A 449,973-nucleotide genomic window follows, 5' to 3' on the forward strand; every position below is an offset into this window, starting at 1 on the left:
CGACGCTGAAGGAGATGCTGGGAAAATGATGCGTGCATTGGGGCTTCTGGCCGTCATCCTGCTGGCGCTCGGGCTTGTCTCCCGGCCCTTTGGTCCGCCGGCGGCGCAGGAGCTGGCGCGGGTGGCGTTGGTGGCCATGGCCGCGACGCTGGCGGGCACCTTCCTCTGGCTCTGGCGCGAGAAGGCGACGCCGCTGGCGCTGGCGATGACCTTCAGCTGGGCCGGGGCCTCGGCGCTGATGGGCTGGCGGCTCGTGCAGGACCTGCTGGGCCATCCGCTGTGGATGGGCGAGAGCCCCATGCTGCTGGGGGTGCTGGGCGTCTATCTCACCGGGACGCTGCTGCATGTGGAGGCGATCCGCCGGGCCTTCGGGCTGGGGCAGGTGGCGCTGGTGTTTCTGCTCGGGGGCACGCTGGGGGCGGCGGTGCTGGTGTTGGGCGTGCTGGGGTAGGGGCTAGCGCGGCAGGGCGCGGATACTGCCGATCTCGACGGTGCGGCCCTCGCGGGCAGAGGCGCAGGCGGCGAAGGTGAGGGCCAGGGTGGCGCGGTTGCGCGCGGCGGAGTTGGCGGGCGGGCGGCCCTGCTCGATGGCGCAGAGCAGCTCGCCCATGGCGCCGCGAAACCCGTCGTTGAACCAGGTGCCGGCGAGCCGGGGGGTGGCGCGGCCGGCGGCTGTGGTGAGGGTCACCTGCTGCCGGCCGAGGTCGGGGCCGGTGGACTGCAACGTGCCCTCGGTGCCGGTGATCACGGTCGTGTCGCTTGGCCCGTGCCGGGTGGCGCCGTCGAAGGCGAACGAGGCCTGCCCGCCGTCGAGCGTGACGAGGGCCTGGGCGAGGAGCGGAGTCCGGGCGCCCTGGCCCGCAGCGAAGGCGGAGGTTGCCGTGACGGTTTGCAGGCGGTCCCCGGCGAGGCTGGCGAGAAAGTCGAACCAGTGGATGCCGAAGTCGTAGAGCACGAGGTCGTGGATTTCCTCGAAGGGGGTGTCTTCGATCCAGGCATGGTTCCAGGCGATGGCGACATGGGCGGAGGTGAGGGTGCCGATCAGGCCCCGCTGCACGGCCTCGCGCATCCAGGCGAGGTGCGGCGCCCAGCGGCCGTTCTGGTTGACGGCGAGGTGGACGCCTTGGGCCTCGGCCAGCGCCGTGAGGCGCTCAGCGTCGTCGAGGCTTTCGGTGAAGGGCTTTTGCGAGAGCACATGCTTGCCGGCCTTCAGCGCGGCCTCGACGATCGGCAGGCGGTCGGCGGGATGGGGGGTGATGTCGACCACCGCGATGGCGGGGTCGTCCAGCACCGCCTCCCAGCGGTCGGTCACCCGCGCCTGCGGAAAGAACTCCGCCGCCCGCGCCTGTGCCCGAGCGAGGCTGCGGTTGCAGATGGCGGCCACCTCCCATCCGGCGGTGCGGTAGGCGTCGAGATGAGCGCCCGCGATGCCGCCCGCGCCGATGAGGGCGATGGGAGGCGGGTTGCGGGGTGTTGGCGGCTGGTAGGGAAGATCGGGAGCGGGGATCTCCGCCACCTGCGCGGACTTCAGGGCGTAGCTCTCGGCGTCCGGTTCGCTCATGGCAGCAGCGGCAGGGTGCGCTTTTCGGCGGCCGACTTTGCTGCGGTGTCGATGATGCGTTGAGCGGTGAGGCAGAGGGCCGGGTCGAGCGGGCCCTCGATGGGCGCACCGGACCTGAGGCGGGAGAGGACGTATTCGATCGGGTTTGTCTCGCCTGCAGGGAGCGGGGTGACGGGCACCGCGTGGATCTCGGGCCGGGCGCGGGTTTGGAGGGTCACGTGGTCGGCGTAGTCGTGGCTGACCAGCGTGCCGTCCGAGCCGATGAAGGTGAAGCCGCAGCGGGGCTGGGGCTGGGTGATCCAGGGGTCGGTGAAAGTGCCCCATCGGGTTTCCATCCTGCTGAGGCCGGTGGCGTAGCGGCAGATGGTGATGGAGTGCTGGTCGACCTCGATGCCGGGGGTCTCGTCGATGACGCATGTGACCTCGAGCGGGGCGGCGCCCTCCATGTACCAGGTGCCGAGCGTCGCGCCGTAGCCGAGATAGTCGAGCAGCGAGCCGCCGCCGGAGGCCTTTTTGTACCACCAGCTTTCGGGCTTTTGCCGCTCCACCTCCTCGGGCGTGACCTCGACCTTGTCGGCGAGGTGGAAGAGCGGCCCGCGGTTACCGCCGTAGCTGCGCACCTCGAGCAGTTCGCCGATGGTGCCCGCCTCGATGATCTCTTTGGCGGTGACGTGGCTCTCGACCCAGCGCAGCGGCCAGTTGATCGCCATGCGCCCGCCGCCCGCCGCCATCGCGGCGATCATCCGGCGGGCATCTGCGGCCGTGGCGGCGAAGGGCTTTTCGACGAAGAGGTTGGTGCCGGTGGGGGCGATGCGCTCGGCCATCTCGGCGTGGCTGGCGGTGGAGGAGCAGAGGATGGCGAGATCGGGCGCGGTGCCCAGGGCGGCGTCGAGATCGGTGAAGACCCGCTCTTCGGGCACGTCGAAGGCCGCCACCGCCGCCTGCATCTTCGCGCGGTCGGGGTCGTAGAGGGCGCAGATCTCGGCTTCGGGGTGCGCGTGGACCATGCGCAGCAGGTCGCCCATGTGCATGTGGTCGAAGGAGATGCCGGCGATCTTCATCGGGTTACCTCGTGTCTGTCAGGCGCAGGTGAATGGCGGCGACGCCCAGGATGATGCCGCCAAAGAGGATGCGCCGCACGCCCTCGGGCATTTGCAGCAGGGTCAGCATGGTGCCCAGCACGGTGAGGATGAGGGCGCCGACGATAGTGCCCGCGTAGCCGCCGCGCCCGCCGAAGATCGAGGTGCCGCCGATCACCGCCGCGGCCACCGAGGGCAGCATCAGCGGGACGGCGAGCGACAGCGAGGGGGCCTTGATGAGGCCGACGTAGAGCAGGCCCGCCACGCCCGCGATGAGCCCCGAGATCGCGTAGAGCGCCAGGTGCACCTGCCAGCCGCGCACGCCCGCGAGCCGCGCCGCGCCTTCGTTGTCGCCCATCGCGTAGAGCAGGCGGCCAAAGCCGGTGCGGCGCTGGGCGTAGAGGATGAGGGCGGCGAAGGGGACAAAGAGCACCAGCGCATTGGGAAAGCCCCAGGTGCGGCCGGTGCCGAGCCAGGCCAGCGCCTCGGGCACCTCGGAGCCGGTGGCGATGACGGTGCTCTGGTAGACCTGGAGGCAGCCGGTGCCGATGAGGCCGGTGCCCAGCGTGATGATCAGCGGGTGCACTCGGAAGAGCCCCACGCCGACGCCGTTCAGCAGCCCGATCAGCACGGCGGGGACGAGGGAGAGGACGATGGCCGCGGGGGCGCCGTAGAAGGGCACGAGCGTGGCCATGACGAAGCTGGAGATGGTGGCGACGATGGCCGCCGAGAGGTCGATGCCTCCCGTGAGCATGGTCAGCGTCTGGCAGGCGGCGAGCATCGCCAGCGGGATGGCGAACTTCACCGTGTTGGCGATCCAGCGCTCGCCGACGATGCCGGGGCGCATGATCTCGAGCAGGCCCACGAGCAGGGCGAGGAGCACCAGCAGGGGGATGATCGGGTGATCGCGGAGGAGGGCCTTGGCGCGGGTCATCAGAGCCTTCCTTTCGCCGCCAGCAGCCCGCCGATCATGACGACCACCACCATGATGGTGCCCTCGATGATGGCCGAGACGTTGGGATCGACGGAGAGCAGGGTGAGGTCCATCCGCACCAGCCGCAAAATGAACACGGCGATGAGCGGGCCCAGCAGCCCGCCCTTCCCGCCGCCCAGCACAACGCCGCCCAGCACCACGGCGGCCACGGAGGCCAGCAGGTAGGGGCCGGGGATGGGCTCGCCGATGCCGGTGGAGAGCGTGAGCGAGAGCCCCCCCATCGCCGCGAACAGCCCGGCGAGGCCGTAGGCAACGATCCGGGTGCGGCCCACGTTGACGCCCGAGCGGAAGGCGGCGAGCGCATCGGAGCCCACGGCATAGAGCGAGAGGCCGGTGCGGGAGCGGCGGATCGGGAGCCAGACCAGCGCCACCAGCACCAGCAGGAAGACCAGCGCGCGCGGCACGCCGCCAAGGCCGGGGATGGGAAGGCCGCCGATGATGAGGCCGCGCAGCCAGTCCGCCGCCCGTCCGCCCGGCGCGTTGAGGATCAGGAGTGCCACGCCCTCCCAGACGAAGAGCATGGCGAGGGTCACCACGATGTCGGGCACGCGGGTGAGGGTGATGAGCAGCCCGTTGAGCGCGCCCATGGCCGCGCCTATCGCCAGCACCAGAAGGACGATGCCGAGCGAGGCGGCGCCGCCGTTGCCCTCCATCAGCACGGCAGCGGTGACCGAGCAGACCGCCATGACCGAGGCGATGGAGAGGTCGATGCCGCCCGCGATCACCACCACCGCCTGGGCCACGGTGGCAAAGGCGAAGGGCAGGGCGGCGCGGGCGAGGCTCTCGACGCCGCTCGCGCCGAAGGTGGGCTGGATCAGCTTGGTCGCCAGGATGAGCAGGGCCAGGATGACGGCCAGGCCGGTGATCCAGGCGTGTTTGCGCAAGGCCTTCATGCGGCGCTCTCCGTCAGCCCGTAGGCGGCGCGCATGAGGCGGGGTTCGTCGGCCTTCGAGGCGGGCATGGTATCGACCACGCGGCCATTGAAGATGACGATACAGCGGTCGCAGGCCAGCTGGATCTCTTCGAGCTCGGAGGAATAGAACAGCACCGCGGCGCCCGAGGCCGCAAGCTCGCGCACCAGCGGGTAGATCTGGCGCTTGGTGCGCACGTCGATGCCGCGGGTGGGATCGAAGAGCAGGAGGGTATCGCAGCCATGGGCCAGCCAGCGCCCGATGGTGACCTTCTGCTGGTTGCCGCCCGAGAGGCGGCCGACCTCGCCCTGGGCGCGGGTGTCGATCTGGAGCCGCTCGATGGTGCGCGCCACGATCTCGCCCTCGCGGCGCATGTGGATTGGCCCCCAGGCGCGGGGGTGGGCGGAGAAGGGGAGCGCGAGGTTGTCGCGCACGCTTTGCTGCATGGCCAGCGCATCGGCCCGGTTGCCGGGCACGAAGGAGAGGCCGGCGGCGATGGCGTCGGCGGGATGGGCGAAGCGGCGGGGGCTGCCCTCGACCTCGATGACGCCGCGATCGGGCTTGCGGGCGCCGGCCAGCACCTCGAAGAGCTCGTCCTGCCCCTGGCCTTCGAGCGCGACCACGCCCAGCACCTCGCCGGGATGGAGGGCGAAGCTGACGTCGGTCAGCTTGCCCGTGGCGCCGAGGCCGCGGACGGCCAGGCGCGGGGTGCCGCTGGGGGCAGGCGCGGCGCGCTGGGCGGCGGTTTCACCGGGCTTGATCGCCTCGCCCAGCATCATCTCGACGATGCGCTCCTCGGCGCCGGCCTCGATGGGCACATCGCCCACGGTGGCGCCGTCACGCAGCACCACGGCGCGCTGGCAGACCTGGGCGATCTCGGCGAAGCGGTGGGAGATGTAGATGACGGAGCGCCCGGCCTCGGCCTGCTGTTTGACGACCCGGAGCACCGCCTCCACCAGGTCGGTTGGCAGCGCGGCTGTCATCTCGTCGAGCAGGAGCACGTCGGGCTCGCTGGCCAGGGCGCGGGCGAGGTCGATGATCCGCAGGGTGGCCAGCGGAAGGCTGTGGATCATCGCGGAGAGATCGAGGGTGGAAAAGCCCAGTTCGGCCATCCAGGCCTTGAACTTGGCAGGATCGGTGCCGCCGAGGCGGAGATTGTCGGCCACGTCGAGATCGGGGATCAGCGAGGGCTCCTGGTAGACGGGCACGAGGCCGGAGCGGCGGGCCTCGGCGGGGGAGCCGACCACGCGCTCGGTACCGCGGATCCTGACATGGCCGCTGTCGGCGCGGAGCGCGCCGGTGAGGATTTTCACGAAGGTCGACTTGCCCGCGCCGTTGGCGCCCATCAGCGCCACGATCTCGCCCCGACGAATGGTGAGGGCGGCGGCCTTCAGGGCCACGACCGCGCCGAAGCGCTTTTCGACGCCGCTCGCGTCGAGCAGCGGGGCCTCATGGGTCATGTCGCCTCTTTGGTCTTCATGTTCAGAGGGTTGGCCGGGCAGGTTGATGTGCCCGGCCGGTGGTGCTCACTCGCCGGGGCCCTTGCAGGCGATAATCTCTTCCATGGAGTAATCGGTCCAGCCGTCGATGCTGACGGAAACCGGCCACTCGGGGTCGAGATCGGGGTTCTGGGCGGCGGCGATCATCTCCTTGCCCTTGTCGTCGTTGTTGGCCCAGAGCGCCGGGTCGACCAGCACTACCCGCTCGGCGGGCATTTGCCCTTCGAGGATCTGGAGCGCCAGCGTCACGCCCGCGCCGCCGATGGAGCCGGGGTTGGTGACGGCGGCGCCGGTGAGGCCCTCGACCGAAGCGAGCTGGCCGACGAAACCGGCGTTGTCGGCGCCCACGACCGGCACGAGGTCCACGTCGCTCTCGACCAGCGCATCGACGATCACGTTGTCGATTCCGCTCGTCCAGATGCCGTCAAACGGGATGCCGGTGGCGATGTAGTCGAGGATCTGCTGCTTGCCCTTGTCCTGCTGCCAGCCGGTGAAGACCTCCTGGGCCACCGTCACATCGGGGAACTCGGCCAGCGCGCGCTTGAAGCCGCGGTCGCGGTCGTCATCGGCGGCCGCCCCGGCCGCGCCGCGCATGTAGACCACAGAGCCGGAGCCTCCGATGGTTTCGAACAGCCACTTGGCGCCGAGGTAGGCGTATTCTTCCTGGTTGTTCGAGAGCACATAGGCGGAGTCCGCGTTCACGCCCTGGTCGACGGCCACGACGACGATGCCCTTGTCTGTCGCCTCCTTGACCGCGTCGGCAATGCCGTCGGGATTGGCGGGGTTGACCACGATGGCATCGACACCCGCCTCGATCAGGTTGCGGATGTCCTCCGACTGGCCGGCGGCATCGGTGTTGCGGTGGGCGATGTTGAGACTGTCGACCTTGCCGGAGACGAGGGCCTGCGCCTTCATCGCGCAGATCATCTCCTCGCGCCAGCCGTTGCCCTGCACGGTGTTGGAAATGCCGATGGTGTAATCGGCCAGCGCCATGCCGGCGAGCCCGAGGGTGACGCCAGCGGCGGCGGTGGTTGTCTTGAGCAGCTTCTTCATGATTTTCCCTCCCTAGGAAAAGTTATGCGTTTCAGTTTCTTGTTGTTGTTACTTGATGTAAGGTTGCAGCACGTCGCGGGCGAGCAGGAAGCCGCGCTTCACCGCGGCGTCATCCTTCTCGAAGACCTTGTCCTCGTGCTCGATGATCACCGGCCCGTCGTAGCCCGCGCGGTAGAGACCGGAGAAGAAGCCGGGCCAGTCCACATCGCCCAGACCGGGCATGCGGGGCACCTGCCAGCCCATGCCCAGGCTCATGGTGCCGTTCTCGTAGAGCTTGTCGCGGTCGATCATCACGTCCTTGGCGTGGACATGGGCCATTTTCGGCCCGAACTCCTTGATGAAGCGGGCCTGGTCGATGAATTGCCAGACCAGATGCGAGGGGTCGAAGTTCATGCCCACGGCATCGCCCCATTCGTCGAAGATGCGGCGCCAGATCCTGGGGCTGTAGGCGATGTTGTGCCCGCCGGGCCATTCATCGTAGCTGAAGATCATCGGGCAGTTCTCGAAGCAGAGCTTGACGCCAGCATCCTCGGCATGGCCGACGACGGGCGAGAAGATCTGCTGCGCGCGTTTCCAGTTCTCGTCCACGTTCAAGGACTTGTCGCCGCCAATGAAGGTGTTCACGACCGGGACGGAGAGGGTGGCGGCGGCCGTGATCACGTGTTTGAGGTGGGGGATAACCTCTTCGCGGTGGGCGGCGTCTGCGTGCAGCGGGTTGGGGTAGTAGCCCAGGGCCGAGATGCCGACGCCCAGCTCGGCTAGGCTGCCGGTGATTTCCTGCGCCTGGCCCTCGGAGAGGCCGTTGCAGTCGATGTGGGAGGTGCCGGCGTAGCGCCGGGCCTCGCCGCCGGAGGCGGGCCAGCAGGCGATTTCGAGCAGGCCCATGGCCTCGTCGGCCGCCCATTGGGCAACCTCGAGCAGGGGCGTATCGGGGAACGGTGCGGTGAGGATTCCGAGTTTCATGTTTTTTGTCCTTGTCTTATGCGCCGATCTTCACCCAGGCGCCGCTCCGGGCGCTGGCGAGGACCGCCTCGCAGAATTCCATCTCGAAATGCCCGTCGGCAAAGCTGGCCCAGGTGGAGGCGGGCTGGCGCGCGCCGGCCTGGATATCGCCGTAGACCTGCCGGAAGAGGGCGAAGAAGGTGTCGGCGAAGCCCTCCACATGGCCGCCGGGCAGCGAGGCGGCGGCGGCGCCGGTGGGGTTCATCAGGGCGGCGTCGCGCTGCAGGATCTGGTTCGGGCCGTCGCGGTGACCGATGAAGAGGTGATCGGGGGTTTCGGAGGTCCACTCGGCGCTGGCCTTGGCCCCGGCGATATCCCAGCGGAGCGCGTTCTTGCGGCCGGGAGAGACCTGGCTGACCGTGAGAGAGCCGCGTGCGCCGCTGGGATAGCGCAGCAATATCAGGGCTGTATCCTCGGTTGTTACGGTAACTTTCTCGGTGGCGCCGGAGGCCGCGGTGAAGGTTTCGACCGGGCCGGTGGGCTTGTCGCGCTCGGTGATGAAGGTGCTGAGCTCGGCCATCACCTCGGCGGGCTTCTCGCCGGCGATGAAGCTGGTGAGGTCGGCCCAATGGGTGCCGATATCGCCTACCGCGCGCAGGGCGCCGCCCTTGTCGCCCTCGAGCCGCCAGTTCCAGTCGGTCGGCTTGGCGAGCCAGTCCTGCACGTAGTGGCCGGTGACCAGGCGGAGATCGCCCAGCTCGCCCGCCGCGACCATGCCGCGGGCCTGCTGGTTCAGCGGGTAGAAGCGGATGTTGTAGCAGACCGCGCAGATGAGGTCGGAGGCGGCGGCGCGCTCGACCAGTTCGGCGGATTGGGCGGCGGTCATCGTCAGGGGCTTTTCGCAGACCACGTGCTTGCCGGCGGCGATGAGGGCCTTCACCTGGCTGTAGTGCAGGTGATTGGGGGAGGTGACGTGGACGGCCTGCACGGAGGCATCGGCGCAGAGCTCCTCGAGCGAGGCGAAGGCGCGGGTGCCCAGGCCCGCGGCGGCCGCCGCGCCGCGCTCGGGCGAGGAGCCCAGCACGCCGCGCAGGTTGACCCCGAGCCGCCGCAGCGCCCAGACATGAACCGTTCCGATAAAGCCGGTGCCGATCACCGCCACGCCGATGCGCGAGAAATCCGTCATCGCGTTTCGCCCCGCAGCGGGGCGCCTCCCTTGCTGTGAGCCTCAAACAACCGAATAGCCTCCGTCAACCGGAATACAGGCGCCGGTCATGAACTTTGCCGCCTCGGAGGCCAGAAACAGGACCGGTCCGGCGATATCCTCGGGCTGGCCCCAGCGGCCCAGCGGGGTGCGGGCGTTGACGTTGGCCACATGGGTGGCGTCTTCGCGCGAGCGGGCCGACTGGGCGGTGACGATGAAGCCCGGCGCGACGGCGTTGACGCGGATGCCCTCGGACGCCCAGGCGATGGCGAGCGACTTGGTGAGCTGCTGCACTGCGGCCTTGGAGGCGCCGTAGGCGGGGTTCCTGGGGCTGCCGAAGCCGGCATACATGGACGCGATGTTGATGACGCAGCCCTTGCTGGCCGCAAGCTGGGGCCGGAAGGCGAGGGCGCAGCGCATCGTGCCGGTGAGGTTGATGTCGACCACCCTGGAGAAGAACTCGGGGGCCATCTCCTCGCCGCGGGCGGTGATGGCGGCGCAGTTGACGAGCACGTCGAGCCTGGGCGTGGCGGCGGAGAGGGCCTCGACGGCGGCCATGTCGGTCACGTCGAGCCGGGTGTAGGGGAAGTGGCTGTCAGCCGGGTCGGGCTCCGGCTCGACCCCGGTGATGGCGACGCTGGCGCCGGCGGCGGCGAAGGCCCGGGCGATGGCGGCGCCGATCCCCGCTCGGCTGGCGCCGATCACCAGCACCTGGGCCCCGGCGTAGGAAAACCCCGCCCGGCCCATCGGGTTATCGCTCCCTGTCGTCAGCGCCAATCCTCCCCTCGGCAGCCAGCGGGCGGTTTCCGCCTCTTTTGGTGTAAACGATTACAGGGCGCGGCAGCGGTGGCGCGGACCGGCGCTGTAAACGATTACATAGTCAAAGCGCCGGGCCGGGATTGTCAAGGGTCCAATGCGGTGAGCACATAAGCCGCAGGGCAGGGAGGGATGACGCTTGGAGATTGCGGCAGATGGAATCGGGCTGGCCTTCGATGCGGTCCACGGGCTGATCGAGACGATCCGGGTAACGGATGACGGGCGCGAGGTGGCGCCCTTGCATCGGGCGCCCTGGGTGGGGCGCGAGGCGATGCCGGAAGGCGCGCCGCCGCATCTGGCGGTGCTGGGCGGCGATTTCTTTTGTGCGCCGTTCGGGCGGGCCGGCGAGGAGGTGCCGCTGCATGGCTGGCCGTGCAACAGCGCGTGGTCGGCAGAGGCGCGGGCGGGCGAGCTGCTGGCCGTTCTGGAGCGGAAGGTGCAGGGTGCGCGGCTGGTGAAGCGGCTGGCCCTGCGCGACGGGCATCCGTTTGTCTACCAGGCGCATCGGTTCGAGGGCGGGCAGGGGCGGATCGCGGTGGCGAACCATGCGAATGTGGCGCTGCCCCACGGGGGCATCATCCGCACCTCGGCGAAGCGGCGCTGGCAGACCGGGGCCACGGCGCTGGAGCCGGACCCGGCGCGGGGGCGCTCGGCCCTGCGCTATCCGGCGGAGGGCGCGATCGGCGCCTTTCCCGGCGCTGAAGGCGTGGTGGACCTGCGCCTCTATCCCTGGGGGCCCGCGCATGAGGACTTCGTGACCGGGATCGAGGCCGAGGGATCGCCCCTGGGGTGGACGGCGGTGGTGCGTCCGGTGGAGGGCGATCTCTACCTGTCGCTGCGCAACCCGGCGGCGCTGCCGATGACGATGCTCTGGCATTCGAACGGCGGGCGCGACTACGCGCCGTGGAACAGGCGGCACAGGGGGTGCCTCGGGGTGGAGGAGGGCTGCGCGCCGCATCTGATCGACGCGCCGGAGCTGCAGGCACCGGAGTTGGGAGCCGGGCTCGAGGTGCGGCATGTGACCGGGGCCATGGCTTGGCCCTGCGGCGCGCCGGTGGCCTCGGTGGCGGCCGAGGGCGGCGCGCTGCGGGTGACGGGAGAGGACGGGACGGTGCGGGTGGTGCCCTGCGACCTGGCGTTTCTCACGGGGTGAGGCGACGGCGCGCGCCCGGACCGCCTTCAGGGCGCGAGCGTGGGGCGACCGGGCGAGAGCATGGCGGGGGTGAGGCCGCTGCCTGCGAGCACCTCGTCCACGCCGGAGCCCCGCACCAGGGCCCCCGCGATGCGCGACAGCGCGGGCGAGGTTTGCACCCCGTCGCCGCCCTGGCCCGCAAGCCAGAAGAAGCGCGGCTCGGCCGGGTCGAAGCCGCAGACCGGCGCGCGGTCGGGGAAGAAGCAGCGCAGGCCGGCCCACTTGCTCTCGATCCGGCGCACCTCGACCCGGCAGGCGGTGGTGAGGCGGTCCACGCAGAGGGCGATGTCGAGCTCCTCGGGTTGGGCATCGCAGGGCTCGGAGGGGGTTTCATCGGCGGGGGAGGCCATGAGCTTGCCGCCCATCGGGCGCGTGTAGAAGGCCTCGTCGGCGTCGACGATCATCGGCAGGGTGGCGAGCGGCAGGTCGGCGGGGGCATCGACGGTGATGGCGGTGCGGCGCATGGGTTGCAGCCCCAGCGGGCGCAGACCGGCGAGGCTGGCCACGCGGTCGGCCCAGGCTCCGGCGGCGTTGACGACGAGACTGGCGGTGAGGCTGCCCTCGGGCGTTTCGATCCGCCAGCCCTCGCCCTCGCGGGTGAGGGCGGTGACCTCGGCCTTGCCTTTCAGCGTGGCGCCGTTGGCGCGGGCCTGGCGGAGAAAGCCCTGAAGCAGGGCGTGCACGTCGATGTCATGGGCCTCGGAGGTGTAGAGCGCCCGTGCGATGTGGCCGGGGCGGAGCAGGGGCGCCATGGCCTCGGCCTCCTCTCCGGTCAGCCACTGCAGGTCTGAGGTGTCTTCGATGCCCGCGGCGAGCGCCTTCAGGGCGTGGCGCTGGTCTTCGCGGGCGATGCGGAGAAAGCCGCGCGGGGTGAGCAGGGGCGCCTCGGTGAAGCCTGCGGGCGGGGCCTTGAGGACGGGCTCGGCCAGCGCCACCAGGCGCTGCCACACGCCCGCGCCATAGCCCTGCACGTAGAGCGCGGCGGAGCGGCCGGAGCTGTGGTAGCCGGGCTGGCTCTCGGCCTCGAGGATCACCACGCGGGCGTTGCGGGAGAGTTCTGCGGCCGCCGAGATGCCGGCGATGCCGCCGCCGATCACGGCCACGTCGAATTGGTCTTGCACTGGTGTCTCCGGGTCGTTCTGCCGGACGCTAGCAGGGGTTGGCGCGGGTGCCCAGCCTCAGCGGCAGACGTCGACGAGGGTACCCCAGTCGGCGCAGAGGCGGGCGAGGTCGGGGGTGAGCGGCGCGTCGGTGAAGAAGCGGTCGATCGCGGCGAGCGAGGCGATGCGGGCGGGGGCGCTGCGCTGGAACTTGGAGTGATCGGCCACGAGGAAGGTGCGGCGCGACTGGGCGAGGATGGCCTGGCTGACGCCGACCTCCTGGATGTCGAAGTCGAGCATGTCGCCCTCGCGGTCGATGGCCGAGCACCCGACGATGGCGAGATCGAACTTGAACTGCTGAATGGTCTCGGAGGCCAGTTTGCCGACCAGCCCGCCGTCGGAGCGGCGCAGCGTGCCGCCGGTGACGACGATCTCGCAGTCGGAGTTTGCGGCGAGGATGTTGGCCACGTTCATGTTGTTGGTTACCACCAGCAGGCTGCGATGGCGCATCAACTCGCGGGCCACGGCCTCGGTGGAGGTGCCGATGTTGAGGAAGATGCTGGCGTTCTCGGGGATCTGGGCAGCGCAGGCGCGGGCGATGGCGGCCTTGGCCTCGAGGTTCAGCGAGCGCCGCTCCTCGTAGCCGATGTTGTGGGTGCCCGAGGCGAGGATGGCGCCGCCGTGGACGCGCTCGATCTGGCCGGCCTCGGCCAGTTCGGTCAGGTCGCGCCGGATGGTCTGGAGGGTGACGCCGAAGTGCTCGGCCAGCCCGTCGACCGTGACCTTGCCGTCGCGGCGGATGATCTCGAGCATTTCGGGGTGGCGGAAGGCCTGGCTCATGCGGGGTGTTCCGGGTCGTGCATGTTCGGTTCTTTTCGCATGGGGCGTGAGGCGGGGCAATGGGATTTGCGTGCAAACAGGGGTGGAGGCGGGTTTTCCGTTGTGATGGCAGGGGTTTCGCCGCAATGCAGCGGTTTGCGCTGCCGCGCGGCAAGTCGCTGATCGCGCGTGAGATTCCCAAAAACGAAAAGAAACGAACATTTCTGCTTTCGTCGGGGCGCGACTCGGTGCATAACTTGCGCCGAGGACACCTGGGAGGAAAACGTGTCGAAGGGGGCGCCCACGGAGCCGGTCGATCTGTTCGTGATCGGTGGCGGCATCAATGGCTGCGGCATCGCACGCGATGCGGCGGGCCGGGGGCTCTCGGTGCGCCTCGCCGAGATGGGTGACCTGGCGCAGGCGACCTCCTCCTCCTCGACCAAGCTCTTTCATGGCGGGCTGCGGTATCTGGAGTTCTTCGAGTTCCGGCTGGTGCGGGAGGCCCTGGAAGAGCGCGAGGTGCTTTTGCGGAACATGCCGCACATCTCCTGGCCTATGAGATTTGTGCTTCCTTATCATAAGGATATGCGGTTCGAGAAGGCGACGCCGACCTCGCGGCTGCTCTCCTTCGCGATGCCCTGGATGCGCGGACGGCGGCCGGCCTGGCTGATCCGCCTGGGGCTCTTCCTTTACGATCACCTGGGCGGGCGCAAGATCCTGCCCGGCACCGCCACACTCAGCCTGCCCGGCACGGCGGAGGGCGCGCCGCTCCAGCCGCGCTTCGAGCGGGCCTATGAGTATTCGGACTGCTGGGTGGAGGACTCGCGGCTCGTGGTGCTCAACGCGCGGGACGCGGAGGCGCGGGGCGCGACGATCCTGACGCGGACCAAGGTGCTATCGGCCCATGTCGAAGACGGGCTCTGGATCGTGGAAACGCAAAATACCGAAAGCGGACAGAAGGCGACCCACAGTGCGCGCATGCTTGTCAACGCCGGCGGCCCCTGGGTGGGGGAGATCCTGAGCCACACGATCCGCTCCAACTCGACAGAGGGCGTTCGGCTGGTGCGCGGCTCGCATATCGTGACGCGGCGGCTCTACGACCACGACAAGGCCTATTTCTTCCAGGGCGAGGATGGGCGGATCATCTTTGCCATTCCCTACGAGCAGGATTTCACCCTGATCGGCACCACCGAATGTGCCCATGATGACCCCGGCGAAGCGCCGCGCTGCACCGAGGAGGAGCGCGACTACCTGATCGACTTCGCCGGGCGCTACCTGAAGGCGCCGATCACGGCGGAGGATATCGTCTGGACCTATTCGGGCGTGAGGCCGCTCTACGACGAGGGCGCCAGCTCGGCCACCGCGGCGACGCGGGACTACACGCTGAAGGTGGACAGCTCGGCAGGCGCGCCGGTGCTGAATGTGTTTGGCGGCAAGATCACCACCTACCGGCGGTTGGCGGAGGCCGCGCTGGACAAGATCGCGCCGCATTTCCAGGGTCTTGGCCGCAAGTGGACAGAAACCGCCCCGCTGCCCGGAGGCGACTTTGCTCATGACGGGGCGCGGGCGCTGGCCGAGGGGCTGCGCGGGGAGTATCCGTTTCTCGAGGCTGCGCAGGCCGCGCGGCTGGTGCGGGCCTACGGCACGGAGGCGCGGGCCGTTCTGGGCAAGGCGGCCAGTGCCGCAGACCTGGGGCAGGACTTTGGCGCGGGGCTGACCCGGGCCGAGGTGGACTGGCTGATGGCGCATGAATACGCCCGCACCGCGGACGACATCCTGTGGCGGCGCAGCAAGCTGGGCCTGCGGCTCTCGGCCGACCAGGTCAAGGCGCTGGAAGCCTACTTGAAAACCCATCGCCGGGACGCGAGCCCGGCGGCGGCGGAATAGGGGGACGCATGGTTCTGGAACTGAAGTCCGTGAGCAAGGTGGTGGGGCGTCAGACGCATATTCACCCCACGGATCTCCACCTCGAGAACGGCACGATGAACGTGCTGCTCGGGCCTACGCTCGCGGGCAAGACCAGCCTGATGCGCCTCATGGCGGGCCTCGACCAACCGACCGAGGGGCGGGTGTTCTGGAACGGCGAGGACGTGACGGGGATGCGGGTGCAGGACCGGCAGGTGGCGATGGTCTACCAGCAGTTCATCAACTACCCGACGATGACCGTCTACGACAACATCGCATCGCCCTTGCGGCTGCAGGGCAAGGACAAGGCGACTATCGACGCCGCCGTCCACAAGACCGCCGAGATGATGAAGCTCACCCCCATGCTCGACCGCAGGCCGCTGGAGCTTTCGGGCGGGCAGCAACAGCGTTGCGCCCTGGCGCGGGCCCTGGTGAAGGGGGCGGGGCTGGTGCTGCTCGACGAGCCGCTGGCCAACCTCGACTACAAGCTGCGCGAGGAACTGCGCGTGGAGATCCCGAAGATCTTCGAGGAGTCGGGCGCGATCTTTGTCTATGCCACCACCGAGCCGGAGGAGGCGCTGCTGCTCGGCGGCAACACGGCGACGCTCTGGGAGGGGCGGGTGACGCAGTTCGGGCTGACGCCGGATGTCTATCGCCGCCCTGTGGATGCCACCACGGCGCGGGTGTTCTCGGACCCGCCGATGAACTTCTTGCAGGTGTCCAAGACGGGCAACAAGCTGATGTTCGGCGAGGGACAGAGCGCGCCCGCGACCGGCAAGCTGGCGGAGCTGCCCGACGGGCGCTACCTGGCCGGGTTCCGGCCCAACCACCTGGAGATCGGGCAGCACACGCCGAGTGCGATGAAGTTCAACACGCGGCTTTCGGTGACCGAGCTGACCGGGTCGGAGACCTTCGTGCATCTCGACCATGCCGGCGAGCGCTGGGTCGGGCTCATTCACGGGGTGCACAACCTCGAGCCGGGGGCCGACCTCGCGGTGTGGCTCGACCCGAGCCACGTGTACATCTTCGATGCCGAGGGGGCGCTGGTGGCGCCTGCCTCCTACGCGGCGGCGGCCTGAGGGGGACCATGGCACAGATCACGCTCGACAACCTCGCGCACTCCTACCTCGCCGATCCGGCGAGCGAGGACGACTGGGCGCTGAAGGAGCTCAACCACACCTGGGAGGATGGCGCGGCCTATGCGCTGCTGGGGGCCTCGGGCTGCGGCAAGTCCACCCTGCTCAACATCATCTCGGGACTGCTGATGCCCTCGCGCGGCCGCATTCTCTTTGGCGAGCAGGACGTGACCTTTGCGCCCACCGCCGAGCGCAACATCGCGCAGGTGTTCCAGTTTCCGGTCGTCTACGACACCATGACCGTGCGGGACAACCTGGCGTTTCCGCTGAGAAACCGGGGCCATGACGAGGCCTATGTGGCCGAACGGGTGGGCGAGATTGCCCGGATGATCGGCATGGAGGAGGTGTTGAACCGCAAGGCGCGGGGCCTCACGGCGGACGCCAAGCAGAAGATCAGTCTCGGGCGCGGCATGGTGCGCAAGGATGTGAACGCGCTGCTGTTCGACGAGCCGCTCACCGTGATCGACCCGCACATGAAGTGGGAGCTGCGGACCCAGCTCAAACAGCTGCATCACGACTTTGGCCATACGATGATCTATGTCACCCACGACCAGACCGAAGCGCTGACCTTCGCCGACAAGGTGGTGGTGATGCACGATGGCCGGGTGGTGCAGATCGGCACGCCCGAGGAGCTTTTCGAGCGGCCGGAGCATACCTTCGTGGGCTATTTCATCGGCTCGCCCGGGATGAACCTGATCCCGGCAAGGGTGGAGGGCAACCGCGCCTATATCGACGGCGCCGAGCTGGCGCTGGCGCATGGCTACGGGGCGGTTTCCGGCCGGGTCGCGCTTGGGGTGCGGCCCGAGTATGCGCGGCTGTCGGCCACGGAGGGCCTGCCGGTCAAGGTGCGCCGGGTGGAGGACGTGGGCCGCCACAAGATCGTGCGGGCGGAGTTCTTTGGCAGCGAGATCAACGTGATCGCGGGGGAGGGCGACGAGATCGGCGCCGACATGACCCGGGTGGCCTTCGACCCGGCGCATGTGAACGTCTACGCCGACGACTGGCGGGTGAGCCCGGAGGAAGCGGCGTGATGCACCCCGTCTCCCCCCGCTGCGCCGTCATCCACACCCTGTCTGCAGGAGCCGCCTGATGGAAAAGACCACCAATCACAAGGCCTGGTTCCTCGTTCTGCCGGTGCTGATCCTCGTGGCCTTCTCGGCGGTCATCCCGCTGATGACCGTGGTCAACTACTCGGTGCAGGACACTTTCGGGAACAACCAGTTCTTCTGGGCCGGGCTCGAATGGTTCGAGGAGATGCTCGACAGCGAGCGGATGTGGGCGGCGCTCTGGCGGCAGATGGGGTTCTCGGCGCTCATCCTCGCCATCGAGGTGCCGCTGGGGATCTTCGTGGCGCTGAACATGCCCAAGCGCGGGTTCTGGGCGAGCTTCTGCCTCGTGCTGATGAGCCTGCCGCTGCTGATCCCGTGGAACGTTGTGGGCACCATCTGGCAGATCTTCGGGCGGGTCGACATCGGCCTTCTGGGGCACACGCTGGCGGCCATCGGGGTGGACTACAACTACACCCGTGACGTGCTGGATGCCTGGATCACCGTGGTGGTGATGGATGTCTGGCACTGGACCTCGCTGATCGCGCTCTTGGCCTATGCCGGGTTGCAAAGCATCCCCGATGCCTTCTACCAGGCCGCCAAGATCGACCAGGCGAGCCGCTGGAAGGTGTTCCGCTACATCGAGCTGCCCAAGATGCAGGGCGTGCTGATGATCGCCATCCTGCTGCGCTTCATGGACAGCTTCATGATCTACACCGAGCCCTTCGTGGTGACGGGCGGGGGGCCGGGCAATGCCACGACCTTCCTCTCCATCGACCTGGTGAAGATGGCCATCGGCCAGTTCGACCTCGGGCCTGCTGCCGCCTTCTCGATCATGTATTTCCTGGTGATCCTGCTGGTGAGCTGGGTGTTCTACACGGTCATGACCAACCTCGACAAAAGGGATGCGAAATGACGGATGCCACCTTCGCCCCCGCCCGCTCCGCGCCAAAGGTCCGGATCAAGGGCTCCGCCATCGTGATGGGGCTCTACCTGCTGTTCCTGCTGCTGCCGATCTACTGGCTGGTGAACATGAGCCTGAAGAGCAATTCCGAGATCCTCGGCAGCTTCACGCTCTGGCCGCAGGACCTGACGCTGCGCAACTACCGGGTCATCCTGACCGATCCGAGCTGGTACATGGGGTATGTGAACTCGCTGATCTACGTGGTGATGAACACGGTGATCTCGGTGGCCGTGGCGCTGCCCGCGGCCTATGCCTTCTCGCGCTACCACTTCCTGGGCGACAAGCACCTGTTCTTCTGGCTGCTGACCAACCGGATGGCTCCGCCTGCCGTCTTCGCGCTGCCGTTCTTCCAGCTCTACTCCTCGGTCGGGCTGTTCGACACGCACATTGCGGTGGCGCTGGCGCATTGCCTCTTCAACGTGCCGCTGGCGGTGTGGATCCTCGAGGGTTTCATGCGTGGGGTGCCGAAGGAGATCGACGAGACGGCCTATATCGACGGCTACAGCTTTCCGAAGTTCTTCGTGAAGATCTTCATGCCGCTGATCGCCTCGGGCATCGGCGTGGCGGCGTTTTTCTGCTTCATGTTCAGCTGGGTCGAACTGCTGCTCTCCCGGACTCTCACCACGGTAGATGCCAAGCCGATTGCGGCGACCATGACCCGCACCGTCTCTGCCTCCGGCCTCGACTGGGGCGTGCTGGCGGCGGCGGGGGTGCTGACCATCGTGCCGGGTGCCTTGGTGATCTATTTCGTGCGCAACTACATCGCCAAGGGCTTCGCCCTGGGGAGGGTGTAGTGACACGGTTTGTTAACCAAAGCGCCGTCATCCTCGGGCTTGACCCGAGGATCTCCTGTCAACGAGATCCTCGGGTCAGGCCCGAGGATGACAAGAGGCTACGGCGGGATGGACAAGCAGATGGCGGTCTACATGATGACCAACAAGCCGCGCGGGACGCTCTACATCGGCGTGACCAGCGGGTTGGTCGGGCGGGTCTGGCAGCATCGGACCCACGCGTTTCCTGGCTTCACCGATCTGTACAATCTCGACAAGCTGGTCTGGTACGAGACGCACGAGGAGCCGACTGTTGCGATACAGCGGGAGAAATCGCTGAAACGCTGGTACCGGCGGTGGAAGATCGACCTGATCGAGAAGGCCAATCCCGGCTGGCGGGATCTCTGGTACGAGATTTGCCCCGGGGCAGAGGCAGAGGCGGACGTCTGAAGGCCGTCATCCTCGGGCCTGACCCGAGGATCTCTCATTTTCCGTCGCACCCAGCCGCAAGAGGTCCTCGGGTCAAGCCCGAGGATGACCGCTTCCTGAAAATCCTGAGCAATAGGAGCCGCTGACATGGACTGGATGGCATGGACATGGCCCACCGCGATCTTCTTTCTCGTGATCGCCAGCCTGCTGATCACCTTCACCGTGCTCGCAATCAAGTTCCCCGAGACGCCCCGCAAGGGCGTGCTCCAGATCGAGACCACGAGGGGCGACCGCCTCTTCATCACCCTTCTCGGCTCGGCCTTCATCAACCTGGCCTGGCTCGGATTGACCGGATGGCCCCAACCCTGGGCGCTGGTCCTCTGCCTGATCTATGCCGCAGCGGTGTTTCGCTGGGTGTAGCGCAGGAATAACGGCCGCGACCAACGCGGCGCTTCATAACCCAACAGGGAGGAGAAATCATGAAGCTCAATCTCAGATCAACCACCGCCTTTACCGGCGGGCTCGCGGTGGCGCTCAGCCTCGCCGTGCCGGCCTTTGCCGGGATGGACGAGGCCCGCGCCTTCCTCGACGCCGAGATCGGCGACCTCTCCACGCTCACCCGCGAGGAGCAGGAAGCCGAGATGCAGTGGTTCGTCGATGCCGCGCAGCCCTTTGCGGGCATGGACATCAAGGTGGTGTCGGAGACGATCACCACCCACGAGTACGAGGCCCAGGTGCTGGCCCCGGCCTTTACCGCGATCACCGGCATCCAGATCACCCACGACCTCATCGGCGAGGGCGACGTGGTGGAGAAGCTGCAAACCCAAATGCAGTCTGGCGAGAACGTTTATGATGCCTACATCAACGACAGCGACCTGATCGGCACCCATTGGCGCTACCAGCAGGCCCACAACCTGACCGACTGGATGGCGGGCGAGGGTGCGGATGTCACCAACCCCGGGCTCGCCCTCGATGATTTCATCGGCCTGTCGTTCACCACCGGACCCGATGGCAAGGTCTACCAGCTGCCCGACCAGCAGTTCGCCAACCTCTACTGGTTCCGCTACGACTGGTTCAACGACGAGAAGACCAAGGCCGACTTCAAGGAAGCCTATGGCTACGACCTCGGCGTGCCGGTCAACTGGTCGGCCTACGAGGACATCGCCGAGTTCTTCACCGGGCGCGACATGTCTTACGCCGGCGGCCCCTCCGAGGGCGTCTATGGCAACATGGACTACGGCAAGAAAGACCCGTCTCTCGGCTGGCGCTACACCGATGCGTGGATGTCGATGGCCGGCATGGGCGACAAGGGCGAGCCCAACGGCCTGCCGGTCGACGAATGGGGCATCCGGGTGAACGAGAACTCCCAGCCCGTCGGCTCCTGCGTGGCCCGTGGCGGCGCGACGAACGGCCCCGCCGCCGTTTACGCCGTGACCAAGGCCATCGAGTGGCTCCAGAAATACTCGCCCCCGGCTGCCGCCGGCATGACCTTCGGCGAGGCCGGCCCGGTGCCGGCGCAGGGCTCTATTGCCCAGCAGATGTTCTGGTACACCGCCTTCACCGCCGACATGGTGGGGGATGGGGCCTCTGCGGTGCTCAACGAGGACGGCACGCCGAAGTGGCGCATGGCCCCCAGCCCGCATGGCGCCTACTGGGAAGAGGGCACCAAGATCGGCTACCAGGACGCCGGCAGCTGGACGCTGCTGAAGTCCACGCCCATCGACCGTGCCAAGGCGGCCTGGCTCTATGCCCAGTTCGTCACCTCCAAGACGGTGGATGTGAAGAAGTCCCACGTGGGCCTCACCTTCATCCGCGAGTCGACCATCCAGCACGACAGCTTCACCGAGCGGGCTCCCAAGCTCGGCGGTCTGGTCGAGTTCTACCGCTCGCCCGCGCGGGTGCAGTGGTCGCCCACCGGCACCAACGTGCCCGACTACCCCAAGCTGGCGCAGCTCTGGTGGCAGAACATCGGTGATGCGATGTCGGGTGCGAAGACCCCTCAGGAGGCGCTGGACTCGCTCTGCGCCGACCAGGAGCGGGTGCTGGAGCGGCTTGAGCGCGCAGGCGTTCAGGGCGATCTCGGCCCGGTGCTGAACGAGGAGAAGGACCCTGAGGAGTGGCTGGCGATGCCCGGCGCGCCCAAGGCCAAGCTCGACAACGAGGATCCGACCCCGGAGACCGTCAGCTACGACGAGCTGATCGCCTCCTGGAAGTAACCTGTCCTCCCCAGGCCGGGGCTGCCCTTGCGGGTGGCCCCGGCCGCTTTGTCTTTGACAGCCCGGCGATGTGTCGCTCACCCTGCACCTTGATCCTCGATGCCCTGACGGAGCCGCGCCATGCCCCCAGCGCCCCCGCCGCAGAACGTCTTTATCAAACGCGCGTCCATCGTGGTCGCGGGGGTGGTGCTGGTGATGATCCTGGTCGCGCCCTTCTACAACCGCACCCGCGCGCCGGGCGAGGCCATGGCGGCGGCCATGCTGCACGCCTTCGACGGGCAGGAGATCGCGGTGAAATGGCCCTCCGGCGAGATCGGGGTGCAGCAGGTCGGCCCCGGCCTCGCACCCTACACCATGCTCTGTCACCGCCACGAGCGCGCGTGGCGCGGGCTGATGGGCACGGCCGCGCCGCAACACCCCGATGCCTTCGAGTGCATCCTGCGCGTGGCCGAGCCCGAATCCGAGCTGCGCCGCCTGGCTATTGGTGCCATCGCCCTTCCGGAGCCGCCGCCACCGGAGGCGCTCGACGCCGCGGGCGCCCGCTGGCTCGACGGCTTTGTGCTGATCCCGCGCAGCGCCGAGGAACTGGAGCGCCTGCTGCGCTGACCCCGCCCCGCGTGACGCGGGCTGCCGTCCACGCTAAACCATCCGTCAACAGGGAGGACACGCAATGACCTACATTCTCGCCATCGACCAGGGCACCACCTCCTCCCGCGCCATTCTGTTCGATGCGCAGATGAAGCCCGTCGCCACTGCGCAGGAGGAATTCACCCAGCATTTCCCGGCTTCCGGTTGGGTCGAGCACGAGGCGGCCGATCTCTGGACCACCACCGCCGCCACCTGCCGCGCGGCGATCGAGAAGGCGGGCGCGTCGAGCGGCGATATCGCCGCCATCGGGATCACCAACCAGCGCGAGACGACGGTGGTCTGGGACAGGACCACGGGGCGCGCCATTCACAACGCCATCGTCTGGCAGGACAGGCGCACCGCCGATTTTTGCCGCTCCCTCAAGGAGAAGGGCCATGAACCGGCGGTGACCGAGGCGACCGGGCTGCTGCTCGACCCGTATTTCTCTGGCACCAAGCTGCGCTGGATCCTCGACAACGTGGAGGGCGCGCGCGCGAAGGCGGAGGCGGGGGAGCTTGCCTTCGGCACGGTCGACAGCTGGATCATCTGGCACCTCACCGGCGGCAGGGCCCATGTGACCGATGCCACCAATGCGGCGCGGACGATGCTCTACGACATTCGCAAGGGCGCGTGGTCGGAGGAGATGTGCGGGCTGCTCGACATCCCCATGTCGATGCTGCCAGAGGTGAAGGACTGCGCCGCCGATTTCGGCACGACGCGGACCGATCTGTTCGGCGGCCGCGAGATCCCGATCCTCGGTGTCGCGGGCGACCAGCAGGCGGCAACGGTGGGGCAGGCCTGTTTCGAGCCGGGCATGATGAAATCGACCTACGGCACGGGCTGCTTTGCCCTGCTCAACACCGGGGCCGACCCGGTGAAGAGCGAGAACCGCTTGCTGACGACGATTGCCTACCAGCTCGACGGCAAACCGACCTATGCGCTGGAAGGCTCGATCTTCGTGGCAGGCGCGGTGGTGCAATGGCTGCGCGACGGGATGAAGCTGATCCGCGAGGCGGGCGAGACCCAGCCGTTGGCGGAGCAGGCCGATACCGGGCAGGGGGTGGTGCTGGTGCCCGCCTTCACCGGCCTCGGTGCGCCCTATTGGGATGCCGATTGCCGTGGCGCCGTCTTCGGCCTGACGCGGGCGACCGGCCCGGCCGAGTTTGCCCGCGCCGCGCTGGAGAGCGTGGGCTACCAGACCCGCGACCTGCTGGAGGCGATGCAGGCCGACTGGGCGGGGAGCGGCGAAACCGCGTTGCGCGTGGACGGCGGCATGAGCGCCTCTGATTGGGCGATGCAGTTCCTGTCGGACATCATCGGCGCGCCGGTGGATCGGCCAAAGGTGCTGGAAACCACGGCCATGGGCGCGGCCTGGCTGGCGGGGCAGCGGGCAGGGGTCTACCCCGACCAGGCAGGCTTTGCCGAGACCTGGGCGCTGGACCGGAGCTTTGCGCCGGAGATGGCCGAGGGGGAACGGGAGGAGAAATACGCTCGCTGGAAGCGCGCGGTGGCGGCAACGCTCAGCTTTTAGACGGCGTCTCGGCAGGCTTGCTGCGGCCAGAGAGCTGATCGAGCCCGTCGCGGAGCTGGGCGGCGGTGATCCGTTCCAGCTCGGCTTCGATCCGCGCATGGGTCTCGCGCCAGATCGGCAGCGCCTCTTTCAGGATCGCGCGGCCCGCGTCGGTCAGCATGAGGCGCTTGGCGCGCTTGTCCTTCTCGTCGGGCTCCTGCCGCATCAGCCCGCGCCGCTCCAGCACCTTCACCGCCGCGGTCAGGGTTGTGCGGTCCATGCCCAGCTGACCGGTGAGGTCGGTCAGGCGGGGCGGGGCAGGGCGGTTGAGGCTCATCAGGAGCGAGAACTGGCCGTTGGTCAGGCCGAGCGGGCGGAACACCTCGTCGAAGATCCGGGCGAGCTGGCGCGCGGCGCGCTGGGCGCGCAGGCACAGGCAGGCCCAGCCGACCTCGTGGGTCACGTCGAGGGGGAGTTCGGGGTCCATCATCGTCTTATGTTGATATCAACCATAAAGCCTGTCAAGGTGAGGTCGGAATGCGCCATGAGGGAGGTATTTGCAATGGCATATGTTCAAGGGTTCCTGCTCGCCGTGCCGCAGGAAAACAAGGCGAAATACAAGAAGATGGCCGAGGAGGCGCTGGAGATGTTCAAGGGCTACGGCTGCATCGGGATGCAGGAGAACTGGGGCGTCGACGTGCCCGATGGCAAAGTGACGAGCTTTCCGATGGCGACCAAGATGGAGGAGGGTGAGGTGTGCGTGTTCTCTTGGGTGATCTGGCCGGACAAGGAGACTTGCGACAAGGCGGCGGAGCAGATGACCAAGGACATGGAGGGCCAAGAGATGCCCGAAATGCCCTTTGACGGGATGCGGATGATGTGGGGCGGGTTCGAGCCGCTGGTGGCCTGGGGCGAGGGCTCGGTGCGATGATGCGGCCAGCGCTTGTTCTGGCAGGGATTATCGCCGCCGGGCCCGCCATCGCGCAGGATCTGGCGATGGACACCACCAAGACCGATCTCGCCACGCTTCAACCCGGCACCTACAGGCTGGACCAGGCCCATTCGAGCCTGATCTTTGCGGTGGATCACATCGGGATCTCGATCTTTCGGGCGAGCTTCGACAGCTTCACGGCCACGCTGGAGATGGACCCGGCGGACCCTGGCACGGCGAAGCTCTCCGCCACGATCGACGTGGCCTCGCTCGACATTCCGACGCCGGAGCCTGAGGGGTTCAGGGCGATGCTGACCACCGCGCCCTGGTTCGACCTGACCAATCATCCGGAGATCATCCTGGTGAGCACGGCAATTCGCCTCACCGGGGAGAAGGCGGCGGAGGTGGAAGCGGTGCTCACGATCAACGGCACCTCCGCCCCGATCACCATGTCTGTCACCGCCCTGGGAGGCTGGGTTGGCAACCAGTACGACCCCAACGCGCGGATCGGCTTTCATGCGGAGGGACGTTTCAGCCGTTCGGCGGTGGGCTTCGACGTGGGGCTGCCGCCGCCGGGCACGACGATGGGCGTGGCCGACGAGGTGAGCTTCTCGGTCGATGCGGAGTTCACCGGGCCGCCCTGGGAGGGCTGAGCGGGCCCGATTGACGTGGGCAGCGGGGCAGGGCAGCGTGGCGGCGATGACAGACGCCCCCGCCAGCCCGGCCCCGCCGCCCGATTTCATCGCGCTCGACGTGCTCTCGCCGGTCGACGCGGCGATGGGGCCGTGGTTCGTGCGAGAAAACGCGGATGGCTCGCGGACCGTGGGCTTTCGGGTCGAAGCGCGGCACCTCAACGTGAATGGCGTCTGCCATGGCGGGGTCACGGCGACCTTTGCCGATATCCTCGCCCGCGTCTTCAACGAGACCTATAGCGGTACGCCGGGCAAGGCCCCGCTTGTGGGCAAGATGGCGACGATCACGCTGGATATCGACTATCTCGGCCCCGGCCATCCCGGCGCCTGGATCGAGGCGACCCCGGAGGTGGTGAAGCGCACCGGCAAGATGCTGTTCACCCAGGCGCTGATCACCGATGGCGAGAGCCCGGTGGCGCGGTGCAAGGCGATCTACCGGCTGTTCCAACAAAAAGGCGGAACCGACTGATGTCGATCCCGCCTTTCTCGAGGGAACCTTGGGCCTCAGGCGACGAGGGTCACCGTGGAGGCGAAGAACATGGCCTGGCTTACGGCGAGGCGCACCTGCTCTTCGGTATAGGGCTTGGTGATGAGGAACACCGGCTCCGGCTTTTCGCCGGTCAGCAGGCGCTCGGGGAAGGCGGTGATGAAGATCACCGGCATCTCGCCGAACTCGCCGAGGATCTCGTTGACTGCCTCCACGCCCGACGAGTTGTCGGCCAGCTGGATGTCGGCCAGGATCATGTCGGGGCGTTCCTGCTTGGCCAGCTGCACGGCACCCTTGTGGGTGCGGGCGACGCCGGTCACGCGGTGGCCCATCTGGCCAACGACGGTTTCGAGGTCCATGGCGATGATTGCCTCGTCCTCGATGATCATCACCTTGCCCATGATCGAGCGGGCCATCTCTTCCTGCGCGGTGGCGACCATCTCCTCGGCCTCCTCCTCGGTGGAGTCTGTAATCTGGCCGATCTGGGCATAGGAGAACTGCTCGATCGTGTAGAGCAGCAGGGCCTCGCGGGTGCCGGGGGTCAGGGGGGCCATGTGGCGCTGGGCCTGCGCGGCGAGGAAACTGTCGCCCTCGGCGGCCTCGACGGGCGCGCCGGAACTTGTCCAGATGGCGTGAAAGGCGCGGAAGAGCGCCACGCGCGGGCTGCGCGAGCGATCCCCGAGATCCGGATCCTCCAGCATCGCCTCCAGCGTGGCGGCGGCATAGGCGTCGCCCGATTTCTGGCTCCCTGTCAGGGCCCTCGAATAGCGACGAAGATAGGGGAGTTCACGCGCGATACCGTCAGCAAAGCCTTCGGAGGTTGCACTGTTCATGTTGCCTTACCCATTTTCTTATTGGCGTTCGGGAACCAAACTCGCCTGAAAACGTTTGGTTCCAAATTATTTTTGGGAACCTGATCCGTGCAGACGGGTTGGAGAGATGAACGCGCGGAGTGGTGGCATTGAACGACGCTAGGAAAGGCAAGGCGAAAGACATGAACGAGCAGCAAAAACAGCCGAACGAAGGGCTGCGAAGACAGATTGACGAGAACCTGCGCCGGGTTTTTCAGGCACAGGTCGAGGAGGATGTGCCTGATCGGTTCACCGAACTTCTGAACAAGCTGCGCCAGCAGGATACGAAAGGCGGGCGCACGCAATGACCTCCGCCGCCGCCGAGCTGCCACCCGTCGATCCGCGCGACGAGATCGTCACCCATCTTCCTGCCATGCGCGCCTTTGCCATGAGCCTTGCCCGCAACTCCGCACAGGCAGATGACCTGGTGCAGGATGCGGTGGTCAAGGCCTGGAGCAACTTCGACAAGTTCAAGGTGGGCACCAACCTGCGGGCCTGGCTTTTCACCATCCTGCGCAACACCTTCTATTCGGCGCGCCGCAAGTCGGGCCGCGAGGTTGCCGATGTGGATGGCGTTCTGGCCGGGGGCCTTGCCTCCAAGCCCGATCACGACGGGCGCCTGGCGCTCGCGGATTTCCAGGCTGCCTTTGCCACCCTGCCCGACGAACAGCGCGAGACGCTGTGGCTCGTGGGTGCGCTCGGCATGTCGTATGACGAGGCCGCCGAGACCTGCGGCTGTGCCGTGGGCACGGTGAAGAGCCGGGCCAACCGCGCGCGGGTCAGGCTGGCCGAGTTGCTGCACTTGAGCGACGACGAAGAGCTGGAGCTTACCGATCAGAGCACCATGGCGGTGGTATCTGCCAGCATCACCCCGCTCGGCTGAGCGAGGGGCGCGTGAGGGGTATTACCCAGTCGCTGGTTTTCAGGGTCGCCGTCATGCTGTCGGTGGCCCTGCTGCCCGTTGGCATCATCGCGTTGATGCAGACAGCCAACGTCTCGCGGCAGGCCAGCGAGCTGAACCGCTCGGCCCTGTTCGGCCGGACGGTCGCGGACGTCGAGGACATGCGCGACATGTTGCACGGCGGCTTTGCCTCGGCGCGGGTTCTGGCGACCTCGGTGGTCGGGCTCCGAAGCGACCCGGCGGCCTGTTCGGACCTGATGCGGCAGCTGGTGGACCGCTCGGTCGTCTACACGCTGGCGATGTTCATCGACGAAAACCACCAGAGCATTTGCAACTCCAACGCGGAGACCTATGACCTGCAGGGCTCGGCCTTTGCGGACACCATGGCGCGCGACCGGGTGCCGATGGCCGATCTGATCAAGAAGGGGCGTGTCTCGGGGTTCGAGGTGATGGTGCTGGGCTACCCTGTCTATCAGGACGGGGTCTACCTCGGGTTCGTCTCGATCTCGATCGGAGGAGACGACCTGTCGCAGCGCGAGACCGGCGTTGGCACCACCACGTCCGCTGGCGAGATGGAGCAGAAGCCCATCGACCTCGTGACCTTCACCGAGGGCGGAAAGGTGCTTCTGTCCGATCTGTCCGCCGAGGCGCTGGAGGGAGAACTGCCCAAGGACGTGTCACTCAAGGCCCTTGTCGGCGGCGGGGTGACCGCGTTCTCCGGCGAGAGCGCTGCGGGCAAGCCGCGCATCTACACGCTGGTGGCCATCATCCCCGGGCTGGTCTACGCCATGGCGATCTGGGAGGACAAGTCGCCGAGCGGGCTGCGCTGGTTCAGCGCGGCGCTCTTTCCCATGCTGATGTGGCTGATCTCGCTGGGCGTGGCCTATATCGCGGTGCACCGGCTGGTGCTGGTGCATATCCGCCGGCTGCGGGCCCGGATGATCCGCTTTGCCGCCGGACACCGCAGCCTGCGCGGCTCCGACCCGGTCTCCGACCGCGCGACCGCCGAGTTCCGCGAGATGAACGAGACCTTCGAGAGCATGGCCGAGACCATCCTGCACGACGAGGCGGAGCTGGAAGACGGGCTGCACGAGAAGAACCTGCTGCTGCGCGAGGTGCATCACCGGGTCAAGAACAACCTCCAGCTCATCGCCTCGATCATGAATATGGAGATCCGCAAGGCGCAATCGGACGAGGCGCGCACCACCCTGCGGCGTATTCTCGACCGGGTGATGGGCCTGGCGACGGTTCATTCGAGCCTCTACCAGACCTCTCGCCTGTCGATCGTGCATGCCAACACGCTGCTGGCCGCGATTTTGCGCCAGACGCTCTCGACCGCCCTGCCCAAGGACGCCGGGGTGCGGCCCAACCTCGAGATCGAGAGCCTGACACTGGCACCGGAACAGGCAGTGCCGGTTGCCTTGCTGACCACCGAGGCGGTGACCAATGCGACCAAGCACATGGGGCACCCCGACGGACCCGGCACGGCCTGGCTGACCATCAAGCTGGAAGAGCTGGAACCCGCCCCGCCCGAGGAGGTCAGTGAGGTCGAGGACGAGATGGCGGCCCGCTCGCGCGCGCGGCTGGTCGTGGCCAACTCCGTCGGCGCGCCGCTCAGCCGCGACTTCACGCCGCCCTCCAGCGCGGGCCTCGGCAGCCAGCTGATCCGCGCCTTCGCCGCGCAACTGGGCGGAACGCTGACGATCGACGAGAAAGACGACAGCTATCAACTGTCGATCACCTTTCCGATCGAGGACCAGCCAGAGGGCGCGCCCGAGGCCGAGATCGCGCCGGGCGAAAAGACGGTGCCGCCGATGTCCCTTCCCGAGAGCCTGCGCAGGGGCGATGCGTCATGAGCGGTGCGGGCGAGATATCGCCCGCAGGGATGACGGATGGCGCTCCGCATCTGCTCATCACCGCGCGCGAGGCCTATCCGGTTTTCGAGGCGTTGGTGCTGGGGGCGCAACGGCGGGTGAGCATGAGCTTTCGGGTCTTCGATCTGCGCACGCGGCTGCACAGCGCGGCGGGTCTGGCGATCGGAAACACCTGGGCCGATCTGCTGGCCGACGCCCTGCGGCGCGGGGTCAGCCTGCGCCTCGTGATCGCCGATTTCGACCCCATCGGCGCGGCCGAGCTGCACCGCAGCACCTGGCGGACCATGCGCCAATGCGCCGGTCTCCGCGAGATCGCCGGCAAGGTCGGCACCGGGGCGCTGGAGGTGATCGCCGCCCGCCACCCGGCCCGGATCGGGGCGGTGCCGAGCGGGCTGTTCTGGCCGGTGGCGGCCTGGCGGCTGCGCAAGGCCGCACGCATGCTGAACGATCTGACGCCGGATGAGCGCCGGCGGTTCCTGTCGGAAGCGCCGCGGCTGCGACCGAACCTGAAGGTCGAGGAGGGTGCAGAGGGCCGGGTGCGGGCGGACTTTGCCCACAGGTTCCGGATGACGCCGGTGACGCATCACCAGAAACTCGCCGTGATCGACGGGCGCAGGCTCTATGTCGGCGGGCTCGACCTCGACGAGCGGCGCTGGGACACGCCGACGCATGACCAGCCCGCGCGGGAAACATGGCATGACGTGCAGATGGTGTTCGACGAGCCGGAACTGGTGGCCCAGGCCGAGCGCCATCTGGAGGGGTTTCTGGAGCAGTCGGCGGGGGAGGGGCCCGCGCCCGAGGGCCGGGGCACCGCCGCACCGGCGGGCGGCAGCCGGTTTCTGACCACGATCTCGGAGCCCGCGCGGTTTGCGCCCTTCCGGTTTTCGCCCAGGACCCGGTCGTCGGGCATATTCGATGCCCATCTCGCGCGGACCGGGGAGGCGCGCAGGCTGATTTTTCTGGAGACCCAGTACTTCCGCGACCGGCGGCTGGCGCGGGCTCTGGCCCGGCGCGGCCGGGAGGAGCCGGGGTTGCATCTCGTCATGGTCCTGCCAGCTGCCCCGGAGGAGGTGGCCTTTTCGAGCGGTGGGACCGATGCCCGTTATGGGGAGTTCCTGCAATCACGCTGCCTGCGGGCGGTGCGGAAGGCGTTCGGAGACAGGTTCATCGCGCTGTCACCCGCGCAGCGGCGGCGGCCCGGACGGCCGGAGGAGGAGGCAGGCGACGAGGCGGTGGGTGCGCCCGACGGCTCCGACGACCCGGCGCATGGCCGTTCGGTGCTGCTGGGCGCGCCGGTGATCTACGTTCATGCCAAGCTCTCGGTCTTCGACGACCGCGCCGCCATCATCTCCTCGGCCAACCTCAACGGCCGCAGCCTGCGGTGGGATACGGAGGCCGGGGTGGAGATGAGCGACCCGGCCACGGTGGCGATGATCCGCGGTCGGGTGCTCGATCACTGGTATCCGGGCCTGGCAGAGGGGCGGCGGGCCGAAATGCTCGATCCGGCGCGCGCCTTCGGTGCCTGGGTGGCGGCCGCGCGGCGCGATGCGGCCCGCCCGCCAGAGGCCCGCGAGGGCTACCTGCTGCCCTACGACATGCGCCCCGGCAGGCGGTTTGGCATGGCTGTCTTCGGGGTGCCGGAAGAGATGGTCTGAGCCGCGCGGCTCACTCGATCGCGGCGGCCTCGCGCGCGGCGACCTGATCGTCGATCTCCTGTCGCCGCTCCACGGCCTCGCGCATGTCTTCGTCCATCTTCATCAGGTCGGCGACCAGCAGGACCCAGAGCAGCACCGGGATTGCCACGAACCCACCCAGCGGCCCCCAGATCCACAGGAAGAAGACCAGCGACAGGAAGATCAGCAGCGGGTTCACCTTGAGGGTCTTGCCCACGAGAGAGGGCGTGACGAACTGGCCCTCGGTCATGTTCATGGCGAGATAGACCGCCATCGGCGCCACCGCCATCACCCCGTCGAAGGCGACGATGCCGCCCAGGAGCAGCACCACGGCATAGACCGCGGGGCCGAGGTAGGGGACGAAGTTGACCGCGAAGGCGGCGATGCCCCAGAGGATGGGCGAGCCCATGCCCAGAAGGATCATCGCGGCGGCCACGGCCAGGCCGAGGCAGGCGTTGATGAGGGTGATGGTGATGAAGTAGCGCGATACCATGTGCTCGGCGGCCATGAGCGAGGCCTTGTAGCGGTCGCGTGCGGCCGGGTTGCGGCCACCCAGCGCCTTGGCCATCCAGCCATAGACACTGTCACGGGTGAACAGAAAGAAGAACAGCACGCCCACGAAGATCATCACCTGCGCGGCGATGGTGGGCGCCAGCGCGATGGCGTCGATGGCGGAGGGCAGGGCGACGGCGGGCTCGGCCTCGGGGGCGCTTCCGGCGGCCTCGGGGGAGATCGCGTCTTTCACGTCCTCGGTCATCTTGTTGAGCCCGCGCAGGGCATCCTGGAACTGTCGCAGGGTTTCCTGCAACTCGCTCCAGACTAGCGGCAGCTTGTCGAAGGCGCGCCACAGGACGGGTTCGAACAGCAACGCCAGGGTGGTGAAGGCCACCAGCACGAAGGCGAGCACCGCGCCGGAGGCAACGGAGCGTGGCACCCCGAGGCGCAGCAGGAGGCCTATGGCGGGCGACAGGATCACCCCCGTGATCAGCGCCAGTACCGTCGGCGCGAGAAAATGCGACCCCTGCTTGAGAGCGGCAATCGTGAGGATTGCCGCGATGACCATCAGCGGCACTGTGACGGAGCGGTTGCTCAACATGGGTCGGTCTCCTCGGTGGCAAGGGGTCGAGGCGCTTGCGGAACCATGCTGGGGGAATGGCCGCAGTTTGCAAGAGCCCGGCGACCGGACAGGCCGGCGCCGGGCTGTAGATCAAAGAGGAAGCGCCTCCGCGGGGGAGGCGCTTCCGAAAGCGGCTGGATCAGCCGTCTTCATACTCGGGGAAGCTCTTCAGCTGCTCCTCGGTGGTGTTGACATAGGCACGCAGGTCATCGCCTTCGGCCTGCTTCTGGAGCGAGATGCCCGAGAAGCTGATCGCCACAGGCTTTTCACCGATACCGAGGAAACCGCCCACGTCGATGACCGCATCGGTCACCACGCCGTCGGAGGAGATCAGCACTTCGGAGATCTCGCCCACGCGGTTGTCGTTGGGGTCGTAGACCGACAGGCCGGTCAGGTCTTCGGACGACAGCTCGGTGACCATCACGGTGGAGTAGCCGTCGCGGGTGAACTCTTCCATCGAGCCGGACTCGGCGGGGGCTTCGGCCATCTCCTGAGCGGCTTCGTCACCGGCTTCCTCGACGGCGTCGCCAGCTTCGGCCATCTCCTGAGTGGCTTCGTCGCCGGCTTCCTCGACGGCGTCGCCAGCCTCGGCCATCTCCTGAGCGGCTTCGTCGCCGGCCTCCTCGACAGCATCACCGGCTTCGGCCATCTCCTGGGCCGCCTCGTCACCGGCTTCCTCGACGGCGGCTTCGCCCTCGGCCAGTTCCTCGGTCACTTCGGCTTCTGCTTCGTCGGCGGCGTTGTCACCGGCTTCGGCCATCTCTGTCATCTCTTCGGTGTTGTTCGGATCGGCCGCCATCGGGTCGGCGGTCACGTCCTCGCCTTCGGCCATGTCGACTTCCTCGCCGGGGGTCTCCTCAAGCGGGGTGGCGACGGAGCCGTCGGTGGCCTCGGCCTGCTCCATCGGAGCCGGCTCGGTGAACTCGAAGGCCGGAGCCTGGTCGAGCGCCTCGCGCGAGGAGTTGACGGTGACGAAATACTCGCCCGGCGCATCGGCGTCGGCGACGAGGTTTAGCGAGTCCATGGTCAGGGCCACGGGCTTCTCGCCGATGCCGAGGAAACCGCCGATATCGACGATCACGCCTTCGACCTCGCCGGTGCGGGCGAGGATCACGTCGCTCACCTCGCCGATGTCTTCCCATGCGGCATCGGCCTCGGCGACGCCTTCGTCACCATACTCCATCTCTTCGGACATCGCGTAGACGCGCTTGCCGATGAAGTCGCTGGCCATCACGTCCTGCGGGTCTGCGGACTGGATGAAGCCGCCCGCGGCCATTTCGGTGCCGGCCTCGGGGGTTGCGGTGGCTTCGGGCGCGGCGGCGTCCTGCGCGAAGGCAGGCATCACCAGCGACGCTGTCAGCGCGGTGGTTGCAAGAATGCGTTTCATTGGTCTCTCCGGATTTCTGGTTTCAGAAACTGCGGCGCTGGGCCGCTTGTGAGGAGAGAACCGGGAAATTGCGCCTTTGTTCCTCGGAATAATTCACAAGTGTTACGGAACTTAATTGGCGGCGGCGCGTTAAGGGCTCTCGTGCAAGAAAAAGGTATCGGCAATTCCTTGCCGGTCGGAATGGCGGAAAATGGCAAAAGGGGCACCCGAAGGCGCCCCTTGTCGTTTGTCCGGTCCTGGTTGCCCTGTCGGGCGTCAGGGCGTGCGGCCCCGCATCGCCCGCGCAACCATGGCGACCACGAAGAGGATCAGGAAGATGAAGAACAGCACCTGCGCGATGCCGGCGCTGGCGCTGGCGATGCCGCCAAATCCGAAGAGAGCAGCAATCAGCGCGATCACGAGGAAGGTAATGGCCCAGCCAAGCATTGTAAGTTTCCTTTCATTTGCATGTGTTCGGGACTGCGTTGTGATCCCGATCTTGCCGACACAACTTCGGCTCCGGAGCGTGGGTTCCGGAAATTCTTTTCAATTCATTTCGGGAACCTTTGAAGGGGATGCCGGTTGAATTGTCGAATGACACACCTGAATTGAAAGGGAGACGTCAAATGGCACAGGCCAAGACGACTGCAACGACCACAGAGACAAAACCCGCGGATGAGGTTTCGGCCCAGATCGCGGCGCTGAAGGCGGACATCGCCAGCCTGACCAGCGCGGTGGCCGACCTTGGCCGCGCCAAGAGCGCCGAGTTTCAGGACTACGCGAAGGCCAAGGCCGCCGAAGCGAAGGCCAAGGCCCAGGAAGGTGCGGATTACATGAAGGCGAACGCCGAGTTCGCCTATGGCCGGGCCAATGACTTCGTTGTCGAGCGGCCGGCCACGGCGATCGGCATCGCGGCCGCCGTCGGCTTCTTGATCGGCCACTTTTCCTCCCGCAAATAACATGCTCACGGGTTTGAAACTGAGCCTGGCGCAGGGCCTGCGCCGGGCGGCCTTCTCGGCCGGAGCGGGGCTCTGCTTTCTGGTTGGTGCCGGGTTTCTGACGGTGGCCGGCTGGATCTACCTGGCGGAGACGACCTCGGCGCAGACCGCGGGTCTGGTGATCGGAGCGATCTGGTTTGCCGCGGGCTTCGTTCTGCTGGGGCTTGCGAACCTGCGCCCGGCAGCTGCGCGTCGCCCCCACCATGCTGCACATCCGCCACGGCCCCAGCCCGACGGCTTTGGCATCGCGCAGGCCTTCCTGTACGGCCTCGAGGCCGGGCAGGGCTCAGCCAGGAGGAAATGAGGAATGGAAGAGGTATGCAAGCATTGCCCGGTGGTCGACAAGGAGACCTTTGCGGGAATCTCGCTCGATGAGCTGCGCGGGATGAAGGCCTTCAAGGTCGGCGAACTGGCGGTCGACCCCGGCGCCGTGATCCTGATGGAAGGCGCCAACAGCCCGCAGCTCTACGTTGTCATGGAAGGCATGGGGCTGCGCTACAAGCTGCTCGAAGACGGCGCACGCCAGGTGCTCAACTTCGTCATGCCGGGGGATGTGCTTGGGCTCCAGGCCGCGGTGATGGGCGAGATGGGACATTCGGTCGAGGCCTCGACCTCGATGCGCCTCGCGGTGTTCAACCGCAAGGATCTCTGGGATTTCTTTCGCAGCCATCCCGAGCGCGCCTTTGACCTCACATGGGTGGCCTGCGCGGAAGAGCATTTTCTGGGCGAGGCCTTGCTGACGGTGGGCCAGCGCAGTGCGGTCGAGGCGATCGCATGGGCTCTGGTGCGGCTCTACAGCCGGGGCAAGGCGCTTGGGCTGACCCGTAATGGCGAGATGAAGCTGCCGTTCCGCCAGCAGGACCTGGCCGACGCGCTGGGCCTGTCGCTGGTGCACACCAACAAGAGCCTCGCCAAGCTCCGCGACAGGAAGCTGGCCACATGGCGAAACGGCACCCTGGCGATACACGACGTGGAGGAAATGCGCCGCGTGGCCAAGCTCGACGCCGAGGAGAGCCCGAAGGTGCGCGCGCTGACGTGATCAGCGCAGCGCGGTCCGGGCGGCCTCCAGGGCCGCCGAGAGCACCGCACGATCCCCGACATGATTGCACAGCAGGAGAACGAGCCGCGCGTTGAGCGCGGCGCTCTGTGTTTCGGTCAGCCCGTCATGGGCGGCGATCAACTCGGCATAGAAGCCGTCGGGATCAGGGATGTTGGGGGCGGTGTTGAGCATGTCTCACTCCTTGGCCGTGGCGTGGCGCAGGGCGGCGGCGATGGTGGCAGCGTCGGCCTCGGCCCAGCGGGCGGCCACGTGCTGATCGGGGCGGATCAGGTAGAGCGCCGCCGGGGCCTCGCCAAGATACCGCTGGTGGAGGGCACTGGCGGGGCCCTCCGACGGCATGGCGAGCGTGGCCAGCCCATCGGGCAGGCCCTCGGGCGCCGCGCAGTTGAGGCAGAGCAGGGTGAAGCCGCCGCCCAGCCGGTTCAGCAGGAAGCCTTCGGGCAGGGGCGCATCGGGGCAAGGCGCACCGGGACGGGTGCGCGCCGGCCCGCCCGGCAGGGCATCGGCCCCGTTCAGCGGGCCATCGTCGTAGGTGCAGGGCAGCGAGAGGCGGCCGGAGTTGACCAGCGGCCGGGCGAAGGCGTGGTGCTCGGCGAGGTCGAGCACGGCATTGCGGAACATGTGGCTGACGGGTGACTTCGGCGTGATGAAATCTGTCGAGCGGGTCGAGTTGAGGATGTTCTCGTCGGCCCCGTAGCGGCGCTCTTCGCAGTAGGTATCGAGCAGCGCATCGGGGGCCTCGCCGCGCAGCACCATGCCGAGCTTCCAGCAAAGGTTGTCGGCGTCCTGGATGCCGGAGTTCGCCCCGCGCGCGCCGAAGGGGCTGACCTGATGCGCGGAATCGCCCGCAAAGATCACCCGGTCGTGTCGGAATTTCCTCATCCGGCGGCACTGGAAGGTGTAGATTGACGTCCAGACGATCTCGTAGTCGACATCCGCTCCGAGCATGGCGTCGAGGCGGCGGCGGACGTTTTCCTCCTTCAGCTCCTCCTTGCGGTCCACGTCCCATCCGATCTGGAAATCCACGCGCCATTCCCCGTCGGGCTGCTTGTGCAGCAGGGTGGAGGCCCCGGCGCCGTGGGAGGGCTCGAACCAGAACCACCGCTCGGTGGGGAAGGGGGCGGCCATGGTGATGTCGGCGATCAGGAAGCTGTCCTGGAACACCCGGCCCTCGAAGTCGAGCCCGAGGATCTTGCGGGTGGGCGAGCCGGCGCCGTCGCAGGCGACGGCGTAGTGCGCCTCCAGCGTATAGGGGCCTTCGGGCGTGGTGATCTCGAGGGAGACATGGGTGCCGTGCTGGGTGAGGCCGTCGATCCGGTTGCGGCCGCGCAGGTCGATCTGCGCACCTTGTGCATTGGCCTCGCGGATGCGCTCGACAAGGAACTTTTCGAAGTAGGGTTGCTGGAGGTTGATGAAGGCCGGAAATTTGTGGCCGTCCTCGGGCAGAAGGTTGAACTCGAAGACCTTGCGATCTTCGTGGAAGACCTTGCCGAGATTCCACACGACGCCCTTGGCAAGGGCCTTCTCGCCGAAGCCGTAGCGATCGGCGATCTCCAGGCTGCGCTTGGAGAAGCAGATCGCGCGGGAGCCCTGGCCGACGCCCTCGTGGTCGTCGAGCAGAACGACGGGCAGGCCCTGCAGCCCGAGGTCGAGGGCGCAGGCCAGGCCGATGGGGCCGCCGCCGATGATGACCACGGGGTGGCGCACCGGCGTGGCCGCATCCTGATCGGGGTGGCGGGCATAGGGGTAGAGCCTGTGGGCGAGGGGGTAACGGTCCTGGATCATCGGTTCCTCCCGGTGCACGAAATGTCTGCGAAGATGCGGTGGGTCAGCCCTGCAGGGCGGCCCACATCGCCTTGTCGCGCTCGGCGGTCCAGATGCGGGGCGTGTCGATGCCCTGGGCCTCGTCGAAGGCTCGGGCGACGTTGAAGGGCAGGCAGTGCTCGTAGATCGCATAGTCGGCGAACTTGGGATCGCAGGCGGCGCGGACGGCGTCCCAGGCCTCTTTCAGCGTGCCGCCCCGGGCCGCGACCTTGGCGGCGGGCGCGTAGGTGGAGGCGACGAAATCGCGGGTGTTCTCGATGGCGGCATTGACCATCTCGCGCCCGATGAGCGCATCGCCCCGGCCCGGTGCGATGGCGTCGAGATCGTAGGCCTTGATCGCGTCGAGGGTCTTGCCCCAGTCGCCGAAGTGCCCGTCGCCGCAGTAGCAGGCGGAGTGGTATTCGACGATGTCGCCGGTGAACATGACGTTCTGGTCGGGTACGTGGATCACGATGTCACCCGCCGTATGGGCGCGGCCGAGTTGCATGAGATCGACCCTGCGCTGCCCCAGGAACACGCTCATGCGGCCGCTGAAGGTGGTGGTGGGCCAGGTCAGGCCGGGGATGCTCTCATGGCCCTCGAAGAGACGGGGGAAGCGGTCGAACTCGCTGTCCCAGTCCTCCTGCCCGCGTTCGGCGACCATGCTGCGGGCCTTGTCGGACATGATGATCTGATCTGCGCCGAAGGCGGAGGCGCCGAGCACGCGGACGGCGTGGTAGTGGGTGAGCACCACGTGGCTGATCGGCTTGTCGGTGACGGAGCGGACGCAGTCGATCACCTTGTTCGCCAGCCGGGGCGTGGCCTGGGCCTCGACGATCATCACGCTGTCGTCGCCGATGATGACGCCGGAGTTGGGGTCGCCCTCTGCGGTGAAGGCATAGAGACCCTCGCCCACTTCAGTGAAGCTGATGGTCTTTTCGGTCATGTCTCCGGCAGAGGCGAAGGCTTTGGCCATGGTGCGTTTCCTTTTTCGTGGCGCCGAAGAGATCTGATACCTCCGGCGGGGATATTTTCAGCAAGAAGATGAGGCGGTTGGGAGTTGCGGCTTCAGGGTGTGTCGTGCTCTGGTCGGCCCATGAGACGCGTGCATTACGGGTACTGGCTGGCGTTGGCGATCACGGTGGTGATGGCCGCTGTGATGTTGTGGTGGGGGCGCGAGCCGATCTGCAAATGCGGATATGTGAAGCTCTGGCATGGCGCGGTGGTCAGCTCGGAGAACTCGCAGCACATCACCGACTGGTACACGCCGAGCCACATCATTCACGGGCTGCTGTTTTACGGGCTGCTGTGGCTGGTGGCATGGAAGCTGCCGCTGGGCTGGCGTTTTGCCATCGCCACCGCCATCGAGGCGGGCTGGGAGCTGCTGGAGAACACCGACAGGGTGATCGAGCATTACCGGGCCGTTACCATCTCGCTCGATTACTACGGCGACTCGGTGCTGAACTCGGTCTGCGACGTGGCGGCCATGTGGCTGGGCTTTGCGCTGGCGCGGAAACTGCCGGTCTGGGCCAGCGTGGTGCTGGCCCTCGGGTTCGAGGCCTTCACCACCTGGATGATCCGCGACGGGCTGGCCCTGAACGTGCTGATGCTGCTCTGGCCGCTCGAGGCGGTGAAGGACTGGCAGGGCGCGCTCTAGGGCCATTTCACCGCCGGGAGGATCTTGCCGGTGCAGGGGCCGAAGCCGATGCGGTAGCCGTCGCCCTGGGCGTGGCCCTCCAGCGTGAGGGTATCGCCGTCTTCGATGAAGGTGCGGGTCTCACCGGTGTCGAGCGTCAGGGGCTCCTTGCCGCCCCAGGTGACCTCGAGGAGAGAGCCGTAGCTGGATTTGTCTGCGCCCGAGATGGTGCCGGAGCCGAGCAGGTCGCCCGCGTTCATCGCGCAGCCCGAGGTGCTGTGGTGGGCGAGTTGCTGGGCGGCGGAGTAATACATCTCGCTGTAGTTGGTGTTGGAGAAGGTCGTGGCACGGGCCGCGCCCTCGGGCTGGATCGCGGCGGAGAGCTTGATGTCGAAGAGGCCGGGGCGGGGCTCTTCGAGGTAGGGCAGCAGGGGCTTTTCGCGGGCGGGCGTCGAGGTGCGGAAGGGCTCCAGCGCCGCCGTGGTCACGATCCAGGGGCTGATGGTGGTGGCGAAGGCCTTGGCCTGGAACGGGCCGAGGGGCTGATACTCCCATGCCTGGATGTCACGGGCGGACCAGTCGTTGAGCAGGACGTAGCCGAAGATCATCTGCTCGGCCTGGGCCACGCTGACGGGCTGGCCCATCTCGGAGGAGGTTCCCACGACGGCGCCCATCTCGAGCTCGATGTCGAGGCGTTTGCAGGGGCCGAAGCCGGGCATCTCGGCGTCGGGCGCCTTGGTCTGGCCGTTGGGGCGGTGGACCGGCGTGCCGGAGACGACCACAGTGGAGGCGCGCCCGTTGTAGCCGATGGGGATGTGCAGCCAGTTGGGCGGCAGGGCATTCTCGGCCCCGCGGAACATGGTGCCGACGTTGGTGGCATGCTGGCGGCCTGCGTAGAAGTCGGTGTATTCCGACACGAGGAAGGGCATGTGCAGTTCGGCCTCCCCCATCGGCACGAGAAACGGCTGGACGGCGGCAGCCTTGGCGGAGCCTTCGGAGAGCAGCTCGGTCAGGGTGGCGCGAAGCTCGCCCCAGGCGCGTGGCCCGAGTTCCATCACCTCGTTCCAGAAAGGCACATCGAACACCGGCACATCAGCGAGCGTGACCAGGCCGGCCTCTTCGACCGCGGCCATGTCGAGGATCATGTCGCCGATGGCGACGCCGCAGCGGGGCTCGTCATCGCCCCGCGAGAACACGCCATAGGGCAGGTTGTTGAGGGGGAAGGGGTGGTTTTCGGCGTTGGCCGAAGCGACCCAGCTTTTCATCAGGGGCATTGTGCGCGGTTTCCTTGGGGTGATTGGTTGGCATCCACCCTACGCAGGACGCAGGGTGGATGAAACCGACCGGAGTTACTTCTTGCCCGGCGTGCCGTCGAACTTCTTCTCCAGCGTTTCCCAGCAGTCGATGTAGTTGTCCTGCAGGGGCGCCTCGTTGGCCGCGAAGGCGGTGAGGTGCTGGGGAAAGCGGGTTTCGAACATGAAGCTCATGGTGTTGTCGAGCTTGTGGGGCTTCAACTCGGCGTTCGACGCTCCCTCGAAGGCGTCGCGGTCGGGGCCGTGGGGCAGCATCATGTTGTGGAGCGACATACCGCCGGGGACGAAGCCCTGCGGTTTGGCATCATACTGGCCGTAGATGTTGCCCATCAGCTCGGACATGATGTTCTTGTGATACCACGGCGGGCGGAAGGTGTTTTCGGCCACCATCCAGCGCTCGCGGAAGAGCACGAAGTCGATGTTGGCTGTGCCGGGCACGCCGGAGGGGGCCGTGAGCACAGTGAAGATCGAGGGGTCGGGGTGATCGAAGAGGATCGCGCCGACCGGGCAGTAGGTGCTCAGGTCGTATTTGTAGGGCGCGTAGTTGCCGTGCCAGGCGACCACGTCGAGCGGGCTCTGGGCGATCTTCGTTTCGTGGAACTGGCCGCACCACTTGATGGTCAGCGTGGAGGGCACCTCGCGGTCCTCGAACGCGGCCACGGGGGCCTTGAAGTCACGCGGGTTGGCGAGGCAGTTGGCACCGATGGGGCCGCGACCGGGCAGCTCGAACTTCTGGCCGTAGTTCTCGCAGACGAAACCGCGGGCCGGGCCTTCAAGCACTTCGACCCGGTAGACGAGGCCGCGCGGGACGATGGCGATCTCCTGTGGTGCCAGGTCGATCACGCCGAGCTCGGTGGCAAAGCGCAGCCTGCCCTCCTGGGGAACCACCAGCAACTCGCTGTCCGCTGAGTAAAAATAGGCGTCTTCCATGGAGGCGGTGACGAGGTAGATGTGGCTCGCCATGCCCACTTGAGTGTTCACGTCGCCCGCCGTGGTCATGGTGCGCATGCCGGTGAGCCAGGTGAGGGGCTCGTCGGAATGGGGCACCGGATCCCAGCGGTACTGACCCAGCGAGGTGACGTTGTCGACCACGTTGGGGGAGGACACCCAGTAGGGCAGGTCGATCCGCTCGTAGCGGTGCGAGTGCTTCACCGAGGGCCGGATCCGATAGGTCCAGGTGCGCTCGGGCGGGTCGGCGGTGAAGGCGGTGCCGGAGAGCTGCTCGCCGTAGAGGCCGTAGTTGCACTTTTGCGGCGAGTTCATGCCCTGGGGCAGGGCACCGGGCAGGGCCTCGGTCTCGAAGTCGTTGCCGAAGCCGGGCATGTAGCCGGGCGTGGTGCCGATGTGGCTCGGGGCCTGGGTCAGGCCGGCGGGCTTGGATTGGTCGTTCATGGCGCGTCCTCCTGTTGCGGCGGTGATAATAGTTGAAAATGTAACTAACAAGAGGCATCACGGGAGAATGAGCTTTGATCTGACAGACTTCCTGCCCTATCTCCTCAACCAGGCCGCAGAAGCCGCGAGCCTTGATTTTCAGCGGGAATACAAGGCCCGCTACGGGATGCTGCGCACCGAATGGCGGGTGCTGTTTCATCTCGGGCGCTACGGCGACATGAGCGCGCGCGACATCGTGGAGCGGGCGATGATCCACAAGACCAAGGTGAGTCGGGCGGTGGCGGCGCTCGAGGAGCGGCGGTTTCTGGTGCGCTCGGAGGTGGAGGAGGACCGGCGGCGGGAGGTGCTCTCGATCACGCCGGCGGGGCGCGAGGCCTTCGGGGAACTCACGGCGCTGGCGGAGGCGCATGATGCGGCGCTCCTGCGCGGCGTCTCGGAGGCCGATGCGGCCGTGGTGCGGCGGGTGCTGCGGCAGATCGCCGGGCTCTAGCGAGACCCGGCTTGCGCATGGGGCGCGGCCAGCTCCCGATGGGCCGCGGCATAGGCTTGCAGCCTCTCGGCCACGTCCGGCGCGGGCGGGGCGGAGCGGCGGGTGGCGAGGTCGATGTGCAGCAGCAGTTGGGTGCAGGTGGCGGAGAGGGTCTCTCCGACCCACATTTCGTGGTGCATCCTGAGTTTCTTGCCCTCCGCCAGCAGGATCGTGGTGCGCACCTCGCAGGTCTCGCCCGCCTGGGTCTCGGCAAGGTAGCGGATGTGGTTGTCGACGGTGAACCAGGTGGCGCCCTGGGTGCCGGGGCTCTCGGGCCCCATGCCGATGGCCACCAGGATGGTATCGCCCGCATCCGACCAGAGCTGGCCATAGCGGCTTTCGTTCATGTGGCCGTTGTAGTCGGTCCAGTCCACGGGGATGGTGCGGCGCAGGGTGACCAGCGGCGCCGGGCCGGGCGGCGGCGGCGGGGGCGTGAGGGATTGTTCATGCGCGTTCAGCAGCTTGCCGGCACCGGCGTTGCGCTGCTTGAGGGCGCGGAGGAGGGCCACGAGGTTGTGGTCGCGCAGCGTGGTCAGAGCCTCGGTGGAGAGGTGGCCGGACTGGGCGTCTGACTGGGCGGCGATCTTTTGCACCAGAGCCGCGTCGAGGTCGGGCACATCGGTGAGGTGGCTCCAGGGCCATTTCAGCGCGGGGCCGAACTGGGCGAGAAACTGGGCAAAGCCGCCCTCGCCGCCGCCGAGGCGGTAGGTCTCGAAGAGGCCCATCTGGGCCCATCGCAGGCCAAAGCCCATGCGGATGGCCTCGTCGATCTGGCCGGTTGTCGCCACGCCGTCGTTGACCAGCCAGAGCGCCTCGCGCCAGACCGACTCGAGCAGCCGGTCGGCGATATGGCCGTCGATTTCGGCCGTGATCTCAAGCGGATACATGCCGATCCTGGTGAGGATCGCGGCGGCCTGGGCTGTCTCTGGCCCGACCAGTTCGACCAGCGGGAGCAGGTAGACCGGGTTGAACGGGTGGGCGACGATCACGCGCCCCGTGCCGCCGTTGAGCGCCGTGGGGGTAAAGCCGGAGGTGGAGGAGGCGAGCACCGCGTCGGGCGCGGCGTGCTCCAGCACCTCTCGCCAGATTTCGTGTTTGAGATCAAGGCGTTCCGGGGCGCTCTCCTGCACCCAGGCGGCCCCCCTTACGGCCTCTTCCAGCGTACCGAAACGCAACGACCCTTCGGGCGGCAGGGCCACCTCGGAGAGCATGGGCAGCACCCGGCGGGCGGCGGCGAGCGTGGCATCGAGCCGGGCCTCGGCTCCCGACGCAGGGTCATGAACCGCTACGTCCCACCCGGCGAGCAGGAAGCGGGCGGCCCAGCCGGCACCGATGACGCCGGTGCCGAGGATCGCGGCCTTCATCGGCACCGCACGCGCTCGACCATGTAGCCCTCGTCCCACCAGTAGAGACGGTCATCTCCGGTGAGCATGAGGAGAACGTTCTGTTCGTAGCTCTCGCCTTCGCCCGTGCAACTCATCGTCACCGACCATGCAGAGCCGGAAGGATGCGGCTCGGCGGAGATGATGTCACACCCGTTCTCGTAGCCCAGGAACTCGGTGTCGGCGAGATAGATCGGCGCCTCGGGCACCTCGCCTTGCGTGTTGGCGCACCAGGCCGGGTCGGCGGCCCAGTATCCGGCCCAGGGCGGGATCTCGGCGGCGGCGGGTGAGGCGAGGCAGGCGAGGGCGAGGGCAATGCGTTTCATCGAGAGTGTCCCTGAAATGGTTTACAAAGTTTCTAAGCGGGGGCGCGCTTGGTGAGGGCGAGCTTGTCGCGCATCTCCTGCGCCGTCATCACCCGCGCACCGAGGCTCTCGATGACCTGCACCGCACGCTCGACGAGCTGGGCGTTGGTGGCGAGTTGGCCGCGAGAGATCATCAGGTTGTCTTCCAGGCCCACGCGGGCATGGCCTCCGGCAAGGACGGCGGCGGCGACGTAGGGCATCTGGTCGCGGCCCAGAGAGAAGGCGGAGAAGGCCCAGCCCTCGGGGATACCGGCGACCATGGCATTGAAGGTGGTCAGGTCGTTGGGTGCGCCCCAGGGCACGCCCATGCAGAGCTGCACCAGCGCCGGGTCGGTGATGACGCCCTCGGAGACGAGCTGGCGGGCGAGCCAGAGGTGGCCGGTGTCGAAGGCCTCGATCTCGGGCTTGACGCCGAGGTCGGTCATCCGCCGGGCCATGGCGCGGAGCATGCCGGGCGTATTGGCCATGACATAGTCGTTTTCGGCAAAGTTCATGGTGCCGCAATCGAGGGTGCAGATCTCGGGCAGGCATTCGGCCACATGGGCGGTGCGCTCCTCGGCGGTGAGGAGGATGGACTCCTGGCTGATCGGCAGGGGCCGGTCAGGCGGGCCGAAGATGAGATCGCCGCCGAAGCCGCAGGTCAGGTTGATGACAAGGTCGGGCTCGAGGTCGCGGATGCGCTCGACGGTCTCGCGGAAGAGGGCTGTGGAGTGCGAGGGCACGCCGGTTTCGGGGTCGCGGACGTGGACATGGACGCAGGCGGCGCCGGCGAGGGCGGCATCACGGGCGGCCTCCGCGATCTGTTTCGGCGAGCGCGGAACGTGGGGGGAGCGGTCTTGCGTGCCACCCGCGCCGGTGAGGGCGCAGGTGATGAAGACCTCGCGGGACATGGTGAGCGGCATGGAGTCCTCCCTTTGCGCGGGAGGTTAGGGCCGATGCGGAGCCTGCGCAACGAATGTGCTCCCCCGCGGCAGCAGCGTGGCGGCCGCGGGGTGCGCCGTCAGGCGGGTGTTACTTGAGGCAGTCGGCGTAACCCGTTGCCAGCGCTTGCAGAAGCTCGGTGTACTGGTTCGGGCCCGGGGTGAGGTCTCGGCCGAGGGGATCGAGGAAGTGGGCCTTGAGGTCGGTGCCTTCGGTGAGCGTGCGGACCGTGGCTTCGGCGGTGTCGGGCTCGGTGATGAGGCAGGTGATGCCCTCTTCGGCGGCATGTCGGACCTCCTCCATCGCGCGGGGGCCGGTGACGCCGCCGTCGATGCCGGTCAGCGCGTGAGCGGGGGCGATGTGGAAGCGGGCCTCGAAATAGGCGAAGGCGCGGTGGGTGGAGAGATATTCGCGGCCCTCGACCGGCTCCAGTGTGGCTTCGATCTCGCCGATGAGCGTGTCGAGCTCGGCGCTCGCGGCTTCGGCATTGGCCTGGTAGGTCGCGGCGTTGTCGGGGTCGTGCTCGGCGAGTTCCTCGGCGATCAGCGCGAGCCATGTCCTGGCGTTGTCGGGCGAGAGCCAGACGTGCGGATCCTCGGGGCCGTGGTCGTGGCCCTCATGGCCTTCCTCGGCATGCTCTTCGTGCTCGTGCTCCTCGTGGCCTTCCTCGGCATGCTCTTCGTGGTCGTGGTCCTCGTGGCCCTCTTCGGCGTGCTCTTCGTGCTCGTGCTCCTCGTGGCCCTCTTCGGCATGCTCCGCGTGCTCATGCGCGTCATGGCCTTCTTCGCCCTCGTGCTTGTGCGGCTCGGCGGATGTCGAGTCGATCAGGAGGGTGCCGGGCTGCTCCATCAGGGCGATGACATGGGCGTTTTCGGCGAGGGTTTCGAAAGGCTTTTCGAGCGCGGGCGACATCGCCGGGCCGATCCAGAAGATCAGGTCGGCCTCCTGCGCGGCGGCGGCCTGGGAGGGGCGAAGCGAGAGGCCGTGGCCGGAGCCGCCCTGGTCGAGCAGGAGCGAGGGGGTGCCGACGCCCTCCATCACCTTGGCCACCAGCGAGTGCACCGGAGGAAGATCGGCGATGACTTTGGGTTCGGCGAGGGCGGGGGTGGCGGCGACGAGGGCCGCAAGGGAAGGAAGGATACGCATGACAGTCTCCGGTGTGAGTCGGAGAATGTGTATTTGTAATGATATAACATCGCAAGCCGTTAAGCGGCGATGCGCGGCGCGGCCATGTGAAGGTCGCGCCGCAAGTTCTTGAGATATCAGCCCTCCAGCACGACCAGCGCGTGGCGCTTCTTGCCCGCGGAAAGCTTGACGGGCGAGGAGAGGGCCGCCGCGTCGAGCATGAGCCCGGCGTCGGTGAGCGGGGCGTCGTCGATCCGGGCGCCGTTGTCGGCGATGAGGCGCTTGGCCTCCTTGCCGGTCTTGGCCAGCCCGGAGCGGACGATGAGCTGGGCCACCGAGATACCATCGGCCACTTCCGCCGCGGTCAGGGTGAGGGTGGGAAGATCATCGCCCACGCCGCCTTTCTCGAAGACTTCCCGCGCTGTGGCCTCTGCGGTTTCTGCCGCTTCTGCCCCGTGGCAGAGCGCGGTGACCTCGTTGGCGAGCCGGATCTTGGCGTCGTTGATCTCGCTGCCTTGTAGCGCGCCGAGCCTTTCGCACTCGTTAACATCGAGCTCCGTGTAGAGCTTGAGGAACCGGCCCACGTCGGCGTCGGTGGTGTTGCGCCAGAACTGCCAGAACTCGTAGGGGCTGAGCATGTCGGCGTTCAGCCACATGGCGCCGCCCTGGCTCTTTCCCATCTTCCTGCCGTCCGAGGTGGTCAGCAGGGGCGAGGTCAGGCCGTAGATCTCGTGGTCGAGCACCCGGCGGGTCAGGTCGATGCCATTGACGATGTTGCCCCACTGGTCGGAGCCGCCCATCTGCAGCAGGCAGCCGTAGCGACGGTTGAGCTCGAGGAAGTCGTAGGCCTGAAGGATCATGTAGTTGAACTCGAGGAACGACAGGCTCTGCTCGCGATCGAGCCGCGACTTGACGGACTCGAACGAAAGCATCCGGTTGACCGAGAAGTGCCGGCCGATATCGCGCAGGAATTCCAGATAGTTGAGGCCGTCGAGCCACTCGGCGTTGTTCAGCATCAGCGCATCGGTGGGGGCGTCGCCGTAGCTGAGATACTTGGCGAAGACGTTCTTCATGGAGGCGATGTTGTCGTCGATGGCCTGCGCCGTCAGCAGGGGGCGCTCGTCGGCGCGGAAGCTCGGGTCGCCCACCTTGGTGGTGCCGCCGCCCATGAGGGTGATCGGCTTGTGGCCGGTCTTCTGGAGCCAGCGCAGCATCATGATGTTGAGCAGATGGCCGACGTGGAGCGACTTGGCCGTGGCGTCGTAGCCGATATAGGCCGGGACCACGCCCTGGATCAGTGCTTCGTCGAGGCCTTGATAGTCGGTGCAATCCTGAAGGAAGCCTCGCTCTATCATCACGGCCATGAAGTCCGATTTGGGGTGGTAGGTCATCGCTCTTTTCCATGTTGCGAAGGGGTTGGAGACCCCCTCATACTGGCCGGGAGGCAAGAGGGAAAGGCCATGTTGAAAAAGGCCAGGGGGCAGGCCCGTGTGACGGCGCTGGGCGCAATGAGCGGCACATCGCTGGATGGCGTGGACGCGGCGGTGATCGAGACAGATGGGGTTGAGATTTTTGCCTTTGGGCCAAGCGGTTACCGGGAGTACTCGAGCCGCGAGTCCGGGGTGCTGAGGGCCGCGCTGGGGCGCTGGCCGGGCGAGGAAGGGGTGGCCGAGGCCGCGGAGGTGGTGGAGACCGCCCATGTGGTGATCCTAGAGGAACTCATCGAGGGCGTTGATATCGTTGGCTTTCACGGCCAGACCCTGGCCCATGACCCGGCCGGGCGGGGCACGCACCAGGCCGGCGACGGGCGGGTGCTGGCAGAGGCGCTGGGGCGGCCCGTGGTGTGGGATTTCCGCACGAGCGACGTGGAGATGGGCGGGCAGGGTGCGCCCCTTGCGCCAGCCTATCACTACGCCTTGGCGAAGTTCATCAAGGCTGACAAGCCCTTGGTTTTTCTCAATCTTGGCGGGGTGGGCAATGTCACCTGGATCGACCCGGCGCAGGGGCCGGAAGCGATGCTGGCGTTCGACACGGGGCCTGCGAATGCGCCGGTGAACGACCTTGTGGGCGACCGGCTGGGGCTGGCCTGCGACGAGGGCGGCGCGCTGGCGGCGGAAGGCGCGGTGGATGAGGCCATCCTGGCGCGGTTTGCCGAGCATCGCTACTTCTTCAAGCTGCCGCCGAAGTCCCTCGACCGCGATGATTTTCGTGCGCTTTCTCAAGAGGTTGCAGGGCTTTCCGACGCGGATGCGGCGGCGACCTTGACGGCGGCGGTGGCGGCTTCGGTGGCCTTGGGGCAGGAGCATTTTCCGGCCCCGGCGAGCCGGGTTCTGGTCACCGGCGGAGGGCGGAAGAACCCGGTGATGATGGCGATGATCGCGGAGGGCCTGGGCTGCCCGGTGGAGCCGGTCGAGACCGTGGGGCTGGACGGAGATATGCTGGAAGCTCAAGCCTTTGCCTATCTCGCGGTGCGGGTGGCCAAGGGGCTGCCGACCTCCTGGCCGGGCACCACGGGGGTGCGGGCGGCGGTGGGCGGCGGCGTGGTTTCGAAGCCTTCCAAGGGCTTTGCATGACTGCCCGGACGCGGCCTGCCTGCCCCCCGTTAACCCTGAGAAGCAGGGATACACAACCGATACACAACCCATGCACAACCCATACCTATGCAGATTTGCAAGGCGGCGAGGTGTTACCCCACCGCGCGCTGCCCCGAGGCGGCCCGAAAAGGATGACGGCATTCGTCACGTGACCGGGGCCGGGGCCTCGGGATAGCCATCGCTCCAGAAGACCGGGCCGGCGGATCGGCCCGCAGATCGAGGAGACGGATGATGAGAGTTCTGGCAACCTTTCTGGCGGTGCTGGCCGCCTGCGGAACGCTGGCCGCTGCGGCAGGCGCGGCCCCGGTGGCGAGCGCCAAGAGCCACGGCTATCGCGGCGACGATGCGGCCAAGTACCAGCGGCTGGTGGGCGAATACGCCCGGTTGAACTGCAAGACGCTGGCGCGGGAATACGGAAAGGCCGCCAAGCTGGCGGGCAAGCACGAAAAGGGCACCGGGCTTCAGGTGATGGGCGCTCTGATCGGGCGCGGCAAGGTGGCCGGTGCGGCCGCCGAGATCGGCGGCAACGTGGTGAAGGATGCCGCGTTGCGCCGGGATGCGGCCAAGTCCGTCTACATCGCCAAGGGTTGCCGCTGAGTGGTCGTCGGGGGCGCCACGCGCGGCCCCGGTGAAAGCGGCATGGCCCGGGCCCCTGCTGGAGGGGGTCCGGGCCTGTTGCTATTTGCGCCAGGTCTCAGGGGATGTCGAAGCCCGGCGGCGCGAGGGTGAAGCCGGAGAAGGAGAAGCCCGGGGAGACGGTGCAGCCGACAAGGGCCCAGCCGTGGGGCGAGGCCTCGGCCGCCTGCCAGTGATCCTTGGGGACGATGACCTGGGGCGTGCCGCTGGCGAGGTCGGGGCCGAGGGTGTGGCGCGTGGCGGGGCCGGACTCGCTGGCCGAGAGCCGCAGGGTGAGCGGGGTGCCCGTGTAGAAGTGCCAGATCTCGGTGGCATCGACCCGGTGCCAGTGGGAGCGCTCGCCGGGTTTCGGAAGGAAGTAGATGCAGGTGCCTGCGGGGCGTCCCGAGGCGGGTGCCTCCACCCAGGTTTGCCGGTAGTGGCCACCCTCGGGGTGCGGCTTAAGGCCGAGGCGGTCGATGATTTCCTGCGCGTCCATGCCGGCAGGCTAGCCCGCCGCTTCAGCCAGGGGAAGGCGCGGGGCGGGGCAGGCTGAAGTAGGTGCTGTCGGACCACTCGCCGTTGATGAAGAAGGTGTTCTTTTCGTGGTGGGTCACGGTGAAGCCGGCCTTCTCGAGCACCCGACCCGAGGCGACGTTGCGGGGGTCGATGTCGGCAGTGATGGCGGGGCAGTCGGGGTGGCGGGCGAAGGCTTCGGCGCAGAGGGCGCGGAGGGCCTCGGAGGCAAAGCCGCGGCCCCAGGCCGAGGCGGCGAGGATGTAGCCCACCTCCCATTTGCGCCAGAGGCCGATGCGGCCGATCAGCCGGCCCTCGTGGAGGATCATCAGCTCCGGCCCCAGCGCGCGCTCACCGCGCATGAAGCCTTCGAGCCGCTCGGCGGTGGCCTCGAGGGTCGCGTCGGGCGGCGTGGACCAGTGGCGCATCACCTGCGGGTCGGAGAAGATGGCGTGGAGCGCCGGCAGGTCGCCGGGTTCTGCCGGGCGCAGGGTGAGGCGGGCGGTGGTGAGCATGCGGGCCTCAGACCGAAAGGCGCGTGCCGTGGGAGCCGCGCTCGCGGTAGGGGGTGGTCTGATACTGGGCCCGGTAGCACTTGGAGAAGTGCGAGGGCGAGGTGAAGCCGCAGGCCAGCGCCACGTTGATGACGCTCATGTCGGTCTGCATCAGCAGGTTGCGGGCCTTCTGAAGCCGCAGTTCCATGTAGTACCGCTTGGGCGAGCGGTTCAGGTAGCGGCGGAAGAGCCGCTCGAGCTGGCGGGTGGAGAGCACCACCTCGTCGGCCAGCAGGGCGGGCGAGATCGGCTCTTCGAGGTTCTGCTCCATGATCTGGATGACCCGGGAGAGCTTGGGGTGGCGCACGCCGATCCGGGTGGGGATCGAGAGGCGCTGGGTGTCCTGATCGGTGCGGATGGAGGAGTAGATCAGCTGGTCGGCCACGGTATTGGCCAGCTCCTCGCCGTGGTCCTCGGCGATGATCTGCAGCGCGAGGTCGATCGAGGCGGTGCCGCCGGCGGTGGTCATCCGGTTGCCGTCGTGAACGAAGACGGTTTTGGTCAGCCGCACGTCCTCGAACTCCTCGGAGAAGCTGTCGGCGTTCTCCCAGTGGATGGTGGCGCGCTTGCCGTCGAGCAGCCCGGCGCGGGCCAGCAGGTAGCCCGCAGTGCACAGCCCGCCCACGGCGAGGCCGCGGCGGGCCTGCTTGCGCAGCCATGCGAGCAGCTTGGGGCTGGCCTTGTCTTCGACATCGAGCCCGGCGCAGACCAGCACCACCTCGTCGCGGGGGAGGTCGTCGAGCCCGCCGTCGACCTGGAAGACCGAGCCGCAGGAGGCGTTGATCGGTTCGCCGCCCTCGGAGATCAATTGCCAGTCGTAGAGCCGGGCGCCCGCCGTGCGGTTGGCCAGGCGCAGCGCGTCGATCGCGCCGGCGAAGGACAGCAGCGAGAAATCGCGCACCAGCAGAAAGACAAAGCGGCGCGGCTTGGCCGGAGGATCGACCACCGGAGTTTGCGCTTCGGCCCGCGGCATCTGTCTGGCTCCGTGCTAGATGTTGTCCCCGCCTGGGAGGCAATCAGGATTTGTCCACCCGCGCAAGGGCGGGAGGGCGAGAAAAACGGCTGTATCCTGCGCGCAGGGGTAGCCGGGGCGTGGTCTGCGCCCTATAACGCAGGCCTCATCCGTGGCCGGGAGGCTGCGGGGTGCATACCAGAGGAAGTGAGACGATGAGCAAGACCTGGACCAAGACCGACTGGCGCAGCAAGCCCCGGGTTCAGATGCCGGATTATCCCGATGCGGCGGCGCTGAATGCTGTTGAGGCGCAACTTGCCAAGTATCCGCCGCTGGTGTTTGCCGGCGAGGCCCGCCGCCTGAAGGCGGAGCTGGGCAAGGCCTCGCGCGGGGAGGCCTTTCTGCTGCAGGGCGGGGATTGCGCCGAGAGTTTTTCGGAGTTCAGCGCCGACAACATCCGCGACACCTTCAAGGTGATGTTGCAGATGGCGATCGTGCTGACCTTCGGCGCCAAGGTGCCGGTGGTGAAGGTGGGCCGGATGGCCGGGCAGTTCGCCAAGCCGCGCTCGGCCCCGACCGAGAGCAAGGACGGCGTGGAGCTGCCGAGCTACCGGGGCGACATCATCAACGAGCTGGATTTCACCCCCGAGGCCCGGATCCCGGACCCGGCGAAGATGCTGCAGGCCTACACCCAGGCCGCCGCCACGCTGAACCTGCTGCGGGCCTTCTCGACGGGCGGTTTTGCCGATATTCACCGCGTCCACAGCTGGACGACGGGCTTCGCGGATGAGGACCGCGCGGCACGCTACAGAGACCTCAGCAACCGGATCCAGGACGCGCTGGATTTCATGACCGCAGCCGGGATCGACGGCGACAGTGTGCATGCGATGCAGTCGGTCGATTTCTACACCAGTCACGAGGCGCTACTGCTGGAATACGAGGAGGCGCTCACCCGCGTCGACTCCACCACCGGGCAGGTGGTGGCGGGCTCGGGCCACATGGTCTGGATCGGCGACCGGACCCGCCAGCCGGACGGCGCGCATGTGGAGTTCTGCAAGGGCATTCTCAACCCGATCGGGCTGAAGGCCGGTCCGACCACGACGGACGAGGACCTCAAGCGCCTGATGGCCACGCTGAACCCCCGCAACGAGGCCGGGCGCCTCACGCTCATCACCCGCTTCGGCGCCGGCAAGGTGGAAGAGCACCTGCCGCGGCTGATCGAGGTGGTGAAGAGCGAGGGCGCCAACGTGGTCTGGGTCTGCGACGCGATGCATGGCAACACGATCAAGTCGGACTCGGGCTACAAGACCCGGCCCTTCGAGCGGGTGCTTTCGGAGGTGCGCGAGTTCTTCGCCGCCCATCGGGCCGCGGGCTCGATCCCCGGCGGCGTGCATTTCGAAATGACCGGCCAGGACGTGACCGAATGCACCGGCGGCGTGCGCGCGGTGACCGACGAGGACCTCGGCTCGCGCTACCACACGGCCTGCGACCCGCGGCTCAACGCGAGCCAGTCGCTGGAGCTGGCGTTCCTGGTGGCCGAGGAGCTCTCGGCCCGGCGCGAGGAAGCTGCGGCGGCCGCCGCGGGCTGAGGCCCGGCCTCTCCAGACATGCGGGCGCCCCGGTGGATCACCGGGGCGTTCTGCGTTTCAGGGGGGCGGTGCGGCCTGTTCCGTCGGCGGAAATGGCTGCGCGGCGCGCAGCTGCGGCGCCCTGCGGCTCAATCGTCCTGGCCGACCGGCTCGCCTTCGGAGCGCACCAGGCGGAGGCGGGGTTTTTCGCCCCGGGGCGGCCGCGGGGGGGCGGGGATGAAGCTGGGGGCGGGTTCGGCGAAGCCGTGGGTCTCGCGCAGGCGCGCGGCCTCGGCCTCCTGGGCGGCCCTGCGCAGGCGGGCGCGCTCCTCGCGTGTCACCGGCGCGCCCAGGGTTTCCGGGGCGGCCTCGATGCGAACCGGGCGCGCCACCTCGTCCTTGATGACGAAGCGGCGCGGCGTGCGGCCCACGGGGCCGATGGTGCAGAGGCAGCCGAGGGCGCGGGTCACGTCGCCGAAATCGGAGGCCAGCGGCAGCAGGAGCATCTGGCCGTCCATCGGCGGGCGGCCCACGCCACGCTCGCCGGCCAGGGTGACGATCGCCGTGGAAGGCCCGGCGAAGACATCCTCGAGCACCCGGCTCAGGGTGGCGCGGTGCTCGGGCATGAACATCGAGGTGCAGGGCATGCCGCGCACCTCCATCCCCATCAGGTCGTTGAGGTGCATCCCCGCAAGACGGAAGCGCCCGACGCCGGGGGCGATGCGTTCGAGGATGAAGGCGTATTCCAGAGTTTCCTCGATCGCCCGCGGATCGACCTCGGCGCGTGAGGGCACCTGGCGCGGCCCGCGCAGCTCTTCCCAGTAGCGCCGGAGCGCATGGACCGCGGGGAATCGGATGTCGTTGTGATACTTCATGAGCGAAACCACCTCGCGGCCGTTATCATCTTGATGTTCCACGCCATCGCCCTCGCGCAAATTCGTACCGGCTTTATTGTCCAGGGGCGCACGGTCTGTTAACCCATGGACAGGAAAGATTACCTAAACGTTAATACCACAATGCCGGACGCATTTCCGGGGGATAATTCTTAAATGGTTAACTCCATGACAGGGTTTGCCGCCCGCTCCCAGCAGGGCAGCGACTTCAGCTGGAGCTGGGAGCTTCGCGGTGTGAACAGCAAGGGGCTGGACCTGCGCCTGCGGTTGCCGGAGTGGATCGGCGGGCTGGAGCAGGGGCTGCGCACCGAGCTGAGCCGCGCCGTCACGCGGGGCAGCATATCTCTCAACCTGCGGATCCAGCGCAGCCGGGGCGACGGCTCGATGCGGCTGGACGGCACCCAGCTGGCGCAGGTGCTGGCGGCGCTGAGCCAGATCACGCGGGAGGCGGAGCGCGCGGGTGTGGAGCTGAAGGCGCCGACCACCGCCGAGATCCTCTCGATGAAGGGCATTGCCGACGATCCGCAGAGCATGAGCGAGGGCGAGGTGGTGGCGCTGCGCAGCAAGCTGCTGGCCGACTTCCGGCCCCTGCTGGCGGAGTTCGTGCAGATGCGGGCGACCGAGGGCGCGGCGCTGCATGCGGTGATGCTGGCCCATCTCGACAAGGTGGAGAAGCTGGTGCGCGCCGCCCGCCCGGTGGCCGAGGAGCGCAAGTCGGAGATGGCGGAGAGCCTGCGGGAGAACCTGGCGCGGGTGCTGGAAAACGCCAAGGGGCTCGACGAGGCCCGGGTGGCGCAGGAGGTGGCGCTCCTGGCGCTCAAGTCCGACGTGACCGAGGAGCTCGACCGGCTGGAGGCCCATGTGGCCGCGATGCGGGCATTGCTCGGCGAGGAGGAGGCGGTGGGGCGCAAGCTCGACTTCCTTTGCCAGGAATTCAACCGCGAGGCCAACACGCTCTGCTCCAAGGCGCAGGCGGTGGAGCTGACCCGGATCGGGCTTGACCTCAAGGCCGCCATCGACCAGATGCGGGAGCAGGTTCAGAACATCGAGTGAGGGGAGAGCCTTGGCCAGACGCGGATTGCTCATCATCCTGTCGTCGCCATCGGGCGCCGGAAAATCCACCCTCGCGCGGCGGCTGATCGGCTGGGACGAGACGCTGAGCTTTTCGGTCAGCGCCACCACGCGCCCGCCGCGGCCGGGCGAGCAGGATGGGGTTCACTACCATTTCCTGAGCGAGCAGCAGTTCCGCCAGCAGGTTGCCGACGAGCAGATGCTGGAGCACGCCCATGTCTTCGGCAACCATTACGGCTCGCCCGCGGCCCCGGTGCGGGCGGCGATCGACGCGGGGCGTGACGTGCTCTTCGACGTGGACTGGCAGGGCGCGCAGCAGATCCGCAACTCCGAGCTGGGCAAGCACACGCTCTCGATCTTCATCCTGCCGCCCTCGATCGACGAGCTGCGGCGCCGGTTGATCGAACGCGGCCAGGACGAGCCCGGCGTGATCGCCAAGCGGATGCAGAAGAGCTGGGACGAGATCAGCCATTGGGACAGCTACGACTACGTGCTCGTCAACGACGACCTCGACGAGACAGAGGCGCGGCTGCGCACCATCGTCATGGCCGAGCGGCTGCGCCGCGCCCAGCAGCCCGACCTTGCGGGCCATGTCCGCGCCCTTCACGAGCAGTTCCGGGAGACCGAAGACCGATGATCTATGCGCTCGACGGCCTCGCGCCCTCGTTTCCGGAGGATGGCGACTACTGGGTCGCCCCCGATGCCAACCTGATCGGCAACGTGGTGCTGGAGAGCGGCGCCTCGGTCTGGTTCGGCTGCACGCTCAGGGGCGACAACGAGCTGATCCGGGTGGGCGCGGGGGCCAACGTGCAGGAGAACACGGTGTGCCACACCGATCCGGGCTGCCCGCTCACCATCGGCGCGGGCGTGACGGTGGGCCACAAGGCCATGCTGCACGGCTGCACCATCGGCGAGAACTCCCTGATCGGCATGGGTGCCACGGTGCTGAACCGCGCGGTGATCGGGAGGAACTGCCTGATCGGGGCGGGGGCGCTCATCACCGAGGGCAAGGAGATCCCCGACGGCAGCCTGGTGATGGGCGCGCCGGGCAAGGTGGTGCGCCAGCTGGACGAGGCGGCCATCGAGGGGCTGCGGCGCTCGGCGCTGCACTACCAGCAGAACATGCGGCGGTTCCGGGCCGGGCTGGCGGCGGTTTGAGGCGGCGATGACCCCGGCGGACATCGAAGCCCTCATCGACGCCGTGCCGATGCCGCTCATCACCATCGGGGCGGATGCGCGGATCGAGGCGATCAACGCGCCCGCCGCGGAGCTTTTCGGGCGGGTCGGGCAGGGGCGGCACTACTCGATGCAGCTGCGCCAGCCCTCCGTGGCCCAGCTCATCGAGAATGCGCTTGGCCCCGGCCATGCCGGTCAGGCGCGGATCCGGCGGGTGGAGGGCGAGGGCGAGCAGATCTTCAGTGTGCGGGCCACGCCCCTGAAGGGGCGGGTGATGCTGGCGTTCGAGGATCTGAGCCAGACCGAGGCCGCCCAGCAGATCCGCCGCGACTTCGTGGCCAACGTGAGCCACGAGCTGAAGACCCCGCTCACCGCGCTGATGGGCTTCATCGAGACCCTGCGCGGCCCGGCGAGGAACGACGAGACGGCACGGGAGCGGTTTCTGGCCATCATGGAGCGCGAGACCGCCCGGATGAACCGGCTGGTCAACGACCTGCTCTCGCTCTCCCGGGTCGAGGCCGTGGCCCGCCAGCGCCCCTCCGACGAGGTGGACGTGCCGCGCCTGCTGGCCTCGGCGCTGAACGCGCTCCGGCCGATCGCCGAGGAGGCCGGGGTCGAGGTGGTCTTTGATCTGCCCGAGGACCTGCCGCCTGTGCCGGGGGATGCCGACCAGTTGACCCAGGTTTTTACCAACCTGATCGAGAACGCGCTGAAATACGGCGCCTCGGGCAAGCGGATCGAGGTGCGGGTGACGCGCGAGGAGCGGGTGGCCTCGCTCAAGGGGCCGGCGCTGCGCTGCGAGGTGCGGGATTTCGGCTACGGGATCGACCCGATCCACATTCCGCGGCTCACCGAGCGATTCTACCGGGTCGATTCGCACCGCTCGCGGGAGATGGGCGGCACCGGGCTGGGGCTGGCGATTGCCAAGCACATCATCGCGCGGCACCGCGGGCGCTTCGCGATCGAAAGCAAGCCGGGCGAGGGCGCGCGGTTCACTGTTTTTCTGCCGGTGGGGGCGGGGCAGGGCGGCTGAAAGGGCTACGGCCAGTGCGGTACACCGAGCACCCCTTGGCTTTCGCAAGGTGCGGGCCGCGGGGACGGGCAGGCTTTTTTCACCATGCCCCGCGACATGTCATGAAACTGTTACACACGTGTCACAAAAGCCTAACACCCAGCGCCGAGAAGGGGCCCGCGAACGCCCCGCAGGAGCAGCCGGGGCGAGCCTGACATGCAACGGAGTTCCAGATGTCTTTCACCAAGCTCAGCGTTTCCACCCTCGCCGTGATGGCGGTTTCGGCCACCGCCGCCGCCGCGCGCGACGAGATCCGGATCGTCGGTTCCTCGACCGTCTTCCCCTACACGCAGGCCGTGGCCGAGCAGTTCGCCAACAACACCGGCGCGCCTTCGCCCATCGTCGAATCCACGGGCACCGGCGGCGGCATGAAGATTTTCTGCGGCGGCATCGGCGAGCAGCACCCCGACATCACCGGCGCCTCGCGGGCCATGAAGGCCTCCGAGTACGAGCTGTGCCAGCAGAACGGCGTGACCGAAGTTACCGAGGCCCTGATCGGCTTTGACGGCCTGTCGCTGGCCGTGTCGCGTTCCAACGACTTCGACTGGGACCTGTCGCTCGGCGAGATCTACCTGGCCCTGGCCGCCCAGGTGCCGGTTGACGGCGAGTGGAAGGACAACCCCTACAAGATGTGGAACGAGATCCGCGAAGACCTGCCGGCCGTCGAGATCCTGGCCTATGGCCCGCCGCCGACCTCGGGCACCCGTGATGCCTTCGTCGAGCTGGCCATGCACGCCGGCTGCGAAGAGCTGGACTATGTGAAAGAGGGTGGCTTCGACGGCGACTGGATCGGCGAGAACTGCTCGCGCATGCGCACCGACGGGCCCTTCGTGGAAGCCGGCGAGAATGACAACCTGATCGTTCAGCGCCTCGAAGCCGACGCCAACGCCATGGGCATCTTCGGTTACTCGTTCCTCTACGAGAACCTCGACAAGCTGAAAGGCGTGAAGATCGAAGGCGTCGAGCCCTCGACCGACACCATTGCCGACAAGTCCTACCCGGTGTCGCGCCCGCTCTACTTCTACGTGAAGAACGCCCACCGCGGCGTGATCCCGAACCTCAACGAGTTCATCGAAGAGTACATGTCGGACGACGCGCTGGAAGCCGGTGGCTACCTCGCCGAGCGGGGCCTCGTTGCCCTGGCCGAAGACCGCCGCATGGAGCTTCAGGACGCCGTGCTGAACGGCTCGTCGATGGCGGCTCCCACCAACTGATCCGGCACTCGTGAAATCGCCCCGGTCCGTCCGCCGGACCGGGGCACCTTTTCTTCAAGAGGTCTCCCAATGTCCGCGCTCCCGTTCCTGCTGCTGATCGTGGCGACGATTGCAGGCTATGTTCTGAACCGGCTTGCGGCACGAACCGTGCGCGACCGCGGCCAACGCCTGCATTCCATGACATCCTACCATGGGCTTTTCTCCGCCCTGCTGGTTCTGGTGCCGGTGCTCACCGTGATCCTGCTCTGGCTCGTCCTGCAGGGGCCGTTCATCGACCGGACGGTCATGGGCAACCTGCCCCAGGGCGCGCTCGACGGGCTCGACTCGGGCGGGACGCAGCTGGTGCTGGCGGAGATCAAATCGCTTTCGCAGGGCCAGGTCTTCGGAACGCCGGAGGACTGGAAGCTCGCGGCCGCCGACCACTACAACGCGCTGCATGCCCGCGCCGACTGGCTGATGGTGGCCACTGTCGCGGTGCTGTCGCTGATCATCATCCTGTTCGCCAGGAGCCGCGTCTCTGCCGAGTTCCGCGCCCGGCAGGGGGTGGAGGGCATCGTGAAGGGGCTGATGATCTTCTGCTCCACGGTGGCGATCTTCACCACGGTGGGCATCGTGCTGTCGCTGTCCTACGAAACGCTGCGCTTTCTCGACCGGGTGCCGCTGACGGAGTTCCTGTTCGGCGCCAACTGGGAGCCGCAGATCCCCTTGCGCGAAGATCAGATTGCGGCGGAAGGGGCCTTTGGCTGGCTTCCGGTCATTCTCGGCACCATCGTGATCACGGTGGTGGCGCTGGTTGTCGCGGTGCCGATCGGCCTGTTCTCGGCGATCTACCTCAACGAGTTCGCCCCGCGCCGCTTGCGCACGATGATCAAGCCGGTGCTCGAGATCCTGGCCGGGGTTCCGACGGTTGTTTACGGCTTCTTCGCGATCCTGGTCGTGGCCCCGGCGATCCGGTCCTTCGGTCAGAGCATCGGCGTCGATGTCGCTCCGAACACGGCGCTGGCCGCCGGGGGCGTGATGGGCATCATGCTGATCCCGTTCATATCGTCCTTTGCCGACGACGCGCTCTCCGCCGTGCCGCACTCGTTGCGCGACGGCGCGCTGGGCCTGGGCGCCACGCGCGGAGAGATGATGACGACCGTGCTGTTTCCGGCGGCCTTGCCCGGCATCGTCGGCGGCGTGCTGCTGGCGGTGAGCCGGGCGATCGGGGAAACCATGATCGTCGTGATGGCCGCCGGCCTCATCGCCAAGATGACGATCAACCCGCTCGACAGCGTCACGACCGTGACCGTGCAGATCGTCACCCTCCTCATCGGCGACACATCCTTTGACAACCCCAAGACCCTCGCGGCCTTCGCGCTGGGGATGATGCTCTTCCTCGTCACGCTGATGATCAACATTCTCGCGCTGCGCATCGTGCGCAAGTACCGCGAAGCCTACGATTGAGGCCGATCCAATGACCGATATCTCCACCGCCAACGGAACCGACCCCCGCCGGGCGTCCGACATCGTCGCCTCCACGCTTGGCCGGCGGCGCCGAAAGCAGGCGCGCCTGAAGTGGATCGGCATCAGCGCGATCTCGATCGCCTTCCTGATGCTCTTCATCCTGGTCGCCTCTCTCGTCAGCACCGGCTGGCAAGCCTTCACCCAGACCCATCTGACGCTGGAGGTCTTCGTCGACCCCGAGGAGATTCCGGCGGAGCGGCTGCCGCGTGGCGGCTTCGACGATGCGCTTGCCGCCTCGCTCGCAAGAATGCTGCCGGGCGTGGACATGGATGACCGCGCCACCGCCAAGGCGGTCGAGGGGATCCTGTCGAACGGGGCCCAGTTCGAGCTGCGGGACCGGGTTGTGGCCAACCCCGAGCTGATCGGCCAGACCCTCACCATGAAGGTGCCGGTCTCCGACCCCTATGACCAGCTCTACAAGGGGCTTATCGAGCGCGCCACGCCCGAGGTGAACCGGCGGGTCAAGGACAACGAGATCGCGTGGTTCGACGCGCTCACCGAGCAGGGTGCCATCAGCAAGCCCTTCAACTTCGGTCTCTTCGCCAATGCCGACTCGCGGTTTCCGGAGCTTGCGGGCCTGAAAGGCGCGCTCGTCGGGTCGTTCTGGGCGCTGCTGATCTGCTTTCTCATCTCGTTCCCGCTGGGGATCGGGTCGGCGATCTATCTCGAGGAGTTCGCGCCGAAGAACAAGCTGAGCGACTTCATCGAGGTCAACATCAACAACCTTGCGGCGGTGCCATCCGTGGTCTTCGGCCTGCTGGCGCTGGCGGTGTTCATCGGCTGGTTCGGCCTGCCGCGGTCGGCGCCCTTCGTGGGGGGGCTGACGCTGGCGCTGATGACCATGCCGACGATCATCATCGCCACCCGCGCCGCGCTCAAGGCGGTTCCGCCGTCGATCCGCGAGGCGGCCCTGGGGCTGGGCGCTTCAAAGCAGCAGATGGTGTTTCAGCACGTGCTGCCGCTGGCGATGCCCGGCATCCTGACCGGCACGATCATCGGGCTTGCCCAGGCGCTTGGCGAGACCGCGCCGCTGCTGCTGATCGGGATGAACGCCTTCATCACATCTGCGGCGGCGAGCCCGTTCGAGAGTGCGACGGCTTTGCCGACCCAGATCTTCATCTGGGCCGACAGCCCCGAGCGGGGCTTCGTCTCGCGCACGTCGGCGGCGATCTTGGTGCTGCTCGGTTTCCTGATTATCATGAATGCCATCGCGATCTTCCTTCGGCAGAAGTTTGAACGGCGCTGGTAAGGGGAAGGACATCCAATGAACGACATGCGACCGCTGGAGAGAATAGTGGACACTGACAACATCAAGATCTCGGCCAAGGGCTGTCAGGTCTATTACGGCGACACGCACGCCATCAAGGATGTGAACGTGGAGATCGAGGGCAACACGGTGACGGCCTTCATCGGCCCGTCGGGCTGTGGCAAGTCGACCTTTCTGCGCTGCCTGAACCGGATGAACGACACCATCGACATCTGCCGCGTCGAGGGCGAGATCCTGCTCGATGGCGAGAACATCTACGACAGATCGGTGGACCCGGTGCAGCTGCGCGCCAAGGTGGGCATGGTCTTTCAGAAGCCGAACCCCTTTCCGAAGTCGATTTACGACAACATCGCCTACGGGCCGCGGATTCACGGGCTGGCCAGGACCAAGGCCGATCTCGACGTGATCGTGGAAAAGAGCCTGCGGCGCGGCGCGATCTGGAACGAGGTGAAGGACCGGCTCGACAAGCCCGGCACCGGCCTGTCGGGCGGCCAGCAGCAGCGGCTGTGCATCGCCCGCGCCATCGCCACCGAGCCCGAGGTTCTGCTGATGGACGAGCCCTGCTCGGCGCTCGACCCGATTGCCACCTCCCAGGTGGAGGAGCTGATCGACGAGCTGCGCGAGCAATACTCGGTGGTGATCGTGACCCATTCGATGCAGCAGGCGGCCCGGGTGAGCCAGAAGACCGCCTTCTTCCACCTCGGCAACCTGGTGGAGTTCGGCGAGACCGGGCAGATCTTCACCAAGCCCCAAGACCCGCGCACCGAATCCTACATCTCCGGCAAGATTGGCTGATCCCATGTCCTTGACTCCCCCGAACGAACAGCACATCGCCTCGGCCTTCGACCGGGACCTGGAGGCGATTCAGGCGATGATCATGAAGATGGGCGGCATGGTGGAGACGGCGATCACCGAAGCCGCCTCCTCGCTCGACGCCCGCGACGAGGAAACCGCCGAGCGCGTGCGCAAGAACGACGAGGCGATCGACGCGCTGGAAGAGCAGGTGAACGAGGAGGTCGCGCGCCTCATCGCCCTGCGCGCCCCGGTGTCCACCGACCTGCGCACCGCGCTCACGGTGATGAAGATCTCGGGCAACCTCGAGCGGGTCGGCGACTATGCCAAGAACATGGCCAAGCGCACCGGCGTGCTGGTGCAGCTCGACCCGATCGAAGGCGCCACCACCTCGATCCGGAGGATGTGCCGGACGGTGGAGGGGATGCTGAAGGATGCGCTCGACGCCTACATCCAGCGCGACGCCGAGCTGGCCACGGACGTCCGCGACCGCGACCAGGAAGTGGACCAGATGTACAACGCGCTGTTCCGCGAGTTCCTGACCTACATGATGGAAGACCCGCGCAACATCACCGCCTGCATGCATCTGCATTTCATCGCCAAGAACACCGAGCGCATGGGCGACCATGTGACCTCGATCGCCGAGCAGGTGATCTATCTTGTCACTGGCGAGCTGCCCGACGATGCGCGGCCGAAGGAGACGGCGCCGGCTTACGAGGTGGGCAACTGAGATGAGCCGCACCGCACAACCCCTTGTGTTGGTTGTAGAAGACGAGCCCGCGCAGCGGGAGGTCCTGAGCTACAACCTGGAGGCCGAGGGCTTTGACCTGGTCAGCGCCGACAATGGCGAAGACGCCCTGCTGCTGGTCGAGGAGGAGCGCCCCGACCTGATCGTTCTCGACTGGATGCTGCCCAACCTCTCGGGCATCGAGGTGTGCCGCCGGCTGAAGCTGAAGACCGAGACGCGCGGCATTCCGATCATCATGCTCTCGGCGCGGGCCGAGGAGGTGGACCGGGTGCGGGGCCTCGAGACCGGCGCCGACGACTACGTGGTGAAGCCCTATTCGGTGATCGAACTGATGGCCCGGATCCGCGCCCAGCTGCGCCGCACGCGGCCCGCCACGATGGGCGAGCGGCTGGTCTACGAGGATATCATGCTCGACGCCGAGACCCACAAGGTGGAGCGCAACGGGCGCGAGCTGAAGCTGGGGCCCAAGGAGTTCAGGCTGCTCTCCACCTTCATGGAGAAGCCGGGCCGGGTGTGGAGCCGCGAGCAGTTGCTCGACCGTGTCTGGGGCCGCGACATCTACGTGGATACCCGCACGGTGGACGTGCATATCGGGCGGCTGCGCAAGGCGCTCGGGGCCCATGGCGGCGAGGATCCGCTGCGCACGGTGCGTGGCGCGGGTTACGCGCTGGGGTAAGGGCCTGGTCAGCCACCGCCCAGGCGCCGCCTGACGCAACCCTGAAAACGACGAAACCCCGGCCTTGGCCGGGGTTTGCCTTTTGTGGGGCCCGTGGTGCGACCGGGCGCGGCGGGCTCAGCCCTTCAGGATCGAGCGGCCGGCGTAGATGGCGGTTTCGGCCAGCTCTTCCTCGATGCGGATGAGCTGGTTGTACTTGGCCAGCCGGTCGGACCGGGCGAGGCTGCCGGTCTTGATCTGGCCGCAGTTGGTGGCCACGGCGAGGTCGGCGATGGTGGCGTCTTCGGTCTCGCCGGAGCGGTGCGACATGACGTTGGTGTAGCGCGCGCGGTGGGCCATATCGACGGCCTGCAGGGTCTCGGTGAGGGTGCCGATCTGGTTGACCTTCACCAGCATGGAGTTGGCGACGCCGCGCGAGATGCCATCGGCCAGACGCTTCGGGTTGGTGACGAAGAGGTCATCCCCCACGAGCTGCACCTGGGCGCCGATCTTGTCGGTCAGGATCTTCCAGCCGTCCCAGTCATCCTCGGACATGCCGTCCTCGATGGAGATGATCGGGTAGTCGGCGACGAGCGCGGCGAGGTAGTCGGCGTTCTCTTCGCTGCTCAGGGATTTTCCTTCGCCGGCAAACTCGTACTTGCCGTTCTTGAAGTACTCGGTGGCGGCGCAATCGAGGGCGAGGCAGATATCTTCGCCCGGCTTGTAGCCGGCCTTCTCGACCGACTTCAGGATGAAGTCGAGCGCGGCGCGGGTGGAGGCGATCTCGGGGGCGAAGCCGCCCTCGTCGCCCAGCCCGGTGGACATGCCGGCGGCCGACAGCTCGCCCTTCAGCGTGTGAAAGACCTCGGAGCCCATGCGCACCGCGTCGGCGATGGTGGGCGCCGAGATCGGCATGATCATGAATTCCTGGATGTCGATCGGGTTGTCGGCGTGCTCGCCGCCGTTGATGATGTTCATCATCGGCACCGGCAGGGTGCGGGCCGAGGTGCCGCCGACGTAGCGGTAGAGCGGCTGGCCGGTGAACTCGGCGGCGGCCTTGGCCACGGCGAGCGAGACGCCGAGGATGGCGTTGGCCCCGAGGCGGCCCTTGTTGGGGGTGCCGTCGAGCTCGATCATCGCACCGTCGAGCGCGACCTGCTCGGTGGCCTCGAAGCCCACCAGCGCCTCGGCGATCTCGCCGTTCACGGCGGCCACGGCCTCGCGCACGCCCTTGCCCTTGTAGCGGGACTTGTCGCCATCGCGCTTTTCGACCGCCTCATGCGCGCCGGTGGAGGCCCCCGAGGGCACCGCGGCGCGGCCCAGCGTGCCGTCTTCCAGGGTCACGTCCACCTCGACGGTGGGGTTGCCGCGGCTGTCGAGAATCTCGCGGGCGTGGATGTCGATGATGGTGGACATGGGGGCGGCCTCCCTTGGCGCGTGGCGTTTGCCCTACGTCATAGCAGCGTGGGGGCGTGGCGCAAGGGGCGCGCGGCAAGGAATGTGAGCGCTAACATGCCGCCGCCCGACCGCGGCAGAGGCGGATCAGCCGTTGCCGCGACGGGTGAAGCGGGCGGCGTCGTCGGCGGCGGCCTTGATGGCCTTGGACTTGTTCACGGTTTCCATGAACTCGGCCTCGGGGTCGCTGTCGTAGACAACGCCGCCGCCGGCCTGGATATAGAGCGTCTCGTCCTTCAGCACGGCGGTGCGCAGGGCGATGCACATATCCATGTCGCCATCGGCGGAGAAATAGCCCACGCCGCCTCCGTAGACGCCGCGCTTTTCGGGCTCCAGCTCGTCGATGATCTCCATGGCGCGGACCTTGGGCGCGCCGGAGACGGTGCCGGCAGGCAGGCCCGCGAGCAGGGCGGAGAGGGCATCTTCGCCGTCGTTCAGCTGGCCGACGACGTTGGAGACGATGTGCATGACATGGCTGTACCGCTCGACGATGAACTCCTCGGTCGGGCGGACGGTGCCGATTTTCGCAACCCGGCCGACGTCGTTGCGGCCGAGGTCGAGTAGCATGAGGTGTTCGGCCAGTTCTTTCTCGTCGGAGAGCAGGTCGGCCTCGAGAGCGCGGTCCTCATCCTCGTTGGCGCCGCGCTTGCGGGTGCCTGCGATCGGGCGGATGGTGACCTCGCCTTCGCGCAGGCGCACGAGGATCTCGGGCGAAGCGCCGATGACCTGGAAGCCGCCGAAGTTGAAGAAGAACATGAAGGGCGAGGGGTTGGTGCGCCGCAGCGAGCGGTAGAGCGCGAAGGGCGGCAGGGCGAATTTCTGCGACCACCGCTGCGAGGGCACGACCTGGAAGATGTCGCCCGCGCGGATGTACTCCTTGGCCTTCTCCACGGCGGCCTTGTAGCCCTCATGGGTGAAGTTCGACACCGGCTCGGGCGTGACATGGGCGGCCTCGAGCTCCCGGCTTTCGCCGGAGAGGCCACGGTCGAGGTCGCGCAGGGCATCCATCACCCGCTCGGCGGCCTGGGCATAGGCGGCCCGGGCCGAGAGGCCGGAGGCGGTGAAGGCGGGTGAGACGAGGGTGACCTCGCCCTTCACGCCGTCGAGCACCGCCACGACGGTGGGGCGCATCATCACCGCATCGGGCAGGCCGAGCGGATCAGGCGGCACGTTGGGCAGATGCTCCACCAGGCGGATCATGTCGTAGCCCAGGTAGCCGAAGAGGCCCGCGGCGGCAGAGGGCAGACCCTGGGGCAGGGAGATGCGGCTCTCGGCCAGCAGGGCACGGAGACTGTCGAGCGGGGCCGCGGTCTCGGGCTCCCAGCTGTCGGGGTCGAAGCGGGCGTTGCGGTTGATCCGCGCGGCTGCGCCGTGGCACTGCCAGATCAGGTCGGGCTTGAGGCCGACGATGGAGTAGCGGCCGCGCACCTCGCCGCCGGTCACCGATTCCAGCATGAAGCTGTCTTCGCGGGCGCCGGCGAGCTTGAGCATCAGCGAGACGGGCGTGTCGAGGTCGGCGGCGAGCCGGGTGTAGACCACCTGGTTCTGGCCCGCCTCCCAGGCGGCGGCGAAGGCCTCGAAGCTCGGTTCGATCGCGGTCATGGGGATTGCGTGGCGATCTGGGAGTGGACCTGGGCGAGCGCGCCGTTGTCGATTTCGACGCCGGCGCTCGCGGCGACTGCCGAGGCGAAGGCCGAATAGAGATCGACCGAGAGCGACTGGGCGGCCTGCTGGGTGAGCAGTTGCGAGAGCAGCGCGATGCGCTCGTTCTCCATGTCGACCGGCTGCACGCCGGTGAGCTGGAGCAGGTAGACCTTGCCGAAGCCCTCGAGGATGGCGCTGCCGCCCTCCTCGAGCTCGAAGGCGGTGGTGACCAGCGCGGGCGGCGTGCCCTCGATGAAGGCGTCGCGGGTCTGGCCCTCGGCCTCGTCGACCGGCGCGGCGGAGGACGACAGCGGCGCGCCGGCCTCGATCTGGGCCTGAAGCTCGGCGGCCTGCACGCGCAGGCGCTTCTCGGTTTCCTGCGCCTCCCAGCCGGCCAGAACCTTGGGGCGCACGGCGTCGATCTCCTGCACGCGGGGATCGAGGATTTCGTCGAGGCGCATGGCGAAGATGCCGCCGTCCTCGAGCCGGATCACGGTTGGGAAGTCATCGTCGGTCAGGGTGAGGGCCGCGTCGCGGAAGGCGTTGTAGTTGGCGATGTCCTCGCCGGAGGCCTCCCACCAGTCGATGCGGCGAAGCTCGAGCTCGGTTTCCTCGGCCAGTTCCTCCAGCGTGGCGCCTTCGGCGAGCCTGTCCTCGATCTCGATCTCCATGTCGGAGATGACCCGGCGGGCACGCTCCTGCGCCAGCTCCTCCACCAGATCGGCCCGGGCCTCCTCGAAGGGCACGTCGACGGCGGCGAGGATGCCGTTCATCCGGAAGAGCGCGGGGCCGAGGTCGGTGGGGAAGGGGCCGGCGACGCCGGGCTCCGAGAGGCCGAAGACGCCCTCACCGGCCTCGCCGGGCAGCGCGGCCCGGGTCACCTCGCCGAGGTCGACATCTTCCAGCGTGAGCCCGCGGGCCTCGACCAGCGACTGGAAGGTGGCGGAGCCGTCATCGAGCTGGGCCTTGGCCTCGGCGGCGGCCTCGTCGGAGGGGAAGATCAGCCGTTCGACCAGCCGCCGTTCGGGCTGGCGGAACTCCGACGCCTTGCTCTCGTAGAGCTTGCGGGCGGAGTCCTCGTCGATCTCAACGGTGTCCACCAGCATCTCGGGCAGCACCCAGGCGTAGGTGATGCGCTTCATCTGGGGCAGGGTGAAGTCGGCGGTGTTTTCCTGGTAATAGGCGGTGAGCTGGGCGTCGGAAGGCTCGGGCAGCGGCTCGGCCAGCTGGTCGGCGGAGAAGGTGGCCCAGCGGAAGCTGCGGCGCTCGCCGAAGTAGCCCAGGAGCGCGTCGATCTGGGTGGTGGGCGCGGGCACGCCGCCGACGACGGCGCCTTGCAGGATGGTGCGGGCGGTGTCCTTGCGGACGCCGTTCTCGAATTCCTCGACCGACATGCCGCGGTTGCGCAGCACGCCCTGGTAGGCGGCGCGGTCGAACTTGCCGTCGATGCCCTGGAAGGCAGGCGCGGCCAGCACCTGCTCGCGGACCCGCTCGTCGCCCACGGAGAGGCCGATGCGGGCGGCCTCGTTGTCGAGCGCGGCGCGGTTGGTCAGGCGGGTGCGGACGCGCGACAGCACGCCCAGCTGCTCGGCATCGGCGATCGAGATCTGGCGACCCTGCTCGCGCTCCTCGGCGGAAATCTCGGACACCAGCTCGCGGTAATACTCGTTCACCGGGATCGGCTCTTCGCCGACCTTGCCGATGGCGTTGATCGAGCTACCAAAATTTGTGACGCCGAAGCCGCCCAGACCGAGGATCAGGAGGCCCATCAGCACCCAGATCACGATGTTGCCCGCCTTCTTGCCCGCGCTCTGTGCCATTGCTCCGCCCGTATGCTTGGTTCGCAGTTGGCGTTTGTTATCCGGGCCGTGCCGGAGGGGCAAGAGCGGGGGCGATCAAACCCCTTTGAAATCGCAGAGCCGGGCAGCCAGCTGGGCGATGCGCGGGGCGTCGAGGTTGGCGAAGGCCACGCGCAGCGCGGCGCGGCCGGTGGCGTCGCCCTCGGGCGAGAAGAAGGTGCCGGGCAGGGCCAGGACGGCGGCCTCGCGGGCGAGCGCCTGGGCGACGGTGGTGGCGTCGGTGGCGAAGGGATGCTCGATCCAGGCAAAGAAGCCGCCCAACCCGGCGAGGCGCCAGCCTTCCCCGGCCAGCGCAGGGGCGGCGGCGCGCATGGCGGCCTGCCGGGTCATCACCTCGTCGCGCTGGGAGGCGACCCATTGGGCGAGGTTCCGGAGCCCCCAGAGCGCGGCCATCTGGCCCAGCGGGGTGGGGCAGATGGTGACGGTGTCGATGAACTTCTCGATTTCGGCCAGTCGAGCGGGAGATGTGGCCACCGCGCCCACCCGGTGGCCCATCAGGCGGAAGCTCTTGGAGAAGGAGTAGATGTGGATGAGCGTGTCATCCCAGTCCGGATCCTCGAAGAGCCCGTGGGGCGCGCCGGGGGTGGCGGTGAAATCGCGGTAGGTCTCGTCGACGATGAGCGCGAGGCCGCGGGCGCGGGCGAGGTCGCGGAAGGCGGCGAGGGTCTCGGGCGGATACTCGGCGCCGGTGGGATTGTTGGGCGTGACCAGCACGATGGCGCGGGTGCGCTCGGTGATGAGCGCCGCCGCCTGCTCGGGATCGGGCAGGAGATCGGTGCCGCAGGGCAGCGGCACGGTGCCGATCTGGGCCATGTCGAGCCACATTTTATGGTTGAAATACCATGGGGTTGGCAGGATGACTTCATCCCCCGGCCCGGCCAGCGAGGCCAGCGTGGCGCAGAAGGCGTGATTGGCGCCGGAGGTGATGGCAAGCTGCGCCGCCGACACCCTGCCGCCGTAGGTGGCGGAGATGTTGGCGGCGAGTTCCTCGCGCAGCGGCCCCAGGCCCAGCACGGCGCCGTATTGGTGGGCGCTGTCGTCGCGAAGCGCGGCCTCGGCGATCACCCGGCGCAGTGCTTCGGGGGGCGGGTCGGAGGGCGCGGCCTGGCCTGCGTCGATCAGCGGGCGGTCGGGCGTGAAGCTGAGGCCCGCAAGCCAGCCCTTGGCCTCGACGACGGGCGAGCGGAAGGTGCGGGCGGTGGGGGCGAGCGCCACGTCAGTCCTTGCCCCGGAAGGGCTGGACATATTGCAGGGCCATGTCCCAGGGGAAGAAGATCCAGGTGTCCTGGCTGACGCCGGTGATGAAGGTATCGACCATCGGCTCGCCCTGGGGCTTGGCGTAAACGGTGGCGAAGTGGGCGCGGGGGTAGAGCCGGCGCACCAGCTCGAGGGTCTTGCCGGTGTCCACCAGGTCGTCGACCACGAGGATGCCCTCGCCATCGCCCATCATCGCCGCGTCGGGGGCCTTGAGCACCTTGGCCTCGGTGCGGTCCTGGTGGTCGTAGCTCTTGACCGAGATGGTATCGACGGTGCGGATGTCGAGCTCGCGGGCCACGATCATCGCGGGCGCCATGCCGCCGCGGGTGATGGCCACGACGGCCTTCCAGGCGCCGGCATCGGGGCCCTTGCCGTCGAGCCGCCAGGCGAGTGCCCGGCTGTCGCGGTGGATCTGGTCCCAGGACACGTGGAAGCCTTTTTCGTGGGGCAGGCGGTCGGACATCGGTTGTTCCCTCGTGCAGCGTTTTGCCTCTCTTAGCCTCGCAGCGGCACTGACGTCGAGAGGGGCCGGGCCTTTTGCGGTGCGAAATGAGGCGAAGACGGCGGTGCCGGCAGGGGGGCGAGCGACGGCGCGATGGCAGTCGGTCAGGGGGAAACCGAGATGCGGAAGGCGACCTGCTGCGCCACGGCGCGGTTGAACACGCGCTCGGTGTCTTCGAGCAGCTCGGTGGTGTGCTCGGCCATGTTGGGCCATGCCGTGAAAAGCTCGGGCTGGTCGCGCAGGGCGGCACGGAGGGCGGCGCAGAGCTCCAGCATGGCCTCGGGCGGAAACCAGGGGCCGTCGCGCTCAGGCACGTAGGGGCGGCGCATGTGCTCGGGGATGGCCTCGTTCATCTCGTCGAACTCCGCCTGGGACAGGCCGATGTAGGCCTCGAGCGGGGCAAGGCCCGCGTCGATGAAGATGTCGGGGAAGGGCGGGGCGTCGAACAGGGCGAGATCGAGGTAGTCGTCCCCCATCACCGCAGGGTCATCGGGGTCGAAAACCGGCCAATACTCGGGCATGGTGCCGGATCACTCGCCCTTGCGCTTGGTGACCACGTCGATATCGGGTGCGTCCACCGCCTTCATGCCGACGGCGTGGTAGCCGGCGTCGACGTGGTGGATCTCGCCGGTCACGCCGGAGCCGAGATCGGACAGCAGGTAGAGCGCGGATTTGCCCACGTCCTCGATGGTCACGTTGCGGCGCAGCGGCGAGTTCAGCTCGTTCCACTTGAGGATGTAGCGGAAGTCGCCGATGCCGGAAGCGGCGAGGGTCTTGATCGGGCCCGCGGAGATGCCGTTGACGCGGATGCCGTCCTTGCCGAGGTCTTCGGCGAGGTAGCGCACCGAGGCCTCCAGCGCGGCCTTGGCAACGCCCATGACGTTGTAATGGGGCATGACCTTCTCGGCGCCATAATAGGTGAGGGTCAGGCAGGAACCGCCGGATTTCATGAGCTTTTCGGCCCGCGCGGTGCAGGCGGTGAAGGAATAGACGGAGATGTCCATGCTCATGCGGAAGTTCTCGCGGGAGGTATCCACGTAGCGGCCGCGCAGCTCGTTCTTGTCGGAGAAGCCGATGGCGTGGACATAGAAGTCGAGCCCGCCCCATTCCTTCTCGATCTGGGCGAAGCAGGCATCGACGCTGTCCATGTCGGTCACGTCGCAATCGGCCATGAGGGTGCAGCCGAGCTGCTCGGCCAGCGGGGTGACACGCTTCTTGAAGGCCTCGCCCTGGTAGGTCAGGGCCAACTCGGCGCCAGCGTCGGCGCAGGCCTTGGCCACGCCCCAGGCGATGGACTTGTCATTGGCGAGGCCCATGATGAGCCCGCGCTTTCCTGCCATCAATTGTGACGTCATCGGAGCCCTCCGTCGCTTTCAGCCCTGCTCCCTTTAGGGCAAGCCGGGCCGAGGTTGCAAGCGCTGGCGCAACAGGGCAAGACTGTGCGCGAAACTTGCAACGGCGGCCCGGATGCGTGCGCTGAAGCGGCGCGCCTGCCCAAAGGGACAGGTTGCTGAAGGGTAGACCGGTGCGTAAGTCGCCCCGGAGCAGGGATGGCAGGCCATGTCGGAACGCAGTGGAATCTTTGAAGGGGACGACCCCTTTGCCCTTGCGCGCAGCTGGCTCGCGGAGGCGGAGGGATCGGAGATCAACGACCCGAACGCGATTGCGCTGGCGACCGTGGACGAGGCCGGATTACCCAATGCCCGCATGGTCTTGCTGAAAGAAATCGAAGATCATGGCTTTCTCTTCTACACCAACTGGGGTAGCGCTAAGGCACGGGAAGTTGACGTAAGCGGAAAGGCGGCCTTTGTCTGGCACGCCAAGTCCCTGAGGCGGCAGATTCGCGTCAGGGGAGTTACCGAGCGGGAAGACGGCCAGAAGGCTGATGCGTATTTTGCCTCCCGCTCCCTGAAATCCAGGTTGGGCGCCTGGGCCTCGCGGCAAAGTCAGCCCCTGTCATCGCGTGCGACGCTCGTTGCCGAAGTCGCCAAGGTGACAGCACAGCACGGGACGGCTCCCGAGCGCCCTCCGTTCTGGGGCGGAATTCGAATCTTGCCACTCGAGATCGAATTCTGGGCGGACGGCGCGTTTCGTCTTCACGACCGGTTTCGGTGGACCCGTTCCGCCGTGACGGATCGTGAATGGCAGGTCCGGCGCCTCTATCCGTAACACTCGCGGATTGGCAGGCGCCGTTAAGCGGTAGGGGAATGCCCATGTTACTGGGGCAGTGCGCCTTTCGGGCCATCGGCCCGGCATGCGCCACGAGGACGATATTGAACCGGTATGGAAGAAGACAACACGCAGAAAAGGGTGCGGGGACGAGTCAAATGGTTTGATCCCGCCAAGGGCTTCGGCTTTGTCATTGCCGACGAGGGCGGCCCGGATATCCTGCTGCATGCAAATGTGCTGCGGAATTTCGGCCAGAGCTCCGTTGCGGACGGCGCCGGGATCGAGATCAGCATACAGGACACCACCAGGGGGCAGCAGGCGGTCGAGGTCTTTGCGATCGACCCGCCGGAGCCGGGTGATGTGCCGCTGCTCGACGATGTCGCGGCGCTCGATCCGGCGGAGCTGGCCGCTCTGCCGATGGAGCCCGCGCGGGTGAAGTGGTTCGACAAGGGCAAGGGCTTCGGCTTTGCCAATGTCTTCCGCAACCCGGAGGACATTTTCGTTCACATTGAAGTGCTTCGCCGCTCCGGCCTTGCAGACCTGCAACCGGGCGAGGCAATCTGCCTGAAGGTCGTCGAAGGACGGCGCGGCAGGATGGCGACGCAGGTGCTTTCATGGGAATCGGCGCTCAAGGAAAAGAAGGATTGAGGGCATGGCGCGCGCAGCCTGAGTGGCGGCGCGTCATGCCCGGACCCTTTCTGGCCTTGGTGATGGCCTTGGTGATGGCCCTGGCCCCGGTGGCGCTTTCGGCGCAATCGGGCGCCACGCTCGATGCCGGTGGCGGCGGTGCGGCGGCACCGTTGACCGCGATGCCCGACAAGGCGGGGCAGGCGGCGATTCCGGACCTGGCCGGCTGCGAGCTGAACGAGGTGCACCTGCGCTGGCAGGGCGGGCAGGCGCGGTTCTCGGTCGAGGTCGCGGATGACACCGCCGAGCGCGGGCTGGGGTTGATGAACCGCGAGAAGATGGCCCGTTCGGCGGGGATGCTCTTTGTCTATCCGCGCGCCGGGCGGGTGAGCTTCTGGATGCGCAACACGCTGATCCCGCTCGACATGATCTTTCTGGACGAGGCCGGGGTGGTGACGCGGGTGCATTCCAACGCGGTCCCGCTCGACGAGACCCCGATCCCGGGCGGCGAGGGCGTTCTGGCCGTGCTGGAGATCAACGGCGGGCTGGCCGAGGCCTTCGGGATCGCGCCCGGCGCGCAGATGCGGCACCCGGCCTTTGGCGAGACGGCGGCCTGGCCCTGCGGGGCCGAGTGACTAGAGGCTCTTTCCTTCGGGCGCGCACCGCGCTACACCGCGCCTCGTCGGGGCGTAGCGCAGCCTGGTAGCGCATCTGTTTTGGGAACAGAGGGTCGGGAGTTCGAATCTCTCCGCCCCGACCATTCAAGCCAGGAAAGACGGGATGTGACGTGTTCGGCGTCGGGGTGGGCCTGGCGTTTGGCGCGGTCAGGGCGGGGCTCTGTGCCCGAAACCTGCGCGTGAGGAGGCTGCGCTGACTTCGGGAGACGAGACCTGCCAGGCCTTGGCCCGGGGACGGTGTCCGCCGGTGGGCCGGGCGGGCGTGGTGGTATAATCCGGGGCAAACCAGGGTCTTTCGGCGCCTCCTGCGAAGGGGTGTGCAGGGGCGTCGCCTCGAGGGCGATCCGCCATGTCCGGAGGCTCCCTGCCTGGCACGAAATCGAAGACCAAGGGTCACCAAAACGTTTGACAGAAGCAGGCCCGCTCCATAACCTACTACATGGTAGATAACGGAGGAGATACCATGTCGGCCCTTTCAAGGATTGCCATTGTCGCGGCGGCCGCGGCCTTTGCCGCCCCGCTTGCCGCGCAGGACTACAGCTGGAAACCGGACCGTCCGATCAACATCATCGTGCCGTGGTCGGCGGGCGGATCGACCGACCAGGTCACCCGGGTCGTCGCGCCCATCCTGGAGGAGGCACTGGGCACCGAGGTCGTGGTGGTCAACCAGCCGGGGGCGTCGGGCTCGACCGGCACCAAGGCCGCGCTGGACGCCCCGCGCGACGGCTACACCTGGACCGCGAACGCCATTGCCAACAACGCCACCTATGCGGTGACCGGCCTGATCGAGAACACCTCGATCGAGGATTATCACATCTACCTGCACGTCGCGAACGTGCCGCTGGTCAGCGTCAACGCCGATGCGCCCTACCAGACCTTTCCCGAACTGCTGGACGCCATGCAGAACGGCTCGGTCACGGTGGGCACCGCTGGGGTGAACTCCTCGGGCGGCATGGCGCTTGCGGCGATCAAGGAAAGCGCCGAGGGCGATCTGGCCGGCGCGCGGATGATCACCTATGACGGCGGCAACCCCGCGGTCATCGCTGCGGCCAGCGGCGAGGTTCAGGTGACCACCCAGCTCGCGGTGGAGCAGACCGAGATGATCCGGGCCGGACGGCTGCGCGCTCTTGCCGTGCTCTCGGATACCGCGCTGGAGGTCGAGGGTATCGACCCGGTGCCGCCGATCACCGACTTCATGCCCGATTTCCACGTGGCCGCGGACTACTTTGGCGTGTTCATCCCGGTGGGTGCGCCGCAGGAGGTGTATGACACCGTCGACCAGGTCTGGCAGGATCACGTCATGAACAGCGAGGCGCTCAAGTCCTATGCCACCGACCGTGGCGCCGTCTTTGCCCCGAGCTTTGGCGAGGGCGCCCTCGAAAAGGCGATGCCGGTGGTCGTGTCCGAGGCCTGCGCCCGCGTGACCCGCGGCGAGGCGGTCGTCGATCCTTCGGAGATCGGCATCGACTGCCCGGCCGAGTAAGCGCGCTTCTTCGGGCGGGGCCCTCCGCGGCTCCGCCCGGATCTGACTGCATTCAAGAGAACTGGTGATACCATGCACATGGCCCTGGCGGACCGCCTTACGGCTATCCTGCTGTTCCTGCTCGGACTGGCGCTGCTCGCGGGCGGCTACACGATGGACCGGCTGGAAATCAGGCAAATCCACCCGGCCTCGATCCCCGGCCTCGTGCCGATGATCCTGGGTGTGTTGCTGTCGCTTTGCGCGGCATTGCTCTTCTGGACGTCCGTCAAGACGGACGAGCGCAACGCGGCCCTGGTGCTCTCGGGCGGGTCCTGGGCACGGCTGGGGATCACCACCACGATCTGCACGGTCTATGCGCTGGGGCTCGTGGGCTGGCTGCCGTATTTCTGGGCCACCTTCGTCTTCACCACCTGCTTTACCCTGGTCTTTTCCTTCCCTGTCGAGGGCGCGCGGCGCGCGCAGGTCATTTCGCTCGCCGGGGCCCTGGCCCTGGGGTTCGGGGTGGCGCTGGGATCTTCGCTGCTGTTCGAGAAGCTCTTCCTGGTGCGGTTGCCATGAGCGGGCTGGGCGATCTTCTCTCCGGGCTGGGCACGTTGCTCACGCCGACGATGCTGTTTCATGCGGCATGGGCCACGCTTCTGGGCATCGTGGTGGGCTCCTTGCCGGGTCTGACGGCGACGATGGGCGTGGCGCTGATGACCACGCTGACCTATTCGCTGGATTCCACCTCCGCGATCTTCGTGCTGATCTGCATGTATGTCGGTGCGATCTATGGCGGCTCGCGCAGCGCGATCCTGCTCAACATTCCCGGCACGCCCGCCAGTGCGGCGACCTCGCTGGACGGCTATCCGCTGGCCAAGCAGGGGCGGGCGGGCTACGCGATGGGGCTGGCCACTGCGGGCTCGGCCCTGGGCACGCTGGCGGGCGTGCTGATGCTGGTGCTGATCGCGCCGCCCCTGGCCGAGGCCGCGCTGAACTTCGGCAGTTTCGAGTTTTTCTGGCTGGCGGTCTTCGGCATCCTGATTTCCGGCCAGCTGACCGCCGACACCACGGCGCTCAAGGGCTACATCGCCGGGCTGCTCGGGCTCGCGGTTGCGATGATCGGCTCGGAGGGCATTCACGCGCATGTGCGTTTCAACCTCGGGATCCAGGACCTGAACGCCGGCATCGCGCTGATCCCGGCGATGGTCGGGGCCTTCGGCTTTGCCGAGGTGCTGACGGCGATGTGGAACCGCGCGGGCGAGTTGGCGGTGAAGAAGGACAAGAGCGACCGGACGATCCCGCACTTCGTGGATCTCTGGCGCTACAAGTTCACCATCGCGCGCTCGGGGCTGATCGGCACGCTTGTGGGCATCATTCCTGGCGTGGGCGAGGATATCGGGGCCTGGGCCAGCTATGCCGCCGCGCGCAAGACATCGAAGGAAAAGGAAAAGTTCGGACACGGCAGCCATGAAGGCCTGCTCGCCGCGGAAACCGGCAACTCCGCCGTGGTGCCCGGTTCGCTGATCCCGGCTATCACGCTGGCGGTGCCCGGCTCGGCCTCGGCGGCGGTGCTGATTGCCGCGCTCTTCATCCACGGCATTCGGCCCGGTCCGCTGATCATGATCGAACAGCCGCATTTCGTGGGGCTCATCAGCGCCATGGTGCTGATCGCCACGCTGTTCATGGCGTTTTATGGTCTCACCCTGACCAAGGCCTTCGTGCAGGTGCTCAAGGTGCCCTACAGCTACCTGATGCCGGTGGTCTTCGTGCTTTGCGTGATCGGAACCTACGCGCTGAGCCAGAGGGTCTTCGACATCTGGATCATGGTGTTCTTCGGGCTGGTGGGCTTTGTCCTGCGGCAGATGAAATACCCGATGGCGCCGCTGGTGCTGGGGATCATCCTGGGCGACCTGCTCGACAAGAGCCTTCGGCGCGGGCTGACGCTGAGCGATGGCGAGCTGGCTCCGTTCTTCACGCGGCCGGTATCGGCGGCCTTCGTGGCGCTGATCGTGCTGTCGATCGCGATGAACCTGCCCGTGGTCCGGCGTGTGGCGCTGGCGCCGTTTCGCTGGATCGGGGCGCGGTTCAATGCTTGAGTATGCCCTGTGCAACGAGCTCTTGGCCGAGGAAGGCCTGCCCCTGGCCGAGCAGGCGCGCACCGCCGCCGCGTTGGGGTATTGCGGGCTCGAACTGGCGCCCGCCACGCTGGGGTATGCGCTGCATGATCTGACCGGCGACGAGATTGCGCGGATCCGGGCCGAGATCGAGGCCGAGGGCCTGCGCGTCACCGGGCTGCACTGGTTGCTCAGCGGCTATCCGGACCTTTCGATCACCGATCCGGCGGTGCAGGGCCGGGCGCAGGCCGTACTGCTGAAGCTGGTGGCGCTCTGCGCGGCGCTCGGCGGCGAGGTTCTGATTCACGGCTCGCCGAAGCAGCGGCGGCGCCCGCAGGGCATGGACGATGGTGCGCTGATCGCCCATCTGGCTGCCTTTTTCGGGCCGGTGGCGGAGGCGGCGGAACGGCACGGCGTGGTGTATTGCATCGAGCCGCTGTCGCGCGCCGAGGACGACACGATCACCACCGTGGGGCAGGGGGCTGAGCTGGCGCGGGCGATCGGCAGCCCGGCCTTCAAGACCATGATCGACATCAGCGCCGCGGGCCAGACCGAGCCGCCGGTGGCCGAGCTGATCCGCGAATGGGTGCCGACCGGCCTGATCGGGCATGTTCACGCCAACGACACCAATCGCGGCGCGCCGGGGATGGGCGATGACCCGTTTCCCGAGATCGTCGCCGCGCTGGTCGAGACCGGCTGGAGCCGGCCCGTGGGGGTCGAGCCCTTTCGCACCCTGATCGACGCGCGCGTTACCGCCGCCACCGGAATTGCCACCCTGCGTGCTTGTGAAAGGGCCTGTTCATGACAATGCTCACGATCCTCTCGGCCAGCTGGTCGGAACGCCCTGTCGTCATGCGGCTGCCCTTCCAGTTTGGCAGCACCGAGGTCCGCGAGACCGCCGAGGCGCATGCCCGCGTCGAGATCGAGGTCGAGGGCACGCGGGTTTCGGGGCGGTCGGCGCAGCTGATGGTGCCGCGCTGGTTCAACAAGAGCGCCGAGATGAGCAACGCGGACACCATCGACGAGTTGCGCGCGGTCGTGAACCGTGCGGTGGCCGAGGCCTCCGGTCTGCGCGGCACGGCGCTGGAGGTGACGCGCGAGTTGCGGGCCAGCCTGGATCGGGCCTTGCCGAACACACCGCCGCTGGCGCGGTGCTTCGGGCCTGCGCTGGTTGAAATGGCGATGATCGACGCGCTGTGCACGGCCCTCGGTTTGCCCTTCTGGACGGCGGCGCGGGAGGATGCCTTCGGGCTGGTCCGCGGTTGCCCCGACGATCTGTCGCCCGCAGATCTGTCGCGGTCGTTGGCCGCGATCTCTGCACCGAAAGCTCTTGTTCTGCGCCATACCGTCGGTTTCGACGCCCCCCTGCGGCGGCAGGATGTCGGGGCGGACCGCCCAGGCGACGGGCGGCCGGTTTCGCTGGACGAGGTGATCGAGGCGACCGGCGTTTCGGCCTTCAAGATCAAGCTCAAGGGCGACCCGGAGGCCGATCACCGCCGCCTGCGCGACATCGCCGGGCTGCTGGACGCGGGCGGCGACTATGCGGTGACGCTGGATGCCAACGAACAATATGCGCCCGGCGACTTCGGCGCCTTCCTGGGCGCGCTTTCCGAGGATGGGGCGCTGGCGCGTTTCACCTCGGCGGTTCGCTTCGTGGAGCAACCCTTTCCGCGCGAGATTGCCCTGGCCGCACCCGTCGTGGCGCCGCTTCCGCTGATCATCGACGAGAGCGACGACGCAGAGGATGCCTTTGCCCGCGCCCTGGCCCTTGGCTGGTCGGGCACCTCGATCAAGAGTTGCAAGGGCGTGCTCAGGGCGCTGATCAACAAGGCGCGTGCCGATGCCGCGGGGGCCATCCTGTCGGGCGAGGACCTGACCTGTCAGCCCGGCATCTGCTGGCTACAGGACGCGGCGATGATGTCGGCCTGCGGTGTGCGCGACGTCGAGCGCAACGGCCACCATTTTGCCGGCGGTCTGCAGGGCGCGCCGGAGGACGAACGCGCGATCCTGCTGGAGCGCCATGACGATATCCTGACGCAGGATGCCGACGGAGTAGCGCTTCGGATCGCCGGTGGCCGCGTCGGGATTGGCTCTCTGGCCCGGCCGGGCTTCGGCTGGTAAGGAGGAAGGCACCCTGGCGCGGGGGATCGCACGACCAACGAGAGGGCGCATGGCCAAGCACGTTACCCCGATCCGGAAGGACCGCAAACGCAACCCGGAAGTAACCCGGGCCGCCATCCTTCACGCCGCGCTGGAGGAGTTCAGCGAGGTTGGCCACTCGGGCGCCCGTGTCGACCGCATCGCCGCGCGGGCCGGTGTCAGCAAGCCGATGATCTATGATTACTTCGGCGACAAGGACGCGGTTTATGCCGCCGCACTCCGCGAAGCCTATGTTCAGATCCGCCAGGGTGAGATGACGCTGAACCTCGACAGGCTGGAGCCTGAAGAGGCGGTGCGGGCGCTGGTGCATTTCACCATGAACCACTTCTGGAACAACCCGTGGTTCATCCGGATGCTGAACACCGAGAACCTTATGGGCGGCGAGACGGTCCGGACGCTGGACGACGCCACCGAGATCCAGTCGGTCCTGTTGCGCCGTGTCGAGGAAATCCTGCGGCGCGGCAACACCTCCGGGCAGTTCCGTTCTTCGATCGACCCGGTGGAGCTTTACATCTTCATCGCCTCTGTCTGCTGGTTTCCGATCTCCAACATGCACACGCTCAGCACGGTGTTTCGCGCGCCGATTTCGGAAGACTGGCTGAGGGACCACGCCGACAAGGCCGCGGACATGATCGTGCGCTATCTGCGGCAGTCCGACAAGGACGCCGGCTAGGCTCTCCCGACAGGTCCGGCTCCCCCCGGGCAGACCCGAAAAGCGCGGTGCCGAGAGCATTGATCCTTGACTCGATTCTCATAACCTACTAAACGGTAGCTTAGAGTTTACCGGATGGTAGCTTGCGGGAGGATTCATGAACGACATCGGGATTTCCTGGCTCCGCCCGTGCAGATCAACGGCACCCAAGCGCCGCGCGCGCCCGAATGACGCCAAGAAGAGGGAAGCAAGACAATGACCACACAACGCATCGGCATCATCATGCACGGCGTCACCGGGCGCATGGGGATGAACCAGCACCTGATCCGTTCGGTCCTGGCGATCCGCAACGAAGGCGGCATGCTGCTCAAGTCCGGCGACCGGCTGGTGCCGGATGTGATCATCGTCGGGCGCAACGAGAAGAAGATCGCCGAACTGGCCGCGAAGCATGGGGTCGACCGCTATACCACCGATCTCGATGCGGCGCTGGCCAATCCCGACGATACCATCTTCTTTGACGCGGCCAGTACCCAGATGCGCCCCGGGCTGCTGCGCAAGGCGATCGACGCGGGCAAGCACGTGTATTCGGAAAAGCCGGTGTCCGAAGGGCTGGAGGAGGCGATTGCGATTGCCAAACACGCCAAGGCCAAGGGCGTGAAGAACGGCATCGTGCACGACAAGCTGGACCTGCCGGGCCTGCTGAAGCTCAAGCGTCTGCGTGACAGCGGGTTTTTCGGCAAGATCCTCTCGGTGCGCGGCGAGTTCGGCTACTGGGTCTTCGAGGGCGACTGGATGGCGGCCCAGCGCCCCTCCTGGAACTACCGCAAGGAGGACGGTGGCGGCATGGTCTCGGACATGCTCTGCCATTGGCGTTACGTGCTCGACAACGTGGTGGCCCCGGTCAAGGCGGTGAACTGCACGGCCGTCACCCACATCCCCGAGCGCTGGGACGAGAACGGCGAGCGCTACGACGCCACCGCCGATGACGCGGCCTATGCCACCTTCGAGCTGGAAGGCGACATCATCGCCCAGCTCAACAGCTCCTGGTGCACCCGCGTGCGGCGCGACGACCTGGTGACCTTCCACATCGACGGCACCCATGGCAGCGCCGTGGCGGGGCTGCACACCTGCTACAGCCAGGCGCGGGTCAACACGCCCAAGCCGGTCTGGAACCCCGACCAGAAGCAGACGATGAACTTCTTCGAAGACTGGGTGGAAGTGCCTGACAACAAGGACTTCGACAACGGCTTCAAGGTGCAGTGGGAGCAGTTCCTGCGCCATGTGGTCGAGGATGCGCCCTGGTCCTACACGCTGGAAGAGGGCGCCAAGGGCGTGCAACTGGCGGAGCTGGGCTACAAGAGCTCGCAAGAGCGTCGCTGGCTCGACGTGCCGGCGCTCGACATCTGAGGGGGCGGACATGGCACAACTGATCCTTCCCACGGCAGACGGCGGCACTGCGCCGCTGGACCTCACCGCAGGCCCGGTGCCCGCACCGGGCGGCACCTGGACCCGCACTGCCTATGCTGCGGCCCACGTCGTCGCTGACCCGCTAGCCGAGGTGGACCCGGGCGATGGCGTTGCCGTCGACTGGGACCGCACGCTCGCCTTTCGCCAGCATCTGTGGTCGCTCGGCCTGGGCGTGGCCGAGGCGATGGACACCGCGCAGCGCGGCATGGGGCTGGACTGGGCGACCTCGCTGGAGCTGATCCGGCGCAGCATGGACGCGGCCCCGGAAGGCGCGCTGATCGCCAGCGGGGCAGGGACCGACCACCTGGCCCCCGGCCCGGAGGTGACCGTGGACGACGTGATCGCCGCCTACGAGATGCAATGCGAGGCGGTCGAGGCGACCGGCTCCCGCGTGATCCTGATGGCCAGCCGTGCCCTGGTGCGGGCGGCGAAGGGGCCGGAGGATTATGCCCGCGTCTATGGCCGCGTGCTCTCGGGTCTCAGGCAACCGGCGATCCTGCACTGGCTGGGCGAAATGTTCGATCCGGCGCTGGCGGGCTACTGGGGCAACGCCGACCACATGGCCGCGATGGACACCTGCCTCTCGGTGATTGCCGACAATGCCGACAAGATCGACGGCATCAAGATCTCGCTGCTCTCGGCGGAAAAGGAAATCGCCATGCGTCGCCGCCTGCCCGAGGGCGTGCTGATGTACACCGGCGACGACTTCAACTACCCCGAGCTGATCAAGGGCGACGACCAGGGCTATTCCCACGCGCTGCTGGGCATCTTCGACCCCATCGCCGGGGCCGCCTGCCGGGCGCTGAACGCGCTGGCCGAAGAGGACGCCGCCGCTTATCACGCGGCTTTCGACCCCACGGTGCCGCTCAGTCGCCATATCTTCAAGGCGCCGACGCGGTTCTACAAGACCGGGGTGGTCTTCATGGCCTACCTGATGGGCCACCAGGACCATTTCACCATGGTCGGCGGCCAGGAAAGCGCCCGCTCGACACTGCACCTGGCCGAGGCGATCCGGCTGGCCAATGCCGCGCAGCTCTTCACCGACCCCGACGAGGTGGTGCGCCGCGCGACGCCGGTGTTTCAGGCGCGGGGGGTCTGGGCATGAGGACGCTGACCGCTGCCGACCTTTCACTGAACACCGCCACCGTGTCGAAGCAATGGAGCCTCGAGGAGTGCATCGAGGGCTGCAAGCGCCACGGCATCGGAGGCATCTCGCCCTGGCGCGACAAGTTGCAGGAATGCGGTGTGGACCGGGCTGCAAGGCTGATCCGCGAGGCGGGGCTGGGCGTGTCGGGGCTTTGCCGGGGCGGCTGGTACACCGCGGAGGGGGCGCTGACGCAAAAGGTGATCGACGACAACAAGCGGGCCGTCGATGAGGCCGCCGCCATCGGGGCGGAAACCCTTGTCATGGTCGTGGGTGGGCTGCCCCAAGGCTCCAAGGACCTGGTTTCGGCGCGCGAGGTTGTCACCGAGGGGCTGGCGAAAACGCTGGACTATGCCCGCACCCAGGGCGTGAAGGTCGGTATCGAGCCGCTGCACCCGATGTATGCCGCCGACCGTGCCTGCGTGAATACCACGGGGCAGGCGCTGGATATCTGCGACCGGCTGGGCGACGGCATCGGCGTTGCGCTCGATGTCTATCACATCTGGTGGGACCCGGAGATTGCCGCCCAGATCAAGCGCGCCGGAAAGGAACGGATCCACGCCTTCCACGTCTGCGACTGGATGAACCCGACGCAGGATCTGCTGACCGATCGCGGCATGATGGGCGAGGGGGTGATCGACATTCCCACCTTCCGCCAGATGGTCGAGGCCGAAGGCTTCGACGGGTTGGTCGAGGTCGAGATCTTCTCGGCCGAGAACTGGTGGAAGAAGCCGGCCGACGATGTGCTTGCAGCCATGGTGAAGGCGCTTCCGGCCATCTAGGGACGGCGACAGATAGAGCGCAAAATTTGCAAAAAACTTGCATTGCCCTCCCGTTCGGTCAAGAACAGGGAGGGCACTCGTATTTTCGCCCGGAAGAACGAACGGTCGGGGAGTGAGTTGATGCGCCATTCGAAGGTCAGGCAGGAAGATATCGCGCGGGTGGTCGGCGTGTCGGTTTCGACGGTGTCCCGGGTCTTGTCCGGCGCGCCGGGCATAAGCCCCGCCACGACGCAGAAGGTGTTGCGCGCCGCAGCCGACCTCGGCACGCCGATCACTTTGCCGGGCGACGGCGGCGGCCTGGTGACTCACCGCATGGAACGGGCCTTGCTGTTTCTCAAGCAGGTCGACTTGAACTCCGGCTCGGGGTCGATCTATCACTTCGTGATGACCGGCATCCAGAAGGCGGCGCGCAAATACGGACTGCGGGTCGAGCTGGCGCTGCTGGGCGAAGATGGCGAGATTCCCGAGCGGATCCTGGGCGGTGCGGAGACCGGGGTCCTGTTCGCGGGTGTCGATCCGTCGCCCAAGCTTTTGAAGAAACTGCGAGAAACCGGAAATTCGGCGGTGCTGGTCAATGGCCTCGATCCGTCGATGACCCATGACCAGGTGGCGCCGAACAATTACCAGGGCGGGTGGCTGGCCGCGCAGCACTTTCTGGACATGGGTCACCGCCGCATCCTTCAGCTGGGGACCGCGCGACGCCTGACCCTGGCGGCGCGCACCCAGGGCTTTCTCGACGCCATCGCTCAAGCGGGCATGGACGGGCTGGACTGCGATTTCATCGAAATCGGCAACGTGACCGAACAGGCCGCGCAGGTCGCCCTGAAGCAGATTCTGAGCGAGTCGGCATTTCCCTACACCGCGGTTTTCTGCTCGGCCGATATCGTCGCGCTCACGGTCATGCAGGAGCTGCGGATGCGGGAAATCGACGTGCCGCGCGAGGTGTCGCTGCTCGGGTTCAACGGGCTTCCGCTGGCGGAATTCTCCTCGCCGCTGCTCAGCACGCTCTACGTGGACTGGGAGTATCTGGGCCACGAAGCGATTCGCCTGTTGTGCACGAGAAGCGCCGAACCGGACAGGCCGACGCAACAGGTTCAGACACAGGTCATTCTCAAGCAGGCCGAAACGGTTGCGGACTTGTCAAATCGCAGTGATTTCAACGCCTTGGGCTAGCGTTGCAAAGTAATGCAAAAACTTGCATTATTGCGTAAAAACTTGCGCTTGAGTGCAAAAAGTGCAAACCTTGCCGGGACGCGTTGTGTCACTGGGAGGTTTGGATGCGCTATTCGTCACTGGTTCAGCTCGCGCAGCCGGAATTCGAGATTCACTTTCCGACCGCCTGCCGCGACGCGCATCTTGCCCGGCTGAGCGCCGCCACGAACCTGCTGCATCCCGAGCCGATTGCCGACCTTCAAGGCTGCGACGCCGCGACGCGGCTGGCCGAGGTGGATATCCTCGTGACCGGCTGGAAATCCGGCCGGATCGATGCGGAGCTGCGCCGCAAGATGCCCCGACTGAAGCTCGTGGCCCACCTGGCGGGCACGGTGAAGGGCATTCTCGACCGTGATGCCGCGTCGTCGGGCCTGACGGTGATCAGCGGGGCCGAGGCCAATGCGCGCCCGGTGGCGGAATTCACCCTGGCGCATATCCTGCTGCACCTGAAACGCGTGGAAGAATGGCGCAGGGTCTACCGCAGCCAGCGCACGCGCATTGCGACCCGCAGGACCATATTGGCCGGGCCGGTCGGCAACACCGGCCGCACCGTCGGGATCATCGGTGCATCGCGGATCGGGCGCCGGGTGGCCGAGGATCTGCGCCGCCACCGGGTCTCCGTCCTGCTGCACGATCCTTTCGTGAGTGCCGAGGCGGCGGCGGGTTTTGGCGCGAAGAAGGTATCGATGGACGATCTGTTGGCGCAGAGCGACGTGGTCAGCCTGCACCAGCCGCTGCTGCCGTCGACCGAGCGCAGCTTCGGGGTGTCGGAATTTGCCCGGATGCAGGACGGGGCGCTGCTGATCAATACCGCGCGGGGGCGGATCATCGACGCGCAGGCGCTCGAAACCGCGATGGCGGATGGCCGGCTTTTTGCGGTGCTCGACGTGACCGACCCCGAACCCCTGCCGGACGCCTCGCCCCTCTGGGACATGCCCAACGTCACCCTGACGCCGCATATCGCGGGCTCTTTCGGCTGCGAGGTCTGCGACATGACCCAGCTGGTGCTCGAAGATATCGAGCGTTTCACCCGCGGCGAACCGTTGCAGAACGAGGTGATCATGGCGGATTGGGAGCGCGTGGCATGATCCGGCCCGGCCTCTGCTCTGTCACCTTCCGCGCGCTCGATGCCGAGGCTGTTGTCGATCTGGCGGCGCAATCCGGTGTCGAGGCGATCGAATGGGGCGCCGACAAGCATGTGCTGCCCGGCGATGCGGATCACGCCCGCCGCATCGGCGATCTTTGCCGCGCGCGCGGGATCGTGCCCGCATCTTACGGCTCCTACGTCCGCGCGGGCACGTCGGAGGCGGTGCAGAACTTCGGCCCGGTGCTGGACACCGCCAGGGCGCTGGGGGCCACGAACATCCGGGTCTGGGCCGGGGAGGCGAAACGCGCCGATGCGGGCGAGGCGGCCCTTGCCGGTGCGGCCAGGGAGCTGCGCGAGATGGCACGCAGGGCGGCAGACCACGGCGTCACGGTCAGCGTCGAATACCACCGCAAGTCGCTGACCGAAGAGGCTGAGGACACGCTGGCCCTGCTGGAGGCGGCGGATCACGACAACCTTTTCAGCTACTGGCAGCCGGTGCCGGGGCGGGGCAGGGCGCGGTGGCTGGAGGAACTGGCCATGCTGACGCCGCACCTGGGCGATCTGCATGTCTTTCACTGGATCATGACCGAGGCCGGGCAGGAGCGCCGTCCGCTCGGCGAGGGCATCGACGACTGGCGCGCGCTGTTCGACGCCTGGACGCCCGCGCCGCGCTGGCCGCATCCGCGCACCGGCTTTCTCGAATTCGTCCGCGAGGACGCGGAGAGCCAGTTTCACGATGACATCCAACACCTGCTGGCGCTCTGCCGCCGGCCGGCAGACGCAAGATAACGCATCTCAAGGGAGGAGACCCACATGCTGAGAACGAAATTCACCGGAGTATCGCTGGTCGCGCTGGTGGCGCTGGCCGGGCCGGCCTTGGGGCAGGACTACACCCAGGCGCCAGACCTGCAGGCCGCCGTCGAGGCGGGCACCCTGCCGCCGGTCGAGGAGCGCCTGCCGGTGAACCCGATGGTGGTGACGCCTCTGGAGTCGGTGGGCACCTATGGCGGCACCTGGCGCTCGGCGCTCAAGGGCACCTATGACACCGGCTGGATCCGCCGCACCGTGGGCTATCAGCCGTTGGTGGCCTACGATTACGAGTGGACCGAGGTCGTGCCCAACGTGGCCGAACGCTTCGAGGTCAACGACGAGGCAACCGAGTTCACCTTCTACCTGCGCGAGGGCCACAAGTGGTCGGACGGCGCGCCTTTCACGGCTGAAGACCTGCTGTTTGCGCTCAACGTGATGAAGAGTTCCGCCTATGGCGGGCGCAAGGCCTCGGGCTTTGAATGGGACAAGATCACCGGCGAGGTTGTCGATCCGCTGACCTTCAAGATGACCCTCTCGGCGCCGAACGGGCTGTTCCTGGAGCGGCTTGCCTCGGTCGAGGGGCAGTTCATCGTCAACGCGGCGAAACACTACTGCGGCAAGTACTTTCCCGATGTCGATCCGGCGGCGACCGACAACGCCAAGGCCGAAGGCTTCGACAGCTGGACCCAGGCGATGGAGCAGAGCTGCTTCTTCAACTTCGTCGACGAGGACCGCCCGCTACTCTTTGCCTGGCGCCAGACCACGCCCTATGACGGGCTGAACCAGCTGATCGAATGGGAGCGCAACCCCTATTTCTTCAAGGTCGACACCGAAGGCAACCAGCTGCCTTATATCGACAAGGTGCAGATGGTGCAGACCGAGAACGTCGAAGACATCGTGCTCAAGGCGGTGAATGGCGAGATCGACTTTTCGAACCGACACTTTGCCACCGTTACCAACAAGCCGGTGATCTTTGACGGGCAGGAGAGCGGCGGCTACACCCTGAAATCCACCGTGGATGCCCGGATGAACCACGCGATCTTCCAGCTCAACCTGACCCACGACGACCCGGAGAAGCGCAAGCTCTACAACGAGAAGGACTTCCGCACCGCGCTGTCGCTGGCGATGGACCGCGAAGAGATCATCGACGTGGTCTTTGCCGGCCAGGGCGAGCCCTACCAGGCCGCGCCGCGCCCAAGCTCGCAGTTCTACAACGAGACGCTGGCCAAGCAGTTCACCGAGTACGACCCCGATCGCGCAAACGAGTTGCTGGACGGGCTCGGCCTGACCGAGCGCAACAGCGACGGCATCCGCCTGGGCTTTGACGGCGAGCCGATCCGGATCCAGCTCTTCTCGCCCTCCGACCAGGTCGAGTTCAACGACATCGCACAGCTTGTCGTGGAGCACTGGAAGGAGATCGGCATCGACCTCGACGCCCGCAACGCGGAGCGCAGCCTGGTTTATGAGAGGGTCCAGAACAACACGCATGACATGCATGTCTGGTGGGGCGATGGCGGCATGAGCGACGCGCTGCTCGATCCGCGGTACTACTTTCCGTTCAACCTTGAATCTGCCTTCGCCGAGAAATGGGCGCAGCACTTCATGGCCGGTGGCAGCACCCTGGCCGAGGCACCGCCCGCAGAGGTGCAAAAGCAGATGGACCTCTATCTCGAGCTGATCGCGACGCCTGACAAGGAAGAGCAAAAGGCGATCTTCGGCGAGATTCTCGATATTGCGGCCGAGCAGTTCTACGTGATGGGAACCGTGCTTCCGGCGGATGGCTACATCGTGGCCAACAAGAACCTGGGCAACGTGCCGGAAGGGCAGGTTTACACCTGGGTCTATCCGCAGCCCGGCCCGATGGAGACCGCGCAGCTCTACTTCAAGAAGTAAGCCGCCTTCGGGCGCGGGGTGTGCCTCGCGCCCGACCACTCACACGCCACCTTGGGGAGGACGCGCAATGCTGACCTATCTGGCCCGCAGACTGCTGACCATGTTGCTGACGCTGATCGCCTTGTCGGTCGTCGTCTTCGTGGTGATCCAGCTGCCACCGGGCGACTTCGTGACCTCCTACATCGCCAGCCTTTCGGCGGCAGGCGAGAACGTGGACCAGGAAACGGTGCTGGCGCTGCGCGACCGCTACAAGCTCGATGAGCCGGTGCTTGTGCAGTACTGGGCCTGGGTCTCGGAGATCCTGCGCGGCAACTTCGGCTACAGCTTCGAGATGCAGACCCCGGTGTCGGAGATCTTCTCGCAGCGCATCGGCATTTCGTTGGCGGTCGAGCTGACTGCGGTGGTGGTGATGTGGGCCGTGTCGATCCCGATCGGCATCTATTCGGCGGTCAACCAGTATTCCATCGGAGACTACTTCGCCACGATCCTCGGCTTCCTCGGCCTCGCCATCCCCAACTTTCTGTTCGCGCTGGTCTTGATGTACATCTGCTACAACTGGTTCGGCGTGACCATCACCGGCCTGTTCTCGCCCGAGTACATGAACGCCCGCTGGTCGCTCGACCGCTTCATGGACTTTGCCAGCCACGTCTGGGCGCCGATCCTGGTGATCTCGACCGCGGGCGCCGCGCAGCTGGTGCGCGTGCTGCGGGCCAACCTGCTGGACGAATTGAACAAGCCCTACGTGCTCACCGCCCGCGCCAAGGGGCTGACCCGGCGGCGGATGATCTGGCGTTACCCGGTGCGCGTGGCGATGAACCCGCTGGTCTCGACCATCGGCTGGGTGCTGCCCACGGTGATCTCGTCGTCCTTCGTGACCGCCATCGTGCTGAACCTGCCGACCCTGTCGCCGATCCTGCTGCGCGCGCTTCTGAGCCAGGACATGTACCTCGCCGGTGCGCTGATCATGTTCATGGGGCTGCTGACGCTGGTCGGCACCCTGATTTCCGATCTTCTGCTGGCCTGGATCGATCCGCGTATCCGGCTTGGCATGGTGGGAGCCAATTGATGACCCGCATGACCCCCCCGAATTCTCCCGAAGGCCGCATCGGCGCCGTCAGCGATACGCCCGAGGTGCCGGTGGGCGAGGTCGATCCCCGCATCGACACCAGCCATGGCACCGAGAGCCAGTGGCAGCTGATCCGGCGCCGCTTTGCCAAGCACCGGCTTGCTGTTGTCAGTCTCTGGGTGCTGGGCTTCTTCGTTTTCATCGCCGTCTTCGCGGGTTTCGTCGCTCCCAACGACCCCGGTGACGTTCAGGCGCGCTACACCTACGCCCCGCCGCAGTACCTGCATTTCATCGACCGGACAGAAGAGGGCTGGTCCTTCAGGCCTTACGTCTACGGCTATTCGGTCGAAATCGAGCCCGAGGCGCTGCGCCGCACCTTCGTGATCGACGAGGAAAAGAAGATCTACCTCAGCTTCTTCAAGCGCGACTGGGAGTACAAGCTCTTCGGGCTGATCCCGACCGACATCCACCTGCTTGCGCCCGAGCGCAGCCGCGATCCCTTCTACCTCTTCGGGGCCGATCGTCTCGGACGCGACATGTTCTCGCGCCTTGTCTATGGCACGCAGATCTCGCTCTCGGTGGGCCTTGTCGGCGTCATCATGAGCCTGGTGCTCGGTGTCATCATCGGCGGCGCGGCGGGCTACTTCGGCGGCTGGTTCGATGCCGTGACCCAGCGCACCATCGAGTTTCTGCGCTCCTTGCCCACCATCCCGCTCTGGATGGGGCTGGCTGCCGCGATGCCCTCGGACTGGTCGCCCATCCAGACCTATTTTGCCATCACGCTGATCCTGTCCTTCCTCGGCTGGACCGAACTGGCCCGGGTGGTGCGGGGCCGCTTTCTGGCGCTGAACGGCGAGGATTACGTGGCCGCCGCGCGCTATGACGGCTGCTCGCACCTGCGCGTCATCATCCGCCACATGGTGCCGGCCTTCACCAGCCACATCATCACCGCGGCCTCCCTGGCGGTGCCGGCGATGATCCTGGCGGAGACGGCGCTCTCGTTCCTGGGCCTCGGCCTGCAGGCGCCGGTGATCTCCTGGGGCGTGCTGCTGCAAGAGGCGCAGAACATCCGCACGCTCGCCACCGCGCCCTGGCTGCTGCTGCCCGGTGCGGCCATCGTGATCGCCGTGCTGGCGATGAACTTCATCGGCGACGGGCTGCGCGACGCCGCGGACCCCTATGCGAAGTGAGGAAAGACCCATGAACGATACCGTTCTCGAAGTCCGGGGCCTCTCGGTCGCCTTCCCCCACCGCAAGGGCGAAACCACGGCGATCTCCGACGTCAGCTTCGACCTGCGCCTGGGCGAGACCACCTGTTTCGTGGGCGAGTCCGGGTCCGGCAAGTCGGTCACGGCGCGGGCGGTGCTCAACATCGTCGAGCCGGCGGTGATCAAGGCGGGCGCGATCAACCTCGTCGACGTGCAGGCGGGGCAGAGGCTCGAACTGGCGGGCCTCGACCCCGATGGCGCCCAGATCCGCGCCGTGCGCGGCGCCCGCATCGCGATGATCTTCCAGGAGCCGATGTCCTCGCTTTCGCCGGTGCACACCATTGGCCAGCAGATCATCGAGGCGATCATGCTGCACCAGGAGGTGACCCCGAAAGAGGCGCGGGCCAAGGCCATCGAAGCCCTGCGCGCCGTTCAGATCGCGAGCCCCGAAGAGGCCATCGACAAATACCCCTTCGAGTATTCCGGCGGGATGCGTCAGCGGGCGATGATCGCCATGGCCCTGGGCTGCGAGCCGGATATCCTGATTGCCGACGAGCCGACCACGGCGCTCGATGTGACCACGCAGGCGGAGATCCTCAAGCTGCTGAAAGGCTTGCAGGAAAGCCGCGACATGGCGGTGATGTTCATCACCCACGACATGGGCGTGGTGGCAGAGATCGCCGACCAGGTGGTTGTCATGCTGCATGGCGCGGTGGTCGAGACCGGCCCGGTGGACCAGGTGTTTCACGCGCCCGCGCATGCCTATACCAAGAAGCTGCTGAAAGCCTCGATGGGTCTCGACGAGGCGCCGCACGGGCGCGGCACCCCGGCCTCGGAGGAGGTGCTGATCGAGACGCAGGGGCTTTCGCTGGCCTTTCCCAGCAAGAAGAAGCTGCTGAAAAGGGTTTCCGACGGGGTGCAGGCGCTGGACGAGGTGTCGATCACGCTGAGGCGCGGTGAAATCCTCGGGATCGTCGGCGAATCCGGCTCGGGCAAGACCACGCTGGCGCGGGTGCTGATGGGGCGGTTCCAGCCGCAGACGGGCAGGGCGGTTTATCACCTGCGCGACGGCGGCACCCGCGACCTGACCGACAAGGCCAGCTTCCGCGACGGGCAGGTTTACCGTGAGATGCGGATGATCTTTCAGGACCCCTACGGCTCGCTCAATCCCCGCATGACGGTGGAGCAGATCATCGGAGAGCCGCTGCTGGTGAACGGGTTGCTGAAGGGGGCCGCCCTGCGCAAGCGCGTTGGCGAACTGCTGGAACGTGTCGGCCTTTCCGCCACAGCCATGGAGCGCTACCCCCATGCCTTCTCCGGTGGCCAGCGCCAGCGGATCGGCATCGCCCGCGCCATTGCGCTCGATCCCCGCGTCATCATCGCGGACGAGGCGACCTCGGCGCTCGACGGGTCGATCCGGGCGCAGATCCTCGACCTGCTGCTCGACCTGCGCGACGAGCTGGACCTCGCGATCCTGTTCATCGCCCATGACATCGGCGTGGTGCGCTATTTCTGCGACCGGGTGGCGGTGATGCACAAGGGCCGCGTGGTCGAGACCGGCAGCGCCCTGCAGATCTGCGACAGCCCGCAGGAGCCCTACACGCAAAAACTCATCTCCGCGGTGCCGATCCCGGACCCGCGCAAACGGCATCTGGTGGCATGATGAAAGACCTCCCCTTCCGCAACCCGGCCAACCCGATGGCGGGCAACCCCTTCGCCAGCCGCGCCGATGCGCAGCGCGCGGTGGCGGACCTCATCGCCCCCTTGCTCGACGCCTTCTCGCCCGGGTGTGCCCGCGTGACGCTGGGTGCCACCGGAGCGCATTTTCACGCCGCCGCGGCCGATCTCGAGGGGCTTGTGCGCCCCTTCTGGGGGCTCGCGCCGCTGCTTGCCGGTGGGGGCCATTTCGACGGGATCGAGACATTCGTGACCGGGCTGGAGAACGGCTCCAACCCCGGGCATCCGGAATACTGGGGCCCGGTCACCAACCGCGACCAGCGGATGGTCGAAAGTGCCGCCATCGGCTATGCGCTCGCGCTGGCGCCGGAGGTGTTCTGGGACAAGATGAGCCGGCATGGCCGCGACACCCTGCGCGACTGGCTGCTCAACTCGTTGCAGCAGACCCCCGCGCCGAACAACTGGAACTTCTTCCATGTGCTGGTGTCGCTCGGGCTCACCCGTGTGGGCGTTGACCATGACCTCTCGATCATCGACGCCAACCTGAACCGGCTTGAAAGCTGGGACATGGGGAACGGCTGGTACCGCGACGGCGACAAGCGCCAGGCCGATCACTATATCCCCTTCGCCATGCATTTCTACGGGCTGATCTACGCGCAGTACGGCCCCGACAGCGACAGGGCGCGCCGCGACCGCTTCCGTGAACGAGCGCGGGCATTCGCCCCGCAGATCGCCAATTGGTATGCCGCCGATGGCGCGGCGCTGCCCTATGGCCGCTCGCTGACCTATCGCTTTGCCCATGCGGGCTTTTGGGGCACGCTGGCGATGGCGGGCGAAGAGGCGCTGCCCTGGGCAGAGATCCGCGGGCTTTGGGCGCGCAACCTGCGCTGGTGGTCGGACAAGCCGATCTGCGATCCGCGCGGGGTAATGACCATCGGCTACGGCTACCCGCAGCTCTCGATGTCCGAGCGCTACAATTCGCCCGGCTCGCCCTATTGGGCGATGAAGGCCTTCGCGCCGCTGGCTCTGCCCGAAGATCACCCGTTCTGGGCCGCCGAGGAGGCCGCGCCGCAGGAGCGCCCGGAGGTTATCAGCCTGGCCGAACCGGGCATGGTGAAATTCGAGCACGCGGGCGATGTGACCGTTCTGGCCGGCGGCCAGCAATCGCCGACCTTTGGCCGCACCGCCGAGAAATACAACAAGTTCGCCTATTCCACCCGCTACGGCTTCAGCGTCGAGACCGAGGGCCGCGCCTTCGAGAACGGGCCGTTCGACAACATGCTGGCCTTCTCCGAGAACGGCGAACTGGCCGCCGTGCGATGCCGCGAGAGCATGGCGCGGATCGGTCGGGACTGGCTTTATTCTGCCTGGTCGCCGATGCCGGAGGTCGAGGTGGAAAGCTGGCTTCTGGCGCGGCCGCCCGGCCACCTGCGCCTGCACCGGATCAGGACGGCGCGCCGCGTGCAGACGGTCGAGGGCGGCTTTGCGCTGCGCCGTGACGACCCCACGCCCGCGCCGAACCTGCAGCCCGAGCTGACCGCGACGATGGCGCGAATGGTGACCGCAGAGGACACCGGCTGCATCGTGGATCTGGTGGCGCCACTGCCCGGTGCCACGCCCCGCACGCCTCGCGTGATCGCGCCCGAGCCCAATACCAACCTGCTGGCCCCGCGGACCTGGGTGCCGCAACTGGTCTGCGCATTGGAGCCGGGCGAATGGTCCTTCGGCACATGGGTCTGCGCGGGCCGTCGCGCGGGCGGGGCGCCGCTGCCCGACGCGCCCGAGGCGCTGCCTTCGGCGGCCGAGTTGATCGCCATGCGCGAGGGCGGCGAGGTCATCCGGGTCTGGGACTTCGACTGAGGCCGCGCGATTGCCGTCATGAAAGAAAGGGGCCGGAGGTTTTGCCGGCCCCTCTTGCCTTGAGCGGATGGTGCGCGGGGGCGATCAGCCCTGCCGCACCACCTGGTGCTGTTCGCCAAGCCCTTCGATCCCGAGGCGCATCTCGTCGCCGGCCTTCAGGAACTTCGGCGGCGTCATGCCAAGGCCCACACCCGGAGGCGTTCCGGTCGAGATGATGTCGCCCGGTTGCAGCGACATGTAGCGCGACAGGTAGGAGACCACGTGGGCGACGCCGAAGACCATTGTCCTCGTCGAGCCGTCCTGTACGCGCTCGCCGTTGAGCTCCAGCCACATCGAGAGGTTGCCGGGGTCTTCGACCTCGTCGCGGGTGACCAGCCAGGGCCCGGTGGGGCCGAAGGTGTCGGCCGACTTGCCCTTGACCCATTGGCCGCCATGCTCGAGCTGAAAGGCGCGCTCGGAGACATCGTTGATGACGCAGTAGCCCGCGACATGATCCAGCGCCTCGTCCTCGGAGACGTTCTTGGCCTCCTTGCCGATCACCACACCCAGCTCGACCTCCCAGTCGCCCTTTTCGGCAGCGGGGGGCAGGATCACATCGTCGTTCGGCCCGCAGATGGCGGAGGTGGCCTTCATGAAGATGACTGGCTCGGAGGGCACCGCCATGCCGCTTTCTTCGGCATGGTCGGCGTAGTTGAGGCCGATGCAGATGAACTTGCCGACCTTTCCGACGCAGGCACCGATGCGAGTGCCGTCTTCGACCACGGGCAGGTCGCCGAGGTTGACGCGGCGCAGCTTGTCGAGGCCCTCGGGGGTGAGCGTGTCGCCGGCGATGTCTTCCACCACGCCGGAGAGGTCGCGGACTGTGCCGTCGCTGTGCAGGATCGCCGGGCGTTCGGCGTTTTCGGGGCCTGTACGGAGAAGTTTCATGCGGATTCCTTGTGTCTTTCCTTGGGTTTCGCGGTGCGCCGGAGCAGTTGCTTCAGTTCGCCGAGAGCGGTCTCGTCGGGCTGCGCGGTGGGCGGGCGGACGAGGGTGTTGGCGAAGGCGCCGGCCTGTTTCAGCAGCGCCTTGTGGACGTGGTAGAACATGTCGCCGGACTGGAAGCCCAGGCGGCTGACCGGCAGGATCTCGGTCTCGAGGGTCCGCGCGGCCGCGCCCTCCTGGCCGGCCTCCAAGGCGGTCCAGACCTCCATGAACTCCGCCGCCTGGCTGGCAAAGGGCATGGTGCCACGCGCGCCGCGACGGTGTTCCTCGATGAGCGTGCCGCCGCCCGCGCCGCCCAGCACGGTGAGCTTGCCCTCGACCGCCCGAACCATGGCGCCGACCTGGGCCACGGTCGGGTTGGTCTCGACCTTGATGGTGTCGACCAGCGGCACCGCCTCTGCGATGCGCAGGGCCAGCGCGGGCGAGATCGGCGCCTGCGGCACGTCTTGCAGCACGATAGGCAGTTGCGCAGCTTCGGCAATGCGCGACAGGTGGTCGATCGCCGGGTCAGGGCCGAGGGCGAAGAAGTCGGGCGGCCAGATCATCAGCCGGTCGGCCCCGGCCTGGGCCGCCTCCTGAGCCAGTTGTACGGCGGGGGCGGTGCCCGGGGCGGAAGTGTTCATGATGACCGGCACCCGGCCTTCGACCTGGTCGACCACGGCGCGCAGGATCTCGCGGCGCTCCTCGGGGGTCAGCTTGAAGATCTCGCTCCCGATGGCGATGCCGATGCCGTGGACGCCGGTGGCGAGCGTTGCATCGACCTCGCGGCGCAGGCTGGCGTAGTCGATGGACAGATCGCGGCGGAACGGGGTCAGCAGGATCGGCACGATGCCCGTCAACCCTGGGGTCTGTGGCCCTGTCATGTGTCGGCCTCCATGGTGGTGTCGAGCGCGAAGACCTCGCGCAACTCGTGGTGAACGGGGTGGTGATCGGGGCCTTCGGTTTGCATCAGCGGGGCCATCTCGCTCCACCAGCGGGCGGTCAGCGCGCTGGGGGGCGCGGTGGTCTGGGTGAAGGGGCGGTCGCGCTCCTGGAAGGCAAAGATCGTCTGCCCCGAGCGGTAGAGAAAGAACCGCAGGATGCCGCTGGCCCGCATCTGGTCGCGCATCTCGGGCCAGATCGCGGCATGGGCGGCCTCGTAGGCGGCCTCGGCGCCCTCGTGAAGCTGCATGGTCCAGGCGCGGCGATAGAGGGTCATGCCGCGATCCTGTTGTCGTCGATGTGATCCCAGATGATCTCGTAACCGAGGCCGGGGGCCTGCGGCAGGGCGATGTAGCCCTCGCCGTCCATCGGGTCGCAGTTGCGCGCCAGGTAGGGATGCGGCGCGTCGTAATCGACGCCGGGCGCCAGCAGGCCCTTTTCATACCATTCGCTGGTGTCTTCCGAGGTGGCGCCCATGACCTGAAGATTGCCCCAGCCCGCCATGTGGATCTCGCAGCGCTGGCCGAAGGCCTCGCAGACGACGGCGGTCTTGCGGCAGCCGGTGACGCCGCCGCGGCGGATGTCCATGCGGCTCATGTCCGAGGCGCCTTGCAGGATCCATTCGGCGCGGGTGAAGACGCCGCCGGCGGCGATTTCGGGGGCAAGGATCGGGATCGACAGCTCCCGGCAGAGGCGACGATAGCTCTCGACGCGATACTCGGGCATCGGGTGTTCGAACCAGTAAAAATCGAGCCTCTCCAGCTCGCGGCCGACTTTGATCGTTTCCTCGATGGTGTGATAGGTGCCCCAGACGTCGTACATCAACACCATCTCGGGCCCCACAGCCTCGCGCACCAGATTGATGGTTTCGATATCGGCGCGGATGTTCGAAGGGCGACCGTTGGTGGGCTGGCCGGTCTCGGGGTTCCAGAAGTAATGCGGGTGGATCTTGTAGGCCTTGTAGCCCTCGGCCTGACAGGCCAAGGCGTGCTCGGCATAGACCTGGGGCTGCCCGATGTTGGGATAGGTCGAGGCATAGGCGGGCACCTTGTCGCGTGCGCCCCCCATCAGCTTGTAGACCGGCAGGCCGGCGTGCCGCCCCGCGAGATCCCAGAGCGCGCAGTCGATCACGCTTTGGGCCACCTCGGGGATGTTGCGGACCCACATCCACTTCCAGATCAGCTCGCGGTCCAGCGGGTCGGCACCGAGGATCATGTCGCGCACCTGGCCCTCGATCAGGCGCTGCTCGTCGGGGCTCATGCCGTCCTGGTCGCCATGCTTGCCGCCGCCGAGGAAATAGCCGGTGAGCCCTTCGTCGGTGTCGATGCAGGTGACCGTCTGGTGCACCTCCGCCTTGGGCTTCAGCCGCCCATGGCCGATATCCCAGCGGTCCGCCCACGTGCGGAACCGGATCACGCGAACGTCGGTGATCTTCATTGACGGGCCTCGGCGAGGGTCAGTTCGCTCTCGCGGTCGAAGGCATGCAGCTTTCCGGGCGTGACGGCGAAGTGCACGAGGTCGCCCGGCGCCTGGGTGATGCGCTCGCGGGTGGTCATGATGATCGAGGCCTCGCCGGTGCGCAGCGTGAGCTGGGTCTCGGCGCCGGTGGGCTCGATCAGCGCCACCTTGGCGGGGATGCCGGTGTCGGACAGGCGGATGTCCTCGGGGCGGAACCCGGCGATGACGGGCTGGCCGTGGGTCAGCGGCGCGGGGGCCTCGCCCAGGGTCTTGCCCTCCTCGGTTTCCAGCGCCGTGCCGTTGGCGCGGGCGGGGATGAAGTTCATCGACGGCGAGCCGATGAAGCCGGCGACGAAGATGCTGGCGGGATTGTCGTATAGCTCCAGCGGGGAGCCGATCTGCTCGACATGGCCGCCGCGCATGACGACGATCCGGTCGGCCATGGTCATCGCCTCGATCTGGTCATGGGTGACGTAGATCGTGGTGGTTTTCAGCCGCTGGTGCAGCTCCTTGATCTCGGAACGCATCTGCACCCGCAGCTTGGCATCGAGGTTCGACAGCGGCTCGTCGAAGAGAAACACCTTGGGATCGCGCACGATCGCGCGGCCCATGGCGACGCGCTGGCGCTGGCCGCCGGAGAGCTGGCGCGGGTAGCGGTCGAGCAGGGGCGTCAGGTCGAGAATCTCGGCGGCGGCCTGCACCTTGCGGTCGATCTCGGCCTTCGAGTGCTTTGCGAGCCGCAGCGAGAACCCCATGTTCCGGGCCACGCTCATGTGCGGGTAGAGCGCGTAGTTCTGGAACACCATGGCGATGTCGCGGTCCTTGGGGACCAGCGTGTTGATGACGGTATCGTCGATGGCGATATCGCCGCCGCTGATGGTCTCGAGGCCGGCGATCGAGCGCAGCAGGGTGGATTTGCCGCAGCCCGACGGGCCGACGAGCACGGTGAACTCGCCGTCGCGGATGTCGAGGTTGATGCCGTGGAGGACTTCGACGGCGCCATAGGACTTGCGGATGTTTCTGAGTGCGACAGAACCCATGGGTCTATCCTTCCTTGGTTTGAGTGGCGGCGGGGCCGAAGGCCTCCAGCACATGCGCGGGCGGGCGATTGCCCTCAGGATCGCGGGGGACGGCGACACGGCCAGTGGCGAGGTCGGGGCGCGGGGCCATCAGCGCGTAGAGCGGCGAGGTCTCGCCCCGGTCGACACATTCGAGCAAAGCGTCGGTTTGCCGGGCCCCTGCGAGCGCCAGTGCCCAGGGCTGCTCGCAGGTGTTGTGCAGGATCACCGGAACCCGGGCCTCCTCGGCCAGATCGAGGACGCGCAGGGCTTCGGTGATGCCACCGGCCCAGGCCACGTCGGGTTGCAGCACGCCGACCACGCCGGAGCGCAGAAGGTCGGCGCAATCGGCGCGGGAGAAGGCGAAGTTGCCGAGCGCGAGGGCGATGCCGGGGTCCATCTCGCGGCGGATCTTCTGCAAGCCGTCGATGTCCTGCGGCGGGATCGGGTCTTCGATCCATCCGACGTTCAGATCGGCCACGGCTTCGGCAAAGCGCAGGGTATAATCGGCGTCCCAGGCGAGGAAACTGTCGATCATGATCGGCACGCCCTCGCCCGCGGCCTCGGCAAAGCGCTGCATCAGCGCGACATTGGCTTGCAGGCCTTCGGCGCCCGATTCCGGACCGTAGGGCGCGGCGGCTTTCAGCCCATGAAACGGACCTCCGGAAAAAGCCTCGGGGCGCGGGGTGGTCATGTAGACCGGGAGGCTGTCTACGCCCGCGCCGCCGAGGGTCTCCACCAACGGCTGATGCGCCGCCTTGGAAGTCATGTCCCACAGGGCGATATCGACGCCCGCCACCGCCATCATGGCAAAGCCGGAGCGGTCGTTGGGCAGGAGCGACGCCGCCATCTGGTCGTTCAGCAGAGCCAGATCGCCCGCATCCTCGCCCGCCAGCAGCCTTGCGAGGTGGTCATTGACGATCATCTCGACGATCTCGCCGCCATTGGTGCAGCCCCATCCGGTGCTGCCATCCTCGCCCGTCACCCGGACGAAGACCTTTTTCGTGGGCCACATCCAGCTCGACCGTTGCTCGGCAAAGCGAGGAAAGCGGGACATGGGTGAGGCCACGCGGCTGGTTTGGAGCTTCTGAGCGTTGAAGCCGCAGTCCACGGCCCGCGCGGTGATGGAGGTGATCCTCATCCCTTCACCGCCCCTGCCAGCAGGCCGCGGGTGAAGTAGCGCTGGCCGAAGAAGAACACCAACATGATCGGCAGGGCGACGATCGTCGCGGCGGCGCCGACATATTGGAACTCCAGGGTGAAGAGCTCGACGAAGCTGGCCAGGCCGATGGTGACGGTCTTGTTCTCGTTCGACTCCAACAGGATCGAGGCGAAGGCGAATTCCGACCAGGCGCCGACGAAATGCCACATGGCGGCGGTGATCAGCGCGGGTGTGGCCAGCGGCAGAACCACCAGGACCATGCTCTGCAACCGGCTCGCGCCGTCGATCATCGCGCTTTCTTCCAGCTCCCTGGGGATCTCGCGCAAGGAGGAGGCAATGATCCAGGTGGCGAAGGGCAGGCCGAAGGCGGAGTAGAGCAGCACAAGACCGATCAGGCTGTCTTGCAGGCCCATCATCGACATCAGCCGATAGGTCGGCAGCAGCAAGGCGGCGCCCTGGAACATCCGGGAGATCAGCAGCCCGCCGAGGATCAGGTCACGGCCGGGAAAGTTGAGCCGGGCAAAGGCGTAGCCCGCCAGGGTGCCGAAGATCAGGACGATCATGGTGGAGCTGATGGCGATGAAGAAGCTGTTGCCGATCAGCTGCGGCCAGTCCAGCAGCTGCCCCTTCTGGTGGGTGGGCGAAAACAATGCCTTGTAGGCCTCCAGCGTGGGTGATTCAGGCCAGAAGGAGATCGGCAGTTGCGCCAGCTCCGCCTGGGTCTTGAAAGACGCGAGGAACAGCCAGAACACCGGGAACAGCACATAGACCGAGATCACCAGGCCGACGAAGCCGAGGAAGATCCAGTAGAGGGTGCGGGGTTGCTCGTTCATTTCTGACCCTCCGACGCCCAGGACCGGCGGTTGATGTAGAGGTAGAGAGCGACGATCGAGGCCAGCATCGCGAGGTTGACCACCGACATGGCCGAGGCGACGCCCCAGTTGAAGAACTCGAAGCTCTGTTGATAAATGTAGGTTGCCATGATCTGGCTGGCGTTGGCGGGGCCGCCGCCGGTCATGATCCAGGGCAGGGCGAACTCCGCGGTGATCCAGATCATCGAGATCACGGTCACGGCGGTCAGCGAAAAGGCGATGTTGGGCAGGGTGACGAAGCGGAAGCGCTCGACGGCATTGGCGCCGTCCATGCGCGCGGCCTCCATCTGATCATCGGGCACGGCGCGGATCGCGGCGCAGAGGATCAGCGCCACGAGCGGCATCTTGCGCCAGATCAGCACCACCACCAGCACCCACATCACCAGGGCGGGATCGCCGAGGAACGACACGGTGCCTTCGGTCATGCCGCTCTGTTGCAGCGTCTGGCCGATGATGCCGACCTGTCCGTGCAGCATCCATTTCCATGCCATCGCCGTCACCACGTCGGGCAGAACCCAGGGCAGCAGGATCAGCGCCCGGAGCCAGCCTGTCATGCGGCTGTCGATGGCGAGATAGGTGCCGACCGCCAGGCCCACGGAAACACAGAGGACCGTGCCGCCGAGGATCCAGATCGCGGTGTTCTTGAGAACCAGTCCGAAGACGGGGTCTGCGGCCAGGGCCTTGAAGTTTCCAAGGGTGCCGAAGCCGCGCTCCATCCCCATCACCACCTGGGTGAGGCTGAGGGTGGCCACGTTGTAAGTGGGCCCGACGACGAACGCCACGACGGCGGCCACCACGGGTAAGATCAAGGCATACGCCAGAAACCGATCGCTTCGCAGCATCGTCAGGCCCTCCCAAGTTTTTTCAGTTCGTCAGACGGATCAGCCGCGGATCAGGTCGATCTGGTCCTGCGCGGCGGCGGTGGCCTCGTCGAGCGCCTCCTGCGGCGTCTTCTGCCCCAGGACGGCCTGCTGGATCGCGGTGCCGAGCGCGGATTCGATGGCCGAGACACCGATGAAGCGGGGCATCGAGGCGCTGCCCTTGAAGAGGGTGCCTGCCTCGTACGCCGACACCCAGTTCGGCCAGGCCTCCTTGAGTTCGGCGTTCTTCCAAGCAGCCTTGCCGGCCGGGATGCGCGCGATCTCGGGTTGGCCACCCCAGATGTTGAGCTGCGCGTCCTGCGACCAGAAATCGACGTATTCCAGCGCCGCCTCGGTGTTCTTGCTGCGCGACGAAACCATCAGCATGGCCGGTCCGTCCATGATCGCGCTCACCGGCTCGTAGCTGCCGGAGGGGTTGTTTGGGCGGGGCATCGGCACACCGGTCCAGCGCACGTCCTCGTTCACGCCCCACGGCGTGTTCAGCCACGACAGGCCGATCCACATGGCAGAGCGCCCCTGGCCGAAGAGCTGCGCGGTGTCGCGGAAGAAGGTCTCGGTCAGCGAGGTTGCGGCGGGTGTGGAGCCGTCCTTGATCAGGTCGACATAGAACTGCAGCGCGTCGACGACGCCGGGGTCGTTCAGCGTGACCTTGCCGGTCTCCTCGTCGAAGACGCGACCGCCGTTGGCATAGGCGAGGCCTTCGAAGATGTTGATGTCCACCGGTGCGGTGGTGGCAGGAAAGGCGATACCCGGGCGGTCGGGCTTGGTCATGGCCTTGGCGTATTCGCGCAGCTCGTCCCAAGTTTCGGGCGGCCGGTCAAAGCCGGCCTCTTCAAGCGCATCGAGGTTGATCGCGAGGAAGCTGGCCATGTCCACATGGGTGGGCAGGGCGTAGAGCTTGCCCTCATGCATCCCGGCCTCATAGACCTCGGGAACGATGCGGTCCTTCCAGCCCGCCAGACGGTCGCCGGCGATGTCGTCCAGGGGCTGGATCATGCCGAAGCCGGCGAATTCCGGGATATCCTGGCCAAAGGCGACGATCACGTCGGCCATGCGGTTGGTCTGGAACCCGGCTAGGATCTTCTGGCGGCGGATCTGGCCGTTGAAGTAGGAATAGTTCAGCGCGACATCGGGATTGGCTTCGCTGAAGGCGCCATTGCGCTGCGCCCAGACCTCGACCTCCTGCGGCGTGCCGCCGAACTTCCAGACGGAGATCTCGCCGCTGGCGGCAAGTGCCGGGGTGCCCGGCAGAAACGTGGCGGCGCCGACGGCGGCAGTGGTTCCCAGGAACCTGCGGCGGCTGATTGAATTTGACATCTTATCCTCCCTCTCGTGCCATGTGTGGCGGCCCGCAACATGCGGCGATCATGAATGATATACGTGCATCATTGCATGTTGACGGACGTTAGGGGCAATGATACTCGTATGTCAACGGGTATTTTGCGGCATTGCCTCCGCCGCCTGCCTCGCGCAGGCTAGGCCGGAAAAGCAGGTGCAAACGACCGTGTAGGAGGCCGCGAATGCCGCAGGGTGACAACAGGAAGGTGACGCTCAAGGACGTCTCGAAAGCCTCGGGGCTGTCGTTGATCACCGTGTCACGGGCGCTGCGTCTGCCAGAGACGGTGCATCCCGACACCCGCGCCAAGATTCAGCAGACCATCGAGGAGATCGGCTATATCCCCAACCTCACCGCGCGCTCGCTGGTCTCGCAGCGCTCGGACATGATCGGGGTGGTGGTGCCGATCCTGGCCAGCTCGCTGTTTGCGGATTTTGCCCAGGGTGTCAGCCACGTGCTGGAGCCCGAGAAGCAGCAGATGCTGCTCGCGGTCTCCGACTGGTCGCCGCAGAAGGAAGAGGAGGCGGTGCGGACCTTCATCGCCCGGCAGGCCGATGCGATCATCGTCACCGGTTTTTCGCACAGCGAGGCCACCACCAAGCTCCTGCGCCAGTTCGCGGGCCCCGTGATCGAAGCCTGGAACCTGCGCGACACTGCGATAGACAGCGCCGTCGGCTTCAACAACTACGCGGCCTCCGTGGAAATGACCCGTTACCTGGTTGAACGGGGCTACCAGAACATCGTGATGGTTGGCGGCGCGGCCCATCACAATGACCAGGCCGAAGACCGGATGCGCGGTTTTGTCGATGCCATGCGCGGCGCGGGGCGCAGCGTTGGCGAGGACACGATCGTGGAGTTCGACAACCCGGCCACCCTCCAGGGCGGCGTGGCGCTGATCGGGCAACTCATGGCCCGCAAGCACAAGCCCGACGCGATCTTCTTTCTTGCCGAACTGCCCGCCCATGGCGCGATGCTCTGGTGCATGTCGAACGACGTTCGCGTGCCGGACGACGTGGCGATTGCCGGTTTCGGCGATCTCAGCCTCTCGGCGCTGCTGCCGGTGCCAATGACCACCGTGCAGATCAGGGGCCGCGATATCGGGGAGCGCTCGGCCAGCCTGGTGATGGACCGTCTGGAGGGCAGGGCGGAGGGCGCCGCCACCCATGACATCGGCTACCACCTTCAAATCAGGGAAAGCACATGACCTCACCCAACGGCCCTGTCCGGGCCGCCATCATCGGTGCCGGGCATTTCGCCTATCGCATGCATATCCCCGTTCTGGCCGCGCGCGAGGACGTGGTGCTCGACTCGGTCTGCCGCCTCGGGCGCAAGGAGCTGGACCTGATCGCGGGGGAGTTCGGATTTGCCTTCGCCACCGAGGATTGGCGCGAGGTGCTGGAGCGCGAGATCGACATCGCGGTGATTTCGTCGCCGCATAACCTGCATTACGAGCAGGCCAAGGCCTTTCTCGAGAAAGGCTGTCACGTGCTGGTTGAAAAGCCGATGTGCCTCGATCCGGACGAAGCCTGGGACCTGGTTCGGGTGGCCGAGCGCACGGGGCGCGAACTGCTGGTGGCCTATGGTTGGAACTACAAGCAGGGCCTCGACGAGATGCGCGGCATGATCGGCGAGATCGGCGAGATCGAGCACGTCGTCTGCCACATGGCCTCTTTCACCCGCAGCATCTTTTCAGGTGGTACCCTGTCGAACTGGCAGCATATCGCCATCCAGCCCGACCGCAGCACCTGGGAGGCGCCCGATCAGGGTGGCGGCTATGCCTATGGCCAGCTCTCCCACGCGCTCGGCATCCTCTATTGGCTGACCGACCTGCGGGCCGCCTCGGTGCGCTCGGTGCTGTTCGACGCGCCCTCGCAGATCGACCTGCACGACGCTGCTGCCGTGCGCTTTCAGAACGGCGCGACCGGCGTTTTCTCTGGCAGCTGCGGGGTGCCCAACGGCCATGGCTTCGAGGTGGATATCCGCCTCTATGGCAGCAAGGGCTCGGTGCTGCTGGATATCGAGACAGAACGGCTGGTGCTGAAGCTCCCTGACGGTGAGACGCGGGTGGCCGAGGTTCCGCAGGGCGCCTGGAAATACAGCTGCGAAGGCCCGGCCAACCGGCTGGTGGACCTGGCGCTGGGGCAGGGCCGCAACGAAAGCCCCGGCGAGGTCGGTGCCCGCGCCGTCGAGACTCTTCACGCCATCGTCGCCTCGGGCAAGGCCCAGGGGGCGGAACAGATCATCAAGCAACACCAGAAGGCAGCTGCAGAATGACAGACTTCACCAATCAGACCGCCATCGTCACCGGGGGCGCACAGGGCATCGGCCGCGCCGTCGCGGACAGGCTCGCCAAAGGCGGCGCGCGGATCGCCATCTGGGACCGCGACAAGGCGCTTGGCGACACGGCCGCAGAGGAGATTGGCGGCGGCGCCTTCGCCTGCGAGGTCGATGTTTCGGATTGGGCCAGTGTCGAGGCCGCGATGACGGCCACGCTGGATACGGCCGGCCGTGCCGATATCCTTGTGAACTCCGCCGGGATCGCGGGCTCCAACGGGCCGCTGGTCGATTACCCGGTCGAGGAGTTTCGCCAGATCACCGAGATCAACCTGCTCGGCACCTTCCACGTCAACCGCGCGGTCGTGCCCGCGATGACCGCTCAGGGCTATGGCCGCATCGTCAACATTGCCTCGGTCGCGGGCAAGGAGGGCAATCCCATGGCCAGCGCCTATTCGGCGTCGAAGGCCGGGGTGATCGGGCTCACAAAGTCGCTGGGCAAGGAACTGGCAGACAAGGACATCGCGGTGAACTGCGTGACGCCTGCCGCCGCGCGCACCCGGATCTTCGACCAGATGAAGCAGGAACACATCGACTACATGCTGTCGAAGATCCCGCGGGGGCGTTTCCTGGAGCTCCACGAGGCGGCGGCGATGATCGCCTGGCTCTGCTCGAGGGAAAACAGCTTTACCACCGCCTCGGTCTTCGATCTGTCGGGCGGCCGGGCGACCTATTGATGGCGCATTGGCTGGACGGGATCGCGCTGGTCGACGCCCATCACCACTTCTGGGAGTTGTCGCGCTTTCCCTATCGCTGGCTGGCACCGGATGCGCCGCCCGCCCGCTTTGGCGACAAGGCCTCGATCCGCCGGGATTTTCTCCCGGCGGATTACCTCGCGGCGTTCGACGGCCTGCCGCTCTCGGCCAGCGTTCACGTGCAGGCCAATTGTGGCGCTGCCGACCCGGTGGATGAGACCCGCTGGTTGCAGGAGCTTTCCGACACCACCGGTTGGCCCAGCGCGATCGTGGCCGAGGTCGACCTGACCGAGCCCGGGGCGGAGAGGCAGATCGCCGCACACCTGCAATCGCCCGCCCTGCGTGGCATCCGCACGCCGGTTGCCTGGGACGAGGCGAGGCGCTGGCGCGTGGCAAGCAAGCCCGGAGTGCTGGCGGATGCGCGGTTTCGCGGCGCGTTGTCCGCGCTGGTGGACGGTGACCTCTGTCTTGAATGTGTCGTGGTGCCCGCGCAGCTGCCCGAAGTGCTCGACCTCGCGCAGGCGCAGCCCGGTCTGAAGATCGTGCTCAACCACTGCGCCACGCTGGAGCCGGGCCAGCCGGGCAACCTGCACACCTGGCGCGCCGGCATCGAAGCGCTGGCCGAAGTCCCGAACGTTTTCGTCAAGCTGTCTGGCCTCTGGGCGGTTGATCGGACCTGGCGGGCTTCTGTTCTTCTACCGCACGTCACGCACCTGCTCAGCTGCCTCGGGTCGGACCGCATCCTTTATGGGTCGAACTTGCCGGTCGAGGGCGTCAACTGCCCGCTCGCCCGACAATTCGAGCAATTGCACGAGGTACTCGGCGATCAACCCGCCGACGCCCTGAATGCCATCTTCTCCGACACGGCGCGCCGGCTATACCGGCTGTGAGCGACGGAATGCGAGACGCTTTTTTTTGGCGAGTCGAGCGCGGTGCCGGGGCAGCCGGGGGCACGGGCTGCGCCTGCGTCAGCTTGTGTGCCATCTCGCTCGCCTGCCGGCTTCACTGGCGCATGAAACGGTGCAATCCCTTGCCGGATGCCTGGTGGAACGTCGCCTCATAGTCAGCTGATTTTAAACAGGTCTGATCGGCCCATGGGACTCTCCCCCCCGGCCATGAGAACCGCCGGGCCGGGAAGGCTCAGGCGGTTTCTTCCTGCGGGGGGATCGGTTCGGGCTCGGAGACCAGCGCGACGAGGCGGGCGCTCTTTTCGAGCTTTGCCGATGTGAACTCGGAGCGGAACTCGATGCGGCCATCCTCGCGCAGCACCGCCAGCGGGATCGCCTCGGGCCATTGCTCGATGAAGTCGGCGAGGCCGAATTGCTCGGTCAGCCGCGAGATCTTGACGATGGCCCCGTCGCGCAGCGCCCCGTTGAGCGCCTCCAGCGTGCGGCCTTCGCCGATGGACCGGCCGGAGAGGCCGGAGGGCAGGGCGTGGCGCTCGCGGTTTTCCTTGGAGCGGGGCAGGCGCCATACCCTGTCGCGGCCGAACTCGGGGCCAAGGTCGGTGACCACGAGGGTGTTGTAGGCGTCGTTGTCGGAGGCGGCGAGGACGGTGGAAAACTCGAGAAACTCGACCGAGTGCTCGGCCGCCTCGCCGAGGATGTCGCCGTAGAAGCTGGGCAGCCCGGCGGCGCGGGCGTGGCGCAGGTTGGCGTGGTTGGTGTCACTCACCAGAACGGGGAGGCCCGCGGCCTTGAGCGCCTCGGCCAGCTCGGTGGTGAAGCGTGAGCCGCCGACGAAGAGCACGCCGGGCACGTCGCCTCCCGACAGGCCGAGGCGGCGGGCCATCGGTGCGATGGTGAAGCCGTGCAGCACCACGGTGGCGGCGACAAGGACGAAGGCGAGCGGGCCGACGAGCGTGCCATCGGCCACCCCGGCGGCGGCCATGCGCTCGCCGAAGAGCCCGGCCACGGCCACCAGAACCACGCCGCGCGGACCGGTGAAGGCCACCAGCACGCGCTCACGCCAGGGCAGGTCGGTGCCGATGAGCGAGACCAGCACGGTGATGGGCCGGGCCAGCAGAACGATGGCCAGCACGAAGAGCACCGCGCGCCAGGTGAGCTGGCCCAGCGAGGCGAAGTCGAGCGAGGCGGCCAGAAGGATGAAGAGGCCCGAGACCAGCAGGACGGTGGCGTGCTCCTTGAAGCGGCGCAGCTCCTCGTAGGAGGGCAGGTTGGCGTTGGCGATGACGATGCCGGTGATGGTGACGGCGAGCAGGCCGCTCTCGTGCATCACCACGTCAGACAGGGCGAAGCCGCCGAGGACGGCGGCGAAGAGCACCGGCACCTTCATGTATTCGGGCACCAGCGCGTCGCGGAAGGCCTTTACCAGCGCGAGGCCCACGGCGTAGCCGAGCACGGCGGAGAAGAGGATGCCGAAGATCAGCCAGCCGAGGCCGTCGTTGCCGGCGCCGTTCAGCATCAGCACCACCTGGAAGGCGAGGACGGCGGCGAGGGCGCCGATCGGGTCGTTGACGATGGCTTCCCATTGCAGCAGCGCGGCCGGGCGCTTGCGCAGGCGGGCGTGACGGAGCAGCGGGGCGATGACGGTGGGGCCGGTCACGATCATGATGCCGCCGAAGACAACCGAGGCTTCCCATCCCAGGCCCGCACCGTAGCGCAGGGCGAGGGTGGAGGTGAGCCAGCCCAGCGGGGCGCCGATGGCCACGAGCCGGAAGACGCCGCGCCCGGCGCCGGCGAGTTTCTTGAAGTCGAGGGTGAGGCCGCCCTCGAAGAGGATGATGGCCACGGCCAGGGCGATCAGCGGTTGCAGCAGGCTGCCGAACTGGGCCACCGGGTCGATCAGGCCAGTGACCGGGCCGACGACCACGCCGAGGCCGAGCAGCAGCACGATGGCCGGAAGCTGGAAGCGCCAGGCCACCCATTGCGCGGAGACCCCCGCGAGGCCGACGAGGGCCACGGCGGGGACGGTGCCGATCAGGGTCGTGGTCTGCTCGAGTGCCATGGCGCGCGGATCCTCGGGTTGGGGGCGTGTGCGAAGTTGCACTCTCGGCGAAACGCACAGGTTGGGCAACCGTTCACGTGGGGGGATCAGATGAGTCGGGCCAAGCGCGGGGTTGCGCGACACCTGGAAGGATCAGCCGGGGTGGCGGACCACAAGATGTAGTGGGGTCGGGCAGGGCGACATTTGTGCAAACCCGCATCCGACGGCTGGGCGGTGCCTTGCCGGTGCCGACCTGTTGCCGAATTGTCGGGCATGTGCCGAAGCCGTGGGAGGGGGGAGAGGGACTGTGGAGAACAGGAGGGACAGGGCGATGCTGCGCCTTGGGCCGATCCGAAAAAACCACTATATTTCGTGGCGGTTGGGCGATGGACCTACATCAGGTGGTGAAGTTTCTCCACTTGTGAGTGAATCATCCGCGGGGCGAGGGGTTCGCCGGATCGCCCTTCCGTCAACCAAAAAGATTGGCATTTGGCGCGCATTTTAGCGTTGACGCTTCGCCCCCGGATCGGGTTTCTTGTGGGGGCCGACTAACCCGCCACAAGATGTTGGGGTCAGGGCGAGGCGGCAGGGGGCACACCCGGGGCGACCCGGGACCGGGGATAAAGGGGCGCACAACGCCCTCCGGCCTTCTGCCACTCGTCGAACGCAACACGGCCTTCCGGGACACCGGGGGCAAGCGGGAGGGTCGCAAGAGGGACGGTCACTTGACCACATCAGCCGAGAGGCAGGCCGCGCACAGCCTGTCACGCCCGAACGAGCCTGTTCGGCGGCCAGCCTTCTGCGCCTGGCGGCAGGGTGAAAGCGCGTGGCCGCAGCCGCGCCGGGACGCAACAGACAGGTGCCAGCCAAAAAGGCGCCGAACGTAGAAGAGGCATGTGACCATGAAGATCGAACGGAAGTTCACCACGTCCAAAGGCGCTGCGTATGGCGGGTTGGAATTTACCACCACCACCTCCGAGATCCGCAATCCCGATGGCTCCGTGGTGTTCAAGCTCGACAACCTGGAAGTTCCGGCATCCTGGAGCCAGGTCGCCTCTGACGTGATCGCGCAGAAATACTTCCGCAAGGCCGGTGTTCCGGCCCGGCTGAAGCCGGTGAAGGAAAAGGGCGTGCCGGAGTTCCTGTGGCGCTCCGTGGCCGACGAGGCCGCCCTGGCCGAGCTGCCCGAGGACGCCCGCTACGGGGGCGAGACCTCGGCCAAGCAGGTGTTCGACCGCCTGGCCGGCGCCTGGGCCTACTGGGGCTGGAAGGGTGGCTACTTTAGCACCGAGGCCGACGCCAAGGCCTATTACGACGAGATGCGCCACATGCTCGCGACCCAGCGTGCCGCGCCCAACTCGCCGCAGTGGTTCAACACCGGCCTGCACTGGGCCTATGGCATCGACGGCCCGGCGCAGGGCCACCACTACGTGGATTACAAGACCGGCAAGCTGACCAAGTCGAAGAGCTCCTATGAGCATCCGCAGCCGCATGCGTGCTTCATTCAGTCGGTTTCCGATGACCTCGTCAACGACGGCGGCATCATGGACCTCTGGGTGCGGGAAGCCCGGCTCTTCAAGTACGGCTCGGGCACCGGCACCAACTTCTCGTCGCTCCGGGCCGAGGGCGAGAAGCTCTCGGGCGGCGGCAAATCCTCTGGCCTGATGGGCTTTTTGAAGATCGGCGACCGCGCGGCCGGGGCGATCAAGTCGGGCGGCACGACCCGGCGGGCGGCGAAGATGGTGATCGTCGATGCCGACCACCCCGATATCCAGGAATACGTGAACTGGAAGGTGAAGGAGGAGCAGAAGGTGGCTTCGCTGGTCGCCGGCTCCAAGATGCACGAGGAGAAGCTGAACGCGATCTTCGCCGCCATCCGCGCCTTCGACGGGTCGGAAGAGGGGGCCTATGACCCCAATGCCAACGACGCGCTGAAGGGCGCGGTGAAGGACGCCAAGAAGGCCCGCATCCCCGAGACCTACATCAAGAGGGTGCTGGACTACGCGCGGCAGGGCTATGCCTCGATCGAATTTCCGACCTATGACACCGACTGGGACTCGGAAGCCTATGCGACGGTCAGCGGCCAGAACTCCAACAACTCGGTGCGGGTCACCGACGCCTTCCTCAAGGCCGTCAAGGACGATCTGCCCTGGGAGCTGCTGAACCGGACCAACGGCAAGGTGGCCAAGACCATCAGCGCGCGCGAACTCTGGGAAGACATCGGCCACGCCGCATGGGCCTGCGCCGATCCGGGCATCCAGTACCATGACACCGTCAACGCCTGGCACACCTGCCCGGAAGACGGCGCGATCCGGGGCTCCAACCCCTGCTCGGAGTACATGTTCCTCGACGACACCGCCTGCAACCTGGCCTCGATGAACCTGCTGACCTTCCTGAAGGACGGCAAGTTTCAGGCCGAGGACTACGTGCACGCCACCCGGCTCTGGACGGTGACGCTGGAGATCAGCGTGATGATGGCGCAGTTTCCCTCCAAGGAGATCGCGCAGCGGTCCTACGACTTCCGGACGCTGGGGCTGGGCTATGCCAACATCGGCGGCCTGCTGATGAACCTCGGCCTCGGCTACGACAGCCGCGAGGGTCGGGCCCTGGGCGGTGCGCTGACCGCGATCATGACCGGCATCTCCTATGCCACCTCCGCCGAGATGGCCGGGGAGCTGGGGGCCTTCCCCGGCTATGCCAAGAACGCCGAGCACATGCTCCGAGTGATCCGCAACCACCGCCGCGCCGCCCATGGCGAGACCAAGGGCTACGAGGCGATGAACGTGAACCCGGTGGCGCTCGATCACGCCGGCTGTCCGGATGCCTCGCTCGTCGCGCTGGCCAAGGCGGCCTGGGACGAGGCCTTGGCCCTCGGCGAGAAGAACGGCTACCGCAACGCGCAGGTCTCGGTCATCGCCCCCACGGGCACGATCGGGCTGGTGATGGACTGCGACACCACCGGCATCGAGCCCGACTTCGCCCTGGTGAAGTTCAAGAAACTCGCCGGCGGCGGCTACTTCAAGATCATCAACCGCTCGGTCCCGGCCGCGCTCAAGAAGCTGGGCTACTCCGAGGCCGAGATCGGCGAGATCATCGCCTATGCGGTGGGCCATGGCAGCCTCGGCAATGCGCCGGGCATCAACCACACCGCGCTGGTGGGTCACGGCTTTGGCCAGGCGGAGATCGACAAGGTCGAGAAGGCGCTGGCCTCGGCCTTCGACATCCGCTTCGTGTTCAACCAGTGGACGCTGGGCGAGGCCTTCTGCACCGAGGTGCTGGGCATCCCCGCCGCCAAGCTGAACGACCCGACCTTCGACCTGCTCTCCTCGCTGGGCTTTACCCGCAAGCAGATCGAGGCGGCCAACGACCACGTCTGCGGGACGATGACGCTGGAGGGCGCACCGCACCTGAAGGACGAGCACCTGAGCGTGTTCGACTGCGCCAACCCCTGCGGCAAGAAGGGCAAGCGGTTCCTGTCGGTCAACAGCCACATCGACATGATGGCCGCGGCCCAGAGCTTCATCTCCGGGGCGATCTCGAAGACGATCAACATGCCCAACGACGCCACCATCGAGGATTGCCAGGCCGCTTACGAGCGCAGCTGGCAGATGGGGATCAAAGCCAACGCGCTCTACCGCGACGGCTCCAAGCTCTCGCAGCCTCTCGCGGCCGCGCTGGTGGAGGACGACGAGGAGGCGCAGGAGGTGCTGGAGAGCGGCGCGCCCGCCGAGAAGGCCCAGGTGCTGGCCGAGAAGATCATCGAGAAGGTGATCGTGAAGGAAGTGGTCCGCGCCCAGCGGGAGAAGCTGCCGCACCGCCGGAAGGGCTATACCCAGAAGGCCGTGGTGGGCGGGCACAAGGTGTACCTGCGCACGGGCGAGTATGAAGATGGCAAGCTCGGCGAGCTATTCATCGACATGCACAAGGAAGGCGCGGGCTTCCGGGCGATGATGAACAACTTCGCCATCGCGGTTTCGGTGGGTCTGCAATACGGGGTGCCGCTGGAGGAGTTCGTGGACGCCTTCACCTTCACCAAGTTCGAGCCGGCCGGGATGGTGCAGGGGAACGACAGCATCAAGAACGCGACCTCGATCCTCGACTACATTTTCCGCGAGCTGGCGGTGAGCTACCTCGACCGGACCGACCTCGCCCATGTGAAGCCCGAAGGCGCGGCCTTCGACGATCTCGGGCGCGGCGAGGAAGAAGGGGTCTCGAACATCTCCTCGGTGAGCGAGAGCGCGGCCAGCAAGTCGCTGGAAGTGCTCAAGCAGATCTCCTCCTCGGGCTACCTGCGCAAGCGGCTGCCCTCCGACCTGGTGGTGCTGCAAGGCGGGCTGGGCGGCAATCTGGCGGGCGCGGTGGCGCTGGATGCGGGCGTGGATCCGGTGGTGGCATTGGAGACGCTGGTGCCGGAAACCTCGAGCGTGGCGACCGGGCTGGACGCGCGGGCCAAGGCCAGGATGCAGGGCTACGAAGGCGAGGCCTGCGGCGAATGCGGCAACTACACCCTGGTGCGCAACGGCACCTGCATGAAGTGCAACACCTGCGGCGGCACCTCCGGGTGCAGCTGAGGACACGGGATAACCCCTTGATACGGGGCTAAAAAAATCCGGGGCGGGTGCGCTCGCCCCTGGCGCAGTTCAGGCCGCAGGCAAATAAACCGGGCGGTACCAACGATGAGCCTGAACGGCGAAACTGGGGAGCTTCGGCTCCCCTTTTTCTTGCGCAATTCAGGGCCGTCGGACGGCGACCGGGCCTTGCGGATATGCCCGGATGGGGCGGCGGGCAGGGGCGTTAACCACGAAAAACGGGATACACAACCGATACACAACCCATGCACAAACCGGGCCTATGCAAAATTGCAGGACGAGAGAGGTTAACCCGCCGTTCCGCCTGCCGTGATGCGCCCCTTACGCGACGTCAGGGCGGCTCAGCGCCGGAGCAGGGGGGCGACGAGGGCGGCGATGCGGGCCGATCCCTTGGGGGAAGGGTGGGTCCGGTCGGCGGCGAAGAGCGAGAGGTCGGCGGGGCTGAAGACATCGTCCATGTCGACCAGCGTGACGCCCGCGTCGCGGGCGGCCATCCGGCCGAGGCGCGCCTCCAGCTCGCGGTAGGGGGCGACGCAGGCGGTGCCGGCAAAGCGCGGCGAGGTGTAGTAATCGGCCCAGACCACGCGGGAGCCGCGCTGGCGGAGGGAGGCGACTAGGGCGGGGATGGCGCCGCTGCGGCCATCGGTGGAGATCAGCCGGTCGAGCACGGGGCCGCAGCGGGTGCAGTCGCAACTGGCGCTGATGTCATTGGCCCCGCCGTTCAGCACGACCCAGGGGGCGCTGACACCGCTGAGCTGGGTGGGGATGTTGAGGGAGCCGGTGCCGCCGGCGAGTTTGGCGAGAGGCAGGGAGACATCACCCACGGGCTCGCCGAGACGGGCCTGCAGGGCCCGGGCGACGGAGGCGCCGCTGCCGCGGTTCCAGGCCATGACGGAGTCGCCCGCGACGACGACGCGGGCGTTGTCCGGCACGCCGGGGGCGCAGGCGGCGAGGAGGAGGAGCGGGAGGAGGAGCCAGCGGGTCATGCTGGATGAGGTAGGGTTGTGGGGGGAGGGGGCAAGGTTGGGGAGGGGCTTGCCACTGTGGCTGTGAACACCCTCCACCCAGCTTTCGGATGGTTAGTCAATGGTAGCTTCTCGGCCGTCGAACATCGTGGGGAAAATCAAGGCGTTACGCTCTCGATCACATCAACAATGTCCTGAGCCAAGTCCACAAGAAAGCCCGCCGCGTCCAAAACATCCTCTGCGTAAATTTCCCAGTAAACAAAACTAGAATTACTTGGAACCAGATCCCCCTCGTGAGCCACTCTGTTTCTCCATCTCCAAATGAGATCCAACTTCTTCCGCGTCACTTTTGAATCTCTCCCACTAAATTTCTCAAGCTCTGACCAGATGTTCAATGAAATCGAAGAAAAACACTCCTTTATGTTTTCAGAACCTACAAAGGAACGAAAGGAGTTGGTCTTGCGCACGAAAAGATCAATTTCAGTTCCAATATGGGCTTCCCCGCGAGCGGCCACACTGAAGGGTACTTTTAGCTTCACGCTCTCTGGACAAGAAGCAACTCTTCTCGCGACCTCCACTCTAATCACCTCGTGAATAAAAAAGTCGAAAGCTCCGACGATAAGCATCAAGCTTCCACGGATGGCGGTATTCTGATCCTTAACGGGCAAGGCCGAAGCCTCACTGATAAGACTCGTTGCATCCGCAACGCACTTCTGAAATCCATCCTTTGCAAAATGAAAAGCCATTATATGTGCTTGAGCGCCAGGGAGATTTTCTGCGCGGCATTCTTGTAAATCCCATCGAATGCTGCTACGCTGGCAATTTGATTGTTCGCAACTGAACCAGATGTATTGATATCGTCCCGGGTGAGCGTGAAAACTGGCTTCGAAAGATCTTGCGAAATCGCCATCAAGCTATTGAAATCTGGCACCTCTACCATGAAGTCTTTCGGGTCTGCTTCCATCTCATCATACGCGTCTTCGTCAAGTAAAAAACCCGCAGTTTCGAAGCTTTCGAAAAGATCAGACCGGAGCACCGACTTGAGGTTATTGAACCACTTTTCGAAAGCACGGGTTGGCCGATCCTCTCCATCCCTAAGTCTCTTGCGGTAGTTTTGCACAATTGATCCGACAAATTTAACCGGCTTCCCAGTCCACGGATAATCTGCCGACTTTAGTATTGAATTTTCTCCAGCATTCTTGGACCACTCCCCCCAAACAGGTAGCGTTTTTGCCAAGGATCGGAGTGCCATCGCAGAGAAGAAATCTGGCGCCATCGGTATGACGAATGCGTCACTGCTCATCAAGATGTTCTGGTTCAATGCCCCGAGGCTAGGGCTCAGATCGATGAGCACAACATCAATGCCGTTCTTCTCTGCTGTCAGATTTATAGAATGAGCAATTGCACCTGGTATATTTTGGAAATTCACAAGGGCTCCACCTAGCTCATGCGCGATCGCCAACCTACTTTCATATTCCGAAAGCCCAACATGCCCCGGAAGGATGAAAAGGTTGGACCTTCCGGGAACTGATTGTATCTCGGAGGCCTCAATTGGTCGAGGGCGCCCATCAAACGCGGGTGCAACGGAATCTTTAATGTTTCTTGGATTCTTTACATCGCTAGTTTCATAAGGGTACTCTTCGTCTTGAGAATACTCCAGCATGAGCCCCGTAAGATTGCACTGCGGATCGCAGTCGACGAGAAGAACCTTCTTTCCCTGTTCTGCTAGCTTCCAACCGATGTTGAAGGTTGAGGTTGTTTTTGAAACACCCCCTTTGTGGTTGAAAAGGGAAATTCGTTTGGCTTGAGGTTTTTTGGGCATTTGTACTTTCCGAAGTCGCAGTTTTCCCGACGTAACCATAGATCTGTATGAAAAACAATGTGCTAGAATGCGTAAGCTTGGAGTTTCCGTGTCAACAAGGTCGCGGCGCTGAAGCAGGGTTCATGCTAAGGGGCTGGGAATTTCGGTCTCTTTAGGACCAATGGTGATATGCCTCTGTCAGATTTTGCTTAATATCACGCTTTTGAACGGTGCGGCCCCATCAATCAGGTGCAGCGCTTTCCGGTCGTTCGTCCGGTTCCCGGCTAAGAACCGTTCCTCGCCCGTTGTTACATGTGGGTTGTGGGCGCCTCCCAGCGTAAGGGCTTCGGCGCGACACCCCCCTACAGCGTCGACGTATCCTCGAGCGGGTTGCTCGCGGCGACGCCCATCGTACCCGCGGGCGCGGCCCAGCGGCCGGAGGCGCTGTCGGGGAGCACGATCACGCGGGTGCCGTTGGGGGTGGTTTCGGCCAGGTGCATGGCGTCCTGGTTGAACATGCGGATGCAGCCCGAGGAGGCCTGCTTGCCGATGGAGGAGGGCTCGGAGGTGCCGTGGATGCGGTAGAGCGTGTCGCGGCCGTTGCGGTAGAGGTAGAGGGCGCGGGCGCCGAGGGGGTTTTCGAGGCCGCCGGGCTTGCCGTTCCGGATGGGCCCGTAGAGCTCGGGGTCGCGGCGGACCATGTTGGCGGTGGGCGTCCAGTAGGGCCAGTCGCGCTGGAAGGCGACGTTGGCTTCGCCGGAGAAGCCGCGTCCGGCCTGGGCGACGCCGACGACGTAGCGCATGGCGCGGTTGTCGCCCATCAGCCGGTAGAGCCGCTTGGCGCCGGGATCGACGATGATGGTGCCGGGCGCATGGGGCGCGAAGTAGGCGACCTCCTGGCGGGCGGTCTCTTCGGTGATGTACTGGTCGGGCACGCCGGGCACCAGGATGTCGCCGTCCTGCACCGGCGCGTAGAGGGCGCGGGTTTCGGGCGAGAGACCGGTGGGATCGGTGATCTCGGCACAGGCGGCGAGGGACAATGCGGCGACGGCAAGCAGGAGGGGACGGAACATCGGGCCTTGGGTGTTGGTGCAGACTTGGAGCAGGTGTGCCCGAGGGGGCCGTCAAGGGCAAGGGGGTGCGACCCGTTCAGCCGCAAATCGCCTGCCGCGATGAAGGTTGCCGAGGGGCGGGCAAAGGGACTACCGTAAAAGGCGAGTCAAGTTGACGCAGGGGGAGGGGGCGATGGTCGATTGGGTGGTGACCGGCAACAGCAACGGGATGGACCGCATGCTGGGCTATCAGAGGGTGCTGCGCGAGATGCGGCAGTTCGTGGCGAACAACGCGGCCGGGACGATGACGATCAACATCCACCGCTCGCCGGGCAACGCCCCGCCGACCACCAGCCTGACGATGAGCGCCAACAACTTCACGGTGACCCACATCAACGGGCATGCGATCAACTACAACTACGGGGCGCTGCTGCCTTTCCTGGCCTCCGATCTCGATGCGTTTCCGGCCGGCGCGGTGCAGGTGAGCCTGCCGGTGAAGGCGAAGCTTCTCTACATGCTGCCCGAGGCCGCGCGCAGTGTGCCGATCGAGGAGGATTTCACCCGCGTGATCCAGGCGATGGGCACGGCGATGGTGGACCTGAACCGCTGGTTCGTGCCGGTGCATGTCTATGACAAGACCTGCACGGCGGTGGGGCTCGACTCGGCCAGCCCGGCCCGTCCGCTGACGGCGGCGGACTACCGGCAGTATGCCAACGGGCTGGGCAACGTGAAGGACAAGCACGACCTGCTGCAGATGTTCCCGGCCTGAGCGCTGCGGGGCTTGACGGCGCGGGGGTTGCCGTGTCGGCTGGCGCGGCACGGGCCGGAGGGGTGCGGGATGAGCCATGACGAGACAGAGGTGATTGCGGATGAGGCGGACCTTCGGGCGCTCTATCCGCCGGTGAGCGAATTGGCGGCGATCAAGGCGATGGCGGCGCTGGACGGGCACGCGCGGGCCTTCATCGCGCGTGCACCGTTCCTGTGTCTGGGCACTCAGGGTCCGGGCGGGCGCTCGGATGTCAGCCCGCGGGGCGATGCGCCGGGGTTCGTGGAGGTGCTCGACGCGGGAAGGCTGGCGATACCCGACCGCCCCGGCAACAACCGCCTCGACAGCCTAGTGAACATCCTGGCCAACCCGTCGGTGGGGCTGCTGTTCATGGTGCCGGGCTATGACGAGACGCTGAGGGTGAACGGCCGGGCCAGGCTGGTGCGCGATACGCGGCTTCTCGAGCGGATGGCAGTGAACGGCAGGGCGCCGAGGCTGGCGATCATGGTGGAGGTGGAGGAGGTTTTCCTTCATTGCGCCAAGGCATTCCGCCGCTCGAAGCTCTGGGACCCGGACGCGCGGCAGGACCGGAGCGAGATGCCGAGCCTGTCGAAGATGATCCTCGACCAGACCCGGGGCGCGCCGGAGGACGAGGGCGAGATGGCGAAGATCGACGCAGGGCTGGAGGAGGCCTACGCAAAGTCGATGTACTGAAGGCGCACCGGGAGCGGGGCGCGCGCCGTTTGCGCCTGCGGCCCGGCGAGACGCGGGCCCGCTCCCGACGGCCGCCTCAGGCGATCTCGACCAGTTCGACGTCGAAGGTGAGGGCCTTGCCGGCGAGCGGGTGGTTGGTGTCGAGCATCACGTGCTCCTCGGTCACCTCGACCACGGTGACGGGCATGACCTGGCCCTGCGCGGTTTGCACCTGCAGCTGGGTGCCGGGCTCGGTGGGGATGTCGGCGGGGATGGAGGCGCGTTCGACGGCCTGCACGCGGTCGGGCTGGTGCTCGCCGTAGGCCTCGGCGGGCTCGACGCGGACGGAGCGCTTTTCGCCCACCGCCATGCCGGTGACGCCGGCGTCGAGGCCGGGGATGATCTGGCCGGCGCCGAGCTCGAAGGTCAGCGGGTCGCGGCCCTCGGAGCTGTCGAAGACGGTGCCGTCGTCGAGCGTGCCCTTGTAGTGCATGTGCAGCGTGTCGCCCGGTTTGGCCTGGGTCATGGGGATGTCCTTTCGGGGGAGGGTGGGTTTGCCGGGGGCGCGTGATGCGGGCTGCCCGGATGTTGACAGGCAACCTCGCAAATGGGACCCGAATTGTAAACCGGGGCATGAAAAGGGCCCCTTCCGGCGGTGCGGAAGGGGCCCGATGCTGTGGCGGACAGGGCCCGCCGGATGGGTGTGGTGGCCGGATCAGCCGTCGTAGTCGACCTGCTCGATCAGCTTGATCGCATCGGGGCGCAGCTTGGCGAGGTCGACGAGGTCGGTGTCGTCGGGGGTGAACTCGCCCCAGCTGCGGACCAGCTCGGAGGCTTCGGTGCCGGGGCCGACGGGGTACTCGTTGTTCACCTCGGCATAGATTTCCTGCGCCTTGGAGGAGGCGAGGAATTCGATGAACTTCACCGCGTTGTCCTTGTTCGGGGCGGCCTTGGTCAGCGCCACGCCGGAGATGTTCACATGGGTGCCGCCGTTCTCGAAGGTGGGGAAGACGATGCGCACGCTCTCGGCCCATGGCACCTGCTCGGGGTCGGCCAGCATGGCGCCCATGTAGTAGGTGTTGCCGAGCGAGATGTCGCATTCGCCGGCCCAGATCGCCTTGACCTGCGCCCGGTCGTTGCCCTCGGGCTTGCGGGCGAGGTTGGCCTTGACGCCTTCGAGCCAGGTGCGGGTGTACTCTTCGCCGTGGTGGTGCAGCATCGCGGAGACCAGCGCCACGTTGTAATCATGCGTGCCGGAGCGGGTGCAGATGCGGCCTTTCCACTTGGGGTCGGCCAGGTCCTCGTAGGTGGTCACCTCGCCGTCGGCCACTCGGTCCTTGGAAGCGTAGACGATGCGGGCGCGGGTGGTGACGCCCCACCACTGGCCATCGGGGCCGTGGAGCGCGGCGGGCACGCTGTCGGTCAGGGTCTGGGAGGAGAGCGGCTGGGTGACGCCGGCCTCGACCAGCTCGTTCAGCCGGGCGATGTCGACGGTCAGCACCACGTCGGCGGGCGAGCGGTCGCCCTCGGCCTGGAGGCGCTCGACCATGCCCTCGTTGAGGAAGGCGACGTTGACGTCGATCCCGGTCTCGGCGGTGAAAGCCTCGGTCAGGGGCGCGATCAGCTCGGGCTGGCGGTAGGAATAGACGTTGATCTCGTCGGCCATGGCCGGGACGGCAGTGGCGACAAGGGCGAGGGTGGTGCGGAACATGGGAACCTCCTGTTGGTGCTGGGCGGCGTTAAACCTGAGTCTTTTGCTTGGGTCAATGGGCGAGTTTTTTTATCGGGTATAAATGCACGGTGGCGCGGGCAAGGGGGAAGCGCCGCGCATGCGAGGCGCCCACCCACCCGCCCCGCCTCGCCATGCGCGGCGCGCAAGGGCCGGCGTCGGTTGGCGTGCGAGGTCGGAGTGGGGGGCAGCCCCACACCCCCGGGGATGTTTTCGGCAAGAAAACTTGGGGCGGGCGGGCTATTCGGCGCGTTTCGCGGCCGTCCAGAGGGCGTCCATCTCCTCGAGGCTGGCCTCGGAAGGCGTGCGGCCCCCGGCGGCCAGCGCATCCTCGATGGCGGCGAACCGGCGGGTGAACTTGGCGTTGGTGCGGCGCAGCGCGGCCTCCGGGTCCACGCCCTTGTGACGGGCGAGGTTGGTGAGGACGAAGAGCAGGTCGCCCATCTCGTCTTCCAGCGCGTCCGCGTCGCCCTCGGCCTCGGCCAGCTCGGCGGCCTCCTCCTGCAGCTTGGCGAGCACGTCCTTCACATCGGTCCAGTCGAAACCGACGCGGGCGGCGCGCTTTTGCAGCTTGAGGGCGCGGGTGAGGGCGGGCAGGCCAAGGGCGACGCCGTCGAGCGTGCGGGTCTCGCCCTTCAATTCGCGTTCGGCGGCCTTTTGCCGCTCCCAGTCCAGGGTTTGCTGCTCGGCCGACTTGTCGCGGGACTCATCGCCGAAGATGTGCGGGTGGCGGCTGACCATCTTGTCGGCGACGTTGCGGGCGATGGAGGCGAAGGTGAAGTGGCCGTCTTCCTTTCCCATCTGGGCGAAGTAGACGGCTTGCAGCAGCAGGTCGCCCAACTCGCCCTCGAGCTCGCCCCAGGCCCGGCGCTCGATGGCATCGGCCACCTCGTGGGCCTCCTCGATGGTATAGGGGGCGATGGTGGAATAGGTCTGCTCGATGTCCCAGGGGCAGCCCCGCTCGGGGTCGCGCAGGCAGGCCATGATGGCGAGAAGCCGCTGCATCTGGCGGGCGTCGTCTTCCGTGGCGTCGAAAATCAGCGGGTCTGTCGGGTCGGCCATTGAAGGTGGGCTCCGGATCGGATTTGGTGGCAGTCGTCCCGCGAGAAGGAACCCCAGCCCATGCCCATCGTCAACCGCATCGCCGGCTATGCCGAAGAGATGACCGCCTGGCGGCGGCATATCCACAGGCATCCCGAGCTGGGATTCGACTGCCACGAGACGGCGGGATTCGTGGCGGAGCGGCTGCGGGACTTCGGGGTGGACGAGATCCATGAAGGGATCGCGCAGAGCGGGCTGGTGGCGCTGATTCACGGCAAGGGGCAGAGCAAGCGGCGGCTTGGCCTGCGGGCGGACATGGACGCGCTGCCGATCGAGGAGGCGACGGGGGCGGAGCATGCCAGCACGGTTCCCGGCAAGATGCATGCCTGCGGCCATGACGGCCATACGACGATGCTGCTGGGCGCGGCGAAGTACCTCGCCGAGACCCGCAACTTTGCCGGCACGGTGGCGCTGATCTTCCAGCCCGCCGAAGAGAATGGCGCGGGCGGGGAGGCCATGGTCAAGGCCGGGATCATGGACCGGTTCGGGATTACCGAGGTTTATGGCATCCACAATGCGCCGGGCATGGGCGAGGGCGAATTTCTGACCACGCCGGGGCCGATTCTGGCGGCGGTGGACAGCTGGGAGGTGACGGTGAAGGGCGTGGGCGGCCACGGCGCGATGCCGCACCAGACGCGCGACCCGATCGTGGCGGCGGTGGGGATCGTCAGCGCGGTCAACACCATCGTCAGCCGCAACCACTACGCGATGGAGGAGCTTGTCGTCAGCGTGACGCAGATCCATGCGGGCAGCGCCGACAACATCATCCCGGACTCTGCCTGGATCAACGGGACGGTGCGCACGCTTCAGCCCGAGGTGCGCGAGATGGTCCGGCGGCGGTTGGCGGAGATCGTGGCCGGGCAGGCGGCGGCCTACGGGGTCGAGGCCGAGCTGGTCTATCACGAGGGCTACCCGGCGACGGTGAACACCCCGGAGAACGCGGGCTTTGCCGCCGATGTCGCCGAGGAGATCAGCGGAGAGGGCCGGGTCGAGCGCGAGGGCACAGCCGAGATGGGGGCCGAGGATTTTTCCTACATGCTGGAGGCGCGGCCGGGGGCGTTTCTGTTTCTGGGCCAGGGCGAGGGGGCCTCGCTCCATCATCCGAAGTATGATTTCAACGACAAGGTGGCGCCGGTGGGAGCCAGCTTCTTTGCCCGGCTGGTCGAGCGGGCGCAGCCGGTGGAGGCCTGACATATGGCTTTGGAAGATGCAAAGACACAGGTGGATCAAGCCTTTACGCGAGAAACTTCACGCGGGGCGAGCTTTGAGAACACCTTTGGCGGGGCGACGAGCTTCTTGCGGCGACGCTACACGAAGGACCTGGCTGGCTATGACCTCGCGGTGACTGGCGTGCCCTTTGACCAGGCGGTGACCAACCGGACCGGCACGCGGTTCGGCCCGCGGGCGATCCGGGAGGCGAGCACGCTCCAGCCCTACGACCCGCCCTATGGCTGGGATTACGACCCGCTGGAGGAGCTGGCGATTGCCGACTACGGCGACCTGGCCTTCGATTATGCCAAGGTCTGGGAGTTTCCGGCCGCTCTGGAGGCTCATGTGGCCGGCATTCTCGACGCGGGCTGCGGGTGCATCACGTTGGGGGGCGATCACTCGATCACCCTGCCGATCCTGCGCGCCCACGCCAAGAAGCACGGGCCGCTGGCCTACATCCAGTTCGACGCCCACACCGACACCTGGGTGGATGACGACGCCGAGCGGATCGACCACGGCACCTTTGCCTACAAGGCGGTGAAGGAAGGACTGATCGACGTGACGCACGCGGTGCAGGTGGGCATCCGCACGGTCAACCCCGACACGATGGGGATCCAGATCGTCGATGCGCCGGAGGTGCATGACATCGGGCCGCAGGCGGTGGCGCAGATGGTGCGCGAGCGGGTGGGCGACCGGCCCTGCTATCTCAGTTTCGACATCGACGGCCTGGACCCGGCCTTTGCGCCGGGCACGGGCACGCCGGTCTGGGGCGGGCTGAGCTCGGCCCAGGCGGCGGCGATCCTGCGCGGGCTGGCGGGGATCAACCTTGTCGGCGGCGACGTGGTGGAGGTGAGCCCGCCCTTCGACCATGCGGGCATCACCGCCGTGGCGGGGGCGCATGTGGCGATGGAGCTGATCTGCCTCTGGGGCGCCGGGCGGCGCGGCTGAGCGCAAGGGCGGGGCGCGTTTCCCGCCGCGAAAATGTGGCGCGGCCACGGGGAGAGAGAGATGTTCAAGACGACTGTGACGGCCTGGCTGGTGCGGCTGGCGATCACCTGGGTGGGCGCGGGCCTCATCGCATTCCTGGTGGCCGACTACGTGTTGCGCCAGAACGTGGACGCGGTGGGCGCGGCGATGGGCGAGGTGGGCGCGGGCGTGGCCCGGATCGAGACCGGGCTGGCCGGGCAGGGCGCCGAGATCGCCGCGCTGAAGGCCGCACTGGCGGCGCAGGCCGAGGAGATCGCGGCCCTGGCCGGGGCGGGGGCTTCGCCGGCCCAGGACGTGTCGCCCGAGGCGGAGGCGGATGCGCCGGCGCCGGTGGAAGAGACGGGCGCGCGCGAAGAGCCGGCGGAGGAACCGGCGGCACCGGCCTCGGAATAGGGGCCTCTTCCGGCGTCGCCTTGCGCCGGTCTGGCGGCACTTCGCACTTTCAAATGCCGGGGGCATCCGCTATCTCCCGGGGTGCGAAGCCGAATTTGGAGCCAGCCCATGTTGCAGGACAGCGACCGCATCTTCACCAACATCTACGGGATGCACGACCGCACCCTGAAGGGGGCGCAGAAGCGGGGGCACTGGGACGGGACGGCCGGCATCATCCAGAAGGGCCGCGACTGGATCGTCAACGAGATGAAGGCCTCCGGCCTGCGCGGGCGGGGCGGTGCGGGCTTTCCGACCGGGCTGAAGTGGAGCTTCATGCCCAAGGAATCGGACGGTCGCCCGGCCTACCTGGTGGTGAACGCCGACGAGTCCGAGCCCGGCACCTGCAAGGACCGGGAGATCATGCGCCACGATCCGCATACGCTGATCGAGGGTTGCCTGATCGCCAGCTTCGCGATGAACGCGCATGCCTGCTACATCTACATCCGCGGCGAATACATCCGCGAGCGCGAGGCGCTGCAGGCGGCCATCGACGAGGCGTATGATGCGGGCTTGGTGGGCAAGAACGCCGCCGGCTCGGGCTGGGACTTTGACATCTTCCTGCATCATGGCGCGGGTGCCTACATCTGCGGCGAGGAGACCGCGCTGCTGGAGAGCCTCGAAGGCAAGAAGGGCATGCCGCGGATGAAACCGCCGTTCCCGGCGGGCGCGGGCCTCTATGGCTGCCCGACCACGGTGAACAATGTGGAATCGATCGCCGTGGTCCCGACCATCCTGCGCCGGGGCGCGGCCTGGTTCGCAGGATTCGGCCGCCAGAACAACGCGGGCACCAAGCTTTTTGCCGTCTCCGGCCACGTGAACAACCCCTGCGTGGTGGAAGAGGCGATGTCGATCACCTTCGAGGAGCTGATCGAAAAGCACTGCGGCGGTATTCGCGGCGGCTGGGACAACCTGCTGGCGGTGATTCCGGGCGGCTCCTCGGTGCCCTGCGTGCGCGGCGAGAAGATGAAGGATGCCATCATGGACTTCGATTACCTGCGCGGCGAGCTGGGCTCCGGCCTCGGCACCGCAGCGGTGATCGTGATGGACAAGCAGACCGACATCATCAAGGCGATCTGGCGGCTCAGCAAGTTCTACAAGCACGAGAGCTGCGGCCAGTGCACGCCCTGCCGCGAAGGCACAGGCTGGATGATGCGGGTGATGGGCCGGCTGGTGAAGGGCGAGGCCGGCGTGGAGGAGATCGACATGCTCTTCGACGTGACGAAGCAGGTCGAGGGCCACACGATCTGCGCCCTGGGCGATGCCGCGGCATGGCCGATCCAGGGGTTGATCCGCAACTTCCGCGACGTGATCGAGGATCGCATCGCCGGCAAGCGCGGCGCGATCGCGGCGGAGTGAGCGGAACCCTCGTTCTGGCCGCGCAGGCCATCGGCATGGTTTCGGCCCTGATCCTTTCGGGCGCCATTGCGCTCGTAGCGCTGCGCGCCGGCCTCGGCATGGGCGTTGCGGTCGGGGTCGGGCTGGGGATGCTCGTGCTGGGCCTCGTGGTGCCCTACGCGCTGCGGACCGTGGGCTTCTCGCTCGGGCTTCCGCCTGAAGTCTACATCTTTGCCTATCCGGTCTGCGGGCTCCTGTCGTCGATCCTTGCCCTTGTCGTCGCGCTGGTGAGCTGGCCGCGCCCGCAGTAGCGGTAAACCGCCGAACTTCATGAAAATCAAGGACATGTGAGGGTCTGTCAGTGGATGACAGTCCCCTTGTTATTGCATAGCGGCAGGGGCCGACCCATCTGGGAACCCAAGCCCGAGGTGCGGAATGTGCCCGGCAGGACAGAGAAGGTGAACGTGATGACACATGCAGGCAAGATGCTGGCGGGCGCGGTGGTGACGGTGATGCTGGCGCTGGGATTCTCCGGCGCCGCGGCCGCGAAATCGCTCGCCGACAGCAGAGCGGTGACCGGCGGGCTGATCTCGGTGGGGATCGCGCTGGAAGTGGCCGAGAAATGCCCGGAGATCTCCACCCGGACGATCAAGGGCTACAGTTTTCTCAACAGCCTGAAGAGCCAGGCCCGCAAGGAAGGCTTCAGCGATGCGGAGATCGAAGCCTATGTCGACGACAAGGCCGAGAAGGAAAAGCTGATCGCCAAGGCGCGCGCCTACATGAAGTCGAAGGGCGTGGATGGAAGCACCGCGAGCTATTGCAAGCTGGGCCGCGAGGAGATCGCCGCGAACACCCAGGCGGGCGCGCTGATGCGGGCGCGGTGACACGGCCGGCCGCTGCAGCGCGGCGGTGCTGGTAAGGCTTGGCGCTTGTTAGGGATTTTTCGGGGACGTGAGGGTTGAAACTCACCCCCCGGCACGCCTAAAAGAGCGCAGCATCACCCGGATGCGGCGCGGCGGGGTATGGGCCTTTTGCGAGCGCCCTTTCGGGGCAGCCAAGAGGGCCCCGCATGAGCGACCTGCGCAAGATCATCATTGACGGACAGGAGATCGAGGTGGAGGGCGCGTTGACGCTCATCCAGGCCTGTGAACAGGCCGGGATCGAGGTTCCGCGATTCTGCTACCACGAGCGCCTGAGCATCGCTGGCAACTGCCGGATGTGCCTGGTGGAGGTTGTGGGCGGTCCGCCCAAGCCCGCCGCCAGCTGCGCCATGCAGGTCAAGGACCTGCGCCCCGGCCCCGAGGGCCAGCCGCCGGTGGTGAAGACCAATTCGCCGATGGTGAAGAAGGCCCGCGAGGGGGTGATGGAGTTTCTGCTCATCAACCACCCGCTCGACTGCCCGATCTGCGACCAGGGCGGCGAGTGCGACCTTCAGGACCAGGCGATGGCCTATGGGGTGGACTTCAGCCGCTACCGCGAGCCCAAGCGCGCCAGCGAAGACCTTGACCTCGGCCCGCTGGTCGAGACCCACATGACGCGCTGCATCAGCTGCACCCGGTGCGTGCGCTTCACCACCGAGGTGGCCGGGATCACCCAGATGGGCCAGACCGGGCGGGGCGAGGATGCGGAGATCACCTCCTATCTCGGCGAGACGCTCGACAGCGAGTTGCAGGGCAACATCATCGACCTCTGCCCGGTGGGGGCGCTGGTGAGCAAGCCCTATGCCTTCACCGCCCGGCCCTGGGAGCTGACCAAGACCGAATCCATCGACGTGATGGACGCGCTCGGCTCCAACATCCGGGTGGATGTGAAAGGCCGCGAAGTCATGCGGATCCTGCCCCGCAACCATGACGGGGTGAACGAGGAGTGGCTTTCGGACAAGAGCCGGTTCGTCTGGGACGGGCTGCGCCGCCAGCGGCTCGACAAGCCCTACATTCGCGAGGCCGGCAAGCTGCGGCCCGCCACCTGGGGCGAGGCGCTGGAGGCGGTCGCCGAGGCCAGCAAGGGCAAGAGGATCGCCGGGCTGGTGGGCGATCTCGCCCCCGTCGAGGCGGCCTTTGCGCTGAAGCAGCTGGTGGAGAGCCGGGGCGGCACCGTGGAGTGCCGGACCGACGGGGCGAAGCTGCCTGCGGGCAACCGGTCGGGTTACGTGGGCACTGCGCGCATCGAGGACATCGACACGGCCAACGGCATCCTGCTGATCGGGTGCAACCCGCGCAGCGAGGCGCCGGTGCTGAACGCGCGCATCCGCAAGGCCTGGCTCAACGGGGCGCAGGTTGGCGTGATCGGCGCGACAGCGGATCTGACCTACGGTGTGCATCACTTCGGGGCGGACCGCGCGGCGCTGGCCGAGCATGTCGAGCTGGCCCGGAGCGAGCCTGTCGAGGAGGGCGAGCGCGGCATCGTGATCGTGGGGCAGGGCGCCATCCGCGAGGCGGACGGTGCGGCCGTGCTGGCCGCCGCCATGGAGATCGCCACGGCCCGCCAGGCCAAGCTGCTGATCCTGCACACCGCCGCCTCGCGCGTGGGCGCGATGGACGTGGGCGCCGTCACCGAGGGTGGCATGGAGAAGGCGATGGAAGGGGCCGAGGTGGTGTGGAACCTCGGCGCCGACGAGGTCGAGATCGGGGAGGGGCCCTTCGTGATCTACCAGGGCAGCCACGGCGACCGGGGCGCGCACCGCGCCGACGTGATCCTGCCGGCTGCCGCCTGGACCGAGGAGAACGGGCTCTTCGTGAACACCGAGGGCCGCCCGCAGCTGGCCTTCCGCGCGGGCTTCCCGCCGGGCGAGGCCAAGGAGAACTGGGCGATCCTGCGTGCCGCCTCGGCGGAGATGGAGGGCGAGGCCCAGTCCTGGAACAGCCTGGCGCAGCTGCGGCAGGCGCTGGTGGCGGAGGTGCCGCACCTGGCCGGGATCGACGCGGTGCCGGAGAATGCCTGGCAGCCGGAGCCTGCGGGCAAGCTCGGCAAGGCCAGTTTCGTGCCGGCGGTGAAGGACCACTACCTGACCAACCCGATCGCACGGGCCAGCCAGGTGATGGCGGAGCTTTCCGCCAACGCCAAGGCCCGCCGCGAAGCGCCGCTGGCGGCGGAGTAACCCGGGTGCGCGCCACCTCGGCTCTTCTGGCGGCGGCCCTGCTCGCCGGGTGCTCGGGCGCGGGGCCCGAGGGGCATGGGCTGGCCTTCGACAACCCCGAGGGCGACGTGCTGCCCGAGGTGGTCAGCCGCCGGGCGCTGCCGTTCGACCCGGACTACAAGGGCATAGAGACCCGGCTGCTCGATGGCGATCTGGTCAACTTCATCGTCGAGATGGAAGGCGCCCGCGACGAGGTGGACGTGGAGGAGTATGCCCTCTGCGCCGCCGCGCAATACACCCTGATCCGGGGCTACGGATTCGTGCGGCACGTCCGCACGCGGGTCGCCGAAGAGGCTGGCCTTTGGCGGGCGGATGCTGTTTACACCATATCGCCAGCGCTCCCGAGCGGGCCAACCAATATCGACGCGGAAGTGACGGTAGAGGATTGCAAGTCTCGGGGCATACCCACGGTTTGAGGACGTAAGGCAGATGGCAGAATTCTTCACCAACACAGGCTTCGGCATCTTCCTCCTGACCGTGGGCCAGGTGCTCTTGCTTGTGATCCCGCTGATGGTGGCGCTTGCCTTCCTGATGTACGCCGACCGCAAGATCTGGGCGGCGGTGCAGATGCGCAAGGGCCCCAACATCGTGGGCGCCTTCGGCCTGCTCCAGTCCTTCGCGGACTTCGGCAAGTACATCGTGAAGGAAATCGTGGTGCCCGCGGGGGCCGACAAGGCGGTGTTCTTCCTCGCGCCGATGGTCAGCCTCGTCATGGCGCTGATCGCCTGGGCGGTGATCCCGTTCAACGACGGCTGGGTGCTGGCCGACATCAACGTGGCCATTCTTTATGTCTTCGCCGTGTCCTCGCTGGAGGTCTACGGCATCATCATGGGCGGCTGGGCCTCGAACTCGAAATACCCCTTTCTGGGCTCGCTCCGCTCGGCGGCGCAGATGATCTCCTACGAGGTCTCGATCGGCCTCATCATCATCGGCGTGATCATCTCCACCGGCTCGATGAACTTTGGCTCCATCGTGGCCGCGCAGGACACCGGTTGGGGCCTACTGGGCTGGTACTGGCTGCCGCATTTCCCGATGGTGTTCCTGTTCTTCGTCTCCGCCCTGGCCGAGACCAACCGCCCGCCCTTCGACCTTCCGGAAGCGGAATCGGAGCTGGTTGCGGGCTACCAGGTGGAATACTCCTCCACCCCCTTCCTGCTCTTCATGATCGGCGAGCTGGTGGCGGTGGTGCTGATGTGCGCCCTGGTGACCCTGCTCTTCTTCGGCGGCTGGCTCTCGCCGATCCCCGGGCTGCCTGACGGCATCCTCTGGATGGTGCTGAAGATGTGCTTCTTCTTCTTCATCTTCTCGATGATCAAAGCCATCACGCCGCGTTATCGCTATGATCAGCTCATGCGGATCGGCTGGAAGGTCTTCCTGCCGTTCTCGCTGGCCTGGGTCGTTGTCGTGGCGTTCCTGGCGAAATTCGAGGTGTTCGGCGCGTTCTGGGCACGGTTTGCGATGGGAGGATGACATGTCGGACCAAGAGATGACCGCCGCGGAGGCGATTGCGACCTGGATGGAAGAGGCGCCGCACGCGGTGATCTACGACGAGGCGGGCAAGTTCCGGAAGGTGATGCTTTCGAGTTTCGGGGCCGACAAGCCGAAGTGGGACCAGATCACCGCCGACAGCACCGGCATGGTGGTGAACAACTGGCTGGCCGAGAAGCGCATGGGCTACGACCTGCCGCAGCTCGAGGGCGAACAGCTCGCCAAGACCGGCCGGGTGGTGAACGCCTGGTTCGAGGGGCTGGCGGGCAAGGTGAAGACACCGGCGCTGGTGAGCGTGGACGACTTTACCGGGGTTCTGCACGCGCTGCACTGTTCGCTTCGGGGCGTCGACCCCTTCGAAGAGATCAAGAGGGCCGAGGAGAAGGCCAAGAACGCGCCGCAGATGCGCAGCGACTTCAACCTGAAGGGATGAAGAGAGCCACATGACCCAGATCGACTGGAACCGGGCCACGAAGTATTTTCTGCTGTCCGACTGGATTGCGGGGTTTCGGCTTGGGCTGAAGTATTTCTTCGCGCCCAAGGCGACGGTGAACTATCCGCATGAGAAAGGGCCGCTCAGCCCGCGGTTCCGGGGCGAGCACGCGCTGCGGCGCTACCCCAACGGCGAGGAGCGCTGCATTGCCTGCAAGCTCTGTGAGGCGATCTGCCCAGCCCAGGCGATCACCATCGACGCAGAGCCGCGCGAGGACGGCAGCCGCCGCACCACGCGCTACGACATCGACATGACCAAGTGCATCTACTGCGGCTTCTGCCAGGAGGCCTGCCCGGTAGATGCCATCGTGGAAGGCCCGAACTTCGAGTTCGCCACGGAGACCCGCGAAGAGCTGTTCTACGACAAGGCCAAGCTTCTGGCCAACGGCGACCGCTGGGAGGCCGAGATTGCCCGCAACCTCGAACTGGACGCGCCGTACCGATGACCGCCGATTTCACCAAGCTCTTCCAGCAGCTCATGGAGCAGGGGCAGGAGATGGCCAAGTCCATCAACCCTGATCTCGCCTCCTTCAAGATGCCCGGGATGGGGGATTTCATGCCCACCATGCCCAAGGACATGATGGAGATGTGGATGGGCAAGACCTTCAACCCCGAGGGTCTGGACGCGCGGACCAGGCTGCTGGTGACGCTGGCGGCGCTGACGGTGCTTGGGGCGCAGGCGGAAGACCAGATCACGCTCACGGTGCGCCATGCGCTGGAGGCCGGGGCCACCCCGCAGGAGGTGGCCGAGGTGATCGCCATGATGAGCATGTTCGGCGGTGTGCCTGCCATGACCAAGGCGATGGAACTGGCCCAGGCCGAGATCCAGAAAACCAAGGGAGAGGGCGCATGACGGTCGCCGACTTTGCCTTTTACGTGGCCGCGATCATCGTGGTGGTGGCGGGCTTCTTCGTGGTGGTCAGCCGCAACCCGGTGCATTCGGTACTCTGGCTGATCCTGAGCTTTCTCAGCGCTGCCGGGCTCTTCGTGCTGCTGGGCGCGGAGTTCGTGGCGATGCTTCTGGTCATCGTCTACGTGGGTGCGGTCGCGGTGCTCTTCCTCTTCGTCGTGATGATGCTCGACGTGGATTTTGCCGAATTGCGGGGCGAGATGGCCCGCTATGTGCCTCTGGCGGCGCTGATCGGCGTGATCCTCCTGATGGAGCTCGGCATGGTTTACGGGGCCTGGGTCAGCGCCGATGGCGTGGCCGTGGCGGGCAGCCTGGGCGAGATCCGGCCCACCAACACGCCCAACACCGGAATGCTGGGCATGGTGCTCTATGACCAGTATTTCCTGCTGTTCCAGGTTGCAGGGCTGATCCTGCTGGTGGCGATGATCGGGGCGATCGTTCTGACGCTGCGCCACCGCCAGGACATCAAGCGGCAGGACGTGCTGGCGCAGATGTACCGCGACCCGGCCAAGGCGATGGAGCTGCGCGACGTGAAACCGGGGCAGGGGCTCTAGATGCTGGACCTGTGGAACATGATGCTGGCTACCGTCGGAATCGGCGGGCTTGCCGGGCTCTGGGCGGCGAAAGCCATTGCCGGCATCGCCGTGCTGCGGGTCTACCGCCGCTGGCGGCTCAGGCGGAGCCATCGCGTGGGGACGGGCATATGAGGCTGGCGGGCATTTCTCTTGCGGCGGTGCTGGCAGCGTCTTCTCTGGCGGCGGCCGATCCTTCGGCCTGTGTGCCGACTGCGCGGCATGGAGCGCCGGAAGGCCATGCGCTGGCAGTTCAGGCGGGCAACACCGTGCAGGCCGAGGCGCTGGCCGAGGACGTTGCGTTCTGGCACAAGACCGGCGCCGGGCCCGGGGTCGCGGCGGTGATGACCTGCCCGCGGGGGAGGCTGGGGGAAGTGATCTTCCTGCCCGAGGGGTCGGAGAGCGAAACCTTGCAGGGCATCCGTGAGCTCGCGGACAAGCAACCCAACCCGATGAGCGGCGGCTTTCTGGGATTCAAGGGACAGATGGGCCGGCTGGTTGCGTCTGCGGGCGGTTCGATCGACGTGACCGATGCGGATTTCGGAGCCTGCGTCTGTGCGGCGCTGGCTGCGGCAAAATAGAGGCAGGCGAAAGACATGGTTGGACTCGAACATTATCTGACGGTGGCCGCCGCGCTCTTCGTCATCGGGATCTTCGGGATCTTCCTGAACCGGAAGAACGTGATCATCATCCTGATGTCGATCGAGCTGATGCTGCTTGCGGTCAACATCAACCTCGTGGCCTTCTCGGCCTTCCTGGGCGATCTCACCGGCCAGGTCTTCACGCTGTTCGTGCTGACCGTCGCCGCCGCAGAGGCCGCCATCGGGCTTGCCATCCTCGTCTGCTTCTTCCGCAACCGCGGCACGATCGCGGTGGAAGACGTCAACAACATGAAGGGGTAGGGGGACATGGAAACCATCATCCTCTTCGCGCCACTCGTCGGCGCCATCATCTGCGGCTTCGGTTGGCGGGCCATCGGCGAGAAGGCGGGCATGGTGATTGCCACGGGGCTCCTGTTCCTGTCGGCGATCCTGAGCTGGATCGTGTTCTTCTCCTTCGACGGGCAGACCGAGCAGATCACCATCATGCGCTGGATCGAGAGCGGCAGCCTCTCCACCGACTGGGCGATCCGGCTCGACCGGCTGACGGCGATCATGCTGATCGTGGTCACCACGGTCTCGAGCCTCGTGCACCTCTACTCGTTCGGCTACATGGCGCATGACTCGCACTTCCGGGAGGGCGAGAGCTACCGGCCGCGGTTCTTTGCCTACCTGTCGTTCTTCACCTTCGCGATGCTCAGCCTCGTCACTGCCGACAACCTCGTGCAGATGTTCTTCGGCTGGGAAGGGGTGGGCGTGGCCTCCTATCTGCTGATCGGCTTCTACATTCGCAAGCCCTCCGCCGGGGCGGCCTCGATCAAGGCCTTCGTGGTCAACCGGGTCGGCGACTTCGGCTTTGCGCTCGGCATCTTCGGGCTGTTTTTTCTGACCGACAGCATCGACATGGACGTGATCTTTGCCGCCGCGCCCGAACTGGCGCAGACCAACATCACCTTCCTGTGGACCGAGTGGAACGCGGCCAACCTGCTGGGCTTCCTGCTTTTCGTGGGCGCCATGGGCAAGTCGGCGCAGCTCTTCCTGCACACCTGGCTGCCCGACGCGATGGAAGGCCCGACCCCGGTTTCGGCGCTGATCCATGCCGCGACCATGGTGACGGCGGGGGTGTTCCTGGTCTGCCGGATGTCGCCGCTCTACGAGTTTGCGCCCGAGGCCAAGACCTTCATCGTCTACATCGGCGCCTTCACCGCCTTCTTTGCCGCCACGGTGGGCCTCGTGCAGAACGACATCAAGCGCGTGATCGCCTACTCCACCTGCTCGCAGCTCGGCTACATGTTCGTGGCCGCGGGCGTCGGCATGTACTCGGCGGCGATGTTCCACCTCTTCACGCACGCCTTCTTCAAGGCGATGCTGTTCCTCGGGGCGGGCTCGGTGATCCACGGGATGCACCACGAGCAGGACATGCGGAACTACGGCGGGCTGCGCCACAAGCTGCCCTATACCTACTGGGCGATGATGATCGGCACGCTGGCGATCACCGGCGTGGGCATTCCGCTCACCTACATCGGCTTTGCCGGGTTCCTCTCGAAGGATGCGATCATCGAGAGCGCCTTTGCGGCGGGCACGCCGGCGGGGACGCTGGGTTTTGCCCTGCTGGTGATCGCGGCGGCCATGACCAGCTTCTACTCCTGGCGGCTGATGTTCATGACTTTCTTCGGCAAGCCGCGGGGCGACAAGCACACCCATGAGCATGCCCACGAGAGCCCGATGACCATGCTCGTTCCGCTCGGCGTTCTGGCGCTTGGCGCGGTGTTCGCGGGCATGATCTGGATGTCGAGCTTCTTCGGGCACACCGACCAGGTGGCGAAGTTCTACGGCATCCCGCTGGCCGGTGAGGCCCATGCCACCGAGGAAGGCCACTCCGAAGCCGCTGCGGAAGAGGGCCACGGCGAAAGCGCTGCGGCCGAGGAAGGCCACGGCACGGAGATGGCCGAGAGCCCGGAAGACGTGGAAGTGGTGGTGACCGATCACGCCATGGAGGGCGGCGAGCATCATGCGGCATTCGGCGGCAACCCCGGCGATGGCGCGCTCTATTTCGGGCCGGAGAACACCGTGCTCGACGACGCCCACGAGGTGCCCAAGTGGGTGAAGCTCTCGCCCTTCCTGGCGATGCTTCTTGGCCTCGTCCTGGCCTGGGTGTTCTACATCCGCCGCCCCGAAACGCCCAAGCAGCTGGCCCAGAACCAGCCCATTCTCTACCAGTTCCTGCTGAACAAGTGGTACTTCGACGAGATCTATGACGCGGTCTTCGTGCGGCCTGCCCGAAACCTCGGCGCCTTCCTCTGGAAGAAGGGCGACACGGCGACCATCGACGGCGGGATCAACGGGCTGGCCCTCGGGATCATTCCCTTCTTCACCCGTCTCGCGGGCCGGGCGCAGTCGGGCTACATTTTCGCCTATGCGGCGGCGATGGTGCTCGGGATCGTGGTGCTCGTCACCTGGATGTCTATCACCGGAGGGGCCAACTGATGGACAACCTTCTTTCGATCATCACCTTCATTCCGGCCATCGCGGCGGTGATCCTGGCCCTGTTCCTGCGCGGCGAGGACGTGGCGGCCCAGACCAATGCCAAGTGGCTGGCGATGATCGCCACGGGCGCGACCTTCATCGTCTCGCTCTTCCTGATCGCGCAGTTCGACCCCTCGGACACCGGCTTTCAGTTCGTGGAAGAGCGCGCGTGGCTGATGGGGCTGAAATACAAGATGGGTGTGGACGGCATTTCGGTGCTCTTCGTCATGCTCACCACCTTCCTGATGCCGCTGACCATCTGGTCGGCCTGGAACGTGAAGACCCGCGTGAAGGAATACATGATCGCCTTCCTGCTGCTGGAGACGCTGATGCTCGGCGTGTTCTGCGCGCTGGACCTGGTGCTCTTCTACCTGTTCTTCGAAGCCGGCCTGATCCCGATGTTCCTGATCATCGGCATCTGGGGCGGGGCGAACCGGATCTACGCGGCGTTCAAGTTCTTTCTCTACACCTTCCTCGGCTCGGTGCTGATGCTGGTGGCGATGATCGCGATGTATGTGGATGCGGGCACGACCGACATTGCCATGCTGTTGCAGCACAATTTCTCGACGGGCGGGATCAGCCTGTTCGGCTTTCAGATCGTGGGCGGGCTCCAGACGCTGCTGTTTCTGGCCTTCTTCGCCAGCTTCGCGGTGAAGATGCCGATGTGGCCGGTGCACACCTGGCTGCCCGACGCCCACGTGCAGGCGCCGACAGCGGGTTCGGTGGTGCTGGCGGCGATCCTGCTCAAGATGGGGGGCTATGGCTTTCTGCGGTTCAGCCTGCCGATGTTCCCGGTGGCCTCTGACCTGCTGGCGCCGCTGGTGTTCTGGATGAGTGCCATTGCCATTGTCTACACCTCGCTGGTCGCGCTGGCGCAGGAAGACATGAAGAAGCTGATCGCCTACTCCTCGGTGGCGCACATGGGCTACGTGACAATGGGCATCTTTGCCGCCAACCAGCAGGGGATCGACGGCGCGATCTTCCAGATGATCAGCCACGGGTTCATCTCGGGCGCGCTCTTTCTCATCGTCGGCGTGATCTACGACCGGATGCACACCCGCGAGATCGACGCCTATGGCGGGCTCATCAACCGGATGCCGGCCTATGCGCTGATCTTCTGCTTCTTCACCATGGCCAACGTTGGCCTGCCGGGCACCAGCGGCTTCATCGGCGAGTTCCTCGTGCTCATGGGGATCTTCCAGGTGAACACCTGGGTGGCGCTCTTTGCCACCTCGGGGGTGATCCTCAGCGCCGCCTATGCGCTCTGGCTCTATCGCCGGGTGGTGCTGGGCGACCTCATCAAGGAAAGCCTGAAGACCATCACCGACATGAGCCGTCGCGAGCGCGCAATCTTTGCGCCGCTGGTGGTGATGACCCTGCTCCTGGGTGTTTACCCGGCGCTGGTGACCGATGTGATCGGGCCCTCGGTGGAGGCCCTCATCGGCAAGTACGAGACTGCTGTGGCCGACTTCAGCCCGGCGACGCAAGTGGCGGAAACGGGAGACCACTGATGATTGCGACCGACCTCGCCATTCTCCTGCCGGAGATCTTTCTTTCGCTCTTCGCGATGGTGGCGCTGCTCGCCGCCGTCTACACCGAGAAGGACGGGATGGCCGGCTCGATCAGCTGGGCCGCCAGCGCGGTGATGCTGGCCGTGGCCGTCTGGGTGCTGATGTCGGGGGGCAATGACCGCTCGGCCTTTGGCGGCCTGTTCATCGACGACGGCTTTGCCCGCTTCGCCAAGGTGGTGATCCTGGTCAGCGCGGCCTGCGTGATGATGATGGGGCAGGAGTTCATGGCGCGCCGCGGGCTGCTGCGGTTCGAATACCCGATCCTCGTGGTGCTGGCGGTCGTCGGCATGATGCTGATGGTCTCGGCGGGCGACCTGATGGCGCTCTACATGGGCCTCGAGCTGCAATCGCTGGCGCTCTACGTGGTGGCCGCGATCCGGCGCGACGGGGTGAAATCGACGGAAGCCGGGCTCAAGTACTTCGTGCTGGGCGCGCTCTCCTCGGGCCTGCTGCTCTATGGCGCGTCGCTCACCTACGGCTACGCGGGCACCACGCAGTTTGACGGGATCATCGCCGCCGCGGGCGGGGGCGAGATGCCGCTGGGCCTGCTCATCGGCCTCGTCTTCATCGTCTCGGGACTCGCCTTCAAGGTCAGTGCCGTGCCGTTCCACATGTGGACGCCCGACGTTTACGAAGGCGCACCGACGCCGATCACGGCCTTCTTCGCGACCGCACCCAAGGTGGCGGCGATGGGGCTCTTTGCCCGCGTGCTGCATGATGCCTTCGGCAACGCCACCGGCGACTGGGGGCAGATCCTGGCGCTGCTGGCGGTGCTCTCGATGTTCCTCGGCGCGATTGCCGCCGTGGGCCAGCGCGACATCAAGCGGCTCATGGCCTATTCCTCGATCGCCCACATGGGCTACGCGCTGGTCGGCCTCGCCTCGGGCACCGAGCAGGGCGTGACGGCGATGCTGATCTACATGGCGATCTACGTGACCATGAACATCGGCACCTTCGCCTTCATCCTGAGCATGGAGCGCGACGGGCGGCATATCACCTCGATCGACAGCCTGCGGCAGCTGGGCAACCGGGAGCCGGTGAAGGCGCTGGCGCTCCTGGTGCTGATGTTCAGCCTTGCGGGCGTGCCCCCGCTGCTGGGCTTCTTCGGCAAGTTCGCAGTGCTCATGGCGGCGGTGGATGCGGGCATGACCTGGCTTGCGGTGGCCGGTGCGGTGGCCTCGGTCATCGGAGCGTTCTACTACCTGCGCATCGTCTACTACCTCTACTTCGGCGAGGAGAGCGTGGAGCCGGTGGAGGGCCACATGAGCCCGCTCGGCTTTGGATTTCTGGTGGCCTCCGCGGCGATCATGATCCTCGGCATCGTCAACCTCTTCGGGGTCGACGGCCTTGCGGCGGCAGCGGCGGCCACCCTTGTCAACTGACGCGGACCGGGTCGTCCTCGACAGCTGCCCATCCACGATGACGGTGGCCCGCGACGGCTTTGCGGGCTACCTGCGTCCGACCTGGGTGCTGGCGCATCGCCAGACCGGTGGCCACGGGCGGCGCGGGCGGCCCTGGGCCAATCCGCGCGGGGCCTTCACCGCAACGCTGGCCCTGCCGCGCCCCGGCACGGCGCAGGCGGCGGCGCAGAGGAGCTTTGTCGCGGCGCTGGCGCTCTTCGATGCCGTCGTGGCCGTCACCGGGCGGCCGGACGGGCTCTCGCTGAAATGGCCGAACGACGTGCTGCTCAATGGCGGCAAGCTAGCGGGGATCCTGCTGGAGAGCCTCGGGCCACGGCGCGATGGCACGCTGGACGGGTTGCTCATCGGCATCGGGGTGAACCTGATCGAGCCGCCGGTCGCGGGAGAGGTGGAAGAAGGCGCAGTCAGGCCGGTGGCGCTGGCCGAGGAGACCGGCGTGCAGGTGACGCCCGAGGAGTTTCTCGATGCGCTGGCGCCGGCCTATGCGCGGCACGAGCAGGCCTTCACGGCCCAGGGCTTCGGCCCGATCCGCCGGGCCTGGCTCGACCGGGCAGCGAGGCTGGGCCAGACCATCACCGCGCGACTGCCCGGCGAGGCTGTGACCGGCACCTTCAAGACCATCGACGAGATGGGTTACCTTCAGCTTCAAACCGACACCGGACTGCGCGGCATAGCGGCCGCCGAGGTCTTTTTCTGAGAGGGACGCTGCCATGCTGCTCTGCATCGACTGCGGCAATACCAACACGGTGTTCTCGGTCTGGGACGGCGAGAGCTTTCTGGCCACGCTGCGGACCTCCTCCGAGCATCAGCGCACCGCCGACCAGTACTGGGTGTGGTTCAGCCAGCTCATGGAGCACCGCAAGGTGCCGATCGACATCGACGCGGTGATCATCTCCTCCACGGTGCCGCGGGTGGTGTTCAACCTGCGGGTCTTCTCGGATCGCTACTTCAACTGCCGTCCGATGGTGGTGGGCAAGCCAGGCTGCGAGCTGCCGGTGCCGCCGCGGGTGGACGCGGGCGTGGCGGTGGGCCCCGACCGGCTGGTGAACACGGCGGGCGCCTTCGACCGGCATGGCGGCAACCTGATCGTGGTGGATTTCGGCACGGCGACCACGATGGACGTGGTGGCCGAGGACGGGGCCTATGTGGGTGGCGTGATTGCGCCGGGCGTGAACCTGAGCCTGGAGGCGCTGCACATGGCCGCGGCGGCACTGCCGCATGTGGATGTGACCAAGCCCGAGAAGGTGATTGGCACCAATACGGTGGCCTGCATGCAGTCGGGCGTGTTCTGGGGCTATGTGGGCCTCGTGAATGGCATCTGCGACCAGATAAAGGCCGAGTACGGCAAGGAAATGCGGGTGATTTCGACCGGCGGGCTTGCGCCGCTCTTCCAGATGGGGCACGCCCGGTTCGACGCATTCGAGGACGACCTTACGATGCATGGGCTGACGGTGATCCATGCCTATAACATGAGCCAAGCGGGGCAGACTGCATGAGTGACGAGCGGCTGATCTACCTTCCTCTCGGGGGGGCCGGAGAGGTGGGCATGAACGCCTACGTTTACGGCTACGGAAAACCGGGTCAGGAGCGCCTGATCCTGGTGGATCTGGGCGTGACCTTTCCTGACATGGACGGCACGCCGGGGGTGGACCTGATCTTTCCCGACATGACCTGGCTCAAGGAGAACCGGGACCGGCTGGAGGCGATCTTCATCACCCATGGCCACGAGGACCACGTGGGCGGCATCGGGCACTTCTGGGCCGATCTGCGGGCGCCGGTGTTCTGCCGTCGTTTCACCGCCGCGCTGGCAGTGCGCAAGATGGACGAGCAAGGGCAGGACGTGGAGCATGTAAATGCCGTCGGCGCCTGGCCTGAGACCGTGAAGGCCGGGCCGTTCAAGGTGGGCTTCGTGCCGGTGTCCCACTCGATCCCCGAGAGCTCCGGCCTGGTGATCGACACGCCGGCGGGGCGGGTCGTGCATACCGGAGACTTCAAGCTCGACGGCAACCCGGTGGTCGGCGAGGCCTTCGACCCGAAGCTGTGGAACGAGATCGCCAAGCCGGGCGTGCAGGCGCTGGTCTGCGACAGCACCAACATCATGAGCCCCAACCCGGGCCGTTCGGAGGGCTCGCTGCCGCCGGCGTTGAACAGGCTGGTGGCGGAAGCCGAGGGCATGATCGTCTGCACCACCTTTGCCTCCAACGTGGCGCGGGTGAAGACTCTGGCGGATGCCGGCGTGGCGGCGGGCCGGTCGGTCTGCCTGCTGGGGCGCGCGATGAAGCGAATGGTGGCAGTGGCCATCGACACCGGCGTGCTGGAGAAGTTTCCGCATACGGTGACGCCCGAGGAGGCCGTGGATCTCCCGCGCGAGAGCCTCATGCTGATCGTCACCGGCAGCCAGGGCGAGCGGCGGGCGGCCTCGGCGCAGCTGAGCCGCGGCAAGTTTCTCGGGCTGACGATGAAGGAGGGCGATACCTTCCTGTTCTCGTCCAAGACCATCCCCGGCAACGAGCGCGGCGTGCTCAGGATCGTCAACGCCTTCTCGGAGATGGGCGTCGACGTGGTGGACGACTCGGGCGGCCTGTATCACGTGTCTGGCCATGCCAACCGGCCCGACCTCGAGGCGATGCACGACCTGATGCACCCGAAGATCCTCGTGCCGATGCACGGCGAGCACCGGATGCTGCGCGAGCACGCCAAGGCGGGGGAGGCCAAGGGCATCCCGTCGGTGGTGGCGGTGAATGGCTCGATGGTGGACCTGACCGGCCCGCAGCCGCAGATCGTGGAATATGTCGAGACCGGCCGGACCTATCTGGACGGCTCGGTGAAGATCGGGGCGCTGGACGGCGTGGTGCGCGATCGGATCCGGGTGGCGCTGAATGGCCAGGTCTTCGTGACGCTCATCATGGACGAGAACGACGAGCCGCTGGGCGAGCCCTGGGCGGAGCTGGTGGGCCTGCCCGAGGAGGGCCGCTCACGCGCGCCGCTGGTGGAACTGATCGAGGCGGCGGCGGACGGATTCATCCAGCGGGCCGACGATAAGGTGCTGACCGACGACGACCAGCTCGAAGAGGGGCTGCGCCGCGTGGTGCGCCAGACAGCGGTGGAAGAGATCGGCAAGAAGCCCGAAGTCGTGGTGGTCATCAGCCGGCTGACCTGACGGGCAAGCCGCTCACGGCTGCGCAGGAACAGGGGCGGCTCCGGGGATCGGAGCCGCCCCTTCTGGTTCAGAGCGTGATGCGGAAGGCGGCGAAGCCGTCGGCCCCGTCGCCTGCGGGCTCGATGGTGACGCCCTTCACCGAGGCCGCGTAGTCGGCCGCCTTGGGGCCGGTCTCGAAGAGCACGGTGGTGCCTTCGAGGGGTGCGAAGGTCCAGTTTGCATCGGCGGCGGGGGCGATCTCGCCTTGCTCCACGATGTAGCGCACGATCACGTCGCGGTTGGTATCGGGGCCTTCGAAGATGATGGTGGAGCCATCGGCGCCGGGGAAGCTGCCGCCGCCCTCGGCGCGGTAGTTGTTGGTGGCCACAACGAATTGTTGCGCCGGGTCAATGGGTTGCCCGTTGAACTGAAGGTTGACGATGCGGTTGGCATCGGGGTTCAGCGGCTCGCCCTTGGGGCCATATTTCGACGGTTGGGAGAGGTCGATCTGATAGGTGACGCCGTCGATGATGTCGAAGTTGTAGCTGGGGAAATCGGGGTTCAGCAGGATCGCGTCGGCGCTGCCGGGGTCGATCTGGTTGAACATGCCCGCAGACCGCTCGAGCCAGTCCTTGACCGTTGCGCCGTCGATCAGCACGGCGCGGACGGTGTTGGGGTAGAGGTACAGGTCGGCCACGTTCTTGATGGCGACGGCACCGGGCGCGACATCGGTGTAGTACTCCGGCCCGCCACGGCCACCGGCCTTGAAGGGGGCGGCGGCGGAGAGGATCGGCAGGCCCTCCCACTCGGTGCCCTGCATCATCTGCTCGATATACCAGGTCTGGGCGTTGGACACGACCTGCACGGAAGGGTCGTCGGCCACCAGCGCGAAGTAGCTGTGCAGCGGCACGGTGGTGGTGCCGACGGCGCGGCGTACGTATTCCAGCGTGGCCTCGTGCTCGGCCTTCACAGAGTCGAGCACGGCCTGGTCGTCCTCGACCAGCGCGGTGATGGAGCGGTCCTCGTTGCGCTTGGAGATGGGGCGGGCCTCGGCGGTGTGGCCGGTGACGCGCCAGCCGGAGCCGTCCTTCTCGAGCATCAGGTCGATGAGCCCGAGGTGGGAGCCCCAGAAACCGCCCATGACGGCGGGTTTGCCGTGGATCGTGCCGGCGGCGGCATCGACGGCGGCATAGTCGGCGTAGGTGTCGGAGGGGAAGACGAGGTGGCTGTGGCCGGTCATCACGCAGTCGATGCCGTCGATGGCGGCGAGCGGGACGGAGGCGTTTTCCATCATCTCGGTCTCGTCCGCCGAGCCGATGCCGGAGTGGGACAGGGCGATGACGATATCGGCCCCGGCCTCGCGCATCTCGGGCACGTACTTGCGGGCCGAGGCCAAGATGTCGCGCGCCTCGACGTTGCCCTCGAGGTGCTTGCGATCCCAGTTCATGACCTGGGGCGGGACGAAGCCGATGATGCCGATCCGGATGGGATGCTTCTCGCCGGCGCCGTCGATGAGCTCGCGATCGAGGATGACGTAGGGCTCCAGCAGGGTCTCGCCGCCGCCGGGCTTGACGATGTTGGCGCAGACCACAGGGTAGCCCGCCCCGGCCAGCGCCTTGGTTAGGAACTCGAGCCCGTAGTTGAACTCGTGGTTGCCCAGCGTCGAGACCTCGATGCCGACGGTGTTCATGGCGGTGATGACGGGGTGGCTGTCGCCCTCCTTCATCCCGCGTTCGTAGGCGATGTAATCGCCCATCGGGTTGCCTTGCAGGAAGTCGCCGTTGTCGAGCAGGAGCGAGTTGGTGGCCTCGGCCCGGATCTCGGCCACGATGGAGGCGGTGCGGGACAGGCCCAGCGTATCGACGGGCTTGTCGGCGTAGTAGTCGTAGGGCCAGACGTGCACGTGCAGGTCGGTGGTTTCCATCAGGCGGAGGTGGGCCTGACCAGCCTGGGCGCGGGCGGAGAAGGGGTGCAGCAGGATGAAGCTGCCGGCCGCGGTGGATGCCAGAAAGCTGCGGCGGTTGAGTTGTCGGGGCATGGGAGCGTCCTCTCGGTTGGGTTTTGCGCCCGGTTTGCCCGGGTCGTGTAAAACTGGCGTGTCAGCCGCGCAGGCCGGTCTCCTCGAGCAGGCCGAGGCGCTTGGCCTCATAGTAGTAGCCGCGAGCATACCAGCCAATGGCGCTGTCGATATCGCCACCCGAGACGATCCAGGCGCCCTTCAGATACTTGCCCGCGTATTTGAGGTTGGTCTCGGCATCGAGCAGGTCGGACGGCGCGCCGCGAAAGCCCATGGTGCGGGCGGTCTGTGGCAGAATCTGCATGAGGCCGTAGTAGGGGCCGTTGCGGGCGGCCGGGTTATGGGTGCTCTCGCGGATGCAGACCCGGTGGATCAGCTCGGCGGGCATGTCGTGGATCACGGCGTATTTGTTGATCAGCGCGCGCAGCTCGGGCGTTTCTTGCGGGTAGAGCGGCGGGTTGAACGGGCCACGGGCGGGCGTGTCGGGCTCTGGGCCATCGCCGCATGCAGCGAGAGGCAGGGCGGCGAGGAGGGCGAGAAAGGATCTGCGAGTCGTCATGTGGGGAGCGTGGCAGGCCGCGCGCAGCTTGGCGAGAGGTGCCGAAGCGACACAGGGGAAATTCGCCGAAGAGTGGCAGGGCCGGGTTGCCGCATTTCTGCCCCAATTGGGATGCTGGGATACCCCTCCAACGACTCGCGGAACGGGAGCAGGCAGATGGGGCAGCACGGCACGGTTGAAGCCTTTTTCAAGGCGGGGCCACACGACGGTGGTGCCTGCCTCGCGGAATGGCTGGCCGGGCAGAACCAAGAGGTCTGGGCTCACGTGATCCGCGGCCTGGAGGGCCAGTGGGCCACGGCGGAGGGACGGGTGCTGGAGTGGATGGTGGGGCGGCGCGAGTTGGACCGCTCCAACGCGGTGCGCCTGTTCTGGAGCCTGTTCAACCCCGAAGTCTGGATGGGAACGCGCGAGGATGCACGGCTGGCGGCGGCGATGGCGCGGTTGGCGGAGCGGTTCGGCGCCGGGTTCTATACCGTGCAGGCGCTGGAGATCACGCGGGCGGAGGCCTTCTGCTTTCGCCACAGGTTGCGGCGTATGCTGCGCCGGGCCCGCGGGGAGGGTTGGAGCGAGAGCGGGGCACTGGTGAGCATTCCCGAAGCCTTCGTGCGGCCGATGCGCGGATTGCCGGTGGGCGACCAGCCGGCGCTGCATCCGTCGCGCAGCCTGACGGGCGAGGAGCGACGGGCGGCGGAGGGCCTTGGCGCGGGGTTGATGGTGGCCGGGCGGGCCGTGATGACGCGCCGGAGGCGCGAGGCATGGCGCGGCTGGGTCAAGCTGCGTGTCTTGCAGGGCGCGGCGCTGGCCGGTTGTGCGGCGGCGGCGACCGGGAGCTGGATGTTTCTGACCCAGGACATGCGCCAGATGCTGGCGATGGTCGGCTACTGAGCCTCACGCGGCGGCGAATGTGACCGTGGTCACAAATGCCTGTGGCGAATGAAAAAGGCCGCTCCCGGGGGAGCGGCCTTCTGGATTCTCTTGCCTGTCGAAGGACTTACTTGTCGTCCTCGTCGCCTTCGGCGTCCTCGACAGCCTGGGCGGCGGGCGAGGGCTCGTCACCGAAGTCGTCGTTGGCGGCCTGGCCGATGTCATCGAACAGCTCGGCGATCTCGAATTCGGCGGCGGCCTCCTCTTCGGCGGCCAGCTCCTGGATCGACTTGCCGGAGGCCTGAAGCTCGGCTTCCTCGGTCGAACGGGCGACGTTGAGGATGATGGTCACCTCCACCTCGGGGTGCAGGTTGACGTGAACCTCGTGCAGACCGAGCTCCTTGATCGGACGGGCGAGCGCGACCTGGCGCTTGTCGATCGAGAAGCCCTCGGCGGTGGCGGCATCGGCGGCGTCACGCGGGGTGACGGAGCCGTAGAGCGCACCGGCGTCGGAGGCGGAGCGAATCACGACGAATTGCTGACCGGCGAGCTTTTCGGCGAGGGCGTCGGCCTCTTTTTTGGTCTCCAGGTTGCGGGCCTCGAGCTGGGCCTTCTCGCCCTCGAAGCGGGCGATGTTGGCCTCGTTGGCGCGCAGGGCCTTGCCCTGGGGCAGGAGATAGTTGCGGGCGTAGCCCTCTTTGACGTTCACGACTTCGCCCATCTGGCCAAGTTTGGCGACACGTTCCAGCAGGATGATTTGCATTGCGATCTCTCCTTACTTCACGGCGTAGGGGAGCAGGGCGAGGAAGCGGGCGCGTTTGATGGCGCGGGCCAGTTCACGCTGCTTCTTGGCGCTGACGGCGGTGATACGGGAGGGCACGATCTTGCCACGCTCGGAGATGTAGCGCTGGAGCAGGCGGGTGTCCTTGTAGTCGATGGCGGGCGCGTTCTCACCAGAGAACGGGCAGACCTTGCGACGGCGGAAAAACGGTTTGGTAGCCATGGCTTACTGTCCTTTTCTCAGGTTGCGGATCAACGGCGCTCGCGGCGCGGCTCGCGCTCGTCACGCTTCTGCATCTGGGCCGAGGGGCCCTCTTCGTGGGCGTCGACCTTGATGGTCAGAACGCGCATCACGTCGTCATGCAGGCGCATCAGGCGCTCCATCTCCTGCACGGCGCCGGCGGGCGCGTCGGTGCGCAGGTAGGCGTAGTGCCCCTTGCGGTTCTTGTTGATCTTGTAGGCCATGGTCTTCACGCCCCAGTACTCGTGCTCGACGACCTTGCCGCCGTTGTCACCGAGGACGGAGGAGAAGTGTTCGATCAGGCCCTCGGCCTGGGCGCCGGACAGATCCTGGCGCGAAATGAAGACATGCTCGTAGAGCGGCATGTGGCAGTTCCCTTTTGTTTCGAGCGGGCTTCAAAGCCGGGCCTCACGTCTCTTCGCGGCCCGGGCACGAGTGGCTCCGCTGTGAGTTGGTGTGCGAAGAGATGGGGCCTTTTACACGAGCGCAGGCCGGTTGCAAGCCTCGTGGCGGCCAAGGGGCTGTTGCGGAAAGGACTCGCGCACGGGCAATGCGCCATGGGAGCTGACAATTTGCCTTAAAATCGCCGGGCCGGGCGGCATCATGAGGTCAACACGGGCGCACGACCCGGGCAGAGACAGGCAGAGCTATGGTTTCGATCGACAGGCATTCACGCGGCGAGGGGCTGCGGATCACCGAACGGCTGGGCGGCTATGTCCTGGCGGAAGACGGCGAGATCGCGCCGGGGCAGGCGATGGGGCGGCTGTTCGGGGTCAGTCTCATCGTGGCCGGGCTGGGGCTTCTGGTGCTGCCGGTGGGCGTGGCGATGGTGACCAAGGTCGTGATCGTCGCGGGCCTCGTGGTGACGGGCGGGATCTTTGCCGCGCGTGGCGGGGCGGCTGAGCGCATGGAGCTCGAGGTGGACCTGGAGAAGCGGCTGCTGCGGCGCCGGCGCTTGTGCGGTTCGGGACGGGCGCAACTGGTGGCGCAATGGAGCTTCGACGCGATCTCGGGGATCGACGTGGAAGGCGAGACCGGGCGGGGTGCGCTCTTCGTGCAGTCGGGCGGCCGCAAGGGTGCGGTACTGCGCGGCGCGCCGGAGGCGCTGCGAGATGCGGCGCGGCGGATTGGGGCGGACCTGCTGCGGTGCCGGAAGGCGGGCTGACGCACGGTTCGCTGCGGGCACAAGCCTGCATCACATGCACATGATGCGCGCAATACCACAGGAGCTGTGCGCGGGCGCGCGTTGCTTTCCGCGTTGCGGCGTCGGATGTCTTCGGGGAAGAGTTTGACCCCCGAAAGGACCTCAACGTGTTGAAATCCCACATCCTTGGCGCCGCTGTCGCGGTCGCCGCCGCTTCCCCCGCCTTTGCCGAGGCCGAGAAATACGCGCTGGACGCCAGCCACAGCCAGATCGTCTTCAGCTACGACCACTTCGGCTTCTCCACCACGACCTCCATGTTCTCCGGTTTTGACGGCGAGATCATGTGGGACAAGGAAGACCCCGCCGCCTCGAGCGTGACCGTGACCTTCCCGGAGTCGAGTCTGATCTCTGGCTGGGATGAGCGCACCCAGCACCTGATGAGCGGCGACTTCTTTGGCGCCGATGCGGGCGAGGACATCACCTTTGCCTCCACGGCGATCGAGGTGACCGGCGACGACACTGCGCTGATCACCGGCGATCTGACCATGAACGGCGTGACCAAGCCGGTCGTGCTGGACGCCAGGCTGAACGGCGCCGCCGATGCGCACCCGATGGCCGGTGTGCCGTGGGCCGGGTTCAGCGCCACCACCACGCTGAAGCGCAGTGACTTCAACCTCGGGGCCTTCGCGCCGATGGTGAGCGACGAGGTGGCCGTGGAAATCTCGATCGAGGCCGGCAAGTTCGAATGATCCGCTGACGAGTCTGATGCAGAAGGGCCGCCGGATGATCCGGCGGCCCTTTTTGCATGTGCGACGGGCGCATTGGCCGCCCTAGCGGATGGCTGTGATCTCGATGGCGATCTCGACGGGGAAGGCCAGGGAGGCCTCGTCGGTCATGCTGTCGCCCACATGGAAGGTGCGGCGATCGAGGGTGGTGGTGCCCGAGGCGGTGGCGGTGTCGTCTTCGATGGAGAGGGTGAAGGGCAGGGGCACCGGGGCGCTGTGGCCCTTGATGGTCAGGGTTCCATCGACGGTGAGGGTGCCGTCTGCTCCCGCGATGATCGGGCCGGCGTAGGTGGCCGTGGGGTGCCGGGCGCTGTCGAAGTAATCCGGCCCCTGGGCCTGGGCCGCGACTGTGCCGAGGGTGAGGCTGGCGATGGAGATGATCACATCGGCCCGGCCTTTCTCGGGGCCGGGGGCCTCCGGGTCATAGGCTATCGTGGCGGTGAAATCGGGGAAGCTGCCGGAGACGGACGCGCCCATCTGGGTGATCGTGAGGCCGATGGTCCCGGACTGGACAGCCCAGAGATGGCTGTCGGCGGCGGCCTCGCTTTGCTCGTTTACATCCGTTGCCTCGCTTTGCTCGGTTACATCCGTTGCCTCGCTTTGCTCGGTTACATCCGTTGCCTCGCTTTGCTCGGCGGGGGCAGGCTCTTCGCTGCGCTCATCGCCGGTGACGAAGGGCAGCGCGAGGGCGACGGCGAGGGTGGCACCGGCGAGCAGCGCGGGCAGGGGGCCGTGGCCCCTGGCCTCGGGCGGCGTGGGCGGCGTGCGGCGGGTGAACCATATGCGGGCGAGGGTGCCGTCACGGTCGATCACCGCGTGTTTCAGCGCGCCGGCCACATGCAGGCCGACCGCGCCGAGGATGACCCAGGTGAGCGCGACATGCATGTGGGCGAAGGCGACGGCGAGGGGGATGTCCTTGGGGATGAAGGGCAGGTCCTGGCCGAAGGGCCAGAGGATCGGGGCGTAGCCCTCGGAAGCGGCGTGCTCGATCCAGCCGGTGACGGGCAGGGCGATGATGGAGCCGTAGAGCAGCCAGTGGACCGTGGTGGCCGCGAGGCTCTCGGCGCGGTTGTCGTTGAGGTGGCGCGGATGCGGCTGGGTCAGGGTCCAGCCGATGCGGGCCAGGGCGACGACAAAGAGGGTGACGCCGAGGGTCTTGTGCAGGGAGAAGAGGAGCCACTTGGTATCGAAGGCCTCCTGCGTGTCGTATGGCCAGCCGTTGGCCAGCTTGCCGAGCGGGAAGAGGGCGAGGATGAGCAGGACGGTGAGCCAGTGGAAGCTTTTGGAAACGGTGCCGTAGCTGGCGGGGGTGTTGGCGAGGGGCATTGCGGAACTCCGGTTGTCGGCGCGACGATATCGCTGTGCGAAGGCGGCGAGTAGGGGGCAGGGATGCAAGCCGGTTGTGCGGAGGGGCACAGAATAAACCGCCCGCCCGGGGCGTAAGGGCTCTGGCGGGCGTGACTTGTGGCGTGGAACGCGACAGGCTAGGACGGGCAAAACAACCATGGAGGGGGCGATGAGGGCATTCGTTTTTCCGGGCCAGGGGGCGCAGGTGATCGGCATGGGCAAGGCGCTGGCCGAGGCCTATCCGGCGGCGGCGGCCGTGTTCGAAGAGGTCGACGAGGCGCTGGGAGAGAAGCTCTCGGCGCTGATCTGGGAGGGCGAGGCCGCCGAGCTGACGCTGACGGCCAATGCCCAGCCCGCGCTGATGGCCACCTCGATGGCGGCGATGCGCGCGCTGGAGGCCGAAGGGGTCAAGGTGACAGATGCGGCCTTTGTGGCCGGGCACAGCCTTGGCGAATATTCGGCGCTCTGCGCGACGGGCTGCCTGACGCTCGCCGATGCCGCGCGGCTGTTGCGTACGCGCGGGCAGGCGATGCAGGCGGCGGTGCCGGTGGGAGAGGGCGCCATGGCCGCGATCCTCGGGCTGGACTTCGCCGCCGTGGCGGCGGTGGCCAGGGAGGCCAGCGAGAACGGCATCTGTCAGGCCGCCAATGACAATGACCCGGCGCAGGTGGTGATCTCGGGCACGAGGGCCTGCGTGGAATCGGCCTGCGAGCTGGCCAAGGAGCGTGGCGCGAAGCGGGCGATGCTCTTGCCGGTGTCGGCGCCCTTCCACAGCCAGCTGATGGCGCCGGCGGCGGAGGTGATGGCGCGGGCGCTGGCGGAGGTCGACATGGAGAACCCCGCCGTGCCGGTGGTGACCAACGTCCTGGCCCACGCGACCTCGAACCCCACGACGATCCGCTCGCTGCTGGTGGAGCAGGTGACCGGCCGGGTGCGCTGGCGCGAGAGCGTGCAGTTCATGGTGCACGAAGGCGTGACGGAATTCTGGGAGATCGGCGCGGGCAAGGCGCTCAGCGGCATGATCCGGCGGATCGAGAAGGAGGCGGCCACGGTTGCGGTGGGCACGCCCGAGGATGTGGCGGCGGCACTGGCCTCGCTGAACAAGGAGTGACAGGTGATGTTTGATCTGACGGGCAAATGCGCCTTGGTGACCGGGGCCTCCGGCGGGATCGGTGGCGAGATCGCGAAGGCGCTGCACGGCGCGGGCGCGACGGTGGGGCTGAGCGGCACCCGCGAGGAGCCGCTGAAGGCGCTGGCGGCCGAGCTGGGCGAGCGCGCCCATGTGCTGCCCTGCAACCTGGGCGATGCCGATGCGGTCACCGCCCTGCCCAAGCAGGCCGCCGAGGCGATGGGCGGGCTGGACATTCTCGTCAACAACGCCGGTGTGACCCGCGACAACCTCTTCATGCGGATGAGCGAGGAGGAGTGGGCGCAGGTGATCGAGGTGAATCTCACCGCGGCCTTCCGGCTCTGCAAGGGCGTGCTGCGGGGCATGATGAAGAACCGCTGGGGGCGGATCATCAACGTGTCTTCCGTGGTGGGCGCTACCGGCAACCCGGGGCAGGCCAATTATGCCGCCTCCAAGGCGGGGCTCGTCGGCATGAGCAAGAGCCTTGCCTATGAGGTTGCAAGCCGGAACATCACGGTGAACTGCATCGCGCCGGGGTTCATCACCACTGCCATGACCGACAAGCTCAACGACGAGCAGAAGGGCGCCATCATGGGGCAGATCCCTGCCGGCCGGATGGGTGACGCCTCTGAAATCGCCGCAGCGGCGCTATATCTGGCCAGCAACGAGGCCGGTTACACAACAGGAACCACCTTGCACGTGAACGGCGGGATGGCCATGATCTGACCGCAGGGGCGCCTTTTTGGCGCTCTTGGGAAAGCGTTTGCGTCCGCCTGAAACCGTGTTATAGGCGGCGCACATTTCGAGCGGCTTGGGGTGAAAGCCCTTGGCAGGCAGGGCCTTGGTGGAGACTCCACCCGGGGCAAGGGACATCGGAAGGGCGCGAAGGCCCGGAAACTTACGGAGAAATTTCATGAGCGATATCGCTGATCGGGTTAAGAAGATCGTGGTGGAACACCTGAGCGTCGAAGAGTCCAAGGTGACCGAGAACGCCTCGTTCATCGACGATCTGGGCGCCGACAGCCTCGACACCGTCGAGCTGGTCATGGCCTTCGAGGAGGAGTTCGGTATCGAGATCCCGGACGATGCGGCCGAGACCATCCAGACCTTCGGCGATGCGGTGAAGTTCATCTCCGAAGCCGCCTGATCGCCCGAGCGACAGGAGAAGACGAATGCGGCGCCTCCGGGCGCCGTTTTTCTTTTGTAGGTCCGGGCGGTTTGCCGCGCGGCAGCATGGATCGTGCCTTGCCGCGACGGGTCAAACCCGTGTAATTGAACCGACCGAGAACACCAGAAATGGGGCCAGACATGGGGGTTGAGCAGATGCGGCGTGTCGTGATTACCGGAATGGGAATGGTTACTCCGCTGGCCTGTGGCGTCGAGGAGACCTGGAGCCGGATCCTTGCGGGCAAGTCGGGAGCGGCCACGATCAGCCGGTTCGACGCCTCTCACCTGGCCACCACCTACGCCTGCGAGATCCCGATGGGCGACGGCAGCGACGGCACCTTCAACCCCGATGACTGGATGGAGCCGAAGGACCGCCGCAAGGTGGACGACTTCATTCTCTACGGCATGGCCGCGGCGATGCAGGCGGTGGAAGACGCGGGCTGGAAGCCCCAGGACGAGGAAGGCCGGCTGCGCACGGGCGTGATGATCGGTTCCGGCATCGGCGGGCTGAACTCCATCGCCGACACGGCCATTCTGCTGAAGGAGCGTGGCCCGCGGCGGGTGAGCCCGTTCTTCATTCCGGGCGCGCTCATCAACCTCGTGAGCGGTCAGGTCAGCATCAAGTACGGGTTCAAGGGGCCGAACCATGCGGTCGTCACGGCCTGTTCGACCGGGGCCCATGCCATTGGTGACGCGGCGCGGCTGATCCAGTGGGGCGATGCCGACGTGATGGTGGCGGGCGGTGCCGAGAGCCCGATCAGCGAGATCGGGATTGCCGGGTTCAACGCCTGCAAGGCGCTCTCCACCAAGCGCGGCGACGCGCCCGAGACCGCGAGCCGCCCCTATGACGAGGACCGCGACGGTTTTGTCATGGGCGAGGGTGCCGGGATCGTGGTGCTGGAGGAATACGAGCACGCGGTGGCGCGGGGCGCGAAGATCTATGCCGAGGTGATCGGCTACGGCCTCTCGGGCGACGCCTATCACATCACCGCGCCCTCCGAGGATGGCGATGGCGGGTTCCGCGCGATGCAGGCGGCGGTGAAGCGGGCCGGGATCAGCCCGGAGGATATCGACTACATCAACGCCCATGGCACCTCGACCATGGCCGACACCATCGAGCTGGGCGCGGTGGAGCGGATGATGGGCGAGGCGGCGGGCAAGGCCACCATGTCCTCGACCAAGAGCGCCATCGGGCACCTGCTCGGCGCGGCCGGATCGGTGGAGGCGATCTTCTGCGCGCTGGCCATTCGTGACCAGGTGGCGCCGCCGACGATCAACCTCGACAACCCGGCAGTGACGCCGAAGCTGAACCTCGCCGCCAATGCCAAGCATGAGCGCGAGATCGACGTGGCGCTCTCCAACAGCTTCGGATTCGGGGGCACCAACGCCTCGCTCGTTCTGCGGAAAGTCTCCGGCTGATGTGGCGGTCATTGGCCTCGAACGGCCTCACGGTGATCATCGTTCTGATGATCGGCATCGCCGTGGGCGTGACATGGGCGCAGAAGCAGTTTACTGGCCCCGGCCCGCTGGCGGAGGCGATCTGCCTTCAGGTGCGGCCCGGCTCGACGATGGGTGTGGTCAGTGACGAGTTGGTGGAGCGCGGCGCGGTCAGCAACGGCATGATCTTTCGCATGGGGGCGGAATACACCGACCGGACCCAGCTGCTGAAGGCCGGCTCCTTCCTGGTGCCAGAGGGCGCCTCGATGCAGCAGATCATCGACAGCATCACCACTGCCGGGCGCAGCACCTGCGGCACCGAGGTGAACCTGCGCATCGGGGTTCTCCGCGCAGAGCTGGTCATGCGTGAGCTTGACCCGGCGACGCAGGAGTACGTGGAGGTGGCCAAGTACAACCCGGCCGAGGAGGAGGCGCCTGCGGACTATGTGGAGGGCACCGCCGGTGCGGACGTGCGCTACCGGGTCACCCTCGCCGAGGGTGTGACCAGCTGGCAGGTGGTCGAGAGCCTGAAGGCCTCGGGCCTGCTCGAGGGCGATGTGGAGGTGCCCGCCGAGGGCAGCCTTGCGCCCGACAGCTACGAGGTGCGCAAGGGATCCGGCATGGACGGGCTGATCGAGCGGATGCAGGTGGCGCAGCAGTCGATCCTGGCCGAGGCCTGGGCCAGCCGGGCGGAGGGGCTGCCCTACGACAGCCCCGAGGAAGCGCTGGTGATGGCCTCCATCGTGGAGAAGGAAACCGGCGTGCCGGAAGAGCGCGGGCAGGTGGCCAGCGTCTTCGTCAACCGGCTGGAGCAGGGCATGCGCCTGCAGACCGACCCGACTGTGATCTATGGCATCACCCAGGGCCGGGGTGCGCTTGGCCGGGGCCTGCGGCAGAGCGAGCTGCGCGGGGCCACGCCCTACAACACCTATGTGATCGACGGGCTCCCGCCGACGCCCATCGCCAATCCGGGGCGGCTCAGCATCGAGGCGGCGCTGAACCCCGAGACCACGCCCTACCTGTTCTTCGTGGCGGATGGCACCGGCGGGCACGCCTTTGCCGAGACCCTCGACGAGCACAACGAGAACGTGGCCCGCTGGCGCGAGATCGAGGCCGAGAGGGCGGCGGAGGAGACCGAAGGCAACAACTGAGCCGGGCGACCGAAGCGGCGGCTGACCGACACTCCGGTCGAGAATCACGGGCGGCGACCTTGACAGGACGCCGCCCGATGCTTTGATGGGTATCATTGATTTGACGGACCGATTTCATGAGCTTCCCTGCCGCCCGGTTTACGGACACGCACATCTGCTCGATGTGTTTCGTGCCCCCCGGATTGCCCATCATACCGCCCTGCGCGATCACGGTTCTGACCGGGGGCCTGCCGCAAGCGCGGATGGGGGACCTCTGTGCCTGCATCGGGCCGCCTCCTGCTGCGGTGGATGCCATCGTGTTCGGCTCACCCACGGTCCTTGTGATGAACCAGCCTGCCGCGCGGATGCTCGACCCCACGGCCAAGGGCGGGATCATCACCAAGGGGCAGCCCAACGTGCTCATCGGTATCGTGGGCGCGGGCGGCAGCGGTGGCGGCATGCACACCATGCCGGGGCTGAACCCGCGACCTGTCTGCATATCGCTCGCGGCCGAGCTGGCCGAGAACCAGACTGCGCAGGACATGGCGGCGATGTCGGCGGCGGCCTATCTCGACGGAGAGGGCGGCGACCTTCCGGCCAACACGCGCCGCGCTACCCAGGCCGACCTGGAGGCGCTTGGGTTGCACGACGGCACCAACGACCTCACTGCGATGCCCGACAGCGACTTCAACGCCGATGTCTTCGTGCACACCAACCCGGTGACCGGCGAGGAGACCTATACCGTGGCCTTCGAGGGCACCACGCCCGACTCGGGCGGAGACTGGGGCGCCAACGTGGGCCAGGGCGTGGGGATGGAGACCGAGTATTACCGGCGCGCCAACGAGATCGGGCGCACGGCGAGTGCGTCCCAGCCCGGCAAGGTGCGCTACACCGGCCATTCGCTGGGGGGCGGCATGGCCAGCGCGGCGGCCACGGCCTCGGGCGATCCGGCCTATACCTTCAACGCCGCGGGCCTGCACGAGAACACCATGGAGGGGGGCGACCCCAATGCTGATGTGCAGGCCTACTACTTGCGTACGGACCCGCTGAACGCCGCCCAGGATGCGCGCTGGAGCCCGATGCCGGAGGCCTTCGGCAACCGCCGCGAGATGGAGCCGACGGCGATCTGGGCCGACAGCGACCGGGTGCCGCGCGAGATGGCGAACCCCGACAACTACGTGCCGGACTTCATCGAGCAGCGGGCGCTGGATGCCAAGCGCGCGGCGCTGGAGAAGGCCAACCAGCAGCTCCGCTTCCACTCCATCGAGGAGATGCAGCGCTCGCTGGAGGCGCAGGAGCAGCAGATCCGGCAGGAACAGCAGGACAATGGCTGCACATGAGCGCGCGGGGCTGGGCACTGGGGGCCGTGATTGCCCTTGTGGTGCTCGGCGGGGGCCTCGGGGCCGCACTGCGGCTTGGCGCATTTGAGACTGGAGGGGCGATGAGCACCGTCGACATCGAGGAAAAGGGGCCCGACGGGCTGCCGATCATCCACTGGTGGGTCGAACGCGAGGAGTTCGAGAAGATCCAGGCGCTGCTCGACGCGGGGGGCAACATCGAGGAGCCTGGCTTTCAGGGGGCAACGCCGCTCTTGAAGGCGGCCGTGGCCGACAGCTGGCCGATGGCGCTGTTCCTGATCGAGCGCGGGGCTTTCATCGGCGCGGTGGACCGGCGCGGGATGACGATGCCCTGGCTTGCTGCCACCAGCCGGGTGAAGGAGGGCAACCCCGATTTCGAGGCGTTGCAGAAGGTGCGGGCCATCCTGAACGAACGCGGAATGTTTGGCCAGTATTACGAGCCGAACGATGTGAAGAAGCGCATAAAGGAAGGCAACTGGCCGCCGAAATAGGGCATCCGGCGGCAGGGGCGACCCACATCGGTTTCGGAGGTGGTTAAGAAAACCCTAACCAATCAGTCGGTTAGCCGGCGGCGCGCGCCAATTTGGCTTGACTCTGCGAACGCTCTCATCTATAGGTTGTGACACGATGAGAGAGGTGGGCGCGGCAACTCGTGAGGGTGGCCGCTTTTTTAATGCCGTGGCCCTCTGGCGACCAGCGGGCCCCGGCCTCTAGCGAGACATGACCATGAATGATCGACCCGACCGCGAGGGCGGGGGCGCAGATGGCGTGCTGTCTGCGGCGGAGCGACTCGTGGCCGAGAGCGCGGGGGCGTTGTCGGCAAGGATGGCTGGCGCGCAGGCGGGAGATGGAGACGGGGCGGAGGCCGTGCTGAGCGGTATCCGACACCTCCGCCGCCTGCTGCTTGCAGCCTACCAGGAGAAAGAACGTGCTGAGGAATATCAGAAGCGAGGGCCAGCTTGTGGAGCAGGCGACAGCAGGCATGGCTCCGAGCGAAGCCTCGGACAGGGACGCGGAGCCGGAGCGGTGCTCGACCTCGACGCCGCACGGGCTGAAATCGGGCGCCGCCTGGCTCGCCTCCGCGCCGCGGGAGATCCAGGAGAGCTTTCTGGCGGAACTGAGCCCTGAGGCGCTGGCGGCGCTGCCCTGGCTCTTCGAGTTCTGGGCCTTGCCGCACCAGCTGCCGCCGGACGGCGACTGGCGGGCCTGGGTGATCCTGGGCGGGCGCGGCGCGGGCAAGACCCGCGCCGGTGCCGAGTGGGTGCGGGCGCAGGTGGAAGGCGCCGGGCCTTTCGACGAGGGCCGCTGCCGGCGCATGGCGCTGGTGGGCGAGACCATCGACCAGGCCCGCGAGGTGATGGTGTTCGGCGAGAGCGGCATCCTCGCCTGCTCGCCGCCCGACCGGAAGCCGGAGTGGAAGGCCGGGCGCAAGCAGCTCGAATGGCCGAACGGCGCGGTGGCGCAGGTGTTTTCGGCCAGCGACCCGGAGGCGCTCCGGGGCCCGCAGTTCGATGGCGCCTGGGTGGACGAGCTGGCCAAGTGGAAGAAGGCGCAGGAGGCCTGGGACATGCTGCAGTTCGGTCTGCGGTTGGGCGACGCCCCGAGGATGTGCGTCACCACGACGCCGCGCAAGCAGGCGCTGCTGCGGGAGTTGCTTGAGCGGAGGAGCACGGTGGTGACCCGGGCTGCGACCGAGGCGAACCGGGCCTGGCTCGCCCCGGCCTTCCTCGAGGAGGTGCAGGCGCGCTATGGCGGCACCGCGCTGGGGCGGCAGGAGCTGGAGGGCGTGATGCTCGATGACATCGACGGTGCGCTCTGGCGGCATGAGGCGCTGGAGGCAGCCCGGCTGCGCGAGGTGCCGGAACTGGCTCGCGTGGTGGTGGCGGTGGATCCGCCGGTGACCGGGCACAAGGGATCTGATGCCTGCGGGATCGTCGTGGCTGGCCTGGAGGCCGGCTCCGGCGACCCGAAGGACTGGCGGGCGGTGGTGCTTGAGGATGCCTCCGTGCAGGCCGCCTCGCCGCTCGACTGGGCGCAGGCGGCGCTGAAGGCCGCCGAACGCCACGGCGCCGACAGGGTGGTGGCCGAGGTCAACCAGGGCGGTGACCTGGTGGAGACGCTTCTGCGGCAGCTCGACCCGACGGTGCCGTTCCGGGCGGTGCGGGCCTCACGCGGCAAGGTCGCCCGCGCCGAGCCGGTGGCGGCGCTCTACGAGCAGGGCCGGGTGCGACACATGCCGGGCCTCGGCGCGCTGGAAGACGAGATGGGCCGGATGACGGCGCAGGGTTACCAGGGCAGCGGCTCGCCCGACCGGGTGGATGCGCTGGTCTGGGCTTTGACGGAGCTGATCCTCGACCCGGCGGCGCAGTGGCGCAACCCGAAGATGCGGACGCTCTAGAGGAGCGAACGGTGGGTTTTACACATTTTAAACCCGACCGGCGATGTTGAGCCGTCCTGACGGGCGACTGGTGGGTGACCCCCACCCTGTGGACAACGAAAAAGGAGAGACGGATGGTCTTCGACTTCCTCAAGCGGGAGCGGGGTGGGGGCGGCGTGCCGGAGCAGAAGGCTTCTGCCACCGGCCCGGTGATCGCCTATCATGGCGCGGGCCGGGTGGCCTGGAGCCCGCGCGACACGGTATCGCTCACCAGGACCGGGTTCACGGGCAACCCGGTGGGGTTCAGGGCGGTGAAGCTGATTGCCGAGGCGGCGGCGGCGGTGCCGCTGATCTGCCAGGACATGGACCGGCGCTACGAGGTGCACCCCGTGGCGGACCTGATGCGCAGGCCCAACCCGGCGCAGGGGCGTGCGGAGTTTCTCGAGGCGCTCTACGGGCAGATCCTGCTGTCGGGCAACGGCTACGTGGAGGCGGTGCTGGGCGAGGTGGGCCTGCCGGGCGAGTTGCACGTGCTGCGCTCGGACCGGATGAGCGTGGTGCCGGGGGCCGATGGCTGGCCGGTGGCCTATGAGTACGCGGTGGCGGGGCGGAAACATCGGTTCGACGCGAGCGGCGAGCTGAAACCCGTCTGTCATATCAAGGCCTTCCATCCGCAGGACGACCATTACGGCCTGTCGCCGCTGAAGGCCGCGGCCAACGCGCTCGACGTGCACAACGCGGCGTCGAAGTGGTCGAAGGGGTTGCTAGACAACGCTGCAAGGCCTTCGGGGGCGATCGTTTACCGTGGTGCGGACGGAGCGGGGCAGCTTTCGGCCGACCAGTACGACCGGCTGCTCGACGAGATGGCCGCCCATCACCAGGGCGCGGCCAACGCGGGCCGGCCGATGCTGCTGGAGGGCGGGCTGGACTGGAAGCCGATGGGGTTCAGCCCGTCGGACATGGAATTCCAGAAGACCAAGGAAGCGGCGGCCCGCGAGATCGCCACGGCCTTCGGGGTGCCGCCAATGATGCTCGGCATCCCCGGCGAGGCCACCTACGCCAACTATCAGGAGGCCAACCGGGCCTTCTACCGGCTCACCGTGTTGCCGCTGGTGGCCAAGGTTTCGGGCGCCCTGGGCGACTGGCTGAGCGAGCTTGGCGAAGACTGTGTGGAGCTGAAGCCCGACCTCGACGGGGTACCGGCGCTGGCGACGGAGCGTGAGGCGCAATGGCGCAGGGTGAGTGAGGCGGAGTTTCTGACGGCGGCTGAAAAGCGCGCGCTGCTCGGGCTTCCGCCGCTGGAGGCGGGCGATGTCTAACGAGGAAAGGCAAGCGATGGCAAAGGACTACGGGCCGGAGTTGGAGTGCAAGTTCTGCGCGCCGGAGGCCAGGCTGGCGGTGGACGAGAGCTTCGAGATCGCGGGCTATGCCTCGCTCTTCGGTGAGGCGGACCAGGGCGGCGACGTGGTGGTGGCCGGGGCCTACGCACGCTCGTTGAAGGCGATGGCGGCGAAGGGCCAGGCGGTGAAGATGCTCTGGCAGCACGACCCGCGCGAGCCCATCGGCATCTGGGACGAGGTGCGCGAGGACCGGCGCGGCCTTTATGTGAAGGGCCGCCTGCTGAAGGACGTGGCCCGGGCCCGCGAGGCGGCGGCGCTGATCAACGCGGGTGCCATCGACGGGCTCTCCATCGGCTACCGCACCAAGCGGGCGGAGAAGGACGCGCAGGGCCGCAGGCTCCTGCACGACCTGGAGCTCTGGGAGGTGTCTCTGGTGACCTTCCCGATGCTCCGCGAGGCGCGGCTGTCGGGCGCAAAGGGGGAGACTCCCGAGGCGGACGAGGGCTGGCAAGAGCTGGCGGAGGCGCTGCGGGCGGCTCGCCGGGCGCTGGCGGGCTGAGGCCGGCCTGAACCTGCGGCGGGGCAGCCTGCCGTTGACCATTCTCATGAAAGGAAGAGTTGCGATGAGCACTCCCGAGACTGGGTCCGGGGGCGGGCGGAGCGTGCCCGAGACCAAGACCCAAAAGGCATCGCCGGTGGCCGAGGTGGCCACGGCGCTCACGGAGTTTCTGGGCGAATTCAAATCGTTCCAGGACGACCTTCATTCCCGCGTTCAGAAACAGGAAGAGCGACTGACCATGCTTCAGAAGAAGACCATTTCCGCCGGGCGTCCGGCCCTTTCCGCGGCCGCCGAGGGCGTGGCCCCGCATGCCAAGGCGTTCAACGCCTACCTGCGCAACGGCGACGATGACGGGCTGCGCGGCCTCGAGCTGGAGGGCAAGGGCCTGTCGACCGCGGTGGCGGGGGACGGCGGCTATCTGGTGGACCCGCAGACGGCCGACACGATCAAGACCGTGCTGTCGAGCACCGCGAGCCTGAGGGCCATCGCCAACGTGGCGACGGTGGAGGCGACCTCCTTCGACGTGCTGATCGACCGGGCCGACATGGGTGCCGGATGGGCCAGCGAGACCGGCGCCAGCGTGGAGACCGACACGCCGCAGATCGAGCGTATCTCGATCCCGCTGCATGAGCTTTCGGCGCTCCCCAAGGCCAGCCAGCGGCTGCTCGACGACAGCGCCTTCGACATCGACGGCTGGCTCGCCGACCGGATCGCCAAGAAGTTCGCTCGCGCCGAGGCGGCGGCCTTCATCAATGGCAATGGCAGCGACAAGCCGACCGGCATCCTCGACCACACCATCGTGGCCGAGGGCAGCCAGACCTGGGGCGAGCTGGGCTATATCGCGACTGGCGTCGATGGCGAGATCGGTGACGCGGATGCGCTGGTGGATGTGGTCTATGCCCTGGGGGCGGAGTATCGCGCCAATGCGACCTTCGTGATGAACTCGAAGACCGCCGGCACCATCCGCAAGCTCAAGGATGCCGATGGCCGGTTCATGTGGTCGGACGGGCTGGCGGCGGGCGAGCCCGCGCGCCTGCTGGGCTACCCGGTGCTCATTGCCGAGGACATGCCCGACATCGCCACCGGCGCCCATGCCATCGCCTTCGGCGACTTCCATGCCGGCTACACCATCGCCGAGCGGCCCGACCTGCGGGTGCTGCGCGATCCCTTCAGCGCCAAGCCGCATGTGCTGTTCTACGCCACCAAGCGTGTGGGTGGCGATGTGAGCGACTTCGAGGCGATCAAGCTGCTGAAGTTCTCGGCCTCCTGAGGCTGTTGACGGTCCGGGTGGCGCGGGGTGCGCCACCCGGAATTCGCAGGGCCGGGGGCCGAGGGATTTCAGGAGACTGACACATGATTTTGACCGAGTTGACCACGGTCTCCGCAGCGGCGCTGCCGGTGGTCGAGTTCAAGGCGCATCTGCGCATGGGCACCGGATTTTCGGACGAGGGCGCGGAGGACGGGCTGTTGGAGTCGCTCCTGCGGGCCGCGATGGCGGCGGTGGAGGCCTGGACGGGCAAGGTTCTGCTGGCGCGGGATTTCCGCTGGGTCCTGGCGGCCTGGCGCGGAGGCGAGGGGATGACGCTGCCGGTGGCGCCGGTGCGTGCGATCACCGCCGTCAAGTTGGTGGACCTGCTGGACTGGGAAGACACCGTCGACCCCGGCAGGTACCGGCTCGAGCCCGACACCCACCGGCCGCGCATGCGGCCGACGGGGTCCGCCTTTCCCGGCGTGCCGCGGGGCGGAAAGATCGTGATCGACTTCGCCGCGGGTTTCGGTCCGGCCTGGAGCGACATCCCGGCCGATCTCGGGCAGGCGGTGCTGCTCCTGGCGGGGCACTACTACGACTACCGTCACGAGGCGCGGCCGGGCGAGGGGGTCATTCCGTACGGCGTGTCGGCGCTGATCGAGCGGTGGCGCAGCATCCGCATCACCGGAGGCCGGACATGACGCCCGCGCCGGTGTTGAACCGCAAGCTGGTTCTGGAGAGCCCCGAGCGGGTGCCGGACGGGTCGGGCGGCTGGACCCGGACCTGGGCCGAACTGGGACAGCTCTGGGCCGAGGTGAAATCGGGCTCGGGGGGCGAGCGGGCGGACGAGTTCTTGACGGTGTCGTCGGTGCCCTATCGGATCACCGTGCGGGCCGCGCCGCCCGGCGCGATGAGCCGCCCCAAGCCGGAGCAGCGGTTCAGGGAGGGCAGCCGGATCTACCGGATTCTGGCTGTGGCCGAGCGCGATGCCCTGGGCCGCTACCTGACCTGCTACGCGCGAGAGGAGGTTTCGGCATGAGCTATGGCGCTTCGGCTGCGTTGCAGAGCGCGGTTTACCTGCACTTGCAGGCCGACCCGGGGGTCACCGCCCTGGTGGGCGGCCACATCTACGATGCCGCGCCTCCGGGCACGCCGCCCGGCACATACGTGAGCCTCGGCCCCGAGGAGGTGGTCTCGCGCCGCGACTGCAGCGCCGAGGCGGCGCTGTTCAGGTTCACGGTGAGCGTGGTGACGGATGCCGCGGGGTTCGGCACGGCCAAGCAGATCGCGGGGGCGATCAGCGATGCTTTCATCGACGCCGACCTGACCCTGACACGGGGCACGCTGGTGAGCCTGAAGTTCGAACGTGCTCGCGCCCGCCGGGTGGGCGAGGGCGACCAACGCCGGATCGACCTGCGCTTCGCGGCCTGGATCGACGACTGACCTTTTTTCTCGAGGAGAACGCAAATGGGTGCCCAGAACGGCAAGGACCTGTTGATCAAGATGGACATGACGGGCTCGGGCCTGTTCGAGACGGTGGCGGGGCTGCGCGCGACGCGGGTGAGCTTCAACGCCGAAAGCGTCGATGTGACCTCTCTGGAGAGCCAGGGCGGATGGCGCGAGCTGCTGGCCGGCGCGGGCGTGAAGAGCGCCAACATTTCGGGCTCGGGGGTGTTTCGGGACGAGGACAGCGACGAGCGGGCGCGGCAGATCTTCTTTGACGGCGAAACCCCGGAGTTTCAGGTGATCATCCCCGATTTCGGCGTGGTGGAGGGGCCGTTCCAGATCACCAGCGTGGAATACGCGGGCAGCCATGACGGCGAGGCCACCTACGAGCTGTCGCTGGCCTCGGCCGGGGCGCTCAGCTTCACGGCGCTCTGAGATGACGGGATCGGGGGCCAATCCCTGGGCAGGGGAGGCGGTGCTGGTGCTCGACGGCGCGGAGCATCGCTGCAAGCTCACGCTCGGCGCGCTGGCCGAGCTGGAGGCGGCGCTCGAGACCGGCACGCTGATGGAGCTGGTGGAGCGGTTCGAGGGCGGGCGGTTCGGTACGCGCGATGTGCTGGCGCTTCTGGTCGCAGGCCTGCGGGGCGGCGGCTGGCAGGGGCGGGCCGCCGACCTGCTGACGGTCGAGATCGGCGGCGGACCGGTGGAGGCGGCGCGGGTGGCCGCCGAGCTGTTGGCCCGTGCCTTCGCCTTGCCCAGGGGCTCCTGAGATGGACTGGGCGGGGCTCCTGCGCCGGGGGCTCCTGGAGCTGCGGTTGAGACCGGCCGAGTTCTGGGCGCTCACCCCGGTGGAACTGATGGTGATGCTGGGGCTGGAGCAGGCGGCCCCGCCGCTGACACGGGCGCGGCTGGCCGAACTGGCCGCCGCATTTCCTGACCAGACGAGGAGATGACGATGGCGGATTTCGACGGGGCCGAGGCCCTAGAGGCGCAGGTGGACGCGCTGGAGAGCGCATTTGGAGGCGCGGCCCAGATGGTGGCTGCCTTCGACAGCGAGCTGATGCGGATGCAGGCCAGCCTCACGGTGACGCAGGCCGATGTGGGACAGCTCTCGAGCCAGATCGGGCGTGGGCTGCGCAAGGCCTTCGACGGGCTGGTGTTTGACGGCATGCGCCTGTCGGAGGCGCTTAGGACGGTCGCGGAGGCCATGGTCAACGCCACCTACAACGCGGCAATGAAACCGATCACCGACCATTTCGGCGGGCTGATCGGCAACGGCCTGGAGAATTTCATCACCGGCGGTCTCGCCTTCGAGAAGGGCGGGGCCTTCTCCCAGGGTCGGGTGCAGCCCTTCGCCAAGGGCGGGGTGGTCTCGCAGCCCACCTACTTCCCGATGCGGGGCGGGCGCGGGCTGATGGGAGAAGCGGGGCCGGAGGCGATCATGCCGCTCTCGCGCGGGGCAGACGGATCGCTCGGCGTGAGGACGCAGGGCGGGGGCCGCCCGATCAATGTGGTGATGAACATCTCGACGCCGGATGTGAAGGGCTTCGAGCGGAGCCGGGCGCAGGTGGCGGCGCAGATGACCCGCGTTCTGGCGCAGGGCCAGCGGAACCGCTGAGGCGGGCAAGGCAGCAAGCGAGAAGGAACGAGACATGGGATTTCACGAGGTGCGGTTTCCGGCCAGTCTGAGCTTTGGCTCGGTGGGCGGGCCGGAGCGGCGGACCGAGATCGTGACGCTGGCCAACGGTTTCGAGGAGCGCAACACGCCCTGGGCGCACTCGCGCCGCCGCTATGACGCGGGGCTGGGGATGCGCTCGCTCGATGACGTGGAGGTGCTGCTGGCCTTCTTCGAGGCACGGCGTGGCCAGCTCTTCGGGTTTCGCTGGAAGGATTGGTCGGACTTCAAGACCGGTGCTGCGAGCGCGGCTCCGGACTGGCAGGACGAGGTCATTGGCATCGGGGACGGGGTGACGAGGAGCTTTCAGCTTTCGAAGACCTATCGCTCGGGCGAGGCCTCCTACGTCAGGCCGGTGAAGAAGCCGGTGTTCGGCACGGTCACGGCGGGGATCGAGGGCACCTTCTACCAGGAGGGGGTGCATTTTGGCGTCGATCCGGCGACCGGGGTCATCACCTTCGAGGACGCGCCGTCGATCGGGCATGCGGTGACGGCGGGGTTCGAGTTTGACGTGCCGGTGCGGTTCGATACCGACCGGATCCAGACCAGCGTGGCGAGCTTCAAGGCCGGTGACGTGCCGACGGTGCCCGTTGTGGAGCTGCGGCTGTGAGCGGGGTTGGAGCGGAGGCGGCGGCGCTTCATGCGCATCTTGGCGGCGGGATCACGACCGTCTGCCGCTGCTGGTCGGTCGCGCGGCGCGACGGCGTGGTGCTCGGGTTCACCGACCATGACGAGGGGATCGCCTTTGACGGTGTCGAGTTTCGCGCCAACAGCGGGTTGACCGCGAAGGCACTGGTGCAGAGCACGGGCCTTGCGGTGGACAACACCGAGGCGCTCGGGGCGCTGATGAGCGAGGCGATCACCGAGGACGATATTCTGGCCGGTCGCTATGACGGGGCCGAGGTGCGGGCCTGGATGGTCAACTGGGCCGCTCCGGGCGCCCGGTTGATGCTGTTTTGCGGCAGTATCGGGGAGGTGTCGCGCTCTGGCGGGGCTTTCGAGGCCGAGCTGCGCGGGCTGACCGAGACCCTGAACCAGCCGCAGGGGCGGGTCTACCAGCCGCAATGCAGCGCTGTGCTGGGGGACGGGATGTGCCGGTTCGACCTGTCGAGCACCGGCTACAGCACCGAGGTGGCCGTGGAGAAGGTCGAGGGCGGCCGGGTCTTTACCTTCGCGGGCATGGCGGAGTTCGACCAGCGCTGGTTCGAGCGCGGGCGGCTTAGTGTACTGACCGGGGCGGCACGAGGTTTGGTGGGGCTGGTGAAGAACGACCGGCTGACCAACGCCAACCGGGTCGTGGAACTCTGGGAGCAACTTCCGGCGCAGATCGACGAGGGCGACGTGATCCGGCTGGAGGCGGGCTGCGACAAGCGTGGCGAGACCTGTCGGCTGAAGTTCGACAACTTCCTGAACTTCAGGGGATTTCCGCATATTCCGGGGGAGGACTGGCTGATGAGCTATCCCAAGGCGACCACCGACAATTCCGGCGGGCAGCGCAAGGGCGAGTTCCTGCTGCGGCTGGTGGCCGGTGGCTTTGAGGACTGAGCGGGACATGAGGGTGGGGGAGCAGGTGGTTGCACTGGCCCGCGGCTGGATTGGCACGCCCTATCGGCATCAGGCTTCGTGCAAGGGCGCCGGCTGCGACTGCCTGGGCCTGCTGCGCGGGGTCTGGCGCGAGTTGTGGGGTGAGGAGCCCGAGGCGGTGCCGGCCTACAGCCGCGATTGGTCGGAGCCGGCGCGGGAGGAGGCGCTCTGGGCCGCGGCACGGCGGCATCTGGTCGAGAAACCGGCCTGTGCTCCGGATGCTGCAGGCGATGTGATCCTGTTCCGGATGCGCCAGGACGCTGTGGCCAAGCATCTGGGCATCCAGGCCCGGATCGGCGCGGAAACCAGTTTCATCCATGCCTATTCCGGGCACGGGGTGGTGGAGAGTTCGTTCACGCGGCCCTGGGCGCGTCGCGTGGCGGCGAGGTTCGAGTTTCCCGGAGGGATGATCTGATGGCGACGATACTTCTTTCGGCGGCGGGCGCGGCGCTTGGCTCCACCTTGGGTGGCACCTTTCTGGGCCTCTCGGGGGCGGTCATCGGGCGCGCCGTCGGCGCCACCCTGGGCCGGGTCATCGACCAGCGGCTGATGGGGCAGGGCAGCCAGGTCGTGGAGACCGGCAAGGTCGAGCGTTTCCGGGTGACCGGGGCGAGCGAAGGCGCGCCGATCGGGCAGCTCTACGGGCGGATGCGCGTGGGCGGACAGGTGATCTGGGCGACCCAGTTCAAGGAGACCGTGCACGAGGAGAAGACCGGCGGAAAGGGTGCGCCGAGCGGTCCAACCGTGCGGAGCCACAGCTACTCGATCAGCCTGGCCGTGGCCCTCTGCGAGGGCGAGATCGGGCGTGTCGGGCGAATCTGGGCGGACGGGGTTGAGCTGGCTCCCGGCGACCTGAACATGCGCGTCTACACCGGCAGCGAAGACCAGTTGCCGGACCCGAAGATGGAAGCCGTGGAAGGCGCGGGTACGGTGCCGAGTTACCGTGGCGTGGCCTATGTGGTGATCGAGGATCTCGAGCTGGGCGATTTCGGCAACCGGGTGCCGCAGCTGTCGTTCGAGGTTGTCCGTCCGGTCAGCGAGGCGGTGGACACGCCGGAAGCCCGCAGCCTCAGCCGCGTGGTCAAGGCGGTGGCGCTGGTGCCGGGCACGGGCGAATACGCCCTGGCCACCACGCCGGTGCACTACAGCTTCGGCCAGGGGCGCAGCCAATCGGCCAACGTCAACAATCCGACCGGCAAGACCGACTTCGCGGTGTCGCTCGACATGCTGGGCGAGGAACTTCCGGCCTGCGGATCGGTCTCGCTCGTGGTGAGCTGGTTCGGCGACGATCTGCGCTGCGGTTCCTGCGAGATCAAGCCGAAGGTGGAGCAGGGGGAATTCGACGGCAAGCCGATGAACTGGAAGGTCAGCGGCCTGAGTCGCGCGGCCGCAGACCTGACACCGCGCGACGAGGAGGACCGGCCGATCTACGGTGGCACGCCGGCGGATGCGGCGGTGGTGGAAGCCATCGGAGCCTTGAAAGCCGCGGGTCAGCAGGTGGTGTTCTACCCCTTCATCCTGATGGACCAGCTTGACGGCAATGGTCTCCCGGACCCGTGGAGCGGCGCGGCGGATCAGCCGAGGCTGCCCTGGCGCGGACGGATTACCCAGTCGGTCGCGGCAGGGCGCCCGGGATCGCCCGATGGCACCGCCGCCGCCGATGCCGAGGTGGCCGCTTTCTTCGGTGCCGCCGATGCGAGCGACTTTTCCGTGAACGGAAAGGTCGTGGCCTACGCGGGCCCTGAGGAATGGTCGTTCCGGCGGTTCATCCTGCATTATGCGCATCTCTGCGCGGCGGCCGGAGGGGTCGATGCTTTCTGCCTCGGCTCGGAGATGCGCGGCCTGACACAGATCCGGGGTGCGAGCGGCTTTCCTGCGGTTGCGCAGATGCAGGCCCTCGCGGCCGAGCTGCGCGGCATCCTGGGGCAAACCTGCAAGATCGGCTATGCGGCGGACTGGAGCGAGTATTTCGGCCACCGGCCGGAGGACGGCTCTGGCGACGTGTACTTTCATCTCGATCCACTCTGGGCGGACTCCAACATCGACTTCATCGGCATCGACAATTACATGCCGCTCTCCGATTGGCGCGATGGCGAAGATCACGCCGATGCCGGGATGGGCGCGATCTACGACCTGGACTATCTCAAGGCCAATGTCGCAGGCGGCGAGGGGTACGACTGGTACTACGCGCATGAGTCCGCGCGCGAGCACCAGATCCGCACGCCGATTGCCGACGGAGCCCATGGCGAGGACTGGATCTATCGCTACAAGGATCTGAAGGGCTGGTGGCGAAACACCCACCACGAGCGCATCGGCGGCGTCCGGCAGGCCTCGCCCACCGATTGGGTGCCAGAGAGCAAGCCGATCTGGTTCACCGAACTGGGCTGCGCCGCGCTCGACAAGGGCACCAACCAGCCAAACAAGTTTCTCGACGTCAAGAGCTCCGAGAGCGGCCTGCCGTATTACTCCGACGGCACGCGCGATGACCTGATCCAGGCACAATACCTGCGGGCGGTTTCGGCGCATTTCGAGGAAGCGGGCAACAACCCGGTGTCAGCCGTGTATGGCGGGCCGATGGTCGACATGAGCCGCGCCCATGTCTGGGCCTGGGATGCGCGACCCTTTCCCTATTTCCCGGCGGCGCTCGACCTCTGGAGCGACGGCGAGAATTACGCGCGCGGGCATTGGCTGAACGGTCGGGTGACAAGCGAGGCGCTGCCGGCGGTGGTGGCCGAGCTCTGCCTGCGTTCAGGCCTCGATCTCGACAGCCTGGACCTGGAGCGGCTGCACGGCCTGGTGCGCGGCTTCAGCGTTTCCGAGATCGACGGTGCGCGCGCGGCGCTGCAACCCTTGATGCTGGCCTTCGGCTTCGATGCCGTGGAGCGCGGTGGCGTGCTGCGGTTCTCCAGCCGCAACGGGCTCTCGGGCGGAATGATCGAGCGCGAGACGCTGGCCGTCACCGACGATCTGGACGCCGACATCACGCTCGTCCGGTCGCCTGCGGCCGAGACTGCGGGCAAGGTGCGGCTCAACTACGTGGAGAGCAACGGCGACTACGAAGTGCGTGCTGCCGAAGCGATCTTTCCCGACGAGGTGACCTATGCGGTGTCCCAGTCTGAGTTGCCCCTCGCGCTGACCAATGGCGAGGCACAGGCCATCGTTGAAAGGTGGCTCGCAGAAGCGCGCGTGGCACGCGACACGGCGCGGTTTGCGCTGCCCCCTTCGATGCTGGGGATCGGGGCAGGGGATGTGATCACCCTGCCGACCGAGGACCGGATGGCCGCCTATCGGGTGGATCGGGTCGAGCAGGGCGCGAGCCAGATCATTGATGCCGTCCGGGTGGAACCCAACATCTACAGGCCGAGCGACGCCATAGATGATCCGGTGGCTCTGGTCGGCTTCGTGCCGCCTCTGCCCGTCTACCCGCTGTTCCTCGACCTGCCGCTGCTCACCGGCGCGGAAGTGGAACACGCCCCCCATGTGGCGGTGACGGCGGTGCCGTGGCCGGGGACAGTTGCCGTTTATGGCTCTGTCACCGGTGAGACCTACGATCTGAACCGGCTCATTTCGTCCCGCTCGATCATCGGCGTGACCGAGACTGCTCTGGACGCGGCGCGCCCCGGGCAGTGGGATCGCGGTGCGCCGCTGCGGGTACACCTCAGCACTGGCGCGCTTTCATCGGCGACCGAAGCGCAGGTGCTCGCGGGCCGTAACGCGATGGCCATCGGTGACGGGAGTTCGGGCAACTGGGAGATATTCCAGTTCATGACCGCAGACCTCGTGGCCGGGCGCACCTACGAGCTGAGCCTGCGCCTGAGGGGGCAGCTTGGCACCGACGGGCTGATGCCGGGGTCCTGGCCGGTCGGCAGCCAGGTCGTGCTGCTGGACGGCAGCCTGACGCAGCTCGAACTGGCCAGCGCGGCCCGGCGGCTTTCGCGTATCTATCGGATCGGCCCGGCAGGGCGACCCTACACCGACCCGTCCTACGTGGAGCAACAGGCGGCCTTCGACGGCAACGGCCTGAGGCCCTACGCCCCGGTGCATATCAAGGGCCGCCGGGATGCGGCGGGCGACCTGCATGTGAGCTGGGTGCGGCGGACGCGGATCGACGGCGACGGGTGGGAGGTGCCGGAGGTGCCGCTCGGGGAGGCGAGCGAAGCCTATCTTGTTCGGGTGGTTCAGGGCGGGGCGGTGGTGCGCGAGGCGACATCGTCGAGCCCGGCCTGGACCTATGGCGCACCGCATCAGGCCGGCGACGGTGTGACGGGGACGTTTGAAATTCACGTGGCGCAGATCTCCGAGCGCTACGGACCGGGTCTTTTTGGAAAGGGTGAAATGGATGGCTGAGACCACGCAGCTCAAACTGCCGCTTGTTCAGGCGAGCCAGGCACAGAAGCATGTGACAGTGAACGCCGCTCTGATGCGGCTCGACGGGCTGGCGCAACTGCGCCTGCAATCGGCCTCCACGGCCACGCCGCCCGCGGTCGTTGTCGACGGTGCGTGCTGGTTCGTGCCCCCAGGGGCGGTCAACGCTTGGGCGGGCCAAAGCGGCAAGCTGGCCATCGGCGACAATGGCGGGTGGGATTTTCTTGCGCCGCAGGTCGGGTGGCGGGCCTGGATCGTCGACACCGCGACCGACGCGCTCTGGGACGGCACCGCATGGCAGCCGCCGCTGATGGCGGCCAGTCCCTCGGGGGCCGCGTCGCGGATGCAGGTGCTCGAGTTCGACCACAGCCTCGGGGCCGGAGCCACCAGCACGACAACGACGCAGGTGCCGCCGAACGCCATGGTCTTCGCCGTGTCCGCACGGGTCAGCACGGCGATCACCGGCACGCTCTCGAGCTGGAGCTTCGGCATCAACGGGTCGGAAGGCCAGTTCGGAACCGGGCTCGGGCTGGGGCAGGGAAGCTATTGCACCGGTCTGCTCGGCGCGCCGACCACATGGTATTCCGCCACGCCCCTGAAACTGACCGCGGTCGGTGGCGACTTCGCCGGCGGCGCGATCCGGGTGGCGGCGCATTACTACACGATCGAACTGCCCGGCCTGTGATGCGACCACTTCATCACAGCGACATCTGCGAGGTCGTCCGGGTGCTCCTTCCGCTCAGCGAGGAGGAGCGCCCGCGCGCGTTGGCGAGGTTCATCGCCTTCGCGGACGCGGCCGACAGGTTTCGCCAGGTCACCGGACGCATGCATCGCGCCTGGGGCGATGGCACCCTGGGGGCGGCGGTGGCGCGGCAGCCGCGCCATCCGGCTCGGAGTTTCGAGGATTTCGACTATGCCCAGTGCTGGTCCATGGTCCTCGAGGCCGTCATCCGGTTTCGGACCGGCCGGAGATTGAGCCCCTGAGGGTCAGCCCCGGGCACAGGAGATGCAAAGAGCTGCCGCAGGGTCGTGATCCAGACGCGCGGCGGCAATCTCCTCCCCGCAATCGGTGCAATACCCGTATTCCCCTTCATCCAGCCGCGACAGAGCGGCCCTGATCCTGCGGTCTTCGGTCGCCCGGTTCCGGCTGGCGGCCTGTGCCATGGCTTGCGATTGCAGCGCATCCATGCGGCTCAGCCGCCCCACGGCCTGCTGGTCGAGCTGCACCACCTTCCTTCCGTCTCGACCAAGCCGCTCTTCGTTGGCCAGCTCCTCCAGGCGTGCCAGGAGCCGGGCGCGAATCCCCTGTGGCCGGTCGCCCTCCATCACGATGCGTTTTCCTCCCCATTTGCCATTGCAATTGGCCATGCGGGCCTATCTGGGCTAATAGGCTATCAGCACGCGCAAGGACATGACCATGGCCCAGACCAAGAGCAAGCTGACCGAAGTCGATCCGGTATGGGATCGCATCATCCGCGAGGGCGAGGAGGCGATCGGCCTCGAGCCTCTTCTCGGCGGGTTGATGCATTCCTGCGTGTTGCACCACAAATCCATGGAGCAGGCTCTGGCCTTCCGGATCTCGATGAAGCTGGCCTCGGGCGAGATGTCGGAGCAATTGCTGCGCGAAATTGCCGATGAGGCCTATGCCGCAGACCCCGCCATCGGCCAGGCCGCCCGGGCCGACCTGGTGGCGGTCTACGAGCGCGACCCGGCCTGCCACCGGTTTCTCCAGCCGCTGATGTATTTCAAGGGATATCAGGCAATCCAGGCCTACCGTGTCGGCCACTGGCTCTGGGAGCAGGGCCGCCACGACATGGCCTATTTCTTCCAGATGCGGATTTCCGAGGCCTTCGGGGTCGATATTCACCCCGCCTGCCGTGTCGGCAAGGGCATCTTCCTCGATCACGCCCACTCGGTCGTCTTCGGCGAAACGGCGGTGGTCGGTGACAACGTCTCGATCCTGCACTCGGTGACCCTGGGCGGCACCGGCAAGGAAGATGAGGACCGGCACCCCAAGATCGGCGATGGCGTGCTGATCGGCGCGGGTGCAAAGGTGCTGGGCAACATCAAGGTCGGCTGCTGCTCGCGCATCGCGGCAGGCTCCGTGGTGCTGCATGACGTGCCGCCCGAGAGCACCGTGGCGGGCGTGCCGGCCAAGATCGTCGGCAAGGCCGGCTGCTCGCAGCCCTCCGTCTCGATGAACCAGCTGCTCGGCGGGGCCGACTGACGGCGGGCGCCCTGATCCATTCGGGCGCCTGATGCGTTGTTCTCCTGACGCAACGGACGGAGAACCCCATGCCCCTCGGATCAACCCGCTATCCCCTCGCCCTTACCCTGGCCTTTGCGGCCGCCGGAATGGGCGCGGGCCCGTCTGATGCCGACGGCCTCGCCCGCGACCTCGCGCCGGGCGCCGATGCGCTGGCGCCCTGGCGCTGGCAGAAACGCCCGGTGGTGATCTTCGCCGAGCATCCAGACGATCCTCAGCTCGACCAGGCTCTTGCAGCGCTCGCCAGTGTCCGGGCGGCGCTGGCAGACCGCGATATCGTGGTTCTGACCGATACCGACCCCAGAGCAGCCACAGCCCTGCGCCAGCGGTTCGCGCCCGAGGGGTTCGCGATGCTGCTCTTCGGCAAGGACGGCGGCCTCAAGCTCCGGTCGGGCCAGGCGATCGCCCCCGAAACCCTCTTCGCAACCATCGACGCCATGCCGATGCGCCGGCAGGAGATGCGACGCGACTGAAACGCAAAAGGGCCCCGCCGAGGCGAGGCCCTTTGCAATCGTTCCGGCCCGTTCAGGCCAGCATCACCATCGGGTTCTCGAGGTTGTCGACCAGCGCCTGCAACAGCTGCGCGCCGAGCGCCCCGTCGATCACCCGGTGATCGACCGAGAGGGTGACGCTCATCACCGTGGCCACGGTCAGCTCGCCATCGGCGCCCACCACCGGCTTCTTCACGCCCGAGCCCACCGCGAGGATCGCGCCGTGGGGCGGGTTGATGACGGCGTCGAAGTTGTCGATGCCGAACATGCCGAGGTTGGAGATCGCGAAGCTGCCGCCCTGATATTCATGCGGCGCGAGCTTGCGGTCGCGGGCACGGCCCGCGAGGTCCTTCATCTCCGCCGAAAGCGCCGAGAGCGACTTCAGATGCGCGTCCTTCAGAACCGGGGTGAAGAGCCCGCCGTCGATCGCCACGGCCACGGCCACGTCGGAGGGCTTCAGCTTCAGCATCCGGTCCCCGGCCCAGACCGCATTGGCATCGGGCACCTGCTGGAGCGCCAGCGCGCTGGCCTTGATGATGAAGTCGTTGACCGAGAGCTTCACGCCCCGACCTTCCAGCTGCTTGTTCAGCTGGGCGCGGAACTTCATCAGCGCATCGAGCTTGATGTCGCGCCGCAGGTAGAAGTGCGGGATGGTCTGCTTGGCCTCGGTGAGACGCGCGGCAATCGTCTTGCGCATCCCGTCCAGCTTGACCTCCTCGAAGTCCCGGCCTTCGTACATCTTGAGCACGGCATCGGTGGAGGGGCCGGCGGGGGCTGCGGCGGCAGCAGCCGGGGCAGGGGCCTTGGCGGCCTCCTTGGCGGGTGCGGCGCCGGGCTGCGCGTTCTCGACATCGGCCTTCACGATCCGCCCATGCGGGCCGGAGCCCTTGATGGCCGAAAGGTCGACGCCCTTGTCCTTGGCGATCCGGCGGGCGAGCGGCGAGGCAAAGATGCGCTCCCCGTCACGGGCCGGGGCGGCCGGAGCCGCGCTGGCGGCCGGGGCAGGGGCCGCCTCGGCCTTCTCTTCCTTGGCAGGAGCCGCCGCCTTGGGCGCGTCGCCGCCAGCCTTGATGTCATCGGCGCTCTCGCCCTCTTCGAGCAGCACCGCGATGGGGGTGTTCACGGCCACCCCCTCGGTGCCCTCGGCCACGAGGATCTTGCCGATCACGCCTTCATCGACGGCTTCGAACTCCATCGTCGCCTTGTCAGTCTCGATCTCTGCCAGCAGGTCGCCGGACGAGACGGTATCGCCCTCCTTCACCAGCCATTTTGCAAGGGTGCCTTGCTCCATGGTGGGGGAGAGGGCGGGCATCAGAACTTCGGTGGGCATCGCTCTCTCTCCTTACCGGTAGGTGACTTTTTTCACGGCCTCGATCACCTCTGCGGTGGTCACTAGCGCGTGTTTCTCGAGGTTGGCGGCATAGGGCATGGGCACGTCCTTGCCGGTGCAGTTGATCACGGGGGCATCGAGGTAGTCGAAGGCCTCCTGCATCAGCACCGAGGAGATGTGCCCGCCGATGGAGCCCACCGGCCAGCCCTCCTCGACCGTGACGCAGCGGTTGGTCTTCATCACCGACTTGACCACGGTGGCCGTGTCCATCGGGCGCAGCGTGCGCAGGTCGATGACCTCGGCGCTGATCCCGTCTTCTGCAAGTTTTTCAGCCGCTTCCAGGGCGTACTGCATGCCGATCCCGAAGCTGACGATGGTCACGTCCTCGCCCTGCCGCCAGATCTTCGCCTTGCCGAAGGGCACGGTGAAATCGTCCAGCTTGGGCACGTCGAAGGTGCGGCCGTAGAGGATCTCGTTCTCGAGGAAGATCACCGGGTTCGGGTCGCGGATTGCCGTCTTCATCAGGCCTTTGTAATCGGCCGCCGAGTAGGGCATCACCACCTTCAGGCCGGGGATCATCGCGTACCAGGCCGCGTAGTCCTGGCTGTGCTGGGCCGCCACGCGGGCCGCGGCGCCGTTGGGGCCGCGAAATACCATCGGCGCGCCCATCTGGCCGCCCGACATGTAGAGCGTCTTGGCGGCAGAGTTGATGATGTGGTCGATCGCCTGCATGGCGAAGTTGAAGGTCATGAACTCCACGATGGGCCGCAACCCGCCGAAGGCCGCGCCGGTGGCGATGCCGGCAAAGCCGTGCTCGGTGATCGGCGTGTCGATCACCCGCTTGGGCCCGAACTCGTCGAGCATGCCCTGGGAGATCTTGTAGGCGCCCTGGTACTCGGCCACCTCCTCGCCCATCAGGAACACGGTGTCGTCCTTCCGCATCTCCTCGGCCATGGCATCGCGCAGGGCCTCGCGCACGGTGGTCTGCACCATCTCGGTGCCCTCGGGCCAGTCCGGCGAGGCATCGACCTCGGGCGCCTTGGGCGCTTCCGCCTTCGCGGCGGCCGGGGCGGGGGCGGTCTCTTGCTTCGGCGCCTCCTCGGCCTTGGCCGACCCGGCGCTCTCGGCGGCGGAGGCATCCTCGCCGTCTTCCAGGATCACCGCGATGGGGGTGTTCACCTTTACCCCCTCGGTGCCCTCGGAGACGAGGATCTTGCCGATGACGCCTTCATCGACGGCCTCGAATTCCATCGTCGCCTTGTCGGTCTCGATTTCGGCCAGGATGTCACCGGACGATACGGTATCGCCCTCCTTCACCAGCCATTTTGCAAGCGTGCCTTCCTCCATCGTCGGAGAAAGCGCGGGCATGAGCAGTTCGGTTGCCATCGTCAGTTCTCCCCTCAGGCTTCCTGCGGCGCCACTTCGGCGTAGATATCGGTCCAGAGTTCCTCGAGCGCGGGCTCGGGGCTCTCCTTGGCGAACTCGGCGCTCTCGTTGACGATATCCTTGATCTCCTTGTCGATGGCCTTCAGGTCATCCTCGGAGGCATGGCTGCCCTCCAGCAGCATCGCGCGCACCCGCTCGATCGGGTCACGCTCCTCGCGCATCTTCTGCACCTCCTCGCGGGTCCGGTACTTGGCCGGGTCCGACATGGAGTGCCCGCGGTAGCGGTAGGTCTTCACTTCCAGGATGTAGGGGCCGTCGCCGTTGCGGCAGTGCGCCACCGCCTTTGCGCCGGCCTCCTTGACGGCCATCACGTCCATCCCGTCGACGATCTCGCCGGGGATGCCGAAGGGGATGCCGCGGGTATGAATGTCTTCGGTCGAGGTCGAGCGGGCCTGCGAGGTGCCCATGGCGTACTGGTTGTTCTCGATGACGAAGATCACCGGCAGCTTCCACAGCGCGGCCATGTTGAAGGTCTCGTAGACCTGCCCCTGGTTGGCCGCACCATCGCCGAAATAGGTGAAGGTCACGTTGTCGTTGCCGCTGTACTGGTCGGCAAAGGCGAGGCCTGCGCCGAGCGGCACCTGGGCGCCGACGATGCCGTGGCCGCCATAAAAATGCTTCTCCTTGGAGAACATGTGCATCGAGCCGCCCTTGCCCTTGGAGTAGCCGCCCTCGCGGCCGGTCAGCTCGGCCATCACGCCCTTCGGATCCATCCCGCAGGCCAGCATGTGACCGTGGTCACGATAGGAGGTGATCCGCTTGTCGCCTTCCTTCGAAGCCGCTTCGAGTCCCACCACCACGGCCTCCTGGCCGATGTAGAGGTGGCAGAAGCCGCCGATCAGGCCCATGCCGTAGAGCTGGCCGGCCTTTTCCTCGAACCGGCGAATGAGCAGCATGTCGCGATAGTAGGTGAGCAACTCGTCCTTCGACGTGTTGGACTTCGCAGGTGTCTTCCTGGTGGTCTTCCGAGCCGCCATGGCAGCCTCTCCTCCCCGAGTCTGAAAAGTAGTTTAACGTTGAACCATGTATTAGCATCGCCCATCCGGGGATGCACATGAAAATTTGACACGGGGGGCAGGGTCTGACGTTCCGCCTGTAAACACAAGCGGTTAACGCATCAGATTCAGGGATGATTGGCAAAACACCGCTACCTGCGCCATGCCGCGGTGCAGAGACGACCTCAGCGGATGACGATCTCGTCGGCGCGGATCAGGCCCAGAACGTCGCGCGCCTGCTGGTCTAGCAGGTCGAGGTCGAGGTAATCGTCCGACATCCGGTGCGTCTTGTTGCGCAGGGCCGCAACCTCGACCTTCAGCCGCTCGCGCTCGAGCTTCAGCTCGCTCGCCTCCGCCTCGATCTCGATGCGACGGAACAGCCCGTAGTCGCCCTGGACCGCCGCAAAGGTGAAGTAGAGCCCGAGCGAAAGCGTCACGGCGAAATAGATCACCACGCCAAAAGCCGGTCGTCTGCGAGAAACTGCCATACCGTCGTGCCTCGTTGTCGCGGGCCTCTTTGCGGGCCTCGTCGGTGCAGGCTCGCACGAAACGGCTGTCAGGTTAATCCCCTTCTGCGCGGGCAGAAGGAAATTTCTCGAACCACTGTGGCAATTTAGCTGGCGCGCGCGCTCAGCCGGCGACAGAGGCCGCGTGAATCGAGCGGATCGCCGCGCCGAGCGTCTCGTTGAACTCGCCATCCGACTGGCTGTCGGAGAGCCCTTCGGTCAGCGCCCGCGAGAAGCTCGCCACCATGCCGGTGTTCTGCGCCAGGCGCGTGTTGGCCTCCTCGCGCGTGTACCCGCCCGACAGCGCCACCACCTTCAGCACGCGCGGGTGGTCGACCAGCGGCTTGTAGTGGTTGGGCTGCTCGGGCAGCGTGAGCTTCAGCATCACGTCCGAGGTGCCGGGCAGGGCGTCGAGCCGCTTGAGGATCTCGTCGCGCAGCAGGGCCTCGGCCTCGAGTTTGTCGGAGGCATTGATGTTGATCTCCGGCTCCAGGATCGGCACCAGCCCGTGTTCCAACACCTGCGCGCCCAGCTCGAACTGCTGCGCCACGTTGGCGGCAATGCCCGCCGGGTTGGCGGCATGAATCACCGAGCGCTCCTTGGTGCCGAAGATCCCCTTCTCGGCGGCGCGCGTCAGCAGCTCCGAGAGGCCGGGGATCGGCTTCATCAGCTGCACGCCGTCCTTTTCCTCTTCCAGCCCCTTGTCGATCTTGAGAAACGGCACCACCCCGCGCTCCTCCCAGAGAAACTGCGCGGCGGGCTTGCCCGCGATGTCGCGGTCCATTGTCTTTTCGAACAGGATCGCGCCGATCACCTTGTCGCCGGTGAAGGCCGGCGCGGTGGCGATGCGCGCGCGCATCTGGTGAATCAGGTCGAACATCTCTTCGTCGGTGCCGTAGCTGGATTCGTCCACCCCGTAGAGCCGCAGCGCCTTGGGCGTGGAGCCGCCCGACTGGTCGAGCGCCGCAATAAAGCCCTGACCCGCTGCGATCTTCTGTTTCTGCTCGGCGTTCGGCATGGATGGTCCCTCGTTGTTCGACTGTCGGGAGGAGGGATAGCCGGGGCCGTTGGCGAAGGCAAAGGTGATTGCGCTAACGCCGGGCGCCGCTGCCGATCTGCGCCGTCACCCTCGGGTCTGACCCGAGCGAGTCCGCCGGTCACGCCTGCGAATGGCCGCAGGTTTCAGCCGCCAAGCGCCGCCACGCCCGGCAGGGTCTTGCCCTCCATCCACTCCAGAAAGGCGCCGCCCGCTGTGGAGATATAGGTGAACTGGTGCACCGCATTGGCGTTGTTCAGCGCCGAGACCGTGTCGCCGCCGCCTGCCACGGTGATCAGCTCGCCCCGGTCGGTCAGCGCACCGGCTTGTCGCGCGGCGGCATAGGTGGCGGCCCCAAAGGGCATCAGCTCGAAGGCGCCCAGAGGGCCGTTCCAGATCACCGTCTCGCACTCTTCGAAGATGGCGCAGATGTTGGCCACCGTCTTCGGCCCCGCATCGAGGATCATCCCCTCCGCCGGGCAGGCATCGGCGGGGCAGACCTTGTGCGGCGCGCGGGCCTTGAACTCCTCGGCCACCACCACGTCGACCGGCAGGTGGATCCGGCAGCCCGCCCCCTTGGCCTTTTCCAGGATCTCCAGCGCGGTACCGGTCATCTCGGCCTCGGCGAGCGACTTTCCGATCTCGTGGCCCTGCGCCATCAGGAAGGTGTTGGCCATCCCGCCGCCGATGATCAGGTGATCGACCTTGTCGAGCAGGTTGGAGAGCAGCGTGATCTTGGTCGAAACCTTGGCCCCGCCCACCACAGCCGCCACCGGCCGGATCGGGTCGCCCAAAGCGCCCTCCAGCGCCTCCAGCTCCTCCTGCATGTTGCGCCCGACGCAACTCGGCAGCAGATGCGCCACGCCTTCGGTCGAGGCATGGGCCCGATGCGCGGCCGAGAAGGCATCGTTGCAATAGATGTCGCCCAGCGCGGCCAGCTCCTTGGCGAACTCCGGGTCGTTCTTTTCCTCGCCCGGAAAGAACCGCATGTTCTCCAGCAGCAGCACCTGGCCCGGCGCGAGCGTGGCCACCGCCGCATCCCAGCCGCCATCGGCAAAGGCCACCTTCTGGCCCAGCGCCGCCTCCAGCGCCGGCAGGGTGACGGCGAGCGACATCTCGGGCACCACCTTGCCCTTGGGCCGGTCGAAATGCGCCATCAGGATCGGCTTGCCGCCCTTGGCCAGGATGTCCTTCACCGTGGGCACGATCCGGTCGATCCGCGTGGTGTCGGTGACCTTGCCGTTGTCGACCGGCACGTTGATGTCGACCCGCACGAGCACGCGCTTGCCCTTCAGGTCCATGTCGTCGAGGGTTTTCCAGGCCATGTCGCACTCGCTTTCTGTGGGGCGTCCGTTACCCCGTTCTCGCCGGTTTGATCGGTGCGGTCAACGCGGGCCTTTCCCTTCCAGCCCATGGCGCATAGGGTGCGCGCGACTTTGAAAACGAGGAGGCGCATATGGCCGACATCAAGGACCCCGAGAACACCATCCTGATCGAGCTGGAGGGCGGCACCGTGACCGTCGAGCTGATGCCCGACGTGGCCCCCAAGCACAGCGAGCGGATGAAGGAGCTGGCCCGCTCCGGTGCCTACGACGGCGTGGTGTTTCACCGCGTGATCGAGGGCTTCATGGCCCAGACCGGCGACGTGGCCCACGGCAAGGCCGGCGGCGACCTGCGCCGCGCCGGCACCGGCGGTTCCGACCTGCCCAACGTGCCCGCCGAGTTCAGCCGTCTGCCCTTCGACCGTGGCGTGCTGGGGGCGGCCCGCAGCCAGAACCCCGACAGCGCCAACAGCCAGTTCTTCATCTGCTTCGATGACGTGCACTTCCTCAATGGCAACTACACCGTCTATGGCCGGGTGGTCGACGGCATGGAACATGTCGATGCCATCCCCCGCGGCGAGCCGCCCGCGCAGCCCGGCGTGATGAAGAGCGTCAAGGTGGCCGCCGATGTCTGACAGCAAGGTTTTCGCGGGCGGCCTCTTCGCCGTCGGGCTGGCTTTCCTGGCGGCCTTCTTCCTCTTCACCAACGGCACCGTGACCGAGGCCTCCGCGGCTGAAGACACCGCAGGCCCGAACCTTGTCATCACTGTGGCGGGCAAGGGTGAGGTGGTCATCGACCTGCGCCCCGATCTGGCCCCCGAGCATGTGAGCCGCATCGTCGCGCTGGCCGAGGCCGGGGCCTATGACGGCGTGGTGTTTCATCGCGTGATGGAAGGCTTCATGGCGCAAACCGGCGACGTGCAGTTCGGCAAGGGGCCCGATCTCTCGCGCGCGGGCACCGGCGGCTCCGACCTGCCAGACCTTCCGGCCGAGTTCTCCGCCGAGCCCTACCAGCGCGGCACCGTCGGCATGGCGCGTACCAACGATCCCGACAGCGCCAATAGCCAATTCTTCATCATGTTCGCCCCCGCAGGCCATCTCGACGGCCAGTACACCGTGGTGGGCAACGTGCTGGAGGGCATGGAGGTGGTCGACACGATCACCCGCGGCGCCCCCGGCAGCGGCATTGTCGACACGCCCGACGTGATGGAGAGCGTGACCGTTCAGGAGTGAAATAAACCCTGCGTGAGCGGGGGTAGGTAAAGCACCGGACCCATGGCATCCTTGACCCGCAGAGGGAGGGCGCCATGGGTTTTCTTTTTCGGGCCTTGGCCCTTCTGGTGCTCGGCACAGGGCTCGCCAGTGCCGATCCGGGCTTCTGGAAGCACGAGTGGCCCCGCACCGACTTCTCCCGCACCAGCGTCGGCAACTGGGTCGAGATCATCTCGGGCGGTCCGGGCCGGGATGGCATCCCGGCGCTGTCCGACCCGCAGTTCCGCGCGGCCAGGGGGGCAGGGCTGTCGCCCCGCGAGCCGGTGATCACGGTCGAGATCGGCCGCGAGGCCCGCGCCTACCCGCTGCGCTACCTCATCTGGCATGAAATCGTGAACGACCGGATGGGCGGTACGCCCATCGCCGTCACCTATTGCCCGCTCTGCAACTCCGCCCTCGTCTTCGACCGCCGCCTGCGCGGGCAGGTGCTCGACTTCGGCGTGACCGGCAAGCTCCGCCATTCCGACATGGTCATGTACGACCGCCAGACCGAGAGCTGGTGGCAGCAGGCAATGGGGCAGGGGATCGTGGGTGAGATGACCGGCGCCGATCTGCGCCAGGTGCCGAGCTGGATGGAAAGCTGGGAGAGCTTCACCGCGCGCAACCCCGACGGCCGGGTCATGGCCGAGCCGCGGCACAACCGCCCCTATGGCCAGAACCCCTACAAGGGCTACGACAGCTCCGCGCGCCCCTTTCTCTTCAGCGGCGAGATGCCGCCCCACGGCGTGCCGCCGCTGGTCCGCGTGGTCCGCGTCGGAACCCGCGCCTGGCCGCTGCCGCGCGTGGCCGAGGCCGGCGAGATCCGCGAGGCGGGGGTGGTCATCAGCTGGTCCGCCGGGCAGGCCAGCGCGCTCGACCGGGGCGAGATCGCCAGCGGGCGCGACGTGGGCAACATCCGGGTCCGCGACGCCTCGGGCCGCGACATCCCGCACGACCTGATGTTCGCCTTCGCCTTCGCCTTCCACGCCTTCTACCCGCGCGGCCAGTGGATGCTGGGCAAGAGCCGTTAAGGCACGGCGACCTGCCGCCGAGGCCCGCGTCTCCCGTGCACACGGCTTGACTTCCCGCGTGCCTCGTCTAAAAAGTTGATATCAACCTTAATCGGGAGGCGCAGCATGCCCGCGGCCAGGAATACCATCTGCCTGTGGTTCGACAGTGACGCCGAAGGCGCCGCGCACTTCTACGCCAAGACCTTTCCCGAAAGCTCGGTCGACGCGGTCCACACCGCGCCCGGAGACTTTCCGGGCGGAAAAAAGGGGCAGGTGCTGACGGTGCAGTTCACCGTTATGGGCATTCCTTGCCTCGGGCTGAACGGCGGCCCGATCTTTCCGCATACCGAGGCCTTCTCCTTCCAGGTCGCCACCGACGACCAGGCTGAGACCGACCGCTACTGGAACGCCATCGTCGGCAACGGCGGCAAGGAGAGCGCCTGCGGCTGGTGCTCGGACCGCTGGGGCATCCACTGGCAGATCACCCCGCGCGTGCTGACCGAGGCCATGGCGGCGGGCGGTGCCGTGGCCGAACGGGCCTTTGCCGCGATGATGGAGATGCGCAAGATCGACGTGGCCAGGATCGAGGCGGCGGTGAATGGCTAGCCTTGGTCCCGTCCTGCGAACTCGGCCAGCAGCGCGTTGAACCGCGCTGGCTCCTCCCAGAACGGCGCATGGCCCGAGCTCTCGAACACATGCGCCTCGGCATGGGCGAACTCGGCGGCACATTCCTCGAAGATCGGCTTCGGCATCACCCGCTCATGGGCGCCCCAGACCACCAGGCAGGGGGTCTGTGTCGCGCGCGCGGCGGGGCGATAGTCGGCATCGCGCTGCCGCGTCTGGCCGCGAATCTCGGGCGGGCACATCATGTTGAAACCCAGCATGGTGGCAAACGCCTCCGGCGCAGGCTGGCGGTGGAAACAGGCGCGCAGAAAGGCCGTGGTGGCGGCAAGGTTCTCGCGCAGCACCGGCGAGAGCATCCCCCTGGCGATCACGTCGGGGTCGGCCATGCGCAGCTCGCGCGCCTGCGGCGGGATGAACCTGCCCGAGGTCGGCCCGGTGCCGATCATCGCCGTCGCCCGCAGCGCGCCGTCGCCATGCAGGGCGAGGTAGTCGCAAAGCGCCTTGCCGCCCATCGACCAGCCCAGCAGCAGCGGTCGTCGCAGGCCGAGGGCCGCGATGATGGCGGCAATGTCGCCGCCCCAGGGCTCCGACCCGGCATAGGCCGCCTCGTCCACCGGCTTGCCCGAGGCTCCGTGCCCCCGCAGGTCGAAGCCCACCATGCGAAACCGCGCCAGCTCCGGCGCGGCGAACTGCCGGGCAAACGACAGGTGGCTCTGCGACCAGCCGTGAACGAACAGGATCGGCGGGCCATCCGGCGCGCCATATTCGGCCACTGCCAGCTCGGTGCCCCCGTGTCCGGCGATGCGGTGGGTGGCGAAGGGTGCGGGAAGGTCTGTCATGCGGCCCATCTGTCAGCAGAGACAAGTCCGGCGCAAGAAATTTTGCCCGAACTGCTCGACGCCCGGTCTGCCGTCGCTAAATTCACCGCGCCGCCGCGACACGCCGCGCGGCCCAGCTGAAAGGACCCACCATGCCACAGGCCAAAGGCCTCTTCCGGTCTGCGCTCGTTCTCGGCCTGATGTCGATGGTCGGGCCCTTCGCGATCGACATGTACCTGCCCGTCATGCCCGAGATCGGCGCAGCCCTCGGGGCCGACGAGGCCGCCATGGGCGCCACGATCATCGGCTATTTCATCGCCTTCGGTCTCGCGCAGCTGGTCTATGGCCCCTGGGCCGACCAGGCTGGGCGGCGCGTGCCGATCTACGTCGGCCTCGGCATCTTTGCCCTCGGATCCGTCGGCGCGGCCATGGCCGAAAGCCTTGGCACGCTGGTGGCCTGGCGCTTCGTGCAGGGCCTCGGCGGGGCGGCGGTCATGGTGGTGCCCCGCGCGATCATCCGCGACCTGCACACCGGCGCGGAGGCCACGAGGATGATGGCGATGATCATGCTGGTGATCTCGGTCTCGCCGATGCTCGCACCCCTGGCAGGCTCGGGCGTTTCCGCCGTGGCCGGCTGGCGCGCGATCTTCTGGGTGCTGGCCGTCGCGGCGGTGGCCTGCGTGAGCCTGATGCATTTTGCCCTGCCCGAGACCCTGCCGCCGGAACGCCGGGTCAGGGTGAACGTCGCGGCGCTCTCCCGCGTGGCGCGCATGCTCCTGCGTGACCCGAAGTTCATGGGCCTTACCTTCGTCGGCGGCCTCGGCATGGCCAGCTTCTTCATCTTCCTCGCGCTGGCGCCCTTCGTCTACACCCAGGACTTCGGCCTGACGCCGACGCAGTTTTCCCTCGCCTTCGCCGTCAACGCGGCCGGTTTCTTCGCCGCCAGCCAGGCCGCCGGGCCTCTGGCGGACCGGCTGGGGCTCACCCGGGTCGTGCTGGGCGGGGCCACCGGCTTCGGCATCGCCACGGCCACGCTCCTTGCCGTGGTGGCCTCGGGCGCGGGGTCGCTCGCGGTCGTGATGACCGGGCTCTTCATCGGCAACGCCTTCCTTGGGCTGGTGATCCCCACGACGATGGTGATGGCGCTCGACGACCACGGCGAGAACGCGGGCATGGCCTCGAGCCTGGGCGGCACCCTCCAGATGGTGGCAGGCGGCGTGGCGGTGAGCCTGGCCTCGCCGTTCCACGATGGCACGGCAATGCCGATGGTCGCGGCCATCGCGGCTTGCGGCCTGGGGGCAACCCTGTTGGCCTGGGTCATCCTCGGCCGCCTGCGCCAACCCGCCTGAAACCGGTGCCGCGAATTGCGACACTGGTTAAATCTATTTTAGCACCCTTCAGGCATTTCCGGATCCTGAGTGGCGGCCCGTGCCTCGTGAGCCGGCCGCCGTTACCGGACCTGGAGAGAGTGCATGGCCCTGCTGCGCAACATGAACCTGCGGACAAAGCTGCCGCTGCTGATCTTCCTTACCGTTGCCGTCACCGTCGCGGGCCTCGTCGGCCTCGTCACGCGGGAAGGGCTGGCCAATGCCGAGGCCACGGCGGTCGCCCGGCTCGGTGCCACCATGGAGCAGGACAGGCGCGCGGTGCAGGGCTGGGTCGATCAGATCCGCGCGGACCTGACCACCAACGCAAGCGAAGACACCGTGACCGCCGCGCTCGTGAAACTGGCCGGAGCCTATGCAGCCCTGGGAAGCGACCCGACCGGCGTGCTCCAACACCTCTACATTGAGGCAAACCCCCATCCGCAGGGCGAGAAGCACAACTTCGACTTCGCCACCGACGGGTCGGGCTACTCGATCGCCCACAAGCGTTACCACGGCTTCTTCCGGGCGCTGCTTCAGACCCGCGGTTACTATGACATCTTCCTCTTCGATGCCGACGGCAACCTGGTCTACACCGTCGCCAAGGAGCTCGACTTCGCCACCAACATCCAGTCCGGCCCCTGGGCCGAGACCGGCCTGGGCGAAGCCTTCCGCGGCGCGGTCGACAGGGCCGGCGCGGTCGACCCGGTGATGTTCGTTGATTTTGCCCCCTACGGCCCGTCGCACGGGGCGGCGGCCGGCTTTGCCGGTATCGCGATCCTGAATGCCGAGGGCCAGGTGCAGGGTGTGCTCGCCGTCCAGATGCCCACAAACCAGCTGACGCCGCTGTTGTCGGGCTCCGGCAAGGGCGACGGGGCCGTGCAGGTCGTGGTCACCGGGCCGGATGACATGCCGCGCAGCCTGGCCGGTGAGAAGGGCATCGCGCCGGTTCGAAGCGAGGCCCTGACCCGAGCCCTCGCCGGAGAGACCGGGCAGCTTCGCGGGGTTCTCTCGGACGGGACGCCGGGCCTTGCCGTGTACGGCCCGGTGGAACTGGGTGCCTTCACCTGGGCGATCTCGGCTGAGATGAAGGACCAGCACGCCTTCGGCCCGATCCGCAGGCTCATCACCGAAAGCGCCATCGGCGGGGCGGTGCTGCTCGCCATCGCCACCGCTCTCGGCTTCGCCCTGTCGCGCGGGGTGGTTCGCCCGATCAACGGGATGGAGCGGGGCCTCGAAGCGCTGGCTAGGGGAGACTACGCCACACCCATGACCGGCACCGACCGCGGCGATGAACTCGGCCAGATGGCCCGAAGCGGCGAGGCCCTGCGCGAGACCTTGCAGGCCGCGCGCGACGCCGAGCGCGACAACATCTTCCGCGGCGCCGGGTTTCAGGCCAGCTCCGCAGCCATGCTGATGCTCGACGCAGATCTGACTGTCACCTACGTGAATGCCGCCATGACCGACTTCATGGGCCGCCACGCCGCGGAGTTCTCCTCCAACGGGCTGCACGACGGTGACGCCGATATCACCGGGCTCGCGATCGACAGGCTGATGCCCAACCCCGAGAGCCTCCGGCGCGCGGTCGAAGAGCCGGAAGGCCTCCCCAAGACGCTGTTCTTCCGCCTGGGCGACACCCGCTTCGCCATGCGGGTCGGCGTGGTGGCGGATGAGGACGGCCGGACCATCGGCACCGTCGTGGAGCTGTCCAATGCCACCCGCGAGTTCATGGACCGCGCGTTGATGACCACGATCGACAAGTTCCTCTCCACGATCAAGATGGATCGAAAGGCCCGCATCTTCGAGGTCAATGGCACCATGGCTACGGTGCTGGGTCGCACGCCCGAAGACATGGTCGGGTCCACCGCCCTCGACATCTTCAGCTTCGATGAGAACCTGGCCGCGCAGCATGGCAATGTCCTCGAGCGCCTCGAGAAGGGCGAGAGCGTCTTCGGCCTGTTCCGCCTGCGCGGGGCCGACGACAGCAGTCGCTGGCTGCAGGGCGGCTTCTCCCCGGTGCTCGACACCGATGGCCAGCCCGCCATGTTCCTGTTCATGGGCTCCGACATCACGGCCGATCGTGAAAAGCTCCTCTCCGCCGAGCAGGAACAGCTACGCGTCGCAAAGGCCCAGTCGCAGGTCGTGGACGGGCTGCGCGTGGGCCTGACCGCACTGGCCGACGGCGACCTGACCCACCTCATCGAAGAGCGCTTCGCCGCAGAATACGAGGAGCTGCGGCTCAACTTCAACCAGGCCGCCGGCAAGCTCTGCGAGGCCATCGGAATGGTCATGGACAATGCCGGGGCGATCCACCGTGAAGTCGGCGAGATCGCGGCCTCGGCCGACGACCTGTCGCGCCGCACCGAGCGCCAGGCAACGACCCTCGAAGAGACCGCCGCCGCGCTTGACCAGCTCACCTCCAGCGTCCGCTCGGCCGCGGCCGGAGCCGACCGTGCCAATGACATGGTCACCCAGGCGCGCGGCAATGCCGAGCAGGGCGGCGAGGTGGTCAGGGAGGCCGTGGCCGCAATGGGCCAGATCTCCCAGAGCTCCGACCAGATCTCAAAGATCATCAGCGTCATCGAGGACATCGCCTTCCAGACCAACCTGCTCGCTCTCAATGCCGGCGTCGAGGCGGCCCGCGCCGGCGAGGCGGGCCGCGGCTTCGCCGTGGTCGCCTCCGAGGTCCGGGCCTTGGCGCAGCGCAGCTCCGACGCCGCCCGCGAGATCTCCAGCCTCATCTCCTCCTCGGGCGACCACGTCAAGCGCGGGGTCGATCTGGTGGGCCAGACCGGCGAGGCGCTGCGCGGCATCGTCACCAGCGTGTCCGACATCGCCAGCCACGTCTCCGAGATCGCCCGCTCCGCCCGCGAACAGTCCAGCGGGCTCGATGAGATCAACACCGCGATGAACCAGCTCGACCAGGTCACGCAACAGAACGCCGCCATGTTCGAGGAAACCAACGCCGCCAGCCAGGCGCTGTCCACCGAGGCTGACACGCTCAAGAGCACGATGAGCCGGTTCCGCATCGGCGACAGCGCGGCGCATGCGGATGCCCCCGCCATCTCGCCCGGTATCATGCCCGCATCGGTCGCTCCCGCCGGGGCCGCCAGGGCCGTGTCCGCCGCGCCGAAACCCGCGACCGAGGACCAGCCCGCCAGGCCCTCGCTGACCCAGGTGGCGGACCCGGGGTCGCGCTCCCGGCCCGCCGCGACCTTCCGCAGTGGCCGCGCCCCGCAGGGGACGGCCGCGCTCGCGGTCTCGGCCGCCGACGAGGACTGGGAGGAATTCTGATCTCCGCTCCTTGACCCTGAAGCCACGGGAAGGACCGACATGGCAGAAAAGAGACGGGTGGTGATCGTCGACGACAGCCCCAGCATGCGCGCCATGCTCGCGCGGCTCCTGCTCTCCGATGGGCGCTTCGACGTGGTGGGAGAGGCCGGCGACCCCTTCGAGGCGCGCAGCGTCATCAAGGCCACACGCCCCCATGTGGTGACCCTCGATGTGGAGATGCCGCGCATGGATGGGCTGAGTTTCCTCGAGAAGATCATATCCTTGCGGCCATTGCCCGTTGTCATGCTGTCCTCCGGCACCGGGCCGGGCAGCGACCTCGCGGTCGAGGCCCTCGCCCGCGGCGCGATCGACTGCCTCGGCAAGGATGGTTTCGGTGGTCGCGATACCGCGGGTGAGGTTGCGGACCGCATCTTCGAGGCCTCCCTGGCGCGGGTCGAGCCCCGGGCTTCCCGACCCGCGGCTCCCGACCATACCCGCTTTCGCTGGAACGGCCGGATCGTCCTCATCGGATCGTCCACCGGCGGGGTCGAGGCGCTCGAGCGCGTTCTCGGCGCCATGCCGCCCAACGCCCCACCAATCGTTGTCGTCCAGCACATGCCGGCCCCGTTCATGGAGAGCCTCGCGCGCCGGCTGTCTGGCCTGATCGCGCCACGCGTGGTTCTCGCGCGACCGGGGCTAGAACTGGCGCAGGGCATGGTCGTCTTCGCCCCCGGCGGGCCATGCCATCTCGAGCTTCAGATCGGGGCGGGCGTCGGGACGCTTCCGCAGTGCCGGCTGACCGAGGGGGATCTCGTCAGCGGTCACCGCCCCTCGGTCGACCGCCTGTTCCATTCGGCCATCGGCCTCGCGCCGCAACTTCTGGCCATCCTGCTCACGGGCATGGGCCGCGACGGCGCCGCCGGCATGCTCGAGCTGCGCGCCGGCGGCGCGCGCAGCCTCGCACAAAGCAAGGAGAGCAGCACGGTCTGGGGCATGCCCCGCGTCGCCTGGGAGACCGGCGCCGCCGAGGCGCTGGTTCCGCTTGACCGCGTGGGAGACGAGATCCTGGCGATCTGCGGCAAGCAACCTGTTGCGATCGGATGATGCAGAAGGGATCGACCATGCATGTGGCACAGGGCGAGTTCGGGGTCTCCGGCGATCCGGCCATGCTGCTCACCACCATCCTGGGGAGTTGCGTCTCGGTCTGCCTGTGGGACAACCACGCCAGGCTTGGCGGCATGAACCACATCCTGCTGCCCGGCGGCGGCGGAACCGACCTCTACGAGGCGGCCATCGGAGCCAATGCCATGGAACTGCTGATCAACGGCATGCTGAAGGCCGGCGCGCATCGGGATCGGCTCGAGGCCAAGGTCTTCGGCGGCGCGCGCATGATCAAGGCCAGTTCCGACATCGGCGCCCGCAACGGTGCCTTCGTGATCGAGTTTCTTGAACGCGAGAGGATCCCGCTGACCGCGCAATCGCTCGGTGGCACGCAGGGACGCCGGGTCCAGTTCTGGCCAGAGAGCGGCCGTGCCCGGCAGATGCTGATCGCCAAGTTCGACGAGCCGCGGCCCCCGGTTTCCGCGCCCCGACCGGCAGAGGCAGGCGACGACCTCGAGCTGTTCTGACCCATGCGTCGGTCGGGATCGAGTCCAAAGACCGCCGGAGCCATCGGAACGGAGCGCCTCTGCCGCGCCCGGCCTCCGTTCGCTCACACGCTCAGCCAGACATCCATGATTGGCTGGCCGCCAGGCCCTGCCGGCCAGGCGGCCCGGACGGCGCGCGGGAGCATGCCCGCCACCATCGGTCTGACGCCGGGCACAGGCCCTCGGCTGAAATCTGCCCGGTTGCCTGTGGCCGAGCCCAGGGACCCTTCAGAAAAAGTCGATCTCGCCGCTCGGCTGTTCTTGCTGCAAGGCGGCCTCGCCCCCCTGGAGCAGCGCGATGCGGCAGCTTTCGAGTCGGAGCAGGTCGGCAAGAACTGCGATGTCGATATGGTCATTTCGCCCGGCGGCATCAGCGGCCAGATGCGCGGCGGCACGAAGATCGTCCAGCGTCTGGTGGATCAGGTCGAGACCCTGCAACTCGCGCAGCTGTGCTCGGGTGAGTTGCCCGGCCTGGGTCAGAAGGGCGCCCAGATCGTCCTGCATCTGTGCCGTCCGCCCCGCCAACCCGTCGAGCGTGTCTGCCAGCCGGGACAGCAGAGCCGAAATCGGCAGGTCTGCAGTGCTGCCGCCATCCGCGTCGAGGATATGAATGCTCACAGCCGGCCCACCACGGCTTCCATGCAGGCATGAAGGTCCTTCGGGGCGAAGGGCTTCTTGATGAAGTTGTTCATTCCGAGCGCCCGGCCGGTATCGATGATCTGCTTGTCTGCCTTCCCGGTGATCAGGATGAACCCGATGCCCTTGAGCCGCGCGTGGGTGCGCAGCGCCTTCAGCAGGTGCAGCCCGTCCATGCCCGGCATGTTGTAGTCGGAAATGACGAGATGAGCGGGCTTCTTCTCCAGCTCGGCCAGCGCGGCCTTGCCGTCGGCAGTGTAGCGCACGTGGGTCACGCCCATGGCATCGAGTGCCTGCAGGATCAGCCCGCGACTGGTTGACATGTCGTCGACGACCATGACGTGGAGTTTTTCACGGAGAGACATCGGGGTGCTCCTGGTGGGCGCCGAAGGGCATGTGAAGGTGGGCCGCAGCGGCGGGCTCGAAGACGAAGGTGGTCTGGCCGACCTGTCGGAAGGGAGCGCCGGATGCAGGGTCGATGCGCTCGGAATGGCCGAGGTAGAGAACTGCGCCGGGCGCGCAGACCTCGGCGAAGCGCGAGATCAGCCGGTTCTGCGTCGGTTGGTCGAAATAGATCATCACGTTCCGGCAAAAGATCACGTCGAACCGGCCCTTCATGGGCCAGTTGCCCATCAGGTTCAGATGGCGGAAGGCAACCAGCGCGCGGACTTCGTCCTTCACGGCCACCTCGTCGCCCTCCGCCGGACGAAGAAACCTGTCGCGCCCGCCGGCCGTGAGCGGAGCCACGAGGTCGGCGGGATAGGTCGCCGCGCGCGCCGTGGCGAGAACCTGGTGGTCGATGTCCGAGGCCAGGATCCGGAGGTCGTGTCGCGCGGCTTCGGGAAACCTCTCGAGCACCACCATCGCCAGGCTGTAGGCCTCCTGGCCCGACGAGCAGGCCGATGACCACAGCCGGACCCGCCCGCCGGCGCGCGCGCGCGCGATCAGGCCGGGCAGGATCGCGTCGGCGAAATGCGCGAAATGATGATCCTCTCGAAAGAAGCTGGTGACATTCGTGGTCAGGGCCGAAATCAGGTGCTCGCGTTCCTGGGCTGCGCCCGGACCCCGTATCAGCGCGATATAGTCATCGAGGCTGGCAAGCCCGAGGGCGCGCAGCCGCTTGCCGATGCGCGAGAAGACCATCGCGGATTTCTCGGGCACGATGTGCAGCCCGGCGGCCTCTCGAGCCGTCGCGGCGATCGCATCGAATTGCGCACGCTTCTCCGGCGAGAGCGCCTCGGACGGGGCTCCGCCGGAGAGCCGGGTCGCGGCTGCGAGGGGAGAGGCGCCGGCGGGGGTCACGCGGCCTCGGCGTCGACATTGGGCAGCACGGCGGCAAGGTCGAGCACCCGCAGCATGCGCTCTTCGTGGATGGTGAGCGCGCGCACGCATTTGAGCGAGCCGTCGGAAGACATGTCGGGCGGGGCCTGCAACTCGGCCTCGGAGACCGCGAAGATGTCGGAGACCGCATCGACCAGGAGGCCCACGGTGTTGTCGCCCGACTGCACCACGACGATGACGTTGCGATCGTTCTTCTCGCCTGCGGGGATGCCGAGGCGCTTGGCAAGGTCGATGATCGGCAGAACGGTGCCGCGCAGGTTGATCACGCCGCGCACATAGGGGGGCGCATGGGGCAGGGGGGTCGCCTCGGTCCAGCTGCGGATCTCGCGCACCGAGATGATGTCGATCGAGTATTCCTGTGCGCCGACGTGAAAGCTGAGCAGTTCCTGGCGGGTCGGGTCGTGGGCGTTGTCTTCGGTACTGGTCATGGGGTCATCCTGCGAGATCGAAGGGTTGCATGCCGCGGGTGTTGCTGGCCGAGGCGATCAGATCGGCCGGGTCGAGGATCAGCGCGATGCGCCCGTTGCCGAGGATGGTGGCGGCGGCGATCCCGGGAATGCGGCCGTAGCTTTCCTGCAAGCCCTTGATGACCACCTGGCGCTGTTCGACGATCCGGTCGACCACCAGTGCCGATCGGGTGTTGTCCTCCATCGCGATGAGCAGCACCGAGCTGCCGACGTAGCTGGGCAGGGGCGTGCGGAACCCGAGCTGCACGGCCATGTCGAGAAGCGGCACGAACTCCTCGCGGATACGCACCAGCGTCGTGCCCGCGCCGAGCTGTTCCATGTCGGCGGCCTGCAGGGTGAGGGTCTCGGAGATCGAGCCCAGCGGAACGACGAGAATCTCGCCGCCGGCCTCCACCACCATCCCGTCGAGCACCGCCAGGGTCAGCGGCAGGGAGATCGAGAAGGTGGTGCCGGAGCCGGGCTCGGAGGTGATGGTGACGCGGCCACCAAGGGCCTGGATCGAGCTCCGCACCACATCCATGCCCACGCCGCGACCCGACAGGTCGGAGACCTGTTTGGCGGTGGAGAAGCCGGGCAGGAACAGAAGGTTGTCGATCTCCTGGTCCGACATCGGGACGCCCGGAGCGATGAGCCCCTTTTCCTCTGCCTTGGCCTTCACCACCTCCCGGTCGATGCCGGCGCCATCGTCCTTGATCTCCAGAACCACCCGGCCCGACTTGTGCGCGGCGGTGAGCGTCACCACCCCGTCGGCGGGCTTGCCAGCGGCGAGGCGCCTCTCCGTCGTTTCGAGCCCGTGATCGACCGCGTTGCGGACCATGTGGGTGAGCGGATCGGCGAGCCGCTCGATCACCGTCTTGTCGATTTCGGTCTGTTCGCCATCGGTGACGAAGCGCACCGATTTGCCGACCATCGCGGAGCTCTCGCGCACGATTCGGCTCATCCGCTGGAACAGCGATTTCACCGGCTGGGCGCGGATCATCATCACGCTCTCCTGGATGTCGCGGGTGAGCTGGAGAAACTCCTCCAGCCCAGACGCCACGGTGGAGTTGGCCGGGATGCCCGCCTCGGCAACGCTCTGGCTCAGCATGGCCTGGTTGATCACCAATTCGCCCACGAGGTTCACCAGCCGCTCGATCCGGTCGAGGTCGACCCGGACGGTGGCCTTGGCGCTGGCCGCCTGCTTGCTGTCCTTGCCACCGGCGGGCGGCGCGGCGGGCGGCGCGGGAACGGGCGCGGCCGTGGCAAGAGGGTCGGCCGGAGGGGCCGGCGCGATGGCCAGGGGCTCGGGCTCCGGGGCGGTCTCGGTTGCCTCGTCCGCAGCGGCGGCAACGTCGTCCGGGACGGTGCCGGGGATGAGGATGCTGTCGAGATCGGGAAGGCCGGGCGCAGCGCGGCCCGTCGGCTCGATCGAGAGCTCGCAAAGCCCCTCGACGAACTCGAAGATCTCCGCCACCTCCTCCTTCCGGGCGCCGGTGACGAGCCTGCAGCTCCAGCCGATGTGGCCCTCCTCCGGCGCGAGCCCGTCGAGCGAGGGGATGCGCGAGAGGTCGCATGTGGTGGTCACCTCTCCGAGGTCGTGCAGCGCGGCCAGCAGGTGGCGCGGCTCGTTGCCCGAGGCGAAGAGCTCCGCCGCCGGTTGAAAGCGGATCTCGAATCCCGGCGGGCTGTCGTCTTGCGGTGCGAGGTCGGCGACGTCGCCGTCCTCCCCCGCCTCGAGCGGATCGAGCGTGAGGGTCATCGGGGCAAAGTCGATCTCCTCCTCGGCCTCCTCCTTCTCGATCACCCCGCCGACAAGCGCCTCGAGGTCACCCAGCACCGCCTCGGTGGTGGCCTTGTCGAGGCTGTCGCCGTCGCGTGAGGCGCGGACGATGTCGTAGAGCACATCGGCGCCGCGGAAGAACAGCGCGATGGTGTCGCGGCTGGGCTCGAGCCGGCCGTTGCGGATCTCGTCCATCACCGTCTCGAAGCGGTGGGCGAATCGCACCAGTTCTTCCAGCCCGAAGGCCCCGGCGCCGCCCTTGATCGAATGGACCGCGCGAAAGCAGACATTGATGGTCTCGCTCTCGGTGTCGCCGTCGTCCATGGCGGTCAGCCCGTCTTGCAGGCTTTCCAGCAGCTCCTCGCATTCGATGAAGAAGCTGGCGCGGATCTCGGCCATCGGATCGGTGGACATCAGGCGGCTCCTTTCCCGGCGACCATGTTGATCGCCTTCACCAGCTTCACCGGGTCGAAGGGCTTGACGATCCACCCGGTGGCGCCGGAGGTGCGGGCCCGGGCCTTCAGCTCGGCGGCGCTTTCGGTCGAAAGCACGAGGATCGGCACCGCGCGATGCTCGTCCTTGGCGCGCACCGCGTCGATGAAGCCGAATCCGTCCATCCGGGGCATGTTGATATCGGTGATGATCGCGTCGGGCGGCGCGCCCTCGTCCACCATGTCTTCCAGCACCTCGAGCCCGTGCAGCCCGTCTTCCGCCACCTGCGGCGTGAACCCGGCCTGGCCGAGGGCGAGCTTGAGCATGTCGCGGATGGTGCGGCTGTCATCCACCGCCAGGATCCTGAGGCTCATGCGGCCTGCTCCTTGCTGCACAGGTCGTCCGTGGTGAGGCCCAGGTGGGCGAGCTGGGCTTCGCAGGCCGGCGAGACACCCTCGACCGAAAGCAGGGCGCCCGCCTCGCGCCAGCTCCGCGCGGCGGAAAGCAGCACCTGAACCCCCGGCGTGCCGATCGTCGAACAGCCGGTGGCGTCGAGCACGAGGGGTTTGCCGACAAGCGGCAGGAGCGCCTCGCGCAGGGGGGCGGCTGCGGGCAGGTCGAGCCGCTCGGGGAGAGGCACGCGCAGGCTGGCATCGCTCATCTGGCGGCCTCCCTCATCAGCGAGGCGAAGGGCGAATGCATGGGACGACTCCTTCATCCGGTCGGTTGGATGAAGGATGGATGCCCGAGAGGTCTTAAGATTGACTTACGAGGCGCGCGGAAATCCCGCGCCACAGCCGGGCGTCACGCCCGCCCGCCGGTCAGGCGCCGAGGCGCTCGTGCAGATGCCAGGCGCAGCCGATCAGCGGTGCCCGGTCATCGCGCACCAGGGTAACCGGGAAATCCGCCATGAAGGCGCCGAACCGGCCCTTGTCGCGGAAGCCCTCCGCAAAGGCGCCGACCTTCAGCATCTGAGCAAGGCCCACCGCCACGCCGCCCACGAGGTAGACCCCGCCGAAGGGCAGGTGCTCCAGCGCGAGGTTGCCCGAGACGGTGCCGAGAAACCGCAGGAAGGTCTGCACCGCGGCCACCGCCTGCGGGCTCCGGGCCGCCTCGGCCGCGGCGATGATCTCGCTGCCGCGCAGCTCCGGCGCCGCCCCGGTCTCGGCGCAGTGCCAGCGATACACGTTCTCGAGCCCGCGCCCCGAGAGCACCTCTTCCACCGCCGGAAACCCGTGGCTGTCATCGACATAATGACTCAGCCGCAGATCGGCCTCGGTGCGGATCGGCAGGTTCACATGGCCGCTCTCCGAGGGCGGCACGAAACGCCCGCCCGGGGTGACATGCACCGGCACGGCGTTGAACCCGGTGCCCACGTTCACCACCAGCGCCGTGGCACCGGCCACAGGTGGCTCCGGGGCGGCAATGATCGGCACCAGCCCCGAGGGGTCGATATGGCCGATCGCATGGCCGGGGGCCTGCAGGTCGTTCAGCAGCGCCACGCCCGCGCAGCCGGCCGCCCGCGCGATGGTGGCAATGTCGAGCGTCCAGTCGATGTTGGTCAGCTCCGCCACGCCGTCCACCACCGGGCCGGCCGCGGCCACGCAGGCGCCGCCGATCTCCGGCGCACCCACCTGCGGCAGGTAGGCCTGCACCACCGCCTCGAAATCCGGGAACTCCGCGTTGCGAAAGCGCTGGATGCTGGCAAAATCGAGCTCGGGGCCGCGCGCAAGCGCCAGCCGGGTGTTGGTGCCGCCGATGTCTGCAATCAGCGCGGTATGGGTCATGGGTTCGTCCTCAGGGCGGCCTTCAGCGCCTCATAGGAGGCTTTGGGGGTGCGCTGCAAGCTGTCGTAGTCCACATGCACCAGCCCGAAACGCGGGCCGTAGCCATGCGCCCACTCGTAGTTGTCCATCAGCGACCAGATGTAATAGCCCTTCACCGGCACACCCTCGGCAATCGCCAGCTTAACCGCGCCGAGATGGGCGTCGATATAGGCGATGCGGGCATCGTCGGGCACGCCCGGCACGTCCGGCCAGGCCATCCCGTTCTCGGTCACGTAGAGCGGCAGGTCGCCGGTGTAGTTGGCGGCGGTGTCGGCCAGGAAATGATGGAGCCCCTCGGGGTAGATCTCCCATCCCACCTGGGTCTTGGGCAGATCGCCGGCCCCTTCGGTGTAATGCGGCCAGGGCGCACCGGGGTCGGGCGCGATCAGCTTGCGGGTGTAGTAGTTGAGGCCGCACCAGTCGAGCGGAGCGGTGATGGTGGCAAAGTCGTCCTGCCAGTGCTCCGGCATGTGCGGCCCGAGGCCCTCCAGCACGTCCTCCGGATACTCCCCCTTGAAGATGCCCGAGCGGAACCAGCGGTTGTAGATGCCATCGTAGCGCCTGGCCGCGGCCTGCGCCTCGGGGCTCTCGTCGGCGGGCTGGGCGTACTCGAAGTTGAACACCGCCCCGAGGTTGTCCATGCCATGGCTGCGCATCGCGGCGATCGCCTCGCCATGCGCGAGGCAGACATGGTGCATCGCCCGCGCGGTGGCCCGGATGTCGCGCAGGCCGGGCGCGTGCAGCCCCATGAAATGGCTCAGCCAGCCCACGCACCAGGGTTCGTTGATCGGCGCGGCCGACCAGATCCGGTCGCCCAGGCGGGCCATCGCCGTGTAGGTATAGTCGGCGAACCAGCGGGCGATGTCGCGGTTGCGCCAGCCGCCCCGGTCGAGCAGCGGGGAGGGCAGCTCCCAGTGATACAGGGTCGCCGCGGGCTTGAGGCCGCGCTCCAGCATCCCGTCCACCAGCCGGTCGTAAAAATCGAGCCCCTCGGGATTGGCCGGGCCGATGCCCTCCGGCATGATCCGCGCCCAGGACAGGCTGAAGCGGTAAACGTCGATCCCGGCTTGTGCAATGAGGTCAAGGTCTTGCGGCCATCTTTTGAAGTGATCGCAGGCGCGGGCGCCGTTCTCTCCATGAACCACGTTGCCGGGCGTGGCGGCAAAGTCGTCCCACTGGGTGCGCCCGGCGCCGCCCTCTGCATGGCCCTCGATCTGATAGGCCGAGGTGGCAGTGCCGAAGAGAAACCCCTCGGGGAAGTCGGCGCGTCTATGGCTGAGCATGAAATCTGTCCTATCGCGAAGCGGTGTCGGGCGCGGGCCCGGTGGAGATGCCAAGGGTCAGGTCGGCCTCGAGCAGGTGCTGCCTGGGGCCGGTGCCCGGGTTCTCTATGAGGCCCAGGAGCATTTCGGCGGCAATCCGGCCAGCCTCCCTTACGGAGCTGCGAGTTGCTGTGAAAACAGGTACTTCTCCGCCGTTCTTGAAGTACCCCAGATCATCGTCATGGGTGATGATCGAGATGTCGCGCCCCATCGCCAGGCCGCGCTCCTCCACCGCCCGGCGCACGCCGATGGCGGAGATCAGGGAGGAGACCAGAAAGGCCGTGGGCGGTGACGGCAAGGCCAGCATCGTGGCGGCGGCCTCGTAACCATAGCCTTCCGTCATCTCGTCCGACCGGAGCAACTCAGGGACGGAAGGCAGCCCTCGCGCCGCCAGCGCCGCCTCGAACCCCTCGCGGCGGCGCATGGCAAAATCCATGCTCTCGAGCCCGTTCAGCAGGGCGATCCTGCGGTGGCCCAGGTCGGCGAGATGCAGCGTGGCCCGCTCGAAGGCGCGGCGGTTGTTCACGTCGACCCAGGAGTAATCGGGGTCCTCGACCGGCGCGCGCCCATGCACCACGAAGGGCAGGCCGACTTCCTTGAGCAGCGCGATCCGCGGATCGTCGCGCCGTGGCCCGTGAATCACGATGCCGTCGACCGAGTGGCGCTGCGCCATGGTCCGATAGGCGCTGTCCTCGTTGTCGTCAGGCACCACCGAAAGCATCATGTCGTAATTCGCCCGGGCATAGACCTCGCCCGCACCGCCGATGAAATCCCCGAAGACCGGGTTCATCATCTCGTGGTTGGTGCTGATGGGAATCACGTGGCCGATGGCCATCGCACGGCCCGTGGCCAGGCTCTGGGCACGGGTGTTGGGGCGGTAGTTGTGTTTCACTGCCGCCGCCATCACCCGCTTGCGGGTGTCCTCGTTCACCTCCGGATAGCCGTTGAGCGCGCGGCTCACGGTTGTCTGGGAGAGGCCAAGGTTTGCGGCAAGCTCCTTCAGGTTCATCGGGCGTCGGTCTTTCAAAGCGCTTTAAAGTCCTGCGCAGGCTAGCGCCGGTTTGGCCGCGCGTCAAAGGCGTGTGTGCGCAGCATTGAATTTCTGCACCTGCATAATTGCTCAATGAAACAAGCGGGCTAGGTTTTGGCCCTGTTGACGCAAGCTGCGCGATGCGGCATGCTTCGAGCATCCAAAGCGCTTTGAAAGGTCGAGTCGATGTCGGCCTGAACAATGGGGCGCGGGAGACATGACGGCGCGGGGCAGGGCCCGCGCGCCACAACCGGGAGGATAAACGCATGAAACACCCCTTCAAGACGAGCTGTGCCGTTCTGGCGCTGATGAGCGGACCGGCGCTGGCCGAGCAGATCACCGTGGCCGGCCCCTGGATCGGCGCCGATGAGGAGCACGTGCAGGCGGTTCTGAGCGTCTTCGCCGAGCAGTCCGGCCATGACGTGCGCTATACCGGCTCCGACAGCTTCGAACAGCAGATCGTGATCGACGCCGAGGCGGGCTCCGCGCCCAACGTCGCCGTCTTCCCGCAGCCGGGCCTCGCCGCCGTGATGGCCCAGCGCGGTTTCCTGACCCCGCTTGCCGATGGCACCGAGGACTGGGTGAAGGAGAATTACGCCGCCGGCCAGAGCTGGGTCGATCTGGGCACCTACGCCGGCCCCGACGGCAACCCCGCGCTCTACGGCTTCTTCTACAAGGTCGATCTCAAGAGCCTCGTCTGGTACATCCCCGAGAACTTCGAGGATGCCGGCTACGAGGTTCCCGAAACGCTCGAAGACCTGAAGGCGCTGTCGGCCCAGATCGTCGAGGATGGCGAAACGCCCTGGTGCATCGGCCTCGGCTCCGGCGGCGCCACCGGCTGGCCTGCGACCGACTGGGTCGAGGACATGATGCTGCGCACCCAGGCCCCCGAGGTCTACGACCAGTGGGTGAGCAACGAGATCCCCTTCACCGATCCGGCCGTCGTGGGCGCGATCGAGGCCTTCGGCGAGTTCGCCCTCAACGACGACTGGGTCGCCGGCGGCGCCGGCGCGGTCGCCACCACAGACTTCCGCGAAAGCCCCAAGGGCCTCTTTTCGGCCCCGCCGCAGTGCTACATGCACAAGCAGGCGAGCTTCATCCCGAGCTTCTTCCCCGAGGGCTCCGTGGTGGGCGAGGATGTGGATTTCTTCTACTTCCCGGCCTCCGGCGAGGGGGGTCTGGGCCAGCCGGTGCTGGGTGCGGGCACGCTCTGGGCCATCACCAACGACAGCCCCGCCGCCCATGAGCTGATCACCTTCCTGCAGTCGCCCGAAGCGCATGAGATCTGGATGGCGCGCAAGGGCTTTTTGACCCCGCACAAGGGCGTGAACCTCGATGCCTTCGGCGACCCGACCCTGCGCAAGATGAACGACATCCTGCTCTCGGCCACCACCTTCCGCTTCGATGCCTCCGACCTGATGCCCGGCGCCGTCGGCGCGGGCAGCTTCTGGACCGGCATGGTCGATTATGTCGGCGGCAAGGACGTGGGCACCGTGACCGGCGAGATCCAGCAAAGCTGGGACGCGGTGAAGTGACCTGACGCGCAGGGTGGGCGATCTGCCCACCTTCCGAACGGTGGGCAAATTGCCCACCCTGCGGGCGGCCGCGAAAGGCCGCTCGACACCGGCACCCGGGGGAGGGCAACCATGCATCCGGCACTACAAGGGCTTCTGACCATCGTCATCGGCGTCGGCGGATGCGTGGGCTACTTCTATTTTTCCAACATCTTCCTCGACAAGGTGCTCTACCCGGCCCGTGGCCCCAACGCGGGCCGCAACATCAACCGCGCCAACCTGATCCGCCCCTGGCTCTTTCTGGCCCCCGCCGTCCTCGCCCTCGGCCTCTACCTGGCCTACCCGGTGGTCGAAACGCTGCGCCTCTCGCTCACCAACCGCGTGCCGGGCGGCGGCTACGAATGGGCCGGTGCCGAGAACTACGTGCAAATGTGGAACGACCCCAAGTTCATGGAGGCGCTCCTCAACAACATGCTCTGGCTCTTCGTGGTGCCCGCCCTCTCCACCGCCTTCGGCCTGCTCGCGGCCCAGCTGACCGACCGGATCAAGTGGGGCGCCCTGGCCAAGTCGATCATCTTCATGCCGATGGCCATTTCCTTCGTCGGTGCGGCGGTGATCTGGAAGCTGGTCTACGACTACCGCGCCGAGGGGCAGGAGCAGATCGGCGTGCTCAACGCCATCGTGGTCAGCCTCGGCGGCGAGCCCACGGCCTGGCTCACCGTGCCGTTCTGGAACAACTTCTTCCTCATGGCCGTGCTGATCTGGATCCAGACCGGCTTCGCCATGGTGATCCTCTCGGCCGCCCTGCGCGGCATCCCCGAGGAAACCGTGGAGGCCGCCATCGTCGACGGTGCCAACCCGTTCCAGATCTTCTTCAAGATCAAGGTGCCTCAGATCATGGGCACCATCGTCGTCGTCTGGACCACCATCACCATCGTGGTACTGAAGATCTTCGACATCGTCTTCGCCATGACCAATGGGCAATGGGAGACCCAGGTGCTGGCCAACTACATGTACGACAAGCTCTTTCGCGCCAACGACTGGGGCGTGGGCTCGGCCTCGGCCATGGTCATCATGCTGCTGGTGACGCCGATCCTCGTCTGGAACGTCTACAACGCCCGCAAGGAGATGCGGTGATGGCCCTCGACCGCATGGGAGACACTCATGGATAATATTGCTGGCAGAAAGTCGGGCCTCTCCTGGGCGGTGAACATATCCGTGGTGCTGCTGGTGCTGCTCTGGATCTTCCCCACCGTCGGCCTCTTCGTCTCCTCCTTCCGCACCGCAGACCAGATCAGCGCAACGGGCTGGTGGAAGGCGCTCTTTCCCACCGAGCAGGTCGTCCAGCTGCGCACCGACGATCCCGATGCCCGCGTGGCCGAGGGCGATGGCTTCGTGCTCACCGGCAACCTCTTCGGCGAGGAGGGCGGCACGCTCTCGGCCTTCGGGGTCTCCAGCCGCGACGTGGGCGCATTCGCCCCCGGCGAGACCGCCGACATGGGCGATGGCGAGAGCATGACCGTGGAGGCCGATGGCAGCTACACCTGGCGCGGCAACGACGAGCAGATCAGCGGCCGCGGCCAGCGGATCTTCGTCACCACGACCACGCCGCCCGAGTTCACCACCGCCAACTACGAGCGCGTGCTCTTCTCCGGCGACCGGACAGACAGCATGGCCAAGGCCTTCTTCAACACGCTCACGGTGACGATCCCGGCCACGATCATCCCGATCCTGGTGGCGGCCTTCGCGGCCTACGCGCTGGCCTGGATGGATTTCCCCGGCCGCGCCCTGCTGATCGCCGCCATCGTCGCGCTGCTGGTGGTGCCGCTGCAACTGGCGCTGATCCCGCTCTTGAAGTTCCACAACGACATCGGCATCGGCAAGGGCTACATCGGAACCTGGCTCGCGCATACCGGCTTCGGCCTGCCGCTCGCCATTTACCTGCTGCGCAACTACATGGTCGGCCTGCCGCGCGACATCATCGAGAACGCCAAGGTCGACGGCGCGACCGACTTCCAGATCTTCACCAGAATCGTCCTGCCGCTCAGCTTTCCGGCGCTCGCCAGCTTCGCCATCTTCCAGTTTCTCTGGACATGGAACGACCTGCTCGTCGCTCTGGTCTTCCTCATCGACAGCTCGGGCGACACCACGGTGATGACCCGCCAGATCGTCGAACTCCTCGGCACGCGCGGCGGCAACTGGGAGATCCTGGCCACCGCGGCCTTCGTCTCCATTTCCGTGCCGCTCCTCGTGTTCTTCGCCATGCAAAGATACCTCGTGCGCGGCCTGCTGGCCGGCTCGGTCAAGTGAGATGCCCATGAACGACATGACTACCATCGAAGACGCCATCGCCGCACGGGTCGCCAACCCCGACTGGTGGCGCGGCGCGGTGATCTACCAGGTCTACCCGCGCAGCTACCAGGACAGCACCGGCGACGGCGTGGGCGACCTCGCCGGCATCACCCGCCGGCTCGATCACATCGCCTCGCTCGGGGTCGATGCCCTCTGGATCAGCCCCTTCTTCAAGAGCCCGATGAAGGACTTCGGCTACGACGTCAGCGACTACCGCGAGGTGGACCCGATGTTCGGCAGCCTCGCCGACTTCGACGCGCTGATCGCCCGCGCCCACGAGCTGGGCCTGAAGGTGCTGATCGACCTCGTGCTCTCGCATACCTCCGACCTGCACCCCTGGTTCCGCGAAAGCCGCAGCGATCGCACCAACCCGCGCGCCGACTGGTATGTCTGGGCCGATCCCAAGCCCACCGGCGCGCCGCCCAACAACTGGCTCTCGATCTTCGGCGGCTCGGCCTGGCAGTGGGATGGCGGGCGGATGCAGTACTACCTGCACAACTTCCTCACCTCCCAGCCCGACCTCAACTTCCATTGCACCGAGGTGCAGAACGAGCTTCTGCGCGTGGCCGAGTTCTGGCTCCAGCGGGGGGTCGACGGCTTCCGCCTCGACACCATCAACTTCTACGTCCACGACGCCGAGCTGCGCGACAACCCCGCGCTGGACCCGGCCCTGCGCAACGACCAGACCGCCCCGGCGGTCAACCCCTACAACTGGCAGGAACATCTCTACGACAAGTCTCGCCCCGAGAACCTGGCCTTTCTCCGGCGCCTCCGCGCGGTGATGAAGCCCTATGGCGCGGCGGCCGTGGGCGAGGTCGGCGATGCCCAGCTCGGCCTCGAGATCCTCGGCCAGTACACCGCGGGCGATGACCTGATGAACATGTGCTACGCCTTCGAGCTGCTGGCCAAGGACATGCCCACCGCCCCCTACATCGCCGAGGTGATGCACCGCGTCGAGCGGGTGGCCGCCGACGGCTGGGCCTGCTGGGCCTTCTCCAACCACGACGTGCCGCGCCACATCAGCCGGTGGAACCTCTCCGAAGAGGCCGCCCGCACCTATGTGGTGCTGATGATGTGCCTGCGCGGCTCGGCCTGCCTCTACCAGGGCGAAGAGCTCGGGCTGACCGAGGCAGAGATCGCCTTCGAAGACCTGCGCGACCCCTACGGCATCGAGTTCTGGCCCGAGTTCAAGGGCCGCGACGGGTGCCGCACGCCGATGGTCTGGGATGCCGGCGTGCATGGCGGTTTCTCGCATGGCAACGAGGCACGCCCCTGGCTGCCCGTTCCCGCCGACCACCTGCCGAAGGCAGTGGCCGAGCAGGAGGGCGACGAGGGCGCGATGCTGGCCCACTACCGCCGCGCCGTGGCGCTGCGCAAGGCCCACACCGTGCTGGCGACCGGCGCGCAGGCCATCGAGGCGCAGGGCGATCTGCTGGTGATCCGCCGCAAGGGCGAGGCGGGCAGGGAGGTCCTGGCCCTCTTCAACCTCGGCGAGGGCGCGGCGCGCCCTGCGGTCGAGGCCGGCTGGGCCCCGCTGTCCGAGGCCGCCGCGCTGGGGGCCGTTGCCCCGCAGGACGGCAATCTTGCACTCGGGCCCTGGGGCTTTGCCCTGCTGGGCCGCTAGAGACACGAGGGAGGAGACCGCGATGGCGGACCTGAAGCTGACCGATGTGGCCAAGACCTACGGCGGCACGGTGGATGTGCTGAAGAACATCAACCTCGACATCGAGACCGGGGAGCTGATCGTCTTCGTCGGCCCTTCGGGCTGCGGCAAGTCCACCCTGCTGCGGATGATCGCCGGGCTCGAAAAGATCACCGGCGGCACGCTGGAGATCGACGGGCAGGTGGTCAACGACGTGCCCCCCTCCGAGCGCGGCATCGCCATGGTGTTCCAGTCCTACGCGCTTTATCCGCACATGACGGTGCGCGAGAACATGGAGTTTGCCCTCAAGCTCGCCAAGAAGAGCCGCAAGGAAATCGACGAGGCGGTGAACCGGGCCGCGAGCAAGCTCCAGCTCGAACCCTATCTCGACCGGCTGCCCAAGGCGCTCTCGGGCGGCCAGCGCCAGCGGGTGGCCATCGGGCGCAGCATCGTGCGCAATCCCAAGGTCTATCTCTTCGACGAGCCGCTTTCCAACCTCGACGCCGCCCTGCGGGTGGCGACACGCATCGAGATCGCCCAGCTCAAGGAGCAGATGCCCGAGAGCACCATGATCTACGTCACCCACGACCAGGTCGAGGCCATGACCCTGGCCACCCGCATCGTGGTGCTGGCCAACAAGGGCATCGCCCAGGTCGGCACGCCGCTGGAGCTCTACGAGACGCCCGAAAACGAGTTCGTCGCCCAGTTCATCGGCTCTCCCGCCATGAACCTGCTGCGCGGCCGGATCGTCGAGACCGGCGCGCGCACCGGCGTGACCGTGGGCGACGGCGGCGGCACCATCTGGTCCGTCGTGCCCAGCCGGCCCGAGGACAAGGACCGCGAGGTGAACGTGGGCATCCGCCCCGAAGACATGCTGCCGACCGACGACGAAAACTTCGCCTTCGAGGGCACGGTCGAGATCACCGAGGCGCTCGGCGAGGTCACCCAGCTCTACTTCGCGCCGCTCAAGCTGGACGAAGACACCGATACCGTCATCGCCAAGCTCCCCGGCGTGCAGCGCGACATGCGCGGCAAGACGGTGCGAATGACGGCGGCGCCCGAAAAGGTGCACCTCTTCGCCGAGGGCCGCTCGCTGCTCTACCGGTGAGGGGCCGGGCTGACGTTCGTTCTGTCATCCTCGGGTCGGGCCCGAGGATGACGATGCGATGGGGCTGGAACGGCCACAACTCCCGCGTGTGCGGCCTGCGCGAATTTGCCATTGTCATTCCGCGCTCCCCTCCGTTATGGTCCCCCCACGGACGGCCCATGGCAGGTGCCCTGAGGTGGTCCGGAGCGATTTCCCTGACAGGGACGTGCGGAACGCGAGCCAGATGTGCCGCCGCACCGCGTCCGTCAGAGTTAACCGGCCCCGAGAGGAACGACTTGAGGGGCCACACGGCCTACCCCGCACTTGCAGGCGACGGCCCCCCGAACGGGCGCGACCGCCGCAAGGCCGGGACGCGTCGGAGACAAACCGCGATGCAACGCGTGAGGATCGACGTCGAGGCAAGGGAAGCTGCATCAGCACGCGTCCTGCCACGCCCGTCCCGCGCATTCGCCCTTTCCAGACACGGCCTTTCCAACGTACGCCCTCCGGGGCGCGCTGCAAGAACGCCGTGCAATGAGTTCTTATGGCTAAGAAAATGCTTATCGACGCCACCCACGCCGAGGAAACTCGCGTGGTCGTGGTCGACGGAAACAAGGTCGAGGAGTTCGACTTTGAATCGGTCAACAAACGCCAGCTAGCCGGCAACATCTATCTCGCCAAGGTCACCCGCGTGGAGCCCTCGCTTCAGGCGGCCTTTGTGGATTACGGCGGCAACCGCCACGGCTTCCTGGCCTTCTCCGAAATCCACCCCGACTACTACCAGATCCCGGTCGCCGACCGTAAGGCGCTGCTCGAGGAAGAGCGCGCCTATGCCGAGGCCCAGGCGGCCGAGGAGGAGGCGCCCAAGAAATCGCGCCGCCGCCGCTCGCGCTCCAAGAAATCCGAGAGCAACGATGCCGTCGCCACCAGGGAGGTCGAAGGCTCGATCTCCGGGATGGACGTGGTCGACCTCGGAGAGGAGGAAGACGAGGCCGATACCCTGGTCAACGAGGACGGCGCCGCCGAAGCCTCGGAGAACGGGGCCGAGGAGGCCTCCAAGGCGGCACAAGCCGTCGCCGACAACGCAGACGACAGCGACGATGACACCGACGCCGACGAGGCGGATGGCGAAGAGGACGACTCCGACGACGAGACCTCCGCCGCCGACAAGGACGAGGAGATCGAGTCGGTCGCCGAAGAAGACGTCCAGGAAGAGATCGCCCAGGTCCGCAAGCCGCGTCCGCGCCGCTACAAGATCCAGGAAGTGGTCAAGGTGCGCCAGATCATGCTGGTGCAGGTCGTCAAGGAAGAGCGCGGCAACAAGGGCGCGGCGCTCACCACCTATCTCTCGCTTGCCGGCCGCTACTGCGTGCTGATGCCCAACACCGCCCGTGGCGGCGGCATCTCCCGCAAGATCACCAATGCCGCCGACCGCAAGAAGCTCAAGGAGATCGCCTCCGAGATCGAGGTGCCCCAGGGCGCCGGGCTGATCGTCCGCACCGCGGGCGCCAAGCGCACCAAGACCGAGATCAAGCGCGACTACGAGTATCTCAAGCGCCTCTGGGAGCAGATCCGCGAGCTGACCCTCAAGAGCACCGCCCCCGCGCCGATCTACGAAGAGGGCAACCTCATCAAGCGGTCCATCCGCGATCTCTACTCCAAGGAGATCGACGAGGTCTGGGTCGAGGGCGAGGCGGGCTACCGCACCGCCAAGGACTTCATGAAGATGATCATGCCGTCCCACTCGAAGAACGTGAAGCATTACACCGAGGGCCTGCCGCTCTTCGCCCGCTACCAGGTCGAAAGCTACCTCGCCGCCATGTTCAACCCGACCGTCCAGCTCAAGTCGGGCGGCTACATCGTGATCGGCGTGACCGAGGCGCTGGTCGCGATCGACGTCAACTCCGGCCGCGCCACCAAGGAAGGCTCGATCGAGGAGACCGCGCTCAAGACCAACCTGGAGGCCGCCGAGGAGGTGGCCCGCCAGCTGCGCCTGCGCGACCTTGCCGGCCTCATCGTGATCGACTTCATCGACATGGAAGAGCGCCGCAACAACGCCGCCGTCGAGAAGCGCTTCAAGGACAAGCTCAAGACCGACCGCGCCCGCATCCAGGTGGGCCGGATCTCCGGTTTCGGCCTGCTGGAAATGTCGCGCCAGCGCCTGCGCCCCGGGATGCTCGAGGCCACCACCCAGCCATGCCCGTCCTGCCACGGCACCGGTCTGCTGCGCTCCGATGACAGCATCGGCCTCGCCGTGCTGCGCCAGATCGAGGAGGAGGCCACCCGCGGCAAGAACCGCGAGGTTCTGCTGAAGGCCCCGGTCGGCATCATCAACTTCCTGATGAACCAGAAGCGCGAGCACATCGCCTCCATCGAGAGCCGCTACGGCATGTCGGTCCGGCTCGAGGCCGACACCCACATGATCTCGCCGGACTTCTCGCTCGAAAAGTTCAAGACGGCCACGCGCTCGATTGCCGAGGTCACGGCCCCGGTCATCTCCATCGACACCACCGATCTTCCCGAGATCGAGGAGGAGGACGAGGACGACGTGGCCGAGGTCGAGGCCGAGGTCGAAGAGGCCGAAGCCGAGGGTGGCGAGGACAAGCCCAAGCGCAAGCGTCGGCGCCGTCGGCGTCGTCGTGGCGGCAACGGCAATGGCGAGGGCAGCGAGGCCCAGGGCGGCCAGGAGTCCGCTGAGGGCGACGCCGAGGCCACTGAGGCCGAGGCTGCCGGCGAAGCCGAGGGCGACGCCGCCGCGCCGGCCGAAGCCGCCTCCGCCGAGGAAGAGGCCCCGGCGGAGATGAAGCCCTCCGGCCGGAGCAGAAGCCGCAGCCGGAGCCGCAGCAAGAAGGCCGAGGAGCCCGCGCCCGAGGCAGCGGAGGCGCAAGCCGAGGCACCCGCCGAGGCCGTCGAGGCTGCGCCCGAAACGGTCGCCGAGGCCGAGGCCGCGCCCGAACCCGAGGCCAAGCCCAAGCCCAAGCGGACCCGCACCCGCAAGAAGGCCCCGGCCGCCGAGGCACCTGCTGAGCCCGCCGCCGAGCCCGAGGCCCCGGCAGAAGAGGCCGCGTCCGAGCCTGCACAGGAGCCCGCACCAGAACCCGCGCCCGCGTCAGAACCCGCGCCCGAAGCCGCGCCCGAGCCGGTGCTGGAGACGGCAGAGGCCGAGCCCGCCGCCGACGAACCGGCCAAGCCCAAGCGCAAGGGCTGGTGGTCGCTGGGTCGCTGAGCCTGACGGGATGACACAAGAGGGGCGTGCCTGCCGGGCGCGCCCCTACTTCTTTTGCAGATACCAGGTGATGACCGCGCCCGCCTCGTCCTGCCCGAGCAGGGCGTTGCCCGACTCGGCGCAGTAATGCGGCATGTCGATCAGCGCCGCCGGATCGTCGGTCTGCACCCGCAGCACCTCGCCCTGTGCCAGTGCGCGCATCTGCTTGGCGGTCTTCAGCACCGGCAACGGGCAGAGCAGGCCGAGGGCGTCGAGGCTGGCGTCGTGATCCATGTCCGACAGGTAGCCCAAGGGCAGGGCGGGCGGAAGGCCCAACTGCGGCCCTCTGCGCCCGGCCGCGTCAGCTGTCCTGCCGCTCGAAGAAGGCCCGGATGCGCGGCCCGATCCAGCGCCAGAGCGAGGGCGCGCCGCGCTCCATCGGCGGCTGCAACCGCGCCGCGACCCGCGCGTAATCCACGTTGAACGGCGTCCAGCTCGCGCCGCCGTTGGCAAGGTTCAGCACCGGCGGCTGAAACCGGTCGAGCGCCTTGGCAAAGCGCGCATCGGGGGTTTCGGCGGCTTCGAACTCCTCCCAAAGCGCGCGCAGCTCGGCCGCCTGCGCCTCGGGCAGCATCCCGAAGATCCGGTCTGCGGCGGCCTGTTCGGCGGCTTCGATCGCGGCCTGGTCCAGCCCTGCCTCGAAGATCGGCGCATCGCCCGCGTCGATCTCCACGAGGTCATGGATCAGCGCCATCCGGATCACCCGGTCGATCCGCACCCCCTCCGGCGCCTCGCCCTCCAGCACCAGCGCAAAGAGCGCCAGGTGCCACGAGTGCTCGCCCGAGTTCTCCTGCCGCGATCCGTCGGCCAGCTTGGAGGCGCGCTCGACCGAGCGCAGCTTGCAGGCCTCTGTCAGAAAGGCGATCTGGCGGTCGAGGTCGGCCTCACCGGCCACTAGTGGCCGTCATCCATGAGCTTGGGGCCGGTGTCCTTTTCGAGGAACCCCTGCGCGACCTGCTTTTCCAGAAACTGCCGCGCCCGGCGTTCGGCCAGCCGCACTCGCACCGAGGTCATGAAGGTCTCTTCCATGGTGGGCGAGGAGATCCCGAGCTTCTTGGCCACGGCGCGGATCAGGTCATCCTCCGCCCCGAGCTTTGCGCCCTGCTCGATGGTGTCCGCCGCCAGCTTGTCGGCCAGGTCTTCCAGAACGCCCATGCCGGCCTCCCTCAGCGCGTGGTTTCGGTCAGGCGGCGGCGCACATAGGTGTCAACCTCGCCCAGCATCTCGTCCATGTAGGGATCTTCAAAGAAGTGCCCGGCGCCCTGGATCTCGGTATGGGTGATGGTGATGCCCTTCTGCTCGTGCAGCTTGTCGACCAGCTGGTGCGTGTCCTTCGGAGGCGCCACACGGTCGGCGGTGCCGTTCAGCACCAGGCCCGAGGCGGGACAGGGCGCGAGGAAGGAGAAGTCATACATGTTGGCCGGCGGCGAGACGCTGACAAAGCCGGTGATCTCCGGCCGCCGCATCAGCAGCTGCATCCCGATCCACGCGCCGAACGAAAAGCCCGCGACCCAGCAATGCTTGGCGTTGGTGTTCATCGACTGCAGGTAATCAAGCGCCGAGGCGGCATCGCTCAGCTCGCCGATCCCCTGGTCGTATTCGCCCTGGCTGCGCCCCACGCCGCGAAAGTTGAACCGCAGCACCGTGAAGCCCATCTTGTGGAAGGTGTAGTGCAGATTGTAGACGACCCGGTTGTTCATCGTTCCGCCGAACTGCGGGTGCGGGTGCAGGATGATGGCGATCGGCGCATCCTTCACGCCCTGCTGCGGGTGATATCTGCCTTCCAGCCGACCCTCGGGGCCGGGAAAAATCACTTCGGGCATACCTGACCTTTTTTGTCCTCTTTTACGTCCCGGAGCGGTTGACGCTATCGCAGCCCGAAACTAGAATAATTCTAAATTGGCGCGACACCCGTGGACGGGTGCGACGGAGGTAATTGCCATTGCCTCCCTCGTCAATGCAATTTGGCCCCCCGCGGGCCTCTCGGCAGCAAGGAAACGCAGCGTGAAGCTCTCGACCAAAGGACGTTACGCGATGGTCGCCCTGGCCGATCTGGCCATGGCGCAGGCGCAGCCCGGCGGCGAGGGGCTGGTTTCGCTCGCCGCGATCGCCAAGCGCCAGAGCATTTCGCTGCCCTATCTCGAACAGCTCTTCGTCAAGCTCCGCCAGGGCGGGCTGGTGGAGAGCGTGCGCGGCCCGGGCGGCGGCTACCGTCTGGCTCGCAGCCCTGGCGAGATCCGCGTGGCCGAGGTGCTCGAGGCCGTCGACGAGACGGTGAGCGCGCTGCACACCGGGGCAGGGGCCAAGGGCGCCGTCTCGGGCTCCAAGGCGCAGAGCATGGTTAACCGCCTCTGGGAGGGCCTCTCCTCCCATGTCTACGTCTTCCTGCACCAGGCCACCCTGGCTTCGGTGATCGAAAAGCCGATGGCCACCTGCCCGGCAGTGCCCAGCTTCTTCCTGGTGGTCGACGATGAACAGGAGGAGGCCGAGGCGTGAGTCGGACGTATCTCGATTTCAACGCCACGGCGCCCCTGCTGCCCGAGGCCCGCGCCGCGATGCTCGCGGCGATGGAGCTCTGCGGCAACCCGTCCTCCGTCCATGCCGAGGGCCGGGCCGCCAAGGCCGCCGTCGAGCGGGCGCGGGCACAGGTGGCGGCGGGCGTGGGCTGCAAGCCGCAGGAGGTGGTCTTCACCGGCGGCGCCACCGAGGCCGCACTGGTTCTGGCCGCCGGGGCCGTTGTGGAGCCCACCGCGCATGACGCGCTCTGGGCGCATCACGCCTCCGAGGGCCGCATCTACGCGATGGGCCTCGCCAACAGCGAGACCGGCGTGATCGCCGATGCGCCCGGCGAAAAGCCCTGCGAGCTGCTCCTGCTCGACGTGACCCAGTCCGTGGGCCGCATCCCCTTTGCCTTCGGCTGGTCCGGGGCCGATCTTGCCATCCTGTCGGCCCACAAGCTCGGCGGCCCCAAGGGTGTGGGCGCGCTGATCGTCCGCGAGGGGGTCGACATCGCGCCGCTGCTCAAGGGCGGCGGGCAGGAGATGGGCCGCCGCTCCGGCACCGAGAACGTGATCGGCATCGCAGGCTTCGGCGCTGCGGTCGAAGCCGCGATGCGGCGGCTCGAAACCGGCGCATGGCAGCCGGTCGCCGCCGCCCGCGACAAATTGGAAGCGATGGTGGCAGATGCCGCGCCGGAGGCCATATTCGTGGGGCAAGAGGCCAGACGCCTGCCCAACACCAGCTGCTTTGCCGCCCCGGGCTGGAAGGGCGAAACCCAGGTGATGTCGATGGACCTCGCGGGCTTCGCCATCTCCGCCGGCTCCGCCTGCTCCTCCGGCAAAGTCAAGGAGAGCCGGGTGCTCCGCGCCATGGGATACGACGAGGCCACCGCCCGCTCGGCCATCCGCGTCTCGCTGGGGCCGGATACGACCGAAGACGATATCGCCCGCTTCGCAGAGGCCTGGGCTGCACAGTACAAGAGATACAAGGCACGGGTTGCGTGAACAACGCCCCCCAAGCCGCTGAAAGGAAACGCAATGAACGATCTTGACGTGAAAGAAGGCGTCGACGCCGAAACCGTGGAAGCCGTGAAGGCCATGGGGGCCTACAAATACGGCTGGAACACCGAGATCGAGATGGATTTCGCCCCGATGGGGCTGAACGAGGAGATCGTCCGCCTGATCTCCGCCAACAACGGCGAGCCCGAGTGGATGACCGAATGGCGCCTCGAGGCCTACCGCCGCTGGTTGCAGATGGAAGAGCCCGACTGGGCGATGGTCGATTACCCCGAGATCGACTTCCAGAAGCAGTACTACTACGCCAAGCCCGCCTCGATGAAGGAAAAGCCCAAGTCGCTCGACGAGGTCGATCCGGCGCTGCTGGCCACCTACGAAAAGCTCGGTATCCCGTTGAAAGAGCAGATGATCCTTGCCGGCGTCGAGGGGGCCGAGAGCGCCCCCGCGGAAGGCCGCAAGGTGGCGGTCGATGCCGTCTTCGACAGCGTCTCCGTCGGCACCACCTTCAAGGCCGAACTGGCCCGCCAAGGGGTCATCTTCTGCTCCATCTCAGAGGCGATCAAGGAACACCCCGAGCTGGTGAAAAAGTATCTCGGCTCCGTCGTCCCGCAGGCCGACAACTTCTACGCCTGCCTCAACTCGGCGGTCTTCTCCGACGGCTCCTTCGTCTACGTGCCGCCCGGCGTGCGCTGCCCGATGGAGCTCTCCACCTACTTCCGCATCAACGCCGAGAACACCGGCCAGTTCGAGCGCACGCTCATCATCTGCGACTCCAACGCCTACGTCAGCTACCTCGAAGGCTGCACCGCGCCCCAGCGCGACACCTCGCAGCTCCACGCCGCCGTGGTCGAGATCGTGGTGATGGACGATGCCGAGGTGAAGTATTCCACCGTGCAGAACTGGTTCCCCGGCGACGAGAACGGCAAGGGCGGGATCTACAACTTCGTCACCAAGCGTGCCGATTGCCGCGGCGACCGTGCCAAGGTGATGTGGACCCAGGTCGAAACCGGCTCCGCCGTCACCTGGAAATACCCCAGCTGCATCCTGCGTGGGGATGACAGCCAGGGCGAGTTCTACTCGATCGCCATCACCAACAACTACCAGCAGGCCGACACCGGCACCAAGATGATCCACCTGGGCAAGAACACCCGCTCCCGGATCGTCTCCAAGGGCATCTCCGCCGGCAAGGCGCAGAACACCTATCGCGGCCTCGTCTCGATGCATCCCAAGGCCAAGAACAGCCGCAACTACACCCAGTGCGACAGCCTGCTGATCGGCTCCGACTGCGGGGCTCACACCGTCCCCTACATCGAGGTCAAGAACAACTCGTCCCGCGTCGAGCACGAGGCCACCACCTCCAAGGTCGACGACGACCAGCTCTTCTACTGCCGCCAGCGCGGCATGGACGAGGAGGAGGCCGTGGCGCTGGTGGTCAACGGCTTCTGCAAGGAGGTGCTCCAGGCCCTGCCGATGGAGTTTGCCATGGAAGCCCAGCAACTCGTGGCGATCTCGCTGGAAGGGTCTGTGGGGTAAAACCCTGCAACCTGAAAGGTTTGCGAGGAGAAGTTGAGATGATTGCCGCCACCGCCCCCTCCGTAGAGGGCCGCAGCATCACCGCCTGCAAGGGCATCGAGACCGGCGAGGCCATCCTCGGCGGGCGTTCGGCGGCCTGCGAGCAGGAGTGGGGCAAGTCGCGCCGCACGGCTTTGGCCGAGATGGAGGAGCGCGACGCCGAACTGGGTGCACAGGCCGTGGTCGGCGTCGATCTCGACTATGAAGTCATCGACAACATGCTGATGGCCTCGGCCTCCGGCACCGCCGTCACGCTGGGCTGAGGTGGGGTAGATGGCCGTCAACAGCAAGAAACGCGCAGAGTGGCTGATCGCCCAGCTCAATCTCGAGCGGGAGATGAACCTGGCCGACATCGGCGCCCGGCTGACCAAGGAAAAGCCGGGATACGGGCTCGTCATGGCCGTCGGCGCCGCCCGCCTGCATGCCTTCGAACCCGAGCCCGAAGCCTTCGCGGAGATCGAGGCATCGAAGCCCGAGCGGACCACGCTCTACAACGCGGCCGTCGGCAAACCCGGCAAGGCCACCTTCTATGCGCATCAGATCGGTTCGCTCTCTTCGGTGTTCAAGTTCTCCGAGGCCTGTGCGCGCTACCTGAACAAGGGGTTCTGGACCAAGCGCGAAGTGACGGAGATCCCCATGACCCTGGTCGCCCTGGACGAGGTGAAGGGATTTCCGAGGCTGGACTTCCTCAAGATGGACGTGCAGGGCGCCGAACTCGATGTAATGAAAGGCGGCGAACACACGCTGTCCGAGGCGGTCATGGTGGTCCCCGAGGTGCGTTTCTACCAGATGTACGAGGGCGAGCCGACCTGGGCGGAGCTCGACACCGAGCTGCGCCGCCAGGGCTTCGTGCTCCACAAGTTCCTCCACCAGAAATCGGTTCTTCTCGGGTCCCGGCGCTGGAAGCAGTTCAAGCCGAAATCCGGCAGCCAGTTGCTCGATGGGGATGCGGTCTACATCCGCAACATGGAAGAGCCTGAAAACATGAGTGATTTCCAGCTGAAGGCCCTCGCTGTCATGGCCGAGACCGTGGCAGAGAGCCATGACCTCTGCGCGTTTTGCCTCACCCTGCTGCAGGATCGCGGTGCGATTGCAAGCCATGTGCTTGGCCACTACATGGGCCGCGTGCCGGCCGAGGTGCTGCGCGCGGCCGAGCCCAAGCCCGAGTCTGCCCCGGACGCAGCAGCAACAGAGACCGAGGCCTGAGCGATGCACGCAGTCCTCTCCCTCCACACCACAGTGGTGCAACCGTGGGATCCGGCGCAAGTCCAGCCTTCAAGCTGCCCACGTTTTTTGACGTATCAACCAAAATCCTGCCTCAATCCCGCGGTAAACACTTTGTTAACGCAAAGGACCGACGCAGAGGCAGCGAGTTCCCATGGCGAGCATGGACACGTTCAACGACCGGATCTCCCGGATCAGCAAGGGCAAGCAATGGGCGCCCGACGGCGTGGTGCATTCTCCCGTGCAGATCACTCGGCGCAAGGGCCGGAACGGCCCGGTGGCGCGGCTCTTTCACACCATTTCGCTTCCGATGGCCTTTGCGCTCGGCCTGCTGGCCATGGCCGTGGCCCGCTACGCCCGTCTGGCGGTGAGCGGCGTGCCCGAGGGCGGGCAGGTGCTCACCAGCACGCTGGCGGTCGATGCCCTGATGGCGCTGGTGGTCAGCTTCCTGCTCTGCCAGATCGTCCAGATGCGCTCGGTCGCGCAGGTCGTGGTCTCGGTCATCGGCACCTCGGTCGGGGCGCTTGCGATGCACATGCTGGTGCACCGCGCACCAGAGACCTTCGCCCAGTTCTTCGGCCCGGCCTGGGTCAATGCGGTGCTGGCCACGACCGATCCCAACATGGTGCTCTACGGGCACCTGTTGCAGCGTCTGCCGGTCTAGGCCGCCAGGCGCAGGCCGCAGGGCAGCCATCAAACCCGTCTCATCCGGCCGCCGCTCCGGCGCGGTCCCTCACACCCCCGGCAGCCTTCTCGGCGGCCGGGACATCCGTCATGCAAAGGTAAGAAAAAATGCTCGAAATCAAAAACCTCCACGTCGAACTTGAAGAAGAGGGCAAACCGATCCTCAAGGGCGTCGACCTCACCGTCGAAACCGGCAAGGTCCATGCCATCATGGGCCCCAACGGCTCGGGCAAATCCACGCTCTCCTACGTGCTCGCGGGCCGCGAAGGCTACGCGGTGACCGAAGGCTCCGCCGTGATGGAAGGCGTCGACCTGCTGGACCTCGAGACCGAGGAGCGCGCCGCTGCCGGCCTCTTCCTCGCCTTCCAGTACCCGGTCGAAATTCCGGGCGTCAGCAACATGACCTTCCTGCGCACCGCCGTGAACGCCCAGCGCAAGGCGCGCGGCGAAGAGGAGATGAGCGCCACCGACTTCCTCAAGGAGGTCCGCGCCAAGGCCGCCTCGCTCCAGATCGACGCCGAGATGCTGAAGCGCCCTGTCAACATGGGCTTTTCGGGCGGCGAGAAGAAGCGCAACGAGATCCTCCAGATGGCCATGCTGGCCCCGAAGATGTGCATCCTCGACGAAACCGACTCCGGCCTCGACGTGGACGCCATGAAGCTGGTCGCCGAAGGCGTGAACGCCCTGCGGGATGCGGGCCGCAGCTTCCTTGTCATCACCCACTACCAGCGCCTGCTCGACCACATCAAACCCGACGTTGTGCACATCATGGCCGATGGCCGCATCGTCAAGACCGGCGGCCCCGAACTGGCGCTGGAGGTCGAGTCCAACGGCTACGCCGACATTCTCGCGGAGATGGCATGATGGCTGCTCCCAACCGCAAGGAGGCCATGGCCGCCGACCGGCGCGCCCAGGCCCAAGCCCGGCTCGCCGCAACGCCGATGCCCGCCGTCTCCGGCTGGTCCGCCGCGCCGCGGGAGGCCGCCCTGAGCCGCGTCATCGACCTCGGCCTGCCGCATCGCCGCGACGAGTACTGGAAGTTCACCGACCCCACCACGCTCAGCCAGCCCGAGCCGGTGGAGGCCGCCACCTTCGACCCGCAGGAAAGCCTGATCTTCGGCGCTGTCGACAGGCTGCACCTCGTCTTCGTCGATGGCGTCTTCGATGCCGAGGCCTCCGACAGCCTTGAGGGCGAGGGGATCGAGATCGCCCGGCTCTCCGAGGCCGAGGGCGCCGACATCCATTGGGCACAGTCCGTCTACGGCGTGCTCGAGGCCCGCGGCCAGCAGCCCGTCGCCCGCCCGCTCGCCGCGCTCAACACCGCGCTCGCCAGCGACGGCATCCTGATCCGTGCAACGGCCCGGGTCTCCAGGCCCGTGCACATCACCTACCTGCACCAGCAGGTGGCCTCCGACGCGATCCTGCATCACGTCGTCAAGGTCGAGCCCGGCGCCGAGCTGACCCTGCTCGAGAACGGCCCCGCCGCCGCCCGGTTCAACAAGGTGCTCGAGGTGGATGTGGCCGATGGCGGCACCTTCCACCACATTCGCGCGCAGGGCCGCGACCACGAGCGCCGCGCGGTGAGCCACATCTTCGCCCGCCTCGGGAAGGAGAGCACCTTCAAGAGCTTCACCCTCACGGTCAACGGCGTGCTCACCCGCAACGAGGCGGTGATCGAGTTCACCGGCGACGACGCCGTGGCCCATATCGCCGGCGCCTGCCTCGGGGATGGCAGCTTCCACCACGACGACACGGTGTTCATCACCCATGACGCGGTGAACTGCGAGAGCCGGCAGGTCTTCAAGAAGGTGCTGCGCAACGGCGCCAAGGGCGTGTTCCAGGGCAAGATCCTGGTGAAGGAAGGCGCGCAAAAGACCGACGGCTACCAGATCAGCCAGTCGCTCCTGCTCGACGATGACAGCCAGTTCCTCGCCAAGCCGGAGCTGGAGATCTACGCCGACGACGTCGCCTGCTCCCACGGCTCGACCACCGGGGCGATCGACGAGGACGCGCTTTTCTACATCCTGTCGCGCGGCATCCCGCGTGCCGAGGCTCAGGGCCTGCTGGTGCTCGCCTTCGTGGCCGAGGCCATCGAAGAGATCGAAAACAAGGATCTCGCCGGCGAACTGACAGAGCGCCTCGCCGCCTGGCTCCATCGGCATCGCCGCTGAGGGGCAGGGTCGATGGCGGTGACCACCAACATGCTGGCCAGCTGGCGCGCGCCGCGCGCCACGCTGCGCCGTATGCTCGCCGCCGGTCCGCGCGAGGACCGGGCGCTGATGCTGCTGATGGCGGGCTGCCTCGTCATCTTCGTCGCGCAATGGCCCCGGCTGGCGCGCGACGCAGAGCTGCAGACGCTGGGCGCCGAGGCCGAGCAACCCCTGCAGATGCTCATCGGCGGCACCCTCCTGGCCTGGCTCTTCATCATGCCCATCGTCTTCTACCTCCTTGCCTGGCTCTCGCACCTGGCCTGCAAGCCCTTCGGCGGGCGCGGCACCGGCTACGGCGCCCGCCTCGCGCTGTTCTGGACGGTGCTGGTCGTCTCGCCGCTGATGCTGCTCTACGGCCTGACCCGCGGGTTCATCGGTGACGGGGCGGAGGCCACGCTGGTCGGTGCCGTGGTCACGCTGGCCTTCCTCGTCCACTGGGCCCTCTGCCTCACCGAGGCCGAGTTCGGCCCCTCCGCCGGGGAGGCCCGCGCATGAGCCAACGTCCCACCTTGCTGAAACTGCTCGAGCTCTCCGCCCGCCGCCCGCAGGAGGCCATGCAGACCGTGAAGGCCATGCAGCTTTCGTCCCCCGTCGCCTGGCAGGTCTTTGCCCTGGTGCTGGTGATCGAGCTGATCTTCGCCCACATCCTCGGGCTCCTGCTCGGCCCGGTCGAAACGCCCGAGGGCGCGCTCGGTCCGGCGCTGGCGCTCAACCCGGTCCTGCTCGGCGCGATCCAGGGCTGCCTGCTGATCCTCATGGTCTTCGGCATCCACTGGGTCGGCCGCGCCTTCGGCGGAACCGGGCGGCTGGAGGATGCGATCCTGCTCATGGCGCTGCTGCAATTCGCGCTCATCGTGCTCCAGGCATTCGAGATCCTGCTCATCGTCATCGTGCCGGCGCTGGCCGCAGGCGTGCTGCTCTTCAACATCTTCGCCTTCTTCTACCTGCTCACCAGCTTCACCACGGCGCTGCACGGCTTCACCCGGCCGCCGCTGGTGTTTCTGGGCATCCTGCTCACCGGCCTCGGTGCCATCTTCGCCCTGTCGATCCTGCTCGCCATCATCGGCGTGACCATCCCCGGAACCCCGCCAAATGTATGACGTCTCCGCCATCCGCGCCGACTTTCCGATCCTCGCCCGCGAGGTGAACGGCAAGCCGCTGACCTATCTCGACAACGGCGCCTCGGCGCAAAAGCCCCGCGCCGTGATCGAGGCCGTCACCCGTGCCTACGAGAGCGAATACGCCAACGTCCACCGGGGCCTGCACTTCCTGTCCAACCTGGCGACCGACAAATACGAGGCCGTGCGCGGCACCATCGCTCGTTTCCTCGGCGCCAAGGACGAACACGAGATCGTCTTCACCACCGGCACCACCGAGGGCATCAACCTCGTCAGCTACGGCTGGGCTGCGCCCCGGCTGGAGGCCGGCGACGAGATCGTGCTCAGCGTGATGGAGCACCATGCCAACATCGTCCCCTGGCACTTCCTGCGCGAGCGGCAGGGCGTGGTGCTGAAATGGGTCGAGCCCGAGCCCGACGGCAGCCTGCCGGCGGAGAAGGTGATCGAGGCCATCGGCCCGCGCACAAGGCTCGTCGCCGTCACCCACATGTCCAACGTGCTGGGCACCGTCGTCGACGTGGCCGCCATCTGCAAGGCCGCCCGCGAGAAGGGCGTGGCCACCCTGGTCGACGGCTCGCAGGCGGCGGTGCACATGCCCGTCGATGTCGAGGCGATCGGCGCCGATTTCTACGCCATCACCGGCCACAAGCTCTACGGGCCCTCCGGCTCCGGCGCGATCCACATCCGCAAGAGCCGCATGGCCGAGATGCGCCCCTTCATGGGCGGCGGCGACATGATCCGCGAGGTCGGGCGCGAGGCGGTCAGCTACACCGACCCGCCGATGAAGTTCGAGGCCGGCACGCCCGGCATCGTCGCCACCATCGGCCTCGGCGCCGCGCTCGACTACATGATGACCCTGGGCATGGAGAACATCGCCGCCCACGAGGCCCGAATCCGCGACTACGCCCGCGAAAAGCTCTTCGGCCTCAACTGGCTCACCGTGCAGGGCGACGCGCCTGGCAAGGGGGCGATCTTCTCCTTCACGCTGCAAGGCGCGGGCCACGCCCACGACATCTCCACCGTCCTCGACAAGCGCGGCGTCGCCGTCCGCGCGGGCCACCACTGCGCCCAGCCGCTGATGGAGCACCTCGGGGTCACCGCCACCTGCCGCGCCAGCTTCGGGCTCTACAACACCGAGCCAGAGGTCGACCGCCTCATCTCGGCCCTCGAGCTCTGCCACGACCTCTTCGCCTGAGCCCGGACCTTTCGCGCCGGGCAGGGCAGGGGCCCGGAAATTCCCGATTGCGGGGGCCGGACTCGCCCGCTATACGAGGCGCCACGCGGACCCATAGCTCAGCTGGATAGAGCGCTGCCCTCCGAAGGCAGAGGCCAGAGGTTCGAATCCTCTTGGGTCCGCCAGATCATCCCCATCTCCCACGCTGGTCCGTAATTCGCGTAAATCGCGCCTGAATCGGTTGACCCAGAGGCATCTCTCGGGGCTTACTGCTCGGGAGTTGCGAACAAGTTCATGATTTACAGCACTTTATGCCGGGCCGCGCTTTCGGCCTGAAGGGCGTGCCGCAACCACTACCGCGCGGCGGCCGCACCAAATCGCAAGGGGAGGCGCCGGGGTTACAGGCGCCTGAAGGGAGGCGCAGATGCGCTTGGGTTCAAGGCAGGGTGCCGCCGTGAGGGCGCGGTTCCTTGCCGTTTGCTGGCTGGCAGGGCTCGCGATCGGCGCCCCGCTCCATGCCGCCGAACAGACCTTCACCGACTGGCGCGTGGACTGCCCCGACGATGGGCGCGCCTGCACCGCCTCGACCACCAGCTTCGCCGAAGACCGCACCTGGCTCTCGACCCTGCGCATCCAGCCGGGCGCGGCGCAGGCGGATCTGCCGGTCCAGATCCTCGTGCCACCGGGCGTGCACCTCGCGTCGGGCCTCTTCGTGGCCGTGCCCGGCCTGCGGCTGGCCGAAGCGACCTACCTGACTTGCACCAACCAGGCCTGCGACGCCCGCGTGAGCATCTCCACCCGCCAGCTCGCGGGCTGGAAGCGGGCCCGCGCCGCCCGGCTGCGCTACCGCCCCTCGTCGACGGCGCCGCCAATCGAGTTCGACGTCTCGCTGATGGGCCTGACCGCGGCCTTGGGCGCCGCCGCGGAGGCCAGCCGATGAATCGCCTCGTCGCCGCCCTGCTGCTCGCGCTCGGCCTCTGCGCCAGCCCGCCCGCCATGGCCCAGAGCTTCCGCATCGAGGGCGTGGCGGTCGAACCCTCCGCCTATCTCCATCCCGACGTGATCGCCGATGTCACCGGCAAATACGTCAAGCGCCCGATCACCTTTGCCGATCTCCAGCAGATGATCGCCGAGATCAACGGGCTCTATGCCGCCGCCGGCGTGCCGACCGCGCAGGCGGTGTTGCCGCCACAGGTGGTGAGCGACGGCATCCTGAAGGTCTCACTGGTCGAGGCCGAGATCGAGGAGGTGGAGTTCGTCGGCCTGCGCAACACCTCCGAACGCTTCCTGCGGCGCAACATCTCGCTGCCCGCAGGGGCCAAGCCGGATTACGACCGGATCGAACGCGACCTCCAGGTCTTCGACATCGCCCACGACATCTCGCCCCGGCTCAGCTTCGGGCCGGGCAGGGCAGTGGGCACCACCCGCGCCATCGTCACCGCCGAAGAGCCCAAGCGGTTCAGCATCACCGCCTCGGTCGACAACTTCGGCCGTCCCGAAACCGGCGAAGCCCGCGCCACCCTCTTCGGCCGCTGGTCCTCGGTCACCGGGGTGCGCGATACCCTGTCGTTCCAGCTCCAGGCCTCGCAGGGCGCAAAATCGGCCTCGCTCGGCTATTCGCGCCCCGTGGGCACCGGCGGCGGGCGGGTCGTGGCGACGCTCAGCTTCGCCCAGTCCGCCATCATCGGCGGCGAGTTCACCCCGGTCAGCATCGTCTCCGACTCCCTCGGCGGCAGTCTGTCGTATCGGCGGCCTGCCTGGGTCCGGCCCGATCGCTACTGGCTGCTCGAGGGCGGCGTCACCTTCGACAGCACCGAGTCCACCATCGACGGCCTGACCTTCGCCGATGTGCGGCTCTGGGATGCGTTTCTCACCGCCCGCTACAACCGCCGGTATGACCGCGCGATCCTGGGGTTCAGCGCCGGGCTGCGGATCGGCCAGGCCGAGGCGCTCGGCACCTCCGAGACCGAGGGCAGCTACTGGCTGATCTACGGCGAAGGCACCTACGCCCGCCCGATCAACGACCGGTTCATGTTCAACGGCGCCCTGCGCTACCAATATGCCCACGGCCAGAACCTGCCCGTCGCCCGGCTCTTCACCGTGGGCGGCGTCGGCACCCTGCGCGGCTATCCCAACGATATCCGCGCGGGCGATTCCGGCGTGCTGGTCAACCTCCAGGTCTCCACCCGCAAGCCGATCACGCCCCGCACCATGCCGCGCTGGAAGATCAGCCCCTTCGCCTTCGTCGATGCGGCGCTGGTCGTGCCCTACCGGGTCGACGGCGGCATCGACGGCGAGCAGGATCTGCTGGCCTCCTTCGGGGCAGGGGCCTCGGTGGCGGTCGGCAAGGCCAACGTTCTGGCCGTGGTCGGCGTACCGATCAAGGACACCCTCGGCTTCGACGAGGCCGGCAAACCGAGGTTCTATCTCGGTCTCGATTACAGCTTCTGAGGCCCCCGATGCGTGAAACGAAAACATGGATGCACCACCGATGACCCACCTGGCCCCCTTCGCTCTCGCCCTCGCGCTCTGCCTGCCCTGCGCCACGGCCACCGCACAGGAGGCGACCGAGACCGCGCCCGAGGCCTCCGGGGAGGTCAGCAACAACACCGCCTTCGGCGACTGGATCGTGAGCTGCGAGGCCGTGACCACCCGCAAGACCGCCTGCAGCCTGGTGCAGGAACAGCGGCTCAAGGAGGGCGGCCAGCTGGTCGCCCGCTTCGTTGCCCTGCCGGTCTCCGACGGGGCGATCCTGCTCGCCCAGGTGCCGATGGGGGTCTACCTGCCGGGCGGGGCCGTCTATCGTTTCGCCGGCAACGAGGCGCTGGAGCAGCGCGAGATGATCTGGCAGCGCTGCGCCGAGAACGTCTGCGAGGCCGCCGCGCCGCTGAATGAAGAGGAGCTGGCCGTCTTCGCGGAGGAGGAGGCGCTGCTCTTTGGCTTCCGCCCCGCCGCCGAGGGCGAGCCGGTGATCCTGCGTGTCGACATCAGCCGCTTCGCCGAAGCGGTCGAACAGCTGCGCGACAGCGCGGGCTGAAGGAGGCGGGCGCAGGAGAGTTTTCCGCGCCCGAAACGAAACTGAAGGGGCGGTAGCCATGACCAGCCAGAGCGAACGGACAATCGGGGCAGGCGCCCCTGCGCGGGCGGGGGCCCTGCGCTGGCCCGGCACGCGCCGCGCCCTCGCCGGGCTGCTCGGCACGGTCTCCTTCGCCGCCATGCAGGTGCTTCCGGCCGCGGCCCAGGTGGTTCCGGTTGCCGGTAGCGGCACCACCGTCTCTGCCCCCTCCGGTGCCGTGACGGTCGAAACCTCCAACGTCCGCAGCGGCACCGCCTACAACCAGTTCGAGAGCTTCAACGTCGGTGCCAGCACCACCGTCGACCTCTACCAGCCCGTCAATGCCACGGCCCTGGTCAACATCATCCGCAGCGGCGGCGGCCCCTCGCAGATCGACGGCACGGTCAATGCCCGCTGGGGCCTCCCCGGTGCCAGTGTGATCGGCGGCAACGTCTATTTCGTCAACGCCGACGGCTTCGTGGTGTCGAGCTCCGGTGTCATCAACGCCGGCCACCTCACGCTCACCACGCCGACCACCGGCTTTGTCGACGACCTGACCGCCGAGGCCAACGGCAATGTCGTCATCGGCTCGCCCACGCAAACCCTCTTTGCCGGCGGCGAGCCGCTGAACCCCAGTGCCGAGATCGAGATGCTGGGCGAGATCAACGCCTCCCGGCTCGACATGCGCGCAGGCCTCAGGATGATCGCCGACGGCCGCATCAGCGTGTCGACCAGCGCGTCGACCGGCCGCATCGACCCGGCGGTGAACATCCAGGGCGTGCCCACCGCGGGCGGGGTCCAGATCGGCGCGGGCGGGGTGATCCGGCTGGTGTCGGGCGGGGCGATGGAGGTGCGCGGCCAGGTCAGCGCCAAGGGCGACACCGCCGGGCTCCTGCCGCACGGCGGCCTCGTCGAAGGCATTGCCGGGGGCGAGCTCACCCTCGGCGGCGGCATCGACGTGAGCAACGGCGCGGGCGACGCGGGCTCGGTCATGATGTTCACCACCGGCTCCGCCGTGATGGAGCCCGCCCTCGACATCACCGCAAGCTCCACCGGCGGCGCGGGCGGCTTCTTCGCGCTGCGCGCCGTGGGCGACGTGCGCGATGCGCAGGGTGCGATCAACACCGGCAGTGGCGGTGAAGGCTTCATCCTGGGCGAGAACGTCACCGTCACCGGCAACCTCACCACCGGCGGCGGCTCGCTCGGCATTCGCGGCACCCGCAAGGTCACCGTGGCCGAGAACGCCGCCATCTCCACCCGCGCGCCCGGCGCGGCCGATCCCTTCCTCGGCGATCCGGGCACCGGCGCGGCGGGCGACCTCGTCATCTCCTCCCGCGAGATCGACGTGCAATCGGGCGCGATCCTGCGGGCCGACAGCGCCAGCGCCGACGGCGGCGGCTTCCTCGGGCTCATCGCGCGCAACACCAACACCGGCATCGCCTGGGCGATCAACCCCGAATCCGAGGTCGCCAGGGTCACCATCGACAGCGCCAGCCTCACCGGCGGCGCGGTGGTCATCAGCGCCGTGGCCAAGGCCTCCAACAGCCTTGGCGCGATCGACGAGGCCGTGGAGGCCACGCAGGTCGAGGAGATGGAGGCCGCCACGCCCGAGGCCCAGTTCGAGCAGATGCTGGAAGACACGCTCCTCACCGTCACACAGGTCTTCGAGCGCGGCATCACCACGCTGAACGGCCTCGTCCCGGTCCAGGTGCAGGTGCTCACCGCCGACGCCAGCGTCACCATCTCCGACAGCGACATCACCGCCAACGGCAACTGGCACCCGATCAGCGCCAGCGTGCAGAACGAAACGCCCGAATTTGCCTCCAACGGCTATCTCCAGAGCGATGGCCTGCGCGAGGACGAATACGAGTTCCTTGCCGCAAGCTCCTGGTTCGACACGCTGCTGGGCGACAACGCCTACCAGATGCGCCTCTCGCTGCCCTCGGTCTTCGACGGCACCAGCGACAGCCTTGTGATCCATAGCCACGCCGAAACCGCCCTGTCGATCTCGCCCCTGGCCTACGGCCTCGGCGTCTCGGTGGCCTCCACCGATACCAGGTCGCAGGTCAGCATCTCGCAGTCCGACCTCGCCACCGAGGCGGGCAACATCCGCCTCGCCTCCACCGCGCTCGAGAACCACACGGTCAACATCGCCGCCAAGAAAATCGCCAACGGCGCGGGGGCGGTCGCGGTGACCGTCCGCAACCTCGCCAACCAGCTCGTCGTGGATGGCGGCTCCATCGCCAGCGCCGGGCGGCTCGATGCCGGGGCCTTCACCGGCCGCACGCTCTCCACCAGCACCGTGGCCAATTCCGGGGCCGAGGGCCGGCTCGCCGTGGCCGTGGTGGTCGATATCTCGCAGGGCCTCACCGAGGCAGCACTCGGCGGCACCGTCACGGCGGCCGGCGATGTGGCCGTCGAGGCCGAGACCCTGTTCTTCGATGTCAGCCATGCCACCACCGCCACCATGGGCCTGGCCAACGTCCAGCGGGCAATCAACAACCACCGCAACAACAACAACGGCGTCACCAGCTTTGCCAATGCCCTGCGCAACAGCTCGTCGGGCAGCACGCCCGACCCCAACCGCAAGCCGCATTTCGGCCTCGGCGTGGCGGTCAACCTGCAGCTGTCGCACGACACCACCCGCGCCACCATCGGCGGCAGCTACCACGACTTCGCCGACCATGCCGTGACCCTCGCGCTCGACCCGACCAGCGTCACCACCCCGAGCGGCGCGGTCACGGTCAACTCCGCCTTCCGCTTCGCCGATCGCGGCTTCGAGGGCGGCGGCGGCTTCACCCGCTCCACTTCGGCGGCCTTCGGCAAGCTCACGCTGGCCCTGCAATACATGGTCACCCGGCATAACAACAATCCGGCCAACGCCAACGACCAGGTGACCGAAGACGAGCTTCTGGGCCGCTTCTCCAACGCCCTCATGCTCAACGTCTCGCTCTCGTCGATGGTGGGCGAGACCACCGCCGAGATCGGCGCCAACGCCACCGTCAACGCCGCCTCGCTCGACGTGAACGCGCTCACCCGCTACCCCAACACCAATCCGGTGGAGTCTCTGGTCAACCAGTGGGAAACCTACGTCGATCAGGTCACCACCTACGAGCCTGTGCAGGACGCCGGCGCTCCCAATCCGCCCGAGCCCGCCGCACCGCCCGCGCCCGACCTCGCCGGCTTCATCGACATCGTGAACCCGCTCACCTACCTGACGACCGACAGCAAGGCCAAGGGCGAGGCCCCCGTGGCCGATGACCGTGTGGTGGTGCCGGGCGAAGAGCAGCAGCTCGCCATCGGCCTCACGCTCACCTACTTCAACACCGACAACACCACCGAGGCGGTGATCCGCGAGGGGGCACAGGTCACGCTCTCCTCCGAGGCCAGCGTGACGGCACTTCAGGAGGCGCTCTTCCTGCATGTCACCAACCTGCCAAAGAAAAACCCGCTCGGCGGCACCGCCAAGGTGAACGACAGCATCGGCGGCGGCATCCACTTCGGCCGCACCGTCAGCGACGTGCGCGCCGAGATCGAGTCGGGCGCCGCCGTCACCGTCACCGCAGGCGATCTCGACGTCACCGCAACCAACCGCAACATCGTCGCCAGCCTCGCCTATTCCGGCGGGCAGGGCTCCGACGTGGCGGTCAACGCCTCCATCGCGGCCCAGGTCAACGAGGTCGATACCCTGGCCCGCATCGGCGAGGCCGCCGAGGTGGTGGCCCAGGACGTGCGCATCACCGCCACCGACAATTCGGTCACCTGGTCCTCCGCCGGCGCGATCACCGGCTCCGAGAACGTGGGCGTCGGCGCCTCGGGCGTCTTCAACTTCAACAGCCGCACCATCTGGGCCGGCATCGGCCCGGCCAACCGAGAGGCCCCGCTCTCCGCCGCCTCCGTCACCGTCGTCGATGCCGACACGCTCACCATCCTCGCCGAGAACAACGCCACCGACATCGCCGTGGGCGTCGCGGGCACCAAGGTCGTCGGCAAGCCCGACCCCGAGCCGCAACAGTCGCCGCCACCCAACGACGAAGACGATGACATGATCATCCCGACGTGGCTCTTCGACGACGAGGAGAACGACGCCGCCGCCGCGCAGCAGAACGTCTCCACCCCCGCCGACCAGGAGGGCCAGCAACAGCAGTCCGGCTGGGCCGTCTCCGGCGCGGCGGTGCTGAACCTCACCCTCGACAGCGAAACCTCCGCCGAGATCCTCTCGGCCAACCGGGTCGCCCTCTCCGGCGATCTCACCCTGACCGCCCGCAGCAACGCCACCAGTGTCAATGTCGGCGGCGCCGTCTCCGCCGGGCTCGGCGCGGACAAGGATACCAATGCGCTGGCCGGAGCCTTCGCCATCCACGTCGAAGACCGCAAGCTGCGCAGCCGCATCGTGGGGGCCGAGATCGAGGCGGGCAACGTCACCCTCAAGGCCGAAGACCTCGCCACCGTGGTCAACATCGCCGTCGGCGGGGCAGGAACGTCGCGCGGCGACATCGCGCTCGCGGGCTCCGTCGCCTGGGCGCATATCGGCGGCGAAACCACCGTCGAGCTGCTCGATGCGCAGATCATCTCCGCCGCGCTCGTCCTCGACGCCGACGACACCTCGACCACCGTGAGCGTCGGCGGCGCCGTGGGCATCAACATGGATGCCACCCAGGGCTACGGCGTGGGCGTCGGCGTGGCGGTGAACACCATCAACCGCAGCGCGCTGGCCAAGGTCGGCGGCACGGGCTCCGTCACCACCGGGGCCCTCAGCCTCACCGCCGACAGCACCCAGTCGATCTACGCCTTCGCCACCTCGGCGGGTGTCGGCAAGACCGGCCTCGCGGGCTCGATCTCCGTCAACACCATCACCGGCGGCGCCAGGGCTCATGTGCTCGGCACATCCGGGGTCAACTTCGGCGTCAGCGCCGACAGCGTGCTGATCGACGCCCTCGAAACCAACACCATCTTCGCCCTCGGCGGCGCGCTCGCGGGCGGGCGCAGCACCGCCGTCGGCGGCGCGCTCACCGTCAACGTGGTGACCGACGGCACCGAGGCCCGGCTCGACCATGCCAGCGTCTCCGGCAACGGCGGTGACCTCGGCGCCGTCACCCTCGACAGCGACAGCACCAGCACGATCACCACCATCGCCGTGGCCGGGGCCGCGGCCCTCGATGGCAATGCCGCCGGCATCGGACTTTCCGTCAACGAGATCACCGCCGGAACCCTCGCCTCGCTCGAGGGCTCCACTGTCACCGATGCGGCCGTGATCCTCGCCACCGCCGACGGCGCCCGGACGATCCGCAGCCTCGGCGGCGGTGCGGCGGCCTCGGGGCGGGGCGCGGCAGGGGTCGCGGCCACCGTCAACCTGCTGCTCGGCAACGACACCAAGGTGGTGCTCGACGGCGCCACGCTCTCCACCCGCGATGGCGGCGCGCTCACCGCCACCGCCACGGCGGCCGGCGAGATCGCCTCGCTCGCGGTCGGCCTCTCCGCCTCGCAAGACACCTCCATCGGCGGCGCGGTGACGGTCAACGTCACCACGGCCCAGACCGGCGTTTCAGCCACCGCAGCCTCGCTCACCGCCGATGGCGCCCTGGCGCTCTCGGCCACCGACAGCGCCACCATCTCCAGCCTTGCGGGCGGAGCCGCGCTCTCGGTCGGCGGCAACGGCGTGGGCGGCGCGGTCGCGGCAAATTTCATCGCCCACGATACCAGCGTGGTCGCCAACGGCGGCAGCCTCACGGGCGAGGGCATCAGCCTCTCCGCCGGCAACACCGCGCTGCTGCAAAGCATGGCCGTGGGCCTCGCGGGCGGCAGCTCCAACGCCGTCTCCGGCTCCATCGCCATCGGCGACATCGGCAACACCACCCGCGCCCAGGCCGCAGGAACCACCCTCGCGGGCGGCAGCGGCGCCATCTCGGTCACCGCCACCCGTACCGGCGACATCGACATCCTCGCAGGCAGCGCGGCGGTCGGCGGCACCAACGCCGTCGGCGCGGCCCTCACCGTCGCCACGCTTCACGGCGGGGTCACCGCCGATGTCATCGCCAGCGGGGCCGTCACCGGCAGCGCGCTCGGCGTCTCCGCCAGCAAGACCGGCACCATCGACGCGCTGGCCGTGGCCGGTGCCGTGGGGACAGGCGGGGCAGGCGGCGCGGGATCGCTCGTCTACACCCAGATCGGCCGCCCCGGCACCTCCGGCCCCTCCGTCGAGCCGCTGCCCGGCGGCGACCCCGACGAGGACCCGCTGGGCGATGGCCAGCAGGCCGTGGCAGAGGCCCGCGACGCCGCCATCACCGACCTCGCCAGCACCCTTGCCGGCACCACCTCCGTCACCGCGGGCGACCTCGCTCTCGCGCTCGATACCGATGACGTGGTGCGCGCCCGCGTCGAGCTGACCGGCCCCGCACCCTCGCTCCCCGCGCTGACCCTCACCACCACCGACACCGCCGAAACCCGCTCGCTGGCGGGCGCGGTCGGGGTTGGCGTGTCCTCCGCGGGGTTCGGCGCAGGCATCGCCGTCAACCTGCTCTTCGGCAAGGCCGAGTCCGAGCTGATCCTGCCGGCGGGCGAAACCGCCACCGCCGCTGGGGTCGTCACCCTGACCACCACCCAGACCGGCACCGTCAGCACCGCAGGTGTGGCGGGCGGCGGCGGCGGCTCTGTCGGCGGCGCCGGCTCGATCACCGTCAACGTGATGAACCGCCAGGCCTCGGCCCGCATCGCCGGGGCCTCCGCCGACGACGGCACCACCCTCGCCACCAACGGCGGCAACGTCGCGCTCTCCGTCACCCAGGGCGGCACGATCTCTTCGCTCGCCGGCTCCGTTGGGATCGGCGCCAACGCGGGCTTCGGCGGGGCCATCGCCGTCAACGTCATGTCCGACGATGCCGCCGCGACGGTTGAAGACATCACCGTGACCACCGCCTCCGACGCCGCGCTGCCCGCCAGCCCGCTCGCCGGTGCGGGCGCGCTCTCGATCTCCGCAGACCAGACGATGACCCTCGGCACCCTCGCCGCCGCCGTCGCGGGCAGCGGCACCGGCGGCTCCTTCGCGGGCTCCATCGGCGTGAACATCGCCGATGGCGAGGTCACCGCCACCCTGCGCCGCGCCACCGCGCGCGCCTCCGCAGTTACCGTCGAGGCCAGCGCCACCCCCACGCTCACCGGCATCGCCGGGGCGATCTCGGGCAGCGCCACCGTGGCGGCCGGGGTGGGCATCGTCACCAATGTCACCCGCCAGACCGTGCGCGCCGATGTCGACAGCGCCACGGTGCGCGCCACCGGCGCCGTGCAGGTGCGCGCCAGCGCCACCGGCACTTTTTCGGGCAATGCTATTTCCGGCGCGGGTTCCGGCACCGCCGCCGTCACCGGCTCGGGCATCGGCAACTCCGCCGAGAACACGGTCGAGGCCCTGGTGCGCGACACCGACACCGTCGCCACCGGCCTCGACGTGGGCAGCGATATCGCCACTTCCGGCTCCGTGCTGATCGCGGCGCAGGCCAGCAACACCATTTCGCTCCTTGCCGGCACCGATGAAACCCCCGGCATTTCGGTCAACTTCGCCGGTGGCGGGGTTGCGGGCGTGGGCGCCTCCGTCACCGTCAACACTCTCGCCAACAAGGTAAAATCCGCCATCGAAGGCAACACCTCTGTGATCGGCCTCGGCTACACCGGCGTCTCCCACAACGGCAGTTTCGACTACGGCGTGACCGTGGCCGCCGACGCCGCCAGCACCATTGACATGGTCACCGCCAATGGCGCGGTGGGCGGCGTGGCGGGCGTGGCGGCGCTCTTCAGCTTCAACCTGATCGACGACAGCGCCCGCGTGGTCGTGGGCGAGACCGGGCAGGGCACTCTGGTGCGGATCAACCCCGATGCCGCCGGCCTCGCCGCCCAGATCGGGGTCGAGACCGCCGCCCCGATCCAGGACACCCGTCTGCGGGCCGCCACCTCCGGCGATGTCACCGCCGTCGTCGCCAACGTCGCCATCGGCGGCAAGGCCGGGGTCGGTGCGGGCTCCGGCAACACGCTGGCCACCAGCCTCTCCGAGGTCGCCGTCGGCGAGGCCCTGCTGGAGGCCCGAGACGACATCACGCTCGACAGCAGCGCCACGACCAACCTGGAAACCGTCACCCTCGGCCTCGCCGGCGGTTTCGTCGGCGTCTCGGCCAATGCCTCGGTCAACCGGATCGGCGCGCAGGCCCTCGTCACCCTCGACGGGGCCAGCCTGGACGCGGGCGATGATCTGCGCATCAAGGCCCTGGTCGACAGCGACAGCTTCGGCCTCGCCGGTGCGGCCTCGGGCGGGGTCGTGGGCGCCTCGGGCGGCGTGCAGGTCACGCTCTTCGACTCCACCTCCAAGATCTCCGTGGGCGGGGGCACGAGCAGCCGCAGCGGCGGGCTCGACTCCGGCCGGGATATGACCCTCGAGGCCGAAACCGACCTCACCGCCAGCGGCAACGCCGTCTCCGGTGCCGTCGGCGGGGCCGCGCTGGCGCTCGCCGCCAATATCTCGCTGATCGAGGCCGAAACCGCCGTCGATATCGGCGCCGGCCAGACCCTGACCTCGCAACAGGCGCTCACCCTCCGCGCCAAGGACACCGCCCTCATCACCTCCCTCGCCGGATCGGTCGGGGGCGGGGCGCTCGGCGTCGGGGCCTCGCTCGATTACGTCAACTTCGCCGGCACCACCCGCGTCTCCGTCGGCGAGGGCGCGCTGCTCGAGGCCGATCCGGGCGCCACAGGCCTCTCCAACCCGCTCGGCTCCAGCCAGAACCTCACCATCGAGGCGCTCTCCCGGCGCGACGTCTCCAGCTCCGTGGTCGCCATCGGCGCGGGCGGGCTCTCCTTCTCCGGCGCGGTCTCCATCGTCGAGATGGGGGCGCATGCGCAGGACGAGCAAGACGACAAGCGCGGCGAGTTCCTCGCCGATGCCCAGACCGAGCTCGGCGCCGGGCAAGACGGCGACAGCGGCAAGACAGGCGACGAGAAGAAGAGCACCGCCGGGCATCTCGTCACCCTCGCGGGCGGCGACAGCACGCAAAGCCGCATCGTCTCCGCGCGCCAGTCCATCGATCTTGTCGGCGCGCCCGGCGAGGACGTGGTGCAGGTCTCCATCGCCGATGACGCCCAGCTCCTCAGCCGCGGCTCGATCGACCTGTCCGCCTCCGCCACCACCGCCGTGACCCAGCTCGCGGGCGGCGGCTCGGCCAGCCTCTTCGGCGGGGCCACCAGCGGCATCGCCGTGGCCAATCTCGCCACCGGCGCCACCATCGAGGTCGGCCAGGACGCCCGCCTCGCCGCAGATGGCCGCGTCAGCCTCACCGCCGAGAACGGCGAGATCACCGGCCGCAACATCATCGACAGCCAGGCCGCGACCGTCGCCGCCTCGGCGGGCTACAGCGCCGGCGTCGGCGTCTCGGTCGCCACCCTCTCCGGCCGCTCCGCCGTCTCGGTCGGGCGCGGCACCGACATCACCGGCCTCCGCCGCAGCCGTGCCGCCGAGGTGGACCTCTCCGCCGACCGCAGCGGCACCGTCAGCACCGATACCTTCAACCTCTCCGTCAGCATCGCCGGCGGCGTGGGGGTGGCGGTCTCGCACGCCAGCAACACCGGCACCTCCGCCATCGAGCTCGGCACCGGCACCGGGGCCGAAGACCTGCGGATCCGCGCCGCCACCGTCGATGTCGCCACCTCCGACAGCTCCCGCGTCACCGCCTCCGGCGAGGGCAGCTCGGGCGGCATCGCGGCAGGGGTCAACTCGGTCGTCATCACCGCCGACGGCGAGAGCAGCGCACTTCTGACCGCGGTCAATACCGATATCCGCGGCACCACCGTCACGCTCGCCAACGAAAGCTCCGCCTCGGCCCGGGCGGAGGCGCGCGGCATCGCCATCGGAGCCGTCGCCATCGGGGCGGGGCTCGCCACCGCCAACATGGGCTTCACCCTCGACACCGACGTGAGCGCCACGATCGATGCCACCACGGTCACCCTCGCCACCCGCATCATCAAGGGCAGCTTCGATCACGCCAGCGCCACCGCCGCTTCCACCTCCGGCGGCATCCTGGCGGGCAACGGCGCGGTGGCCTCCGCCTTCGCCTCCTACGATGTGCGTGCCGCCTACGCCGGCAGCTACACCGCCGCCGACTTGCTGACCTTCGACACCAGCGCCTCTTCCGTCACCACCCACGCCCACAGCACCGGGCGCGCCGGCGGCGCGGTGGCCATCGGCCTCACGATCTCCAGGGCCGGGCAAGACCTCACGCTGCCCGCCGCCGACCGCCCCGCCAGCGTCGCCACCGCGATCAACGGCGCCACGCTGGAGGCCGACGAGGTGGTGATCGCCACCACCAACGCGCCCAATGCCAGGGCCACCTCGGATTCCGGTTCCGGCGGCCTCGTCTCCGGCTCGGGGGCAGAGACCTACGTCACCCTCGACACCGCCACCAGCACCACCCTGGGCGAGACCGGCGCGGTCGGCATCGAGGCCGACACGCTGCGCATCTCCTCGGGCCAGGCGGCCACGCTCGGGAGCAAGGTCAACACCGTCAGCGCGGCGGCCGTCGGCAAGTCCGGCGCGCTCTCCGACACCGACCTCACCTCCGCCGTCACCACCCGGATCGGCGGCCTGTCGGTGATCGAGGCCAGCAATCTCGACCTCGCCGCCACCACCGCCGTCGACCGCCCGCAAGACGCGTTCAACGTCCAGTCCGGCTCCGGCGGCGCGCTCGACATTCCGGCGATGCAGAGCACCGTGAACGTCAGCGCCACCACCGATCTCGCCCTCGATGACGGCGCCCGCCTCATCCAGACCGGCGTGCTCGGCAACAACCAGTTCTTCCGCATCGGCACCTTCACCGACATGTCGCTGACCGACCGGCAGAAGCTCGACGCCGGCGGCGCCGTCGCCATCCCGATCGGCAACAGCCGGGTCAGCGTGGACCGCAACGATGCCACCGTCAGCATCGGCGCCGCCACCGTCACCAGCGTCGAGGATGTCACGCTCTACTCCGGCGGCGACGCCGCCCTGAAAGCCGAGGTCGACAGCACCTCCTACGGGCTCGCGGGCGCGGCAACCGGCCAGTCCTACGCCACCTACAACGCCGACAACCGCGTCGAGGTGGGCAACGGCGCCCGCATCGAGGCGATGAACGACATCCGCATCCAGGCGGGCTACAGCGCGCGCCAGGCCCAGTCGGTCAACGTCGATGCCGAAACCCGCGTCTTCAACAAGACAGCCGTCCCGATCCCGACCGACCCGGTGGCCGACGCCGCGGCGCTGACCACCTCCATCGTCGATATCCAGCTGGGCGCCGAGGTCATCGCCGTGCGCGATGTCTACCTTCTGGCCGAAGAGGGCAGCCGCGATATCGTCGGCTACGGGCGCGGCAAGGATCTCTACCGCGAGGTGCTGGCCGAGCTCGGCTCCGCGATCAACGAGGCCTTCGGCGGCGAGCCGGTCTCGCTCGACATCGAGAGCGGCACCTCCACCAACAGCTCCAACGACGGCATCCTCGTCAACGGCTACGTCCGCGCCGGTTCGCGCAACCGCCAGGTGCTCGTCCTCGACGAGAACAACCAGCTCGCCAACGCCTCCACCGGCGAGGGCTACACCGACGACATGGCCGAGGGCATCGAATATTCCATCCGCGAAGACGTGCTGCTGACCAGCGAGGTCCAGAACCGGATCAACCTGCTGAACGGCCTCATTGCCGACCCGACCCTGAGCCAGGATGCCGCCGCCGTCGCCGCCTGGACCGCCGAGCGCGACCAGCTCGTCGCCCGCGCGGCCACCCTGAGCGGCACCGCCGACTTCATCGACCTCGAAGACATCATCGCCGCCGAAGGCAACATCATCCTGCGCGCCGACTACGTCCACGGCGAAAACTTCACCGGCACCCTCGACGCGCCCGGCGACGCGCGGATCATCGTCTATGCCGACAGCGATGCCTTCATCAACACCAAGGCGATGATCATCCCCGAAAACGCCGGCGGGCGGATCACCTTCAACGATGTCACGGTGACCACACCGGCCGATATCACCGCGCTCTCCGACCCGCTGCGCCCCGGCCCGAGCCAATACACCATGATCTCCGGCGACCAGGCGGGCGAGCCCCTGATCGAGGTGGTCACCTACGGCTCAGGCTCGATCATCGTGGGCGGCAACATCTACAACCCCGACGGCATCGCGCGGATCAACTCCAACTTCGGCGACCTCGACGTGCGCGGCGACATCTCCGCCAGGACCGTGCAACTCAGCGCCGGGCGAGACTTCATCCAGGGCTTCACCCTGGGGTTCAGCGAGGTCGACGGCGACCCGCGCGAGATCTACGAAGGCTACTTCGAGTCGGTCGAGGACCTGACCCGCTACGCGATCTTCGCAGGCTACGACATCACCGCAGACGAGGGCGGCGAATTCTCTGTCGACATCGGCGGAGCGGCCTTCCCGCTCGGCACTCTGCCCGACTTCGAGCTCGCGCCCCGCCGCGGCCAGATCCGCGCCGGCCGCAACGTCTACATCACCGCCGACAAGCTCAACATCAACGGCCTGATCCAGGCCGGAACCGGCAGTTACACCGTCGATATCGGTGCCGGTCTCGACGCCGACATCGCCGCCATGGGGCCGCTCACCGGCACCGTGCTGCTCTACGACCCGGCAGAGCCCGTAAACGATCTCGTCGTGCGCAACCCCAACATCACCAGCAACGTGAAGGTCGAGTACGATCCCTTCGGCACCGACGCCGATGGCAATGTCACCGGCCGCATCGTGATCTCGCCCATGGTGGTGCAGGGCGGCATCGTCGAGCTGACCGGCGAGATCTTCTCCACCGGCGGCGGCGAGATCCGCTCGCTCGACGGCTTCGGCAACGTCACCGTCACCAGCGCCTCGGCCATCCCGATCGAGCTTGGCCGGGTCGACCTCGGCGAGCTGGGCGATCTCGGGCAGGGGCTCGAGGGTGTCGTCCGGATCACCGACACCTCCCGCACCACCACGGGCGGCGACTTCCTCATCACCGAGTTCCGCCGCATCGGCACCCAGTTCCGCGAGCTGGACAACGAAACCTTCGACACGCTCCAGATCGACCTCGACGGCGACAGCATCACCGACGTGAGCCGGATCGTGCCCACCAATGTCGTGCTGGCCACCAATGCCGCCTCCGGCCGATCCGGCACCTACCAGCCGCGCCAGAACATCGACCTGGTCATCAACCGCTCCGAGGCCGTCAGCCAGACCTCCAGGAAAACCCAGACCGACTTCTACTTCTGGGTGCCGCTCAGCGAGTCGATCGAGTCCAAGAGCGGGCCGGTCAAGACCACCGAGCTCGACCCCGAGGTCACCACCGGTCTCAACGGCGTCTACCTCGCCGCCCGCGATCCCTCCGCCACCTACACCTACCGCTTCGAAGGCGAGAGCTTCAACAACACCACGGTCACCCAGAACTACGCGACAGACGACAAACGTGTCATCGGGATCGGCGACGTCGTCACGACCTGGGACAGCGTCCACACCGCCACCCATCTCTACAGCCACCGCCTGAAGGCCGACTACGGCGTCAAGATCACCTTCGACGGCGCCGACAGCGGCGGGCTCACCGTGGTCAACACCGGGGGCATCGCCCTGACCGGCGCGGTGAACAACCGCGTGGGCGACAGCACGATCACCTCGCTCGCGGGCTCCGTCGTCACCTCCGACGCCTCCGTGCAGCTCACCCTCGGCAACCTCGACGTGAGCGCCCTCGGAGGCCGCATCGACGGGCTCTCCACCGCCTTCCGCGTCGACCAGAGCGCAGGCTCCGTGCTCAACGCCATCGCCCTTGACAGCATCGACATCCGCGAACTCGACGGCGACATGACCCTGGGCGAGGTCCGCACCACCAACCGCACCTCCGCCACCGGCACCGGGCTGAACGGCCAGGTGAAGCTGCAGGCCGAAGGCTCGATCCTTGCCGAAAACGGCAGTGCGCTGGTCACCGGCTCCAGCATCGAGCTGCGCTCCACCGATGGCGGCATCGGCACCTCCGGCCAGTCGCTGCGCATCCACGAGGATGGCGCGGCGCTGACCGCCCGCGCCCGCAACGACATCTACATCGAGGAAACCACCGGCGATCTCGGCCTCCGGACCGTCACCTCCGACACCGGCAGCGTCGAGCTTGCCGCCAACGGCGGCGCGATCCTCGACCGCAACGACATCGAGCTGCGCGACAGTCGCACCGAGGCCGAGCTGGCCGAACTCTGGCTCACCGACCTCGAGCTGACCGACGCCGACGCCTCCGGCCGCCGCCTCGCCCAGACCGAGGCGCTGAAAGCCGAACGCGAGCGCACCTACCAGGAGTACTGGGCCGCCCGCACCGCCGCAGGCGACGCGCCCCGGAGCTTCACCCTCGACCCGGCCACCGCCCAGGCGCTGCTCGACGGCGGCTGGACCCAGGCCCAGCTCGACGCCTACATCGCCGAACGCGCGGCGCTCTACGCCACCTGGAACGGCGAGGCCGCCTACGATCCCGACTTCGAGTATCTGCTCTCCATCGACGAGCAGGTTGCCGTCACCGACGGCATCGAATGGTCGGTCGATGAGCTCAACGAATGGGTCCGCGCGGGCCTGATCCGCGGCACGGGCGACACCAACGTGCGGATCGAGGATCCCAACGTGAGCGCGGCCGGGGACATCACCCTGATCGCCCGCGACGCCGTGGGCGAGCTGCTGCCCGACTTCGTGCTCGGCACCGACCGCGCCGAAAACCTGCGCGTCCTCTCCACCGCCGAGCGCGCGGATGTAACCATCGACGATGTCACCGGCACCGTCACCGTCCGCCAGGCCGAAGACGTGAACTTCGCCTTCACTCGCGTCGATGTGAACGGCCATGCCGAGGGCAATCTCCGCGTGACCTCCGCCGGGCAGGATATCTTCCTCGCCGCCGAAACCGCCGTCTCCATCGCCGATATCACCACCACGGCCGACATCTCCATCCGCACCGATGGCACCGTGACGGACAACCGCGATGGCACCGCCGCCATCACCGGCTCCGCGATCATCGTCGAGAGCGGCAACACCGCCTCCATCGGCACACCCGACGACCCGCTCACCGTCAACATCCTGCCCGGCGGCTCGCTGATCGCCCGCTCCGGGATCGACGTGAACCTGCACGCCATCGGCGACATGCCCCTTCAGGAGATCTTCGCGGGCGGCCGCGCCCGGGTCACCGCGCTCGGTGCCATCACCGACGATGCCGCCACCGGCGCCGTCCGCGTCCGCGCCGCCGACCTGCTGCTCTCCGGCACCTTCGTCGGCACCGCGAGCACGCCGCTCGTCATCGAGATCACCGCGTCCGCGACCGGCGCGCTCGACCTCACCGCCACCTCCGGCGATGCCTTCGTGACCGCTCAGGGCGACCTGCCGCTGTCCTCCGCCTCGATCTTCGGCGGCGGCGCCCTCGTCACCACCGGCGAATTGGTCCTGCAAGGCAGCGACACCCTCCGCTTCGGCTCTGCCGCCACCCTGTCGCTCTCCGCCGCCACCGGCATCGACGTTGCCGCCGCCACCGGCCTCGACATCACCGGCGGCACCCTCGACCTCACCACCGGCGGCCCCGTGGCGGGCGCGGGCAAGCGCCTCGCCACCGCCATCTCCAGCCTCTCGATCACCGCGACCGGCGATCAGCCGACGCCGGTCTTCCTCGGCGAGCAGGACGATCTGCACATCGCCACCGTGACCCAGACCCACGAGGACGCCGACACCGACATCGTCGCCGGCGGCACCACCTCCATCGGCACCGTCGACAGCGCCGCCGAGTTCCGTCTCTCCGCCGGGGCCATCACCGAGGGCCGGATCATCGCCGAGCGCACCGCCCTGGTGTCGGAGGGGGCCATCGGCGCAACCTCCCGGCTCGACATCACCACCGGCCGCCTGCTGGCCACCAGCGAGACCGGCTCCATCACCCTCGGCCTGCGCGACCGGGCCACCGCGATCGAGCAGATCACCGCCGGCGGGGCAGGGGCCATCGACCTCACCGCCACCGCCGCCCCGCTGACCCTGCTCGCCGGGCCCGGCATCACCACCGAGGGCGGCAGCATCACCGCCGATGTGACAAGCCTCGATGCCTCCGCCAACATCCTGTCGACCGGCGGCGCGGTCACCCTGACCACGGCCAGCCACTTCACCCAGAGCGCCGGCACCCGGCTCGACGCCGGCAGCGGCACCATCGCGGCCACCATCGGCACCGACATGCAGGTGGCGCAGCTGGTCACCACCAACGCCAGCGCCGACGCCCTGCGCCTCACGGTCGATGGCACGCTTTCCGTCGCGCCGGGCCAGACCGCCACCAACCTCGTCGCCAATGCCCAAGGCGCGCTGACCACCCTGCGCCTCGGCGCCCTCGCCCCCACCGGCCCGGACGGGCTGAAGATCCAGCTCGCCGAGCTCGACGCGGTGATCGACACCGGCGACACCCACCTCAACGAGGCCGATGGCATCATCCTGCGCTCCATCGAGGGCACCGACGGCCTGATCGACATCTTCACCGGCGGCGACACCACCGTGCAGCGCCTGGTCGGGGCCGCGGGCGCGCCGCTGATCGTCTCCTCCTCCGGCGGCAACATCCTCGGCGAGGATGCGGTGCTCTCCGGCGGCGACCTGCGGCTCTTCGCCTTCGGCGGCGCCCTGGCCGGCACCACGACCGATACCTTCACCGCCGACACCGCGGAGGGCGCCACGCTGCACCTGCTCGCCCGCGACGACCTCCGCTACACCGAAACCGCGGGCGACCTGCGCGTGGGCTTCGCGCTCTCCGATACCGGCGACCTGGTGCTGAAGGCGCCCACCGGCGCGATGGAGCTGGGCGTGCTCGGCGCCGACGGCGCGCTTGCGCTCGAGGCGCAGGACAGGCTCACCGTCAACATCATCGGCCGCGCCACCGTGGACCTCGCCGACGAGGTGGCCCTGCAACTGGTCGAGCCGGGCTACTACGGCCTGCGCGAGGCGGCCTCGCCCGATACCCTCTCGCTCACCGCCTTCAACACCGGCAGCGAGATCTACGCCGGCCTTGTGAACGCCAAACAAGGCATCGGCCTCTTCGCGGATGACCTCGACGTGCACCTCTACGACGCCACGGCGCCCGACGGTCTGGACCTCGTGATCACCGACTCCACCGGCGATTTCGCCGATACCGTCGACGTCCAGTCCATCGGCGACGGCCCGGTCCTCTTCATCGCCGACTACTTCGCCGATGTCCGCCCCCGCACCGCCGGCCGCGACCGCTCCGAGGGCTGGCTCACCCTCAGCTACGGCCGCATCGGCACCGGCCAGCTCACCCACGCGGGCCCCGCGCTGATCGGCCAGGATGTCACCATCGACGGCGACGTGTGGTTCCGCCAGCGCAGCTTCGACATGCTGGCCCAGGTCGAGTACGACCAGCTCTCCACCGTGGCCGACGTGCAGGTTCTTGCGATCAACGAGGGCGCCATGACCTTCGGCATGAGCAACGAGATCATCCTCGTCACCCACGATCCCACCTCGCCGCTCGACGGCTCCGGCGGCACCGTGCTGGTGCTCAACCGCCGCCTCGGCGGGGTCGATCTCAACGGCGGCCAGGGCTTCGGCTTCGGGGTCGGCGTCGACACCGACATCCTCGCCTTCCCCTTCACCTTCAGGGGCACGCGGCCCGGCGTCACCTACCCCGAGAACCTGCGCCAGATCGACGAACAGCAGGGCACCGAGGGCTTCATCCTGCCCGGCTTCATCACCAGCGGCGACACCGATGAAAACGGCGATGTCTGCATCGTCCGCTACAGCCAGGAGCCCTGCCTGGAGCTGTCGATGAACATCGAGGCCGACTGAGAACACCCGCGCCTTGCCCGGGCGCTGCGGCCCGGGCGTGCTGACGCGCCGGTTGCCCGCCGGGCCTCAGGCGACCTTCTGGTTCGGCTCGCTGGCGCCCTCGGCGCGGATGGTGTCGTAGAGCTCGCGGTAGGCGGGCGTGTCGAGCAGCGCCCTGGCGCGCGCGCGGTGCCAGTCCAGCGCACGCTCGTGGAGCTGTTTCAGCTCCGGATCCTTCAGCAGCTCCGCGACCGCGTCGCGCAGGCCGGGCAGGGCGGCAAAGCTCTCGTCCTTCACCCGGTTCTTGTTGAACCGCCGCCAGTACTTCAGCGCCTCCTCCAGATCCAGCTCGACCTCGGGCTGCCCCTTCCTGGGGTTGGCCGACCCGCGATCGCGCTGCACCAGAAACCCCTGGTAGGAGCGGATGGTGTAATGCGCGACCTCCACCATATCGAAGCCCGAATGCGCCGCCGGCAACCCCTTGAACGGCTCGGCGATCACCTCGCGCGGCAGGGCGGTGCCATTGCCGTTGACCCAGGTCACCCGGTCGAGGTGCTCTTCCCCGATCTCGGGAGAGTTGTTGCCGAATTTCAGCCAGGGAAACCCGCCGCGCGCCAGGTACTTGACCGGGTTGCGGCTGTTCACGCTGTCGCCCCGGTGCCGGAAGGTCTCGGTCACCAGCCGTCCGCCCGGCGCGATCTCGTCGACACCGCCGCATCCGAAGGTATGCAGCGATACCGTGATGCAATCGGCCCCGGGCAGCGCGTTGGCGAGGTCTTCGACCCTGCCATTGCCGACATTGATGCGCAGGAACTCGTCGGCATCGAGGTTGGTCACCCAATCCGACCGGCGCAGGCGCAAGACCTCGTTCATGTAGCGGATCAGCGCGATGTGGTGGCGCGGGTTCGACACCATGAGCGAGGGGTTCGGCATGTGCCGCAGAAGGCCCATCTCGTCGAGCCGCTCCAGCATCAGGTCGGTGCCGTCGGTGCAATCGTTGGTGAAGACCAGCATGTCATTGATGCCGATGGCGCGGTTGTGGGCCACCCATTCCAGGATGTAGGGCCCCTCGTTCTTCATCGGGGTGATCGACGTCACACGCATCTGGCTCTGCTCCTCATGGCCTCGGGCTCCGTGACCGCCATGCTAGCAGACCGGGCCGGGCCTCACCAATTGCGCCTGCCTGGCCCGATCAAGGCGCGGCCCACCCGGCGCAGCCCTGCAACAGGCCTCACCCGCCCAGCACCTCCGCCGCGATGGCGAAACTCCGCATCCGTGCCGCATGGTCGTGGATCTGCCCGGTCAGGATCAGCTCGTCAGGAGCGTAGCGGGCGATCAGGCTGTCCAGCCTGGCCGCCACCGTGGCCTTGCTGCCCACCGCGCTCACCTTCAGCGCCTCCTCCACCATCGCCAGTTCCGGCGCGCTCGCCACGGCGCCGATGTCCTCCACCGGCGCGGGCAGGTAGCCCGGCGTGCCCCGTCGCAGGTTCACAAAGGCCTGCTGCATGGAGGTCCGCAGGCGTGCGCCCTCTGCATCCGTTTCGGCCGCAAAGACATTGACCGCCAACATGAAATACGGCTCGGGACAGGCCGCCGACGGGCGGTAGCCCGAGCGGTAGGTGGCAATCGCGTCCTCCAGCGCGCCGGGGGCGAAGTGGGAGGCAAAGGCATAGGGCAGGCCGAGATGGGCGGCCAGTTGGGCGCCGTAGAGCGACGAGCCCAGCATCCACACCGGCACCTCCGTGCCCATGCCGGGCACCGCGCGCACCCGCTGGTCCTCTTCCGGCGCGGCCAGGTAGCCCATCAGCTCCACAACATCCTGCGGAAAGCTGTCTTCCCGGCCCAGCCCCCGGCGCAGGGCGCGAGCGGTGGCCATGTCGGTGCCCGGTGCCCGGCCAAGCCCGAGGTCGATCCGGCCCGGATAGAGCGTGGCCAGCGTCCCGAAGGCCTCCGCCACCATCAGCGGCGCATGGTTGGGCAGCATGATCCCGCCCGAACCCACGCGGATCGTCGAGGTCGCCCCGGCAACATGCCCGATCAGGATCGCGGTGGCCGCGCTGGCGATGCCCACCATGTTGTGATGCTCGGCCATCCAGTAGCGCCGGTAGCCCAGGGCTTCGGCATGGCGAGCCAATTCGACAGTGTTGCGCAGCGCATCAGCGGCGGTGGCGCCCTGGGGCACCGGGGCAAGGTCGAGCACGGAATAGGGGATCATCTTGGGGCCTCTCGGGTCGGTCCCGCGCATCTAGCCTTGCGCCGCGCTCCGGCAAGCGCTGCCACCTTGCTGTGCCACAAAACGAAAAGCGCCCGGACGAGACCGGGCGCGCGCTCACCGGGCGAGGCGGGGCAGGGCGGTCAGCCGCCCCAGCTGCGGACCACGCCGCAATCCATGTGCACGAAGTTCGAGCCGTAGTAGCGGCCCACGCCGCCCGCGCGGCAGGCCTCCGCGGCCTTCGCCACCTGGTTCACCGAGCGCGACGAGAGCCGCAGATCGGCGGCCTGGCCCGTCAGATGCAACGAGTGCTTGGCCACGCCGCTCGAGCGCGCGCGCAGCATCGCGTTGGTGGCCGGGCTCCGGTAGCCCGAGAGCAGCAGGTAGGGCTCGCGCACGTCGAGCAGGTTGTGCGCGGCGGCAATGATGTCGAGGGTGCGAATGTCGATCGCCTTCACCTCGTCGCGCCGCCAGTCGCGCATGAAGTAGTTCACTTCCTTGATGCTGTCCTTGATGTAATCGCCTTCGATCCAGTAGATCGCGTCCATGCTTTCGCCGGTCCGGCCGTTATACATCCTCAGGCGCCTGATATCGCCCGCGCCGCGAAGGAACCCGGCGGCCTTGCTGTACGTTGGTGCTGCGACGACCGCCGTGGCTGCAAATGCGCCAAGAACTCCGCGCCGCGAAATCTTCGGTGAACCTGTCTCCGTGGTCATGCCTGTCCCCGTGCCCCTGGCTGCCTTTTCGGCTGGCCAATTTGTCATCTCATCCCCAGATGCACGTTTTCTATGCCACAAAGCGATTCTCCGGCCAAGGCGCAATTCTGCAACGCCTGTCTTTCGGCGGGGATTAGGCAGGAATTTGCTTAAGATCGCGTTGATTGCACAAAAACACGGCCCTCCGCGCGGCGCGGCTTTGGCGCAACAGGGGTGATCGCCGCGCTTGTGTCGCAATGCCTTGTTAACAAAGGGTTTCTTTCCCTTCGCCCGGCCCGATGACCCGGCCTTTCGAGCGGAACTGACTCAAATGTGAGTCGACATTCTTGGAACCCTTCGGGAACCTTGGGTAATCATATAGTGCGAACACTTAAGTCCCGAGGACCCTATGCCCATTTCGATGACGCTCCGCCCAGCACGCGCCGGTCTGGCCGCCCTGTTTCTGGGCTGCGCCGCCATGGCACTGCCCGCCACCGCGCAGGACGTCACATCGCAATTCCAGATCTCCGCCTTCAAGCAGGCCGTCGCCGAGGCGGCTGCGGACGACGAGAGCATCGGGGCCTTCTACCGCGACCGCGACTATGCCCCGCTCTTCACCGGAGAGGCCGACATCGAGCGCCGCGCCGCCCTGCTGCGGGCGCTGGCCACCGCCGACGATCACGGCCTGCCCTCCGTCCGCTACGACCCCGCCGAGCTGACCGCCGCCTTTGCCGGGGCCCACAGCCCACGCGAGCTGGGCCGGGTCGAGGTTCTGGCCGCCTCCATGCTGGCGCAGTTCTCCCGCGATCTGCAATCCGGCGCCACCGAGCCCCGCAAGATCGACAGCGGCATTGTCCGCGACATCCCGCGCCGCTCGCCCCAGGCGCTGCTCACCGAGTTCTCGCGCAAGGATCCTGCGCTCTACTTCCGCTCGCTGATGCCGCGCACGCCCGAATACGTGCGCCTGATGCGCGGCAAGCTGGAGCTGGAGAAAACCGTCGCCAAGGGCGGCTGGGGCCCCGAGGTTCCCGCCAAGGCGCTGGAGCCCGGCCAGCAGGGGCCCGCCGTGGTGGCCCTGCGCAACCGGCTCATCGCCATGGGCTACCTCACCCGCTCCGCGACCCAGACCTATGACGCCACCCTCGAGCGCGCGGTCCAGACCTTCCAGATCGACCACGGCCTCACCGCCGATGGCGTCGCCGGTCCGGGCACCATCGCGGCCCTCAACACCTCGCCCGTCAAGCGCCTCGAGTCTGTCATCGTGGCCATGGAGCGCGAGCGCTGGCTGAACCGCCCGCGGGGCGAGCGTCACGTGCTGGTCAACATCCCAAACTTCACCGCCCAGATCATCGACAACGGCAAGGTCACCTTCGAGACCCGCTCGGTGGTGGGCAAGAACGTGCCCGACCAGCGCACACCCGAGTTTTCCGACACCATGGAGCACATGGTGATCAACCCCACCTGGAACGTGCCGCGCTCGATCGCCACCAAGGAATACCTGCCGCTGTTCCAGCGCAATCCCAACGCCGCCGGCCACCTCAAGCTGATCGACAGCCGGGGCCGCGTGGTGCCGCGCGGCGCGGTCAACTTCCGCGCCTACAACGCCCGCAACTTTCCCTTCGCCATCAAGCAGCCGCCGTCCAACAGCAATGCGCTCGGGCTGGTCAAGTTCATGTTCCCCAACAAGTGGAACATCTACCTGCACGACACCCCCTCCAAGAGCCTGTTCCAGCGTGAGGTGCGGGCCTTCTCCCACGGCTGCATCCGCCTGGCCGACCCCTTCGACTTCGCCTATGCGCTCCTCGCCCGGCAAACGGACGATCCCAAGGGCGCCTTCCATTCCCGCCTGCGCACCGGGGCCGAGAGCATGGTCAAGCTCGATGTCCAGGTGCCGGTCCACCTGATCTACCGCACCGCCTTCACCCAGGCCCGCGGCCACATGAACTACCGCGACGACATCTACGGCCGCGACGCCCGCATCTGGAACGCGCTGGCCGAGATGGGGGTAAAGCTGCGCGGGGTCGAAAGCTGACCGGAGACACCGTGACCGCCCACCGGATCGAAGACATCGCCATCGCCCTCGGAGCCCGCTTCGAGGGCGATGGTGCCTTTGCCATCACCCATGCCGCCGAACCCGCCCGCGCTGGCGCCGATGCCCTGGCCCTCGCGATGGACCCCAAGTTCGCCGCCGGGCTCGCCGAGGGGCAGGCGCGGGCCGCGATGGTCTGGGAAGGGGCCGACTGGCAGGCGATGAACCTGACCGCGGTCATTTTCGTTCCCCGCCCGCGCTACGCCATGGCCGGCCTCACCGCCCTGCTCGACGCGGGCCCCCGCATCGCACCCGGCATCCACCCCTCTGCGGTGGTCGACGCCACGGCGATCCTCGGCGCGGGCGCCGCCATCGGGCCGCTTGCGGTGGTGGGCGCCGGGGCCGTCATTGGCCCGAACGCCCGCATCGCCGCCCATGTGAGCATCGCCGAAGGCGCGCAAATCGGCGCCGACTGCCTGCTCCGCGAGGGCGTGCGCATCGGCCATTCCGTCACCATCGGCGACCGCTTCATCGCCCAGCCCGGCGCGGTGATCGGCGGCGATGGCTTCTCCTTCGTCACCCCCGAGGCCGGGGCCGTGGAGGCCGTCCGCGCCTCCCTCGGCGAGCGCGGCGACGCGCGCCAGCAGGCATATGCCCGCATCCACTCCCTGGGCGGCGTGCGCATCGGCGACGATGTCGAGGTCGGCGCCAACTCCTGCATCGACCAAGGCACCATCCACCCCACCGAGATCGGCTCGGGAACCAAGATCGACAACCTCGTGCAGGTCGGCCACAACGTCCGCACCGGGCGCGACTGCCTGCTCTGCGGCCAGGTCGGCATCGCCGGCTCCACCCGCCTGGGCGACCGCGTGGTGCTCGGCGGCCAGGCCGGCGTCACCGACCACCTCGAGATCGGCGACGACGTGATCGCGGGGGCGGGCACGCTGCTGCGCACGAACCAGCCCAGGGGCCGGGTGATGCTGGGCAACCCGGCGATGGAGATGAAGGCCAGCATCGAGGCCTACAAGGGCCTGCGCCGCCTGCCGAGGCTTCATGCAGACGTTACAGAACTGAGAAAGATGCTTTCCAAACCGGACCCGAAGACCTAAACGGGCAAGAGGGCGTAACAGACAGGTGGGCGTTATGTCGGACGCAGTGAAAGACAAGGTCATCCAGATCATCGCCGAGCAGGCCGTGCTCGAGCCCTCGGACGTGAAGATGGACAGCACCCTCGAAAGCCTCGGCATCGACAGCCTCGGGCTGGTCGAGAGCATCTTCGCCATCGAAGAGGCCTTCGATATCCAGGTTCCGTTCAACGCCAACGAGCCCTCCGAGAGCGACTTCGACATCTCCTCCGTCGCGGCCATCGTCGCGGCCGTCGAGGGGCTGGTGAAGGAACAGGCCTGACCGGCCCCGCACCACCCGCAAGACCCCGAAAGGCAAGCCGATGAACCGCCCCATGAACCGTGTCGTCATCACCGGCATGGGCACCATCAACGCGCTCGGCAAGAGCGTGCCCGAGACCTTCGCCGCCATGGCCGAGGGCCGCTGCGGGATCGACACCATCAACATCCGCGATGTCGAGCGCCTCTCCGTGCAGATCGGCGGGCAGGTGCGCGGCTTTGATCCCGAAGAGCACTTCAACCGCCAGCAGATCGCGCTCTACGACCGCTTCACCCAGTTCACCATGCTGGCCGCCAAGGAGGCCCTGGCGCAATCGGGGCTGGAGTTTCACGGGCTCCTGGCCGACGAGGCCGGGGCGATCTTCGGCACCGCCGGCGGCGGGGTCAACACCTGGGACGAGAACTACCGCACCGTCTACGAAGACGGAAAGAACCGCGTGCACCCCTTCGTCGTGCCCAAGCTGATGAACAACGCCGCCGCCTCGCATGTGTCGATGGAGTACAACCTCAAGGGCCCGAGCTACTCGGTCTCCACCGCCTGCGCCTCCTCGAACCACGCCATGGGGCAGGCCTTTCACATGGTCCGCTCCGGCGCCTCGCGGGCCATGGTGACCGGCGGCTCCGAGGCCATGCTCTCCTTCGGCGGGGTGAAGGCCTGGGAGGGGCTGCGGGTGATGAGCAAGGATGCCTGCCGTCCGTTTTCGGCCAACCGCAACGGCATGGTGCAGGGCGAGGGCGCGGCGGTCTTCGTCTTCGAGGAGCTGGAGCACGCCCGCAAGCGCGGCGCCGAGATCCTCGCCGAGGTGGTGGGCTTCGCCATGTCGTCGGACGCCGCCGACATCGTCATGCCCTCCAAGCAGGGGGCCGCCCGCGCCGTGCGCGGCGCGCTGCGCGATGGCGGCATCAACCCTTCCGAGGTGGGCTACATCAACGCCCACGGCACCGGCACGGCGGCCAACGACAAGACCGAATGCGCCGTGGTGGCCGATGTCTTCGGGAGCCACGCCGACAAGCTCATGATCTCCTCCACCAAGTCGATGCACGGCCATCTGATCGGCGGCACCGGCGCAGTGGAGCTTCTGGCCTGCATCATGGCGCTGCGCGACGGCATCATCGCGCCGACCATCGGCTACGAGGAGCCCGACCCGGAATGCGCGCTCGATGTCGTGCCCAACGTGGCCCGCGAGGCCCGGGTGGATACCGTGCTCTCCAACGCCTTCGCCTTCGGCGGGCTGAACGCCGTCCTGGCGCTCAAGCGGTTCTGACGGGCCGCTCCGCCCGGCCACTCTTCCCCCCATGCACCCGCGCGACCTTCCGCCAACCCCCAAGGCCCTCGCCGCCGTCCTGCGCGGCCCGGGCACTGCGCGCGAGCTTCTGGTCTTCACCCACCCGCTCACCGGCGACCAGCTCCCCAAAGGCACCATCGAACCGCAGGAAGACCCGGCCACCGCCGCGATCCGCGAACTCCGCGAAGAATCCGGCCTCTCCCTCGCCGGGCCGCACCCCATCGGCACCTGGCACCGTCCCTGGGAGCCCGGCTATGCCGCCCCGCAGCTCTGGCACCTCTTCACCTTCGAGGCGCCCCGCGACCTGCCCGAATGCTGGGCACATGAGGCAGAGGGCAGCCCGGCCGAGGCGGGCCTGATCTTCGCCTACCGCTGGGAGGCCCTGACACCGGCGCTCGCCGGCGCCATGCGTCCGCTCTTCGCCCCCGTGGTGCGCCTCATCCTCGCCGCCCAAACGCAAGACGCCGCCCCGAAGGGCGGCGCCTGATCTCTCTCGCCTGCGGGTGTCGGCTCAGTTGCCGGCCACCAGCGCCTGCAAGGAGGTGAAGCCTGCGGTGAAGCCGCTGAGCGACACGCGCAGCCGCACCTTCTGGTCCGGCGCACCCGCGGGCACCAGCGTCAGCGTCGCCGCGTTGCCGGCCTTGAAGCCCGCCACGTCCTGCGCGGTCATGCCGATCCGCGCCACGCAGCCGATGCGGGTGCAGAAGGTGTAGGGGTAGCGCTTGCCCTGGCTGCCATCGACCGACAGCGACACCTGCTCGGTCAGCAGGGTCTCGAGCGGGGTCACGATGTTGGCCCCGGCCACCGCCTGGCCACCGGCGGGCAGCGCGAAGAGGTTGATCTCGGCAACCGAGTTGCCCTGCTCGTCGTTCAGCAGCTGGTAGAGCTGGCACTGCTCGGCCTCGGCCTCGCCCGCCTGGACGCAGCGCAGCTCCCAGTCGCCATGGGTTTCCTTGGTGTAGGGCTGGCCCGCGCCACCGGCGGCGGCCTGCTCCTCCTGGCCCTCCGGGGTGCCCATGTTCAGCCCGGCGTCGGGGCCGGGGGTGGCCGGCGCCTCAGCCGCGCCACCCTCGGCGGGGGCTTCGGTCGCGCCCTCGGCCGGAGCCTCGGTGGCGGGCGTTTCGGTCGTGGTTTCCTCGGTGGTGGTGGCCTCCTGCGCCCAGAGGGGCGTGGCCGCAATCACCAGCGCCAGGAAACTCGCTTTCGTCAGGTTCTGCATGGTCCTCAACAACCTTTTCGAGTTCTTAAATCGTGCCGCCGTCTAGCACAGGGCGAAGGGGATGTCAGGGAGAAATGCGGCGCCGCTGACGGGCCCGTGATGTTCCGCCGGGGCAGCTTGGCCGCCCCCGCGCCAGCCACAGAAAAAGGGCCCCGAGAGGCCCTTTTGCGCGGGTCCGTCTTTGCGGCCCGAACGGCTGTTGTCAGCCGCATATTTGGTTCTCCCTGCCGGACTGGCCGACTTGATGGCCGGACGCTAGGACAAGTTGCCACACGCGTCAACAGCTAAAAGAACACCCCTCAAGAATTTGAACACGCTAAGAAAAAAGCCGCGCCACTCGCGTGACGCGGCCAGTCTGACAGGGAGGAAGTCAATCCGGACCAAGAGGACTGAGGCCCGGACAAGATGCATACTGGCAGACAATGGTTAATACTTTATGTTGGGTCCGAAACCGAACCGGAGGGCCATATGGGCGAGGCGATTTTTGTAGGCGGCGGGGGTGAAGGCTACGGCGAGGCGCAGCATCTTCTGCTGAAATACGCCAACCGCCACGGGCTCATCGCAGGGGCCACCGGCACCGGCAAGACGGTCACCCTCCAGATCCTCGCCGAGAGCTTCTCCGCCGAGGGCGTCCCGGTCTTCATGTCCGACGTCAAGGGCGACCTTTCGGGCCTCGCCAAGGCGGGCTCGCCCGAGGCCAAGCTGCACGCGCCCTTCATGGAGCGCGCCGGCAAGATCGGCTTCACCGATTACAGCTACACAGGCTTCCCGGTCACCTTCTGGGATCTCTACGGCGAGCAGGGCCACCCGGTCCGCACCACCGTGGCCGAGATGGGCCCCTTGCTGCTCGCCCGGCTGCTGGAGCTCTCCGAGGCGCAGGAGGGCATCCTCAACATCGCCTTCCGCGTGGCCGACGAGCAGGGCCTGCCGCTGCTCGACCTGAAAGACCTGCAAGCGCTGCTGGTCTGGGTCGGCGAGAACGGCAAGGCGCTCTCCCTGCGTTACGGCAACGTCTCCACCGCCTCCATCGGGGCGATCCAGCGCAGCCTGCTGGTGCTCGAGAACCAGGGCGCCACCCGGTTCTTCGGCGAGCCCGCGCTCTCGCTCGACGATCTCTTCCTGACCGATGCGCAGGGCAGGGGCCGCATCAGCATCCTCGCCGCCGACCGCCTGATGGGCTCGCCCCGGCTCTACGCCACCTTCCTGCTGTGGATGCTCTCCGAGCTCTTCGAGATGCTCCCCGAGGTGGGCGACCCCGACAAGCCCAAACTGGTGTTCTTCTTCGACGAGGCGCACCTGCTGTTCGACGACGCGCCCAAGGCCCTGGTCGACAAGGTCGAGCAGGTGGCGCGGCTGATCCGCTCCAAGGGCGTCGGCGTCTACTTCTGCACCCAGAACCCCGCCGACGTGCCCGAGGATATCCTCGGACAGCTCGGCAACCGGGTCCAGCACGCGCTCCGCGCCTTCACCGCCAAGGACCGGCGCGAGCTGAAGCAGGCCGCCGAAACCTACCGCGACAACCCCCGCTTCTCGACCGAAGAGGCGATCCGCGAGGTCGGCACCGGCGAGGCCGTCACCTCCTTCCTGGTCCGCAAGGGCGCCCCCGGCGTGGTCGAGCGCACCCTTGTCCGCCCGCCCAGCTCGCACCTCGGCCCGATCACCGCCGAAGAGCGTGCCACGCTGCTCGCCGCCTCACCGCTGGCCGGCAAGTACGACACGACGATGGACCGCGAGAGCGCCTACGAGATGCTCGCCAAACGGGCCGAAGCGGCGGCGAAGGAGGCCGAAAAGGCCGAAGCCGCCGAGCAGGAGGCCGCCGAGGCCGAGCGCGAGTTCAACTCCGCCCGCCGCTACAACGGCAACCGGGTCGAGCGCTCCAGCTCCCGCACCACCCGCTCCTCCCGCTCCGACAGCGTGGGCGAGGCCTTCGCCAAGAGCTTCGCCCGCCAGCTGGGCACCCGCTCCGGCAAGGCGCTGGTGCGCGGCATCTTCGGCACGCTGTTCTCCGGACGCTAGGTCGATGGGTGGGCCGGCACCCACCCTGCAGCATGCCCGAACCGTGGATCGGGCTGCAGGGTCGGTGCCAGCCCGTCACTCAAGCGAGATACCTGTTGAACCACTCGATCGTCCGCTCCCAGGCGAGCGTCGCGGCGTCCTCGTCATACCGAGGCGTCGTGTCGTTGTGGAACCCGTGGTTGGCCCCGGCGTAGACATGCCCCTCATGGACCTTCCCGTGCTCCTTCAGCGCCGCCTCGTAGGCCGGCCAGCCCGCGTTGATCCGCTCGTCGAGCTCGCCGTAATGCAGCAGAAGCGGCGCCTGGATCTTCGGCACATCCTCCACCGCCGCCTGACGGCCATAGAACGGCACGCTCGCCCCCATCTCCGGATAGGCCACCGCCAGCGCGTTGCACACGCCCCCGCCATAGCAGAAGCCCACGGCCCCCACCTTGCCGGTGCTGCGCTCATGGCCCATCAGGTGCTCGAACCCGGCGAAGAAGTCGTTCATCAGTTTGGCACCGTCGATCTGGCTCTGCATCTCGCGGCCCTGGTCGTCATTGCCCGGATAGCCGCCCAGCGGCGTCAGCCCGTCCGGCCCGAGCGCGAGAAAGCCCGCCTTGGCCACCCGCCGCACCACGTCCTCGATATAGGGGTTCAGCCCCCGGTTCTCGTGGATCACCAGCACGGCGGGGATCTTGCCCTCCACGCCCGCCGGCCGTGCCATCAGCCCCCGGATCGTGCCGTTGCCCTCGGGGCTCGCGTATTCGATCACCTCGGTCTCGATATCCGGATCATCCGGCGCCACCTGCTGCGCCAGCGCATAGTTCGGCTGCAGGCTCTCCAGCACGGCGGCGGCGGTGACCCCGGCAGCCAGGTACTTGCCCGCCCCCGACAGGAACGCGCGCTTGCTCATCTTGCCATGCACGTAGCCGTCGAACATCTCGAGCAGCTTGGGGTGAAAGTCGGCCGCCGTCATGCGGCGCTTGGGGGTGTCTGGCTTGTTCATCGGGTATCTCCCTGTTCGTTGAGGTTCCATGTCATCCCGCGGCCACGCTAGCAACGCACCGCCGACCAGAGGCCTCACGTTCCCGTCATCGGGAACCCCGGCAGCAGCCCGCCCGTTGAGCAGCCGAAAGGAGGCCCGCAATGACCGAATCCGACTTCTGGCACATGGAAGAACGCAGCTGGACCGGCGGGGCCGACTACGCCCGCTCGGTGACCCGGGATGACGCGGTATTCGTGTTTCCCTTCCCGGCAGGGATCATGAGCGCGGAGGCTTCGATGAAAGGGCTCGAGGGCAGGCCGCCCTGGCGCTCGGTCACGCTGCACGACCGCAGCTTCACCCGCAACGGGCCCGTGGTGTTGCTGGCTTACCGGGCAGAGGCCGAACGCGAGGGCCAGAGCTACACGGCGCTCTGCGCTTCGACCTGGGTGGATGATGGCGATGGCTGGCGCGTCATGAGCCACCAGCAGACCCCGGCCGCCGAGACAGCCGCAGGCGCCTAGGCCGGGGCCGGCCCGCCCGTCACTCCGCCAGGATCCCCAGGGGCCGCATCTTCAGCCGGGTCAGCCGGTTGTCCTTCCGCGCGATCACCTCGAAGCGAAAGCCGTGGAACGAAAACACCTGCCCCACGGTCGGAATCGCCTGCGCCTCGTGAATCACGAGGCCCGCCACCGTGTTGGCCTCCTCGTCGGGCAGGCTCCAGTCATTGGCCCGGTTCAGGTCGCGGATGGTCATGGCGCCATCCACGATCCACTCGCCATTGTCGGTGCGCCGCAGCGGATGATCCTCGTCGATGTCGAACTCGTCGGTGATCTCGCCGACGATCTCCTCCAGGATGTCCTCCAGCGTGATCAGCCCCTGCAGGGTGCCGTATTCGTCCACCACCAGCGCGAAATGCGTGTTCCGCCGCAGGAACTGGCGCATCTGGTCGTCCAGCGTGGTGGTCTCGGGCACGAAGTAGGGCTCCATCGCCACGTCGAGTACATCGAGACCGCTCAGCGCCTCGGGTGCGCCGCCGCTGGCCACGGCGGCCCGGTGAATGGCGCGGAGCAGGTCCTTGGCATGGATCACGCCAACGATGTTCTCCTTGTCGTCCTTGTAGAGCGGCAACCGGGTGTGGCGGCTCTCCAGAGCCTGCGCCAGCACCTCGTCGGGCGGGGCATCCACGTCGATCATCTCGATCTGGGAGCGGTGCAGCATGATCTCCTCCACCGTCCGGTCGGCGAGGTCGAGCGCCCCCATCAGCCGGTCGCGGTCCTCCTTCTGCACCACGCCCTCGGAGTGCCCCAGCGCCAGTGCGCCCGCGATCTCCTCATGCACGCTGAACATCTGGCTGTCGGGGTCGGTCTGCACGCCGAACAGCCGCAGAATCAGCCGCACCAGCGCCTGGATCATCTTCACCGGCGGCGAGAGCAGCATCACCAGCAGCTTGATCGGCCGCGCAACCTTGCTGGCCGCCGTCTCCGCATTGGTGATCGCATAGGTCTTGGGCAGAACCTCGGCGAAGATCAGCACCAGCAGCGTCATGATCAGCGTCGCCAGCGCCAGCGCCGTGCCGCCCTCGCCGAAGAGCCGGGTAAAGAGCGCGGTCGCCAGCGAGGTCGCAAGGATGTTGACGAGGTTGTTGCCCAGCAGCACCGAGCCGATGAGCTTCTCGTTGTCCTCGGTCACCTCCAGCGCCACCTCCGCCCCGCGCTCGCCGCGGTCGGCCTTGGAGCGCAGCTTGCCGCGGGAGGCCGCGGTCAGTGCGGTTTCGGAGCCTGAAAAGAAAGCCGAGCAGACGAGCAGCAGCAGAATCGCGCCACAGGTCAGCCAGAAAGCGGTGTCGATCACGGAAGGGGCCGGGGTTGCCACATGATCCCACACTTATGGGGTCCGCGGGCGGCAGGTTCAAGGTGGCACGTCGCTTCCGGCGGGCCGCCGGCTGGCATGACGCCGCGCCCATGCCTGCGGAATGAAAAACGGCGACCCGAGGGCCGCCGCCTTCCGTCAGATGTGACCGTGGTCAGAACCCGGCCTTGATCTTCTCGAACTCGGCGATCATCTGCTCGCGGAGCTGGTTGTCCATCGGCAGCTGCGCCAGCAACGGGGCCGAGATCTCGCCCAGGCCCACGTCGTCGAGGGTTTCGGTGCTGATCTTGGCCATCTCCTCGGTGTTGGAGTTGCCGTAGCCCCATTCGTTCACGATGTACTCCACCGAACTCGGCGACAGCCAGGAATTGATGAAGTCATGCGCCTTGTCCTCCGAGCCGGGGCCGTCGACGAGGTTCACGTAGCCGCAGAACCAGATCGAGGAGCCTTCCTCCGGCTCGCGCTGAAAGCCGATGTTGTAGCCGTCGCCGCGCATCGAGGCGGGCACTTCCGACCAGGCCCAGGCAAACAGCACCTCGCCGGTGCTCATCAGCTGCGCCAGCTCGGCGCCGTCGGCCCAGTAGGCGCGCACGTTGGGATGCACCTCGCGCAGCCAGGCCGAGGCGGCCTCGAAGTCTTCCTGCGTGGCCTGCGTCCAGTCGCTCACGCCGGTGGCGAGATAGGCCAGCGCATAGATGTCATCCACGTTGTCGGGCAGCGAGATCCGGCCCGCGTATTGCGGATCCTTGAACACCTGCAGCGTGGTCAGCTGGTCGGCGCTCATCTCGTCGGCATTGAAGGCAATCGCAGTGGTGCCGGTGTCGGCGGGAATGAAGTAGACCTGATCGCCATCGGTGAAGATCGGATCGGCCTTGTACTTCTCGGCCACCGTCGCGTAGCGCGGGATCTTGGCGGTGTCCCAGGGCTCCAGCAGCCCGGCCTGGCGCCACTTGTCCACCGACTGCGAGCAGGGGTGGGCAATGTCGGCCTTGAAGCCCGAGCGGAGCTTCTGAAACGCCTCTTCCTCTTCGCCGAAAAAGGTGAAGGTCGGGTTGTCGCCGTATTTCTCGATGTACTCCCCAAAGAAGCCCGGATCCTCGAAGCCCGACCAGTCGAAGATCAGAAGCTCGGAGTCGGCCGCGCTCGCGGTGAGCGTGGTGGAGAGAAGCAGCGCCGCAGCAGCAGAAAAGTGTCGCGCCATTTGTGGTGGGTCCTCCGGTTGGCGGTGTGATCACGGATCGAAACGCTAGCCGCGCAGGCGCTGCCTCACAAGCGTTAATATCCCTCGGCCGGTCCTTCCGGGGCAGGGGAGATCGAGCGCCTGTTTTGCAGGCACCCCGAGGCCCCGCGCACCAGATTGACAGCGCCGCACCCCCCGGCAAGACTTGCGCGAACGGCTGAAGGGAGATGCCATGATCGGGGTCGAATGGGTGCGGACGATGGCCCGCTACAACACCTGGCAGAACGACCAGGTGATGACCGCCATCCGTCGCTTGCCCCATGCCGAGCTCACCGCCGACCGCGGCGCCTTCTTCGGCTCGGTCCTGGGCACGCTCAACCACATCGTCTGGGCCGACATGCTCTGGATGAGCCGGTTCGACGGCGGCCCCGGCCCCGAAGTCAGCCAGAAGCAGAGCGCAGGCACCTTTCCCACCGGCGGTGCCTGGGAGGCGGCCCGCTTCAAGCTCGATGGCCGGATCAGGATCTGGGCCGCGGGCCTGCGCGAGATCGACCTGGTGGGCGACCTCACGTGGCACTCCGCTGACGACAACGCCACCTATCGCCGCTCCGTCGGCCTCTGCGTCACCCAGCTGTTCAACCACCAGGCCCACCACCGCGGGCAGGTCCACGCCATGCTCACCGCCATCGGGGTCGACCCCTGGGTGACAGACCTGCCCATGTTGCCCGGCAACTGACCCCGGCGAGCCCTCACGCCAAGGTGTGACCCCACGCTCCGTTGCGGCGTGAAATAGCCCGTGAGGTTACGCCACGGAACATGGAACCCGTTGAAATCGCTCTGCAAAACCGTCAGCGCATCCTTGCCGATGTGACCCCGACGCAACGCGCGACGGCAGCACGTTTTCGTGTGCCCGTCGTGTGGTTCCCGACCTGCCGCAGCTGCCTATCTCTCAGCCCATCACGCCGCCCATCCGGGCAGCAACCAACCCTAAGAGAAGGACGTGCGACAATGAAGACACCCACCACTTTCGCCGCCATCGCCCTCGGCACCGTGACCAGCTTTGCCGCCGGTGCCGCGCTGGCCCAGACCTCCGCCTTCGACAACCGCGACGCGGCCGAAGACCGCCTCGAAGACCTCCAGGAAGACATCACCGAGGACTACGAGCGCGATGTCGACGCCTTCGGCAACACCGGCCGCAAGCTCGGCTTCGACGGCTCCGTCGCCCTGCGCTCCACCGCCCAGAGCGGCAACACCGACAGCTTCGACCTCGGCGTCGGCGCAAACCTCGGCTGGTATGACGGCACCAACGGCATCCAGTTCAACGTGGTCTACGACTACGGCGAGACCGAAGACGTGAAGGATACCGAGAGCCTGCTCTACGGCCTCGAATACACCCGCGATTTCGGCCAGCGCTGGTATGCCTACGGCCAGCTCCAGGGCAGCCAGGACGACTTCGCCTCCTTCAAGCGCGATACCTTCGCGGGCGTCGGCGTCGGCTACAAGGTGGTCGAGAACGCCAATACCGCCTGGTATGTCTCCGCGGGCCCCGGCTACCGCTGGGCCGAACTGGCCGATGGCACCGAGTTCGAGGAAACCGCCGCCTCCATCGGCTCCAACTTCCAGACCAGGATCACCGAGACCGTCTTCCTGACCAACGACACCGACTTCATCTTCTCGGAGTCCGACAACGTCATCTACAACGACCTCGGCGTGAACGTTGCCATGTCCGACGCCCTGGCGCTGCGGACCTCCATTGCGACCGAGTATCACACCGATCCGCTGCCGGGCGACAAGTCGACCGACAACACCTTCGGCGTGAGCCTGGTCTACAGCTTCAACTGATCCGTTCCCTCGTATCGGTGCAGGTCGGGGCCCGTGGCGCAAGCTGCGGGCCCTTTCGGCCCTGTCGCCGGATGGCCCGGCCGCAAACTGATGGTTGATCCGGCGGCCGCTCTGGTGAATTCTCCGAACGAACAATGCGGCCAACAGCCATTCTGGAGCGAAAGACCATGCCGGACGGTGCCACCACGGGCGAACAGACCCTCTATTTCGAATACGTCGACAAGGGCGTCTCTCACGCCGGCAGCGTCAACGATTTCGTGCTCAAGCCCATCTCCGCCTCGGAGGCCTTTCGCAAGTACGACTGGCTGCGCGGCGCGCCCGTGCTCAACAAGTCGGGCAACCTGCGCGGCATGGTCATCAACAAGAACGCCCGCGTGGTCTACACCATCTCCAGCAAGGCCGCCGACAAGATCGCCGTGGTCAGCGCGGTGATCGAGATGGCCAAGGAATGGGACCGCGCCAAGACGGTCTATGCCTCCAATGCCGACAACTCCGAAAAGTTCAGCCGGATCACCCTGCTGTTCAGCGCCTCGATCCTGCGCAGCGTCACCAGCATCGTGCCCACCGCCGTCGAGATCGGCGCGCTGTCCCTCAAGGGCTACGGCGATCTCTTCTCGCTGGTCACCGGCTCCAGCGGCGGCACCCAGTTCGGCAAGGCGGCAACCGACTTCGCCCGGAACGTCCGCACCATCCACTCCCGCCAGTGGGACGGCGAGAACTGGTACAACTTCATCGAAACGGTGATCGACTGAGCCCGGCTCCGGCCCCGCGCCGCCGTCCCCGAGGGGCCCGGTCCTGCGGCCCGTCGCAGGCCGACATCCGCGTTGACCGCGCAGGGTCATCGGCTAAGCTCCCGTCGAACCTAGAGGAGAACCCCGCTTGACCTTCCCCGGACCCCGCCTGGCCGCCGCCTCGGCCCTCGTTCCCATGCTGCTTCTGGCCACGGTCGCCCAGGCCCATACCGGCGAGGGCATCAACTCGGGCTTCGCCTCCGGCTTCTGGCACCCGATCCTCGGCTGGGATCACGTCGTGGCCATGGTCGCCGTGGGCCTCTGGGGCGCCTTTCTCGGAGCGCCCGCGATCTGGATCCTGCCGGTGGTCTTTCCGCTGGTCATGGCCTTCGGCGGGGCGCTCGGGGTGATCGGCGTGCCGCTGCCCGCCGTCGAGACCGGCATCGCGCTCTCGGGCGTGGTGCTGGGCCTGCTGATCGCCTTCGCCGTGCGCGCGCCGATCTGGGTCGCCGCCGTCATTGTCGGCCTCTTCGCCATCTTCCACGGCCACGCGCATGGGCAGGAGCTGCCCGAGGCCTTCTCGGCCTATGGCTATGCGGTGGGTTTCGTGGTGGGCACCGGCCTGCTGCACCTCGTGGGCATCGGCTTCGGATTCCTGACCCGCTCCGAGGCCGGCAAGGTCGCCGTGCGCGGGGCAGGGGGCGTGATCGCGGCGGTCGGCGCGGCCTTTCTCTTCGGCCTCGCCTGAGCCACGCCTTGCACAAGACCCTCCTGATCGGCGCGCTGGCGGCGCTCTCCGCCGCGCGCGGCGAGGCCCATGCCTTCAAGTCCGGCGCCGACCAGTATGCGCAGTTCCTCGAGGGCACCGGCGTGGTGCTGGGCTACCCGGCGCTGCTGCTGCCCGGCCTCGCACTCGGCATCCTGCTCGGCCTGTGGTCGCGCGAGGGCCTGCCGCGGGTCTGGCCGTTCTTTCTCGCGGGCCTCGCAGGCGGCGTGGGTCTCGCCGCCCTCGTCGGTCCCTGGGTCTCGCCCCTGCTGATGGGCCTCGGGGTTCTGACCGCCTGTCTCGCGGCGCTGCTCCCGCGCCACACCCGCGCCGAGGCCGCGGCCCTCGCCCTGCTGACCGGCCTCCTGCTCACCGCCGCCGGGCTCGAGGGGCATGGCCTCTTCGAGCTCGGCGCCTTCATCCACCTGGGCCTCTTCTTCGGCGCCAACCTCGCCCTCGCGGTGCCCGCCGGCCTCGTCAGCATGGCGCTCGACCGCCACCGGGCGCCCTGGGTCCGCATCGGCGCCCGCGTCGCCGCCTCCTGGATCGCCGCGATCCTCATGCTCATGCTCGCCTTCGCCCTGCGCCCCCCGGCTTGAGCCGCGGCTCCCATCGCGCTACATCCCCTGTCCAAAGGGAGCCCCCGCGATGAAAGACCAGTCCGACACCATCCCCGCCCTCGTGGCCGACATGGGCCGACGCGCCCGCGCCGCCGCCGCCGAGCTGGCCTATGCCCCCGCCGAGGCCCGCAACGCCGCGCTTCAGGCCGCGGGCGAGGCCCTCGTCGCCTCCCTCCCGCAGATCCTTGAGGCCAACGCCCGAGACATGGACTATGGCCGCGAGAAGGGCCTCAGCCCCGCGATGATGGACCGCCTGATGCTCGACGAGGCCCGGGTCCGCGCCATGGTCGAGGGGCTCGAGGCCATCGCCGCCCAGCCCGATCCGGTCGGCCAGGTGATGGAGGAATGGGATCAGCCCTCCGGCCTGCACATCCGCAAGGTCCGCACGCCCCTCGGCGTCATCGGCGTGATCTACGAGAGCCGCCCCAACGTGACCGCCGACGCAGGCGCCCTCTGCCTGAAATCCGGCAACGCGGTGATCCTGCGCGGCGGCTCCGAGAGCTTTCACTCCTCCCGTGCCATCCACACAGCCCTCGCCACCGGCCTGCGCGCGGCGGGCCTGCCCGAGGATGCCATACAGCTCATGCCCACCCGCGACCGCGAGGCCGTGGCCGAGATGCTTCGCGCCACGCAATATATCGACGTGATCGTGCCCCGCGGCGGCAAGGGTCTGGTCGGGCTGGTGCAGCGCGAGGCCCGCGTGCCGGTCTTCGCCCACCTCGAAGGCATCTGCCACGTCTACGTCGACGCCGCCGCCGACCCCGAAAAGGCCATGAAGGTGGTGCTCAACGCCAAGACCCGCCGCACCGGCATCTGCGGCTCCGCCGAATGCCTGCTGGTCCACCGCGATGCCCGCGCCCTTGGCCAGAGCATCGTCGATGCGCTCATGGCCCAGGGCGTCGAGGTCTATGCCGAGGGCCTCACCGGCACCCGGCCCGCCACCGGGGAGGACTTCGGCAAGGAGTTCCTCGACATGAAGATCGCCGCCCGCGTGGTCGATGACATCGACGCCGCCATCGCCCACATCCGCCAGTTCGGCTCGCAGCACACCGAGGCGATCCTCACCGAGGATCAGGCCGCCGCCGACCGCTTCTTCCAGCGGATCGACAGCGCCATCCTGATGCACAACGCCTCCACCCAGTTCGCCGACGGCGGCGAATTCGGCATGGGCGCCGAGATCGGCATCGCCACCGGCAAGATGCACGCCCGCGGCCCGGTCGGCGCCACCCAGCTCACCAGCTTCAAGTATCTGGTCAGCGGCAACGGCACGACCCGCCCGTAACCTGCCGGGAGGCACGGGGCCGGGCCCCGGCCTCCTCCGGCTGCGGCCTCAGAACCGCAGCGCCACCCGCTCCGCGCCGCGCTCCACCTCCAGCCGCCGCCCCAGGGCGGCCACCGCCCGTGGCAGCAGCGAGAACTGCACCAGCGCCGGGCGCAGCCGGTCGGCCCCGCCCGCGGCCACGGCCCAGGCCTCCGCCTCGCCGCGCATCCGCGGCGCCTCCGCCACCACCTCCCAGCCGGGCCGGACCGAGATGATCCCGCCATAGGCCAGCTCGACCTCCAGGCAGTTGATCGCAAGGAACACCGCGCGCAGCTCGGCCCGGCTCACCGGGCCCGGCTCGGGCCAGTCCACCTGCACCCGCCCGCCGCCCAGGTAGCCCTTCAGCGTGTCGGCGATCTCCCCCGCGCTCACCTGCTGGCCTTCCTCGGCCCGCCCGAACGCCACGCGGAAAAACCTGATCCGCCCCTGGGCGTGCGTCACACTGTCGGCCACCAGCGCCAGCTCGGGGCTGTTCTTCAGCCCGGCCATCTCCAGGAGCTCCACGCCATTGCCGATCGCGCCCACCGGGCTTATCAGGTCATGACAGATGCGCGACGCCAGCCGCGCCGCCAGGTCGATCTCATCGGCCATCATGCCCTCCCGCGGAGATATCCATGCCCGCCGATCTCAACGCCATTCTCGAACCCGGCATGCTCGTGCGCCATCCCGCCGAGCCCGACTGGGGGCTGGGGCAGGTGCAATCCAATATCGGCGGCCGGATCACCGTGAATTTCGAACATGCGGGCAAGGTCACCATCGACGGCACGCGGATCCTCCTCGAGATCGTGTTTGAAACGTAAACATCGCCGAGCTTGGTTAACACTTCCTTAACGCTGCCGGCGCCGCCCCGGCCCCACAGCCGGGTTGCACGGGGCAGGCGGCCTGCCTAAAAGCCTCGCAACCAGCGCCACGAGGGCAGGAACGGGACACGCGAGATGCACGCCGAGGCACCCAAGTTCGAGCTGCGCCTTGCCGACGGCAGGGCCGATCTCGCCGCCGCCCAGCGCCTGCGCTACGAGGTCTTCGTCGAGGAGCTTGGCGGCGACGGCGAGATGGTCGACCATGCGGCCCGGCTCGAGGCCGACCGCTACGACCCCCACTTCGACCACCTCCTGCTGATCGACCATGCCCGCGCCGCCGAGCTTGCCCCGGAAGGGGGCGGTGCGGTGGTGGGCGTCTACCGCCTGCTGCCAGGCGAGCGCGCGCCCGGGATCGGCGGCTTCTACACCGAGGGCGAATACGACCTCGCCCCGCTCAAGGCCTCCGGTCGCAAGCTGCTGGAGCTGGGCCGCTCCTGCCTCGCGCCCGAGTATCGCGGCGGCATCGCCATGTATCATCTCTGGGGCGCGCTCTGGGACTACGTCGAGGCGCGCGGCATCGAGATCCTCTTCGGCACCGCCTCCTTTCACGGCACCGACACCGCCGCCCTGGCCGCGCCGCTCTCCATGCTGCACCACAACCACCTCGCGCCGCCCGAGCTTCGGCCCCTGGCCCTGCCGCCCCACGGCGCGGCGATGGATATTCTGCCCGAAGCCGAGCTCGATCGCGCCGAGGCCATGCGCGCGGTGCCGGCCCTCATCAAGGCCTACCTCCGCCTTGGCGGCTGGGTCGGGCAGGGGGCCTGGGTCGATCACGCCTTCAACACCACCGATGTCTGCCTCGTGCTCGACGCCAGCCAAGTCAGCCCGCGCCAGGTGGCGATCTACCGCAAGGACCGTGCACCTTGAGCGCGGAAAGCACCGAGACGGACGCCCCGGCCGACACGCCCCTCTGGCTCGGCGCCTCGCCCCTGCCGCCCCCCCGCCTCGGCGCGGCCGGCTGGGCGCGGGTCGTCCTGCGGGGGCTGCCCCTCGGGCTCATCACCTTCGGTTGCCTTGCTCTGCTGCTTCTGGTGCGCCTCCTCGAGCGCCCGCTCTGCGGCCATCACCGCCCCGTCACGCCCTTCATCACCCAGTTCGTCTGCAAGTCGGCCTTCCTCTGCCTCGGCATGCGCCACCGCACCTTCGGCACGCCGATGACCCACCGCGGCGCCATCGTCGCCAACCATGCGAGCTGGCTCGACATCTATGCCCTGAACGCCCCGCAGCGCATCTACTACGTCGCCAAGGCCGAGGTCGCGGGCTGGCCCGGCATCGGCTGGCTGGCGCGGGCCACCGGCACCGTCTTCATCCGCCGCGACCGGCGCGAGGCCAGGGCCCAGCAGGAGGTCTTCGAAGAGCGGCTCAGGATGAACCATCGCCTGCTCTTCTTTCCCGAGGGCACCAGCACCGACGGGCTGCGCGTTCTGCCCTTCAAGCCCACGCTCTTCCAGGCCTTCCACGCCCATGACATGCCCGACATCCTCCACATCCAGCCCGTGACCATCGCCTACCATGCGCCGCCGGGCGAGGATCCGCGCTTCTACGGCTGGTGGGGCGACATGGATTTCGGCACCGGCCTGCTGCGGGTGCTGGGGGCGCGTCGGCAGGGCGCGGTTGACGTCGTCTTCCACCCGCCGGTGCCGGTCGCCGGGGCCGGAGGGCGCAAGGCGCTCGCGGCGACCTGCGAGAAGGTGGTACGGGACGGGCTGGACCAGCGCCTCGGAGCCGGGCGCCGGCCCTGACGGTCAGGCGCGCAGCCCCGCACGGTCCGTTAACTCATTCCGGTTGTGCAAAAATCGCGTATGCATGGGTTGTGCATCACTTGTGCATGGGTTGTGCCTGTGACATTTTTGCGGTTAACGCGGTTTTCGGAGTCCGTTGTGCATTTTTGCACAGGGGCTCAGGCCCCGGCCATCAGGCTCTTCAGCGCCGCCGCCGGGTCGTCCTCCCCCCAGATTTCCGGCCCGATCCCGAAGAAGTCGGTGATCCCCGCCAGCGCCGTCACCCGGCCCGCCGACAGCCCGCCCTCGGCCACCACCGGCACCTCGATCACCTCGCTCCACCACTCGAAGAGCCCGTCCTCCGCCAGCGTCCCATCCCCCAGCGAAGTCATTGAAACCGGGCCAAAACTCACGTAATCGGCCCCCGCTTCCCCCGCGCCCATGCCCTCGTGCCGGGAGGCGCCGCAATAGGCCCCCACGATCGCATCCTCGCCCAGCGCCTTGCGCGCCGCGCGCACGCTGCGGGCCCCATCGGTCAGGTGCACCCCGTCGAGGCCCAGCCGCTCCACCATCTGCACATGCCGCTCGATCACCAGCGCCACATCGCGGGCATGGGCCACCTCGCGCAGGCTGTCGGCCGCACGAGCCACCTCCACCTCGTCCCCCGAGGCCATCGCCAGCCGGATGCAGGCGATGTCGATCGCGTCAAGAACAGCGGACAACTTGCCGGGAAAGCTAGATAATTCGAAGGCCGGCGGGGTAATGAGGTAGATCTGCGGCACGTCGGGCGCATCGGCCATTTTCGGCTCCATTGTCTTGCGTTTCCGGCCCTATAGCCGGGATTTGAGGGCTTGGCTACTTTGCCGGAAGGCTCTGCACATAGGCCAGCGCCATTCCCATCAGCCGCGCCCGCGCCGCGTCGTCGCCCATGGCGCTCTCGTCGGCGCGAATGAACCCGCCCATCCGCCGCCCGCCCATCTCCATGACCCGCGTGCCCGGAACCTCCAGCGCCGCCGCCTCGGCCGCCTTGCCGACGCGGAACATCGTGTCCGACCAGCCGCTTGCGCCGCAGATCATGTTGCCCCGCACCAGAAAGCAAAGCCCCCCGAACATGCGCCGTTCCTCCACCTCGGCCACCTCGGCCAGCGCCTCTCTAAGCTGTTCCGCAATCCCTTCGTCATAGGCCATGTGTAGGGCTTCCTGCGTGCGCTGCGGCTTGTGCCACCTGGTCACACATCGTATCACCCGCCGCGACGTGCGGGGAAGAAAGGTGCAAGACATGATGGATCCGGTTTTTGTGCTGGTGCGCCCCCAGATGGGCGAGAACATCGGCGCCGCGGCCCGCGCCATGTGGAACTTCGGCCTCGACCGCATGCGCATCGTCTCCCCGCGCGACGGCTGGCCCAACCCCCGCGCCGCGGCGCTGGCCAGCGGGGCAGGGCGCCTGCTCGACAACGCGGTGCTCTGCGACAGTCTGGCCGAGGCGGTGGCCGATTGCCGCACCGTCTACGCCACCACGGCCCGCCCGCGCGGGCTGACCAAGCCGGTGCTGACCCCCGAGGAGGCCATGGCCGACGCCCGTCGCCGGGCCGCCGCGGGCCAGAAGGTGGCGGTGCTCTTCGGTCCCGAGCGGTCGGGCCTGGAGAACGAGGATGTCGCCCGCGCCAGCGCGATCATCACCGTGCCGGTGAACCCCGAGTTCTTCTCGCTGAACCTCGCGCAATGCGTGCTGCTCATGGCCTATGAGTATGGTCGTCACGAACTGCCGCGCGGCGAGGAGGCGCCCGCCGAGCCTGCCTCCGCGCTGGAGCTCGAAAAGCTGGGCGACCATTGGGAGGAACGGCTCGACGAGGCGGGGTTCTTCTTTCCTGCCGAGAAGGCCAGTGGCATGAAGCTCGTGCTCCGCAACATGTGGCCGCGCCTCATGCTCACCCGCTCCGATGTGCAGATGCTGCACGGCGCGCTCCGGCAGCTCCTCCGGGGCAAGTCCTGAGGGCTTGAGACCGCCGTCCCCCCGCGCTACCTCAGGTCGCGGAACAGGGCCCGAGCATAGGAGCCAGCATGGCCGGAAAACGCAGCATCTTCGAAGAGGTCGGCGAAGGCGAGACGCCTCGCAATGCGCCCCGCGAGACCGGGGTGATCGACAGGGGCAGCCGCTCCGGTGCCCGTCTCGCCATTCGCGGCTGGCTGGTCGTGCTCTTCGCGATGGTCTTCGTGATGATCCTCCTGGGCGGCCTGACCCGCCTCACCGACAGCGGCCTCTCGATCACCGAGTGGAACGTGGTCAAGGGCGCGATCCCGCCCCTCAACGAGGCCGACTGGCAACTCGCCTTCGACAAGTACAAGACGATCCCCGAGTACGAGTTGCAGAACAAGGGCATGTCGCTCGCCGAGTTCAAGACGATCTACTGGTGGGAGTGGGGCCACCGGCAGCTGGGCCGCCTGATCGGCCTCGTCTGGGCGATTGGCTACCTGTATTTCCTGCTGCGGGGTCAAATTCCCACCGGCTGGAAGACCCGCCTGCTCATCCCCGGCGTTCTGGGCGGCATCCAAGGCTCCATCGGCTGGTGGATGGTCCACTCCGGCCTTTCCGGCGAGATGACCGATGTTGCTTCCTACCGCCTCGCCACCCACCTCGGCCTGGCCTTCGCCATCCTTGGCCTGCTGAGCTGGTACATCCTGCTGCTGTCGCGCCCCGAACGCGAGATCATGCAGGCCCGCCGGTCCCGCGAACGCCGCATCTGGGGCTTGGGAACAGGCCTCATGCACTTCGCCTTCCTGCAAATCCTCATCGGTGCGCTGGTGGCGGGCCTCGACGCGGGCCGCAACTACATCGACTGGCCACTGATGGCCGGAGGCTTCACCCCGCCGGGCATGTGGGAAATCACGCCCTGGTGGCGCAACCTCTTCGAGAACGACGGCACCGTGCAGTTCATCCACCGCATCGTCGCTTACGCCCTCTTTGCCTTCGGCCTGTTCGCCTGGGTCCGGTCGCGGCGCTCGGCCTTTGGCGCCACCCGGCGCGCCTTCGACTGGGCCATGGTGCTGCTCTTCGGACAGGTGGTCCTGGGCATTGTCACCGTGATGCACTCCGCGCCCTGGCACATCGCCATCACCCACCAGGCGCTCGGCGTGGCGCTCTGGGTCACCCTCATCCGCGCCCGCTTCCTTGCGGGCTACCCCAAGGCCGGAACGCTCCGGGAAGGACTATGACATGACCGCATTCAACGACCTCATGGCCTACACCCGTGAAACCGAGGCGCTCGGGCAGGTCATGGGCCGCCTCGGCTGGGACCAGGAAACCATGATGCCGCGTGGTGCGGCCGAGCAGCGCGGAGACGAGATGGCCGCGCTCTCCGGCGTGCTCCACGCCCGCCGGACCGACCCTCGCGTCGGCGACTGGCTCGAGGCGGCGCAGGCCACCGACCCCGCCGGAGAAGCCGCCCTGCGCCTCATCCGCCGCAGCTTCGAGCGCACCACTAAGGTGCCCGCCCGCCTCGCCGCCGCGCTGGCCAAGACCACCTCGATCGCCCAGGGAAAATGGGCCGAGGCACGGAAGGCGCAGGACGTGGCTGCCTTCGTGCCGGTGCTCGACGAGGTGCTGAAGCTCAAGCGCGAGGAGGCCGCGGCGCTGGCCTCCGGCGGCGACCTCTACGATGCGCTGCTCGACGATTACGAACCTGGCGCCCGTGCCGCCGACCTAGAGGCCATGTTCGGCGCACTCCGCCCCCGCCTTGTGGCCCTCCGCGAGGCCGTCCTGGGCTCTGCGCACCAGCCCGCCGAACTCACCGGCACCTATGCCGAGACGATCCAGCTCGAGCTGTCGGCAAAACTCGCCGCAGCCTTCGGCTACGACTTCACCCGCGGCCGGATCGACAAGGCCGTCCACCCCTTCTCCTCCGGCTCGGGCAGCGACGTGCGCATCACCACGCGGGTGGCTGAGGACGATCCGTTCAACTGCTTCTATTCCACGATCCACGAGGTCGGCCACGCCTGCTACGAACAGGGGATCAGCCCGAGCTACGCGCTGACTCCGATGGGGCAGGGGGTTTCGATGGGGGTCCACGAGAGCCAGAGCCGGATCTATGAGAACCAGCTGGGTCGCTCCCGCGCCTTCACCGGTTGGCTCTTCAGCCAGATGCAGGAGGCCTTCGGCGGGGCAGGGGCGGCGGATGCCGATGCCTTTTACGCCACCGTCAACAAGGTCAAACCCGGCTATATCCGCACCGAGGCCGACGAGGTGCAATACAACCTCCACGTCCTGCTGCGCTTTGACCTCGAGCGCGACCTGGTGTCCGGCCAGCTGGAAGCGGCAGACCTCGAAGAGGCATGGAACACACGATTCGAACGCGACTTCGGCTATCCGGTCGACAAGCCTTCCAACGGCTGCCTGCAGGATGTGCACTGGTCCGTGGGCCTCTTCGGCTACTTCCCGACCTACAGCCTGGGCAACGTCTATGCCGGCTGCCTGAACAAGGCGCTGCGAGAGAGCGTCCTGGGCGTGGATGCCGCACTGGCCTCGGGCGATGCCACACCCGCCACCGCCTGGCTTAAGGAAAACCTCCAGCAACACGGCGGGCTGCGCACTCCGCGTGAGACGATCAGACACGCCTGCGGCTTCGAGCCCTCCGAAGCGCCACTGCTCGACTACCTCGAGGCCAAGTTCGGCGCGATCTACAAGCTCTGAGCCTCGCTCACCAGTAGGTTGGCGGGCTTGCCACCAGCGGGGCCGATCCGCCGGCGGCGGCAAGGTCTGCCTCGCCGTCGGTCACACCCTGCGACTGAAAGTGCCGCTGCACCGCCGAAGGCGGCGTCGTGGGGTTGTTGGGGTTGTGCTGCGGTGTGACCCCGAGCTCCTTGCCGGTGTTGTAGAGCCAAGTCATCGTACGGAGCTGCCAGGCCGGGTAGGTGCCGTTGCCCACCCACGCCCGGCTGAGAAAGTAGTGTTCTGCGGCGGCCATCACCTCCGGGTCGGAATGGATCAGGTAGATCGGATAGGTGCCTTTCCCGTTGCGGACCTTGTAGAGATCCTGCCGGAGCTGGTCGTATCGGGCGGTGGTGGGCGTGGTGGAAGCGCGGTAGCTCTCCCACATCGAGATGTAGGCCTGGACTTCTGCTTGGGTCGCCATGATGGACTCCTCGAAAATACGATCTGGTCAGTGAAATCAGGCGCGCCCCCGTAATCGCGGGTCGCCTCTTCGGGATAGGCTCGAGGCGGGGAGACCGGAAGCACCCGGCCCTGCAACTAACGCTTTATTCACGCCTGGGGCTTAGATCAGTCCTGCCAGTCGGGGCGGCGCTTTTCGATGAAGGCGTTGATCCCCTCGTCGGTATCGCGCCACAGCATGTTCTCGACCATCACGGCGGAGGCATGGGCATAGGCCTCGGCGGTGGTGAGGGGGAGCTGGTCGTAGAACGCCCGCTTGCCGATCTTGACGGCGGCGGTGAGCTTGGCGGCCACCGTGGCGGCCAGGGCGCGGGTTTCGGCCTCGAGATCCGCTTCGGGCACCACACGGTTCACCAGCCCAACCTCGCGGGCCCGGTCGGCCTCGATGAACGCGCCGGTGCTCAGCATCTCGAAGGCCACTTTGGGGGCCACGTTGCGGGAGAGCGCCACCATGGGCGTGGAGCAGAAAAGGCCGATGTTGACCCCGTTCACGCCAAACCGCGTGCCCTCTGCCGCGACCGCCATGTCGCAACTTGCCACCAACTGGCAGCCGGCGGCGGTGGCGATGCCATGGACCTGGGCAATCACCGGCTGCGGCAGCCGCTGCAGCCCCATCATCACCGCGGAGCAGCGTGCGAAGAGATCTTCGAAGTATGCACGGCCCCTGTCGTCTGCCTGCCGTCCGGCCTGCATCTCCTTCAGGTCGTGCCCGGCGCAAAACACCTTGCCGGCCCCCTTCAGGATCACGGCCCGAACGGATCCGTCACCTTCGAGGGCGGCGATCTCGGCGGTCAGTGCATCCAGCAGCTCGTCCGACAGCGCATTGAGCGCGCCCGGCCTGTTCAGCGTCAGTTCCGCAACGTTCTCCCGGTCCACCCGGGTGAGTACCGGCTCGGTCATCTTGCCATTCCTCCCATTGCCGGAAACTCTGGGCCGCAGACCGGCGGGACGCAAGGGGCCCGCAGACAGGGGAGGGGACATGCTCGACAAGACAGTAATGGACGCGGCCGCACTTGAGCACTTCATCGACACCGAGTTTGCCCAGGTCAAGGGCGAGTTCATGGTCGAGGAGATCACCGCGGATGGCGTCGTGGTCCGGCTTCTGACCTCCGCCAAGCACCTGCGCCCCGGCGGCACGATCTCCGGCCCTGCGATGTTCGGCCTTGCGGACGTCGGGATGTATTTCGCCATCCTCTCCCGGATCGGTCCGGTGGCCCTGACCGTAACCACCAACTGCTCGATCGACTTCATGCGCAAGCCGGAGGCCGGGCGCGACCTGATCTGCGAAACCCGGCTGCTGAAACTGGGGCGCACGCTGGCCGTGGGGGAGTGCCACCTGCGCTCGGAAGGGCGCACGGAGGTGGTGGCCCGCGCCAGCCTGACCTACGCAATCCCGCCGAAACGGCCGGAAAATATGGGGTAAAATAATACCTTTATTGCAAGCCATTGATGTTATGGCGGTTTTCGGAGATCACCCCTCTTGACTGGCCGCGACGAATGCTTAGAACGGCGCAATCGAATGCCAAGGGAGCCTGAGCGGGCACCCACCAAGAGGAACGACCGATGAAAACCTTTTCTGCCACTCCGGCGGACATCGACAAGAAATGGATCCTGATCGACGCCGAGGGCGTGGTTCTGGGCCGTCTTGCCTCGATCGTCGCCATGCGCCTTCGCGGCAAGCACAAAGCCACCTTCACCCCCTCCCAGGACATGGGTGACAACGTCATCATCATCAACGCCGACAAGGTGCAGATGACGGGCAAGAAGCGCGAAGAGAAGTTCTACTGGCACACCGGCCACCCCGGCGGGATCAAGAGCCGCACCAAGGCCCAGATCCTCGAGGGGGCCCACCCCGAGCGCGTCGTGACCCAGGCGGTCAAGCGCATGCTCCCGGGTAACCGCCTGAGCCGCCAGCAGATGACCAACCTGCGCGTCTATGCCGGCGCCGAGCACCCCCACGAGGCCCAGAGCCCCGAGGTGCTGGACGTTAAATCCATGAACAAGAAGAACACGAGGGTCTGAATCAGATGGCTGACCAGGTGAATTCGCTCGAAGAGCTGGGCACGGTCGCTGAAGGCAGCGCTCCCGTGACCGAAGAGATCGTCAACCGTGGCCCCGTCCGCGACGAGCTGGGCCGTGCCTATGCCACCGGCAAACGGAAGGATGCGGTCGCCCGCGTCTGGATCAAGCCGGGCTCCGGCAAGGTCATCGTGAACGGCAAGGACCAGGACCAGTACTTTGCCCGTCCGGTGCTGCAACTCATCCTTCGCCAGCCCTTCCAGGTTGCTGGCGTCGAGGGCGAGTTCGACGTGCACGCCACCGTCAAGGGCGGCGGCCTGACCGGACAGGCCGGTGCGGTGAAGCACGGAATTTCCAAGGCCCTGCAGCTCTACGAGCCCTCGCTCCGTGGTGCACTCAAGGCGGCCGGCTTCCTCACCCGCGACAGCCGCGTGGTCGAGCGCAAGAAGTACGGCAAGCCGAAGGCGCGCAAGAGCTTCCAGTTCTCCAAGCGCTGAGGCTGGTTTCTGTCGACCGAGAGGGGCGTCCATCAAGGGCGCCCTTTTTGTTTGGCGAGTCGACGGCTGGCCAGTAAGCTCCGGGCAGGTCAACCAGGGAGGGTCATGGATGCCCCCGGCCACGGACGAGCCCGTGAAAAGGTTCTATCTCGAGAACGCCTGGCCAACGGCCGCGGGAGCCCGCTATGGCGGCACCTACAGCGTGGCGCAGGTACAGCACAGGACTGCGGCGTCAGGCAAGGAAGAGCACCACTTCACCATCACGTTGCAGGATGCGCCAATTGCATCCGTCTCGGGTGTAGTCGAGCTTGGTGCCCCGGTTCAGCGGCAGTCCGCGACGGAGGAGGTGGCCTTCTGCTTCCAGAAGATCATCTGGACCAACGCCAGGGCGGCGCGTGCCGAGACGATGCTGCTTCCCCGGATCGGGCAACGCTTCCGGCTTCTCCTGAACGGCCGGACCAGGCTCGAAGGGACGCTGAAGGCGGCCCGCAGCCTCGGGGCAGGCGGGGAGCTGTGCGAGGTCCTGATCTCCGACGCCCGGCGGCACTGACGCAGCATGATCCAACGGACCCATTGACAGGGCCGCACCCCTGACCTATATCTGAGGTGATCTCCTGGGGCGTGTTTCGTTGGAAGCGCGCCCCATTTGATTCTCTCCCCACGTCATCCAATTCATTTCTGCGCCGCCGCAAATCTCCCCTTGAGCGTGCCCGCATTTCGCATAACGTTGCCAAGACGTTGACGCACCATCGCGGGGGACAGGCGATTGAGCGCAGGCCACGGGCTGAGCGAGAAGCAAAAGGGGTTGCTGCTGGCCGCGCCGCCGGGGCTCTATGCCATCCTGCTGCTGGCGGTCCCGCTGGGTGCAGTGGTCCTCTTGTCGTTCTGGAGCCAGGACTTTCTGACGCTGGACCGGACCTTCACCCTCAAGAACTACCGCGAGGCCTTCTCCGAGCCGCTCTACATGCTGCTGCTGGGCCGGTCGCTGATGATCTCAGCTGCCGTCACCATCGCCACCGTGGTTCTGGCCTTTCCGATCGCCTATTTCGTGTCGTTTCACGTGCGGCCCGAGCGCAAGTCGCTCTGGATCTTTCTCATCACCATCCCGTTCTGGACCAGCTACCTGATCCGGGTGTTCCTGTGGAAGGTGATCCTGGGCTACAACGGCGTCTTCAACTCGGCGCTCCTCGGGATGGGCTTCATCGACGAACCGCTGACCTTCATCCTCTACAATGCCAACGCGGTGGTCATCACGCTGGCCCACGCCTTCGCGCCCTTCGCGATCCTGCCGATCTTCGTGGCGCTCGAAAAGATCGACCGCTCGCTGCTGGAGGCCTCCCGTGACCTTGGCGAGGGCACCGTGCGCACCTTCACCCGCGTCACCCTGCCGCTGGCCATGCCCGGCGTGGTGGCGGCCATCCTCATCGTCTTCATTCCCACGATCGGCGACTATGTGACCCCCGACCTGGTGGGCGGCCCGAACGGGCTGATGATCGCAAACATGATCCAGACCCAGTTTCTCAAACTCAACAACGCACCCATGGGCGCAGCGCTCGCGGTGATCGCGATGGTCTCGGTCTCGATCATCTCGCTGCTGATCGTGCTGGTCACGATGCGGTGGAGCCGGAGGGGCGCATGAGCGGCTGGCTCTCCAAGCGTGGCGGGTGGCTGGCTGTCTATGCCGTGGCCTATCTCGTGTTCCTCTACGCCCCAATCTTCCTGCTGCCGATGTTCGCCTTCAACGACAGCACGGTCATCGCCTTTCCGCTGAAAGGCTTCACGACGGAGTGGTTCAGCGGGCTCACCGGCGTGCCAGCACTGACCGGCGCGGTGAAGACCTCGCTGCTCATAGCCGTCACGTCCGCTTTGCTGGCAACGACCCTCGGGCTCTGCGCGGCCCGTGCCGGCGTGCGGTACAGGTTTCCCGGGAAGGGACCAATTCTCGGGCTCATCATGGTGCCGCTGGTATTGCCCGAGATCATCGTGGGGGTTTCGCTGCTCGTCGTGATCGTTTCAATCCTCGGCCTGCCGCTCTCGTCCTGGACGGTGATCCTTGGCCATACGCTCATCTGCACGCCCTTTGCCGTGGCGATCCTCAACGCCTCCTACCAGTCGCTCGACACGTCGCTCGAGGAGGCCGCCATCGACCTCGGTGAGACCCCCGCCAGCACCTTCCGGCTCATCACCCTGCCGCTCATCATGCCGGGTATCATCGCCTCGCTCCTGATCTCCTTCACCATCTCGCTCGACGAGTTCATCATCGCATTCTTCCTCACCGGTGCGGAGCCCACCCTGCCTGTCTACATCTGGTCGCAACTGCGGTTTCCGCAAAAGCTGCCAATCGTCATGGCACTGGGTACGATCCTGGTGGCGGCCTCCATCGTGATGCTCACCATCGCCGAAATCATGCGCCGCCGCGGCCTCCGCAAGGCGGGCAAGGAAGATCACGGAGGGTTCCTCTGACCATGACACCACTCATTTCGCTCTCGGGCATCCACAAGAGCTACGGCGACGTCGAGGTGTTGAAGGGCATCGAGGCCGAGATCGGGGAGGGCGAGTTCTTTTCGCTGCTCGGGCCCTCGGGCTGTGGCAAGACGACCCTGCTGCGCATCATCGCGGGCTTCGAGACACCCACCAGCGGCGGCCTCAGGATCGACGGCCGCGACATGAGCAAGGTGCCCGCCAACGAGCGGCCCACCAACATGGTGTTCCAGTCCTACGCCGTCTTCCCGCATCTCAGCGTGGCCCAGAACGTGGGCTTTGGCCTGCGGCGCTCGGGCCTGTCGAAGGCGGAGAAGGGAAAGAAGATCGAGGAGGCCCTCGGCATGGTCGGCCTTGCCGGGCTCGGCGGCCGCGCGGCACACGCGCTTTCGGGCGGACAGAGACAGCGGGTGGCGCTCGCGCGTGCGCTGATCCTGGAGCCCAAGGTGCTCTTGCTCGACGAACCGCTCTCGGCACTCGACAAGAAGCTCCGCGAGCAGATGCAGGGCGAGCTTCGGAGGCTGCAACGTCAGGTCGGCATCACCTTTATCCTGGTCACCCATGATCAGGAGGAGGCGCTCATCATGTCCGACCGCATCGCGGTGATGTTCGACGGCCAGATCGCGCAACTCGCCGCCCCGCAGGAACTCTACAGCCGCCCGCTGACGCGCCGCGTGGGAGATTTCATCGGGGTGATGAACTTTCTCCCCGCCGAGGGGCGGCTTGAAGAGGGGCGAGACATCGTGCTCGACGTCGCGGGCCTCGGACGCACATTGATCGACCAGAAGCAATGCCCGGCCGGTTTTGTCAACGGCTCCGGATCGGTCGGGGTGCGGCCCGAGAGCCTCCAGGTGCTGTTCGACGGCGAGCAGGCAAAGGGAGAGGTCGCCAACGGGCAAGTCGCCGAAGTAATTTATTACGGCGACATGACCTACTACCAGATCGCCTTGCCCGATGCGCCCGGAACACTGACGGTTTCAATGAAAAACCGGTTCGGGCGGCCTGTTCTCGAACGCGGCTCACCGGCGCGGTTGGAGTGGGATGCCTCTTCGCTGATCTACTTCCCGGGCTGACCTGACGCCCGCACATCCTGCCGCCAATGACCGAATGCAATCAGTCTCGGGCGAGCGGATGGTGCTCGAGCACCAAAGCCTTCAGGCGCTCCTCCAGAACGTGGGTGTAGATCTCCGTCGTCGAGATATCGGCGTGGCCGAGCAGCACCTGGATCGACCGCAGATCGGCTCCGCCGGCGAGCAGATGGGTGGCAAAGGCATGGCGCAGCCGGTGCGGGGTCACCCGTGACGGCATGACACCCGCCGCCACCGCGATTTCCTTGATGAGCACATAAAAGCGGTGCCGTGTGAGGTGGCCTTCCTTCGATGAGGACGGAAAGAGGAATCGAGAAGGAGCCACACCGCGCTCGAGTCTGGCCTTCTCCTGCGCGGCGTCCAGGGCCAAGAGCCAATCGGCCAGGGCTTCGCGGGCAGGAGGCGAGAGAGGAACCATCCGCTCCTTGCCGCCCTTGCCGCGCACGAGCAGCATTCGCGGGTCGCCCCGTGCCGCCTGGATCGGCAGGGAGACCAGCTCTGACACGCGCATGCCGGTGGCGTAGAGCAGCTGCATCAGGCAGGCATTGCGCAGCCGGTCGTCGCCACGGCCGGTTTCGGGCGCTGCGTTGAGAAGGCGTTCGACCTCCTCGGGAGAGAGCGTCTTCGGGAGCGCCTTCGACCGGCCCGGGCCCTTGATCTGGAGCGCGGGGTTGTCGGCCCGCAGTCCCTCCTCGAACGCGAAGCGATAAAGCTGCTTGATCGCCGACAGCCTGCGCGCACGGGTGGATTTGGCCAGCCCCTGTGCCTCGCAATCCACGAGATAGGCCTCGATGCTGCTTCGATCGGCCTTGGCCACGCTGTGGCCTGTCCGATCAAGAAACTCCGCAAAATCAGTGAGATCGCGCCCATAGGCCAGTTGCGTGTTCCGCGCGGCGTCCAGTTCGGCAGCCTGGGCCGAAAGAAAGGCGCTGATCCAGTGTTGGGCGGTCGGCTCCACCGCGCCTCAGCCTCGCCGGTCGAGCAGCATGAGTTGAAGCGCGTATCGGCGGGCAACGTCCTCAAGCCGCACGCTGCGGAGGAAGGCGATCGCGTTGGTCACATCGTCGAGGTCGCCTCCAGCCCCGTTCTCGAGCACGCTCATCGACAACAGGATCGCCTCGCCGATCCGACCGTCGGCGAGCGGGCGGGAGAGAGTCTCGGGCAGTGTGCCGGTTGTGAACCCCTCGGTGATCGCCTCGGCCAGCACCCCCGGGGCCTTGGCCTCCTCCGGAAGACCCCGGGCGAGCGCAACGAGAAAGGCATCCATCTCACCAGGCGGTGGCGGCTGGGTCAGTGCAAGCCGCTCGTAGGCATCGGTCAGTAGACCGACCCTGAAAGCGAGCGCGGCGCTCTGACCGCTGAGAACGATATCTTCAAGCCGCGGTCCGAACAGCGCGGCAAACGGCAGTTCGAGATGCGCAGATTGTGCCTCCGCCCAGGCTTCGGGCAGCAGGCTTGCAACGCGCGATGGGTCGGCCTCCGTTACGGCAGCGTCAAGGGCCTGCATGACCTCGACACGTTCCCAGACCCCACCCGAGGCCGCAGGTTTCTGCTCCGACCAGATCTCCAGCAGGCGGTCTGGTGCCAGGCTTCCGACCCGGGCCAGCCGCTCCGCCGCGCCGATGCGGGCGCGCCAGCCGGCGGTTTCGCGCAGGTCGGCGTGGGCGAAGGCCAGCGGCAGTTGCGCGGTGGGCACCGGCTCGCCGATCGCTTCAAGCATGCGGTAGACCAAGGGTGACGGGCGCTCCGGCGCGGGCAGGGGCTCTGCGCCATCGGCCAGTTCGGGCTCGAGGAAGCGGGCGAGCAAGGCGTCCTCCTCCTCGCTCAGGTGCCCGAGGGCCTTGGCCGTATCGAGCGTGAGCGCGGCGGCCTGCCAATCACCCGTTCGTGCAAGGCAGAAGATCCGGGTGCTGTAACTCGGCGAAATGCCCGGGGTGGCCCGGAGTTGATGGCAGCCCGCGTCCTCTCGGCCCTGCAGCAGGGCCACATCGAAGGCGCGCTGAAAGATCGCCGGCGCCTTGGAACCCGTGCGCTTCAGCATCTCGGCCGCCTCGTCCACCGCGCCACGTGCGAGCAGAGCGTCGATTCGGGCCTGGAACAGAAACCCCTCGGGCCCGGCGCCGATCGGCGGGTCGAGTTCGGTCAGCAGGAGAAGGCGGATCAGGTCCTGCTGGGCGGGAAGCGGCTCGATGGGGAGGGTGGCGATCAGCCGCCTCAGCTTGTCCAGTTCGGAGCCGCCCCAGAGATTGCCGGGAAACCCGGATTCGCGCCGTCCGATCAGCCCGATCCCATCCGGGCTAGGCGCGCCGAGCGGTGTGACTGTTACAGATTCGATCCCGGCCGAGTTGGCGACGGGTGGCTCGTTCGAAGGGGCAACCGCCACCACGGGCGTCGCCAGGCTGTCGGACAGCCAGTCGATGGAGGAGATCGGTGCGTCCTGGCCGTGCACCGCCGCTCCGAGGCTCATCACCCCGGTGGCTACGCACCCCATCAACACCCCTCGCTTCATCGTCAATCCACGTCGAGCTCTACCGGCTCGCGTACCTCTTGCATGTCCGGGCTGAGATCGCCCAGGTAGGCAAACCCTACCAGCCCGATGAAGCCAAGCACCAGCAATACCACAATGAGTTTGAGAATCCGGACCATATGCCCTGCTGTCCTGCCCTTGTTTTTTCTGCCTCATTCCCCCGCTGGCGCGATTATATATGGCAATCCGCCCGAGTTCACGCCATTGAGGGCGACAAAATTTTTTGACCGGCAGGAAGGCGCCAAGGGCTTGGCAGAGCGGCTGAAGAAGACGGTTGCCCTCGTGGGGATGATGGGATCGGGCAAGACGGCGGTGGGCACGGCGCTCGCAAGACGCCTCGGTGTGCCCTTTCTCGACAGCGATGCCGCCATCGTCGAGGCCGCCAACATGAGCATCGCCGAGATCTTCGAGCGCGACGGCGAGGCGTTCTTTCGGGCGCGCGAGTCGGAGGTTCTTGCGCGGCTGCTGGAGGGCCGGGTCGGTATCCTCTCGACCGGGGGCGGGGCCTATCTTTCGGCCGCCAATCGCGAGCTCATCCACCGAAAGGGCGTGGCGCTGTGGCTTAAGGCCGATACCGAGCTGCTCTGGAACCGGGTGAAGCACAAGTCAACCCGGCCGCTCCTGCGCACCGCCGATCCGCGGGCCACGCTTGAAGACCTGGTCGCCCGCCGCGAACCCTCCTACGCGCTGGCTGAACTGACCGCCCTGGCCCAACCGGAGTACTCCATCGCCGAGATGGTCGAGGTGGTTGTGGATGTGCTCAAGCAACGTGAAGATGTTCTGGCAAGTGTCTGAGAACCGGGAGATAACCAGATGACCGATACCGTTCAGGTCGCCCTGCCGGGGCGCGAGTACGACGTGCGGATCGGGGAAGGGCTCATTGCGCGCGCGGGCGAAGAGATCGCGCCCTTGCTGGCGCGCAAGCGCGTGGCCGTGGTGACCGATGTGCATGTCGCCGACGCCCATCTGGCAAGTCTCGAAACGGGACTGCGGCAGGCCGGGGTCGAGCCGGTCTCCCTGGTGCTGCCGGCGGGGGAGGCGACCAAGAGCTGGGAGCAGCTCGGTCGCACGGTAGAGTGTCTCATTGCCCAGAAGGTCGAGCGGCGCGACGTCGTGGTTGCCCTCGGCGGAGGCGTGATCGGCGATCTGGCGGGCTTCGCGGCAGCCGTCCTGCGGCGGGGCGTCCGCTTTGTGCAGGTTCCGACCTCGCTGCTCGCGCAGGTCGACAGCTCCGTGGGTGGCAAGACCGGCATCAACTCGCCGCTCGGCAAGAACCTCGTGGGCGCGTTTCACCAACCTTCGCTGGTGCTGGCCGATATCCTTGCCCTCGACAGCCTGACCCAGAGGGATTTTCTGGCCGGCTATGGCGAAGTGCAGAAATACGGGCTGCTGGGCGATGCGCAATTCTTTGAATGGCTTGAGAAAAACGGCCCCGCCCTTGCTGCCGGAGACCGAGCGGCGCGGGCCTACGCGGTGCGCCGCTCGGTGGAGATGAAGGCGGAGATCGTGCTGCGGGACGAGACCGAGCAGGGCGATCGGGCGCTGCTGAACCTCGGTCATACCTTCTGTCACGCGCTCGAAGCCGCCACGGGCTACTCCGACCGGCTCCTTCACGGTGAGGGCGTTGCCATCGGCTGTGCGCTCGCCTTCGAACTCTCGGCGCGTCTCGGGCTCTGTGCGCAAGAGGCCCCGAGCAGGGTGCGGGCGCATCTGGCCGCGATGGGCATGAAGAAGGACCTGGCCGACATCGAGGGCAATCTGCCCTCCGCCGGGGCCCTGCTCGACCTGATGGGGCAGGACAAGAAGGTGGTGGACGGCAAGCTGCGCTTCATCCTTGCGCGGGGCATCGGCGAGGCCTTCGTGACCTCGGACGTGCCGCGGGACGTTGTTCTCAAGGTGCTCGGGGACGCGCTCGACGCCAGATAGCGCTTGACCGGGCGTTTCCGCAGCGTCACTTTCGGACCCATATTTTTCAGCCGTCTCAAGACCGCGCCAATTTTTGGCGCCGCATTTTCTTATCCATAGATCATCGGGAGGCCATTCTCATGCCCAATCCAACAACCCTTGTCGGCAAGTTCATTGACTACCGTGTCCCGGATGGCGGGGCCCTCTTGCCCGCCGATGAGGCCCATATGCACCACGGATTCTTGCGGGGAAAGAGCACCATTGTGGCGGCCAACGTCTATTCTGCGGCTGTCGGCGGTGCGCCGACCTCGATCTGGAATTTTCGCTTTTTGCAGTATGTGCAGGGCGCGGTCACCAACTGCCGCTTCGATCAACCGGTTCTGACCGGTCCGCTCTCGGGCTGCTGGTGCTTTACCTACATGCGCGGCGCTCAAAGGCGGGTGGCCCATGTGGGAACGCTTGTGTCGCCCGACTCAGCGGAGTCCATCAAGGTAAAGAAGGCCTGGTCCAGCCGGATCGCCAAGAACCCGGCCGACCCGAACACCGGGATCACCCAGGTGATGGGCAACAACGCCGCCCAGGTCATGGGCGATGCCGAAACCCACGTGCTCCATGGCCAGATCGGCGGAAGCCCCTATGACATCAAGGTCTGCGCTTACTTCGAGAACAACCAGGCCTGGTCCATCCTGACCTGCCGGGAAGGCGGGCGAACCAAGATCGTGAAGGCCAAGCCGATGCCTCTGGTCACCTGGCAACGCGCTCAGCAGGTGCTGACCTTCGCTTGAGTGCTCATAGGGTTTCGGGCGCGGCCAGCCGCGCCCGGTGCCTCGCAGCAGGGCCGTGTCAGAACGGGATTTCGTCGTCGATGTCGCCGGCCGGAGCACGGCCGCCGCCACCACCGGACCCGCCACCGTAGTCGCGATCGTCATAGCCGCCACGGTCGTCGTAGCCGCCGCCGGAGGAAGACCCTCCACCGTAGCCACCACCACCGCCGCCGCCTTCGCTGCGACCGTCGAGCATGGTCAGCGTGCCGTCGTAGCCTTGCAGCACCACCTCGGTAGAGTAGCGATCCTGTCCGCTCTGGTCTTGCCATTTGCGGGTTTGCAGCTTGCCCTCGATGTAGACCTTGGAGCCCTTCTTGAGGTACTGCTCCGCGATCCGCACGAGACCTTCCTGGAAGATCGCCACAGAATGCCACTCGGTGCGCTCCTTGCGCTCGCCGGTGTTGCGATCCTTCCAGGTCTCGGAGGTGGCAATGCGCAGGTTGCACACCTTGCCGCCATTCTGGAATGTGCGGACCTCGGGATCGCGACCCAGATTGCCAATCAGGATCACCTTGTTCACGGAACCGGCCATGGCACGGACCTCCCCATATCTTGTGGCTCGAATCTTTCGCTGACGCTACACCACCTGAACATGGTTAAAAACCGGTTTACGGTGCCCCGGGCGCTTGTGCGCAAATGCGGGGTGGAAGACCGGTCGATTTCGACTAGAATGCCGGGAGCGAAATGGCCCGAGGGCCAGTGAACAACGGGACCGAGGGGCATGAAGAGAACAGTTGCGGCGGTGGTCTGCCTGTGTCTGGCAACGCCTGTGGTGGGTGAATCCTTTTCATCGAAGTCACGCAAGAAGCTCTTTCTCAACCAGACCAAGCTGCTCGATAGCCGTGCGGCGAGCCAATATGCCGCTTCGGTGCGGCTCCAGCCGCCGACGGTCAATACGCCCTCCAAGCATGACGATCAGGGGCCGCGGTTCAACGGCTCCTACAAGGGTGTCTACCTTCCGATGGCGAGGGCGGCCGCGCAGAAGCACGGCGTGCCGGAAGACCTGTTTCTGCGGCTGGTGCAGCAGGAAAGCGGATGGAAGCCCGCGGCCAAGAGCCACAAGGGCGCGATCGGGCTGGCCCAGCTCATGCCGTTCACGGCGGCCAAGATGGGCGTGGACCCGCATGACCCCAAGCAGAACCTCGACGGCGGCGCCAAGTACCTGCGGCTGATGTACGACCGCTACAAGAGTTGGCGCCTTGCGCTGGCGGCCTATAACGCCGGGCCGGGCGCGGTGGACAAGTACGGGGGCGTGCCGCCGTACCGGGAAACCAAGAACTACGTCAAAGTGATCTGGGGCTCCTGAGCCTGTCTCGATGAAAAGATCGCTTATCATCATCCTGTCCGTGGTGGTCCTTGCCGGCGTCGGCAGCCTTGGGTGGCTGGGGTATCGGGGCATTTCCGGCCTGTTCTCGGTTTTCACCGAGGTCGATGACCCGGTGATCTCGATGCACGCGGCGATGGCCGATAACCGCGATGACGAGGCCTACGGCTACCTGGCGCAGGACCTTCAGGCGAAGGTCGGCCCGGAGGAGTTCGAGCGCGAGTTCCGTGCCCAGCAGATCTGGGGCGATGACGGCACCTTCTCTTTCACCAGCCGCAACATCAGCGGCAAACTGGCGCGGATCAAGGGCAGCTATACCCGCGCAGACGGCTCGGTGCTGCCGGTTTTCGTGGAGCTGGTCCACGAACGCGAGCAATGGAAGATCTCGCGCTTCCACTTCGGCTCGCCGCCGCCGGGACAGGAGGAGTGGGAGATCTGACCGCGGTCAGAAGCGCTCCCTGGTTATTCTTGCGTTAACACGCCGCCCGACGCAGAGGGCCGTTCATTCCGCCGCCATCGTGATCACCGGCTCCATGCCCTGAAGTTCCTCGTCGGAGAGGTGGCATTTGATCTGGTGGCCCTCGGCCATTGTCCGCATCGGCGGCACTTCGCGTTCGCAGAGCCCGCCCGGCACCTTGTCTTTCCAGTGGCAGCGGGTCTGGAACGGGCAGCCGGAGGGCGGGTTCATGGCGGAGGGAATGTCGCCCTCCAGCACGATATGTTTTTTCTTCACCCGCGTGTCGGCAATGGGCACGGCCGAGAGCAGGGCCTCGGTATAGGGGTGATAGGGCGGCGAGAACACCTGGTTGGTCTCGCCGATCTCGACGACATGGCCGAGATACATCACCATCACCCGGTCTGACAGGTAGCGCACGATCGAGAGGTCGTGGCTGATGAACAGGAGTGTTGTCTTCTCTTCGCGTTGAATTTCCATTAACAGGTCGGTCACGGCAGCCTGCACGCTCACGTCCAGCGCCGAAACCGGCTCATCCGCAACCACGATCTTGGCCCCGCCCGCGAAGGCTCGGGCGATCCCGACCCGTTGCTTCTGGCCGCCCGATAGCTGGCGTGGCATGCGCTCTGCGAAGGCGCGGGGGAGCTTTACGAGGTCGAGCAATTCGAGCATTCGCGCCTCGCGCTCGCGGTCGTTCTGTCCGATACGGAAGATCTCGAGCGCGCGGATGATCTGGCGCCCAACGGTCATCGAGGGGTTGAGCGTGTCGAAGGGGTTCTGGAACACCATCTGCACGGAGGACACGGTATCGGGGTTGCGGGCCTCGATGGGGGTGTCCTGGATGTCCTGGTTGAAGAGCAGGATCTGGCCTTCGGTCGCCGTCTCGAGCCCCATCAGCACCTTGGCGAAGGTAGATTTGCCGCAGCCGGATTCGCCAACGATGGCAAGGGTTTCGGACTCGCGGGCCTCGAAGGTGAGGGTTTCGTTGGCCTTGACCACGCGAGTGTCGCCGCCGCCGAAAAGGGCGTTGGATGCGACCTCGTAGTACTTCTTGAGGTGGTCCATCTTAAGCACCACATCGCCGGGCTCGGACTTCTTGTGGGTGGTCTCGGCGACCACCGGGGCGTTCCAGTCGATCTCCTCGAAGCGCAGGCAGCGGGTGGCGTGGCGGTCGTTGCCCGCCACGTCGAACATGGGAATGCTGCCCTGGTCGCAGCGGCCCGCCTCGAAGTAGTCGCAGCGGGGGCCGAAGTTACAGCCCTGCGGGCGCTCGTGGGGCAGGGGGAAGTTGCCGGGAATGGCCTTGAGGGGCCTTGCGTTCTTGTCGGCTCCGGGCAGCGGGATGGAGCGGAAGAGGGCCTGGGTGTAGGGGTGCTGCATCTGGTCGAAGACGTCTTCGATGGAGCCCCGCTCGACGGCCTCGCCGGAGTACATGACGCAGAGGCGGTCGCAGGTTTCGAGCACCAGGCCGAGGTTGTGGGAGATGAACAGCATCGAGGTGCCGTATTTCTTGCCGAGATCCTTCACCAGATCGACCACGGCGGCCTCGACGGTCACGTCGAGGGCGGTGGTGGGCTCGTCGAGGATCAGCAGAGAAGGCTTTGACATCAAGGCCATGGCGATGACGATGCGCTGTTGCTGGCCGCCGGAGAGCTGGTGCGGGAAGCTCTTCAGCATCCGTTCGGGGTCGGGGAGCTTGACGTCGGTGACCACTTCGAGCGCGCGCTGCCAGGCCTCCTTCTCGCCGATGCCCTCGTGGATCATCGGCACTTCCATAAGTTGCTTGCCGATCCGCATTGCGGGGTTCAGCGAGGCCATAGGCTCTTGATAAATCATGGCAATTTCCTTGCCACGGATGTCGCGCAGGCGCTCGTCACTCATCTGGCCGAGGTCTTCGCCCTTGAACTTGATCGAGCCGCCGACGACCCGGCCGTTGACGCCAAGATCCTGCATCACGCCCAGCGCCACGGTGCTCTTGCCGCAGCCGGATTCTCCAACCAATCCAAGGGCTTCGCCCGGCATCACCTTGGCGGAGAAGTCCATGACGGCGGGGATCTCCCGGAGCCGGGTGAAGAAGGAGATGGAGAGCTTGTCGATCTCCAGGATGGGCCCGTCATAATTTTTTTCAGCCAAGGGGGCCTCCGGCGTTAAGTGGTTTTGAGGACACAGGCACAACCGATACACAACCCATGCACAACCCATATGCATGTCTTTTGACATAGGCCGCGCGGGTTAACCCGGCGGGCGCAGGGGGTTGACGGCGCCCAGAGGGTTGGCGGGAGATCCTCGGGTCAGGCCCGAGGATGACGGCGGAAGGGACGGCGGGCAGGCGCATCAATCCTTCAGGCTCTCTTCGCGCAACCCGTCGGCCAGCAGGTTGAGGCCGAGCACGAGGCTCATCAGGGCCAGCGCGGGAGCGAGGGCCGGGTGGGGGTAGATCGACAGCAGCTTGCGGCCGGAGTTGATGGTGGTGCCCCAGTCCGGGCTGTCGGGCGGCAGGCCGAGGCCGAAGAAGCCGAGCGTGCCGAGCAGGATGGTGGTGTAGCCGATGCGCAGGCAGAAATCGACGATCAGCGGCCCGCGGGCGTTGGGCAGGATCTCCCAGAGCATGATGTACCAGGGGCCCTCGCCGCGGGTCTGGGCGGCGGCCACGTAGTCGCGGGTCTTGATGTCGAGCGCGAGGCCCCGGACGATCCGGAAGACGGTGGGCGAGTTCACGAAGACCACCGAGACAAAGACCACGAGGATGTTGCCCGGCATCGAGATGAGGCCGAAGGGATCGGCGTTCCAGGCCACGCCGAGGTAGATGTAGCCGCCGATCAGCACCGAGGCGCCGATGTAGAGGTTTCGCTTGGTCGGGTCGGTGAAGTAGCGCGAGTTGAAGAGCACCACGAGGAAGATGATGGGGAAGAGGAAGAGCACGCCGGCCATGTAGCGCGGCAGGCCGGACTGGACGATCTCGGGGGTGACCAGCAGGTAGAAGAGCAGGATCACCGGGAAGGCGAGGATGAGGTTGGCGAGGAAGCTCAGGAAGGTGTCGAGCTTGCCGCCGTAGAAGCCCGCGGGCAGGCCGAGGGTGATGCCGACCATGAAGGCGAAGATGGTGGCGAAGGGGGCGATCTTCATCACTTCCCAGCTGCCGGCGACCATGCGCGAGAAGACATCACGGGCCAGGGTGTCGCCGCCCAGCAGATACCACTCCAGCCCGGCGGTGCCCTCGGGCGTGGGCGTGCCCGGCACCTTGTTCTTCAGGCCCGAGACGGCGGTGAGCGGATCGTGGGTGAGGATCATCTGGTGAAAGATCGCGGTGAAGACCCAGAACAGCACGACGCCGAAGCCGATCATGCCGACGGTGGAGTCGAAGAGCTTGCCGTAGAGCCCGAGCCTCCGCTTGAAGAGGATCGAGAGGGTGAAGACGGCGGCCATGGCGATCCAGACCGGGATCAGCCGGGCCGAGACATGGCCGATGATGCCCTTGGCGCCGCCGGGCAGCAGCATGCCCACCAGCAGGTAGCCCACCACGCAGGCCAGCGCGACGTAGAGCGCGCCCAGGGTGACGAAGCCGATGTAGTCCATCGGCGTGCGGGTTCGCACCGCCGTACCGTCGTGCTGGATCATCAGCTCGCCCGACTTCATGCCGAAGAGGCCGAGCAGGAATTGCAGCAGGAAGGCGGCGGCCAGCACCGCCGCGGCGGTGAGGAAGATCGGGTTGAGGAAGCCGAGGCTGCCGGTCCAGGTAAGGGGTTCCATGTGCTTTTCTCCCTTACGAAATGCGGATGCGCGGGTTGAGGTAGACATATCCGATGTCGGATATGAGCTGGGTGATCAGCACCACCAGTACCGAGACCACCGAGACCCCGAGCAGCAGGTCGATGTCGTTGTTGCCGGCCGCCTGCACCAGCGCCCAGCCGAAGCCCTTGTAGTTGAAGAGGCTCTCCACGATCACCACGCCGTTCAGCAGCCAGGGGAACTGCAGCATGATGACGGTGAAGGGGGCGATGAGCGCGTTGCGCAGCGCGTGCTTCATCACGATGTTGGGAAAGCTCACCCCCTTCAGCCGGGCGGTGCGGATGTATTGCGCGGTCATCACCTCGGCCATCGAGGCGCGGGTCATCCGGGCGATGTAGCCCATGCCGTAGAGCGCGATCGTCAGCACCGGGAGGAAGAAGTTCTCGAAGGTGGCGCCGTCCATGGCGGAGGTGGCGGTGCCTTTGAACCATTTCAGCCCGACGGCGGAGGAGGCGAAGATGGCGATCAGGATCACGCCCGAGACGTATTCGGGCATCGCGGTGGTGGCGATGGAGACGGTGGAGAGGGTCCGGTCGGTGCGGGAGCCCTCGCGCATGCCGGCGAGCACGCCGAGCAGCAGGGCGGAGGGCACCATCAGCACCATGACCCAGAGCATGAGCTTGGCGGTCAGCCCGAGCCGGGTTCCGATGATGCTGGCCACGGAATCGCGGAAGACGGTGCTCTCGCCCCAGTAGCCCTGGAGGATGCCGCAGAAGGTGGGGGACTCGGCGGGTGTTTCGGCCAGTTCGGCGCAGCGGCCGGCGACCACCTCGCCGTTCTCCTCGCGGGTCCAGCCCGGCACGACGCCGAGCCATTCGCCATAGCGGACGACCATGGGTTGCCCGAAGCCGTTCTTCTCGAGCCAGCCCTGAACCTCGGTGTCCGACATCCGCGAGTTGCCCTGGAACTTGGCGAGCTTCTCGAGATTGCTGTCGAGGTTGGTCAGGTAGAACACGATGAAACTGAGGCAGAGGGCCGTCAGGATCATCGTCCCGATGCGACGTAGGAGAAATCTTCCCATGGGTGGTCCCTGTCTGGCCGCGCGGGGTTATTGATTTTGGGTGTGCGCGGCTTGGATGGGCGGACGGGGCCGGAACCGGCCCCGTCCGGATGGCATCAGGCCTGTTCGATCCACCACTTGTAGTGATGCATCTCGAAGGTCGGGTGCATCTCGGTGTTGTGGACGGTGGGCTTGTAGTGGCGGAAGAGCGAGCGCCAGTAGGGCTGGATGACCACGCCCTCGTCGAGCATGATCTGCTCGAGCTTGGCCATGACCTCCGAGCGCTTCTCGGCGTTGTCGATCGACATGGCCTCGGCCAGGAGGTTGTCGAACTCCTCGTTGGCGAAGGCGGCCTCGTTCCAGGCCACGCCGGACTTGTAGGCCAGCGCGAGGATCTGGACACCGAGGGGGCGCATGTTCCACTCGGTGGCCGACCAGGGGTAGGCGAGCCAGTCGTTCCAGAAGGTCGAGCCGGGCAGGATGGTGCGCTTGACGTTGATGCCCGCGTCGCGGCACTGGGCGGCCACGGCATCGCAGGTGGCGGACTGCCATTCGTCGTCGATCGAGATCAGCTCGAACTCGGTGTCGGCGTGGCCGGCGGCCGTGAGCATCTCCATCGCCGCCGCCGGATCGGGCGCGGGCGTGTCGATCTTGGCGTATTCCGGGTGGATCGGGCAGACATGGTGGTTTTCGGCCACCGTGCCGAGGCCGGAGTAGCCCAGCTCGAGCACCACCGCGTTATCGACCGCGCGCTGCAGCGCCTTGCGGACATCGGCGTTGTCGTAAGGGGCGTTGGACTGGTTGAAGCGCACGCAGAGCGTGGCCGCCGTGACCGCCTCGGACTTGGTGAAGCCGATGCCGTCGAGCACGTCGATGAACTCGCCGGTGGACTGGTAGGTCATGTCGACCTCGTCGGCGTCCATCGCGGCCATCCAGGCGGCCATGTCGGTGCCGAAGTCGATGAACTCGATGGTGTCGAGATAGGCCTCGCCGCCCCACCAGTTGTGGTCGGTGTTCTTGACCAGGGTCTGCTTGACGCCCACTTCGTTGTCGCCGGGCAGGAAGGGCCCGGTGCCGATCGGGTTCTCGGCCGGATCGCCGCCGTCGTAGCTCTGGTGCACGATCGCGGCCGGGTAGTCGGCCATGCCGGGCACGATGGTGATGTCGGGCGCGGAGCAGACGAGCTTGACGGTCAGATCATCGACCTTGGTGATCGCGCCGTCGCGGGCCATGCCCTTCTCGTCGTCGATCAGCGAGGCCATGCGGGAGGCCATCGAGTTGCCCTCGACGCCCTTCTCGCACCAGCGGTTGAAGTTGAACACCACGTCGTCGGCGGTGAAGGGGTCGCCGTTGTTCCAGGTCACGCCGGGGCGGACCTTGAGGGTGTATTCGGTGGCGTCGTCATTGGCCTCCCAGCTCTCCAGCAGGCGGCCTTCAAAGGTGCCGTCCTTGTTGTACTGGACGAGATACTCGAGCCAGCCGCGGGAGAAGTTGGCCATCTGGGACCAGTCGAAGTTGCGCGGGTCCTTCAGCGCCTTGGTTTCCATCTGCACGCGCAAGGTGCCGCCCATCTGGGGTTCCATGGCGTGGCTCTCGGCCTTCGCGGGCGCGGCGCCGATCAGGCTGTAGGCGCCGGCGGCGGTCACGCCGAGCGCGGTGGCGCGGGTCAGGAACTCGCGGCGGTCGAGTTTGCCCTCGAGATGCTCTTGGGCATACATCCGGGCCGCGTCGTGCACCGGCCGAGCGGTTTGGGGGGTGTGCGTCATCTTGTTCTCCCTGTGACACATGGCTTGGCGGCCCCTTGGTGGCGGCCTTTCTTGTCGTTGCCGGGGAGGCGCGGATGCCGCATGGGCTGCGGCGATGCGGGAGCGCGATGGCTCGAAAGCAGCTCCCCCCCTGATAACGCAATGAGGCCTGAGCCTCGGGCTCGCGTCAACGTCGCTTTCCGCCATAGCATGTAACAAATACGACATGGGTGCGAGCCAAAAACGACATCTCCGGCCGAATGCGTCGGAAACGGTCGGTCTTGACCTTAGGGCAGGATTTCAACCACTTGCCGGGCGGGCCGCAGGGGGCTCAGGCCCGCCGTGTGCTGCGAAAGCCCGAAGGGGTCAGCCCGGTGCGCTCGTGAAACAGGCGCGAGAAGTAGGCCGAGGAGCGGTAGCCCAGCATCTCGGCCACCCGGCGCACCGGCATGTCGGTCTCCACCAGCAGGCGTCGGGCCTCGTAGCCCAGCCGGTCGGCGAGGATGGCCGAGGCGGGGCGGCCGCAGGTGGCGCGGCAGGCGCGGCTGAGGTGGGTGGAGGTGACGCCAAGCCCCTCGGCATAGTCCGAGACCGACTGGCCGGTATAGAGCCCGCGCTCGATGGCATCGGTGTAGCGGCGGGCGAGGCGGCGCGCGGCGCTGTCGGCCACCGCATCCTGCGCGCCGGCGTGCTGGCGCTCGATCCAGACCGAGAGCAGCCCGCCCTGATGGGTCAGGGCCTTGTCGCGGGCCGGGCGGCTGCCGTCGATCTCGCGCTGCATGGTTTCGAGAAGGGTGGTGATCTCGCCCTGCGCCAGCGCGTCGCGCACCCGGAGGTGGCAGGGCTCGGCGGGCAGGTCGATGCCGGACTCCTCGCTGAAGAAGACGGCGGTGCCGTAGACCTGCGCAGTGACCTCGAAGCCGAACATGGTGCGCGGCGGGATGAAGATGGCGTTGTGGGCACCGTAGCCGCGGGTGGTGCCGGCGACGGTGATCCGGCCCTGGCCGCGGGTGAACCACAGCATCAGCGGCATGCGGTAGCTGCGCATCGCCTCGGTGCGCCACTTGCCGCCCGAGGCCAGGCGGGCCAGCGGCACAAGCTCGATGGGCGCCTTGGGCGTGGCGGGCGTCAGGGGGCCGGTGACCGGGCGCGAGGTGGGGCGGGGCATCATGGTGGCGGCAGTTTCCCGACAGGCGAACGCGGCGCAGAGTGGCGGGGCGGCGCGGGGCGATCAAGGGGGCAGTTCGGGGCGATGCAGGAAAACCGCACATCGCCCGACGTGCCGCTCGACCGGGCATCGCGGGGCGGGGATGCAGGCTCTGTGGCACATCTCGGGGCAGCGGAGGGCAGGGCCGCCGCATGTGGTGCTCAGAGGGCTGCGCCGGGCACGATTTGCCAGTCCTTCATCCGCGACCGGAACCAGCTGCGCTGCCGTTTGGCATATTGCCGTGTTGAAATTTTGGCACGTTCGGTGGCGTCGGCGAGGGGTATCTCGCCGCGCAGATGGGCGATCAGCTCGGGCGCGCCGATGGCCTTGGCGGAGGGCAGGGCCGGGGACCAGCCTGAGAGATTCGCCCGCGCCTCCTCCAGTGCGCCGGCCTCGATCATCAGCTCGAAGCGGCGGGCGATGCGGGGGGTGAGCCAGTCTTTCGGGGCATCGACAAGAAAGGGCTGGGCCGAGGACAGCGGCAGCAGGGGCGGCGGGGTATCCTCCTGCCAGCGCCAGAGCGGCTTGCCGGTGGCGGCCTGCACCTCGAAGGCGCGCTGCACCCGCGCGCGGTTGGCGCAGTCGATCCGGGCCTTCTGGGGCTCGTCCAGCGCGGCCAGCAGGGCGGCGAGCGGCAGGGCATCGGCCTCGGCGCGCACCTCGGGTGGCACCTCGGGGATCACCGCCAGCCCCTCGGTGAGCGCGGTAAAATAGAGCCCGGTGCCGCCCACGAGGATCGGGCGGGAGCCGGAGGCGAGCCGCGGCACCACCTCGCGCAGCCAGTGGCCGACGGAATAGGCCCTGTCGCCGGGCACGTGGCCGTAGAGCGCGTGGGGGGCTGCGGCCTCCTCCGCGGTGGAGGGGCGGGCGGTGAGCACGCGCCAGTTGGCAAAGACCTGAAGGGCATCGGCATTGACGATGCAGCCGCCGGACCGGCTGGCGATCTCGAGCGCGAGCGCCGATTTTCCGCTTGCTGTCGGCCCGGCGATGAGCACCGGGCGCTCCGCGTCGAGCGATTTCCAGTCGATCATGCCTTGTGCCGATATCCGCCGTTGAACCCGCCTGCAAATTCCGACATTTTGCGCCGCAGTTGCAAGAGACCCCGGGGAGAGCGTGATGATGGATGCAGGCGGAGACGGGGCAGGGACCAAGTATCGCAGGGTTCTTCTGAAGATCTCGGGCGAGGCGCTGATGGGCGACCAGGGCTTTGGCCTGCACCCGCCCACGGTGGAGCGCATCGCCCGCGAGGTGAAGAGCGTGGCCGATCTGGGCGTCGAGATCTGCATGGTGATCGGGGGCGGCAACATCTTTCGCGGCCTCGCCGGCGCGGCGCAGGGTATGGAGCGGACCACGGCCGATTACATGGGCATGCTCGCCACGGTGATGAACGCGCTGGCGATGCAGGGCGCGCTGGAGAGCCTGGGCATTCATACGCGGGTGATCAGCGCGATCCCGATGGACCAGGTCTGCGAGCCCTACATCCGCCGCCGCGCGGTGCGCCACCTGGAGAAGAAGCGGGTGTGCATCTTTGCCGCCGGCACCGGCAACCCCTATTTCACCACCGATACCGCGGCGACGCTGCGGGCCAACGAGATGGCCTGCGAGGCGATCTTCAAGGGCACCAAGGTGGACGGGATCTATGACATGGACCCCAAGCTGCACCCCGAGGCCAAGCGCTATGACCGGGTGAGCTATGACGAGGTGCTGATGAAGAACCTCAAGGTGATGGATGCGAGTGCGATTGCGCTGGCGCGCGACAACAACCTGCCGATCATCGTGTTCAGCCTCGACGAACCGGGCGGGTTCACGAGCATCCTGGCGGGCGAGGGCACCTGCACCGTGGTGAAGGGGTAGGGCGTTCGATTGGCGGGGCGCAGGCCCCCGGGGCGTTTGAATTGTGCCGCGCGCTGGCTTAGAAGCGCGGGCAGACTGAGGAGAGGGCAGAGACATGTCTGACGATTTCGAGCTGGATACCGACGATCTGGAGCGCCGGATGGATGGCGCCCTCGCCAACCTGCGGACCGAGTTTGCCTCGCTGAGGACCGGCCGGGCCTCGGCCTCGATGCTGGAGCCGGTGCAGGTGGAGGCCTATGGCCAGATGACCCCGATCAACCAGGTGGGCACCGTCAACGTGCCCGAGCCGCGGATGGTGACGATCAACGTCTGGGACAAGGGGTTGGTGAACGCGGTGGAAAAGGCCATTCGCAACTCGGGCCTTGGGATCAATCCGCAGATGAACGGCACGATCATCATGCTGCCGATCCCCGAGCTGAACGAGGAGCGCCGCCGCGAGCTGAGCAAGGTGGCCGCGCAATATGCCGAGAGCGCCCGGGTCGCGGTGCGCAACGTGCGACAGGACGGGATGCAGCAGATCAAGAAGGCCGACAAGCTGGCCGAGGACGACCAGAAGCTCTGGGAATCCGAGGTGCAGGAGATGACCGACGCCCATATCAAGAAGATCGACGCGGCGCTGGAGGCCAAGCAGGCGGAGATCATGCAGGTCTGACCGGCATGGGATCCGGTAACCATTTCGCAAGGCCGGGCGCGTAGGACTGGGGCCGGGTCTGCGGCCCGGGCCCGAACCTGCCGCGATGCGGCGCGAATCTGGCATTGCGGGCCGGGCCGGGTTAAAGACGGCAAAGCCGCCGCCCGAACAGGGCGGTGCGGTCAGGAGGCCGGCAGTATGGCGAAACAGGCGAGCGAAGGCTCTGCACCGCGGCACGTTGCGATCATCATGGACGGCAATGGACGCTGGGCCACGCGCCGGGGCCGCCCGAGGCTGTTCGGCCACCAGGCGGGTGCCCGGCGGGTGCGCGAGATCGTGGAGGCCTGCCCGGATCTGGGTGTGGAATACCTCACCATCTTTGCCTTCAGCACCGAGAACTGGAAGCGGACCCAGGCCGAGGTGGCCGGGCTGATGCTGCTGTTCCGCCGCTACATCACCAAGGAGGCGCAGCGCCTGCTGGCAAAGGGCGTGCGGGTGCGGTTCATCGGCGACCGGGTGCGGCTGGATGCCAAGCTGGTGGCGCTGATGGACGAGCTGGAGGCGATGACTGCGGGCAACACCAAGGTGCATCTGACCATCGCGCTCAACTACGGCGGGCGCGACGAGGTGACCCGCGCCACCCAGCGCCTCGCCGTCGAGGTGGCTGCCAGCCGGATCCGGCCCGAGGAGGTGGATGCCGAGACGCTGAGCCGGTTTCTCGACACCTGCATGCTGCCCGACCCGGACCTGGTCATCCGCACCAGCGGCGAGGCGCGGATCAGCAACTTCCTGCTGTGGCAGTCGGCCTATGCCGAATACGAGTTTGTCGACACGCTCTGGCCGGATTTCTCGGCGGCGTGCTTTGCGGAAGTGATCGAGGGGTTTGCCGCCCGTGACAGGCGGTTCGGGGCAGTGAAAGCATGAGCGGAAAGTGGGACGATCTGGCGCCGCGGGTGATCGCTGGTGCTGTCATGGTGGTTGTCGGCGTGGCGGCGATCCGGGCCGGGGGCATCTGGTTTCAGATGCTGGCGGTCTTCGTGACCGCGGTCATGGTCTGGGAGCTTGCCAGCATGATCAAGCGCGAGGGCGACAGCGCCATGCTGCTCGCGGCGATCACCGCCTCGGTGCTCTCTGGCCTTCTGGCGCAGGAGGCGGATTGGGCCCTGCTGCTGCTGTTCCTGCCGCCGGTGGTGGGCACGGCGATGATGCCGCGCGAGAGGGTGACCTTCTTTCTCTTCGCGCTGGGGATCATGGCCGCCGGGTGGGGGCTGGTCACCTTCCGGGCGGAATACGGCGGGACATGGCTGTTCTGGCTGGTGATCGTGGTCGTGGTGACCGATGTGGCGGGCTATTTTGCCGGGCGGATGATCGGCGGGCCGAAGTTCTGGCCCAAGGTCAGCCCGAAGAAGACCTGGAGCGGCACGGTGGCGGGCTGGATCGGCGCGGCCTGCGTGGGCGCGCTGTTTCTCACCTTCACCAACGCCGGGCGCGACCTGATCTGGATCTCGGCGGTACTCGCCTTCGCCAGCCAGATGGGCGACATCGCGGAATCGGCCCTGAAGCGGCGGATGGGCGTGAAGGACAGCTCGGCGCTGATCCCCGGCCACGGCGGGCTCTTCGACCGCTTCGACGGGCTGCTGGGCGCGGCGATCTTCCTGCTGCTGGTGGCGATGGTCGTCGATGTGCCCGAGGTGCGGATTTGAAGCGCGTCACCCTGCTCGGGTCCACGGGCTCCATCGGAGAGAGCGCGCTGGACCTGATCGGGCGCGGCGGGTTCAGGGTGGAGGCCGTGACCGGCGGGCGCAACCTGGCACGGCTGGCCGAACAGGCGGTCGAGACCGGCGCGGCGTTGGCAGTGACCTGTTTTTCCGAGTGTTACGAAGAGCTTGCGGCCCGCCTTGAAGGCACGGACGTGGAGGTGGCGGCGGGCCCTGACGCGGTGGCGCAGGCCGCCGGCCGGCCTGCCGACCTGGTGCTGAACGGGATCGTCGGCGCGGCGGGGTTGCAGCCCTCCCTGGCCGCGCTGACGGCCGGGAGCACGCTGGCGCTGGCCAACAAGGAGAGCCTTGTCTGTGCCGGGCCGCTGGTGATGGCCACGGCCGCGCGACATGGCGGGCGGGTGCTGCCGGTGGACAGCGAACATTCGGCGGTGTTCCAGGCGCTGGTGGGTGAAGACATCGGCGCCGTCGAACGGGTGGTGATCACCGCCTCGGGCGGCGCGTTTCGGGACTGGCCGCTGGAGGAGATCGCCCGGGCCACGCCGGAGCAGGCGGCGACCCATCCGAATTGGGATATGGGCCAGCGGATCACCATCGACTCGGCCTCGATGTTCAACAAGGCGCTCGAAGTGATTGAAGCGCATGAATTTTTCGGTCTTGCGCCGGAGCAGATCGAGGTGCTGGTGCATCCGCAGAGCGCGGTGCATGCGCTGGTGGGCTTTGTCGATGGCGCGATGATGGCGCATCTGGGCGCGCCCGACATGCGCCACGCGATCGGCTATGCGCTGAACTGGCCGGAGCGGGCCGCGCTGCCGGTGGACCGGCTCGACCTGGCCGCGCTCGGACGGCTCGACTTTGCCACGCCGGACCCGGCGCGCTACCCGGCTCTCGGCCTCGCCTGGGAGGTGATGCGCGCGGGCGGTCTGATGGGCGCGGTGTTCAATGCCGCCAAGGAGGCCGCGCTCGACGGATTTCTCGACCGCCGGATCGGCTTTGCCGACATGGCGCGGATCGTGGAACGGGTGATGGGCCGCATGGCCTCGCAAACCGGCCTTAACAATGACATGATGAGCCTTGATAACGTGCTGCAAGCAGACCAGATGGCACGGCAACTGGCCCGAGAGGCCATGGCTGAGGCAAAAGAGGCGACGGGCTAGGGTATGGATTTCTTCGGGATCGTGGGAGGCACGGCAGGATATGTCGTGGCCTTCATCGTGGCGCTTTCGATCATCGTGGCGGTGCATGAATACGGCCATTACATCGTGGGCCGCTGGTGCGGGATCCATGCCGAGGTGTTCTCGCTCGGCTTTGGCAAGGTGCTCTACACCCGGACCGACAAGCGCGGCACCGAGTGGCAGGTGGCGGCCTTGCCCTTTGGCGGCTACGTCAAGTTCATGGGCGATGCCAACGCGGCCTCGGCGGGCGCCGACGGCGAGGCGATGGCGGGGCTCAGCGCGGCCGAGAAGCGCCGCACCATGCCGGGCGCGCCCCTGTGGGCAAGGGCCGCGACGGTGGCGGCGGGGCCGGTGTTCAACTTCATTCTCAGCCTGGTCATCTTCAGCGCGATGGTGGCCCTTCGCGGCGTGCCGACCGAGCCGGTGCAGGTGGGCGCGTTGCAGCCGCTGCCGCAGCAGGTGAGGGTGCTGGAGGCGGGCGACACGATCCTGGAGATCGGCGGCACCGAAATCACCGATATCGGCAGCCTCTACGACGCGACCGCCGCGCTCGACCTCACGCGCCCGGTGTCTTACCGGATCGAGCGCGAGGGCGCGGAGATGATCGTGGAGGGCACGACGCCGTTTCCGCCGCTCATTGCGAGCGTGAGCCCGCATTCGGCGGCGATCGACGCGGGCCTCGAGGTGGGTGACGTGATCACCAGCGTCGACGGCGTTGCGATTACCGCCTTCAAGGAATTGCAGGAGGCCGTTCGGCTGGGCGAGGGCAAGCCGGTGGCGCTGAAGGTCTGGCGCGACGGGCAGGTGCTCGATTTCACCATGACCCCGCGCCGCACCGACCTGCCGACCGCCGATGGCGGTTTCGAGACGCGCTACCTGATCGGGATCAACGGGGGCCTGGCCTTCGAGCCCGCGACCGACCGGCTGGGGCCTTTTGCGGCGCTGGGATACGGGGTGAAGCAGACCTGGTTCATCGTGACAAGTTCGATCAACGGCCTGGCCAAGATGATCTCGGGCGCGATCTCGAGCTGCAACCTGAGCGGGCCGCTGAAGATTGCCACCACGGCAGGGCAGATGGCCAGCCAGGGGGGCGAGAGCTTTATCTGGTTCGTGGCGGTGCTTTCCACCGCCGTGGGGCTGCTCAACCTGTTTCCGATCCCGGTGCTCGACGGCGGGCACCTGGTGTTTCACGCCTGGGAGGCCGTCTCGGGCAAGCCGCCCCCCGAGAAGGCGCTGAACATCCTGATGATGATCGGGCTGACGCTGATCCTGAGCCTGATGGTCTTTGCGCTCGGCAACGACCTGTTCTGCGAGGGCGGGCTGTTCTGGAAGATCCGGAGCTGGTTCGCCTGAGCCTCGGATCGCCGCGCCCGGCCTGCCCTGAAATTGCCACATTTCGGGTGGGGCGGGCCAAAATGGTGCCATGATCCGCCCTTAGACAGGTTGCCGAACCAAACCGGGAACCGCAGGGGCAGACCCATGCAAACCATGACTCAAGGATATCGCAGCCTGAGCCTGATCGTCCGGCTCAACCTCGACCGGATGCTCTATGTCGCCACCATCGTGGCTGCGCTCGGCGGCGGCGCCTGGCTCGGCTCGCTGTTCAACTGAGCACAGACAGCTGAAGCATTGAGGAAACAGGCGCCCACGGGCGCCTTTCCGCGCTTTGACACCATGCCCAATACCCGCTAGTGAAGTTGGATAACAAAAGGCGGTAAATTTGGGGACTGTGGGCATGTTTCGAGCACGCGAGACCGGCGGAATAACGGGCGCGGCGAGGGGGCTTTTGCACCGCCTCGCGCTATCACTTTTCACAACATTTGCAGTGGCTTGCGCGATTGCACCGGGGGCGGCCACGGCGCAGTCGTTCAGCTTCAGCCGGGTCGAGGTGAACGGCAACCAGCGGGTCGATGCGGCCACCATCGTCTCCTACGCCGGAATCGCCCGGGGCGAGGCGGTGAGCGCGGCGCAGATCAACGACGCCTATCAGAACATCCTGGGCTCCGGCCTGTTCGAGAGTGTCGAGGTGGTGCCGCGCGGCTCCACCCTCGTCATCAACGTGCGCGAGTATCCCACGATCAACCGCATCGCCTTCGAGGGCAACAAGCGGGTGAAGGACGAGGCGATGGCCGGGGTCATCCGGAGCCAGTCGCGCCGGGTGTTCCAGCCCAGCCAGGCCGAGGCAGATGCCGCCGCGATCACCGAGCTCTACCGGGTGCAGGGGCGGGTGGCGGCGACGGTCTCTCCCAAGATCATCCGCCGCACCGGCAACCGGGTCGACCTCGTCTTCGAAGTGACCGAGGGCCGGACGGTGGAGAACGAGCGGATCAGCTTTGTCGGCAACCGCGAGTTCAGCGACCGCCGCCTGCGCGGCGCGCTCGAGACCAAGCAGGCGGGCCTGTTCCGCCAGCTCATCCAGCGCGACACGCTGGTGGAGGAGCGGATCGAGTTCGACAAGCAGGTGCTGCGCGATTTCTACCTGAGCCGCGGTTACGTGGACTTCCGGGTGCAGGCGGCCACCGCCGAGATCACCCGCAACCGCGATGCTTTCCTGGTCACGTTCAACGTGCAGGAAGGGCAGCAATTCCGGATCGGGCGGGTTTCGGTGACCTCGTCGATGCCGGAGGTGAACGCCAACGAGTTCGCCAATGCGCTGCGCATCCGCGAAGGCAAGGTCTACAACCCGCAGATCGTGGAAACCAACATCAGCCGTCTGGAGCGGCTGGCGGCCCAGAAGGGCATCAACTTCATGCGGGTCGAGCCGCAGATCAGCCGCAACGAGCGGAACCTGACGCTCGACATCAACTTTGCCCTGAGCCGCGGGCCGCGGATCTTTGTGGAGCGGATCGACATCGAGGGCAACGCCAGCACGCTGGACCGCGTGGTGCGCCGCCAGTTCAAGGTGGTGGAAGGCGACCCGTTCAACCCGCGCGAGATTCGCGAGGCGGCGGAGCGCATCCGCGCCCTCGGCTTCTTCGAGACGGCCGATGTGAACGCCCGCGAGGGCTCGGCCCCCGACCAGGTGGTTGTCGATGTGGATGTGACCGAAGCGCCCACCGGCTCGCTCGGGTTTGGCGCCTCCTACGGCTCCGACGCGGGGCTTGGCTTCAACATCAACTTCTCCGAACGCAACTTCCTCGGCCGTGGCCAGTCGCTGAGCTTTGGGGTGGATACCACCAGCTCGGCCAATGCCTTCACCTTCGCCTTCCGCGAGCCGGCCTTCCTGGGGCGCGAGGTGACCTTTGGCCTGGATGCCAACTACCGAAAGTCGGAGAGCGAGAACTCGCGCTACAACTCGGTGACCGGCGTGGTGCGGCCGCTGTTCGAGTTTCCGCTCGGCGAGCGCAGCCGTCTTCAGGTGCGCACGGCGCTTCAGTACAAGGAGCTGTCGGGGATCGACCTGGGTGACGGCGGAACCGATACCGGCTCCTCCTTCATCCTCCGCGAGGAAGAGGGCGAGCGCTGGGACGTGAGCCTGGGCTACACCTACATCTACGACAGCCGGATCGTCGGCATTAACCCCAACGCCGCGATCCGGTTCACCTTCGGGCAGGATTTTGGCGGGCTGGACGGCGAGAACCAGTACATCAAGACCACCGCCTCGATGACCGCACAGACGAAAGTGTGGAACGAGGAGGTGACCCTGCGGGCCGAACTGGAGGGCGGTGCGCTGCACTATACCTCGGGCGGCTCCACCGTGCTGGACCGCTTCTCGCTCAACGGCCGGATCCGGGGCTTCGAGGCCGGGGGCACCGGCCCGCGCGACCTGAACGTGACCAACGAGGACGCGCTCGGCGGCAACTACTTCTTCGTGGCGCGGCTCGAAGCCGACTTTCCGCTCGGTCTGCCGGAGGAATACGGGATCTCGGGCGGTGTCTTCTATGACATCGGCTCGGTCTGGGGCCTCGACAGCACCGGCGGCGGGCCGACCGGCACAGACCCTGTGGACGACGACCTCCACTGGCGCTCGTCGATCGGCGTGTCGATCTTCTGGGATACCCCGATCGGGCCTCTGCGGTTCAACTTCTCGAACGCGATCATGAAAGAGGATTACGACGAGACCCGCAGCTTCGACATCTCGATCCGCACCGACTTCTGATGCCGGCCCCTGCACATAGCCGTTGGGCGGCGATGCGGGCAGGGGCGATGATGATGGCCCTCGGTCTCGCTCTGGGCGGGGCCGGGGCGGCTGCGGCGCAGGACGCCAACCGGCCGGCCTTTTCGGTGCTGACGCTGAACCAGGAGCGGCTCTTTCAGAGCACGCTCTTTGGCCAGCGGTTGCAGCGCGAGCTGAACGCGGCGCGCGCGGAGCTGATTGCCGAGAACAGCCGCATCCAGGAAGAGCTCGAGGCCGAGGAGGCCAAGCTCACGGAACAGCGCGCCGGTATGGACCCGGCGGCCTTTCGCGCGCTAGCCGATGCCTTCGACGAGCGGGTGACCGCGATCCGGGCAGAGCAGGAGGCCAAGACGCGCAGCCTGCAACGCAAGCAGGAGCGCGATCAGCAGGTGTTCAACTCGGCGATCGTTGGCGTGGTGCGCGAGGTGGTCGAGGAGCGCGGCGCCTCGGTGGTTCTGGACTCGCGCGCGATCCTGCTGGCGGCGACCGGCGTTGATGTGACAGATGTCGTGCGGGCAAGGGTGGACGCGATCCTCGGGGATGGCGGCACACTGAGCACGCCGGAGGAGCCGGCGGAAACGCCCGGTGAAACCCCGTTCTCGACCGGCGAGCCGGCAGACGACGGCACCGGCTCGGACTGAAGAAGAAGGAAGACCCCATGAGCGATACGCCCGAGACCGTTGATCTGGAGATGATCCAGCGGATCATTCCGCACCGCTACCCGTTCCTGCTGGTCGACAAGCTGCGCGACGTGAAGTTCTGCGAGAGCGCGACAGGCATCAAGAACGTGACCTTCAACGAGCCGCATTTCCAGGGGCATTTTCCCGGCGCGCCGATCATGCCGGGCGTCACCATCATCGAGGCGCTGGCTCAGACGGCGGCGGTGATGGTGGGCGCGAGCCTTGGCCTGCAGGACAAGGGAATGCTGGTGTATTTCATGGGCATGGAGGCGGTGAAGTTTCGCCGCAAGGTGGTGCCGGGCGACGTGCTGGAGCTGCATGTGCAGGTGACCCGCGGCAAGCCGGGCGGCAAGGTCTGGAAGTTCCGCGGCGAGGCGAAGGTGGAGGGCGAGATGGCCGCCGAGGCCGAGTTTACCGCGATGATGGATATGCCTGCGGAGGCCAAATGAGCGTCGCCTCGACGGTTACCATCCACCCCACGGCCTGCGTCGACGAGGGCGCGGAGATCGCCGGCGGTGTCGATATCGGACCGTTCGCCTATATCGGGCCGGAGGTGAAGATCGGCGAAGGCTGCCAGATCAAGAGCCACGCGGTGCTTACCGGCAACACCGAGATCGGGCCGGAGTGCACGGTGTTTTCCTTCGCCGTCATCGGGGAGATCCCGCAGGACCTGAAGTTCTCGGGCGAGAAGACCCGGCTGGTGATCGGCGCGCGCAACCGCATCCGCGAGCATGTGACGATCAACTGCGGCACCGAGGGCGGCGGCGGGGTGACCCGGGTGGGCGACGATTGCCTGATCATGGCGGGCGCCCATGTGGCGCATGATGCCCAGGTGGGCAACCGGGTGATCATCGTCAATTCGGCTGCCGTTGCAGGCCATTGCGTGATCGAGGATGACGTGATCATCGGCGGGCTTGCGGGCATCCACCAGTGGGTGCGGATCGGGCAGGGCGCGATCATCGGGGCGGTCAGCATGGTGACCCATGACGTGATCCCCTACGGCCTGGTGCAGGCCAGCCGGGGCAAGCTCGAGGGGCTCAACCTGGTGGGGCTCAAGCGCAAGGGCGTGGCGCGGGCCGACATCACCGCGCTGCGCGCCGCCTACCAGATGCTGGCGCAGGGCGAGGGGGCCTTTCAGGACCGCGCCCGGCGGCTCGGCGAGGAGACCGAGAGCGACTACGTGCGCCGGATCGTGGATTTTGTCACCGGGGAGAGCGACCGCTCTTTCCTGACCCCGGAGTAGGGCCTTGCTGGCGCTGATTGCGGGGCAGGGGCTGTTGCCGTCGCGGCTGGTGGCGGCGCTGGAAGCCGAGGGGCGGGAGTTCAGGATCTACGCGCTGGAGGGCTTTGCGCCCGAGATCGACCGGACGGTTGCGACCTTCAGGCTGGAGGAGCTGGGCAGTTTCATTGCCGGGCTGGTGCAGGGCGGCTGCGAGGCGGTGTGCCTGGCGGGTGCGGTGCGGCGGCCGGTGATCGACCGCGCGCGGGTGGATGCGGCGACCCATGGGCTGATCGTGCGGCTGGCGGGCGCGATGGAGCGTGGCGACGACGGCACGCTGCGCGAGATTGTGGCGATCTTCGAGGAGGCCGGGCTGAAGGTGGTGGGCGCCCATGAGATCGCGCCCGACCTGCTGCCGCCCACGGGCGCGCTGACCCGTGCCACCCCCGGCCCCGGCGACCATGCCGATGCGAGCCGGGGCGAGGCAGTGGTGGCCGCATTGGGCGCGGCCGATGTGGGCCAGGCCTGCGTGGTGGCGGGTGGCCAGGTGCTGGCGGTGGAGGCCGCGGGCGGGACCGACTGGATGATCCGCTCGCTGATGCGCGTGCCCGAGGCGGTTCGGCGGGAAGAGCAGGAACTGCTGAAGGGGGCGACCCTCTTCGAGCGGGCCTCCGAATGGGTGGCCGATGTGACCGAGTTTCTCACCGCCTCCGAGCCCTCGCGGCTGCCCGAGCGCGACACGGCGCTGCCGGGCGGCGGGCTGCTCTACAAGGCGCCCAAGCCCGGCCAGGACCGCCGCGCCGACCTGCCGGTGATCGGCCCGGCCACGGTGATGCTCGCCGCCGAGGCGGAGCTGCGCGGGATCGTGGTGGAGGCGGGCGGGGTGATGGTGCTCGATCTCGACACGGTGCTGGCGATGGCCGATGCGGTGGGGCTGTTCCTCTGGGTGCGGCCGAAGGACGGCCCATGAGGATCTTCGTGATCGCGGGCGAGCCTTCTGGCGACAGGCTGGGGGCCGCGCTGATGGGCGGGCTGAAGGCGCTGGCACCGGGCATGGAGTTCCGCGGCGTCGGCGGCAGCGGCATGGAGGGCGAGGGGCTCGCGAGCCTGTTTCCGATGGAGGAGCTTTCGGTGATGGGAATCGCCGAGGTTCTGCCCCGGTATCGCCAGCTGATGCGGCGGATCGGAGAATGTGCGGCGGAGGTGGTGGCCTGGAAGCCCGATGCGCTGGTCACCATCGACTCGCCCGACTTTTGCCTGCGGGTGGCGCGGCGGGTGAAGGCGGAGGCCGAGGTGAAAACCATCCACTACGTCGCGCCCACGGTCTGGGCCTGGCGGTCGGGGCGGGCCGAAAAGATGGCGCAGGTGATCGACCATGTGCTCGCGCTGCTCCCTTTCGAGCCGCCCTACATGGAAGCCGCCGGCATGAGCTGCGATTTCGTGGGCCACCCGGTGGTGTCGGAGCCGGTCGCCAACCAGGAGGATGGCGTGGCGTTCCGGGCGGCCCATGGGATCGGCGACGCGCCGCTGGTGATGGCGCTGCCGGGCTCGCGGCGCGGCGAGGTGAGCCGACTGGCCCCGATCTTCGGCGAGGCGCTGCGGCCGGTGGTTGCGGCACGCCCCGACACCCGCGTGGTGGTGCCCTGCGTCGGCGCGACGGCGGCGCTGGTGAAGGAGCTGACCGCCCGCTGGCCCGGCGCGCCGGTGCTGCTGGACCCGCGCGGCGACCCGGCCCATGCCACCACCAAGCGCGCCGCCTTCGCCGCCGCAGACTTGGCGCTGGCGGCCTCGGGCACGGTCTCGCTCGAACTCGCGGCCAATGCGCTGCCGATGGTCATCGCCTATGACATGAACTGGCTCAGCCGCCAGATCATCAGCCGGATGCTGAAGGTGGACACGGTGACGCTGGTGAACCTTGTGGCCGAGAGCCGGACCATCCCGGAGTTCATCGGCGCCGACTGCAAGCCCGCGAAGATCGCCGAGGGGCTGAAGGCGGTGATGGCCGCGCCGGGGGCGCAGCTGGAGGCCATGGCAATCACCATGGACCGGCTGGGCCGGGGCGCGGAGCCGCCGGGGTTGCGCGCGGCGCGTTCGGTGCTCTCCCAGATAAACTGACTGCGGTCATCTTCTTGGTGAAAATACCTCGGGGGGTGTGGGGGGCTGGCCCCCCACTGGCTCCGGGCAGGCGCGCGCGCCTGCCCCGTGCCTGACGCGCCGCTTTGCCGTGGACCCATCCCACCCTAGACTGGGCACATGTCCCTCCGGGAGAAGCACCCTGTTTCGGCTCCGGTTCATCGCCCTGTGCCTGGCCCTGCTGCCGGGCGGCCCCGCCCCGGCCCAGGAGGCCGAGGCGGAGGGCGCCTTGGCGGTTCTGGTCGATCTCGATCCGGGCAGTCGGGAGGAGGTGCTGGGCGCGCTGGGAGCGGCCTGGCCGGGCACGCGGCGGATCGGTCCGGGGCCTGACCCCGCAACGGAGGGCGACCCGGCGTTCTGGAGCGCGGTGTTTCAGACACCGGGGGTGACGGAGACGCCGCCGCATGGCCTGACCCTGACCTGCACCCGTTACGGCCATGTCAGCCACCGCGCGTTGATCGCCCGGCGCCACCGCGGGCTGCGGCCCTGGCCGGGCGGGGCGGAGGTGCGGCTGCACTGCGAGGGGCACGGGGTGTTCTGGGGGCGCGCGCTGACCGACGGGCTGGTGCGGGGGGCGCGGGCGATGCTGGAGACCTGGGCGGTGGATGCGGATCCGTCGCAGCCTGGACAGCGGAGCTTTCGGGGCGGTGATACGGGCCCGAGAGGCGGGCGCATGGTCAAGGGCTTTTGGCTCGAGGTCAGCCCGGCGGGCGGGCGGCTGCCGGGTGTGGTGGTGGCGCTCGAGGTGGAGATCTTCGGGTTCTGAGGGAGGGGCGGGCCCCGAAGGGCCCGCCCGCCGGCCCCGGAGGAACCGGGAAGAACCGAGGCGCGGCGAGCGGGAGGAAACGGGCGGCGGGGGCCGCGTCGTCTCCTTGGAGGGTGCCCGTCAGGCGGCGTGAGGCAGCGCCATGTTGGAGACCAGCACGAGGGCGGGCCTTGCGGCGGGCGCATTGGCGGCCACGGGGAGGGTGGCCAGCTCGGGGCATTCCTTGCGGCGGGCGGCGAAGCTCAGCACCGGTAGGGGCGCGTTGCGCTCGCGCCCGAAGGCGACGTTCAGCACGTTGCCGGAGCGGCGGCGGGCGAGGGCGAGGAGGGCGGTTTCGCGGTTCTGGCGGGCGCGGGTGGCGAGGTTGGTCATCGGGGCGTTTCCTTGTGTGGGGTGAGGCTGTTGGGGTCAGGCGGCGAGGGCCAGGCCTGCATCGTTGGCGGGGGCGAGGGTGGCAGCCGGGCGCAGGCCGAGGTTCGGAGGCAGCACGGGGCGGGTGCGCGAGGCGCGGAAGTCCACCGCGATCACGTTGCTGGCCAGGGGGCGGGCGATGGCCAGCAGGGCGGAGAGGCGGCGCTGGCGGGCGAGGGGGGCAAGGTTGGTCATCGGTTCGGCTCCTGTGGGGCGGCGGGATCGAGTGCTGTCGGGCGCCGGGTTTCGAGGGCTGCGGCGGGGCGAGTGGGCCTGCCGCACTGGATGAGCCAAGCAGGCCATCACCACGCCGCCGACAAAATTGGCCGATGGGGGGAAGAGGGGGCTTTCCACCCAGGGGACCAAGGTAGACTTCAGGAAAACAAGGGATTTGCGCCCTGGGGTGGAGGCGAAAAACCGGCCGAAACCGCCGATCGTACCCAGGGTGGAGAGGCCGAATTTCGGCCTCAAAGTCGATCTAATTTCATTCAAATGCCGCAGACCAGCCGCATTTCGGGGGCACGGTCGAATCATCAGGAGGGATCTGCCATGACCCAAGGGAAGATGTTTCGAATGACCGCGACCCTGACGGGTGCGGCGCTGCTCGCGGGGGCCTTCGGGGCCGCTCCGGCCGAGGCGGCGCGCAGCGGCATGAAGAGCGGGGCGCAGGTTCGGGTGATCCTCGCGCGCCAGAGCTATACCGACGTGATCGCCAATCTCGAGAACGATGGGTACCGGGTGGTGAAGATGACCAGCACCATGCTGGGCCGGGTGAAGATCATCGCCCAGAACCGCGTGCATCTGCGCGAGATCGTCGTCAGCCGCTCGACCGGCGAGATCAAGCACGACGTGATCCTCAAGGTCTTCAACACCAACCTCGGCGACGGCGCCGCCGCCACCACCAAGAAGTCGCGCACCGGCGTTTCGGTCGAGGCCGGCGGCGGTGGCAGCACGGGCGGCACCACGGGCGGCGGGGTTTCGGCCTCGGTCGGTGGCAGCGGTGGCGTCAATGCCAGCGTCGGCAGTGGCGGGGTTTCGGCCTCGGTGGGCGGCAGTGGCGGTGTCAACGCCAGTGCCGGAAAGGGGGGCGTTTCGGCCTCGGTCGGCGGGATCGGTGTGAGCCTTGGCAACTGACTTTCCCATAGAGTTCGGCCTGAGCGGGCAGCCTTCCGCGCTCGGCCGTGGCTCGGGAGAAGGCGCCCGCTCTCTGCGACCGCTGGCACGGATCGCGGGGCGCGGCAGCCTTTACGTGGCGCTCGCCTTGCAGGGGCTTGGCGCGCTCTTCTTCGTCGGCGACCTCTGGAGCGAGGTCCTGGGGCTGCGCACCGCGCCCATCCCTTACGAGTGGCAGGAGATGATCCAGCTATTGGCCTCGGTCGGCCTGGTGATCGGCCTCTTCGTCTCGGCACTTTACCTGCGCCGCAGCCATCGCCGCGTGGCCGAGTTGAACCGGACGGTCGACGTGGCCTCGGGCAACTTCTCGCAGCACCTGCTGCACCTCTTCGCGCAGTGGGACCTGTCGGACAGCGAGCGCAGCGTGGCGGTCTACGCGATGAAGGGGTTCTCGAACGGCGAGATCGCCCGGCTGCGCGGCACCAGCGCCTCCACGGTGAAGAGCCAGATGAACGCTGTTTACCGCAAGTCGGGCCTCAACAGCCGCGGCCAGCTCATCGCCTGCCTGGTCGAGGAGCTCTTCGAGGGCGTGGCGATGCCGCAGGTGGTGGTGGAGGCGGCAGAGCACCGGGCGATGGGCCTCGCGGCCAAGTAGGGCCTCAGCGGGGCGCGCCGCGCCAGATCCAGCCGCCGCCCAGCACGCGGGTGCCCTCGGGGGCGTAGAACACGCAGGCCTGGCCCGGTGACACGCCTTCTTCCGCCGTCAGCAGATCGACTTCGGCCGTGCCGTCCGCCAGCGGGCGCAGGATTGCTTCGGCCGGGGGGCGGGTGGAGCGGATGCGCGTGCGGATCGGGATCTCCTGGCCGGGCGCCAGCGGCGTGTCACCCAGCCAGTTGATCTCGCGCACCGGCACGGTGCGCCTGGCCAGCGCCTCCTTGGGGCCGACCACCACCTGCCGCTTGTCGGGGTCGAGGCGCACCACGTAGAGCGGGTCGGCGAGGCCGCCGATACCGAGGCCGCGGCGCTGGCCGATGGTGTAGTGGATCACGCCCCGGTGCTCGGCCAGCCGGTTGCCGGCCATGTCGACGATCTCGCCCGGCTCGCCCGCGCCGGGGCGGAGCTTTTCGATCACGCTCGCGTAGTTGCCGTTGGGAACGAAGCAGATGTCCTGGCTGTCGGGCTTGTCGGCCACGGCGAGCCCGTGCTTTGCGGCCAAGGCGCGGGTTTCGGCCTTGGAGGTCAGGTGGCCCAGCGGAAACCGCAGGTAGGAGAGCTGCTCGGGCGTGGTCGAGAAGAGAAAATAGCTCTGGTCGCGGTTCGGGTCGCCGGCCATGTGCAGCTCGGGGCCCCGGGCGCCCGTCTTGCGCTGGATGTAATGGCCGGTGGCCATGCAATCGGCATCGAGGTCGCGGGCCGTCTCGAGCAGGTCCTTGAACTTGACGCGCTCGTTGCAGCGGATGCAGGGCACGGGCGTGGCCCCGGCGAGGTAGCTCTCGGCAAACTCCTCGATCACCGCGTCGCGGAAGATGTTCTCGTAATCCAGCACGTAATGCGGAAAGCCCATGCTCTCGGCCACCCGGCGGGCATCGTGGATGTCGACGCCGGCACAGCAGGCGCCCTTCCTGGCCAGGGCCGCTCCGTGATCGTAGAGCTGGAGGGTGACGCCGACGACGTCATAGCCCTGGCTCTTCAGCTCCGCCGCGACAACGGAGGAATCGACGCCACCCGACATGGCGACAACCACGCGGGTTTCGGAGGGCGGCTTGGCGAAGCCGAGGGAATTGAGGGTATCGAGTGGCATGGGGCCCCGAGTCGGTGGAGAAGAGGGGAATATAGGAAAATCCTAAGCACTCTCAAGGGTGGGTTCATCCCCCGTTAAGCCCGCCGTGCCTAAGGTGCGGGCACTCAGGCGAATGACGAGACAGGCATGTTCCTCAAGCGCATAGATGGCCCCCGCGCGGTGACGCTTCCGGATGGCACGGTGATGACCCGGGCCGATCTGCCCCCGCGCGACACGCGGCGCTGGGTGGCCAGCCGCAAGGCCGCGGTGGTGCGGGCGGTCGAGAACGGTTTGATTTCGCTCGAGGATTGCATGGAAACCTATGGCGTCTCCGAGGAGGAATACGCCAGCTGGGTTCACGCGGTGGAGCAGCACGGCGAACAGGCGCTGAAAGCGACCAGTCTCCAGAAATTCCGTTGACCCGGCAGGGATTTGCGGCGGCCTTTTCAGGCCGGGCCGCACTCCCCCAAAATAGCGAACTGGACAACGCAGAGTTGTGACTCGACACTGTTTACCATTGGTAACCGGCAATTAACCATTGTGATCCATGGTCGTAGCTGAACAGTAGATAAACGGAGCATTCCGATGCGTATACTCTTGGTTGAAGACGATCCCACCACCGCGAAGAGCATCGAGATGATGCTGACCCATGCCAACCTGAACGTGTATTCGACGGACCTGGGCGAAGAGGGGATCGACCTGGCCAAGCTCTACGATTACGACCTCATCCTGCTCGATCTCAACCTGCCCGACATGACCGGCCACGAGGTGCTGCGCCAGCTCCGGCTCGCGCGGATCGATACGCCGATCCTGATCCTGTCGGGCGCGGATGACACCGAGAACAAGATCAAGGGGTTCGGCTTCGGGGCCGACGACTACCTGACCAAGCCGTTCCACCGCGAGGAGCTGGTGGCGCGCATCCATGCGATCATTCGCCGCTCCAAGGGCCATGCGCAGAGCGTCATCAAGACCGGCAAGATCGTGGTGAACCTCGATGCAAAGACGGTGGAGGTGGACGCGCGGCCGGTGCATCTGACCGGCAAGGAATACCAGATGCTGGAGCTTCTGAGCCTGCGCAAGGGCACGACGCTGACCAAGGAGATGTTTCTCAACCACCTCTACGGCGGGATGGACGAGCCGGAACTGAAGATCATCGACGTGTTCATCTGCAAGCTCCGCAAGAAGCTCGCCGCGGCGACGGGCGGCGACAACTACATCGAGACGGTCTGGGGCCGGGGCTATGTGCTGCGCGATCCCGAACCGATGGAAGACAGCGGCAAACGGTTCGCCGTGGGCGCCTGAGCCGGGGGCCCTCGCGGCCGGAGACGCCTCCACGGCGCGGCACCCGTGGAGGTCAGGATGAAGATGCCGACCACTCACCCTCCACTGGACCTCTCCGGGGCGGCCTCCTATCAATCAGGGGCAGTCACCGGAGAGGACAGGGATGCCTGAAGCCGCAGCCACCGAGAGCAGGGATGTTGCCGATCTGAGCCGTGCGGAGGCCGAGGCCGAGCTGGCGCGTCTGGCGGCACTGCTGGCTGAAGCCAATGACGCCTATCATGCCGATGATGCGCCGGTGATGGACGATGCCCGATACGACGCCCTGAAGCGGCGCAACGCGGCGATCGAGGCGGCCTTTCCCGATCTGAAGCGCAGCGACTCGCCCACCGACCAGGTGGGCGCGGCGCCGTCGGAGACCTTCTCAAAGGTGCGCCACGCGGTGCGGATGCTCTCGCTGGGCAACGCCTTCGAGGATGGCGACGTGGCCGAATTCGACCGCTCGGTGCGCTCCTACCTCGGGCGCGAGGAGGGGCTGGCCTATACCGCCGAGCCCAAGATCGACGGTTTGTCGCTATCGCTGCGCTACGAGGGCGGCAAGCTGATGCAGGCGGCAACGCGGGGCGACGGCGAGAGCGGCGAGAACGTGACCGCCAACGCGCGAACCATTGCCGATATTCCCCAAGAGGTGACCGGCGCGCCGGAGGTGCTGGAAGTGCGCGGCGAAGTCTACATGAGCCACGACGATTTTGCGGCGCTCAACGAGCGGCAGGCGGCGGCGGGGGGCAAGCTCTTTGCCAACCCGCGCAACGCGGCGGCGGGCTCGCTCAGGCAGCTCGATGCCGAGATCACCCGCGCCCGGCCGCTCCGGTTTTATGCCTACGCCTGGGGCGAGGTCTCGGAGCCCCTGGCCGACACCCAGTTCGGCGCGATCGCGCGGCTTGCGGCCATGGGGTTCTCGACCAACGCGGATACGGCGCTTTGCAACGGGCCCGAGGAGATGCTGGCCCACTACCGGGCGATCGAGCAGAAGCGGGCGACGCTGGGCTATGACATCGACGGCGTGGTCTACAAGGTGAACGACCTGGCGCTTCAGGCGCGGCTCGGGTTTCGCTCGACCACGCCGCGATGGGCGATTGCGCACAAGTTTCCGGCCGAGCTGGCCTGGACCTGGCTGCGCGAGATCGAGATCCAGGTGGGCAGGACCGGCGCGCTCAGCCCGGTGGCGCGGCTGGAGCCTGTCACCGTGGGTGGCGTGGTGGTGAGCAACGCGACGCTGCACAACGAGGATTACATCGCCGGGCGGGATGCGCGCGGCGGCGAGATCCGGGGCGGAAAGGACATCCGGCCCGGGGACTGGGTGCAGGTCTACCGCGCGGGCGACGTGATACCGAAAGTGGCGGATGTGGACCTCGCCAAACGGCCGGCAGGGGCTGCGCCCTTCAGGTTTCCCGAGACCTGCCCGGAATGCGGCTCGCCCGCGATCCGCGAGGAGGGCGATGCGGTGCGGCGTTGCACCGGCGGGATGATCTGCCCGGCGCAGGCGGTGGAGAAGCTGAAGCACTTCGTCTCCCGCGCGGCCTTCGATATCGAGGGGCTGGGCGCCAAGCAGGTGGAGGCCTTCTATGCCGACGACCAGCTGCCGGTGCGGGAGCCTTCCGACATCTTTACCCTGGCCGAACGCGACAGGGCCAACATGACCAAGCTGGCCAACCGCGACGGCTGGGGCGAGACCAGCGCGAAGAACCTGTTTCAAGCCATTGAGGACAGGCGTGAAATCGCTCTGGGGCGGCTGATCTTCGGGCTCGGCATCCGGCATGTGGGCGAGGTGGCCGCGCAGGACCTGGCGCGGCACTACGGCAGCTGGGAGGTCATGGCCGAGGCGCTGGACCGCGCCCGGCCCGCAGCCCTGGCCCATCGCGCGGGCGAGGAGGCGGCGGAGGCCGAACGGGCGAAGGCGGCCGCCGAGGGGCGGCGGGCAAAGCTGGCGGAGGCGCGGGCCGCCGCCGCGCCGGAGGTGCCGCCCGAGGCTGCCGAGGCCTGGGCCGACCTGATCGGGACCGATGGCATCGGCCCGGTGCTGGCGCTCTCGCTCTCGGATGCCTTTGCCAACCCGGATGAACGCGCGGCGATGGACAGGCTCCTGCCGCATCTCGCCCCGCAGGCCCCAGAGGCCCGCGCAACGGGCAGCCCGGTGGCGGGCAAGACGGTGGTGTTTACCGGCACGCTGGAAAAGATGACCCGCGCCGAGGCCAAGGCGCGAGCAGAGGCGCTGGGGGCCAAGGTTTCGGGCAGCGTGAGTGCCAAGACCGACCTGCTGGTGGCCGGTCCGGGCGCGGGCAGCAAGGCCACCAAGGCCGCCGAGCTGGGCGTGGAGATAATCGACGAAGACGGCTGGCTCGCGCTCATCGGGGACGCATGAGCACCCGGCCGGCGCGCCTCTTCCCGCTGTTCGCCGGGATCGACACGCTTCCGGGCATCGGCCCCAAGATGGCGCAGGCGCTGGCGGGCCTGGCGATCACCCGCCCGCGCGACCTGCTCTTCACCCTGCCGCACGGCATGGTGGACCGCCGCCGCCGCGACACGGTGCAGGGCGTGCCGCCGGGCACGGTGGTGACGGTGGAGGTGACGGTGGGCCGCCATCGCGGCACGTCGCGCCCCGGCGGGCCCTACCGGGTGGAGGTGGAGGATGCCGCCACCACGATCACGCTGGTGTTCTTTCGCGGCGGGTCGAAGTGGATCGAGAAGCAACTGCCGACGGGGCAGCGCCGTGTGATCTCGGGCAAGCTGGAGCATTTCGACGGGGTGGCCCAGATCGTCCACCCCGATCACATCCTGCGGGTGGAGGAGGCGGGCGAGATCCCCGAGCACGAGCCGGTCTATCCGCTCACCGCCGGGGTGACCCAGCGGGTGATGGGCAAGGCGGCGGAGGCGGCGCTCGCGCGCGCGCCGGAGCTGGAGGAGTGGATCGACGCGGAGCTGCTGAAGCGCGAGGCTTGGCCGGCCTGGCGGGCGGCGCTGGAGGCGGCGCATCTGCCAAAGACGGCTGCGGAGGTTTCGGACACCGCGCCGGCGCGGCGCAGGCTCGCCTATGACGAGCTCTTTGCCCATCAGCTGACGCTCGCTTTGGCGCGGTCGACCAGCCGCGCCAAGCCGGGGCTTGCGACACTGGGCACCGGCGCCTTGCAGCAGAAGGTTCTGGCCTCGCTGCCCTACAACCCTACCGGCGCGCAGCTCAGGGCGATTGCCGAGATCGCGGGCGACATGGGCGCCCCCCGGCGGATGAACCGGCTGCTCCAGGGCGACGTGGGCGCGGGCAAGACGCTGGTGGCGCTGATGGCGCTGCTGATCGCCGTGGAGGCGGGCGGGCAGGGGGTGATGATGGCGCCCACCGAAATTCTCGCCCGCCAGCACCTCGCCTCGCTGGCGCCGCTTTGCGCCGCGGCCGGGGTGCGGGTGGAGCTGCTGACCGGGCGTGACAAGGGCGCCGAGCGCGAGGCCAAGCTGGCGGCGATTGCCGGGGGGCAGGCGCAGATTGTCGTGGGCACCCATGCGCTTTTCCAGGATGCGGTGGAATTTGCCGACCTGCGGCTGACGGTGATCGACGAGCAGCACCGTTTTGGCGTGAACGAACGCGCAAGGCTCGGGGCCAAGGGCGAGGCGGTGGATGTGCTGGTGATGTCGGCCACGCCGATCCCGCGCTCGCTGTCACTCACCCAATACGGCGATATGGAGATCTCGGTGCTCGACGAGAAGCCGCCCGGGCGGACTCCGGTGGTGACCGCGATGGTGAGCGCCGAGCGGCTGGAGAGCGTGGTGGAGCGGCTGCGCGCGGCGGTGGCCGAGGGCCGGCAGTGCTACTGGGTCTGCCCGCTGGTGGGCGAGAGCGAGGTGAGTGAGGCGACGGCCGCCGAGGAGCGGTTCAAGCATCTGCGGGCGGTGCTGGGCGAGGGCGCCGTGGGGATGGTGCATGGCCAGATGCCGCCTGCCGAGAAGGATGCGGCGATGGCCGAGTTCGTGGCCGGGCGCAGCGGGGTGCTGGTGGCGACGACGGTGATCGAGGTGGGGGTGGACGTGCCCAACGCTTCGATCATGGTGATAGAGCAGGCCGAGCGCTTTGGCCTGGCGCAGCTGCACCAGCTGCGCGGCCGCGTGGGGCGCGGGGCGGCGGAGAGCACCTGCATACTGCTCTACACCGCGCCGCTGGGCGAGACGGCGCGGCAGCGGCTGACAACCCTGCGGGAAACCGAGGACGGGTTCCGGATCGCCGAAGTGGACCTGGAGATGCGGGGGGCGGGCGACGTGCTGGGCACGGCGCAATCGGGGCTGCCGAGGTTCCGCATTGCCGACATGGAGCGCATGGTGGCGCTGGCGCAGGTGGCCCAGAGCGATGCCCGTGCGCTGCTGGAGCGCGACCCGGCGCTGGAGAGCCCGCGCGGTGCGGCGGCACGGATGCTGCTGTGGCTGACAGAGCAGGACAGGGCGATCCGGCTGCTCTCGGTCGGTTAGCTTTTGTTCTCAAAAGGTTAACGCCGGAATTCACTTCTGTTCGCGGATGTTCTCAAAAAGTTCTGGACAGTCTGTGCGCGATATGAGAACAAAGTGGCAACGAAACGCCCGAAGGATCGCCGCCCATGATCACCAAGCTCTCGCACCACATTCCGCTGCTCGCGCAAGACGCCATTGGCGCCGTGGCCCTGATGGTTCTGCTGGTCGGGGGGCTGCATCTGCCCGGACTTCTCTAGAGTTTCTCTGCGGGGTGACAGTTGCCTCTTGTCACCCGGCTTGCCTGCGGTCCAGGGACCGGGCGCACCGCATCCACCTGTCCCCAACAACGGGATGCGCGCGCTCTCTTGCCTGTTCCGAGCGCCTCTTCGGGCCTTCCCCGCCCGGCGCCCGGTCTCTGCCACCGTCCTAGCCTGCCGCCGCCACCCGACCGGGTGTGCGGCGGTTTTTTTTGGTGGATGGGGCGTTGGAGGGCAATCGGCCGGGTCTGTGCCGCGGGCGCGCAGGGTCTCGGCTGGACGGTCACGTGCCGGTCGAACGGCGAAGAAGCCTCGGCCGAACGGTCACGCGTCGGCCATTCGGCCGGGCCACCGCCGGAGCGTCAAGCGCGGGCCAGACGGCCAGGCCTCCGCCGGATGGTCAGGCGCCGGCGAAAGGGCCAGGCCCACGCCGAATGGTCAGGCGCCGGCCTGCTCCATCGCCTCGGCCAAGGCCTCCAGCGTGAGCATGATCGAGGCGTGGCGGTTGCGGTAGCCCCGCGCGGGCAGCAGCACCTCGTAATCCTCGAAAGGCGCGTCGGGCACCGGGCCCTCGGCGGTGAGCATCGCCTTGAGCTGGTCGCGGGCGGTGCGGATCTCCTCGGCTGTGCGGCCGATCACATTGGCCCCGACGATGGCGGCTGAGGCCTGGCCAAGGGCGCAGGCCTTCACATCCTGCCCGAAGGCCGAAATGCGCCCGTCCTCGACGTTCAGATCGACGGTCACGGTGGAGCCGCAGAGGGGCGAGCGCCGCTTGACCGTGGCCTGGGGTGCCTCCAGCCGGTCGGTCAGCGGAATGTCGGCCGCGAGCGACAGAATCCGGCCCGAGTAGAGCTTGATCAGGTCGTTTTCGGCGTTCATGGGGCTGGCCTCCGGCAGATGTGCCCCATAGATAGCGGTGAGGGCGCGGAATGCAAAGGAGCGGGCATGTCGTTCGACACCGAGACATTGGTCTATGACGCAAAGGGGCTGATACCCGCCGTGGCACAGGATGCCGCGAGCGGCGAGGTGCTCATGGTGGCCTGGATGAACGCCGAGGCGGTGGCGAAAACGCTCGAGACCGGGCGGGTGACCTATTGGTCGCGGTCGCGCGCCAGCTTCTGGGTGAAGGGCGAGACCTCGGGGCATGTGCAGACGCTGGTGGAGATGCGGGTCGATTGCGACCGCGATTGCCTGCTGGTGCTCGTGGAGCAGGAGGGCCCGGCCTGCCATACCAATCGGCGGAGCTGCTTTTACACCGCCGTTCGGGCGGGGGAAGAAGTGATCATCTCCGAGCCGATCGCATGAAGGTCGTCTCTTAAAGGTCTACCATGGAACGAATTTGCTCCGGCGTGAGCCCGTCGTCGCGGTAGCGGGCGATGGCGCGGGCGTCGTCGCGCTTGGCCAGCCGCTTGCCCGCCGCGTCGCGGATGAGCGCGTGGTGGTGATAGGCGGGCGTGGGCAGGTCGAGGAGATGTTGCAGGAAGCGGTGGAGAAAGGTTGCGGTGAAGAGATCCTCGCCGCGAATGACATGGGTGACGCCCTGCGCGGCGTCATCGACCACCACGGAAAGATGGTAGCTCGCGCCCATCTGCGGACGGGCGAGCACCGGGTCTCCGATGCCGGTGAGCAGGTAGTCGGCGGTGAGCAGGTGCTGGCCGGCGTGGGCCGGGCCGGTCTCGGTGAAGCCGGGGAGCGCGCCCTGGCCGAGGGCCTTTTCGATGTCGAGGCGGATCGCGTCGCCGGGGCGGGCCTCGGACATCGAACGCGCACGACAGGTGCCGGGGTAGATGAGGCCATCGGGCCCAAAGTGCGGTGCGCCCTCCTGCGGGGCGGAGGCGGCGGCGGAGATGTCGCGGCGGGAGCACTGGCAGGGGTAGGTGAGGCCGCGCGCGGTGAGGCGGTCGAGCGCGGCGCGGTAGTCGGCGAGGTGATCGGACTGGCGGCGGCAGGGCTCGGGCCATGTGAGCCCGAGCCAGGCGAGATCGCCCTTGAGCTGGGCCTCCCATTCGGGGCGGGCGCGGGACTGGTCGAGATCGTCGATCCGGAGCAGGAAGCGTCCCCCGGCGCTGCGGGCCATGTCATGGGCCAGAAGGGCCGAAAAGGCATGGCCGAGGTGCAGCGGGCCGGTGGGCGAAGGGGCAAAACGGGTGGTGAATGTCACGCCGGTTCAACGGGTTGGGCGGCAGAGTTCAACCAGGCCTGCCAATCTTCCTTGGCACGGTCGGTGTAGGCCTTGTAGCGGTCCTTGCGGCCCCGGCGGCCGCCCTTGGCCTCGACCGGCGGGAAAAGCCCGAAGTTCACGTTCATCGGCTGGAAGGTCTTGGCCTCCGCGCCACCGGTGATGTGGGTGACGAGCGCGCCCATGGCGGTGGTCTCTGGCACCGGTGGAAGGCGCTCGCCGCGCAGTTCGGCCACGGCGAGGCGACCGGCGAGCAGACCCATGGCGGTGCTCTCGACATAGCCCTCGACCCCGGTGATCTGGCCGGCGAAGCGGATGTGGGGCCGGGACTTCAGCCGCATCTCGGCGTCGAGCAGCGTGGGGCTGTTGAGGAAGGTGTTGCGGTGGATGCCGCCGAGGCGGGCGAACTGCGCGTTCTCAAGGCCCGGAATCATTCGGAATACAGAGGCTTGCGCGCCATACTTCATCTTGGTCTGGAAGCCCACGATGTTGTAGAGCGTGCCCAGCTTGTTGTCGCGCCGCAGCTGGACGACGGCATAGGCCTTCTCGTCGGGCTTGTGGGCGTTGGTGAGGCCGATGGGCTTCATGGGGCCGTGGCGGAGGGTCTCGCGGCCGCGCTCGGCCATGACCTCGATGGGCAGGCAGCCGTCGAAGTATTTCGCGGTCTCGCCCTCGCGGAACTCGGTTTTCTCGGCCTCGAGCAGCGCGTCGATGAAGGCCTCATACTGGGCGCGGTTCATCGGGCAGTTCATGTAGGCGGTGCGCTCTTCCTCGGTCTCGCCCTTGTCGTAGCGCGACTGCATCCAAGCCACGGACATGTCGACGGTGTCGGCGTGGACGATGGGGGCGATGGCATCGAAGAAGGCGAGGGCCTCGGCGCCAGTCTCGGCGGCGATTGCCTCGGCCAGGGCACCGGAGGTCAGCGGGCCGGTGGCGATGATGGCAAGGCCATCCTCGGGCTTGGGCAGGGCGGTGATTTCGCCTTCGGAAACAGTGACAAGCGGGTGGTTTCTCAACTGTGCGGTGATCCACTCGGAAAACGGCTCGCGGTCGATCCCGAGCGCCGATCCAGCGGGGAGCGCGTGACGGTCGGCGGAGGTGATGACGAGGCCTTGAGCGGCGCGCATCTCCCAGTGCAGGAGGCCCACGGCGTTTTGCTCGTCGTCGTCGGAGCGGAAGGAGTTGGAGCAGACCATCTCGGCAAAGTTGCCGGTCTGATGGGCGAAGGTGCCGATGTGGGGGCGCATTTCGTGGAGCACCACGGGGATGCCTGCGGAGACGGCCTGCCATGCGGCCTCGGAGCCGGCCATGCCGGCGCCGATGATATGGAGCGGTTTGGTCATGGGGGCGGAGATAGGGCCTCCGCCCCGATTTGGAAAGCCCTCAGCGGCTGCCGACGAAATCCCAGACCAGGCCGCGCTCGAGCAGCGGCTGCAGCGGGCGGACCGGGGCGAAGTTGCGCTGCGCCGCAGTGGCACGGGCAGTGCGGGCGCCGCCGATGGCCGCCGTGAGGCCGATGGTGACGCGGGTTTCGCTGGCGGTGTGCGTGCCGGAGATCCGGGTGTGGCTGGCCCCGAGGGAGAGCGCCACGGGCGCGTCGGGGAGGTGGTAGCTGAGGCCGAGGTCGAGCGTGGTGCCGGTGAGCGCGGCGCGGGCCTCGTCGGCATCGACGATGCCGAGGCGGCCGGAAAGAGCAAGCTGCCGGGTCAGGGCGTGGCGTGCGCCCAGCGAGGCAAAGAGGTAATCGACCTCGGAGGGGTCGGCGCGGCCCATGCCGGCGCGGGCCTCGACGGTGGTGGAGCTCCCGAGCGACCAGATGCCCTCGACGCCGATCTCGGTGGTGGCGGCCTCCCTGTCATCGGCATCGGAGTAGGCGAAGAAGAGGCCGTACTTGGCCGCCTGGGTGGGCTGGAGATAGGCATGGGCGGCGAGGGTGCCGAACCAGATGTTGCCGTAGTCGATGATGCCCAGATCGAGCTGAAGGCCGTGCTGGGCGGTGATCGCGAAGTCCGCACTGGCATCCAGCGTGGTGAGGGTGCCGGTTTCGCCAGAGGCATGGCCGAGCGTCAGTTCGGCGCCGGAAAAGCCGATGGCGGAGCTTTGGGCTTGGGTGGGGAGGGGCAGCAGGGCGCTGGCAACGGCAAGGGCTGCCGCGCAGATGCGGGTTTTCATGGTCTGATCCTTTGTGCGAGTGACCGAGCCCCCATCCACCGGCCCTGTCGTTCGTCCCGTGTTCTGCCCGACTTCGCGCCAAATTTGAAAGGAATCCGCAACCATTGGTTAACCGATGCCCGCCTGGACCTAACCCGGAGCCAGGTTCTGCGCCCTGGGCGCGCCGCTCGGGCGGCATCCCGACGGCCAGACAAAAAAGGGGGCGCCGCAACACACGCGACGCCCCTGAGTGAAGTCCGTTCGACCAGTGCGGTTACGATGCTAGAGATCAGTCAGCCCGGACCATCCTTTACGATAGAGTGCGAAGGCGCCTCCGCCTGCCGCGAGGAGCGGAAGGGCGAGGCCGAAAGCGACGAAGATGCCGATGCCGAGGTTGTCGGCCTCGAGGCCGCCGCTGGAGATCGTGTAGCCCGCGTAGATCACCAGGCCGATGGCGGTGACGAGGCGGGTGCGGATGCCGAAGGCCACCCAGATCGCGATGACGATCAGTAGCGCGTTGACGGCGATGAATTGAAAGGTTTCGACAGGGGCCCTGAAAGCAGAGACGCCGGTTGACGCCTCTGCTGCCAGGGAGGGAACGACGAGCGTGGAGAGTGCCTGGTTGGCAAGGATATAGGCAAACGCCAGGCGGAATGCGCATTGCGCAAGAGGTGTAACTGTCATCGTCTGCTCTGCCTCGGGTGATGAATTTTCTTCATCGTTGGGTTGAGCATCGCCGGGAAGTGTTAACGTGGAAATAGAAAATTATGCAAAACGGAAACGTTAAAATATGTGACTGGCACATCGTTTTAAGTGGCACGAGATGCCGAAGGTCTTGTTTTTATGGATTTTCGCGTGATCGGAGGGGTCAGGCGCGACGCAGGTTGACCACCCTGGACTGTTGGCTTTGCATTCTGGCAAAGCTGTCCTTCACCCAGGCAACGGTCTGTTCCATCACCGGATCGCCCCTGCGCGAGGCGTGGTAGATCAGCCAGAGCGCGGTTTCGGAGATGGTCTCGCCGCCCGGAACGATCTCGAGCTCGGGGTTGCTGGCGGCGACCAGGTCGGGGATGGGGCCCGCCATGCCGGTGGCGCCGATCAGCTCGTAAAGCTCGTACATCGACTGAACCCGCACCGAAGGCGGGGTGCCGAAGAACCGGTAGCCGGCCTGGTTGAAGGGCGTGGGGTCATACTGCTCGCTGAGCGAGACCCACCCGCCGGTCTCCCGCCCGCCCTTGAGCCGGTAGATGCTGGAGGAGAGCGTGGCGATCTTCTGGGTGATGACCCGGCCGGACTCGGGGCGCTTGTGCTGGATCACCAGGTCGTTCTCGCCCAGGCCATCCTCCATCACGCGCTGGGTGAAGCTGTAGCTCACGTTGCCCAGGGCTGGGTCGCGGTTGGCAATGTTGGGGTAGAGCACGAAGAGAGAAATGATCGGCGGGCAGCCGATGGAGAACCGGGTGTTCTGCGCGGCGGTGCCGGAGCGGATGCTGTTCATCTCGGTCTCCAGCCGCTGTTCGACCTCTTCGGCGATGTCGAGCAGGCCGGTGATGACGGGGCTCGGCTCCCAGCCGTCGGCTTTCTTGACAAAGGGAGGCTGGCCGAGGATCTCGCCGAGGCGCTCGATCCGGCGCGACATGGTGGCGACGTTGATGCCGAGGCTCTGGGCGGCAGAGTTCATCCGGCCGTGACGTGAGAGGGCGAGAGCAAACTTGAGATCGTCCCACGACGGCATGTTGGGGTTCCTGCGGTTGGGTCCGGGCTGCTACGGCAAAAGACACTTTTTGTTATTACGCTTTTGCAATTCTGGGGTTACGCGCGCATCTGGAAGAGTGCAACCCGTTCGGCACAACCGAACGGTGAGTTGGGGCAATCTGGCCGCACCGTGGCGGGCTGACGTTGAGGCAGCCGGCCCGTGACCCCAAAGGCGTGGCGGTCCGCCGGGGGCGCCGTCAGGGCCCGGGCGGGGGGGGGAGAGGCGCTCTTCGATTCGCTTGAGCGCGGCGGCATTGCGCTCGCTCTGGTCGATCGGGCGTTGCATCAGGCGCTGTTGACGCGCCGCGCGCTGGCCGCCGATGAAGAGCACGGCGGCCACGATGACGATGACGATCAGCAAGGGCAGGAGCGCCATGAGACCCTGCATCGCGTCGGGGACTGATATCAGGCCTCGGCTCCGCCTTCGGACCCGGTCTCGGGTTGCGGAGCGTCGTCCTCGTCCTGCTCGGCGATCCAGGCCACGGAAACGACCTCTTCACGCTTGGCGGTGTTGAACACCTTCACCCCGCCGGCGCCGCGCGAGCGGAAGGAGATGCCGTCGACCGGGCAACGGATCGACTGGCCGGTGGAGGTGGCGAGCATTACCTGGTCGGACAGATCGACCGGGAAGCAGGCGACGATGGGGCCGTGGGGCATGCCCTTGGTCCAGGCAATGACCCCCATGCCGCCGCGGCCGCGGACCGGATAGTCGTGCGACGAGCTGATCTTGCCAGCGCCCTTGGAGGTGATGGTGAGGATCAGGTCTTCGGCGGCGCTCATCTCAGCGTAGCGCTCCTGGGAGAGCTGGCCTTCGGCCACGATCTCTTCGTCCTCGTCGGGTTCCTCCTCCTCGGTCAGACCGGCCATCAGGCGGCGCTGCTTGAGGTAGGCCACGCGCTCCTCGGAACTGGCCTCGAAGTGGCGGATGACGGACATCGACACCACCTTGTCGCCGTTCGACAGCTTGATGCCACGCACGCCGACGGAGGCGCGGGAGTTGAACACGCGCACGTCGGTGGAGGGAAAGCGGATGGCGCGGCCGGCGTCGGTGACCAGCATCACGTCATCATCATCCGAGCAGATGCGGGCGTTGATGAGGCTCATGCCGGCGTTCTCGTCTTCGAACTTCATGGCGATCTTGCCGTTCGCCTTGACGTTGGTGAAGTCGGAGAGGCGGTTGCGGCGGACGGTGCCGGCATCGGTGGCGAAGACCACCTGCAGATCGTCCCATTCCTCCTCGGGGCGATCCACCGGCATGATCGCGGCGACCGAAACGCCCTGCGGGATCGGCAGGATGTTGACGATGGCCTTGCCGCGCGAGGTGCGGCCGCCCTGGGGCAGGCGCCAGGTCTTGAGCTTGTAGACCATCCCGTCGGTGGTGAAGAACAGAAGCTGCGTATGGGTGTTGGCGACGAAGAGGGTGGTGACCACGTCCTCCTCTTTCAGGTCGCCGCCCGACAGCCCCTTGCCGCCGCGCTTTTGCGCCCGGAAGTCGGCCAGCGGCGTGCGCTTGATGTAGCCCGACTGGGTGACGGTGACGACCATCTCCTCGCGTTCGATGAGGTCTTCATCGTCCATGTCGCCCGACCACTGGACGATCTCGGTGCGGCGGGGCACGGCGAACTCGTCGCGCACCTCCTTCAGCTCGCCCGAGATGATCTCCATGATCCGGTCGCGGGAGCGCAGGATGTCGAGGTAGTCCTTGATCTTGCCGGCCAGCTCCTCGAGCTCGTCGGTAACTTCCTTGACGCCGAGCTGGGTGAGGCGCTGGAGGCGCAGCTCGAGAATGGCGCGGGCCTGCAGCTCGGACAGGTTGTAGGTGCCGTCGTCGTTCATGGTGTGCGACGGGTCGTCGATCAGCCGGATGTAGCCCTCGATCTCGGAGGCGGGCCAGCGGCGGGTCATCAGCTTTTCGCGCGCCTCGGCGGCATCGGCGGAGGCGCGGATGGTGGCGACCACCTCGTCGACGTTGGAGACGGCGACGGCAAGGCCGCAAAGGATGTGGCTGCGCTCGCGGGCCTTGCGCAGCTCGTAGGCGGTGCGGCGGGCGACGACCTCTTCGCGGAACGACACGAAGGCCGAAAGGAATCCGCGCAGGGTGAGTGTTTCGGGGCGGCCGCCGTTCAGGGCCAGCATGTTGCAGCCGAAGCTGGTTTGCATCTGGGTGAAGCGGAAGAGCTGGTTCAGCACCACCTCGGGCGTGGCGTCGCGCTTCAGCTCGATCACAACGCGCACGCCGTGGCGGTCGGATTCGTCGGCGATGCCGGAGATGCCCTCGAGCTTCTTGTCGCGGACCAGCTCTGCGATCTTTTCGATCATGGAGGCCTTGTTGACCTGGTAGGGCACCTCGTCGACGACGATGGCGTAGCGGTCCTTGCGGACTTCCTCGGTGTGGGTGCGGGCCCGAAGGATCACCGAACCGCGCCCTTCGAGATAGGCCTTGCGCGCGCCGGACTGGCCGAGGATCACGCCGCCGGTCGGGAAGTCGGGGCCGGGGATGTACTCCATCAGCCCTGCGCTATCGAGATCGGGGTCCTCGATCAGGGCGAGGGTGGCATTGACCACCTCTCCGAGATTGTGGGGCGGGATGTTGGTGGCCATGCCCACGGCGATGCCGCCGGCGCCGTTGACCAGCATGTTGGGGAAGCGGGCCGGGAGAACCGTCGGCTCCTGGTCCTTGCCGTCGTAGTTGTCGATGAAATCGACGGTGTCTTTCTCGATGTCGGAGAGCAGGGCGCCCGCGACCTTCTGCATCCGGATCTCGGTGTAGCGCATGGCGGCGGGCTTGTCGCCGTCCATGGAGCCGAAGTTGCCCTGGCCGTCGAGCAGCGGCAGCGACATGGAGAAGTCCTGCGCCATCCGGGCCAGCGCGTCATAGATCGCGCCGTCGCCGTGGGGGTGATACTTACCCATGGTGTCGCCCACCGGCCGCGCGGATTTGCGGTAGGGCTTGTCATGGGTGTTGCTGGTATCGTGCATCGCAAAGAGGATGCGCCGGTGCACCGGCTTCAGGCCGTCGCGCAGATCGGGGATCGCGCGCGACACGATCACGCTCATCGCGTAATCGAGGTAGGAGGTTTTCATCTCCTCTTCGATGGTGATCGAAGGGCCGTGGTACTCCGGACGCTGGGGCAAATTATCCTCTGCGTTTTCAGGAGGTTCTGGCGTGTCGCTCATAAGGTATCCCGCATCGGCGCCACGTGGCATGGGCGCTTCTAGATTTTGTTGCGGATTTATACAGCCAACACGATATGGGGTGCAACCAGCGCCTCCTCTTTAGGCAAAAGTGCAACGCAGGCACTTTGTAGCGCATTGTTTTCATTGAAAAGTAAATGGGCTGTGGCAAGCTTTGTAACAGGGGGACGACACCGAGGCGCGAACAGGAGGCGCGAAATGGCGGAATCGGAAACCGAACTGATGCTGCGGGGATACGGGTTGACGACGGCGGAGCTGTTCTACCGGATGCCGGATTTCCGCAGTGTTCTCAATACCTTCATCTGGCAGGACTACGACCTGGCACCGGACCATCCGAAGCTCTTCAGGTTCATCGAGTTCTGGCAGGACGAGATCGAGGGGCCGCTGCACTCCGTGCGGTTCACCCATCGCAAGATGATCTCGCCGGGAGAGTGGCGCAACGTGACGGGCGAGTTCACGCTGCATTGATCGGCGCGGATCAGGCGCGGCGGGTCGCCGCGTAGATCCAGACCGCCACCAGGGCGAAGGAAAAGAGCGCGTTCCAGCTCGGCATCGAGAGCATCAGGAATTCGCCGGCGGACTGGTCGCACATCACCGGCGCGGCGCCGCTCGGGTCGAGGAGCGAGGCCCCGTCTAGCCCGCCCAGCCCGGAGCCGGTGCAGGAGGAGGGGCCTTCCCACCATGTGCGCTCCACGCCGGTGTGAAACACGCCGATCCCGGCGGTGGTCGCGGCGGCCAGCGCCCCGAGCCAGGCCAGCAGACGGTGGCCGGCATGGAGGCCGGGCAGAAGGAGGATCAGCACCCCGATGCCGAAGGCCGCCCAGTGCGGGTAGCGTTGCCACAGGCACATGGCGCAGGGCGCCATGCCGAAGCCGTATTGGAAGACCCAGGCACCGAGCACCATGGCGAGAGAGCCCAGACCGGCGAGCGAGGCGTATCGTTTCAGCATCAGATGTATTTCACCAGGAAGAAGCCTCCGACGAGGATGACGACGAAGAGCGTGAACATGAGGCCGAGGCGCTTTTCGATGAAGTCGCGGATCGGCGCGCCGAATTTCCACAGCAGGGCCGCGACGATGAAGAAGCGCAGCCCGCGGGCGAGGATGGAGGTGACGATGAAGGTGGCGAGGGGCATGCCGGTCCAGCCCGACATGATGGTGATGACCTTGAAGGGGAAGGGCGTGACGCCCGCGGTCAGCACCGCCCAGAAGCCGAAATCGTTGAACCGGGTGTTGAACTCGGACATCGCGTCGCCCTTGCCCAGCGCCGCGAGGATGGGCTGGCCGACGGACTCGAACAGCAGGGCGCCGATGGCGTAGCCCAAGAGCCCGCCCAAAACGGAGGACAGGGTGGCGATGCCCGCGATCAGCCAGGCCCGCTGCGGCATGGCCAGGATCATCGGGATCATCAGCACGTCGGGCGGGATCGGGAAGACCGAGCTTTCGATGAAGGCCACGGCGGCCAGCACCCAGAGCGCGTGGCGGCTCGTGGCCTGGCGGATCGTCCAGTCGTAAAGGGAACGCAACATGCGTGGGCCTGTTATTGATTTGGGGCCAGTGACCATGCAGGCTCGGTGAGGTCAAGGGAGACGCGTGATGAAGTGGAGAGGACGGCGCGGCAGCCGCAACGTGATCGACCGGCGCGGGGTGAGCGCAGGCAAGGCAGGCGGACTCGGTGGCGTGGGGCTGATCGCGGTGCTGGTGATCGGCTATTTCCTTGGCATCGACGTGACGCCCTTGCTGAACGGCGGCGGTGGGGTGCCGGTGGAGACGGGCGGCGAGCGGCGCGCGCTGAGCGAGGCGGAGAGGGCCTCGGGCCAGTTCGTCAGCGTGGTGCTGGCGGATACCGAGGAGGTTTGGGGCGCGGTCTTTCCAGAGCAGCTCGGGCGTGACTACCGGCCGACGCAGCTGGTGCTGTTTTCCGACCGCATTACCTCGGGCTGCGGCGGGGCGAACGCGGCGACGGGGCCGTTCTACTGTCCGGCCGACAGCCGGGTGTACCTGGACACCAGCTTCTTTGCCACGCTCCAGAACCGGCTCGGGGCCGGGGGCGACTTTGCGGCGGCCTATGTGGTGGCGCATGAGGTGGGGCATCACATTCAGAACGAGCTGGGGATCCTGGGACAGGTGAACCGGGCCCGCGTGGAGGCCCGGGGTGCGGAAGCCAATGCCCTCAGCGTGCGGCTCGAGTTGCAGGCGGATTGCCTCGCGGGGGTCTGGGCCCGGCACGCGGAGGCCCGGCTCGGCACGGTCGAACCGGGCGACCTGCAGGAGGCGATGAACGCGGCGCAACAGATCGGCGACGACGTGCTCCAGCGCAACGCCGGCCGGGTGCCGATGCCCGAGACCTTCAGCCACGGATCGGCCGAGCAGCGGCAAGGCTGGTTTGCCAAGGGCTACGAGCGCGGCGTCGTGGAGGACTGCGACACCTTCGGGACGGCGCGGCTCTGAGCGCCCGCTTTCCGAGAGGCGTTGACGGGGCAGGGGCCGCGCCTTAGGAAGCGCCTGCTGGCCGGTGTGGCGGAATGGTAGACGCAGGGGATTCAAAATCCCCCGATGGCAACATCGTGAGAGTTCGAGTCTCTCCACCGGCACCAGATCTCCGAGGGTTGCTCTCACTTGCAGGGATGAACGACGCGTCACGCCCTGGGCAAAAGCGTGGCTTTGCCAAGGGGTTGCGGAGCGTCGTGGCCGTTGGGCCCATCTGCTCGCTGTCGTTCGGCCAGAATCGATTCGAGCAGATTTTGCCGGGCGGAGAGACCAATCCCGGCCCCGTCGCGGCATTGTTGCAAAATCGCGCACCGATCGGAGCGCCACAGTGCTGCCACATTCCCGACCCGTGAAAATGTGAACAGTTGGGTTAATTGTTCGGGGATCGGAAACAGTCCGTCGACAAGCCTTTGACTGCGCCGCCGCATTGCAGCAGGCCAAAACCCGCGCATTTTGAAGAAAACAACTTGTAAATGCCCGCATTGGCTCTGCAGGAGCCTTAACCGGGCGTCAACCTATGGCGAGAATCGCCAATAAACCGCTCGCCTTAAACGTGCCGAAACCAAGGCAGAATTGGATGCATCCGGCACGCTTTCGCCGCAATCGCGCCACTTTTCGCTTTTGGCCGCGCGCCTGGAACGGCTATACCGAAGGCGCCCAACTGGGGGGCGATGTTTGCTGGCTGCGGGGGCGGCCGCACGACGACGCAGAGGTCATTTCTGCGGGATCGGTGCGTGTCTGCTGTCGCTTTTTTGGCAGTCAAACACGACAGGTGTGGAGGCATGGGCCCGAAAGAGGCCTGGACCTTCCCGATACCACTCCGGCGCGTTTGCTCGCGTTTCGGACACCGTTCCCCTTTTGGCTGAAGAGTGCGTGTCGCGCGGAACCGCTATTGGCCGGCTGCGCCGCCCGGGGTGGGTGAGGGTGAAGGAACGTTTGGATGACGACGGATGATGCAGCGCGAGCGAAGCTCGATCCAACGACCGGGAGTTTTGTCCCGGCGCTGCTGCTCCTGACCCAGAGTGTTCAACGCGGTCCCGTGCGCGGGGCCGGTCACGAAATGAAACGCGCGGGGTCGCTGCCGACCGCATCCGCAAGCTTGCAGGGGAAGATCTGATGACCAAGGTCACACTGGATTTCAACGACGCTGCCACCGGCACCGTTGTGGACAACGAATACAAGTCGGAAGGCGTGACGATCTCCTCGATCGTGAACGGCACCGTGAACGGGTCGAAAAGCCCGGCGATGATCTTCAACACGGCAAAGCCGACCGGCGGTGACACCGACCTGGCCACCAGCAACCTGGGCAAGGTGCTCATCATCAGCGAGGACGGCGACTCCAACGACCCCGATGACGAGGCCTGCGGCGGCACCCTGCGCTTTGACTTCGACGAAAACGTCACCTTCCACGGCCTGACCCTGCTCGACGTGGAAGAGGGCGCCTACGTGAAGCTCTATGACGCCGATGGCAAGTCGCTGGGCTACAAATACGTCACGACCAAGAACAACGGCCAGTGCGACGTCAACTTCGGCGCGGTCGAAGGCGTGGCGCGCATGGAAGTGGTGCTGAAAGGCTCCGGTGCCGTGGACAACGTGTCCTACACCCTCCCCGAGCCCGAGAGCGAGCTTGACGGCATCGTCGAGGGCACGGCTGGGGACGATGTGATCGACACCGCCTACACCGGCGACCCCGAAGGCGACATGATCGACAACAACGATGCGATCCTGCCGGGCGAGGCCCCGAACGATGATATCGTGGTGGCGGGCGACGGCGATGACATCGTCAAGTCCGGCGAGGGCGACGACGAGGTTTATGGCAACGGCGGCTCCGACACGCTTTATGGCGGCGCGGGCAACGACATCCTGATCGGCGATGCGGCCGGCGCCTACGGCAACGGCGCGGGCGGCGAGACCTCGGAGCAGGAAGTGTTCAAGTGGTCCGAACTCAAGGACTACAACGGCGGCAGCCTCCAGAACGGCGAAAAGATCGTCAGCCAGAGCCAGGACACCGGCGACAACGTGGTGAAGCTGACGCTTCAGAAGTCCTACGACAACACCTTCTCGACCGACCAGCAGAAGGTGCATTCGATCGACACCGGTAACCTGCCCGGCGCGAACCCCTATTCGTCGCTGGAAAGCGAACTGGACGACAAGGGCGACAGCCAGACCTACACGCTGGAGTTCGAGAAGGATGCCGAGAACGTATCGTTCCGCATAAACGACATCGACTTCGACAGCACCGTGGTGGTGAAGGCCTACGATGCCAACGGCAATGCGGTTTCGGTCAACATGACCGCTGGCAGCGGCGTGGCGCTCTATGACAACGATGGCGTGGCCGGCAAGGAAACCGCAGTGTCCAAGGGTGGCGGCCAGCCGGACACCTCGCCGACCTACTCGGCGCTGGTGAGCGCGGCCGGTCCGGTGGCGAAGCTCGTCATCACCCATAGCCAGCACGGCAATTCCGACAGCGGCGTGAACGTGACCGATATCTACTTCGACACGGTCATTGCCGGCGAAGGGTCGGGTGCGGAAGGCAACGACACCATCTACGGTGGCGACGGCGACGACTACATCGAGGGCAATGGCGGCGACGACTACCTGAACGGTGGCGAAGGCGACGACACGATCCTCGGCGGGTCTGGCAACGACGAGATCCACGGCGGTGGCGGCAACGACACCATCGACGGGGGGTCGGGCAACGATTACATCACCGGCAACCGCGGCGACGACGTCATCGAAGGTGGCGAGGGTGACGATGTCATCTACGGCCAGGACGGCAACGACCAGCTCTCGGGCGGCGCGGGCAACGACTACATCCGCGGCGGCCAGGATGCCGACATCATCGACGGCGGCGACGGCGACGACGAGATCTACGGCATGTCGGGCGATGACACGATCACCGGCGGCAAGGGCAACGACTACATCGATGGCGGCGGCGGTGAAGACACCATCGACGGTGGTGACGGCGATGACACGATCATCGGCTGGAACAACAAGGACACCATCATCGGCGGCAAGGGCAACGACACCATCACCGCCGGCGGCTCCGATGACATCGTTCATGCCGGTGACGGCAACGACACCGTCGATGGCGGCGATGGCAACGATTACATCGACACCTCGGGCAACATTCACCCGGTGACCGGCCTCTCGGGCACGCCAGACCAGGGTTACCCGGGGATCTGGGCGCCCGACGCCGACCCCAATGACGACAAGGACACTGTCTACGGCGGCAAGGGCAACGACACCATCATCACCGGCGACGATGACGACTACATCGAAGGCGGCGAAGGCAACGACACCATCAATGCCGGCTACGACGATGACATCGTCTACGGCAACGAAGGCGACGACTACATCGTCGGCGGCGAGGGCAACGACTACATCGACGGAGGCGACGGTGACGACATCATCTATGGCGGTCTCGACCCGGCCTTCCCGGATGCGCTGAACATTCCCGACGAGGATGGCGACCTGCGCCCCGACAACGGCGATGACGAGATCCACGGCGGCGCCGGCAACGACCGGATCTTCGGCCAGGACGACGACGACCTGATCTACGGCGACGAGGGTGACGACTACCTCGACGGCGGCGTGGACGATGACACCATCTACGGTGGCACCGGCAACGACACGATCATCGGCGGCGAGGGCGAGGACAAGCTCTACGGCGACGACGACCGCGACACCTTCATCGGCGGCAACGCGGGCGACCATGTGGACGGCGGCGCGGGTGGCGATGACTACGACACGCTGGACCTGACCGGCTCGGGTGTGGACTACATCCAGTACACCTCTCCCGACAAGGAAGACGGGATCGTTCACTTCCTCGACGGCGGCACGATGACCTTCGAGGAAGTCGAGAACGTCATCCCCTGCTTCACCCCCGGCACGCTGATCGCGACGCCGCGTGGCGAGGTGGCCGTGGAAGATCTGAAGGTGGGCGACAAGGTCATCACCCGCGACAATGGCATCCAGGAGATCCGTTGGCTGGGCCGGACCGAGGTGGGCACGGTGGAGCTGATGAAGCGCCCCGAGCTGCGCCCCGTCCGGATCGCCCAGGGTGCGCTCGATGGCAACCTGCCGGAGCGTGACATGCTGGTGAGCCCGCAGCACCGCGTGCTGGTGGCTTCCGACCGCGCCGCGCTCTACTTCGAGGAGCGCGAGGTTCTGGTGGCGGCCAAGCACCTTGTGAACGGCAAGGGCATTGCCGAGGCTGCCGACGTGGCTAGCGTCACCTACATCCACTTCATGTTCGACCAGCACGAGGTGGTTCTGTCGGATGGCGCCTGGACCGAGAGCTTCCAGCCCGGCGACTACACGCTGGAGGGGCTGGACCGCGAGCAGCGCGAGGAACTCCTGGCGCTGTTCCCCGAACTGAAGGAGAAAGCGGGCCGCGATGGATACAGCGCTGCGCGCAAGACCCTGAAGAAGCACGAGGCCCTGCTGCTCACCGAGTAAGAGGCTCTGGCACCCGGCGATGGCATTCATCGCCGGGCGTCGCGCCGCAGGGTCGGGGCCGAACGCCCCGAAAGCGGCAGATCATCCACATCCGCGCCCCGGCTGTCATGGGGCGGGTCCGCAAGGGCCCATGGTTGGCAGCCGATGAAGGGCGATCCCCGAGGGGACATATGCAGCTTGTCCGCGCGGCGAAAGCCTCGCGGACATCTGCGTTTCAGGCCCGGCACGATGCTGCTGCACTGCGGCGGGTGGACAGTGGGGGCCATGGGGCCGGGATTGTTTCTGGCTCGTGAACAGGGCTGCGATGTTCCGCCACGTCACCAAAATGCGGACTGAATATGGCAGGATTCTGGTGTAAGGAGGGCCCCGCTGCTCATGTCGCGGTTTCTGCCGCCGCACAATATGCCCATCTGCCGGGCTGTTCTAACTAGTACTGGGGGACCAACCACCATGGCCACGATCAATGGCAACGACACCGATGAAACCATCCAGGGCACGGATGAGAACGATGTCATCAATGCGGCGGGGGGCAATGACCGGGTCTCCGGGGAAGGCGGCGACGACACCATAAATGGCGGCGACGGCAATGACGTGATCTTCGGCGATGCGGGCGAGGGCACGGCCCCCGGCAATGACGCGACGCCCCTGCAGCTTTCGATCTTCAATGTGCGGCCGGGCAGCGAGACAGCCTCTGCGGCAAACAGCGCAACGCCGGGCGACAGCGTGATCTACGACCGCGTGGCCACGCTCGATGACGGCACCAGCATCTCGGCCCGGCTCGTGCTGGTCAGCGTGTCGGATTCGCGGCTGCAGGTGGATCTCGCCAGTGGCAACGGCTCGGAGATCCTGCTGAACGGCGGCAACAGCCGGTTCCGGGCAGGGGACGAGGCGACCTTCCGGCTCGAGTTCTTCAACCCGGTCACGGGCGAACCGGTGGCGCTCAACTCCACCGCCACCTTCAACGATCTCGACCAGAACAGCGCGACCGACTTCGAGGCGGTGACGCTGGATGCAGGCAGCTTCGGTGCCTATGGCACGGCGGCCGACACATCGCTCGCGGTGAGCTCCGGCGCCGGGTTCGTGACCGCGCGCGGCACCGAGGCCAACACCCCCAGCGACCAGGACGCCTGGTTCTCTGCGGAATTCGACAACCGCACAGCGATCGAGTTCACCCTGACGACGCGCAGCACGCAGTCGGGCTTCTCGATGAACGGAGACCTGATCGACGACGTGATCGTCGAGCCGATCCCGGACGGGAACGACACGCTCTTCGGCGGGGCCGGCAACGACACGATCTACGGCCAGGGCGGCAATGACGTGATCGACGGCGGCAGCGGCAACGACGTGATCGAGGGCGGCACTGGCGATGACGTGATCACCGCGGGCGACGGGTTTGACCTGGTCAACGGCGGCGCAGGCAACGACGAGATTCACGGCGGCGGCGACAACGACGTGCTCTCGGGCGGCGACGATGCCGACACGATCTTTGTCGACAGCCTCGGCTCGGCGGGGGTGAACAACACCACTGTCAACGGCGGATCGGGTGGCGACGATTGGGACGTGCTCAACCTCGGCGGTTTGCGCAGCCAGGGATTCAAGATCACGAACCTCGTGCAAAATCCTGAAAACAATGGGACTCCAGGGTTCAACGGGCAGGTGCAGCTGTTCAACGAGAGCACCGGGCAGTGGGCCAACATCACCTTCACCGACATCGAGGAGATCATCCCCTGCTTCACGCCGGGCACGAGGATCGCCACCGCCAGGGGCGAGGTGCCGGTCGAGCGGCTGAAGGCGGGTGACCGGGTGATGACCCGCGACCATGGCTTGCAGAGGATCCGCTGGGTCGGACGCAAGACGCTGGGTGCGGCGCAGCTGGCCCGCCAGCCCGAGCTGCGGCCGGTGCTGGTGACCAAGGGCGCAATGGGGCAGGGGCTGCCGGAGCGCGACATGATGGTTAGCCCGCAGCATCGGATGCTGGTGACGGGGGACCGTGCCGCGCTGTGGTTCGAGGATCGCGAGGTTCTGGTGGCCGCGCTGCACCTGGTGAACGGCGGCACCATCCGCCGGGCCGAGGTGGAAGAGGTGACCTATATCCACATACTCTTCGACCAACACGAGGTGGTGCTCTCCGACGGGGCCTGGACCGAGAGCTTTCAGCCCGGCGACCGGACCCTGGCCGGGCTGGACGGGGCCGCGCGCGCCGAGGTGCTGGCGCTCTTCCCCGACCTGGCGGAAGCCGAGGGGCGTGACGGATACCTGGCCGCGCGTCGCGTGCTGAAGCGCCACGAGGCCGCCCTGGTCGCCGTCTGATCCGCCACGGGACCTTGCTCATCCGGGGGTTGACTGGCTCCCCGGGTGACGCCGGGAAAACTCTTCTAGTGATTGAAAACAGGGGCATTTTCGCGCCTCTTGCCTTATTTCTGCCGCGATAAAACCCCTCGGTCTTCAGCATTTCTCAAAGTTTCGCCGCTTTAGTCGCGCATATCTCCTCGCGTGCGAGCCCGAACGGCCTCGCAGAGTAGGGACAATCGGCTGAGAAGGGTGCGCAGACACCTGCATGAGCTGGACAGCGCGAGCAGGACACCGACGATGGCGATTGGGTACAGGGTAAACCTTGGTGACGGGACGTTGCAGACCGGCGACAGCATTGTCGGCGGGATGGAGGCCTTCTCTGTCGACGAGGTCATCGGGACCGGGCAGTGGCGCTGGACCGGCACCTACACCGGAAACGGCTCAACCTACACCAACATCACCGACAGCGGCACCTACTACCTGGCCACCGACGGCAACGTCTATTTCGTGCCGGACAACTACTTCATCAGCTCGATCACCTCGGCGACCGCCACCAGCGCGCCCACCTATACGCCGCCCGTCGCCGGGCCGGTCGATGGCACCAGCGGCGACGATGTGATCGACGGCCGCTTCGAGGATGCGCAGGGCGACGAGATCAGCGGCAATGGCAACGTCATCAACGCTGGAGCGGGCAACGACACCATCGTGGCCGGGGCCGGCAACGACACGATCAACGGCGGCTCCGGTGCCGACACGATCCATGCCGGCAGCGGCAACGACACCATCTCGGGCGGTGACGGCAACGATATCATCCACGCCGACAACGCCCCGGTCTCCGCCACGAACGAGGCGCTGAACTGGACCGACCAGGTCGGCAGCGGCACAAATCTTGCCGCAGGCTTCACCCAGAACACCGGCACGATGAACGTGTCGGTGCGCATCGACGACGATGGCGGGCTGAACGCGGCCGAGGTGTCGAACAGCACGCAATACGTAAACACCGGCCAGGGCGAGACCTTTGCCAACAACTCCTCGCTCTTTCTGGGCGGCGACGGCGCATCCAACACCGGCTTCTCCAACACCGGCACGGTGACGATCGACTTCAACGCGATTGCCGGGTCGGGCATGTCGAACCAGGTGGGCAACGTCCGGTTCCGGATCAACGACATCGACCAGGGCGGGTGGGACGACCTGATCACCGTGGTTGCCTATGACGCGCAGGGCAACAAGGTGCCGGTCACCTTCCGGCTCGACGGCGACGACAGCATGTATGACGCCGACACGATCAACGGGGCCGGCAGCAACTCCGCCGCCGACGTGGGTGGCTCGGCGCTCATCACCGTGACCGGGCCGGTGGCGCAGATCATCATCGCCTATCAGAACGATGGCAGCTCGGGGCAGGCGCTCTGGATCACCGATGTCGAGTTCACCACCATCCCCGACAGTGCCGCGGGCAATGACACCGTGTCCGGCGGGGCCGGGAACGACCAGATCTTCGGCTACGGCGGCAACGACACGCTCGATGGCGGCACCGGCAACGACATCATCGACGGCGGCACCGGCAATGACGTGATCACCGGCGGCTCGGGCAACGACACGATGAGTGGCGGGGCGGGCGACGACGGTTTCATCCTCGGCAACAGCTTTGGCACCGATACCATCGTCGGTGGCGAGAGCGGCGAGACCGCAGGCGACAGAATCGACGCCAGCGCGGTGACCCAGAACCTCACCGTCAACCTGACCAGCCCGGAGAGCGGCACGATCACCGGCACCGGCAGCAATGCCAGCTTCAGCGAGATCGAGCGGGTCACGCTGGGCAGCGGCAATGACACGGTCACCGGCTCCTCGGGCAACGACTACATTGCCACCGGTGCGGGCGCCGATACCGTCACGATGGGCGCGGGCAACGATACCGTGCTCCTCGGCGCCGGCGATGGTGCGGTGGATACCGTGGTGTTCGGCAACGGCCACGGCCAGGACCGGATCGAGGGCTTCGAGGCGCCCACCGCCAATGGCGACGGCACCTTTGCCGGGCGCGACCAGATCAACGTGAGCGGGCTCAACGATGCCGGGGGCAACCCCGTTTCGGTGCATGATGTCGTCGTCACCAACGACGGTTCCGGCAACGCGGTGCTGACCTTCCCCAATGGCGAGAGCCTGACGCTGGTGGGCGTCAGCCCCGCCGTGGCCGCCCAGCCGATGTGGTTGATCGCCGCCGGAATCCCGGGGGACGGGATCGTCAGCGGCACCGCCGGGAACGACGTGATCAACGGCACCTACACGGGCGACCCCCACGGCGACATGGTGGACGCGGGCGACGCGATCCTGCCGGGCGAGACGGGCAATGACGACATCATCCAGGCCGGGGCCGGGAACGACACCATCTATGCCGGCCTCGGCAATGACGAGGTTTATGGCGAGGCCGGTGACGACACTGTCATGCTGGAGAACGGCTTCGGCAACGACATCATCGTGGGCGGCGAGACCGGGGAGACCACGGGCGACACGCTCAACGCCTCGCTCGTGAGCGGCAACCAGACGGTCACCTTCAGCGGTGGCGAATCCGGTACGCTGACGGTGGGCGGCAACACCGCGACCTTCAGCGAGATCGAGGCGGTGGTGACCGGCTCCGGCAATGACGTGGTCACGGGCGGCGCGGGCAACCAGACCGTCTATACCGGCGCGGGCAACGACAGCATCGCGCTCGGCGCGGGCAACGACGCGATCTATGCCGGCACCGGCGACGACACGATCACCCTGGGCGAAGGCTTTGGCGTGGACACGATCGTCGGCGGCGAGGGCGGCGAGACCGCGGGCGACCTGCTGGACGCGGGCGCCATGACCTCGGGCGTGACGGTCACCTATGCCGGCACCGAGAGCGGCACGCTTGCCCAGGGCGCCAATGCCGCGACCTTCTCGGAGATCGAGCGCGTGGTCACCGGCTCGGGCAATGACACCGTCGATGCCACGGCGGCAACCGGCGGGGTGAACCTCGCCACCGGCGCAGGCAATGACACGATCAGCCTCGGCACGGGCGACGATGTGCTGGATGCGGGCACCGGCAGCGATGTGGTTTCGGTGTTCGACGGGTTCGGAAATGACACGCTCCTGGGGGGCGAGGGCGGCGAAACGCTGATCTTCGGCGGCCTGGCCGTTGGCGACGTGCTCATGGCCGATGGCCTGACCAGCGACGTGACCCTCACCTTCACCGGCGCCGAAGCGGGCACCATCGGCGACGGCACCGACACGCTGAGCTTTGGCGAGTTCGAGACGGTGGCGCTCGGGTCGGGCGATGACACGGTCATCGGCAGCGCGGGCAGCGAGGTGTTCGACACCGGCGCGGGCTCCGACACGGTGAACGCGGGCGCCGGAAACGACACCTACGGGCTCGGCTCGACCGGCGACTTTGCCACGCCCGACGGCGATGCCGACACGGTCGTCTTTGCCGATGGCGACGGGCAGGACACCGTCTATTTCTTCGATGCGCCCACGCCCATCGGTGACGGCACCTTCACCGGCATTGACCAGATCGACGTGAGCGGCATGACCGACGCGGGTGGCGACCCGGTTTCGGTGCATGACGTGGTGGTGAGCGACGATGGTTCGGGCAATGCGCTGCTGACCTTCCCGAACGGCGAGTCGCTTCTGCTCATGGGCATTGCGCCCGCAGAGGCCTCGGACCCGATGTGGCTCATCGCGGCGGGTATTCCGGGCGATGGGATCGTCAGCGGAACCGCGGGCGATGACGTGATCGACGCGAGCTATGCCGGCGATCCCCATGGCGACATGGTGGACGCGGGCGATGCGATTCTGCCGGGCGAGGGCGCACAGGACGACATCATCGAGGCCGGCGCGGGCAACGACACGATCTATGCCGGGGCCGGGGACGACGAGATCTACGGCGAGGACGGCGACGACCGTTTCATGCTGGAAGATGGTTTTGGCGCCGATGCGATCATCGGCGGCGAGGGCGGCGAGACCGACGGCGACACGCTCGACACCACCGGCGTGACCTCGGGCGTGACGGTGACCTTCAGTGGTTCTGAGGCGGGCACGGTCAGCGATGGCACCGACACCGCCAGCTTTGCCGAGATCGAGAACATCGTGACCGGCGCGGGCGATGACGTGATCGTCGGCACCGCCGCGAGTTCGGGCTTTACCGCCGACGCGGGGGCCGGCAATGACGTGCTCATCGGCGGCGCGGGGGCCGACACCTTGCTGGGCGGCGCTGATGCCGACACCTTCTATGCCGGTCCGGGAGACCATGTGCAGGGCGGCGAGGCCGGATTTGACGCCGACGTGCTCGACCTGACCGGCGCGGGCCCGACCCGGGTGATCTACGACAGTGGCAACCCCGAGAGCGGCACGGTGCAGTTTCTCGATGGGTTGGGCAACGTCACGGGCACGATGACCTTCTCCGAGATCGAGACGGTCAACTTTATTCCCTGTTTCACGCCGGGCACGATGATCGCCACGCCCGAGGGGCCGCGTGAGGTGGAACGGCTGGGGCCGGGTGACCGGGTGCTGACCCGTGACCATGGCGTGAAGCGCCTGCAATGGGTCGGCCAACGCCTGCTGAACACCCATCACCTGCGGGCAAACCCGAAACTCCAGCCGGTGCGCATCAAGCAGGGCGCCCTTGGCTATGGCCTGCCGGAGCGCGACATCATGGTGAGCCCGCAGCACAAGATGCTGATCTCGGATGCCCGTGCGGAGATGCTTTTTGGCGAGCACGAGGTGCTGGTCTCGGCCATTCACCTCGTCGGGCTGCCGGGGATCGAGCAGGTGGAGGTGGAGGAGGTCGTCTACATTCACGTGATGTTCGACGCCCATGAGATCATCATGGCCGAGGGCGCATGGACCGAAAGCTACCAGCCGGGCGCGCAGGTTCTGGGCGAGATGGAGGATGAGCAGCGCGAGGAGATCCTGGAGATCTTCCCCGAGCTGCGCCGGGATGCCAACTCCGTCGTGACGGCGCGTATGGCCCTGAAGAAACGGGAAGTGACGGCGCTGTTTCACTGAAGGTGGGGTTTATCCCGGCGGCCCGAGGGCCCGTCAGCTCGGGGTGTTCGTGGCCTTGCGCCAGGCGGCCCAGGCTTCGGGCGTGTCGAGGTCGAGCCGCGCATGCTGGCCGGGGAGCGGCGTGAGGTGCACGCGGTCTCCGGCGGCGGCGACGACGGCTCTTGCGCCGTCATCCCCTTGGAGTTGCATGATTTTCTCATAAAGCGGCGCGGCGAAGATGACCGGGTGGCCGGGCTTGCCGTCTTCGGTGGCGCCGCGCCAGACAAGAGCCTGCGGGTGGGTGGCGTGGCTTGCGATCACGGCGCGGAGGTCCTGTTCGGTAAGCTCGGGCAGGTCGGCGAGCAGCAGCATGAAGGCGGGCGCTTGCGGAAGGGCTTCGAGGCCCGCGCGGAGGGAGGCGTTCATGCCCTCGGCGGCGCCCCGCACGGTGAGCGGGCGGGCGGCGGTGTGGTCGATGGCGGCGCGGCGGGCGGGGCGGTCGGGGGGCAGGGCGACGAGCACGAAGTCACTGACCCGGCAGGCCATGTCGGCGATGCGGGTGAGCAGGGGAATGCCCTGGATCGGCTCCAGCAACTTGTCGCGCGGGGCCATGCGGGAGGCAGCCCCGGCGGCGAGAATGAGGATCGGCAGGGTCATGATTTTCTGTAACCCTGCCGGGGGCCTGGCTCAAGCACGCAGGGCTTTGCCCTCGGGGTCGAAGAGCGGGGTGGTGGTGAGGCGCGCGGGGCGCATCTGGGAGAGGATCTCGATCTCGGCCTGCTGGCCCTCTTGGGCGAATTCGCGGGGGATGAGCGCCAGGGCGACGGATTGGCGAGCGTGGTGCGAGTAGCCGCCGGAGGTGCAGAAGCCCACGACCTCGCCATTGATCCAGACCGGCTCGTAGCCGTGCACATCGGCGGTGTCGGCGTCGACGAGGAAGGCCACGAGCTGCCGGGCGGGCGGGTTGGCGCGCTCGGCCTCTGCATGAGCTCTACCGATGAAGTCGCTGTTCTTCTTGAAGGAAATGAAACGGTCGAGCCCGGTTTCGGCGGGCGTGTAGTCGGGCGAGAACTCGCGCAGCCAGGAGCCGAAGAAACGGTCGAGGCGCAGCGACATCATGGCACGCATGCCGAAGGGGGTGATGTTGTGGGCCTGTCCGGCTTGCCACAGCACGTGCCAGAGGTGGCGCTGGTCCATCTGATCACAGTAGATCTCATAGCCGAGGTCGCCGGTGTAGCTGACCCGCTGGACGGTGCAGGCGACCTGTCCGACCACCATGTGCGCGACGCCCAGGAAGGGGAGCGCGGCGACATCGGCGGAGGTGCAGGCTTGCAGCACGTCGCGCGAGCGCGGGCCGGCGAGCTGGAAGCCGGTGAGACGGTCGGAGACGTTCTCGACGGTAACGCCTTCTTCAGCATGGTGCTCGAACCAGCGGCCGTGCATCGCTTGCGCCCCGTAACTCGCTGTAAGGGCGAAGTTTTCCTGGCCCATGCAGGAGATGGTGAAGTCTCCGATGATGCGGCCCTTGGGCGAGAGCATTGGGGTGAGGCTGATCTTGCCCTCCTGCGGGACGCGGCCTGCCATGATGCGGTCGAGCCAGTCGCGGGCCCTGGGGCCGGTGACGCGGAACTTGCCGAAGTTCTGGATCTCGTTGATGCCGACGCTCTCGCGCACGGCCCGGACCTCGCGGCCGGTGGCCTCGAAGGCGTTGGAGCGGGTGAAACTGGGCGTCTCGTAGCTCGGTTCGTCTCCCCGCGCGAAGTAGTTGGGCACCTCGAGCCCGAACTGGTGGCCCCAGACTGCGCCAAGATCGTTAAAAATGTCATACATCGCGGTTGTCCGGTGCGGACGGGCGGCGGGGCGCTCCTCGTTGGGGTAGCTGACGGAGAAGCGTTTCTGATAGAATTCAATGACCTTGGGGACGGTGTAGCCCGGGGTGATCCACTTGCCGTAGCGGCCCACGTCGAGGCCGGTGACGTCACGCTCCGCCTCGCCCTCGATCATCCATTGCGCCAGCGTCAGGCCGACGCCGCCGCCTTGCGAGAAGCCCGCCATGACGGCGCAGGCGGACCAGTAGTTGCGCAGGCCGGGGACGGGGCCGACGAGGGGGTTGCCGTCGGGGGCGAAGGTGAAGGGGCCGTGGATGACGCGCTTGACGCCAGCGCGCTCCAGCACGGGGAAGCGGTGGTAGGCCATCTCGATGCTGTCGGAGACCTTGTCGAGGTTGTCGGGCAGCAGCTCGTGGCCAAAATCCCAAGGCGTTCCAGCCTCCGCCCAGGGCTCGCAGGGCTGCTCGTAGAAGCCTATGCAGAGGCCGCGGCCCTCCTGGCGGAAGTAGGATTCTCCCGCGCAATCAAGCACGTGGGGGAACTCGGTGGCGCGCTCGTAGATCTCGGGGATGTCGTCGGTGACGAGGTACTGGTGCGCCATCGGCAGCAGCGGCAGGTAGACGCCCGCCATGGCGCCGACCTCGCGGGCCCAGAGGCCGGCGGCGTTGACGACGTGCTCGGCGTGCACGGTGCCCTTGTTGGTCACAACGTCCCAGGAGCCGTCGGGGCGGGGCTTCAGGTCTTCGACCTTGCAGTGAGTCTCGATCTCGGCGCCGGCCAGCTTGGCGGCGCGGGCGTAGGCGTGGGTGGTGCCGGAGGGGTCGAGGTGGCCGTCGAGCGGGTCGTAGAGGCCGCCGAGGATGCCGCTCAAGTTGACCAGCTCGGCCAGTTCGCCGATCTCCTCGGGCGTGACGATGCGGGTATCGAGGCCCATGTAGCGGTGCTTGGCGCGCTCCGCTTTCAGCATGTCGAAGCGCTCCGGCGTCTCGGCCAGGGTGATGCCGCCGACGTGGTGGAGGCCGCAGGACAAGCCGGTGATCTCTTCCAATTCCTTATAGAGACCAATGGTATAGCCCTGGAGCGCGGCCATGTTGGTATCGGAGTTCATGGTGTGAAACCCGCCCGCCGCGTGCCAGGTGGAGCCGGAGGTGAGCTCGGAGCGTTCGAGCAGGAGCACGTCGGACCAGCCGAGCTTGGTGAGGTGGTAGAGCACCGAGCAGCCGACGACGCCACCGCCGATGACGCAGACGCGGGTGGTGGTTTTCATGGTGGCGACTCCCTGGTGTGTTCTGCCTCGATGCTGTGAGGGGAGCGTGGCTTGTGCTGGCCGTTCAGCGACATTGGATGTCGGAAACGGGGAGCGTTCAGGCGGGTTAACGGGCGGATTAACCGTGAAAAGGAGGGAGTCACAACCCATGCACAACCCATGCACAACCCATGCACAACCCATGCATACGCGGATTTGGCCCCGGCGCGCGAGTAACGAAGGTTACCGGGGCGTGACGGTGGGTGTGATCACAGACGGGGCGAGGGCGGTCGGATGGTTGGCGAGAGATCCTCGGGGCAGGCCCGAGGATGACGGTTGGCGGGTCCGAGGGTGACGGGAGCCGGGTTTACCGTTCGGGGATCAGGCCGCGCGGAGAGAAGCGCAGGACGAGGAGCAGGACCACGCCCATCGTCAGAAGCCGCATGTGCTGGGCGCTGTCGAGAAGGTGGGCCTTGAGCCAGGATCCGTCGGCCATGGGCAGGGTGACGAACTCCATCATCGCCCGCCCCAGCGGCTCGACCTGGATCCAGAGCCACCAGACCAGCAGCCCGCCGAGCAGAGCGCCCAGGTTGTTGCCGGAGCCGCCGACGATGACCATGACCCAGATCAGGAAGGTGAAGCGCAGCGGCTGGTAGGTGCCGGGCGTCAGCAGGCCGTCGAGCGTGGTCATCATGGCGCCGGCCATGCCGCAGATGGCGGAGCCGAGGATGAAGACCTGGAGATGGCGACGGGTGACATCCTTGCCCATGGCACGGGCGGCGGTCTCGTTGTCGCGGATGGCGCGCATCATCCGGCCCCAAGGCGATTTGAGCGCGAGTTGCAGGGCGACAATGATGAGCACGAGGATCGCGGCGAAGAGGCAACCGTAGAGCAGCTTGACGTAGAGGGTGGAGGCGGTCTCGGGCGGGAGCTTGAACGACGAGGCCCAGCCGCGGAAGGATTCAGAGTGCTGGAGGTCGATCTCGTAGGGCACCGGGCGCGGGATGCCGTTGACGTTTTTCACGCCGCGGGCGAGCCAGTCCTCGTTCTTCATCACGGCGATGATGATCTCGGCGATGCCGAGGGTGGCGATGGCGAGGTAGTCCGACCGCAGGCCCAGTGCTGTCTTGCCGACGATCCAGGCGGCGCCGGCGGCGAGCAACCCGCCTGCGGGCCAGGCGAGGATCACGGGCAGCCCGAGGCCGCCGAGGTAGCCGGTGGAGGCGGGGTTGACCGCTTCGACGGCATCGCGGGCGGGGTCGAACACGAGGCGGTAGAGCACGAAGCCGACGATCACCACGGCGGCGGTGGCCAGCAGGCGCGTACGCCCCGGCGGCAGCCGGTTGAAGGTGACGATGCCGGCCGCCACGGAGGCCGCACCGAGCACCAGGCCAGCCCAGAGCCGCGCGCCTCCTGCGGCCCAGGCCTCGGGCACCGGCGGCATGGCGATGAGCACGGAGGCGAGGCCCCCCAGGGCCACGAAGCCCATGACGCCCACGTTGAAGAGGCCGGCGAACCCCCATTGCATGTTCAGCCCCAGGGCCATGATGGCCGAAACCAGCCCCATGTTGAGGATGGTCAGCGTGGTGTTCCAGCTCTGGACGAAGCCGGTGCCGATGTAGAGCACGGCAACGAAGAGAAAGAGCAGGGCGGGGTGGAGCTTCATGCGAGCCTCCGGGGTTCTTCGGTGGGCAGGGCAGTGGGCGCGGTGCGCGCCAGGAGGGCGTGAGCGCGGATCATACGGATTTGCCCTTGAAGAGGCCGGTGGGCTTGATGAGGAGCACGATGACCAGGATCGCGAAGCTCACGGCGAACTTGTACTCGGTGGTCAGCAGCTGCAGCAGGCCCGTGGGGGCCAGCGCGTCGGGCAGGACGTAGGTGGCGACCTTCTTGAAGGCGTAGGTGACGGTGACCTCGGAAAAAGCGATGACGAAGCCGCCGGCGATGGCGCCCAGCGGGGAGCCGAGGCCGCCGACGATGGCGGCGGCGAAGATCGGCAGCAGCAGCTGGAAGTAGACGAAGGGCTTGAACGACTTGTCGAGCCCGTAGAGCACGCCCGCGATGGTGGCCAGCGCGGCGACGATGAGCCAGGTGACGGCGACGACCCGTTCGGGGTTGATGCCCGAGAGCAGCGCGAGATCCTCGTTGTCGGAGAAGGCGCGCATCGACTTGCCGGTCCGGGTGCGGCCGAGGAACCAGAACAGCAGCACGACGCAGACGGCGGCCACCACCATCGTCAGCAGTTGGGTGGAGCGCAGGGCGAGGCCTTCGTCCAGCCCGGTCATCCGTTTGAAATTGCCGGCGGAAATGACAAAGCGGGCGCCGTCGGCGAAGTTCTGGTCGTCGACGCCGATGATGAAGCGGGTGATACCGTTGAGGATGAACATGACGCCGATGGAGACGATCACGAGGATCACCGGCGCGGCCTTTTGCCGGCGGTAGAAACGATAGACCGCGCGGTCGGTGCCGAGCACCAGGAGCGCGGTGGCGCAGATGCCGAGGGGCAGGGCGAGCAGCGCGGTGGGCAGCGGCCCGAGGCCGATGCCGAGCGCCTGAAGGCCCCAGGTCAGCAGGATGGTGATGGTGGTGCCGAAGGCCATGGTGTCGCCGTGGGCGAAGTTGGAAAACCGCAGGATGCCGTAGATCAGCGTGACCCCGAGCGCGCCGAGGGCCAGCTGCGAGCCGTAGGTCGCGGCCGGGATGATGACGAAGTTGAGGAGCGCCACGACGGCGTTGAGCAGGTCCATCAGCCGGAGATCTCGCAGGTCAGGATGTCGATCTCGGCGTAGGTCTCCGGGTAACGCTCGGTCGGGAGCCATTGGCGGATCCAGAGCGCAGAGTCCTCGCCGGTGAGAACGAAGGTGTGCAGGTGGCCATCGCCCGGCTGCCATGTCCATGGTCCGGTGTGCGAGAGGCCGCGGGCGGGCAGGGCGGTGGCGCCCTCGGGAGAGAAGCGCCAGTCGCCGGTGCCGGAAGGGTCGATGGTGACGGGCGCGAGGCTGAGCGTGACCGGTCCGGAGAAGCCCGAACAGGCGCCGGCCTGGTCGCAGCTCTTGAGGTAGGTGCAGGCGAGGTCGAGCCGCGCGCCCTCGGCCAGGGCGGGCGCTGGCGGGGCAAGGCTTGCCAGGGCGAGGGTGGCTGCGGCGCGCAGGGTCACGGGACGATCTCGCAGGTGCCGTGGAAGCTCTGGCTCTGGATGCCCTCGACGGAGTTGTGCATCGCGTAGCGGGTGATGCCGCGCTTGAAGATCGAGACGAGGTGGATGGAGTCGAACTCCATCGGCGAGACGAAGCTCTGGCTGTCGCCCAGCGGATCGCGGATCTGGCGGACCGGGATGACGCGGGCCGAGGCGGCGCCGCCGGTTTCCATCTCCCATTCATCGGGCTGGGTGGCATCGGCGCGGGGGCGGATGGTGAGGGTCAGGCCGGACGGCTGGCAGGAGCGCTCCTCGACGCAGTAGCGGGTGTAGCTGCACTCGTAGCCGACGGCCAGTGCCGGGGCGGGGGCAAGAAGCGCGAGGGCAAGAAGGGCGCTGCGCGTCACGTGCGGGCCTCCAGGTAGCTGACGAGGGCTTCGCGGCTGCTGCAGTCTGCCTCTTCCAGAACGCTCTCGCCGCCCATTGGCTGCACCATGATCCGGGTCGTGCCGTCGGGCAGCAGGTGCAGCGCGAGGTAGAGCTTGTCGGCGGTGGAGCTGGCAAAGAGCCGCAACCCGTTGCGGCGGGTGAGCCTGGCGCTTTGCGGGCGGGCGCCGATGAGGGTGAGCAGCGCGGGGCGGGCAGGGTCGTCCTGGGCGGTGACCCAGACTTCATAGGAGGCCGAGCTGCACATGGCGATCGGCTCGTCGTCGGACTGGGCGCCAAGCGGGCTGGCCAGGAGCGCAAGGGCGGAGGGCAGGGCGAGGTGGCGCATCAGAGCGGATCTCCCGCGCAGGTGCCGATGGTCATCAACCCGTAGGGCGCGCCGAAGGTCAGCCCGTGCACGGTGAGGATGAAGGCGCGCTCGTCGCTGAGCGAGAGCATCGCGGCATCGCCCCGGCGCGGGTCGATCACGGTGAAGACGCGGGTGCCGCCATCGCCTGCGGGTTGCTCGGCGAGCAGCATCCAGGGCTCCCGGGATTCCGCGGGCTCCGTGGGGTCGAGCAGGGCGAGACCCTCGGCGCGCATCTCCAGCGCAAAGGGGCCCTCGGAGTGGTCAAGATCGCAGGTGCCGTCGGTGAGGCAGGCCGTGGAAGGGGTGCAGTCGAGCGCCAGGGAAGGACTGGAAAGCAGCGCAATGACACAGGCTTGGCGCAGCATCCTCATCCTCCCAGAAAGCTCTGGCGGACCTCTGGATCGTTCAGCAGATCCTGCCCGGTGCCGGTGTGGGCGTTGCTGCCCTGAACCAGAACGTAGCCCTTGTCGGCGATCTCGAGCGCCTGGCGGGCGTTCTGCTCGACCATCAGCACGGGCAGGCCGGTGCGGGCGACCTCGATGATGCGGTCGAAGAGCTCGTCCATCACGATGGGCGAGACGCCGGCGGTGGGTTCGTCGAGCATGAGAACCTTGGGCTGGGTCATCAGCGCCCGGCCGACGGCGACCTGCTGGCGCTGGCCGCCGGAAAGCTCGCCCGCGGGCTGGCGGCGCTTTTCCTTCAGGATCGGGAAGAGGTCGTAGACCTGCGCCATGGTGCCCGAGATGTCATCTTCGCGGATGAAGGCACCCATCTCGAGATTTTCCTCCACGGTCATGGAGGTGAAGATGTTGTTGGTCTGGGGCACGAAGCCCATGCCCGCGCGCACCCGGTCCTGCGGGCTGAGGTCGGTGATGTCCTTGCCCGCGAGCCGCACGGAGCCCTTGCGCAGGTTCAGCATGCCGAAGACGGCCTTCATGGCGGTGGACTTGCCCGCGCCGTTGGGGCCGACGATGACCGCGATCTCGCCGGGCTCAACGGCGATGGTGCAGTCGTGCAGGATGTCGGGGCCGGTGCCGTAGCCGCCAGTCATGCTGTCGCCGATGAGAAAGGCGCTGCCGGTCATCGCCGCCTCGCCGCTGCCGGGCGCGGGGGTGAGGGTGGAGGCGGGGCGGGGATTGGTGATGGAGCGGTCGGCGTTGCCGCGGCCGGAGTAGGTGTCGGACATGTCAGCAGCCTCGCGGGACGCGCGGGTGGAGGGCGTGCACCGGTGCGACCGGGGCCGGGCGGGCCTGGGCGGCCTGAGCGGGCAGGGCAGGGGCGATGCGGATCACGCGGGCACCTCCTTCTTGTGCTTCAGGCCGGTGCCCAGGTAGGCCTCGATGACGTGCTCGTTGGCCTTGATCTCGGCCAGCGTGCCCTCGGCCAGCACCTTGCCCTCGGCCATGCAGATCACCGGGTCGCAGAGGCGCTCGATGAAGTCCATGTCGTGCTCGATGACAACAAAGGTGTAGCCGCGCTCCTTGTTCAGGCGGATGATCGCGTCGCCGATGGTGTTGAGCAGGGTGCGGTTCACGCCCGCGCCGACCTCGTCGAGAAAGACGATGCGGGCATCGACCATCATGGTGCGGCCCAGCTCCAGCAGCTTTTTCTGGCCGCCGGAGACCTGGCCTGCCTTGTGGTCGGCCAGGTGGGAGATGGTGAGGAATTCGAGCACCTCGTCGGCCTTGGCGCGCAGCGCGCGCTCCTCTTCGGCGATCCGCTTGCGGCCGAACCAGGTGTTCCACAGCGCCTCGCCTGTCTGGCCGCCGGGGACCATCATCAGGTTCTCGCGGCAGGTCATCGAGCCGAACTCGTGGGCGATCTGGAAGGTGCGCAGCAGGCCCTTGCCGAAGAGCGCGTGAGGCGGCAGGCCGGTGATGTCTTCGCCATTCATCGTGACGCGGCCTGACGTTGGTTCAAGAACGCCGGCCACCACGTTGAAAAGCGTGGTCTTTCCTGCGCCGTTTGGGCCGATCAGGCCGGTGATGGAGCCGGGCTGAATGGTCAGCGTGGCGCCGTCGACGGCGTGAAAGCCGCCGAAGTGCTTGTGCAGGTTCTCGACCTGGATCATCGCAGCCTGTCCATTCTGGCGTTATTGCACCGCGCGGGGGCGGTGGGGCAGAAGGCGCAGCCCGGGAGAACGCGTGGTTCGCCCGGGCCGGCCGATGTGCTTAGCGGTATTCCTGCGTCTTGCGCTCGCCGCCCTCGAACCCGTAGATCCGGAAGTTGCCCGCGGCCTCGCCCGATCCGATCAGCTCGACGGCGGTGGCACCGACGTAGTCGATGTCTTCGCCCGCGGCGATCAGTTCCAGCGCCTTCTGCAGCTCGCCGGGATAGATCTTTTCGCCCGGAGCGTTGGCCACGTCCATCACCTTGGTCTTGTAGGTTTCGGCGTCGGTCGCCCCGGCGGCCTGCATCGCGAGAAGCAGGAGCGCGGCGGCGTCGTAGCTTTCGCCGGTGTAGGAGGAGGTGGGATCGAATCCGGCGGCACCGGCCAGTTCGGTGAACATGGCGTTGCCGGGGCTGTCGTTGCCGGGAACCGAGCCGATGGTGTTGTCGAGCCCGTCGCCGAACACCTCGACGAGGCTGTCGCCATACATGCCGTCGGGCAGGAAGAAGGCATCGAAGGCGCCGGTATCGAGCGCCGCCTGGATCATGCCGCGACCGCCCTGGTCGACGTAACCCGCGACCACCAGCATGTCACCGCCGGCGGAGGCCAGCGCCGCGACTTCGGCGGAGTAGTCGGCCTTGCCGTCCTCGTGGGCCGCCGAGAGGGTGACGCTGCCGCCGGCCTCTTCGTAGGCGGCCTGGAAGGAGTCGGCGAGGCCCTTGCCGTAGTCGTTGTTGGTGTAGGTCAGCGCCACCGACATGATGCCCTTTTCCTTCAGCACCTCGGCCATCACCACGCCCTGGCGGGCGTCGGAGGGGGCGGTGCGGAAGAACAGGTCGTTGTCTTCGGCGGTGGAGAGGCCCGGCGAGGTAGCCGAGGGCGAGATCATCGCGACGCCATTGGGCATGGCGACATTGGTCAGGACGGCACCGGTCACGCCGGAGCAGTCGGCGCCCATGATGCCCATCACCCCGTCAGAGGTGATCAGGCGCTCGGCGGCGGCGGTGGCGGCGGCGCTGTCGATGCAGGTCGAGTCGGCCTCGACGGCGGTGACGGTGGTGCCGCCAAGCAGTGCGCCGCTGTCGGACACCTCCTTGATCGCCATCATGGCGCCGTCGCGCATGGCGGGCGTGATCGATTCGAGCGGGCCGGTGAAGCCCAGCATGATGCCGAGCTTGACTTCGTTGCCGTGGCTTGCCGCCAGAGCGGGGCCGGCGAGCGCGGCCAACGCGGTGGTGGCGAGGATCAGTTTTTTCATTGTGGGTCTCCCTGTTGGAACATTGTCCTGCGCGAGAGCCTAGACCGGGAAATGCGCTTTGGAAAGCGGGGGTTTGCGGGGGACCTTGCGGAAAGTTGAATGGGCCGCTCGCCGGTGCCGGGCTAGCTTTGCGGAAACGGGAGATTTGCGATGACAGGACGGATGGCAGGGCTGATCGTGGCCGGTGTAATGGCGCTGACCGGGGCGGCGGCCTTTGGGCAGGGGGTTCGCATGGAGCGCATCATGGCGGGGCTCGACGAGCCCTGGGGGCTGGCCTTCATGCCGGGCGGCGGCTTTCTGGTGACCGAGCGGGGCGGCGATCTGACCCTGGTCAGAAACGGCAAGGCGCAAAGGGTCTCCGGTGTGCCGCAGGTCTATGACAGCGGGCAGGGCGGGTTGCTCGACATCATGGTGCCAAAGGACTTTGCCACGAGCCGCGAGGTGTTCGTGAGCTTCGCCAAGGCGCAGGGCGGTGGTGCCGGCACGGCGCTGGGGAGGGGCCGGCTCAGCGCCGACGGCACGGCGCTGGAGGGCTTCGAGGTGATCTACGAGATGGATCCGGGCTCCAGCGGCGGGCGGCACTTTGGCTCGCGAATCGTGGAGGGGGCGGATGGGCTCATCTACCTCACAATCGGCGAGCGCGGCGACCGGCCCGCGGCGCAGGACCTGAGCCGGGAGAACGGCTCGGTGGTGCGGCTGGCACGCGATGGCACGGTACCGAAGGACAACCCCTTTGCCGGACGCGCGGGCGCGCAGCCGGAGATCTGGAGCTACGGCCACCGCAACCCGCAGGGCGCGGCGCTGGACGGGCAGGGGCGGCTCTGGGTGGTAGAGCATGGCGCGCAGGGCGGCGACGAGCTGAACCTGGTGCGGAAGGGCGCCAACTACGGCTGGCCGGTGATCTCCTACGGGCGGCACTACTCGGGCGCACGGATCGGCGAGGGCACGGCCAAGGACGGCATGGAGCAGCCGGTGCGTTACTGGGACCCCTCGATCGCGCCCTCCGGCCTGATGTTCTACTCCGGCAAGCTCTGGCCGGAGTGGAAGGGGCAGGTCTTTGTCGGGAGCCTGAAGTTCGACATGATCTCCAGACTGTCTGCCGACGGGCGCACCGAGCTGGAGCGGATCGAGACGCGCGAGACCAGCCGGGTGCGCGACGTGCGCGAGGCGCCGGACGGGACGATCTGGTTTCTGTCGGTCGGCGAGGGTGCGGTTTATCGCATGAGGCCCGCGCAGTAGAGGGCGCCGCCGAGCGCTCCCTTGGGGGCAAACAGCGGCAAGACATCATGCGCGATGCGGCACGGATCGAAACCGGCGCGCGGGCCGAAGGGCCTCCCCATCCGGGCGTGCATCCCGTAGAAGCGGGGCAGGGCCCTTCACGCCGGGAGATACGAGATGAAAAGGTTGAGAACGCTGGCCCTCGCGGGGGTGGCGGTGGCGGCCGGGGCCGTACAGGCGCTGGCGCAGGACCTTCCGGTGATCCGGCTGGCCACGCTGGAGATCGGCACGGTCAATTGGGAGCTTGCCACCATCAAGGAAAACCGGCTCGACGAGAAGCACGGGTTCACCCTCGAGATCCAGAGCTACGCCGACAACGGGGCCACACGGGTGGCGCTGGAGGGCGATGCCGCCGACGTGGTGGTGGCCGACTGGATCTGGGCGGCCCGGCAGCGGGCGGCGGGCCGGGATTATGTGGTTGTTCCCTATTCCAAGGCGGTGGGCGGGCTGGTGGTGCCGGCAGGCAGCACCGCGCAGACCTTGGAAGACCTCAAGGGCGCCAGGATCGGCATTGCCGGCGGGCCGCTCGACAAGAGCTGGCTCATCCTGCGAGCCTATGCCACGCAGGCATACGGGATGGATCTTGCCGGTGAGACCGAACAGGTGTTCGGGGCGCCGCCGCTGATCTTCAAGGCCGGGCTGTCGGGTGAGACCGGAGGGGCGATCAACTTCTGGCACTTCCTGGCCAAGATGAAGGCGGCGGGAATGCGGGAGCTGATCTCGGTGGAAACCGCCAGCAAGGCGCTTGGGCTCGACCCGGATACGCCCTTGCTGGGCTACGTGCTGAAAGAGAGCTTTCTGGCCGCGCACCCGGAACTCGGGCACGCGCTCTACCGCGCGTCGCGTGACGCCAAGGACCTGCTCGCCCATGATCCGGCAGCCTGGGAGGCGCTGCGCGACCAGATGAATGTGCAGACCGAGGCCCAGTTCGAGACGCTGAAGGCCGATTTCATCGCCGGGATCCCGGCCGACCGTCCGGTGAGCCGGGACGGGGCAGATGCGTTTCTCGTGGTGATGGCCGAACTGGGCGGCGCGGAGCTGGTGGGGCAGGCCACATCGCTGCCGGACGGGCTGTTTCTCGATGGTGAGTAGGGCATGAGGGCGGGGGTCGGCGCCACGCTGGCGTCGCTCGGGGGGCTTGCGGGCCTCTGGATCGTCGCGGCGGGCCTGACGGCCGACGCCACCGTGCTGCCGCAGCCCTGGGCGCTGGTGCGGCCTTTCTTGACGGCGTTGGCATCGGGGGAATTGCCCTATCACCTGGGCCACACGCTGCTGCGGGTGGCCTGGGCCTTTGCGCTTGCGATGTCGATCGGCTGCCTGCTGGGGCTCGTGATGGGGCGCAGCGAGCGGGTGAACCAGTGGCTGGACCCCTGGCTGGTGGTGTTTCTGAACCTGCCGGCGCTGGTGCTGATCGTGCTGTGCTACCTCTGGATCGGCCTGACCGAGGCGGCGGCCATCGCGGCGGTGACGCTGAACAAGATCCCGAATGTGACCACGGTCATAAGAGAGGGCGCGCGGGCGCTCTCGCCGGACCTCGACGCGATGGCGGGTGTCTACCGGATGCGATGGCAGGACCGGTTGCGCCACGTTGTGCTGCCCCAGCTTGCGCCCTACATGGCGGCAGCGGCGCGCTCAGGCATCGCGGTGGTCTGGAAGATCGTGCTGGTGGTGGAGTTCCTCGGGCGGTCTTCGGGCGTGGGGTTCAAGATTCATCTCTACTTTCAGCTCTTCGACGTTCCGATGGTGCTGGTCTATGCCTTTTCGTTCATCGCGGTCATGCTGGTGGTGGAATGGGTCGTGCTGCAACCCTGGGAGCGCCGTGTGCGCCGGTGGCGGCTGGCATGATCGCGGTCGAGATCCATCGCAAGAGCTTCGGCCAGAGCCAGGTGCTGGGGCAGCTGGGCTTCACGCTGGGGCAGGGGGAGGCCGTTGCGGTGCTGGGCCCCTCCGGCGTGGGCAAGAGCACGCTGCTGCGGATCGTGGCGGGGATCGACCGGCAGTTCGAGGGCCATGTGGACCGGCCCGAGCGCATGGGCATGGTGTTTCAGGAGCCCACGCTGCTGCCCTGGCGGACGGCATTGCAGAACCTCACTCTGGTGCATCGCGAGCTGCCCGAGGCAGCCGCGCGGGTGGCGCTGGAAAAGGTGGGGATCGGGGACAAGGCGGAGCTCTTTCCGGGCCAGCTCTCGCTCGGGCAGCAACGGCGGCTCTCGCTGGCACGGGCCTTTGCCGGGCGGCCGCAGCTGCTGGTGATGGACGAGCCTTTCGTCTCGCTCGATCCGGAGACGGCGGAGGGCATGATGCAGCTCACCGAGCGCCTCATCGCCGAGGTGCGACCCGCGGTGCTGCTGGTGACCCACGCGCGGGAGGAGGCCACGCGGCTGACGGGGCGCATCCTGCACCTTCAAGGCAGCCCGGCGGTGCTGCGTGCCGAGGGAAAGGATCATCTGAGATCCGTAAGCCCCTGAGAAACTGGTGCTTTCAGGCGTGACGCATGCGCGCACCCATGCGCTCGCCGTGGTCCTCGGCTGCTTCGGCCCGGTCTTTGCTGCGGCGCGTGTGGGCCAGGATGCGGCGCGCGGGCGCCAGGCGCAGGAAGGGGGGGTGAGACCGGGCCCAGTTGGTGGCATTCAAAAGACCCATAATCAGTATTATGTAATATTGGAAGATACAGCGCCATCTGGCAACCGGCGGAAACAAAACACCTTTCGCCCTGCGGCAACTTTTACACAACTTATTCACGAATTAACCAAATCACAACAAAACCGCGCAGAACCGCGCCGGATTTCTCGACATTGCGCGTAGCACATCTTAGGTCACCCATGGGGTAACGAGGGACGTTGCGTGCGATGCTGGTGCGCGAGCGGTTTGTAAACTGATGTTGGATACCGTTGAACGGATTGTCGCCTGCCGCGACGTCGAGGAACTCTGGGTCTGCCTGAGTGAAGCCATGGCCCGTTTCGGGTTTACGCGCCTGTTTTACGGCTACACCAACCATCGGTCCGGTCAGAATCTCGGCGACCGCGAGGACATCACGATCCTGACCTCCTTCGACCCCGAATACATGCGGGCCTTCCTCGAGACCGGTCTCTACTTTCATGCGCCGATGGTGCGCTGGGGCATCGACAACGTCGGCGCGCGGTCGTGGCGCTGGAATGCCGAGCGCGCCGAAGCCGGGCTGCTGGACAGCGACGAGATGCGCGTGCACGAGCTCAACATGGCCTACGGGCTGGTGGCCGGGATCACCCTGAGCTTTCCCCAAACCAGCCAGCGCACCCGCGCGGGGATCGGGCTGGGGCTTGCGCCCGGCGTCGAACATGACGATCTGGATGCGCTCTGGGCGGAGCATGGCCGCGAGATCTGGGCGCTCAACAACGTGGCGCATCTCAAGATCACCACCCTGCCCCGGATGAGCGCCCGGCGGGCTCTGACGCCGCGCCAGCGCGAGGTGCTGGAATGGGTCGGCGACGGGAAGACGACCGCCGACATCGCGCTCATCATGGGGCTCACGCCCTCGACGGTGGAGAAACACCTGCGACTCGCCCGTGAGTCGCTCGGGGTCGAAACCACGGCCCAGGCGGTTCTGAAGGCCAGCATGCTGAACCAGATTTACCAGGTCGCGCACCCGCGATCGGCCTGAGGCGGGCGCCGCTGCGAGGCCCCGTGAAACTACCGTGAAAAGTCTCACGGTCCGCCGCTGTGCCGCTTCCTTTCCGTAAAGGTAATTGGCAAATTCATCCCGTTCCGTGAGTGGTGGCATTAGCCAAGGAACTTGCAGTGCGGCAGGCCCACGATACTGGGCACGCCGTGCCGCTCCGGGAAACCGGATCGTCGGCCTGGGGGTGAATTTTCCACCTCCCAGGTCGGCACCCCGAGCGGGACCGTATGTCCTCATCCCCGAAAGACACGGAGCCCTGCTCGGTCTCTGTGGTGCGGCCCTTCCCAGGGGCCGCGCCACAGGCCTTCGGGCCATCCCCCAGGACAAGAAAAAGGCCGCCGCACCGGAGTGCGACGGCCTTTCGACATGGGTCGGAAGGCAGGTTCAGCCTTGGGCGGCCTTGGCCACCTCGGCTGCGAAGTCTTCCTGCTTCTTCTCGATGCCTTCACCGACTTCGAGGCGGACGAAGCCGACGATCTCGACACCGGCTTCCTTGGCCGCCTGGGCGACGGTCACATCGGGGTTCATCACGAAAGCCTGGTTGAGCAGGGTGATCTCGGCGAGGAACTTCTTCATCCGGCCTTCGATCATCTTCTCGATCACCGCTTCGGGCTTGCCGCTCTCGCGGGCAATGTCCATCTGCACCGTGCGCTCCTTGTCGACGATCGCCGGGTCCAGCTCGCTCTCGTTGAGCGCGGCCGGGCGCGGGTCGGCGGCGGCGACGTGCATCGCGACCTGCTTGCCGAACTCCTCGTTGGAGCCCTTGAGGGCCACGAGAACGCCGATCTTGCCCATGCCGGGCGCGGCAGCGTTGTGGACGTAGCTCACCACCTGGTCGCCCTCGACGGCGGCCATGCGGCGCAGGCTCATGTTCTCGCCGATGGTGGCGATCTTGTCGGTCAGCACTTCGGAGACCGGCTTGCCGCCCATGTCGGCGGCCTTCAGGGCCTCCACGTCGGAGACGCCGAGCGCCACCTTGGCGATGCCGGCGACCATGGACTGGAACTCGGAGTTCTTGCCCACGAAGTCGGTTTCGGAGTTCACCTCGACGGCCACGCCCTTGCCGCCCTCGACTTCGACGGCCACGAGGCCCTCGGCGGCGGTGCGGTCGGATTTCTTGGCAGCCTTGGCGAGGCCCTTGGTGCGCAGCCAGTCGATCGCGGCTTCCATGTCGCCGTCGGTCTCGGTCAGCGCCTTCTTGGCGTCCATCATGCCCGCGCCGGTCTTTTCGCGGAGGTCTTTCACCATTGCAGCGGTAACAGCCATGTCATGCTCCTTCGGGAGATCTTATTGAATAAGGGTCCGGGCGGCTTTAGCACCGCCCGTTTGTCGGTTTGATGACAGTGCGGGCAGGGAGCGCAGGGCCCCCTGCCCTCGCCTCGTTTCAGCTTTCGGCGGCGGCCTCGGTGGGCGCCTTTTCGGCCGCGGCGGCCTCGGCGGCCAGGGCCTCTTCGACGGCGGCTTCTTCGAGCGCACCGATGTCGACGCCGGCGGCGCCCATCTGGGCGGTCATGCCGTCGAGCGCGGCACGGGCCACGAGGTCGCAGTAGAGGCCGATGGCGCGGGCTGCGTCATCGTTGCCGGGGATGATGTAATCCACACCGTCGGGCGAGCAGTTGGTATCGACCACGGCCACGACCGGGATGCCGAGCTTCTTGGCCTCGAGGATGGCCAGGTCTTCCTTGTTCACGTCGATGACGAACAGGAGGTCGGGCAGGCCGCCCATCTCGCGGATACCGCCGAGCGAGGCCTGCAGCTTGGCCTGCTCGCGTTCCATGCCGAGGCGCTCTTTCTTGGTGAGGCCGGCAAAGCCCATCGCCGACTCCTCGTCGATGGCCTTCAGGCGCTGGATCGACTGGGAGACGGTCTTCCAGTTGGTCAGCGTGCCACCGAGCCAGCGGTGGTTCATGTAGTACTGCGCGCATTTCTCGGCGGCTTCGGCGATCGGGCGCTGGGCCTGACGCTTGGTGCCGACGAAGAGGATGCGGCCGTTCTTGGCAACGGTCTCGCGCACGACGTTGAGCGCGGCGTCCAGCATGGGAACGGTCTGCGTCAGGTCGATGATGTGGATGCCGTTGCGGTCACCGTAGATGAACTCGCCCATGCGGGGGTTCCACCGCTGGGTCTGGTGACCGAAGTGAACGCCAGCTTCAAGCAGCTGACGCATGGAGAAATCAGGGAGCGCCATGTCCAATGTCCTTTTCCGGTTTCGCGCCTCGGCGGGGAGTGAGGGCAGATGCCCAACCGGCGGACCTTTGCGGGATGTCTCCCCGCAGGGCCCAAACCCCGCCTGTGAAGTGTGCGCGCATCTACACCCGGTGGCGGAATGTTGCAACCCCCCTGCCCGCTTCCTTTCGGCGTTAGGTGAACGGACCCGGCTGTGGTATCCTTCAGGTAGAATTTGAGACGACGCCTTCTTGACGCCCTTTTGACGACGACCGCTTTTACCGAAAGGCCCTGTGCCCATGGTGTTTGCAGCCCGACTGCTGGATTTTCATGCCTGCCCGATGGTGACCCCGGGGGTGCCTCCCATTCCGCATGTGGGCGGGCCGATCCTTCCGACCTGTTCGATCAACGTGATCACCTGCAACATGCCGCAGGCCCGGCAGACCGACAAGGCGTTCTGCGTGGGCCCGCCCGACATCATCGTGTTCGGATCGCCCACGGTGCTGGTCAACAACCTGCCCGCCGCCCGCATGGGCGACCCCTGCTCGCATGGCGGCGCGATCACCTCGGGCTGCCCGACCGTGCATATCGGGCTGGTTTATGTGCCGGGCACGATGTTGCAGAGCGCCGCCATGGGGGTGAACCCCTCGGGCAGCGTGGTCAACTGCGGCAACTCGATCGACGCGGTGCTGGACCGGCTCGACGGGACCGACCCGAACGCCGTGGCCCCGGCCACGCGGGACGGTCTGTTCTCGGATATCGAGGCCCGGCACGGCACCACGCTGGGCTGGAACTCGAGCTTTCAGGATGCCTTCGACGCGGTGCAGGCCGGCGGGCCGGGCACGCGGGCAATCGTGGGGATCCGCTACTCGGGCGGCGGCAGCCATGTTGTGGTGATGGCCAATGACGGCGGCACCGTGGGCATCGTCGAGAGCCAGGACTGGGGCCCCGGAAACCGGAGAGAGGTGATCACCGATGCAGGACGCGCGAACACGCGCTACAATGGCGATGGCGGCAGCAATGTTGGCTGGGGCATTGTGCCTTGAGCCGGGAGCGGGAGTGATGGCCGGGGAACGGATTACCGAAGAGGCGGCAAGGGCGCTGGTCGAGGAGGAGATCTTCAAGGACAGCGACCATGACTTTGTCATCGAGGAGGACCGCACGCTGGAGCGGACCTATGGCTGGATCTTCTTTTACAACACCCGTGCCTTCCTGGCCTCGGGCGACCCGAACGACACCATGCCGGGCACCGGCCCCATCGCGGTGCTGCACGATGGCTCGGTGGTGCCGATGCCCAGCTCGATGCCGCCGGCCCAGGCGATCCTGCGGTTCGAGGAGATGCTCGAAGACCCCGAGATGCAGCCCGAGGACTGGAAGTAGCCTGCGAAACCTGCGGCAGGGTCTTGCCTGTGCCCGCGCTTGCGGCGACAAGGCGGCATGGCTGCGCCCTCCATCCTCTGCATCGGCTCCGTCCTGTGGGACGTGATCGGCCGCACCCCCGCCTCGATGCGGCTGGGGGCGGACGTGCCGGGGCGGATCTCCCGTATTCCGGGCGGCGTGGCGCTGAACATCGCCATGGCGCTGCGCCGCGCGGGCCTGTCTCCGGTGCTGCTGAGTTCCGTGGGCCGTGACGGGCCGGGCGACGAGCTGGTGGCACGCTGCAAGCTCCTGGGGCTCGACACCGCCTATCTGCACCGCTCCGATGATCTGCCGACCGACACCTACATGGCGATCGAGGGCGCAGGCGGGCTGGTGGCGGCGCTGGCGGATGCCCATTCGCTCGAAGCCGCGGGCGACCGGATCCTGGCGCCGCTGCGCGACGGGCGGCTGGGGAGCGCCGAGGCCCCCTACCCCGGCCTGATCGCGCTCGATGGCAACCTGACCGAGACGCTGCTGGCCGAGATCGCCGAGAGCCCGCTGTTTGCCGCCGCCGACCTGCGGGTGGCGCCCGCCTCGCCCGGCAAGGCCGAGAGGCTGCTGCCGCTGCTGGGCCATGGCGGCACCACGCTCTACCTCAACCGCGAGGAGGCCGGGTTGCTGGCGCAGCGGGTGTTCGAAGATGCCGAGAGCGCCGCACGGGCGCTGGTGGCGCGCGGCGCGGGCCGGGTGCTGGTGACCGACGGCGGCGCGGCGACCTGCGATGCCTCCGCCGAAGCCTGCCACGTTTCCAGCCCGCCGCCGGTGATGGTGGAACGCGTGACCGGCGCGGGCGACACGTTCATGGCGGCCCACATCGCCGCCGAGGCCGAGGGCAAGGACCGGGTCGAGGCGCTGGCCCATGCCCAGGCCGTGACCGCGGCCTACGTATCTGGAGAGACCCGACTGTGAAGATGAATATGTCGCCGGAAGTGTCTGACGCGCTGTCCGAAAACCGCTCGGTCGTGGCGCTGGAAAGCACGATCATCACCCATGGGATGCCCTACCCGCAGAACGTGGAGACGGCGCGGCAGGTGGAGAATGACATTCGCGCGGGCAATGCGGTGCCCGCGACCATCGCGGTGCTGGAGGGCACGCTTTGCATCGGGCTGGGCGACGCGCAGCTCGATGCGCTCGGGCAGGCCCGCGGCGTGGCCAAGCTCTCCCGCGCCGACATGGCCCATTGCATGGCGACCGGCGGCACCGGGGCCACCACGGTGGCGGCGACGATGATCGGTGCCCGGCTGGCGGGGATCGAGGTGTTTGCGACCGGCGGGATCGGCGGCGTGCATCGTGGGGCCGAGCTGAGCTTCGACATTTCGGCCGACCTTCAGGAGCTGGCGAAGACCCCGGTGAGCGTGGTTGCCGCCGGGGCCAAGGCGATCCTCGACATTCCCAAGACGCTGGAAGTTCTGGAGACCCTTGGCGTTCCGGTCATTACCATGGGGCAGGACGAGGTGCCGGCCTTCTGGTCACGCCGCTCGGGCCTGGCCTCGCCGCTGCGGGCCGACTCCGCGGCCCAGGTGGCGGCCGCGCATGTGATGCGCGGGAAGATGGGGCTGGAGGGTGGCCAGCTGGTGGCCAACCCGATCCCGGCTGAAGCCGAGATCGCGGCGGAGGAACTGGCGCCCGTGATCGCCGAGGCGATTGCCGCTGCCGAGGCGCAGGGGATCGCGGCGAAGGCGGTGACTCCCTTCCTGCTCGACCGGATCTTTCATGCCACCGGGGGGCGATCCCTGACCGCCAATATCGCGCTGGTGCGCCACAACGCCCGGCTCGCTGCCGAAATCGCAGGCGAAATCATCAAAATCCGGGCGGAATCGGCGCGTTGACGACTTCGTTCCCGTGCTGAACCCTTGTCGGGCCTGCTGCCCGCGCATACTTCTGATGCATTCGCCCAGGGAGTGCCCGAAACAAGATGGCAAAAACGCCACCGCACCATGACAATCCGCTCGACCCCAAACCCTACCGGCGCCCCGGTTGGCTCGCGGGGCTTCGGTCGTCGTTCTTTACCGGCCTCGTCGTCGTCGGCCCCGTTGCGGTCACCATCTGGCTGATCTGGACGGTCGTCGGCTGGGTCGATGGCGTGGTGATGCCCTTCGTGCCGGGCGGCTATCACCCCGAAACCCTGGTGAACCGCTTCTTCAACTGCGAGGGCTGCGAGCCGATCCGGGTGAACATCCGGGGCGTCGGCGTTGTGGTCTTCCTGCTCTTCACGGTCTTCGTGGGCTGGATGGCCAAGGGATTTCTGGGGCGCTCCTTCCTGCGATGGGCCGAGAGCCTGGTGGACCGGATGCCGGTGGTTCGCTCCATCTACAACGGGCTGAAACAGATCGCGGAGACGGTCTTTGCCCAGACCGAGACCACCTTCGACAAGGCCTGTCTCGTGCAGTATCCGCGCAACGGGATCTGGGCGATTGCCTTCATTTCCACCAAGGCCAAGGGTGAAATCGCCAAGAAGGCTCCGCCGGAGGAGGACATGCTCTCGGTCTTCCTGCCGACCACGCCGAACCCGACCTCGGGCTTTCTGCTCTTCGTGCCGCGCTCGGATGTGATCATCCTCGACATGTCGGTGGAAGATGCGGCCAAGCTGGTGATCTCGGCAGGGCTCGTCTACCCCTCCGACAAGATCCCCTCGGCCCTACCCGGCGCGGCGGAGGCGGTGAGCGAGGTGGAGAAGAAGAAGGGCGCGGCCTGACCGGCCCTGCCCGCCACCCATTGCGGCAATTCTGCGACATTACCGCCACATCTTGTGGCTGACCCAAGCGCCTCCGTTGCAGGTTGAATGATTTTCCCTAAGTTCGCCGTGAGCAGACAAAAAATGGGAAAATCCCGATGAAGCATATTGTTGCAGGCCTTCTTTCCGCCACCCTCGCCGTGCCCGCCTTCGCCGGCAATCTCGAAGAGCCGATCATGGAGCCGACCGTGACCGCCGATGCCGGCACCGGTGCGCCCGAGGCGCTCGTGAGCCGTGATGCGATTGCCGCCGACACCGCTGCGGCGGGCAGCCACGACATCATCGTGCCGATCGCCGCGCTCATCCTCTTCGGGGTCGGTATCGCCAACTGAGCTGACCGGCCGGCAGGGCTGCGGGCCGCGCGGAGGCATCCGCCGCGGCCCTTTGGCATGGCTCAGTGGTCGAAGGTGCGGCCCAACCCGTCGCCGTAGATCGCGGCGAGATCAATGCTGCTCTCCTTGCCGACTTTCGGCCCATGCTCGCTGAGGAAGCGCGCTGCCGCGCGGCGGCCGGCCTCCTTCAGCTCGCTCATGACATAGGGATTGGGCACGGTCTTGGTGGCCACCGATAGGTCGTTCATCAGGTCGTCGTCCGAGATCATGTGGACGCGGACGTTCTTCATCGCCCCTTCGGCCAGCGTGCCGCTCTCGATCAGCCGATGGGCAAAGGCGATGGCGCGCAACTCGCTCATCAGCGCCGCGTTGAAGCTGATCTCGTTCACCCGGTTGGCGATGTCCTGCGGGGTCTGGGGCAGTTCCTCGCGCTCCAGCGGGTTGATGTTGATGATGATCACGTCGTCGGGCAGGTGCCGGGCGTAGAGCGGAAACAGTGCCGGATTGCCGGTGTAGCCGCCATCCCACCAGAACTCCTCGGTCAGGGTGACCGGATCCCTGGCCTGCACGGCGCGGAAGACGGTGGGCAGGCAGGCAGAGGCGAGGATCACGTTGGCGGTGATCTCCTCGCCGCGAAACACCCTTATGCGGCCGGTGCGGACGTTGGTGGCGGAGACGAAGAAATCGGGGCCTCTCGCGTGGCAGACGTGGGTGTAATCGAAGGCTTCGACGACCTTGCGCAGCGGGTTGTCGTAGAGCGGACCCAGGCTGTAGGGCGAGGCGATGCGGGCGGCGGTTTCGCTCATCCAGTAGAGCGGCGAGAACTCGATCATCCGGCTGACCACCTCGGCGGGCGGGGCAAAGGGCGCGAGCCATTGCGTGAGCGCGTTGTCGGGCAGTGCGCCCATCTGCTCCCAGAGCCAATCGAGGTTGGCGCGGGCCAGGCGGTTGCCCTCGTCCACGTCGCCACTGGCCAGCCCGCGCACCAGGCCGGCCTTCAGCGCCGCGCCGTTGACCGCCCCGGCGGAGGTGCCGGAGATCGCCGCCACCTCGAAATCGCCGGTTTCAAGCAGCCTGTCGAGCACGCCCCAGGTGAAGGCGCCATGGGCCCCTCCCCCCTGGAGTGCGAGATTGACTGCAAGTTTCTTCTTGCCGGCCATCTCAGCTCGCCGTCCAGCCGCCGTCGGCGCTGATCGTGGTGCCGGTGATCTGGGAGGCGTGGTCGGAGCAGAGGAAGACGGCGAGGCCGCCCAGCTGCTCGACGGTGACGAACTCCTTGGAGGGCTGCTTCTGGAGGATCACCTTTTCGACCACCTCATCCTCGCTCATCTTGTATTCCTTGGCGGTGTCGGGGATCTGCGACTCGACCAGCGGGGTCAGAACGTAGCCGGGGCAGATGGCGTTGGCGGTGATGTTCTCGCGGGCGGTCTCGAGGCCGACCGTCTTGGTCATGCCGACGATGCCGTGCTTGGCGGAAATGTAGGCCGACTTGAAGGGCGAGGCGCGCAAGCCATGGGCGGAGGCGATGTTGATCACCCGGCCCCAGCCCGCCTTGCGCATCATCGGCAGGGCGGCGGCGATGGTGTGGAAGGCGGAGCTGAGGTTGATGGCGATGATCGCATCCCACTTCTCGGCCGGGAACTCGTCGATCGGGGCGACGTGCTGGATGCCGGCGTTGTTGACCAGGATGTCGCAGGCGCCGGCCTGTTCGATCAGCGCGCGGCACTCGTCGCCCTTGGACATGTCGGCCTTGATGTAGCGGGCCTCGACACCGTGGGCGCGGCCGATCTCCTCGGCGAGCGCGTGGTCTTCCTTGCGGTCGGTGAACGAGTTGAGCACCACGTTGGCGCCGGCGCCGGCCAGGGCCCGCGCCACGCCAAGGCCGATGCCGGAGTTGGACCCGGTGATGACGGCGGTCTTGCCTTTGAGAGACATCGCTCTTCTCCTTGTGCGAAATTCCGTTGGTGCGGAGCATAGATGCTGCACCTGCAAAGGAAACGGGGAATGTCACCCCGGGGTCCGGCCCTGCGTCAGAATGTCGGGGCCTGGGGGTGCGTGCGCTCGCGGCTTCGTGACCGGAAGGCTGCCCTGCGGGCGACGCTTGTGATTGAGCCTGTGGCGGGTGCCGTGATAGGCGGCGGTCCAGCCGATTTCAGCCGCGAAGCCGCTCCGGATCCATGCCGGACATCGGGCCAAAAAAAAAGCGCCCGCACAAGGCGGGCGCAAGTTATTGAGGCAGGTTTCATACAGGCAAGAAACCTATCGAGCAGTGCCCTCTTTATACGCGTTCCGCCGCGTATGTCCAAGGTAAAAGTTTGAAAAGGCTGAACTCCGCCGTTAGGATTTCGGTCAAATAAACAAGGGCAGACAGGGATTGTTGCCAATATGGCCTATGATTTTTTCCGAACCACATCACGGGTTTGCGCGATAGCGGCGCTGGTTGTCGCGGGGGGATTCGTCTCTGCGGAGCCAAAGCACGGAATCGCGATGTATGGTGAGCCGGCCTTGCCGCCCGATTTTGCCGCCCTGCCCTATGTCAATCCGGACGCGCCGAAAGGCGGGGAGTACGTGCAGAGCGAGATCGGCAGTTTCGACTCGATGCACCCGTTCATCCTCAAGGGCCGTGCGCCCTGGGCCTGGCAGACCTTCGGCTTCGAGAGCCTGATGGGGCGCAGCCAGGACGAGCCCTTCACGCTCTACGGCGTGCTGGCGGAGACGGTGGAGACCGGGCCGAACCGCGAGTGGGTCGAGTTCACCCTGCGGCCGGAGGCGAAGTTCAACGACGGCTCGCCGCTGACGGTGGAAGATGTGATGTGGTCTTACGAGACCCTCGGCACATTGGGCCACCCGCGCTACCACACCGCCTGGGGCAAGGTCGCCAGCATGGAGAAGGTGGGCGAGCGCGGCGTGCGCTTCACCTTCAACGAGGCCGACAACGAACTGGCCCTGCTGATGGGCATGCGCCCGATCCTGAAGAAGGCCGATTGGGAGGGCGTGGACTTCGAGGAGGCCTCGATGCGGGTGCCGGTGGGCTCGGGGCCCTACGTCATCGACAACATCGACCCGGGCCGCTCGATCACGCTCAAGCGCAACCCCGACTGGTGGGGCAAGGACCTGCCGTTCTATCGCGGGCAGCACAACTTCGACACCCTGCGTTACGAGTGGTTCGGCGATGGCGACGTGGCTTTCGAGGCGTTTCGGGCGGGCGAGCTGAGCTACAACCGCGAGAACAACGTGGCCAAGTGGAACAGCTCCTACGACTTTCCGGGCGTGCAGTCGGGCGACGTGGTGAAGGCGATGATCCCGCACAAGCGCCCCTCGGGCATCACCGGGCTGGTGATGAACACCCGGCTGCCGCTCTTTGCCGACTGGCGCGTGCGCGAGGCGATGATCCTCGCGTTCAACTACGAGTTCATCTCCGAAAAGCTGAACGACGGCGGCGATCCGCGGATCTGCTCCTATTTCTGCAACTCCGAGCTGGCGATGCAGCCCGGCCCGGCGCAGGGCAAGGTGGCCGAGCTGCTGGCGCCCTTTGCGGCCGATCTGCCGCCGGGCACGCTGGAGGGCTACACGCTGCCCGTGGGCGACGGCAGCGTGCGCAACCGGGCCAACCTGCGCGCCGCGATGGACCTGCTCAACGAGGCCGGCTGGCGCGTGGATGACGCGGGCGTGCTGCGCAACGAGGCGGGAGAGGCCTTTGCCTTCGAGATCTTGCTTCAGACCGGTGCGCCGCAGCCCGCCAACATCGCCGAGCTCTACGTGGAGGCGCTGAAGCGGCTGGGGATGCAGGTGACCATCGAGGCGATCGACCGGGCACAATACAAGGAGCGCACCGACGCCTATGACTTCGAGATGACCTGGTACACCCGGCCCCTGAGCATGTCGCCCGGCAACGAGCAGATCCTCTACTGGGGCTCCCAGGGCGTGACCGAGCCCGGAAGCCGCAACTGGATGGGCATGAACTCGCCTGCCGCCGAGGCGATGGTGAAAGCCATGCTCGAGACCGATGACCGGGAGGTGTTTCTGGCCGCCGTGCGCGGGCTCGACCGGGTGCTGACGGCGGGGCGCTACGTGATCCCGATCTGGTACAGCCCCGAGGCGCGGCTCGCGTTCAAGAAGCAGATGAAATACAACGCCGACCACCTGCCCGCCTATGGCGACTGGGCCGGGTTCCTGCCTGACGTCTGGTGGTGGGAGGAGTGATCCCGGCGGGGTTTCCGCTCGGTCGTTAACCGCCTGTTAAGTAACCGTTCCTAGCCTTTCCGCCCATCAACCACGACGCGAATTGATGGGAATCGGATAATGCGCTACGCTCCGGAAGACTTGGGAGGATTATCGATGGCCTGGAAACAGCTCTTCGAGAACTGGGCGGATGCCCTGCCGAAGATCACGGCGCTCTACCCACATGTCGATGCGGTCGCCTTGCAGCGCTTTCGCGGCAACCGCTCGCTCTTCGTGGCCTATCTCGCGGCGACCCACGACCTTACGCTGCGCGAGGCCGAGGAAGGGGTGGACGACATGCTGATGCGCTTCGGGCGCTGCGCGATGACCCGGCCCGAGGCTGCCTGACGGCCCGGCGCCCGCCCCCTGACCTCAGACCAGAGACGTGACCCAGAGGATGGTGGCATCCTCGTCGCTGACCGACACCACGTTGTGGCCCATGGTGGCGTCGTAATAGGCGCTGTCGCCCCGCCGCAGCTCCACCGGCGCGTAGAACTCGGTGTAGAGCGTGATCACCCCGGTCAGCACGTAGAGAAACTCCTCGCCGTCGTGGCGGACCCAGCCGGAGAACTCCTCCATCCGGCGGGCACGGATGCGGGCGCGGTAAGGCAGCATCTTCTTTTGCGTCAGCTGTGAGCCGAGCAGGTCGTGCTCATAGGTGGGGGTAAGCTGGTGGTCGCCCTCGCCGGCCTTGGTGATCGCCATCCGGCCGTTGACCTTTTCCTCGGCCGGGGGCGTGAAGAGCTGGGGCAGCGAGATCTTGAGGCCCTCGGCGAGCTTTTTTACCGCGTCATAGGTGGGCGACATCTGGCCGTTCTCGATTTTCGACAGCGTCGAGCGGGCAAGGCCTGCCTGGCGGGCGGCCTGCTCGAGCGTCCAGCCCTGCGCGGTGCGCAGGCTCCGCACCCGCTCGCCCAGATCGAGCGGCGCGGCCTCGGCCTGCTGACCGCTTTCCCGCGCGATGCGGATCAGGCTCTTCGGGTCGTTTCCCATGGATCGCCGGTTTAGGGGCGCGCGGAGGGCCTTGCAAGCGGGCTCGGGGAGGGCTAGCAGAATTCACATGCTGGCCCCCTGCCCCTCTCCCTTCAACATGGCCGCCTATGTGCTTGAGGCCGCGCGGGAAAACCCCGGCAAGACGGCCCTGGTGATCGCCGGACCGGCGAAGGCGCAGCGGTGGCGCTATGGCGAGATCCGGGCCCATGTGGCGGCGATTGCGGCCGGGCTCCTTGGCCATGGCCTGCAACCCGGCGACCGGGTGCTGCTGCGGCTGGGCAACACGGTGGAATTTCCGCTGGCCTATCTGGGCGCGCTCTGGGCCGGGCTGGTGCCGGTGCCCACCTCCGCCGCCCTGACCGTGCCCGAGATCACCGCCATCGCCGCCGACCTGCGCCCGGCCCTGGTGATCGCCGGCGCGGAGGTGCCGCTGCCCGCGCACCCTGCCCCGGTGCTGCCCGAGGCTGCCCTGCACGAGATGGAGGGCGAGGTGGCGCCGCAGATGGGCGACCCGGAGCGGCTGGGCTACGTCATCTACACCTCCGGCACCTCCGGCAGGCCGCGGGGCGTGATGCATGCGCATCGCGCCGTCTGGGCGCGGCGGATGATGTGGGAGGGCTGGTACGACCTGCGCGAGGACGACCGGATGCTTCACGCCGGCGCCTTCAACTGGACCTATACGCTGGGCACCGGGCTGATGGACCCCTGGGCGCGCGGGGCCACGGCCGTGATCCCCGCCGCCGGGGTCAAGCCGGAACAGCTGCCGCTGCTGATGGCTCGCCATGACGCCACGCTTTTTGCCGCTGCACCCGGGGTTTACCGGCAGATGTTGAGGCAGGTCCCCGAGATCCGTGCGCCGAAGCTGCGGCATGGCCTGTCTGCGGGTGAGAAGCTGCCCGAGGCGACCCGCACGGCCTGGACGGCGGCGACGGGCACGGAGATCTACGAGGCGCTCGGCATGTCGGAATGCTCCACCTATGTGTCGGGTAGCCCGGCACGGCCCGCGCCCGAGGGGGCCAGCGGATACCCGCAGCCGGGACGGCGGATCCGGGTGGGCGAGGACGGGCACCTGGCCATTCACCGCAGCGATCCCGGCCTGATGCTGGGCTATCTCGACGCACCCGAGGAGACCGCGGCCCGCCATGACGGCGACTGGTTTCTGACCGGCGACACGGTGGCGGAGGGGCCGGACGGCGCCATCACCTACCTGGGGCGCAACGACGACATGATGAACGCGGGCGGCTACCGGGTGTCGCCGCTGGAGGTGGAGGCCGCGATGACGGACCACCCCGGCATCATCGCCGCCGCTGCGGTGGAGGCCGAAGTGAAGCCCGGCACCACGGTGATCCGGTGCTTCTATGTCGGACCGGAAGGCATTGATGAATCGCATCTTTCCGATTTCGCCGCCAGTCGGCTCGCGCGGTACAAATGCCCTCGCGTCTTCACCCGGATAGAGGCGCTGCCCTCCAACGCCAACGGCAAGATCAACCGGACGCTCCTGCGCCACCGGCCTCTCGACCCTGCGTAGACGCACTGCTTTCGCTCTTTTCCCCGCGCGCGCGGCGTGACAAACCACTCCCATGATCAAGCTCGACATCTTCTCCGACCCGATCTGCCCCTGGTGTTTCGTCGGCAAGACCCTGCTGGACCGCGCCCTGGCGGAGGCACCGCAGAACCCGTTTACCATCGAGTACCACCCGTTTCAGCTGAACCCCGACATGCCCAAGGGCGGGATGGACCGGCGCAGCTACCTGGAAGCCAAGTTCGGCGGCAAGGAGCAGGCGGTGAAGGTCTATGGCCGGATTGCGGAGGCGGCCGAAGAGGCCGGGCTGATGCTGAACCTGGCCACCATAGAGCGCACGCCGAACACGCTCGATGCTCATCGGGTGATCCATTGGGCCGGTCTGGAGCAACGGCAAATCCCTGTAGTTTCAATGCTCTTCGAAGCATACTTCATGCAGGGGCGCGATATCGAGGACCCGGAGGTTCTGGCCGATATCGCGGATTCCGCCGGCTGCGATGCCGCCGTGATCCGCCGCCTGCTGGAGAGCGATGCCGATGCCGATGACATCCGGGCCCGCGACGCCCATGCCCGCGAACGCGGCGTCACCGCGGTGCCGACCCATATCATCGCCGGTCAGCACGTGGTGCCGGGGTCGCAGCCGCCGGAGCTGTGGCTGAAGCTCATCGAAGAGATCAACGGCCAGATCGGAACGCTTCGGTGAGCCTTTCCGAGCGCGCGGCGGCCGGGGGCAAGCTGAGCCGCACCGAGTTTACCGCGCTCATGGCGATGCTCTTCGCCACAATCGCCTTTTCGACCGACGCGATGCTGCCCGCGATGCCGACCATCGTGGAGGAGCTGACCGCCGATGCGCCGAACCGGGCACAGCTCATCATCACCTTCTTCATGCTGGGCATGGGGATCGGCACGCTGGTGACCGGCCCGCTCTCCGACGCCTATGGCCGCAAGCCCACCATCCTTGCCTGCGCCGGGCTCTACATCGGCGGCTCCCTGCTCGCATGGGCGGCGCCCACGCTGGAGCTGCTCCTGGCCGCGCGGGTGATCCAGGGGCTCGGGGCCGCGGGCCCGCGAATCGTCGGGCTGGCCATCGTGCGCGACCAATACGCGGGCCGGGAGATGGCCAGGTTGGTAAGCTTCATCTTCCTGGTGTTCTCGCTCTTTCCGGCCGTTGCGCCGCTGATCGGCCAGGGCATCATCGCGGCGTTCGGCTGGCGCGCGATCTTCCTGATGTTCGTGCTCTTCATCGGGGTTTCGTCGCTCTGGCTCCTGCTGCGTCAGCCCGAGACCCTGCCGCATGAGGCGCGCGTGCCGTTTCGGGCGGGGCCGCTCTGGCAGAACGTGAAGACGGTGATCTCCGACCGGACAGTGCGCTTTACCATCGCCGTGCAAATCTTTATCTTTGCACAACTTCTCACGATCCTCTCCACCACCCAGCCGGTCTTTGACGAGGTCTTCGGCAAGGCAGACAGCTTTGCGCTCTGGTTTGCCGTGATCGCGCTTTGTGCCAGCACCTCGAGCTTTGTGAACGCGCGGTTCGTGATGACGGTGGGCATGCGGGGGATGGTCATCCGGGCCCTGGTGGGGGTGGCTCTCATCAGCATCTCCGCGCTCGTGATCACGCAGTTCACGCCGCAGGCCTCCACCGCGCATTTCGTGGTCTACCTGATCTGGGTCATCACCCTCTTCTACCAGATGGGCCTGACCATGGGAAACCTGAACGCCCTGGCGCTCGAGCCGATGGGCCGGCTCGCGGGCACCGCGACTTCGGTGATCGGGTCGGTCAGCACCGCCTTCGCGGTGGCCGTCGGAACGCCCATCGGGCAGTTCTTCGACGGCACGACGACGCCGCTCATCCTGGGCTGCCTGATCTCGGGCCTCATCGCGCTCGGGATCATGCTCTGGATGGGAAATCCCGACAAGTAGCAGGCGCTTACGCCTTTGCCTTCACCTTGTCGGCCAGGTCGCGGGCGATCGCATAGGCGCCCTTGATCTTGTCGCTGGCCTTCTCCCAGTCGCGCCGGACCACGAGCTTGTTGTCGCGGATCTTCGCCATGCCGTTCTGCGCCTGGATGAACTCCACGAGGCCGGCCGGGTTGGCGAACTTGTCGTTGTGGAACTGCACGGTGCCGCCCTTCGGCCCGCCATCGAGCTTGGAGATGCCCGCGCGCTTGCACATCGCCTTGATGCGGACGATCAGCATCAGGGTGTTCACCTCTTTCGGCAACGGGCCGAACCTGTCGATCAACTCGGCGGCAAAGCCCTCCAGCTCGACCTTGGTGGTGAGCGACGACAGGCGGCGGTAGAGCCCCAGGCGCACATCAAGGTCGGGCACGTAAGCCTCTGGAATCAGGACAGGAACGCCAAGGTTGATCTGCGGGGCCCATTGACCGTCGTCATCTGTCAGCCCGTCGAACTGGCCGGACTTGATGCGCGCGATCGCGTCTTCCAGCATCGACTGGTAAAGCTCGTAGCCCACTTCCTTCACATGGCCCGACTGCTCCTCGCCCACGAGGTTGCCGGCGCCGCGGATGTCGAGATCCTGGCTCGCAAGCGTGAAGCCGGCGCCGAGGCTGTCGAGAGAGCCCAGCACCCGCAGGCGTTTTTGCGCGCTGTCGGTGAGCGGCATGCGGGGGCGCGTGGTGAGATAGGCATAGGCGCGGGTCTTGGCGCGGCCCACCCGGCCCCGGATCTGGTAGAGCTGGGCCAGGCCGAACATGTCGGCGCGGTGCACGATCATGGTGTTGGCGGTCGGGATGTCGAGGCCCGACTCGACGATGGTGGTGGCCAACAGGATGCCGAACTTGCCGTCGTAAAAGGCGTTCATCTTGTCGTCGAGCTCGCCCGCCGCCATCTGGCCATGGGCCACCACGTAGCTGACCTCGGGCACATGGGTTTTCAGGAAGTCCTCGATCTCGGGCAGGTCGGTGAGGCGCGGCACCACGTAGAAGCTCTGGCCGCCGCGGTAGTGCTCGCGCAGGAGCGCCTCGCGGACGGTGACCGCGTCGAACTCCGACACATAGGTGCGGATGGCGAGGCGGTCGACCGGCGGCGTGCCGATGATGCTGAGGTCGCGGACGCCGGTGAGCGAGAGTTGCAGCGTGCGCGGGATCGGGGTGGCGGTGAGGGTCAGCACGTGGATGTCGGAGCGCATTTCCTTCAGCCGTTCCTTGTGCCCGACCCCGAAGTGCTGCTCTTCGTCGATGACGAGCAGGCCCAGGTCCTTGAAGCGGATTGTCTTGGCCAGCACGGCATGGGTGCCGATGACGATATCGACCGTGCCGTCGGCCAGCCCCTTGCGGGTGTCGGCGGCCTGCTTGGCAGACACGAAGCGGGAGAGCTGGCGCACCTTGAGCGGAAAGCCCCGGAACCGCTCGGCGAAGCCCTTCGCGTGCTGGCGCGCGAGCAGCGTGGTGGGGGCGATGACGGCCACCTGCTTGCCCTGCATGGCCGCAACGAAGGCCGCGCGCATGGCAACCTCGGTCTTGCCAAAGCCGACATCGCCGCACACGAGCCGGTCCATCGGGCGGCCGGCTTCGAGATCTTCCAGCACCTCCGCGATCGCCTTCAGCTGGTCGTCGGTCTCGGTATAGGGGAAGCGGGCCGAGAACTCCTCCCAGGCGTGGGGGATGGGCTCGAGCACGGGCGCCTTGCGCAGAAGCCGCTCGGCGGCGGTGCGCATGAGCTTTTCGGCGGCGATTCGGATGCGCTCCTTCAGGCGGGCCTTCTTGGCCTGCCAGGCGCCGCCGCCCAGCTTGTCGAGCAGGCCCTCCTCGTGGCCGTAGCGGGAGAGCAGCTCGATGTTCTCCACCGGCAGGTAGAGCCGGGCGGCTTCGGCATATTCGAGGTGGATCATCTCGTGATCGGCGCCGAGCGCGTTGACCACCTCGAGGCCCATGTAGCGGCCGACGCCATGGTCGACATGCACCACGAGGTCTCCGGGGCTGAGGCTTTGCGCCTCGGTCAGAAAGTTGTCGGCCCGGCGCTTGCGCTTGGGCGCGCGGATGAGCCGGTCGCCCAGCACGTCCTGCTCGGATATCACGGTGAGGCCCGGCTCGGTGAAGCCGTGCTCCAGCGGCCAGATCGCGAGAAAGACGCCGCCCTTGCCCTCCGGCACGTCGCGCCAGTCGGTGATCGGGGTGGCGCCGTCCAGCCCCTCGTCGGCCATCAGCCCCGCGAGCCGCTCGCGCGCGCCCTCGGAATAGGAGGCGATCACCACTTGCCCCTGCCGGCGCTGCGCCTCGACATGGGTCTTCAAGGCGCCGAAAAGGCTGAGGTTTTCCTGCTGGCGCTCGGGCGAGAAGTTGCGGCCGATCCGGCCGCCCGCGTCCAGCACGCCGGGCCCGGTGCTCTGCGGCAGCGGCGAGAGCTGGATCACCCGGCGGCCCTGCATCTCCGCCTCCCAGGCCGCATCGTTCAGGTAGAGGCCGGCGGGCGGTGCGGCCTTGTAGCTGCCGCCGAGCCGGGCCTTGGAGCTGGCCGCCTCGCGGCGGTTGTCGTAGCTATCGGTGATGCTCTCCCACCGGGCGAGCCGGGCCGGCGTGAACTGGTCGTCCAGCATCACCGCGGCCTCGGGCAGATAGGTGAAGAGCGTATCGAGGCGCGCGTGGAAGAGCGGCAGCCAGTGCTCGAAGCCGGCGTGCTTGCGGCCCGCGCTCACCGCCTCGTAGAGCGGATCGTCGGAACCGGCGGCGCCGAACTCGATCCGGTAGTTCTGCCGGAAGCGGGTGATCGAGGCCTCGTCCAGCACCACCTCGGAGGCGGGCGAGAGCTCGATGCGGGTGAGCTTTTCGGTCGTGCGCTGGGTGACCGGGTCGAAGCGGCGGGCCCCGTCGAGGATATCGCCGAAGAGATCGAGCCGCACCGGGCCGCCCTCGCCCGGCGGAAAGATGTCGATGATGCCGCCCCGAATGGCAAAGTCGCCAGGCTCGAGCACGGTGGGTGCTTGGGAAAAGCCCATGCGGACGAGGAAGCTGCGTAGCGCATCTTCGTTCACCTGCTCGCCTACGGTCGCCACGAAGCTGGAGGCCGCCACGAGCGCCTTCGCCGGCACCCGCTGGGTCGCCGCGTTGAGCGTGGTCAGCAGCACGAAGCGGCCCGTCATGCCGCCTGCAAGCGCCGAAAGCGTGGCCATCCGGCGGGCCGAGATGTCAGGGTTGGGCGAGACCCGGTCGTAGGGCAGACAATCCCAGCCGGGAAACTCGATGACCGGCACGCCCGGCGCGAAGAAGGCCAGTGCCGCGCGCATCTCGGCCAGGCGCTTGTCGTCGCGGGCGCAATGCACCACGGGCGCGCCGCGCTCCAGCTCGCGGGCGATCAGGAGGGCGTCGAATCCCTCGGGCGCGCCGCCCAGGGTTATGCGCGTCGTCTCTCTCATCAGGAGGCTCCAACTACCCCGCCGGGGGCCGAAGTCAACCTGCCCCCTCTTCTTGGTCCAAATACCTCGGGGGTGTGGGGGCAGCGCCCCCACTCCGCCCCCGCCTCAGATCGCGCCGATCGAGAGGTTCTGCCACATGCCCCACATCGCGGTGACGAAGATCGAGAGCATGCCGATCACCTGCGTGGTGAACCGGTGGCGGTGCATCCGGCCATAGAGGCCGTCGCCATCGGCGGCGCGGATGCCGCGGGCGCAGCGCACGCCCAGGCCCAGCACCAGGCTCATGGGGGCGGCCAGCAGGAACACGGCCTGGCTGAACTCGGAGCCATACCAGAAGCCGATGATCGCCAGCGACGTGAGTGTGAAGAAGACGATGCCGATGAGCCAGAGCCCGGCCTGGTCGGCGATGTAGAGGATGCGGTTGACGTTGACCCGGACCATGTCGTGCAGGTCGGCCTCGGCTTCGCCGCCCTGGCGCCTTGCCCGTTGCACCAGATCCCAGGGCACGCCGAGCACGAAATGCGAGGAGGTCGACCAGACGACGGCGAGGGCGATCCAGTACCACAGGTTCGAGAACGACCGCATGTCGATCAGCTCGAAGACGGTGTCGTACCAGTCCAGCACCTGTATCTGCCCCTCTGGCCCGTTGCGGCCCCTTGTCGAAGTTCGCGCAATCTAGCCGCATGTGCAGGGAATGGAAGCCTTGTCGCGGCGCAAAATCCGTGGCACGGCGCAGTCTGTGACTGAAAAGCGAGGTTCTCCCATGCGCCCCACCGTCGCCCCCTACCCTGCCGCCCGTTTGCGGCGCACCCGGACGAGCCCGGCGATCCGCGGGCTGGTGCGCGAAACCACGGTCACCGCCGACGATCTGATCTGGCCGGTGTTCCTGCGCGACGGCGCGGGAGAGCGCACCGCCGTGCCCTCCATGCCCGGCGTGGAGCGGCTGACGGTGGATCTCGTGGCGGAGGCGGCTCAGGAGGCGGCCGAGCTGGGGATCCCGGCGATCTGCCTGTTTCCCTACACCGGCCCCGAGGCGCGCACCGAGGATTGCGCCATGGCCTGGGACCCCGAGAACCTGACCAATCGGGCGATCCGCGCGATCAAGGCCGCCGCGCCGGAGATTGCCGTGATGACCGACATCGCGCTCGACCCTTACAACATCAACGGCCATGACGGCTTCGTGGTGGGGGGTCAGATCGTCAACGACGAGACGGTGGAGGCGCTGGTGAAGATGGCGCTGGCCCAGGCCGAGGCGGGGGCCGATATCCTCGGCCCCTCCGACATGATGGATGGCCGGATCGGCGCGATCCGGACGGCGCTGGAGGCGGCGGGGCATCGCAACGTGTCGATTCTCAGCTATGCCGCCAAATACGCCTCGGCCTTCTACGGGCCGTTCCGCGATGCGGTGGGGGCCTCCGCCGCGCTGACCGGCGACAAGAACACCTACCAGATGGACCCGGCCAACAGTGACGAGGCGTTGCGGACGGTCGCACGCGACCTCGCCGAGGGCGCCGACATGGTGATGGTCAAGCCCGGCCTGCCCTATCTCGATATCATCCGCAGGGTGCGCGACACCTTCGGCGCGCCCACCTTCGCCTACCAGGTGAGCGGCGAATACGCGATGATCGAGGCCGCCGCCGCAAACGGCTGGATCGACGGCGAGAAGGTGATGGTGGAGAGCCTGATGGCCTTCAAGCGCGCGGGCTGCATGGGGGTGCTGACCTACTTCGCCCCCCGGATGGCGCGGCGGCTGAAGGCGGGGTGAGGGTGCGGTGGTGCGCAGGCCGCGCTCCGGACCCCGCTTTGCGGGCCATTTTCCGCCCATATGACCTCAACTTGTGGTGACAAGCCGCCGCGCACCCCCTATAGATGGGCCAAACCGGCGCAAAACAGCCGGATCGAGGCATAAGGACAGGCGGATATGATGAGCAAACTCCCCAATCGACGTGTATTCCTTGCCGGGCTCGGCGCGACCACCGTGCTTTCGGCCTGCGGCAATGGTGTAGGCACCAACAACGGTGCAAAGATCGACGCCCGGGTGGACAGCACGCGGAACTACCTGTTCTCGCGCTACCCCGGCACTGCGGATCTCGAGGCAAAGTCTGCTGGCGTGCTCTACATGCCGTTGGTCACCAAGGCGGGCTTCGGGGTGGGGGGCAGCTACGGACGCGGCGCGCTGCGGATCGACAATGCGACGGTCGATTACTACGCCGCGCTTCAGGCCAACTTCGGGCTCCAGATCGGCGCCCAGCAATATGCCCATGCGCTGTTCTTCATGACGCCCGCGTCCCTGCGCGACTTCCGCACCTCCACGGGGTGGTCGGTGGGCGCCGATGCGGAATACGCGCTGAACGACAATGCCGGCAACCTGAGCGCCGAGACGCTCACGGCGCTGGCCCCGGTCATTGCCGTGATCTTCGGCCAGGCCGGGCTGATCCTCGGGGCGACGCTGGAAGGCACAAAATACAATCGGATCATCCCCTGAACGGGTGGCCACAAGACCGACCTCAAGGGCACCCTTCGGGGTGCCTTTTTTCTTTGCCGTGGGCCCATCTCCCCGGGCCGAGGCGAGGTGCGGGAGAGTGCTGCCACGCGGAGCCCTGCGCCGAATTGCGCTATACAGCGGCTGCCGCTGCCTGTAGAGAGCGGCGCTTCAGCCCCTCTCTTGCCGGACACCCCTCGTGAAACAAGCCCTTGCCGATGCCATAGCCGACCGTGGCTACACCACCCTGACCCCGGTGCAGGAGGCGGTGAGCGACCCTCGGCACGCGGGCGCGGACATGCTGGTGTCGGCGCAGACCGGCTCGGGCAAGACGCTGGGCTTCGGGATCGCCATCGCGCCGACGCTGCTGGGCGAGGCGGAGGTGTTCGAAGCCGCGGAGGCCCCGCTGGCGCTGGTGATCGCACCGACCCGCGAACTGGCTTTGCAGGTGAAGCGCGAGCTGTCATGGCTCTATGCCAAGGCGGGCGCCGTGGTGGCCTCCTGCGTGGGCGGGATGGACATGCGCGACGAGCGGCGGGCCCTGGCGCGCGGCGCGCATATCGTGGTGGCCACGCCGGGCCGCCTGCGCGACCATATCCTGCGCGGCTCGATGGAGATGCAATCCATCCGCGCGATCGTGCTCGACGAGGCCGACGAGATGCTCGACCTGGGCTTTCGGGAGGAGCTGGAGTTCATTCTCGGTGAAGCGCCAGAAGAGCGGCAGACGCTGCTCTTTTCGGCCACGGTGCCGCCTGCGATCGAACATATGGCGAAGAGCTACCAGCGCGAGGCCGTGCGGATCGAGACCAAGGCCGAGGCCTCGCAGCATGCCGATATCGAGTATCTTGCCATGGCGGTCGCCGAGGCCGACCTGGAGCATTGCGTCATCAACGTGCTGCGCTACTACGAGGCACCCAACGCCATCGTCTTTGCCAACACCCGCGCCACAGTGGGCCGGATCACCACGCGGCTCGCGAACCGGGGCTTCAAGGTGGTTGCGCTCTCGGGCGAGCTTTCGCAGCAGGAGCGCACCAATGCGCTGCAGGCCATGCGCGACGGTCGGGCGCGGGTCTGCGTGGCCACCGATGTGGCGGCGCGGGGCATCGACCTGCCCAATCTCGACCTCGTGGTGCATGCCGAGTTGCCGGGCAGCCATGAAACCCTGCTGCACCGCTCGGGCCGCACTGGCCGCGCGGGCCGCAAGGGCGTGAGCGTTCTGGTCGTCACCCCGCGCAGCAAGAAGAAGGCGCTGCGCGTGCTGGGCATGGCGCAGCTCACCGCGCAGTGGGCCGAGCCGCCCTCGGCGGAGGCGGTGCAGGCCCGCGATGCGGAGCGGATGCTCGAAGACCCGGTGTGGGAGGAAGCCCCGCGCGAGGAGGAGGTCGAGGCGATCGGGCGGCTGGTGGAACGTTTCAGCCCCGAACAGCTTGCGGCGGCTTTTCTGCGCAACTACGCGACCCAGCATTCCGCGCCCGAGGAGCTTTCGGGGGGCGATCTCAAGCCGCGGCCGCGCGAGGAGTTCGGAGCCTCGGTCTGGTTCTCGGTGAGCCAGGGGCGGAACCAGGGGGCCGAGCCGCGCCGGTTGCTGCCGATGCTCTGCAAGGGCGGCGGGCTGACGCGGGACGACCTTGGCGCCATCCGGATCGGGCCGGACGAGAGCTATGTGCAGGTGCGCGAGGGCGCGGTGCAGCGGCTGATCGACCACCTGGGCGAAAGCATGGCCGTGGAGGGCAGCACCCGACTTGCGCGGGTTGACGGGGTCCCCGACGGGTTGGACCGGCCTGCACGTGGCCCGAAACCGGGGCCGAAGCCCGAGCGGAAGGGCAAGTTCGAGAAGCCGGCCAGGCCACGGCGAGAGCCGCGCCCGGAGCGCGACGCGCCAGCGGAGGAGCGGGCCGAGGCCCCTGCCCCGCAGCCTGCGCCTGAGGTCACGCCCGAGGCCGCGCTGAAGGTTGCAGCCGAGCCGATGCGCGAAGAGAGCAAGCCGCCGCGCAAGCCGCGCCATGGCGCACCCTCGACGGGCTATCGCGCCGGGGCATCGGACCCGAGCGCGCCGATGGGCGCACCGCGCCGCAAGGGGCCGCCGCCGCCTGCGGGCAAGCCTTCAAGCAAGAAGAACCGGGCGCGGGCTGCCGAGGGCGGCGAAACCCCCCCCTACCGCAAGGACGGCAAGCCGGGCGGAAAGCCTGCGGGCAGGTTCGGTGGCAAACCGGGCGACCGGCCTGCGGGCAAGTTCGGCGGAAAGCCGGGTGGAAAGCCCGGCGGCAAGCCGGGTGGAGGCTTCAGCGGCAAACCGGGCGGCAAACCTGGCGGGCGTCCGGGTGGGAAGCCCGCCGGGAAGTTCTCGGGGCCGAAGCGCGGAAACTGAACGCGGTCAGTCGAAGGCCTTGAGGCGCTTGATCAGCGAGGAGGTATCCCACCGCCCGCCGCCCATCGCCTGCACGTCCTTGTAGAACTGGTCGACGAGGGCGGTGACGGGAAGCGCCGCGCCGATCTCGTTGCCGGTCGACAGGCAGATGCCGAGATCCTTGCGCATCCAGTCCACCGCAAAACCATGGGAGAAGTGGTCGTCGACCATGGTCTGGTAGCGGTTGGCCATCTGCCAACTGCCTGCCGCGCCATCCTTGATGACTTCCACCACGGCCTTGGCATCGAGGCCCGCCTTCTGGGCAAAGGCTATGCCCTCGGAGAGACCCTGCACGAGACCGGCGATGCAGATCTGGTTGACGCATTTGGTGAGCTGGCCCGCCCCGCTCTCGCCCATGCGCTGGCAGTTCTTGGCATAGGCGGCGATGATCTTTTCGGCGCGGTCGTAAGCGCCCTCGTCGCCGCCGCACATCACCGCAAGCGCGCCGTTCTCGGCACCGGCCTGCCCGCCGGAAACCGGTGCATCGACAAAGCTTACCTGGCCCTTGTCGGCGACGGCATACATCTCGCGGGTGACGGCGGCACTGACGGTGGTGTGATCGACGAAGACGGTGCCGGCGGTCATGGCGGCCAGGGCGCCATCCTCTCCGGCGCAGACGGCGCGGAGGTCATCGTCATTGCCGACGCAGGCCATCACGAAATCCTGGCCGCTGGCGGCCTCGGCCGGAGTTCGAGCGGCGGTGCCGCCGTGCTCGGCCACCCATTTCTCGGCCTTCGCGAAGGTGCGGTTGTAGACCGTCACCTCGTGGCCGGCTTTCACCAGATGTCCTGCCATGGGGTAGCCCATGACACCAAGTCCGAGAAATGCCACCTTCGCCATGTCTTTATCCTCCCGCGGGGTTCCATTACCTTGGCTTCCTGATTACCCCGCAGGGGCAGAAGGTCAACCGAGGGACAGATATGGCGCGCATCTTTCGCTGGCTTCTGCGGATCGTGACGGCGGGTTTGCTGACGGCTTTCCTGGTGGCCTGCGTGACCTACTACCTCGCCTCGCGGTCGATCCCCGATTACAGCGCGCGGCTGTCCGTGGCGGGGCTCGCCGGGCCGGTGGAGATCGTGCGGGACAACGCCAATGTGCCACATATCTTCGGCTCGACCGACGAGGACGTGTTCTTTGGCCTCGGGTTTGCCCATGCCCAGGACCGGCTCTGGCAGATGACGATGTCGCGGCGTGCGGCGCAGGGGCGGCTTTCGGAGATCTTCGGGGTGCGCACGGTCAAGACCGACGAGCTGCTCCGCCGGTTCGGGCTCTACGAGGCGGCCTCGGCCTCGGTCTCCTCGCTCGATGCCGAGACACGGGCGATGCTGGAGGCCTATTCGGCGGGGGTGAACGCCTGGATCGCGACTGTCAACGAGGGGGCGCTGGGCCGGGGTGCGCCGGAGTTCTTCTTGTTCTCGCGCGAGATCGCGCCGTGGCGGCCTGCCGATACGGTCGCCATGGGAAAGATCATGGCGCTCCAGCTCACCGGCCAGCTGCAGGAAGAGGTGCTGCGGGCGCGGGTCTCGCTGCAACTGCCCGAGCCGCGGCTGGCCGATATCCTGCCCGACGTGCCGGGCCCCGGCACCGCCGCCCTGCCCGACTATGCGAGCCTCGTGCCGATCGGCGAGCCGCCCGCGGGCTGGACGCAATATGCGCTGGACCCGCTCTCGCCGGTGAAGCCACGGGCCTTTGCGGGTGCCTCCAACGCCTGGGCCGCCGCACCCAAGCGCTCGGCGGCCGGCAAGGCGCTCCTGGCGAATGACCCGCACCTGGGGTTCACCGCGCCGACGGTGTGGTACCTGGCGAGAGTCGAGCTTTCGACCGGCGGGGTGATCGGGGCGACCATTCCGGGTATTCCCTTCATCCTGTCGGGGCGGTCGGATGCGCTGGCCTGGGGGATAACCTCGTCCTACCTCGACGATCAGGATGTGTTCATGGAGGAGCTGAACCCGGCCAATCCGCAGGAATACCGCACGCCGACGGGCTGGAAGGCCTTCAGCACCAAGAGCTCGATCATCGAGATCAAGGGTTCCGAGCCGATCACCATCACCCTGCGGCGCACCGAGAACGGACCTGTCTTGCCGGGCTCGCACTACAACCTCGACAAGGTCACGCCGGGCGGTCACGTGGCGTCACTGGGGTGGACGGCGCTCTCGCCGCGCGACACCTCGATGCAGGCCGCGCTCGGGCTCCAGAGGGCCAGGACCATCGAGGAGGCCATCGACGCGATGGAGCTCTTCATCGCGCCGGCGCAAAACCTGACCATCGCCGAGCCGGGCCGGGTGGCCCTGAAGATGGTGGGCGCGATGCCCAACAGGAACCCCGGCCATGCCAGCCAGGGGCGGATGCCGGCGCTGGGCTGGCGGACCGAGAATCGCTGGGCCGGCCGCATGCCCTACGAGAAGAACCCGACCTTCATCGACCCGGTGGGCGGCATCCTCGGCAACACCAACAACAAGACGGTCGATCGCCCCTTCCCGGAGCATGTGAGCTTCACCTGGGGCGATACCCAGCGGATCCAGCGCTGGACCCGGCTGATGCAGACCCGCGAGGTGCACACCCGCGAGAGCTTCATCGACGCGCAGCTCGACACGGTGAGCGTGACCGCGCGCACCCTGCTGCCGCTCATTGCCAAGGACCTGTGGTTCACCGGCGAGGCCGCGCCCGAAGGCACGCCGGAACGGCAACGGCAGAGGGCGCTGGAGCTCCTGGCCAACTGGAACGGCGAGATGAGCGAGCATCTGCCGGAGCCGCTGATCTTTGCCGCCTGGCTGAAGCACCTGCAGAACCGGCTTGTCCGCGACGAGCTGGGGCCACTATCGGTGGAGTTCGCCCACCCGGAACCGCTGTTCCTGGAGCGGGTCTTCCGCGATGTCGACGGGGCGGCGGTGTGGTGCGACGTGGCGCAGTCGACGGCGCAGGAAACCTGCACCGACATTGCCCGGATCGCGCTCGACGAGGCGCTGCTCTGGATCGGCGCGAACTACGGCACCGCGCTGGAAAGCCTGCGCTGGGGCGACGCGCATGAGGCCCTGCACGATCATGCGGTGCTGGGCGAGGTGCCGGTGCTGAAATGGATCGTGAACATCCACCAGAGCACCTCGGGCGGCGACTTTACCCTGCTTCGGGGCCGCACCAAGGGCAGCGACCCGGACCCCTATTCCAACGTCCACGGCGCGGGCTATCGCGGGGTTTACGACTTTTCGGACCCCGACAGCTCGGTCTTCATCACCGCCACCGGCCAATCGGGGCATCCGCTTTCGCGGCATTACGATGACCTGGGGGCGCTGTGGCGGCGGGGCGAGTATATTCCGATGTCGCTCGATCCGGCGCTGGCGCGGGCGGCCAATGTGGGCGTGACGGTGCTGACGCCGGCGGAGTGACGGGCTACTCGCCCGTCTCGGCGCGCTCATCCAGCGCGGCACGTGTGCCGAAGTAGCCGAAGTCCTTCACCAGCACGGCGGGGTCGCCGTTTTCGTCGAAGCCAACGTAGATATCGGCCGAGAAGGTCTCGAAGCTGGGGTCCAGGAGCAGCACGGCCCTGCCCTCCGCCTCCAGCGTGGCATGGCGCACCGGGCCGGTTGCGGCGGCCAGGGCGGCGCTGACGGCCTCGGCCTCCAGGGCGGCGACGGCGTCGCTGTCGCCAAGGGCCACGATATCGTCCGGGGTGAACTCGAAATCGAGCGGACGGCCCTTGCGCCCGGCGCGCTTCCACTTGCCGACCGGCGCGTCCGAGAACCGCAGCGCCACCATGCCGATGACGCGCGGGTCGTCCGCAGGGCGGTAGATGAGCGCCGGGAAGCGGCCCTCCGGGGTGTCGAGGTCGAAGGCGGGGCGGTCGGGGTCGGTCAGCGGGTCTGTGAGGGTGAGACCGCCGGGGCCGATATCGACCTCGCCCGCATCGGTGAGGAGCACGCCCTGGGCTGCGGCATCGCCCGTGACGACCTCGGACTGCGCAAAGACCTCGGTGGACAGAGCATCCGCCAGCCCGGAGCCTTTGCCCTGCAGGCTGCTGTAGACCACGAAGCCGATGCCCACCAGCATCAGCAGCCCCCAGATACCGCCGCCGATCCAGTAGTAATGTCGCTGACTCTTGAGCATCTCGCCTCCTCGGGTGGTCCGGGCAAGGTGTAGCGTGTCAGGGAGCGATGTCTACGGGTGGCGCTCAGAGGCGCTCGAATTCGGCCTTCTGGCGGGCGGACCAGCGCAGGTCGAGCGACCAGCCGTCCTCTGTCTGGCGTTCGGCCAGAACGACATCGCGCTCGTGCAGCCAGGCGCGGTGGCGGCCGCTGGCAAAGGCGAGCGCCAGGGTTTCCTCGATCCGCAGCCCCTCGAGATGGCCGGTCACGACCTCCTGCAACCGCTCGAGCCCCTCGCCCGAAACGGCAGAGATCACCAGCACGTCGTCGCGCCGTGCGGCCTGGTTGCGCAGGGCCTCGGCCTTGTCGTCGGGGAGCAGGTCGACCTTGTTCCAGAGTTCGAGGCACGTCACCTCCTCCGACACGCCGAGACTCTCGAGGATGGCATCCACGTCGCGGGCCTGCTCTTCGGTCGCGGGGCTGGCGATGTCGCGGACGTGAAGGATGAGATCGGCCTCGAGCACCTCTTCGAGGGTGGCGCGGAAGGCGGCGACCAGCTCGGTGGGCAGGGAGGAGATGAACCCCACGGTGTCGGAGAGGATCACCTTCACGCCGCCGGCCAGCTCGACGGCGCGCATGGTCGGGTCGAGCGTGGCGAAGAGCATGTCCTTGGCCAGCACCTCGGCCCCGGTCATCCGGTTGAAGAGCGAGGACTTTCCGGCGTTGGTGTAGCCCACCAGCGCGACCACGGGGAACGGCACCTTGGCGCGGGACGCGCGATGCAGGGCGCGGGTCTTGGTGACCTTGGAGAGCTGGCGGCGAATGCGGATCATCGCCTCGTCGATCGCGCGCCGGTCGGCCTCGATCTGGGTTTCGCCGGGACCGCCGACAAAGCCGAGGCCGCCGCGCTGACGCTCGAGGTGGGTCCAGGCCCGCACCAGCCGGGTGCGCTGGTAGGAGAGCGCGGCCAGCTCGACCTGCAACACGCCCTCGCGGGTGGCGGCACGGTCGGCAAAGATCTCCAGAATCAGGCCGGTACGGTCGAGCAGCTTCACCTTCCAGGCCTCCTCCAGGTTGCGCTGCTGCACCGGGGTCACCGGGCCATCGACAAGCACCAGCGCGATCTCCTGGCCCTGGATCAGGGCCTTGATCTCATCCATCTTGCCGGTGCCGAAGAGAGTGCCGGGCTGGGGCTGGCGCACGTTGACGACCTCCCCCGCGACAACCTCCAGCCCCGGAAGCGCCAAAGCGAGCGCCATCGCCTCTTCAAGCGCAGGCGCGGCGTCGCGGCGGCCGTGGTCTGTCTGGATGTCCGGGTGGAGCACCAACGCCCGGGTCGGACGCTCCGCGGTATCGTGGAATTCGCCTATTCTTCGCCCTCGTAGAGGCTGATCGGCTGAGCCGGCATGACGGTGGAAATCGCGTGCTTGTAGACAAGTTGCGACTGGCCATCGCGGCGCAGCAGGACACAGAAGTTGTCGAACCAGGTGATCACGCCCTGGAGTTTCACCCCGTTGATCAGAAAGATGGTCACCGGAACCTTGGTCTTCCGGACGTGGTTGAGAAATGCATCCTGCAAATTCTGTTTGTCGCTGGCCATTTTGCTGCCTTGTTCTTGTCGTTGCTTTCGTCTCGCACGCGTCCGGATAGCCTGCCTCGGATCGCGGGCCCCCCGTTCACGGGCTCACTATGGAGGCTGCATCTGCAAGATTCCACCCCCAAATTCAGAGTGCTAAGCAAGGTGCGGCAGAGCCGCCTCAGGCGCGCCAGAATTCGGGGTTGAGCAGCGCGATGAGGGCCAGGGCCTCGATCCGGCCCAGAACCATCGCGCCGGCCAGAATGGTCTTGGCCGTGTCGCTGATCTGGACGTAGCTGATGGCCGCGTCGCCGCCGACCTGGGCGAGCTGGCCTGCCGTCGACAGCCCCGAGAGCGACAGGACAATGGATTGCTCGAAGCTGAGGCCCGTGGCGGAGAGCATGGCCGATACCCCGGCCAGCGACATGGCGTAGAGCATGAAGAAGAGCCAGGCGATATAGGCGCCCTGCCGCCGGATGTGCCGCCCGAAGCTGCCCCCCGATCCGCTGACGGAATGCGGGTGCACCAGCTTCTCGATCTCGCGGTGACCATGGCGGTAGAGCGCATAGACCCTCAGCAGCTTCACGCCGCCCGCCGTGGTGGCCACCCCGCCGCCCACCAGCGCAAGGCCCATCAGCACCAGCCCCGGAGTTTGCAGGCCCGACCAGGTTTCGGTGCCGCCCCATTCGGCGCTGGTGTAACCGGTGGTGCTGAGAAAGCTGGCGACGGTGAAGACGGCGCCCCAGAGGGCACGCAGCGCGGCGTGGATGTCGGCGACATCGTCGACCTCGAAGGCGCCGATCCAGTGCCGCAGGAAGAGCGCGGATGGTACGAGGATGATGCAGTAGAAGGCCATGCGGGCCTCGACATCGCGGTAGACAGCGCTGACCCGGCCCGCACCCATGCCAAAGCCGGGCGAGAAGGTCTTGCGGCTGAAGGCGAAGACGAAAAAGAGCAGGATCATGGCCTCTCCCACGAGGCCGGCGCGGGCCTCGCTCAACCCGTCCACCGGGGAGATCCCGGAGGTGGAGAGCACGCCCATGGCATGGCAGATCGCCACCAGCGGATCCTCGCCCGCAGCCACCAGCGCGACCCAGAGCACGCCGGTGAGGGCGATGTAGACCGGACCCATCTGCAGCGCGAGGCGAAGCAGGCGCTCGCGGGGGTCGGTCTGGGCGTCGGCGTCGAGCACCCGGTCGCGTTTGGCGCCCGCGCCCGGCCGTGCCAGGGATGTCACCTCGAAGCCGCCGAGGTTGAGCGGTGCCATGATCGCCGCCGCCGTGACCCAGATGAAGAGCCCGCCCATCCAGCCCACGGTAGCGCGCCACAGGTGCAGCGTGTCGCGCAGGCGCTCGGGCTCGAAGAGCGTGGCGCCGGTGGTGGTGAGCGAGGAGACCATCTCGAACCAGGCGTTGAAGAAGGTCGTCGTGCGGACCGCCTCGTAGAACGGCCAGGCCAGCATGAAGGGCAGCAGCCCATAGGCCGCCACCAGCGCCGTGAGGTGGCTGCGGGCCAGGCTGCGGGGCTTCATGTGATAGGTGGCGATCCCGAGAAAGATGACCAGGGTCAGAAAGAGCGTACCCGCGTAGAAGAAACTGCGCGCGGAGAGCCAGTCGCGCACCGCGACGGCGTGGAAAACCGGCAGATACATCATGAGCGCGCAGATCCCCATGAGGATCACGATCAGTGGCAGTTCGAGGATGCGGCGCACGGGCGGGCGGCCTTCAGAAGAAGTCGATGGAGACCTGCAACAGCCGCTCCACCTCGGGCACGTCGTCGGCCATGGCGAAGAGAACGATCACGTCGCCCTCCTCGATCCGGGTTTCGGCCACGGGCTTGATGTATTTCTCGCCACGCATCAGGGCCCCGACCGTCACCCCTTCGGGAAAGTCGATGTCGCGGATGCGCTGGCCGGAGAGCGGCGAGGTGGAGAGCACCTGCGCCTCGATCACCTCGGCCTCTGCATCGCCGATCGAATAGACCCCGCGGACCCGCCCGTGGCGGATGTGGCGCAGGATCGAGCTGACGGTTGTGGCGCGGGGGTTGATGTAGGCATCCACGTGGAGCGGGTTCATCAGCGGCACCAGCGTGGGATCATTGACGAGGCAGATCGCCATCGGGCAGCCGTTGGCCTTGGCGCGGACGGCAGCAAGCAGATTGACCTTGTCGTCGTCGGTGACGCAGAGCACCGCGTCGGCCTTGTCGATGTTGGCTTCGACCAGCAGTTCGCGGCTCAGCCCGTCGCCATGCAGCACGATGGTGCGCTCGAGCGAATCCGCCGCGCGTTCGGCAATGGCGCGCGAGCGCTCGATCACCTTGGCGCGGATCCGGTCGGTGCGTTTTTCGAGGGCCTGGGCCACGGCGAGGCCCACGTTGCCGCCGCCGATGATGACGACCCGCTCCTGCTTGCGGAGCACCTTGCCGAAGATCTCCATCGTGCGGGTGGTGTCTTCGGTATTGGCGCAGACATAGATCTGGTCGCCATCAAAGAGCTGGTCGCCCGGGTTGGGCGCGAAGAGCCGGTTCTTGCGGCGCACCCCCACCACGATGGCGCGGAGGGTGGAGAAGAGATCGGTGAGCTGGCGCAGCGGCGTGTTGAGAACCGGGCAATCCTCGTCGAGCTGGATGCCCAGAAGTTGGGCGCGACCGCCCAGAAAGCGCTCGGTGTCGAAGGCGGCGGGTGCGGCGAGGCGCTGGAGCGCGGCTTCGGCCACCTCGCGCTCGGGCGAAATCACCACGTCGATCGGCATGTGATCGCGGCGGTAGAGATCGGAGTAGATCGCCGTGAGGTAACTTTGCGAGCGCAGGCGGGCCACCTTTCGGGGCACCGAGAACACCGAGTGCGCCACCTGGCAGGTGACCATGTTCACCTCGTCGGAATGGGTGGCGGCGATGATCATGTCGGCATCGCGGGCGCCGGCACGGTCGAGCACATCGGGGTAGCTGGCGTGGCCTGCGATGCCCTGCACGTCGAGCGAATCCGTGGCGCGGCGCACCAGTTCGGCATTGTTGTCGACCACCGTCACGTCGTTCCGCTCGCCCGAGAGGTGCCGCGCGATCTGCCAGCCGACCTGGCCCGCGCCGCAGATGATGACTTTCATTCGGTGCTTGCCCTCCCGGGGCCTGCCGTTGCGCTCGTGGCACTCTGCTTGGCACGGGGTTGAGGTGGGGTCAACGGGCGTGGGTGTCGGCGCTTGTCACTTGACCTTGGCGGGCCGGGGCGGATCAATCGGCGCCATGTTGCGCACCCTTGCCCTGATGCTCTGCCTCGCCCCCCTGCCCGCCGTCTCGCAGCAGGACGATCCGGGCAGGCTTTCTCCGCTCGGCCAGGCCGATGCGATGTTTCAGCTGGCCCAGCGGGTGCAGGGCACCGGCGCGGCGCGGGCGATGCAGCAGATTGCGCTGCGGGTCGCCGCGCGGGCCGCCGGGGCGGAGGAGCTGGCCCTGGAGCGCCGCGACCTGGAGGAGCGCCGCGACGCGCTGCGGCGCGACATGGCGCTCGACGAGTCAACCAGGCGGCAGCGGCTCGACGAGATCGACACGGCGCTCACCGTCAACGGCGAGCGTCTGGCCCGGGGCTTTCCCGGATGGCGCGACATCACCGCCCCCGCTCCCGTGGGACTCGACGAGGCGAAGGGCTTGCTGGCCGAGGGGGAGGCCCTGATCGCCTTTCACCAGGGCGACGAACATCTCTATCTCTGGCTGGTGGCGCGGGACCGGGTGATCTGGCACCGGGTTGCACTGCCGCGCGGCGATGCAGCCCAGCTCGTGGCGCTTTTCCGGGAAGGCATGGGGTTGACCGGCACCCTGCGCGGGGCGACCGCGCTCAAGCCCAAGAGCGCCGCCGCCGAGGTGCCCGACTTCAACCGCCCGCTGGCTGCCAACCTCTACGTGCTGCTCTTCGGCGCTTTCGCGCAGGAGTTGGAGGCCTATCCGAACCTCAGGATTGTCCCGGATGGCGCCTGGATCGGCCTGCCCTTCGCCGCCCTTCTCACCGGCTACGACGATGCCACGGCGCCGGTCACGCCTGGCCTCTTGCGCGAGGCCTCCTGGCTGGTGCGGCGGCATGCCATCACGGTGATGCCCTCGGTGGTGAGCCTGCGGGCCCTGCCCCGCGCCCCGCGCGCATCGGGTCGCAGCACGCTGCTGGCGGTGGGGGACCCGGTGTTCGCGGGCACGGCCAGCGCGATGGAGGTGGCCCGGTCGGGCGGCGAGGCAGTGGACGTGACGGCGCTCGCCCCCCTGCCCGGCACTCGCCGGGAGGTGGAGGCCATTGCCCGCGCTTTCCCCGACACCGCGCAGGTGCTGCTGGGCGCGGCGGCCACCGAGTCCGCCATCCGCGGCGCAGACCTGAGCGACCGCGACGTGATCGTGTTTGCCACCCACGGGCTGATCGCGGGCGAGTTGCAGGGGCTGGAGGAGCCGGCGCTGGCCCTGACCCCGCCGGGCACGCCGAGCGCAGAGGATGACGGACTATTGACCGCGGGAGAGGTGGCGGGGCTGCGGCTCTCCGCCGATTGGGTGGTGCTCTCGGCCTGCAACACGGCGGCGGGCGATGGCGAGGGCGCCGAGGGTCTCTCGGGCCTCGCGCGGGCCTTCTTTGCCGCCGGTGCCGAGAGCCTGCTGGTGAGCCACTGGCCGGTGCGCGACGATGCGGCGGCGCGGCTGACGGCTGCGGCCTTTGCCGAGCTGGAGGCGGACCCCGGTCTCGGCAAGGCCGAGGCGATGCGGCGCTCGATGCTGGCGCTGATGGCCGACGAGAGCGACGCCACGCTGGCGCACCCGCTGGCCTGGGCGCCCTTCTTCGTGGTGGGAGGCGGCTCGTGATCCGGGCGGTTCTGCTCTGCCTCTGCCTGGCCGCCCCGGCGCAGGCCCAGGCCCCCGACCCGGTTGACCTGCTCGACCGCTTCGATGCCATCGTGGAAGAGAGCGGCGGGCTGGGGCTCGAGTTCGAGCTGACCCGCGCGCTGGAGGCCGCCCGTGCCGAGGGGCCTCTGGATGCAGACTGGGCCCGGGTGATGACCGTGGCCGCCGTGCAGCTGATGGCCGGGCTGGCGCGCTACGAACGCGGCTTTGCGCTTTTCGACGAGGCCGAGACGCTGGTCGAGGACGGCAGCGGCCTGCATCACTTCGTCCTCGCCTGGCGCGCGTATTTCGAGTTCTGGTGGGGCCATGCAGACCGGGGCCGTGCCACCCTGGCCCGCATCGACACGCCGCTGGAGGACTGGCTGGGAGAGGAACAACGCGCCTTCATCGCGGACCACCGCGAGGATGCGGCGCGCGTGGCCGCCTCCGAGGGGTTTGCCTATGCCTCCGGCCTTGCCGTGGAAGGCGGGCAGATGATGGTGCAGGGCGATATCGACCAGAGCGAGCAGATGTTGCGCGGGTTGCGCTTGCCGCCCGAGGTGGCCGAGGCCGAGCCCCTGGTCGCCGTCTACAATTCGGTGGTGGCGATGAACCTCTTCACCGGGGCGCTGCTGCGCGGAGCGCCCGATCTGGCGCGGGCACAGCTGTTGCTGGCAGTGGACGACCTCACCACCGGGCCCCCCGAGACGCCGCGGCTGCGGGAGGACATCATCGCCGACCCTGACGCCTGGTCTGCGGCGCAGGACATGCTCTTTGCCATGGCCGGGCACCTCGACCGCCCCGACGATGCGGATCTCAGGGAGATGATCCTTTCCGCCCTCCGTCCGGGAGAGGGCTCGAGCCCGGCCCAACGGGCGGATTGGTCCGTGCAGCAGGCGGGAATGGCCGCCGACGCGGCACATTGGGCCAGGGCAGCAGAAGAGGCGGAGGCGGCGCTGGCCACCGGCGCGCTCGATGCCGATGACAGCCTGACCTGGCGCACCAACCGGGAGATATATCGCGCACGCGCCGCGCGGGAGGCCGGGCAGCCTGTCGATGCGGAGGCGCTGCTTGCCCGGTACGAAGAGATCGTCGAGGCAGAGGACGCCCTGCCCCTGATCCGGATCTCCCGCACGGCGCTCATTGTCAGCGAGCTCCATCTTGCCGGCGAGAACCTCGTGGCCAACCTGATCGGGCGCGATCTCTTCGATTACATGGCCATTCTCCAGGGCCAGAGCCTCCAATCGGGCGAGACCGTGGCCGCGATGGCGGCCTTTTGGCGCGAGGCGGCGGACCATACCATCGCCGCAGGTTTCATCATGGCGCACCACCCGCAGAACGACGAAGCCGCCCCGGAGGGCGGCTGTCAGACGTTTCTGGAGATCGAGATGTGCACCGCCAGCTTTCGCTGAGGCGCTTCGCGGCCAGGGCGATCAGATCGCGGTGGAGACCGGCGTGGGGTAGATGAACCCGTCGATCGGATAGGGCCGGCCATAGGCGTTGGACTGGCTCAGGACCTTGACCACCGACCAGTCGTTCTTGTCGGACACGTCGATCACCGACATGCCAAGGCTGATCTGGTTGCGGTGCCAGTTGGCGTGGTTGATCTCGATCTCGCGGTCGGAGACCACCTTGGAGACCACGGCCACGTGGCCCATCGGCAGCTGGCGCGTGCCGGAGAAGGCCATGACCGCGCCGACCTGCGGCGTGCGGCCGCGAGCGTAGGTGCCGCTGGCGCTGTTCCACCAGGTGTTGGCATTGCCGCGGATCTCGACCCCGCTGGCGTTGCGCGCAAAGGGCACGCACCAGACGCGGGCCCCGGTGGCGCGCAGGCTGCGGGCCTCGGAGATCGCGTAATCGAGCAGCCCGGGCTTGAGCTGCGGTGCCGACATGGTCGAGAGCGTCTCGGTGTTGCGCTGAGCGCCGCAGGCGGCGGTCAGCAGGAGCGCTGCACATAGCAGCGGAAGTCGCAGGGCTTTTGCCCGTATAGGTCTTGCCAGCCTCATCCGTCCCTCGAGTATTTGTTCTCGCTGGAAACGGTGATCACCCAATCGGGAACCAATTTCAAGTTCGCGTGTTAACCAACCTTGGCAAGGCGCGGCGGATTGGCGGAAACCCGCCGCTTTTGAGGCCCCTATTCCGCCGCCTGGCTCTCTATGTGGGCAATTCGTGCACCGGCCTTGTTGGAGGTGACCACCCCGAGCGACTTGAGCTTGCGGTGCAACGCCGACCGTTCCATGCCCACGAAGGTCGCCGTGCGGGAGATATTGCCGCCGAAGCGGTTGATCTGGGTCAGCAGATACTCGCGCTCGAACAGCTCGCGGGCTTCGCGCAGCGGCAGGGTCGCCAGCCCGCCCGAGAGCACCACGCGGCCCTCGTCGTCCTCCGGCGCCTCGCCCCCCTGCAGCTCGCGGGCGTCGATCGGCTCGTGGGTCTCGCCGAGGATCAGGGCGCGTTCGATGATGTTCCTGAGCTGCCTCACGTTGCCCGGCAGGTGCATGGTTTGCAGCAGGGCCTCGGCCTCCTCCGAGAGCGCCCGCGCGACGAGACCCTGGTTGGCGTTGGCCTCGGCGATGAAGTGCTTGGCAAGCTCCGGGATGTCCTCGCGGCGCTCCTCCAGCCCCGGCACCCGGATCGGAACGACGTTGAGCCGGTGATAGAGCTCCTCGCGGAAGGTGCCATGGGCGATCTCGGCTTCGAGGTCGCGGTTGGTGGAGGAAATCACCCGCAGGTCGACGCGGACCTTGTCGCTGCCGCCGACGCGCTGGAACTGCTGCTCCACCAGCACCCGCAGGATCTTGCTCTGGGTGCCGAGCGGCATGTCGGCCACCTCGTCGAAGTAGAGCACACCGCCGTGGGCCTCTTCGAGCAGGCCGGGCTCGACGCCACGGGCATCGCTCTCGCGGCCGAAGAGCACCTCTTCCATCCGGTCGGGCTCGATGGAGGCGGAGTTGACCGAGACGAAGGGGCCCGAGGCGCGGGAGGAGTTGGCATGGATGTAGCGCGCGGCGATCTCCTTGCCGGCGCCGGCGGGCCCGGTCAGCATCACCCGGCCATTGGACTTGGTGACCTTATCGAGCTGGCCCTTGAGCGCCTTGAAGGCGGGCGAGCTGCCGATCATGTCGGTGACCGAAACCTCCTTGCGGCGGAGCTGGCTGTTCTCGCGGCGCAGGCGGGAGGTTTCCATCGCGCGGCGGATCACCACCATCAGCTGGTCGATGTTGAAGGGTTTCTCGATGAAGTCGTAGGCGCCCTGCTTGATCGCCGCCACCGCGATTTCGATGTTGCCGTGACCCGAGATGATGACGATGGGAATGTCGGGATTGTCGCGCTTCACGCTCTTGAGGATGTCGATGCCGTCCATCCGGCTGTCCTTCAGCCAGATATCGAGGATCATCAGCGCGGGCGGCGCCTCGTTGATCGCCGCCATGCAGTCGTCGGAATTGCCCGCGAGCCTGGTCTGGAAGCCCTCGTCGCGCAGAATGTCACCCACCAGTTCGCGGATGTCGCGCTCGTCGTCTACGATCAGAATATCGGTCATTTCTGCTCTTCCTTCCTCTCTCGTCATTCGGCGGCTGCACTGATCTCGAGGCTGCGCGGAAGCCGCACCACGGCAAGGGCGCCACGGTGGGCTCCTTCCGCGAAGGGCTCGGCATCCACCAGATCAAGGCTGCCGCCATGTTCTTCGATGATCTTCTTCACGATGGGCAGGCCGAGGCCGGTGCCCTTTTCTCTTGTCGTCACATAGGGCTCGAACAGGCGGTCGCGGTCTTCGGGCAATCCGATGCCGTTGTCGGCCACCTCCACCACCGCCTCGGAGCCCTCCGTGTGGAGCCGCACCCGCACCTCCGGCACATGGCCTTCGGGTGCGCCCTTTTCCTGCAGGCTCTCGATCGCCTCGCCCGCGTTCTTGATGAGGTTGATCAAGGCCTGGCTGATCATGGTTTCATCCAGCTCCGCCATGACACCACCGGTCTCGTCCTCGAACTTCAGCGCCTCGCCCTGGTTCTCTCGCTGGAGCAGAACCGCGTCGCGCAACACGGCCGACAGATCGACAGGCTTGCGGTCGGGCTCGGGCATGCGGGCGAACTTGGAGAACTCGTCGACGATGCGGCGCAGGTCGCCGGTCTGGCGAACGATGACGCCGGTGAGCTGATCGAGGTTCTCCGCCTCCTCCCCCACCAGCGGTGCAAACTTGCGGCGGATGCGCTCGGCGGACAGCTGGATCGGGGTGAGCGGGTTCTTGATTTCATGGGCGATGCGGCGGGCCACGTCGCCCCAGGCGGCCATGCGCTGCGCGGTCACCAGCTCGGACACGTCGTCGAAGGCCACCACGTAGCCCTCGACCTCGCCCTCCTCGCCCCGGCGCCGGGCCATGCGCACCAGCAGGGTTTCGAGCTTGCCCTTCCGGCTCACGCGGATTTCCTCGCGGGCGATCTCCTTTTCGCCAGTCCGCAGGCGCTCCAGCAGGCCGGCAAACTCGGGCACGGCCTGACCGACGGCCACATGCGGGTCGATCTCGTCGTCGAGATCGAGGAGCGACACGGCGGAGCGGTTCATGAACTCCACGCGGCCATCCGGGTCGAGCCCGATCACGCCCGCGGTCACGGACGACAGCACCTGCTCGAACAGGCGGCGGCGCTCCTCGATGCGGGCGGAGTTGTCGAGCAGGCGGTCGCGCTGGCCTTTGAGCTGGCGGGTCATCTGGTTGAAGATGCGGCCCAGCATGGCGATCTCGTCATCGCCGTTTTCCTCGATCACGCGCACGTCGAGATCGCCCTCGCCCACCCGTTGCGCGGCCCCCGTGAGGCGCCCCACGGGCCGGCTTAGGCGCTCGGCAAACCAGAGGCCGAGCCAGACCGACGCGAGGATCAGGATGAGGGCGAAGCCGAGGTAGATGACGCCGAACTCGAAGAGCCTGCGCCCGCGCTCGCGCTCGAGCTGGTTGTAGACATCCACGGTTTCCTCGGTGTCGTCCAGCAGGCCGAGCAACTGGCCGTCGACCTCGCGGGAGACATAGAGAAACCTGTCGGGAAAGGCGTTGAGCCGCAGCAGGGCGCGGAACTCGCTGTTCTCCCAATCTTCGATGATTACCGTCTCGCCGTTGCGGGCGGCCTCCATCTGCTCTTCGGTCGGACGCTCGAAATCAAACAGATAGCTGCGCTCGCCGCGGGCCCTGAGCTCTCCCGAACCGTCGATGACGAAGGCCTCGCGCAGCCCGCGCTGAACCTGGGCCTGCCCCTGCCCCAACACCTGGCGGATCTGACCGTCGGTCACCGCGCCGCGGGCGGCCCGGGCCACGTTGAGGTAGCCTGCAAGCACGACGGCATCCTGCTCGAGATCATGGCGGTGCTCGCCCTTGTAGGCCTGCGCGGCTTCCAGGGAGGCGCCGACCACCTCGCGCACCCGGTCGGAAAACCAGCTTTCGAGCCCGAGGTTGATGGTGAGGCCGGCGAAGACGGCCACGAGGATGGTGGGAACGGCGGCGATCAGGGCAAAAACCCCGGTCAGGCGAAGATGCAGCCGGGAGCCAGCAGACTTGCGCCGCCGCGCGGCGACCAGCTTGGCCACCTGCCACAGCACCAGCGCCGCGATGATGAGCACATAGACGATGTCGGCGAGGAGAATCGCCCGGAGCGCAGGCGAGTTCGCCCCCTGCCCGAAGGGGCCGAGCGTCAGGTATGTTCCGATTGCCAGCGCAGGGCCGAGAACCACCAACGCAAGCGTCGCCGCGTTGCGCAAACGACGCAATCTGCGCAGTTTAACAAGGCGTTCCCACCCAAACGCTCGTGCGGAGGAGCCCACCGCAAGCCTCACATATCTTGTGCCCCCGAAGGGACATACCGCCATATCCCGTGATCTTGACGGGGGCCTGAGACCCCTCTGCCACGGCTCTGTTGCCCTTTTACATCAATTTGCGGCGGCGTGTCACCTGAATATCGAGATCATTTATCTTCTTGCGGAGGGTATTTCGGTTGATGCCCAGAAGATCGGCGCATTTGGCCTGGTTTCCGCCGGTGGCATCGAGCGCGATCTCGATCAGCGGCAGTTCGACCTCCTTGAGGATCCGGGTGTAGAGGCCGGGCGGCGGCAGCGCGCCGCCGTGCAGATCGAAGTAGCGGCGCAGGTGCTTGGCAACCGAGGCCGAGAGCTTCTCGCCGTCGCCGCCGCCCACCAGTGGCTCGATCTCGGGCTGCGACGATAGCACGGCCTCCACATCGGCCAGACCGATCTGCTCTTCGGTGGCCGTCACCACGAGGCGGCGGATGGTGTTTTCGAGCTGGCGGACGTTGCCGGGCCAGCTGTAGGCGCGCACCAGATCCATCGCCGCGGGAGCAATGCGGCGGGGCGCGGTGCCCTGCTCGGCCCGTGCCAGGAAGTGCTCGGCCAGCAGCGGAATGTCATCGACCCGCTCGCGCAGCGCCGGCACGTTGATGGTGACGCCGCCGAGACGGTAGAACAGATCCTGCCGGAAGCCGCCGTTCTCCATCCGCTCCATGAGGTTGCCCTGGCTGGTGCTCATGACGCGCGGGGCGGAATCGCCGAAAGCGTCGAGCATCCGCACGATCCGGCCCTGCGCCTCGTCGTCGAGATCGGCGATCTCGTCAAACAGCAGCGAGCCGCCCCGGGCGCGGGCCACCACCTGCGCGGGGCCGTCCGCGCCCTGAAGGTCGGCGGGCGACACCACCACGAAGGGCAGCGTGCGGCGATCGGAGAAGTCATGAATTGCCCGCGCGATCAAGGACTTGCCGGTGCCGCTCTCGCCGGTGATGAGCACCGGGAGATCGGTGTTCATGACCTTGGCGACGAGCCGGTAGAGCCCCTGCATCTGCGGCGTGCGCCCCACCAGCGGCAGGTCGCTGTCGGGGGTGGGCACATCGCTCGCGGTGGCCTTTTGCGAGGCCAGGCGACGCTTGCTTTCGAGCGCGCGCGCTGCGCGTTTCATCAGGTCTGGCAGGTCGAAGGGCTTTGGCAGGTAGTCGTAGGCCTCGGCCTCGGCGGCCTGAATCGCCGTCATGATGGTGTTCTGGGCCGAGATCACGATGACCGGCAGGCCGGGGCGCTCGGCGGAGATCTTGGGAAGCGTCTCCAGCCCGTTGCCATCGGGCATGACCACGTCGGAGATCACCAGGTCCCCCTTGCCCTCCTCGACCCAGCGCATGAGCGTGACGAGGGAGGAGGTTGCATGCACGCGGCAGCCCGCGCGGGTGAGCGCCTGGGTGAGCACCGTGCGTATCGTGCGATCGTCGTCGGCGACCAGTACCGTTCCGTCCATTGCTCAAACTCCTAGTAATATTCACTGTTGCTCAGATCGGGCGCCACCTGGAGCGACACCCGGAAGACGGTCTTGCCCGGGACCGAGTCGACCTGGACCCAGCCGTTATGCTCGCCGACGATCTTGCTGACGAGCGCCAGCCCGAGCCCGGTGCCGTTCTCGCGGCCCGAGACGAAGGGCTCGAAGATATCTTCTGCGATCTCCTCGGGCAGGCCGGGGCCGTTGTCGGTGATCTCGACCTGAAGCGGCACCGGCGCGCCCTTGCCATCCTTGCGCCGCAACCGCAGCGACAGATCGTAGAAGGTGCGGATCCTGATGGTGCCCTTGTGCTTGGGCCCCATCTTTTGAGAGGCTTCGGCGGCGTTCTTGAAGAGGTTCAGAAAGACCTGCAGGAGTTGGTCGGCATCGCCCAGCGTGGGCGGCAAGGAGGGGTCGTAATCGTCGGTAAAGATCATGCCGGCGGCATAGCCCACCTCGGCGGACTTGCGGGCGCGGTCGAGGATGTCGTGGATGTTGACCGGCTTCATCAGCGGCGGGCGGACGTTGCCGAACTGCTCGACCTGTTCCAGGAGCTTCACGATCCGCCGGCTCTCCTCGACGATCAGGTCGGTCAGCTCGAGGTCGGCCTTGGGCAGGTTCATCGAGATGAGCTGCGCCGCCCCGGTGATGCCTGCCAGCGGGTTCTTGATTTCATGGGCCAGCATCTCGGCCATGCCGATGGCACTCTTGGCCGTAGCCTGGACCGAATGGGCACGGCCCAGCTTGCCGGCGATCTCGCGGGGCGAGATCAGCATCAGCAGGCGGCCGGTGCTGTCGTTCAGCGGGGCGATCTGGAGGTTGCAATGCACCGGGGGCCGGTCGCCGGTGCCGAGGTCGACATCATTGACGAAGAGCGCCGACTGGTTCTTGCGAACACGTTCGAAGCCGTCTTCGAGCGGGGCGGCGACCATGATCTTGTCCCACACGTGGGCCCCTTCGAGCGAGCGCAGGGAAGTGTTGAGAAAGGTCTCCGCCGCCGGGTTGATGTCGGCGATCTGGTCCTTGTCATCGAGGAGCAGCGCCGGGACCGGAAGGGAGATCCAGATGATGTCTTCGCTCAGCATCAGGCGGCCTCTCGGCTGGCGGTTCTGGGGATATCCTCGATCAGGGCGCGCACGAGGCCGGTGTCGGTGGCGGTGAGAATGCGCTGCCGGAGGGCGGAGGGGGTGTGGGAGGCGTCCATGTACCAGCCGAGGTGCTTGCGGGCGACGCGGGCGCCGAGGCCGTCGCCGTAGAAGGCGATCATCGCGCCGTAGTGCTCCCGGATCATGGCCGCGAGAGCTGCGCCCTGCGGGATGCGGGGCGCCGGCCCCTGCCCCAGCGCATGGGCGATCTCGGCCAGTCGCCAGGGGGCGCCTTGGGCCCCGCGTCCGACCATCACGCCGTCGGCACCGGAAGCCTGCAGCGCGGCGCGGGCTGTGGCGGCATCGGTGATGTCGCCATTGGCGATGACCGGGATCGAGACGGCCTCCTTGACCGCGCGGATCGCCGCCCAGTCGGCCCGGCCCTTGTAGAACTGGCAGCGCGTGCGGCCGTGGATGGTGACCATCTTCACACCGGCCTGTTCGGCGCGGGCGGCCAGCTCGGGCGCATTGATCTGCCCTTCGTCCCAGCCGAGGCGGCACTTGAGGGTGACAGGCACGGAGACCGCGCCAACGACCGCCTCGATCAGGGTGAGCGCGTGGTCGAGATCCTTCATCAAGGCAGAGCCGGAGAGCCCGCCGGTGACCTTCTTGGCGGGGCAGCCCATGTTGATGTCGATGATCCGCGCGCCGTTCTCCTCGACCATGGCGGCGGCGCGGGCCATCCAGGTGGCATCGCGGCCCGCGAGCTGGATCGAGGTGGCCTGCTCGCCGTAGCCCAGCTCCGCGCGCTCGCGGACGCCAGGCTTGGCCTGAACCATCTCCTGGCTCGCCACCATCTCCGACACCACCAGCCCGGCCCCGAAACCGGCGACCAGCTGGCGGAACGGCAGGTCGGTGATGCCCGCGAGCGGGGCGAGAAGGACGGGCGGGTCCAGCGTCTGGTTTGCCACGGAAACGGACAAATGCTTAATCCTTGTGCAACGCAAGCTACATATCGGACGGAACGCCCCGGAATGCAAAGGGCTGGAAAGAGGTTTTTCGGCCCCAGACACCAAGCGATGAAATTTTGGGCAACCAACGCCCCGAAAGCGCTTTGTATTGCCCCCGCACCCGCCAGCGCGTAGAGCGAAGCTGTGCCGAACGACGCTCGCCATATCGCCGCGCTCCTTGTCGCCGCCGGGCGCGGAACCCGCGCAGGCGGGGCGATTCCGAAACAATACCAGAGCCTTGGTGGCGTGCCGTTACTGGCGCGCACGGTGGGTGTTTTCTGCGAGCATGAAAAAGTGGCAAGCGTGACGGTGGTGATCGGCGCGGAAGATGGCGACCTGGCCGATGCGGCGCTGCCCGAAGGGGTGGCGCGGGTGGTCGGGGGCGAGAGCCGGGCCGGGTCGGTGGCGGCGGGGCTGGCCGCGCTGCCCGAGGCGGCGACCCATGTGCTGATCCACGACGGCGCCCGGCCACTGGTGTCGAAAGCGCTGATTTCACAGGTGATTCTCGCCCTCGAAAAAGCCGATGGCGCGGCCCCCGCCCTGGCCGTGACCGATGCGCTCTGGCGGGCCGAGGAGGCGCGGGTGACGGCGGTGCAGCCGCGCGACGGGCTCTGGCGGGCGCAGACGCCGCAGGGCTTTGCGCTGGAGGCAATCCGGGCGGCGCATGACGGGTTCGCAGGCGCGGCGGCGGATGACGTGGAGGTCGCGTTGGCGGCGGGGATCGAGGTGAGGCTGGTGCCCGGCGAGGAACGGAACCTGAAGGTCACCCACCCCGAGGACTTTGACCGCGCCGAACGTATCTTGAAGGAAGATCAGATGGATATCCGGGTTGGAAACGGGTTCGACGTGCATCGGTTCGGGCCGGGCGACCACGTGGTGCTCTGCGGGGTGACAGTGCCGCACGGGCGCGGGTTGCAGGGCCATTCCGACGCCGATGTGGGGATGCACGCGGCAACCGATGCGATCTACGGCGCGCTCGCCGAGGGGGACATCGGCCAGCATTTTCCGCCGAGCGACCCGCAGTGGAAAGGCGCGGCGAGCGAGATTTTTCTCAAGCATTCCGTGGATCTGGCGGCAGAACGCGGGCTCACCATCGGCAACCTGGACGTGACGCTGATTTGCGAGTGGCCCAAGATCGGGCCGCAGGCGGCGGCCATGCGGGCGGAGATGGCGCGGATCATGGGATGCGACATGGGCCGCGTCTCGGTGAAGGCGACCACCTCCGAGCGGCTTGGATTCACCGGGCGCGAAGAGGGAATCGCGGCCATGGCGACTGTCGTTCTGGTGCCGGCATGAAGGCGCTAACCCATTGCATCGCCACGTTCTTCTGGGTCGGCCACCTGCGCCCTGCGCCGGGGACATGGGGCTCGCTGGCCGCCCTCCCGGTGGGCTACGGGATCGCCCTGCACGGGGGGGTCTGGGGCCTCGCGCTGGCCACGCTCACCGCCTTTGCGCTGGGGCTCTGGGCCACGGCGGAGGAGACGCGGGGCAAGGCCGATCATGACCCTTCGGAGATCGTGATCGACGAGGTGGTGGGCCAGTGGATTGCCCTCTTTCCAGTGGTTTACGGTGCCATCGCCGCCGGTCAGGAGCTGCACCGGCTGTGGCCGGGCTGGGTGACGGCCTTCGTGTTCTTCCGGCTGTTCGACATCACCAAACCCTGGCTGATCGGCTGGGCGGACCGGCGCGGAGATGCGCTGGGCGTGATGCTGGACGACGTAATCGCCGGAGTTTTTGCGGCCATCGTCGTGCTCGCAGCGGCGGGCTTCGCCCATGGGGTGCTGATGTGAGCCTCGCCTCGGACCTGCTTGAAATCGCGCGAAATTCCGGCGCAACCCTCGCCACGGCAGAGAGCTGCACGGGCGGGCTGATCGCCGGGGCGATCACCGAGGTCGCGGGCTCTTCGGAGGTGTTTGACCGGGGCTTCGTGACCTATTCCAACGCCGCCAAGCAGGACATGCTGGACGTGAGGGCCGAGACGCTGGAGGCCTTTGGCGCCGTCTCGGAGGAGGTGGCCGCAGAGATGGCGCGCGGGGCGCTCAGCGGGTCGCGGGCAAGCCTTGCGGTTTCGGTCACCGGGATCGCCGGGCCGGGCGGATCGGAGCACAAGCCGGAGGGGCGGGTGTGCTTTGGACTGGCCTGGGAGCAGTTTGTGATCACAGAGACGGTGGAGTTTGGCGCGATCGGGCGCAGCGCGGTGCGGCAAGCGACGGTTAACCATGCCCTCCGGCTCATGATCGCAAAATTATCACCGCAATAACAAAATCTTACGACCCATTCTTCGCACCATAAAGCTCGTGCGCCCGCGTCTCGAAGGCCCGCACGATGCGCTGCATGGCCTCGTTGAAGAACATGCCCGCCGCGCCTTGCAACAGGCGGTTCTTGAATTCGAAGTCCACCCGGAAGTGAACCTCGCAACCGCCCTTCGGCAGATCCTCGAAGGTCCAGACCGAAAGCAGATGCTTGAACGGCCCGTCGATGTAGCGCGTCTCGATCCGCCGCGCGTGCTCCCAGAGCCAGACCCGCGAGAGAAATGTCTCACGGAAAACCTTAAACGAAATGACCAGATCGGCCTCCATCAGCTCGCAGTCGCCGAAGCGCTGCTGGCCGTGCTCGAGGTCGCTCGCGGGCACCGGCTTGCGCGAGCGCACGCGGGCGGCGGCGGTCCAGGGCAGGAACTGCGGGTAGGCGGCCACGTCTGCGACCAGATCATACATTTCCCTAGCGGAATAAGGGAGTTGGCGGGTCTCGGCGTGACGGGTCATAGAGTGCTTTTGAGGGCCTGTAACATGGCGGAGGATTGGGTCATGATGAGCCCCAACGCGCCGGGGAATGCAAGGGGAAGACATGCCGCACCGTCCGCACGTGATTGACCAGCTCATCTCGGCAAAGGCCATCGCGGCCCGGATCGAGGAGCTGGCACGGGAGATCGAAGCCGAGTTCAAGGGCACGGAAATGCTCATCGTCATCGGGCTGTTGCGCGGCTCCTTCGTGTTCATCGCCGACCTGGTGCGCGAGCTGGACCTGCCTGTGGAGGTGGATTTCATCGAGGCGTCGAGCTACGGAAACGCCACGGAGAGCAGCCGGGAAGTGCGCATTCTCAAGGACTTGCGCGGCAAAATTCAAGGGCGCGACGTGCTGGTGGTGGAAGATATCGTGGATACCGGGTTCACCCTGCATCATGTGAGTCTCATGCTGAAGGCGCGCGAGCCGGCAAAACTGCGCACCATTGCCCTGCTCGACAAGCCCTCGCGCCGCGAGATCGACTTGAAGGCCGACTGGATAGGCTTTGAAATTCCTGACAAATTCGTCGTCGGCTACGGGATCGACTTTGCCCAGAGAAACCGCGATCTGCCGTACATCGGGACGGTGCGCTTTTTGGATCAGGGTTAATTTCGGGCCGTTAACCGCAAAGGTGCAACAGGGCACAACCCATGCACAACCGATACACAACCCATACACATGTCAAAAGACATAAGAGCCATTAATCAATGGACCGTGCGCCGCTGTGATCACGGGGCGCGGTCGATCTGCTCGGCAAAGCGTTTGGCCGCGTCCTCCTCCTCGACCGAGAGATACTCGACCAGCGGTTCGCAGGTCTGGATGAAGCCGTCGCGCTCGCTTTCGGAGGCGGAATTGATCCCCCAGAGGCAGTAGCCGTAGCCCGCGACCGGATCCTGCCACCAGCCCTCGGTGGCGGTGACGAACTCGCCCAGGTTGATGCCGGCCAGCGCCATCCCGCCCTTCACCGCCTCGCGGAAGGCGAGATAGGCGGCCTCGGGGCTGGGATCGGTGCCCATGCCATGCTGATACATCAGGCCGAGCGCGTTCCAGGCCGAGGGATGCCCGGCGAGCGCGCTCTCGGTGTAGAGCGAGAGCGCGCGGCCCATGTCTTCCTCCACGCCGGTGCCGGTGCGGTAGAAGTTGGCGAGGTTGTAGGCGGCGTTGCGCTCGCCGGCCTCGGCGCCGATGGCATAGAACTCGGCCGCCTTTGCCAAGTCCTTCTCGACCCCCTGCCCGTTCTCCCACATCAGACCCATGCCGTTGCCGGCCTCGCCGTAGCCCGCGTCGAGGGCCTGCTGATAAAGGGCGCGGGCCTTGTCGAAATCCTGCGCCACGGGCCCCGCGCCCCATTGGTAGAGATGGGCGAGGTTGTGCATGGCCTTCAGATGGCCTTGGGCCACCGCCTTTTCATACCATGCGACCGAGGCCGCCGGATCTGCGGCCACACCCTCGCCGTCCTTCAGGGCGATCCCGTAGACGTTCTGGGCATCGGCATTGCCGGCCTCGGCGGCGGGAATCAGCACGGTGAGCGCCAGCTCCCAGTGGCCGTCGTTGTAGGCCCGGCGGGCCTGCTCGATCTGCTCGGGGCTCTGCGCCGAGGCCGGGGTGGCAAGGGCGAGGCAGAGGGCTGCGGCGGCAAGGGGCTTCATCGGGGGGTCTCCTGCACGGGTCCTGTCAAATCCGGTCAAGTTTAGCAGGGCGACCCCGTGAGGAAAGTGAAAGTCACTGTCATGTCATGGAGATAACATATCAGCGAGGTTGTGCCCGCCGCGCAGAAACTCCTTGCCGTGGTGCGATGGTGAAGGTCAGTCTGTGCATAACCGCACCAAGTGGCTGCGGAAATGACAGAACGGGCGGTTGAGAGTGCTGGTGTAGCCTCGGGACCGGGCAAACCTAACAGTTGGAGGAATTCATGAAGACCACAGCCAAGCGCATCAGCCTCGTCCTGGCGGCCTCTCTCGCCGCCGGAACCGCTTTTGCCGCCAGCCATGCGATGGAGCAGCAGAAGGCCCGCGAAGACCTGATGAAGGTCATGGGCCAGAACCTCGGCGTGCTCGGCAAGATGGCCAAGGGCGAGATGGACTTTGATGCCACCGCCGCCGGCGAGGCCGCGACCGCCCTGCACGACGCCGCCGTGAAGGTCACGGTGGACGAGATGTGGGACGAGGGCACCGACCACATGGCGGTGGATGACGGCCGCGCGATGCCCGAGATCTGGGAAAACTACGACGACTTCAAGGCCAAGGGCGCGGCCCTGGTGGCTGCCGCCGAAGGGGCCAAGACTGCCGCGGGCGAAAGCCTCCAGGCGCTTCAGGCGTCGATGGGGGTGATGGGCGGCGCCTGTGGCGACTGCCACAAGGCCTACCGCCTTCCGGAGTAATCCATGCGTCCGATCTTCAGGTGGCTCGTTGCGGCGGCGCTGGTGGGCGCCGCCGTGTTCTGGGTGGTGACCATTCCGGGCGATCTGCCTGAAGAGGAGGTGGCCGGGCTGACTGGCGACGCGGGCCGCGGGGAGACCCTGTTCTGGGCCGCAGGCTGCGCCAATTGCCATGCCGCGCCGGGCGCCGAGGGCGAGGCGCGGCTGGTGCTGGCGGGGGGGCAGAGGTTTGCCTCGCCCTTCGGCACCTTCCTTGCGCCCAACATCTCGCCCTCCGAGGAAGGCATCGGCGACTGGAGCCTGCGCGACTTTGCCCGGGCGATGACCATGGGCGTGAACGCGGAGGGGCAGCACCTGTTTCCGGCCTTTCCCTACAATTCCTACGACATGGCCGAGATGCAGGACGTGGCCGACATCCACGCCTACATGATGACCCTGCCCGCCGACGCGAGCCCGAGCCAGCCGCATGAGGTGGGCTTTCCGTTCAACATCCGCCGGTCGCTGGGTGGCTGGAAGCTGCTGTTCATGCGCGAGGGATGGCAGGTCGAGGGCGAGTTGACCGAAGAGCAGCTGCGCGGGCGGTATCTGGTGGAGGTGCTGGGCCACTGCGGCGAGTGCCACACCCCGCGCAACCCGCTGGGCGGCTGGACCGGGGACTGGCTCGCCGGGGCGCCCTCGCCGGATGGCAAGGGCCGCATCCCCAACATCACGCCGGGCAAGCTCGACTGGTCGGAGGGCGATATCGCCGAATACCTCAAGAGCGGCTTCACGCCGGAGTTCGACACGGCGGGCGGCGAGATGGCGACGGTTGTGCAGAGCACATCCAGGCTGACCGACGAGGACCGCGCGGCGATTGCCGCCTACCTGAAGGTGGTGCCGCCGGTGGCAAACTGACCACGGTCAGTTTGCGCCCTGCCCCTGTTCATTCTCTGGCTTCAAGGCTCCCTGGGGTCGCCCTTGTGGCGCCATTGGTTCGAGCCTAATGGCGACGATCCTGCCCGCCACTCCGCTTGCCGCACGGGGGCCGCGAGGGCATCAGAGCCCGTCCAGCGCCTGCTTCAGCGCGTCCCAGAGCGGCTCCACCGGCTCGGTGCCGATCGAGAGCCGCACGAAGCCCGGGGCCACCGCATCGCCCCAGCGGGCGCGGCGCTCGGCGGAGCTGTGGACGCCGCCGAAGGAGGTGGCGGGGCGCAGGAAGGGGCAGGTTTCGATGAAACGCTCGGCGCTGGCCTCGTCCTTCAGCGTCAGGCCGATGAGAAAGCCGTTGGTGGCCATCTGGGCTCTGGCGAGATTGTGCGAGGGGTCACCCGGCAGGCCGGGGTAGCGGGCCAACTGCACCGCCGGGTGGGCGGCGAGGCGGGGGGCGAGGGTTTCGGCGCTGGTGCACATGGCGGCAAAGCGCAGGTGCAGGGTTTCGAGGCTGCGGTGCAGGAGCCAGGCCTCGAAGGGGCCGGGAATGCCGCCGGCCACGGTGCGCCAGCTGCGGACGCGCTCGGCCAGCGCGGCGTCGCGGGTGGCGACATGGCCGGTGAGATTGTCGGAGTGGCCGCCCGGTGCCTTGGTGTCGGAGGCCACGACCATATCGGCGCCGAGATCGAGCGGGCGCTGGCCGAGCGGGGTCATGGTGGTGTTGTCGACGACCGTGAGCCCCCCTGCCCCGCGCACCGCCGCACAGGTGGCGGCGAGGTCGACGAGGTCGAGGCCGGGGTTGGAGGGGGTCTCGATGAAGACCACGGCGAAGCCCTCGAAGCCGCCTTCGGCGAAGCCGGTGGTGGGGCGCTCCACCACCTTTACCCCGAGTGGGCCAAGGAACTGGTCGGCCAGCTTGCGGACGTTGTAATAGCCGTCGGAAGGCACCAGCAGCCGGTCGCCCGCCTTCAGCGTGGCGAAGAGCGCCGCCGAGATCGCTGCCATGCCGGAGGGAAAGAGCAGCGCAGGCGCGTCCTCGAGATGCGAGAGCAGATGCTCGGTGGCCTCCCACGTCGGCTGGTCGGAGCGGCCGTAGGCCGCAACGCCGCCCGGCGTGCCCGGCAGGTGATACATCGAGGCCAGCGTGATCGGCGGCGCGATCGGGTCGCCCTTGGCGAGCGACTGGCCCCGGAGGTGGAGGAGTTGGGCGGCTTTGGTATCGGTCATCTTGGTCTCATCGAATCGGGATGTGGCTGGAAGGCGGGGGCGGAGGCAGTGGCGCGGATCATTCGGCAGCCTCGGGGGCGGGCGCGCAGGCGAGGAGGCCTGCGAGGGCCTCTTCGGCGCCTGCGGTGTCGAAGCCGGCCAGCACGCCCGCCTCGGGGTGAAACAGCGTCAGCCGGCCGGTGCGGGTGGCGAGGATGAAGCGGGCGGTGTCCTGCGCGGTCTCGAAGGCGTGGGTGAAGCGGTAGAAGGCGGCGTCGGGCTCCAGCGTGCCGTCGAGCTGGACGGCGGGCTGGCCGGCCGGGCGAAAGGCCAGCGCCACCTCGCCGTCGGGCATGGGCAGCAGGTCGCGCAGGAGCGCGGGGAGCCAGAGCCGGAGGGTGAAACCGGGGGTGTCGGGGCTGGCCTCGGCCACGGCGGGGCCGGTGATGGCGAGCGCCGCCCCGGCTTCGGAGGTCAGCGCGGCGGTGCATTGCGCCTCCTCGGGGCGCGGCGTGAGCTGCCAGCCCTGCGCCGAGGCCGGGATGGCCGTGAGCGCGAGTAGGAGGGCCGCGCGGATCATGGCGCGCAGGCTTGCAGCCGCCGCAGCGCATCGGCGGCCATGAGCGTGGGAAAGCGGTCGGTCACCGGGCCGTGGACCTCGAGCCGCATGTTCTGGTCGGTGCCGAGCGAGGTGGCGAAACGGAAGAGTTCCTCGGCGCTGGCGACAGGGGCCGACCATGTGTCGCCCGCGACGGTGCCGTTCAGCCCCAGCACCTCGCCCTGCGGGAAGGCGAAGACGAGGGTGAGCGGCCCTTCGGGCGGCGGCGCGTGCAGGCGCAGGGTGAGCCGGGGTGCGCCGCCGTCGATCTCGAGGGTGAGCCAGTTCCAGCCTTCGCCTTCGGCGGTCATCAGGCAGAGCGCGCGGCCCTCGGGCTGGATCACCTCGGAGTGGAACACCCATGCCGGGTGCGGCACCCCCTGCCCGCTCGCGCCGCCTGCCCAGGCGAGCAGAGCCGCGGCGAGCGGCCCTTTCATGCCATGCCGAGCTTCTTCAGCCGGTTCTCGCGGAGCCGGGCAAAGTCATTTCCTGCGTGGTAGGACGAGCGGGTGAGCGGGGTGGCGGAGACCATGGAAAAGCCCTTGCCCCAGGCGGCCTTCTCGTAGGCGGCAAACTCCTCGGGCGTGACAAAACGGTCGACCCGGTGGTGCTTGGGCGTGGGCTGCAGATACTGGCCGATGGTCAGAAAGTCGATGTCGGCGGCGCGCATGTCGTCCATCACCTGGAGCACGGCCTGCTTGTCTTCGCCGAGGCCCACCATGATGCCGGACTTGGTGAACATCGCAGGATCCAGCTCCTTGACCCGTTGCAGCAGGCGCAGGGAGTGGAAGTAGCGGGCACCGGGGCGCACCTCGGGGTAGAGGCCGGGCACGGTCTCGAGGTTGTGGTTGAACACGTCGGGGCGGGCCTCGACGACCACCTCCAGCACCGCGGGGTCGCAGCGGATGAAATCGGGCGTCAGGATCTCGATGGTGGTGCCGGGCGCCTGCTTGCGGATGGCGCGGATGGTCATGGCGAAGTGCTCTGCGCCGCCGTCCTCGATGTCATCGCGGTCTACGCTCGTGATGACCACGTGGTTGAGGCCCAGCTTCTTGACCGCATCGGCGACCCGGCCCGGCTCGAACACGTCGAGCGCCTCGGGGGGCTTGCCGGTGGCGATGTTGCAGAAGGTGCAGGCGCGGGTGCAGACATCGCCCATGATCATCATGGTGGCGTGGCCCTGGCTCCAGCACTCGCCCGCGTTGGGGCAGGCCGCCTCTTCGCAGACCGTCTTCAGATTATGCTCGCGCATGATCTTGTGGGTCTCGAAATAGCCCTTGGAGTTGGGCGCCTTGACCCGGATCCAATCCGGCTTTTTCGGCTGGGGATTGTCGGGCTTGCGGGCCTTCTCGGGGTGGCGGAGGCGAGGCGGGCTCTGGTCGTTCATGTCTCGGGCCTTTCGGGGCGCGTTTGAGCCCTAGATAGCGCGTGGGTTGCGCGGGGGAAAGGGTTTGCGGCCGGGCCTATGCAGCGGGTGCAGGGCCGGGTCGCGGGGCGGGTCGGGGTGCGACGGTCCAGAGGTGCTCGACGTTCAGCAGGCCGGTGCCCGGCTCGACCTCGCGTCCGAGCTCGACGAAGCCCTCGCGCCGATAGAAGTGGCGGGCGTGGGTATTGGAGGCATAGGACCAGGCGATCATGCGGGGCTGACCGGCGCGGGCGAGATCGAGCAGATGCTTGCCGATGCCGCGGCCACGTGCGACGCGAGCGACGTAGAGGCCGCAGAGGTGCAGATCCTCGCGGTTGGCGAAGCCCAGGATCTCGCCCGCCTCCTCGGCGACCCACGTTGGATGGGCGGCAAAGACCTCGGCCCAGAAGGCGGCCATGGGCGCGAGGGCGTCCATCGGGTCGATCCAGTCGGCTACCTCCTCGCCCCAGGCGCGGATGATCCGGGCGCAGGCGGTGGCGTCGCGGGGGGTGGCGGTTCGGTAGTGCGTGGGCATGCGGCAAGACTGGGCGGGCCATTCCGAAGGGTCAATGCCGGAATGGCTCGGGGCAAGGGCCATGCGCGGGGTGCATGGGGCCGGGGATGGCTGGTTGCGGGGCTTGCGGAATCGCTCTAGGCAGGCCGCCGGGAGGAGGGGCTGCCCGTGCTGCGGGTGGCCGATCGGATGCAACCTGTCCGGCCCCTCCCCGCTTGGGCGCCGGTTGAACCTTGCGAGGCAAGCCCATGAAAACCGGAATGAAACTTCCTGACGTCACCTTCCACACCCGGGTCCGCGACGAGGCCGTGGGCGGCCCCAACCCGTTCCGCTGGCAGGCCAGGACCACCGCCGACTACTTTGCCGGCAAGCGCGTGGTTCTGTTCAGCCTGCCCGGCGCCTTCACCCCGACCTGCTCGACCTACCAGCTGCCCGGTTTCGAGAACGGCTTTGCCGATTTCCAGGCCGAGGGTGTGGATGCGATCTACTGCATGAGCGTGAACGACAGCTTCGTCATGAACCAGTGGGCCAAGGCGCAGGGGCTGGAGAACGTGGGTGTGATCCCCGATGGCTCGGGAGAATTCACCCGGCGGATGGGCATGCTGGTGCGCAAGGACAACCTCGGCTTCGGGCTGCGGTCGTGGCGCTATGCGGCGGTGGTGAACGACGGGGTGATCGAGGCCTGGTTCGAGGAGCCGGGGCTGTGCGACAACCACGGCGAGGACCCCTATGGCGTGAGCTCGCCCGAGACCGTGCTGGCCTGGCTGAAGCAGGCGAACGAGGCCGTGGCGGCGTGAGGCATTGACCCATGGTGGGCGTGATGCCCACCCTGCGGGCGCGGGGGAGACCTCGCGCCTTTTGCGTATCGGAGCAAGGTGCGCCAAGACTGCGCACCCTACGGCAGCAGAGGACACGGCTCAGACGGTGGCGCGCAGGGCCTTGGCGCGGGCGGGCGGCACGGCGCGGATCTCGAGGCCGGTGAAGACGTGGAGCGTGCCGAGGTCGGCATCGACCACGGCGTGATCCGAGACCCAGCCGCCCAGCATCAGGTAGCTGCGCAGGAGCGGCGGCATGCCGAGAAAGGCGCGGCGGGGGTCGGGTTTGCGGCGCAGCAGCTTGGCGAAGCGGAAGACCTGCGGCGCCTTCACCCGCGGCAGCCAGCGGCGCGGGGCGAGGTGGCGCTCGCGCAGCAGCGCGAAGGCATCCATGTAGGCCTCGGCCTCGGTGCCCTTGAAGGAGGAGCAGCCGAAGAGCAGCTCGACGCCGTACTCGTCGACATGGGTGGTCATCCCGGCCCAGGCGGCGCGCAGGATGTGCGGATCGCCCTGGAGGTCGGGGTGGATGCAGAAGCGGCCCATCTCGACCATCGGCCCCTCGAAGCCCTCGAGAGGGGTCACGTCGTAATACTGCGCCGAGTAGCTCGCGCCGATCTCGGCCCCGCCGGAGAGCGGCAGCAGGCGGAAGGTGCAGCAGAGCCGGCCGCTGCGGGCGTCCTCGATCATCACCTGCAGGCAGCGGGGGTCGAAGCCGTCTTCGTCGCGGGCCCCCGCATCACCGCGGAAGCACAGCCCGCGCAAGGCCAGGACGGCGGCAAGATCGGCCTCGCTGTCGGCCAGCCGGACAAGGTAACGGCCTTTTGTCAGTGCCTTCATCTGCCCGGACCTCCTCGCAGGATTGCGATTCCTCGGCGTGCGTCTAGATATGGGTTGGCGCGACGGTAGGCGCAACATGTGACGGAACTGTGGAGGCACGCAATGGCGGCAGTGGAGAAGACCGACGAGGAATGGCGGGCGCAGCTCTCGGACCTTGCCTTCAAGGTGACACGCAAGCATGGCACCGAGCGGGCCTTCACCCATGACGACTTTCCCAAGGAGCCGGGCACATTCACCTGCGTCTGCTGCGGCGCGCCGCTCTTCGACCAGGCGCAGAAGTTCGACAGCGGCACCGGCTGGCCGAGCTTCTGGGCGCCCAAGGAGGGCGCGGAGGTGGGCACCAGCGAGGATCGCAGCTGGTTCATGAAGCGCACCGAGGTGCATTGCGCGCGCTGCGCGGCGCATCTGGGCCACGTCTTTCCGGACGGCCCGCAGCCCACGGGCCTGCGCTATTGCATCAACGGTGTGGCGCTGGAGTTCGAGCCGGAGGGGTGAGGCGCGTGTAGCCCCCCCTGCACGACGCGCGGCAGGGCAGGCTCCGACCCGTCTTAATCGAGGAAGTCTTCGGCGCGGAAGCGGCCGAGGTTGCCGAGAAGCTGGCGCAGGAAGCTGACGCCCTTGATGTTGCTGTCGGTCACGCGGCGCGACAGGGCGACGACGTTGCCGTCGCGCAGGGTGAAGCGCTCGATGTTGCTGACGCGGCCCGAGGGATCGAAGGAGATCGCCAGGAGCTGGCGGTCGACGAACTCGGGTTCCTTGGGGCCCCAGGTGCGGGTGCGGGCGGAGAGGTAATAGTAGCCGCTTTCACGCTGCACGCCGTAGCCCGCGGGCGAGCCGACGGCCTCGACCACGCTCTCGCGGGTGTCCACGCCCACCTGGATCCGCGCCAGGTCGGCATCGGCCGGTGTATAGCCGTGGTTGCGATAGCGCGCCGTGCAGGCAGCCATCGTCAGCACGAGCGCCAGCAGCATCAGCCCCTTCGCCGCGCCAGGGCCTGCCCTCCTGATAGCCGCCATCTTCCCCTCGTGCCTCAGTTTCTTTTGTCTGGTAATCGGCTTACAGAAGGATCGAGGTTACATCAAGAAAGGAAGCGCATGGCGGCTGGGGATGAGGCACCAATGTTTCGGCTTTCGGAACTGACGACGGCGAAGCCGACCACCTTCGAGCTTGTTCCGGAGGCGGCGGCACTGGGCCGGATGGCGGATGCGCTGGGCATCCTGGGGCTGCGCAAGCTGCGGTTCAAGGGCAGGCTCACGCCCGTGGGCAAGCAGGACTGGCGGCTCGATGCGGAGCTGGGCGCCACGGTGGTGCAGCCCTGCGTGGTCACGCTGGACCCGGTCACCACGCGCATCGAGGAGCCGGTCACCCGGCGCTACCTCGCGGATTTCTCCTTTCCCGAGGACGACGAGGTGGAGATGCCGGAGGATGACGAGGCCGAGCCGCTGCCCGCCGTGCTGGACCTGGGCGAGGTGATGCAGGAGGCGCTCGCGCTCGCCCTGCCCGCCTTTCCGCGCGCCGAGGGCGTGGAGCTGGGCGAGGCGGTGTTTACCGAGCCGGGGGCCGAGCCGCTGACCGAGGAGAGCGTGAAGCCCTTTGCCGGGCTGGCCGATCTCAAGAAGCGGATGGAGGACTAGCGCAGGCCCGTGGCGACTCCGCGCTTGCGTTTCGGCAAAAGTTTCGTATTTTGCCGCCTCCCGTGGATCGGCGCTTGATCGGTGCCGCGGGGCGGCGTATGACGCGCCGGACGAGATTCCCGCAGATGCCGGGGCGCAGCGAAGGCGGTGTGCCCTGCCCAAGACCCGAGGTTGAGACATGGCTGTCCCTCAGAATAAAGTCACCCGTTCGCGCCGCAACATGCGCCGGGCCCACGACTCGCTTGTTGCCGACAATCCGGCCGAGTGCAGCAACTGTGGCGAGCTGAAGCGTCCGCACCACGTGTGCGGGGCCTGCGGCCACTACGACGACAAGGAAATCGTCGCCGCTGCCGACGAGATCGACATCGACGAAGACGCCGCCTGAGCGTGACCGGCACGCCTGCGGAGATGTCTGACACCGCAAGCAATGACACGCGCCAGCTCCCGGCCCTCACGGGCCGGGTTGTCATTTCTGTTGATGCGATGGGCGGCGACGCCGGGCCGGCCGCCGTTGTGGCAGGCATTGCCCAGTCGGCTTCGAAGAATCCCGACATCGCCTTCATCCTGCACGGCCCCGCGGCCGAGCTGCGCCCGCTCGTGGAAAAGCGCCGGCTCGCCAGCCGCGTGGTGATCCGCGACGCGGTGGGCGTGGTCAAGATGGACGACAAGCCCTCCCACGTGATGCGGCATGGCAAGGACACCTCGATGTGGTCCACCATCCAGGCCGTGGAAAAGGGCGAGGCCGCCGTGGCGGTGAGCTGCGGCAACACCGGCGCGCTGATGGCGGTGAGCATGCTCCGGCTGCGCAAGATCGAGGGCGTGAACCGCCCCGCCATCGCCTGCCTCTGGCCCTCGCGCAACCCCCAGGGCTTCAACATCATGCTGGACGTGGGCGCCGACATTCGCGCCGACCAGCAGGACCTGCTGCAATACGCGCTGATGGGCATGAGCTATGCCCGCAACGGGATGGGCCTGAGCCGCCCGCGCGTGGGCCTGCTGAACGTGGGCACCGAGGAGCACAAGGGCCGCGCCGAGCTGAAGGTGGCGCATGACCTGATCGAGGCGGCGGCGGCGAAGAACGACTTCGACTTCGTGGGCTTCGTCGAGGGCGGCGACATTCCCAGCGACCGGGTTGACGTGATCGTGACCGACGGCTTTACCGGGAACATCGCGCTGAAGACCGGCGAGGGCACCGCCAAGCTGATCGGTCAGTTCCTGCGCGAGGCCTTCAAGCACACGCCGCTGAGCCGCCTTGCCGCGCTGCTGGCCCTGACCTCGCTGAAGCGCCTGAACAAGCGCATCGACCCGCGTCGGGTGAACGGCGGGGTCTTTCTGGGCCTCAACGGCACGGTGGTGAAGAGCCACGGCGGCGCCGATGCCACCGGGGTCTCCGCGGCGATCAAGCTCGCCTTCCAGCTGGCCCAGAGCCGGTTCTCGGAGCGGCTGGCGGCCCGCCTTGCATCGGTGGGCCACGCGGGGCAGGATGCGCCGCATAATGACTGAGGCGGGGATCGAGACAGGGCGTCCTGCTCCGCGCAACCAATGAGAAGAGGCATCTGAGAGCATGGGTGTGCGGGCCGTTGTAAGGGGCGTCGGGCATTATCTGCCTGAACGGGTGGTGCCGAACGCCTGGTTCGAGGAGCGCCTCGAGACCTCCGATGAATGGATCGTCTCGCGGTCGGGCATCGAGCGCCGGCATTTCGCCGCGCCGGACGAGACCACCAGCCAGATGGCCGCCCACGCCGCCCGTGCCGCGCTGGCCCAGGCCGGGCTCGAAGCCTCGGACATCGACGCCGTGGTGGTGGCCACCTCGACGCCGGATTACACCTTTCCCTCCGCCGCCACGATGGTTCAGGCCGAGCTCGGGATGGAGAACGGCTTTGCCTTCGACATCCAGGCGGTCTGCGCGGGCTTCGTCTTCGCGCTCTCCAACGCACAGGGGCTGATCCTCGGCGGCCAGGCCAAGCGGGTGCTGGTGATCGGGGCCGAGACCTTCAGCCGCCTGCTCGACATGGACGACCGCGCGACCTGCGTGCTCTTCGGCGACGGCGCCGGTGCGCTGGTGCTGGAGGCCGAAGAGGGCAAGGGCACGGTCGAGGACCGGGGAATCCTGGCGACCGATCTCAACAGCGACGGGCGCTACCGCGAGTTGCTCTACGTCGATGGCGGCCCCTCGGCCACCCGGACCACCGGCTTCTTGCGGATGGAGGGCAAGGAGGTGTTCCGCCATGCCGTCGAGAAGCTCGCCGCCACCGCCCACACGGCGGTAGAGAAGGCCGGGCTGACCGAGGCCGAGGTGGACTGGCTGGTGCCGCACCAGGCCAATCTGCGGATCATCACCGCCACGGCCCGGAAGATGGGCCTGCCGATGGAAAAGGTCGTGGTGACCGTGCAGGACCACGGCAATACCTCGGCGGCCTCGATCCCGCTGGCGCTTTCGGTGGGCGTGGCCGAGGGCAAGATCCGGCCCGGTCAGATCGTGGTCTGCGAGGCGATCGGCGGCGGGCTGGCCTGGGGCGCGGTGGTGCTGCGCTGGTAGGCGGAGGCCGGGCCGAGCGCCTTGCTGCCCGGCTCCGGTGCCCCCACTGACCAGCGACTCACTTCGCCGTGATCCGGCCTCCGCGCGACCTCCGGCCCGGGCATGACGCCCCCCATGCCCGCGCGAGGCCCCTGCGCCGGCCAAAACCAGTGAATAAACAGCAGCTTCCAAGCCGCTGATATTGACTCGGAAAATGCGGTGCCCCATCCTCGCCGGAAACCATCGGGGGACAGCACATGGCCGGCAAGACATTGACGCGGATGGATCTGAGCGAAGCCGTGTTTCGCGAGGTGGGCCTCAGCCGCAACGAGAGCGCACAGCTCGTCGAAACCGTTCTGGCACATATGTCGGACGCGCTGGTGCGCGGCGAGAGCGTGAAGATCTCGTCGTTCGGCACCTTCTCGGTGCGCGAGAAGGCCGCCCGCGTCGGCCGAAACCCCAAGACCGGGCAGGAAGTGCCGATCAGCCCGCGCCGGGTGCTGACCTTCCGCCCCAGCCACCTGATGAAAGACCGGGTCGCGGACGGAAACCGCAAGTAACCCTGCCGCAGACGCGGGGCGCGGATGACGAGGGAACAGAGCAAGGAATAACCCATGGGTAAAGCGCCTGACGCCTTTCGCACCATCTCCGAAGTGGCCGATTGGCTTGGGGTGCAGACCCATGTGCTCCGGTTCTGGGAAAGCAAGTTCGCACAGGTCAAGCCGCTGAAGCGGGCCGGCGGGCGGCGGTATTACCGCCCCGCCGACATGGAGCTGCTGGGCGGCATCCGCAAGCTGCTGCACGAGGATGGGCTGACCATCAAGGGTGCGCAGAAGTTCATCCGCGAGAACGGGGTGAAAGCGGTGGCCGAGCTGTCGCCGCCGGTGGACCTGGGCGCGGCCGATGAGCCGGATGCGGTCGAGACCAGGGATCAGGCCCAGCCACCGGAGACGGTGGTGGACATGACCGGCGAGACCCAGCCCCCCTCGGTGACCCCCGCGCCCGCCGGGTTTTACGACGCGGTGAACATGTCGGGCGAGGCGCCTGCGCCTGCGGTGGAGCCTGAACCGGAGGGGTATTTCGAGGCGGTCGATGTGTCGGGCGAAGAGCCCACGCCTGCAGTGGAGCCCGAGCCGGAGGGGTACTTCGAGGCGGTGGATGTGTCGGGCGAGGCCCCTGCGCCTGCGGTGGAGGCTGAACCGGAAGGGTATTTCGAGGCGGTCGATGTGTCGGGCGAGGCGCCTGCGCCTGCGGTGGAGCCCGAGCCGGAGGGGTACTTCGAGGCGGTGGATGTGTCGGGCGAAGAGCCTGCCCCTGCGGCCGAAGTGCATATCCTGAGGGACGGGCCGGAGGACGCGGTGGACATGACCGGCGAGGCCCCTGCCCCGGCGCCCGGCATCGTCGAGGCCGCGCCCGAGCAGAAATCGAATTTCTTTGTCGATCCGCCCGAGGAGGACGACCCCGAGGTGGCGCCCGTCGAGGCCGGAGGGGCGGCGGCGGAGAAGGAGGAGATGGCGCTGCCCAGCTTCATCCGCAAGCCGATGGACGGCCGGGAGACGACGGTGCCGCCGGTCACCCCGGGCCCGCTGCCGCTGACCGGCGCTGACCAGGAGCGCGCGCAGGATGCCGGGCTGCCGGACGCGCGCTTTGCCGGCGTGGGGGCCTCCCAGATGCCCGACCGAGCGCAGGATCCGCAGGATCAGGCCGAGCGCGCCCCGCAGGCCCCTGCGCCCGCCCCGGCGGGGCAGCCCGACATGACCGCCCTGCGCCCGCTCTACGACCGGTTGATCGCCCTGCGGGCCAGGATGGGCTGAGGGCCCTCGCGTGCCGTTGGATCACCCCGTGACGCGCTGCCCCACCCGCTCCGATCTCCCCTTGCATGGGCGGCAGAATCGTCTAGAAAGCCCCCACGTCGGGCTATGGCGCAGTCTGGTAGCGCGTCCGTCTGGGGGACGGAAGGTCGTAGGTTCAAGTCCTGCTAGCCCGACCAACAGTTTCATCACCGCCCGCACCCGAGAGGGTCGCGGGCGGTGTTGCTTGAGGGGGAGCCTGCTGTGACGGATGCGCGAGACGACGGGCCCCTGGGCGTGCTTCCGGGACAGGCGATTGCGGCGATGATCGCACGCGGCAGCCTGCGCGGGGCACCCGAGGTGACCCGGGCCCAGATCCAGCCCGCGAGCCTCGACCTGCGGCTGGGCAAGACAGCCTATCGGGTGCGCGCCTCCTTTCTGCCCGGCAAGACCGCGACCGTGGCCGAGCGGCTCGCGGAGTTCGGGATGCACGAGGTGTCGCTCGAGGGCGGCGCGGTGCTGGAGAAGGGCTGCGTCTATCTCGTGCCGCTGATGGAGAGCCTGAGCCTGGAGCCGGGCCTGACGGCGGTGGCCAATGCCAAGAGTTCGACCGGGCGGCTCGACCTGCTGACCCGGCTGGTGACCGATCGGGGCGTGGAGTTCGACCGGGTGCCGGCGGGCTACGCGGGGCCGCTCTATGCCGAGATCTGCCCGAGGAGCTTTTCGGTGCTGGTGCGCCCGGGGATGCGGTTGAACCAGCTGCGGTTTCGCCGTGGGCAGGCGGTGCTGGACGACGGCGCGCTCCGGGCGCTGCACGCCGAGGTGCCGCTGGTCGATGGCGAGGCGGTGATTTCGGAAGGCCTGGGCTTTTCGGTCGACCTGCGGCCCGAGCAGGGCACGCTGGTGGGGTACCGCGCCAAGCCTCACACCGGGATCATCGACCTCGACCGGATCGGAGCCTACCCGGCGGCGGAGTTCTGGGAGCGGATCGAGACTGCGGAGGGCCGGATCATCCTCGATCCGGGGGCCTTCTACATCCTGGTCAGCCGCGAGGCGGTGACGATCCCGCCGATGTATGCCGCCGAAATGGCGCCCTATCTCGCCCTGGTCGGCGAGTTCCGGGTGCATTACGCGGGCTTCTTCGACCCCGGGTTCGGCCATGCCGAGGCGGGAGGCGCAGGCTCGCGGGGCGTGCTGGAGGTGCGCTGCCACGAGGCACCTTTCGTGCTGGAGCACGGGCAGGTCGTGGGGCGGCTGGTGTACGAGCGCATGGCAGAGCGGCCGGAGCGGCTTTACGGAGCGGAAATCGCCTCGAACTATCAGGGCCAGGGGCTCAAGCTGGCCAAGCACTTCCGGACCTGAGCGCGGGCCAGAAGGATCATCTCGAAGCTCTTTCGGACCGGGCAGGAATCTTCATGAAGATTCTTGCGAGGCCAGAAGAAAGCTCGTGAATTTTCGTCCGGGAGCGGGTCAGACGGGGAGCCTGGCGAGGCGGGCCTCGCCGGCCTCGCGCAGGATCTCGGCCAGGGTGGTGAACCATCCGTCATCGGTGGCCGTCCGGCGCCGCAGCAGGCCAAGGCGGCGCGCGGGCTGGGGATCGGCGAAGCGGTGCAGGGCGAGGCGCGGCGCGGCGGCCAGCTCGGAGGCGGCGGCGAGTTCGGGCAGGAAGGTGAAGCCGAAGCCCTCGGCGACGAGGCCCGCGAGGGTGGCGAGCGAAGAGGCCCCGAGATCGACACGGGTGTCGGCGCGGCGCAGGGCGCAGACCTCGAGCGCCTGGTCGGCGAGGCAATGGCCTTCCTCCAGCAGCAGCAGGCGGTCGGGGTCGAGCGCGTCGGGGCGGATCGCGGCCCCCTGCCCCGCGAGGGTTGCGGCATTGCCGGCGAGCAGGAAGCGGTCCTCGAAGAGCGGAACCTCCACCAGCCCCGCGCGACCCGTGGGCAGCGCCACCACGGCGGCGTCGAGCCGCCCGGCCTCCAGCCCGTCGAGCACGGTTTCGGTCTGGCTCTCGCGGATGCGCAGCTCGAGCGTGAGGTTGCGGGAGCGGATCAGCGGCAGGGCGACCGGCAGGAGGTAGGGCGCGACGGTGGGGATGACCCCGAGCGCGAGGCGGCCGCCGAGGCCTTCGCGCCAGCGCGCGGCCTGCTCCAGCGCGTCCATCTCGGCCAGCACGGCGCGGGCGTGGGCCTGCAGCTCGTGGCCGGCCGGGGTGAGCACGGCGCGGCGGGGCTGGCGCTCGACGAGGCGGAGGCCGGTTTGCGCCTCCATCTCCTTGATCTGCTGGCTGAGCGCGGGTTGCGAGACATGCACGATCTCGGCGGCACGCACGAAGCTGCCCGTCTCGGCGAGGGCGATGAAGGAGCGGAGCTGGCGGAGGGTGAGGTTCATAAGCCGGGGTGATCGGAAAGCGGGAAGACGGCAAGCGATGGTTATCGCCCGGTTTGACATGGCGCAAGACATCCGCCGCACCGCTGGGGCAGATTGGGGAGGCACAGCCAGCCCGGAGCCAGCCATGCCCCTCGCGCACCACCTGAAACAGATCACCTATGGCGGGAATGACGGGATCGTCACGACTTTCGCCATCGTCGCGGGATTCGCGGGGGCGGAGGCCGAGGGGGCGGGGGCGATCGGGGCGGTGGCGGTGCTGGTCTTCGGGCTGGCCAACCTCTTTGCCGACGGGGTGTCGATGGGGTTGGGCGAGTTTCTCTCGACCCGCTCGGCGCGGGCGCTCTACCGGGCCGAACGGGCGCGGGTGCTGGAGGGGGCGGACCGGAGACGGCTGGTGGCGATGCTGGGCGCACGGGGGCTGACGCCGGGCACGGCGGCGCGGGTGGCCGAGGGGCTCGAGGAGAGCCCGGAGCTTGTGGCCGACCTGCTGGCGGGGGCGGGCGTGTCGATGCCGGATTTGCGCGATGCGACGCCCGCGCGCGACGGTGTGGTGACCTTCGGCGCATTTCTCGCCTTCGGGCTGGTGCCCCTGCTGCCCTTCCTGCTGGCAGGCCCCGAGGCGGGCAGCACGCTCTCCTCGGTGGCGGCCAGCCTTGCGGCCCTGACGGCGCTCGGGCTGCTGCGGGCCCGGGCCACGGGGGAGCGGGGCGTGCGGGCACTGGGCGAGGTGCTGGGCGTGGGGGTGCTGTGCGGGCTTGTGGCCTATGGCGTGGGCGCGCTGGTGGGCTGAGGCCCCGAAAGAAGGCCCGCGCGGGGGAGGGTCCGCGCGGGCCTCGGGCAGGGAGGAGCTGCCCGGTGCCTTGGTTGGCGTCAGCCGATCATGTGGGCCTCGGGCCCGTAGGACTCCTCGTAGTGCTGCTTGAGGCGCTGGAGCGCGATGCGCAGCACGATCTTGCCCGAGCGCGCCGACCAGCCCATGCGTTTTTCGGCGGCCTCCAGCCCCTCGAGGAAGCAGCAGCAGCGCAGCACCATGTCGCCCAGGCCCGGGCCGAGATCGCGCAGGGCCTGGGCCACGCGGGCGCGGCTCGCCGCCGGGCCGTTGGCGGGGCCGGAAGTGTCGAACTGGCCGCGGGTGCCGCCGGTAAGGAAGTTGTCCCAGTTCTGGGCCACGCGCGGGCCCATCTGGGCCATCTCGAAATCCTCGCGCAGGCGCTCGGCGGCGGCGACGAGATCGGCGGAGAGGAAGGGCTTGCCGTCCTTCTCGCGGCGACGGGCGAGCGCGGTCACCGGGCTTTCGGCGCGGTTGTAGCGGATCTTGCGCGGCACCTCCTCGCCGGCGTCGGCCTCCTCGATCTCGGCGTGCTGCCAGGCGAAGGGGCTCATCGCCTCGGCAAAGCCACCTGCCCTCGCCTCGGTTTCGGCCAGCATCCGCTTGAGCGCGGCGCGGCCGGCAGGGCTGATGACGTAGCTCGCCACCCGGCCCGGCTTGCGCAGGGAGATCCACTCCTTCAGCGCGAAGGCCTGGGCGACCTCGCGGTCGACCACGGCGGTGCGGGTGGAGCGGCCATCGGCGAGGCTGCGCACGACGGCGGCCTTTTCGAGATCGGCGGCAACGGCGAGCACCGAGCCGCTCTCGCATAGGCGGCGCAGGATGCGGCGGCCCTCGCGGGCCACGGTGGCTTCGTCGCAGATTTTGCGGTCGGGGGTGAAGTGGCGGCTCATGGTCAGGGTCTCCTTGCTGGCCCGGGCCGTGCCCGTGGCGTCGATGCACTTGAAATGGGCCTGTCCGAGGCGGGCGAGGGCCTCGTCGACAAGCGGATCGTCACGACGCTGTTCGAACCTTCTGATCTGTCTGAGAATGGTCGAGGCATGCACCCCTTCCGACCGGGCCAGGCCGCGAATGGTGCAGCCCGCCTCGGTGTGTTTCAGATAGTGCAGGGCACTTCGCGGCACCCAATGCGGCACCACCTCGGAGTCCTCCACCTCTCCGTTCTCAACGGTCATCTGTCCCTTCCCCCAGGATTGTTCTCGTAATCGTGCCTCCAGCGGACACAACCTAAAGGCGATTTAGTTACCCAGAAGTTAACAATGCGTCGTAAGTGCAAGGTTTGTCTAAAATTTGTGAAAAATCCTTGCCGATGCGTGCGCTCAATCGGCGATTGCGCAACACCCGCTCTGGTTGTGTGAGGGTGGACACGCAACATCTGGGAGTTCCACCATGACCGAAGACAACGCCACACCGCAAGCCGGATACCAGGCCCGCAGGACTCAGGGACCGCTGGCGCATATCCGCCGTCCGAAGTTGCTGATTCGGGCCGCGCGGCTGGGGCTGGCCGATTACTCGCGCAGCCGGGATCTGAAGCGGATCATGCGGGTGGCCACCCTGCCCGCCCCCACCAGGGCCGTGCGCGACCTGATCGCAACCGAGGCGGAGATGGAGGAAGGCCGGCAGACCGGGCTTTCGACCTATTCGGTCATCCGGCACGTGGAGGTGATGATCGCGCTCATGGCCGAGGCCAAGCTCCTGCCGCAGGGCCCGCTGGACGGCCCCGCGGAGGGGTGAGCGGCACCTGCGCCGTCAGGCCATGGCGTCTGGCAGCACTTCCTTGCGCCTGGCGATGAAGGCCTCGAGCTCTTCGCGGATGCCCGCGTCGAGCGGCGGGGCCTCGTAGGCGCCAAGCAGCCTGGTGACGCGCTCGGAGGCCAGGGCGGCGGTGTCGCGGGCGCCTTCCTCCTCCCAGGTTTCGAAGGGCTTGTAATCGAGCACCTCCGATTTCCAGAAGGCTGTTTGGTAGTTGGCCTGGGTGTGGGCGCAGCCGAGGTAGTGGCCGCCGGGGCCGACCTCGCGGATGGCGTCCATGCCCTGGCCGTTCTCGTCGACCGGCACGGCGGCGGCGAGGCGGTGGAGGATGCCGAGCTGGTCGGCGTCCATCACGAACTTCTCGTAGCTGCTGACCAGGCCGCCCTCGAGCCAGCCGCAGGCGTGCAGCATGAAGTTGACGCCCGAGAGCAGGCCCATGTTCAGCGAGTTGGCGCTCTCGTAGCCGGCCTGCGCATCGGGCAGCTTGGAGCCGCAGAAGGCACCGGCGGAGCGGAACGGCAGGCCCATGCGGCGGGCGAGCTGGCCCGCGCCGTAGGTCACCTGGCTGGCCTCGGGGGTGCCGAAGGTGGGGGCGCCCGAGTTCATGTCGATCGAGGTGACGAAGGCGCCGAAGATCACCGGCGCGCCCGGCCGGATCAGCTGGGAGTAGGCCACGCCGGCCATGACCTCGGCCAGCACCTGGGTCAGCGTGCCCGCGACCGAGACCGGCGCCATCGCGCCGCCGACGATGAAGGGCGAGATGATGCAGGCCTGGCCGGCCTCGGCATAGGCCTCGAGCGCGCCCATCATCACCGAATCGAAGGTGAGCGGCGAGTTGATGTTGATGAGCGAGGTCATCGCGCAGCGCCCGTTCAGCCCCCCGTCGACGCCCTTGAAGAGGATCTCGGTCATGGCGACCGAATCCTCGGCCCGGCTCGGCTCGGTGACGGAGCCCATGAAGGGTTTGTCGCTGAGGGTCATGTGGGCCATCAGCATGTCGAGATGGCGCTTGGCGACGGGGATGTCGGTGGGCTCGCAGACGGTGCCGCCGGAGTGGTGCAGCCACTTGGACATGTAGCCCAGCTTCACGAAGTTGTTGAAGTCGGCCATCGTGGCGTAGCGGCGGCCGCCGGAGTTGTCGCGCACGAAGGGGGGCCCGTAGACCGGGGCGAGCACCAGGTTCTTGCCGCCGATCTCGACGTTGCGCTCGGGGTTGCGGGCGATCTGGGTGAACTGCGCGGGCGCGGTGGCGCAGAGCTTGCGGGCCAGCCCGCGCGGGATATGCACGCGCTCGCCCTCGACGGTGGCGCCGGCCTCCTTCCAGAGCTTCAGCGCGCGCGGGTTCTCGACGAAGGCAACGCCGATCTCCTCGAGCACCGTTTCGGCATTGGCCTCGATGATCTCGAGCGCCTCCTCGTTCAGGATGTCGAGGTTGGGGATGCCGCGGGTGATGAACCTTGCCGCCTCGATCCGCATGCCGGTGCGCTCGGCCCGCCGTGCCGCCCCGCCGCCAGACCGGGCCCGCCGCCCTGCAACTGCCTCGACCATCCCGCGATTCCTTTCCCTCAAGGTCTTCTGGCCTCTCCTATCGCGTTCCGCGCGGCCTGCGAGGCCGGATTGCGCCGCCTCGGGGGGAAAAGCGACATGCGGCACAGTGCTTTGACCGAACCGGCGGGAGGGTGCAGAATGGGACGACACCGCGGAGGGAGGCCGCCATGGCACAGTCTGCCAGCCCGAGGCGCGGGACCGAGGACCGGCTGACGCTGACTTCCTCGGAGATCACCGCGCTCGCGCATCTGTATCGCGGCGAGGTTTATCGCAGCACGATCTGGCGCACCCGGCTCGACACGACGACCAACTGGGCGGTGGTGACGCTGGGGGTGGCGCTGTCGATCTCGTTTTCCTCGCCAGGCGCCTCGCCCCTACCGCTGGTGCTGGTGGGCGTGCTCATCATGCTCTTCCTGATGCTGGAGGCGCGGCGCTACCGTTACTTCAACGTCTGGCGGGCGCGGGCGCGCTGGATGGAGACGCATTTCTACGCTCCGATGCTGCATGACGGCGACCTGCACATGGAAGACGGCTGGCAGAAGGTACTGAGCGAGGATTATCTGCGCCCGCATTACCACGTGAGCTTCTGGGTGGCGCTGGGGCGGCGGATCCGGCGCAACTACCTGTGGATCCTGATGATCCAGAGCCTCGCCTATGCCGGAAAGATCGCGGTGCATCCCAATGCGGTGGAAGGCTGGGCCCAGGCGGTGACCCGGGCCGACGTGGGGCCTCTGCCCGGCGAGGTGGTGATCGGGGTGGGCCTGGCCTACGTGCTGTCGTGGAGCGCCATCGCCTATTGGAGCTACCGGCATGACGCGGCGCTGGCGCGGAAACGGGGCGAGAAGAGCTCGAGCTCGATGGGGTGAGCCGGCGGTGCGGCAAGAGGCGCATGGCGCCCCCTGCCCCACCCGTGCTGCAAGGCCGAAGCGCCTCAGGCGGCTTCGCGGTTGAGGGTTTTCTCGGCCAGAGAGGTCAGATTGCGGTCGGCGTCATACTCCTGGTCGAGGTTGGCCTGGAGCAGGTCGGCGACCTTGGCATCGAGATCGAGCGCCTTGGCCCAGGCGACCAGCGTGCCGTAGCGCGTGATCTCGTAGTGCTCCACCGCCTGGGCGGCTGCGATCATGCCGGCGTCTCGGGTGTCGCCGTCTTCGGCGTCTTCCATGATCTCCTTGCCCTCCTCGAGGATGCCGTCGATCGCCTCGCAGGTGACGCCCCGGGCCTTCAGGCCGAGGAGCTCGAAGACCTTCTCGAGGTTGTCGATCTGCTCCTCGGTCTCTTCGAGATGGTGCTCGAAGGCTTCGCGGAGCTGTTCGGACTCGGCCTTGCGGGCCATCTTGGGCAGCGTTTTGCGCACCTGCTTTTCGGCATAGTAGATGTCGCGCAGGAAATGGTTGAAGAGCGCGTCGAGCGATTTCATCGGGGTCTTCCTTTCTGGTCGGATGTCAGCCGGAGGGCGCCAATCGCCGCCCCGTTGCGTGGAGAACGCCGGACCAAGGCACTCCTGTTCCATCGCGTCGGGCGCTCGGCAGGAGTTTGCCGGGCCGGACGGGCCTTGCACCCCTCGGCGCAGCGCAATATTGCCATCTCATGAGCACCATCCATCCCGAGCGCCACCACGAGCGCCTTCTCATCATCGACTTCGGCTCCCAGGTGACGCAGCTCATCGCGCGGCGGCTGCGCGAGCTGAAGGTCTATTGCGAGATCCACCCGTTCAACACCGTGGATGACGCCTTCCTGGCCGAGTTCGCCCCCAAGGCGGTGATCTTTTCGGGCGGGCCCGACTCGGTGACCCGCGCGGGCTCGCCGCGGCCGCCGGCCTCCGTTTACGAGCTTGGCGTGCCGATCCTGGGCATCTGCTACGGCCAGCAGGCGATGATGGAAGACCTGGGCGGCAAGGTGCATGGCGGCAAGATCTCGGGCGGCGGCGGCACGGCGGAGTTCGGCCGGGCGCGGGTGACCCCGAGCGAGGCACGGATCGGGCTGCTGGAAGGCTGGTTTCTCGACGGGCCGGAGCAGGTGTGGATGAGCCACGGCGACCACGTGGCGAGGCTCGCGCCGGGCTTCGAGGTCTATGGAACCTCGCCCAATGCGCCCTATGCGATCACCGCCGACCTCGAGCGCCACTTCTATGCCGTGCAGTTCCACCCCGAGGTGCACCACACGCCCAACGGCGCGACGCTCTACCAGAACTTTGTGCGCCTCGCGGGTTTTGCCGGCGACTGGACGATGGGCGCCTACCGGGAGGAGGCGATTGCCAAGATCCGCGAGCAGGTCGGCGATGCGAAGGTGATCTGCGCGCTCTCGGGCGGGGTCGATTCCTCCGTTGCGGCCGTGCTGATCCACGAGGCGATCGGCGAGCAGCTGACCTGCGTCTTTGTCGACCACGGGCTGATGCGCAAGGACGAGGCGCAGGAGGTCGTGGGGATGTTCCGCGAGCATTACAACCTGCCGCTCATCCACGCCGACGAGGCGGAGCTGTTTCTGGGTGAGCTTGACGGCGTAAGTGACCCGGAAACCAAGAGAAAGATCATCGGCAAGCTCTTCATCGACGTGTTCCAGAAGCACGCCGACGAGATCGAGGGCGTGAAGTTCCTGGCGCAGGGCACGCTCTATCCGGACGTGATCGAGAGCGTTTCGTTCAGCGGCGGGCCGAGCGTGACGATCAAGAGCCACCACAACGTGGGCGGCCTGCCCGAGAAGATGGGGCTGAAGCTGGTGGAGCCGCTGCGCGAGCTCTTCAAGGACGAGGTGCGCGCGCTGGGCCGCGAGCTTGGGCTGCCGGCGAGCTTCATCGGGCGCCACCCCTTCCCCGGCCCGGGCCTTGCGATCCGCTGCCCCGGCGAGATCACGCCCGAGAAGCTGGCGATCCTGCGGGAGGCCGATGCCGTCTACATCGACCAGATCCGCAAGCACGGGCTCTACGACGAGATCTGGCAGGCCTTCGTGGCGATCCTGCCGGTGCGCACCGTGGGGGTCATGGGCGACGGTCGGACCTATGACTACGCCTGCGCGCTCCGGGCGGTGACCAGCGTCGACGGGATGACGGCGGATTACTACCCCTTCACCCACGAGTTTCTCGGCGAGACCGCCACCCGGATCATCAACGAGGTGCCGGGCATCAACCGCGTGACCTACGACATCACCTCCAAGCCTCCCGGCACGATCGAGTGGGAGTGAGCGGCGGCACAACCGAGAACGCGGCACCGGGCACGGCGCTCAACATCGCCTACATGTGCGATCGCAACTACCTGCCGCTCACCCTTGTCTCGCTTCATTCGCTGTTGCGGCACAGTGCCCGCCCGATGCGGGTGACGCTGTTTCTCTCCGATGAGGCTCCCGAGGCTGACGGCTGGGTCGGGGATTTGGGTGCGAGGTTTCCGCATGCCGAAGTTTCGTGGCGGCCCATCGCTCCGCCGGTGGCGCGGGAAGGCTTTGTCAGCAACCTTCCGATGGCGTCCTACCTGCGGCTGCGGCTGCCCGAGTTCTTCGACTGCCGGACGATCTACCTCGACGGCGATACGCTCGTTCGCGGCGACGTAGGGGAGTTGCACGATGCGGACCTTGGGCCCTATGCGGTTGCAGGCGTTCGGGATATCGTTCTCCTGCGGGCCTGGAACCGGCAGCGGCGCCGCCTGCCCTTCGGCCCCAAACCGAATTACACCGACGCCGAAGCGCGACGAATGAAGTCCATCGTTGACCTCCAGAACTACATCAATACCGGGGTCATGGTGCTCGGACTCGAGCGTCCGGAGGCGCGCACCGAACTTCAAGCTCTGAACGACCTCGAAGCGGCAATGGACTTCAAGCAGGCCAACAACACCACCTATGCGGATCAGGACTGGATCAATCACCGCCTTGGACGGCGGAAGAGTTTCCTGCCTTTCGCGTGGAACGTTCTGGGCACGACCATCCCGCGCACGGTGAAGTATCTGCCGCGGAAATACCGCGCCGAGGTCGCCGCCGCGAGGAAGGCGCCGAAGCTGCTGCATTTTACCTGGCGGTCAAAGCCGTACCTCCACCCTGCGCCTCCGGATGACCCGGACCAGGCGAACTGGTGGACATGGTTCCATGACGAGCGACGTGCGCTGGAAGAGGTGGTCGGGCCCGAAGTCGGATCGCAGCTGAAATATGGAGGCGGCGGCTAGGCGCCACGCGTCCCTCACGTCAGCCGCGCTTCTTCAAGATCCGCAGATCATGGATACCGGGCCTTGCACGCGGGTCTTCGCCGGGCGCGAAGAGCGCGTGTTTCTGGACTTTCTGGGTGCCGGTCACCGGGATCTCCTCGACGAAGAGGATCCAGCCGGGGGGCTTGTAGTAGGCCAGTTCGGCGAAGGCGGCGTCGAAGATGGCGCGGGCGGTCTCGGGGGTGGCGGGGTGGCCGGGCGCGAGCTTGATGGCGGCGAGCACCTCCTCCTCGCGGGTTTCGTCGGGGCATGGGACGACCGCCACGTTCGCCACCGCCGGATGGGTGAAGAGCACGTTTTCCACCTCGGCGGCGGCGATGTTCTCCCCTGCCCTGCGGATGATGTTTTTCTTGCGGTCGACGAACCTTATGACGCCCTCTTCATCCATCGTCACGGTGTCGCCGGTGTGAAACCAGCCGCCCGCCCAGGCCTCTTCGGTGGCCTCGGGCTTGTTGAGATAGCCCGAGAAGAAGCCGCGCCGGGGGGTGGCGGCGGAGTGGCGGATGACCATTTCGCCGGGGGTGCCGCGCGGGCACTCGCGCCCGTCGTCGCCCCAGACCTGCACCTCGAGATCGGCCCGCGCCCGGCCCATGGCGCGGGTGTTCGGGTGGCGGGGCTCCTCTTCCATCGACAGGATCCGGCACATCTCGGTCATGCCCCAGAGCTCGACCAGCGGGATGCCGAAGCGGGCCTCGAATCCGGTGTGCAGCGCGGGCTCCACCCCGGCACCGAAGCCGGCCCGAAGCGCGCCCAGCCTCTCCGGCCCGGCAGACTTGTCGGCCATCAGCACCGAGATCACCACGCCGAGGTAATGGAACACGGTCGCGCGGGTTTGGGCGCAGTCCTCCCAGAAGCGCGAGCCGGAAAAGCGCGGCGGCTGGATCAGCGTGCCGCCGGCCAGCATCACGCCGAGAAAGGTCAGCACCCCGGCGTTGACGTGGAAGGCGGGCAGCGGGTTGAAGACCCGGTCCTGCCCTGTCACCGCCATCGCCCCGCGGGGGCGCAGGTAGGACGCGCCCATCAACAGCTCGTAGTCATGGCTGAGGATGCAGCCCTTGGGGCGGCCGGTGGTGCCCGAGGTATAGAGCAGGCTCGCCTCCGTTTGGGGCGTGACGGGCGCACCGGAGGGGGCGGTTGGCGCGGGCGGAAGGACGAGGGTGCCGGTAAAGAGGCTGAAGAGCGGCGGGGCGCTCATCTCGGCGAGGGCGGCCTCCGCGAGGGCGGCGTGATCGGGCCCGGCGATGACGAGGGACGCGGCGGAATCGGAGAGCACATAGGCCAGTTCGCCGGGGCGGTAGTCGGGGTTGATCGGCACGAAGGAGATGCCGAGGCCGTTCATTGCCAGCTTCAGAACGTAATGCGCGGGGGTGGTGCCGAGGCAGACGGCGATGCGGTGGCCCGCCCCGTAGCCTGCGGCGGTGAGGGCCGTCCCCGCCGCCTCGACCGCCGTGGCGACGGCCGCGTAGCTGAGCGGCGCCGCGCCCGGGGCCAGCAGGAAATCGCCCTGCGGCGCGCGGGCGACGGCCTCGCGGAACACCTCGCCGATGGTGCGGCCTTCGATCCCGATCATCTGTCGTCCTCCCTCGCGGCAAACCTGCCCCGATCCGGGCGCCGCCACAACGGTGTGATGGCGGAAATCGGGCCGCTCCTGCCCCGGCCGGCGCAAATTGCATGACGGGCGCACATGGGGTTGACCTTGCCGCCACGCCGCCGCACCTTCCGCCCGTCGCAGCCGGGAGGAATGAGCATGGGACAGATCCGCGTCGAGGGCCGCCTCATCTGCGAGACCGAGGCGCAGGCCGAGATCGCCCGCACCCACCTGCCCGAGCATATCCGCCTGAGCCGCGCCGAGCCGGGCAACCTGCGGTTCGACATCACCCAGGGCGATGATCCGCTGGTCTGGCACCTGAGCGAGGCCTTCGAGAGCGCAGAGGCCTTTGCCGCGCACCAGGCCCGCACCAAGGACAGCACCTGGGGCGAGGTCTCGGCCGGGATCATCCGCGATTTCACCGTGACCGAGGACGAGGCGTGAGCCAATCGCCTGCGCCGGGCGAGATTGCGCCCGCCGGCGTGAACGCGCGGCCGCGCACGCCCGAGCGCCACGCCGTGCTGCCGGCGATGCTGTGGATGCTGGGGGCCATTGCTTCCTTTGCGATCATGGCGGTCGCCGGGCGCACGGCCTCGGGCGAGCTCGATACCTTCGAGATCATGACCTACCGCAGTTTCGTGGGCATCTTCATCGTGGTGGCCGTGGGGCTTGCCACGGGCCGGATGGGCCAGGTGACGACGCGCCAGCTGCATCTGCATTTCGCCCGCAACCTGTTTCACTTCGCCGGGCAGAACCTTTGGTTCTTCGCCATCGCAATGGCGCCGCTGGCGCAGGTCATCTCGATCGAGTTCACCTCGCCGATCTGGGTGATCCTGCTGGCGGCGCTGTTTCTCGGCGAGCGGTTCACGGTGATGAAGCTGGTCACGGCGCTGATGGGCTTTGCCGGCGTGCTGATCGTGGCGCGGCCGGATTTTGCCAACCTCGACCCGGGCCTGACGGCGGCAGCGGCGGCGGCGGTGGGCTTTGCCCTGACGGCCGTCTTCACCAAGATCCTGACCCGCCAGGCGAGCGTGCTGTGCATCCTCTTCTACATCACCACGATGCAGGCGGTCTTCGGGCTGATCTGCGGGTTCTGGGATGGCGAGATGGCCTGGCCCTCGTCCGAGCTCCTGCCCTTCGTGGGGCTCATCGGGGTGGCCGGGCTGACGGCGCACTCCTGCCTCACCCGCGCGCTCTCTCTGGCGCCGGCCTCGATCGTGATGCCGATGGACTTTTTGCGGCTGCCGCTGCTGGCCTTCGTCGGCATGGCCTTCTACGACGAGTCGCTCGACCTCTGGGTGGTGCTGGGGGCCGCGCTGATCCTGGCGGGCAACTTCATCAACCTGCGCGCGAACGCCAGATAGGGGTTTCCGCTGCGGCAAGAGGGCGGCGGGAGGGTAAATTTGCGACTTTCGCGCCACCAGAGCCGGGATTTGCGCTCTGACGCAGGGTAACAAATTGACGACAAATCACGGCCTGCTCACAGTTGCTTCAAATCTGAGATACTTCGGGGAGGAGACCGAGATGAAGACCACCACCGGCGCAGCCGCCGCCCTTCTTGCCACCACCACTCTGGCCCATGCGGGCGGGATCGAACGGGCGAACCAGTCCGTCGGGTTCCTCTTCGAGCAGGGAGGCTATACCGAGTTCTCGATCAGCCGGGTTAGCCCGAAGGTTTCGGGTGAAGTCGTCGCCGGCGCCCCGGGCCCCTTCGCAGGTGCCGCCGGAGCGGGAAGCGGTGACATGACAGGCGGCTATACCAGCGTTGGTCTTGCGGTGAAGTGGGACATGAGCGAGCGCCTGTCGTTCGGCATCCAGTACGAGCAGCCCTATGGGGCCGATGTCAGCTATGCGATGGGTACCGGCTACCCGTACGCAGGGTCAAATGCAGACCTGAACGTGGACGAGATCAAGGTTCTTGCGAAGTACAAACTCGACGAGAACTGGTCGGTTTATGGTGGTCTGAGGTTCCAAAACGTGGGCGGCAACGTTGATGTCGTCGTGCCTGCGCTGAGCTTGGACTACTCACTATCGGTGGAACGCAGCACTGAGCTCGGGTACCTCGTTGGTGTGGCCTACGAGAAGCCCGAAATCGCCATGCGGATCGCTCTGACTTACAACTCGGCGATTACCCACAAGTTTAACGCCACCGAATTCGGCGGAGCCAGCACCGAATTCGAAACCGAATTCCCCCAATCTATCAATCTGGAGGCGCAGTCCGGGATCGCCGAAGGCACCTTGGTGCTGGCCTCTATCCGTTGGGTAAACTGGTCGGCGTTCGACATCTCGCCAACGGCCTATGGCAGCTTGCCCGGTAACCCCTCGCTGGTTGACTATGAAAACGACGTGATCACCTACACGGTCGGTGTTGCCCGTCGTTTCACCGACAACTTCGCGGGCATTGCAACGATCAGCTACGAGAAGTCCGAAGGCGGCTTCGTGGGTAACCTCGGCCCGACCGACGGTCGCACGTCGATCGGTTTGGCTGGCCGCTACGATGTTGGCAATGCCACTATCACCGGTGGTGTCAACTACAGCTGGCTCGGCGACGCCGAGACGGAAGCGCCTGTTTTTGGCGGCACCCTGTCGGAGTTCAAGGACAACACCGCGCTCGCCGTCGGTCTGCGCATCGGATACCACTTCTGACCGCCAGGCGCGGAACAGAGGGACAGGGGGAGGCCTCGGCGGGTGCCGGGGCCTTCTTCGTTTTGGAGCAGGTTCCGGGTCGCGGCGGGGTGCGGGGCGGGGTAGATCGGGGGGCATGAGCCAATCGACCGACATTCCTGCCCGCGCCTGGGGCGAGTTGCTGCTTCTGGGCGGGATCTGGGGCGCCTCCTTCCTGTCGGTCGCGGTGGCCCTGCGGGAGGTCTCGGTGCTTTCGACCGTGTGCCACCGGGTCGGCTGGGCTGCGTTGGTGCTCTGGCTGGTGGTCTGGCTGCGCGGCGAGGCGGTGCCGCGGGGCTGGCGGGTCTGGGGCATCCTTGCGGTCATGGGGCTCTTGAACAACGTGCTGCCCTTCACCCTGCTCTCCTGGGGCCAGCTCAGCATCGAGAGTGGCCTCACCTCGATTCTCAACGCCTTCACCGCCGTGGCGGGCGTGCTGGTGGCGGCGATGGTCTTTGCCGACGAGCGGCTCACGGCGCGGCGGCTCACCGGTGTGCTGCTGGGCTTTGCCGGGGTGGCGATCACGGTGGGGCCGGCGGTGCTGCAGGGGCTGTCGCTGCGCTCTCTGGCGCAGATCGCGGTGATCGGGGCGACGCTCTGCTACGCCTTCGCCGGGGCCTGGGCGCGGGCGCGGCTCAGGGGGCTTTCGCCGGTGGCGGCCTCGGCGGGGATGCTCACCTGCGCGGCGCTCATCCTGATTCCGCTCACCCTGGTGGTGGAGGGTGGCATCGACATGCCCACCAGCCTTCAGGGGGCCGCGGCGCTGGGCTATATCGCGGTGATCGCCACCGCCATCGCTTACCTGCTCTACTACCGGGTGCTGGCCATGGCGGGCTCGGGCAACCTGATGCTGGTGACGCTGCTGGTGGCCCCCGTGGCCATCCTGCTTGGGGCCGTGGTGCTGGGCGAGACCCTGACGCCGCGGGCCTATGCAGGCTTTGCCCTGCTGGCCGCCGGGCTCGTGGTGCTCGACGGGCGCATCTGGCGCCGCCTGCGGGGCGTGCCTGCCTGATTCTGCTAGACCACCACCGCCCACCCGCGTTACCCCTCCGCGGACGAATGAGGGATGCCATGATCTACGCCGATGCCGCCGAATGGACCGCCGCCGAGAAGAAGCGCGTGCTGCTCTTCGGCATGTCGGGCCTCGGCAAGACCCACCTCAGCCAGCTTCTGCGCGACAGCGGCCAGTGGTTTCACTACTCGATAGATTACCGCATCGGCACCCGCTACATGGGCGAGCGGATCGCCGACAACGCCAAGCGCGAGGCGATGAAGGTGCCGTTCCTGCGCGAGCTTCTGATGACCGACAGCATCTTCATCGGCTCCAACATCACCTTCAACAATCTCTCGCCGGTCTCGACCTATCTCGGCAAGCCGGGCAGCGCGGCCAAGGGCGGGATGGCGATGGAGGAGTACCGCAAGCGCCAGGGCCAGTTCCGCGACGCCGAAGAGAAGGCGCTGATGGACACGGGCTACTTCATCGAACGCGCCGAGGCGCTCTACGGCTACCCGCATTTCATCTGCGACACCGGCGGGTCGATCTGCGAGTGGGTGGACCCGGAGGACCGGGCCGATCCGCTGCTGAGCGAAGTCAGCCGCCAATGCCTGATGGTCTGGATCGAGGGCAGCGAGGCGCATACCGCCGAGCTGATCCGCCGCTTCGACAAGGCGCCCAAGCCGATGAGCTACCGGCCCGACTTCCTGGAGCGGGTCTGGGGGGAATACCTGAACGAAAACAACCTCAAGGAGGCTGACGTTGATCCGGATGCCTTCATCCGCTTCACCTATGCCAGGGCGCTCGCCCACCGCCAGCCGCTCTACGAGGCCATGGCCCGCAACTGGGGCGTCAGCATCACCGCCGACGAGGCCAAGGCCGTGGCCTCCGAGGCCGACTTCAACGCGCTCATCGCCCGCGCCCTTGAGCGGCGGACCGGGTAGACGAGGCCGGCACCGGCCAACCGGCGCAGGTCGCGCCGCCCCTCAGAAGGAGACATCCAGGATGCGGCAGCTCATTTCGAACGGAAACCCGATGGAAGAGATCGTGGGCTTCAGCCGCGCGGTGCGCGTCGGGCCCTATATCTCGGTAGGCGGCACCGCCCCCGTCGATGCCGAGGGCAAGACCGTGGGCCCTGGCGATGTCTTTGCCCAGACCACCCGATGCTTCGAGATCATCAAGGCGGCGTTGGAGCAGGCGGGATCGGGGCTTCACGACATCGTCCGGACGCGGGTGATCCTCACCGATATCGAGACTTGGCGGGAGGCGATCGAGGCGCGCAAGGCCTTTTGCCTCGAGGCCCGGCCGGTTGACACGATCATGGCGGTGACGCGCTTCGTAAACCCCGAGTGGCTCGTGGAGATCGAGGTTGATGCCGTCGTCGCCGAGGCCGTATAGCGCTTGACCTGAGCCGCCAGGCCGCCAGATAGAGACCATCCTTTCCAGACACTTCCGGGACCAAAGACAATGCCCATCACCCTGCCCTCCGACCTTCCTGCCTATGCCGTGCTCGAGCGCGAGGGCGTGATGGTCATGGGCGAGGGCCGGGCCGAGCATCAGGACATCCGGCCCATCCGCATCGGGCTGCTCAACCTGATGCCCAAGAAGATCCAGACCGAGACCCAGTTTGCCCGGCTGATCGGCGCGACGCCGCTGCAGATCGACTTTCAGCTGATCCGGATGAGCGAGCACGAGACCAGGAACACCGCCGCCGAGCACATGGAGGCCTTCTACCGGCCGTTCACGGAGGTGGAGGCCAGCGGCGAGAAGTTCGACGGGCTCATCATCACCGGCGCGCCGATCGAGCACCTGCCCTTCGAGGAGGTGACCTACTGGCCCGAGTTGCAGCGGGTGATGGACTGGACCCAGAGCCACGTGCACTCGACCTTCGGCGTCTGCTGGGGCGGGATGGCGATGATCAACCATTTCCACGGCGTGCCGAAGCACCTGCTGGAGCAGAAGCTCTTCGGGTGCCTGCGCCACCAGAACCTTGCCCCCGCCTCGCCCTACTTGCGCGGCTTCTCCGATGACGTGCTGATCCCGGTCAGCCGCTGGACCGAGATGAAGGCAGGTGAGGTGGAGGCCGCGGGGCTGAACATCCTGATTGGCTCCGACGAGGCCGGGCCCTGCCTGGTGGAAGACACCGCGCATCGGGCGCTCTACATCTTCAACCACTTCGAATACGACAGCGGCACGCTGAAGGAAGAGTACGACCGCGACGTGGCCGCGGGGACGCCGATCAACGTGCCGGTGAACTACTACCCCGATGACGACCCGACGCAGAAGCCGCAGAACCGCTGGCGCTCCCATGCCCACCTGCTCTACGGCAACTGGATCAACGAGATCTACCAGTCGACGCCCTTCGAGCTGGAGAAGATCGGCACCGATCCGACGCCGTGATGAAACCATCCCGTGCCGCCCCGCGTAACCTCCGGGTAGAGCAAGCATGCGGGAGCGCTCCGGAATGATGATCAAGGCGATACTGGCGCTTGCCGGCCTCGCCGCCGTGGTGGCGGTGCTGGCGAGTTGCACCGCAAGCCAGGAGCGCAGTGCCGAGGCCGCCTATCCGCCGGTCGGGCCGGTGGTGGAGGTGGCGGGCCGCAAGGTGCACTACGTGGAGGCCGGGCAAGGGCCGGTGGTGATCCTGATCCATGGCGCGGGCGGAAACCTGCGGGATTTCACCTTTCGCATGGTCGATGCGCTCGACGGGCGCTACCGGGTGATCGCCGTCGACCGGCCCGGGCTGGGACATTCGGAGGCGATCGCGGGCGGCGGGACACCACAGCAGCAGGCGGCCATTCTCGACGCGCTGGCGGCACGGCTGGGCGTGCGCCGCGCGGTGATCGTGGGGCACAGCTACGGCGGCGCGGTGGCGATGGCCTGGGCGGTGGAGCACCCCGAGCGGGTGGCGGCGGTGGTCTCGCTCGCAGGCGCGACGATGCCCTGGGAGGGGCCGCTCGACGGGTTCTACACGCTCACCGGCTCGCCTGCGGGGCGCACCTTTGCCGTGCCGGTGATCTCGGCGCTGGCCTCCGAGCAGCGGATCGAAGGCGCATTGGCCGACATCTTCAGGCCGCAGCAGCCACCGGCGGGCTACCTCGACCACGTGGGCGCGCCCCTCACCGTGCGGGCCGACACGCTGCGCAACAACGGCCAACAGGTGCTGAAGCTGAAGGCCGCCCTGCAACGGCTCGCACCGCGCTACCCGGCGCTTCGGATCCCGGTCGAGATCGTCCACGGCACCGCCGACACCACCGTGGGCATCGACATCCACGCCCGCCCGATGAGCCGGATCATCCCCGGCGCGCGGCTGACCGAGTTGCCCGGCGTGGGCCACATGCCGCATCATGCCGACCCCGGCGCAGCCGTCGCCGCCATCGACCGCGCCGCCCGGCGGGCCGGATTGCGCTGAGCCCGCCGCTATGCCGCCGTCCTCCTCGGGCGCCACCCGAGGATGACATTGCCGCAACGGCGGGCTCGCCGGCCCACGCGCCGCATTGCGCTGAGGCCGCGCCGCGCCCATACTGCGCAAGGCCCCGTAACCGCTTGGAATACCGCACATGACCTCCCTCCCGTTTGACGGCGCGATCACGAAGTTCTTCAAGGAGGAAGCGCCGCAGGACGTGCGCGAGGCCATCGAGGAGGCCGATGGCAAGACCATCCTCGAGAACTATCCCTACGACAAGCGGATGGACAAGGACGACTACGAGGAAACGCTCTACAAGCTCCAGATCGAGCTGGTGAAGATGCTGGCCTGGGTCAAGGACAGCGGGGCGCGTGTTGCGGTGGTGTTCGAAGGGCGCGATGCCGCCGGCAAAGGCGGCGCGATCAAGCGGTTCCGCGATAACCTCAACCCCCGCTCGGCCCGCGTGGTGGCGCTCTCCAAGCCCTCCGACAAGGAGGCGAGCGAGTGGTACTTCCAGCGCTACGTGCGGCAGCTCCCTGCGGGCGGCGAGTTCGTGATGTTCGACCGCAGCTGGTACAACCGGGGCGTGGTGGAAAAGGTCTTCGGATTTTGCACCGACGCGCAGCGGATGCATTTCTTCAACCAGTTGCCCGGCTTCGAGCAGATGCTGAGCGAGGACGGCATCCACCTGGTGAAGCTCTGGCTCAACGTGGGCCGCGCCGAGCAGCTCAAGCGCTTTTTGGACCGCGAGAGCGACCCGCTGAAGCAGTGGAAGCTGAGCTGGATCGACGTGGAGGGGCTGAAGAAGTGGGACGCCTACTCGGAGGCGATCCGCGAGACCTTCGCCGCCACCCACAGCGCGCGCAATCCCTGGATCGTGATCCGCTCCGACGACAAGCGCCGCGCCCGGATCGCGGCGATGCGCGCCGTGCTGACGCGGCTCGACTACCCCGGCAAGGACGAGAAGCTCGTTCATGCTCCCGATCACAAGATCTGCGGCGGCCCGGAGATCTGGGCGCGTTGATGCCCCGTCGCGGTTACCATCACGGCAATCTCCGCCAGGCGCTGGTGGAGGCGGCGATCCGGCTGATCGAGGAGAAGGGGCCGCAGGGCTTCACGCTTTCGGAGGCCGCGAAGGACGCGGGCGTGACGCCTGCGGCGGTGTACCGGCACTTCGAGGGGCGCGAAGACCTGCTGGCAGAGGTGGCCAAGCAGGGCTACGCGATTTTCGGCGACCTGATGGAGCACGCCTACGAGCAGGGCCAGCCCTCGGCGATTGCCAGCTTCGAGGCCACGGGCCGTGCCTACCTTGCCTTTGCCCGCAAGTTTCCCGGCCACTACCAGGCGATGTTCGAGGCCGGGCTCTCGCTGGCCCGCGACCCCGACCTGGCCCGCGGCGCGGCCCGCGCGCAGGCAGTGCTGGAGAAGGCCGCCTCAGGCCTGGCCGACCGGCTGCCGCCCGACAGGCGCCCGCCCGCCGCGATGTTCTCGGCCCATGTCTGGGCGATGTCGCACGGGGTGGTGGAGCTCTTCGCCCGCGGCTCGCCCGGCACCCGCGCGCCGTTTCCGCCAGAGGAACTGCTGGAGACCGGGATCGGGATCTACCTGCGCGGGCTGGGGCTGATCGCGCCGGACGAATAGACTTTGATTCAAATGCGGGCCATCGGCGCATTTCTTTTCATTGTCTGCCTCCGGCGGGGATATTTGACGGACCAATGAGACGCGGTCATCCTGTGCCTCATTGGTCCTCCAGATATCCCCCGCCGGAGGCCCTGAATCTCTTCAGCCGCCGCCGATCAATATGCCCGCCCCCAGCACCAGTGCGCCGCCCAGCACCACCTGGAAGGCGGCGCGGAAGAAGGGGGTTTCCATGTAGCGATTCTGGATCCAGGCAATGGCCCAGAGCTCGACGAAGACGACCACGAGGGCGATCACCGTCGCGGTCCAGAAATGCGGGATGAGGTAGGGCAGCGCGTGGCCGAGCCCGCCGAGTGCGGTCATCACGCCGGAGGCCAGGCCGCGCTTCCAGGGCGCGCCACGGCCGGAGAGCTGGCCATCGTCGGAGGCGGCCTCGGTGAAGCCCATGGAGATGCCCGCGCCGATCGAGGCGGCGAGGCCGACGAGGAAGGTCGTCCACGGGTCCTGCGTGGCGAAGGCGGTGGCGAAGATCGGCGCGAGGGTCGACACCGAGCCGTCCATCAGCCCGGCGAGGCCCGGCTGCACCCAGGTCAGCACGAACTGGCGATGGGCGGAGGCATCCTCCTCGGCGCGGGTCTCGTCATCGAGGTGGCGGCCTTCCAGCGCCTCGGCCTTCTTCTCGTGGCCGGCCTCGGCGGCGGCGAGGTCGCCCAGGAGCTTGCGGGTTTCGGCGTCGGCCGTGCGGGCGGCGGCCATGCGGTAGAAACGCTCGGCCTGGCTCTCCATCTCGGCGGCGAGGGTGCGCATCTTTTCCAGCGGCAGGTTCTCGGCCAGCCACATCGGGCGGCGGGCGTAGAAGCCCGACACATGCTCGCGGCGGATCAGCGGGATCACCTCGCCGAAGCGCTGCTGGTGGCGTTCGATCAGGCGGCGGCGGTGGCCGTCTTCCTCGGCCGCCATCGCCTCGAAGACCTGGGCGGTGCCGGGGGCGTCGGCGCGGAGGCGTTCGGCGAAGCCGCGGTAGATCCGGGCGTCGTCTTCCTCCGAGGAGATGGCGAGCGCCAGCACCTCTTGCTCGGAGAGGTCGGAGAAGCGTTTGCGGTTGGAAAACACGGCCAGCATGGGCTCAATCTAATGCGCCGCCGCCAGGGCTGTAAGGGCCAGAATGTCGCGCTCTGCTGCGGTCGCAGGAGCAAGGGCCCCTGCCCCGGCGCCGTGAGGCCGGTGACTGCGCCGCCCGCCGCGCCGCCCCCCTCGGCAGCGCGCGCCTCGGCGCGGAGATCGGAGCTCCGGCGAGAGCGGGGCGCGGCAGGAATGGCGAGGACTCCATTGGAAGGAAGGAGTTTTTTGCATGTGTCATGCCTGGCGAGCCGTTCGCCCCCCCGAGAGTCGGATCGACGGCACAACCCGCCTGCGCCCGCGCGAAGCGGCTTGAATTTGCCCGCCTCGGGGCCTATATCTGACGTGTTCCGGCAACGGGACTATGGACATAAACGCGCTCGTAATAAGCGGATCGGACCCGGGGGCGGTACCCGGCGGCTCCACCAAATTCCCTCGTTGGGGGATCATGGGGCCGAAACAGGATCGACGAACGTCTAAAGGGGTTTTGCTTTGTCCCGGTGAGGTACCACCGATATCGGTCCGTAAAGCATAATTGCCAACGACAATCGTGCTCCGGTCGCTCTCGCCGCTTAAGCGGTGCGAAAGATCGAAATCTTAAGCCCTTGCGCCTAGCCGCGTAAGGCGGGGTTCGCAGGCACCTGGCAACAGAAGCCTGCACTTTCCTCTTATCTCCTCCACCCCTCGAGCCACTGCCGGCGGAGGCGCCCACTATTCAAGCCCGGTGTACTCCAATATGACACTTGTGTAACGATCTCATGACGGCACGGGCAATGGTCGGCTGTCACCGGTTGGAGGGGTGTTGATGGGAGCGGTTGCGCGGTCGCGCATGGCCAAGCAGTCGCAAAAGGGGCTGACCATCCTTCGGCACAATCTCGGGCAGGCGAACGCCTGGGAGTGGCTGTAGACGCAGCGCCATCGCGTCGCTCGACATCTGACAGGGGACTCCTCAGCCGACGTGGAAGTGCTGAGACGCATCGAGGGCGGGTGGGACAACCTGCACATCCTGATCTGCCGCGCCATGTCTTCCGACGGCAGCAGACATGTGGACTTCGTACAGAAGACCACGCGCAACCTCGCCGAATTCAAGGTAGCCCTGAGCATCGCGCATGAACGGATCGCGCCTTGCATCATGCGGGTTTACGGAGCGACCCTGATGTTCGACAGGTTTGCCATCTGCGCGGAATACGTTGAGGACGCCGTGCCCTTTGCCCTTTCGAAAGACACGGTAGCGCCTTTGGCATCCGCATTGCGCCAGCTTGCACAGCGGGGCCGGCGGGTGGAGAACCGCCCTGCCCTGAGGCGCAGGCAGGCCTGGTTCAGGACGCTTGGGCGCGAGTTTTTCGATCATGTCGGGAGGAGGGACGAGGTCGGAAGGGCCCTTGACCGCATCGAGGCGCTGCCGTTCGTTCTGTCTCACAACGACCTCGTTCCGTCCAACCTGATCTGCCGCCGCAGCGCTCCGCATGATCCGGTCTTCGTTGATATCGGCAGTGTTTGCCTCAATCGGGCCGGGGCGGACCTCGAAGCCTTTGCGGCTGCCGGCGATGCCGAAGGCGCGCTCGCTGAACAAGGTGAGTTCTTTACGCTCTTGAGTGCCGACTATGCCGCGCGGATGGGGCTGGACGCGAGGGATGTTCGGCTTTCGGCACGGTTCTTTGCCGCAAGCAAGGCCCTGAACAGGGCCATCAACCGGGCGTCCGGATCCCCCTTCGCGGAGGCCGCGGAACATGTCCAGGCAGCGTTGGAGGACCTGAGGAGCTGACGCGGCAGGCCGTCCGACGGGAGGGCGTTCTGATCGGATCTTCTCAATCCCGACCCGATTGACAGACCCCGCCCTTCGCGCGACAATCGCCCCATGGGGACAGCGCGAACGCCCCGTGAGGCCCCAAGCCAGAGGTTCGCATGTTTGCCTTGACCGAGGAGACATGCTCTTGGCTGCCCCCAATGAGATCACCCCCACCCAGCTTTTGCGCCTGATCGGCACGCCGGAGTGTCCGGCGATCGTGGATATCACGATCGACCCTGATTTCGAGGCCGATCCCTTTTTGATCCCCGGCTCCTTTCGCCATCCACACAGCGATATCGAAGGCCTGAAGGCGCGGCTCGCCGGGCGGCGCTGCGTGGTGGTCTGCCAGAAGGGCATCAAGCTGAGCCAGGGGCTGGTGGCCTGGCTGCGCGGCGACGGGATCGAGGCGGAGTATCTCTCGGGGGGCATGTATGGCTGGCGGGATGCGCCGGGCACCTTAAGGGTGCCGGCGGCGGCGATCCCTGCACCGGTGGGCGGGGCGACGCTCTGGGTCACCCGGCATCGGCCCAAGATCGACCGCATCGCCTGCCCCTGGCTGATCCGCCGCTTCGTGGACCCCGAGGCGCGGTTTCTCTTTGTTTCGCCCGCCGAGGTGCAGGGCGTGGCCGACCGTTACGGGGCCACGCCCTTTGACGTGGAGGGCGCATTCTGGAGCCATCGGGGCGCGTTGTGCAGCTTTGACACGATGTGCGAGGAGTTCGGGCTGCGCTCTGAGGCGCTGGAGCGGCTCGCCGTGGTGGTCCGTGGCGCCGATACCGACCGGCACGACCTGGCTCCGCAGGCGGCCGGGCTGCTGGCGCTCTCGGTCGGACTCTCGCGGCAATATCGGGACGACCAGCAGCAGCTGACGGCGGGGATGGCGATGTATGACGCACTCTACCGCTGGGCGCGGGACGGGTTTGACGAGGGCCACGACTGGCCGGCGGGGAGCGCGCGATGAGCGTGTCGTTCGGCGCGCTGTTCCGCACCTTCGGGCGGATCGGACTGCTCTCCTTCGGCGGGCCGGCGGCGCAGTTTGCCCTGATGCACGAGGAGCTGGTGGACCGGCGCGGGTGGCTGAGCGAGAAGCAGTATCTCTCGGCGCTGTCGTTCTGCATGATGCTGCCCGGCCCGGAGGCGATGCAGCTGTGCACCTATGCGGGCTGGCGGCTGCGCGGCGTTCCGGGCGGGCTGCTTGCGGGCGCGCTCTTCGTGCTGCCGGGGGCGGTGATCGTCTTTGCCCTGGCGATGGCCTATGCGGCCTGGGGCCAGGTGCCCTGGGTGGCGGCGGCCTTCCTGGGCGTCAAGGCGGCGGTGCTCGTGGTGGTGATTCAGGCGCTGATCAAGGTTGCCAGGCGGGCTTTCGGGCACGATATGGCGGAGGGGCTGGCGCTGGCGGCGCTGGCCTTCGTGGCGCTCTACGGCTTTGCCCTGCCCTTTCCGGTCGTGATCGGGTTTGCGGCGCTCTGGGGCGCGCTGCGGGGCGGCGTGGCGGGAGAAACGGTGCCGCTGCCGCGCGGAACCGCCCGGGGGACGGTTATGACCGTGGTCATTTTTGGCCTGCTCTGGGCCGCGCCCCTTGCCCTCGTCGCGGGCTCGCCGCTGCTTGCCGACATCGGGCTGTTCTTTTCGAAGCTCGCGGTGGTCACCTTCGGCGGCGCCTATGCGGTGCTGGCCTACATGAGCCAGACGGTGGTGGAGACCCACGGTTGGCTGACCACGGCCGAGATGATCGACGGGCTGGGGCTGGCCGAAACCACGCCCGGCCCTCTGATCCTGGTCACCGAGTTCGTGGCGGCGCTGACGGGGGCCAAGCTCGGGCCGGGCATGGCGCTGGCGGCGGCGGCGCTCACGCTCTGGGTGACCTTCATCCCCTGTTTTCTCTGGATCTTCGCGGGCGCGCCCTACATCGAATGGATCACCCATCAACCCCGGCTGGCGGGCGCGCTCCGGGCCATCACGGCGGCCGTGGTGGGGGTGATCGCCAACCTCTCGCTCTGGTTTGCGCTGCATGTGCTCTTCGCCAGCCTCAGCCGCAGCACCCCTGCCCTGCCCGAGTGGTCGAGCTTTCAGCCGGTGGCGGCGGGGCTGACCGCACTCTCGGCCCTTCTGCTCTTCGGAACACGCCTCGGACTGGCCGCCACGCTGGCGCTCATGGCGGTGGCGGGCCTTGCCGTGGAGCTGCTGTCATGAGCCCAAATCGGCCCTGTCATTCGGGTTCGAATCCCCTATGCTGAATCCAGATACAGCCGAGGACTTCCGCACATATGACCACCGAAATCGACTATGGCAGACTGATGCACCGGGCGATGCGAAGCCTCATCCGGGACGTTCTGGCCGAGGTCGCGGAGCGGGGTCTGCCGGGGCAGCACCATTTCTTCATCACCTTCGACACCCACGCCGAGGGCGTGGAGATCGCAGACTGGCTGCGCGAGCGCTACCCCGAGGAAATGACGGTGGTGATGCAGCACTGGTTCGACGACCTCGATGTCACCGATGACGGGTTCTCGGTGACGCTCAATTTCGGCGATGCGCCGGAGCGGCTGGTGATCCCCTACGATGCCATCGCCACCTTCGTGGACCCTTCGGTGGAGTTCGGCCTGCGCTTCGAGAGCCAGGACGGCGAGGAGGACGACGAGGACGACGACGCCCCCATGGCCGAGGACGTGGAAGACCCCGAGGCGCATCACGACGCCGAGGTGGTGAGCCTCGACAGTTTCCGCAAGTAGGGCCTCCGCCCGGCCCCCCGTGTAACGGCGCCGAAACGCCTGCGTGACAGGTCTGTTGCGGGGCGGTGAAGTTCTGGTAACAGCGCGTTTTCACGCTTGATCGGCGCGCCGCGACAGGCGCATCTGGCCGCATCCGACCATATGTGGGGCCAGCCATGCCGAGCGATTTTGCCGTGTTTCTCTCCGAGATGTTCCGCAAGCCCGGCGAGGTGGTGGCGATTGCCCCCTCCTCCGCCGCCGTCGCCCGCAGGATGACCGAAGGGCTGGAGGCCGTCGAGGGGCCCATCGTCGAGATCGGGCCGGGCACCGGGGTGTTTACACGGGCGATCCTGGAGCGCGGCGTGCACCCCTCGCGGCTCACGCTGATGGAAACCAACGAACGTTTCTGCGAGACCCTGCGCGAGAAGTTTCCGGGCGTGAACGTGCTGAACCGCCCGGCGCAGGAGATCGGCGAAACCGGGCTTTCGGGCGTGGGCGCGGTGATTTCGGGCGTTCCGGTGCTGGCACGCCCGACGATCCAGCGCGAGGTGGTGGGCCGGGCGCTCGAGGTCATGCGGCCCGGCGCGATGTTCGTGCAGATCACCTATTCGCCGGGGTCTCCGATCAGCCCCGAGATGCAGGCCGAGCTCGGTGTCAGCGCCCGCCGCCGTGGCATCACCTGGGCCAACCTGCCGCCGGCCCATGTCTGGGTGTTTACCCGGCGGGGCATGTAGGGCGCCGGCGCAGGCGGGCGGCCTCCTCGGGTCAGGGCCGAGGATGACGGATCGGGCCGACAGTTTGCGCTAACCTGCCATTGACCGGCCCGCCCCTTCGGGTATGTCTCCCCCGACACCAGCAAGAAGGGCGCATGCCATGGCCGATACCCGAACCGAGACCGATAGCTTCGGTCCGCTCGAAGTTCCCTCCGACAAGTACTGGGGCGCGCAGACCCAGCGCTCGCTGATGAACTTTCCGATCGGCTGGGAGAAACAGCCGGTGGCGATCGTGCGGGCGCTCGGCGTGATCAAGAAGGCCTGCGCCGTGGCCAACAAGGCCAGCGGCAAGCTCGATGCGAAGCTGGCCGATGCGATGATCGAGGCCGCCGGCGAGGTGATCGAGGGCAAGCTCGATGATCACTTTCCGCTCGTCGTCTGGCAGACCGGCTCGGGCACGCAGAGCAACATGAACGCCAACGAGGTGGTCTCCAACCGCGCCATCGAGATCCTCGGCGGCGTGATCGGCTCGAAGGACCCGGTGCACCCGAACGACCATTGCAACATGGGCCAGTCGTCGAACGACACCTTCCCCACCGCCATGCACATCGCCGCGGCGACCACCGTGCGCGACGTGCTGCTGCCCGGGCTCACGGTGCTGGCCGAGGGGCTGGAGGCCAAGGCCGAGGCGTTCAAGGATATCATCAAGATCGGCCGGACCCACACCCAGGACGCCACCCCGCTGACGCTGGGCCAGGAGTTCTCGGGCTATGCCATGCAGATCCGCAACGGCATCAAGCGCATCGAGCTGGCGCTGCCGGGCATCTACGAGCTGGCGCAGGGCGGCACCGCCGTGGGCACCGGGCTCAACACCGACAAGGGCTGGGACACCACGGTGGCGGCGAACATCGCCGAGATCACCGGCCTGCCCTTCGTCACCGCGCCCAACAAGTTCGAGGCTCTGGCGGCGCATGATGCGATGGTCTTCATGTCGGGCGCGGTCAAGACCGTGGCCATGGCCTGCTACAAGATCGCCAACGACATGCGCTTTCTCGGCTCGGGCCCGCGCTCGGGGCTGGGCGAGCTGATCCTGCCCGAGAACGAGCCGGGCTCCTCGATCATGCCCGGCAAGGTCAACCCGACCCAGGCCGAGGCGATGACCCAGGTTTGCGCCCATATCCTCGGCAATGACGCGGCCATCGCCTTTGCCGGCAGCCAGGGCCACTTCGAGCTGAACGTCTACAACCCGATGATGGCCTACAACCTGCTGCAGTCGATGCAGCTTCTGGGCGATGCGGCGGCGAGCTTCACCGAGCGGATGCTGGCGGGCACCGAGGCCAACGTGGAGCGGATCGGCAAGCTGATGAAGGAGAGTCTGATGCTGGTGACGGCACTCGCCCCCACCATCGGCTACGACAATGCCACCAAGGTCGCCAAGACCGCGCACAAGAACGGCACGACGCTGAAGGAAGAGGCCATCGCGCTGGGCTTCGTCGATGAAGAGACCTTCGACCGCGTGGTGCGCCCGGAAGACATGATCGGCCCGAAATGAGCGAAAAGCCGGTCAACCTGAACCGGTTTCGGAAAGACAGGGCGCGGGCCGAGAAGAAGGCCCGCGCCGACGCCAATGCCGCCTTGCACGGTATGACCCGCGCCGAGAAGGACCGGGCCAAGGCCGAGGCGGCGCGGGTGGCGCGGCTGCACGCGCTGAAAAAGCGCGACGACGATTGAAGCCGCCCGCCCGGGCCCGCCCCGCGCGGGCATATTTGCCACATCGTCCAACCACGGCATGAGCGGAGTTTCGCCCGCCACATTCTTGCCACATTTCGGCCCGACCTTTGCCCGAGATCCGGAAAACCGGGCAAAAACAATGAGGCAGGCGCGGGACACTCCCGCGAGACGGAGACGGGAATGGGGACCGAACTGGCGCAGGCACAGCGGCTGACGCGTGCTGAAGTGCAGGCAGACATCGACGAATTCACCGCGCATACGGTCACCGAGACCGGCGTATTTGCGAAGGCCTATGTGGCCCCTGGGCTGGCGCAGCTGCTGCCCAATGCACGGCGTCTGAGCCGCGCGCTGAAGCCCAGTCTGAAGAGCTTTTCGCGCGTGCCCGAGGCGGGCACCTGGCTGGAGAGCGCGATTTCGGCCAATGCCCGCGTGTTGACGCCCGAGGGCGCCGTGGCCGCCGGGCAGTTGAGCGTTGGCGATGTGGTGGAGACCAAGGACCTGGGGCCGCTCAAGGTCCGATGGGTGGGGCTCACACGGGTGACCCGCGAGCAGCTTGCCCAGAGCCCGGCGCTCTGCCCGGTGCGGGTCAAGGCCGCCAGCATCGACGGCACCTACCCCCGCCAGGATCTCGAGATTTCGCCCAATGCCGGGCTGGTCATGCGTTCGAACAGCGATCCGCAGGACGAGTGCATCGTGTCGGCCACGGCGCTGACGCGGCGCGCGGGCTTCTGCAAGTCGATCCCGCGCCATGGCATCACCTATGTGCAGATCCTGCTCGAACGCCATGCGGTGATGGTGGTCGAAGGGCTGGAGATGGAGAGCTTTCATCCCGGCAACCTGCGCCCCACGGCCAGCGAGGCGGGGCTGTGGTCGGAGATCATGGCGGTTCTGCCGGAGCTGGAACACGAGCTGGAGACCTATGGCCCCCGCGTGCGCCCAGACCTGCGCGACCGCGCGAAACCCTGAAGCATGGCCCGGCCCGAGAAGCACTCGCTGACCCTGGCCGGGCATCGCACGAGCGTTTCGCTGGAGCCGGAGTTCTGGGCCGCGTTCCGAGCCATTGCGGCAGAAAAGAACATTCCGATCAACGCCCTGGCGGCCGATATTGATGCAGATCGCGGGGTCGAGCGCGGGCTGGCCTCGGCGATCCGGGTCTTCGTGCTGAAGCACTACCAGGGGTGATGCGCTCCAGGGCTACCGCCGCGAGATCTTCAGGTGAATCCCCTCCGCTGCGCGCACCGTGAGATGCGCGACCGGGCGCGGCACCCTGCCCTCCACCGTTTCGAACTTCAGCCGGCGCAGCAGCATGGCGAGGATCAGCGGCCCCTCGACCATGGCAAAGCCGGCCCCGGTGCAGACACGGGCACCGGCGGAGAAGGGCATGTAGGCCTCGCGGCCACAGCGGCGGCCTTCCTCGGTGCTCCAGCGGTCGGGATCGAAGCCATCGGGATTGCTCCAGATCCGCTCGTGGCGGTGCTGGTGCCAGGGGCTGAGCACGATCTGCGCGCCGGGTCTGATGCGGCGCTTGCGGAAGGTCTCGGGCTTGGTGTTCTGGCGCACCATCATCGGCACGGGCGGGTAGAGGCGCAGGGTCTCGCGGAAGACATCGCGGGTGAACTTGAGGCCGGAAATATCTGAGAAGCCGGGATTTTCCGGCAAGCGCGCGGCCTCGGTCGCGGCGCGCTCCTGCACCTCGGGGAAAGCTGCCAGCAGGTAGAGGGCCCAGGCCAGGGCGGAGGCGGAGGTCTCGTGCCCGGCCAGAAAGAAGATCGCGACCTGGTCGACCATCTCCTCGGTTTCGAACCGCTCCCCTGTCTGGGGGTCGGCGGTTGTCATGATCTTGGTGGCGAGGTCGTCGGGCGCTGTGCCGGCGGCAATGTCGGCGGCGCGGGCGGCGGTGAGCTCGGTGATGAGCGATCGGATCGAGGCGGCGGTGCGCCGGACCTCGCGGGCATGAAAGCGCGGAAACCAGCGGGGCAGCGGCAGGAAGGCGGCGAGGTTGAGGATCGGCTGCGCGCGCTGGTAGCTGCGAAACTCGGAGAAGACGCGGGCGGCGATCTCGTGCTCGATCGGGATGGAGAAGAGCGTGCGGAAGATCACGTCGGCGGCGGCGTGGGAGGTCTCTTCTTCCACCTCCACCACCCCGGCCCGCCGCTCCATGCGGGCGACGCAGGCGCGGGCGGCCTCCAGCATGGCCGGGAAGGTCTCGCGCAGGCGGCCGCCCTCGAAGGCGGGGTCGATGATGCGGCGCTGGCGCTTCCAGGTTTCGCCGTTGGTGACGAAGACGGAGTTGCCGAGCAGCGGCGCAAGGCCCTCGCGGATGCGGTTGGACTTGGGAAAGTCGTCGGGCCGGGCCTTCAGCACGAGATCCACCAGGGCGGGCTCGTTGACGAGGTAGGAGCGGAAGAAGGGCGTGCGGAACTCAGCCATCCAGGCGCGGTAGAGCTTGGCCGGCTGGGCCGAGAGGATATCGGCCCGGAAGAGCCGCGCGTAATTGAGAAGCGAGGTCTTCTCGGGACGCGACGGCGGCTTGGGGGGCAGGTGCGGGCAGGTCAATGCGGCGTCATCCTCGGGCTTGACCCTGGGATCTCGTAGCCGTGGAGATCCTCGGGTCAAGCCCGAGGATGACGGCGCAAGGTAGAAAGGTCACGCCGCCGCCCGCGAGGTGTAGCGCGAGGCGGGGGTTTCGATGCGGCTCTTCGAGGGCATCCGCGCGGCGTAGCGGGTGGCAAGCGAGAGCGGGCCGGCGGTGATGAGAAAGTAGTCGTAATCGCCGGGCCGATCGAAGGCGCAGAGATACTGGAAGTGCAGGCGGAAGAAGCGGCGCTTCAGGGCGTTCCAGCGTTCGGGCGAGAGGGTTTGGGTGAAGGCGGCTGAAAAGACCAGCGGCCAGCGCTTGCCGGTCTCGGGCGCCACGCCGGTCACGGCGACCGGGTCGCAGAGCGCGAAGGCGCAGCCGTCGCCCGGCGCGGTGACATCGACCCAGGTGATCTGGTCCCACTGGCAGAGGTCGTGCAGGTCTGCACGCAGGCGGTGCGCCTGCGGCAGGAAGCTCACCATCGGCACCACCTGGCCCAGCGACAGGAACGCCAGCCGGGGCCCATGCCCCTGCGTCCAGCCCGAGCGCATGATGTCGGCCAGCACCGAGATGCCGATGTGGGCGCCCGAGGAATGACCGACCACCAGCACCTCGTCCACGTCATCGGCCAGCGCCGCCTCGATCCGGGTGCGGAACTCGGCCATCCGCGCCTCGAGCTCCGGCGGGTTGGCGCCCTTGTGACGGGCGGAATAGCTGTAGTCGTGCATCAGGTAGTAGGCGAAGAACTTGTTGTCTCGCTTGCGGAACCAGCGGAGCACGGCCCAGGCGACCCCGACGAAGAGGATGATGCCGAGCATCAGGCCGGTGGTGCCGAGCGGGATCGGCGTGGGCAGGCTGCGCAGCCCCCAGGCGCCGAGGCGGGCGGCGGCATAGCCGAGGCCAAGCGCGAGCAGGAGCTGGCCGAGCAGGAAGACGATGGGATAGAGCGCCGCGATCACCGGGCCCTTGCGCAGCCGCATCAGCCGGAACAGCGCGCCCGAGGCGATATAGGTCCAGGCGGTGCGCAGCAGCATGGCGTAGGTTGCGGGGATCGAGGGGTTCATCGAGGCCTTCACGATGTCGGACCATAGCAGCACCTCGACGGTGGCATCGGTGACCGCGCCTTCGACGGAGCTTTGCACCGACCAGGCGAAGGGCCCCTGCCCCTTCAGTGCCGACTGGCGGACCTCGTAACCCGAGACCTTCGCCTGCTCGGCGCTTTCCTTGCGGTAGAGCTCGCGGTAGCGGCGCGGGTGGAACGGGTCGTAGCCGGGGATGTAGACCACCCGACGTCGTGCCACGTCCTGCTGTGCCTGTGTCTCTGCCATGTCGTCATCCTTGCCGTTCCGGCCGCCATAGCAAGGGATTTTGGCGAAAGTTGGGAGTCTTACCCCACCGCCGCCAGCGCCGGGAAGATCTCGAGCAGCCAGTAGGAGAAGTCGGAGAAGCCGCCGGTGAGCATCAGCAGGCCGACCGTCCAGAGCAGCAGGCCGGTGATCCGCTCGATCTGGCCCATGTGGCGCTTCATCCAGCCCATCAGCCCCTTGAGCCGCGGGAAGAAGGCGGCGACCGCGAGGAAGGGCAGGCCCAGCCCCAGGGCGTAGATCGCCAGCAGGAAGGCCCCGCGCGACACGTCGCCCTCCATCGCCGCCATCGACAGGATCGCGCCGAGGATCGGGCCGAGGCAGGGGGTCCAGCCGAAGGCGAAGGCGAGGCCCAGCACATAGGCGCCAAGCGCCGAGCCGCCGCGGTCGCCCGCGTCGATCCGGGCCTCGCGGTTGAGGAACGGCAGGGTGAAGATGCCGAGGAAATGCGCGCCGAAGACCATGATGACGGCCCCGGCCGCCATGGTGAACCACTCGCGGTTCTGCAGGAAGAGCCCGCCCATGGCCGAAGCGGCGGCGCCGAGCAGCAGAAAGACGGTGGAAAGCCCGAGCACGAAGAAGGCCGCGGCCACCATCACCCGGCGACGCCCCGAGGAGGCGGCGGGTCCGTCCATCTCGTCCATCGAGATGCCGCCCATGTAGGCGAGATAGGGCGGCACGATGGGCAGCACGCAGGGGCTGACGAAGGAGATCAGCCCGCCGACCGCCGCGAGGAGAATGGCCGGCAGCAGCGCGGCGTCCATGATGTCTATTCCGAACATGCCCTCCGTTTAAGCTGCCGGGCGCGAAGCCGAAAGGCCCTCTGCGCTCACAAGCCCGTGGCGGTTTGTTGCAGGGGGCACGGGCGGGCGGCGCGGTTCAGGGGTCGGGGGCCGTCAGGTCGTCGTGGAAGGGGGTGAGCGCGGGCGGGCGATAGCCGGGGAGGCTGGCGTAGCGGGTGCGGGCGAAGGGCGAGATATCCCAGGCGTAGTCGGGGCCGATGGAGACCGTGGTGGTGCCGCCGGTGGCGGGGTCCGGCACCTCCATCCGGCCGGCCCGGTCGAGCACGCGGCGGCGCAGCAGGCGGGTCGACAGGCTGGGCGGCGCGGACTGGTTGAACAGCGAGGGTTCGAGCGGATTTTCCTCGGCGGCGAAGACGGCGAGCGCGGTGGGGTCGAACTCCAGCCCCTGGGCCATGGCCCCCTCCACCACCCAGCGCAGGGTGATGTTGGAAAGGCCGGTGATGTCGCCACCGCCGCCGACCGAGCCGTGATCGCCCGCGAACCAGAGTTGCTGGTAGTTGCGCTTGCGCTCGGGATCCTCGCGGTTGAGCTCGCCCAGGTTGCCCCAGAGCGTGGGCGGAAAGCTCTTGCGGCGCTCGTCGATGGAGACGGCGTGGCGCGCGGCCATGACCATGCCGCTGAGCTGGGTATCGTGAAAGCCCTGGCTCCGGTTGAAGAGCGACGAGAGCCACTTGTAGTGGCCTGGGATGCCGAGCGCACCGACGGTATCCCAGATGCCGAGGTAGGTGACGGTGAGCAGGGGCGGCACCACGAGGCCCTGGGCGGCGCGCCAGTCGGCCTCTTTCTGCGATGTGACCACGTCGGGCGAATAGCCGAGGCGGAACCTGTGGCTCTCCTCGCTGGAGGGCTTGGTCTCGGGCGCGTTGGAGCGGTAGCGCTTGAGCGCCTCGCCCGCCTTCCAGGCCTCGGTGTGGCGCGGCAGGCCGGAGGCGCGGATCAGCCCCACCAGCGAGCGCGCGGTGAAGGCCCCGCGGGAAAAGCCGAAGACGAAGATCTCGTCGCCCGGCTCGTATTGCTCGATCAGGAAGGTGTAGCCGGCGAGGATGTTGGCGGTGACCCCCACGCCGAAGGCGCCGCCGATGATCCGGTCGGCGTGCTTGCGCCAGCCGGACTTGCCGAAGCCGGTGCCGACGCCGGGGATATACTTGAGGATCTGGGTGGTGCCATCGGCCGCCGTGCGGCGGGCGATCCGGTGCAGGTGGAACACGTTGGTTGGATGGGTGGCGTCGGGCCGGTTCCAGGTGCCGTCGCAGAAAATCGCGATGCGCTTCATGGGTAATGCTCCAGGGTCAAATGCTCCGGGCGGGCCCGGCGGGAAATACGGCCATTCTACCATAGGATGTGCGCCCTGTCGCCGGTCGGGTGACAGCGCATCGGGCCGTGGCTAGGGTGGCTGGAGGAGCGAGAGGGAGTGCCCATGTCGGAGACCGCCATCATCCTCCTCGTCGCGGTGGTGTTCCTGGGCCAGATCGTGCTGGTGGGGGCCTTGCTGTGGTGGGCGAAAAAGCGCGACGCGCTGCTGCGCGCCCATTGCGCGGCGGCGGGTTGGAGCTTTGCGACGGCGCGCGAGGGGCGGCGGAGCGTGACCCGCATCGCCAGCCCGCGCGAGGGCTGGGAGCTGCGGATCGTGGTGCAGCGGTCGGCGGGCGGGCAATCGGGCAGTTCGACCCGGCACACGGAGTGGCGCGATCCGTCGCTGGCCCTGCCGCACGGGCTTTCGCTGCTTACGCTCGACATACCGGCCGGGAAGGCCGCGGATGTGGAGCGCTTTGCCGGCATGCTGGGCGGCAGCCTGGGGCAGGCGATGCTGGGCCGTCTCCTGGGCAGCATGGCCGAGGAGGTGCCGGACCTGAAGGCGGTGCCGCTCGACGGCAGCCCGGCGCTGCTGATGGCCACCCCCGGCGCGGAAGATGCCCTGCGGCCCATCGCGCTGCACCCTGCGCTCGAGGCGAGCGCCCTGCCCCGCAGCGCGCGGCCGGCGGTGATCCGAAGCCGCGAAGGTCTGGCGCTGAGGTTGCACGGCGCGATCAGGCGGCCCGATCAGATCGACGCGCTGGTGGCGCTGGGGCGGACGCTGGCCACGGCCCTGCGCGCCTCGGAAAACTGACGCCTGCGACAAGCGGTATACAACGGCATACCTTCCATGCGGCGGGGATTTCGGCTAGGAGTGCGCCAGCCGTCCGATTCCGCGCCGCAGCGTGGAGCGGACTTGTTTCAAGCAATGAGCGAGGGGGCTCCCGAGATGGCCGACACCAACACGCCCGACATCATCTACACCAAGGTCGACGAGGCCCCGGAACTGGCCAGCGCCTCGCTACTGCCGATCATCCAGCGCTTTGCCAAGGCCGCCGGCATCACCGTGGGCACCAAGGACATTTCGCTCGCGGGCCGCATCCTCTCCGCCTTCCCCGACCACCTGAAGGCGGACCAGCGCATTGCCGACGATCTCGCCGAACTGGGCGAGCTGGTAAAGACGCCCGAGGCCAACGTGATCAAGCTGCCCAACATCTCGGCCTCCGAGCCGCAGCTCGTGGCCGCGGTGAAGGAATTGCAGGACAAGGGCTTTGCCCTGCCCGACTACCCCTATGCCCCCGAGACCGCCGAAGAGAAGGCCGTGCGCGCCAAGTATGACGCGATCAAGGGCTCGGCGGTGAACCCGGTGCTGCGCGAGGGCAACTCCGACCGCCGCGCCGCCACGGCCGTCAAGAACTATGCCCAGGCCAACCCGCACCGGATGGGCGACTGGTCGAAAGAGAGCAAGACCCGCGTGGCCTCGATGGCGGGCGACGACTTTTTCTCCAACGAGGTGTCGGCCACGCTCGACAAGGCCGCGACCGCGAAGATCGTGCTGGAGGGCGCCTCGGGCGAGACCGTGCTGAAGGAGGGCGTGAGCTACCCCGCCGGAACCGTGGTGGATGCCACCTTCATGTCCGCCGCGGCGCTCGATGACTTTCTCGCCGCCGAGATCGAGAAGACCAAATCGGAGGGCGTGCTCTTTTCGCTGCACATGAAGGCCACGATGATGAAGGTCTCCGACCCGATCATCTTTGGCCATGCAGTGAAGGCCTGGCTCGCCCCGGTGTTCGACACGTTCGGCGACAGGCTCGATGCGCTGGGCGTCAACCCCAATGGCGGCCTGGGCGCCCTGCTCGACAAGGTGAAGGACGAGCCCGAGATCGTTGCAGCCATTGAAGAAACCACCGCCGCCCGCCCGCCGATGTACATGGTGAACTCCGACAAGGGCATCACCAACCTGCATGTGCCCTCCGACGTCATCATCGACGCCTCCATGCCCGCGCTGATCCGCGCCGGCGGCAAGGGCTGGGGCCCGGACGGCAAGGAGCACGACACCGTCTGCGTGATCCCCGACAACAGCTATGCACCGGTCTATGACGAGGCCATCGAGTTCTTCAAGCAGAACGGCAAGCTGAACCCGGCCACCGCCGGCACCGTGCAGAACCTCGGGCTGATGGCGCAGAAGGCCGAGGAGTACGGCTCGCACCCGACCACCTTCGAGATCGCCGAGGACGGCGTGGTGAAGATGGTGCTGGACGACGGCACCGTGCTGCACGAGCACAAGGTTCAGAAGGGCGACATCTGGCGCTCCGCCTCGGCCCGCAAGGCGCCGATCGAGGATTGGGTGAACCTCGCCATCGCCCGGCAGAAGGCCACGGGCTATCGCTCGATCTTCTGGCTCGATGCCAGCCGCGCCCATGACGCCGAGCTGATCGCATACGTGAAGCCCCTG

Annotated in this window: 432 protein-coding genes, 4 tRNA genes and 1 other RNA gene (2 of these 437 running past the window's edge); 272 read left to right on the forward strand and 165 right to left on the reverse strand. The window is 67.4% G+C overall.

The window, feature by feature from the left end; translation table 11 throughout:
* On the forward strand, positions 1-29 hold the end of the coding sequence (locus BUR94_RS21020) for a hypothetical protein (RefSeq protein ID WP_281249196.1). The gene continues 97 nt to the left of window position 1, outside the view; only the last 29 of its 126 coding nucleotides appear in the window; its start codon lies beyond the left edge, outside the window; it ends in the stop codon at positions 27-29.
* On the forward strand, positions 26-451 hold the full coding sequence (locus tag BUR94_RS05525) for a hypothetical protein (protein ID WP_074255231.1): 426 nt from the start codon (positions 26-28) through the stop codon (positions 449-451). Before BUR94_RS21020 ends, BUR94_RS05525 begins: the two co-directional genes overlap by 4 nt.
* Positions 452-454: 3 nt before the next feature.
* Here the strand turns inward: BUR94_RS05525 and BUR94_RS05530 are convergent, their stop codons facing one another.
* The 9 genes from BUR94_RS05530 to BUR94_RS05570 form a co-directional block, all read right to left on the reverse strand.
* Positions 455-1,561, reverse strand: coding sequence for a Gfo/Idh/MocA family protein (locus tag BUR94_RS05530; RefSeq protein ID WP_074255232.1), 1,107 nt, complete (start codon positions 1,559-1,561; stop codon positions 455-457).
* Entirely contained in the window at positions 1,558-2,622 is a 1,065-nt protein-coding gene (locus BUR94_RS05535) for a Gfo/Idh/MocA family protein (protein ID WP_074255233.1), read from the reverse strand. Before BUR94_RS05535 ends, BUR94_RS05530 begins: the two co-directional genes overlap by 4 nt.
* A 4-nt stretch (positions 2,623-2,626) precedes the next feature.
* Positions 2,627-3,574: an ABC transporter permease gene (locus tag BUR94_RS05540; protein WP_074255234.1), complete on the reverse strand. Its 948-nt coding sequence runs from the start codon at positions 3,572-3,574 to the stop codon at positions 2,627-2,629.
* Complete coding sequence (locus BUR94_RS05545) at positions 3,574-4,527, reverse strand: ABC transporter permease (RefSeq protein ID WP_074255235.1); 954 nt, start codon at positions 4,525-4,527, stop codon at positions 3,574-3,576. The genes BUR94_RS05540 and BUR94_RS05545 overlap by 1 nt, the downstream gene beginning before the upstream one ends.
* On the reverse strand, positions 4,524-6,005 hold the full coding sequence (locus BUR94_RS05550; RefSeq protein ID WP_074255236.1) for a sugar ABC transporter ATP-binding protein: 1,482 nt from the start codon (positions 6,003-6,005) through the stop codon (positions 4,524-4,526). The genes BUR94_RS05545 and BUR94_RS05550 overlap by 4 nt, the downstream gene beginning before the upstream one ends.
* A gap of 66 nt (positions 6,006-6,071) precedes the next feature.
* Complete coding sequence (locus BUR94_RS05555; RefSeq protein WP_074255237.1) at positions 6,072-7,097, reverse strand: substrate-binding domain-containing protein; 1,026 nt, start codon at positions 7,095-7,097, stop codon at positions 6,072-6,074.
* Positions 7,098-7,145: 48 nt separating this feature from the next.
* Positions 7,146-8,060, reverse strand: a complete 915-nt coding sequence (locus tag BUR94_RS05560; protein WP_074255238.1) for a sugar phosphate isomerase/epimerase family protein — start codon at positions 8,058-8,060, stop codon at positions 7,146-7,148.
* Positions 8,061-8,076: 16 nt separating this feature from the next.
* A complete protein-coding gene (locus tag BUR94_RS05565) occupies positions 8,077-9,225 on the reverse strand; it encodes a Gfo/Idh/MocA family protein (RefSeq protein ID WP_074255239.1) in 1,149 nt (382 codons plus the stop codon).
* A 42-nt stretch (positions 9,226-9,267) separates the two neighbouring features.
* Positions 9,268-9,990, reverse strand: coding sequence for an SDR family NAD(P)-dependent oxidoreductase (locus BUR94_RS05570; RefSeq protein WP_074255240.1), 723 nt, complete (start codon positions 9,988-9,990; stop codon positions 9,268-9,270).
* 208 nt (positions 9,991-10,198) lie between these two features.
* Here BUR94_RS05570 and BUR94_RS05575 point away from each other — a divergent pair, with 208 nt between their 5' ends.
* Entirely contained in the window at positions 10,199-11,212 is a 1,014-nt protein-coding gene (locus BUR94_RS05575) for a hypothetical protein (protein WP_074255241.1), read from the forward strand.
* Between the two features lie 26 nt (positions 11,213-11,238).
* Here BUR94_RS05575 and BUR94_RS05580 read toward each other — a convergent pair whose 3' ends face one another.
* Both BUR94_RS05580 and BUR94_RS05585 read right to left on the reverse strand, forming a co-directional pair.
* On the reverse strand, positions 11,239-12,372 hold the full coding sequence (locus BUR94_RS05580; RefSeq protein ID WP_074255242.1) for an NAD(P)/FAD-dependent oxidoreductase: 1,134 nt from the start codon (positions 12,370-12,372) through the stop codon (positions 11,239-11,241).
* A gap of 57 nt (positions 12,373-12,429) precedes the next feature.
* The gene (locus BUR94_RS05585; RefSeq protein WP_074255243.1) at positions 12,430-13,191 is read right to left on the reverse strand and encodes a DeoR/GlpR family DNA-binding transcription regulator; all 762 of its coding nucleotides are present in this window, start codon (positions 13,189-13,191) and stop codon (positions 12,430-12,432) included.
* Between the two features lie 264 nt (positions 13,192-13,455).
* Here BUR94_RS05585 and glpD point away from each other — a divergent pair, with 264 nt between their 5' ends.
* The 10 genes from glpD (at position 13,456) to glpK (ending at position 23,794) form a co-directional block, all read left to right on the forward strand.
* Positions 13,456-15,057, forward strand: a complete 1,602-nt coding sequence (glpD, locus tag BUR94_RS05590; protein WP_074255244.1) for a glycerol-3-phosphate dehydrogenase — start codon at positions 13,456-13,458, stop codon at positions 15,055-15,057.
* An 8-nt stretch (positions 15,058-15,065) separates the two neighbouring features.
* Complete coding sequence (locus tag BUR94_RS05595) at positions 15,066-16,154, forward strand: ABC transporter ATP-binding protein (protein ID WP_074255245.1); 1,089 nt, start codon at positions 15,066-15,068, stop codon at positions 16,152-16,154.
* Positions 16,155-16,162: 8 nt separating this feature from the next.
* Positions 16,163-17,242: an ABC transporter ATP-binding protein gene (locus BUR94_RS05600; RefSeq protein WP_074255246.1), complete on the forward strand. Its 1,080-nt coding sequence runs from the start codon at positions 16,163-16,165 to the stop codon at positions 17,240-17,242.
* Between the two features lie 58 nt (positions 17,243-17,300).
* The gene (locus BUR94_RS05605; RefSeq protein ID WP_074255247.1) at positions 17,301-18,173 is read left to right on the forward strand and encodes a carbohydrate ABC transporter permease; all 873 of its coding nucleotides are present in this window, start codon (positions 17,301-17,303) and stop codon (positions 18,171-18,173) included.
* Positions 18,170-19,015 (forward strand): carbohydrate ABC transporter permease, encoded by an 846-nt coding sequence (locus BUR94_RS05610; protein WP_074255248.1) that lies wholly within the window; start codon positions 18,170-18,172, stop codon positions 19,013-19,015. Before BUR94_RS05605 ends, BUR94_RS05610 begins: the two co-directional genes overlap by 4 nt.
* Positions 19,016-19,102: 87 nt before the next feature.
* Entirely contained in the window at positions 19,103-19,441 is a 339-nt protein-coding gene (locus BUR94_RS05615; protein WP_245794382.1) for a GIY-YIG nuclease family protein, read from the forward strand.
* 126 nt (positions 19,442-19,567) lie between these two features.
* Positions 19,568-19,840 carry a DUF2160 domain-containing protein gene (locus BUR94_RS05620; RefSeq protein ID WP_074255249.1) on the forward strand — a complete coding sequence of 91 codons (273 nt, stop codon included), beginning with the start codon at positions 19,568-19,570 and terminating at the stop codon, positions 19,838-19,840.
* A gap of 59 nt (positions 19,841-19,899) precedes the next feature.
* Positions 19,900-21,636, forward strand: a complete 1,737-nt coding sequence (locus tag BUR94_RS05625; protein ID WP_074255250.1) for an ABC transporter substrate-binding protein — start codon at positions 19,900-19,902, stop codon at positions 21,634-21,636.
* A 120-nt stretch (positions 21,637-21,756) separates the two neighbouring features.
* Entirely contained in the window at positions 21,757-22,242 is a 486-nt protein-coding gene (locus BUR94_RS05630; protein ID WP_074255251.1) for a hypothetical protein, read from the forward strand.
* A gap of 64 nt (positions 22,243-22,306) precedes the next feature.
* Positions 22,307-23,794, forward strand: a complete 1,488-nt coding sequence (glpK, locus tag BUR94_RS05635; protein ID WP_074255252.1) for a glycerol kinase GlpK — start codon at positions 22,307-22,309, stop codon at positions 23,792-23,794.
* On the opposite strand, the gene BUR94_RS05640 is transcribed toward glpK, so the two are convergent.
* Positions 23,784-24,263, reverse strand: a complete 480-nt coding sequence (locus BUR94_RS05640; protein WP_217694041.1) for a MarR family winged helix-turn-helix transcriptional regulator — start codon at positions 24,261-24,263, stop codon at positions 23,784-23,786. The genes glpK and BUR94_RS05640 overlap by 11 nt on opposite strands.
* Positions 24,264-24,335: 72 nt before the next feature.
* Here BUR94_RS05640 and BUR94_RS05645 point away from each other — a divergent pair, with 72 nt between their 5' ends.
* The 3 genes from BUR94_RS05645 (at position 24,336) to BUR94_RS05655 (ending at position 25,865) form a co-directional block, all read left to right on the forward strand.
* Entirely contained in the window at positions 24,336-24,704 is a 369-nt protein-coding gene (locus tag BUR94_RS05645) for a DUF1428 domain-containing protein (protein ID WP_074255253.1), read from the forward strand.
* Between the two features lie 65 nt (positions 24,705-24,769).
* Positions 24,770-25,357: a YceI family protein gene (locus BUR94_RS05650; protein WP_175570426.1), complete on the forward strand. Its 588-nt coding sequence runs from the start codon at positions 24,770-24,772 to the stop codon at positions 25,355-25,357.
* A gap of 46 nt (positions 25,358-25,403) precedes the next feature.
* Positions 25,404-25,865, forward strand: a complete 462-nt coding sequence (locus BUR94_RS05655; protein ID WP_074255254.1) for a PaaI family thioesterase — start codon at positions 25,404-25,406, stop codon at positions 25,863-25,865.
* Between the two features lie 35 nt (positions 25,866-25,900).
* On the opposite strand, the gene BUR94_RS05660 is transcribed toward BUR94_RS05655, so the two are convergent.
* The gene (locus BUR94_RS05660; protein WP_074255255.1) at positions 25,901-26,716 is read right to left on the reverse strand and encodes a response regulator; all 816 of its coding nucleotides are present in this window, start codon (positions 26,714-26,716) and stop codon (positions 25,901-25,903) included.
* A gap of 161 nt (positions 26,717-26,877) precedes the next feature.
* Here BUR94_RS05660 and BUR94_RS20420 point away from each other — a divergent pair, with 161 nt between their 5' ends.
* Genes BUR94_RS20420 through BUR94_RS05675 form a run of 4 tightly spaced genes read left to right on the forward strand, consistent with a single transcriptional unit; the run spans position 26,878 to position 31,164 of the window.
* Positions 26,878-27,042, forward strand: a complete 165-nt coding sequence (locus tag BUR94_RS20420) for a NepR family anti-sigma factor (RefSeq protein ID WP_139301227.1) — start codon at positions 26,878-26,880, stop codon at positions 27,040-27,042.
* Positions 27,039-27,617 (forward strand): RNA polymerase sigma factor, encoded by a 579-nt coding sequence (locus tag BUR94_RS05665; RefSeq protein WP_074255256.1) that lies wholly within the window; start codon positions 27,039-27,041, stop codon positions 27,615-27,617. Before BUR94_RS20420 ends, BUR94_RS05665 begins: the two co-directional genes overlap by 4 nt.
* An 11-nt stretch (positions 27,618-27,628) precedes the next feature.
* Entirely contained in the window at positions 27,629-29,491 is a 1,863-nt protein-coding gene (locus BUR94_RS05670; protein WP_139301228.1) for a sensor histidine kinase, read from the forward strand.
* A complete protein-coding gene (locus tag BUR94_RS05675; protein WP_074255258.1) occupies positions 29,488-31,164 on the forward strand; it encodes a phospholipase D-like domain-containing protein in 1,677 nt (558 codons plus the stop codon). Before BUR94_RS05670 ends, BUR94_RS05675 begins: the two co-directional genes overlap by 4 nt.
* Positions 31,165-31,174: 10 nt before the next feature.
* On the opposite strand, the gene BUR94_RS05680 is transcribed toward BUR94_RS05675, so the two are convergent.
* The 3 genes from BUR94_RS05680 to BUR94_RS05690 all read right to left on the reverse strand — a co-directional run bounded on the left by BUR94_RS05680 (position 31,175) and on the right by BUR94_RS05690 (position 34,112).
* Positions 31,175-32,278, reverse strand: coding sequence for an AI-2E family transporter (locus BUR94_RS05680; RefSeq protein WP_074255259.1), 1,104 nt, complete (start codon positions 32,276-32,278; stop codon positions 31,175-31,177).
* Between the two features lie 160 nt (positions 32,279-32,438).
* A complete protein-coding gene (locus tag BUR94_RS05685; protein WP_074255260.1) occupies positions 32,439-33,686 on the reverse strand; it encodes a PRC-barrel domain-containing protein in 1,248 nt (415 codons plus the stop codon).
* 255 nt (positions 33,687-33,941) lie between these two features.
* Positions 33,942-34,112: a DUF1328 domain-containing protein gene (locus BUR94_RS05690; protein WP_074255261.1), complete on the reverse strand. Its 171-nt coding sequence runs from the start codon at positions 34,110-34,112 to the stop codon at positions 33,942-33,944.
* A 179-nt stretch (positions 34,113-34,291) separates the two neighbouring features.
* Here BUR94_RS05690 and BUR94_RS05695 point away from each other — a divergent pair, with 179 nt between their 5' ends.
* Genes BUR94_RS05695 through BUR94_RS05705 form a run of 3 tightly spaced genes read left to right on the forward strand, consistent with a single transcriptional unit; the run spans position 34,292 to position 35,702 of the window.
* Positions 34,292-34,624 carry an ElaB/YgaM/YqjD family protein gene (locus BUR94_RS05695; RefSeq protein WP_074255262.1) on the forward strand — a complete coding sequence of 111 codons (333 nt, stop codon included), beginning with the start codon at positions 34,292-34,294 and terminating at the stop codon, positions 34,622-34,624.
* A gap of 1 nt (position 34,625) precedes the next feature.
* Positions 34,626-34,967, forward strand: a complete 342-nt coding sequence (locus tag BUR94_RS05700) for a hypothetical protein (RefSeq protein WP_074255263.1) — start codon at positions 34,626-34,628, stop codon at positions 34,965-34,967.
* A 3-nt stretch (positions 34,968-34,970) separates the two neighbouring features.
* Entirely contained in the window at positions 34,971-35,702 is a 732-nt protein-coding gene (locus tag BUR94_RS05705; RefSeq protein ID WP_074255264.1) for a Crp/Fnr family transcriptional regulator, read from the forward strand.
* Here the strand turns inward: BUR94_RS05705 and BUR94_RS05710 are convergent, their stop codons facing one another.
* From BUR94_RS05710 to BUR94_RS05720, 3 genes are read right to left on the reverse strand one after another with little or no spacing between them, the layout of a single operon-like run.
* Positions 35,703-35,894: a DUF2783 domain-containing protein gene (locus BUR94_RS05710; RefSeq protein WP_074255265.1), complete on the reverse strand. Its 192-nt coding sequence runs from the start codon at positions 35,892-35,894 to the stop codon at positions 35,703-35,705.
* A gap of 3 nt (positions 35,895-35,897) precedes the next feature.
* Entirely contained in the window at positions 35,898-37,508 is a 1,611-nt protein-coding gene (locus BUR94_RS05715; protein ID WP_074255266.1) for an FAD-dependent oxidoreductase, read from the reverse strand.
* Positions 37,509-37,551: 43 nt separating this feature from the next.
* Positions 37,552-38,502, reverse strand: coding sequence for an MBL fold metallo-hydrolase (locus tag BUR94_RS05720; RefSeq protein ID WP_074255267.1), 951 nt, complete (start codon positions 38,500-38,502; stop codon positions 37,552-37,554).
* A gap of 120 nt (positions 38,503-38,622) precedes the next feature.
* On the opposite strand from BUR94_RS05720, the gene BUR94_RS05725 reads away from it, so the two are divergent.
* Entirely contained in the window at positions 38,623-39,183 is a 561-nt protein-coding gene (locus tag BUR94_RS05725; RefSeq protein ID WP_074255268.1) for a DUF2585 domain-containing protein, read from the forward strand.
* On the opposite strand, the gene fahA is transcribed toward BUR94_RS05725, so the two are convergent.
* Together fahA and hmgA are read right to left on the reverse strand one after the other, a co-directional pair.
* Positions 39,180-40,436 (reverse strand): fumarylacetoacetase, encoded by a 1,257-nt coding sequence (fahA, locus tag BUR94_RS05730; RefSeq protein ID WP_074255269.1) that lies wholly within the window; start codon positions 40,434-40,436, stop codon positions 39,180-39,182. The genes BUR94_RS05725 and fahA overlap by 4 nt on opposite strands.
* Positions 40,437-40,511: 75 nt before the next feature.
* Positions 40,512-41,867, reverse strand: a complete 1,356-nt coding sequence (gene hmgA / locus BUR94_RS05735) for a homogentisate 1,2-dioxygenase (RefSeq protein WP_074255270.1) — start codon at positions 41,865-41,867, stop codon at positions 40,512-40,514.
* A 67-nt stretch (positions 41,868-41,934) separates the two neighbouring features.
* Between hmgA and BUR94_RS05740 the strand changes: the two genes are divergently transcribed.
* Positions 41,935-42,357 (forward strand): MarR family winged helix-turn-helix transcriptional regulator, encoded by a 423-nt coding sequence (locus BUR94_RS05740; RefSeq protein WP_074255271.1) that lies wholly within the window; start codon positions 41,935-41,937, stop codon positions 42,355-42,357.
* Here BUR94_RS05740 and BUR94_RS05745 read toward each other — a convergent pair.
* From BUR94_RS05745 to tyrS, 5 genes are all read right to left on the reverse strand, one after another.
* Positions 42,354-43,760, reverse strand: coding sequence for a 3-hydroxyacyl-CoA dehydrogenase NAD-binding domain-containing protein (locus BUR94_RS05745; RefSeq protein WP_074255272.1), 1,407 nt, complete (start codon positions 43,758-43,760; stop codon positions 42,354-42,356). The two genes, BUR94_RS05740 and BUR94_RS05745, sit on opposite strands and share 4 nt — an antisense overlap.
* A complete protein-coding gene (locus BUR94_RS05750; protein WP_074255273.1) occupies positions 43,757-44,104 on the reverse strand; it encodes a hypothetical protein in 348 nt (115 codons plus the stop codon). Before BUR94_RS05750 ends, BUR94_RS05745 begins: the two co-directional genes overlap by 4 nt.
* Before the next feature lie 32 nt (positions 44,105-44,136).
* Positions 44,137-45,045 carry a beta-keto acid cleavage family enzyme gene (locus BUR94_RS05755; RefSeq protein ID WP_074255274.1) on the reverse strand — a complete coding sequence of 303 codons (909 nt, stop codon included), beginning with the start codon at positions 45,043-45,045 and terminating at the stop codon, positions 44,137-44,139.
* Between the two features lie 109 nt (positions 45,046-45,154).
* Positions 45,155-46,210: a zinc ABC transporter substrate-binding protein gene (locus BUR94_RS05760; RefSeq protein WP_074255275.1), complete on the reverse strand. Its 1,056-nt coding sequence runs from the start codon at positions 46,208-46,210 to the stop codon at positions 45,155-45,157.
* A 116-nt stretch (positions 46,211-46,326) separates the two neighbouring features.
* Positions 46,327-47,580, reverse strand: a complete 1,254-nt coding sequence (tyrS, locus tag BUR94_RS05765) for a tyrosine--tRNA ligase (protein WP_074255276.1) — start codon at positions 47,578-47,580, stop codon at positions 46,327-46,329.
* Positions 47,581-47,649: 69 nt separating this feature from the next.
* On the opposite strand from tyrS, the gene BUR94_RS05770 reads away from it, so the two are divergent.
* Complete coding sequence (locus BUR94_RS05770) at positions 47,650-48,762, forward strand: anhydro-N-acetylmuramic acid kinase (RefSeq protein ID WP_074255277.1); 1,113 nt, start codon at positions 47,650-47,652, stop codon at positions 48,760-48,762.
* 252 nt (positions 48,763-49,014) lie between these two features.
* A complete protein-coding gene (locus BUR94_RS05775; protein ID WP_139301231.1) occupies positions 49,015-49,380 on the forward strand; it encodes a hypothetical protein in 366 nt (121 codons plus the stop codon).
* A 97-nt stretch (positions 49,381-49,477) separates the two neighbouring features.
* On the opposite strand, the gene BUR94_RS05780 is transcribed toward BUR94_RS05775, so the two are convergent.
* The 3 genes from BUR94_RS05780 to BUR94_RS05790 are packed head-to-tail and all read right to left on the reverse strand — an operon-like array spanning position 49,478 to position 51,441.
* A complete protein-coding gene (locus tag BUR94_RS05780) occupies positions 49,478-49,897 on the reverse strand; it encodes a cupin domain-containing protein (protein ID WP_074255279.1) in 420 nt (139 codons plus the stop codon).
* 22 nt (positions 49,898-49,919) lie between these two features.
* On the reverse strand, positions 49,920-50,429 hold the full coding sequence (locus BUR94_RS05785) for a GNAT family N-acetyltransferase (RefSeq protein ID WP_074255280.1): 510 nt from the start codon (positions 50,427-50,429) through the stop codon (positions 49,920-49,922).
* Between the two features lie 7 nt (positions 50,430-50,436).
* A complete protein-coding gene (locus BUR94_RS05790) occupies positions 50,437-51,441 on the reverse strand; it encodes a GlxA family transcriptional regulator (protein ID WP_074255281.1) in 1,005 nt (334 codons plus the stop codon).
* Positions 51,442-51,635: 194 nt separating this feature from the next.
* On the opposite strand from BUR94_RS05790, the gene BUR94_RS05795 reads away from it, so the two are divergent.
* The gene (locus tag BUR94_RS05795; protein ID WP_074255282.1) at positions 51,636-53,009 is read left to right on the forward strand and encodes a class II 3-deoxy-7-phosphoheptulonate synthase; all 1,374 of its coding nucleotides are present in this window, start codon (positions 51,636-51,638) and stop codon (positions 53,007-53,009) included.
* Between the two features lie 128 nt (positions 53,010-53,137).
* On the opposite strand, the gene BUR94_RS05800 is transcribed toward BUR94_RS05795, so the two are convergent.
* Positions 53,138-53,905, reverse strand: coding sequence for a PAS domain-containing protein (locus tag BUR94_RS05800; protein ID WP_074257599.1), 768 nt, complete (start codon positions 53,903-53,905; stop codon positions 53,138-53,140).
* Positions 53,906-54,037: 132 nt separating this feature from the next.
* On the opposite strand from BUR94_RS05800, the gene BUR94_RS05805 reads away from it, so the two are divergent.
* The 10 genes from BUR94_RS05805 to phoB all read left to right on the forward strand — a co-directional run bounded on the left by BUR94_RS05805 (position 54,038) and on the right by phoB (position 63,403).
* Entirely contained in the window at positions 54,038-54,934 is an 897-nt protein-coding gene (locus BUR94_RS05805) for a YicC/YloC family endoribonuclease (RefSeq protein ID WP_074255283.1), read from the forward strand.
* Positions 54,935-54,944: 10 nt separating this feature from the next.
* Positions 54,945-55,589 carry a guanylate kinase gene (gene gmk, locus BUR94_RS05810; protein ID WP_074255284.1) on the forward strand — a complete coding sequence of 215 codons (645 nt, stop codon included), beginning with the start codon at positions 54,945-54,947 and terminating at the stop codon, positions 55,587-55,589.
* Positions 55,586-56,110 (forward strand): gamma carbonic anhydrase family protein, encoded by a 525-nt coding sequence (locus BUR94_RS05815; protein WP_074255285.1) that lies wholly within the window; start codon positions 55,586-55,588, stop codon positions 56,108-56,110. Before gmk ends, BUR94_RS05815 begins: the two co-directional genes overlap by 4 nt.
* A 7-nt stretch (positions 56,111-56,117) precedes the next feature.
* On the forward strand, positions 56,118-57,161 hold the full coding sequence (locus tag BUR94_RS05820; protein WP_074255286.1) for a sensor histidine kinase: 1,044 nt from the start codon (positions 56,118-56,120) through the stop codon (positions 57,159-57,161).
* Positions 57,162-57,373: 212 nt separating this feature from the next.
* Positions 57,374-58,414 (forward strand): substrate-binding domain-containing protein, encoded by a 1,041-nt coding sequence (locus BUR94_RS05825; protein ID WP_074255287.1) that lies wholly within the window; start codon positions 57,374-57,376, stop codon positions 58,412-58,414.
* 69 nt (positions 58,415-58,483) lie between these two features.
* Positions 58,484-59,860 carry a phosphate ABC transporter permease subunit PstC gene (gene pstC, locus BUR94_RS05830; protein ID WP_074255288.1) on the forward strand — a complete coding sequence of 459 codons (1,377 nt, stop codon included), beginning with the start codon at positions 58,484-58,486 and terminating at the stop codon, positions 59,858-59,860.
* 10 nt (positions 59,861-59,870) lie between these two features.
* A complete protein-coding gene (gene pstA, locus BUR94_RS05835) occupies positions 59,871-61,169 on the forward strand; it encodes a phosphate ABC transporter permease PstA (RefSeq protein ID WP_074255289.1) in 1,299 nt (432 codons plus the stop codon).
* Between the two features lie 15 nt (positions 61,170-61,184).
* Positions 61,185-61,982, forward strand: a complete 798-nt coding sequence (pstB, locus tag BUR94_RS05840) for a phosphate ABC transporter ATP-binding protein PstB (RefSeq protein WP_074255290.1) — start codon at positions 61,185-61,187, stop codon at positions 61,980-61,982.
* Positions 61,983-61,986: 4 nt separating this feature from the next.
* Positions 61,987-62,709 carry a phosphate signaling complex protein PhoU gene (gene phoU, locus BUR94_RS05845; RefSeq protein WP_074255291.1) on the forward strand — a complete coding sequence of 241 codons (723 nt, stop codon included), beginning with the start codon at positions 61,987-61,989 and terminating at the stop codon, positions 62,707-62,709.
* Between the two features lies 1 nt (position 62,710).
* Complete coding sequence (phoB, locus tag BUR94_RS05850) at positions 62,711-63,403, forward strand: phosphate regulon transcriptional regulator PhoB (protein ID WP_074255292.1); 693 nt, start codon at positions 62,711-62,713, stop codon at positions 63,401-63,403.
* Between the two features lie 117 nt (positions 63,404-63,520).
* On the opposite strand, the gene eno is transcribed toward phoB, so the two are convergent.
* The 7 genes from eno to fabI form a co-directional block, all read right to left on the reverse strand.
* Positions 63,521-64,798: a phosphopyruvate hydratase gene (gene eno, locus BUR94_RS05855; RefSeq protein ID WP_074255293.1), complete on the reverse strand. Its 1,278-nt coding sequence runs from the start codon at positions 64,796-64,798 to the stop codon at positions 63,521-63,523.
* 126 nt (positions 64,799-64,924) lie between these two features.
* The gene (gene trpE / locus BUR94_RS05860; RefSeq protein WP_074255294.1) at positions 64,925-66,439 is read right to left on the reverse strand and encodes an anthranilate synthase component I; all 1,515 of its coding nucleotides are present in this window, start codon (positions 66,437-66,439) and stop codon (positions 64,925-64,927) included.
* Entirely contained in the window at positions 66,436-68,301 is a 1,866-nt protein-coding gene (locus BUR94_RS05865; protein WP_074255295.1) for a SurA N-terminal domain-containing protein, read from the reverse strand. The genes trpE and BUR94_RS05865 overlap by 4 nt, the downstream gene beginning before the upstream one ends.
* 75 nt (positions 68,302-68,376) lie before the next feature.
* Positions 68,377-69,585, reverse strand: coding sequence for an aminotransferase (locus BUR94_RS05870; protein ID WP_074255296.1), 1,209 nt, complete (start codon positions 69,583-69,585; stop codon positions 68,377-68,379).
* Entirely contained in the window at positions 69,557-70,060 is a 504-nt protein-coding gene (gpt, locus tag BUR94_RS05875; protein ID WP_074255297.1) for a xanthine phosphoribosyltransferase, read from the reverse strand. The genes BUR94_RS05870 and gpt overlap by 29 nt, the downstream gene beginning before the upstream one ends.
* A 143-nt stretch (positions 70,061-70,203) precedes the next feature.
* Entirely contained in the window at positions 70,204-70,620 is a 417-nt protein-coding gene (locus BUR94_RS05880; RefSeq protein ID WP_074255298.1) for a hypothetical protein, read from the reverse strand.
* A gap of 9 nt (positions 70,621-70,629) precedes the next feature.
* Positions 70,630-71,454 carry an enoyl-ACP reductase FabI gene (gene fabI / locus BUR94_RS05885; RefSeq protein ID WP_074255299.1) on the reverse strand — a complete coding sequence of 275 codons (825 nt, stop codon included), beginning with the start codon at positions 71,452-71,454 and terminating at the stop codon, positions 70,630-70,632.
* A gap of 205 nt (positions 71,455-71,659) precedes the next feature.
* Here fabI and pdxH point away from each other — a divergent pair, with 205 nt between their 5' ends.
* The 21 genes from pdxH (at position 71,660) to BUR94_RS05990 (ending at position 94,169) form a co-directional block, all read left to right on the forward strand.
* Positions 71,660-72,268, forward strand: a complete 609-nt coding sequence (gene pdxH, locus BUR94_RS05890; RefSeq protein WP_074255300.1) for a pyridoxamine 5'-phosphate oxidase — start codon at positions 71,660-71,662, stop codon at positions 72,266-72,268.
* A gap of 114 nt (positions 72,269-72,382) precedes the next feature.
* Positions 72,383-72,916, forward strand: coding sequence for a cold-shock protein (locus BUR94_RS05895; RefSeq protein WP_074255301.1), 534 nt, complete (start codon positions 72,383-72,385; stop codon positions 72,914-72,916).
* Positions 72,917-72,951: 35 nt separating this feature from the next.
* Complete coding sequence (locus BUR94_RS05900; protein ID WP_342745202.1) at positions 72,952-73,530, forward strand: DUF192 domain-containing protein; 579 nt, start codon at positions 72,952-72,954, stop codon at positions 73,528-73,530.
* A gap of 48 nt (positions 73,531-73,578) precedes the next feature.
* A tRNA-Pro gene (locus tag BUR94_RS05905) sits at positions 73,579-73,655 on the forward strand.
* 380 nt (positions 73,656-74,035) lie between these two features.
* Positions 74,036-75,055 (forward strand): Bug family tripartite tricarboxylate transporter substrate binding protein, encoded by a 1,020-nt coding sequence (locus BUR94_RS05910; RefSeq protein ID WP_074255302.1) that lies wholly within the window; start codon positions 74,036-74,038, stop codon positions 75,053-75,055.
* A gap of 72 nt (positions 75,056-75,127) precedes the next feature.
* On the forward strand, positions 75,128-75,613 hold the full coding sequence (locus BUR94_RS05915) for a tripartite tricarboxylate transporter TctB family protein (protein WP_084192930.1): 486 nt from the start codon (positions 75,128-75,130) through the stop codon (positions 75,611-75,613).
* Positions 75,610-77,133, forward strand: coding sequence for a tripartite tricarboxylate transporter permease (locus BUR94_RS05920; RefSeq protein ID WP_074255304.1), 1,524 nt, complete (start codon positions 75,610-75,612; stop codon positions 77,131-77,133). Before BUR94_RS05915 ends, BUR94_RS05920 begins: the two co-directional genes overlap by 4 nt.
* Positions 77,126-77,956 (forward strand): sugar phosphate isomerase/epimerase family protein, encoded by an 831-nt coding sequence (locus tag BUR94_RS05925; RefSeq protein WP_074255305.1) that lies wholly within the window; start codon positions 77,126-77,128, stop codon positions 77,954-77,956. Before BUR94_RS05920 ends, BUR94_RS05925 begins: the two co-directional genes overlap by 8 nt.
* Positions 77,953-79,272: an enolase-like domain-containing protein gene (locus BUR94_RS05930; RefSeq protein ID WP_074255306.1), complete on the forward strand. Its 1,320-nt coding sequence runs from the start codon at positions 77,953-77,955 to the stop codon at positions 79,270-79,272. The genes BUR94_RS05925 and BUR94_RS05930 overlap by 4 nt, the downstream gene beginning before the upstream one ends.
* Positions 79,273-79,321: 49 nt before the next feature.
* Complete coding sequence (locus BUR94_RS05935) at positions 79,322-79,984, forward strand: TetR/AcrR family transcriptional regulator (RefSeq protein WP_074255307.1); 663 nt, start codon at positions 79,322-79,324, stop codon at positions 79,982-79,984.
* A 234-nt stretch (positions 79,985-80,218) separates the two neighbouring features.
* Entirely contained in the window at positions 80,219-81,370 is a 1,152-nt protein-coding gene (locus BUR94_RS05940; RefSeq protein WP_074255308.1) for a Gfo/Idh/MocA family protein, read from the forward strand.
* A gap of 10 nt (positions 81,371-81,380) precedes the next feature.
* Entirely contained in the window at positions 81,381-82,535 is a 1,155-nt protein-coding gene (locus tag BUR94_RS05945; protein ID WP_074255309.1) for a dihydrodipicolinate synthase family protein, read from the forward strand.
* Entirely contained in the window at positions 82,532-83,356 is an 825-nt protein-coding gene (locus BUR94_RS05950) for a sugar phosphate isomerase/epimerase family protein (RefSeq protein WP_074255310.1), read from the forward strand. The genes BUR94_RS05945 and BUR94_RS05950 overlap by 4 nt, the downstream gene beginning before the upstream one ends.
* A 120-nt stretch (positions 83,357-83,476) precedes the next feature.
* On the forward strand, positions 83,477-84,529 hold the full coding sequence (locus tag BUR94_RS05955; protein WP_074255311.1) for a LacI family DNA-binding transcriptional regulator: 1,053 nt from the start codon (positions 83,477-83,479) through the stop codon (positions 84,527-84,529).
* A 104-nt stretch (positions 84,530-84,633) separates the two neighbouring features.
* A complete protein-coding gene (locus BUR94_RS05960) occupies positions 84,634-85,656 on the forward strand; it encodes a hydroxyacid dehydrogenase (protein ID WP_084192931.1) in 1,023 nt (340 codons plus the stop codon).
* The gene (locus BUR94_RS05965) at positions 85,653-86,444 is read left to right on the forward strand and encodes a sugar phosphate isomerase/epimerase family protein (RefSeq protein ID WP_074255312.1); all 792 of its coding nucleotides are present in this window, start codon (positions 85,653-85,655) and stop codon (positions 86,442-86,444) included. Before BUR94_RS05960 ends, BUR94_RS05965 begins: the two co-directional genes overlap by 4 nt.
* A gap of 24 nt (positions 86,445-86,468) precedes the next feature.
* Complete coding sequence (locus BUR94_RS05970) at positions 86,469-88,358, forward strand: ABC transporter substrate-binding protein (protein ID WP_074255313.1); 1,890 nt, start codon at positions 86,469-86,471, stop codon at positions 88,356-88,358.
* A gap of 67 nt (positions 88,359-88,425) precedes the next feature.
* Positions 88,426-89,424, forward strand: coding sequence for an ABC transporter permease (locus BUR94_RS05975; protein ID WP_074255314.1), 999 nt, complete (start codon positions 88,426-88,428; stop codon positions 89,422-89,424).
* Positions 89,425-89,432: 8 nt separating this feature from the next.
* On the forward strand, positions 89,433-90,614 hold the full coding sequence (locus BUR94_RS05980; RefSeq protein ID WP_139301232.1) for an ABC transporter permease: 1,182 nt from the start codon (positions 89,433-89,435) through the stop codon (positions 90,612-90,614).
* Positions 90,615-90,624: 10 nt separating this feature from the next.
* Positions 90,625-92,295, forward strand: coding sequence for a dipeptide ABC transporter ATP-binding protein (locus BUR94_RS05985; protein ID WP_245794384.1), 1,671 nt, complete (start codon positions 90,625-90,627; stop codon positions 92,293-92,295).
* A complete protein-coding gene (locus BUR94_RS05990) occupies positions 92,292-94,169 on the forward strand; it encodes a DUF2264 domain-containing protein (RefSeq protein ID WP_074255316.1) in 1,878 nt (625 codons plus the stop codon). The genes BUR94_RS05985 and BUR94_RS05990 overlap by 4 nt, the downstream gene beginning before the upstream one ends.
* 84 nt (positions 94,170-94,253) lie before the next feature.
* Here the strand turns inward: BUR94_RS05990 and BUR94_RS05995 are convergent, their stop codons facing one another.
* The 9 genes from BUR94_RS05995 to BUR94_RS06035 are packed head-to-tail and all read right to left on the reverse strand — an operon-like array spanning position 94,254 to position 102,822.
* Positions 94,254-95,096 (reverse strand): fumarylacetoacetate hydrolase family protein, encoded by an 843-nt coding sequence (locus BUR94_RS05995; protein ID WP_074255317.1) that lies wholly within the window; start codon positions 95,094-95,096, stop codon positions 94,254-94,256.
* Complete coding sequence (locus tag BUR94_RS06000; RefSeq protein ID WP_084192933.1) at positions 95,093-96,016, reverse strand: dihydrodipicolinate synthase family protein; 924 nt, start codon at positions 96,014-96,016, stop codon at positions 95,093-95,095. The genes BUR94_RS05995 and BUR94_RS06000 overlap by 4 nt, the downstream gene beginning before the upstream one ends.
* The gene (locus BUR94_RS06005; protein ID WP_074255319.1) at positions 96,013-96,351 is read right to left on the reverse strand and encodes an L-rhamnose mutarotase; all 339 of its coding nucleotides are present in this window, start codon (positions 96,349-96,351) and stop codon (positions 96,013-96,015) included. Before BUR94_RS06005 ends, BUR94_RS06000 begins: the two co-directional genes overlap by 4 nt.
* Positions 96,348-97,511: an enolase C-terminal domain-like protein gene (locus tag BUR94_RS06010; RefSeq protein WP_074255320.1), complete on the reverse strand. Its 1,164-nt coding sequence runs from the start codon at positions 97,509-97,511 to the stop codon at positions 96,348-96,350. Before BUR94_RS06010 ends, BUR94_RS06005 begins: the two co-directional genes overlap by 4 nt.
* Positions 97,508-98,572 carry an ABC transporter ATP-binding protein gene (locus BUR94_RS06015; protein ID WP_074255321.1) on the reverse strand — a complete coding sequence of 355 codons (1,065 nt, stop codon included), beginning with the start codon at positions 98,570-98,572 and terminating at the stop codon, positions 97,508-97,510. The genes BUR94_RS06010 and BUR94_RS06015 overlap by 4 nt, the downstream gene beginning before the upstream one ends.
* A 4-nt stretch (positions 98,573-98,576) precedes the next feature.
* Positions 98,577-99,731 (reverse strand): enolase C-terminal domain-like protein, encoded by a 1,155-nt coding sequence (locus BUR94_RS06020; RefSeq protein WP_074255322.1) that lies wholly within the window; start codon positions 99,729-99,731, stop codon positions 98,577-98,579.
* Positions 99,728-100,585 (reverse strand): carbohydrate ABC transporter permease, encoded by an 858-nt coding sequence (locus BUR94_RS06025; RefSeq protein WP_074255323.1) that lies wholly within the window; start codon positions 100,583-100,585, stop codon positions 99,728-99,730. The genes BUR94_RS06020 and BUR94_RS06025 overlap by 4 nt, the downstream gene beginning before the upstream one ends.
* On the reverse strand, positions 100,582-101,466 hold the full coding sequence (locus BUR94_RS06030) for a carbohydrate ABC transporter permease (protein ID WP_074255324.1): 885 nt from the start codon (positions 101,464-101,466) through the stop codon (positions 100,582-100,584). The genes BUR94_RS06025 and BUR94_RS06030 overlap by 4 nt, the downstream gene beginning before the upstream one ends.
* 39 nt (positions 101,467-101,505) lie before the next feature.
* The gene (locus BUR94_RS06035) at positions 101,506-102,822 is read right to left on the reverse strand and encodes an extracellular solute-binding protein (RefSeq protein ID WP_074255325.1); all 1,317 of its coding nucleotides are present in this window, start codon (positions 102,820-102,822) and stop codon (positions 101,506-101,508) included.
* 203 nt (positions 102,823-103,025) lie between these two features.
* On the opposite strand from BUR94_RS06035, the gene BUR94_RS06040 reads away from it, so the two are divergent.
* From BUR94_RS06040 to BUR94_RS06055, 4 genes are read left to right on the forward strand one after another with little or no spacing between them, the layout of a single operon-like run.
* Positions 103,026-104,045 carry a LacI family DNA-binding transcriptional regulator gene (locus BUR94_RS06040; RefSeq protein WP_074255326.1) on the forward strand — a complete coding sequence of 340 codons (1,020 nt, stop codon included), beginning with the start codon at positions 103,026-103,028 and terminating at the stop codon, positions 104,043-104,045.
* The gene (locus BUR94_RS06045; RefSeq protein WP_074255327.1) at positions 104,042-105,115 is read left to right on the forward strand and encodes a Gfo/Idh/MocA family protein; all 1,074 of its coding nucleotides are present in this window, start codon (positions 104,042-104,044) and stop codon (positions 105,113-105,115) included. The genes BUR94_RS06040 and BUR94_RS06045 overlap by 4 nt, the downstream gene beginning before the upstream one ends.
* Positions 105,112-105,852, forward strand: a complete 741-nt coding sequence (locus tag BUR94_RS06050) for an SDR family NAD(P)-dependent oxidoreductase (protein ID WP_074255328.1) — start codon at positions 105,112-105,114, stop codon at positions 105,850-105,852. Before BUR94_RS06045 ends, BUR94_RS06050 begins: the two co-directional genes overlap by 4 nt.
* On the forward strand, positions 105,852-106,760 hold the full coding sequence (locus BUR94_RS06055) for an amidohydrolase family protein (RefSeq protein WP_074255329.1): 909 nt from the start codon (positions 105,852-105,854) through the stop codon (positions 106,758-106,760). Before BUR94_RS06050 ends, BUR94_RS06055 begins: the two co-directional genes overlap by 1 nt.
* Before the next feature lie 250 nt (positions 106,761-107,010).
* Here BUR94_RS06055 and BUR94_RS06060 read toward each other — a convergent pair whose 3' ends face one another.
* Positions 107,011-108,837: a cation:proton antiporter gene (locus BUR94_RS06060; protein WP_074255330.1), complete on the reverse strand. Its 1,827-nt coding sequence runs from the start codon at positions 108,835-108,837 to the stop codon at positions 107,011-107,013.
* Positions 108,838-109,718: 881 nt separating this feature from the next.
* On the opposite strand from BUR94_RS06060, the gene BUR94_RS06065 reads away from it, so the two are divergent.
* Complete coding sequence (locus BUR94_RS06065; protein ID WP_074255331.1) at positions 109,719-113,387, forward strand: vitamin B12-dependent ribonucleotide reductase; 3,669 nt, start codon at positions 109,719-109,721, stop codon at positions 113,385-113,387.
* A 359-nt stretch (positions 113,388-113,746) separates the two neighbouring features.
* On the opposite strand, the gene BUR94_RS06070 is transcribed toward BUR94_RS06065, so the two are convergent.
* The 4 genes from BUR94_RS06070 to BUR94_RS21025 all read right to left on the reverse strand — a co-directional run bounded on the left by BUR94_RS06070 (position 113,747) and on the right by BUR94_RS21025 (position 117,244).
* Positions 113,747-114,391, reverse strand: coding sequence for an SGNH/GDSL hydrolase family protein (locus BUR94_RS06070; RefSeq protein WP_074255332.1), 645 nt, complete (start codon positions 114,389-114,391; stop codon positions 113,747-113,749).
* 137 nt (positions 114,392-114,528) lie between these two features.
* Positions 114,529-115,116, reverse strand: coding sequence for a HEPN domain-containing protein (locus tag BUR94_RS20425; protein ID WP_139301233.1), 588 nt, complete (start codon positions 115,114-115,116; stop codon positions 114,529-114,531).
* Complete coding sequence (locus BUR94_RS06075) at positions 115,116-116,192, reverse strand: ParA family protein (protein WP_074255333.1); 1,077 nt, start codon at positions 116,190-116,192, stop codon at positions 115,116-115,118. The genes BUR94_RS20425 and BUR94_RS06075 overlap by 1 nt, the downstream gene beginning before the upstream one ends.
* A gap of 341 nt (positions 116,193-116,533) precedes the next feature.
* On the reverse strand, positions 116,534-117,244 hold the full coding sequence (locus tag BUR94_RS21025; protein ID WP_074255334.1) for a L,D-transpeptidase: 711 nt from the start codon (positions 117,242-117,244) through the stop codon (positions 116,534-116,536).
* A gap of 151 nt (positions 117,245-117,395) precedes the next feature.
* Between BUR94_RS21025 and BUR94_RS06085 the strand changes: the two genes are divergently transcribed.
* Complete coding sequence (locus BUR94_RS06085) at positions 117,396-117,992, forward strand: hypothetical protein (protein ID WP_175570427.1); 597 nt, start codon at positions 117,396-117,398, stop codon at positions 117,990-117,992.
* Between the two features lie 69 nt (positions 117,993-118,061).
* The gene (locus BUR94_RS06090; RefSeq protein WP_074255336.1) at positions 118,062-118,703 is read left to right on the forward strand and encodes a pyridoxamine 5'-phosphate oxidase family protein; all 642 of its coding nucleotides are present in this window, start codon (positions 118,062-118,064) and stop codon (positions 118,701-118,703) included.
* A gap of 76 nt (positions 118,704-118,779) precedes the next feature.
* Here BUR94_RS06090 and BUR94_RS06095 read toward each other — a convergent pair whose 3' ends face one another.
* From BUR94_RS06095 to mazG, 3 genes are all read right to left on the reverse strand, one after another.
* Entirely contained in the window at positions 118,780-119,208 is a 429-nt protein-coding gene (locus tag BUR94_RS06095; protein ID WP_074255337.1) for an FKBP-type peptidyl-prolyl cis-trans isomerase, read from the reverse strand.
* A 189-nt stretch (positions 119,209-119,397) separates the two neighbouring features.
* Positions 119,398-120,393 carry a Fe(3+) ABC transporter substrate-binding protein gene (locus BUR94_RS06100; protein ID WP_074255338.1) on the reverse strand — a complete coding sequence of 332 codons (996 nt, stop codon included), beginning with the start codon at positions 120,391-120,393 and terminating at the stop codon, positions 119,398-119,400.
* 258 nt (positions 120,394-120,651) lie between these two features.
* On the reverse strand, positions 120,652-121,473 hold the full coding sequence (mazG, locus tag BUR94_RS06105; RefSeq protein WP_074255339.1) for a nucleoside triphosphate pyrophosphohydrolase: 822 nt from the start codon (positions 121,471-121,473) through the stop codon (positions 120,652-120,654).
* Between the two features lie 60 nt (positions 121,474-121,533).
* Between mazG and BUR94_RS06110 the strand changes: the two genes are divergently transcribed.
* The 22 genes from BUR94_RS06110 (at position 121,534) to BUR94_RS06210 (ending at position 141,350) form a co-directional block, all read left to right on the forward strand.
* Complete coding sequence (locus BUR94_RS06110) at positions 121,534-122,703, forward strand: M20 aminoacylase family protein (protein WP_074255340.1); 1,170 nt, start codon at positions 121,534-121,536, stop codon at positions 122,701-122,703.
* Between the two features lie 3 nt (positions 122,704-122,706).
* Positions 122,707-123,669 (forward strand): agmatinase, encoded by a 963-nt coding sequence (speB, locus tag BUR94_RS06115; RefSeq protein WP_074255341.1) that lies wholly within the window; start codon positions 122,707-122,709, stop codon positions 123,667-123,669.
* Positions 123,670-123,729: 60 nt separating this feature from the next.
* A complete protein-coding gene (locus BUR94_RS06120) occupies positions 123,730-124,101 on the forward strand; it encodes a hypothetical protein (protein WP_074255342.1) in 372 nt (123 codons plus the stop codon).
* A 108-nt stretch (positions 124,102-124,209) separates the two neighbouring features.
* Positions 124,210-125,496 (forward strand): NADH-quinone oxidoreductase subunit NuoF, encoded by a 1,287-nt coding sequence (gene nuoF / locus BUR94_RS06125; protein WP_074255343.1) that lies wholly within the window; start codon positions 124,210-124,212, stop codon positions 125,494-125,496.
* Positions 125,493-125,786 carry a hypothetical protein gene (locus BUR94_RS06130; RefSeq protein ID WP_074255344.1) on the forward strand — a complete coding sequence of 98 codons (294 nt, stop codon included), beginning with the start codon at positions 125,493-125,495 and terminating at the stop codon, positions 125,784-125,786. The genes nuoF and BUR94_RS06130 overlap by 4 nt, the downstream gene beginning before the upstream one ends.
* Before the next feature lie 156 nt (positions 125,787-125,942).
* Positions 125,943-126,359, forward strand: coding sequence for a DUF5333 domain-containing protein (locus tag BUR94_RS06135; protein ID WP_074257603.1), 417 nt, complete (start codon positions 125,943-125,945; stop codon positions 126,357-126,359).
* 185 nt (positions 126,360-126,544) lie between these two features.
* A complete protein-coding gene (nuoG, locus tag BUR94_RS06140) occupies positions 126,545-128,572 on the forward strand; it encodes an NADH-quinone oxidoreductase subunit NuoG (RefSeq protein ID WP_074255345.1) in 2,028 nt (675 codons plus the stop codon).
* Positions 128,573-128,577: 5 nt separating this feature from the next.
* Complete coding sequence (locus BUR94_RS06145) at positions 128,578-129,027, forward strand: hypothetical protein (RefSeq protein WP_425445231.1); 450 nt, start codon at positions 128,578-128,580, stop codon at positions 129,025-129,027.
* Positions 129,028-129,040: 13 nt separating this feature from the next.
* The gene (nuoH, locus tag BUR94_RS06150; protein WP_074255346.1) at positions 129,041-130,081 is read left to right on the forward strand and encodes an NADH-quinone oxidoreductase subunit NuoH; all 1,041 of its coding nucleotides are present in this window, start codon (positions 129,041-129,043) and stop codon (positions 130,079-130,081) included.
* A 1-nt stretch (position 130,082) separates the two neighbouring features.
* A complete protein-coding gene (locus tag BUR94_RS06155; protein WP_074255347.1) occupies positions 130,083-130,532 on the forward strand; it encodes a hypothetical protein in 450 nt (149 codons plus the stop codon).
* Positions 130,533-130,542: 10 nt separating this feature from the next.
* Positions 130,543-131,037: an NADH-quinone oxidoreductase subunit NuoI gene (nuoI, locus tag BUR94_RS06160; RefSeq protein WP_074255348.1), complete on the forward strand. Its 495-nt coding sequence runs from the start codon at positions 130,543-130,545 to the stop codon at positions 131,035-131,037.
* Positions 131,034-131,444 (forward strand): carboxymuconolactone decarboxylase family protein, encoded by a 411-nt coding sequence (locus tag BUR94_RS06165; RefSeq protein ID WP_074255349.1) that lies wholly within the window; start codon positions 131,034-131,036, stop codon positions 131,442-131,444. Before nuoI ends, BUR94_RS06165 begins: the two co-directional genes overlap by 4 nt.
* Positions 131,441-132,055 (forward strand): NADH-quinone oxidoreductase subunit J, encoded by a 615-nt coding sequence (locus BUR94_RS06170; protein ID WP_074255350.1) that lies wholly within the window; start codon positions 131,441-131,443, stop codon positions 132,053-132,055. The genes BUR94_RS06165 and BUR94_RS06170 overlap by 4 nt, the downstream gene beginning before the upstream one ends.
* Entirely contained in the window at positions 132,056-132,208 is a 153-nt protein-coding gene (locus BUR94_RS20630; RefSeq protein ID WP_175570428.1) for a hypothetical protein, read from the forward strand. It abuts the gene before it with no gap.
* Entirely contained in the window at positions 132,205-132,654 is a 450-nt protein-coding gene (locus BUR94_RS06175) for a hypothetical protein (protein ID WP_074255351.1), read from the forward strand. Before BUR94_RS20630 ends, BUR94_RS06175 begins: the two co-directional genes overlap by 4 nt.
* Positions 132,655-132,669: 15 nt before the next feature.
* Positions 132,670-132,975, forward strand: a complete 306-nt coding sequence (nuoK, locus tag BUR94_RS06180) for an NADH-quinone oxidoreductase subunit NuoK (protein ID WP_074255352.1) — start codon at positions 132,670-132,672, stop codon at positions 132,973-132,975.
* A 6-nt stretch (positions 132,976-132,981) separates the two neighbouring features.
* Positions 132,982-135,159, forward strand: coding sequence for an NADH-quinone oxidoreductase subunit L (nuoL, locus tag BUR94_RS06185; protein ID WP_074255353.1), 2,178 nt, complete (start codon positions 132,982-132,984; stop codon positions 135,157-135,159).
* Positions 135,159-136,709 (forward strand): NADH-quinone oxidoreductase subunit M, encoded by a 1,551-nt coding sequence (locus tag BUR94_RS06190; protein ID WP_074255354.1) that lies wholly within the window; start codon positions 135,159-135,161, stop codon positions 136,707-136,709. The genes nuoL and BUR94_RS06190 overlap by 1 nt, the downstream gene beginning before the upstream one ends.
* Positions 136,709-138,151, forward strand: coding sequence for an NADH-quinone oxidoreductase subunit NuoN (gene nuoN / locus BUR94_RS06195; RefSeq protein ID WP_074255355.1), 1,443 nt, complete (start codon positions 136,709-136,711; stop codon positions 138,149-138,151). Before BUR94_RS06190 ends, nuoN begins: the two co-directional genes overlap by 1 nt.
* Positions 138,141-138,887: a biotin--[acetyl-CoA-carboxylase] ligase gene (locus BUR94_RS06200; RefSeq protein ID WP_074255356.1), complete on the forward strand. Its 747-nt coding sequence runs from the start codon at positions 138,141-138,143 to the stop codon at positions 138,885-138,887. Before nuoN ends, BUR94_RS06200 begins: the two co-directional genes overlap by 11 nt.
* Positions 138,888-138,900: 13 nt before the next feature.
* A complete protein-coding gene (locus tag BUR94_RS06205; protein ID WP_074255357.1) occupies positions 138,901-139,686 on the forward strand; it encodes a type III pantothenate kinase in 786 nt (261 codons plus the stop codon).
* Positions 139,683-141,350, forward strand: coding sequence for a ribonuclease J (locus BUR94_RS06210; protein ID WP_074255358.1), 1,668 nt, complete (start codon positions 139,683-139,685; stop codon positions 141,348-141,350). The genes BUR94_RS06205 and BUR94_RS06210 overlap by 4 nt, the downstream gene beginning before the upstream one ends.
* Before the next feature lie 67 nt (positions 141,351-141,417).
* Here the strand turns inward: BUR94_RS06210 and BUR94_RS06215 are convergent, their stop codons facing one another.
* Both BUR94_RS06215 and BUR94_RS06220 read right to left on the reverse strand, forming a co-directional pair.
* Positions 141,418-143,367, reverse strand: a complete 1,950-nt coding sequence (locus tag BUR94_RS06215) for a bifunctional 2',3'-cyclic-nucleotide 2'-phosphodiesterase/3'-nucleotidase (protein ID WP_074255359.1) — start codon at positions 143,365-143,367, stop codon at positions 141,418-141,420.
* A 61-nt stretch (positions 143,368-143,428) separates the two neighbouring features.
* A complete protein-coding gene (locus BUR94_RS06220) occupies positions 143,429-143,905 on the reverse strand; it encodes a lytic transglycosylase domain-containing protein (RefSeq protein ID WP_074255360.1) in 477 nt (158 codons plus the stop codon).
* Between the two features lie 264 nt (positions 143,906-144,169).
* Between BUR94_RS06220 and BUR94_RS06225 the strand changes: the two genes are divergently transcribed.
* Positions 144,170-144,790, forward strand: coding sequence for a hypothetical protein (locus tag BUR94_RS06225; RefSeq protein ID WP_175570429.1), 621 nt, complete (start codon positions 144,170-144,172; stop codon positions 144,788-144,790).
* 106 nt (positions 144,791-144,896) lie between these two features.
* On the opposite strand, the gene rplI is transcribed toward BUR94_RS06225, so the two are convergent.
* The 3 genes from rplI to rpsF are packed head-to-tail and all read right to left on the reverse strand — an operon-like array spanning position 144,897 to position 146,155.
* Complete coding sequence (rplI, locus tag BUR94_RS06230) at positions 144,897-145,532, reverse strand: 50S ribosomal protein L9 (RefSeq protein WP_074255362.1); 636 nt, start codon at positions 145,530-145,532, stop codon at positions 144,897-144,899.
* 12 nt (positions 145,533-145,544) lie between these two features.
* A complete protein-coding gene (rpsR, locus tag BUR94_RS06235) occupies positions 145,545-145,772 on the reverse strand; it encodes a 30S ribosomal protein S18 (RefSeq protein WP_036700444.1) in 228 nt (75 codons plus the stop codon).
* A 29-nt stretch (positions 145,773-145,801) separates the two neighbouring features.
* Positions 145,802-146,155: a 30S ribosomal protein S6 gene (rpsF, locus tag BUR94_RS06240; RefSeq protein WP_074255363.1), complete on the reverse strand. Its 354-nt coding sequence runs from the start codon at positions 146,153-146,155 to the stop codon at positions 145,802-145,804.
* Positions 146,156-146,439: 284 nt separating this feature from the next.
* On the opposite strand from rpsF, the gene BUR94_RS06245 reads away from it, so the two are divergent.
* Complete coding sequence (locus BUR94_RS06245) at positions 146,440-146,955, forward strand: hypothetical protein (protein WP_074255364.1); 516 nt, start codon at positions 146,440-146,442, stop codon at positions 146,953-146,955.
* A 149-nt stretch (positions 146,956-147,104) separates the two neighbouring features.
* Positions 147,105-147,683 (forward strand): YceI family protein, encoded by a 579-nt coding sequence (locus BUR94_RS06250; RefSeq protein ID WP_074255365.1) that lies wholly within the window; start codon positions 147,105-147,107, stop codon positions 147,681-147,683.
* Positions 147,684-147,764: 81 nt separating this feature from the next.
* Here BUR94_RS06250 and BUR94_RS06255 read toward each other — a convergent pair whose 3' ends face one another.
* Positions 147,765-149,045, reverse strand: a complete 1,281-nt coding sequence (locus BUR94_RS06255; protein WP_074255366.1) for a cytochrome b/b6 domain-containing protein — start codon at positions 149,043-149,045, stop codon at positions 147,765-147,767.
* 190 nt (positions 149,046-149,235) lie between these two features.
* Here BUR94_RS06255 and fabD point away from each other — a divergent pair, with 190 nt between their 5' ends.
* The 24 genes from fabD to BUR94_RS06375 all read left to right on the forward strand — a co-directional run bounded on the left by fabD (position 149,236) and on the right by BUR94_RS06375 (position 170,866).
* Positions 149,236-150,177, forward strand: coding sequence for an ACP S-malonyltransferase (fabD, locus tag BUR94_RS06260; protein WP_074255367.1), 942 nt, complete (start codon positions 149,236-149,238; stop codon positions 150,175-150,177).
* Positions 150,178-150,183: 6 nt separating this feature from the next.
* Positions 150,184-150,921 carry a 3-oxoacyl-[acyl-carrier-protein] reductase gene (gene fabG / locus BUR94_RS06265; RefSeq protein WP_074255368.1) on the forward strand — a complete coding sequence of 246 codons (738 nt, stop codon included), beginning with the start codon at positions 150,184-150,186 and terminating at the stop codon, positions 150,919-150,921.
* Positions 150,922-151,108: 187 nt separating this feature from the next.
* Positions 151,109-151,342, forward strand: coding sequence for an acyl carrier protein (locus tag BUR94_RS06270; protein WP_074255369.1), 234 nt, complete (start codon positions 151,109-151,111; stop codon positions 151,340-151,342).
* A 176-nt stretch (positions 151,343-151,518) separates the two neighbouring features.
* Positions 151,519-152,781 carry a beta-ketoacyl-ACP synthase II gene (fabF, locus tag BUR94_RS06275; RefSeq protein WP_074257605.1) on the forward strand — a complete coding sequence of 421 codons (1,263 nt, stop codon included), beginning with the start codon at positions 151,519-151,521 and terminating at the stop codon, positions 152,779-152,781.
* Positions 152,781-153,950, forward strand: a complete 1,170-nt coding sequence (gene mltG, locus BUR94_RS06280; protein ID WP_074255370.1) for an endolytic transglycosylase MltG — start codon at positions 152,781-152,783, stop codon at positions 153,948-153,950. Before fabF ends, mltG begins: the two co-directional genes overlap by 1 nt.
* A gap of 161 nt (positions 153,951-154,111) precedes the next feature.
* A complete protein-coding gene (locus BUR94_RS20635) occupies positions 154,112-155,269 on the forward strand; it encodes a Tle-like phospholipase domain-containing protein (protein WP_342745212.1) in 1,158 nt (385 codons plus the stop codon).
* Positions 155,270-155,370: 101 nt separating this feature from the next.
* Positions 155,371-155,778: an ankyrin repeat domain-containing protein gene (locus BUR94_RS06290; protein ID WP_139301234.1), complete on the forward strand. Its 408-nt coding sequence runs from the start codon at positions 155,371-155,373 to the stop codon at positions 155,776-155,778.
* Between the two features lie 560 nt (positions 155,779-156,338).
* Positions 156,339-157,685, forward strand: coding sequence for a DNA-packaging protein (locus BUR94_RS06295; RefSeq protein WP_074257606.1), 1,347 nt, complete (start codon positions 156,339-156,341; stop codon positions 157,683-157,685).
* Between the two features lie 113 nt (positions 157,686-157,798).
* The gene (locus BUR94_RS06300; RefSeq protein ID WP_074255373.1) at positions 157,799-158,983 is read left to right on the forward strand and encodes a phage portal protein; all 1,185 of its coding nucleotides are present in this window, start codon (positions 157,799-157,801) and stop codon (positions 158,981-158,983) included.
* A 16-nt stretch (positions 158,984-158,999) separates the two neighbouring features.
* Positions 159,000-159,563 carry an HK97 family phage prohead protease gene (locus BUR94_RS06305; RefSeq protein WP_074255374.1) on the forward strand — a complete coding sequence of 188 codons (564 nt, stop codon included), beginning with the start codon at positions 159,000-159,002 and terminating at the stop codon, positions 159,561-159,563.
* A gap of 64 nt (positions 159,564-159,627) precedes the next feature.
* Positions 159,628-160,833, forward strand: a complete 1,206-nt coding sequence (locus tag BUR94_RS06310) for a phage major capsid protein (protein WP_074255375.1) — start codon at positions 159,628-159,630, stop codon at positions 160,831-160,833.
* A gap of 83 nt (positions 160,834-160,916) precedes the next feature.
* Positions 160,917-161,513 carry a head-tail connector protein gene (locus BUR94_RS06315; protein ID WP_074255376.1) on the forward strand — a complete coding sequence of 199 codons (597 nt, stop codon included), beginning with the start codon at positions 160,917-160,919 and terminating at the stop codon, positions 161,511-161,513.
* Positions 161,510-161,851, forward strand: coding sequence for a head-tail adaptor protein (locus BUR94_RS06320; RefSeq protein WP_074255377.1), 342 nt, complete (start codon positions 161,510-161,512; stop codon positions 161,849-161,851). Before BUR94_RS06315 ends, BUR94_RS06320 begins: the two co-directional genes overlap by 4 nt.
* A complete protein-coding gene (locus BUR94_RS06325) occupies positions 161,848-162,255 on the forward strand; it encodes a DUF3168 domain-containing protein (RefSeq protein WP_074255378.1) in 408 nt (135 codons plus the stop codon). Before BUR94_RS06320 ends, BUR94_RS06325 begins: the two co-directional genes overlap by 4 nt.
* Before the next feature lie 24 nt (positions 162,256-162,279).
* Entirely contained in the window at positions 162,280-162,693 is a 414-nt protein-coding gene (locus tag BUR94_RS06330; RefSeq protein ID WP_074255379.1) for a phage major tail protein, TP901-1 family, read from the forward strand.
* Between the two features lies 1 nt (position 162,694).
* Complete coding sequence (locus BUR94_RS06335) at positions 162,695-163,027, forward strand: gene transfer agent family protein (RefSeq protein ID WP_074255380.1); 333 nt, start codon at positions 162,695-162,697, stop codon at positions 163,025-163,027.
* A 1-nt stretch (position 163,028) separates the two neighbouring features.
* A complete protein-coding gene (locus tag BUR94_RS06340) occupies positions 163,029-163,211 on the forward strand; it encodes a rcc01693 family protein (RefSeq protein WP_074255381.1) in 183 nt (60 codons plus the stop codon).
* Between the two features lie 2 nt (positions 163,212-163,213).
* Entirely contained in the window at positions 163,214-163,876 is a 663-nt protein-coding gene (locus tag BUR94_RS06345) for a phage tail tape measure protein (protein WP_074255382.1), read from the forward strand.
* 34 nt (positions 163,877-163,910) lie between these two features.
* A complete protein-coding gene (locus tag BUR94_RS06350; RefSeq protein ID WP_074255383.1) occupies positions 163,911-164,543 on the forward strand; it encodes a DUF2460 domain-containing protein in 633 nt (210 codons plus the stop codon).
* A complete protein-coding gene (locus BUR94_RS06355; protein ID WP_074255384.1) occupies positions 164,540-165,478 on the forward strand; it encodes a DUF2163 domain-containing protein in 939 nt (312 codons plus the stop codon). The genes BUR94_RS06350 and BUR94_RS06355 overlap by 4 nt, the downstream gene beginning before the upstream one ends.
* A gap of 7 nt (positions 165,479-165,485) precedes the next feature.
* Complete coding sequence (locus BUR94_RS06360; RefSeq protein WP_074255385.1) at positions 165,486-165,932, forward strand: C40 family peptidase; 447 nt, start codon at positions 165,486-165,488, stop codon at positions 165,930-165,932.
* A complete protein-coding gene (locus tag BUR94_RS06365) occupies positions 165,932-169,864 on the forward strand; it encodes a baseplate multidomain protein megatron (RefSeq protein ID WP_074255386.1) in 3,933 nt (1,310 codons plus the stop codon). Before BUR94_RS06360 ends, BUR94_RS06365 begins: the two co-directional genes overlap by 1 nt.
* On the forward strand, positions 169,857-170,567 hold the full coding sequence (locus tag BUR94_RS06370; RefSeq protein WP_074255387.1) for a DUF2793 domain-containing protein: 711 nt from the start codon (positions 169,857-169,859) through the stop codon (positions 170,565-170,567). Before BUR94_RS06365 ends, BUR94_RS06370 begins: the two co-directional genes overlap by 8 nt.
* Positions 170,567-170,866 carry a DUF7742 family protein gene (locus tag BUR94_RS06375; RefSeq protein WP_074255388.1) on the forward strand — a complete coding sequence of 100 codons (300 nt, stop codon included), beginning with the start codon at positions 170,567-170,569 and terminating at the stop codon, positions 170,864-170,866. Before BUR94_RS06370 ends, BUR94_RS06375 begins: the two co-directional genes overlap by 1 nt.
* A gap of 3 nt (positions 170,867-170,869) precedes the next feature.
* On the opposite strand, the gene BUR94_RS06380 is transcribed toward BUR94_RS06375, so the two are convergent.
* The gene (locus BUR94_RS06380; RefSeq protein WP_074255389.1) at positions 170,870-171,208 is read right to left on the reverse strand and encodes a TraR/DksA family transcriptional regulator; all 339 of its coding nucleotides are present in this window, start codon (positions 171,206-171,208) and stop codon (positions 170,870-170,872) included.
* 91 nt (positions 171,209-171,299) lie between these two features.
* Here BUR94_RS06380 and cysE point away from each other — a divergent pair, with 91 nt between their 5' ends.
* Together cysE and BUR94_RS06390 are read left to right on the forward strand one after the other, a co-directional pair.
* Positions 171,300-172,109, forward strand: a complete 810-nt coding sequence (gene cysE / locus BUR94_RS06385; protein ID WP_074255390.1) for a serine O-acetyltransferase — start codon at positions 171,300-171,302, stop codon at positions 172,107-172,109.
* A gap of 68 nt (positions 172,110-172,177) precedes the next feature.
* Complete coding sequence (locus BUR94_RS06390) at positions 172,178-172,621, forward strand: DUF4174 domain-containing protein (protein WP_245794387.1); 444 nt, start codon at positions 172,178-172,180, stop codon at positions 172,619-172,621.
* A 52-nt stretch (positions 172,622-172,673) separates the two neighbouring features.
* Here BUR94_RS06390 and BUR94_RS06395 read toward each other — a convergent pair whose 3' ends face one another.
* The 6 genes from BUR94_RS06395 to BUR94_RS06420 form a co-directional block, all read right to left on the reverse strand.
* Entirely contained in the window at positions 172,674-173,969 is a 1,296-nt protein-coding gene (locus BUR94_RS06395) for a pyruvate dehydrogenase complex dihydrolipoamide acetyltransferase (protein WP_074255391.1), read from the reverse strand.
* Between the two features lie 12 nt (positions 173,970-173,981).
* Positions 173,982-175,355 (reverse strand): pyruvate dehydrogenase complex E1 component subunit beta, encoded by a 1,374-nt coding sequence (locus BUR94_RS06400; protein ID WP_074255392.1) that lies wholly within the window; start codon positions 175,353-175,355, stop codon positions 173,982-173,984.
* A 14-nt stretch (positions 175,356-175,369) separates the two neighbouring features.
* On the reverse strand, positions 175,370-176,392 hold the full coding sequence (pdhA, locus tag BUR94_RS06405) for a pyruvate dehydrogenase (acetyl-transferring) E1 component subunit alpha (RefSeq protein ID WP_074255393.1): 1,023 nt from the start codon (positions 176,390-176,392) through the stop codon (positions 175,370-175,372).
* 203 nt (positions 176,393-176,595) lie between these two features.
* A complete protein-coding gene (locus tag BUR94_RS06410) occupies positions 176,596-176,898 on the reverse strand; it encodes an FtsB family cell division protein (protein WP_074255394.1) in 303 nt (100 codons plus the stop codon).
* 142 nt (positions 176,899-177,040) lie between these two features.
* Positions 177,041-177,934 (reverse strand): fructose bisphosphate aldolase, encoded by an 894-nt coding sequence (locus tag BUR94_RS06415; RefSeq protein WP_074255395.1) that lies wholly within the window; start codon positions 177,932-177,934, stop codon positions 177,041-177,043.
* 164 nt (positions 177,935-178,098) lie between these two features.
* Positions 178,099-179,277: a phosphoglycerate kinase gene (locus BUR94_RS06420; RefSeq protein ID WP_074255396.1), complete on the reverse strand. Its 1,179-nt coding sequence runs from the start codon at positions 179,275-179,277 to the stop codon at positions 178,099-178,101.
* A gap of 131 nt (positions 179,278-179,408) precedes the next feature.
* On the opposite strand from BUR94_RS06420, the gene BUR94_RS06425 reads away from it, so the two are divergent.
* The 4 genes from BUR94_RS06425 to BUR94_RS06440 all read left to right on the forward strand — a co-directional run bounded on the left by BUR94_RS06425 (position 179,409) and on the right by BUR94_RS06440 (position 182,141).
* Positions 179,409-179,909 carry a peptidylprolyl isomerase gene (locus BUR94_RS06425; RefSeq protein WP_074255397.1) on the forward strand — a complete coding sequence of 167 codons (501 nt, stop codon included), beginning with the start codon at positions 179,409-179,411 and terminating at the stop codon, positions 179,907-179,909.
* Positions 179,902-180,507: a peptidylprolyl isomerase gene (locus BUR94_RS06430; protein ID WP_074255398.1), complete on the forward strand. Its 606-nt coding sequence runs from the start codon at positions 179,902-179,904 to the stop codon at positions 180,505-180,507. Before BUR94_RS06425 ends, BUR94_RS06430 begins: the two co-directional genes overlap by 8 nt.
* Before the next feature lie 74 nt (positions 180,508-180,581).
* Entirely contained in the window at positions 180,582-181,556 is a 975-nt protein-coding gene (locus tag BUR94_RS06435) for a DUF3179 domain-containing protein (protein WP_074255399.1), read from the forward strand.
* A gap of 105 nt (positions 181,557-181,661) precedes the next feature.
* Positions 181,662-182,141, forward strand: a complete 480-nt coding sequence (locus BUR94_RS06440) for a VOC family protein (RefSeq protein ID WP_074255400.1) — start codon at positions 181,662-181,664, stop codon at positions 182,139-182,141.
* Here the strand turns inward: BUR94_RS06440 and BUR94_RS06445 are convergent.
* Positions 182,138-182,998 carry an alpha/beta fold hydrolase gene (locus tag BUR94_RS06445; protein WP_175570430.1) on the reverse strand — a complete coding sequence of 287 codons (861 nt, stop codon included), beginning with the start codon at positions 182,996-182,998 and terminating at the stop codon, positions 182,138-182,140. The two genes, BUR94_RS06440 and BUR94_RS06445, sit on opposite strands and share 4 nt — an antisense overlap.
* A gap of 131 nt (positions 182,999-183,129) precedes the next feature.
* Here BUR94_RS06445 and BUR94_RS06450 point away from each other — a divergent pair, with 131 nt between their 5' ends.
* The 4 genes from BUR94_RS06450 (at position 183,130) to BUR94_RS06465 (ending at position 189,242) form a co-directional block, all read left to right on the forward strand.
* Positions 183,130-184,326 (forward strand): multidrug effflux MFS transporter, encoded by a 1,197-nt coding sequence (locus BUR94_RS06450; RefSeq protein ID WP_074255402.1) that lies wholly within the window; start codon positions 183,130-183,132, stop codon positions 184,324-184,326.
* Positions 184,327-184,449: 123 nt separating this feature from the next.
* Positions 184,450-187,635, forward strand: a complete 3,186-nt coding sequence (locus BUR94_RS06455; protein ID WP_074255403.1) for a methyl-accepting chemotaxis protein — start codon at positions 184,450-184,452, stop codon at positions 187,633-187,635.
* A 39-nt stretch (positions 187,636-187,674) separates the two neighbouring features.
* Complete coding sequence (gene cheB, locus BUR94_RS06460) at positions 187,675-188,718, forward strand: chemotaxis-specific protein-glutamate methyltransferase CheB (RefSeq protein ID WP_074255404.1); 1,044 nt, start codon at positions 187,675-187,677, stop codon at positions 188,716-188,718.
* On the forward strand, positions 188,715-189,242 hold the full coding sequence (locus BUR94_RS06465; protein WP_074255405.1) for a chemotaxis protein CheD: 528 nt from the start codon (positions 188,715-188,717) through the stop codon (positions 189,240-189,242). Before cheB ends, BUR94_RS06465 begins: the two co-directional genes overlap by 4 nt.
* A gap of 246 nt (positions 189,243-189,488) precedes the next feature.
* Here the strand turns inward: BUR94_RS06465 and BUR94_RS06470 are convergent, their stop codons facing one another.
* The 10 genes from BUR94_RS06470 to BUR94_RS06515 all read right to left on the reverse strand — a co-directional run bounded on the left by BUR94_RS06470 (position 189,489) and on the right by BUR94_RS06515 (position 198,052).
* Positions 189,489-189,878: a hypothetical protein gene (locus BUR94_RS06470; protein WP_074255406.1), complete on the reverse strand. Its 390-nt coding sequence runs from the start codon at positions 189,876-189,878 to the stop codon at positions 189,489-189,491.
* Positions 189,875-190,261 carry a response regulator gene (locus BUR94_RS06475; protein ID WP_074255407.1) on the reverse strand — a complete coding sequence of 129 codons (387 nt, stop codon included), beginning with the start codon at positions 190,259-190,261 and terminating at the stop codon, positions 189,875-189,877. The genes BUR94_RS06470 and BUR94_RS06475 overlap by 4 nt, the downstream gene beginning before the upstream one ends.
* Complete coding sequence (locus BUR94_RS06480) at positions 190,248-191,198, reverse strand: CheR family methyltransferase (RefSeq protein WP_074255408.1); 951 nt, start codon at positions 191,196-191,198, stop codon at positions 190,248-190,250. Before BUR94_RS06480 ends, BUR94_RS06475 begins: the two co-directional genes overlap by 14 nt.
* Complete coding sequence (locus BUR94_RS06485) at positions 191,195-191,665, reverse strand: chemotaxis protein CheW (protein WP_074255409.1); 471 nt, start codon at positions 191,663-191,665, stop codon at positions 191,195-191,197. Before BUR94_RS06485 ends, BUR94_RS06480 begins: the two co-directional genes overlap by 4 nt.
* A 4-nt stretch (positions 191,666-191,669) precedes the next feature.
* On the reverse strand, positions 191,670-193,877 hold the full coding sequence (locus tag BUR94_RS06490) for a chemotaxis protein CheA (protein ID WP_074255410.1): 2,208 nt from the start codon (positions 193,875-193,877) through the stop codon (positions 191,670-191,672).
* Positions 193,877-194,269, reverse strand: coding sequence for a response regulator (locus BUR94_RS06495; RefSeq protein WP_074255411.1), 393 nt, complete (start codon positions 194,267-194,269; stop codon positions 193,877-193,879). Before BUR94_RS06495 ends, BUR94_RS06490 begins: the two co-directional genes overlap by 1 nt.
* Positions 194,266-194,556, reverse strand: a complete 291-nt coding sequence (locus BUR94_RS06500; protein ID WP_074255412.1) for an STAS domain-containing protein — start codon at positions 194,554-194,556, stop codon at positions 194,266-194,268. The genes BUR94_RS06495 and BUR94_RS06500 overlap by 4 nt, the downstream gene beginning before the upstream one ends.
* Before the next feature lie 160 nt (positions 194,557-194,716).
* On the reverse strand, positions 194,717-195,682 hold the full coding sequence (locus tag BUR94_RS06505; RefSeq protein ID WP_074255413.1) for a glucokinase: 966 nt from the start codon (positions 195,680-195,682) through the stop codon (positions 194,717-194,719).
* Positions 195,679-197,004 (reverse strand): GH1 family beta-glucosidase, encoded by a 1,326-nt coding sequence (locus BUR94_RS06510; RefSeq protein WP_074255414.1) that lies wholly within the window; start codon positions 197,002-197,004, stop codon positions 195,679-195,681. The genes BUR94_RS06505 and BUR94_RS06510 overlap by 4 nt, the downstream gene beginning before the upstream one ends.
* Positions 197,005-197,014: 10 nt before the next feature.
* The gene (locus tag BUR94_RS06515; protein WP_074255415.1) at positions 197,015-198,052 is read right to left on the reverse strand and encodes a LacI family DNA-binding transcriptional regulator; all 1,038 of its coding nucleotides are present in this window, start codon (positions 198,050-198,052) and stop codon (positions 197,015-197,017) included.
* A 287-nt stretch (positions 198,053-198,339) separates the two neighbouring features.
* On the opposite strand from BUR94_RS06515, the gene BUR94_RS06520 reads away from it, so the two are divergent.
* The 6 genes from BUR94_RS06520 (at position 198,340) to BUR94_RS06545 (ending at position 207,894) form a co-directional block, all read left to right on the forward strand.
* On the forward strand, positions 198,340-199,608 hold the full coding sequence (locus tag BUR94_RS06520; RefSeq protein WP_074255416.1) for an ABC transporter substrate-binding protein: 1,269 nt from the start codon (positions 198,340-198,342) through the stop codon (positions 199,606-199,608).
* 111 nt (positions 199,609-199,719) lie between these two features.
* Positions 199,720-200,724 (forward strand): carbohydrate ABC transporter permease, encoded by a 1,005-nt coding sequence (locus BUR94_RS06525; protein WP_074255417.1) that lies wholly within the window; start codon positions 199,720-199,722, stop codon positions 200,722-200,724.
* Positions 200,725-200,751: 27 nt separating this feature from the next.
* Positions 200,752-201,897 (forward strand): carbohydrate ABC transporter permease, encoded by a 1,146-nt coding sequence (locus tag BUR94_RS06530; RefSeq protein ID WP_074255418.1) that lies wholly within the window; start codon positions 200,752-200,754, stop codon positions 201,895-201,897.
* 7 nt (positions 201,898-201,904) lie between these two features.
* A complete protein-coding gene (locus BUR94_RS06535) occupies positions 201,905-203,563 on the forward strand; it encodes an alpha-amylase family glycosyl hydrolase (RefSeq protein ID WP_084192940.1) in 1,659 nt (552 codons plus the stop codon).
* Between the two features lie 22 nt (positions 203,564-203,585).
* Entirely contained in the window at positions 203,586-204,689 is a 1,104-nt protein-coding gene (locus tag BUR94_RS06540) for an ABC transporter ATP-binding protein (protein ID WP_074255419.1), read from the forward strand.
* A gap of 523 nt (positions 204,690-205,212) precedes the next feature.
* Positions 205,213-207,894: an Rne/Rng family ribonuclease gene (locus BUR94_RS06545; protein ID WP_074255420.1), complete on the forward strand. Its 2,682-nt coding sequence runs from the start codon at positions 205,213-205,215 to the stop codon at positions 207,892-207,894.
* A gap of 45 nt (positions 207,895-207,939) precedes the next feature.
* Here BUR94_RS06545 and BUR94_RS06550 read toward each other — a convergent pair whose 3' ends face one another.
* From BUR94_RS06550 to BUR94_RS06565, 4 genes are read right to left on the reverse strand one after another with little or no spacing between them, the layout of a single operon-like run.
* Complete coding sequence (locus BUR94_RS06550) at positions 207,940-208,209, reverse strand: sulfurtransferase TusA family protein (protein ID WP_425445232.1); 270 nt, start codon at positions 208,207-208,209, stop codon at positions 207,940-207,942.
* A gap of 25 nt (positions 208,210-208,234) precedes the next feature.
* Positions 208,235-208,828: an HD domain-containing protein gene (locus BUR94_RS06555; RefSeq protein WP_074255421.1), complete on the reverse strand. Its 594-nt coding sequence runs from the start codon at positions 208,826-208,828 to the stop codon at positions 208,235-208,237.
* Positions 208,828-209,088 carry a hypothetical protein gene (locus tag BUR94_RS06560; RefSeq protein ID WP_074255422.1) on the reverse strand — a complete coding sequence of 87 codons (261 nt, stop codon included), beginning with the start codon at positions 209,086-209,088 and terminating at the stop codon, positions 208,828-208,830. Before BUR94_RS06560 ends, BUR94_RS06555 begins: the two co-directional genes overlap by 1 nt.
* 11 nt (positions 209,089-209,099) lie before the next feature.
* Positions 209,100-209,756 (reverse strand): alpha/beta hydrolase, encoded by a 657-nt coding sequence (locus BUR94_RS06565; protein WP_074255423.1) that lies wholly within the window; start codon positions 209,754-209,756, stop codon positions 209,100-209,102.
* A gap of 181 nt (positions 209,757-209,937) precedes the next feature.
* Here BUR94_RS06565 and iscR point away from each other — a divergent pair, with 181 nt between their 5' ends.
* The 16 genes from iscR to BUR94_RS06645 all read left to right on the forward strand — a co-directional run bounded on the left by iscR (position 209,938) and on the right by BUR94_RS06645 (position 240,309).
* Positions 209,938-210,429 carry a Fe-S cluster assembly transcriptional regulator IscR gene (iscR, locus tag BUR94_RS06570; protein WP_074255424.1) on the forward strand — a complete coding sequence of 164 codons (492 nt, stop codon included), beginning with the start codon at positions 209,938-209,940 and terminating at the stop codon, positions 210,427-210,429.
* Positions 210,426-211,436: a cysteine desulfurase family protein gene (locus tag BUR94_RS06575; protein ID WP_074255425.1), complete on the forward strand. Its 1,011-nt coding sequence runs from the start codon at positions 210,426-210,428 to the stop codon at positions 211,434-211,436. The genes iscR and BUR94_RS06575 overlap by 4 nt, the downstream gene beginning before the upstream one ends.
* Before the next feature lie 33 nt (positions 211,437-211,469).
* Positions 211,470-212,981, forward strand: a complete 1,512-nt coding sequence (gene sufB / locus BUR94_RS06580) for a Fe-S cluster assembly protein SufB (RefSeq protein WP_074255426.1) — start codon at positions 211,470-211,472, stop codon at positions 212,979-212,981.
* A 38-nt stretch (positions 212,982-213,019) separates the two neighbouring features.
* Positions 213,020-213,283, forward strand: coding sequence for a heavy metal-binding domain-containing protein (locus BUR94_RS06585; RefSeq protein WP_074255427.1), 264 nt, complete (start codon positions 213,020-213,022; stop codon positions 213,281-213,283).
* Between the two features lie 10 nt (positions 213,284-213,293).
* Positions 213,294-214,226: an FkbM family methyltransferase gene (locus tag BUR94_RS06590; protein ID WP_074255428.1), complete on the forward strand. Its 933-nt coding sequence runs from the start codon at positions 213,294-213,296 to the stop codon at positions 214,224-214,226.
* 181 nt (positions 214,227-214,407) lie between these two features.
* On the forward strand, positions 214,408-214,908 hold the full coding sequence (locus BUR94_RS06595; RefSeq protein ID WP_139301235.1) for a hypothetical protein: 501 nt from the start codon (positions 214,408-214,410) through the stop codon (positions 214,906-214,908).
* Positions 214,909-215,036: 128 nt separating this feature from the next.
* Complete coding sequence (gene sufC, locus BUR94_RS06600) at positions 215,037-215,792, forward strand: Fe-S cluster assembly ATPase SufC (RefSeq protein WP_074255430.1); 756 nt, start codon at positions 215,037-215,039, stop codon at positions 215,790-215,792.
* Positions 215,792-217,099, forward strand: a complete 1,308-nt coding sequence (gene sufD / locus BUR94_RS06605; protein ID WP_074255431.1) for a Fe-S cluster assembly protein SufD — start codon at positions 215,792-215,794, stop codon at positions 217,097-217,099. Before sufC ends, sufD begins: the two co-directional genes overlap by 1 nt.
* Positions 217,100-217,111: 12 nt before the next feature.
* Complete coding sequence (locus tag BUR94_RS06610) at positions 217,112-217,633, forward strand: YIP1 family protein (protein ID WP_074255432.1); 522 nt, start codon at positions 217,112-217,114, stop codon at positions 217,631-217,633.
* Positions 217,630-218,238 carry a YIP1 family protein gene (locus tag BUR94_RS06615; protein WP_074255433.1) on the forward strand — a complete coding sequence of 203 codons (609 nt, stop codon included), beginning with the start codon at positions 217,630-217,632 and terminating at the stop codon, positions 218,236-218,238. Before BUR94_RS06610 ends, BUR94_RS06615 begins: the two co-directional genes overlap by 4 nt.
* The gene (locus tag BUR94_RS06620; protein ID WP_074255434.1) at positions 218,231-219,451 is read left to right on the forward strand and encodes a cysteine desulfurase; all 1,221 of its coding nucleotides are present in this window, start codon (positions 218,231-218,233) and stop codon (positions 219,449-219,451) included. The genes BUR94_RS06615 and BUR94_RS06620 overlap by 8 nt, the downstream gene beginning before the upstream one ends.
* Before the next feature lie 87 nt (positions 219,452-219,538).
* Positions 219,539-219,615, forward strand: a tRNA-Arg gene (locus tag BUR94_RS06625).
* Positions 219,616-219,854: 239 nt separating this feature from the next.
* A complete protein-coding gene (locus BUR94_RS06630) occupies positions 219,855-220,370 on the forward strand; it encodes an invasion associated locus B family protein (protein ID WP_074255435.1) in 516 nt (171 codons plus the stop codon).
* Positions 220,367-221,881: a ShlB/FhaC/HecB family hemolysin secretion/activation protein gene (locus BUR94_RS06635; RefSeq protein ID WP_074255436.1), complete on the forward strand. Its 1,515-nt coding sequence runs from the start codon at positions 220,367-220,369 to the stop codon at positions 221,879-221,881. Before BUR94_RS06630 ends, BUR94_RS06635 begins: the two co-directional genes overlap by 4 nt.
* A 40-nt stretch (positions 221,882-221,921) precedes the next feature.
* Positions 221,922-222,467 carry an invasion associated locus B family protein gene (locus tag BUR94_RS06640; protein ID WP_074255437.1) on the forward strand — a complete coding sequence of 182 codons (546 nt, stop codon included), beginning with the start codon at positions 221,922-221,924 and terminating at the stop codon, positions 222,465-222,467.
* A 58-nt stretch (positions 222,468-222,525) separates the two neighbouring features.
* Positions 222,526-240,309: a leukotoxin LktA family filamentous adhesin gene (locus BUR94_RS06645; RefSeq protein ID WP_074255438.1), complete on the forward strand. Its 17,784-nt coding sequence runs from the start codon at positions 222,526-222,528 to the stop codon at positions 240,307-240,309.
* A gap of 66 nt (positions 240,310-240,375) precedes the next feature.
* Here the strand turns inward: BUR94_RS06645 and BUR94_RS06650 are convergent, their stop codons facing one another.
* The 3 genes from BUR94_RS06650 to mepK all read right to left on the reverse strand — a co-directional run bounded on the left by BUR94_RS06650 (position 240,376) and on the right by mepK (position 243,216).
* On the reverse strand, positions 240,376-241,392 hold the full coding sequence (locus tag BUR94_RS06650) for a glycosyltransferase family 2 protein (protein WP_074255439.1): 1,017 nt from the start codon (positions 241,390-241,392) through the stop codon (positions 240,376-240,378).
* 127 nt (positions 241,393-241,519) lie between these two features.
* Positions 241,520-242,500, reverse strand: coding sequence for an LLM class flavin-dependent oxidoreductase (locus tag BUR94_RS06655; RefSeq protein WP_217694065.1), 981 nt, complete (start codon positions 242,498-242,500; stop codon positions 241,520-241,522).
* 143 nt (positions 242,501-242,643) lie between these two features.
* Positions 242,644-243,216 carry a peptidoglycan L,D-endopeptidase MepK gene (mepK, locus tag BUR94_RS06660; protein WP_074255441.1) on the reverse strand — a complete coding sequence of 191 codons (573 nt, stop codon included), beginning with the start codon at positions 243,214-243,216 and terminating at the stop codon, positions 242,644-242,646.
* Between the two features lie 400 nt (positions 243,217-243,616).
* Between mepK and BUR94_RS06665 the strand changes: the two genes are divergently transcribed.
* The 5 genes from BUR94_RS06665 to BUR94_RS06685 are packed head-to-tail and all read left to right on the forward strand — an operon-like array spanning position 243,617 to position 248,400.
* Entirely contained in the window at positions 243,617-245,227 is a 1,611-nt protein-coding gene (locus BUR94_RS06665) for a L,D-transpeptidase family protein (RefSeq protein WP_074257610.1), read from the forward strand.
* 11 nt (positions 245,228-245,238) lie between these two features.
* Positions 245,239-246,333 (forward strand): UDP-3-O-(3-hydroxymyristoyl)glucosamine N-acyltransferase, encoded by a 1,095-nt coding sequence (gene lpxD, locus BUR94_RS06670; RefSeq protein WP_074255442.1) that lies wholly within the window; start codon positions 245,239-245,241, stop codon positions 246,331-246,333.
* A gap of 34 nt (positions 246,334-246,367) precedes the next feature.
* On the forward strand, positions 246,368-246,631 hold the full coding sequence (locus BUR94_RS06675; RefSeq protein WP_074255443.1) for an acyl carrier protein: 264 nt from the start codon (positions 246,368-246,370) through the stop codon (positions 246,629-246,631).
* Between the two features lie 52 nt (positions 246,632-246,683).
* Positions 246,684-247,892, forward strand: coding sequence for a beta-ketoacyl-[acyl-carrier-protein] synthase family protein (locus BUR94_RS06680; protein WP_074257611.1), 1,209 nt, complete (start codon positions 246,684-246,686; stop codon positions 247,890-247,892).
* A 31-nt stretch (positions 247,893-247,923) separates the two neighbouring features.
* A complete protein-coding gene (locus BUR94_RS06685) occupies positions 247,924-248,400 on the forward strand; it encodes an NUDIX domain-containing protein (protein ID WP_074255444.1) in 477 nt (158 codons plus the stop codon).
* A 24-nt stretch (positions 248,401-248,424) separates the two neighbouring features.
* Here BUR94_RS06685 and BUR94_RS06690 read toward each other — a convergent pair whose 3' ends face one another.
* The gene (locus BUR94_RS06690; protein WP_074255445.1) at positions 248,425-249,132 is read right to left on the reverse strand and encodes an invasion associated locus B family protein; all 708 of its coding nucleotides are present in this window, start codon (positions 249,130-249,132) and stop codon (positions 248,425-248,427) included.
* 468 nt (positions 249,133-249,600) lie between these two features.
* Here BUR94_RS06690 and BUR94_RS06695 point away from each other — a divergent pair, with 468 nt between their 5' ends.
* Positions 249,601-251,148 (forward strand): helicase HerA-like domain-containing protein, encoded by a 1,548-nt coding sequence (locus BUR94_RS06695; protein ID WP_074255446.1) that lies wholly within the window; start codon positions 249,601-249,603, stop codon positions 251,146-251,148.
* Between the two features lie 79 nt (positions 251,149-251,227).
* On the opposite strand, the gene yghX is transcribed toward BUR94_RS06695, so the two are convergent.
* Positions 251,228-252,136, reverse strand: coding sequence for a YghX family hydrolase (yghX, locus tag BUR94_RS06700; protein ID WP_074255447.1), 909 nt, complete (start codon positions 252,134-252,136; stop codon positions 251,228-251,230).
* A gap of 140 nt (positions 252,137-252,276) precedes the next feature.
* Between yghX and BUR94_RS06705 the strand changes: the two genes are divergently transcribed.
* On the forward strand, positions 252,277-252,636 hold the full coding sequence (locus tag BUR94_RS06705; RefSeq protein WP_074255448.1) for a DUF4440 domain-containing protein: 360 nt from the start codon (positions 252,277-252,279) through the stop codon (positions 252,634-252,636).
* Between the two features lie 19 nt (positions 252,637-252,655).
* Here the strand turns inward: BUR94_RS06705 and BUR94_RS06710 are convergent, their stop codons facing one another.
* Both BUR94_RS06710 and BUR94_RS06715 read right to left on the reverse strand, forming a co-directional pair.
* Complete coding sequence (locus BUR94_RS06710; protein ID WP_074255449.1) at positions 252,656-253,966, reverse strand: HlyC/CorC family transporter; 1,311 nt, start codon at positions 253,964-253,966, stop codon at positions 252,656-252,658.
* A gap of 172 nt (positions 253,967-254,138) precedes the next feature.
* Complete coding sequence (locus BUR94_RS06715; RefSeq protein WP_074255450.1) at positions 254,139-255,185, reverse strand: extracellular solute-binding protein; 1,047 nt, start codon at positions 255,183-255,185, stop codon at positions 254,139-254,141.
* A gap of 211 nt (positions 255,186-255,396) precedes the next feature.
* Here BUR94_RS06715 and BUR94_RS06720 point away from each other — a divergent pair, with 211 nt between their 5' ends.
* From BUR94_RS06720 to BUR94_RS06745, 6 genes are all read left to right on the forward strand, one after another.
* Entirely contained in the window at positions 255,397-255,900 is a 504-nt protein-coding gene (locus BUR94_RS06720; protein ID WP_074255451.1) for a DinB family protein, read from the forward strand.
* A gap of 272 nt (positions 255,901-256,172) precedes the next feature.
* Entirely contained in the window at positions 256,173-257,006 is an 834-nt protein-coding gene (locus BUR94_RS06725; protein ID WP_074255452.1) for a DUF481 domain-containing protein, read from the forward strand.
* A 167-nt stretch (positions 257,007-257,173) separates the two neighbouring features.
* Positions 257,174-257,758: a hypothetical protein gene (locus BUR94_RS06730; RefSeq protein WP_074255453.1), complete on the forward strand. Its 585-nt coding sequence runs from the start codon at positions 257,174-257,176 to the stop codon at positions 257,756-257,758.
* 127 nt (positions 257,759-257,885) lie between these two features.
* The gene (locus BUR94_RS06735) at positions 257,886-258,485 is read left to right on the forward strand and encodes a HupE/UreJ family protein (protein WP_245794390.1); all 600 of its coding nucleotides are present in this window, start codon (positions 257,886-257,888) and stop codon (positions 258,483-258,485) included.
* Between the two features lie 8 nt (positions 258,486-258,493).
* The gene (locus BUR94_RS06740) at positions 258,494-259,102 is read left to right on the forward strand and encodes a hypothetical protein (RefSeq protein ID WP_074255454.1); all 609 of its coding nucleotides are present in this window, start codon (positions 258,494-258,496) and stop codon (positions 259,100-259,102) included.
* 49 nt (positions 259,103-259,151) lie between these two features.
* On the forward strand, positions 259,152-260,405 hold the full coding sequence (locus tag BUR94_RS06745) for a glutamate-5-semialdehyde dehydrogenase (RefSeq protein WP_074255455.1): 1,254 nt from the start codon (positions 259,152-259,154) through the stop codon (positions 260,403-260,405).
* Positions 260,406-260,453: 48 nt separating this feature from the next.
* Here BUR94_RS06745 and BUR94_RS06750 read toward each other — a convergent pair whose 3' ends face one another.
* Positions 260,454-261,035 carry a histidine phosphotransferase family protein gene (locus tag BUR94_RS06750; protein WP_175570432.1) on the reverse strand — a complete coding sequence of 194 codons (582 nt, stop codon included), beginning with the start codon at positions 261,033-261,035 and terminating at the stop codon, positions 260,454-260,456.
* Between the two features lie 23 nt (positions 261,036-261,058).
* Here BUR94_RS06750 and BUR94_RS06755 point away from each other — a divergent pair, with 23 nt between their 5' ends.
* The 3 genes from BUR94_RS06755 to olsA all read left to right on the forward strand — a co-directional run bounded on the left by BUR94_RS06755 (position 261,059) and on the right by olsA (position 263,046).
* A complete protein-coding gene (locus tag BUR94_RS06755) occupies positions 261,059-261,244 on the forward strand; it encodes a DUF3553 domain-containing protein (RefSeq protein ID WP_074255457.1) in 186 nt (61 codons plus the stop codon).
* Positions 261,245-261,379: 135 nt separating this feature from the next.
* A complete protein-coding gene (gene olsB, locus BUR94_RS06760; protein WP_074255458.1) occupies positions 261,380-262,171 on the forward strand; it encodes an L-ornithine N(alpha)-acyltransferase in 792 nt (263 codons plus the stop codon).
* Positions 262,168-263,046 carry a lyso-ornithine lipid O-acyltransferase gene (olsA, locus tag BUR94_RS06765; protein WP_425445233.1) on the forward strand — a complete coding sequence of 293 codons (879 nt, stop codon included), beginning with the start codon at positions 262,168-262,170 and terminating at the stop codon, positions 263,044-263,046. Before olsB ends, olsA begins: the two co-directional genes overlap by 4 nt.
* Positions 263,047-263,204: 158 nt before the next feature.
* Here olsA and BUR94_RS06770 read toward each other — a convergent pair whose 3' ends face one another.
* Both BUR94_RS06770 and BUR94_RS06775 read right to left on the reverse strand, forming a co-directional pair.
* Complete coding sequence (locus BUR94_RS06770) at positions 263,205-263,825, reverse strand: thiamine phosphate synthase (RefSeq protein WP_074257614.1); 621 nt, start codon at positions 263,823-263,825, stop codon at positions 263,205-263,207.
* A 55-nt stretch (positions 263,826-263,880) separates the two neighbouring features.
* On the reverse strand, positions 263,881-264,213 hold the full coding sequence (locus BUR94_RS06775) for a TfoX/Sxy family protein (RefSeq protein ID WP_074255459.1): 333 nt from the start codon (positions 264,211-264,213) through the stop codon (positions 263,881-263,883).
* A gap of 91 nt (positions 264,214-264,304) precedes the next feature.
* Here BUR94_RS06775 and BUR94_RS06780 point away from each other — a divergent pair, with 91 nt between their 5' ends.
* From BUR94_RS06780 to BUR94_RS06790, 3 genes are all read left to right on the forward strand, one after another.
* Positions 264,305-265,018 carry an RNA methyltransferase gene (locus BUR94_RS06780; protein WP_074255460.1) on the forward strand — a complete coding sequence of 238 codons (714 nt, stop codon included), beginning with the start codon at positions 264,305-264,307 and terminating at the stop codon, positions 265,016-265,018.
* Positions 265,019-265,086: 68 nt separating this feature from the next.
* Complete coding sequence (gene ctaA, locus BUR94_RS06785) at positions 265,087-266,238, forward strand: heme A synthase (protein ID WP_074255461.1); 1,152 nt, start codon at positions 265,087-265,089, stop codon at positions 266,236-266,238.
* Between the two features lies 1 nt (position 266,239).
* Positions 266,240-267,712: a carboxypeptidase M32 gene (locus BUR94_RS06790; RefSeq protein ID WP_074255462.1), complete on the forward strand. Its 1,473-nt coding sequence runs from the start codon at positions 266,240-266,242 to the stop codon at positions 267,710-267,712.
* A 7-nt stretch (positions 267,713-267,719) separates the two neighbouring features.
* Here BUR94_RS06790 and BUR94_RS06795 read toward each other — a convergent pair whose 3' ends face one another.
* Positions 267,720-268,154 (reverse strand): hypothetical protein, encoded by a 435-nt coding sequence (locus BUR94_RS06795; RefSeq protein ID WP_074255463.1) that lies wholly within the window; start codon positions 268,152-268,154, stop codon positions 267,720-267,722.
* Positions 268,155-268,300: 146 nt separating this feature from the next.
* Positions 268,301-269,092, reverse strand: a complete 792-nt coding sequence (locus BUR94_RS06800) for an enoyl-CoA hydratase (protein WP_074255464.1) — start codon at positions 269,090-269,092, stop codon at positions 268,301-268,303.
* A 79-nt stretch (positions 269,093-269,171) separates the two neighbouring features.
* Between BUR94_RS06800 and BUR94_RS06805 the strand changes: the two genes are divergently transcribed.
* The 7 genes from BUR94_RS06805 to BUR94_RS06835 all read left to right on the forward strand — a co-directional run bounded on the left by BUR94_RS06805 (position 269,172) and on the right by BUR94_RS06835 (position 274,262).
* Positions 269,172-269,615: a PaaI family thioesterase gene (locus BUR94_RS06805; RefSeq protein WP_245794392.1), complete on the forward strand. Its 444-nt coding sequence runs from the start codon at positions 269,172-269,174 to the stop codon at positions 269,613-269,615.
* 140 nt (positions 269,616-269,755) lie between these two features.
* On the forward strand, positions 269,756-270,214 hold the full coding sequence (rplM, locus tag BUR94_RS06810) for a 50S ribosomal protein L13 (RefSeq protein WP_074255466.1): 459 nt from the start codon (positions 269,756-269,758) through the stop codon (positions 270,212-270,214).
* Positions 270,215-270,219: 5 nt separating this feature from the next.
* On the forward strand, positions 270,220-270,708 hold the full coding sequence (gene rpsI / locus BUR94_RS06815; RefSeq protein WP_074255467.1) for a 30S ribosomal protein S9: 489 nt from the start codon (positions 270,220-270,222) through the stop codon (positions 270,706-270,708).
* 109 nt (positions 270,709-270,817) lie between these two features.
* A complete protein-coding gene (locus BUR94_RS06820; protein ID WP_074255468.1) occupies positions 270,818-271,258 on the forward strand; it encodes a type VI secretion system tube protein Hcp in 441 nt (146 codons plus the stop codon).
* Positions 271,259-271,474: 216 nt separating this feature from the next.
* A complete protein-coding gene (locus BUR94_RS06825) occupies positions 271,475-272,347 on the forward strand; it encodes an ABC transporter permease (RefSeq protein ID WP_074255469.1) in 873 nt (290 codons plus the stop codon).
* Positions 272,344-273,171, forward strand: coding sequence for an ABC transporter permease (locus BUR94_RS06830; RefSeq protein WP_074255470.1), 828 nt, complete (start codon positions 272,344-272,346; stop codon positions 273,169-273,171). Before BUR94_RS06825 ends, BUR94_RS06830 begins: the two co-directional genes overlap by 4 nt.
* Positions 273,172-273,173: 2 nt before the next feature.
* Entirely contained in the window at positions 273,174-274,262 is a 1,089-nt protein-coding gene (locus BUR94_RS06835; protein WP_074255471.1) for an ABC transporter ATP-binding protein, read from the forward strand.
* 40 nt (positions 274,263-274,302) lie between these two features.
* Here the strand turns inward: BUR94_RS06835 and BUR94_RS06840 are convergent, their stop codons facing one another.
* From BUR94_RS06840 to BUR94_RS21030, 3 genes are read right to left on the reverse strand one after another with little or no spacing between them, the layout of a single operon-like run.
* On the reverse strand, positions 274,303-275,235 hold the full coding sequence (locus BUR94_RS06840; protein ID WP_074255472.1) for a site-specific tyrosine recombinase XerD: 933 nt from the start codon (positions 275,233-275,235) through the stop codon (positions 274,303-274,305).
* 6 nt (positions 275,236-275,241) lie between these two features.
* Positions 275,242-276,768, reverse strand: coding sequence for a hypothetical protein (locus BUR94_RS06845; protein ID WP_074255473.1), 1,527 nt, complete (start codon positions 276,766-276,768; stop codon positions 275,242-275,244).
* 20 nt (positions 276,769-276,788) lie between these two features.
* Entirely contained in the window at positions 276,789-276,923 is a 135-nt protein-coding gene (locus tag BUR94_RS21030; RefSeq protein ID WP_281249199.1) for a hypothetical protein, read from the reverse strand.
* An 85-nt stretch (positions 276,924-277,008) separates the two neighbouring features.
* Here BUR94_RS21030 and BUR94_RS06850 point away from each other — a divergent pair, with 85 nt between their 5' ends.
* From BUR94_RS06850 to BUR94_RS06860, 3 genes are all read left to right on the forward strand, one after another.
* On the forward strand, positions 277,009-277,599 hold the full coding sequence (locus tag BUR94_RS06850; RefSeq protein WP_074255474.1) for a shikimate kinase: 591 nt from the start codon (positions 277,009-277,011) through the stop codon (positions 277,597-277,599).
* Positions 277,600-277,617: 18 nt separating this feature from the next.
* Entirely contained in the window at positions 277,618-278,730 is a 1,113-nt protein-coding gene (gene aroB / locus BUR94_RS06855) for a 3-dehydroquinate synthase (RefSeq protein ID WP_074255475.1), read from the forward strand.
* A 221-nt stretch (positions 278,731-278,951) separates the two neighbouring features.
* Complete coding sequence (locus BUR94_RS06860; protein WP_139301236.1) at positions 278,952-279,494, forward strand: hypothetical protein; 543 nt, start codon at positions 278,952-278,954, stop codon at positions 279,492-279,494.
* A 58-nt stretch (positions 279,495-279,552) separates the two neighbouring features.
* On the opposite strand, the gene ssb is transcribed toward BUR94_RS06860, so the two are convergent.
* The gene (ssb, locus tag BUR94_RS06865; protein WP_074255477.1) at positions 279,553-280,065 is read right to left on the reverse strand and encodes a single-stranded DNA-binding protein; all 513 of its coding nucleotides are present in this window, start codon (positions 280,063-280,065) and stop codon (positions 279,553-279,555) included.
* Between the two features lie 189 nt (positions 280,066-280,254).
* Between ssb and BUR94_RS06870 the strand changes: the two genes are divergently transcribed.
* Both BUR94_RS06870 and BUR94_RS06875 read left to right on the forward strand, forming a co-directional pair.
* Positions 280,255-280,839 (forward strand): lytic transglycosylase domain-containing protein, encoded by a 585-nt coding sequence (locus BUR94_RS06870; RefSeq protein WP_074255478.1) that lies wholly within the window; start codon positions 280,255-280,257, stop codon positions 280,837-280,839.
* A gap of 10 nt (positions 280,840-280,849) precedes the next feature.
* Positions 280,850-281,296 carry a hypothetical protein gene (locus tag BUR94_RS06875; protein ID WP_074255479.1) on the forward strand — a complete coding sequence of 149 codons (447 nt, stop codon included), beginning with the start codon at positions 280,850-280,852 and terminating at the stop codon, positions 281,294-281,296.
* 63 nt (positions 281,297-281,359) lie between these two features.
* On the opposite strand, the gene BUR94_RS06880 is transcribed toward BUR94_RS06875, so the two are convergent.
* The 6 genes from BUR94_RS06880 to miaA form a co-directional block, all read right to left on the reverse strand.
* The gene (locus BUR94_RS06880) at positions 281,360-283,444 is read right to left on the reverse strand and encodes a dipeptide ABC transporter ATP-binding protein (RefSeq protein WP_245794394.1); all 2,085 of its coding nucleotides are present in this window, start codon (positions 283,442-283,444) and stop codon (positions 281,360-281,362) included.
* Between the two features lie 201 nt (positions 283,445-283,645).
* Positions 283,646-285,061 carry an ABC transporter permease gene (locus tag BUR94_RS06885; protein ID WP_074255480.1) on the reverse strand — a complete coding sequence of 472 codons (1,416 nt, stop codon included), beginning with the start codon at positions 285,059-285,061 and terminating at the stop codon, positions 283,646-283,648.
* Between the two features lie 13 nt (positions 285,062-285,074).
* Positions 285,075-286,121 carry an ABC transporter permease gene (locus BUR94_RS06890; protein ID WP_074255481.1) on the reverse strand — a complete coding sequence of 349 codons (1,047 nt, stop codon included), beginning with the start codon at positions 286,119-286,121 and terminating at the stop codon, positions 285,075-285,077.
* A gap of 95 nt (positions 286,122-286,216) precedes the next feature.
* Positions 286,217-287,866, reverse strand: coding sequence for an ABC transporter substrate-binding protein (locus BUR94_RS06895; RefSeq protein ID WP_074255482.1), 1,650 nt, complete (start codon positions 287,864-287,866; stop codon positions 286,217-286,219).
* A 310-nt stretch (positions 287,867-288,176) separates the two neighbouring features.
* Positions 288,177-289,016 carry a helix-turn-helix domain-containing protein gene (locus BUR94_RS06900; protein WP_245794396.1) on the reverse strand — a complete coding sequence of 280 codons (840 nt, stop codon included), beginning with the start codon at positions 289,014-289,016 and terminating at the stop codon, positions 288,177-288,179.
* 197 nt (positions 289,017-289,213) lie between these two features.
* On the reverse strand, positions 289,214-290,083 hold the full coding sequence (gene miaA, locus BUR94_RS06905; protein ID WP_074255483.1) for a tRNA (adenosine(37)-N6)-dimethylallyltransferase MiaA: 870 nt from the start codon (positions 290,081-290,083) through the stop codon (positions 289,214-289,216).
* Between the two features lie 85 nt (positions 290,084-290,168).
* Here miaA and pyrH point away from each other — a divergent pair, with 85 nt between their 5' ends.
* The 14 genes from pyrH (at position 290,169) to BUR94_RS06970 (ending at position 303,345) form a co-directional block, all read left to right on the forward strand.
* Positions 290,169-290,906: a UMP kinase gene (gene pyrH / locus BUR94_RS06910; RefSeq protein ID WP_074255484.1), complete on the forward strand. Its 738-nt coding sequence runs from the start codon at positions 290,169-290,171 to the stop codon at positions 290,904-290,906.
* A gap of 94 nt (positions 290,907-291,000) precedes the next feature.
* Complete coding sequence (frr, locus tag BUR94_RS06915) at positions 291,001-291,558, forward strand: ribosome recycling factor (protein WP_074255485.1); 558 nt, start codon at positions 291,001-291,003, stop codon at positions 291,556-291,558.
* A 177-nt stretch (positions 291,559-291,735) separates the two neighbouring features.
* Positions 291,736-292,461, forward strand: a complete 726-nt coding sequence (uppS, locus tag BUR94_RS06920; protein ID WP_074255486.1) for a polyprenyl diphosphate synthase — start codon at positions 291,736-291,738, stop codon at positions 292,459-292,461.
* The gene (locus tag BUR94_RS06925; RefSeq protein ID WP_074255487.1) at positions 292,458-293,240 is read left to right on the forward strand and encodes a phosphatidate cytidylyltransferase; all 783 of its coding nucleotides are present in this window, start codon (positions 292,458-292,460) and stop codon (positions 293,238-293,240) included. The genes uppS and BUR94_RS06925 overlap by 4 nt, the downstream gene beginning before the upstream one ends.
* A complete protein-coding gene (dxr, locus tag BUR94_RS06930) occupies positions 293,237-294,412 on the forward strand; it encodes a 1-deoxy-D-xylulose-5-phosphate reductoisomerase (RefSeq protein ID WP_074255488.1) in 1,176 nt (391 codons plus the stop codon). Before BUR94_RS06925 ends, dxr begins: the two co-directional genes overlap by 4 nt.
* A 3-nt stretch (positions 294,413-294,415) precedes the next feature.
* Positions 294,416-295,783 (forward strand): RIP metalloprotease RseP, encoded by a 1,368-nt coding sequence (rseP, locus tag BUR94_RS06935; RefSeq protein ID WP_074255489.1) that lies wholly within the window; start codon positions 294,416-294,418, stop codon positions 295,781-295,783.
* A gap of 126 nt (positions 295,784-295,909) precedes the next feature.
* Positions 295,910-296,041: a hypothetical protein gene (locus BUR94_RS21035; RefSeq protein ID WP_281249200.1), complete on the forward strand. Its 132-nt coding sequence runs from the start codon at positions 295,910-295,912 to the stop codon at positions 296,039-296,041.
* A gap of 124 nt (positions 296,042-296,165) precedes the next feature.
* Positions 296,166-298,529, forward strand: coding sequence for an outer membrane protein assembly factor BamA (gene bamA / locus BUR94_RS06940; RefSeq protein ID WP_074255490.1), 2,364 nt, complete (start codon positions 296,166-296,168; stop codon positions 298,527-298,529).
* 53 nt (positions 298,530-298,582) lie between these two features.
* A complete protein-coding gene (locus BUR94_RS06945) occupies positions 298,583-299,188 on the forward strand; it encodes an OmpH/Skp family outer membrane protein (RefSeq protein WP_175570433.1) in 606 nt (201 codons plus the stop codon).
* A gap of 17 nt (positions 299,189-299,205) precedes the next feature.
* Positions 299,206-299,676: a 3-hydroxyacyl-ACP dehydratase FabZ gene (fabZ, locus tag BUR94_RS06950; protein WP_074255492.1), complete on the forward strand. Its 471-nt coding sequence runs from the start codon at positions 299,206-299,208 to the stop codon at positions 299,674-299,676.
* A complete protein-coding gene (gene lpxA, locus BUR94_RS06955) occupies positions 299,673-300,470 on the forward strand; it encodes an acyl-ACP--UDP-N-acetylglucosamine O-acyltransferase (RefSeq protein ID WP_074255493.1) in 798 nt (265 codons plus the stop codon). Before fabZ ends, lpxA begins: the two co-directional genes overlap by 4 nt.
* Positions 300,471-300,474: 4 nt before the next feature.
* Positions 300,475-301,416: an LpxI family protein gene (locus BUR94_RS06960; RefSeq protein ID WP_074255494.1), complete on the forward strand. Its 942-nt coding sequence runs from the start codon at positions 300,475-300,477 to the stop codon at positions 301,414-301,416.
* Positions 301,413-302,561: a lipid-A-disaccharide synthase gene (gene lpxB, locus BUR94_RS06965; protein ID WP_074255495.1), complete on the forward strand. Its 1,149-nt coding sequence runs from the start codon at positions 301,413-301,415 to the stop codon at positions 302,559-302,561. Before BUR94_RS06960 ends, lpxB begins: the two co-directional genes overlap by 4 nt.
* 247 nt (positions 302,562-302,808) lie before the next feature.
* On the forward strand, positions 302,809-303,345 hold the full coding sequence (locus BUR94_RS06970; RefSeq protein ID WP_074255496.1) for a hypothetical protein: 537 nt from the start codon (positions 302,809-302,811) through the stop codon (positions 303,343-303,345).
* A 120-nt stretch (positions 303,346-303,465) separates the two neighbouring features.
* Here BUR94_RS06970 and BUR94_RS06975 read toward each other — a convergent pair whose 3' ends face one another.
* Both BUR94_RS06975 and BUR94_RS06980 read right to left on the reverse strand, forming a co-directional pair.
* The gene (locus tag BUR94_RS06975) at positions 303,466-303,717 is read right to left on the reverse strand and encodes a hypothetical protein (protein WP_074255497.1); all 252 of its coding nucleotides are present in this window, start codon (positions 303,715-303,717) and stop codon (positions 303,466-303,468) included.
* Positions 303,718-303,753: 36 nt separating this feature from the next.
* A complete protein-coding gene (locus tag BUR94_RS06980; protein ID WP_074255498.1) occupies positions 303,754-303,951 on the reverse strand; it encodes a hypothetical protein in 198 nt (65 codons plus the stop codon).
* A gap of 354 nt (positions 303,952-304,305) precedes the next feature.
* Between BUR94_RS06980 and BUR94_RS06985 the strand changes: the two genes are divergently transcribed.
* Both BUR94_RS06985 and BUR94_RS06990 read left to right on the forward strand, forming a co-directional pair.
* Complete coding sequence (locus BUR94_RS06985; RefSeq protein WP_074255499.1) at positions 304,306-304,890, forward strand: hypothetical protein; 585 nt, start codon at positions 304,306-304,308, stop codon at positions 304,888-304,890.
* Positions 304,880-305,524: a helix-turn-helix transcriptional regulator gene (locus tag BUR94_RS06990; RefSeq protein WP_139301238.1), complete on the forward strand. Its 645-nt coding sequence runs from the start codon at positions 304,880-304,882 to the stop codon at positions 305,522-305,524. The genes BUR94_RS06985 and BUR94_RS06990 overlap by 11 nt, the downstream gene beginning before the upstream one ends.
* A 4-nt stretch (positions 305,525-305,528) precedes the next feature.
* On the opposite strand, the gene mnmA is transcribed toward BUR94_RS06990, so the two are convergent.
* Positions 305,529-306,671 carry a tRNA 2-thiouridine(34) synthase MnmA gene (mnmA, locus tag BUR94_RS06995; RefSeq protein WP_074255500.1) on the reverse strand — a complete coding sequence of 381 codons (1,143 nt, stop codon included), beginning with the start codon at positions 306,669-306,671 and terminating at the stop codon, positions 305,529-305,531.
* Positions 306,672-306,797: 126 nt separating this feature from the next.
* Here mnmA and sciP point away from each other — a divergent pair, with 126 nt between their 5' ends.
* The 4 genes from sciP (at position 306,798) to recG (ending at position 312,437) form a co-directional block, all read left to right on the forward strand.
* Positions 306,798-307,070: a CtrA inhibitor SciP gene (gene sciP / locus BUR94_RS07000; protein WP_074255501.1), complete on the forward strand. Its 273-nt coding sequence runs from the start codon at positions 306,798-306,800 to the stop codon at positions 307,068-307,070.
* Between the two features lie 165 nt (positions 307,071-307,235).
* The gene (ctrA, locus tag BUR94_RS07005; protein ID WP_074255502.1) at positions 307,236-307,952 is read left to right on the forward strand and encodes a response regulator transcription factor CtrA; all 717 of its coding nucleotides are present in this window, start codon (positions 307,236-307,238) and stop codon (positions 307,950-307,952) included.
* A 142-nt stretch (positions 307,953-308,094) separates the two neighbouring features.
* Complete coding sequence (gene ligA / locus BUR94_RS07010; RefSeq protein ID WP_074255503.1) at positions 308,095-310,350, forward strand: NAD-dependent DNA ligase LigA; 2,256 nt, start codon at positions 308,095-308,097, stop codon at positions 310,348-310,350.
* Positions 310,347-312,437: an ATP-dependent DNA helicase RecG gene (gene recG, locus BUR94_RS07015; protein WP_074255504.1), complete on the forward strand. Its 2,091-nt coding sequence runs from the start codon at positions 310,347-310,349 to the stop codon at positions 312,435-312,437. The genes ligA and recG overlap by 4 nt, the downstream gene beginning before the upstream one ends.
* A gap of 674 nt (positions 312,438-313,111) precedes the next feature.
* On the opposite strand, the gene BUR94_RS07020 is transcribed toward recG, so the two are convergent.
* Positions 313,112-313,552, reverse strand: a complete 441-nt coding sequence (locus BUR94_RS07020; protein WP_074255505.1) for an iron-sulfur cluster assembly scaffold protein — start codon at positions 313,550-313,552, stop codon at positions 313,112-313,114.
* 66 nt (positions 313,553-313,618) lie between these two features.
* Between BUR94_RS07020 and hisI the strand changes: the two genes are divergently transcribed.
* A complete protein-coding gene (gene hisI / locus BUR94_RS07025; protein ID WP_074255506.1) occupies positions 313,619-313,978 on the forward strand; it encodes a phosphoribosyl-AMP cyclohydrolase in 360 nt (119 codons plus the stop codon).
* 10 nt (positions 313,979-313,988) lie between these two features.
* Here hisI and gluQRS read toward each other — a convergent pair whose 3' ends face one another.
* The 5 genes from gluQRS to BUR94_RS07050 all read right to left on the reverse strand — a co-directional run bounded on the left by gluQRS (position 313,989) and on the right by BUR94_RS07050 (position 318,738).
* Positions 313,989-314,834, reverse strand: coding sequence for a tRNA glutamyl-Q(34) synthetase GluQRS (gluQRS, locus tag BUR94_RS07030; RefSeq protein WP_074255507.1), 846 nt, complete (start codon positions 314,832-314,834; stop codon positions 313,989-313,991).
* Positions 314,831-316,195, reverse strand: a complete 1,365-nt coding sequence (trmFO, locus tag BUR94_RS07035; protein ID WP_074255508.1) for a methylenetetrahydrofolate--tRNA-(uracil(54)-C(5))-methyltransferase (FADH(2)-oxidizing) TrmFO — start codon at positions 316,193-316,195, stop codon at positions 314,831-314,833. Before trmFO ends, gluQRS begins: the two co-directional genes overlap by 4 nt.
* Before the next feature lie 40 nt (positions 316,196-316,235).
* Entirely contained in the window at positions 316,236-317,024 is a 789-nt protein-coding gene (locus BUR94_RS07040) for a hypothetical protein (RefSeq protein ID WP_074255509.1), read from the reverse strand.
* 261 nt (positions 317,025-317,285) lie between these two features.
* Positions 317,286-317,687: a hypothetical protein gene (locus BUR94_RS07045; RefSeq protein ID WP_074255510.1), complete on the reverse strand. Its 402-nt coding sequence runs from the start codon at positions 317,685-317,687 to the stop codon at positions 317,286-317,288.
* Positions 317,688-317,871: 184 nt separating this feature from the next.
* The gene (locus BUR94_RS07050; RefSeq protein WP_074255511.1) at positions 317,872-318,738 is read right to left on the reverse strand and encodes a LysR family transcriptional regulator; all 867 of its coding nucleotides are present in this window, start codon (positions 318,736-318,738) and stop codon (positions 317,872-317,874) included.
* A gap of 180 nt (positions 318,739-318,918) precedes the next feature.
* Here BUR94_RS07050 and BUR94_RS07055 point away from each other — a divergent pair, with 180 nt between their 5' ends.
* Positions 318,919-319,161 carry a hypothetical protein gene (locus BUR94_RS07055; RefSeq protein ID WP_074255512.1) on the forward strand — a complete coding sequence of 81 codons (243 nt, stop codon included), beginning with the start codon at positions 318,919-318,921 and terminating at the stop codon, positions 319,159-319,161.
* Positions 319,162-319,163: 2 nt separating this feature from the next.
* On the opposite strand, the gene gyrA is transcribed toward BUR94_RS07055, so the two are convergent.
* Entirely contained in the window at positions 319,164-321,935 is a 2,772-nt protein-coding gene (gyrA, locus tag BUR94_RS07060; protein ID WP_084192947.1) for a DNA gyrase subunit A, read from the reverse strand.
* Positions 321,936-322,151: 216 nt separating this feature from the next.
* Here gyrA and BUR94_RS07065 point away from each other — a divergent pair, with 216 nt between their 5' ends.
* Positions 322,152-322,421 carry an usg protein gene (locus tag BUR94_RS07065; protein ID WP_074255514.1) on the forward strand — a complete coding sequence of 90 codons (270 nt, stop codon included), beginning with the start codon at positions 322,152-322,154 and terminating at the stop codon, positions 322,419-322,421.
* Positions 322,422-322,431: 10 nt separating this feature from the next.
* Here the strand turns inward: BUR94_RS07065 and BUR94_RS07070 are convergent, their stop codons facing one another.
* Positions 322,432-322,902 carry a disulfide bond formation protein B gene (locus tag BUR94_RS07070; RefSeq protein ID WP_074255515.1) on the reverse strand — a complete coding sequence of 157 codons (471 nt, stop codon included), beginning with the start codon at positions 322,900-322,902 and terminating at the stop codon, positions 322,432-322,434.
* Positions 322,902-323,480, reverse strand: coding sequence for a YqaA family protein (locus tag BUR94_RS07075; protein ID WP_074255516.1), 579 nt, complete (start codon positions 323,478-323,480; stop codon positions 322,902-322,904). Before BUR94_RS07075 ends, BUR94_RS07070 begins: the two co-directional genes overlap by 1 nt.
* A 67-nt stretch (positions 323,481-323,547) precedes the next feature.
* Between BUR94_RS07075 and ypfJ the strand changes: the two genes are divergently transcribed.
* From ypfJ to BUR94_RS07105, 6 genes are all read left to right on the forward strand, one after another.
* A complete protein-coding gene (ypfJ, locus tag BUR94_RS07080) occupies positions 323,548-324,402 on the forward strand; it encodes a KPN_02809 family neutral zinc metallopeptidase (RefSeq protein WP_074255517.1) in 855 nt (284 codons plus the stop codon).
* Between the two features lie 60 nt (positions 324,403-324,462).
* Positions 324,463-324,548: transfer RNA gene (locus BUR94_RS07085), tRNA-Leu, on the forward strand.
* An 833-nt stretch (positions 324,549-325,381) separates the two neighbouring features.
* On the forward strand, positions 325,382-325,558 hold the full coding sequence (locus BUR94_RS20640) for a hypothetical protein (protein ID WP_175570434.1): 177 nt from the start codon (positions 325,382-325,384) through the stop codon (positions 325,556-325,558).
* The gene (locus BUR94_RS20875; protein ID WP_245794398.1) at positions 325,558-328,902 is read left to right on the forward strand and encodes a Hint domain-containing protein; all 3,345 of its coding nucleotides are present in this window, start codon (positions 325,558-325,560) and stop codon (positions 328,900-328,902) included. Before BUR94_RS20640 ends, BUR94_RS20875 begins: the two co-directional genes overlap by 1 nt.
* A gap of 450 nt (positions 328,903-329,352) precedes the next feature.
* The gene (locus tag BUR94_RS21040) at positions 329,353-331,212 is read left to right on the forward strand and encodes a Hint domain-containing protein (protein ID WP_074255518.1); all 1,860 of its coding nucleotides are present in this window, start codon (positions 329,353-329,355) and stop codon (positions 331,210-331,212) included.
* Positions 331,213-331,491: 279 nt separating this feature from the next.
* Positions 331,492-336,216 carry a Hint domain-containing protein gene (locus BUR94_RS07105; RefSeq protein WP_084192948.1) on the forward strand — a complete coding sequence of 1,575 codons (4,725 nt, stop codon included), beginning with the start codon at positions 331,492-331,494 and terminating at the stop codon, positions 336,214-336,216.
* A 33-nt stretch (positions 336,217-336,249) separates the two neighbouring features.
* Here the strand turns inward: BUR94_RS07105 and BUR94_RS07110 are convergent, their stop codons facing one another.
* The 11 genes from BUR94_RS07110 to BUR94_RS07160 all read right to left on the reverse strand — a co-directional run bounded on the left by BUR94_RS07110 (position 336,250) and on the right by BUR94_RS07160 (position 346,570).
* Positions 336,250-336,852, reverse strand: a complete 603-nt coding sequence (locus BUR94_RS07110) for a nucleotidyltransferase family protein (protein ID WP_074255520.1) — start codon at positions 336,850-336,852, stop codon at positions 336,250-336,252.
* A 30-nt stretch (positions 336,853-336,882) separates the two neighbouring features.
* The gene (locus BUR94_RS07115) at positions 336,883-339,291 is read right to left on the reverse strand and encodes a GcvT family protein (protein ID WP_074255521.1); all 2,409 of its coding nucleotides are present in this window, start codon (positions 339,289-339,291) and stop codon (positions 336,883-336,885) included.
* 346 nt (positions 339,292-339,637) lie between these two features.
* The gene (locus BUR94_RS07120; protein ID WP_074255522.1) at positions 339,638-340,936 is read right to left on the reverse strand and encodes a branched-chain amino acid ABC transporter permease; all 1,299 of its coding nucleotides are present in this window, start codon (positions 340,934-340,936) and stop codon (positions 339,638-339,640) included.
* A 70-nt stretch (positions 340,937-341,006) separates the two neighbouring features.
* Positions 341,007-342,017 (reverse strand): branched-chain amino acid ABC transporter permease, encoded by a 1,011-nt coding sequence (locus BUR94_RS07125; RefSeq protein ID WP_074255523.1) that lies wholly within the window; start codon positions 342,015-342,017, stop codon positions 341,007-341,009.
* The gene (locus tag BUR94_RS07130) at positions 342,017-342,427 is read right to left on the reverse strand and encodes a hypothetical protein (protein ID WP_074255524.1); all 411 of its coding nucleotides are present in this window, start codon (positions 342,425-342,427) and stop codon (positions 342,017-342,019) included. The genes BUR94_RS07125 and BUR94_RS07130 overlap by 1 nt, the downstream gene beginning before the upstream one ends.
* Complete coding sequence (locus BUR94_RS07135; RefSeq protein WP_074255525.1) at positions 342,424-342,813, reverse strand: hypothetical protein; 390 nt, start codon at positions 342,811-342,813, stop codon at positions 342,424-342,426. The genes BUR94_RS07130 and BUR94_RS07135 overlap by 4 nt, the downstream gene beginning before the upstream one ends.
* Positions 342,810-343,181 (reverse strand): hypothetical protein, encoded by a 372-nt coding sequence (locus BUR94_RS07140; protein WP_074255526.1) that lies wholly within the window; start codon positions 343,179-343,181, stop codon positions 342,810-342,812. Before BUR94_RS07140 ends, BUR94_RS07135 begins: the two co-directional genes overlap by 4 nt.
* Complete coding sequence (locus tag BUR94_RS07145) at positions 343,181-343,567, reverse strand: hypothetical protein (protein WP_074255527.1); 387 nt, start codon at positions 343,565-343,567, stop codon at positions 343,181-343,183. Before BUR94_RS07145 ends, BUR94_RS07140 begins: the two co-directional genes overlap by 1 nt.
* A gap of 2 nt (positions 343,568-343,569) precedes the next feature.
* Positions 343,570-344,388 carry an ABC transporter ATP-binding protein gene (locus tag BUR94_RS07150; protein WP_074255528.1) on the reverse strand — a complete coding sequence of 273 codons (819 nt, stop codon included), beginning with the start codon at positions 344,386-344,388 and terminating at the stop codon, positions 343,570-343,572.
* A 102-nt stretch (positions 344,389-344,490) separates the two neighbouring features.
* Positions 344,491-345,273: an ABC transporter ATP-binding protein gene (locus BUR94_RS07155; protein ID WP_074255529.1), complete on the reverse strand. Its 783-nt coding sequence runs from the start codon at positions 345,271-345,273 to the stop codon at positions 344,491-344,493.
* 100 nt (positions 345,274-345,373) lie between these two features.
* Complete coding sequence (locus BUR94_RS07160; protein WP_074255530.1) at positions 345,374-346,570, reverse strand: ABC transporter substrate-binding protein; 1,197 nt, start codon at positions 346,568-346,570, stop codon at positions 345,374-345,376.
* Positions 346,571-346,720: 150 nt separating this feature from the next.
* On the opposite strand from BUR94_RS07160, the gene BUR94_RS07165 reads away from it, so the two are divergent.
* The 5 genes from BUR94_RS07165 (at position 346,721) to BUR94_RS07185 (ending at position 351,488) form a co-directional block, all read left to right on the forward strand.
* Complete coding sequence (locus tag BUR94_RS07165) at positions 346,721-347,809, forward strand: PQQ-dependent sugar dehydrogenase (RefSeq protein WP_074255531.1); 1,089 nt, start codon at positions 346,721-346,723, stop codon at positions 347,807-347,809.
* Positions 347,810-347,965: 156 nt separating this feature from the next.
* Entirely contained in the window at positions 347,966-348,940 is a 975-nt protein-coding gene (locus tag BUR94_RS07170; protein WP_074255532.1) for an ABC transporter substrate-binding protein, read from the forward strand.
* A gap of 3 nt (positions 348,941-348,943) precedes the next feature.
* The gene (locus tag BUR94_RS07175) at positions 348,944-349,693 is read left to right on the forward strand and encodes an ABC transporter permease (protein ID WP_074255533.1); all 750 of its coding nucleotides are present in this window, start codon (positions 348,944-348,946) and stop codon (positions 349,691-349,693) included.
* Positions 349,690-350,316 carry an ABC transporter ATP-binding protein gene (locus tag BUR94_RS07180; protein WP_074255534.1) on the forward strand — a complete coding sequence of 209 codons (627 nt, stop codon included), beginning with the start codon at positions 349,690-349,692 and terminating at the stop codon, positions 350,314-350,316. The genes BUR94_RS07175 and BUR94_RS07180 overlap by 4 nt, the downstream gene beginning before the upstream one ends.
* Positions 350,317-350,726: 410 nt before the next feature.
* Positions 350,727-351,488 (forward strand): helix-turn-helix transcriptional regulator, encoded by a 762-nt coding sequence (locus BUR94_RS07185; RefSeq protein WP_074255535.1) that lies wholly within the window; start codon positions 350,727-350,729, stop codon positions 351,486-351,488.
* 402 nt (positions 351,489-351,890) lie between these two features.
* Here the strand turns inward: BUR94_RS07185 and tsf are convergent, their stop codons facing one another.
* Together tsf and rpsB are read right to left on the reverse strand one after the other, a co-directional pair.
* Complete coding sequence (gene tsf, locus BUR94_RS07190; protein ID WP_074255536.1) at positions 351,891-352,772, reverse strand: translation elongation factor Ts; 882 nt, start codon at positions 352,770-352,772, stop codon at positions 351,891-351,893.
* Positions 352,773-352,890: 118 nt separating this feature from the next.
* The gene (gene rpsB / locus BUR94_RS07195; RefSeq protein ID WP_074257619.1) at positions 352,891-353,694 is read right to left on the reverse strand and encodes a 30S ribosomal protein S2; all 804 of its coding nucleotides are present in this window, start codon (positions 353,692-353,694) and stop codon (positions 352,891-352,893) included.
* A 277-nt stretch (positions 353,695-353,971) separates the two neighbouring features.
* Between rpsB and BUR94_RS20645 the strand changes: the two genes are divergently transcribed.
* From BUR94_RS20645 to BUR94_RS07225, 6 genes are all read left to right on the forward strand, one after another.
* Positions 353,972-354,718, forward strand: a complete 747-nt coding sequence (locus BUR94_RS20645; RefSeq protein WP_074255537.1) for a PAAR domain-containing protein — start codon at positions 353,972-353,974, stop codon at positions 354,716-354,718.
* A gap of 16 nt (positions 354,719-354,734) precedes the next feature.
* The gene (locus BUR94_RS07205; RefSeq protein ID WP_074255538.1) at positions 354,735-355,052 is read left to right on the forward strand and encodes a YrhB domain-containing protein; all 318 of its coding nucleotides are present in this window, start codon (positions 354,735-354,737) and stop codon (positions 355,050-355,052) included.
* 57 nt (positions 355,053-355,109) lie between these two features.
* A complete protein-coding gene (locus BUR94_RS07210; protein WP_074255539.1) occupies positions 355,110-356,000 on the forward strand; it encodes a PfkB family carbohydrate kinase in 891 nt (296 codons plus the stop codon).
* A gap of 2 nt (positions 356,001-356,002) precedes the next feature.
* On the forward strand, positions 356,003-356,920 hold the full coding sequence (locus BUR94_RS07215; RefSeq protein ID WP_074257620.1) for a pseudouridine-5'-phosphate glycosidase: 918 nt from the start codon (positions 356,003-356,005) through the stop codon (positions 356,918-356,920).
* A gap of 86 nt (positions 356,921-357,006) precedes the next feature.
* Positions 357,007-357,786, forward strand: a complete 780-nt coding sequence (locus BUR94_RS07220; RefSeq protein WP_074255540.1) for a DUF502 domain-containing protein — start codon at positions 357,007-357,009, stop codon at positions 357,784-357,786.
* Positions 357,787-357,923: 137 nt separating this feature from the next.
* Entirely contained in the window at positions 357,924-358,157 is a 234-nt protein-coding gene (locus BUR94_RS07225) for a hypothetical protein (protein WP_074255541.1), read from the forward strand.
* 62 nt (positions 358,158-358,219) lie between these two features.
* Here the strand turns inward: BUR94_RS07225 and BUR94_RS07230 are convergent, their stop codons facing one another.
* The gene (locus tag BUR94_RS07230) at positions 358,220-359,317 is read right to left on the reverse strand and encodes a patatin-like phospholipase family protein (RefSeq protein WP_074255542.1); all 1,098 of its coding nucleotides are present in this window, start codon (positions 359,315-359,317) and stop codon (positions 358,220-358,222) included.
* Between the two features lies 1 nt (position 359,318).
* On the reverse strand, positions 359,319-360,092 hold the full coding sequence (locus tag BUR94_RS07235) for a 3-hydroxybutyrate dehydrogenase (RefSeq protein ID WP_074255543.1): 774 nt from the start codon (positions 360,090-360,092) through the stop codon (positions 359,319-359,321).
* 450 nt (positions 360,093-360,542) lie between these two features.
* Here BUR94_RS07235 and BUR94_RS07240 point away from each other — a divergent pair, with 450 nt between their 5' ends.
* Together BUR94_RS07240 and BUR94_RS07245 are read left to right on the forward strand one after the other, a co-directional pair.
* Positions 360,543-362,360 (forward strand): extracellular solute-binding protein, encoded by a 1,818-nt coding sequence (locus tag BUR94_RS07240; protein WP_074255544.1) that lies wholly within the window; start codon positions 360,543-360,545, stop codon positions 362,358-362,360.
* 135 nt (positions 362,361-362,495) lie between these two features.
* Positions 362,496-362,726 carry a hypothetical protein gene (locus BUR94_RS07245; RefSeq protein WP_074255545.1) on the forward strand — a complete coding sequence of 77 codons (231 nt, stop codon included), beginning with the start codon at positions 362,496-362,498 and terminating at the stop codon, positions 362,724-362,726.
* Between the two features lie 24 nt (positions 362,727-362,750).
* On the opposite strand, the gene BUR94_RS07250 is transcribed toward BUR94_RS07245, so the two are convergent.
* Positions 362,751-363,371: a helix-turn-helix domain-containing protein gene (locus BUR94_RS07250; RefSeq protein ID WP_074255546.1), complete on the reverse strand. Its 621-nt coding sequence runs from the start codon at positions 363,369-363,371 to the stop codon at positions 362,751-362,753.
* Between the two features lie 67 nt (positions 363,372-363,438).
* On the opposite strand from BUR94_RS07250, the gene BUR94_RS07255 reads away from it, so the two are divergent.
* Genes BUR94_RS07255 through BUR94_RS07265 form a run of 3 tightly spaced genes read left to right on the forward strand, consistent with a single transcriptional unit; the run spans position 363,439 to position 366,816 of the window.
* Positions 363,439-364,899, forward strand: coding sequence for a class I adenylate-forming enzyme family protein (locus BUR94_RS07255; protein WP_074255547.1), 1,461 nt, complete (start codon positions 363,439-363,441; stop codon positions 364,897-364,899).
* Positions 364,900-364,951: 52 nt separating this feature from the next.
* Entirely contained in the window at positions 364,952-365,596 is a 645-nt protein-coding gene (locus BUR94_RS07260) for a DsbA family oxidoreductase (RefSeq protein ID WP_074255548.1), read from the forward strand.
* On the forward strand, positions 365,593-366,816 hold the full coding sequence (locus BUR94_RS07265) for a multidrug effflux MFS transporter (RefSeq protein ID WP_245794401.1): 1,224 nt from the start codon (positions 365,593-365,595) through the stop codon (positions 366,814-366,816). The genes BUR94_RS07260 and BUR94_RS07265 overlap by 4 nt, the downstream gene beginning before the upstream one ends.
* Positions 366,817-366,823: 7 nt before the next feature.
* On the opposite strand, the gene mfd is transcribed toward BUR94_RS07265, so the two are convergent.
* Positions 366,824-370,267, reverse strand: coding sequence for a transcription-repair coupling factor (gene mfd / locus BUR94_RS07270; RefSeq protein WP_074255549.1), 3,444 nt, complete (start codon positions 370,265-370,267; stop codon positions 366,824-366,826).
* Between the two features lie 105 nt (positions 370,268-370,372).
* Complete coding sequence (locus BUR94_RS07275; protein WP_074257622.1) at positions 370,373-370,888, reverse strand: component of SufBCD complex; 516 nt, start codon at positions 370,886-370,888, stop codon at positions 370,373-370,375.
* Positions 370,889-371,030: 142 nt separating this feature from the next.
* On the opposite strand from BUR94_RS07275, the gene hemB reads away from it, so the two are divergent.
* The 3 genes from hemB (at position 371,031) to BUR94_RS07290 (ending at position 375,117) form a co-directional block, all read left to right on the forward strand.
* The gene (gene hemB, locus BUR94_RS07280) at positions 371,031-372,032 is read left to right on the forward strand and encodes a porphobilinogen synthase (protein ID WP_074255550.1); all 1,002 of its coding nucleotides are present in this window, start codon (positions 371,031-371,033) and stop codon (positions 372,030-372,032) included.
* A 159-nt stretch (positions 372,033-372,191) separates the two neighbouring features.
* The gene (locus BUR94_RS07285) at positions 372,192-372,752 is read left to right on the forward strand and encodes a lipid-binding SYLF domain-containing protein (protein ID WP_074257623.1); all 561 of its coding nucleotides are present in this window, start codon (positions 372,192-372,194) and stop codon (positions 372,750-372,752) included.
* Between the two features lie 196 nt (positions 372,753-372,948).
* Complete coding sequence (locus BUR94_RS07290) at positions 372,949-375,117, forward strand: DEAD/DEAH box helicase (protein WP_074255551.1); 2,169 nt, start codon at positions 372,949-372,951, stop codon at positions 375,115-375,117.
* 6 nt (positions 375,118-375,123) lie between these two features.
* On the opposite strand, the gene BUR94_RS07295 is transcribed toward BUR94_RS07290, so the two are convergent.
* Positions 375,124-375,996: an NAD(P)-dependent oxidoreductase gene (locus BUR94_RS07295; RefSeq protein ID WP_074255552.1), complete on the reverse strand. Its 873-nt coding sequence runs from the start codon at positions 375,994-375,996 to the stop codon at positions 375,124-375,126.
* An 80-nt stretch (positions 375,997-376,076) separates the two neighbouring features.
* On the opposite strand from BUR94_RS07295, the gene BUR94_RS07300 reads away from it, so the two are divergent.
* Positions 376,077-378,539: a penicillin acylase family protein gene (locus tag BUR94_RS07300; protein ID WP_074255553.1), complete on the forward strand. Its 2,463-nt coding sequence runs from the start codon at positions 376,077-376,079 to the stop codon at positions 378,537-378,539.
* A 4-nt stretch (positions 378,540-378,543) separates the two neighbouring features.
* Here BUR94_RS07300 and BUR94_RS07305 read toward each other — a convergent pair whose 3' ends face one another.
* The 5 genes from BUR94_RS07305 to trkA all read right to left on the reverse strand — a co-directional run bounded on the left by BUR94_RS07305 (position 378,544) and on the right by trkA (position 383,912).
* Positions 378,544-379,257, reverse strand: coding sequence for a hypothetical protein (locus tag BUR94_RS07305; RefSeq protein WP_074255554.1), 714 nt, complete (start codon positions 379,255-379,257; stop codon positions 378,544-378,546).
* Positions 379,258-379,321: 64 nt separating this feature from the next.
* Entirely contained in the window at positions 379,322-380,560 is a 1,239-nt protein-coding gene (gene hflX, locus BUR94_RS07310; protein WP_084193122.1) for a GTPase HflX, read from the reverse strand.
* Positions 380,561-380,601: 41 nt separating this feature from the next.
* Entirely contained in the window at positions 380,602-380,835 is a 234-nt protein-coding gene (gene hfq, locus BUR94_RS07315; protein WP_074255556.1) for an RNA chaperone Hfq, read from the reverse strand.
* Between the two features lie 157 nt (positions 380,836-380,992).
* Positions 380,993-382,522: a TrkH family potassium uptake protein gene (locus BUR94_RS07320; RefSeq protein ID WP_245794402.1), complete on the reverse strand. Its 1,530-nt coding sequence runs from the start codon at positions 382,520-382,522 to the stop codon at positions 380,993-380,995.
* A gap of 13 nt (positions 382,523-382,535) precedes the next feature.
* Positions 382,536-383,912 carry a Trk system potassium transporter TrkA gene (gene trkA, locus BUR94_RS07325; protein ID WP_074255557.1) on the reverse strand — a complete coding sequence of 459 codons (1,377 nt, stop codon included), beginning with the start codon at positions 383,910-383,912 and terminating at the stop codon, positions 382,536-382,538.
* Positions 383,913-384,048: 136 nt separating this feature from the next.
* Between trkA and BUR94_RS07330 the strand changes: the two genes are divergently transcribed.
* Positions 384,049-385,638 (forward strand): CHAT domain-containing protein, encoded by a 1,590-nt coding sequence (locus BUR94_RS07330; protein WP_074255558.1) that lies wholly within the window; start codon positions 384,049-384,051, stop codon positions 385,636-385,638.
* Positions 385,635-387,068: a hypothetical protein gene (locus BUR94_RS07335; RefSeq protein ID WP_074255559.1), complete on the forward strand. Its 1,434-nt coding sequence runs from the start codon at positions 385,635-385,637 to the stop codon at positions 387,066-387,068. The genes BUR94_RS07330 and BUR94_RS07335 overlap by 4 nt, the downstream gene beginning before the upstream one ends.
* A gap of 21 nt (positions 387,069-387,089) precedes the next feature.
* Here the strand turns inward: BUR94_RS07335 and BUR94_RS07340 are convergent, their stop codons facing one another.
* The 6 genes from BUR94_RS07340 to dusB form a co-directional block, all read right to left on the reverse strand.
* The gene (locus tag BUR94_RS07340) at positions 387,090-387,662 is read right to left on the reverse strand and encodes a CHAP domain-containing protein (protein WP_074255560.1); all 573 of its coding nucleotides are present in this window, start codon (positions 387,660-387,662) and stop codon (positions 387,090-387,092) included.
* 128 nt (positions 387,663-387,790) lie between these two features.
* Positions 387,791-389,197: a nitrogen assimilation response regulator NtrX gene (gene ntrX / locus BUR94_RS07345; protein WP_074255561.1), complete on the reverse strand. Its 1,407-nt coding sequence runs from the start codon at positions 389,195-389,197 to the stop codon at positions 387,791-387,793.
* Positions 389,198-389,220: 23 nt separating this feature from the next.
* Positions 389,221-391,506: a sensor histidine kinase NtrY-like gene (locus BUR94_RS07350; RefSeq protein WP_074255562.1), complete on the reverse strand. Its 2,286-nt coding sequence runs from the start codon at positions 391,504-391,506 to the stop codon at positions 389,221-389,223.
* 55 nt (positions 391,507-391,561) lie between these two features.
* The gene (locus BUR94_RS07355; RefSeq protein WP_074255563.1) at positions 391,562-392,932 is read right to left on the reverse strand and encodes a response regulator; all 1,371 of its coding nucleotides are present in this window, start codon (positions 392,930-392,932) and stop codon (positions 391,562-391,564) included.
* 11 nt (positions 392,933-392,943) lie between these two features.
* Complete coding sequence (locus tag BUR94_RS07360; RefSeq protein ID WP_074255564.1) at positions 392,944-394,035, reverse strand: two-component system sensor histidine kinase NtrB; 1,092 nt, start codon at positions 394,033-394,035, stop codon at positions 392,944-392,946.
* Positions 394,035-395,006 (reverse strand): tRNA dihydrouridine synthase DusB, encoded by a 972-nt coding sequence (gene dusB, locus BUR94_RS07365; protein ID WP_425445234.1) that lies wholly within the window; start codon positions 395,004-395,006, stop codon positions 394,035-394,037. The genes BUR94_RS07360 and dusB overlap by 1 nt, the downstream gene beginning before the upstream one ends.
* A gap of 183 nt (positions 395,007-395,189) precedes the next feature.
* Here dusB and BUR94_RS07370 point away from each other — a divergent pair, with 183 nt between their 5' ends.
* The 3 genes from BUR94_RS07370 to BUR94_RS07380 are packed head-to-tail and all read left to right on the forward strand — an operon-like array spanning position 395,190 to position 397,305.
* Complete coding sequence (locus BUR94_RS07370; protein WP_074255566.1) at positions 395,190-396,341, forward strand: bifunctional 2-C-methyl-D-erythritol 4-phosphate cytidylyltransferase/2-C-methyl-D-erythritol 2,4-cyclodiphosphate synthase; 1,152 nt, start codon at positions 395,190-395,192, stop codon at positions 396,339-396,341.
* Positions 396,338-396,835 carry a phosphatidylglycerophosphatase A family protein gene (locus BUR94_RS07375; protein ID WP_074255567.1) on the forward strand — a complete coding sequence of 166 codons (498 nt, stop codon included), beginning with the start codon at positions 396,338-396,340 and terminating at the stop codon, positions 396,833-396,835. Before BUR94_RS07370 ends, BUR94_RS07375 begins: the two co-directional genes overlap by 4 nt.
* Positions 396,832-397,305 (forward strand): CinA family protein, encoded by a 474-nt coding sequence (locus BUR94_RS07380; RefSeq protein ID WP_074255568.1) that lies wholly within the window; start codon positions 396,832-396,834, stop codon positions 397,303-397,305. The genes BUR94_RS07375 and BUR94_RS07380 overlap by 4 nt, the downstream gene beginning before the upstream one ends.
* A gap of 7 nt (positions 397,306-397,312) precedes the next feature.
* Here BUR94_RS07380 and BUR94_RS07385 read toward each other — a convergent pair whose 3' ends face one another.
* Positions 397,313-397,810, reverse strand: a complete 498-nt coding sequence (locus BUR94_RS07385) for a type II toxin-antitoxin system RatA family toxin (RefSeq protein ID WP_074255569.1) — start codon at positions 397,808-397,810, stop codon at positions 397,313-397,315.
* A gap of 82 nt (positions 397,811-397,892) precedes the next feature.
* On the opposite strand from BUR94_RS07385, the gene hpt reads away from it, so the two are divergent.
* Entirely contained in the window at positions 397,893-398,438 is a 546-nt protein-coding gene (gene hpt, locus BUR94_RS07390; protein WP_074257625.1) for a hypoxanthine phosphoribosyltransferase, read from the forward strand.
* A 119-nt stretch (positions 398,439-398,557) separates the two neighbouring features.
* On the opposite strand, the gene BUR94_RS07395 is transcribed toward hpt, so the two are convergent.
* Positions 398,558-399,478: a tetratricopeptide repeat protein gene (locus BUR94_RS07395; RefSeq protein ID WP_074255570.1), complete on the reverse strand. Its 921-nt coding sequence runs from the start codon at positions 399,476-399,478 to the stop codon at positions 398,558-398,560.
* A gap of 263 nt (positions 399,479-399,741) precedes the next feature.
* On the opposite strand from BUR94_RS07395, the gene BUR94_RS07400 reads away from it, so the two are divergent.
* Both BUR94_RS07400 and BUR94_RS07405 read left to right on the forward strand, forming a co-directional pair.
* Positions 399,742-400,209, forward strand: a complete 468-nt coding sequence (locus BUR94_RS07400; RefSeq protein WP_074255571.1) for a c-type cytochrome — start codon at positions 399,742-399,744, stop codon at positions 400,207-400,209.
* A 3-nt stretch (positions 400,210-400,212) separates the two neighbouring features.
* Positions 400,213-401,100 (forward strand): cytochrome c, encoded by an 888-nt coding sequence (locus BUR94_RS07405; RefSeq protein ID WP_074255572.1) that lies wholly within the window; start codon positions 400,213-400,215, stop codon positions 401,098-401,100.
* 141 nt (positions 401,101-401,241) lie between these two features.
* On the opposite strand, the gene BUR94_RS07410 is transcribed toward BUR94_RS07405, so the two are convergent.
* The 5 genes from BUR94_RS07410 to BUR94_RS07430 form a co-directional block, all read right to left on the reverse strand.
* Positions 401,242-402,342: a cystathionine gamma-lyase gene (locus BUR94_RS07410; protein WP_074255573.1), complete on the reverse strand. Its 1,101-nt coding sequence runs from the start codon at positions 402,340-402,342 to the stop codon at positions 401,242-401,244.
* Positions 402,343-402,400: 58 nt separating this feature from the next.
* The gene (locus BUR94_RS07415) at positions 402,401-402,901 is read right to left on the reverse strand and encodes a hypothetical protein (RefSeq protein WP_074255574.1); all 501 of its coding nucleotides are present in this window, start codon (positions 402,899-402,901) and stop codon (positions 402,401-402,403) included.
* The gene (locus BUR94_RS07420) at positions 402,898-403,356 is read right to left on the reverse strand and encodes a hypothetical protein (protein ID WP_074255575.1); all 459 of its coding nucleotides are present in this window, start codon (positions 403,354-403,356) and stop codon (positions 402,898-402,900) included. Before BUR94_RS07420 ends, BUR94_RS07415 begins: the two co-directional genes overlap by 4 nt.
* Positions 403,353-404,306, reverse strand: coding sequence for a lipoyl synthase (gene lipA / locus BUR94_RS07425; protein WP_074255576.1), 954 nt, complete (start codon positions 404,304-404,306; stop codon positions 403,353-403,355). Before lipA ends, BUR94_RS07420 begins: the two co-directional genes overlap by 4 nt.
* Before the next feature lie 76 nt (positions 404,307-404,382).
* The gene (locus tag BUR94_RS07430; RefSeq protein ID WP_074255577.1) at positions 404,383-404,859 is read right to left on the reverse strand and encodes a GNAT family N-acetyltransferase; all 477 of its coding nucleotides are present in this window, start codon (positions 404,857-404,859) and stop codon (positions 404,383-404,385) included.
* A gap of 227 nt (positions 404,860-405,086) precedes the next feature.
* Between BUR94_RS07430 and BUR94_RS07435 the strand changes: the two genes are divergently transcribed.
* Positions 405,087-405,635 (forward strand): peroxiredoxin, encoded by a 549-nt coding sequence (locus BUR94_RS07435; protein WP_074255578.1) that lies wholly within the window; start codon positions 405,087-405,089, stop codon positions 405,633-405,635.
* A 120-nt stretch (positions 405,636-405,755) separates the two neighbouring features.
* On the opposite strand, the gene BUR94_RS07440 is transcribed toward BUR94_RS07435, so the two are convergent.
* Positions 405,756-406,490: a GNAT family N-acetyltransferase gene (locus BUR94_RS07440; RefSeq protein ID WP_074255579.1), complete on the reverse strand. Its 735-nt coding sequence runs from the start codon at positions 406,488-406,490 to the stop codon at positions 405,756-405,758.
* 102 nt (positions 406,491-406,592) lie between these two features.
* On the opposite strand from BUR94_RS07440, the gene msrB reads away from it, so the two are divergent.
* Positions 406,593-406,985, forward strand: coding sequence for a peptide-methionine (R)-S-oxide reductase MsrB (msrB, locus tag BUR94_RS07445; protein WP_074255580.1), 393 nt, complete (start codon positions 406,593-406,595; stop codon positions 406,983-406,985).
* A gap of 53 nt (positions 406,986-407,038) precedes the next feature.
* On the opposite strand, the gene BUR94_RS07450 is transcribed toward msrB, so the two are convergent.
* Positions 407,039-407,506 (reverse strand): outer membrane protein assembly factor BamE, encoded by a 468-nt coding sequence (locus tag BUR94_RS07450; protein ID WP_074255581.1) that lies wholly within the window; start codon positions 407,504-407,506, stop codon positions 407,039-407,041.
* A gap of 102 nt (positions 407,507-407,608) precedes the next feature.
* Between BUR94_RS07450 and BUR94_RS07455 the strand changes: the two genes are divergently transcribed.
* From BUR94_RS07455 to BUR94_RS07490, 8 genes are all read left to right on the forward strand, one after another.
* The gene (locus tag BUR94_RS07455) at positions 407,609-408,124 is read left to right on the forward strand and encodes a YceD family protein (protein WP_245794403.1); all 516 of its coding nucleotides are present in this window, start codon (positions 407,609-407,611) and stop codon (positions 408,122-408,124) included.
* Between the two features lie 178 nt (positions 408,125-408,302).
* Positions 408,303-408,509 carry a 50S ribosomal protein L32 gene (rpmF, locus tag BUR94_RS07460; RefSeq protein WP_074255583.1) on the forward strand — a complete coding sequence of 69 codons (207 nt, stop codon included), beginning with the start codon at positions 408,303-408,305 and terminating at the stop codon, positions 408,507-408,509.
* 23 nt (positions 408,510-408,532) lie between these two features.
* Positions 408,533-409,627 carry a phosphate acyltransferase PlsX gene (plsX, locus tag BUR94_RS07465; protein ID WP_074257626.1) on the forward strand — a complete coding sequence of 365 codons (1,095 nt, stop codon included), beginning with the start codon at positions 408,533-408,535 and terminating at the stop codon, positions 409,625-409,627.
* A 61-nt stretch (positions 409,628-409,688) separates the two neighbouring features.
* Positions 409,689-410,663, forward strand: a complete 975-nt coding sequence (locus tag BUR94_RS07470; RefSeq protein WP_074255584.1) for a beta-ketoacyl-ACP synthase III — start codon at positions 409,689-409,691, stop codon at positions 410,661-410,663.
* 236 nt (positions 410,664-410,899) lie between these two features.
* Positions 410,900-411,202, forward strand: a complete 303-nt coding sequence (ihfA, locus tag BUR94_RS07475) for an integration host factor subunit alpha (RefSeq protein WP_074255585.1) — start codon at positions 410,900-410,902, stop codon at positions 411,200-411,202.
* Positions 411,203-411,256: 54 nt separating this feature from the next.
* Positions 411,257-412,456, forward strand: coding sequence for a MerR family transcriptional regulator (locus BUR94_RS20895; RefSeq protein ID WP_245794404.1), 1,200 nt, complete (start codon positions 411,257-411,259; stop codon positions 412,454-412,456).
* 99 nt (positions 412,457-412,555) lie between these two features.
* Positions 412,556-412,632, forward strand: a tRNA-Pro gene (locus BUR94_RS07485).
* 64 nt (positions 412,633-412,696) lie between these two features.
* Entirely contained in the window at positions 412,697-413,794 is a 1,098-nt protein-coding gene (locus BUR94_RS07490; protein WP_281249202.1) for a 2'-deoxycytidine 5'-triphosphate deaminase, read from the forward strand.
* Between the two features lie 108 nt (positions 413,795-413,902).
* Here the strand turns inward: BUR94_RS07490 and BUR94_RS07495 are convergent, their stop codons facing one another.
* Positions 413,903-414,817, reverse strand: coding sequence for a hydrogen peroxide-inducible genes activator (locus BUR94_RS07495; protein WP_074255587.1), 915 nt, complete (start codon positions 414,815-414,817; stop codon positions 413,903-413,905).
* A gap of 124 nt (positions 414,818-414,941) precedes the next feature.
* Here BUR94_RS07495 and BUR94_RS07500 point away from each other — a divergent pair, with 124 nt between their 5' ends.
* Complete coding sequence (locus BUR94_RS07500; RefSeq protein ID WP_074255588.1) at positions 414,942-415,607, forward strand: VIT1/CCC1 transporter family protein; 666 nt, start codon at positions 414,942-414,944, stop codon at positions 415,605-415,607.
* 80 nt (positions 415,608-415,687) lie between these two features.
* Here BUR94_RS07500 and BUR94_RS07505 read toward each other — a convergent pair whose 3' ends face one another.
* Positions 415,688-416,821, reverse strand: a complete 1,134-nt coding sequence (locus tag BUR94_RS07505; RefSeq protein WP_074255589.1) for a DUF6456 domain-containing protein — start codon at positions 416,819-416,821, stop codon at positions 415,688-415,690.
* A 214-nt stretch (positions 416,822-417,035) separates the two neighbouring features.
* On the opposite strand from BUR94_RS07505, the gene BUR94_RS07510 reads away from it, so the two are divergent.
* A complete protein-coding gene (locus BUR94_RS07510) occupies positions 417,036-417,380 on the forward strand; it encodes a DUF6477 family protein (protein ID WP_074255590.1) in 345 nt (114 codons plus the stop codon).
* Positions 417,381-417,395: 15 nt separating this feature from the next.
* On the opposite strand, the gene BUR94_RS07515 is transcribed toward BUR94_RS07510, so the two are convergent.
* Positions 417,396-418,946 carry a trimethylamine methyltransferase family protein gene (locus tag BUR94_RS07515; RefSeq protein WP_074255591.1) on the reverse strand — a complete coding sequence of 517 codons (1,551 nt, stop codon included), beginning with the start codon at positions 418,944-418,946 and terminating at the stop codon, positions 417,396-417,398.
* A gap of 167 nt (positions 418,947-419,113) precedes the next feature.
* Here BUR94_RS07515 and BUR94_RS07520 point away from each other — a divergent pair, with 167 nt between their 5' ends.
* Positions 419,114-419,812, forward strand: a complete 699-nt coding sequence (locus tag BUR94_RS07520) for a DUF2270 domain-containing protein (protein WP_074255592.1) — start codon at positions 419,114-419,116, stop codon at positions 419,810-419,812.
* Between the two features lie 65 nt (positions 419,813-419,877).
* Here the strand turns inward: BUR94_RS07520 and BUR94_RS07525 are convergent, their stop codons facing one another.
* The gene (locus BUR94_RS07525) at positions 419,878-420,363 is read right to left on the reverse strand and encodes a YciE/YciF ferroxidase family protein (protein WP_074255593.1); all 486 of its coding nucleotides are present in this window, start codon (positions 420,361-420,363) and stop codon (positions 419,878-419,880) included.
* Positions 420,364-420,533: 170 nt separating this feature from the next.
* On the opposite strand from BUR94_RS07525, the gene guaA reads away from it, so the two are divergent.
* Together guaA and BUR94_RS07535 are read left to right on the forward strand one after the other, a co-directional pair.
* Entirely contained in the window at positions 420,534-422,123 is a 1,590-nt protein-coding gene (guaA, locus tag BUR94_RS07530; RefSeq protein WP_074255594.1) for a glutamine-hydrolyzing GMP synthase, read from the forward strand.
* Positions 422,120-423,091, forward strand: coding sequence for a glycosyltransferase family 8 protein (locus BUR94_RS07535; RefSeq protein WP_074255595.1), 972 nt, complete (start codon positions 422,120-422,122; stop codon positions 423,089-423,091). Before guaA ends, BUR94_RS07535 begins: the two co-directional genes overlap by 4 nt.
* A gap of 19 nt (positions 423,092-423,110) precedes the next feature.
* Here BUR94_RS07535 and BUR94_RS07540 read toward each other — a convergent pair whose 3' ends face one another.
* Positions 423,111-424,700 (reverse strand): AMP-binding protein, encoded by a 1,590-nt coding sequence (locus BUR94_RS07540; RefSeq protein ID WP_074255596.1) that lies wholly within the window; start codon positions 424,698-424,700, stop codon positions 423,111-423,113.
* A 177-nt stretch (positions 424,701-424,877) separates the two neighbouring features.
* Between BUR94_RS07540 and BUR94_RS07545 the strand changes: the two genes are divergently transcribed.
* The 10 genes from BUR94_RS07545 to BUR94_RS07590 all read left to right on the forward strand — a co-directional run bounded on the left by BUR94_RS07545 (position 424,878) and on the right by BUR94_RS07590 (position 433,423).
* Positions 424,878-425,162, forward strand: coding sequence for a putative quinol monooxygenase (locus tag BUR94_RS07545; protein ID WP_074255597.1), 285 nt, complete (start codon positions 424,878-424,880; stop codon positions 425,160-425,162).
* Positions 425,159-426,082, forward strand: a complete 924-nt coding sequence (locus BUR94_RS07550) for a DMT family transporter (RefSeq protein WP_425445235.1) — start codon at positions 425,159-425,161, stop codon at positions 426,080-426,082. The genes BUR94_RS07545 and BUR94_RS07550 overlap by 4 nt, the downstream gene beginning before the upstream one ends.
* Positions 426,083-426,242: 160 nt before the next feature.
* Positions 426,243-427,364, forward strand: a complete 1,122-nt coding sequence (locus tag BUR94_RS07555) for an OmpP1/FadL family transporter (RefSeq protein WP_074255598.1) — start codon at positions 426,243-426,245, stop codon at positions 427,362-427,364.
* 115 nt (positions 427,365-427,479) lie between these two features.
* Positions 427,480-428,394 carry a DMT family transporter gene (locus BUR94_RS07560; RefSeq protein ID WP_074255599.1) on the forward strand — a complete coding sequence of 305 codons (915 nt, stop codon included), beginning with the start codon at positions 427,480-427,482 and terminating at the stop codon, positions 428,392-428,394.
* Between the two features lie 59 nt (positions 428,395-428,453).
* Entirely contained in the window at positions 428,454-429,320 is an 867-nt protein-coding gene (locus BUR94_RS07565; protein ID WP_074255600.1) for an ATPase, read from the forward strand.
* A gap of 61 nt (positions 429,321-429,381) precedes the next feature.
* Complete coding sequence (locus BUR94_RS07570; RefSeq protein WP_074255601.1) at positions 429,382-429,774, forward strand: RidA family protein; 393 nt, start codon at positions 429,382-429,384, stop codon at positions 429,772-429,774.
* 69 nt (positions 429,775-429,843) lie between these two features.
* Positions 429,844-430,776, forward strand: a complete 933-nt coding sequence (locus BUR94_RS07575) for a homoserine O-succinyltransferase (RefSeq protein WP_074255602.1) — start codon at positions 429,844-429,846, stop codon at positions 430,774-430,776.
* Positions 430,777-430,840: 64 nt separating this feature from the next.
* Positions 430,841-431,788, forward strand: coding sequence for an alpha/beta fold hydrolase (locus BUR94_RS07580; protein ID WP_074255603.1), 948 nt, complete (start codon positions 430,841-430,843; stop codon positions 431,786-431,788).
* A 148-nt stretch (positions 431,789-431,936) separates the two neighbouring features.
* Positions 431,937-432,806 (forward strand): polyphosphate kinase 2, encoded by an 870-nt coding sequence (gene ppk2 / locus BUR94_RS07585; protein ID WP_074255604.1) that lies wholly within the window; start codon positions 431,937-431,939, stop codon positions 432,804-432,806.
* Positions 432,806-433,423: a TetR/AcrR family transcriptional regulator gene (locus BUR94_RS07590; protein WP_074255605.1), complete on the forward strand. Its 618-nt coding sequence runs from the start codon at positions 432,806-432,808 to the stop codon at positions 433,421-433,423. The genes ppk2 and BUR94_RS07590 overlap by 1 nt, the downstream gene beginning before the upstream one ends.
* 141 nt (positions 433,424-433,564) lie before the next feature.
* Here the strand turns inward: BUR94_RS07590 and mbfA are convergent, their stop codons facing one another.
* A complete protein-coding gene (mbfA, locus tag BUR94_RS07595; RefSeq protein ID WP_074255606.1) occupies positions 433,565-434,542 on the reverse strand; it encodes an iron exporter MbfA in 978 nt (325 codons plus the stop codon).
* 305 nt (positions 434,543-434,847) lie between these two features.
* Between mbfA and ssrA the strand changes: the two genes are divergently transcribed.
* The 10 genes from ssrA (at position 434,848) to BUR94_RS07645 (ending at position 442,662) form a co-directional block, all read left to right on the forward strand.
* Positions 434,848-435,201, forward strand: a transfer-messenger RNA (tmRNA) gene (ssrA, locus tag BUR94_RS07600).
* 296 nt (positions 435,202-435,497) lie between these two features.
* Complete coding sequence (locus tag BUR94_RS07605; RefSeq protein ID WP_139301240.1) at positions 435,498-436,304, forward strand: aminoglycoside phosphotransferase/kinase family protein; 807 nt, start codon at positions 435,498-435,500, stop codon at positions 436,302-436,304.
* A gap of 169 nt (positions 436,305-436,473) precedes the next feature.
* A complete protein-coding gene (locus BUR94_RS07610) occupies positions 436,474-437,289 on the forward strand; it encodes a chromate resistance protein ChrB domain-containing protein (RefSeq protein ID WP_074257628.1) in 816 nt (271 codons plus the stop codon).
* Entirely contained in the window at positions 437,286-438,521 is a 1,236-nt protein-coding gene (gene chrA / locus BUR94_RS07615; RefSeq protein WP_074255608.1) for a chromate efflux transporter, read from the forward strand. Before BUR94_RS07610 ends, chrA begins: the two co-directional genes overlap by 4 nt.
* A 74-nt stretch (positions 438,522-438,595) precedes the next feature.
* Positions 438,596-439,057 carry an SspB family protein gene (locus BUR94_RS07620; protein ID WP_074255609.1) on the forward strand — a complete coding sequence of 154 codons (462 nt, stop codon included), beginning with the start codon at positions 438,596-438,598 and terminating at the stop codon, positions 439,055-439,057.
* 155 nt (positions 439,058-439,212) lie between these two features.
* Complete coding sequence (locus tag BUR94_RS07625) at positions 439,213-439,770, forward strand: class I SAM-dependent methyltransferase (RefSeq protein WP_074255610.1); 558 nt, start codon at positions 439,213-439,215, stop codon at positions 439,768-439,770.
* A 139-nt stretch (positions 439,771-439,909) separates the two neighbouring features.
* Entirely contained in the window at positions 439,910-441,301 is a 1,392-nt protein-coding gene (gene fumC / locus BUR94_RS07630) for a class II fumarate hydratase (protein WP_074255611.1), read from the forward strand.
* On the forward strand, positions 441,298-441,480 hold the full coding sequence (locus BUR94_RS07635; RefSeq protein WP_074255612.1) for a DUF4169 family protein: 183 nt from the start codon (positions 441,298-441,300) through the stop codon (positions 441,478-441,480). Before fumC ends, BUR94_RS07635 begins: the two co-directional genes overlap by 4 nt.
* 180 nt (positions 441,481-441,660) lie before the next feature.
* A complete protein-coding gene (locus BUR94_RS07640) occupies positions 441,661-442,446 on the forward strand; it encodes a Hint domain-containing protein (protein WP_074255613.1) in 786 nt (261 codons plus the stop codon).
* Positions 442,447-442,449: 3 nt separating this feature from the next.
* Positions 442,450-442,662: a ribbon-helix-helix domain-containing protein gene (locus BUR94_RS07645; RefSeq protein WP_074255614.1), complete on the forward strand. Its 213-nt coding sequence runs from the start codon at positions 442,450-442,452 to the stop codon at positions 442,660-442,662.
* Between the two features lie 12 nt (positions 442,663-442,674).
* On the opposite strand, the gene BUR94_RS07650 is transcribed toward BUR94_RS07645, so the two are convergent.
* The 4 genes from BUR94_RS07650 to BUR94_RS07665 all read right to left on the reverse strand — a co-directional run bounded on the left by BUR94_RS07650 (position 442,675) and on the right by BUR94_RS07665 (position 447,498).
* Positions 442,675-444,036, reverse strand: coding sequence for a cytochrome P450 (locus BUR94_RS07650; protein ID WP_245794405.1), 1,362 nt, complete (start codon positions 444,034-444,036; stop codon positions 442,675-442,677).
* Between the two features lie 90 nt (positions 444,037-444,126).
* Positions 444,127-445,386 carry a hypothetical protein gene (locus BUR94_RS07655; RefSeq protein WP_074255615.1) on the reverse strand — a complete coding sequence of 420 codons (1,260 nt, stop codon included), beginning with the start codon at positions 445,384-445,386 and terminating at the stop codon, positions 444,127-444,129.
* 59 nt (positions 445,387-445,445) lie between these two features.
* Complete coding sequence (locus tag BUR94_RS07660; RefSeq protein WP_074255616.1) at positions 445,446-446,204, reverse strand: cytochrome c biogenesis CcdA family protein; 759 nt, start codon at positions 446,202-446,204, stop codon at positions 445,446-445,448.
* Between the two features lie 97 nt (positions 446,205-446,301).
* A complete protein-coding gene (locus BUR94_RS07665; protein ID WP_074255617.1) occupies positions 446,302-447,498 on the reverse strand; it encodes a DUF2235 domain-containing protein in 1,197 nt (398 codons plus the stop codon).
* 144 nt (positions 447,499-447,642) lie between these two features.
* On the opposite strand from BUR94_RS07665, the gene BUR94_RS07670 reads away from it, so the two are divergent.
* The gene (locus BUR94_RS07670) at positions 447,643-448,332 is read left to right on the forward strand and encodes a hypothetical protein (RefSeq protein WP_074255618.1); all 690 of its coding nucleotides are present in this window, start codon (positions 447,643-447,645) and stop codon (positions 448,330-448,332) included.
* 135 nt (positions 448,333-448,467) lie between these two features.
* A protein-coding gene (locus BUR94_RS07675) for an NADP-dependent isocitrate dehydrogenase (protein WP_074257630.1) crosses the window boundary here: on the forward strand, positions 448,468-449,973 show its 5' portion. Its footprint extends 699 nt past the window's final position; the window shows 1,506 of its 2,205 coding nt (coding positions 1-1,506); its start codon is at positions 448,468-448,470; the stop codon falls past the right edge of the window.

The sequence above is a fragment of the Vannielia litorea genome (assembly GCF_900142295.1).
GTDB classification, from domain to species: domain Bacteria; phylum Pseudomonadota; class Alphaproteobacteria; order Rhodobacterales; family Rhodobacteraceae; genus Vannielia; species Vannielia litorea.

Excerpts from the sequence above, each read along its gene's own strand:
- ypfJ (WP_074255517.1), top strand. The coding sequence starts at position 323,548 with ATGAAGTGGAGAGGACGGCGCGGCAGCCGCAACGTGATCGACCGGCGC.
- rseP (WP_074255489.1), top strand. The coding sequence starts at position 294,416 with ATGGATTTCTTCGGGATCGTGGGAGGCACGGCAGGATATGTCGTGGCC.
- BUR94_RS05900 (WP_342745202.1), top strand. The coding sequence starts at position 72,952 with ATGCCCGGACCCTTTCTGGCCTTGGTGATGGCCTTGGTGATGGCCCTG.
- BUR94_RS21030 (WP_281249199.1), bottom strand. The coding sequence starts at position 276,923 with ATGGTCCGGATTCTCAAACTCATTGTGGTATTGCTGGTGCTTGGCTTC.
- BUR94_RS07020 (WP_074255505.1), bottom strand. The coding sequence starts at position 313,552 with ATGAACGCCGAAAACGACCTGATCAAGCTCTACTCGGGCCGGATTCTG.
- BUR94_RS05915 (WP_084192930.1), top strand. The coding sequence starts at position 75,128 with ATGCACATGGCCCTGGCGGACCGCCTTACGGCTATCCTGCTGTTCCTG.
- nuoL (WP_074255353.1), top strand. The coding sequence starts at position 132,982 with ATGGAAACCATCATCCTCTTCGCGCCACTCGTCGGCGCCATCATCTGC.
- BUR94_RS06030 (WP_074255324.1), bottom strand. The coding sequence starts at position 101,466 with ATGCTGCGAAGCGATCGGTTTCTGGCGTATGCCTTGATCTTACCCGTG.
- BUR94_RS05910 (WP_074255302.1), top strand. The coding sequence starts at position 74,036 with ATGTCGGCCCTTTCAAGGATTGCCATTGTCGCGGCGGCCGCGGCCTTT.
- BUR94_RS05565 (WP_074255239.1), bottom strand. The coding sequence starts at position 9,225 with ATGACGGATTTCTCGCGCATCGGCGTGGCGGTGATCGGCACCGGCTTT.
- BUR94_RS06045 (WP_074255327.1), top strand. The coding sequence starts at position 104,042 with ATGACCTCACCCAACGGCCCTGTCCGGGCCGCCATCATCGGTGCCGGG.
- BUR94_RS06730 (WP_074255453.1), top strand. The coding sequence starts at position 257,174 with ATGCCGGACGGTGCCACCACGGGCGAACAGACCCTCTATTTCGAATAC.
- BUR94_RS05795 (WP_074255282.1), top strand. The coding sequence starts at position 51,636 with ATGAGCAAGACCTGGACCAAGACCGACTGGCGCAGCAAGCCCCGGGTT.
- BUR94_RS05630 (WP_074255251.1), top strand. The coding sequence starts at position 21,757 with ATGCCCCCAGCGCCCCCGCCGCAGAACGTCTTTATCAAACGCGCGTCC.
- BUR94_RS06890 (WP_074255481.1), bottom strand. The coding sequence starts at position 286,121 with ATGGGAAGATTTCTCCTACGTCGCATCGGGACGATGATCCTGACGGCC.
- BUR94_RS06000 (WP_084192933.1), bottom strand. The coding sequence starts at position 96,016 with ATGACAGGGCCACAGACCCCAGGGTTGACGGGCATCGTGCCGATCCTG.
- BUR94_RS07070 (WP_074255515.1), bottom strand. The coding sequence starts at position 322,902 with ATGCTGAAACGATACGCCTCGCTCGCCGGTCTGGGCTCTCTCGCCATG.
- nuoI (WP_074255348.1), top strand. The coding sequence starts at position 130,543 with ATGACCCAGATCGACTGGAACCGGGCCACGAAGTATTTTCTGCTGTCC.
- BUR94_RS06110 (WP_074255340.1), top strand. The coding sequence starts at position 121,534 with ATGCCCATCGTCAACCGCATCGCCGGCTATGCCGAAGAGATGACCGCC.
- BUR94_RS05555 (WP_074255237.1), bottom strand. The coding sequence starts at position 7,097 with ATGAAGAAGCTGCTCAAGACAACCACCGCCGCCGCTGGCGTCACCCTC.
- BUR94_RS06205 (WP_074255357.1), top strand. The coding sequence starts at position 138,901 with ATGCTGCTCTGCATCGACTGCGGCAATACCAACACGGTGTTCTCGGTC.
- BUR94_RS06430 (WP_074255398.1), top strand. The coding sequence starts at position 179,902 with ATGTCTGACAGCAAGGTTTTCGCGGGCGGCCTCTTCGCCGTCGGGCTG.
- BUR94_RS07145 (WP_074255527.1), bottom strand. The coding sequence starts at position 343,567 with ATGCTGCGCCAAGCCTGTGTCATTGCGCTGCTTTCCAGTCCTTCCCTG.
- BUR94_RS20640 (WP_175570434.1), top strand. The coding sequence starts at position 325,382 with ATGACGACGGATGATGCAGCGCGAGCGAAGCTCGATCCAACGACCGGG.
- BUR94_RS07235 (WP_074255543.1), bottom strand. The coding sequence starts at position 360,092 with ATGTCTCTCAAAGGCAAGACCGCCGTCATCACCGGGTCCAACTCCGGC.
- BUR94_RS06630 (WP_074255435.1), top strand. The coding sequence starts at position 219,855 with ATGCGCTTGGGTTCAAGGCAGGGTGCCGCCGTGAGGGCGCGGTTCCTT.
- BUR94_RS07045 (WP_074255510.1), bottom strand. The coding sequence starts at position 317,687 with ATGACAGTTACACCTCTTGCGCAATGCGCATTCCGCCTGGCGTTTGCC.
- BUR94_RS06400 (WP_074255392.1), bottom strand. The coding sequence starts at position 175,355 with ATGGCAACCGAACTGCTCATGCCCGCGCTTTCTCCGACGATGGAGGAA.
- BUR94_RS05685 (WP_074255260.1), bottom strand. The coding sequence starts at position 33,686 with ATGAAACGCATTCTTGCAACCACCGCGCTGACAGCGTCGCTGGTGATG.
- BUR94_RS06440 (WP_074255400.1), top strand. The coding sequence starts at position 181,662 with ATGCCCGCGGCCAGGAATACCATCTGCCTGTGGTTCGACAGTGACGCC.
- BUR94_RS07245 (WP_074255545.1), top strand. The coding sequence starts at position 362,496 with ATGGCCTGGAAACAGCTCTTCGAGAACTGGGCGGATGCCCTGCCGAAG.
- BUR94_RS06510 (WP_074255414.1), bottom strand. The coding sequence starts at position 197,004 with ATGCTCAGCCATAGACGCGCCGACTTCCCCGAGGGGTTTCTCTTCGGC.
- BUR94_RS05815 (WP_074255285.1), top strand. The coding sequence starts at position 55,586 with ATGATCTATGCGCTCGACGGCCTCGCGCCCTCGTTTCCGGAGGATGGC.
- BUR94_RS20420 (WP_139301227.1), top strand. The coding sequence starts at position 26,878 with ATGAACGAGCAGCAAAAACAGCCGAACGAAGGGCTGCGAAGACAGATT.
- BUR94_RS06420 (WP_074255396.1), bottom strand. The coding sequence starts at position 179,277 with ATGGCCTGGAAAACCCTCGACGACATGGACCTGAAGGGCAAGCGCGTG.
- BUR94_RS07125 (WP_074255523.1), bottom strand. The coding sequence starts at position 342,017 with ATGGACCTGCTCAACGCCGTCGTGGCGCTCCTCAACTTCGTCATCATC.
- BUR94_RS05895 (WP_074255301.1), top strand. The coding sequence starts at position 72,383 with ATGGAAGAAGACAACACGCAGAAAAGGGTGCGGGGACGAGTCAAATGG.
- BUR94_RS06170 (WP_074255350.1), top strand. The coding sequence starts at position 131,441 with ATGACGGTCGCCGACTTTGCCTTTTACGTGGCCGCGATCATCGTGGTG.
- BUR94_RS07110 (WP_074255520.1), bottom strand. The coding sequence starts at position 336,852 with ATGACCCTGCCGATCCTCATTCTCGCCGCCGGGGCTGCCTCCCGCATG.
- BUR94_RS06540 (WP_074255419.1), top strand. The coding sequence starts at position 203,586 with ATGGCGGACCTGAAGCTGACCGATGTGGCCAAGACCTACGGCGGCACG.
- nuoG (WP_074255345.1), top strand. The coding sequence starts at position 126,545 with ATGAGCGACCTGCGCAAGATCATCATTGACGGACAGGAGATCGAGGTG.
- BUR94_RS06055 (WP_074255329.1), top strand. The coding sequence starts at position 105,852 with ATGGCGCATTGGCTGGACGGGATCGCGCTGGTCGACGCCCATCACCAC.
- BUR94_RS21025 (WP_074255334.1), bottom strand. The coding sequence starts at position 117,244 with ATGTTCCGTCCCCTCCTGCTTGCCGTCGCCGCATTGTCCCTCGCCGCC.
- BUR94_RS06190 (WP_074255354.1), top strand. The coding sequence starts at position 135,159 with ATGGACAACCTTCTTTCGATCATCACCTTCATTCCGGCCATCGCGGCG.
- mltG (WP_074255370.1), top strand. The coding sequence starts at position 152,781 with ATGTGGCGGTCATTGGCCTCGAACGGCCTCACGGTGATCATCGTTCTG.
- BUR94_RS07555 (WP_074255598.1), top strand. The coding sequence starts at position 426,243 with ATGAAGACCACCACCGGCGCAGCCGCCGCCCTTCTTGCCACCACCACT.
- BUR94_RS05805 (WP_074255283.1), top strand. The coding sequence starts at position 54,038 with ATGGTTAACTCCATGACAGGGTTTGCCGCCCGCTCCCAGCAGGGCAGC.
- sufC (WP_074255430.1), top strand. The coding sequence starts at position 215,037 with ATGCTCGAAATCAAAAACCTCCACGTCGAACTTGAAGAAGAGGGCAAA.
- aroB (WP_074255475.1), top strand. The coding sequence starts at position 277,618 with ATGACCGATACCGTTCAGGTCGCCCTGCCGGGGCGCGAGTACGACGTG.
- BUR94_RS06795 (WP_074255463.1), bottom strand. The coding sequence starts at position 268,154 with ATGGCGACCCAAGCAGAAGTCCAGGCCTACATCTCGATGTGGGAGAGC.
- chrA (WP_074255608.1), top strand. The coding sequence starts at position 437,286 with ATGAGCGTGTCGTTCGGCGCGCTGTTCCGCACCTTCGGGCGGATCGGA.
- BUR94_RS05760 (WP_074255275.1), bottom strand. The coding sequence starts at position 46,210 with ATGCGTATCCTTCCTTCCCTTGCGGCCCTCGTCGCCGCCACCCCCGCC.
- BUR94_RS06020 (WP_074255322.1), bottom strand. The coding sequence starts at position 99,731 with ATGAGGATCACCTCCATCACCGCGCGGGCCGTGGACTGCGGCTTCAAC.
- BUR94_RS05960 (WP_084192931.1), top strand. The coding sequence starts at position 84,634 with ATGCGCTATTCGTCACTGGTTCAGCTCGCGCAGCCGGAATTCGAGATT.
- BUR94_RS06490 (WP_074255410.1), bottom strand. The coding sequence starts at position 193,877 with ATGTCCACCGATCCGATGGCCGAGATCCGCGCCAGCTTCTTCATCGAA.
- BUR94_RS20635 (WP_342745212.1), top strand. The coding sequence starts at position 154,112 with ATGTGTTTCGTGCCCCCCGGATTGCCCATCATACCGCCCTGCGCGATC.
- pstC (WP_074255288.1), top strand. The coding sequence starts at position 58,484 with ATGTCCGCGCTCCCGTTCCTGCTGCTGATCGTGGCGACGATTGCAGGC.
- mbfA (WP_074255606.1), bottom strand. The coding sequence starts at position 434,542 with ATGCTGGCCGTGTTTTCCAACCGCAAACGCTTCTCCGACCTCTCCGAG.
- fabZ (WP_074255492.1), top strand. The coding sequence starts at position 299,206 with ATGAGCGATACGCCCGAGACCGTTGATCTGGAGATGATCCAGCGGATC.
- BUR94_RS05640 (WP_217694041.1), bottom strand. The coding sequence starts at position 24,263 with ATGATGGACCCCGAACTCCCCCTCGACGTGACCCACGAGGTCGGCTGG.
- BUR94_RS07175 (WP_074255533.1), top strand. The coding sequence starts at position 348,944 with ATGAGGGCGGGGGTCGGCGCCACGCTGGCGTCGCTCGGGGGGCTTGCG.
- frr (WP_074255485.1), top strand. The coding sequence starts at position 291,001 with ATGTCTGACGATTTCGAGCTGGATACCGACGATCTGGAGCGCCGGATG.
- BUR94_RS05595 (WP_074255245.1), top strand. The coding sequence starts at position 15,066 with ATGGTTCTGGAACTGAAGTCCGTGAGCAAGGTGGTGGGGCGTCAGACG.
- BUR94_RS06005 (WP_074255319.1), bottom strand. The coding sequence starts at position 96,351 with ATGACCCTCTATCGCCGCGCCTGGACCATGCAGCTTCACGAGGGCGCC.
- tsf (WP_074255536.1), bottom strand. The coding sequence starts at position 352,772 with ATGGCTGTTACCGCTGCAATGGTGAAAGACCTCCGCGAAAAGACCGGC.
- BUR94_RS06415 (WP_074255395.1), bottom strand. The coding sequence starts at position 177,934 with ATGCCGAACGCCGAGCAGAAACAGAAGATCGCAGCGGGTCAGGGCTTT.
- BUR94_RS06985 (WP_074255499.1), top strand. The coding sequence starts at position 304,306 with ATGACCCAAGGGAAGATGTTTCGAATGACCGCGACCCTGACGGGTGCG.
- BUR94_RS06090 (WP_074255336.1), top strand. The coding sequence starts at position 118,062 with ATGAGCCATGACGAGACAGAGGTGATTGCGGATGAGGCGGACCTTCGG.
- BUR94_RS07405 (WP_074255572.1), top strand. The coding sequence starts at position 400,213 with ATGCGTCCGATCTTCAGGTGGCTCGTTGCGGCGGCGCTGGTGGGCGCC.
- BUR94_RS06330 (WP_074255379.1), top strand. The coding sequence starts at position 162,280 with ATGGGTGCCCAGAACGGCAAGGACCTGTTGATCAAGATGGACATGACG.
- BUR94_RS06725 (WP_074255452.1), top strand. The coding sequence starts at position 256,173 with ATGAAGACACCCACCACTTTCGCCGCCATCGCCCTCGGCACCGTGACC.
- cheB (WP_074255404.1), top strand. The coding sequence starts at position 187,675 with ATGGCAGAAAAGAGACGGGTGGTGATCGTCGACGACAGCCCCAGCATG.
- BUR94_RS07075 (WP_074255516.1), bottom strand. The coding sequence starts at position 323,480 with ATGTTGCGTTCCCTTTACGACTGGACGATCCGCCAGGCCACGAGCCGC.
- ppk2 (WP_074255604.1), top strand. The coding sequence starts at position 431,937 with ATGACCTCCCTCCCGTTTGACGGCGCGATCACGAAGTTCTTCAAGGAG.
- gpt (WP_074255297.1), bottom strand. The coding sequence starts at position 70,060 with ATGTCCGACCGCCTGCCCCACGAAAAAGGCTTCCACGTGTCCTGGGAC.
- BUR94_RS20630 (WP_175570428.1), top strand. The coding sequence starts at position 132,056 with ATGCTGGACCTGTGGAACATGATGCTGGCTACCGTCGGAATCGGCGGG.
- recG (WP_074255504.1), top strand. The coding sequence starts at position 310,347 with ATGAGCACCCGGCCGGCGCGCCTCTTCCCGCTGTTCGCCGGGATCGAC.
- BUR94_RS05625 (WP_074255250.1), top strand. The coding sequence starts at position 19,900 with ATGAAGCTCAATCTCAGATCAACCACCGCCTTTACCGGCGGGCTCGCG.
- BUR94_RS06300 (WP_074255373.1), top strand. The coding sequence starts at position 157,799 with ATGGTCTTCGACTTCCTCAAGCGGGAGCGGGGTGGGGGCGGCGTGCCG.
- BUR94_RS21040 (WP_074255518.1), top strand. The coding sequence starts at position 329,353 with ATGGCCACGATCAATGGCAACGACACCGATGAAACCATCCAGGGCACG.
- pyrH (WP_074255484.1), top strand. The coding sequence starts at position 290,169 with ATGATGGATGCAGGCGGAGACGGGGCAGGGACCAAGTATCGCAGGGTT.
- BUR94_RS07570 (WP_074255601.1), top strand. The coding sequence starts at position 429,382 with ATGCGGCAGCTCATTTCGAACGGAAACCCGATGGAAGAGATCGTGGGC.
- BUR94_RS06820 (WP_074255468.1), top strand. The coding sequence starts at position 270,818 with ATGCCCCCGGCCACGGACGAGCCCGTGAAAAGGTTCTATCTCGAGAAC.
- BUR94_RS06790 (WP_074255462.1), top strand. The coding sequence starts at position 266,240 with ATGACCGCATTCAACGACCTCATGGCCTACACCCGTGAAACCGAGGCG.
- BUR94_RS06560 (WP_074255422.1), bottom strand. The coding sequence starts at position 209,088 with ATGGGCGTTCTGGAAGACCTGGCCGACAAGCTGGCGGCGGACACCATC.
- BUR94_RS05955 (WP_074255311.1), top strand. The coding sequence starts at position 83,477 with ATGCGCCATTCGAAGGTCAGGCAGGAAGATATCGCGCGGGTGGTCGGC.
- hfq (WP_074255556.1), bottom strand. The coding sequence starts at position 380,835 with ATGGCCAGCGACAAACAGAATTTGCAGGATGCATTTCTCAACCACGTC.
- BUR94_RS07495 (WP_074255587.1), bottom strand. The coding sequence starts at position 414,817 with ATGAACCTCACCCTCCGCCAGCTCCGCTCCTTCATCGCCCTCGCCGAG.
- BUR94_RS06060 (WP_074255330.1), bottom strand. The coding sequence starts at position 108,837 with ATGGCACTCGAGCAGACCACGACCCTGATCGGCACCGTCCCCGCCGTG.
- BUR94_RS07590 (WP_074255605.1), top strand. The coding sequence starts at position 432,806 with ATGCCCCGTCGCGGTTACCATCACGGCAATCTCCGCCAGGCGCTGGTG.
- mepK (WP_074255441.1), bottom strand. The coding sequence starts at position 243,216 with ATGACCACGGAGACAGGTTCACCGAAGATTTCGCGGCGCGGAGTTCTT.
- BUR94_RS05690 (WP_074255261.1), bottom strand. The coding sequence starts at position 34,112 with ATGCTTGGCTGGGCCATTACCTTCCTCGTGATCGCGCTGATTGCTGCT.
- ligA (WP_074255503.1), top strand. The coding sequence starts at position 308,095 with ATGCCTGAAGCCGCAGCCACCGAGAGCAGGGATGTTGCCGATCTGAGC.
- BUR94_RS06025 (WP_074255323.1), bottom strand. The coding sequence starts at position 100,585 with ATGAACGAGCAACCCCGCACCCTCTACTGGATCTTCCTCGGCTTCGTC.
- BUR94_RS05540 (WP_074255234.1), bottom strand. The coding sequence starts at position 3,574 with ATGACCCGCGCCAAGGCCCTCCTCCGCGATCACCCGATCATCCCCCTG.
- BUR94_RS05925 (WP_074255305.1), top strand. The coding sequence starts at position 77,126 with ATGCTTGAGTATGCCCTGTGCAACGAGCTCTTGGCCGAGGAAGGCCTG.
- BUR94_RS07215 (WP_074257620.1), top strand. The coding sequence starts at position 356,003 with ATGAATATGTCGCCGGAAGTGTCTGACGCGCTGTCCGAAAACCGCTCG.
- BUR94_RS20875 (WP_245794398.1), top strand. The coding sequence starts at position 325,558 with ATGACCAAGGTCACACTGGATTTCAACGACGCTGCCACCGGCACCGTT.
- BUR94_RS05825 (WP_074255287.1), top strand. The coding sequence starts at position 57,374 with ATGTCTTTCACCAAGCTCAGCGTTTCCACCCTCGCCGTGATGGCGGTT.
- BUR94_RS07185 (WP_074255535.1), top strand. The coding sequence starts at position 350,727 with ATGTTGGATACCGTTGAACGGATTGTCGCCTGCCGCGACGTCGAGGAA.
- BUR94_RS07355 (WP_074255563.1), bottom strand. The coding sequence starts at position 392,932 with ATGGACGGAACGGTACTGGTCGCCGACGACGATCGCACGATACGCACG.
- BUR94_RS07515 (WP_074255591.1), bottom strand. The coding sequence starts at position 418,946 with ATGGTCGAGGCAGTTGCAGGGCGGCGGGCCCGGTCTGGCGGCGGGGCG.
- rpsR (WP_036700444.1), bottom strand. The coding sequence starts at position 145,772 with ATGGCTACCAAACCGTTTTTCCGCCGTCGCAAGGTCTGCCCGTTCTCT.
- BUR94_RS05665 (WP_074255256.1), top strand. The coding sequence starts at position 27,039 with ATGACCTCCGCCGCCGCCGAGCTGCCACCCGTCGATCCGCGCGACGAG.
- lpxA (WP_074255493.1), top strand. The coding sequence starts at position 299,673 with ATGAGCGTCGCCTCGACGGTTACCATCCACCCCACGGCCTGCGTCGAC.
- cysE (WP_074255390.1), top strand. The coding sequence starts at position 171,300 with ATGGCCCAGACCAAGAGCAAGCTGACCGAAGTCGATCCGGTATGGGAT.
- tyrS (WP_074255276.1), bottom strand. The coding sequence starts at position 47,580 with ATGACCTACCACCCCAAATCGGACTTCATGGCCGTGATGATAGAGCGA.
- ntrX (WP_074255561.1), bottom strand. The coding sequence starts at position 389,197 with ATGACCGATATTCTGATCGTAGACGACGAGCGCGACATCCGCGAACTG.
- BUR94_RS06320 (WP_074255377.1), top strand. The coding sequence starts at position 161,510 with ATGACGCCCGCGCCGGTGTTGAACCGCAAGCTGGTTCTGGAGAGCCCC.
- BUR94_RS06780 (WP_074255460.1), top strand. The coding sequence starts at position 264,305 with ATGATGGATCCGGTTTTTGTGCTGGTGCGCCCCCAGATGGGCGAGAAC.
- mazG (WP_074255339.1), bottom strand. The coding sequence starts at position 121,473 with ATGGCCGACCCGACAGACCCGCTGATTTTCGACGCCACGGAAGACGAC.
- BUR94_RS07435 (WP_074255578.1), top strand. The coding sequence starts at position 405,087 with ATGAAAACCGGAATGAAACTTCCTGACGTCACCTTCCACACCCGGGTC.
- BUR94_RS06800 (WP_074255464.1), bottom strand. The coding sequence starts at position 269,092 with ATGACCGAGCCGGTACTCACCCGGGTGGACCGGGAGAACGTTGCGGAA.
- BUR94_RS07450 (WP_074255581.1), bottom strand. The coding sequence starts at position 407,506 with ATGGCGGCTATCAGGAGGGCAGGCCCTGGCGCGGCGAAGGGGCTGATG.
- lpxB (WP_074255495.1), top strand. The coding sequence starts at position 301,413 with ATGAGGATCTTCGTGATCGCGGGCGAGCCTTCTGGCGACAGGCTGGGG.
- BUR94_RS05880 (WP_074255298.1), bottom strand. The coding sequence starts at position 70,620 with ATGCCCGAGTATTGGCCGGTTTTCGACCCCGATGACCCTGCGGTGATG.
- speB (WP_074255341.1), top strand. The coding sequence starts at position 122,707 with ATGGCTTTGGAAGATGCAAAGACACAGGTGGATCAAGCCTTTACGCGA.
- BUR94_RS06775 (WP_074255459.1), bottom strand. The coding sequence starts at position 264,213 with ATGGCCTATGACGAAGGGATTGCGGAACAGCTTAGAGAGGCGCTGGCC.
- rpmF (WP_074255583.1), top strand. The coding sequence starts at position 408,303 with ATGGCTGTCCCTCAGAATAAAGTCACCCGTTCGCGCCGCAACATGCGC.
- BUR94_RS06610 (WP_074255432.1), top strand. The coding sequence starts at position 217,112 with ATGGCGGTGACCACCAACATGCTGGCCAGCTGGCGCGCGCCGCGCGCC.
- BUR94_RS05600 (WP_074255246.1), top strand. The coding sequence starts at position 16,163 with ATGGCACAGATCACGCTCGACAACCTCGCGCACTCCTACCTCGCCGAT.
- BUR94_RS06500 (WP_074255412.1), bottom strand. The coding sequence starts at position 194,556 with ATGAGCGATGCCAGCCTGCGCGTGCCTCTCCCCGAGCGGCTCGACCTG.
- BUR94_RS07510 (WP_074255590.1), top strand. The coding sequence starts at position 417,036 with ATGACCGAAGACAACGCCACACCGCAAGCCGGATACCAGGCCCGCAGG.
- BUR94_RS06070 (WP_074255332.1), bottom strand. The coding sequence starts at position 114,391 with ATGACCCGCTGGCTCCTCCTCCCGCTCCTCCTCCTCGCCGCCTGCGCC.
- BUR94_RS06805 (WP_245794392.1), top strand. The coding sequence starts at position 269,172 with ATGCTCGACAAGACAGTAATGGACGCGGCCGCACTTGAGCACTTCATC.
- BUR94_RS05610 (WP_074255248.1), top strand. The coding sequence starts at position 18,170 with ATGACGGATGCCACCTTCGCCCCCGCCCGCTCCGCGCCAAAGGTCCGG.
- BUR94_RS07350 (WP_074255562.1), bottom strand. The coding sequence starts at position 391,506 with ATGGCGGTATGTCCCTTCGGGGGCACAAGATATGTGAGGCTTGCGGTG.
- nuoK (WP_074255352.1), top strand. The coding sequence starts at position 132,670 with ATGGTTGGACTCGAACATTATCTGACGGTGGCCGCCGCGCTCTTCGTC.
- BUR94_RS06690 (WP_074255445.1), bottom strand. The coding sequence starts at position 249,132 with ATGCAGAACCTGACGAAAGCGAGTTTCCTGGCGCTGGTGATTGCGGCC.
- BUR94_RS05645 (WP_074255253.1), top strand. The coding sequence starts at position 24,336 with ATGGCATATGTTCAAGGGTTCCTGCTCGCCGTGCCGCAGGAAAACAAG.
- eno (WP_074255293.1), bottom strand. The coding sequence starts at position 64,798 with ATGTCCACCATCATCGACATCCACGCCCGCGAGATTCTCGACAGCCGC.
- pstA (WP_074255289.1), top strand. The coding sequence starts at position 59,871 with ATGACCGATATCTCCACCGCCAACGGAACCGACCCCCGCCGGGCGTCC.
- BUR94_RS06980 (WP_074255498.1), bottom strand. The coding sequence starts at position 303,951 with ATGACCAACCTTGCCCCCCTCGCCCGCCAGCGCCGCCTCTCCGCCCTG.
- BUR94_RS05930 (WP_074255306.1), top strand. The coding sequence starts at position 77,953 with ATGACAATGCTCACGATCCTCTCGGCCAGCTGGTCGGAACGCCCTGTC.
- BUR94_RS06720 (WP_074255451.1), top strand. The coding sequence starts at position 255,397 with ATGATCGGGGTCGAATGGGTGCGGACGATGGCCCGCTACAACACCTGG.
- BUR94_RS07640 (WP_074255613.1), top strand. The coding sequence starts at position 441,661 with ATGGGGACCGAACTGGCGCAGGCACAGCGGCTGACGCGTGCTGAAGTG.
- BUR94_RS07305 (WP_074255554.1), bottom strand. The coding sequence starts at position 379,257 with ATGCTCAAGAGTCAGCGACATTACTACTGGATCGGCGGCGGTATCTGG.
- BUR94_RS07250 (WP_074255546.1), bottom strand. The coding sequence starts at position 363,371 with ATGGGAAACGACCCGAAGAGCCTGATCCGCATCGCGCGGGAAAGCGGT.
- BUR94_RS06945 (WP_175570433.1), top strand. The coding sequence starts at position 298,583 with ATGGCCCTCGGTCTCGCTCTGGGCGGGGCCGGGGCGGCTGCGGCGCAG.
- trkA (WP_074255557.1), bottom strand. The coding sequence starts at position 383,912 with ATGAAAGTCATCATCTGCGGCGCGGGCCAGGTCGGCTGGCAGATCGCG.
- ihfA (WP_074255585.1), top strand. The coding sequence starts at position 410,900 with ATGGCCGGCAAGACATTGACGCGGATGGATCTGAGCGAAGCCGTGTTT.
- BUR94_RS06485 (WP_074255409.1), bottom strand. The coding sequence starts at position 191,665 with ATGACCAGTACCGAAGACAACGCCCACGACCCGACCCGCCAGGAACTG.
- BUR94_RS07150 (WP_074255528.1), bottom strand. The coding sequence starts at position 344,388 with ATGTCCGACACCTACTCCGGCCGCGGCAACGCCGACCGCTCCATCACC.
- BUR94_RS05525 (WP_074255231.1), top strand. The coding sequence starts at position 26 with ATGATGCGTGCATTGGGGCTTCTGGCCGTCATCCTGCTGGCGCTCGGG.
- BUR94_RS06565 (WP_074255423.1), bottom strand. The coding sequence starts at position 209,756 with ATGCCCGAAGTGATTTTTCCCGGCCCCGAGGGTCGGCTGGAAGGCAGA.
- BUR94_RS07220 (WP_074255540.1), top strand. The coding sequence starts at position 357,007 with ATGGCAAAAACGCCACCGCACCATGACAATCCGCTCGACCCCAAACCC.
- BUR94_RS06215 (WP_074255359.1), bottom strand. The coding sequence starts at position 143,367 with ATGCCCCGACAACTCAACCGCCGCAGCTTTCTGGCATCCACCGCGGCC.
- lipA (WP_074255576.1), bottom strand. The coding sequence starts at position 404,306 with ATGAACGACCAGAGCCCGCCTCGCCTCCGCCACCCCGAGAAGGCCCGC.
- BUR94_RS05870 (WP_074255296.1), bottom strand. The coding sequence starts at position 69,585 with ATGTCCAGCCCTTCCGGGGCAAGGACTGACGTGGCGCTCGCCCCCACC.
- BUR94_RS06530 (WP_074255418.1), top strand. The coding sequence starts at position 200,752 with ATGGATAATATTGCTGGCAGAAAGTCGGGCCTCTCCTGGGCGGTGAAC.
- BUR94_RS07160 (WP_074255530.1), bottom strand. The coding sequence starts at position 346,570 with ATGAAAAAACTGATCCTCGCCACCACCGCGTTGGCCGCGCTCGCCGGC.
- BUR94_RS07115 (WP_074255521.1), bottom strand. The coding sequence starts at position 339,291 with ATGAAAACCACCACCCGCGTCTGCGTCATCGGCGGTGGCGTCGTCGGC.
- nuoN (WP_074255355.1), top strand. The coding sequence starts at position 136,709 with ATGATTGCGACCGACCTCGCCATTCTCCTGCCGGAGATCTTTCTTTCG.
- BUR94_RS07580 (WP_074255603.1), top strand. The coding sequence starts at position 430,841 with ATGATGATCAAGGCGATACTGGCGCTTGCCGGCCTCGCCGCCGTGGTG.
- rplM (WP_074255466.1), top strand. The coding sequence starts at position 269,756 with ATGAAAACCTTTTCTGCCACTCCGGCGGACATCGACAAGAAATGGATC.
- BUR94_RS06705 (WP_074255448.1), top strand. The coding sequence starts at position 252,277 with ATGACCGAATCCGACTTCTGGCACATGGAAGAACGCAGCTGGACCGGC.
- BUR94_RS20645 (WP_074255537.1), top strand. The coding sequence starts at position 353,972 with ATGGTGTTTGCAGCCCGACTGCTGGATTTTCATGCCTGCCCGATGGTG.
- BUR94_RS06450 (WP_074255402.1), top strand. The coding sequence starts at position 183,130 with ATGCCACAGGCCAAAGGCCTCTTCCGGTCTGCGCTCGTTCTCGGCCTG.
- BUR94_RS05965 (WP_074255312.1), top strand. The coding sequence starts at position 85,653 with ATGATCCGGCCCGGCCTCTGCTCTGTCACCTTCCGCGCGCTCGATGCC.
- BUR94_RS05550 (WP_074255236.1), bottom strand. The coding sequence starts at position 6,005 with ATGACCCATGAGGCCCCGCTGCTCGACGCGAGCGGCGTCGAAAAGCGC.
- BUR94_RS06675 (WP_074255443.1), top strand. The coding sequence starts at position 246,368 with ATGTCGGACGCAGTGAAAGACAAGGTCATCCAGATCATCGCCGAGCAG.
- BUR94_RS07210 (WP_074255539.1), top strand. The coding sequence starts at position 355,110 with ATGGCTGCGCCCTCCATCCTCTGCATCGGCTCCGTCCTGTGGGACGTG.
- rplI (WP_074255362.1), bottom strand. The coding sequence starts at position 145,532 with ATGCAAATCATCCTGCTGGAACGTGTCGCCAAACTTGGCCAGATGGGC.
- BUR94_RS06455 (WP_074255403.1), top strand. The coding sequence starts at position 184,450 with ATGGCCCTGCTGCGCAACATGAACCTGCGGACAAAGCTGCCGCTGCTG.
- BUR94_RS05720 (WP_074255267.1), bottom strand. The coding sequence starts at position 38,502 with ATGGCCAAAGCCTTCGCCTCTGCCGGAGACATGACCGAAAAGACCATC.
- BUR94_RS05745 (WP_074255272.1), bottom strand. The coding sequence starts at position 43,760 with ATGAAGGCCGCGATCCTCGGCACCGGCGTCATCGGTGCCGGCTGGGCC.
- sufB (WP_074255426.1), top strand. The coding sequence starts at position 211,470 with ATGAACGATCTTGACGTGAAAGAAGGCGTCGACGCCGAAACCGTGGAA.
- BUR94_RS05755 (WP_074255274.1), bottom strand. The coding sequence starts at position 45,045 with ATGCCGCTCACCATGTCCCGCGAGGTCTTCATCACCTGCGCCCTCACC.
- ctaA (WP_074255461.1), top strand. The coding sequence starts at position 265,087 with ATGGCCGGAAAACGCAGCATCTTCGAAGAGGTCGGCGAAGGCGAGACG.
- BUR94_RS07500 (WP_074255588.1), top strand. The coding sequence starts at position 414,942 with ATGCCCCTCGCGCACCACCTGAAACAGATCACCTATGGCGGGAATGAC.
- BUR94_RS06410 (WP_074255394.1), bottom strand. The coding sequence starts at position 176,898 with ATGGCAGTTTCTCGCAGACGACCGGCTTTTGGCGTGGTGATCTATTTC.
- BUR94_RS05705 (WP_074255264.1), top strand. The coding sequence starts at position 34,971 with ATGGAAGAGGTATGCAAGCATTGCCCGGTGGTCGACAAGGAGACCTTT.
- plsX (WP_074257626.1), top strand. The coding sequence starts at position 408,533 with ATGTCTGACACCGCAAGCAATGACACGCGCCAGCTCCCGGCCCTCACG.
- BUR94_RS06120 (WP_074255342.1), top strand. The coding sequence starts at position 123,730 with ATGTTCAAGACGACTGTGACGGCCTGGCTGGTGCGGCTGGCGATCACC.
- BUR94_RS05585 (WP_074255243.1), bottom strand. The coding sequence starts at position 13,191 with ATGAGCCAGGCCTTCCGCCACCCCGAAATGCTCGAGATCATCCGCCGC.
- BUR94_RS06615 (WP_074255433.1), top strand. The coding sequence starts at position 217,630 with ATGAGCCAACGTCCCACCTTGCTGAAACTGCTCGAGCTCTCCGCCCGC.
- fabI (WP_074255299.1), bottom strand. The coding sequence starts at position 71,454 with ATGACGTCACAATTGATGGCAGGAAAGCGCGGGCTCATCATGGGCCTC.
- BUR94_RS07635 (WP_074255612.1), top strand. The coding sequence starts at position 441,298 with ATGAGCGAAAAGCCGGTCAACCTGAACCGGTTTCGGAAAGACAGGGCG.
- BUR94_RS05985 (WP_245794384.1), top strand. The coding sequence starts at position 90,625 with ATGAACGATACCGTTCTCGAAGTCCGGGGCCTCTCGGTCGCCTTCCCC.
- BUR94_RS05710 (WP_074255265.1), bottom strand. The coding sequence starts at position 35,894 with ATGCTCAACACCGCCCCCAACATCCCTGATCCCGACGGCTTCTATGCC.
- hpt (WP_074257625.1), top strand. The coding sequence starts at position 397,893 with ATGCCGCACCGTCCGCACGTGATTGACCAGCTCATCTCGGCAAAGGCC.
- BUR94_RS06445 (WP_175570430.1), bottom strand. The coding sequence starts at position 182,998 with ATGACAGACCTTCCCGCACCCTTCGCCACCCACCGCATCGCCGGACAC.
- BUR94_RS07155 (WP_074255529.1), bottom strand. The coding sequence starts at position 345,273 with ATGATCCAGGTCGAGAACCTGCACAAGCACTTCGGCGGCTTTCACGCC.
- phoB (WP_074255292.1), top strand. The coding sequence starts at position 62,711 with ATGAGCCGCACCGCACAACCCCTTGTGTTGGTTGTAGAAGACGAGCCC.
- BUR94_RS06335 (WP_074255380.1), top strand. The coding sequence starts at position 162,695 with ATGACGGGATCGGGGGCCAATCCCTGGGCAGGGGAGGCGGTGCTGGTG.
- BUR94_RS06645 (WP_074255438.1), top strand. The coding sequence starts at position 222,526 with ATGACCAGCCAGAGCGAACGGACAATCGGGGCAGGCGCCCCTGCGCGG.
- BUR94_RS06340 (WP_074255381.1), top strand. The coding sequence starts at position 163,029 with ATGGACTGGGCGGGGCTCCTGCGCCGGGGGCTCCTGGAGCTGCGGTTG.
- BUR94_RS05605 (WP_074255247.1), top strand. The coding sequence starts at position 17,301 with ATGGAAAAGACCACCAATCACAAGGCCTGGTTCCTCGTTCTGCCGGTG.
- BUR94_RS06770 (WP_074257614.1), bottom strand. The coding sequence starts at position 263,825 with ATGGCCGATGCGCCCGACGTGCCGCAGATCTACCTCATTACCCCGCCG.
- uppS (WP_074255486.1), top strand. The coding sequence starts at position 291,736 with ATGGCGAAACAGGCGAGCGAAGGCTCTGCACCGCGGCACGTTGCGATC.
- BUR94_RS06305 (WP_074255374.1), top strand. The coding sequence starts at position 159,000 with ATGGCAAAGGACTACGGGCCGGAGTTGGAGTGCAAGTTCTGCGCGCCG.
- BUR94_RS06350 (WP_074255383.1), top strand. The coding sequence starts at position 163,911 with ATGGGATTTCACGAGGTGCGGTTTCCGGCCAGTCTGAGCTTTGGCTCG.
- BUR94_RS07395 (WP_074255570.1), bottom strand. The coding sequence starts at position 399,478 with ATGAAGCCCCTTGCCGCCGCAGCCCTCTGCCTCGCCCTTGCCACCCCG.
- yghX (WP_074255447.1), bottom strand. The coding sequence starts at position 252,136 with ATGAACAAGCCAGACACCCCCAAGCGCCGCATGACGGCGGCCGACTTT.
- BUR94_RS07260 (WP_074255548.1), top strand. The coding sequence starts at position 364,952 with ATGATCAAGCTCGACATCTTCTCCGACCCGATCTGCCCCTGGTGTTTC.
- BUR94_RS06595 (WP_139301235.1), top strand. The coding sequence starts at position 214,408 with ATGGACACGTTCAACGACCGGATCTCCCGGATCAGCAAGGGCAAGCAA.
- glpK (WP_074255252.1), top strand. The coding sequence starts at position 22,307 with ATGACCTACATTCTCGCCATCGACCAGGGCACCACCTCCTCCCGCGCC.
- BUR94_RS06640 (WP_074255437.1), top strand. The coding sequence starts at position 221,922 with ATGACCCACCTGGCCCCCTTCGCTCTCGCCCTCGCGCTCTGCCTGCCC.
- BUR94_RS07295 (WP_074255552.1), bottom strand. The coding sequence starts at position 375,996 with ATGGCGAAGGTGGCATTTCTCGGACTTGGTGTCATGGGCTACCCCATG.
- BUR94_RS07415 (WP_074255574.1), bottom strand. The coding sequence starts at position 402,901 with ATGATCCGCGCGGCCCTCCTACTCGCGCTCACGGCCATCCCGGCCTCG.
- BUR94_RS05990 (WP_074255316.1), top strand. The coding sequence starts at position 92,292 with ATGATGAAAGACCTCCCCTTCCGCAACCCGGCCAACCCGATGGCGGGC.
- BUR94_RS06390 (WP_245794387.1), top strand. The coding sequence starts at position 172,178 with ATGCCCCTCGGATCAACCCGCTATCCCCTCGCCCTTACCCTGGCCTTT.
- BUR94_RS05570 (WP_074255240.1), bottom strand. The coding sequence starts at position 9,990 with ATGGGCCGGGCGGGGTTTTCCTACGCCGGGGCCCAGGTGCTGGTGATC.
- BUR94_RS06845 (WP_074255473.1), bottom strand. The coding sequence starts at position 276,768 with ATGGGGTGCGTAGCCACCGGGGTGATGAGCCTCGGAGCGGCGGTGCAC.
- BUR94_RS06175 (WP_074255351.1), top strand. The coding sequence starts at position 132,205 with ATGAGGCTGGCGGGCATTTCTCTTGCGGCGGTGCTGGCAGCGTCTTCT.
- BUR94_RS07505 (WP_074255589.1), bottom strand. The coding sequence starts at position 416,821 with ATGACCGTTGAGAACGGAGAGGTGGAGGACTCCGAGGTGGTGCCGCAT.
- BUR94_RS07340 (WP_074255560.1), bottom strand. The coding sequence starts at position 387,662 with ATGAGGCTGGCAAGACCTATACGGGCAAAAGCCCTGCGACTTCCGCTG.
- BUR94_RS07560 (WP_074255599.1), top strand. The coding sequence starts at position 427,480 with ATGAGCCAATCGACCGACATTCCTGCCCGCGCCTGGGGCGAGTTGCTG.
- BUR94_RS07665 (WP_074255617.1), bottom strand. The coding sequence starts at position 447,498 with ATGAAGCGCATCGCGATTTTCTGCGACGGCACCTGGAACCGGCCCGAC.
- BUR94_RS05620 (WP_074255249.1), top strand. The coding sequence starts at position 19,568 with ATGGACTGGATGGCATGGACATGGCCCACCGCGATCTTCTTTCTCGTG.
- miaA (WP_074255483.1), bottom strand. The coding sequence starts at position 290,083 with ATGATCGACTGGAAATCGCTCGACGCGGAGCGCCCGGTGCTCATCGCC.
- BUR94_RS06040 (WP_074255326.1), top strand. The coding sequence starts at position 103,026 with ATGCCGCAGGGTGACAACAGGAAGGTGACGCTCAAGGACGTCTCGAAA.
- BUR94_RS05725 (WP_074255268.1), top strand. The coding sequence starts at position 38,623 with ATGAGACGCGTGCATTACGGGTACTGGCTGGCGTTGGCGATCACGGTG.
- BUR94_RS07240 (WP_074255544.1), top strand. The coding sequence starts at position 360,543 with ATGGCCTATGATTTTTTCCGAACCACATCACGGGTTTGCGCGATAGCG.
- BUR94_RS07410 (WP_074255573.1), bottom strand. The coding sequence starts at position 402,342 with ATGACCGATACCAAAGCCGCCCAACTCCTCCACCTCCGGGGCCAGTCG.
- rpsI (WP_074255467.1), top strand. The coding sequence starts at position 270,220 with ATGGCTGACCAGGTGAATTCGCTCGAAGAGCTGGGCACGGTCGCTGAA.
- BUR94_RS07255 (WP_074255547.1), top strand. The coding sequence starts at position 363,439 with ATGCTGGCCCCCTGCCCCTCTCCCTTCAACATGGCCGCCTATGTGCTT.
- BUR94_RS07440 (WP_074255579.1), bottom strand. The coding sequence starts at position 406,490 with ATGAAGGCACTGACAAAAGGCCGTTACCTTGTCCGGCTGGCCGACAGC.
- BUR94_RS06095 (WP_074255337.1), bottom strand. The coding sequence starts at position 119,208 with ATGACCCAGGCCAAACCGGGCGACACGCTGCACATGCACTACAAGGGC.
- BUR94_RS07420 (WP_074255575.1), bottom strand. The coding sequence starts at position 403,356 with ATGAAAGGGCCGCTCGCCGCGGCTCTGCTCGCCTGGGCAGGCGGCGCG.
- nuoF (WP_074255343.1), top strand. The coding sequence starts at position 124,210 with ATGTTGCAGGACAGCGACCGCATCTTCACCAACATCTACGGGATGCAC.
- BUR94_RS06900 (WP_245794396.1), bottom strand. The coding sequence starts at position 289,016 with ATGATGCCCCGCCCCACCTCGCGCCCGGTCACCGGCCCCCTGACGCCC.
- BUR94_RS05650 (WP_175570426.1), top strand. The coding sequence starts at position 24,770 with ATGGACACCACCAAGACCGATCTCGCCACGCTTCAACCCGGCACCTAC.
- mfd (WP_074255549.1), bottom strand. The coding sequence starts at position 370,267 with ATGAGAGAGACGACGCGCATAACCCTGGGCGGCGCGCCCGAGGGATTC.
- BUR94_RS07385 (WP_074255569.1), bottom strand. The coding sequence starts at position 397,810 with ATGACCCGTCACGCCGAGACCCGCCAACTCCCTTATTCCGCTAGGGAA.
- BUR94_RS07300 (WP_074255553.1), top strand. The coding sequence starts at position 376,077 with ATGGCGCGCATCTTTCGCTGGCTTCTGCGGATCGTGACGGCGGGTTTG.
- nuoH (WP_074255346.1), top strand. The coding sequence starts at position 129,041 with ATGGCAGAATTCTTCACCAACACAGGCTTCGGCATCTTCCTCCTGACC.
- BUR94_RS20895 (WP_245794404.1), top strand. The coding sequence starts at position 411,257 with ATGGGTAAAGCGCCTGACGCCTTTCGCACCATCTCCGAAGTGGCCGAT.
- BUR94_RS06830 (WP_074255470.1), top strand. The coding sequence starts at position 272,344 with ATGAGCGGCTGGCTCTCCAAGCGTGGCGGGTGGCTGGCTGTCTATGCC.
- BUR94_RS07645 (WP_074255614.1), top strand. The coding sequence starts at position 442,450 with ATGGCCCGGCCCGAGAAGCACTCGCTGACCCTGGCCGGGCATCGCACG.
- BUR94_RS05740 (WP_074255271.1), top strand. The coding sequence starts at position 41,935 with ATGAGCTTTGATCTGACAGACTTCCTGCCCTATCTCCTCAACCAGGCC.
- BUR94_RS07540 (WP_074255596.1), bottom strand. The coding sequence starts at position 424,700 with ATGATCGGGATCGAAGGCCGCACCATCGGCGAGGTGTTCCGCGAGGCC.
- BUR94_RS06220 (WP_074255360.1), bottom strand. The coding sequence starts at position 143,905 with ATGACGACTCGCAGATCCTTTCTCGCCCTCCTCGCCGCCCTGCCTCTC.
- BUR94_RS06495 (WP_074255411.1), bottom strand. The coding sequence starts at position 194,269 with ATGAGCCTCAGGATCCTGGCGGTGGATGACAGCCGCACCATCCGCGAC.
- BUR94_RS06315 (WP_074255376.1), top strand. The coding sequence starts at position 160,917 with ATGATTTTGACCGAGTTGACCACGGTCTCCGCAGCGGCGCTGCCGGTG.
- BUR94_RS05775 (WP_139301231.1), top strand. The coding sequence starts at position 49,015 with ATGAGAGTTCTGGCAACCTTTCTGGCGGTGCTGGCCGCCTGCGGAACG.
- BUR94_RS06680 (WP_074257611.1), top strand. The coding sequence starts at position 246,684 with ATGAACCGTGTCGTCATCACCGGCATGGGCACCATCAACGCGCTCGGC.
- BUR94_RS06520 (WP_074255416.1), top strand. The coding sequence starts at position 198,340 with ATGAAACACCCCTTCAAGACGAGCTGTGCCGTTCTGGCGCTGATGAGC.
- BUR94_RS07470 (WP_074255584.1), top strand. The coding sequence starts at position 409,689 with ATGGGTGTGCGGGCCGTTGTAAGGGGCGTCGGGCATTATCTGCCTGAA.
- sufD (WP_074255431.1), top strand. The coding sequence starts at position 215,792 with ATGGCTGCTCCCAACCGCAAGGAGGCCATGGCCGCCGACCGGCGCGCC.
- BUR94_RS07375 (WP_074255567.1), top strand. The coding sequence starts at position 396,338 with ATGAAGGCGCTAACCCATTGCATCGCCACGTTCTTCTGGGTCGGCCAC.
- BUR94_RS07170 (WP_074255532.1), top strand. The coding sequence starts at position 347,966 with ATGAAAAGGTTGAGAACGCTGGCCCTCGCGGGGGTGGCGGTGGCGGCC.
- BUR94_RS21035 (WP_281249200.1), top strand. The coding sequence starts at position 295,910 with ATGCAAACCATGACTCAAGGATATCGCAGCCTGAGCCTGATCGTCCGG.
- bamA (WP_074255490.1), top strand. The coding sequence starts at position 296,166 with ATGTTTCGAGCACGCGAGACCGGCGGAATAACGGGCGCGGCGAGGGGG.
- BUR94_RS07400 (WP_074255571.1), top strand. The coding sequence starts at position 399,742 with ATGAAGACCACAGCCAAGCGCATCAGCCTCGTCCTGGCGGCCTCTCTC.
- BUR94_RS07230 (WP_074255542.1), bottom strand. The coding sequence starts at position 359,317 with ATGGCCGGCAAGAAGAAACTTGCAGTCAATCTCGCACTCCAGGGGGGA.
- BUR94_RS07330 (WP_074255558.1), top strand. The coding sequence starts at position 384,049 with ATGTTGCGCACCCTTGCCCTGATGCTCTGCCTCGCCCCCCTGCCCGCC.
- fabG (WP_074255368.1), top strand. The coding sequence starts at position 150,184 with ATGTTTGATCTGACGGGCAAATGCGCCTTGGTGACCGGGGCCTCCGGC.
- BUR94_RS06895 (WP_074255482.1), bottom strand. The coding sequence starts at position 287,866 with ATGACGCACACCCCCCAAACCGCTCGGCCGGTGCACGACGCGGCCCGG.
- BUR94_RS05660 (WP_074255255.1), bottom strand. The coding sequence starts at position 26,716 with ATGAACAGTGCAACCTCCGAAGGCTTTGCTGACGGTATCGCGCGTGAA.
- BUR94_RS05655 (WP_074255254.1), top strand. The coding sequence starts at position 25,404 with ATGACAGACGCCCCCGCCAGCCCGGCCCCGCCGCCCGATTTCATCGCG.
- BUR94_RS05820 (WP_074255286.1), top strand. The coding sequence starts at position 56,118 with ATGACCCCGGCGGACATCGAAGCCCTCATCGACGCCGTGCCGATGCCG.
- BUR94_RS06010 (WP_074255320.1), bottom strand. The coding sequence starts at position 97,511 with ATGAAGATCACCGACGTTCGCGTGATCCGGTTCCGCACGTGGGCGGAC.
- pdhA (WP_074255393.1), bottom strand. The coding sequence starts at position 176,392 with ATGGCGGCTCGGAAGACCACCAGGAAGACACCTGCGAAGTCCAACACG.
- BUR94_RS07660 (WP_074255616.1), bottom strand. The coding sequence starts at position 446,204 with ATGTTCGGAATAGACATCATGGACGCCGCGCTGCTGCCGGCCATTCTC.
- BUR94_RS05545 (WP_074255235.1), bottom strand. The coding sequence starts at position 4,527 with ATGAAGGCCTTGCGCAAACACGCCTGGATCACCGGCCTGGCCGTCATC.
- BUR94_RS07165 (WP_074255531.1), top strand. The coding sequence starts at position 346,721 with ATGACAGGACGGATGGCAGGGCTGATCGTGGCCGGTGTAATGGCGCTG.
- pdxH (WP_074255300.1), top strand. The coding sequence starts at position 71,660 with ATGTCGGAACGCAGTGGAATCTTTGAAGGGGACGACCCCTTTGCCCTT.
- BUR94_RS07520 (WP_074255592.1), top strand. The coding sequence starts at position 419,114 with ATGGCACAGTCTGCCAGCCCGAGGCGCGGGACCGAGGACCGGCTGACG.
- hisI (WP_074255506.1), top strand. The coding sequence starts at position 313,619 with ATGTCGTTCGACACCGAGACATTGGTCTATGACGCAAAGGGGCTGATA.
- BUR94_RS06165 (WP_074255349.1), top strand. The coding sequence starts at position 131,034 with ATGACCGCCGATTTCACCAAGCTCTTCCAGCAGCTCATGGAGCAGGGG.
- BUR94_RS07670 (WP_074255618.1), top strand. The coding sequence starts at position 447,643 with ATGTCGGAGACCGCCATCATCCTCCTCGTCGCGGTGGTGTTCCTGGGC.
- BUR94_RS06525 (WP_074255417.1), top strand. The coding sequence starts at position 199,720 with ATGCATCCGGCACTACAAGGGCTTCTGACCATCGTCATCGGCGTCGGC.
- BUR94_RS07575 (WP_074255602.1), top strand. The coding sequence starts at position 429,844 with ATGCCCATCACCCTGCCCTCCGACCTTCCTGCCTATGCCGTGCTCGAG.
- BUR94_RS06255 (WP_074255366.1), bottom strand. The coding sequence starts at position 149,045 with ATGCCCCTCGCCAACACCCCCGCCAGCTACGGCACCGTTTCCAAAAGC.
- BUR94_RS06635 (WP_074255436.1), top strand. The coding sequence starts at position 220,367 with ATGAATCGCCTCGTCGCCGCCCTGCTGCTCGCGCTCGGCCTCTGCGCC.
- BUR94_RS05790 (WP_074255281.1), bottom strand. The coding sequence starts at position 51,441 with ATGCCGCGGGCCGAAGCGCAAACTCCGGTGGTCGATCCTCCGGCCAAG.
- BUR94_RS07360 (WP_074255564.1), bottom strand. The coding sequence starts at position 394,035 with ATGCTGAGCGAAGACATCATCTGGATCTCCCTTCCGGTCCCGGCGCTG.
- BUR94_RS05615 (WP_245794382.1), top strand. The coding sequence starts at position 19,103 with ATGACAAGAGGCTACGGCGGGATGGACAAGCAGATGGCGGTCTACATG.
- rpsF (WP_074255363.1), bottom strand. The coding sequence starts at position 146,155 with ATGCCGCTCTACGAGCATGTCTTCATTTCGCGCCAGGATCTGTCCGGC.
- BUR94_RS07205 (WP_074255538.1), top strand. The coding sequence starts at position 354,735 with ATGGCCGGGGAACGGATTACCGAAGAGGCGGCAAGGGCGCTGGTCGAG.
- BUR94_RS06505 (WP_074255413.1), bottom strand. The coding sequence starts at position 195,682 with ATGACCCATACCGCGCTGATTGCAGACATCGGCGGCACCAACACCCGG.
- BUR94_RS07120 (WP_074255522.1), bottom strand. The coding sequence starts at position 340,936 with ATGAAGCTCCACCCCGCCCTGCTCTTTCTCTTCGTTGCCGTGCTCTAC.
- BUR94_RS06875 (WP_074255479.1), top strand. The coding sequence starts at position 280,850 with ATGAAAAGATCGCTTATCATCATCCTGTCCGTGGTGGTCCTTGCCGGC.
- BUR94_RS06745 (WP_074255455.1), top strand. The coding sequence starts at position 259,152 with ATGAAAGACCAGTCCGACACCATCCCCGCCCTCGTGGCCGACATGGGC.
- BUR94_RS05675 (WP_074255258.1), top strand. The coding sequence starts at position 29,488 with ATGAGCGGTGCGGGCGAGATATCGCCCGCAGGGATGACGGATGGCGCT.
- BUR94_RS06380 (WP_074255389.1), bottom strand. The coding sequence starts at position 171,208 with ATGGAGGGCGACCGGCCACAGGGGATTCGCGCCCGGCTCCTGGCACGC.
- BUR94_RS05975 (WP_074255314.1), top strand. The coding sequence starts at position 88,426 with ATGCTGACCTATCTGGCCCGCAGACTGCTGACCATGTTGCTGACGCTG.
- BUR94_RS06465 (WP_074255405.1), top strand. The coding sequence starts at position 188,715 with ATGATGCAGAAGGGATCGACCATGCATGTGGCACAGGGCGAGTTCGGG.
- BUR94_RS07545 (WP_074255597.1), top strand. The coding sequence starts at position 424,878 with ATGGGACAGATCCGCGTCGAGGGCCGCCTCATCTGCGAGACCGAGGCG.
- BUR94_RS06310 (WP_074255375.1), top strand. The coding sequence starts at position 159,628 with ATGAGCACTCCCGAGACTGGGTCCGGGGGCGGGCGGAGCGTGCCCGAG.
- BUR94_RS06155 (WP_074255347.1), top strand. The coding sequence starts at position 130,083 with ATGTCGGACCAAGAGATGACCGCCGCGGAGGCGATTGCGACCTGGATG.
- mnmA (WP_074255500.1), bottom strand. The coding sequence starts at position 306,671 with ATGCCACTCGATACCCTCAATTCCCTCGGCTTCGCCAAGCCGCCCTCC.
- BUR94_RS05700 (WP_074255263.1), top strand. The coding sequence starts at position 34,626 with ATGCTCACGGGTTTGAAACTGAGCCTGGCGCAGGGCCTGCGCCGGGCG.
- guaA (WP_074255594.1), top strand. The coding sequence starts at position 420,534 with ATGAGCACCATCCATCCCGAGCGCCACCACGAGCGCCTTCTCATCATC.
- BUR94_RS06425 (WP_074255397.1), top strand. The coding sequence starts at position 179,409 with ATGGCCGACATCAAGGACCCCGAGAACACCATCCTGATCGAGCTGGAG.
- BUR94_RS05530 (WP_074255232.1), bottom strand. The coding sequence starts at position 1,561 with ATGAGCGAACCGGACGCCGAGAGCTACGCCCTGAAGTCCGCGCAGGTG.
- BUR94_RS07065 (WP_074255514.1), top strand. The coding sequence starts at position 322,152 with ATGGCGGAATCGGAAACCGAACTGATGCTGCGGGGATACGGGTTGACG.
- hmgA (WP_074255270.1), bottom strand. The coding sequence starts at position 41,867 with ATGAACGACCAATCCAAGCCCGCCGGCCTGACCCAGGCCCCGAGCCAC.
- ssb (WP_074255477.1), bottom strand. The coding sequence starts at position 280,065 with ATGGCCGGTTCCGTGAACAAGGTGATCCTGATTGGCAATCTGGGTCGC.
- BUR94_RS06590 (WP_074255428.1), top strand. The coding sequence starts at position 213,294 with ATGGCCGTCAACAGCAAGAAACGCGCAGAGTGGCTGATCGCCCAGCTC.
- BUR94_RS06245 (WP_074255364.1), top strand. The coding sequence starts at position 146,440 with ATGGTTTCGATCGACAGGCATTCACGCGGCGAGGGGCTGCGGATCACC.
- BUR94_RS06050 (WP_074255328.1), top strand. The coding sequence starts at position 105,112 with ATGACAGACTTCACCAATCAGACCGCCATCGTCACCGGGGGCGCACAG.
- BUR94_RS06345 (WP_074255382.1), top strand. The coding sequence starts at position 163,214 with ATGGCGGATTTCGACGGGGCCGAGGCCCTAGAGGCGCAGGTGGACGCG.
- BUR94_RS05535 (WP_074255233.1), bottom strand. The coding sequence starts at position 2,622 with ATGAAGATCGCCGGCATCTCCTTCGACCACATGCACATGGGCGACCTG.
- BUR94_RS07620 (WP_074255609.1), top strand. The coding sequence starts at position 438,596 with ATGACCACCGAAATCGACTATGGCAGACTGATGCACCGGGCGATGCGA.
- msrB (WP_074255580.1), top strand. The coding sequence starts at position 406,593 with ATGGCGGCAGTGGAGAAGACCGACGAGGAATGGCGGGCGCAGCTCTCG.
- BUR94_RS07180 (WP_074255534.1), top strand. The coding sequence starts at position 349,690 with ATGATCGCGGTCGAGATCCATCGCAAGAGCTTCGGCCAGAGCCAGGTG.
- BUR94_RS07285 (WP_074257623.1), top strand. The coding sequence starts at position 372,192 with ATGAGCAAACTCCCCAATCGACGTGTATTCCTTGCCGGGCTCGGCGCG.
- BUR94_RS05920 (WP_074255304.1), top strand. The coding sequence starts at position 75,610 with ATGAGCGGGCTGGGCGATCTTCTCTCCGGGCTGGGCACGTTGCTCACG.
- BUR94_RS06100 (WP_074255338.1), bottom strand. The coding sequence starts at position 120,393 with ATGTTCCGCACCACCCTCGCCCTTGTCGCCACTGCCGTCCCGGCCATG.
- BUR94_RS07455 (WP_245794403.1), top strand. The coding sequence starts at position 407,609 with ATGTTTCGGCTTTCGGAACTGACGACGGCGAAGCCGACCACCTTCGAG.
- trmFO (WP_074255508.1), bottom strand. The coding sequence starts at position 316,195 with ATGACCAAACCGCTCCATATCATCGGCGCCGGCATGGCCGGCTCCGAG.
- BUR94_RS06075 (WP_074255333.1), bottom strand. The coding sequence starts at position 116,192 with ATGCCCAAAAAACCTCAAGCCAAACGAATTTCCCTTTTCAACCACAAA.
- BUR94_RS05715 (WP_074255266.1), bottom strand. The coding sequence starts at position 37,508 with ATGATCCAGGACCGTTACCCCCTCGCCCACAGGCTCTACCCCTATGCC.
- BUR94_RS06395 (WP_074255391.1), bottom strand. The coding sequence starts at position 173,969 with ATGCCCACCGAAGTTCTGATGCCCGCCCTCTCCCCCACCATGGAGCAA.
- BUR94_RS06685 (WP_074255444.1), top strand. The coding sequence starts at position 247,924 with ATGCACCCGCGCGACCTTCCGCCAACCCCCAAGGCCCTCGCCGCCGTC.
- BUR94_RS05695 (WP_074255262.1), top strand. The coding sequence starts at position 34,292 with ATGGCACAGGCCAAGACGACTGCAACGACCACAGAGACAAAACCCGCG.
- BUR94_RS06375 (WP_074255388.1), top strand. The coding sequence starts at position 170,567 with ATGCGACCACTTCATCACAGCGACATCTGCGAGGTCGTCCGGGTGCTC.
- BUR94_RS20425 (WP_139301233.1), bottom strand. The coding sequence starts at position 115,116 with ATGGCTTTTCATTTTGCAAAGGATGGATTTCAGAAGTGCGTTGCGGAT.
- BUR94_RS05680 (WP_074255259.1), bottom strand. The coding sequence starts at position 32,278 with ATGTTGAGCAACCGCTCCGTCACAGTGCCGCTGATGGTCATCGCGGCA.
- phoU (WP_074255291.1), top strand. The coding sequence starts at position 61,987 with ATGTCCTTGACTCCCCCGAACGAACAGCACATCGCCTCGGCCTTCGAC.
- BUR94_RS06065 (WP_074255331.1), top strand. The coding sequence starts at position 109,719 with ATGAAGATCGAACGGAAGTTCACCACGTCCAAAGGCGCTGCGTATGGC.
- BUR94_RS07565 (WP_074255600.1), top strand. The coding sequence starts at position 428,454 with ATGATCTACGCCGATGCCGCCGAATGGACCGCCGCCGAGAAGAAGCGC.
- BUR94_RS05785 (WP_074255280.1), bottom strand. The coding sequence starts at position 50,429 with ATGCTCACCACCGCCCGCCTCACCCTGCGCCCGGCAGAACCCGGCGAC.
- BUR94_RS06755 (WP_074255457.1), top strand. The coding sequence starts at position 261,059 with ATGCCCGCCGATCTCAACGCCATTCTCGAACCCGGCATGCTCGTGCGC.
- hemB (WP_074255550.1), top strand. The coding sequence starts at position 371,031 with ATGCGCCCCACCGTCGCCCCCTACCCTGCCGCCCGTTTGCGGCGCACC.
- BUR94_RS05935 (WP_074255307.1), top strand. The coding sequence starts at position 79,322 with ATGGCCAAGCACGTTACCCCGATCCGGAAGGACCGCAAACGCAACCCG.
- BUR94_RS05865 (WP_074255295.1), bottom strand. The coding sequence starts at position 68,301 with ATGGCACAGAGCGCGGGCAAGAAGGCGGGCAACATCGTGATCTGGGTG.
- BUR94_RS06665 (WP_074257610.1), top strand. The coding sequence starts at position 243,617 with ATGACGCTCCGCCCAGCACGCGCCGGTCTGGCCGCCCTGTTTCTGGGC.
- fabD (WP_074255367.1), top strand. The coding sequence starts at position 149,236 with ATGAGGGCATTCGTTTTTCCGGGCCAGGGGGCGCAGGTGATCGGCATG.
- BUR94_RS06695 (WP_074255446.1), top strand. The coding sequence starts at position 249,601 with ATGGGCGAGGCGATTTTTGTAGGCGGCGGGGGTGAAGGCTACGGCGAG.
- BUR94_RS06135 (WP_074257603.1), top strand. The coding sequence starts at position 125,943 with ATGACACATGCAGGCAAGATGCTGGCGGGCGCGGTGGTGACGGTGATG.
- BUR94_RS05950 (WP_074255310.1), top strand. The coding sequence starts at position 82,532 with ATGAGGACGCTGACCGCTGCCGACCTTTCACTGAACACCGCCACCGTG.
- BUR94_RS07225 (WP_074255541.1), top strand. The coding sequence starts at position 357,924 with ATGAAGCATATTGTTGCAGGCCTTCTTTCCGCCACCCTCGCCGTGCCC.
- BUR94_RS05750 (WP_074255273.1), bottom strand. The coding sequence starts at position 44,104 with ATGAAACGCATTGCCCTCGCCCTCGCCTGCCTCGCCTCACCCGCCGCC.
- BUR94_RS07040 (WP_074255509.1), bottom strand. The coding sequence starts at position 317,024 with ATGAAAACCCGCATCTGCGCGGCAGCCCTTGCCGTTGCCAGCGCCCTG.
- BUR94_RS07050 (WP_074255511.1), bottom strand. The coding sequence starts at position 318,738 with ATGCCGTCGTGGGACGATCTCAAGTTTGCTCTCGCCCTCTCACGTCAC.
- BUR94_RS05970 (WP_074255313.1), top strand. The coding sequence starts at position 86,469 with ATGCTGAGAACGAAATTCACCGGAGTATCGCTGGTCGCGCTGGTGGCG.
- BUR94_RS06585 (WP_074255427.1), top strand. The coding sequence starts at position 213,020 with ATGATTGCCGCCACCGCCCCCTCCGTAGAGGGCCGCAGCATCACCGCC.
- BUR94_RS06210 (WP_074255358.1), top strand. The coding sequence starts at position 139,683 with ATGAGTGACGAGCGGCTGATCTACCTTCCTCTCGGGGGGGCCGGAGAG.
- BUR94_RS06620 (WP_074255434.1), top strand. The coding sequence starts at position 218,231 with ATGTATGACGTCTCCGCCATCCGCGCCGACTTTCCGATCCTCGCCCGC.
- BUR94_RS06270 (WP_074255369.1), top strand. The coding sequence starts at position 151,109 with ATGAGCGATATCGCTGATCGGGTTAAGAAGATCGTGGTGGAACACCTG.
- fabF (WP_074257605.1), top strand. The coding sequence starts at position 151,519 with ATGCGGCGTGTCGTGATTACCGGAATGGGAATGGTTACTCCGCTGGCC.
- gyrA (WP_084192947.1), bottom strand. The coding sequence starts at position 321,935 with ATGAGCGACACGCCAGAACCTCCTGAAAACGCAGAGGATAATTTGCCC.
- BUR94_RS06650 (WP_074255439.1), bottom strand. The coding sequence starts at position 241,392 with ATGCGTGTGACGTCGATCACCCCGATGAAGAACGAGGGGCCCTACATC.
- rpsB (WP_074257619.1), bottom strand. The coding sequence starts at position 353,694 with ATGGCGCTCCCTGATTTCTCCATGCGTCAGCTGCTTGAAGCTGGCGTT.
- BUR94_RS06925 (WP_074255487.1), top strand. The coding sequence starts at position 292,458 with ATGAGCGGAAAGTGGGACGATCTGGCGCCGCGGGTGATCGCTGGTGCT.
- BUR94_RS06475 (WP_074255407.1), bottom strand. The coding sequence starts at position 190,261 with ATGTCTCTCCGTGAAAAACTCCACGTCATGGTCGTCGACGACATGTCA.
- BUR94_RS06975 (WP_074255497.1), bottom strand. The coding sequence starts at position 303,717 with ATGACCAACCTCGCCACCCGCGCCCGCCAGAACCGCGAAACCGCCCTC.
- BUR94_RS07525 (WP_074255593.1), bottom strand. The coding sequence starts at position 420,363 with ATGAAATCGCTCGACGCGCTCTTCAACCATTTCCTGCGCGACATCTAC.
- BUR94_RS05770 (WP_074255277.1), top strand. The coding sequence starts at position 47,650 with ATGTTGAAAAAGGCCAGGGGGCAGGCCCGTGTGACGGCGCTGGGCGCA.
- BUR94_RS06360 (WP_074255385.1), top strand. The coding sequence starts at position 165,486 with ATGAGGGTGGGGGAGCAGGTGGTTGCACTGGCCCGCGGCTGGATTGGC.
- olsB (WP_074255458.1), top strand. The coding sequence starts at position 261,380 with ATGCACGCCGAGGCACCCAAGTTCGAGCTGCGCCTTGCCGACGGCAGG.
- BUR94_RS05560 (WP_074255238.1), bottom strand. The coding sequence starts at position 8,060 with ATGAAACTCGGAATCCTCACCGCACCGTTCCCCGATACGCCCCTGCTC.
- BUR94_RS06325 (WP_074255378.1), top strand. The coding sequence starts at position 161,848 with ATGAGCTATGGCGCTTCGGCTGCGTTGCAGAGCGCGGTTTACCTGCAC.
- BUR94_RS06290 (WP_139301234.1), top strand. The coding sequence starts at position 155,371 with ATGAGCACCGTCGACATCGAGGAAAAGGGGCCCGACGGGCTGCCGATC.
- BUR94_RS06885 (WP_074255480.1), bottom strand. The coding sequence starts at position 285,061 with ATGGAACCCCTTACCTGGACCGGCAGCCTCGGCTTCCTCAACCCGATC.
- BUR94_RS06035 (WP_074255325.1), bottom strand. The coding sequence starts at position 102,822 with ATGTCAAATTCAATCAGCCGCCGCAGGTTCCTGGGAACCACTGCCGCC.
- BUR94_RS06365 (WP_074255386.1), top strand. The coding sequence starts at position 165,932 with ATGGCGACGATACTTCTTTCGGCGGCGGGCGCGGCGCTTGGCTCCACC.
- BUR94_RS06545 (WP_074255420.1), top strand. The coding sequence starts at position 205,213 with ATGGCTAAGAAAATGCTTATCGACGCCACCCACGCCGAGGAAACTCGC.
- BUR94_RS06535 (WP_084192940.1), top strand. The coding sequence starts at position 201,905 with ATGAACGACATGACTACCATCGAAGACGCCATCGCCGCACGGGTCGCC.
- BUR94_RS06870 (WP_074255478.1), top strand. The coding sequence starts at position 280,255 with ATGAAGAGAACAGTTGCGGCGGTGGTCTGCCTGTGTCTGGCAACGCCT.
- BUR94_RS06715 (WP_074255450.1), bottom strand. The coding sequence starts at position 255,185 with ATGGCGCGACACTTTTCTGCTGCTGCGGCGCTGCTTCTCTCCACCACG.
- BUR94_RS05945 (WP_074255309.1), top strand. The coding sequence starts at position 81,381 with ATGGCACAACTGATCCTTCCCACGGCAGACGGCGGCACTGCGCCGCTG.
- BUR94_RS07430 (WP_074255577.1), bottom strand. The coding sequence starts at position 404,859 with ATGCCCACGCACTACCGAACCGCCACCCCCCGCGACGCCACCGCCTGC.
- BUR94_RS06435 (WP_074255399.1), top strand. The coding sequence starts at position 180,582 with ATGGGTTTTCTTTTTCGGGCCTTGGCCCTTCTGGTGCTCGGCACAGGG.
- BUR94_RS05980 (WP_139301232.1), top strand. The coding sequence starts at position 89,433 with ATGACCCCCCCGAATTCTCCCGAAGGCCGCATCGGCGCCGTCAGCGAT.
- BUR94_RS06750 (WP_175570432.1), bottom strand. The coding sequence starts at position 261,035 with ATGGCCGATGAGATCGACCTGGCGGCGCGGCTGGCGTCGCGCATCTGT.
- fahA (WP_074255269.1), bottom strand. The coding sequence starts at position 40,436 with ATGCCCCTGATGAAAAGCTGGGTCGCTTCGGCCAACGCCGAAAACCAC.
- BUR94_RS06835 (WP_074255471.1), top strand. The coding sequence starts at position 273,174 with ATGACACCACTCATTTCGCTCTCGGGCATCCACAAGAGCTACGGCGAC.
- trpE (WP_074255294.1), bottom strand. The coding sequence starts at position 66,439 with ATGACCGCGATCGAACCGAGCTTCGAGGCCTTCGCCGCCGCCTGGGAG.
- BUR94_RS07140 (WP_074255526.1), bottom strand. The coding sequence starts at position 343,181 with ATGCGCCACCTCGCCCTGCCCTCCGCCCTTGCGCTCCTGGCCAGCCCG.
- BUR94_RS06015 (WP_074255321.1), bottom strand. The coding sequence starts at position 98,572 with ATGGGTTCTGTCGCACTCAGAAACATCCGCAAGTCCTATGGCGCCGTC.
- BUR94_RS07625 (WP_074255610.1), top strand. The coding sequence starts at position 439,213 with ATGCCGAGCGATTTTGCCGTGTTTCTCTCCGAGATGTTCCGCAAGCCC.
- BUR94_RS07105 (WP_084192948.1), top strand. The coding sequence starts at position 331,492 with ATGGCGATTGGGTACAGGGTAAACCTTGGTGACGGGACGTTGCAGACC.
- BUR94_RS07655 (WP_074255615.1), bottom strand. The coding sequence starts at position 445,386 with ATGGCAGAGACACAGGCACAGCAGGACGTGGCACGACGTCGGGTGGTC.
- BUR94_RS05940 (WP_074255308.1), top strand. The coding sequence starts at position 80,219 with ATGACCACACAACGCATCGGCATCATCATGCACGGCGTCACCGGGCGC.
- BUR94_RS05995 (WP_074255317.1), bottom strand. The coding sequence starts at position 95,096 with ATGAAACTTCTCCGTACAGGCCCCGAAAACGCCGAACGCCCGGCGATC.
- BUR94_RS06370 (WP_074255387.1), top strand. The coding sequence starts at position 169,857 with ATGGCTGAGACCACGCAGCTCAAACTGCCGCTTGTTCAGGCGAGCCAG.
- fumC (WP_074255611.1), top strand. The coding sequence starts at position 439,910 with ATGGCCGATACCCGAACCGAGACCGATAGCTTCGGTCCGCTCGAAGTT.
- pstB (WP_074255290.1), top strand. The coding sequence starts at position 61,185 with ATGAACGACATGCGACCGCTGGAGAGAATAGTGGACACTGACAACATC.
- ctrA (WP_074255502.1), top strand. The coding sequence starts at position 307,236 with ATGCGTATACTCTTGGTTGAAGACGATCCCACCACCGCGAAGAGCATC.
- sciP (WP_074255501.1), top strand. The coding sequence starts at position 306,798 with ATGTTCCTCAAGCGCATAGATGGCCCCCGCGCGGTGACGCTTCCGGAT.
- BUR94_RS05780 (WP_074255279.1), bottom strand. The coding sequence starts at position 49,897 with ATGGACGCGCAGGAAATCATCGACCGCCTCGGCCTTAAGCCGCACCCC.
- BUR94_RS06515 (WP_074255415.1), bottom strand. The coding sequence starts at position 198,052 with ATGAACCTGAAGGAGCTTGCCGCAAACCTTGGCCTCTCCCAGACAACC.